The sequence below is a fragment of the Saprospiraceae bacterium genome, assembly GCA_016709995.1.
Lineage (GTDB): Bacteria > Bacteroidota > Bacteroidia > Chitinophagales > Saprospiraceae > JADJLQ01.
The window spans coordinates 1,661,785-2,123,157 of sequence record JADJLQ010000001.1 but is presented as its reverse complement, the minus strand read 5'-3'; the positions used below and the strand labels follow the sequence as shown (position 1 = coordinate 2,123,157).

The window sequence follows — 461,373 nt, the reverse complement described above, 5'->3', positions numbered from 1 at the left end:
GAAACTTGTTTAATCGCTCTATGAAAAATGTCGGCTACAATGGACAGTATTATTATTGTTATTGTACTAAAGCATGTCATTTTAGATTTATTCTGGAAGAAGTATTGCAGAATGGGGCTCACCTGGAGACATCAAGTTCGTTTGATATCGATTTGATCAGGAAGTTACATCTGCAAAACCAGGTAGATAAAAACGAAATCATCCTGTGTAATGGTTATAAAGCCGGAGATTATGGCAAAAAGATCTCTAAGCTCATCAACGAAGGATTTAAGAATGTGATTCCAATATTGGACAACAAAGAGGAATTGGCTATTTACGAAGAACTTGTAGAGAACGGATGCAAAATCGGGATGAGAGTAGCGACCGAAGAGGAGCCTAACTTTCAGTTTTATACTTCCAGACTGGGTATCAGAAATAGCGAAGTCATTCAGTTTTATAAGGATCGATTGGCAAATAACCCTAAGTTTAAATTAGAAGTACTTCATTTTTTTGTAGATACAGGTATCAAAGACACTATCTATTACTGGGGAGAATTCAAAAAGGTGCTTAAGACCTATTGTGAATTAAAGAAAATATGTCCTGACCTCAGAGCGATTGATATTGGAGGAGGACTTCCGATCCGCAACAGCCTTGGCTTTGAATATGATTATAGTTATATGATCAATGAGATCGTCAAGCAAATCAAAATTGCCTGCCAGGACGAGGGCATTCCGGAACCTGATATCTTCTCTGAGTTTGGTAAGTATACTGTAGGGGAAAGCGGGGCTACTATATTTTCAGTGATCGGACAAAAACAACAAAATGATTCGGAGCTGTGGTATATGATAGATAACTCACTCATGAATACGATACCGGATAGCTGGGGCATGGCCGAACGATTTATCCTGCTACCGATCAATAAGTGGTACAATGATTTTACCCGGGTCAATATAGGGGGTATCACCTGCGACAATTCTGACTTTTACAATAGCGAGGTGCATGAAAACCAGGTTTATCTGCCAGCTTTTTCTATGAAAGATCCTGAACCCTTATACCTGGGATTTTTCCACACAGGAGCATACCAGGATGCGCTCAGCGGATATGGAGGCATCAAACACTGTCTCATACCAAGTCCAAAACATATCCTTGTAGATCGCGACGAGCAAGGTAATCTTGTAGATAGAATATACCTGGATGAGCAAGAAGCTGAGGGTATGCTTAAAATCCTGGGTTATTAGACTCAACTAAAATTTATTTGTTCAATCTAAAATAGAAGAATATGCAACGAGGTCCCATCAGTCAGTTTATGGAACATCATTACAGGCATTTTAATGCTGCGGCCTTGATGGATGCTGCCAAAGGGTACGAATCGCATATGCTTGAAGGTGGTAAAATGATGGTTACCCTGGCAGGGGCGATGAGTACGGGCGAATTGGGTATCTCCCTGGCTGAAATGATACGACAAGGCAAGGTGGATATCATCAGCTGTACTGGTGCCAATCTTGAAGAGGATGCCATGAACCTGGTAGCTCATAGCAAATATAAGCGCATCCCTAACTACCGGGACCTTACACCGCAACAAGAATGGGATCTACTTGAAAATCACTATAATCGGGTGACTGACACCTGTATCCCTGAAGAAGAAGCTTTTAGAAGATTGCAAAAACATCTTTATGCACAATGGGTCAAAGCGGAACAAAGTGGTCAATCTTTCTTGCCCCATGAGTATCTATACAAAATCATCCTGGCTGGTGAATTGGAGCAATATTATGAGATCGATCCGAAGGATAGCTGGCTGGTAGCGGCGGCCCAAAAAAACTTGCCGATCGTCTGTCCGGGCTGGGAAGACAGTACCACCGGCAATATTTTTGCCAGCTATGTGATCAAAAATGAATTAAAATCTACCACGGTCAAAAGTGGTATCGATTATATGGTCTATCTCGCTGACTGGTATAGAAAAAACAGTGCTGGGAAAGGGATTGGTTTTTTTCAGATCGGAGGGGGTATCGCAGGTGACTTCCCGATCTGTGTGGTGCCTATGATGTACCAGGATCTGGAGTGGCATGATGTGCCATTCTGGTCTTATTTCTGTCAGATCAGTGACTCGACTACTTCCTATGGTTCTTATTCCGGTGCAGTACCCAATGAAAAAATCACCTGGGGAAAACTTGATATCCACACTCCAAAGTTTATCATCGAAAGTGATGCTACGATAGTGGCTCCTTTGGTGTTTGCCTGGGTGCTGGGATGGTAGTGGGGTTATTAGTTCAATTCCTGTTATTTCTTGGGAAAATCTTAATGCTCAATGATCTCGAGGATCTGCTCTACATGCCGATTGTAGTGGGCTGATACATTCAGTGTCCATTGGTAGGCATCTAAATTGCCAAAAGAAGGATGGCGGGTAAAATGTGCTCTTAAATCGGCAGAGGTATGCTTTACAATTTCAATCGTCTTGTTGCGGTTTTCGATCAAAGCTTGAGAATTTAAGCGACTCAGTGGATTAATTTATCCTCCCAGCCCGGCCTGTTTACTGATCTCCAACATGCGATCTATACTGGATCTTCCTTGGTCGATCACCCACTGAGGTAGGATGATTTCAGGCAATTCATACTGCATGCAAACGTATAATTTTTCCAAAGTATTGCGCTTCATATGAGGACATTCATTACAGGCACAGTGATTATTGGGAGGTGCAGGGATGAAAGTCTTATGAGGTGATTTTTGTTCCATTTGATGTAGTATGCCAGCCTCGGTGGCGACTATATACTCTTCAGAGTCATCTGATATAGTGTATTTCAGTAAACCGGTCGTGCTACCGATGAAGTCTGCCATATCGAGGATATGAGGCTCACACTCCGGATGTGCTATAAACTTAGCCTTGGGATGCCGTAGCCTGAGCTTTACAATTTTTTCATGGGAGAAAATCTCATGGACCATACACGAACCATTCCACAATACCATATCTCTGCCGGTTTTTTTGACCAGGTATTTTCCCAGGTTGATGTCCGGGGCAAAAATGATTTTTTGATCCAAAGGGATGCTGTTGATCACATGGACGGCATTGGTCGAGGTGCAGCAGATATCAGTGAGCGTCTTAATTTCTGCAGTGCAATTGATATAACTGACTACCAGGTGATCAGGATACTTTTCCTTAAACTTTGAAAATAAATCAGGAGGACAGGAGTCGGCAAGGGAACAACCTGCTTTGAGGTCAGGCAACAAGACTTTTTTGTGTGGGGACAATATCTTGGCAGTCTCTGCCATAAAATGGACTCCCGCAAATACGATGATGTCTGCTTCAGTCTTGGCAGCTTGCTGGGATAACCCTAAACTATCACCGACATAATCAGCAAGGTCTTGTATCTCAGACTCCTGATAATAATGTGCCAGGATCACTGCGTTTTTTTCTTTTTTTAATCGTTTTATTTCTTGTTCAAGATCTACCGTCGGATCTACCGGGATGTGTAAATATCCATCCCTGTTTAATTGCTCTGTGGATATACTACTCGTAGCCATAAATAATGTATTTTTTGTTTAGACGAGAATTCTCCACAAAGATACTATCTCTTATCCTAAGGCTGTTTGGTTGATGATAAAGATCGCCGGTCTCTTCTTTATATCACCGATGGAACGATGTCTCCAGGCTTTAATGGTGTCAGTATGAATGTATTCTTCCGGAGCAGTGAGGTCTATAGCCATACAAAGGAGTGTATCATCGCGAAGTGTACGCAACAGCGTGTCCAGGAGTGAGACATTCCTATAAGGTGTTTCAATAAAAATTTGCGAATACCCTGTTTTGATTGAGTCATTCTCTACTTGTTTTAGCCTCTTTATCAATTCTGCTTCTGCTTTGTTAGGCAGATAACCATGAAAAGTAAATCCCTGCCCGTTGAGCCCACTCGCCATCAAGGAAAGCAGAATGGAAGAGGGTCCGATCCACGGTATGACCTTTACCCCGAGCTTATGGGCCTGGGCTAGAAGCTTGCTACCCGGATCAGCGATGCCCGGGCAACCGGCTTCTGATATCAAGCCCACTGACGAGCCAGAATTAATAAATTTAAAAACTTCATCAAAGGATTGGGAAGGGGCATGCTTATCTATTTCTATAAAAGTGGATTGATCAATATCAAAATCAGAGATCACTGCTCTGAGAAATCGCCTGGTAGTCCTGATATTCTCCACCACAAAATATCTTAAAGAACTGAGCACTTCCAGGTCGCGAGGAAGTAATATGGTGGGGTTGGATTCGTGAAGCCAACTTGGAATTATATACAGTGAGCCCGAACTCATGGATCGATCAAAGATGTAAAGCTTTGCCTGACCAGGCAGCATAAGCAGCTTCCTTAATGGCTTCAGAGAAGGTAGGATGAGGGTGACAGATTCGGGCCATATCTTCGGCACTGCCTCGAAATTCCATCAAGGTGACTGCTTCCATAATCAGATCTGCTGCTCTGGGGCCGAGGATGTGTACACCAAGGACTTCGTCTGTGTTTTTGTCCGCAATTATTTTGACCTGACCGTCTAAGTCCATACTGGCCCGTGATCTGCCAAGTGCTTTGAATGGAAATTTTCCAATTTTGAATTCCCTGCCTTCTTCATTGAGCTTTTCTTCGGTTTTACCTACAGAGGCTAGTTCAGGCCAGGTGTATACTACGCCAGGTATCAGGTTGTAATCAATATGCGGCTTCTGGCCGGCTATAATCTCAGCGACTGCCAGACCTTCGTCTGAAGCTTTGTGTGCCAGCATTGGGCCTGTGATGACATCGCCTATGGCATAGATGTGCGGTGATTTTGTCCTGTAATGATCATCTACTTCGATCCTCCCTTTAGGATCCAGCGTGAGGCCTCCCCGTTCAGGATGTAATCCTTCTGTATAGGCTCTTCGGCCGATGGCGATCAGGCAATAATCAGCGGTCATTGACTTTAATTCGTCAGATTCATTTGATTTGTATTTTACGGTAACCGTTTTAGCTGTGGAGGTCACTGTCTGCACCGCGTGATTCAGGTGGAATTTTATGCCATTTTTCTCCAACACCTTTTGCAGTTCTTTGGAGCAGTCTCTATCCATGCCTGGGAGGATATGGTCCAGGTATTCAATGACATCTACTTGTGTCCCCAGCCTGGAGTACACTGAACCAAGCTCTAGCCCAATGACTCCGGCGCCGATGATCAACATAGACTTAGGAACTGACTGTATCTGCAGTGTCTCGGTACTGGTGATCACTCTTTTTTTGTCATAATTAAAGGCTGGAGGAGTGATTGGTTTGGACCCGGTGGCGATGATGATATTTTCTGCATTGACTTGTGATTTGGTGCCATCGGGGAGCGTGATTTCTACTGAATGAGGGTCTAGAAACGCAGCTGTCCCCGTGATCACCTCTATTTTATTTTTCTTCATCAGGTACTGAACTCCTTTGCAAGTTTGGTCCACTACCTCATTTTTTCTCCTGATCATCTGGGGCATGTCGATCTTAAGGTCTTTGACCTGAATACCGTGTATAGCAAACTGATGCGAGGCTTGATAGTAATGTTCACTGCTGTCGAGTAAAGCCTTTGAGGGAATACAACCTACATTAAGGCAAGTACCTCCAAGGGTGTTATACTTTTCTACCAGGATGACTTGCATACCTAGCTGGGCACATTTGATTGCAGCTACATATCCGCCTGGTCCTGATCCTATGATTAAAACCTGGGTTTTCATGTATTAATTATTTGAGGGTGGAGTATCCGGTCTTTGCGGTCTATCAGTGCCTGGAGGTCGGTCAGGTCGTGGTCTGTTTCTATTGTTACGGTTAGGTCTCTGAGGCTGAGATCCCTGGTCAGAACCCTGAGTACCTGGTCTGTCAGTTCTTTGATTCGATCTGGGATTGTTTTGATTAGGATTTCTCTGACCAGAAGACGGTCGACGATCAGCTTGGGGAGGCCGGTTGTCCTGAGATCCCTGGTTTCGAGGATTGGGGGAGGAAGGATTCTTCTGGTTTTGATTTCTACCTCGCCCTTTGTTTTTTCTTCTTTTTTCTTCAGGCAATTCAATTTCGCCAGTGACATCGACAAAGCCTGCATCCGCTTCCAGAGGGTTGGCTGTAGTGGGTCCACCCAGGGGAATCGTGATACCAAAATCAGCAGGTCTTTCACCACGGTCTGTCCTTTCTTTATGGTTTCTCACTTGCTCAGGAGTAAGTCCGAATATGGAAGATTCTCTGGATTTACCACTGGACTCCAACTCGTAATACATAATGCCTTTAAAAATATCCGTTTTCAGAAGGTTGGCGCGACCTAAGCCTGACATCAGGGTCTCTATCTCCATAGGAAACCTGTTGAGGGACTCCATATATACATCCAGTTCATAATTGAGGCAGCACTTGAGTCGACCACATTGACCGGAAAGCTTGGTTTGATTAATCGCCAGGTTTTGATACCTTGCTGCGGAAGTGACTACTGTCTTAAAATCTGAAAGCCAGGTCGAACAGCAAAGCTCTCTTCCGCAGGAACCAATACCTCCAATGCGAGCTGACTCCTGCCTGGCGCCAATCTGCCTCATTTCGATTTTAATATGAAATTCTTTGGCGTAAAGTTTTACTAACTCACGAAAATCTATTCTTCTGTCGGCGGTATAAAAAAAGGTTGCTTTTCGAAGGTCAGCCTGATATTCTACATCACCTAACTTCATGTCCAATCCAAGACTTCGGGCGATGACCCTACCTTTGACCAGGGTCATTTTTTCCATATCTCTGGCTTGGGTCATATGATCCAAATCGCGGTCAGAAGCTTGTCGTACAACTTTGAAAAGTATTCTATCCTCGGTGACTCCTTTCTTTTTCATCTGTAACCTTACCAGGTCACCAGAGAGTGTGATCTTGCCAACATCCTGACCGGCAGCAGTCTCTACCACCACCCAATCACCGGTGCTATAATCAATTAGAGAATCTTTTTTGAAAAATTCCTTCCTGGAGCCATTTTTGAAGCTGACTTCTACCCAGGGATAGGGTGCAGGATCATCAATATCCAATACGGATATCCAATCATAGGTGTTCATCCTATTGCAGCCTCCTGTCGAACAACCTCCATTACTTTTACAACCAGCAGCTTTGCCGTCTGCGCCGGTCGAACATCCTACACATGCCATTGAACAAAGGTACAATTTTATATCATTGAATATAACTACTTATAACTGGTTTATTTAGAAGTAGATAACCTTGGTGAGCCGGGACACCCGGATATCTGCTGATCATTCAGGACATAGCATATTTGCCTCGGAAAACGATCAATCGGAATGAGCCAGCCATCAGTGGAAACTCCAACTTTCTAAATCAATCTGAACTGATGGACTTTTTGTTTAGAAAATAATTGGTGAATATTCAGCGACAGCGCACTGAATAATATTTTGGGATTGGCATTTCGCTCTATATATACAATGTGATCGTTAAATAACTCGGACATCAAGCGAATATCTTCAATCTCTAATTGTGTGGACAGTCCTTTGATGCCTTTCCATTCATCTGGATTGAACCCGGATATTTCCTGGCCGGTCACTTTGTACCTCAGTATTTGATCTAAAAAATTTAATCCATATTTGAGAAATTGGCGATGAGTGTCCCTGCCTTCGGTGGCAAAGTCTTCGCACCAGGAGATTAGCTCATTGGCTTTGTTTTTAAAACAGAGCCGCAACCAGCGTATCATTTGTTCGCTATGGGGGTTGGTTTGATCGCTACCCATGCGGATAGCTTCATACATATTACCTTCAGCAGTTCTGGCGATATTGGTGATCAACAGATCGTCTTTAAGGCCAAATTTTGATAGGGTGACCTTGATATTTTCATCTGTAAAACGAGGAATAGCCAAGGTTTGGCATCTTGATACGATGGTGGCTATCAAAGATTGTACACTTTCGGTAATCAATAATATAAGACTGTTGGCCGGAGGCTCTTCGATGAGTTTCAATAAGATATTCCCTTGTGTTCCAAGGTATTCGGGTAGCCAGATCAATAATATCCTGTACTTCCCTTCGTAGATAGTCAGCGATAGTTTTTTGACCATGATCCGACATTCATCTGCTGAGATATTGAGGAGTTTGTTTTCTTTCGCAATGATCTCTTGCCAATGTGGGGCAGTCAAATATGGATTTTCCAATACAGCTCTGCGCCAGTCAGGCATGCATTCATCACACTTATTGTCTTTGCCTGACAAAGGGAAAAAATAATGGATATCAGGATGTATGAGTTTGAAGGTCTTTAGACAGGCCAGGCATTCTCCGCAAGCTTGCCCATCTTGGGGGTTCTCGCACATGAGGTAGGACGAGAAAGCCAGGGCTAAAGCCAATTTGGCCGAACCTTCTGGCCCATGGATCAATAAAGCATGGGGCAACCGATCTTGCTGCACAAAAGCGACTAGTCTTTTTTTCTCCGTTTCCATTCCTGGAATGTCTGAAAACTTCATAAGCAGGATTTGACTGAACTGGGTACATGCAAATATAACTAAGATCGGGGCAGCCAGCTAAGCTGTTAAAACATTACAAATTCAAGAATTACCATTTCCTGGGAAACTGCCATTTTTAAAAATTTAATTGAATAAAATCATTTACTCCGCGTAAAGTTTAGGAACTTTGACCTTCCATAATGAAAGTAGCAGTTTTTAGAAGAGGTCATTTTAATGCCGCACATCGATTGTATAATCCACACTGGGATGCCGAGCGCAATGACAGGGTATTTGGTATCTGTGCCAATCCCAATTTTCATGGGCATAATTACGAAGTAGAAGTAAAGGTGGTCGGGGAAGTAGACCCGGATACGGGTTTTGTGATAAATTTGTTTGACTTAAAGGCTATCATCGGTCGTGAAATCGAAGATAGATTTGATCATAAAAACTTAAATCTAGACTGCCCAGAATTTAAAGCCTTGTTGCCTTCCGCAGAAAATGTATGTTATGTTATTTGGAGTATATTAAAATCTGTGCTGGATGCCAAATATGACATTACAGTTAGATTGTATGAGACACCCAGAAATTATGTGGAATATCCTGCTTAAGGATTATTTCTTCTTCAGGACGACTGTTTTGACTATTTCTTGCTGAAGATTTAATAGCCTTACCATATAGATGCCGGAGGGTACATCGTCGATATAATAGCGTTTATTTTTATAGGCATAATAGACTTTGGCTTTGTCGCCAGTGATATTATACAATTCTATTTTACCCAGCACTACCGGTGAAGTCACCATAAAATATTCCTGTGCGGGATTAGGGTAGAGCTGAATCGCATCTTTTTCAACATCGCTCTTTAAAGGAGTCGTCTGATTGAAAAAATAAGCGCCTGAAACAAAATTGTCCGGACTGCCGACTTGCTCGATACGCAAAGTGACTTTGGCAGAGCCAGATATCCCCATTGGATAAACATGTATATCCATATTGCTGATTTCACCCGGAGCCAGGACCAGTTTCATAGTATCGATGGTGGGGATGTAACAAAAGTTTTTGTCACATACTGCACTAGACCAACCTTGAGTGATATTCTCTATTTTGCGAGACCATTTTACGATTAAGGTATCCTTTGAATTATTTTTTAAAGAAGCTTTACCAGCCACATCCAGATCATTGGACTTGACCACCATGCTGACAGGATTGGGCTCGAGTGTCAGCATCGTCTGAGCATTGACTGACATCGAAACAAAGAAAAATGATATAATAAAGATGTACTTCAATTGGTAGCTGGTTGATTACATATTATACAAATTTATAACGGTAATGTTAATTAAGCGTATTTACTGTGTTAAATGTTTACATATTTATTATTCATATGAATTAATTAACAATAGTTAAATAATGGATTGCATCGGTTCGCAATGTTTATTTTATAACGCATCAAAATAGCAAATGAATCGTTTGGAAATAATAAAGGGTCAGAAAATTTCTGACCCTTAATATTTTGTATGATCCCTCCGTTAGGCTACTTCGATGTTTTTGACAGTAGGGATGGCTTCGGCCTTTTTAGGGATAAATATTTTTAAAATACCCTGATCATAATTGGCTTCAATAGCGTCAGCCTCTACCGAAGCAGGCAGGTAAAAACTTCTGTTGAAAGAATCTAGCGTATATTCTTTTCGCCAAACTTTATCGCTTTCTACTGTTTCATTTGCTTTTTGTTTCTCAGCAGAAATCGTCAATTGTTTGTTTTTGACTTCAATTTTGAAATCTGATTTGGCCATTCCAGGGCTTACGACTTCGAGAAAAAAGCCGTTTTCTTTTTCCAGAATATTGACTGAAGGAGAATAACTCTGTTCAGTGTCACTCACCCGATTATTAAATTTGGTGGTGAAAAATGGATTATAAGTGATTAAGTTCATAGTTAAATATGTTTTAAAAATGTGATTAAAGAATGTTGATTGTCTTTGGGCTATCCTGAGCACCTTCTTTCTTTGGTAAAGTGATTGTTAGCACACCATTAGCATAGGCAGCCTTGATGCTTTCTTTATTGACATCCTGGCTTATTTTAAAGTTTCTGGTAAAATGGTGATAGCTAAACTCTGACTTCAACTTTTTGTTGGAGTTTTCGGTCTTAGGTTTGTCGACGGTGACTTTCAGGATATTTTGATCGACAGATAGATTAAAGTCTGGCTTTTCCAATCCAGGGGCTGCTAAAGAAATGATGTAGCTTTCCGGGGACTCTTCAATATTGGCCAAAGGGCGTGTCCAGGACCAGCCAAAATCTTTGGTATTATCTACTTGTACTGATTTGATAAAATCCTCTACAACTTGTTCAAGTTCGGGATTCCAAAATGGGAATTTAAAATGTTTATTCATTTTGTGATTTGATTTAATTGTTTAGACTTTCATTAAATCAAATCGCGTTCCAAGTGAAAATGCAAGTCATAATGGCAGCAAATGGTCAAAATGGACGACAATATGGCAGGTTAATTGGTGTTTTACGACCAAAAATGACATAAAAAAAGCTTTCACTGGGGGTGAAAGCTTATCAGGTTGGTTTTAAATACTCTCGTCTTGGGAAAGTATAATTTGTATATTTTTATTTGGTTTTCAACTGTTGGCCAATTTTGATGGTGTCTAGTTCAAGTTGGTTTAAAGACTTTAAGGTAGCTACTGTGGTGTTGAATTTTTTGGCTATGCTGAATAAGGTATCTTTTTCCTGTACAGTATAATAAGCATCGTTTTCATTGATTGAGGTGAGGGTTTGTTCTAACGGAGTACGAACTGACTGAATGATTTTGTTTTCATTGTTTTCTTTTGGTACTACGGGGAGATTTTGTTCTGGAGTAGTAGTAGCCATCATCTGTGGTTGATTCGTGCTGGCCATTTGTAGGTTTGGAGCATATTTTGATCTACGTGAAAGATATATCTTGGAGCCAACAGATGGTTGACTCCCCGATTTTATACGATTTCTACGATAAAGATATTTAGCCTGGATGCCATAGAGTTGGGATATAGACTCGATAGTTTCACCCTTGGATACAAGGTGATATTCTTTTTGTGTAGAACTTTTCTTTTTCTTTTTTTCCAGAAATACATACATAGGCGTGCCGATGGCTGCATTTTCATCTGTCAATATTTCATTGTATTTCATGACCAATTCAACCGGAAGGTTAAAATCCATAGCAATCTCTGCAGGGCTAGCCTGATGATCTACAAATACACTCTTTAACCCATTGACTTTGGTAAAAGGTGATTTTTCTTTATCCATGAAAAAGCCGGGAGGAGCATCAGGAGTAGGTTGGCTGGCATTCTTATCATAGACATATAATCGATAATCTTGAATGATACTGATCAACCGTTTTGCATACAAAGGATGAGTGGCATAACCTGCTTTTTGCAATCCTTCTGCCCATCCTTTATAGTCGTCACTAGGTAACAAAAACAATGAAGCATACCTATTGGTCATTCTGCCTTCCCCGGTAATAAAATTGCTATGGGCCATAAAACTCTCCATCGGATCACTATATGCCCGGAAACATGATTGGATATGATTGCCATGTTTGTCATAGTCGTCATCTTTGAGATAATAAGTGCCTCCAGTCCATCGGTCACCACATTTGATACCAAAATGGTTGTTGGCTTTGATAGCAAGTAAACTGGAACCGGCTTGTGATTCCAGGATAGCCTGAGCAAGTTTGATACTCGCTGGTATCTGGGTACGATGCATTTCCTGTATGGCCAGATATTTATATTGTTCGATATAAGATATCATACGGACATTTTCAGCAGGCTCTGCGTGCAAGGCATAAGAGTACATAAGTAGGATCAACACGATTTTTGTCATTCTCAGAATCATTACAATTGTTTTTTTCAGGTTTCGTGATAAAATTTCATATAAATAAATTAGTTAATGGGTAGAATGCCAAACTTGTGCCAATGTCTGTTAATCGATTGATAACAATCGTCAAATAAGATGCTAACTAATTGATTTACTGTAAGTAGTAAAAGGCTTCAAACATATTAAATTATTTGTTAATATGTTGTAAATGGCTTAATGCGTGGGGTAAACGTACATCCGTAAGCTAGCTTACGAGTTAAACTAAGCTTAGCTTACATGAGAGCTTAGACCGTCATAAGTATAATAAATACGTGATCATTTAATAAAATTAACCCTGGCAAGAAATTACTTTGCAATGCCTTCGTCAATCCGTAGGATAAAAAATTAAATCCTAACGATTTTTTTTAAATAATCTATTTGCTGATCGGGATGACGATGGTCGCAGCAGGATTGGTGTTTCTAATCATACCGGCCTGCATATCCTCCAGTGACAGGTTGGGGTTTTTGCGAATAACATCCTGAAAACTTTCTCCTCTGCGCAATCTATAATGATCTCTTAAATCAAGATTTTGAAACTCATTGGTCTTTACATTCACCTTATTATAAAAAGCAGGAAATGCTTTTTGCAATGCATTTAATTTCTGGATTTTAGAAGGAATTTTAGTGATGGCTACCTTGTTGCGCTTCACAAATTTCCTGGAGATATTATTTACGGAGATATGGTTTTCGTTCTTGATATAATGTATCACCATGGGTTGGTCTGGATTGATATCATCTGAACTCATGGAATTCCAATGTCTGATATTGTACTTGTCCACCTTAAACATATCAGCGATGTCTTTGAGTTTTTCACCAGGCTGAGCGTCATATAATACATGATCGTAAAAGACCTGGTCCATCAAACTGCTATCTATAAGCTCCCGCTGAGGATCTTCAGTCTTTGAATGATCAGGTTTCTCTACATTGTTCAGATATTGATCCATTTTATTAGCTACTCTTGAAGGTAATAACAAGGTGTAACCTATAGAATTGGTTGGTATTACATCTTTTCTAAATGAAGTGTTTAAAAATTTGACATCACTGATGGACAACCCTGTAATAGCTGATATTTTTTCAAAAGTTAGTTCATCATAAATCTTAAACGGCCTGTTAATCTGAAAGTCCAACCTTGGGGTCTCCGGGGAAATGTAGTACTCTGAATAATACTTCATCATATAAGCAGCAGCTAGAAAAGCCGGCACATAATTTCTTGTCTCTTTTGGCAGATAATTCCGCATTTGCCAAAAATTTCTGGAACCGGAGATGGCAATCGCTTGATTGACTCTGCCCGGTCCACTGTTATAAGCGGCTATGGCCAGTGCCCAATCATTGTATCGGCCATACAAGCTCGAAAGATATTCCAATGCAGCATCGGTAGCTCTATATGGATCATCTCTTTCATCCACATATTTGTCTATGACTAACCTATTGTCTTTGGCAGTACCAGGCATAAACTGCCACAATCCCTGTGCACCAACGCGGCTGCGCGCGTCCGTGCGTAAAGCAGACTCTATGATGCTTATAAATTTGACATCATTAGGCATCCCTTTTTCTTCAATTTTCTTTTCGAAGATTGGGAAATAGATAGAAGTACGACCTAATAAAATCTGTGTCCACTGTGGTCTGGAAGTAAGATAAACTCTTAAATATCCTTTTACTTCAGCCGTGAACTTAGGCTCTAATAAATTGGTGACAGACATGATACGATTCTCTAATTCTTCATCGCTGATGTCTACAAACAGATCGTTATAAATTTTTTCAACAATATTATTTTCCACTGATGGAGTAGGGGCCGCTGACATGAAAGAAAACGAGCTAAATAAATAGATTGCAGAAAATAAAATGGCTAGTCTAATGTTGCTTAATTGCATTTGGAACTTTAATTGTCTAAAAAATCTGATGCTAAGAAACTAAAATTAATTTAGATTTCTTCTTTTCCTTCCAACAATAACATATAAATATTTTAATTTAATTGTCTGTAGAATGAGCACAAAGGTAACCATAAATGATCCCGAGGCTTTTAAAGAAAGCTTAAAAAGTCCAAACGATAAGCTAACAGTGATTGACAACAGAGTCAACCTGTTGTAAGCATATCAAAATCAAATGTTTAAGTCAATACTAAATTCTACATTTGGCCTGTAAAAATGGGTTTAAGTCAAAATATAAAATCGATTATACTGTTTTTAATGGTGTTGATGGAGGTATTGTCCTCGACCTATTGGCAAAATACCCTATCCATGAATGCATGTCGATGGCTGCATTTTGTCAGTGCCATTGGTGTAGTGATATTATTATTTTCAAAGACCGTGTACTATGGTAAAGGATTGACTCAATATCACTGGGTATCATTTATTTTATTATTGATTTTATGTGCCTGGAGTATACCAAAGCTGAATCATCTCTATTTGCTAAACTCACTTGATTTCACCCATGCAGATATGTTGCCGGTCATCAAGATAATGTGTCAGCGATGGATATCAGCATCTGGAGTATACACCTTGATCCCGGAGATCTGGGGGGGAGTGATGCCGGTGTATCTGCCTGCTATGTGGATACCATTTGTACCTGCTATCCTCTTTGATTTTGATTTGAGATGGATTACTTATGGGATGCTTCTGATATCTATATTGGTCATGCTCTTGAGTCATAGAACTTTCTTGGGCACACTGATGACTTTTATTTTGATCGGCCTTTGGTTTGATTATGTACTGAATGTGCGCAATGAAACCCTTGTCCTGGCTGAGGAGGGCGTGGTATATGCCTATTATATTGGTTTGGTGATCAGCCTCTATAAAAAAAATGTAATGGCTACCGGTATTTTGGTCGCACTATGCATGTTGAGTAGATATGGTATAGCTTTTTATAGTATTGCACTCCTCTTATATTATTTGAAGTGGGATGATAAAAGCAAACTTGTTAAATATGCCGTCTCAGCGACGACTACAGTGGTATTGTTGATAACGGTCACCGGGGCATGGGGTAATCTTAGTAGTTTTATAAACCTATCTGGAAATTATCTAAGTGCTATTTCAACCAATCCAAATAAATACCTGACTGTAATGGAAGAAGGGTTAGGATTTTCATCTATGGCAGGCGTAGATCATTATACACAAGTCTATTGGCTGCAAATCATACTTTTGGTACTCGTAGCGGTCGTGATGATATTGACTTTAAAGAAAAACAACCAATGGTATAAACTTGCCTGGCTGAAACTAACGCTTGTCGTATTTTATAATTTCATAGTGATCCCTTACCCTTATCTTATCTATACTTCAGTTTGGGTGTCTATAGGCATTCTGTACTTTTATGTGGATCATACCCCGGATAATTCATTAAATTTAACCAATGCATCGACCCATTAAATTTGCATCCATTCCGTTACGATCAGATTTGTTTATCCCAGAGCTATCCTCGAGAGAGCATGTCGTGGAATATGGCGGATTTGAGCCATTCACCAATGGCCCCTATGCCACTATGTACCTGGCCAGACCATGGACTATCAGACAATATGCAGGATTCTCTACAGCAGAAGAGAGTAATCAGTTTTATAAAGAGAATCTTGCTGCAGGACAAAAAGGGTTGAGTGTTGCATTTGACCTGGCGACTCACAGAGGTTATGATTCAGATCATGTCAGAGTCAGTGGTGATGTAGGTAAAGCCGGTGTGGCCATTGACTCCGTAGAGGATATGAAAATTCTCTTCAACAATATTCCGCTGGATAATATATCAGTGTCCATGACGATGAATGGAGCAGTCATTCCGATTCTTGCATTTTTTATCGTAGCAGCTGATGAGCAAGGTGTCTCAAAAGAAAAATTGAGTGGCACGATTCAAAATGATATTCTCAAAGAGTTTTTAGTCCGCAATACTTATATCTATCCTCCCGTAGGATCCATGCGACTGGTGACCGATATTTTTCGGTATGCCAATGATTATATGCCAAAATTTAATACCATCAGTGTAAGTGGATACCATATGCTTGAAGCAGGCGCTCCACCTGAGCTTGAATTGGCATTTACGTTGGCAGACGGTTATGAATATTTGATGTATGGCAAAAAAGCAGCTCTCGAAATCGATGAGTTTGCACCGCAGTTTTCATTTTTTTTCGGGATAGGGATGGATTATTGGTTAGAAGTGGCCAAGCTAAGGGCAGCCAGAGTGTTGTGGTCCCGGCTGGTCACCAACGCTGGAGGAAAAATGGAGAGATCTAAATTATTGAGAACCCATTGCCAGACATCTGGATGGTCCCTGACCCAGAGAGATATTGATAATAATGTCACTCGCACGACTATCGAAGCATTGGCAGCTATAGGTGGTCTCACGCAGTCACTGCATACCAATTCCATGGATGAAGCTATTGCGCTACCCACAGTCGAAACTGCCGAAGTAGCACGCAATACACAACTTTATCTACAACGAAAGTCTGGACTTACACAATGGGCTGATATCATGAGTGGGAGTCAATATGTGGAGCAAATAACAAATGAATTACTGGAAAAGAGTCAGAAAATTATAGAAGAAGTACTAGATCAAGGTGGAATGACCAAAGCTATACTAACAGGGTATGCTAAAAACAAAATTGAATCTGCGGCTGCGGTAAGACAAGCAAGGATAGATGCAGGCGACGAAAAAATAATTGGAGTCAATTTTTTAAATCAGGAAAATGAATTTTGGCCTGAGACCTTAAGTGTATCTCATGAGAAGGTATTGTCCACCCAGTTAAAGCGACTTCAAGAAATCAAATCTGCCCGTAATGAAAAAGCAGTACAAAAAGCACTAAAAAAGATTACTCAAGCCTGTGCCAGAGAAGGTCAAAATATTTTGGAGTGCGCTATCGAAGCTGCAAGGATGCGGGCTACATTGGGAGAAATATCCAAAGCTATTGAAAATCATTTTGGCAGATATCGTGCTCCGGTATCAGGCGTAAGTAAAATATATGGCACGAACAGCATGAAAAATAAATACTTTAAGAAGGCAATGACTGCAGTCCTGGCATTTGAACAAAAAAATGGTCGCCGACCGAGGATCCTGGTTGCTAAAATAGGGCAAGATGGGCATGATCGTGGTGCCAAAATCATTGCATCCGGATTTGCTGATATTGGCTTTGATGTGGACATCGGCCCTTTGTTTCAAACCCCTGAGGAGACTGCCAGACAAGCTGTCGAAAACGATGTCCATTTCATTGGCATCTCTACCCTGGCGGGAGCCCATCTAAGCCTCATCCCGGAACTGATTCTTAAACTGAAAGAATATCGCCGGCAAGATATACTGGTGATTGCTGGAGGTATTATTCCTCCACAAGATCATCAGGTTTTATTTGATAAGGGAGTCATCGCTTTATTTGGGCCTGGTACCAATTTGGCTGAGGCAGCTTGTAAGATCTTAGCTTTGATGACTTAAATGAACAGGTCAGCACTAATCTTGTCCGCTATAAAAACACCCATTCTTGTCAGCGAATAAAACGCTGACTTTTCACTGATGAATCCTTGCTCGAGCCACCTTGGAATCAAACCAACGAAGTGAGGCTTGAATTGCTCTTGAATTTTTTGAAACGATATCCCTTCTTAGATATACTGGTGATTGCTGGAGGTATTATTCCTCCACAAGATCATCAGGTTTTATTTGATAAGGGAGTCATCGCTATATTTGGGCCTGGTACCAATTTGGCTGAGGCAGCTTGTAAGATCTTAGCTTTGATGACTTAAATGAACAGGTCAGCACTAATCTTGTCCGCTATAAAAACACCCATTCTTGTCAGCGAATAAAACGCTGACTTTTTGGTAATGAAGCCTTGCTCTAGCCACTTTGAAATCAAACTTACGAAGTGAGGCTTGAATTGTTCATCAATTTTTTGAAATGATATCCCTTCTTTGGTTCGGATGCTGGTCATGATATATTCATTGTATCTCATAGAATCATTGAGTGTCTCCTGTTCAAAATATGGACGACCCTCCCGGATATTTTGAATATAGGTTGCATTATTGGCTACATTCCAGTGTCGGGAATTGCCATCATAGGAGTGGGCCGAAGGCCCTAGCCCGAGGTAGTGATCACCGTGCCAATAGCTACTGTTGTGCCTGGATCTAAATCCGTGCAAGGAATAATTAGAAATCTCGTATTGTTCAAATCCATATTGAGGACTTAGGTCCATGAGGTGATTTAGCTGGGAGATCGTCTCTTCATCATCAGGCGCCGGCGCGAGATTCATTTTAATTTTATGGGCGAGGGCGGTCCTTGGCTCAATGGTGAGTGCATAACAAGATAGGTGCTGCACTTTTAATTCAAAAACTTTCGCGAGGTTTTTCTGCCAGGTCTGTATAGTAGAGTGGGGCACCCCATAGATCAAATCTACACTGATATTGCCAAAACCAGCATCCTGGCTATACAGAACTGCTTCAATGGATTGACTAGGAGTGTGCGCCCGATGCATATAGGTCATATCTTCAGGTATAAAAGATTGTATGCCGATGCTCAATCTATTGATACCGATCTCATAGAGTTCTTTGAGATAAGCTGGATGAAGGTCATCAGGATTGGACTCAAAAGTGATTTCTACTCCCGGGTCGATAGGGTGGTGTTTTGCTATTCGATCGAGTATTTGTCTGATTTCGAAATCAGTCAGTAGCGATGGCGTCCCGCCGCCAAAATAGATGGTTTGGATCAAGGCTCCATTTAAGTAGTTTGATTTAAGCGTTATTTCTTCGAGAAGGGCATCAAGCAATACACCTTTTAGCTTCATATTGGTAGAAAAATGAAAATTGCAATAGACACATGCTTGTTTGCAAAAAGGAATATGAATGTAGATGCCTGCCATGCTATTTGGCAACAAAATAGCTGCTTCCTTGTAATTTAGCACCATCTATGCCGATCAAATGGAAATGCTTTTCTTTATTTTATTTTATTTCCTTTGTTGCTCTCTCGCAGAATCAGCCGATAGCATTGGTATACTTTGACAGCATCGGCAAGCAAACTCCCCCTCCCAATCTACCAATCCATATTGGAACTCTGCTGAGTCCTGAGACCCTCCATAACAATGCCACTCGATGGTTAGACACTTTACACGAGGATGGTTACCTGGAGGCTCATTTGTTGGATATCAATACTCCTGACAGTGCAGCCGCTTTTTTATTTCACTTAGGCCCAAGATACACCTGGACTACTATCAACCTGAATGATCTGAAGGGCTACCAATCTTTATTTGCAGAATTGTATAAAAAGTATAATCATAAAACTACCTGGACCTTTATGGAATGCCGGGAAACTATGAATAATATCATCGAAGCTTTGGATCAAAAAGGTTATCCATTTGCCCAAATATATATCGATAGCATACGGACTTCTCAGGGTACTTTGAATGGAAAATTTAAACTGATCACCGGTCCTGTAGTAATGATAGACACAGTCACCTGGGATGATGATATCAAACTATCGCCACACTTGATATTCAATGCGATCCAGCTTGTACCCGGAAAATTGTTTAGCAAACAAAAATTATTGGCTTATTCTAATGCACTGGCAGAGTATCCATTTTTGGAATCATATGCGCTTCCATTGGTCACTTACCACAGGGATAAAGCCAGAATAAGGCTTTATATCAAAGAAAAAAAACTAAACCATCTTGACGCATTACTCGGGTTCTTACCTGCATCCGGTTCCGGCGGTGGATTGAAAATCAATGGTACGCTCAATGCTCTTTTTCTGAATCAATTTAGACAGGGAGAGTCCTTCAGGATAAATTTCCAAAGTCTTCAGAATAATAGTCAAAGTCTAAAAATAGATCTTGGCATACCTTATTTATTGAATTTGCCATTTGGTACTACTGCCAGTTTTAATCTGTACAAAAGAGATTCATTATTTCTGGATGTCAGTGCAGAAGTAGGTGCTAGTTGGCATATTGGATCAGGCGGCGATTTCAAGATCAATGTGGGCACTTATACTTCATCTTTGCTTAAACCTGATCTGGAAAAAATCATGGCTACCCGGACCTTGCCTTCGGCACTTGATATTCGCAATAATTACCTCGGTTCCAATTTCCAATGGAGGAAACTTGATGTTGTAAGAAATCCCCGAAGAGGCATAGTATTACGGGGAAATATCACTGGTGCTGCAAGAACCGTAGTCCGCAATCCCGCCATCACTGCATTAAGGGACCCGGCAGATAGCCTGTTTTCATTCTCCAGCCTTTACAGTCCATTCAATAAAAATGGATATTCAATCAATTGGGGTGTTGACTTAGAAAGTTATAGACCCATTGGCAATTTCAGTACATGGTATAGTGCTGTAAAATCTGGCTTTAAATCAGCCTCACCTGGCTTAAAGCAAAATGAATTATTTCGTTTGGGAGGATTTAACATACTTAGGGGATTTGATGAAGAATCGATTTATGCCAAAGATTATTTATTATGGGTCAATGAATGGAGATTGCACACAGGAGAATGGTCATATATCTACGCACATTCTGATTTGGCAAGACTTCACAAAATGTTGGCTGAAGATTTTGTCAACGTTACACAATGGGGTATCGGGGCAGGCATTGTCGTCAATACCTCACTGGGATTATTATCCGTCTCGACTTCCGTCGGCAAGGTTTTTCCAGGAAGCTTTGACTTAAGGGCAGTCAAGCTCCATATAGGGTATATCAATTATTTTTAAAGCTTTTTGATTAGAGTGATTCCATCACGGATAGGTAAAATGAAACTTTTCACTCTCGGATCATGATGTACATGGCGGTTAAATGCATGGATGGCTTGGGTCTCTTTGTCCATATGCTCTGAAAGGACATTACCATACCATAATACATTATCTATCAATATAATGCCACCGGGAGACATTTTTGTGACGACTTTCTCATATAGCACTTCGTAGATTTGTTTGTTGGCATCGATGAAGACCAGGTCGTATTGGTCAATCAATTGATCCAGGGTGTCTATCGCATCCCCTATAATTAAATTTAGTTGATTCGATTTTTCTGCTATCGCAAAGTATTTCCTGATGATAGATTCATACTCTTCATTGACTTCAAGGCAAGTTATAATGCCATCTGATTGCAAACCTTGAGCAAGGCATAGCGCAGAGTAACCGGTAAAAGTGCCTATCTCCAGAATGTGTTTTGGTTGAATCCATTCACTGATTTGGATCAGCCATCTTCCCATGACGGGTCCACAGGACATAAATGGATTGACGGTAGTAAGTCCGGTCTCACGATCCAATTGATCAAGATATACTGGCATCGAATAACTATGGGTATCGCTGTAATTATACAGGCGTTCATGAAATAGCATGGGCTAATCTTTTTTGAATGATGGGGTAAGAAAATACAGATAATATGATCAAAGTAGCTCCTACATAAAAACCAGGAGCTAAAGTTTTGTTTTCTCCTAACATAAGTGCAGCGAGGACCATTCCATATACCGGTTCAAGATTGATCACCAGGTTGAGCGCAAATGCAGATATGGATTTGAGTGCATATAAGGACATAGCATGCCCTAGAGTGGTACACACAAATCCCAGTATCAATAGGTACACCCAATCGGTACTTGCTGGCCACCACTCCCAGGCTCCTACCAATGGTATACTGATGATAAGGATCAAACTGAGGGTCAGAAATGCACTCCACATTTCGATCCATGATAATTGCCAAATAGTGATATTTCGGATGTATTTTTTATTTAAAGTTGAAAAAATCGCTGCTAAAAAGGCACTGGACAATCCTGCCAATACTCCCGGATATCGTGAGACCTCCAGGCTTTGCACGACCATCGCCATACCAGGTACTATCAGGAGGGCAATTCCAATATCGAGTTTTCTAAAAGTCTTTCTCAAAAGTATAGGCTCGATAAAACTGACAAATAAACAAGTGGTAGCCATACATACCAGGCACACCGAGGCGCCAGCCAATTTGACAGATAAGAAAAATAAGACCCAATGAATTGAGATAATACTACCTATTCCGATGAATCGCAGGAGTTGTAATCTGGATATCGTCCTTAAAAAGTGGAAGTCTCTTAGAAAAAAAGTAAGTCCAATGCCTGCAATCATCACTCTCCACCACACCAGGATCATGGCAGGAAGTGTGATCACAGCACCCAGTATAGCTGTGAAACCAAACAATATGACTGCAAGATGGATGGATATATAAGCTTTAAATTCTTCTTTCATTTCGGATTAGTAGCTGTATCTAAAGGATTAAATATATTATTTTTTAGATCGATGCTGACAAAATAGAGTTCCTTAGAAGGGCATTTATTAATAGTTAAAAGCACTTGGAATGCTATATAATTCTTTAATTTTGTGGATATTTTTGTAATTGATGAATATAGGTCAGGTTGCTCCTCATTTTTCTCTTTTTGATACCAATAGATCATTGGTCAATCTTTCAGACAAAATTGGACAAAAAATTATCTTATTTTTTTTCCCTGCTGCCTGGACCAGTGTATGCTCCAAGGAGATGTGTTCTGTAGGCGACGATTTGTCCTTTTATCAAAAACTGGGAGCTGAAGTGATTGGCATCTCTGTAGATTCTCCTTTTGCGCTCAAACGATTTAAAGAAGATAAAGACTTGCAGTATACCTTGTTGAGTGATTTTAACAAAGGCGTGATCAGAGCATATGATGTATACCGGGAGGATTTTGTTTGTGATATGCACGGAGTTGCAGAACGGGCCGTTATTGTAATTGGCAGTAATGGAACGATCCAATACCGTGAAGTGTTGGAGAATGCAGGCCACCTACCGGATTTTGAGGCGCTTAAGCGAGCTTTAGAAACCATTGATTAATCCTACAATTTAAATTATAATGAATACCTATACTAAATATCATGAGGATGAAGAAGTCTTAGTCGATGATCTGAATCTCGATTATGGTGATCCTTCAGCTTTGATCGTCTACAATGATGATGTAAATACATTTGATTGGGTCATAGAATGTCTAATGGATATCTGCGGGCATTCATTTGAGCAATCAGAGCAGTTGTCATTAATCATTCATTTTAAAGGCAAGGCTACAGTAAAGACTGCTCCACTAGACTCGCTCAAGCCGTTGAAAGACGCCTTGGTCGACAGAGGTCTGTCGGCAGTAATAGAAGGAGTAAAGCAGACCAATTGATGAATGCCACCTCTTCTTATCCAGCATGATGGATATCCGGTCGATTTCGGTTCATACAATTTAGAATACGATCATGAAGAAGGCCTGGTAGCCGTTGGAGCCAATTTTTATCCTGAAACTTTAATCAGCGCTTATACTTCTGGGTTGTTTCCATGGTTTATTCAGGACAAGCTGCCTTATTGGTTTTGTCCAGATCCCCGAATGGTTCTCTTTGTAGATCAGCTTAAGATATCTAAAAGTATGCGTAATGTATTCAATAAAAATATTTTTCAATACTCTTGTGATACTGAATTTGAGCAGGTGATCTCTCAGTGCGCCTCCATTGAAAGAAAAGGACAGCAGGCTACATGGATTGATGCGCATTTTAAGTCTGCCTATTTAGAGCTGCACCGTCTTGGCTACGCACATACTTTTGAAGTGTGGTCTGACCGCCAACTGGTGGGTGGACTATATGGCGTCGGTATAGGCAAAGTTTTCTTTGGGGAATCCATGTTTGCCAAAAAAGACAATGCTTCAAAAGCTGCGTTTATTCAAGGTGTTAAATTTTTAAATGCCAACGGATTTGAGATCATCGATTGCCAGGTCTATTCGGATCACCTCTCGAGCCTTGGGGCTCAAAATGTTGATAGAAAATATTTTTTAGCAATTTTAAAAGAGCATGTATTACCCTCTGTTTTGGATGGTAAAAACTGGAAAGCACTATTCACTAAACTTATCACACATTGAGCTGGGCTGAACGATATGGATTATGGAGGTCGTGGTTGATGTACTACGGCAAACCATTTAACCAAAGGCGGCTCAAAGGTTTTTATTCCGGCTTCATTGGCAAAGGTGATCTGGTATTCGACATTGGTGCCCATTTAGGTAATCGATCCGAAGCCTGGTTAGCTCTTGGAGCTCGGGTCATCGCTGCAGAGCCACAACCGATTTGTGTGCAGTATCTGCAAAAACGATTTTTATCCAATGAGCATTTTTATTTACTCAAGGCCGTGGTTGGCGCAGAAGCTGGCACTACCATATTTAATATTAGCGCCAGGAGCCCAACGATCTCTACAGCCCGACAACTTGATTGGCAATATAGTATCAACCAATACTCCTGGAAGCCATCCACCTGGGACAAACAGCTGCAGGTACAGGTAGTCACTTTGGATATGATGATCCAAGATTATGGGATGCCTTCATTCTGCAAGATTGATACAGAAGGGTTTGAATGGGAAGTTATCCAGGGGTTGAATCATGCCATTGAGACCATCTCTTTAGAATATCTTGCCTTTGATCTGGAAAGAATCATACGTTGTTTGAAAAAACTAAACACATTAGGTAGCTATCACTGCAATTTTTCCCCGGGAGAAAGCCAGCGTTGGATGTATAGCCAGTGGGTGCCTGTCAATGAGTTTACGAACATACTGGAGCATTCGCCCTTCCCTCATCGATTTGGTGATATCTATTTAACCATGAATAAAAATATCATTGAGTCATCCTGAAACCGGAATTGCGGTCAGATTTTGTTTTAATTGATCTCAATAGATACCGGCATACGCAAGGGAGAATAATAGATTAAAAACCAGGATGATCCATTGTATGCATACCTTCTCTCCAATCGCATCGGACTCAACTTATGAAAGATGGTCTCCTTAATTAATAATGAATCGTATACATCAAAGTGCCTGGTAAACAGGGTGTCCTGGTCATTAAATGGTTTATGCCATACCCAATTATCTTGCTCCCAGTGATAGGTGTCGTTATACACCACAGGATCAGATTGTTCAGGTTCTCCGGCTAATGGAAATCTGATATGGACAAGTTGATAATTAGTGTCCTCATGAAAAGCCTGATAAAACTCATCAAAATGGTTGACGGTGGGTATGGACTCAATGATTGGTGGTTGCTGGCCCTTTTGATTTTGGCAAGATAAAATGATTGTCAATAGAAAAAAGCAGTACAGAATATTATACGACCGTACCGTAGACAAGGTGATACTCTTCAGCTGGTTTTTCATATTTCAATAGAAATTTAACTAGTATTTGACTTCTGCTCAATTGCCCATTAAACGAAGCCTGCCCTTTTAATAGTGCGTTAAGGTCTACGGTGAGGTCATGTTTAAAATCAAGTCCGCCCAACCCATAGGCTTTATACATAGCCTCTTTGGCACACCATACCTGGTATAATAAGCTTTGATTTTTGGGACCTTTGATCAAGCTTAGTTTTTCAGGGCTTAAAAACTTGTGAGCGATCCGATGAATACGAGGTAGATCTTTTTCTACATCTATACCACAGGGTTTGGTGGCCACCATGACAGCAGCGATATCGCTGGTATGGCTGATAGATATATACCTTTGGTCTCCAACCAGCACTGGCTTTTTGTTAGCATCTTTCTTTATAATGGGGCTGTCTAGTAATTGATATAATAGGTATCTTGCAGCCAGCCACTCCAGGTTTTTTGCTTCTATTTTGAATGGAAGAGAATGTAGCTCCGACGGAAGATGGTCTATAAAAAATGAAATTGGCTCGAGAATTTTCCACACCGTTACAGTCTGATTTAAGTCTTGAAAGTGAAATATCTGAGGCATATTTTCGTAAAAATAAAGTTTGTCCTAATTTTGGGCACTTTTTTCACAATATATGATATTATCTGACCACAAAATACTAGAGGCTATTGAGCTCAAATTGATTGTCATCGAACCCTTTCGTAAAGAATGCCTGGGTACTAATAGTTATGATGTGCATCTTGGTAAATATTTATCCATTTATGATTCGCATGAGTTGGATGCCAAAAAACACAATAAAGTAATTGAATCAGAGATAGGACCAGATGGATTTTTGATGCAACCCGGGGTAATCTACCTGGGTGTAACTGAGGAATACACGGAGACGCACCATGCTGTACCTTTTCTGGAAGGAAAGTCAAGCATAGGTCGCCTTGGCATTGATATCCACGCCACCGCGGGTAAAGGGGATGTAGGTTTTTGTAACTATTGGACTTTGGAGCTTTCCTGCGTGCAGCCTGTACGTATATATGCAGGTATGCCGATCGGTCAACTAATCTATTTTGCGGTTGACGGTGAGATTTTAAGGTCCTATAACACCAAAACCGATGCAAAATACACTACCCGAAGCCCTAAGCCACTCGAGTCAATGATGTGGAAGAATAAATTTTAGGGTCTTGACTGTCCAAAAGAAGCCTCCCAATCCATGATTCCACCCAACAGGTTTCTCACTTGCGTATACCCGGATTGCTGAAGTATTTGTTTGGCCATGGCGCTGCGGTTACCAGATCGGCAATAAACCACGATTTCTTTGTTTTTGTCGACCGAAATAGTGTCTAATTGACTCATTAATTCGCCCAGTGGAATGAGCCTGCCACCAAGGTTAAACTCATCGTATTCGTAGAGCTCTCTGACATCAAGAAGCACAAAATCTTCTTTGTCCTCCATTTTTGATTTTAATTCGCTTACAGATATATCCATAATTTAGTCTGGACAAGATACCGGTTTTTTATTATTGAGAAATATTCTAATAGTGTCGCCACTTTTCATTTTACTGTCCTGGTCAAAAATCGGCTCCTGATGGATGATGTAGCTGGCATTGATGTCATCGATCACATCTTCTTCGATCTGTTCTATGATCAAGCCCATGCTGGAAAGCAAAAACTGGGCGGCGTCATAAGTCATACATACCACATTGGGCACCGGTATGTCTGCACCTGTATCTGTAGAAAGAATAAAATCAAGGGTGGCCCCTCTTGGTAGTTTGTACTCTTGCCTATTGATTTTAGAACTAAGGATGGTATCCCCCTGGTAGATCACCATCATGATATAATTGACCGGACCTGCATCGTAGACATATCCTGCGATATTGCTTTTGATATCAAATCCTCGTTGCAATTCTGATTTTTTTACTTCAAAACTTTGCCCATACAGCTTAGGAAGAGAAGACACCGGGACAAGATCAGCACCATGCTTTGTCACCACCAGGTATACTTTTCGGTCTTCTTTGACGAAAGATCCGGCTATAGGCGTTTGTTGTAATATCATAGAGCCAGGCTGGTCCACTTTAAACAACGAATCCACTTTTACCAATACAAAATCGTGTTTGGAGGCCATCTGAGCAGCTTCCTCCATACTTTTGCCCACAAAGTCAGGTAGGGTGATGCTTTGCCCATGCCTGGTGTAACATTTGAGCCACCAGGAGGTGATCATCAATAATGTCAACAAAAATAAAATCATGGCAAAAATATTCCGCCATAAAAAAGGATCTTTATAAATAGGAAGTTTTTTATCCACGCGCCAGTGATTCTATAAAAGAAGGCAAAATTACCCAAGTAATAGCTATTCTGTAGTACAATTATTGCAAATCTTTAGTGAATTTAAGATTTTAGGCATATGATCTTCAGGGTTTTGGCTCCTGACCCACGAGGAATGTATTTTAAAATATAGAGGCCTGTTGGTAGATTCACATATTCAGTTCTGTGCTCATTTGGCCCTAGATTGAACTTTCGCAGAAGTCGGCCTTGTATTGAAAAGATATTTATAGATATAGGCTCCGGTGCGGAGTTTTCACACCTGAGGTAAGAGCCAAATGGATTGGGGAATACCTTCAAATCATCCTGTGGGGTATCGTTAATCACAGCTATAGCGATATCATTCAGGATTTTTAATGTAATCGTCTGGATGCCGGACCAATTATTTTTTTCATCGACCAGGATGATTTTAATATGTTCGGTGGTGTCTGCAATGACCGAATGTCCGGTAAAGCTTATGCTGCCACTGTTGAGGTCACTTTGTTTGAATGAGCTCCCGATTTTGATCGTGTCGACTCCATTTTTTAATAAGACACCCAACGATGGTGTTTCCAATAGGGTATAGGTGATTTGATCCGGACTTGAGTCCTGATCGGTAGCATCTATGAAGGCTTTATTCACAATGACCGTTTTGAATTCAAATGTTTCAATGGGCTTGTTATTACTAAGAATGGGGCCATTGCCAGGCACCGCGCCACACAGTTGGAGTGACCATTCATCCATGCTGCCTCCGGCTCCACTATTGCCATCCTGGATTTTCAAAGACCATATTCCTTTGGAATTCGATCGGGTTAAAGCACTCAAAGGATTTAATGGTTTGTGCAGCTTTCGATCAGTCAACGGGCAGGTGATGTCTATCAAGGCCTGATCATCGAGTCCTAAATTAAAGTTACTGAGGTTATTGCATTGTCTTGCCCATAAAATGGAGCTGTCTCCATTGGGGGCTTTTAAACTCAGTGTAAGGTCCCCCACAAAATCATGGGCACCTCGTATTATCGGCAAAGTGATCAAATTTAAAGCAATCGAATCAGGGACATTGATACTCGACGAGAGTGTGGGCGTTCCTGTGGCAGAGATAAACTTTGGCAGGTCTGTGGCAGAATACGTTTTACAAGCCAGGCTTTGGGTATGAAACACATTGAATTTAAAATCAGTATTCGCACAAAAGCTTTGCGGTCTGATCCTCCAAAAATAGAGCATGTTTTGAGCGAGTTCTATGTCTGGATCACCGATCGTATCCTGCTCGGTAATGATTTTTGACCAAACGGTAGGGTCGAAGGATGCATTTTCTGAAAGTTGGATGACATAATTACCTTCTGCAGATATTTTTTGCCATTTCAGGAGGGTATTGGTCGAGACCTGGTCTGCGCCGTTCATTGGGGATAATAGGTGCTGATTGCCAGAAAGAATTTTGATGTTAAAGCTTATATCGACAGTATCCTGGTTTTTCCTGATGCCTTTAATCATGATGGGCAGTATTTGCGAAAGGGCATTTTCATCTACCGATATTAAAAGCATTGTAGTATCTGCCCGGGTCATCCATGGATTGCCAAATTTGAATGATAGGAAGGGGAAAAAATCAGGAATCAAAAGTCTGATTGAATCTTCATTCGACGAATTGGAAGTTATCAAACTAACACTTTGGGTTTCTCCATTACATATGGTTAGTAAATCCGATTGAGCACCTAACATAGGTAAGGATGGTAGCTCAGGGGATAGTTTTATTTTGCCGTTATTGATATCGAAAAAAACATTTTCACTGGCTTTTATTTTTATCCTTCCATTGTCGGTTGCAGTCGATGGCATTGTGATCCATTCAGCGCCATCGTTTGCAATGTCACTAGCCAATCTCTGTCTAAATGTATTACCTCCATCATCTGACCAAAATACATTGACCAGATTGCAGCTGACGGGGCTTTTATCTGTATGGGCTACGTTCCATTTGATTTTGACGAGACTGCTCTGATTTAAGGTGGTATCTCTGTTAAAGTCAATTATATTAAAAGGACCTGCTGCTGTAGTCGACTGAAGGCCCATATCCAGCCATTGTGTTCCTCCTCCGGAGGGATCGAGGTCTCTGGCTGTAAATCTAAATGTCAATGGTCTGGTAGTCGTGGGCAGGACTTCAGTGATGCTGGCCCGATTGAATAAAATGTCCTGCAATATTGGGAAGATTCGTACCCCGGAAAGCGAAGGTGTATATGACCTGAACAATGGAGCAGTGCTCACAGGGCTTCCTAAGATGCTTTTGGGGCCAAGATCGAGTTGCTCCCAGGTATAAACAGGAACACTGAGATCGTCCGTGGCGGTGCCTGACAACTCAAAGGGAGTGCCAATGGGGATAAATCCATTTGTTTTATTCATAATCACAGGGACCGGTGTGACATTGGTCAGATCTGTTTTAGTTCCACAAAGCGATCCGGTACTCTGCTTGGAGTATGTTTTTATTTGTTGGAGATTATATGCATGAAAATATGGATCGGGTAGAGCCTGCACATAATTTGGGCCACAATTGCTGGCTCCAGCATAACTCATAATGGTGCTTCCGCTACCGGGCTCAAATCCGCTTGAAGAGGTTTCATTAGAATTGTCACAAAGATTGAATATATGAGTAGCGCTTAATTGATGGCCGATTTCATGGCATGGTATCGTATAAAATAGTAGATCCGTAAAAGGTCCGTATGAGCAGCTCACGCCTGCACCTTTGTTAGCTGTACACACGCTGGACAATAGCGCGATGCCTCCGGCATTGGTGCCAAATACATGTCCTATATCATAGTTATTGAGACCTATTCTATCATTTAAGACCGTTGGGTTTTGGTCGAGCATGATACCGGTATTGCCATTCGTATATGGGTCTGTCAGAGGATCAGTAAAGAACAAAGTATCATTATTGGCTACGAGATTAAATTGAATGGCACTTTCTTTGATATACACTGCATTGATCCTGGTGAGATGACCGTTGAGCCCAGCCAATATTTCTTCCTTAGTACTGCCTAGTCTATTCGAAAACTCTCCAGTTGTAGCTATGGCCATACGGTAAGTCCGCAGTGAAATTTTTTCGGGTGGCAGATTTCCAAATGATCCTTGATTCAAAGTAGAAGGAGTGAGCATTATATCTTGATTTTGACACTGAAATATTTCAGAGGAAGAGCTTATATTTTGTAAGTTATTCGACTGAATAAATTCATAAGTGTCTGGTTTTTCTTCAATGGGTTCGATAAAACTGGCCTCTGCTGCCGCTAATGAAAATAAATGGATTTTGTTTTTATAGATATCCAGGTAAAATGTGGATGACGCGCCCTGAGCTACATATGATTTGATCGCTGGATACTTTGCCGCCAGCTCAGCTGAAAAATTAGATCTTTCTTCAAAAACCAATCTTTCTGAAAATGCTGTACCAGTAGGGATGCTTACATACTCCTTGCGCTTGATGGCTGTCAAAAATGATTCAATATTTAGTTGATAGATTTTACCTCCAGACTTCGGGGAATGAGACATTTCGATAGAGTGCCAATATTCTTGTCCCGCAGATGGCTTTATAAGAGCCGTTAAAATGATTAATATGAGGATGATTCGCATAAGATGATTAGACAATATAGTTTAATATAGAATACAAAATTAAAAACTAGCCAATACTTGTGCCCTGCCTGTCTGGATATATCTTCCGCCCTCGCTTTGCCTGCCATCATATCCCAGTCTAAGCGTGGTATTTGCATTGATTTCTTTGTCGATATTGAGTTGTAATAATAAATTTTTGCCAGGCCTCAATCCTTGAAGGATGCTGTACTCTGTCCAAGGATTGGATGGACCGGACAGGCTGGCCCAGATCGAAGATATAGAGCTGCGCAAGCTCCAGGTGGGCCAGGGTTGTGAGGTGATCTCAAGTTTTGTCTCGTGGGCCATCGTATGGGTTTTGGCTATTTGCTCATTGCCTGTCTTATAACGATAGGAACCGGACAAGCGCAAGGTGTTTTTATATTGAAAGTGAAGCTTTGGCTCAATAATCCATGATTGAAGAGTGAAATTTTTTTCTTTAAAAAACGCTGCATGATTTGATTGAGCGGTAGATGCAAGGTAACTTTCAAAGCTGAGTGATTGATTTATTCTTTGCCGGGACCTTAAGAAATATTCTTTATTGCTTCTTATTTCATATCCGGTAGTGAGTCTCCATTTATTGGTACTCAGCAACTGGCCGGCTTGAAGCTCAAGTTTTTGAGCTCCTTTGTTTAAATATAGTTGATTTCGCATGATGCCCTGGAGTGAGATTAACTGGTCTGGATTCGGATCGATAGGCAGTACAAAGGCGGTTTCATCAGCGAGTTTCCAATTGAAGTTCCAGCTGGAAGCAAATGTTAGTTTGTGAAACCATTTTTTCTGCAATTGAGGCTGCAGTAGCCTTATACCATCAAATTCAAAATTTTGTAAGTAAAGATAATTTTTGGTACTTACGAAGTCATTGCCGCTGATCGCATAGCGTATATACTCTCCCTGATCGCTGAATGGAGCCAACTCAAATTCTGTGACCTGGATAGTAGAGTCCTTATTGATGTCTATCCAGGTATAATATCCCTGTCCTTTATTTACTTTAATATAAGTGTATTCGATACTCGGTTCTTGTCCTCTGCCTGTTTCGATAGTCTGGTTGAATCGAAAAGCATTGTTCTTGGTACGGGTGACAAATGCCTGCCGAACAAGTAGGTTGGTGCTATTTTTTTCTTGTATAGGATTTATGACCTGATCATACGATAATTTCCTGCCGGCAGCCCGGAAGTTCCATTGAGTGTATTCATTGATCCTCCATTGGTGTTCGAGCGCATATTCATTGGAATGATAGTGTTTCTCAAAACGTTCCCCATTTATTTTTTCATCTTGTCTGATAGCATATTCAGCCCGGTAGGAAGATTTGTTATTGGCAAGATTGCCTTCCGCAAATGCCCTCAAAGTTTTGAAAGAAAAACTATTGGGTAACAAAGGAGTGTTGGGTTCAAATGATTGTTTATTAGTTTCCTGGTCGAGGCTGATTCCGGCAGTATGATGCCCTTTTTTGATGATGGATTGCCTGAGTTCCATTTTAGGTCTGATCAAAGATCCGGTGCTGATCATAGATGAGTTGAACATGGCTGATCCGGAAGCTTTGACTGTGGTGCCCGCATGGTCAAAGGCCAGATTCCACCCATGGATCATACCTTGATAAAAAGAAGATTGAGTATATCGCTGCAATTTATAATTGGCTACAAAATGATCTTGATGGAGTCCGCTTTGGAGTGCCCAAAGTAGACTTTTTCCGCTTGAAGAGCTATTGGAAGGCAGGCTCCAGTCCCGATTGAACTCAGGGTTCCTAAATGGTTCGATAATGCTAAAATTTTGCGATATCTTTTCAATCGAAAATTCGTTTTTCCAGGTCAGTCCAGCTGGATTCAATTGTTTTTCTATAACTAATTGTTGCTTCCAGCCCAGGCCATAGTCATCGGATTTGTCTTTTGAAGAATACAGATTGTTGTCCAGATTACTAAGACTGATCTCCGACCTACTGTATAGTCCATTCAATGGTTTGTACTCTAACCACATAGAGTGTTGCATTTGTTTTTTTGGAGCTGTCAAACTGATTGTAGGTTCGTATGCTCCATTTTTGATGCCTGTACCTGGATCAGGCGATACCCAGCGATATGCTCTTCCGTTGGTGAATAATTCATGTTCTGTGATGTAGTTTCCCTGCCCCTGGCCAACATAATTGAATTGCGCGGTATAGTTATTGGTGCTGGTATTTGGTGCGAGTATCAGCACTTCCAGGTATTGCACCCCGCTCACGATCGTGTCCACTAAGTTGTATCGAATTGTATTTGGTTCTACTCCAGGTTCCACTTTCCTGATGGTTGATTTATTCAGATTATTGAGCTGATCTCCCGCTTGATTCAAAAGTTGTTTGTCTTCTGTCGTCAATGTTTGAAGGATATTTGAAGTTTTATTATCACCTTCGGTGTAACTATTCCACTGTAGTGTGATATCTTTTTTGTGATATCTTGATTGCAGTGACCAGGCTGATTTCAAATAGGATTGATTTGAAAATTCAAATTCCACGATCACTCTGCTGTTTCGATTCAGCAACCTTTTTGAGGTGAAACTGATCTCTGATCGGTTGTAGTCCATCACGTAATCATATTCAAGTCCACGGGTGAGGAGCTGTCCATCCAGGTAGACTTTTTCAGAACCGGATAATACGATGATAAATATTTCGCTGCCATTGCCAGTCAATCGATAGGGGCCTTGGTTGGCTTCTTGCACATCAAGTGTCTGTCTTTTAAAATTTCCCCTGGCTATCGCCCCGCCAAATTGGGTCTCTATAGTGCCTCCGTCGGATAAATCATTTTTCGTCAGGAATTGTAACCCTTTGTATTTTTTATAATATTTTAGGAAATAGGTATCGTCAGGTTTGAGTTGCTGATCGCCTGCCAATAAGGTCTGATTCTTCCTTTTTATTTCGATGAATACTTTGTCTATTTCATTTAATTGTTGAGTGTTACCATCTGCCTGGATTGGCAGATTTTCATCTGTTATGGCTGCATTGATTTCTATATCGTCACCCAGTTTTCCGGCCAATTGGAGGTTAAGTGTAGAGTTGAGTACTACATTTTGATTATTCCCAAAACTCAGCCCCCTGCCAAAGGCTCCTATATATTGTATTTCATTGTTTGACTCTTTGTTTTTTTTGTATTCTGACGGCGGATACCGGTAGCCCATAGGTACATTTTCAAGGATATCACTCAGCATACCTGTATCGACTCCAGTGATGTTGATTTCAGGTGAGCCTGCCAATACGCTGTAGATTAAGTTTATCTCTTTTGGCGTTTCTGTTAGATTGTATACAGTGATTTCTTTTCCCTCAACTACATACCTGAATGCAGACAGTTGGTCCGGTAGCAGCGTGACAGACTCGGGTATGATATACAATGTATCCACCAATTTGATAGAATCTTTTATTTCAATCTTTATATTTCTTACATAAGGATTTTGTTGACCAATGCATATCGAAAGAGAACAGCTTGACAGCAGCAATACCAACGAAGGAATTATATTTTTGCGCCACGTACAGTTCATGTTCCCAAGTCAAAAATACTCTACATTGGATGAACTGATTTTTACAAACGCGCCTCTTATCAAATTCTGACTATTTCTTCATTGATTTTAGCCCATTTCCATCGTTTATGAGACCACAGCCAATCATCCGGGCGCTCCTGCAGTATATGTTCGAGTTTTTTTGCGAACATTTCAGTGATTTGTTGATGCGTATATTTCGTAGGATCATCTACAAGGACTGATATCTCGGACTCATAATAACCACGCTTTACCCTTTTTGAATCAAAGAACAGTATTGGCATATTATGCTCTTTGGCTACATTGGCAGGACCATGTACAAAAGCAGTATCCCTGTTCAGAAAATTTACCCAATATGCTTTTTGAACGATGGATGGGTTTTGGTCAGCCAGCAAAAACAGTATACCGGGTGATGACATCTTTTCGATCATTGGTCTTAGTTCCTTACTCGGCACAATGGTTAGACCGGACCTTGTACGCTTCTTATACATCCATTGCTCCAGTTTTGGGTTGGCCAAAGGCCTGTAAATGGCATACCCGGGCACTTTTAGTTGTGACGGGATGAGTATGGCACCGATTTCGAAATTGCCAAAATGAGCTGAAACGCCCACCATCCGTTTTTTTTGTTCCAGGTAAGGCTGTAAAACGCCCAAATTGGTAAACTTAAAATGAGTAGCTAATTTTTCCCTGGACCAGCTGTAGGAAGCCAGGGTTTCCATGATAAGATCGCTAAGATGTTGATAGTATTTTTCTGCCAATAATGCGATTTCAGCGGCACTTTTGACAGGGAATGACATTCTCAAATTTTTAATAACTACTTGTTTTCTGTATCCAAGTAGGTTATACAATACTACCTTTATTATATTGGAACACCTATACAAATTTTTGTCCGATAACTTCGATGAGAACCATATGATCACCTTAAATACATAGTACAGTAAACTTTTCAGCATGCTCAAAAATAATTACCTTGTCTACATTAAAAATAAATATTCTTGATTTTGGATAATAAAACAGAAAACAAGCGAAAATTCTTGCGCCAGGTGACTGGTTTGGCGACTTTGCCTTTATTTAATATTGCTCGTCCGAAGGTACCTAAATATGCACCTCCAATAATTTTGTCGACCTGGGGCTTTGGTCAGGAAGCGAATGAAGCTGCTGCAAATGCTTTATCGATGGGTATGAGTTCATTGGATGCCGTTGAAGCAGGTGTAAAAATCCCTGAAGGAGATCCTACCAATACCAGTGTGGGTTATGGTGGATTACCAGACCGGGATGGTCGAGTGACATTGGATGCTTGTATCATGGATCATGAAGGAAAGGCCGGGTCTGTATGTGCTATGGAACATATAAAACATCCGATTTCAGTGGCTAGGAAAGTAATGGAAAATACCCCTCATGTGATTTTGGTCGGAGCAGGCGCCTTGGATTTTGCAGTGACTCAGGGTTTTGAAAAAGAAAACTTATTGACTGAGTCTTCTCGTCAGGAATGGGAAAAATGGAAAATCACCTCCAAATATGCTCCAAAAATTAACGTAGAGAATCACGATACTATAGGCATGTTGGTCATGGATACCCAAAATCGCATCGCAGGGGGCTGCACCACCAGTGGTCTGGCTTATAAAATGGCAGGAAGAGTAGGGGATAGCCCAATTATTGGTTCTGGACTATATGTGGATAATGAAATTGGGGCTGCCACCGGTACAGGGTTGGGAGAGGTAGTATTAAGACAATGTTCTACCTTTCTGATAGTTGAGTTGATGAGGCAAGGGTATACACCCCAAAAAGCCTGCGAAGAGGCTATAAAAAGAATCGTTAAAAAGAACAATAATTATAAAGAATTTCAAGTGGCTTTTATTGCCTTTAATCAAAAGGGTCAGATAGGTTCATTTGCGTTGCAGCCTGGTTTTAGTTATGCGATGTATCAGGGCGGCACTCATATGGTGGTTGATTCTAAATCTTACGTACCTGCATGATTTCCTATTGTATAGTCTATCCTCATCCTTTGTACAATCTAGGTTTGGTTTCTTTGATGGAAAAGTTTAAACCCGGGCAGACTGCTTGCATTAGGACAGGGCTTTATCCAAAAGAATGTCTATTAAAAATAAGTGATTGGATAGGAGAACTGATTTTTATAGGTGTTTTTTCTAAAGGGAATGACGAAATCAAATTGGTCGAAGCCATCAAAAAAAAATCCAAAAAATCCCAGATTTTATTGATTTCTACTCCGGAGTATAGTGAAGTCACCAGAAAATGTTTTATCAAGGGGGCTAATGGTTTAGTCTATGTTCATAGCTCCGAAGACTTGTTTTTGGATGCACTGACCAGAATTATTTCCAACGAAGTAGTGATGCCTCATGGTTTTCGAATACATCCTGACCTCAATCAAATGGTCGCCAATCAACGAGCCGCCGGCCGTCTGGACTTTCACCTTACCTTTAGAGAAAAGGAGATTTTAGCGCTCATATGCAAAGGGCTTAACAATCGGACCATCAGTGAACAATTATTTATTTCTGACCAGACCGTCGCAGTGCACAGAAAGAATTTGTTTCGGAAAATGGGTGTTAAAAACAGCATTTCTTTGATGCAGGCTGCCAGAGAAAAGAGGCTGATACCCTTGTTATAGATTAAATAAATTTATATTCGAAAATTTAACTAAATCAGGCAGATTACCTGATTTTTTCATTCTACTTTTGTGTTGATTTTCTGCAAAGAAGATCACCGAGAATTTTTAGAACCAGAACTTTTTAAAGACAAATAGAGTAAAGTGCAATACTTTCACTCATATCCTGTGTTACACATCGTAAGAAGGCATATGCCCTCTTTCCTGGTTTTTATTGCTTTTTTCTTATTTGGATTTTCCAGTTTTGCACAATCCAAGATTATCCTCCAGGGCAAAGACAAAGATTCTGCTACCATCCAAGTGTCCACAGGTGACAAATATTATGACTCAGGTGGTCAGGGTGGAAGTCGAATTCCCGATCAGCCAGGCAATTATAAAAATTGCAGTGATCCATTTAACGAATCTACCAACTGTACATCTATTTATACTTTATGCAGTCAGGGAGATACTGTAGCAGTCAATTTTATTGAGTATCTAATCGTGACGGGCGATCGTCTTAGGATTTTTTCTGGTAAAAACACATCAGGACCGATCTTATATAATAGCCAGAATCAAGGTGTTTCAGTCAATGGGATGAAGCTTACCACCGGTACCTTGCATAAAAGTCACTCTCCCGACGGATGTATTACTTTCGAATGGTTCAGCACCACCATCGGCAATTCAATTGGGTGGGAAGCAGATATCATCATCTATAAAAAATCGATGCCAGGTGGAAGTGCCTGTGCCCCAGTTTGTAAGCCACTGGTCACTATTGAGCTCCCTTCAGATACTTGTTATAAAGTGACGGAGGTGAGTAGTTTTGTAGACAATTTTTATGCACCATGCAAATTTTATTTAAAACTTTTTTACCCTGAAGGCACTTCTGACTTGGGCAGTGTAGCACTCGATCAGAGCCATCTTGGGCAGACTTTTTTATATCAAGTCACGGACTCTGCCAGCAAAGCTGCCTGTTTTGGATATCTGAAAGTCAATGAATCACAATCTCCATATTCGTTTTGCCAAAATGATACAGTAGATTGCCTCCATTGGGAGAAAAATCTTCGGGGGATTGATCATATTTATACTTGCTCTGGCTTTGAATATACTATACTTTCTACCAGGTTTGAAACCATGGATTGCGAAAATCATTTTTCTGGCTTGATTTTTCAATCTGTAGAAACTAAGGACAAAAACGGTCTTAGAGATACCTGTATTGATACCCTTTATGTTAGAGCCCTGACTTTGGATTCCCTGGTTTGCCCAAAAGACTTCAAAATTTCTTGCGAACTACTGAGTCCCGGTATTGTCGCCAAAGATCTTACCCCAAATTATCTAAGTGTCCGTTTTGATCTGAATCATGACAATCGATTGGATTTTGCGCCATCAGTGCTCATTTATCCAATGATCAATGGTCAGATCATTCCTGATTCTCTTGGAGCTTGCCTGAGTAGTATAAAATATGATGACTTAATAATAGCCGGTTGTGGATCGACCTATAAGATTAGAAGACAGTGGAGGCTAAAAAGTAGTTGCAGAGGACTGGACACGGTATGTATTCAGAATATCACGCTCGAAGACTTGTCACCTCCTCAAGTGAAAAACTTGAATGGCTTTAACATTCAATTAGAATCTGACCAATGCACAACCAATGTTAATTTCGATTTATTGCCCGACATCGAAGATTGCAATGCAGTATCTCAGCGTCTGGAGTTTTCTTACCCAGATCTGTTAAACCCCGGCAAGCTCATCGTGGTCAATAGTTTACTGCCTTTTAATCTAACCATTCCCAAAGGTGGGTATCACCTTGTTTATACTTTTGCAGACTTATGTTTTAATGCCAGGAGAGAAGAAGTGTGCCTTATTATCAATGGCATTTTAAAGCCATCCATTCTAATTGATTCCTTACAAAGCCATTTTATAGATCCAGCCACCTGTTGGTCCAGAATCTATGCTTCCGATTATCTACCTATGATCCGGAGTAATTGTTGTAATAATTTCTTGATGACGATTGCGGTCAAAGATTCCGTAGATCATTATTCCAATTATTTAAGAACGACTTTGAATTCCGTTTGCCAGGACAGTGATCAATATACTTTTCATCCTGCCTGGTATGACCAACAGATCGATGAATGGATCAATGCTTTTGTATTCAAACCTTATGTAGATCTGTCCTCGTGCGGTAGCCAGGCATTGATTTTGCGGGGATTTTCATTGTGCGACCTTCCTGCAAAAAGTGAAAGCTTTGCTTGTGACAAACAGAGCTGGTATAATTATTTAATGTTCCCTGCATTCAGGATATGGGCCAATTCTTTTGTACCGGCAGCTTTACCTTGTATTGAAAGATACCCAATATCTTGTTTTTCAGTATTTTTTAAATCCCTGAACGATAAGAAAGCAGAATTTCGTCTGGGACTTTCAGAGGAGTTAAATGATTCGACTTCTTGTAAAGGAGAATATTTGCGCAATGTGTTTGAATCTTCTGGTACTTCTTTTGCACAGATTGACATTAATATTATAGTTAAGGATACCACACTTCCCACTATTCCAGCTTTACCTGATCTCCTTATTTATGCTGATGGCGCGCAAGAGGATAGTCAAATCATTTGTTGCGGAAGTGCATCTTGTGTTGGCGAAACTTATCTTCCCGGATCTTGGCCTGGAGCAATTGGGTGTAATTGTGACTCATCTCAGATTGCAAGATTTTATGGAGGACCGGTAAACGACGATGTAACCTATGACTCTACTGGCATCTACCATTATCGAAGTGATTGCAGTGGATATGATCAAAACAATTATGTAAGACCTATTTATTGCAGTAGATATGTGGATCAGGACATAGCTGTTTCTGCTTTGGATTATGACTCAATATTCTACAGACCTGTGTTTCAATCACCAGGTTCGGCCATGGAGTTTAGCCTTGGTTTAGGTTGCGATCAATCCTGGACAGTCGATCATAAGGATAGTATGACTGCCGGCTTATGTGGTGATCTCACAGTAATCCGCTATTGGGACCTGGCTTCTACTTGTGGTCAAACTATCCATTTTTCGCAAATACTTTCCGTTAAAAAGCGATCAGATTTTGAAGTAATTTTTCCAGCAGACCTCCAATTGGATTGCAATGGAGTTAATTCTTTTGACACATTGGGGGCTCAACTGGCTGGCTATCCATTCATTAAAGGGCTTCAGTCCAACAGCCTTAGAGTGACTCATAGCGATTCTATTGTGCCTGATGGGGCTAGCTGCCTGGCTATTATGAGGTCATGGTATATTTTAGATACTTGCTTGAGTCGATTTTCACCGGACAGGGTTGATCCCGATATCATACTCAACGATACCATAGTAGCAGACCCGACAGATCGATATTGTGTATACCGTTCACTTAAAGATGGAGGAGATGGCTTTATGCAGTATCGACAATTGATTAGGTTTAAAGATACTCGGCCTCCATCGATCAGCATAGGTGATTCGACTATTTTTTCTGACAATGAATGTTTGTCGCCGTCTATTAGTTTGAATGTTTCATTGTCAGATGATTGCACCCCTACTTCAGGGCTTCAGATGACCGCCTATTTGGATCTTGGAGCCAATGAAAGTGAAGACTTATTGTTAGGGCATGAAACCATGATCATCGTTCCGGAAGGATTACCTATAGGTCATCACAAAATTAAAGTGGTTGCCTCTGATCTTTGTGGTAATAGAGATAGCTCCCTTTCTGATTTAAACATTATTGATGGGAGTAGTCCAATACCTTTTTGTGTGACGACACCCTCCCAGGTTTTTATACCATCTTCAGGAAGTGTTTTAGTCCATGCACAGGATTTTGATGCAGGGACATTACCAGGTTGCAGCGGAGGAAATTTAAAATATAGTTTTTCTGACATTGTTGAGGAAGGTATCGCAACTTTTACCTGTGACAGTGTAGGCGTAAGGACAAGGACATTGTGGATTACCAATCAGGCTGGTTATCAGGCTACTTGTCAAATTTCACTGCAAGTCGTGCCAGCTACTTTAGCTTGTACTTCAAGTTTGGATTTCTCTATTGATGGCAAAGTAATGAATTCTGCTTCCACAGGCATTAGCGGGGTAAAAATAACTACCAACATTATTAATGTATCCTCTACAACAGCACCTACCGGTGAATACTCCATCTCTAGTTTAAACAGCGGAACCAATGTAAAATTGATACCCTATAAAGATGATGACATACTCAATGGAGTGAGTACCATAGACTTATTATTGATTGAAAAGCACATCAAAGGACAATCTATTCTCACGGATCCATATTTGCTGATCGCTGCTGATGTCAATAATTCAGGATCTATTACTGTTTCAGATCTTATTTCTCTTCAAAAAATTATATTGGGCACCAGCACTACTTTTCCAAATAATAAAAGCTGGATATTTATTCCCAAATCTTTTGTTTTTCAGGACCTGGCAAATCCCTGGATTTACCCTCAGACCATAGAGTACGATCCTTTGGTTACTTCTATGAAAAATGCAGATTTCATTGGGGTAAAAGTAGGTGATGTCAATAATTCTGCCGTAGTAGGTTTGACAGGATTAGAAGAAAGAAGCCAATCAGACATTTCGCTTGACTTAAGACCAATATCTGATGGATCTAACCTTGAATGGGGATTTTATCTGCCCAAAAGGCTGACCAATTTAAACGCCTTCGCTGTTGATCTTAAGGTTCCAAAAGGCTCTAAGGTTTTGGGTACTGGACTTTTAAAAATAGTCGAAAATGAAAATTTTTATATTTCAGATGACCATTTGCGCATAGTTTGGACAAGTGTCACTGGCGTTACTCTTAATCCTGCTTATCCTTTATTTAAGATCGTAACTTCCAGGTCTGCCCGTTCCAGTGATTTTGACATCCTTCGCAGGCTTTGGCGTTCCACCATTATTGCAGATGATGCTATTTTTAGTATAAGCCTGAAGGTGCCTGATCCTCAAATTACGATTTACCCCAATCCCTCTTCAGAAAAGATTTTTATCAAATTTTTTGTGAACGATCCGCTGCATGATAAGGTTTTTTTAACGAGCACTTCCGGTGTGATATTCAATCAATTTATATTTGACTTGCAACCTGGTGAAAATCGTATCTTATTGAATAAAAGTGATTTACGATCCTCCGGAGTTTTTTATTTTACCACTATTTCAAATGGTAAAACCTATATCGCCTCATTTATAGTGTTTTAAATAAGGAGTTTATAGATTACATAAATAGTTAATGTTAAAATTACCACTATTAGGGTATAAGACTTGCGGGCTCTTAAAATTATATTTGTTCACTTAAAGACGAAGAACTTACATTTTTATTTACAATTAGAAAATTCAAATCTCATGAAAAAAACGATTTATTCATTGGCTGTTTTGTTTCTCATGTTAGCTTTCGGCACCTTAAATGCCAAAGATGTTTTGCATGGAAATGATAATGCTACTAATAATGTAACCGTAGTTAACGGTGATAAATATTATGATAGTGGGGACCGGGTAAGCCTAGATCCAAGATCCGGCAGAAACTATAAGAAATGTTGGAGTACGACAATTAGATCAAGGTAATAACTTGTGTATCTACCTTAATAGCATGACTTGGGTAATGCGGCTTTGAGACCTTATGTTCAAGAGATTCAATTGTATTCAGGGAAGATTCCCTTGAGGTTGCCAATTTGAATGCTTATGGCAATTTGTCAGATGGTACCACCTACACCAGCACTGCTTTAAATGGTTGCCTTACGTTTATTTTTCACGGAACTTCAATTGGCAATGCAGCAGGATGGGATGCAGATATAATAGTCAAAACTACTGGTCGAGATGATAATCCACAAATACCTTGTAACTTGGTCTGTAATGACCATGTAAATGCCAGTATGCCAGCTGACCCTGGATGTTACCGTACCTTTCAAGCTGAAGATTTTCTTCAAAATCCTGATGCCAATTGTACTTCTTATACCGTTGCATTATCATATCCTTATGGTACTGTACCAGGTAATGGTACCGATGTCAATCGCAGTCAGATTGGGTACACATTTGTGTATAGTGTTAGGCTTACAGATGGTAGTAATAACTCCTGTTGGGGTTATGTCACTGTTGAAGACAAAGCACCACCACAAGCATTCTGTAAAGACAGAACGTTGACTTGTTTTCAGGTAGCTAAGATCAATGCTGATCTTGGAACTACTGTAGACAATTGTTCTCAGGGAGGAGCTACTAAAATTGAAAGTATGCGCTTCGAGACTCAAGGCAATGGTTGTGATCAACAGTACATAGCTCTTGTATATCGCACCATCCGTACATGGGATGATTGGGGCAACACGGGTACTTGCAGTGATATATTGTCTATCACCCGTGATTCCTTGAAGAATATCAAGTGTGCTGATCTGGTTGAAGCTAATTGCAGGATAGTTTGCAAAGATTTATCCAGTACTCCGAAGAATATTAAAATTTCATTTACAGAGGATGGGACTAAAAAGTTTGATCCTAAAAAATCCTGTAAGCGGAACTTTCTATCCTTCTCCAGATCTTTTACTGTACATTCAAAAAATTGCAGAACAGCAATTAAAATCAATGGACTTGATGGTGCTTTGGATGGTGGGTTTGTGGTTCCTTACATCAAAGATGTAGTTTGGGTACCTGTTACTCCTGCCACTACTCCACCTACTTGTATTCCTCGCGATTCATGCGTACCTATGTACCCGGCTATCGGGGGTCTTTGTAAGACTACAGTAGGCTATTGGGACAAACCACTCAAAATATGCGAAGGTGGCGCTGGATTCAAGATCCGTCGCGAATGGCGCATAGCTGACTGGTGTACAGGAAGAGATACTGTATGTGTTCAATACATCAAGGTTGAAGACAAAGAGAATCCAATATTGGTAGATAATGAATATCCAGACATCCCAAGATATAATGCAAGTGCTCATGACTGTTATGCTACAGTTAGCTTGCCAGCCTTGAATATTGATGATTGTAGCCCGGTTGATCAAAACTATACTATTACTTACGCAGACAATTCTCATCCTGGTAAGACAATCGTAGAAGTTGGTACTTTACCTGGTAAAGTTAAACTGCCCGCATCTCCTTTTGGAGGATGTTATGAAGTTGATATTAGAGTCGTAGACAAATGTTACAATTTTAGTACATTCGCTTATTATGTATGCGTATACGATATTACACCCCCTACTCCGGTATGTATTGAGTATACTCAGACTACAGTAGATCCAGCGACTTGCTGGGCACGTGTATATGCTCAGGATTTAGATCATGGTAGCCGCGACAATTGCTGTAATGTATTGCATTTTGCAGTTGCTCATATGGATAGCATTACTTATTATACAAATACATGGACATCTTATTGGGATGCTACTTGCAAAGCTGACTATTGGAAGTACAAACCACAATATGATAAGTTTTTATCTGATTACATCAATTGTTTCGTATTCAAAGACTATATAGATTTGACCGAGTGTGGTACCAATCAGGTAGTACTTAGAGTATACGAAGCTTGCGGTGTTCCAAGATATGACCCACATGTTTTCCCTTGCTCTGAGCATGATTGGTATACTTATAATACCTCTAAATTATGTAGGGCTTGGCATAACTATCACTTCTTCCATGCTGATGGCGCTAAGTCATGCACATCCAAACCTGCTCCAAAATGGTGCAGAACAGATTGGGAAGCTTGGTTTACCAAAGCAAAAGATGCCACAAAATATAAAGGAGGATTCCCATCAAATGCTCCTGGGCTAAATCCTGTGAGTTTAGATGCTGTATCTACAAAATTGTACAATACATTCTATGCAGGTGGAACTGATGGCGCAGCAATTGATTATCTTTTTGATTGTGTTTTCTATTTCCCACGACCTCTTGCTAACAATGGAACTGATCCATATGCACCAGGAAATAGATGTTCAGACTTCTTGTATAATGACTGTATGGTCAATATCTTAGTAGATGACAAGACTCCTCCAGTATGTGAGCGACCGGATGATATTTTCTGGTATTGTGACGGAGTAAGCGACACTGAAGGTGGTGTATACGAGTATGCTAGAAATGCATGCCGTGATTTCTCCTGGACTTCAGGCTTAACTGCCAATGCAAAAGATTACCGATGCGTTGATGAAAAGGAGCTCCTTATAACAATATTGAGAGCACAAAAGAAAACGACGGTGTACTTACCGATACTTTAGATGGTACTGGTGTTAAATCATACGGATGGTATGGTTGCAGTATCTACGGACCTGTACATCAGGATGAGCATGGTGGAGATGTAGATCCTTGTAACAGTGCTTACGGAGAAAGCATGTCTGATATCGCTGATTTCAAAAACAGAAACAGAGGTAATGCATGGACACCGATCTACTGCCATACCTGGTTAGTATTAGATATAAATGACAGAGCAGGCAAAGTAAATCCAAAAGATTACTTCTGGAAGCCTGACTTCCAAAGTGCTGGACCTCAACCATTAGCTACTGGTACTCAGTTTAGAATCTGGGACAATTGCTGGATAGGAACTCCAACAGTTGAAGACAAAGAATACATCGACAATTGTGGAAATGGTTGGATCAGCCGTACCTGGACAGTTGGTGACAAGTGTGATAATTCAAAAGTATCTTGTACGCAGAAGATTTATACCAAGCACAGATCAGACTTTGAAGTTATGTTCCCAGAGGATGTAACGGTAGCATGTGAAGCTGATGCAGCTTTCAGCCCGGATGTAACCGGCAGACCGATGGTGATGGATGATGAGTGCGAATTAGTAGGTGTTAATTACGAAGATGTTCGTTATGACATTATACCAGACGCATGTTACAAAATCATTCGTACCTGGAAGTTGATTGACTGGTGTAAATACGATCCAAACGTACATGACAGGGATGCAGATGTGATCATAGATGACAGATTTGTAGCAGGTGCTGACAGATATTGTGTATATCGAAAATTGAAAGATGACGGTGATGGTTTTATAACCTATACTCAGATCATCAAAGTTATCGATACCATACCTCCTTCAGTGACTTGCAAAGACACTTTGTTCTGTTACTATGGTGGATATGCAGGCGCAGGAGCTGAACCAGATCCAATGTGTACTGTACCTACTTATACAAGTCCTGATTTCGCAGCTACAGACAATTGTACTCCAGCTAATTTGATCTCTTTCCGTTGGGAATTAGATTTAAACTATACCAGTACAAAATCTATAGATAAGAAGAGCGGACCAAATATGAAGAGATTCGTATCCAGCGATCTTACTCCAGGTAAACACAAACTGTATGTAATTGCTGAAGACAATTGCGGAAAAGAAGATACAGCATCATGTATCATTGAAGTAAAAGATTGCAAAAAACCTACACCATATTGTTACAATGGCATCGCAACAGTGATCATGCCTAGCAATGGTTCAGTAGTAGTATGGGCGACAGACCTGAATGCAGGTAGTTATGACAACTGTACTAAGAAAGCAGATCTTACATACACATTTGCGAGTGCCACAGGCGCAGCGAGTGATACCTTCACTTGTGCAGATGTACCAAATGGTGTAAGTGCTACTGTAGAAGTAGACATTTATGTAACAGACAAAGCAGGCAACAGTGATTTCTGTAGAACCTACTTATTAATCCAGGATGGCAATGGCAATATTTGTCAAGATCAGGCAGGTGTAGCAGCAGTCATCGGAGGTAAAGTAGCCACCGAAAGCACAGAGCCGGTAGAGAATGTAATCTTAGAAAGCAAAACAACAAGCAATGCAATCCCTGCATTCAAAACTGATTCAAAAGGAACTTATTCATTCAGTGGCTTGCCAATGAAAGGTGACTACAGCATCACTCCAAAGAGAGATGACGATCCAACCAATGGAGTAAGTACGATTGACTTAGTATTGATCCAGAAGCATATCTTAGGAGTACAACCATTGAACAGCGCATACAAAGTGATTGCAGCCGATGTAGATCGTAGCAATGATGTAAGTGCAGTAGACCTGGTAGAATTGCGTAAACTGATTCTTACAGTATATGACAAACTGCCAAACAATACATCATGGAGATTTGTACCTAAGACTTATAACTTCAGCAATATCACTACTCCATGGGGCTTCCCAGAGAAGATTGATATCAATGGATTGAGCAAAGATGAATTGAGCCGTGACTTCGTAGGTGTAAAAATCGGAGATGTCAACGGAACAGTGACTCCACACAGTCTATTGGGAGCAGAAGCTCGTGAAGCAGGTGCATCGTTGAAATTCAGAACATCAGATCGTCAGATGAAAGCAGGAGAAGAAGCAGTGATAGAATTCACAGCAGAAAACTTCAGCAATATCGAAGGATATCAGTTCAGCATGGCAGTAAGAGGTCTTGAATTAAAATCAATCAACAGTGGAATACTTAAAGTCAGCGAAAGCAACTTTGGTATGACTAAGTTGGGCGAAGGTTATGTGACTACTTCATGGAATGACAGCAAGGGAATCAGCGCAGGAAGCAATGATATCTTGTTCAGCATCAAAGTAAAAGCTACCAAAGCATTGACCTTAAGCGAGAGTTTGATTATCAATTCTAAATACACCAGAGCAGAAGCTTATAATGGAGCTGGCAGCTTAGGAGTAGCATTAGAAGTAGGTAAGAATTCAGTAGCAGGTTATGCTTTACATCAGAATACACCTAACCCATTCAAAGCAACTACAGTGATAAGCTATGAATTAGCAAAAGCTGACAAAGTGACTTTGAAGATCACAGATGTAACTGGTAAAGTAGTAAGAGTATATACTCAGGACGGTGTAAAAGGCTTCAATCAGAAGACTGTAAACCGCAATGAGGTAGGTGGAGCTGGTGTAATGTATTACACTATCGAAACTAAAGATTATAGCGCTACTAAGAAAATGATCTTAGTAGACTAAATGAAAGACCATTAGTATCTTAAGAAAGATTTTAATTTTCTAATATAAAGAGTCCTCAGGCTAGTCCTGAGGACTCTTTTTTTATAATAAAGTACTAATTTTAAAAATTGGAACGATTTTGGCAGTACGTTTAGTAAGATTTGGGTTAAAACCAACGAATTAACTCAAAATCAATGCGTTATTAACAATTAAAATCAGGCTGAAATCGTTATTTGTCAGGTGTCTGTAAAGCAATTACCTTTGCGGCCATTCGATAATTATAATCAATCAAGTGTTTAAAATTCTAATCCATGAATTTATTTAGAACCCTCTTTTTATGCCTACTTGTTTCATTGGTTGCTTTCATCAATGTTTCTGAAAGTTATGCCCAATGTAGTGCAAAATTTACTGCCTCCACGGAAGGCGGTAAAACCAATGAAATCGTTACGGTTAAAATTACCGTTGAAAATTTTACAGATATCGGAGGTGTTCAATGGACTATGCGTTGGGACCCAGCAGTTTTAGAATATGTGAGTCTCCAGGATTTTGACCTTCCGGAATTGACTCAAAGCGCATTTAATGTTACCAAAGTTGCTCAGGGATATATTACTACTTCTTGGTACAACCAACAAGGGGTTACCAAAAGTAATGGGACCGTAATCTTTACGATCAAATTTAAACTGGTCGGTGCGGATGGCAAATCAAGTAATATTGATTTCTCAAACAGTCCACTTCAGATTGAAATATCTGACAAAAATGCCCAAAAGTGTACCAATGCGGTGCTTACAGGTGGTAAAGTCAATATCGGAACTGTGATCCAGCCACCGGTAGGACTCACTATGAAGGTAGGATCCGGCGCAGTTGACAAAGATCAGGAAATTTGCGTACCAGTGACCGTGACAGGTTTTAAAAGCATTACCGCAATGCAGTTTTCATTGGGTTGGGATACTTCTAAAATTAAATTTACAAAACTTCAGAATTTTAAAGGTCTTACCAGTTTTGATGCTGGAAACTTCGGATCATCATTGGCACCATTGGGTAAAATGACCTGCGTATGGATAGATCAGAACACTACCGGCCAAACGGTGGCCGATGGACAAGCCATTTTTGAAATTTGTTATAAATATACAGGGGCATGTCCGGGTTCTGCGTCTATAAATATTACAGACGATCCCACTAAAGTATTATTCAACTCAAGCACAGGCGCGTTGACAGCAACCAAAGAATCTGGTACCTTGACAGCCAGTTGTTCGTCTCAGTTAGGCGTGACTGTTTCTAAAATTACACATCCTTGCCCAGGGCAAACCAATGGTGCGATCGAAATAACTACCACTGGAGGTACAGGAACTTTGACTTACGCGTGGACAAATAGCACTATTGCAAAGAATCCTGCTAACCTGGCAGCTGGATCTTATAACGTAACGGTAACTGATGGTGGGGGCAAAACGGCGACCTTGGGATCTCCTGTAGTCCTCTCAGCTTTGGCTGCTACCTCTCAAGGTACTGACCCAACTGCAGGTCAAAGCAATGGAGCGATCGTCTTGACAGTGACCGGAGGCAATCCCACACTCACCTATTTATGGAGCAATAATGCTACGACTAAAGATATAAACAACCTGGCTGCAGGATCTTATACTTATACCATCACAGATGGTAATAACTGTAAATTGACAGGTTCTGTCACGATTGGTAGTGTGGCTTTGGACATCACTAATATCACTCCAGTTAGCCCACCATGTGCCGGTCTGGCAGGAGGGTCTATCAATATCTCTGCTGTGGGTGGTACAGCACCTTATACTTTTGCTTGGACTGGTCCAGGAGGTTTTGCAGCCACATCAAAAGATATAACGGGCCTGAAGGCAGGTACTTATAAAGTGACTGTGAAAGATGCAGTAAATGCTACAAAGACCTCTGCGGATATCATACTGACAGAGTCCGGAACAGCTCTGACTATCAGCGCTAGAGTTAAGCAGCCAACTAAAGCTGGCAGTGACGGTGAAATTTCAATCACTCCTGCAGGGGGCACACCACCAATATCCTATCAGTGGAATGATGGCAGTACCAGTGGCAGTAGAACTTTTTTGAACTCAGGTACCTATTCTGTGGTAGCTAGAGACTCCAAGGGATGCAGTGTATCCCAGTCCTTTAACTTACAACCTACGGATGGAATCTGTTATACCTCTGCCAGAGTATTTACGCCTAATGGAGATGGATTCAATGAATTATTTGTCATCAACTGTGCAGGGAATATATCCAATCAACTGCTTATCTACAATCGTTGGAATCAGCTCGTGTATAGCACCAATAATTATCAAAACGATTGGAATGGAGTAGATAAAAATGGGTTCTTGCTGCCGGATGGTACCTATTATTGGATACTAAAGGATACCAGTGGCCAATCAAATTCCCTGTATAAAGGATATGTAACCTTAATTCGCACACTTAATTAATTTTTGATATACTCTATAATTATTCAATAAACCTTACCCATGAAAAAAGTTTTACTTTCCTTAATAATAATGATTTCTATAGGGATCAGTATTCATGCGCAAGATGAGGCAGTATATTCTCAGTATATATTTCATCCGATATTGGTCAATCCGGCTTATGCAGGGTTTAAGCAACAGCACGAGTTGATCTTTAATTTTAAAAATGCTTATGCCTCTTTTCCAGGTTCCCCTAAGACTTATACCTTGAGTTTTGATGGACCAGTCGCCCCTAAATTGGGCTTTGTGGGTCAGATATACAATGACATAGCTGGAGACTTGAGTAAGTTTAAAGCTCAGGCTGGTTTGGCTTATTTGTTTGATATGGGATCGGTCAAGATGAACGCAGGTCTGGCAGCGCAATTTTATAGAATGCAATTAGCGAATGGGGCAGTACTTGATCCACTGGTAGTGTCGCCTGATCCATTACTTCAAGCAGCTGCAGATGGTCTTAATTTTTTTAGTACTACGCTTGGAATATATGGGGAGCAAAACGAAAAATTTAAATTTGGGGTTTCTATCGTGGACCTGGCTAGAACTCGTATAGATCAGATACAAACTACCACCAGTGACAATGGTTTTTTCAAATATTTTAATGCATGGGTAGGATATAAATTTGATGTGCAGAATTATAATTTTACCGTAGAGCCTTCCATCATGATCAAGAGATTGAGGAATGTGCCTTTTCAAACTGATCTCAATGTAAAAATGTCTTTCTTAGAAGAACAATTATATGGTGGTGTGTCTTATTCCATCGGTGGATTTAGCAAAACCACTTTTCTGTTGGGAGCCAGAATCAATAAATTTAAATTGTTTTATTCTTATGATATAGCCTTAGAAGAATTTCAAAAATATAATAATGGAGCGCACGAATTGTCTCTATCCTTCGACATCCCATCTAACCTAAAAGGGTCTGCCAAATAAGATCATTAATACAAAAGTTAACTTAAAAAATAAAGCTCGGAGATTTTTCGGGCTTTTTTGTTTTTAGCCGTATTGATATTACAATGTACTGATATATCTAAGTGATCGGATATCATGAGTTAATAGATCATTTAATTAAATATTGATTTTATAATAGTGTAACCCAAATTTTTAACTTAAAATCTATTACCGCACAGTTTTCCTTTACTTACTTTTATGTTCCCCCCAAAAGATAAAAGTTTGTGTTTATTGAAAGCCGTCGCTATGAAAAAATGGATTACACTCGTGGTTGGAATCATATTGTTTGGTATGAGTTCTAATGCATATGCTTCTTTGGAGATATTTTGCCCAAAGGACAAAGACATTACTTACCAAACTTATCAAGCCGGTAATTATTGGGATAAGCCTTCAGTCTGGGGACCGCATACTTTGTATGGACCCTGGATCAAACCTAATCTAAATTGTGGTGCTGGTTATGTAGAGATTAAGTGGGAGATAGTGGATCATTATGCCAGATCTTATTACTGCACGCAGACCATATGGGTCACTAACCACTATGGCTCTGCTCCCATATCTGTTTGGTGCCCAAAAGAAGAATGGATCTATTGTGATCAACTAGATTATATCAAGTACAATAAACCTGAAGTCTCTGGTTCTAATTATTGGATCTATGGACCATATGTGTCTAAGTCTTTAAATGATTGTGGTATTGGAAGCGTTTGGGTAGAGTGGAAAGTTGTCGATGGTTGTGGTAAAACGACTATTTGTAAAAGTGTGATCTGGGTCAAAGCGAGAGGGGGCTATCCCAATATCTGGTGGCCTAAAGACTTTGAAGCGGATGCTTGTGTTGGTAGTACCGACCCTAAATATCTCAGTTATCCATATGGTTATCCTGACATCTCAAGCAAGAATAGTTGTAGCCATTATGGTATTAGTTATAAAGACGAAGAATATACTTTTCCCAACGATCCGGGTATCTGTAGAAAAATAGCCAGGCGATGGAGTGTAATTGATTGGTGTACTTATAATCCGAATGCATACGGCTATCAGACAGAGGGTCGCTGGGAGCATGTTCAGTTAATCAAACTAGTTAGTAAATCTAAACCATCCATCACTTGCACGCCAGAGGTTAAGGTAGGTCAGGAACTTTATGGTAAGACCGCATGGGTAGATGTACCGGTTCCTACAGCAACCTCTTCTTGCAATGGAAAATCTGTGATTTCGCACAATTCTAAATATGCGACTAATCCGTATTCTGCTGATGCCAGTGGTCAATATCCGATTGGCACTACTGAAGTAATATTTTCTGTCAAAGATGGCTGCGCTAATTATTCAACTTGCACTACCAAAGTCATCGTATTAGACAAAACGGCACCAACTCCCTATTGCCTGGGCACCTTAGTAGCGGGCATAGGCTGGCATTCAGATGGCATATATACTGTGATAGATCCTAAAAAATTTGACGCTGGGTCTTATGACAATTGCACACCGAAAGAAAAACTCAAGTTTACTGCAGTACCCTCAAGATATACTTGTGATAGTATCGGAATAAAAACCTTAAAGATTTGGGTAGAAGATGAAGCAGGCAATAAAGATTATTGTACAGTGAAGTTAAATCTTCAAGACAACTCAGGGATGTGCCCTAAGCCGGTAGCTCCGCCAGCACCACCTGCACCGCCTGTGGCGGCCCATGATTCTCTATTAATAGCAGGTTTTTTGTGGAATATGTATGAAGCACCTTTAGACAGTGTGATGATGACACTCGCTGACTCAGCCAAATCAAAATCTCTGATGGTCAATGGTCAATATAAATTCCAACAGTTGAAAAAGGACATTGACTATTCAGTATCCGCCTATAAAAGCAAAGGTTTCTTTGATGGGGTGACAGATGAAGATTATGATCTGTTGGTAAATTATATTCAAGGAGACGATTCCTTATTTAGCCCTTATCAGCTGATTGCTGCAGATATAGATGGCAATGATACAGTGGATATGGATGATGCTTTTTTGCTCGGTTATTATTTACTCACCAAAGGGCAAAATAATTTAGGAAGCCAGCCAGCGTGGAGATTTTTCCCTAAAAGTTTTAATCTGGCTTCTTTGGATATACTCGGTAAAAATATTAGTTCAGTGCCGGATTTTATAAAACTTAGAAAATTGGATTCTATTTGTATTGATGCAGATTTCATTGGAGTAAAAATCGGCGATATCAATCTGAGCTTATTTGATACTTCAAAATTGACATCTACCATACCCAAATTGGAAGCAAGGGATAATAAGCAGCCTATAGCCAGGGTATCTAATTCCATTGATGGCAGAGTGAAGGTATATCCAAATCCGTTTAGAGAAAATCTGACCATATTATATCATAGTGAACAACACACCGAGATCAATGTCACCTGGTATGATATAAGTGGTAAAAGCTTCAATACCCAAAAAGTTATGGTCAATAAAGGAATCAATCAACTAAAGGTAGAAAAAGGAGTTTTCAGATATCCAGGTATATATTTTTATAATATCAAGGATCAATTCAACAATTTCTCTGGTAAAGTGCATCTTTTAGATTAATACAAGCGCTATTTATTTGCCTGTATTCTTGCGAATAAGCGTATAAATTATTGTTAATAAGTTAGTTACACTTATTCATTATTAATAATATGTTAAATATATATTAATAAAATACCACTTTAAAGGTATATCAAGCCCTTACATATTACATATTTTTGTAATGTTTATTTGATGTAAATACAATTATATATAAATTACACTTTATTGTAATTTGTTTGCAAAGAATAAAGTCCCATCCCAAAATTTTGATTTTCCACCGACTGGAATGCTATAAAAATTCTTTGTGGAATTTGATTTAGCCCCGTACCAGAATATCAAACAAGCAGTATACAGATAAGTCAATACGTAAGTATTTGACTGACAGTTATTTATTGCATTTAATCAAAAAATAGTTTGATATGAAACAATTATTTCTTTATGGGCTGAAAATGACAGGATTGATACTAGTAACTTCAATCTGCCTGGCACATCCGCTTTTTGCTGCATGCCCTCCGCAGACAAGTTATCCGCTTCCCTGCAATACAGATACTTCTTTAATACCCAAGCCTGTGATTGGTGATTTGGTTTGTTTTGGGCCGGTGACTTCTGTGTCTAAAGTGTTACCAGTGAGGATAGTGATGACTCCAGGTACCGCATGTGATTCTGCTTGTTTTTCAAAAGAATTCAGGCAGTGGACCGTAAAGAGGATGGGACTGGCAGATACATTTTTTCTGGATACCATTTGCTTTATTAAGATCACTATGGCTGATGTCATTTGTCCTCGTGACACTATAATATATTGTATCACTGGTGCCACGCTCGATACTACAACAGCTATTTTGGGATCACCTTTAAAAAACCAGGGTATACCGTGTAATATTTTGCAACCTGCTCCGATAGTGACTTTATGGGCATCTGGATCTAAAGGATGTTTTAAGTTTTCCCGTGAGTGGAAGCTAATAGATTGGTGTACTTCTCCCGCCGTTATGATGACATGTACTCAGACTATTGAAGTCAGAGATACTGTAGCTCCAACTATTATTTCTCCGGGGCCATTACCAGATGTTAGCGTTTCAGGTACACATTGCCAGGCATCCGCTACCTTGCCTGCTGTTGTCGTCACTGATAATTGTTCCACAGCAGCTCAAATATCGGTGTCTGTTGAAGTTGCTGGCATTACCATTAATACCAATGGGGGACGGATTGATAATATCCCTCTGGGGACTCATACTGTCACGTATACTGCATCTGATGGTTGTGGCAATAATAAATCTGTGACTACCGAGTTGGAAATCTATGATGGTCAGGCTCCATTGGCTTTTTGCAAAGGGCCAAAAATAATTCAAATACCTGCATTAGGTATGGTCAGCCTTCCTTCCACTGCATTTGATGATGGAAGTAATGATTATTGTGGTCCTGTCTCCATCAAGGTACGCAGAATGACGAATACACCTCCCTGTACGATAGGGACTCCATCTCTTTATCCAAATCCATTTAACCGATTTGCAGATGAAGTGAAGTTTTGTTGTAGTGACGCTGGTCAAGAGGTCATGGTCATTATGAGGGTCTATCAGGGAATAGTACCCTGGGGAGTTGTAAGCCTCGATCAATACACTGACTTACCTTATACAGATTGTATGACCTCTGTGAAGGTTCTGGACAAAGTAGGTCCTACTATCACCTGTCCTGCTGGTGTGGAGATTGATTGTCGTCAATTAGGAGCCAAAAGAGTCAAGAGTTTGACTGATTATGGTACAGCCACGATCCAGGATATGTGTCTCGATACAGTATGGATAGATAGTATCTCTATGCTTGGTCAATGCCTGGTTGGAGACCTTATCAGGAAAATAAATGCAAAAGATAAAGCGGGCAATGTATCCAGTTGTGAGCAAATCATCAAAGTGGTCAACAATGATCCATTCGACCCATATGATACGGCCGATTTTGAATGGCCCAGAGATACTACCTTCTTTATATGTGCAGCCGTGACTACTCCAAGTGTGACAGGTATGCCTAAAATAAAAGACCTGGGATGTTCGAAAGTTGCCTTCGATTTTGTAGATGAAATATATCAATTCGCTCCCGGGGCTTGCAAAAAAATACTTCGTAAATGGTCTGTCGTCGACTGGTGCCAGGTAGAACCGACGGTACCAAAATCAGGCAGGTGGGTCAGAACGCAAGCGATCGTGGTCATGGACACCATCAAACCTGTCATCACCGTACCTGCCAATTTTACGGTTAATAACGGCAATGACGCCTGTGCACCCATCCTGGTCAATGTACCAGTACCTAGTGCCACTGATTGTACACCTACAGCTGATCTTGAATGGACATATGTACTGGATTTATTCAGCGATGGTCTCCAACTGATAAATGGTGCAGGTAAAAATGCCAGCCAAATGATGCCCAATGGCATCCATACCCTGGAGTTCAGAGTGAGTGATAAGTGTGGAAATGTGTCCAGCGGTAAAACAATCATCACTGTAAAGGATTCTAAAAAACCAACCCCTGTCGCAATGAATGGTCTGGCAACAGATCTTTCATTGATGAATGGTACCGCAATGGCCAGAGTATTTGCCAGTTATTATTTTTTGCAAGGTAGCGCTTCCGACAATTGTACCCCATTTAATAAATTGAAATTTTCTTACAGCACCAATACGAATGATACAGTGCGAATATATACCTGCGATAGCATCGGTACCAGGGCAGTCAGACTTTGGGTCACAGATGAAGCAGGCAACCAGGATGTTGTAGCTACCTATATATTGATTCAAAACAATATGGGAGCCTGTACCAATCCTGCACCTACGCCCAGCTTAAGGACAGTCGGAATCGAAGGAAAAATTATTACTGAGACGGGCAAGGATATAGATCTGGTCCATTTGAAGATCATGCAGGATAATGTAGCCTTGCCAGACCCCTATATAGCCCCTGGCAAGTATTCAGCCAATGGTTTATTGATAGGTCAGTCTTATGAAATCATTCCTAAAAAGGATATCAATCCGCTAAATGGTGTGAGTACCGTAGACCTCATCATGATGCAAAAACATATCCTGGGCATCACTCCTTTATCTACAGCCTATAAGATGATAGCCGCTGATATTGATCGCAGTGGTGATATCAATGGGATCGATTTGCTTGAACTGCGAAAACTCATCTTAGGTATCGATAAGAATTTTTCTAATAATGAGTCCTGGAGATTCATAGATGCTACTCATCAATTTACGAATGTATCTAGTACTTTACAGGACAAATTTGGCGAGACCTATAATATTCAGGAGTTGGAGCGTCCGATGGAAATAAATTTTATCGGGGTTAAAGTAGGTGATGTCAATGGTTCGAGCCTCAGCAATGAATTGAATAACCTTGAAGGCAGAGAAAATGTCACCCCATTCCAACTAAGTTTTAGCGATAAAAATTTTGTGACTGGCGAGGTGATCAGAGTAGATGTCTCAGCTAAGAATGAAAGCCAGGTCTATGGACTGCAAATGAGTTTAAATCATCCGGGCCTGGAATATATGGGTATTGAATCCAAATTGTTAGGTGATGATGTCATCGCCACTCACACAGATCACCACCAATTGAAAATAAGTATTGCCAACAATGATCCGATGAGATTGGATCCGAAGATGACATGGTATACTCTGGTGTTCAAGGCAACTCAGGCTGGTAGTTTAATTGAATCTATATCACTCAATACGAAAAGTGATATGTCGTCAGAGTTATATGACAGTCAATTGAACAGTCATCCGATCAATCTTCAATGGACAGATAATGCATCCATTCCTACTTTAAAATTGACTCAAAACCAACCCAATCCATTTAATAATGAGACCATCGTGAGCTATTATTTGCCTCACGACACCAAAGTATCCTTGAAGATATTTGATCTCAACAGCCGATTGCTTTTGAACAAAAAATAAATGCTGTAGGGGGCAAAAACAATTGGACGATCACCAGCCAAATCTTCAAAACCAGTGGAATATATTACTACAGAGTGGAGTCACTCTACGGAACCGGTACCAATAAAATGATCTTACTGCAATAAGTCTATTGCTCCTATTCACTATCAAAAAAATAAAAATGAATCCAGAAAGAATCATTTTCAAGGTAAAGCAATACGCCAAAAGTATTCTATTTAAAAGTATATGCTTAAGCATTGGTTTATTTTCAATGTTTGTTGCAAATGCTGCTAGTACTCCAAATACGACTAACTATTATTCAATCGGAAACTGGTCTCCTTCTTATTTGACCAAGCAAGCATTCAGTGGCATGATTTGTCTTGAAAGTTGTCAATTGTCTCTGGATGCTACGGGTAAAGTAAAAGTGACCCCAGGCATGATTCTGAAGCAGCCTCATGGACCGGAAGCCAATTACACCACAATAGTAGTTGGTAAAAATACAGATACGATTACTTGCCAATCTATTGGTCAAAGAATAAAAGTTCAAGTCACTGAAAATGCGACCAATAACGCATGTTGGACCTTTGTCATGGTCGAAGATAAATTGCCACCATCCGTGATGTGCCGCGATACAACCTTGCTTTGTACAGGTATGTTAAGTGATTTGGACAGCATAGCCGGCTTGGTGGTCATTGGCGATAATTGTACGCCTTATGAATATTTAAAGATTTCGCACATTGATCAGATTGTGCAGAAAGATTGTTCCAATGACACTTTTTCAACAGTTACTCGCAAATGGACGGTATTAGATCCTTGGGGAAGGGCTGGATATTGCACACAAAAAATCAACCTGCTTAGACCAGCAAAGGCCGACATCGTATTCCCCTCAGATACCACGATCTATTGTCCGGTTACCAGTACTTCGCCGGCAGACCTGGGACAGCCGACTATCGGTGGGTTAGCCTTGGGTAAGTTTTGTGGCTGGATTGTAGACCATAAAGATTTGGAGTATAATAAATGTGGTATCACAAAGAAAATACTCAGGACCTGGAGTTTATTCGATTGTTGTGCTTTGTCGGACACGACCGTAATGCAATATATCATTATCTCCGATACTGCCAGACCTACGATTGTTTGTCGGGCAGCGGATACCGTCTCTACCTCATTCGGCCAATGTGAATCTTTTTTTCATGTTAGACCAGTTGATTCAGCGGCCGACGCTTGTCATCCAACCAATCTATTGACCACATTAGTCCAGGTAGATCATGGTTTTTTGACAGTACCAGGAGCAGATATTTTATTACCTGTAGGTACTCATATTTTGACTTATGAAGTCTCAGACCCCTGTGGTAATAAATCTAGTTGTAATACTTCTGTCACGGTCAAAGACAGACAACCTCCTACCTTATTATGCATTGACAGTATGCAGCTTGTTGTACCGGATGACAATTTGACCATTAGTGCTGCAAATTTTTCATCTATCCAACCCTATGACAATTGCGGACTGCTCAATGTATTGATTCGGAGAGAGACCACCAGGTGTGGGAACCCTACTGATGTGACCTCGTACAAAAATGAAGTCAGCATATGCTGCGCCGATATCAATCATACTTTTAATTTGGTATTTCTGGCTACCGATATTTATGGTAATCAGGATTCATGTAAAGTAAGGATTATGGTGGGGGATAAAACTGCTCCCAGGTTGGATTGTGCACAAGACGATACCTTATTATGTACTAGTGCCAGACCAGTTTGGCACAATCCCAAAGTCGGATTGTTAGATAATTGTGTCGATAGCGTAAAAATTAAAATAGATACTTTGCTAAATAGCATAAATCTATGCGGTATTGGGCAAATTAGAAGAAGAATCATAGCTACGGACCTGGCAAATAATAAGGATACCTGTTTTCAACAAATCACGATTTTCGCCACGGACACACTTACCGCAGATGATATTGTTTTGCCTCATGATACGATAAAAATAGTAGGCTGCTCATTGGATTCCTTGTTACCTGGTAAGACCAGTTATGTTCCTCCTGTTGTAGATATTGATCCAAATGGATGCAACAAGATCTTCATCACTTATGTCGATACATTTAGAAGCACTGCCGGCACCAGCAGATGTAGAATCACTAAAAGGACTTGGCGAGTTGGAGATTCCTGTTTCAGCCTGACACCTGTCCGAGTATTTTCCCAAATTATTATCCAGGATACTACTGCTTTTGCTCCTTTGGTCGGAACCATTGCCGGCCAGGTGCTCAACTATATTCAACAACCGATCGAAGCTGTTCAAGTTGAAGGTCAAAATCAAAAAGCAGAGATGATTTTTCATCAAATGACTGATCGAAATGGTACGTTTCAGGAAAATCAGGGATTAAACATCACGAGCGTCCACTTGGACAAAAAAGAATCTAATTTGCTCAATGGCATCAGTACGTTGGATCTATTGCAAATACAAAGACATATCTCCGGCACCAGTCGATTTGAATCTGTTTTGCAGGAATATGCTGCAGACATTGATAAAAATGGAGATATCAACATATTCGATTTGATCCTTCTCAGGAAAATTATACTAGGCCTGACTGAAGGTGAAACCCATTTGCCCTGGGTATTCACTACCCCAGCTGTCTTAAACACCATGCAGGCAGGACGCGAAGTGCCCAATGCTTATTCCTGGCCGGATAACAAGGATCAAAAGTTAGAGTTTGTAGGATTTAGAATGGGTGATGTAAATCATGATGCTATAGTAAAGGCTTCAATTAATCTCGAAAGCCGAAACTATACCGCCGACGATCTTTTAATCAATAATTCTAAAGAAGGCATGACGGTTTCGATGAATGCAACCCGGTCAATAAATGGCCTTCAGCTCAGCCTGGTATCCCTTGATGGTTGGACTGGTGCGAGCATCGCATCTGATGCATTACGTGATTTAAAATATTCCATTATTGGACATGAACTCAGAATCTCCTGGGTCACTACACAACCCATAACAATAGCAGATCATACAGCATTATTCACAATTAAGGGGTCCCATCCAAAAACAGTAAAACAAGGCTCATTAATTTCTCAATGGTATGGTGCTGATGATCTGTCTCATCCTATTCAAATAAAGGCGGTCCAGGAAATTGAAGCTTCATCTTCTGTGGTTGTATTCCCTAACCCAGTCAGAGATTATCTCAATATTAAGTTAGAAGCAGCTTCAAACGACCCTGTAAGGTGGAGACTTGTCAATCAAATGGGATCCACTGTGCGCGTAGGCTCAGGTCATGTGAAGCCAGGTGAGGAAATCAAAGTACAAACCGACAGATTGGGCATAGGCATCTATTACCTCGAAGTTTTATACGGAAAAAATACGATGACCAGGCATATCATTTCGAAAGTGGAGTAAAAAAAAGTAACTCAGATGTATACAAATTAAAATTATTTGTAATATATTCGCATTATGATTTTGTATTATATATAAATGATTGATAATTTTTGGGAATAAAATAAATTCAAAACAATGAAAACTACCTCTTCCTCCTTTAATCTTTTTCATCGGTCGATGATGATATTGATTATGGCCATTTTAATTCAGGTACAAACGAACGTACTGGCGATGTCGATTTCGCCAAATAATTTTTACAGTTCAAATCCTGAGTTATGGATAGCTCAGATGGACGAACCCTGTTATGCAGATAAGACTCCTCCAGGGGTACGATTGTATAAAGTGGTTGAACTCAACTGCACGCAGGTCACTGAAAAGCCCTGGAGTGATTTTATTTCGATTTGGGATAATTGCACTTCGACAAGTTCTCTGGAGGTCACTTATAAAGATTCGGTAGATCAAAATTGCAATGGTCTTGGGATCTTGATATTTAGAAAATGGAGTGTAGTAGACAGAGCAGGCAATAAGACTATTGTAGTACAAGAATTATATACAAACCGCGTCCAACTTAAAAACATTGAGTTTCCTGCGTCTGTACATGTTTATTGTCCTGCCAATTTGGATCTTTCAGAGGAAGCTGCAGGGGCACCTACATATTTAGGGGAGCCGGTAGATCATTTTTGTGGATTGACAGTTGATTTTAAAGATTTTACAAATGTATTGTGTGGCAATTCGATCCATATCCGCAGACATTGGACGGTCACTGATTGCTGTAATTTATATGCCAAAAATTATGACCAGGACATATATTATCACGATACCACCAGGCCGGTGATCACTTGTCCGGCACCAATCACTTATGGCACCAACGTAAAAGAATGTTATTCACATCAGCTCATTCCTGGTATCACTGCTACGGATAATTGTAATCCCTTACAGCTGACTACTACGGTTATGGTAGATGGGGCAGGAGCATACGTACCAGGACAGAAAATCATATTATCTATTGGTAATCATACATTTAAGTATACAGTAGCTGATGGATGTGGCAATGCATCCACCTGTACATTGCCTGTCACTGTTATAGATGGCCAGGGACCTTTGCTTAGTTGTTCACCCATCGAAGTCTGCCTGCTGACAGACTCCATTCGCGTTGGGCCCAATGGATTTGTTTATGAGTATTGGGACGATTGTTCTGGTCTGTCGACAGTGGGTCTGAAAATCAGAAAACTGGAAGATTTGTGTGGCAGCCCGTTCGATGACCTGGTTTTCAAGGACAGTGTGACTATTTGTTGCGCCGGAGGCAACAGCATTGTATTGGTGGAAATTGAGGCCAAGGACCTTGCCGGCAATGTCAGCCGTTGTATTACAGAGGTCGAAGTGACCAGCAAATTGCCTTTAATCATAGAATGTCAGGATACAGTAAGATTGAGTTGCGGAACTCCGGTTCCTAATACCCCTCCCAACATAAATTACTGTGGGGCATTTAGTGTAATCAGTAAAACTGTATTCGACAACAGGAATGGAGCTGGTCAGGGCACACTCATCAAAAGGTATATCGTCACTACCGGAACAGGGTTAGTTGACTCATGTCAGACAGTATTCATCATTGGCATTGGTGCGAACGCATTTGGCGCCGATGATGTCACTTGTCCTGATGCAAATGTAAATGTCATAGGATGTAACTTTCCGGATCTGAATTCAATCCCCGGAATCATACTAAAAGATACTGCACGCCCTTGTGCACAAGTCTCTGTCAATTTAATATTGGATACTTTCTCCAATCTTGGTACTCCATGTCTCAGAATAAGAAGAACCTGGACGATAACAGATGCATTACAACCTGGATTTGTGGTCAACTGTGTTCAAAATATAAATATTATTGATACGGTCAAGCCTGTTCTATCTGGGGTGAGAGATACTACGGTATATGCCGGAGTCACCTGTAATGCTACGGTGGATCTGCCAAAACTTGTAGCTACGGACTGTGATCCCAATGTAGTGATCACCAATTCTTTAAATGCTCAAGGAGCAGACATAGGTCCAGTAGTTTTCCCCAGGGGCATGACCACCATCAAATACAAAGCTGTTGATAAATGTGGCAATCAAGACTCTTTATCTATCAAAGTGACCGTCATTGATACTGCCGGATTTAAAATTATCTGTCAAAATGATACGATAGTAGCTTGCGGTGCTACCTTTACTCCGCGCGCTGCAGAAGTGATTGCTTCCTGTACACAGATAGCTACCAATATACTTCAGTCTGATACCATACGCAATAAATGTTCGATTGCCAAAATCAATTTTAAGAGAATCGTTACTGATACTTCCGGTAGAAAGGACTCCTGTACTTTTATGGTGACTTTCAGAGCTGCAGATACGCTCTTATGTAATCAGATCACCTGGCCAAATGATACTACTTTAACCACCTGTGGTAAAAGTATTCATCCGGATAGTCTCAATTCAAAACCAGTGATCACCTTTATTCAAAGTAATTGCGCACGAATCACCACGACCTTCCAGGACACTACCCTGGCGGTGATAGGAGTTGGCGGATGTACTAGTACCACCAGACGGGTTTGGACTATACAGGATACATGTTCTATTCCTCCGCAGGTATGTCGGGATACACAGATCATAAGTGTGATAGATAATACTGCACCGGTTCTAACCGTACCAAAGGATACATGCGTATATCTCAAATTTCAAACTAGCTGCGATACCCTGCTTAGTTTTCTAGGAAGTGCCACCGCAACAGACTGCAATGCTGGTGTGACTATTAAAAATGTAATCTTGGGTAGGACAGATACTGCAGGAGCATCCCTGGTGCGCAGATATGGTCTCGGGGTCACCAATGTATTGGTTATTGCCCGCGATATATGTGGTAATACAGCAAAGGATACTGTAGTCATCACCGTCAAAGACACAATTAAGCCTAGTGCGGCTTGTAAAAAAAGTAATAATTATCTCAACGATCAGGGTTTCGTCAGGATTCATGCGAGGCAGTTTGACGGAGGAAGTGTGGACAATTGTACAGCACCTGCATCCTTAAGGTTTTCATGGACTAAAAACATAGCGGATACCATATTAGAAGTCAATTGTACTCAATTAAAAATCTTGCGAGCAGGTGGTGATTTGTTATTGGACAGTGTCAAAGTTTTTCCTTTTGAAAGGAATTTTATCCTTTGGGTGACGGACGCCAGTGGCAATCAGGATACCTGTGTCGGCAATAGATTCCTGGCCTTTTTCGACACACTCAATGTATGTGGTAAGAATGCTATTAGAAATACTGCAGCCCTGGAAGGAAAAGTGACTATGATAAACGGTAAATCGATACCTAACGTAATATTATCTGCTATCGGAGAAGAGCAATATCAAAAACAGACCGGAAAAGCGGGTGATTTTGCTTTTGACAATATGTTACCTGGTTTATATAAAATATTCCCCTATAAAAATGATGACCCTACTTTAGGTGTGAGTACCTCAGATCTCATTGCGATCCAAAAACACATTTTAGGGATCGAGCGGTTTGAGCGGATGGACCAATTTGTGGCAGGAGATGTCAATAAAGACGATGATATCACCAGCATAGATTTGATTGAATTAAGAAAATTGATACTTGGTATTTATACTCAGTTTCCTCAAAACACCTCCTGGAGGTTTTTTGATAAAACTTTGATGGCCAGGACCACGGACCATCTTGCTATGGCCGAATTTGAAAATCCATACATAGAGGCTGTCGAAAAACAAAAAAGTGAGCAAAACTTTACAGGAATTAAGATTGGGGATGTAAACCAAAGTGCTGCACCACAACTGGATAATCTTCAAAGTAGAAACAGAAGTGCCAAAGAGGTTACTATTCCAGATGTCCTGGTGAAAGCCGGCAACCTGGTAGAGGTGCCTTTTAGTTTGGACATTACAGGATTGTATGGCTTGCAAGCAAGTATTGAATTTAAGGGTATGCAAATAGTAGGAATCAATTACAACCAGGCTCTGATCGATAACACTTCAAGCATCAATGACAGGATGTTTGAAAAAGGAATCATCAATATATCCTGGATAAAACCTTATGCTGATGTACGCAGTGGGTCTCAAAGATTGATTTCAATTTACCTGCGGCCAAAGGAAAATGGAAAATTGTCTGAATTCATCAACTTTAAAAATACGGGACTTACAGCTGAAGCTTATAGTCAGGACAGAACAGTGTATGACCTAATATTCAAATTCTTGCCTGCAGAGGCTCATCAAGGTAGTAATCTCTCAAGAGCCATAGTGATGCAAAACTCACCAAATCCATTCACATATTCAACTATGATTAGCTATACTTTGCCTGCTGCTGGTAAGGTAAGATGGTCAGTGACGGACATGACCGGGCGATTAATACAGGTATGGGAAAATGCATTGGATAAAGGTGATTATCAAGTGACTTTGGATAAAAATCAATTAAAATCTTCAGGTATCTATTACTATAAACTAGAGTATAATGGATATGCGGAAGTCCGTAAGATGATCCTTCTGGAATAAGTATAAGAATTTCATTGTTTTATTTCCGACCCTGTCCGAATCTTTTCGGGCAGGGTTTTTTGCATTATATATACTTTATTCATTATTTGTAATATTATTTCAATCAGTATTTAACATATTATAAAAGAATGCACATTGTATTAGTCTATTATACAATTTAATAGATATTATATAATAATGTAATATTAAAAATACCATTTACAGGGTAGTCAATGTTTATACCACTAAAATATATTTGTGACATATTATTATATAGTATAATATGATAATATGTGATAAGCAGAGAATGAGAATGTAGTAGATAATAGAATAAGTTAATATTTAACTTTCCCTATTATGCACAATTTGTCTCTTTAAAGCCTGGACAATGAACCTCCTGAGTAGATGATTAAGTAACGATAGGACCTTTTTTTATGTAGCTCCCCATTTGCTAGATAAAACGATGTACCAAAAGGGCTGCAAAGGCATCCCATCCCAATTTAATTTATAAACTAAAACTAAAGTCTCATGGAGAAAACTCAACGCACTGATGCAGCAAGCAAAGCGAGATACTGCAAAAACTGTGTACTGCTAATGCTGGTATTTTTCGCTGGCTTATTCCAGGCGAAGGGCCAATGCCCGATGGTCTGTACCAATGTTAATTTATCGCTAGATACTATTGCAGGAGGTCAAACGATGATGGTCCCTGAAAATATCCTGACTAATCCTGCTTCATGTCCCGGAGGTAGCTATGTCGTATCCATGTATGACCCATATGGCAATCAAATTGGTAATATGATCAATTGCAATTGGGTCGGTTATACGCTCATTGCAAAAGTGACTGATACGATATCTAATAATAGTTGTTGGTCGAAAGTCAAAATTGAAGATAAATCTGGACCAAACTTAAATTGTGTCAAGGACACCATTTCTTGTCTCCAATTGGATGGTTATAGCCAGGGATTGGATCGTTTCCCATTTGGGGTAGCGAGTGACAATTGTGGAGTAAGTGCTCCCGTATCTATCTCTGTAGTTTGTACTGAATATCCTTGTACTAATACAGCATTTGTAGCCTTGTGTCAACGTACTGTGATTGCAACAGATAGATGGGGCCTGACAAGTACTTGTGTTGATAGTCTTTGGATAGCCAGAGATACCATTAGCAATTTAGTAGGACCAAGAGATACTATGCTCAACTGTCATATCGCTGACACCATTGCTAAAGATGCCAAAGGCAATCCAATACCGCAAAGAGTTGGAGTCCCTACTATTAAGGGAAATCCAGTTTGGCCTAACTATAGTGTCTGTAAAATAATCAGCAGGTATGACGATTTGGTCTATCCGATTTGTGGTAAAAGCCGCAAAATCAGGCGCCAGTGGACTGTCACGGATTGGTGTACCAAAAAAGATACCGTGGTATTGCAATGGATCAAAATTATGGATACCACACCTCCGACACTCGTAGTGCCTATTGCTCCCATTACTGCATCGGCAGGTGCTCATGATTGTAACACCTCTATAAAACTTACAAAGCCAATAGCCTCCGATTGTTCTGGCATTGAAGCCATAAATTATTCTGTGACTTATTTTGGATCCAAAGGAGGAGCATTTCCTACTGTTGTAAGTGGCACCTTTAATGGTAACACCGCAGTGATTACACTTCCATCTGGAGTGCATAACATACATTATTTTATCCTTGATTCTTGTGGGCTTTCCAGAGAATCTATACAGGAGGTGACGGTCATTGACGCTATCCCCCCGACCCCTGTATGCATCGAAAATACGGCCACTACCCTGGACCCAGCACAATGCTGGGCCAGAGTCTATGCAGAAGATCTGAACAAAGGGAGTCATGACAATTGTTGTAGTGTCTTATACTTTGCTGCGGTGGAGATGGATACGCTTACTAAATACCAAACTTTATTAATTAATAAAATTAAATCTAAGTATGGCGAATCAGTCTACAACAGCAAAAGGAGCTTTTTTGATTTGTTAGTAGATAAGTATATTAATTGTACTTATTTCAATGAATATGTTGATTTGGGGACCTGCGGAAGGCTCCAGGTAGTGCTTAGAGTCTATGAAGCATGTAATGTACCATTGTATGATCCACATGTCAATGGGGATTCTCGTCAAAGTCATTATTGTAAAGCAGCCTATGGTAGTGAGCTCGGCTATGTCACAGAATTTGTAAAGGCATTGATGAGTAAGGTTCCTGCTAATCCTGGGGACTATAGTTTTGGCCTGGCTCCGAAGAACTACAATGATTGTATGGTATGGATCAATGTGGCCGACAAACAAGCACCTACCTGTGCTGTGGCCCCTGTCAAGAATGCTTACTGTGATGGCACACCTTATATCGCTAATCTTGCACTTTGGTCATTTAATCATAACACATCATTGTTAAATTGTCCGGGAGCAAATGGTATCTATGATACTGCTTATTTAAACTTGGACAAATGGTATGTAGGTTCGAAAATAGATCCCTACTCCCAATTTGATGTACCTGTGTTTAAAGACAATTGTGGTTCAGTAACGGTTACTTCTTCCACTTCAGGGTCAGTAAATAATTGTGGCGCTGGTACCCTTAACAGAACCTGGACGGGTACCGATCAGTGTGGACAATTATCCACCTCATGCTCTCAAAAACTACAAATGATCCATCGTTCGGATTTTGAAGTATTATTTCCAAAAGATATAGAGACTGATTGTATACAAAATCTTGCTCAGTTTAATCATCCTACTGGTGACAATTATCCAAAGATATTTGATGATGAATGTGAACAGGTAGGTATTTCTTTCCAAGACACCAGGTATGAGATTGCTACAGATGCTTGTTATAAGATTATTCGTACCTGGAAACTGATCGACTGGTGTGTGTACGACCCCAATCAGCACAATCGGGAGCTCGATTATATCGTGGATACATCAGCAGGATATAGAGCGGTAATGGATGCCAATCACAGCCGTTACTGCAATTATCGATGGTTGAAAGATAATGGAGACGGCTACATTATCTACACACAGGTGATCAAAGTGATAAATAAAAAAGCACCAACGATCACTAAAGTAGACAGCATCATCACCTGTGCCAGCGATCCACTGACATGTTTTGGTCACGTAAATCTAAAGATGAATGGTAGTGATGATTGTACAAGTGCTGCTGAATTAAAGTGGACTATACTGGTAGATTTTGATAATAATGGCACTGTAGATAAAGTACAGGATGTCACAGGATCTATGGCTACTCTAAACACCGATATCCAAACAGGTACCCATAAGATCACCTTTATATTGAAAGATTTGTGCGGCAATGAAACGAGAAAGGAGAATATAGTGAATGTCACTTTGTGCAAAAAACCTACTCCATATTTGTTGAATGGCCTTGCAGCAGATCTTATGCCAAGCACCAAATCTTTAGTCATCTGGGCAAAAGACTTTGATGCGGGCAGCTCTGCTGGATGCGGACAAAAAATCGCAACCTTTTCATTCTCTAGTGATACCACTAAAAAATCCATCACCTTCACTTGTGATAGTTTGGGGCAGCGATTTGTCAATGTTTGGGTCACTGACACTTATGGCAACCAGGATTTCGCACGTACTTATATCCTGATCCAGGACAATAACCACGCTTGTACCGGAGGTACACAAGCGTTGGTGGCTAACATCAAAGGGTTGGTAAAAACTGAAGAAAAATTGGATATCGAAAAAGTCCAGGTTTCTTTGGAAGGCAGTAATGCCCTTCCTTCCATCACTCAGACTGACGGTGCCTTTGCATTCAGCAATATGCAATTAGGAGGTTCGTATAAAGTGATGCCTAAAAAGAATATCAACCCAATGAATGGCGTATCTACTTTAGATCTTTTATTAATTCAAAAGCATATACTCGGTGTACAACCCATCACTTCTCCATACAGGTTGATTGCTGCTGATATCAATAAATCAAATGATATTTCTTCCATCGATCTGGTAGAACTGAGAAAATTAATTCTGGGAGTATATGAAAATTTCCCTGGAAATGATTCATGGAGATTTGTTCCTTCCGACTTTACTTTCAAGACCTCCAACCCATTTGATGCAAGTTTTCCTGAATCAAGTACGATAGATAGATTTACAAAAGATGCTTCTGTCAATTTTGTAGGTATCAAAGTAGGCGATGTCAATGGTTCAGTCACACCCAATCAATTGATGGGAGCTGAAGTTAGGTCTCCTGGGAAAGAAATGGTTTTCTCTACTCGAGAACAATCGTTTAAAGCAAATCAATTTATTGAAGTGCCGTTTTATGCAAGCTCAAAAGAACAAATACTAGGCTATCAGCTTACTATATCATTTGATCCGCATACAATGGAGTTAGTAAATATTACACCCAATATCGCTGATTTAAGCCTTGTTAATTTTGGAACTCAAAAGCTAAGTCAAGGTATCGTCACGACGAGTTATAATTCTATCAGGCCTTTGACTACTGACGGCATAGCTCTATTCACCTTGAAGTTCAAATCAAAAATGCAAAATCAATTGAGCGAAGTCATTCATCTAAATTCGAAGCTGACTGCAGCAGAAGCCTACAATATTGCTAACGAGGTCATGTCTGTGCGGCTTGATGTAGCAACTGGTATAAAAGAACAGAGTTATACTCTTCTGCAAAACATACCTAATCCATTTAATCAACTTACCAGGATTGGGTTTGTTATGCCAGCGGCTGGACAAGCAATAATCAATGTATTTGATGTGAGTGGTAGATCAGTGCTTACGATCAAAGAAGCCTATCAAAAAGGATACAATGAAGTGGCATTGAAAAGATCGGATTTAAAGTCTGCAGGAGTATATTATTATCAACTCCAGTCAGATGGTTTTAGTGCAACTCGAAAAATGGTGGTGGTAGAGTAGCCATTATTTTTAAAAATATACTGTTTTTGGGATGGGACCCCTCTTTGCCAAAGGGCAAAGGGGGTCTTTTTTGTGCCCTAAAGCCAAGTGAAGATCTTCATACACATTTACATTTTAAAAATGGAGTAATTTTGCATTAAAATGGCTAGGGCACTGGGTGTAGATTATGGCAAAAAAAGGACTGGGCTATCTGTCACAGATCCGTTAAAAATGATAGTCAATCCGTTGACTGCCATTGCTACTGATGAATTGGACCTTTTTTTAATCAATTACCTTGGCCGGGAGCAAGTTGATCTGGTCGTATTTGGTGATCCTTTTCACAAAGATGGCACCCCCACTGAATTAAACTTTGATATTCATACTTTCGGCAATAGCCTCCTCAATCGTTTTCCATATTTAACCATCCGATATCAAGTAGAGAACTTCACCAGTCAGGAAGCGGTCAGTTTGTTAATAAAAAAGGGAACACCAAAAAACAAAAGAGACAAAAGTGCTATCGATGTCATGAGTGCTGTCTTGATTTTACAAAAATATTTAAATCATTATTAAATAAAACATGATATTACCTATATACGCGTATGGGCAGCCAGTGTTAAAAGTAGAAGCCAGTGATCTGGATCCATTAAACTACCCTGACCTGGATGAATTAATTAGCAATATGTGGGAGACCATGTATGCTGCAAAAGGTGTCGGATTGGCTGCACCACAAATAGGACATTCTCTTAAATTATTTATAGTCGATTCGACGCCGTATCAGGAAGAAGGAAAAGAGTTTAAAGGCTTAAAACAGGTATTTGTTAATGCCACGATCCTGGAGGAGGCCGGCGACATTTGGGCTTTTGAAGAAGGCTGTCTCAGCATCCCTGATCTTAGGGCTGAAGTAGAACGACAGCCAGATATCCTTGTGGAGTATCAGGATCTAACAGGCGAACTTCGGAAACAGACTTTTACTGGACTCAATGCCCGGGTAATTCAGCATGAACACGATCACACCATGGGTGTTTTGTTTGTTGATCACTTAAAGCCTCTGAAAAAGCGCATGGTCCAAAGAAGACTTGAAGCCATTCGTAAGGGTCAAATTGAAGCAGACTATCGATTAAAGTTTTATCGAGGGAAGCCCTGAAATAGTCCAAATTCTATGGATATATTTCCCCAATATATCAAATTCAAGGTTGACAAGGTCTCCGGGTCTAAGCTTGTGAAAATTAGTATGATGGAAGGTATAAGGGATGATGGATACTTCGAAATAAGCCTCTTTCAGGTCAGAGATAGTGAGGCTTACACCATTGATAGTAATAGAGCCTTTGGGCACTACAAGCTGACTGGATGTGGATGGTAGTGAAAATTTATAAACCCAACTTCCATCAGAATCATTGATTTCCAGGCAAGTGGTGGTAGTATCTACGTGCCCCTGTACGAAGTGCCCGTCTAATCTGCTTCCAATGATGACGGACCTTTCAAGATTGACAAGATCACCTTTTTGAAGATTATTAAAATTGCTTTTATCCAGGGTTTCTGCGATGAGTGTGCATCTATGCCATGATGGTGCAGTCTGATCTACCGTAAGACAGACACCATTGTGAGCAATACTTTGATCGATTTTGAGGTCTGTACTGAATATCGAAGAAATATATATCTCTACATTTTTTTGTACAATATGAATATCTACAACTTCGCCAAGTGTCTCTATAATTCCTGTAAACATTGGATTTTACCTAAGTATTTGAATGAATCCTTTCCTGGTTTCCAAAGGTGTAGATGCGTTTTCCTGAAAACCGAGGACCTCACAAACATAATAATAAACACCGGGACTTACCTCCTTATCATTTCGATCCCGACCATTCCAATTTAATGCCGGTTCTTGAGTAGAGAATAGTAATTCACCCCAACGGTTGAATACTTCAAATTGAACCCTTACTACTCCTGCATTGACCCTGGGAGTGAATAAATCATTGGCTCCATCTCCATTTGGGGTAAAACTATTTGGGAGATCATATTCTAATTTGCAATTGGGAGGGCAGATGGCTCCTGTTAATTTGGACTCATTGTTATTGTGATCAACAGCCGTCAAAATGTAGCAGCCTGTATAAGAGGAATCAGGTGTGTGAAGAAAGGTTGTTATAGATCGGTCTGTGATGCTGGCTAGTTTGATAAAAGTCGGATTGACTTTATTTTTTGAAAAATAAATATTTACAGAGGCAAGGTCATCCACAAAACAAGTGTCGCTACCCCGGTTGCTCCATTGAAGTTCATTCGTCACACTTCCGGAATTATCCTTTAAAACGCAATCCCGATTGATGGTAAATACCGGAGAACAAGGTGGGGTAGAATCTACCGGGGTAATGCACACTTCTTGTGAAAAATTGGTAAGCGGTGTCGGCAAGCCATTGATTCCATATGTACCTATCGATTGAATGGAATAACAGTATGTTTGATTATTTTCTACAGAGTTATCTATGAATGACCTAGCGGCCGTCGTGCCGATTAAAGTGATCGGGTTATTGATGCTACTTCTGTAAATCTCGTAGTTATAATTATTCCAGGGTACTGACTCTTTCCAGGACAATTTAACGATTCTATCAGCGCCTATCCCTTGAAGGAACACACTACTGCAAGAAGCAGATATACCATATGCAGTGGAGGTGGAGCCGGTAAAAAACTGCAATTGATAACTGTAAGTTTTTTCGGTTGTATTTAATTTTAAGTCTACCAATGAAGTATCCTTAAAATTGGCAAAGCTTCCGGAACTAAAGATAGCACCAGGGATGGGTGTATATACTGTACTGGTCGAAGGCAGACCTTCTGCTCTTGCTACAATGATTTTATAAGGCCCTGGGTGCATCAAGGTATCCAGATCATCGGCTAAAGGCAAAATCCAGGCCACGGATATGGAGCCATTGACCTGATCAGTCGCATTAACTGAAACTTTTGTGATAAAAGGTAAATCTCTTTTTAATTGAATACAGGTCTCCTCAGAAGGTAGACTTACTACACGATTATAAGAATTACCTCCTGGTGAGGTCAAGGCAAACTCTGCAAGAATCCTGTAACAATGGGTTTTGCCTCCTTCTACCATCTCATCCTCGTAGGTGTACTGGTTATTTAATTTGGTATTGACATTGGAAGCGATCTTGATATAACCCCTGCCTGCCAAGCCATTAATGCAGGTATCAAGATTAAACTGATTGCTATTGACCCGTCTCCAAACCGAAAATCCTTTGAAATAATCATTTACAGTGACTGCGCAGGCATTTGAGTATTCCCAGGTCAATTTGACTTTGTTATTACCACTGGTGATCGAATTTAGGTTAGTAGGCGGAGGCCCTACCACTTTAATTCTAACAGACTTTAGATCAGCAAGCCCTGTGGAATCTTTAAAATTGTCCACAGCTCGAAATACAATAGCATATGGAACATCCGAAATATGTTCACAAGAAGTCTGCCAGACGAATTTGCCGGTGGCTGGTTGAGATTGAAATCCAGGCTTGACATTAAAAACAGCTTTGTTTACAAATACATTCAATGGTCCACCAAGTGCACTAATGGAAATTTTTTGTGCAGTATCTGAATCAATAGCTGACACCTCAAATTCTATTCTTGATCCTGCAACGATACAGATATCCTGAGGTACAGTTAAAATTGGTGGATCATTATTGCAATTCTCTATGGTGATCTGCATATCTCTGATGATTTAATTCAGCAGGATGCCATTGCGATACTCTTTAATCAGGATTGCGATATTATACTCACCTTCTTTTTGTGGAGCTAGCCATTCAAAATTGCCGGTAGTCTTGTCCAAAGATATTTTGTTATCTGCACCTGGTAAGATTTGATCCGGGAACCGATAGTTGGGTACTTCAGATCCTTTTGCCTGAAATGGTACAACGAGTTCATAGGCCAAGGAATCACCGTCAGGGTCGTAAGCGTTGATATTATGAATAAACTTTTTACCAATACACCCAAAGTCAATCGGAGGTTGCAATAAGATGGCGGAATTATTATACCCCTGAATAGTGGAATTTAACAGGGTAAGAGTAGTAGCCAGGTGAAACTGGATGCCCACAGAATTTGGAAAATTAAGATTTAGGATATTTCCAACTCTATTGGGGTCTGTCATCGAAACTTCATAAGAGCCTACACCTGGATAGGTGTGCTCTGCAACATAAAAATTTCTCTTGATATCATTCTGAAGGGGTTCTCCCTTAGCACCTGGGCCATTGACACGGTATACATATTGAGATTGACCATCACCCCAAAATACGTTTACGCTGTCTCTATCTGCACCTGTACTGCTGGTTTTGGTATATGTGGTGACAGTCACTCTGATTTTCAAAGGACCTATTTGAACATAAGTGATCTCCCCAGCTCTATTGTGCGTAGCGTGAGCTGCAGCACATAATAATATCAGGCCGGCAGAAATTAATATTTTTTTAAAAACAACCCTCACTTATACTGTAACGCTTTTTTAAAACTCGATTATAACAAAATTAGGCCTTTTTTTAATCTAAGGTTGGATATGATTTTTCTGGCTGAATGCATTCCTGAAGGGCTATCTCCCAGGGCACAGGCTTGATACCGAACACGGCTTGTATTTTAGTCAGTTCAAAGATGCTGTATCGAGGTCTTGGAGCTGGCCTGGGAAAGGATTGGGTGGATGTAGGCAGTACCTTACAGTCGATAAGGCGCATGGCTACAATTTTTTTTGCAAATTCATACCAGGATATTGCGCCATCATTGGCAAAATTGTAAATACCAAAAATATTTGATGAACCATATTCCAGATATCGCCGTAGGATAGTTAAGGTTGCATCGACCAGGTTCGGAGTATAGGTGGGTGCTCCTAGTTGATCGTCTACCACCAGAAGCTCAGATTTTTCTTGTGCTAAACGGATTATAGTATTAACAAAATTTTGCCCTTGCCGGGAGTATACCCACGAAGTCCTTAAAATTATCGTTTTAGGGTTATAATACAAGGCCTTTTGTTCTCCTTCATACTTGGTAATTGCGTAAATGCTTTTAGGACAGCATGGATCTGTCTCTGTTAATGGCCTCGTCTGATCATTATCATAAACATAATCTGTAGAATAGTGCAGAAATAGAATATTCTTTTGATGGCAAGCTTTGGCCATTAATTCCGGAGCCACAGCATTGATATTCCAGGCTGCCGAAGGATCGGATTGTGCCAGGTCTACTTGAGTATAAGCTGCACAATTGACGACGGCATGGATTTCATCCGTGATCACATGGAGTATGGCATTGGCATCTGTTAGGTCAAGCTGTTTATGGCCGTAGGCATGTACCTTGATATCTGCCTCTTGCTTTAACCTGAGTACCAATTGACTTCCTACCTGACCATGCGCACCTGTGACTAGTATATTAAAAGGCATGGATGTCAGGATCTAATAAGGGTAAATGCTGATCACGGTCAGATACCTTGTAGTCGAGACTTAGGTCTGGCCACACAATCTTAAGGTTTGGGTCATCAAACCGGATACCGCCTTCGGAAGCGGGGGTATAATACTGATCACACTTATATTGGAAGGTACATGTATCAGATACGACCAGGTAGCCATGGGCAAACCCTTGTGGGATATAAAACAAATGATGGTCTACAGCGTCTAACATAACCATAACATGAGCGCCATAGGTAGGTGAATTTTTTCGTAGGTCAACAGCTACATCCAGCACTTTGCCGGAAGTGACTCTGACCAATTTGCTTTGGGCATATGGATTTTTTTGAAAATGCAGGCCACGCAAAGTGCCTTTATGCGAATAAGCCTGATTGTCCTGCAAAAATGGTTGATCGATGCCAATTTTTGCTAAATCTTTTTGAGCAAAGGACTCAAAAAAATATCCTCTTTCATCTGCAAATACTTTAGGTTTGATCAGTACAGGACCCTGTACTTCAAAATATTCAGCTTCAAAAATCATTTACTTTTCTTTATAAAACATAGAAATCGGTACTCCTGTTAGGTTAAATTTCTCTCTTAATTGATTTTCGAGATAAAGCTTATAGTTTTTCTGCATATAGTCGGGGTTGTTGCAGAAAAAAGCAAAAGCAGGGTAAGCTTTTGGCACCTGTGTGACATATTTAATTTTAATCATTTTGCCTCTGTAGGCAGGAGGTGGACTTTTTGCTAAAGCATCAGCAAGAAATTGATTGAGTTCAGATGTTTTAAATTTTTGATTTCGTCGTTCGTATACATCCATGGCTACTTCCACCACATTGAAAATCCGTTGTTTGTTTTGAGCCGATATAAATAATATCGGAATGTCATTGAAAGGTGCTAGTTTAAATCTGAGCTCTTTTTCTATTTGGTTCATCGTATTCGTTTCTTTCTCTAAAAGGTCCCATTTGTTTACTAATAACACGATGCCTTTATGTTTTTTGATGGCCAGGCTAAATAGATTGGAATCCTGAGCTTCCATGCCTGTGGTGGCATCGATCATGAGCAAGCATACATCGCAGTCTTCCAATGATCTGACCGCCCTGATCACCGAGTAAAACTCAAGGTCTTCGTGTACCTTAGTTTTTCTTCGTATACCTGCGGTATCGATCAATAAAAAATGCTTGCCAAATTTGTTGTATACCGTATGGATAGCATCCCGGGTAGTACCGGGTATATCTGTCACTATATTCCTTTCTTCACCAATGAGTGAATTGAGTAAAGTTGATTTGCCGACATTTGGTTGCCCTATAATCGCAATCTGTGGTAATGCATTGGCATCAGGCTCTGTTTCGGTTGGAGGAAAAACTTCTACCACATCATCCAGTAACTCTCCGACGCCAGTACCACTGATGGATGACAAGAAATAAGTATTGTCAAAGCCGAGTCCATAAAATTCATTGGCCATCAACATGCGCTGATGGTTATCCACTTTATTCACTGCCAGGTAGACATTTTTCCTGGTGCGCCTGAGCAGATCTGCTACCTGGGCATCAAAATCCGTGATACCTGTGGTCACATCAACCATAAAGATGATGGCATTGGCTTCATCGATGGCCATTTTTACTTGTTGCCTTATCGCGGATTCGAATACATCATCAGAGTGTTGAACAAATCCTCCGGTGTCGATGATGGTGAATGATTTACCATTCCATTCGCTAAATCCATATATACGATCCCTTGTCACTCCACTGGTGTCGTCTATAATAGCTTGTCTTTCGCCAAAAAGACGATTGAATAAGGTTGATTTTCCTACATTGGGCCGACCTACTATTGCAACTATATTACTCATGAATTTTTTCGTCTAAAATTATTAATAACCATATTTTTTAAGCACTTCAGGATTGTTGCGCCAGTTTTTTTCTGTTTTGACCTGTAGATCAAGATATATTGGATGGCCTAAGAAGTCCTCTATTTTTTTTCGTGCCTGGATGCCTAATTCTTTGATGCTTTTTCCATGCTGACCTAATAATATTGCTTTTTGACTATCGCGTTCTACAAAGATGTATACATAGATTTTGGCAAAGGGTTTATTGTCTTTTTCGGAATCTTTAAAATCTTGCACCTGTACTTCACTGGAGTAAGGGATTTCGTCATAATAAGATTCGAATATGGTTTCACGGATCAGCTCTGCGATAAAAAACCGCTCATGCCTATCACTCATTTCATCTTTTGGGAAATAAGCTGGACCTTCAGGTAGTGATTTAAGCAAGGTTTCTAACAATTCCGGAGTGCCCTTGTTTTCTAATGCGGAGACGATAAAACTATGGCTAAACGGATACAAAGATAGCCATGCCTGCCTGGCAGCTTCTGCTTTCTCCTGGCTAAACAGATCAGATTTATTAACTATCAATAATACAGGCACTTTCGTTTTTTTTATCGATTCGACCTGATCAGGATCCAGTTTTTCCTCCGGAGTAGTGACGAATAGGATGAGGTCGGCATCATATATTCCAGCATGAGCGTGGATATTCATCCTTTCCTGTAGTTTGTACTGAGGTTCTTTTATACGGCCTGGAGCATCGGAGAAAATAGCCTGGTGGGTATCGTCATTGTATATCACGAATATCCGATGCCTGGTCGTTTGAGGTCTTTCTGTGATGATGGCGAGCTTTTGCCCACATAATGCATGCACTAAGCTGGACTTGCCGACATTAGGATTGCCAAATAAATGGATAAAACCTGAAAAATGTTGAGTTGATGACATGCGGTGCAAAGATAGTCATATTAGACAGTATCAAGAGAATCAGTTATATATGCAAGTTGGGTATCAGTTTCTGAGCCTTTTGACCTGAGCTTGCAATGTTTTGTTGACCGCATAGATCAAGCCGGGAGCATCAAGCCGTCTCCACACAATGTCATTCAGGTCACTGCCAAAATGTATAAAGTGTTGGAGCCCACATTGTTTAAGCTCATCTTCTACATGATTCATAGTCCCCAGCATGACGATCCATCCACCTTCCTCAGATACTTCTTCATACCATTCTTCATAATAACAATCATCAGAACTATGAAAATTAAGCACATTGTCCAGGATCAGAACAAAGTATTTAATGTGGTGTTTCATTAGCTTTTCGATGACTTTCCTTTTAAGATACATAATATCGTTTTGAATAGCGTCATTCCATTCACCTATAAATTCGATAATAGCATATTGTTCTATATAATCAACGAAAAGAATCTTGAGGTATAAAGTCTCAGAGTCCATATCATCCCACTGGGGGTGGATATAATAATTGTATATAGCATTGGTATACTGGAACTCACTGTTTTGTGTACCATAAAAAGGAGACCTCATATCTTCTGAGGTGATATACTGGTCACGCCATCTAAAAAATGGTTCTATATCTTGCATAAAAATTTAAACTGTAAAAATGGAAGAAAAAATGAAGAGATTCACGATTATTTTTGTTGACATTTTAACAATCAAATAAAATCAATCGATATAGCATCACCGGCCCTGAATCGAGTGGTAAGACTACTCTGGCCAGTCAGCTTTCATTCTCTAGTCAGTTGCCATTGGTAGAGGAGTATGCCCGTACCTTCCTTTCTCTTGGCAATGTTATTGATAGTGCCAGGGATTTGATCTTATTGGCCCAGCGGCAAATAGAACTAGAGAATCAAGCGATGCAGATGGGGACAGATATCATTTGCGACACTGATATGATCGTGTTGAATATTTGGAGTCAGGACAAATTTGGTTTTGTACCACAAGCCTTAACTGCTTTAACAAACCATCATCGCTACACTCATACTTTTGTATGTACACCTGATATACCCTGGGCACCTGATCCGCTGAGAGTAAATCCTTTTGACAGGGAGAGGTTATTTCAGGAGTACATCAAAATGCTAAAATTGATAGGCAGTCCATTTACCATTATCGAAGGGGATGGACCTGCCAGGACTGCTATTGGCATGCAAATATTGGCGCATATTAGAGATTAGAATTAATCGGAGATCGTTCATTTGAATTTCTATGAACGATCTGATGATTGATTATGAATGAATTGTGAATTTTTTGATGAAAGAATTTATTTCGTAATCAATATTAGGATTAACCTCTGACGGAGTCTGAGGATAAAAAATTCATCCCTAATGAATTTTTGGGTTAATTTTGCTTATCTCACAAATATTCGGGGTGCCTACTGATCAAGGATCAAGGCTGAGATGATACCCGTCGAACCTGCTGGGTAATGCCAGAGAGGAATGGATGATAAAGCTCCGAATATCTATTTTATTTTGATTCTATGAGCTTTAGATTTTTTTTGGGTTTAAGTTTTTTTCTATTCTGTATTTATCTTTCGGGTCAGTCGGTGTTGACTCTTGTCATCAAAGATGCTAATGGTAAACCGATACAAGGAGTTACAGCTTCAAGTGCAAGTCTTGCTTTCAAAATTTCCATTGATTCAGGCACGATCTATTGGGAGCCAGGCCCATCGCGTAAGGACACCGTTCATTTGAGACATATAGCTTTTCAATCTACCCATGTCTTTATTGATGCTCAACCCCAAACCACTATCCAGGTCGTACTGAAAGAGGCTATTCATGAATTGGAGGGAGCTCAAATTATTTCTACCTGGGCTAAACCCCGATCGATTATCACTCATACCACTCTGGATATTCGTGATATCGATAGCAAAAATTTAGGTCAGGACATTCCATATATACTCCAGTCACTACCATCTACCGTGAGTTCGTCCGATGCTGGCAATGGTATTGGATATACGGGCATGAGGATCCGGGGCCTTGATCCTACCCAGACCAATGTATTGATCAATGGTGTGCCGCTCAATGATGCGGAGTCTCAGGCAGTATTTTGGGTGGATCTGCCTGATCTGGCTGCCTCCGCTTCTGAGATTCAGGTGCAGCGGGGCATGGGATTGTCCGGGGCTGGCCAGGTAGCTTTCGGTTCGTCTATTTTAATCAATACCAACCGTTTTTCTACTGACCCTTACCTCAACCTGGAGTCCACGATCGGCTCATTCAATACCTTTAAATCGAGCATAAATGCCGGTACAGGATTGATGAAGCATCATCTAAGCATCCAGGGAAGATTATCATGGTTGAGGTCAGATGGATATATAGATCGTGCCAGTGCAGCCTTATTGTCAGGAGGCCTTTCAATATCACAAATCAGCAATAAAAGATCATTTAGGTTGCACCTTTTTGATGGCCATGAAAAAACCTACCAGGCATGGTATGGCGTGCCGATTCAATATGTGATCAATGGTAATCGCAAATTCAATTCTGCCGGGACTGAAAGACCAGGGTCACCATATGAAAACCAGGTTGATGACTACCGACAGACCCATATTCAATTTTTACATCTCGAGCAGCTTTCTAATTCATGGACCTTGCAAAATACATTGCACTTTACCCCTGGCTCCGGATACTATGAAGAATACAAGGCAGATCAAATACCAGCTGAATATAACCTACCAGGTAATGATGCTAAAAACCTTGTCCGCAGGAGATATTTGTCTAATCAGTTTTATGGTTCAATTCATTACCTGGAGTATAAAAACAAGTACAAGGAAATACAGTTAGGCACATCTTGGAATCACTATGCAGGCAGGCATTTTGGGAGGGTAGTGCAGATAAATGATAAGACTCTTCCCGGCCTGGAGAATTATTACGATCAAGATGCTTCCAAATGGACCAGTATGGTTTTTGCAAAAGCTGAGTTGGGCTCAAAGAAAGGAAGCCTGTTGGCAGACCTTCAAGCCAGGGTTCTTTCATATAAATACTCATCCGAAGTGAGCCAGAATGAACAGTTTAATCTTGTTCACCATTTGTTTGTAAGTCCTAAGATCGGATTTACCTTCAATTTCGATACAAATCTGCAAGCATATGGTTTTGGTGGCCTGGCATTTCGTGAACCTAATCGCGAAGATTATGTGAAGGCAGATCTGAATCTGCCTAAACCCGAACAGTTGCAAGATTATGAATTAGGTTTCCGCTGGAACCACAAGATCTTGACGCTTGAGCAGAACTTCTATTATATGAATTATAAGAATCAATTGGTGCCAACAGGCCAATTGAATGATGTAGGCGCCTATATCAGGAGTAATGTGCCAAGTTCGTACAGGCTTGGATTGGAAACATCCTGGTCATTTCAACTGTCGCAAAATTTTATCATTAACGGCAATCTAAACCTCTCAAAAAATCGGACACATCAATTAATTGAATATATTGATAACTGGGATACTGGAGTACAACAAGTCCGTACGCATCAAGACAAACCGATTGCATTTTCACCCTCCAGGGTAATCAATCTGAGCAGTACCATACATTTGATCAAGCACGATCGCGCTACGAGTGGTCATATCCTTGACCTTGAGCCGGGTTTCCAATCTATAGGGTCTCAATATCTGGATGGGACGGGATTGCCATATTCGACACTGGATGGATATAATCTGGTACATTCAAATCTATTTTATCAACTGGTAAAAGGCTCAACACCAATATTGGATATACGTGCCAGCGTCAACAATATATTCAATACAGCCTACGCCTCCAATGGTTGGCTCTATAGATTTCGATCATCAGCTTATAATCCCATCAATGATGATCCTTATTCGGAGGCAGAAGGCGAAAACGGATGGTATCATCAGAAAGGACTCTACCCGCAAGCAGGAAGAAATTTTTTGATATCAGTAAGGATTTATTTCAATCCTCGCAGCAAACCGGTGAATAATTAAAACTTGTAAGTGAAGCCCAATCGATAAACTAAGGGAAGTTGAGTGCTTTGAGTGTCCCCCAGAAGATCATATAATAACGAGATCTCAGAGCTAAATATGGTATTGCTTGTATAACCCAAACCAACCAAAAACTGGTTGTCACCTTGCCGCTCAGTTTCCAGTTTATTACCTATCGCATATCCGGTAGGGTAGACACGATTGATATAACTCAATTCGGTGTGTGCAAAAATATATCGGATGATTTTGGCCCTGGCAAAAACGCCGGCTCCATAATCAAGACCATTAAACTTGACGATAGGACTATTACTATACTCCCGGAATCGACCATTGGTATATTGAAACTCCAGCCTTGGGCCGATAGAGAAAATATTATTTAATTTATAACCAACCATGGGGGACAAGCCGATGCTGAATGTATTGCCACTTACCCCACCATATCCTCCACCATTGAAGGAGAGCCCAAATCCTCCACCATACCAGAGATGGTCAGCAAAAGAAGTGATTTTAGCCTGTTGGGTTGTTGGTTTTTTTGATCGACTGGAGACTTGTGCTACCGAGACGATGCTGGTTATAGCGAAAATTAAAAAAAGTAGATTTTTTAAAAATGATTTATGTGACATAGGATGAAAATTACGAGGATTTATTCAGTTTGAGTTGGATGATATAGCCGTATGAGCCCATTGAAGGGCTATGGAGAGCTGATCTTGCTGGCTTAAAAAGCTATTGTCTAATGTCTTTGCGTCCAAAGGACAGATTAAAGGAGAGTCTTCTCGTGTCGAATCGATATGATCTCTTAATTCTAAATTTTCTTTGATCTCAGCCTTAGTCACCAAGATGCCTTTCGACATAAGTTCATTATATCGTCTTTGCACCCTAATGTCCATATCTGCGGTCATGAAAATCTTCAATTCAGCATCAGGTATTACTTTACTACCAATATCTCTACCATCCATCACAACATTGCCATTTTTAGCCATTTGTTTTTGTTGGTTGACAAGAAATGACCGGACTTCAGGTATTGTGCTTATCTGGCTTACCAGGTTTTGTACCTCAGGGCTCCTGATTAAGTCAGTCACATCTTCACCATTTAGAAACGTTAGATTGCCCTGGAGTGTCCATCTGCATTCAATAGAAATGTTTTTTAAAAGTGGTATAATGTCAAAGATATTTTCCTCTGAAATATAAAGTCGGATAGCATACAGGGTCACAGCACGATACATGGCTCCACTATCGACATAATCAAAGCGAAGCGATCGCGCTAACCCCTGGGCGAGCGTACTTTTGCCGCAAGCAGAATACCCATCTATGGCGATATTTATGTTTTTGCCCTTTTGCACTAATTATCAATTAAAAGAGGCTATATCGTACTCCGGTATAGCCTCCTTGTAACCTTAAGTTATAATCTTTACAGATGAAGAGTAGATTCTTAAATCAATACTCGTCTTCATTGAAAAGAAAATCATCTTTCCTTGGATAGTCAGGCCAGATATCTTCGATGTTTTCGTATATCTCGCCCTCATCTTCCATTTGTTGCAAGTTTTCAATTACTTCCAGTGGTGCTCCCGATCGAATAGCATAATCAATCAATTCATCTCGGGTTGCCGGCCAGGGAGCGTCTTCCAGGTGGTGTGCCAATTCTAGCGTCCAATACATATTAGTTATTTATTTGTCTGTTAAACTGAAATTTTGAAACAAGAGTTCCAAAAAAATTTGCACAAAAGTATTAAAGAAATACTTTCCTTGGTAATATTATTTGTTTTGCTTAAAAATCACTCATAATCAATCACATATAAAGAATTGGACAAATTAAAAAAAATGTAATTTAGAGTTGGTAAGATTTAAAATAGATAAAATAATGTATACTTTGGAAGCGGACGATAGACATTTTCTGCAGATTGCAATAGAGGAAGCCATGAAAGGTATTCAAAATGGTGAAGGTGGTCCTTTTGGTGCTGTGATAGTAAAGAATGATCAAATCTTAGTCAGGGCCCATAATACATCAGAGAAGCAGAAAATTACCACATTACATCTGCCACTGCCTGAAAGTAACCAGCCATTTACCTGGTGGGCTGCCAATGGAGATAAAACTTTATATTGATTATAGGATCAACATTGCGTCGCCATAACTAAAGAACTTATATTTCTTCTTTATAGCTTGCTCGTAAGCTTCAATGATTAACTCCTGGCCGGCAAAAGCAGCCGCCATAATCAATAAACTGGATTTTGGTAAATGAAAGTTAGTCAGCATGCTGTTGGCTATACTAAAATCATATGGAGGATATATAAATTTATTTGTCCAGCCTTCTTGTGGTTTCATGAGACCATGAGCCGATACTGCTGTTTCGACAGCACGCATCACTGTGGTACCGACCGCACAGATTCTTTTATTATTTTCTTTGGCCAGGTTGACAGCTTTGACTGCAGACTCAGGCACTCTAAAATATTCTGCCTCCATCTTATGCTTCGATAAGTCTTCAACATCAATGCTTCTGAATGTACCAAGGCCAACGTGAAGGGTGATCTCAGCAAAATGAACTCCTTTGATCTCAAGGCGCTTCATCAATTCTTTAGTAAAATGTAATCCAGCAGTTGGAGCAGCCACGGCTCCGATCTCTTTGGCATAGACTGTCTGATAGCGTTCTTCATCTAAAGCCTCTGAAGGTCTTTTGATGTATTTAGGAAGTGGTGTATGACCCAATATCTTTAACTGGGCCTGGAAGTCATCATCACTTCCGTCATGAAAAAATCGGATGGTTCGACCTCTGCTGGTGGTATTGTCCACGACTTCGGCGACCAGGATTTCATTGCCTTTTTTATCGTTGAAATACAATTTGTTTCCAACTCTTATTTTTCGGGCAGGGTCGACCAACACATCCCAAAGCCGGGCTTCATTGTTGAGTTCTCTCAACAAGAAAACTTCAATTTTAGCCCCGGTTTTTTCTTTTTTTCCATATAACCTTGCAGGAAATACTTTTGTATTATTGAATATAAATGTATCCCCTTCGTCGAATATGGTCAATAAGTCTTTGAAATTCTTGTGTTCTATTTTGCCGGTATCTCTATGGACGACCATTAATTTACTTCCATCTCTTTCTTTGGAAGGATATTGGGCTATAGCATCTTTGGGAAGAACGAAATTAAACTGAGATAGTTTTGTACGCATTTTGAATCTTTTTTTACGGAAAAAGCGGTCGCAAATATAACAATTTAATGGCAGGGATGTTAGCCTTTTTATTAAATGATATGCTAATATTACTCCTTCGGGCTGTCAGGTTGCAAAATTCAAATCAGATATTTGTGGTCATTTAAAGTCTAAAAACTACGATTGATCGAATGTTTGAATTAATTGGGTATTGGGATTGTATATTTATAGTTCATCTGTAGATCGACATGTTTTTTAAACTTTTATACGAAGGAATTGTCCAGTCCCTGGGCCAGCTGACCGCCAATAAGCTAAGGACATTTCTGTCACTATTAGGCATTACAATTGGTATATTTTGTATAATTGCAGTACTTTCTGCGGTAGACTCACTTGAGGATAATATTAAAGGTAGTTTTGAAAAACTGGGCAATGATGTGCTTTATATCACCAAAATGCCGTGGAATGAAGACCCTAGCCAAAACTATTTCAAATATTTAAGGAGACCCAATGCTACGTATAAGGAATTAGAAGCTGTAAAGGCCAGGGTTCAAAATTCTTCCCTGGCGGCTATTCAAGTGTATATCGGTAGTAGCAATCTAAAATATAAGTCTAGTAGTATTAATGGGGCCTTTGTGTTAGCGGTCAGCTATGATTATAATGAAATCTATAAAATGGAATATGACTATGGCCGATTTTTTACACCATTTGAATTTGAATCTGGTGCAGATAAGGTGGTCATAGGCTCGGAGATTGCCCTTAATTTATTTAATACATTGGATCCAATTGGAAAAACAATAAAGGTAAAAGATCGACATCTGGAAGTTATCGGTGTTATAAAAAAATCAGGTAAGGATTTGATTAATCCGGCTGATTTTGATCGAGGAGTACTGGTAGGCTACAATACCGCCAAAAAGCTGGTAAATGTTAAAAATAACAGACTTTTTGGCACCAATCTAATGGTAAAAGCTGCATCAGGTGCCGACCTGGAAGATTTGAAGGCTGAAGTGACCTCTGTGCTCAAATCTGAAAGAAAACTCAAACCATATGAGCAAGCTAATTTCTCCATAAATGAAATGTCTATCTTGACCAATATTCTGGATAAATTCTTTGGAGTACTTAATTTGGTCGGTATTGTGATTGGTTTTTTTGCCATCCTGGTGGGCATGTTTAGCGTGGCTAATATCATGTTCGTTAGTGTAAAAGAACGAACCAATATTATAGGTATAAAAAAAGCGCTTGGAGCCAGGCAATATTTTATACTATTGGAGTTTTTAATAGAAGCTATCATCTTGTGTTTACTCGGTGGATTGATAGGACTAGGCCTGGTATATGTGATTTTAAAAATCTTGTCTTCAGTGTTTGGCTACACCATGTTTTTGAGTCTCAAAAACATCTCCCTGGGAGTTGGGATCTCTGTATTTATAGGGATTTTGGCAGGATTGATCCCTGCCCTCCAAGCCGCTAAAATGGATCCCGTAGAAGCTATTAGAAAATAAAGACCTGGCTGGGGAATTATAGGGTTTGAGGCATTCTATTTTTTTGTCATTATTTTCATATGACTACCGGTAGTCCATTATTGTTGTCACATAAACCGGACATTTATAAAGTATAGCTGGACGATTAAAAAAAAGCGCAGGGCAGTCAATAGGTGACATTTTAAGTCAATAAGATTACAAAATGATCCGATATCTCAATGGAATCGCCGATCTGGAGGATCCTGGTGAATGGATAATCTGTAATTATAAGGTAATTGACCAATGACATTTAAAGACCAATCCTGTAAGGAAAGGTAGTATAGCTCTTATACAAAAACTAAAAGAAGAGGTAGATTACTTGATCTTCGCTACTACCGCTTTGAAAGCTTCCGGATGATTCATAGCAAGGTCAGCTAACACCTTTCTGTTTAAAGTGATGTCTTTCTGTGAAAGTGCATGAATCAATTTGGAGTAGGACAATCCTTCAAACCTGGCTGCAGCATTGATCCTGGCGATCCAAAGCGCTCTAAAGGCTCTTTTTTTGGCTTTACGATCTCTGTAAGCATACTTCCAGGCTCTTTCGAGTGTGTGCTTGGCAGCAGTGAGGATGTTTCTCCTTGCGCCCCAAAATCCTTTGGTGGCTTTGAGCAGTTTTTTTCTTCTTGCTCGTGAAGCTACGTGATTGACCGAACGTGGCATTTGATGATGATTTTCAGCTTTCCAGGGATCTTGTCAGATACTTTGCTCCTGATGGGCCGGATTTAAAAAATTGTTTAATTATCTAAGACACAACATACGAAGTACTCTTTTTTCATCTGCATGACTCACGAGAGCCATGTCACGATTGGCTAATTTGGCCCTTTTGGACTTTTGTCTTAACCGGTGAGAGGTATTCGCTTGAAATCTCTTGACTTTACCTGATCCAGTGACGCGAAATTTTTTCTTCGCAGTGGAATGAGTTTTCATTTTTGGCATAATTCCTACTTATTTAAAAAGTGGCGGCAAAGATACAATAATATTCATCTAGTACAAAGAAACTTTTGAACCTGAGATGAAATGTAGGATTCTGAGTTTAAGTCCAACAATTGGTAAAAAAATTCAGCCAGCGGCCATCTTCAGTGATTTCAAATAATACTATCTAAATCAATAGAATGTGTATTATAAAAAAAGTAATATTAAGATTTAGTCTTTACGACGCCTTTCCTTGGTGATAGTAAGATGAACATTTTTTTTCCTTCCAATTTAGGAAGTGATTCGCACGCAGCCAATTCGTCCAATTCTTTGATGAATTTTAATAATAATAATTCACCACGATCCTTAAAAACCACACTACGACCTTTAAAAAACACATATGCCCTTACTTTAGAGCCTTCCTGGAGGAAGTTTTTGGCATGATTTAATTTAAAATCAAAATCATGGTCATCTGTATTAGGTCCAAAACGAATCTCCTTTATTTCCGCTTTTACAGCTTTGGCCTTAAGTTCTTTTTCCTTTTTTTCTTTCTGGAAAAGAAATTTGTTAACATCGATGATTCTACATACAGGAGGATTGGCATTTGGAGAAATTTCAACCACATCCAAACCTAGCTTTTCTGCCCATTTGAGCACTTGTCTTATCGGACAAACACCTGTTTCGATCGGTGGTTCATCTTCAATGACTAATTCGGGGAGATTGTCGCCGACTATCCTGACTTCAGGAGCTTTAATTTCAAAATTGATCCTAAATCCAATGTCTTTTTTGAAAGGGAGGCCTCTTTGATTTGGGTATCTGGGCCTGAATGGTGTTTTTGCCTGCAAGAATTATTGTTTTAAATTAAATATTAAGTGCTATTTATTGGCCAACGAAGGCTAAATTATAAAATCTATTTTTTGTGTTTACAATACAACAAAACTAAAAAATTTTTAACAATCAGGGTAACTTAAGATTCAGCCACTTTATTGACCATGATTCTAAGGCCTGATTTATCATCATTTAAAATTGCTTCTAAAATGGACCCTTCTTCCGGCGATTCATTCAGTATAAATTCCGCTAATGGATCTTCTATATACTTTTGAATGGCCCTGTTGAGCGGTCTGGCACCAAATTGAGGATCAAATCCTTTTTCAGCAACAAATTTTTTAGCTTCTTCTGAAAGTTTCAATTCGTAGTTCATATTTCCAAGTCTACTAGTGAGGCTTGAAAGTGAAAGGTCGATGATTTTGAAGATTTGTTCTTCATCCAGGCTATTAAAGATGACTACATCGTCGATCCGGTTTAAAAATTCTGGTGAAAAAGTCTTTTTAAGTGCATTTTGGATCACAGATTTTGTATCAGCCTCTGCTGATTCTACTCTGGATTTAGTAGCAAAACCTACTCCCTGGCCAAAATCTTTTAATTGGCGAACTCCGATGTTGGAAGTCATGATGATCATGGAGTTTTTAAAATCAATTTTTCTGCCCAGGCCGTCTGTCAACTGCCCATCATCCAATACCTGTAGTAATATATTGTAAATATCAGGATGCGCTTTTTCTATTTCATCTAATAAAATCACAGAATAGGGTTTTCTCCTTACCTTTTCAGTAAGCTGGCCACCCTCTTCGTATCCTACATAGCCTGGAGGAGCACCAATCAGTCTACTTACAGAAAACTTCTCCATATACTCGCTCATATCAATTCTGATGAGCGAATCATCGTTGTCAAATAAATATCTTGCCAATGCTTTAGCTAATTCTGTTTTGCCTACACCTGTTGGGCCTAAAAATATAAAGGTCCCTATTGGCTTTTTAGGATCTTTAAGTCCTACGCGGTTACGCTGAATAGCTTTAGTGATTTTTTCGATGGCTTCATCCTGCCCAATAATCACCTTGCGCATGTCCTCATTCATATTGATGAGTCGTTTGCCTTCACTTTGGGCTACGCGTTTGACTGGAATACCAGTCATCATAGCTATAATCTCAGCAATGTCATCAGTATCGACAGGATATTTTTTAGTTTTAGATTCTTCATCCCACTGTTCTTTGGCAGTTTCAAGTTTGGCCTGAAGTTTTGATTCAGTATCCCGATATTCTGCCGCTTTCTCATATTGTTGGTTCTTGACAGCACTATTTTTGAGTTCTTTGATAGACTCTATTTTCTGCTCGATCTCCTCAATATGTTTTGGAACATGTATGTTTTTCAGATGTACTCTGGCACCAACTTCGTCCAAAACATCTATGGCTTTGTCAGGCAAAAACCGGTCAGTGATGTATCGATCACTGAGTTTGACGCAAGCTTTGATGGCATCGTCAGTATAAGTGATATTGTGGTATTCTTCGTATTTGGACTTGATATTGTGCAGGATAGATATTGCTTCTTCTGCAGAAGGAGGATCTACCATTACTTTTTGAAATCTTCTGTCCAGGGCACCATCCTTCTCTATGTATTGTCTGTATTCGTCCAGGGTAGATGCGCCGATACATTGTAGTTCTCCCCTAGCCAGAGCTGGTTTAAAGATATTAGAGGCATCCAGAGAACCCGTAGCTCCTCCAGCACCAACAATGGTGTGAATTTCATCAATAAACAAAATCACATCCCGTGATTTTTCCAATTCATTCATGATGGCTTTCATGCGTTCCTCAAACTGGCCACGATATTTTGTCCCGGCTACCAGTGCTGCAAGGTCCAGCATCACAATGCGTTTATTGAACAAGGTGCGGCTGACTTTTCTCTGTATGATCCGCAAGGCCAGTCCTTCTACGATGGCTGTTTTGCCTACGCCTGGCTCACCTATGAGGATAGGATTGTTCTTTTTACGACGACTTAATATCTGCGAAACCCGTTCGATTTCATTTTCACGACCTACGATAGGGTCGAGCTTGTCTTCTTCAGCCAATCTGGTGATGTCTCTTCCAAAATTGTCCAATACTGGGGTACGGGATTTAGTGTTTCCTTTCCTGGGAAATTTTGAAGCACCTTCTTCATCATAATTAGACTCAGAATCTGACTGAGCCTGCGCAAAATAATCACTATTAGCCAGGTCTTGCTCCTGGATTACATACTGTAGTTCGGATCTAAAAGTCTCATAATCTACATCCAGCTCTCCCAATATGCGGGTAGCTTCACTGTCTTTATGTTTTAAGATAGAAAGCATGAGATGTTCGGGAGCTACAGTGTCTTGTTTCATTTCTTTAGCCTCTAAATGACTCAGCCTGTATATTCTCTCAGCATGTTTACTGAGAGGTAGGTCTTCTCTGACTGTAAGCGCTGGTGGATTGCTGGCCAATTCCTTTTGCAGTACTTTTTCGAGCTTATATTTTAATTCTGTGCAGTCTACTTCCAGGCTCTCTAAAACTTTGACTACCAGATTGTCGCGGTCTTTAAGCAAGCCAAGCAGGAAATGTTCGGTTCCGACGAAATCGTGACGCAACCGATTAGCTTCTTCTCGGCTTTTACGAATGACATCTTGAAATTGTGGTGATCTTTTATTACTCATCTAGATAAATTAAATGGTCAAACAAGTATACGATTTTCAGCACAGTTGCGCAAATCTTATTTTGCTGCAATATGCTTGTTTTTATTGAATAACAAAGTAGTTGTAATAAATTTCATGAATATGATACAATTAAGCAATTCATAACATTTGGATTAAATCTGACCTTGTATTAAAATTAAGTCATCAAATTTGAGCCCAATCCCTAATTATGGCTAAAAAAATCTAATTTTGCGGATTATTAATGACGAATTGACATGAAATACTCAATAGATAAGGAAGACAGATACGCGATTTTTAGGTTGAATGAGGAGAATCTCAACTCCCTGATAGCTCCTGATTTAAAATCGGAGTTCATTTTTTTGAGAAATGAGGGTGTCAGAAATCTAATATTGGATCTCAATCATGTGAAGTATGTGGACTCTTCCGGATTGTCCTCCATTCTCACTGCCAATAGGTTGTGGAAAGATTTTGGATCATTTATTATCACTGGTATTGTGCATCCTCCTGTACAAAAGCTCATTCAGATTTCTCGCTTAGAAACTATCCTGACAATATTACCGACTACTCAGGAATCCATAGAATATGCTATGATGGAAGATCTGCAAAAAGAGCTAGAGCAGGGTAGTGAAGAATAAATCAGAAAGCTGATGTCAAGATTTGATGTACTTATACTTGGCAATAGCTCTGCACTTCCTGCTTATAATAGACATCCGTCTGCCCAATTAATCAATATTCACGAGCAATTATTGCTCATAGACTGTGGGGAAGGTACCCAGGATCGGCTGATCAAACATCGGGTAAAATCCCATAAAATCAATCATATCTTCATCTCTCACCTGCATGGGGATCACTATTTTGGTTTGCCCGGATTGATCACTTCACTCAACCTTACCGGAAGAAAAGATCCACTTCATATTTATTCTCCGCCTGGACTTGATAAGCTTATAATTGATATCATAGGATTGGCTGATGGTCATCTTAATTTTGAAATCTTCTGGAAAAATCTCACCGGAGATGAGTCGATGATCTTGCTCGATGACGGGGTAAAAAAAATAATGGCTTTCCCTTTGAAGCACAGAATCGCCACCTATGGATTTGTTATAAAGGAGGCTCCGGGTAAAAGAGCATTCGATGCAGATAAATTTATTGAATTGCCCTCTTACAAAGTTATCAACAAGCTCAAACAAGGCCTGAATGTGTTGACAGATGATGGGGAGCTTTTTAAATATGAAGATTTTACGCTACCACCCAGACCATCAAGGAAGTACAGTTATTGTTCAGACACAGCTTATGAGCCAGGTTTGGTGGCTTATATTGAGGGTAGTGATACCTTATATCATGAAGCTACTTATGCTGAGATACACTTAGAGAAAGCAAAGGAGAACTTTCACAGTACTGCCATTCAGGCAGCTAACATAGCACTGAAGTCGAAAGCTAAAAAGCTAATCATAGGCCATTTTTCATCCCGATACAAGTCTCTTGACATGTTATTGGAGGAAGCACGGTCGGTATTTGCTGAAACTGTACTCGCAGTGGAAGGACATTGGTATCCTGTCTAGAGGTAGCAGGATGTCGCATCCTGCATTTTGTTCAATGCAATTCTTTGGCCAATCGAAGTGTCATAGTCGGTATTTCTTCGGAGGATTTGGGAAAGTGTTCAATTGAACTAAAACCCATCAGTAGAAATAAGGTATTGGCAGCCACTAACTTAGGATGACTTTGAACGAAAAGCGTACTGACACCGATGGCTTTGGATGCATTTATAGCCTGTAGAATAAGTTTGGTGGCTATATACTTTCGCCTGAATGATTCTTCTACCCAAAGTAAAATGATCTCGCAGTAATTAAAACTTCTTCTTAAGGTATAAATGCAACCGACGACCTGGTCTTGCCAAAAGGCGAAATAAGCATCCCCTTCATTTTTAGTCAATATGGCCGTCATATCGTTGAAATATTTGTCCATCAGGAAATTGTCAAAATATTTGCTTTTATATTGCGACCAGAATTTCTGAATTAAAAACTGGCTATCACGCGTAGCATTAAAATTCTCCAGGGTTACATTCTTTAAATCCCCTTTCTTTTTTTCCTTCTTTATTCTCTGGAAAAAACTTTTATTTTCTAGTGAACTATTCAATGATTCTACATTGAGCCATAGATCTGGAGCGATTTCGCTTACCCATTGGTTGGTGGCATCCTGAACAGCCTGCCAGGAAGGCTGGAGGTCTTCGATCAGAGTCAGTGCTTTGGATGATGGAGAAACCATTCTCTTCCTAAGATCGTTTTTGTCTTTTTCCTCTTCTACCAATCCGTGGGAGTGCATTTGATTGATGGTATACACTACATCAGGGTGGGTTTTATCCTGGATATCTGCCAATTTTGAGATAGAACATGCCTGGCCTTCCTGATGGAGGATTTGTAAAATGGCATGCCAGCGATAGGGGATGTCAATGCCAATTTCTTTATAGATGCGCATTTCTTCATCGATCAGGTGATCGGCAAAATGTCGCAACAGATGGTGCAGCGAATTGATCTTTGGGGTCATACAAATAAAAAACTGCTACAAAGTACATTGTTACTTTGACATAATAAAAATGATTGCAAACTTATTAAACTAATAATTGGATGAGGTAGGTGGGAAGGCCTGTCTGTTAGGATAGGTTTTTGAAAAAATAAGCCTTTTTTAATAAAGTCCATTTCCACAATAATCCATCCTCTTCGTCCTGTATGCAGGCCTCAAAGGTAAAACCATTTTTGATCAAAAGATGATTGGAGGGGTTTTTCTCAGCCAAAGTATGAGCAATTACTTTTTGGATACTTTCTTCTTTGAACGCGGTCTCTAATAATGATTTTATTACCTCATCTGCATAACCTTTTTCTCTAAACTCAAATGCAATTTCATAACCGATTTCGATGCTGCCGTCCTCTGTAGGCGATGACTTAAAACCGCCCTGTCCGATATAGATAGCTGGTTGTTTGAGGACCACAGCATAACCCACCCAGGGGTACGATTGGCCAGAGGATGAGACTAATTCGATATTGTATTCTATAGATTCTGGAAACTCAGTATACCTATCCGGTAACATCCAGGAAGTAGTGTCGAAAAAAGCTTCAGGACCCTGTTGTAATGCTCTTAATATAGCCAGATTGATTGGAGCAAGAATCAAGCGTGGTGTATGCAGATATGGATTGTTCATTCTAAATGGGTATAATATTAATCTTCGTATTGGATATGGGACTCAAACAGTAGAAGGCAAAAAAAAATGCCGGAGGGATCTTTATCCATCCGACATTTTATTCAGAAATCAAAAAAATGTTAATCTAGTATTCAGGGTTTGAAAATCATTTTTCGCCTTTCGGTGAAAATATTGCTTTCAAATTGGTAGAAATAAATGCCGGGGGCATGTACTTCCTGGTCTTTTATCATGATCTCCTGGTATCCTTTGGTCCAGGTCTTTTCTATTCGTTTGATTACTCTGCCGTTGATGTCAAATAAGCTGAGCACTCCTTTTGTTTCTGACTCCAGCCTCAATCCTATGGTGGTTTGGCTGTTGAATGGGTTGGGGTAATTTTGTAAGAGATTTGACGCTTTGGTCAATAAAGTACCTGAAGGATCTGTAAACTCCAGACTGAGATTTTGAATTTCTCCGATGCCTTGGTAACTCTCTGCTCTTGTATGATCAGATCCTATCCAGATCATCTCGCTAAGGTTGAGGTCCTGCGTGGCCTTAAATCTTAAGGTGAATAAAGCACCGTCACCAGGAAGATCCACAGACCTCAGATGATGCCAACTTATCGTCAACAGATCTTCATTGAGATGGCCAATATTGCTTTCGGACAAATCCAGATCTCCAGCAGCCAGTGAGATAAATTGTAACCCCGGGGTATGCAGCGTGCCTTGTAACCCACTGATACCTCTAAAGTTAGGAGATGTGATGACGAGGTCAATGAAATCGCCTTTTTTGACCAGGCTATTTTTGGCCTGCAATATCAGGCCTGGACCTTCACTTCTAATCTCAGTGCCCATCCATCGGTGTGCAAGCGCTGTACTATTGACATCACCTACTTTGAGGCCGGTAAAATCAGCTGCCAGGTCATCAGGTTCATTGATGATATTCATGCTCATGGGATAGTCAAAAGGATGTTGCAAATCTTTGAAAGTATAGTTTTTGGGTATAAATCTCCAACTTTCACTGGAAGGTAGTTTGTCGTATAGTCCGAGAATCAACTTGCGCAGTTCTACGAGGTCTATGATATCGATATCGCCACTTCGGTTTACATCTGCCGCCACCATTTTGAAGGGGCTGTTGAGCAATTGTTCACCTTTGATGTGTTTCTCTATCAGTATTAGGTCCAAAGTACTTACACCGTTCATTGGGTCATTGTCTTTATGAGGAGCCAGGATGACTCCAGTAGTATTGGGCACTCCAGGGATATGAAACTGACCGTCGGCTGAATTGACTTTGAGCGGTATACCTGACTTGACAGGGGATAATACCAGGTCAGTATTTTCAATGGTTTCGCCATCTTCTGTGGCTAAACGGCCAGAAAGGTTGATCAACAACGGTACTGATTCGTTGTCCGGGCAAATGCCTGGATTGCCATTGTCTTGCAATAAAATATATGTCTTGCACACATCTTTATTTCCTGCCTCATCTATAACCCAAATGTCTACCGATACTGTGGCCGATCTACCATTGATGAGGTCTGTACATTTAAATAGCTGCGATTTAAGGGTCCCTTCGGGATTAAAGCTATACAACAATTTGTTAGCTTGAGTACAATTGTCCGAACTGGACAGATTTAAATCTGAAGCCCAGACCTCGATAGTCCCACTGCTAGGCATGATCACGGTAGCAACTCCATTTATACAGTATGGAGTCGGGGCTTTGCAATCTTTGATCGTCATAGTGAATGTACACGTGCCTACATTACTACAATGATCATATCCTTTGACTTCGATGGCATACTTACCAGGACTAAAGGAGCCACTGAGGTGATCCACATGCGTAAGGATGCCATCTATTGTACCATTGGCATCTTTGTCTATTTTGATATCAAACCAAATCGTGGTGGCACAATTATCTGTCGCTTTGAGTGGAAGATTTACAATGGCTGAGCAATTTGCCCCATCAAAACAAATAGTAGTGTCTTTGCAGGTCAGTTTTGGCGCGATGGTATCAATCACCTTGATTATCTGGACATATCTCATAAAGCCATCGCCATTATCCTTAAGATTTCTAAATACGCAATACCGGTCGCTTCCATCATTGGCTTCATCAGCACGGCGCCTGTCATCCACGATGACATCCGGATATTTGACATGGGCACTGGACTCGTAGATGCAGGCATCGATCAGGGTCCAGGTCCTGATTATTTTATAACAAGCATCATCTGCTACCTCAAATGTGTCATCTTTGAACTCGACACCCACTTGCTCACAATCATCATCCATGATCACAGGTCTGCCTGCCTGGTCAGGTCCGGTTTGATTTGCATTGGTGCAGTCGATGACTTTGTCTGCTGGGAACAATACTTCGAAATCGCTGCGATGTTTGACAATAATTTTTTGGCTGCAATAAGTGATGTTACCACATTTGTCTTTTATACGCCAGGTGCGTAGTAACCAGCCTTCGCCGCAAGTATTGACAGAACCGTCATCTTTGTAAGTCAAAGAGTCGACGATACAGTTGTCCTTGATGTAAAACTCGTTTGACATCAGTGCTCGGCGGAGGTGTTTTTTATCTACTATCACTGGTCTGCTGAACAAAGAGGTGTCCACTTTGCGACCGGTATCAAAGGTATCCAGCTCTAACCATTTGCGGCAATAAATGGGCGCCCAATCTCCTTCCTTATTACTATATCCACATCCAGGTGAGAGTGAGTTATGATCGTCATGATTACTAATAATACTACCTCCATAATAGCCATAGATTTTTGGATCACCACTTCGTTTGATATCCAACGGCCAGGAAGCATAGGTTTCATTGGTAGGACATGCTGACCAGGCTTGATTGTATTTATTATAGGGGACCATATCGCAAAATATCTCTATGTCTTCCAGTGATTCACATGCAGGGGCAGTCTTATCATCTGCCAGAACCTCAATCATACAATCATTGTAAAGTTTAGGCCGGCAAATAATTGAATCAGGATAAGACCCAAATAAGAAATTACAATTTCGATCTAGCGGAAATGATTGATAGTACCCCAGAGCATGGACCGTTGAAGCATTTATGCTGTCCGTCAGAATAGATTTGCAACCCCAAGGTGCGGTAAAGCCACAATCTTTGTTGGAGTCTTTTTTATTGAAGTTTTTGTTGAATTGTATTCTGTAATTCCAGGAAGTATTGTAACAAAACCAGGCATGAGGACTACAAGGGAAAACGTGTGGGTCATATAAAGGCAAGTCACAGGCCTCATATACTCTTAATACGACCCTTCGGGTACCACACTCCCCAAGATGGATGGTATCTTTAAATACGTAACAATTGATCCAGTCATCAATATATTTATCGTACCAGTCTTTATTATTCCAGTATTCCGTTTTGCCACAATCTGATTCTAATTTTGCGAGATAATCGGTCTTAGCTTTATCTATGTCATCCATAAATGCTGCAGCAAAATGAAGTTGCTGGCAACAATTGTCGTGGCTCCCTACATCGAGCGAACTCGCAGCGACTTGCGCCCAGCATCCATCTGGATCCAAAGTAACCTGGGTGTATTCAAGACATAATGGAGTAGGAGGCGTACGGTCGTATACATCTACCAATATTGAATCCTGGGTAAATAAGGTGCATTCATCTTTTATAAGGATCTTCACTTTGTTATTCAATCCAATATGAATTTTTATTTTTGCTGGTAGTGCACCGGATTGAGTCTCGCTGATATTGGGATTTTCCGGATTAATATAGGTATAGACAAATGATTGGGTGGTATTGTTGCAATCAGATACAGATAGGGCAGGTAGGTTGAGTAACCCTATGCAATCGTGAGGGTCGGCAGTTAAAACCTGATGCCTATTGAGTCCGAATACGACCGGAGGAGTGAGATCAGTAACTTTAATAATCTGGCTACATTTGCGCTCTCTTCCGGTGCAATGATCCCCAATGATCCAGGTTCTGAATATTTCTATTCCTTTACCACAAAGATTGGTGCGCTGATCGGTATAATCAATAAATAAATGGCAAGCTGGTCCCGAAGGCCAAAGATTGACACCCTGATATGTTGGTGTACCTGTACGATTAGGATGAATCGTCGATGCAGCAGTGATTGAGTTGAATGTACAGTCTAGGACTACATCCTGCGGGCATATGACAGAGTCAAGATTAATTTTTCTAATGTAATATTTCTTTTCGCAGGTAGATCGGTTATTCCAGGTATCTGTGGCAGAGATGGTCCTCACTACAACTCCGTAATAAACACTGTCGCAGCCATAATCTATCCATTCTGATTTGTTTGTGATGACTGGCACTGCGCCACTGCAATTATCTGGAGCATTGGGTAGAGTAGGAAGGCTGGTGATTTGATTGCAATAAATAAATTGGTCAGAACAATCTAATACTGGTGGTGATTTATCTTCCATAGTTATATAACCCCAACAACTGTTTTTGTTTTTAGAGCATCCTGGGGCGCTTACGCTGTATGTGAGTCTTTGGCCTAAATATTCTCTGCCGATACAATTCGAAGGGAGTTGGGTGCCAAAGGAATTGAAAATCTCAATTTCATAAAACTCATTTGGTAGCAGTCTTCCTTTGAGAATTTCGCTGGCTTCAAGACAATGAGTGCATGTACCGGCCTCACCTGCTTCTCCCATAAGTCCCAGAGCATCAAATGATACATTTGCCTGAGCAAGACAATTGAGTGGAAAGCATACATAGATCACAGTTGGATCCGAATCATCTTCGTCTTCTCCCAACCTGCTGTCACCATCGATTTTGTCGTCATCAGGTGAATTGGGTACCCCTCCACTATCATTGTTTGGGTCATCATCCGGTGTACTGTCTATGTCAGGGAGTGGGTTGCCACTTAAATTGCGCACTTCATTAATTTCAATTCTATTGATGGACTCAGGCAGTGTTACATCAAGGCCTAGCTGAATATCAAAGCAGAAGAGTATGGTATCACCGGGCAAAAATCCACCCATTGGGATCAATCCATTTTCCTGAGAAAGATATCTACAGGCAGTGCCATTGCCATTGTCAATCCATCCATCGGATAGTACATGTGTGGCTTTGGAAGGAAAATATTCGATGAGTTTGATGCTATCTACCGCCACGAGTCCTTGATTGTAGATCACTACACAGATCGGTACCTGATCACCTGGCTGTACAAAATAAGGCGTCTGAGCATTGACATATTTTTTCAGGGCAAGATCAGTAAAACAACCAGGAGTCGTGAGGATTTGCTGGCATGAAGCAGTCAGCCCACACAGATCTGTGATGCTATAGGTTCTTGTGATTTGAATCAATCCATCGACTATGGCAATTTGTTCATCTGACATCTCGAAGCTACTACTATCTAAGCCACATAAGTCTTCAACAAATCCACCAGCCAGAAAGAAGGAATCTAGTGCAGAATATGGGTTTTCCGTACACTCAATTTGTTTGTTAGATGGACACATTATCGTAGGGGGAGTTTCGTCCAAATAACTTAGGGTATCTGACCGGGATACAGAATTATTACAGCTGTCGGTGGCAATAAAACTCCATACAATTTTATAGGTGCCTGGACACAGACTATCTATGGTAGTTGTAGAAGTTATGACAGGGACGCTCTCATTACAATTGTCCGTTGCTGTAGGAATCTCCACTTCAAACGAGACATTACAGTCCAAAGTCACTGTGTTGGATTCACCTATCAAAGTGGGCGGAGTGGTGTCATTGACATGGATAATCTGCAAACATCGCACGAGGTTAAAACAGGAGTCTACTGCCTGGTACAATCGGTATATATCTTTTTTATTGACACATGATTGATTAACTATAGAATCTTTCTGTAAGCTGATGGTAGGAGTTGCACCGCAATTGTCTGAAGCAGTGACAGTAGCGATATCCACTACAGGGATTTCTGACATGCACTCGACACTTAGGCCTGCCGGGCAGGTGATCAAAGGAGCTATCGTGTCATTAATATTTATTACCTGAATACACCTGGACATATTCAGACATTCATCAGTACCAGTATATATCCTATGGATAAGTTTTTTATTGGAACAGAGTTGGTTGGTGATAGAATCCTTGGCAAAACTAACTACGACTGTACCGGTACAATTATCACTTCTTGTCACAGATCCCGGATTTGGCGCAGGAGTGGCAGATGCACAACTGATAGTTAGATTTACAGGACACGTTAATATTGGCGGCACAGTATCTTTTACAGAGAGTATTTGAACACATCTGGCCGTATTGCGACAAGTATCTGTGGCGGTAAATATTCTGAATACAGTTTTGTTGTTTACACAAGTTGCTATTCCCACAGAATCTTTTTGAAAAACTGCAAGGAGACTTCCATCACAATTATCTGTAGCTGTTACACTTGCAGGGTCAGGTGAAGGAATAGCACTATCACAAGTCAGACCCAATGCTGGGGGGCACACCATATTTGGTGGTACTGTGTCCTTAATGATTATAGTTTGTCTGAAAGTAGTCTCATTGAGACACTGATCAGAGGCTTTATAGATCCTGATGATGGTCTTTTTATTGAGACAAGTGCTGTCTGATACTGAGTCTTTGGCAAATGTTTTGATCAGAAGAGCAGAACAATTGTCTGTGCCTATAATCAGGTTTGGGTTTGGCAAAGGAATGTTGCCAGCACACATCAGGGCGGTATCACGAGGGCCCATGATAGTAGGTCTGATGGTGTCAAGAATTTGAACAAACTGTGTGTCTACTGCTATATTCCCACAATTGTCCCTGACTTTCCATATCCTTTGAAGTGTTCCTGCTGCTATATTGCAACTCGCTACTTTTCGATCATTGTACCACATACTATCGATGCCACAATTATCACTGAGATTTGAAATCATCCCAAGTGCATTCGCGGAGGTATCAGCAAAACAAGCTGCATCCAGGTAAAGAGTGGTGTCCCTGGCAGGAATGAATGTAGGCTTAATATTATCTCTAAATGTAAATGGCTGCCTGCAAAAGCTTCCATTTCCACAAGAATCTTTTATAATATAATTGAACTCAATAGTGTTCAGGCATTTTGGACGATTGACTGAAAAGGAGGTAATTTGTCCAGAAAATAAAAAAGAAGCAGTATCGATACCACAATTGTCAGATATCGACCCGCCTAAAGCAGTCACTTGTGTGAAGAATTGATTATAAGATGTATATGCAGTAGGCAATGGATCACTACATAACAAGTCTTCTCCAGGACAAACGATCGATGGGCTGGTGACATCATTGACTTTGATGGTCTGATCGCAATCTGACATTCCACCACAATCATCAGTTATAATATAGGTTCTGGTAAACAAACAACGAGTCGTCATGAACACCCCATCAAAAATTAGTGTGCTAAGATTGCAATCTGAAGTTACCACACCACCATCATCTACGAACTCCTGTATAGTAGTAAATGGTGGTTTCACCTCGCCCAGGCAGCTCACAGTATCACTTGGAGGGCAATTGATTTGAAGAATAGCACTATTTCTGGTTTCTGCACTGAGAGGTGCAGGATTGCTCTTTCTGCTCGAGTATAATACTAATATGGAAATAGCTAAAAGACTAATTGCTGAAATAGTTCGTGTCGCTGATTCAAGTTTAAACATAGTTTTGAGATTTTCTGATCTAACCTCAAAGGACAAGAACTATGCCATATATTAAGATTTTGATTAATGTGTTTTTAATTGGTAGCATAAATTATTAAATTAATATGTAAGTATCTTTTAATCAATTATATATGATAATAATTAGGCCTATAAAAAAACGATTTTTTAAAAAAATGAGGATGTATTTTGTTTTAATGGATTGTATTCACAGATTAGGATGGCAGAATAACCCCTTTTATAAAAATATTGCCCATCACTCCAATGAAATAATAATAGTTCTGGATATAGACCGAAGGCGAAATCATGTAGGGAACATCCGCTACCAATTCAGATTTATTGATGTTCGATATGCAAATAACTAAAAAGGTGAATTATCTCACTCAATTGCTAATATAAATGCAGACATTTGAGATTGCATAAATATCTATATATGAAAAATTTGATTTTGATGGTGATGATTTTTTCCTTGAGTCATGTTCAAGCACAACTATCCACGGTAGAGATGAAAAAAGTAGATGCTCTCGTCAAACAAATGACGCTGGAAGAGAAAGTGGGCCAGATGACCCAGGTCACGATGGCCGTGTATGCCGAAAATGGCTGGGGAAATCAAAATGGCAAATTTGATCCGGAACGAGTAAAAGAAGCTGTACAAAAATATCATGTAGGATCTATGCTCAATAATGTCAATCGAGCATTATCTCTTGATGAATGGCATGCCGGCATTAAAATGGTGATGGATGAATGCAATAGGTCGAGACTTAAGATTCCGGTGATTTACGGTTTGGATGCCATGCATGGTCAAAACTATACCCTCAATAGCACTGTTTTTCCTCACAATCTGGCTATAGGCGCCACCCGCAATGATGCCCTGGTCGCCAAAATCTCCCAAGTCACTGCCAAAGAATTAAGAGCTTCTGGCGTAAGATGGAATTTCGCTCCGGTTTTGGACATCGGCAGGCAACAACTCTGGGCAAGGTTTGAAGAAACTTTTAGCGAAGATCCAACCATCATCCAGTCTATGGGTAAAGCTGCTATCCAAGCCTATGAAGGGCCAGGACTCAAGCATCCAACAGCCGTAGCTACCAGTCTTAAGCATTACATGGGCTACTCAAATCCCAGGACAGGTAAAGACAGAACGCCTACCAGCATGTCCGATATTGAAATGAGAGAGTACTACCTTCCTCAATTTGCAGCGGCTATAAAAGCAGGAGCGTCCTCAGTGATGGTCAACAGTGGTGAAGTAAATGGAGTGCCCGTACATGGAAGCAAATATATACTGCAGGATATTTTGAGAAAGGAATTGGGTTTTGATGGGGTAGTCGTCTCAGATTGGGAAGACATCATCCGCTTACATTCCAGGCATAGGGTGGCGGAGAGCCCTCGAGCTGCAGTAGTCATGGGAGTCAATGCCGGAATCGATATGAGTATGGTGCCATCTGATTATTCGTTTTATGACCTACTCCTGGAAGCAGTAAAAAAAGGTGAGGTTAGTACAGCCAGAATCAATGAAGCAGTCAAAAGAATATTAATTTTAAAAATGAGGCTGGGCTTATTTGATAATCCGTATCCGGAACCTGAAGCAATCGCCAATTTTGGAAAGTCAGAATATGAAGAGGTTGCGCTGCAAGCGGCTCATGAAGCTATCACCCTGTTAAAAAACAAAGATCTTATCCTTCCTTTGACTAAGGATAAAAAAATACTCCTGGCTGGCCCCGGTGCTCAGAGTGTGAGTGCCCTTCATGGTGCCTGGAGTTATACCTGGCAAGGTAATGATGAGCGTTATTATCCCACCAAGACCAAAACTATAGCTCAAGCCTTAGTGGAAAAAGGTGGTGACCAGGTGATCATCGCTGGGTCCAAAGGCTGGAATCATAAGGATAATTTTGATGGCGAAAGACTAAAAGCACTGGCCCTGATCCACCAGGTCGATGCAATAATACTCTGCCTGGGTGAAGATGCCTATGCAGAAACTCCTGGCAATACCCGGGAGTTGGACTTGCCGTCAGATCAAAAAATGCTTGCGGAGGCAGCTATTGCCACAGGTAAGCCTGTCATCCTCGTATTGGTAGAAGGAAGACCGAGGTTCATCACCGACATTGAGCCGAAGATGCATGGCGTCATCATGGCTTACAGGACAGGAAGTAAAGCAGCTGAAGGACTGGCAGATATACTATACGGTGACTATAATCCATCAGGAAAATTGCCTTTTACCTACAATAAATATGCCGGGGAGATGCTCACCTATGATTACAAACTTACGGAAGCGCTCAGAGAAGATCCGGGAGTGAATGCGCCAGGCTACGATCCTTTATATCCATTCGGATTTGGTCTGAGCTATACTGATTTTGAATATTCAGATATCAAATTAGATCATACGGTGATGACCGGCAACTCGTCGCTTGAAATAAAAATCACCGTAAAAAACACAGGCAAAGTAGCAGGAGATCATGCCATTGATTTGTATACAAGCGATTTGTTTGCCAGTATCAGTCCCCCCGGTCGCCGATTAAGGGCTTACCAGAAGGTTTACCTGGCTGCAGGAGAAAGCAAAGAGGTTAGTTTTAAGATCAATAAAGACGATCTTTCGTTTATCAATGCTCAATCCAAAAGGGTGACGGAGCCCGGTGATTTTGAAGTAATCATCGGCGATAAAAAAGCAGGATTTCGATATGAAAATTAAGGCCTGAAAAAAAGTTAATCATTAAGGAAGAGGACAATGTTGCTGGAAGAGGAATAGAGACATATTAAAAAAGCCAGCGGCCTGCTGAATGTATTATAACTAACAGATTTGTATGATATTGGCCGCCAGCTACCAAATTGATATATTATTTATGGTCTAGAATTAACTTCGGTAAACTCAGGATATGATTACATTTTTTCTTTATTCCGAATATAAGTAAAGTCGTAATCAACATTCCAGGTCTTACCTTCATCATTAGAAGATTCTGAAAACTGCCTGACCTGATCTGGTCCCTGATTGAAAAAAGTAAACCGACCGATAGAAATGGTCTTATCGGCATTGATCCTGTTAAAAGTAAATCTCATGGCATCGTCTTTATATTCTCCATTTATAAATTTTTGATATCCGCCGGCACTTCCCACCCAATGCTGCTCCCATTTCTGGGTTTGTTTGTTATAGAAATTGATGCTTTTGCCATTAAAAGTCCCTGCAGTACTGGTCCAGTTTTCGAGTAAGGCACAATCACCGGCGATTTTTTCAATTTTGGAGATACCCGCCTGGTTAGTAGACCCGGTGACATAGGCTTTCCAATCGCCGACCCAAAAATCAAACCACCTGGCTTCGGCCTCCGTCATACACGGATAAGCTGCTTTGTACATTTCAGCTTTTATTTCAGGATAAGTACTTGATTTTCTATAATTATCATATTCCGACGCTTGCTCCAGGTCATTGATATTGACATAGCCATTTTTCAAAGCCAGCTTCAGCGTAGTGGTGACAGAATCTAATTGATTGATCTGGGAATAACTTTTGGCCAGATTGACTTGAGCCACACGAGCCAGATTAGGATTGGGGCTTTGGGCCAGACAGGTTCGATAATTAGGGATGGCCTTATCCGGAGCACCGGTTTGTTGGTAACACAAGCCTAATCTATAAAATAAAATGGGCGAATTACGACCTGATTGAATCGCAGACACGTATAAGGGTATGGCTTCCTTCCACCTGTTGTTGAAATACAAACTATCGGCTGCCGCATCGACCACTGGCGGGCCACTGATTTGGGCAAGGGCTGAGGTAGAGAAAAATAAGATAAGGCAGATAGTGAGGATTTTCATAATTAAGTAATAAAATTTCAACAAAGAAACGGTCAAACAGCAGCTTGGAGGTTCTATCGGATCGGACATTACCTTATGAATCCGCATTTTTCCTATTTCTAATGGACAGAATAGGGGTTTGAAGATGATCCCGGGGATCGGCGCGATATTCTGAAGGCGTCATACCAGTGTATTTTTTAAAAGTATTGTTAAAAGTGACTTTGTTAGAGTATCCTACTTTGTATGCTATTTCGATGATGTTTAATTCTTTTTTGGAAGTGCTGGTGAGCAAATGCTTGGCCTCTTCTATTCTGCGGGAGTTGATATATTCAAAAAAATTCATTCCAGCATGTTCGTTCATGACCTGGGAAAGCTGATGACGGGAGATCTGAAGTCTAAAGGCTAGTTTTTCAAGATTGATCTCATCGTCAACATATAATTTTTCCTGATCCATTAATTGGTTGAGTCGTTCGAGGGTCTTTATGCCGGTTTCGGACTTTAAAGAGGAGTTTTGGTACTTTTCTTTATGGATGATTTCCAGAATTTCAAACCCATTAAAGACCTTATTATGATAGTAGCCATAGATCGCAATAGCATAAATAAAAACCATCATACTTGCAGATATCATATAATCCCACAGGGTATTGAACCAGGGCATTTTCGCCAGGACATAATATGACATTACACTCCCTATAAAAAGCGTAAACAAGGTTAAAATCAATCGAAACCATTTTTTGACTTCCATCGTGTTTTGAGCTTCTGCCCTGTATTCGTAAAAGCAGATGATGACATAGAGAGCCATCTGAATGATGTTGAGCCAGGGCCAGGGAATGCCAGCGGAAGCTTTAAGAGTTCCTACCATGTATGCCACCTTCGTAGCTCCTGGCAGGATATATAATTGGACCTGGGAAATCAGAAAAAAAATAAAAAGTAAGAAGTGTGGCCAGTCTTTCCTAAAATCTATGAACTGATCTCTAAACACCTGCCTGAAATAGAAAAATAAGATCGGACCATACAAATAAATGAATGGTGCGGTAACCCCCATCAGATGTGGAACCTTCACCAGGTAACCTGTCCACCAGAACACATATTCGAGAATCATGAGGCAAAACATTACCATCAATATAGCCAAAAATGATTTTTGAGATCTATTTGAGGGATTGCCATGAGAATAGAATATCGCGGTCAAAGCAAGTCCCTGCAGGGCAGCGTATAAAAAAATTACAGTCCAGGTATCAAAAGATGGAGGTGTACGCATATAATAGTGTTAAAATTACTATGTTAAGCCAGTACGCAAGTTAAAAACGATCGGAATAACCCTATTTTAAACCATTAATCAAGTCAGGAAGCCCCTATTCAAATTTACTAAAGGCTTGAATGCCCCAGAAATTATTTATTTTGGTTGTTTCAAAAGATATTGTTCACTAAATTTTATGTCTCAAATGAAAAAATCTTACCTGCTTATTTTATGTTTTGGGTTCACGCTAACACTGCTCACAGCCCAGGAAAAGGTCAATGACAAAATCAATTCTATCATCAAAGATCAGGGTTTGGAAAAAAGTAAAGTCATGGATTATGCATTTTACCTGACCGATGTCTATGGTCCCAGACTAACCGGATCTGATATGACCGATCAGGCGGTAGCATGGGCCGTAACCGAGCTCAAAAAAATGGGCATGCAGAATGTACATACCGAGTCCTGGGGCCCGTTTGGCAGGGGATGGGAACTAAAACATTTTGAGATCAGCAATGAATCCCCCACCTACTATCCAATTATAGGCTATCCCAAAGCCTGGACAGGATCTACCAAGGGAAAAGTTTCTGGTCAGGTCATCTATATAGACGCCAGTACAGAAGCAGAGCTTGCAAAATATAAAGGGAAATTGAAAGGGAAAATCGTGCTGCTGGACACCCTCAGGGAGGTAAAAGAATGGTTTGATGCACCTGGTAAGCGATACGAAGCAGAGCAATTATTGGAAATGGCCAATGCTCCCCAGCCTACTCCTTTTGGTCGGGGCAGATTTCCTAGAAATTTTGGAGCTTCCCTGGCTGGAAATGTGTGGACACTTATAAATGATGAGCAGCCTCTTGCTGTCCTGGACAGGAGTTTTAAAGGGGACCAGGGTACCGTATTCGTGAGTGGTGCCAGAGCTATACAAGGCAAAAGGGTGCAAGATAATGATGCAATAGTCATACCGCAGGTTACGATCGCAGTCGAACAATACAATCGAATTTTCAGACAATTAAAAGCAGGGATTCCTGTCACGGTAAGTCTTGATTTGCAGACTAAATATACCAATCCGGACGGTATGGAATACAATATCATAGCCGAAATCCCGGGTACTGATCTTAAAGATGAAATCGTGATGTTTGGTGCTCATTTTGACTCCTGGCATAGTGCTACGGGTGCTACTGACAATGGAGCTGGTTCTGCTGTCATGATAGAGGCTGCCAGGATCCTTTTGGAGACGATCAAGGAATCAGGTATACCTCCTCGCCGAACTCTGAGATTAGCCCTTTGGACAGGTGAAGAGCAGGGACTGTTGGGGTCCAGAGCTTATGTCAATCAACATTTGGTGCGGAGAGACACCTCGAATAATATCCTTGAAATCAAGCCAGAGCAAGCAAAGATCTCTGCCTATTATAACCTGGACAATGGAACCGGCAAGATCAGAGGCGTCTATATGCAAGGCAATGACCAGGTGTCCCAAATCTTCAGATCCTGGCTAGATGCTTTTAAAGATCTTGGTGCAAATACATTGACACTTCAAAATACAGGAGGTACTGATCATTTGTCTTTTGATGGCGTGGGCGTGCCGGGATTTCAGTTTATTCAAGATGAAATATCCTACATGTCCAAAACTCATCATTCCAATATGGATAATTATGACCATCTGATCGCAGATGACCTCAAGCAAGCAGCTACGATCATTTCCTCCTTTATTTTTCATACAGCTCAACGGGATGAAAAAATACCCAGGAAGGAGCAACCAAAACCTGAAGTCAATTAAAAAATACTTCAATTCAAGAAGTGCAGTTCTGTTAAATGGATTTGGGTATAGATATTTTGTGTAGGTGATATGGTGCCTGATGCAATTCAAAAAATAGCTCTAACACAGATAGAAGGGGTAGGACCAGTAACTACCCGTCAGCTTGTTGCCTACCTGGGAGGAATAGATCAGGTGTTTAAGTCTAAAAAAAAAGATCTTTTAGCTATTCCCGGTATTGGAGAAAAAACAGCAGTGAGCATCTTCAATCATAAAGAAGCATTCAATCGGGCAGAAGAAGAAATGAAGTTTATCGAGCGACACGACATCAAAATGTTATTTTATACAGACAAAGAATACCCATTCAGATTTAAATCCTATGAAGACACTCCCGTGTTATTGTATTTCAAAGGAACCGCAGATCTGGATCATCATCGCATAGTATCTGTGATAGGGACCAGGTCGCCTACAGATGCAGGCAGGATGTTGTGTGAAAAGCTGGTAGAGGAGCTCAAAGAGTATAATGTATTGGTCATATCGGGGCTAGCTTATGGAATCGATATCACGGCGCATCGTAAAAGCGTAGATGTCGAAATCCCCACTGTGGGAGTCATGGGAAATGGACTGGATAAGATCTATCCGAGCGCCCATGCTTCTACGACAAAAAGAATGACGACAAATGGGGGCCTACTCACACAGTTCATGACGAAAACAAAGCCCGATAGAGAAAACTTCCCGATGCGCAATAAAGTAGTAGCAGCCCTTAGTGATGCGGTCGTTGTCGTCGAGTCGGGCATCGAGGGTGGGTCGATGATCACCGCTGAATATGCCAATATGTATAATAAAGATGTATTTGCGTTTCCAGGCAGGACTACTGATCTCAATTCAGAAGGATGCAATACCCTTATCAAAAGACACAAAGCCGCCCTCATAGAATCAGCATCCGATTTGGCGAACAACATGAACTGGCAAAAATCTGACCATCACCCTGTCCAAAGGAGTTTATTCCAGGATCTGACAGTGATGGAACAGAAAGTAGTCCAATTACTCCGTGAAAATGAATATATGAGCATTGATAGATTATATCACGAATTGCAGCTAGCTCCAAGTGCAATCGCAGGATTGTTGCTCGAATTAGAATTTAAAGGGGTCATCAAGGCTCTGCCTGGCAAAAAATATATGTTGATCCAATAAACTGGCAGACTGCCTGGAGTCAATTAAAGTTGCACTTTTTTAGGATATTTATTTGAAATGAACAGTTTGTATTACTTCTTCCAGTTGCTGGATAAGATCTCGTTTTTCTTGTTCCGGGGCATAGACAAAAGCATCGATAAAAAGAATAGAATCTTTTTTTGGGGTCTGAATCATATAGGTTTGAAAAGGGCCGCCCATGAATTCTATGGCAGTCTCCCAAACGCCTCTCATTTCAATACCATAATTGCCGTCAATATTTTTTTGATAGGTAAATAAAGGCAGATCTATATCATTGATTTTCATGAAGTCACCAGGGGAGTCTGTAGTCACAAAATGCCTTAACAGGGTATCTCTTATTTTTTTAAACCCGTCTTCAGAAAATTGATTGGTGTTTTCATATTTTATTTTACTCAGAATGAGATTAAAACTGGCTTTTTCAGTTTCTTTTCTAATCCAGCTTCCTGCAGGTTGAGAAGAAACCAGTTTCCAATCATAAGGTAGTTCGATGGATATATGGTATCGATCACCAATTGACTCAGAGTTCAATTTGCTGACGCCGGCAGCATACACAGTTCCTCTGATCCGGGGCCTGTCAAACTCTCTTATTTGTCGGGATATCCCAGGGAAGCTTCTTCTGATCCTATTGAATAAATCATCCTGGTCATTTCCTAAGATATACATAAGTTGTTGACCATGGGCCCAGACATCACGAGATATTAGATTGGATGTGGGTGATTCTTGCAGATGATCATTAATTCGTTCGGTACCTAATAATTGAACTAATAGTTTGTAGGTCAATGTGTCTTTTTTTGAAAGGTCGGCTATGAAAATATAATTTCGAAGCTCTCTAAATGTTTTGAGGGCAACGATATCAGAGTAGTTCATCTGCCTAATGTCGAAGATAGCTTCAGGCTGTGGCAGAATTGGGTAAGCTGATCCAAAATAGTACCTTAAAGAATCTCCTATTGCTCCATCCCAATCGGATTGGTTGCACACCAGGACAATATGATTTGGCTCCCCATAAGCCGTGGAAGTCGGTGTCTGAGAATTTGTAAACGGGTTGGAGCTACAGGCTAGTGCTAAAATACTGATGATCAATGCAAAATATATGTATTTCATTAAAGTATTTACTTAAAGATTAAATTGTAAAATACAGTGTAAAGATGCAAATTTCAATGATATTGGTGGGTTAGGCCAGGTAGCGTCATCAGGAAGCATTGACTCGCAGCAACTGTTGCCATTCCTTCCAACCTTTGATGGACAGCACAAAATAGATTAAAAACAATAAGGCGAATAAATGCCCATCCCGAATGATGAAAACTGGTATAGAGACCAGGTTGATGACGATCCAGAATATCCAATTTTCGATCTGTTGTTTGATCAGCATGATCGTGGCGATCACAGAAAATACAGTCAGTGCAGCATCCAGCATAGGAAAAGCGGCCTGGGTCGACTTCATAAATTGCCCCAAGGCGATGGAAAAGATGGCTCCCACAAATAGATATAATATCAACTGGCTGGGTGAGCAATGCGATACAGGGAGGGTAGTTTTGTTTTTTTTGATCCGCCATGAATATAGCCCCCAAACACCGAGTACCACATAGATCATTTGCAATATACTGTCACTCAACAGATTTAATTGAAACCAACTGGTGTAAGCCCATAGTGCACTGGATAGGATTCCCCAAATCCAACATCGGGCATCGCTGCGTGTGGCAAAGTAGATATAAACTAATCCAGTCAAAAAGGCCAGCCATTGTACCCAGCCCAGTGACCTTGCTTCTTTTATAACATCATGAAGTAGATCTTGAGCCAAATGAAATCTTGTAAGTTAAAGTTAAGCTACTTCACAAAAGCTCTGAATCTGGCCTCGACTACTATGGGATCTGTATTGGCGATGACATTGATAGTGATTTCAGCTTCACCATCTTTTTCTTTACTATGAAAATTTGCTTTAACTACCCCTCTTTCGCCGGGTTTGATAGCCTTGGTGGGGTAGTCGAGGTCAGTACATTCGCAGGCAGTAGCTATTTCGATGAGTAAGTCAGCATCACCGGCATTGACAAAACCAAATTCATGCAATTTATCTTCTCCTTTGTTGACCAGGCCAAAATCAAAAAATGGATTGTCCCATTTGAGGATAGGGACCCCTTTCTTTATGGTAGGTATATTTTGTAAACTTGCAGAGCCACCGTCACCGGGTTTGAGAGCAGGTTTTTGCCCTTTGAATATTTCTTTTTTGATGGTGATAGTCTGAGGCCCTTCTAGAATTCTGAACTCTGTGCGTCGATTAAATCTGTGCTCATCATCGGTACAGTTTACTCCATTTTTACACCTATTAAGGATTTTGGATTCTCCAAAACCGATCGCTTTGATTCTGGAAGGATCGATGCCGCGAGAGGTGATCCAATTTTTTGCAGAGTTGGCTCTGCGCTGGGATAATCGTTTATTGTATTCATCATTGCCTCTTGCATCCGTATGGCTGGACAATTCTATCACCATCGTAGGATATTCCTTTAATAATTCGAGCAGAGCACCCAGATCTTCTTCAGCATCTTTCAAGATCGCAGCATCGTCATAATCGTAGTAGATCTTATTCAGTCTGATGGGTTCATTGATGGTGATGGTTTCAGTAGTAGGCTCTGGAGGCATAGGTCTGAGAATAACCTCTTTTTTAAGATTGCTTGATTCGAGTATCCCAACTGTATTTACTTCAAAAGTATCGGGGTAATAGCCATCCCTTGATACTACAAACTGGTATGCTCTGTCTACTTCGAGGTCAAACTGAAAATTATTAGACTGATCATTGGTTTTTCTTTCCTTTTCGAAGCTGCTTTCTTCCACATACTCATTGATTCTTATTAAACTGCCTTTGAGTGCTTTTTTGGGTGTTTCAAACACATCTACGACCATATCGACGAGGATAGGTTGAAGTGAAAAGTAAAAAATATCATCACAGCAGGTCTTACTTTTTAAGCTTCGGGTACCGGGACGATTAGACACCAAAAATCCTGTACCTCCATCCGGATTTAAGGTAAAGAACATATCATCAACGGTCGTGTTATAGTTGCGCCCCATATTCTGAGGAGCTTCATAATCTGTACCTGTAAAATTGGCTGAAAATATGTCAAAGCCTCCCATGCCTGGTTTGCCATTGGTGCTATAATAAAAAGTAGTCTTGGTATAAAATGGACTGATATCATCACCAGGGGTATTGAACCGTGGTCCCATGGTCACCAAATCTCCAAGCGTCTGGCCATCAAAATTGCCATAATATAGATCAAAGCCTCCCATACCTCCTGGTTTATTAGAGGATACAAAGAGGACATCCCGGTCAAACATTTTGCCAAAGGCAGGATACCGGATTTGAAAATCACCGGTAGGCAATTTGATTTCCCGGGCAGGTGCCCAACCGCTGGCATCTTTTTCTGAGACATACATTTTAGTCTCGGATACTTCATTGCTGACCAATAAAGATCTGGTGAAAACCATAGTTTCACCGTCAGGGCTTAGAGTTATATGCCCACTGTGTACATTGGGTCTATTGATAGCGTCGGATAAGGCGACTGGTTTGCCCCATTTGCCATCTTTGGTTTTAGCACTGGTATATATCTTGGCATGATAGTCCTGATCTTTACCATCCTGTACTATTGGAGCTTTTTTTTGAAAAGAGACAAAATATAAGGTATTGTCGGAGCTTAATACTGCATTGGATTCCGTAAAAGGGGAGTTTACGATGGTGCCAACATTGACGACAGCTATGCCTTTATTAGTAGCAAGATTACCCATCTGCTCTATGCCATCCAATTCATTTTGAGCTAAGGTGATCATATTCTGATCCTTGCCCTCTGTAATAAATTTGCTGAAAGCCTCTGTCGCCTCCCTGGTTTTGCCATTCATCTTTTGCACCATTCCCAGGTAATAATAAGCCGCGGCAGGAGGGCGCACCCCTTTCAGATTTGAAGTCAGTAGCCTGGTCAGTTGTGTTTCAGCCCGGGCATAATCTCTGAGTGTATAATGCAACAAGGCTATTTTATAGGCTATCTCTGGGTCACGTTTTTCTTTATATACCTGCTCATACCAATCCAGGGCATTGTAGTAATCACCTTTGGCAAGGCTCTCCTCTGCAGTCAGGATTTTCATACTCAACGGAATTTCTCTCAAAGGCTGAGCGAGCAAACTGCCACTGAAGGCAAATAAAAAAATAAGAATCAATACTCTATACATAGGGATAGTATCTAATCTGAGTTAATTAAAAGGCTATAAAGATAAAAGAAAAATATACACATCTGACTTTAGCAAAATGACTTTGATATTTATTTAACCCAAATGAAATATTTTTACAGAATAACATCTGTGGACTGCATGGTTAAATTTACAGCAACATTAGATCGATTTGGCAAGTATAAGGAGAAGTCAGGCTGGACCTTTATACCCATTTCTTCGGCAAGGGCTCAAAAACTGAGTTCCCATAAGACGGCTTTCAGAGTGAAGGGCAAAATAGATGATGTAGAGATCAATCAAGTCGCCCTGGTACCCATGGGTGATGGTGACTTTATCCTTCCTGTCAATGGGATTATGCGTAAAAAAATCCAAAAAGCGGCAGGTGACAAGGTCCGGGTAGAGGTCGAATATGATCCTTCCGATTTACAAGCTGATCAGGATTTTTTGGACTGTCTCATGGAAGCTCCAGGCGCTTTTAGGACATATGACCAATTGCCGCAAAGCCACAAAAACTATTTCACCAAATGGTTGCAAACCGCCAAAACCCAGGCTACCAAAGCTGATCGTATTGCCCTGGCAGTAAGCGCTCTATCACGCGGACTGAAGTTTAATGAGATGCTCAGAGAAAAAGCGGGGAAGCCATTTTAGCCCGGTCTGGTAAAATATCAAAGACCCTTTCGAGGTGGTCTACGATGGGAATGTCCAGATTCATGATCTTTTGATTTCGGCCGTCATGGCTAAATCCAATAACTTTCATTTTAGCATTGAGTGCACCCTGGATACCCGGTACGCTGTCTTCTATTACGACACAATTGGCAGGATCTATCCCCATCACTTTGGATACGTTGAGATGAAGATCCGGTTCAGGCTTCCATTTTTGAACTTCATAGGCACTAAATATATGTTGCTCCTCAAAAAAATGATGGAGTTTGCAAGAATGCAGGTTAGCGATAATGGTAGTTTTAGGTCCATTGGAAGCCACGGCTTTGGGCAGAGCAAGGTGGCTGAGCAGGTGCAGGATGCCAGGTATAGCTTCCATCTCAGCAGCAAAGACCTGAGCACTTTTTTCCCGATAGATCTCTGTAAACTCTACCGGTAATTTTCGTTGATTGGTGTGCTCCACATAAGCTACACAATCTGCAAATCTGGATCCCGGAAAATGTTCCCAGGCCTCTTCCGCGGTAATTTGAAAGCCAAATTTGGTGACTTCTTCTATAAAAACCCGGTTGGCCAGTTTTTCAGTATCTACTAATACTCCATCACAATCGAAGATGACTAATTCTATATTTTTCATGGTAAGAAGTTGAATGGGGTTTATGGGGTGGGGTTATTTTGTGTTGGCTCCGAAAACGTGATTTTTTTTCAACAGGATATGGTCGATTATTTTTTTACCATGGTCCCTGGTATTTTCGATAAACCATTTGTTGGTCTTCAACCCACCGATGATGACTCCAGCGAGATATAAACCATGCACGTTAGTCTCCAGCGTGTTTTCATCATGGATGGGCGTATGGTATTCATCATGCGCAAAATCAATGCCGGCAGCACTTAAAAAGGCATAGTCTGGTTGATAGCCTGTCATGGCGAGCACATAATCATTAGGTATCTCATGCAGGACACCTCCTGAAGAAAACAGTACACTTTTTGGTTTGATTTCCTGAACTTGAGCATTAAAAAATGACTTGATCTCACCACTTTTGATGCGGTTTTCAATGTTTGGCCTGATCCAGTATTTAATGGTGTCCTTGATCTCATTTTCACGAACAATCATCGTGACCCGGGCACCTTTTTTCCAACACTCCAGGGCAGCATCACAAGCAGAATTGCCGGCACCGATGATGGCCAGATCCTGTCTGAAATATGGATGGGGATCATCATAATAGTGCCTGACTTTTGGTAGCTCTTCGCCTGGTACATTCAATTTGATTTCTAAGTCGTAAAATCCGGTTGCGATCACGACATTCGAAGCTTGGTATTCGGACTTAGAAGTTTTTATATAGAAGGATCCTTCGATTTTGGTAATCTGCGCTACTGATTCATAGAAGTTCACCGACAACTGCCAAGCTTCAGTTATGCGCCTGTAATATTCAAGTGCCTCATCACGAGTAGGTTTGTCAGTATGGGATATAAAGGGCACATCTCCAATCTCCAGTAGAACAGAAGTAGAGAAAAAAGTCATATTGGCTGGAAAATGGTACAGAGAATTGACTAATACGCCTTTTTCGATAATCAGGTAGGACAGTCCGGCTTTTTTAGCTTCAATGCCACAAACTATACCGATGGGGCCTGCTCCAATAATGATTAAATCGTACTGCACTGAGGCGCAAAAATAGGGCGAAATGTCGGGAGTAGGAAGACTGGTTAGGTGGGGAAGTGGATAATGTGGTTAATTGGTTAATCGGAGAGGTGATGAAGTAAGGGAGCAGTTAAGTAGATAAGCGGGCCTAAAAATTGAAACGAATAGTGGTTTTTAAAACTTTTGCACATTTCGGGCTATTTTTGCATCATGATAGATTTAAATAAAATAATATTCGTGACCGGCCTGCCGGGATTATATGAGATGGTTGCTAACAGAGCTGATGGGGCGATCGTCAAGTCCATAGAAAACGGGCAAACCAAATTTGCTCCACTTAGAAAACATCAATTTTCCTTGTTAGAGACGATCAGTATTTATACTTCAAGTGATTCAACTCCAATTGCAGAGATATTTGAAACGATGAAAAAATCTGATCTGAATATTCCTGACCTTCAGGCTGACCAAAAGACCACTTTGGATTATTTTGTAAAAATATTGCCGGACTATGATCCGGATAGAGTCAGTATTGGTGATATAAAAAAAGTCGTTAAATGGTATACCTTTCTGGCAAAACATGATCGTCTTCACGAAAAAGCTGAAGCCCAGGAAGTACAAACTAAGGACCAAAAAGAAGCAGTAGAATAAGCTAGTTTCTGTTTTAAAGATACTGCTACATTTAAGGGAATCTTAAGAAGCGCGAAAAATATTACCCTTAATTTTACTTTTCGTATAAATCATACTATATAAGCATTATGAAACGATTGTTGATCCTGGTGGTATTTATTGGTTTACTCTTCTCTTTCACAAGATTTGCTGATCCTAATCGATATTTTGAAATCACTAAAAATATTGAGCTATTCACCAATATCTATAAAGAGCTCAACTATTATTATGTCGATGATATTGAGCCGGGCAAGCTGATGAAGACGGGTATAGATGCTATGCTCAATACCCTGGACCCGTATACCAATTATTTTTCTGAAGCCCAGGTAGAGACTTATCGTTTTTCTACTGAGGGTAAATACCACAGTATAGGAGCCGGCATCCGTATGGTGGACGATCTGCCCACAGTCACCGAGCTCTTTGAAGAATCCCCTGCGTATAAGAGTGGGGTAAGGCTGGGTGATCAGATTATGTCTGTTGGGGGTAAGTCTGTCATAGGCAAAACTAAAGAAGAGATTACTACCCTGATGCAAGGGGCTGCTGACAGCAACCTGGATGTAATGATTAAAAGGCCCGGTGAATCAACTGAACTGCCATTTTCTATCACCCGTGGAGAAGTAGATGTGCCCAATGTACCTTATAGCGGTATGGTCTCGGATAAAGTAGGTTATATCAATCTCACTGTGTTTACCGATCAAGCTGGTAGCCATGTGGCTGCTGCGCTGCAAAAACTAAAAAAAGAGAACCCAAATATGGCTGGAGTCATACTGGACTTGCGTGACAATGGGGGAGGTTTGCTGAGAGAAGCGGTCAACGTATGCAATGTCTTTATCCCAAGAAACGAATTGGTGGTCACCACAAAAGGAAAAGTAAAGGAATGGGACAGATCCTTTAAAACCATGCAGGGGGGGGTAGATGAAAATATCCCTTTGACTATATTGGTTGATAAGGGCACAGCCTCTGCTTCAGAGATAGTATCTGGTGTGGTGCAGGATCTTGATCGGGGTGTGATCATTGGGCAAAGGACCTATGGTAAAGGCCTGGTGCAAAATACCCGCGAAATCGGCTACAACAGCCAGGTCAAGCTCACTACTGCTAAGTATTATATTCCCAGTGGCCGATGTATTCAAGGAGTAGAATATGAAAATGGGGTGCCAAAAAATATCGCAGATTCACTCCGGGCGGAGTTTAAGACCAAGGGGGGGAGAAAAGTGCTGGACGGTGGTGGTGTAAAGCCGGACATCGTGATTGATGCTGAGAAAATGCCGGAGATTGTGGAACAATTGATAAAGGATGATATCTTATTTAAATATGCTACTGCTTATAAATTGAAGCATCAGGAGATAAAACCATTGCGCGAATTCAGCTTCACAGAGTTTGAGGATTTCTTAAAATTTGTGAAACACTCCGGATTTGAATACAAATCAGTTCTGACAGGCGCTTTAGAAGCATTTAAAGCCAAAGCCATGGATCATCCACAATGGAATGCGATGTCGAAAGATTTTGATGATCTCAATAAAAGAATAAAAGAAGATCCTGATAAATTGCTGGTACAATATAAGGAATTGATAGTGAAGAATATAGAGAAAGAGATCATACCGAGATACTACCTCCAAAAAGGGAAAATAGAAAAATCGCTGCAGGTAGATCAAGAGATCCAGGATGCCATCAGTGTCCTGGATGATCAAGCTAAATATCGTTCCATTTTGAATGGAGAAAGCGCTGCAGGAGGAAAGAGCAGAAAGTAGCACTTAAAAATAAGCGATTGAGCACAGACCAACCTCCATACATACTCTGCATTGAGACCAGTACCGATGTATGCTCAGTGGCATTGGGTCAAGGCACTCAATTGATATCAGAGGAGATAGATCGGGCAGGTGGCCGTCGCCATGCAGCCTTGCTGCCGTCCATGTTAGACCCAGTATTGAATAGAGCAGGAATAGAACTCAAGCAAATAGATGCTGTGGCTTACAGCAAAGGTCCGGGATCTTATACGGGTCTAAGAGTTGGGCTGTCTACCGCCAAAGGCATTTGCCTGGCCCTTCAAAAACCTCTGATTGGGGTCTCGACACTCCTGGCACTCTGCCATTCCATCGAACATGTAGATCCCTCAGCATGGATACTTGGTATGATCGATGCAGGTCGCGATGAAGTATATTATGCAGGTTATGATGCCTTGTTTCAGGAAGTCATAACAGCACAACCCCTGATATTGACCCGAAATAGTGGTGAGCAATGGCTAGCATCTGGCAGACATATATATATAGTAGGGGATGGTAGCCTCAAGGCCGAAAAATTACTGGAGCCACATCCGCACCTGCATTTTGGATCGGCCGAAGTCCTGGCCAGATACCTTATAAAGCCTGGGTTAGATCAGTTTATTAACAAAAATTTTGAAAATTTAGCCTATGCGGTGCCGGATTATTTAAAAGCCCCGGCATATAAAAAATCTATGTAATCATAAGATTGTCAAATATTTGTGGCATCACATTTCTATTAATTATATAATAAAATTCTCCTTATGCAAACGAATAATAATTTATTTGTGTTGCTGTTATAAAATTGGTATGGTTTTAGCAATATCGACAATATTCTTAACACAATTGCATTGAACCATAAACCTGGGAGTATGAAAAAACAAAAACAAGAAATTGTTACGCTGAAAAAGGGACCTAAAGATATTCAGCTGGATTACACGGATTTGCGTCGTGCTGTCTTGGTATTACGTGCTGTAAACCATAAGCTGCGTCAGCGGATCATCGAAGTACTTGAGGAGAGTGATAACATGACTGTGACCGACATTTATATCAAGCTTAGGCTGGAACAATCTGTCGCTTCGCAGCACCTGGCCATCTTGCGAAGAGCAGGTGTGGTCATCACTGACCGGCAGGGGAAATTCATTTATTATTCATTAGACAAGGAAAGATTGAATCAAATCTCTAAATTGATCGAAGAATTAGTGGGTTAAACTAAAAATTGACATACATTATTATAATGTATTAAAAACCAATGAATTGTGTTCATTGGTTTTTTGTTTTTTGAACTTGAGTTAATGAGAATCACTTGCAAAAAAAGTCCAACTACTTACAAATAATATTTTTTTTTAATATTTACTTGGACATATTAAATCTATTCTTCATATTTGTTCTCGCTAGATATTCATTGACTACTAAAATGTAAGTATGAAGAAAACCAAAGTAACGTTCGATCAGGAAAAACTACAATACTCCTCTGATCTCATGCGGGCACTTGCTCACCCCCTCCGATTAAAGATTTTGGAGTTCATTGATCGTCACGAAGTGATCAATGTCAACAAAATCTATAATTCGATGAAAATAGAGCAAAGCATTACTTCTCAACATTTAAAAATCCTCAAAAACGTAGGTATTGTGGATAATAATAAAGAAGGGAAGTTTAAGCATTACCAGATTGACTATGATAAAATGGAAAAAGTAGTCAAAGCCATCAATAATTTTACTGGCAGATAAATTCTCCGTTAAAATTAAAACAACCCCACTGGTTGATCGTCAAAGGACTCTAACAGTTACACCCAAAAATTTTAGTTTTCCCATCCTCTATCTCTCAGACTCTCAGCCCGCTAATTTCCCCATTTTCAGATTTTATTTTACTCAGGTCTTGCAAAGACTTTTAATCAATAAGCTCCTCCTATATAGTAGCCCTTCGGATATTATATTTTTGTAAGCTTAAACTGATTAACCTGTCAGCCTTACTGCGTCTGTTCAGGCAAGTCCTCTACGGCGGCATCTGACAATTCAGTCATTTCGCTCGTTACGGATTGCTCGACAGTAGTTGTGGCATTGATCGGAGTATTCGTTTGTGTTTTAAAAAAACTTCTGAAGAAAATGATGAGGCTGATCACGCCTGTAGATATTGCAGCATCTGCTACATTAAACACTGGTCTGAAAAATTGTAGTGAAGACCCTCCTACCAAAGGTACCCAATCGGGCCACCTGGTATCAACCAAAGGGAAATAAAACATATCGACCACCCTCCCGAACAAAAAGGGAGCATATCCACGATCAGGAGCATACTCAGCCAAGCCACCCTGGTAAAATGATTCTGTAAAAAAAAGGCCATAAAAAGCCGAATCCAATATATTGCCTATAGCTCCTGCCAGGATGAGTGAAAAGCACACCAGGAGTCCCCAATTTTCCTTTGACTTGATGAGCCGGTATAAGATTTAGATCAAAAATCCAACTGCAATGATCCTAAATGAGCTCAACAATAGTTTTCCAATACTACCGCCCAAAGAAATGCCGAATGCCATACCATCATTTTCAACAAAATGGATCCGGGCCCAATCTAATCCCATAATCTTAAACTCATCGCCATAACCCATATGGGTTTTTACCCAGATTTTGAGCCATTGGTCCAGGCCTATGATAGTGAGTACTACGAGTACACACAATAAAGTCCTTTTCTTAAATGTCGAGGGATCATTGATAGATTCTTCCATGTGAGCGCAAAGGTATGATGATCAGTTTAGATCAGGCGTATTTTGGTGATGATGATTATAATTATTTTCCGATAGGCAACTCCTGTTTTGATTGATTTGCCCAGGATTTTGCGCAATTCTATATCTTGCCGCCGATGTCGTTAGAGCGTAAACCTATTTTATTATTTACACCAAAATATTTGCCGGATGGGTTTGGGTTTTTATCATTTATCGTAGTGCTAAAAAGGCCAGGACATGTTGATTATGAGGCCTTTAAGTTGGCCGATTTAAAAAACAGGATACCAGAGGCATCGACTAAGGCCAGAGACTCGATCACCCAACTAGCTGATATTTCATTGGCCGAACACAGGAAATCTTTGACCAAAGCATTGAAAAACATGGGTGCCGGCCAGCATCCTGAAGTGATCATTCAAAAAAAGATCATGCGATATTTGAATGAATGCTTCCTTCAAAATGTAACACACTGGCATGAGCTACCCTGGTACCACCAGATTACCGATGAGCAGACCAGGAAAGTTATTAAAACGGCCTGCCAGTTTCAGCCAAATAAGGTTACATTAAAATTTAGGGTAATAGATGATGAGGATACGGGTCTAAGCCTGGAGCCTTATGCCGTGATTACAGATACTCCTTATTTGCTTAAAGATTTTCAAAGGACTAAATTCCTTTTGGAACATAAACACCAATATTTTATACTCTCTCCTAACGATAGCATGACCCTGGATTGGCTGGAAGAACAAAAAATCGCCCAGATGGCCTTTAAACCTAAAGAGTTTTTGTTAAACATTGTTTGGAAGCTGGAGGATAAAGGATATGAGTTGGATCGTAATGGATGTTTTAAACCTAGAGATATAAAATGTATCCCCGAGGCTATGGTACTGGTCAATGAGATCAGCAATACTTTTTTACAGTTTATCCCTACCTGGAATTACGAAGGCATAAGGGTTGAAGGCCCATGGGTAGCCCAGTTGGAGGTGCAACGGCAAGGCGAGTTGTATATGGTCCATCGTGATAAAACAGCAGAAAATTTATTTATCGAGGGTATCCGAAAAAAACATGCTTCATTTGAAAGCCAGTTTAATGGCAATTTTTTTATCCACTTTGACCAAGCGAAAAAAAACAATTGGTTTTTTAATTTATACCAGGAATGGATAGATCGTGGCGTCCAGATCCTGGGTTTGGATTTATTGGATCATTTCAGGTACTCATCCCACAAAGCTGATACAGAGATGCATTGGATCGCTTCGGAAGCCGGTTGGACCAAAATTGAATTTAAAGTAAAGTTTGGGGCAGAATCCATCAAGAACAAGGAGCTGCAAAAAGTCGTCATGGCAGGACAAAAAAGTATCCTCTTGCATGACAACACTATCGGAGTCCTGACTGACGAATGGCTGTCCAGGTATGCGATCGTCATCAAACATGCCCGCATAGACGATGCCGTCCTCACCGTGTCCAACTGGTTGATGCAAAGTATTGATTTGACTTTTGAAGAAGAGCTCAAAGAAAAAGTAATCCCCATCGAATGGCAAAATAAATGGCTCCAATGGCAGCAGCAGGAAAGAGATCTCTATAGCATACCGGATACCATCTCAGCTGATCTAAGGCCATATCAGAAAAAAGGATTCGAGTGGATGTGTCTGCTATCTGAGATAGAATCGGGTGCTTGTCTGTCAGATGACATGGGTCTTGGCAAAACATTGCAGACTATTTGTTTTTTGGCCTGGTTGTACCAACAGGATGCAAAGAGAAAGTTTATCATTTGTTGCCCGGCCTCCTTGATCTATAATTGGAAAGCAGAGATTGAAAAATTTGCACCACACCTCAATGCTAAAATATTTAAGGGAGGGGCGTCTGAGCTCGATAGTTTTTTTACTTCCGGAGATCAGGTGCTGATCACAGGATACGGATTGGTCAGGACTCAAATTGAATTGTTGGAGCTGCATGCGTGGAGTGCGATTGTGGTTGACGAAAGCCATAATATTAAAAATCCCGATGCCCTGATCACCAAAGCGATACTTCGGCTTAGGGGAAATCATCGTATAGCGTTGAGCGGCACCCCGGTCATGAATAATACCTTCGACCTATATGCTCAGCTAGAGTTTTTAGTACCCGGACTATTGGGATCCCAGGAATTTTTTAGAAGAGAATATGCCAATCCTATAGACAAAGATGGAAGCCAGGAGAAAATACAAGTGCTGAGCAAAATTACTGCACCCTTTATCATGCGCCGGACTAAAAAACAAGTTGCAGCAGACCTGCCGGATAAAACCGAGTCGATCATGTGGTGCGAAATGGAAGATCCTCAACGGGCTTTATATGAGGAAGTGAAAGACAGCATCAGAGACAATATCTTTTTGAATATAAAGAGTGAAGGCCTGGGCAAAAGCAAGATGGGCATCCTGGCCGGTATTCTGAGGTTGCGCCAAATCTGTTGCTCTCCGCATCTCATCCAGGAACTGAATGATCGGGTAGAACAAGGATCTATTAAACTGACTATGCTCCTGGACGAACTGGAAAATCAGCTCACTGAAAATAAAGTACTTGTCTTTTCTCAGTTTAAAGGTATGCTCCACCTCATTGCAAAACATCTACGCAAAACAGGCATCGAATATTATCACTTCGATGGCGATACAGAGATCTCCAGGCGCCAGGAGATGGTCAATGCTTTTAATGCGGAAGATGATACTGCTCGCGTATTTCTAATATCACTTAAAGCAGGCAATACCGGGCTCAATCTTACAGCCGCTGACTATGTGTTTCTTATAGATCCATGGTGGAATACTGCAGTGGAGCAGCAAGCCATAGACCGCACCCATCGAATCGGCCAGACCAAACATGTCTTTGCCTATCGTATGGTATGTAAAAACACCATCGAAGAGCGCATCGTACAATTGCAAAAAAAGAAACAATGGATTTCTGATGAATTGATTCAGGCTGAGGAAGGCTTTGTCAAAAATCTTTCGGAGGAGGATGTGGAGTTTTTGTTTAGTTAGACTGGAGTAGCAAAGAGGTAGCTGAGATGCATGCCAGACCTGATTAAATAGACAGGCTTTCAAGTCTGGTTCCACCCAATTTCTCCACTATTTTTTTAGACTTTCAGCTAATCCTTTGTTTTATTAGAGTCTCCTAAGGCTTCGGTATTGCGAATCAAAATACACTCAACGCTGAATGACAAATTTCTCTTCTCCCAGGTATTTTCCAACACGAACTCTCAAAATATACATACCGACAGGCAGGGCAGTGGTCTCCAGTTGTGTCCTGCTTAGATTAGCAGATACATAATTCTTAAAAGATCGAAGCAGTTTACCATCGATAGTATATACTTCACCTTGCATCTGGCCGGCTGTCGGTATATTGGTGATGATGGTCAGCCTGTCATTGGCGGGATTGGGGCTGATACTTAAATTGATAGGTAAATAGGACTGATCTTTGGTGCCGGTGACAAACTGACTTTCTACGATGGTGCCTTTGGCAGGTGCCTCCGCACAAACATCTATGCCTCCATCATAAGAGATACAAGCCTGGCTATTGTAATTAAACATATCAAAGATCTCCAGATCATCTATCCACCACCCGGTCTTGCCCTGACTGTCGTCAGACCCAAATCTGAATTGTAGCTGGAAGGGTGTATTCTTATAATCAGCCAGATCTATAAAACTTGGGATGAAGGTCTTAGAATCACCATAAAAAGCTCTTTGATTCAATATGGGTAAGGCAAAATAGGATAATGGACCGTTATATCCATTTCTAAATATTTTGGACCCGAGGTCATCATAGGTCAAGCCGTCATTGATACTCGCCTTTACAGTGCCACCATCAAAAGCGTGTTGAGTATTGTACCGCTGATAAAATCGTATTACAGGCTGACTGAGGCCTTTGATATCAAATGGACGAAGCGTTTGGAGAAGTTGATCATTCTCAGTGCCCAGATCTGGCACGAACCAGGCTTTTTTGCCACTACGGGCCACTATATCACTGAGCTCCCAGATACCGCTGCCCTGGAGTGAAAACACATCATAATTAAATTCTGTAGTCTCCATACTGTCGATAAAAAAAGTCTTTGAAAAAAGGGTTTTACTACTAACCAATTTGTATTGAAAGGTCATCGTATCACCTGCGGCCAATTGGTTTATCTTTAAAGAAAGTACGTTGCCATTCTGTTCTAATGGGATGGTGGAAGAATTGGTCTTGTAGCCGGCCCCTGAAGGAATAATATCTTTGATAGTTACATTGGCCAGGGATGACTTGGTATCATTGCGTGCAACAATAGTGACGGAGATGTCTTCACCAGCATTAATAAGTGGGGTCACCGATTTTTGAATCTTTACAGTCGGTACACATCCGGGAGGCAGATCAAAAGCTTCGACGCCGTCGCTACGATTATCGCTAGATCCTTGCTGAGCAGAAAATCCCAACCCCCGTTTGGCAAACGCTGCCCAAATCAGGCATTTGTTTTCACCATTGTACAATAATTCGTCTGCTTTTAAGATGGCATTCCGCCCATCTACAAATCCGGGGCCGCAAGGTTGGAGTCGCAAGCCTTCAAAGACTAAGCGGATGGCTTTATTATTTCCGCCCTTACCCTTATAAAGATCAGCATCCCATCCCTGGGCGTTACTAAATGCCCAATACAAATCCCAAAGCATGGCAGCCCAGGTCTCTCCCAGGCTGTGTGGAGTCTCAGTAGTGAACACATCTTCGTAAGTCAGATTATTTATGTTTAGGTCGGTCGAATAAGGAAATCTTCTAATACCGCGGTCTGAAATGCTTTGTTGTAAAGGGAAGGTGCCTATTCCTTTAGCAGTGGTAGCAATATCGCCAGCCTGAATAGTGGTGACCAAAGTAAAAAAATCACTCCAGCCTTCGCCCATTTGCTCATCGTTAGACAAACAATTTGAATTGCCCGGTCCACCAGTGAGACGAGTGGAAATGCCGTGACCATATTCATGTGCTATAATGCCATTATCAAAAGAGCCATCCTGCTCAAGGGCACTGGTGCTGGCAGGTTTTTGCAGCGTAATGGTGATTGTCTGAATATTTTTTTTGAGAAAGGCACAATCCACAGAACCTAATGAAATCACAGGAATCGTGACATTACAAGGTGGTGAGGCGATCGCAGCCATACCCATAGGTGTGTTTTCAAAATTGCAAACTATCACGGCAAGGGCCCCTGCCGCCTGGGCATTACAAGCTTTTTCATGAAAAAAACAATCTCCCCGGTCGATTAAAGCTATTTTACCGCTCACTTCTGCGGCGTTAACAAGAGGCTTACATCCAAATGTAGCGTTGGAAGTCCCGTCAGACACTATGGCCAATTTGCCGGTGATTGGAGTGGTAGAGACTGCCGGACCAAACTCAGCACTGCCGGTTTCAAAGCCAGTGGCAAGGTTGGCGGGGGCTATTACTTTTAAAAGTTTAGTTCCTGTTTGGTTCCATACAAACATTCTCATTCTGCCATTAGTCCCGTCTGCCGGAGTCAGGAAATTTGCATTGTTACGCAACCTGCTTCCATTAGCGCCAAATTGAGCCAGGGCAGTGACCGCATCGTTGCCTTTACCCTTTCCTGAAAAATTCTTAGTTTGGAAATTGCCAGCCTGCTCAGTAAATCCGTAATGGTATGCAAAGTCGTGCATCACATTATTCATATAAAATAAATTGACTACACCGGCATTTTTGTTTTGTGTGATGGTGCCATTGGGGTCATAAGGGTAATCAAATATCAAACTGGCACCTCCGGTTGGTTCATCACCTGCAGATAAATAATTGCTATCAGGGTCTGCAAAAGCATGAGTATTGTTGCCCCGAGTAATAGTATAGGTAGTGGTGCCGTCGTCGTGCCAGCCCATCGGGGAAGCTTCTGAATCTGAAGGGTCAGCGATCAGTTGAGAAGGACCTGCATTCGGGGCACTCAATGGGATCGGCCACACTCTATACTGTTTGATAAAGCCTGGATTGAAGGTCGGAGATGGCAGATTAGCACCAGGTGTATGCTGTGGCTCCGATCCACAAGCCAGGGTGAGGTTATTGCGGACGGTTATATTACCAGTCTGTACATCTATATAGTTTTCCCAATAATCACCTGATGATTCATGGACGCCTACTTTCCAATATTGTTTTAATATTCCTTGATCTTCTTTGTAAATGAGTTGGGTTGGAATGTCTTCCAGCAGATTGTCTGATTTTTTAATAATAAGGTGATTTGGACTTATTTCTTTTAAAACGGTAGGCCTGGATCTCAAATAAGAGGTAGCTCCTGACCGGATGATCGCTACTGTAGCAGCTTCTACTCCGGTGATGATGTTGTCTGTGGCAGTTACTTTTTTATGAATATCTACTATAAACCGATTGGTGTTGATGTACAGCGGATGATCCTTTTTTAAAATAAGATTGCCTAAAGCTGATTCAATAGGAATATCGCCCAAATATTGTTGGATATATATATAAGTTAAACCATTCTGGTCATCTGTATAAGAATCAGTAATTTTGAGACTTGAAAGATCACTTGAAGGAAAGGACTTTTGAACCCAGTCTTTTTTTAAGATATTAATGATGTTTAATTCCTCTGATTGACCGTTGGCGAAAGCCAGATTCAAAGTAATCAAAACAATGATTAAAAGTCCTTTATAAAAATCCTTCATTATTAATTGTAGATTTATAATGCAAATTTATCAATATTTAAGCCTAAAAAGGGAACTACATTAGAGGTGCAAAAGTTGTCAAATGGTCTATCTAAAATAAGCTAATATTTTGTTAAATAATAGAAGTGTATGAGTGAAGGGCAAGTTATCTATGGGAAACACCCGGTATTGGAAGCCTTAAACGAGGAATTGCCAATAGAAAAGATCCTTGTGCTTCAAGGTACACATGGAGAGCTGGAAAAAACGCTTCGCGAAACTTGTAAGGATCGGTCTATCCCGATGCAGCAGGTGCCCAAAGAAGTGCTTTATAAACTTTGTAAGGGAAATAATCACCAAGGGGTAGCTGCGATCATCTCTCCTGTCGAATACCAGGATTTGAAAGGTCTGCTGCCGTTCATTCTGGCTCAGGATCATCACCCATTGTTCCTGGTGCTCGATCGAATCACTGATGTCCGTAATCTTGGAGCGATAGCCCGGAGTGCAGAATTGTTAGGTGTAGATGCACTGATCGTCTCATCAAAACATCGTGCCAGGATAGACGAAGAAGCCATCAAAACCTCTGCTGGTGCTTTGCTCAAGCTGTCTGTGTGCCGTGAAAACAGCCTGGTCACCACGATTGATGTGCTCAAAGCAGCCGGGATCAGGATAGTGGCAGCTGATGCCAAAGCAGCTGCACCCATTCGAGCTATAGACTTCAGTCAACCGATCGCTTTGATCCTTGGTTCAGAAGATGAAGGAGTGCACCCATCTTTATTGGACAAATGCGACGATCGATTCCAAATACCACAATCCGGTACGATAGATTCGTTTAATGTATCGGTAGCAGCTGGTATCATCTTGTATGAGATTTACAATCAAAGGCATCCTTTATAGTGGATTGAATTCTTGATTGATCAGTACATTTTTTAATCGGAGTCATATTTTCTGATTCTCCTACCTTTGTGCGCATGAAATTTAATTTTAGATACGGGGCTGTAGCAGGATCATTTCTTTTGGTATTGCTGCTGGCTAATTGTTCGTCCAGTCAAAAAGCAGTTCAGGCAGTACCTGCTGTGACGGAATATCAACCAAATGAGAAATCATTGCTCTGGGAGATCAGTGGGAACGGGCTGACCAAGTCGTCCTATTTATTTGGAACCATTCATATCATCGGCAGTGAGGATTTCTTTTTTCCAAAAACACTGGAAGATAAAATCATCGCTGCAGACCAAGCTACTTTTGAAATCGATATGGATGACATGTCCTCTATGGAGTCTATGTTTAAAATCATAGGCAAAGCTTTTATGAGAGACGGACTGACCTTAAAGGACCTGGTCACAGGGGAGGAATACAAGGAGATAGAGACTCATTTTACTGAAAAGGGATTGCCTTTGCAAATGCTGGATCGTATGAAGCCAATGTTGCTTTCTACTTTTGCCACCATGGATATAGGGGGAGAAGGCGGCATGGAGAACTCCAAATCTTATGAAATGGAGATTTTTAACAAGGTGAATGAGCAAAATAAGGAATCTAAAGGACTGGAGACCATCGATGACCAACTGGCTATATTCGACAGTATTCCCTATGAACTTCAGGCAAAGATGTTGGTAGAAAGTATTCGCTCTGCCGACAAAGAAAATATTGAATACAAGGCAATGGTCGATTTGTATAAAAAGCAAGACATAGAAACCATGGCCAAAGTATCTGTGGGTGATGAAGGTGGCATGGGAGCTTATGAGGATCTTTTCCTATTTCAAAGAAATCGAAACTGGATTCCACTCATGAGTGCTATGATGAAAGACAAATCTACTTTTTTTGCCGTTGGTGCAGGTCACCTGGGTGGTCCTAAAGGAGTGATCAATCTTTTGAAGTCAGCTGGGTATAAAGTAAAAGCGGTTAAAATAGGTCTTGGTGCTTAAGAGTAACATCCCGGTTCACTTGAGACTCCATATGAATATTACATTTGATACCGAACTAATAATTTTTTTTCACAAAAACGTGGTAGATGAATCCAAATGCCTCCGATAAGTTATCCACCGAAGCCATTCATGCAGGCCATACCATAGATCTTACCTATGGAGCGGTATCGATGCCGATCATCTTATCTACCACTTTTGAGCGGGGGGAGGATGGCGCCTTTGTCGAAGGCAGAGATGTGTATGCCCGAGCATCCAATCCCAACCGACGAACCCTTGAGATCAAATTAGCAGCCTTGGAAGGCGCGACGGATGCTATTGCCTTTTCTTCAGGCCAGGCAGCAACCATGAGTATCATCCATAGCCTTAAACCAGGCGATCATGTGATCTTGCCAGATGATCTTTATTATGGAACCAAAGTGATTTTACAAACCTTATATGGTCGATGGCAGTTGGAATATGATGCCCTGGATTTGACAGACCTCGATCTTGTCAGGAAAAGCATCAAACCTAATACCAAACTTATCTGGATCGAGACACCTTCTAATCCGGCGCTGAAAATCACCGACATCGCCGAAGTGGCCAGGATAGGAAGGCAGCACCATATTATGACAGTTTGTGATAACACCTGGGCCAGTGCCTATTTTACCCGACCACTTGATCTTGGTGTAGACGCGGTCATGCACTCTACCACAAAATATTTTGGTGGTCACAGTGATATTACAGGAGGATGCATCATGACCCGGAATCAACCTGAACTGACGCAAAAGATCAGAGATTTTCAGACGCTGGGAGGCGCTGTACCTTCAGCTTTTGATTGTTGGTTATTATCCAGAAGCCTGGCTACGTACTCCGTCAGGATGAAAGTCCACGCAGAAAATGCCATGGCCTTAGCCCAATACCTTCATTTGCATCCAAAAATAGAAAAAGTCAATTATCCCGGATTGCCTTCCGACCCATATCATGGTGTAGCTTCAAAACAAATGCATGGCGGATTTGGAGGCATGCTCTCTATCCTGGTGCAAGGTGGGGAGGCTGCTACTTTGAAACTTGCCTCATCGCTCCACATGGTTACGCATGCTACCAGCCTGGGGGGTGTAGAAAGCTTAGTGGATCACCGACGCTCTGCAGAAGGAACGCATAGCGTCAGTCCCCCTAATTTACTCAGGGTATCTGTAGGTATAGAAGGAATCGATGACCTGATAGCTGATTTTGAGCAAGCACTCGAATCATTATAAATAACTTTGTTTATACCAGTTCAGCATCGAGCGAAATCTCCGCTTTTAAAAGTTTAGACACCGGACAATTTTCTTTGGCTTCCAGGGCATATTTTTCAAAAGAAGCCTGATCCAATCCTTCGGCTTTTACGCGAGTAAATAATTTTACTTCAGTGATAGCACCCTGATCGAGTATCACTTGCGCCTTCGTCTCGATAGAGTCTGCGATGATGTTGGCAGCCTGCAATACAAAAGCCAGTTTCATAGAAAAACATCCTGCATGGGCGGCGCCTATGAGTTCTTCCGGATTGGTACCAATGCCTTCTTCAAATCGTGTTTTGTAAGAGTAATTGGCAGCTGAAAGGACACCACTTTCTGTGGATACCGTACCTTTGCCTTCTTTGCCATTGCCAGCCCAGTGGGCGGTTGCTGATCGTTTGATAGCCATAAATTTTATTGTTTATTTATTAGTTTAAGTGATTTAACAAAGCTAAGATGATTTTGTTTAGCTTCCACCAGAAAGCCAATATCGATTAATTATCACAAATACAGGATACATTTCCTCCCGGGTAGCATACAAAATTTTTATAAACGAATTGACAAGACTGTGTTTTTGAATGGATGACCTGGAGTTGCATCTCTCCAGGGGTCTTTTTCGCTTGATAATCGAATTACCAAAATAACCCGTGGTGCCAAGTATTAATATTTTCAATAATACGTTACATTTATAACTTTATCTTTTATTATGTCTATCATCAAAACAGTCCGCGGCCAAACGCCAAGTTTCGGTAATAATGTATTCCTGGCAGATAATTCTGTTGTAATCGGAGAGGTGAGTATGGGGGATGATTGCAGCGTATGGTTCAATGCAGTGATACGCGGCGATGTCAATTTTATAAAAATCGGCGATCGGGTCAATATTCAGGATGGGGCTGTCATTCATTGTACATATGAAAAATCAGGGACGACGATTGGTAATGATGTGTCTATCGGCCACAGTGCTATTGTCCATGGGTGTACTATTCATGATAAAGCACTCATCGGCATGGGAGCTATTGTGATGGATAATGCCGTGGTGCCTACAAATTGCCTGGTGGCTGCAGGAGCTGTCGTACTCGAAAATACCATCCTGGAATCCGGGTATATTTATGCAGGGGTTCCCGCAAAAAAAGTAAAGGAACTATCAAAAGAAAACTTTGAATTTTTTATTACCAGGACTGCAAATAATTACGTGATGTATGCGGAATGGTTTAAAGAAAGATAAACGAAAGATTACCTTGGATATGAGTAATATCTCCATATACCACTGAATATACCATTGAAATCCTGATTCCGCAATATTAATTAAATATTCATTTGACATCAAACCAAAGGGATGCTTTACGCTCATCATCATCGATATAATTAATCGTGATCTCCTCCTCTTCATTAATATCACGGATAGCCTCTATCTGTATCTCTTCTGATTCATAGTCAAAGATTACTCTTGCATTGGGTGGATCCTGGTGATTGTACAAGGAGCCAAAGCCCAGGGCGACCGCCAGGTGATGCTCATCCCACACAAAATAGTAATTGTATATCTCGGTTTGATCTATGAGCAGCGTTTGAGAGGCCGGGATAAGGATGATCGGGCATATTTCTATCAAACTTCCGGCAGGAATCTCCAGCGCTGTAAAGACTCCGCGACCTTTTTGAGGAGTCTGAGCAATGTATACCTGTGGCAGGATCTTCATTAATTCCTGATTAATTTTATGCCACCCAAAATAAAGGCAAAGCCTATAATCTCTTCCCAACCTACATGCTCCCCATCGACGACTCCCCAGATGATAGCAGTCAAAGGGATGATATAGGTTACGGTACTTGTGTATAATGCCCCGCTTCGACTCAGGATATGATAATACAGCAGGGAGCCCAGGACAGTACCGACCAAAGCCAGGCCGATCAAAGCCAAAGTGCAACTGGTCATGAGGGGATTGGCCACCGTATCTTGCCAGTTAGTCGCCACCAGAAGGACCATCAAAGATGGTATCACTAATCCTCCGAAAGACAAGGAAGTGATCTCAATAGCTCTGAGACCTTTAAGATGTTTTTGTACAAGATTTATAGTAAAGGATGAGATAATCACTGAACCAATCAGAAAAAGGCTATAAAATTGAACACTAAGTCCTTCATTGCCTTCTATGATCAGGACCAGGCAGCCGATCAGACCCATGCCCACTCCCATAAAACTTTTCCATCGAAATGGTTGACTAAAAAACATCAGGCCTACGATAAAAGTAAAAAGAGGCGTGAGCGAAGTCAGTATACCGGCGAGACTGCTATCGATCCGGGTTTGACTGACACCCATGAGCAGATAGGACATAAAATAACCCAATACCCCAATGATAAAAACCCATGTACGTTGAGAAATGGTTGCTTTTTTGAAGGAACTGAGTATCCATGGAGAAAAACAAATACCTGTGATAATGATCCGACACAAAGCATATTGTATTGGAGTATAACAAGGCAATATTCTTTTGATCAGTATAAATGAACTACCCCAAATACAACCCAAGGCTACCAATAGAAAACCTGTACCCCGCAGCCTGGAGTCTTTCCTTGTGAGGGATGCTATTGTTTGACGAACTTTTGTTTCCAGGTGCCTAGAGTTGAGGTTATTTCTACCAGATACCAACCGTGACTCAATCGATCTATGTCCATTCGATAATGTAGCTGATCTGAGATAGGTAAGGATTGTCTGGAAATCGTGCGACCTAAATAATCTTTAATCTCGAGTATGGCCTTCTGATGGGTTGGCGTAGAGGCCACCTTGCCGTCGATCGTCAGCCACTGGGTTGCAGGATTGGGATATAAACTGATGTTGGAAAACAAGGGTGCATCCTGTTTAAGCTTAGTGGTCAATGCATTTTTAGTCTCCACTTTTACCAAGATCTGACCACAATTATTGTCTTTAGACAGCTCTGCTATTTTATTTCGAGGATCGAGACAGGACATAAGGTAATAAGTCTGAGAAGGCAAAGAGTCAGGTATGGTTAAGACAGTGGACAGTTCTGAAATTTGACCCGGTAGTATCATTCCTGAATGCTTAATCAATGGAAAGGTGACCACTGAAAAGCTGTCATTGGGATTTCTCTTCAATTCAAACATTACTTCATAGTCCAGTATACTGGATTCGCCGATATTGGACACCACTAATTCAACATGTAGTGCTTTGCCAGGCTCTACACCGGCTTTATCCAATCGAATGCCGACATTATCAAGATCAGCATCATCTAGCAGGATATCGACGGGAAAATAAGCAAGGTTATTGGTTTTATCCGATTCAGTAATATTATTGCTTTGATCTACTTGCAGAATGATATAATGTGGGCCACTGGATATATCAGAGGGTATGTTGAGTTGTATAGATTGTTGTCTTTCTTCTTGTGGATTCAGGGGTTCCAATTGGATATGTCCTACTACCAGATCATCCACAGATAAAATAGAATCCAGGGATAAAATTATAGGGTCCTGCACGGATGGCATCACCCAATTACCCATATTTATTATCCGGATATCTGCGGTCACCGTGTCGCCTTTGGCCAGGGAGTCTTGAATGGCCAATCCTTCAATGGCAGCATCAGGCAAACTTTGAAGGACTTTAATAGCTACTTCAGTTTGATTGTTGGATTCATCTGATTCATTGATTTTATTTTCGGGATCACAGGTCACGATGAGTTGGTAGGAGTCACTGCTTATAGCCTGGTCTAAGAAGAAGCTGAACGAAATAGTATCGATATTCAATGGCGATAGATCGGTATTGACTAAACTACCTAGAGCAATCAGCTTTTTGGAGGATCTGTCTTGCAGAAAATATTTTGTAGAAAAACTATCGCAAGTGATCAGGCCAAGATTGGACACTGAATGGGTAAGGGTATATTGTGAACCGGATTGAAATACAGTATCTGAGATCGATACGATGTCTGTCACCAGGTCGGGCAAAGGTGTCCTGGTGGTCACTGAAAAAACAGCTGAATTATTATTCTCTAAAGCTTCCTTGATAGTATTGGCTTGATCCAGAACCACTTCAACAATGGCTTGGTTGCCAGAGGCTGTAATGATCATGGTCTGAATGGTGGTATCCAATTGTTGATCAGGGGCCAGACTATCAATTAAAAACTGGGAGATAATCGTTGTGTCACCTTCCGGTTCGTGATAAAATACTTTAGCAGTAATGCCATTTGCTGACAACTCTCCCAGATTCTTTATGCCTAGATTTAAAGGGGTTGGAATACTTGTATACAAAACTGAATCTTCAAATGCAAAATGATCTATTGCCATATCGGGCATTTGATTTCTGATAATTAATCGGATCGATTGGCAATTATTGATCTCACTGACTTCTTTTATTTTGTAATCATAGTCTACGCACACATTGAGATACCAACTTCCGGCAGTAAGCGCAGTGGGGAGTTTGAGTAAAACATTTTTTCTTATAGTATCACCCACAGCCATTTCACGCGTGGTGTCCACTAACAATCTAAATCCTCCACTGCTTTTGAGTAAAGGTTTGTAGGATACATAATATTCAGTATGGACCTCCGGAGCATCCAATCTGCCGATATTGGATATTAATAATGGGTAATGAATACTGGTACTACGGCCTACTGGATTGGGATATCGTGCTGCGGAAAAGGATACAATATCTGGCAAGGGTACGATGATCTTGGTGAGTGCGGACTTACAATTATTGGTTTCATCTACCTCGATCACTTGATTGTCCGCGTCAATACAAAGTGCAAAATAAATATTGCCTTCAGGCGTATTGTTGTTAAAAGTATACTCGAAGGTGGTATCCAATGAAGCCCCCACTTCCAAAGCAGGTATGATGAATTGTCTTACCAATGTTGCACGATAGTCTGCGATGCCATCAGAGGACAGATACAAGCGCCCTTTGGTCGAGGTTGATGACTTTTTCGTACCTGCATTTTTGATGCGTATATGGATTGATTGTGGCTTTTCGGCTATAAAATCAACCGGAACATCAAATTTGTCTATCGTCAAATCAGGCAGAGGGTTGGTCACTACCAGGGTCACAAAAGCACAGTTATTGTTTTCATTTAATTCACTCACTTGATTGACATTATCCGCACAGACCAATAGATTGTACGTGCCAGGGGCGATGGTGGTGCTGACATCGATGGAACCATTAGCATTGAGATTAGCTCCAAGGCTATTGATCGTCGTTTGCCCTAATAATTGATCACCGGCTTCAAGGGTAGCATTAGTGAGGGATAGATAGAGCCCCACATTGAAGCCTCCGCTTCCAGCAGTCCCACCATTAAAGCTGGAAAATGATACCGTGAATGGATTGCCGGTAGGTACCGGATTCTGATTAAGTACAATGGTCGAAATGCTCAGATCAGGCGTAGGTACATTGGCAGCTACTGCGTAGGTGTTGCAATTATTTCCTTCGTTGGTCTCTGAGATAGCATTAGCAGGATCAACACAAACAATGATATAATAATTTTTTAAAGGTAAGCTGGCTGGTATAGTGATCGAAGTATTAAATCCGGTGGAGGCTTTGGAGTTTAACGCGGAGATACCTCCTGAATAAAGTGAAATGTCATTAGCAGAGTAAAAATTGTCTATAGAGAAAACAATACTCATTGAAGTAGCAGGAGCATTGGCCAGTCCTGAGTTAGTCACTGTGCCAGATAGATTAAATGCAGCATTTGGAGTGACCGCTGAAGGCATGCCCGCAATGCCGCCTATTTCAAGATCCGGAAATAGTTGGGGTGTCGCCGGTGGAGCAGTTAAAGTCATGGCAGCTGATCTGCAATTATTGCTTTCACTGGACTCAGTAATTAAACCTGTAGCATCTGCACACACGATAAAATAATAGGTACCAGGTGTGGTGCCGGAAGGCACGGAAATATTGACAATAGCAGACTGGCTGCTGGAAGCTGTCAGAGAAGAAATGTTGATATCAATCAGGTTTTCATCACCTGTGGACAGACTATTGTCAGACGAAAAATAAACTCTCGTTATAGAACTTCCTGCATTGGCGCCCAGATTGCTTGTAGTTAAAGCCAGACTGATCGCCTGAGCAGTTGAGCTGATAGTAGAAGGAGATAGGGTGACAGCGGATATGGTCAGGTCAGGCGTGGTAGCAGGAGGTGGAGGTGGCGCACTACCACATGAACCAAGACAACTTGCACCGCTCACACTGGATCTAATCAGATTTCCGGGTAGCGGGCCAAAACCGTTGCTGAAAGATATACCCGGATTGCCGGATTGATGACAATAGGACATAATAGTACCTCCATTATTGGGCGGGGTAGGTCCTGAGGAACAATTTCCCTCAGGTGGCGCACAATTATCGATCGGTCCGCCAGGCCAGGTGCAGGAATGTGTATGCGGGGAGCCAAGATTGTGACCCATCTCGTGCGTAAGTACATTGACATTCCAGGAATATGCCGGATAAGAAGCATTGGTAGAAAACACTTCGCTATAGGCAAAAGGCGTACTACCGCAAAGTACATCCAGATAGCCTACACCACTGGCACTGCTGCCAGGCACTATCCTCACATAGTGTGCAAGATTTCCATTAAAACTTGAGCCCAGAGTACTGCCATATCCTACTCCAGTACCATAAGGCTCCGGATCAGAAGTGGTCCATACTTTTAGCTCAGAAATTGCAGTACTGATTCCTTCAGCAGCATACAATGAAGAAACGCCATTGAACAAGCCTGAGATAAAATTAGCTGCTCCCGTAGCTCCTCCTTTACTGGCAAATACCGAGCTGCCGGCCTCAAAATATACATTGATGCATCCTGCGGCAGATCTGAAACCACCTTTTTGCACCTCATTCAATTCGTTTTTCCAGGTTGGTAATTCTTCGGTATTACATTCGAACTTCAATGGCTCTATCTGGCTATCATCAAATAAGAGGAAAGTATTTCGTCTTAGGGCTTTGCTGGAACCAATCACCAGGTTCCCTTTTCCCGGAGCGGATAGGCTACCCATGACTTCATCATCAAATAGGCTGATAAAAACTACCGATTGGTCCTGACCTTTGATTTTACCTTTGTAATATAACCCCGGAGTATAGGCAATATTGCGGGCTCTGGGAGTACTGAGCACAAAGTCAGGGCTCAATACCTGGTTTTCTATCAATTCCACTTCCATCTCCGTGCCATCCAGGTTTGGAATCGCCATGGTCATGATAGCTGGTCGCAGGGTTTTGAGTTCCTGATACTGTTGTTGGTCGTAAGCGAATACTCTTACCCGGGCATTAGAGCGAAGGGCGTTCCATGCAAGCTCCTGCGGTTGGTCTATGGTAAATAATTTGACGGGTGTGGTTGGGTTAAAATCCTTAGAGTTTGAAGCCAGGATGATCCCAAGTCCTGTGAGACAAAAAACAATCAGTGTTAAAATAAATCTCCTCAGCACGCTTATCATAATCACTATGGTTAATTAAAAGGGTTATTTTTTTTAATTTTCGTGGTATACTCTAGGTGTTCTGTTTTTTTTCGGGTTTCATCTGTGGAAAAAACAATACTTCTTGTATGGACACCTGGTCGGTCATCAACATCACCAGCCGGTCTATCCCGATCCCTAATCCTGAGGTAGGGGGCATGCCAAATTCGAGGGACCTCAAAAAATCTTCATCCAGGGTCATAGCCTCTTCGTCTCCCCGATCAGCCAGGCTCAGCTGTTGAACAAATCTCTCACGCTGATCGATTGGGTCATTGAGCTCGGAGTAGGCATTGGCGATTTCTTTGCCACAGACGAATAATTCAAATCTTTCTACACATCCGGGTTTGGTCCGGTGTTTTTTGGCCAATGGCGTCATCTCCAATGGATGATCGATGATATAAGTTGGTTGGATAAGGTGATGCTCTACTTTCTCACTAAAAATCTCATCGATGAGTTTGCCGATTCCCATGGAAGCATCTATCTGGATATGCCACTGTTTGCATTGAGCGATCAATTGTGCCTCGTCCATCTCTGATACATCCACACCGGTGTATTCCCGGATAGAATCATGCATGCTGAGTCTTTGGTATGGACCTTTAAATTGAAGTACCTGGTCCCCGTATTGGATATCGGTCTTGCCATGAAGGGCGATGGCCAGGGATTCGATCAGTTGCTCCACCATCTCCATCATCCAGTTGTAATCTTTGTATGCGACATAGATCTCCATACTGGTAAACTCCGGATTGTGTGTGCGGTCCATGCCTTCATTGCGAAACATTTTGCCGATCTCGTAGACACCTTCAAAACCTCCTACGATCAATTTTTTGAGATAGAGTTCATTGGCTATGCGCAGGTACAAGGGCATATCCAGCGTGTTATGATGGGTGAGGAAGGGCCTGGCGGCAGCTCCTCCATGGATACTTTGCAGAATCGGGGTCTCTACTTCTAACCAGCCCCGGGAGTCAAAAAAACGACGCATGGCGCTGACCAGTTGGGACCGTTTGATGAAAATATCTTTGACACCCTGGTTGACCAGCAAGTCTACATAGCGCATCCTGTACCGCAGTTCCGGATCTACAAAGGCATCATGCACCTGACCTTCTGCATCGGTTTTGACCACGGGCAATACTCTCAGTGATTTGGATAGCAGGGTGAGGCTCCTGACATGGATCGTGATTTCGCCCATTTTGGTGCGGAATACATAGCCTGATACCCCAATAAAATCCCCCAGGTCGAGCCATTTGGAGAAAAGGGGATCATAGGTTTCCCCCAACTCATCTTTTTTGAGGTAGAGCTGGATCTTGCCATAGCTGTCCATGAGCACTGCAAAAGAGGCCTTTCCCATACTGCGGGTCATCATCAGCCTTCCGGCAATATTTACCTCCGTAAACCGTTCTGGAGTAGTGTCAAATAGAGCGAGGATCTCTGCAGAGGTGGTATTGACAGGATAGGTGGCAGCGGGATAGGGGTCTATACCGGCTTGCCTGATGTCGGCAAGGGTTGCGCGCCTAATGATTTCCTGTTCACTAAGATTTTGAGACATGTAAGTTGTTTCGAGAAGCACAAATGTAGAAAATTGGTACTGAATATCTTACATTCTCAGATAATGTTAATTAACTTATGTGTTATCTCTTATTCCTTACACCTCATTTTTTTCTGCCGGATATGACAGATCCTGTTAAAATCTCATTAATAAAAACCTTAAACCGCATAGGATATATAATGGTTTGGTGCAATATGTATAATTTTGGACCTTGTTAAAATTCATGAGGAGATTATTGTTAATGATAGTGGTGATGGCCTGCCTCGTGAAGGGAGAGAAGGTTTGGGGGCAGGATCCAATGGTGGTTAGGTTGCAGATCAATGCTTGTGGTACGCAAGAAATTCAAGGAGAATTTTTTCAATTTATAACTGGAAGTCAATCTTTTAATATTGGAAGTTCCTCCCCATCCATTTCGGTAACTGTTCCTAGTAGTTCGACCACAATTTCAATGAATTCGTTCCAAGGTCCCACTCAAGCCTTTCTAGATGCTCTAAATGCGAAAATTTCTAACTGTAATCCAAAGTTATTTGTTGACCCATATAAAAGCCCTTATTTCGGTGTAATACCTCCAAACAGTGTGGTAATAGCTTTTATTGATAGAGATCCAATACCAGGAGCTTTGAGGGTAAATTTAAATGGTGATTTATGCAAGCCGGGGGCCCCACAATCGAATATTTTTGTTATAGTTGGAACAAGTCGAAATGCAACTGCCTTATTTCAAAATTTTATGAGTTGCAGTGTAAATTGTAATAGGAATGTTGAGATAAAAATTGGTTCTAAGACTTTTGGATTTATATATGAAATAAATAAAGTAATTGATGAAATTGGAGCCTTTATATCGATACAAAATAATTCAAGAATAATTTACGAAGGTACTGATGGTTGTGTTCCTGTTTCGCTCCCCTGTGACAAACCCAAATTCATAACTCCAAAACTTTCTCCTTTGACCTGCAAAGCAGTTGGTCATGAACTTCCTGAGATGTCAGATATTTTTACAGGAAACGCCAGTTATTTTACCCAGCCTGGCAGACAAGGAACGGAGTATCCAATTGGAACCATTTTGTTTGACTCTATCGTACTATATGCCAATGATTTTAATAGTTGCAACCCTGCTGCAACTCAGATAGAACAAACATATACTGTTAGAATCAATCCTGGTCCACAGATCGATAGAAACCTTCAGAGGATAGATCAGGCATGTGGATATTATATTTTGCCTGCGATCACTGGTAATAATCTAACAGGAAATCAAAAATATTGGACCTTGACGCAAGGGCGTGGCACTGGTTATTCCTCTGGTGATACTATACGTACCAATAAAGTATTGTACGCTTATGACAAATCTTCAAATGGCTGTGAGGATGAAATCAGATTGGACATAGTATTTAATGCAGGCCCAACCATCAACAATCCTAAAGACACAACCATAGCTTGTGGCAATACTTTTAGCCTGCCGCCAATCACCGGAACCAACACCACCGGATTGAAATCATATTATACCCTTCCTTCAAAATCCGGTCAGCAATTATTAATCGGATCTATGATCACCACAGGCGGTCTTTATTATGCTTATGACGAATTCGGCCATTGTTTTGATGAAGATACTTTCAGGGTCACATTTGCTACAGGGGCTTTGTATGCCGGCAATGCTGATTTGGGTAGTTGTGACTCCATCCAGCTGCCTGTGATTGGCGGTTCAGGATTTAATCGGGATTCAACCTTTTATTTTACAGGTACCCGTGGATCGGGCATCCGATATCGGCCAGGGAATAAAATCGGGCAAACCACTACACTCTATATATATGATGTGAGCAGTGCCTGCACCGCGCAGGATACGATCCAGGTTTCATTGAATCCTCCTCCGCGACTGGATAGGTTGGTTGGTTTTGGAGGATGCTCAGAATTTGTTTTACCAAAAGATACCCTGAGTCCTAATGCCAGGTATTATTTTTTGTCCGGTGGTCAGGGAAATTTTTTGTTGGCTGGAGAAAAAGTCAGTAGCGATACTGTTTTGTATAAATTCATCGGAGATTCAGTTTGTTTTGACCAAAAAAAAATCACTATTGATATCGAATTGCCTCCGGAACTCAATGACTTAAGGGATACAACTGTCTGCGGAGATTTTGTTTTGCGTCCTATTCAGGGCAAAAACCTTACAGGTCGGCAATCTTACTATTTGTTTCAAGGTGGACAGGGTGCTCCTTATTCAGATCAAGGTACCGGCATACTAACTTCGTCAAAACTGGTATATGCATTTGATGTGAATAGTTATAATTGTAAGGATGAAAAACAATTTACAGTCACAATCTTACCCAAGCCACTGATTGATCCTATCACAGATATCTCTGTCTGCAATAGTTATATACTACCTGCTCCTACGGGTCAGAATATCCCTACGGTAGCATTCTATGACCAACCCAATGGTCAAGGTAATAAATATACTATTGGCCAGGTGATTACACAATCGCTTAGGTTGTATGCTTACCAGGCTTCTCCTATATGTGCTGCAGAGCAGGGTTTTCAAATATTGATCACTCCAGGCCCGGTATTTCAAAATAATGCTGATTTGACTAATTGTGCATCGGTTGGTTTGCCAGTTATCAGTGGTACAGGTTATAACCCGGACAGCACCTTTTATTTTACCCAGGCCAATGGGGCAGGTACCCGATATCAAGTGGGACAGACTCTTTCACAAAGTACCAGATTGTACCTTCTGGACTTATCCAATCGATGCACCCAGGACACGATAGAAGTCAATGTACTTGGCGCACCTTCATTGTCGGCGATGGCTAATGTGTTTGGTTGTGACTCAGTGCTTTTGCCTGCAGATACAGCCAATCCCACTATGAAATATTTTTTCCAGGCAGGAGGTTTAGGAGCTTCATTCAAACCTGGTGACTTCATCAAATCTTCGTCGTCACTATTTCGCTATGTGGGCACAGCAGCCTGTTTTGATGAAGAGACCATAGAAGTCACTGTGACTCCTGCTCCTCATATAACTGGTATCAGGGATACGACCTTGTGTGGCGAATTTTTGCTGCCAAAAATCAATGGAACCAATTTATCAGGTGGAGAGCATTATCATAATATGCCTGGAGATATAGGTCCGGACTATTTTGGCGATGGACGAACCATCATCGATCAGACTATCCAACTATATGCCTGGGATGGCAGTCTTAATGGGTGTTGGGATGAAAAACCTTTTAAGATCACGATACTTCCCAAACCTACGATCGAAGGCATCCCAAATATTACTGCTTGCGAATCATTTATCCTCCCCAACCCATCAGGATCTAATCTAAGTACACCATTATACTATGATCAGCGCGACGGACAGGGGAGAGCTTACCAACCTGGTGACACCATTCAGAAAACCAGCCAATTGTACCTCTATCAGTCTTCGTCTGTCTGTCCAGCGGAGCAATCGGTATCCATAACTATTCAGGATAGCATCACTTCTGCTTTTACGCTTTCTGCCTATATCACTTGTCCGGATGTACCGATTGATCTCATACATACCGGCAAGAAAAACGCTGCCACAAGGTATAGTTGGAATTTGGCTGGACCCGGATCAGCTACGCTGCCAACGTTTACAAATCTGCCAACACAACAAATCAAGCTTGACACCGGCGACTACCAAATAACCCTCTCTGCTACCGCCGTGGGCTGTGTCGGTCAAACTCAGACTCAGTTCATTCAAGTGGTCCCTAAATTAACACCTCTTCGAAACCTGACCTGCGATGCAGGACCGGACAAAATCGTGTTTAAATGGGATGCCACCCCTCAGGCGATGGACTATGGTATCGAACTGCTGGCAGGTCCTACCGGCGTCAGGTCTCCTTATGCGATGATTTTTAATAACCTTACATTAGGTCAGCAAGTAGGTGTCAGGGTCACTCCCCTGGGTGCTGTACCCTGTGCCAATGGCACTGCCGCCAGCCTGGTGTGCCGGACCAATGCTTGTGAGCCTATCACTGTGACGATCGTGGATGAAGCCCCTTTTTGCAGTGGAGATGGGCCTAAACCTTTGGTAGCTTTTGTCAACCCGGTGCCTGGAGATACTATCGGCCTTCAAAGAAAATGGTCTGGACCAGGCATCGTAGGCGATATGTTTGATCCTTCCCTGGCTGGACCGGGTAATCACACCATCAGATATACCTTGACTACCAGAGACTCCTGTGTTTATTTCGATTCTACCATCATCCAAGTCGGGCAAGGCTCAGTCATCATCCTCAATGACAAAGCAGTCGAGTGTGCACCGCCCAGTCAGCGTCAATTTAATATCAGGATGCAGATCACCACAAATAATACTCCATATACAGTTCATTATTCTTATGCCGGGGGCAGGTCCAGTACTTTTCAGTCCGGGGCAGCCAATTTTACCCTTTCTGCCTCTTTTGGATTGATCGGTGACTCCATAACGATTGACAGTATCGTCGATGCTACCGGATGCAAAATGCAGATCACCAGTATGGCGGGTACCCTCACTTTCAGAGCTGTCCAGTATATCAATACCATAGATACAGTATCAGTATGTGATTTTGGTACCCAAACTTATCAATATCGGGTGCGCATTCATAATCCCAATCACAATGACCCGTTAGTCATACTGTCCGGAGGAGGAACCCTGCAAGATTCTTTATATATATCCCCGGCCATACCTTTTGGCACCCGGCATCAAGCCTCAGTGAGTCATAGAAATGGCTGTGATACCCTTCATTGGGATATGATAGATCAATGTGCGTGCACCTCCATCAGAGATACTGTTCGCCTCAATGCTTGCGAAAATGATGTAATTCAAATTCATGGTAAGCGGTACACGGTCAATAACCCTTCAGGATCCGATACGATACCTCCCGCTGCTATTGGCACTTGTGATACGATCAGGTGGGTGGTGGTGACATTTACCAGGGATGTACTTTCACTCATCCGAAGCTCTATTTGCGAAGATGATTTTATAACAGTAGGCAACACCATATTCGATAAAAACAATCTGACTGGGGTTATAAGGTTACCCAATGCCTCTGCCAACGGGTGTGACAGTGTGATCAGCGTTGACCTTGAATTATTGGGTCCGGTAATCAGGATGGTGAGAGATACACTTTGCGCCGGTGAATCGGTGGTCATCGATGGACTCCGGTTTGACGCCGGACATCTGAGAGATACAGTGAGTTACACCCATATGGCATCTAATGGTTGTGACAGCATCGTTTATTATGATATCCGGTATGACGATATTCAAGCAGGTCTGACCCTGGAATCTGCCGGGTGTACTGCCGGGTCCGGCAAATCGGTTTTGATCAGGACCATCACAGGAGGAACAGGTGCATACACCTATGCACTTTCTCCGGCGGTAGCTTTTACTCCGATAACGGCTTTGCCCTTGCGTATCAACAATCCTCCGAGTGATACATTTAATTTATTGATCAAATCAGCAGCCGGTTGTGTGGCTGCCTTTCCCATCGCTTTTAGCCCACTCAATACCGGAGGCAGGCTGGACCTTGGACCTGACCGTGTGATCAAATTAGGAGATATAGCGCAGATCCCAATCAATGCCAATTTTACGATCACTAAATTGACTTGGATTACTCAAAACTATCTCAGTTGTACCGATTGCCTTACACCGGTCACACAGCCTTTAGTCACTACGCTCTATGTCCTGGAGGCAAGTGATGTCAACGGGTGTACGGCAAGAGATACTTTGCGCATCTATGTCGATCCGGAGGTCGAGTTTTATGTGCCTAATATTTTTAGTTTGAACAGTGCCCTTGAACCCAATCTCAATCTCAATATATTTCCTTCGCCCCAGGTATTTAATGTTCTAAGATTTTCAATTTACGATCGCTGGGGAAATGCCATGATCGACCTCAAAAACTTACCCTTATCTAATGGCATTCCAGTCTGGGATGGAAAATTTAAAGGGTCAGATGCACCCGGAGCAGTCTATGTCTACAAAGTTTTGTATGAGACTGTGGATGGTCGGGTAAAGACGAAATATGGCGATATTACCCTGGTAAGATAAGCCCTGGAGGGGTTACTTTTTTACACCCTGGTACAATACAGTGCTTGCAATGGATTTTTCTTTTAAAGGAAGATATTTTTGGCGAATATCATCCTGTATATAACTGTCCAGGCCTTCTTGCGATTCGAATGAGATCAGATGAATTTCGTATGGAGTATCCATGTTTTGTTCGATGACCGAGTTTTTATCAGGTCTGAGACGGAGCATGATTTGGCCGCCATAATCAGGTAATAGCGGAAGCACCATAGCCTCAAATTCATTATAACTTTCCTCTCCTCCCGGCTGGAGGTAAATCAGCTGGGTTATGAAAATCATATTTAGATTTTGGGCCTTCTGTTATCTTTATTCTTTGTCTTTGCCTCTTTATATACGAGGGTATCATACTTTGTAATGCTCTCATTTGCAGCATACTGAATCAAAAGAGGAAAATCTTTTTGAGTAATGAATTTTTTACCTCCTGGGAATATTTCTTTGATAGGGAACTTGCCATTGTGTTGGATCTCGAGGCGATAATATTGATTAGGGTCTCCTTGTGCTGTCAATTCTGGAAGGCATATAGAAGCGACATCAGTTTGCCCCAAATCTTCATTTAATAGACTTGGCGCTACGCAGGGGTATAATTCAAATTGTCTTTTTTTGATGACTTTGCCGCTAGGTAGTTTTACTCTGTTAGACCACCAATTGCCTTCTACTTCCATCATGGCGTCATAAGTTTGACTCCGTAGAGGAAGTGCCTGTAGTTGGTCGAGGGTTTCATTAATCAGTTTGGTCATTGCTTCTTCAAAGGGCAAATCACTATTTAAAGCTTCAATGCCCAGCCGAATGCCCAATAAATTAGAATATCCATCCTCTACGGAAAAAGCAGAGTAACGCTCCGGCACCATCGGTATGAGGGAGGTGCCATTCCAGGTGCCGATTTCGTGCCATACAGACAGATCATAGGCTACACGACCGGAGAGTTTGATCAGGTCCTGTTCCGTTAAATTATCGGGAGCAAAGATTTTTAATATTTTTTGGCCGCCTTCATATCCGAGACGGGTTACGATCAGTGAATTGCCTGATTTTTTATTTTTTACGATCAGGTCATAGATATAAGCGGTCCAATCCGCCTGATCCCTGAGATGGCCGATGTCTACGAACCCACCTTTATGTGTGTATATAATCCCATTGCCTTCATGTTTGCTGCCAAGAAAGGTGTGAGGTCCTATCAAGTCCCGGCCGGTAATGTCATTGTATCGAATAAAGGGGATAGCGGCTACTTTCAAATCGACTCCAAAGGAGCAACACGTACGGATAATTCTTGGTGGTGCTTCCTGCAATCTTTTGTCTGCTAAATTTAATGGCCTGGCATGAAGATTGGTGAGTGCAGCCAGGCACAATGCCGAAAAAATTAATTTAAACTTCATCATGGAACCTGCAAATGTATAAGCTATTTTATTTATGCGGGATATCCCATCGTCTATTAACCTTTCATTTTATTCGGGAGTAAACGATCTTGCCTCCTAGCATCGTCCAGAGCACCTGCGTTTGTTTGATCTTAAAAGGATCTATGGTCGTGATGTCCTGGTCCAACAAAACCAGGTCAGCAAGGTACCCTTCTTTGATGCTGCCAAGTTCTTTTTCTCTGAAAGCCGCATAGGCTCCTCCCTCGGTATATGCCCGGAGTGCCTGATTGACTGAAATTTTTTGTTCGGGTACCCAACCTCCTTTATTTTTTCCATCCAAAGTCTCTCGATTGACTGCGGCATCAATCCCCAGTATGGGTATGGCAGGTGCGACAGACCAATCACTGCCAAATGCAAGGCTGACCTTAAGATCAGAGACTGATTTAAATGCATAAGTTGATTTGATTCGTTCCGGTCCGATCACTTTTTCAGCCCAACAGCCATCATCAATTGAATGGTAAGGTTGCATGCTCGCGATCACCTTTGAGCGATGCATATGCTCTATTTGGTCCATGGTAGGGTGTTGAAAATGTTCTATTCTGAACCGGCGATCTTTTTCCCCATTGACTGATATGGTAGTATCGAATATATTGAGCAAGTCGCCGATGGCTTGATCGCCGATGGCATGTACCGCCACTCTTAGTTCAGCAGCATCGGATTGGAGGATCCATCGCTGCATGGAGTCCAGGGGGTTGATCAAAAATCCTCTGTCTCCTGGTTTGTCTGTAAAGTCCTGATACATAGCGGCTGTATGAGAACCTAAAGAGCCATCCATAAATCCTTTAAGCATACCCCACTGCAACATCATATTGCCCCGGCCATTTTTGTCCATAAATATTTTAAGCTCGCGCCATTGAGACAAGGGGGTAGCTGCATAGATCCTTGTGGTCAAAGAGCTCTGATTGCGCATAAAAACTTTTAAGTCATCGAATGTACCCATATGGTGTACACTGGTCACACCATGGGAGGATACATAGTCCATCGCTGCCTTGAGTGATCGGTCATCCGTAGCTTCAGAAGAAGGTGGGATTTTGATCGAGATCAGATCCATCGCATTGTCCTTGAAGATTCCTATGATCTGCTGCTTATTGTTTCTTGGGATATCGCCACCAGCAATGTTTTGGACAGCATCATCTACTCCTGCAAGCTTCAGGGCCAATGAATTACAGAGGATCATATGGCCGTCCAGTCGATTGATAGCCACCGGATGGTCAGGAGTGATCGAGTCTATCCACCACCGTTCAGGAAGTTGACCTCCCCAGTTTTCATGATTCCAGTCACCGCCCAGGATCCATTCACCTTTAGGCAAAGTAAGTGCATACTCTTTGATGGTTTTGATAAAAATCTCCCTGGAAGCCGCCTCCCTCAACTGTACAGCCGAGAGATTGTACCCTCCGGAGAGAAAGTGCACATGAGCATCTGTAAAACCCGGACATAGGAATTGTTGCCCGGCATCGATGATGGTGGTTTTGGTACCCTTGGTTTTTAATAGTTCCTCCGTAGTGCCTGTAGCTGTGATGGCGCCTTGATCTATGGCAACAGCATCAAAAGGCTGAATAACTCCGTCAGACCAGGTGTTAGCATGAATGATTATCGTTTGAGGTCCGGGCTGCTCATGACATTGAATGCCCAGCAGGCACATCAGGACTGACAGGATCAAACAACTGGCTAATAGGTGTGATCTAAATGGTACGATTAAATTTCTCATATTGCTTTATTTGTTGCTTAATCCATTTTCTAAAAACAGAGACCCGGACCCACTGGCTCGAACTGCCATAAAACGACCTGGTCCTAATGATATCAGCGATATGTTTGTTTTGAATAGCATTGATACCAGCCAATACTGCATTACCTTTAATTTTATAGAACATACCTCCACCACTGTCTCCTCCATCCAACCCATACTCCATGTCAAGGCACACTGCACTGCCGCTTCGATTAAAATCAGGCCCGTCAGGAGAATCAAAGTCGGCATAAACGTGAGGTGATAGTCCGTTTGGCAACAGTCTTCCCGCCAAGGAATCAATCATGTTATTGCCTGCAGACTTTAGACGACCTGATTCGACGATGTCTTTGGGATTATTGGCTACGCTAAAATTTCCATAACCAACCGAGGTACCTATCTGCCCGATTTCCTTTTTTGAACGGTTCAATTTGGGTAGTTGCAGATCAGATTTGGAGGAGGACAAATATAGTATGGCCAGATCAGCATCTTTGTTCTGGCGGTACAAAGGATGTATACTAAAGGAGTCGATCAATATTTCAGTCGAACCAAATTCTACATACAAAGGACTACGATCATGCGTTTTGTCCAGCGTATGCGCAGCAGTCAAAGCCATTCGTGGATGAATGAGGACACAACTCCCTTTTATTCTTCTATCCTGGGTAAACATGCCTACGCAGGCAAATTCTGGCTGTGCTGCCAGGGCTAAACTTTTTGACTTATCTATGCCATGTCGGATGACTCCCCAGGGCACGGTCAGTAATATGAAGAGTATTATTTTCAACAAGCCTAAAATTAGCCTTCTATTTTCGCTTGTAAAAATATAAAACAGGCCTGGTAAAGCCGACTCGTTCACTGATGGTATAAAAGCCGGCACGTTGATGGTCCCAGGCGATGGCCTCTCCTTGCGGTTCAGGTATATAGGGTAGTGAAATGGCAGGAGTCTGCAATATCGCATCCAGGGAAGTATCGGCCTGCGATGACCAATAATACACTTCCTTATAGGTTTTGATTAATAATTCTTTGTTATCTAAAGACCAATCCGCAGCCACTACCTGGGTAAAAGGCAAATCCATCATCTTTAAAGCAATATTGATTTTAGTGGTAGAATATGGGTACTTAAGTTGGTATAGGCTGATCCTTGATTCCCGCTTAGAAAAAATATAGAGATCAAGCGTTCTATGGTTTATACACAATGCTTCTGCGTCGCGTGGCCCATCCGGTAAAATAAACTGAATGGTATCCACGAGGAAGATACTGGTGTCTGTGCAGCCATCTTGTAGCATAGGTTCTTCGATCCGATAAATATATTTTGAAGGGAAGTGTGCGTTATTGTCGCCGATGTCTCCAATATAGATATAGGACTTTTGGTTGTTAGGCCCTGGGCCTAAAGCGATATCTTCCCAATCCCTGTTATGAATCGCAGGAAGATGTACAGTAGCCAGATATCGGGCACTGTCATCTATCAAAAATAACCGGGCTTTGTCGCCGCTATCATTGTGTACCCATAATTTACCAGGATTGTTGATACTCATGACGATGCCTGAAGCCTCATGGATCTCGTCATTGTCCAGGGTGCCGTGGGCAATCCCCGGCTCAAAGTAAGGAGATGGAGGTGGCACTGTATTGGACTTGCATCCAAAGAGATGAAAGCTGATAAAAAATAGTACAGAAAGTCTCGCCCAGAAATTCAAAATGCCCATTTGCAATTGATAGATTGATGCAAGATAAAAATTAAAAGGGGCACTATCATTCTCTCGGGATTGATGGGATTACATTCAAGATAGCGGAGATTCTCGTTATTTTGCAGGCTTCATGCCATCGATAAATAGTCTAGTGTCCAAATTGCCCGGGAGCAATCTTTTTGCCAGGGTGATTTTGCCATTTAACCTGGATATCGAATATTCTTACCATATACCTGCTGATCTTAGAGACAGGGTGGCTCCGGGGATCAGGGTTGAAGTACAATTTGGAAGAAGTAAATTGTATGCAGGAATGGTATCTGAGGTGTATCACGAGCTGGAAGTGCCTGCCCGATATAAAACGATTCTCTCTGTACTGGATGAGGCTCCTATCATCACACCATTACAATTAAAGACCTGGCATTGGCTGGCCGATTATTATTGTTGTAATGTAGGGGAAGTCATGGCGGCAGCCTTGCCCGCGGCTTTCAAACTGGATAGTGAGTCCAAAATCAGTTTGCATCCAGACTTTGAGCAAGATTTTTCAGAACTCGATGATCAGGAATATCTCATTGCTGAAGCACTATCACTGCACAAGGCCATCAGTGTAAAAGAGGTACAAAAAATATTAAGTAAAAAATCAATCAAAAAAGTCATTGATCAGATGGCTGCCAAAGGCATCATCGTGGTGGAAGAGGAATTAGCATCCGGCTTAAGAGATAAAAAAGAAGAGTTCATCAAACTTGATCCAATATATCGTGGAGATCCGGATTTTCTGGTCCAGGCACTCGACCTGGTGACTAAGTCAGAATCCCAGACGCAGGTGATGCTGGCCTTCATCCAATATGCCAGACCCCATCATGAGATCAGTCGCAAAGTATTGTCAGAGCATGTGGCAGTGACGACCCCGGTGCTCAAAGCAATGGTTAAAAAAGGGATTTTCCAATTAGAAAAACGAAAAGTCAAACGAAACATAGCCACTCATCTGGATACCAGTCTGCCGCCACTTTCAAAAGATCAGGTCCAGGCTATCACTGAAATCAAAACCTCTTTTGATTTGGGCAAAAACGTAACCCTGCTCCATGGTGTGACAGGTAGCGGTAAGACCAGGGTATACAGTGAGTTTATTCATGATATAGTAGAGCAAGGAGGGCAAGTGCTGTACCTCCTGCCTGAAATAGCGCTGACCGGACATCTGATCAATAGATTGCGTGCTGTGTTGGGCAGCAATCTTTATTTGTACCACTCCAGGATCAGTCAACGGGAAAGAATAGAGACCTGGCACGCCGTCATGCAAGGGGCACCTGTAGTATTAGCCGCGAGATCGGGCATATTTTTGCCATTTAAAAATCTGCAGCTCCTCATTGTCGATGAAGAACATGATCCTTCCTACAAACAGCACGACCCGGATCCCCGATATCAGGCACGAGACACTGCTATCTGGCTGGCCAGTCAATGTGGGGCCAAAGTAATCCTGGGCAGTGCGACACCCTCTATTGATTCCTGGTATCATGCTATGAATAAAAAATATGGCTATGCCATGCTTAATAATCGGTTTAGTGAATCGCCCTTGCCAGAATTTGAATTGGTCGACCTCTTTATCGAGCACAAGATGAGGGAGGAACCATTCATCATTAGTCATGTCTTACACGAAGCGATATTGCGGGCATTGCGACAAAAAGAACAGATCATATTGTTTCAAAACAGGCGGGGATATGCACCTCAACAACATTGCTCTAACTGTCACTGGCATGCCATGTGCCCCAATTGTGATGTCAGCCTCACGTATCACAAGTATCTTAATAAGTTAATTTGTCACTATTGTGGTTATAAAAGAGAGTTGTTTAATGCCTGCCCGGATTGTGGCAAATCCACCATTGCACTCAAAGGATTTGGTACGGAGAAAATAGAAGACGAACTTAAACGATTATATCCTGCCGCCCAATCACGCAGATTGGACCTGGACACAGCAAGATCCACAGCCAATTACCAGGAGATTCTCGAACAATTTGAAAATAAAGGAATCGATATCCTCGTAGGGACCCAGATGATCAGCAAGGGGCTGGATTTTGACCATGTAGCGCTAGTAGGTATTTTACAAGCAGATAGCATATTTTATTATCCTGACTTCAGGTCCAATGAGAGAGCATATCAATTGATCACCCAGGTAGCAGGCCGGGCTGGTCGCAAGGATATCAAAGGCCGCGTGATTCTCCAGGCATATAATCTCAATCATCCGGTGATCAAATACATCCTCAACTATGATTATGAGGGATTGGCTAAAAATGAATTGCACGACAGGCAGTTGTCTTCTTATCCCCCCTATTCCAGGTTGATCGAAATTACGGTCAAGCATAAAAAACCTGAATTGGCTGACCAGGCTTGTCTTCTGATGACCAGGATACTGCAGGAAAAATTTGGTGAAAGAATATTAGGACCCTTATTGCCCGGCATACCGCGATTGAGAAATTTTTATTTGAGAGCAGTGTTGATCAAAATGGAAAAAAGCGGGTCATTGATCAGAGAGATAAAAGAGGCTATTAAATCAGCTATCCGGCAAGTAATCAAGACACCTGGTTTTTCCTCAACGAGGTTCAATGTAGATGTGGATCCTGGTTAAGGAGGATATAAGAGTGCTACTAATGTAATTCGATCGTTTTAACCGATTTTATGCCTAAGGTCGAAAATTGAACATGTCTGAGATGTGCCTTAGACCGATAATCCTGGATGATCTCCAGGATGTCCTGATCGATGTATTGACTCTCAAGTCCATTGATTTCAACTTCACTGTATTCCGGAATTTTATCCAAAGCTTCTGATAATCTCCTTTTGTTCAAAAAATTTACATTTTGATCCAAATCGAAAATATATTTTTGATGATGACCAACATTTATTTCCTTGACTTGAAATCCTGCCTGGTAAGTATGTTTAAATAGAAAATAAATGGCATAAATCAGCCCGATCAATACTCCTATCAAAAGATCAGTAAATAAAATGGCAACCACCGTGAAAATAAATGGAAAGAATTGTTCCCGGCCCTGGCGGTATACATCCATGATCATGCTGGGTTTTGCCAGATTATAACCCGTACGAACGAGAATGATCGCCAGGATACAATAGGGAATCTTATTAATCAAGGGAATGGCCACCAGGATGGCAAGTAAAAGCCACAACCCGTGTAAAAAAGCCGACATTTTTGTTTTCGCTCCTGCTTCTGCATTGGCAGAACCCCGGATGATCACTGCGGTGATTGGTATCCCTCCTAAAAGCCCGCTGACAATATTGCCGGCCCCCTGTGCGATCAATTCACGGTTATTTGGTGTGATGCGGTTATAAGGGTCTAGTTTGTCTATAGCGGCGATGGAAAGCAGTGTTTCCAGTGAGGCTACAAATCCAATTAAAATTGCATTTTTCCAGATTAACGAATTGGTATGATCCATTCGCATTAACAAAGAAAAATCAGGCAAATGTATATAGCTCAATATATCGTTGGGTACCTGGATAAAATGATTTGGTTGTAGTTTGATCACAGGCAAAAATAGATTGATGCCCATAGCCAGAAGAATCCCTATCGCCACCGCTATAAAGGAACCTGGCAGGAAACTAATTTTTTTGGATAAGTATTTGTTCCAGCCAAACATAAGCAGCATGCTACAGACCGCTGTAATGAATACCCCTGCTGAAGATGTCTGATACAAATCTGCTAAATGCATGAATCCATGATCAAACGTAATGATGTTAAACAATTGGTTGCTCCAGAAATCAGGCTTGGCGTAACCAATGATGAGCGGTATTTGCTTAGAGATCAATAGTATCCCTATGGCAGCCAACATGCCTTTGATGACAGCAGAAGGAATAAAGTGAGTAAAGCCACCCAATCTAAAAATGCCCAGGATAATCTGAATGACGCCGGCCATGGCCACCGACATAAAAAAGTATTCCAATGAGCCGAGTTCAAGGATGGTGGCAGCGCAGATCGTAGCGAGTCCGGCAGCAGGACCACTCACGCTGAGCCCCGATTTGCTAATTAGGGTGACCAAAATGCCTCCAATCACCCCCGCGATTAGCCCGCTAAAGACAGGAGCATTAGAGGCTAATGAAATGCCAAGGCATAATGGCAGCGCAACGAAAAATACGGTGATGCTTGACCGTAAATCGTGACGAATAAGGCTGTCTATTAAATGTTTTGATTTATTCAAGTTCGAGATATTAGCAGAGCTTTTAGCATGTGGAGTGTAGGGCGTGTGATACAAGAACCACAAATTTAATACATCGACTATTAACAAACCACCACTAAATTTATTTAACTTTTTTCTTTTGCCGGACCCAAAATTACTTTTCCACCCTTTGCACCGGTATGCTGCCGGTCCCATATGGTGAGTTGGCCATTGACGATGACAGCTTCGAATCCCTCTGCATAAGCATGTGGTTTTTCATAGGTGGCTTTGTCGCTTACTTTCTCTGGATCGAAAAGGACGATATCTGCTTTATATCCTTCTCTCAATAACCCCCGCTCTTTAAAGCCAAATTTTTGGGCCGGCAATGAGGTCATCCTGCGCACAGCTTCTTCGAGGGATAGGACCTTTTCTTCCCGCACATATTTGCCAAGTACTCTCGAGTTGGTACCATATGACCTGGGGTGGGGTACACCACGACCAAAGGTCTGCACTCCTCCATCAGCACCAATCATATTGTAAGGTGATTGCATAATATTGCGCACATCCTCCTCACTCATCTGGTGGTAGACCATCTGAGCTCCACCATGATCTGCGATGTCCAGCAGGGTATTGATTTCGCTTTCTATTGTGGCTGGTCTTTTCCATTTAAGATTGATTTCATGTATATTTTTTCCATTTAAGGAAGTGTCATGGCTGCAATAAGCTACTACGGCGTAGGTGTAATCGGTAAATCTCATTTGTTTTAAATCTTCAGACATTTCCTTTATGATGTTGGATTTGATCGCTGCAGATTGAAGTCGGATGTGCAGACTGTCATTGCCACCGGCCAAAGCCCATGAAGGTATCCTCGAATGTAGATTGGTGCTGCTCGCGGTATAGGGATACTGATCTACGGTAACTTCCACTCCTGAGCGTCGTGCAGCTTCTATCATCCACAGAGTTTTAGCAGAGCTACCCCAATTATTTTTACCGGTGACTTTAAAGTGGGATATTTCTACTGGGAGGTTTGCTTCCCTTCCGATCGTGATGGCTTCATTGATCGCTGCTTCTACAGAATCGCCTTCATTGCGTATATGGGAAGCATAGACGCCGCCTAGTTTGGCACTTTGTTTGGCCAACCCAATGATTTCGTCTGTATTGGAGTAGGTGCCGGGTACATAAATAAGTCCTGTCGATAATCCGACTGCCCCTGCTTTCATCCCTCTTTCTACCAAAACTTCCATTTGTTTTTGTTCGCCTGTAGTAGGAGGACGGGCATCCATTTTCATGACTTGATTACGGACCGTATTGTGTCCTACCAGAGATGCCACATTGATAGAGACTCCCAAGCTATCGAGGCGATTAAAAAACTCAGCCAGGTTTTCAGCCGAGTTACCACAATTGCCTGTAACGACAGTAGTCACTCCATCAAACAAATAATTATCGGCAGTGGATTTACTCATGATGCCTCCCTCGATATGCGCATGTACATCGATAAAACCCGGGGCGACAATCAGGCCATGCGCATCAATTATTTTGTCTGCTTTGAATTGAAGATTTTTACCGATGTGTTGAATGATGCCATTGGATACATATAGATCACTGTAGTACCAGCTATTGCCTGTACCATCCAGGATGCGACCGTTTTTTATAAGGATATTATTTTGTGCGGAGGCAAAGTTTAGGCTTAAGGCACAAAGCAAGACTAATCTGATGATATACATGTTGGATAAATATAAACATTATTGATCTTTCCCACGCCGCTTCCTTTTATTAAATTTGAAAATAAAACTTAAACCCTGTGCGTCATGTTCATTGATTTCTAAAGACAGGAAGCAAATATATTTTTGTATTCCCCTTTAACCTATAATTGTTTATTTATCTTAGTATAATCTATGAAGCGATCTACGTTTATCAAAACCACCGGCCTTGGAGCCTTAAGCTGGATGATGCATCCTGCATGTAAAAACAAAAAACTGACTTCTGCCACCGTCAGTAAAAGGGACCGCATGCTTCAATGGTTAGAAGGAAAGTCATTGCCCGGGTATATTCCCGCAGCTTTTTTTATACATTTTGATGCTCAGCACAAACTTGGTACTGCTGCGGCAGAGCAACATATTAACTTCTTTCGGGCGACTGACATGGATTTTGTAAAGATCCAGTATGAGCAGGAAATGCAACCGGTTGATTTTATCAAAAAACCTTCAGACTGGGCCCGGTGGTCTCCGCCTGACCTTGATTTTTATGAACCCCAGTTGTTGGCAGTTAGGGAGATAGTAGGTGGTTTAAAAAAAGATGCCCTGGTGATCATGACCTTATATTCACCATTTATGTCTGCAGGCCATGCTGCTACCAAAGAAGTGCTATTGGCCCATCTCGAAGAAAATCCTGATGCGGTCAAGGTCGGTCTGGATAGGATGATCGAAAGCCAAATGTCGTTTATAAAAGAATGCATCCGGATAGGAGTAGATGGGTTTTATATGTCGACTCAAGGCTCGGAGACAGGTCAACTCAGCAACCCATCCATTTTCTCTCAGTATATCAAGCCCTCTGACCTCGTTGGTATGAATGAAGCCCAAACACATTGCCCATTCAATATATTGCACGTATGCGACTATCATGCCCCATACGCATCTTATGAAGCTGTGTTGGACTATCCGGGCCAGGTAGTCAATTGCAATCCGCAGACTACATCTCAATTATATACCTGGCAGCAAATCGAGAGTCTTTTTCACCGGCCTTGTATGGGTGGCCTGGACAGGCATGGAGTCATAGGCAAAGGCGGGGAGGAAGCATTAAAAACCGAAATCGATCGGGTGCTGAAAGATGCTCCAAAACGTTTTATTCTTGGTGCTGACTGTACGGCGCCGGGAGATACCGATTGGAGACGATTGCGGTTGGCCATAGATCGGGCACACGGTGCGCAAGGTTAATTTATGAAAATCTAGTAATAGGTTTAAACGAAAGGATTTTGAATAACCAGGCCTTTTATTTTATGACCAGAATGTAAATCTTCAGAATAAATGATACTGCAATCCTGTGCCAAAGCAGCACATAATATCATAGAATCATAAAAAGAATAATTATAATGATTTTTAAGATGTAAGGACTGAATTATAAAATCAATATCTGGACGAATATTACATTGCGGAATTAATATTTCCTGAATGTATAATAGAATATCTTCTGGTTTTAACGTTAATATCTTGCCTTTTGTAGATACATTTATAAATTCCTGAATCACTTGAAAACTCAACCTGCCTAGACCATCAACAAGTCCTTTTTGGATAAGGTCAGAAGCGATTTGTTTTTTTCGCATGTCTTTCTTGTCGAATGAATACAATATAATATTAGTATCGAGTAAAAATTTATCTTTCATTCATTTCCTCCCTTGTAGGCATACGCTTTAAACTTGCGTATGACAGTTTTTTCATAATATCCTGATATTTTTTGGCTGATTGTTTCACGCCAGTATACTTTTCCAACCAAAGCCGGAATTCATTGTTTAAAGTGGTGTGTTCCTTAAATGCCTTCTCTCTTGCTTTGCGGATTAAAGCCTCATCCGCGGTTAAAGTAATATTCTTAGTCATCACATTATATTAGTGTACACAAAAATAGTGTAAATTTTTATTCATTTTTTGATATTTTACAAAAGATGGTCCAGATACTTTTTTTCGCAGAATTCTGATCAATGGTACTCCAACCTGATTGATAGGTTGGGTTAGGTAGTATTGAATATTCTCAAACATTAGTCGATAAAACCTGGCTACTGGCAGAAAAACAAGTCTGATTTTGGTTGATAAAGTGTAAAATTGATAATATATTCACTCAAAGCTATAGATCATGCGACAAAGCCATATGTACCGATATCCTAAAGATTACAAGACTCTTAAAGCTGAGTTTGTCCGTTCTGTTTTTAACACCATCGGTACCAGTGCCCTATTGATTTTTATTAACCAGGCTACTTCTCCGGGTCACTTCTGGGCCCGTATACCGGTATTTATTATGTTCGGTGTATTGGTGTTGAAAGGCTTTAAATTATTAGGGAGTAAAGTAGCACATCGGATGGAGGAAAAACACTTCGAGCCTTCTAGCAGGCAAGAGTATACTGCACCTTATGATCACCTTGAATTGAAAAATCTTTCTGACTATCAGCAGCATCAAAAGCCCTGGAAAGAATCAGAATTCGTAAAATCCAATTTGCAGTAAGCGAATCCTTCCTAGGGAGTCATCCGTATTTTATTGTGGATAATTATCTTCAAAATGACTGCTGTGGTGGTGCAATTCATATAAGCCATCGGCCAAGTATACTTTCAATGTGTTGGTAAAAATGAAAGCAGTATCCATCTGGATTTTATAGCCGATATGAAAGAAGGGGAGATCTAGGTTGACGGGATCAAAATATAGAAGCATGGCAGGATTGTCACATGATCTATCTACAGTTTGACTACTTTTCCAAATAATTATTTGATATTGTCTCATGCAATTGGTTCGTTTACAATTAGTTGACAAATATTATAGTGCATGTTGGGCTGAATTCAATTTTATAGAATATTATTTGCATATTGATACGAAATCTCAGAGTAATTGAGTGATCTTGGCTAAATTTTCAGGTTCATATTTGTTAATGATATGTTAATTGAAAAAAAAAAAAAATACTTTTTGCTATTTTCTGATTTAATTTTATTTCAATTCTTTGAATGCGCTGTACATCCTAGGTCTTTACACACAGATCAGAGAATGCCGGATCCCGAAAAGGCAATAGAGTAGGGTAAAAAATAAATTATTATTACATGTATCGAATTACGGTATTAATCTTAATTTTTTGTTTTTCATGTGTCAAGTCTGCTGATGTTGAATCAGGAATAAGCGATGCTGAAACTGAAAAAATTATCAACGCCGAATTAAAAAATTTGGCGTCATCGATTTTAGAAAAGAGTAATATCTTGAATTTTGATTTTTCGAAGTTAAAATCATCAATTTTATCTTTGTCCTATAGAGATGATTCACATAGGATCGATCAACTAATAGAAAAATCAATGTATCATTCATTGAAGTTGAAGCTGTATAAAGCAGAGAGTGATTTGAATTCATTCGTAGCCCCAGATGATGGAGATACTATTTGTACAGATATCTATCTTTTTGATGTTACGCTTGCAACTGTTGCCTACGGTGGTTGCGTAGTATTATCAGGAACTACGGCTACGGCTGGTTGTACTCTACTTTATATTGTGGCTTTAGAAGCGGCACAATTTAAATTTGATAAGTGTCTTGGAACGACTTATAACTAATTACATTAAAATTTACTTTATGAAAAAAATATTTGCTTATTTAGTGATATTAAATTTTATCACTGCTTGTGCTCAAACAGATTCAAAAAAGAATTACTTAATAGTATAGTAGATGATCCGATTTATTATGAATACCAGCAGACACTATCGCAGAATGCAATAAATATTGCTACTGCAGTTTATGATATGGAGGCTATCAAAAATTTGGTTATAAAGCTAAATGTAAACACGCTTGATGCTACGCTGCTTGATTATTTTGTACCTATAAAAGGTGGGGTGGACTATTTAAATTTGACTATTAAAATGGATCAATTGTTTTCTAAGTTGGTTGAAAACCATACCATCCTTAAGAATATTAGGCCTGAGGACGGGCTTGAACTTTGGAAAATGTTTGATCATAAATATGGATTTTCTAAGAAGACAAATCAAATGATTATGGATAATGTAAAATCAAAAAACTAAGTATGAAAAAGTTGCATTTCTTGCTTTATATTGGGATTGCCCTGTTTTTATTTTCTTTTAGAGAAAATTGTGACGCTCAGTTTAGCTCCGATTTAAATTACGCTTATGATCAATATCAAAGTACTTTACTGAGCTGTCAAAACTATGGTATTGGTAAAGCAAATTGTCAAACGGAAGCCAATTATGCCTACAATTGGAGAATAGATAACGCTTCGTGCGAATATATGAAATGTGTAGGCGGAATTTGTGGTCCAACCACTAATGCTTTCTAAGTAGTATATTTTATAATAAGACAATTCTGTACATGATTAGCCTTTATTCAAGTGGTTAACCTCAAGTGAGCTATTGTTTTCGATCATAAACTAAATCATGATTACCTTTGCCTAATTTGGGATTAGCTTAATTGGTTTAAAATGAATAAAGATCATATTGATATTATCTTAAATTCGTTAAGGGATCTTGTAATATGGGCTGTATATATTCAACTCATTTATAGGTTACTTACAAATCCAAACATTTTTAAGCAAGCGACCGATCCCAGGGAATCATTTCATATCTTTTTTAACATACTTATTTTTTTGGCAATATCATTTATTTTATTTTTGGAGATACGAAAATATTTTAACTGAGATTCAAATTTTGAAGAGCTTTAAACGTGAATCTATATATTTTAATTATAAGGTTTCAGGGATTTTGGAGCAAAGAGCTGAATGTGCTGTATATTGGTGTGATGATGTGACTTCAAGTTCATGCGGCTCTTACAAATATAGATTTAGGGGAGAAGTTATAAGTGAGGTGACACAACCTGGGGTGTATTGCGTGCTGGGGCTCGCTGATGTCGAGCTCACTTTGAAATACACGAGATCAATACCGCTCATCCTTCCTGTATGGTAACCGCTCCATCCCCACGACCTCCATGCCTTTAAATCCAAAATTGAGAGATAGTTATTTTCCTGAAAATTTCATACTATATTTTTTTAACTCTGAATATGCCATTTTTATAAACTGAAAAATGATTAAATAATGCCTCTAATTTTTCAGTAAATAAAAATTGTACCACAGTCAATTTTTCTTTAGCGCTTGCATCTTCCAATCGTAACAGTAATATGCCTTTGTAATTATTTTTTGTTTTATGCGTTAATTCACCAAAATCTTTATCCATAGTAATATAGTAATTAACAAACTAGCCTTATTCTTAAAAGCCAGGTCTATAATTCTTTCATCTTCCATTCTGGGATTGATTTTAAGAATTGAGATAATTTGGAATCCTTGCTCTGCTAGCCAACTTTCGATGCTTTTACCTACACCTACATCTATTACGATGATAGGTTTATCATTCCATGAATTGCTTCTTCTTCCTTGGTATCCATGACATGGGCTGCATAGACTAAACAAGCCCTTATGTCATCTTTTTCCAATGTAGGATATTCATCCAAAATCTCTCTTTCTGTGATGCCCCTGGAAAGCATTTTTAAAATATGAATTACAGATATGCGCATGCCTCTAATGATCGGCTTGCCACTCAATACTTTAGGATTAGTAGTAATTCTATTTAATAGGGATAGATCCATTTTGAAAGTAAAGTTACAGCCATTTCGCAATAAAAATCAGGAGTTAATTCATAATCCCTAACACCGTCATCTTTTCTATTTAGCCAGAGCGTCAAATTCGCTGGTCATCAATACCGCTCATCCTTCCTATATGGTAACCGCTCCATGCCCACGACCTCCATACTCTTAAATCCAAAATCATCCACCACCTTCCCCTTGATCAAATAGATTCCTTTTCCTTTAAACGGGTAGGCCTCTAAGGAAGGCGGAAAATGAGTCGTATCAAAAAATCGTCCTTCCCGGTCTACCCAGGTGCCGAAGCTCATCAGTTTATTGTTTTTAGTACTCACCCATTTGCGTGTCACATAGTAGCCGTACATGATCACGGTCTTGCGGTAGTGTTTGGGCATTTCGGTAGCAGTGATACCGGTAGTGTGTTGGTCGATATAGGGGGCATCGAGGAGGTCAAATGGGGAGCACAGTGGAAAACCTAACAATTCTATTTCATCAAATGCCTGCTCATGCCTGCCTTCTTCCAGGGCCGGCAGGGCAAACTGCTCTGAGGCGTCCGGGAAAAAATTTCCATTTTGCGCATATTTGACCTGTGGATTGTGCACCATGTTTTTTTCCCACATCAGTTCGTATTTGTTCATGCGGGTGAACCGGAAGGCATTGATCCGGATGAGGATCTCCAACTGCTCTTTGCTGATATCGATCCGCTGTACAAAGTCTTCGAGGCTGCGGAAGACGCCGTGCTCAAGCCGCTCTTCGACGATCCGCGCCGCCACCTTTTGCTCCAGGCTCTGGATATGCACCAGGCCTATAAACACATCATCCCCGTAGATCGTCGTGAGATAGGTGCTGTGATTGACGCAAGGGGCATGGATGATCGCGCCGCACATACGCGCCTCGTGTACATAGAGCTCGGTATTGTAGAAGCCCCCAAAATTATTGATCACCGCCACCATGAATTCACGCGGGTAATAGGTCTTCAAAAACAAACTCTGGAAACTCTCCACGGCAAAACTCGCCGAATGCGCCTTACAAAATGAATATCCACTAAAGCTCTCGATCTGTCGCCATACCTCCTGGGTGAGCGCGTCGCTGTAGCCCCTTGCTTTGCAATTGACAAAATATTTTTCCTGCAACCGCCGGAAGGTATCGCTCGATTTTTTCTTACCGGTCATGATGCGCCGCAATACATCACTTTCGTCGAGGTCGAGCCCTGCAAAATGGTGTACGATCTTCATCACATCTTCCTGGTATACCATGACGCCATAGGTTTCTTTGAGATTTTTTTCAAAGACAGGGTGGAGGTACTGGATCTTCTCCGGATGGTGAAATCGCTCAATGTACTCCCGCATCATTCCACTCTGTGCTACGCCCGGTCGGATGATTGAGCTCGCCGCCACCAGGTGTACATAATCATCACATCGCAGCTTGTGCAGCAGACCGCGCATAGCCGGTGACTCGATATAAAAACAACCGATACAGTGCCCGGATCTCAACTGTGCTCTGACATTGGGGTCTTCTTTGATCTTGACTACATCGTGCACATCGAGTGACTGGCGTTTGTTGCGCTTGACGATATCGACAGCATCTTTGATATGACCGAGGCCGCGTTGGCTGAGTACATCGTATTTATGAAAACCCAGATCTTCTGCCCCATACATGTCAAAATGGGTGATGGCAAACCCCTTGGGCATCATCTGCATGGCCGTATGATAGTTGAGCGGTCGCTCACTGATGAGGATACCTCCTGCATGGATAGACAGGTAATTGGGGAAGTTTTCGATGAGTTTACCAAAGCGGAAGATATGCTTGGCCCAGGGATGGTGTTTGTCTGCAGCGAGTGGTTCGTCGACGATGATATCTATGTCGTTTTTGGGTAGTCCAAATACCTTGCCGAGCTCGCGGATGATCGACCTTCCCTTAAAAGTATTGTAAGTAGCCAGTAAGGCTGTGTAGGCATGCCCATAGCGTTTGAAGATATAATCGGTCACATCATCGCGCTCGCTCCACGAGAAGTCGATATCAAAGTCGGGGGGAGATGATCGATGCGGATTGATGAATCGCTCAAAATACAGGTCGAGTTCCAGGGGATCTACATCGGTGATGCCCAGGTTATAGGCCACGATACTATTAGCCCCGCTACCTCGCCCTACATGGTGGTAGCCCGCACTGCGCGCGTAACGCACGATGTCCCAGGTGATGAGAAAATAGGCTGCAAAACCGAGTTTGAAGATCACCTGCAGTTCTTTTTCAGTACGATCGATAGCCTGCCGGTGACTGGCGGTATAGCGACGGCGACATCCCTCGCGTGCGAGTTTGGTGAGCAACTCATAGTCGCCGCCGGGGTTGCCGGTGAAGGTGCGACGATTGACCCCGGTACCACTGTCGAGAGTGATCTCACATTGATCTATCAGGGATTCACTGCGATGGAGGAGCTCGGGGTATCGGTCGTAAGCGGCGCGGAGTGACGCAGTAGATTGGAGATACTCCGAGTCGGATGCGGTATCAGTGGGGGTCAGTCGGGTATGCACGATATTCAGATCGATGCAACGCATGAGTTTGTGCACCCGGTATCCCTCCGGATTGCGATGTACCACTGATGGAAAGGCGATCAACCGGTCAGCACGTTGTCTCAATGCGGACGAGTACAAGCCACCTACCTCAGCAGGGGTCACCCCATAATATTCATGCGGTGCAAAGTCCTCCAGCGTCTTGGGTAATGATCTGTACACGATATAACAATGTTGCAGCGGCGGAGCTATGGCCGACAGAGGCTCGCCCTTGAGTGAACTGTCAGTCAGCAGCCCACAGAGTTCACGCCAGCCCTCGGCGTTTTTGGCGATACCCGTATAGAGATACCTATAGGTTGTATCCCGGTACTCTAAGCCCAATAGCCCTCTTACACCTGCCTTGGCACAAGCTTGCAAAAACTCAAAACTCGCCGAAGTATTATTTATATCTGTCAGTATCAATATTTTATGCCCCAGGGCAGCGGCTTCTGTGACCAGCTCAGTAGGGGAGAGGGTGCCATGACGAAGGCTATAATAACTGTGGCAGTTGAGATACATCTGGCAAATGTCGGATAATTCGACAAATATAGATGGAAAAGTAGACTTTTTAAAAGCCGATACAAAACTATTTAAAAGATGGACCCCTGAAAAATGAGAATCTGTATTATTCCGTATTTTTGTGTATGACCTTTATTGTTGACCCAAAAAATGATCGTGAAGCTAAAGTAGTTTCTGCTTTTCTAAAAAGCCTTTCTATTAAACATCATACTGAAAAGGATGAAGACAAGGCTATGCTTAAAGCAATGGAAGAAGGTAGGAAGTCACGTAAACTGACGGATAAAGAGCAAGCAGAAATGGTCACAAGATTGCGACAAGGGAAATGAAGTTGTTTTCCAGGCGTGCTTTTGAAAAGGAAGCTGATAAATTACCAGGATATAAAAATCAAATTGTCGTACATATTTGATGAGATTGTTCGTGCAGAAAAATTATCTGACATTAAAAATTGCAGGAAATTAGCTGGCCATAAAACAGCGTATCGTATCAAACTGAATAGGTTTAGAGTTGGTTTCTTCTTTGAAAATAACGTGATTGAACTTGTAAGAGTTTTAGATCGAAAGAATATTTACAAATATTTTCCATAGTTTGATATCCGTCTGTAAGTCTTATGGCCCAGGGCAGCGGCTTCCGTGACCAGCTCAGTAGGGGAGAGGGTGTCGTTTTCGTAGATCTAAAGAAGATCGACAGCAAAGAACAAACTGCCATATTGGAGAGTTGGAGAATTGTGACAATACTTACGAAGCTACTGACAACTTATTAAAAAGGATCCTTACAAATTGCCTCCCCTCATTCACTTTCATCATCAAACCATACTTCCCAGGCATCCTGATTCGGGTGAGGAGTGTAGATGGAAACCTCCGGGATTTTTCTGAGTAGAGCTGCCACGGATGACTTTAAGATGGCGTCATCACCAAATATGATTTTACAAAATGTTTTTTTCTGGGCAAGGAGGGATTGGATAAACTCTTCACAAACTTCCAATTGGTAATCCAGTGGTCGATCGTGGGTACGCGGGAAGTCATTTTTCAACGATTCATACTCCAAATTCAGAATGGTGGATTTTTTGCTGGATGGCTTTCCAGCTTTTTCTGAAGATTTAATGCCACCGGTATTTTTGTCAGATTTGGTGGGGTGACCAATCAAAGCAATCTCTTCTGCATTGACTTCCAGTATCTTTCCATCAGCAGATTTAATCTTAAATAGACCTGAGTTTCCTTTGCCTTGAAACCAACCTCGGACTCTGCTAGATTTTACCATCACCTCATCACCGATCCATATATCATCTATATTCATCAGTAAATCGTTTTAATTTTAGGCCAATCTACAGGTATGTTCTTGAAAAGTAAAAAAAGACATTTTATTTGCGTTTTATAAATTAGATTTATATTTGATATTTATAAATATAATCCATATGTCCACTTTTACCAGTAATTTGCCGGATGAGCTCTTGGAGAAACTTGCTTTAAAAGCTAAAGCGCTGTCTTTACCTAAAAATAAACTGATTGAAGCGGCCCTGAAGTTATATCTGGATCATTTGGAAAGAGCTGAGTATATCATATCCTTCAAAAAAGCAGCTAAGGATGTAGATGTGATCAAAATGGCTGAAGAAGGGATGATGGACTACTTGAATCAGTTGGATCTATGAAACAAAAAGAGATTTGGATGGCTGATCTTAATCCAACCATCGGCTCAGAACAATCGGGCATATGGCCGGTGGTAATATTAAGTGGTAATGCATTGAATGATCATATGCCCATAGTGATCGTCGCCCCATTATCCTCTAAAATCAAAAACTATAAAGGTCATCCGGTGTTATCTCCCGATAAATCGAATGGATTAGAGGCTCCATCCGAAATCTTACTTTTTCAAATAAAATCAATTTCTAAAATTCGGTTACAGCAGAAATTGGGGGAGATCAGTGAAATGACTTTCAAATCCTGCCTGGTAACGATCAGTGATTTACTCAAATATTAATTTGCGAGACAAGTGAAGGGGTGACTCGAAGTCACCCCTTCACTTTGTCACTTTGTGACTTTGCTCGTTGGTCTTTATTAAATTAAATTTGGAAATGAATTTTTACACAAACCAGCTTTTTCATGTCTATAACCAGGGCAACAATAGAAATACCATTTTCTTTTCTGATGAAAACTATGAATACTTTAGATGGAAAATGAAAGCATACCTTTTGCCTTTTGTTGATGTTATATCATATTGCCTTATGCCTACCCATTTTCATTGGCAAATCTATGTGCATAAAGATTTCATTGAGCGGAAGACACTGAGAAACCATGTAGAAGAAGTTGAACGACAAAGGCTGAAAAATAAATATGGTGAGAAGGGATTCACCAACTCTTCACCTACTCTTTTCAAAGTCAATGAAAATTCGCTGGTTTCTTTAAACGAGGCTATTGGTATACTACAGCGTACTTATACCAGAGCACTCAATAAAGAAAGGAACTGGACTGGCAGTGTTTTTAGAGCTGATTGCAAATCAAAAGATGGATGGAGTGAAGAATTTATTACGGTGGCAAAATCAAATGGAAAGGCTGATTTTCGATTTACTATAGATAATAATTATGGATATACTTGTATGAAATACATTCACGAAAATCCAATCAAAGCCGGGTTAGTCAATGCAACTATTAATTGGAAATACTCTTCAGCCAGAGGATACGCGGGATTAGAGAATGATGGCATTTGCAATGTCGAGATGGGCAGGACAATCATAGGAATCAAGTGACGAGTCGAGGGACAAGTGAAGGGGTGACTCGAAGTCTCCCTTTCACTTTGTCAGCAATTCCCAGTAAAACTTCGGATGGAGGCGTTGTTTTTGCTGATGGATATCATCCATTATATTTCTGAGTGTCTGTTGTATACGAGGACTGGCTTTAGCCTTTTTGATGACAAAATCCAATAGCTGGGGATACCTCAATATTCGTTGTAGTCGTGCACTAAACTGGAGCTCTTTCCACATCCTCCGATAGATCTCCGCATCATAGAGTTGATTGGTTTTGGCGGAAAAATCGCCCTGGCCAAGATGTTGGATGATATGCATGGCAGCGACCCGACCACTTCGGATAGCATTGCCGATACCTTCTCCGCTCAGGGGATCTATCAGCGAAGCTGCATCACCAAGGAGGAGGTATCGGTCACCTGATATTTTTCTTTTCCTGGACGCTAAAGGCAGGTTAAATCCTTTGACAGACTCAAGTGCCCTGGCATGCGCAAACCGAACTTTTAACATAGGATGCGTGGAGATCAGTTCGTCCAGGGTTTCCTTAAGATTTATTTTCTTTTTCGAAATAAATGAGGACAATATGCCTATACCTACATTGGCTTTTTGGTCTGCCAGGGGAAATACCCACAAATAGCCGGGTATGGTTTTGCGGAAAAAATATAGTTCGATATAATTCTCTTCGTGAAATCCTGTGACCTGCTCATAGTACCTCCGCAAAGCGGCACTAGTCCTTTTTTTGTCCATGTTTCTGTCAGAAGAAAAATGACGAGCCACGGTGCTCTGGGCTCCATCTGCTCCGATGACGAGGTCTGCCTTCATCACTCCTTTGCTGGTGACGATGTTCACTCTTGTGTCGGCATCGTAATCCAGCGACTGTACCCGGCAATCTTCTATCACCTCAACAGTAGGATGCCCTTTGGTATATTGAAATAAAAAATTGTCAAAATCTAATCGGGGACAGACATAAGCATTGTTGTGCTGATTTTTAGTCAATATGGGTACCTCCCAAAGGTGACCGGTTGGCGAAATAATCCGCCCCCCATAAATAGATATCTTATTGCTAATGTGCTGAAACTGCGCTGCCAGGTCAGGTGATATCATCCCTAATTGATTGATCACATCCAGGCTCAAAGCATCTCCACAGATCTTATCCCGGGGGAAAATTGCTTTTTCAATGATAGTGACAGGTATCTTTTTTTCTGCCAGAAGCAAAGCACAAGCACAACCTGCCGGCCCTCCCCCCACGATCACGATCTTAGAATGCGTCATGCTCAAAAGTACAAAAACTGACACCTATTTAATTGTTACCAGCTATTGGAGAACCCGCATCATCTGTGTTTGGGTTAAATGGGCTCAAATCAATGGACAATTTTTGATCGGGCTGGGTTAGTTATTACAATCCAACAAAAATATTACCTTAGATGGTTGTAATTTCAATTTTCATATGGCAGGTATATTCTCAAGCAAAATTTCAAGAAAAGACAAGAAAAGATACCGTCTGATCTTTTCTGTTTTGTTGTCAATTCTTTTATTTGTCATAATGTATTATGTATTGCCCACGCGTACAGGCGATGTAGCAGGGGAGAAGAAAATTCTTAAAACAGGATTTATTGCCTTTGTTTTTGGATTTCTACCCTTCTATATTTTGCCCTGGTTGAAGTGGATCATGGGCCATGATAATGACCTGGAAGAGGATATGGATGGCAAACCCAAGCATTTCGAAGGTTGATTTCAGGGAATATTCATTTTTGCTTTCATTTCTTTCCTTTTCTGATGACTCAATTTCACAGGGAGCTTTGTTTTTCGTTTTAAATCCCACTTTTTCCTTTGAGGCGTTCGTCGTCGTAAAAATTCATTGATCTACCTGTTTTCCATTTTGCAAAATAGACTATCTGTCCCGTGTGGTACGAAAGGTGCTCTGTCACATGGATCAGGATGCCGACGCCGGTCATTTGATAACACTGTACCCCTCTTAACTTCAACAATTCAGCGTCGTCACATTGGTCTATGACAGCATATACCGAATCCATGATCGCCTCAAGCTTTTGCACCAGCTCCTCTTTGGCTATTGGGGTGTGGTGGATAAATTCTTCAGTTCTATTCCTATGATCAGGCAGACCGCCTATCCCGCTTAGGATGTATTGGGTAAGATTACCACAAAGGTGCAGTAGGATATTACCTATACTATTGCTGTTTTCATTGGGTTTCCACCAAATAGATGATTCGTCAAGTATAGCCAGGGCTGCTACGATTTTGTGATGACTTTCTTTTAACCTACTGATCGATTCGTCGATGATCGTTTGAGCAAGATCCATAGTGGTCCAAAGCTCCGAATATTATTTTAAGGAAACATAAAAATCTAAATGAATCATCATAACTGACCTATGGCCAGGGTAAACATACTGATTCTGATATCGGGTATTTGCAGCAAGGGTTTGGCACATGCTTCCAGCGTAGCACCAGTAGTCAGTACATCGTCTACCAATAAGATATGTTTTTTAGAATAGTTTTTATGATCCATCAATTTGAATGCGTCCTCTACATTATTCATTCTTTCCATTCTATGAAATCCAGTTTGGCTTTTGGTCATATGAACTTTGGCCAATGAACGCTGATGTACCGGAACTGATAATTCTTGAGAGATTCCATATGCAATACGTTCTGCTTGATTGTACCCCCTGGTCCAGAGTTTTTGTGGGTGGATCGGTACAGGAATGATCATGTCAGGCAAATCCCATTTTTTCTTCATTTCCCGACCGGCTATCCGTCCCAGGTGGACTCCAATTTCCGGACGGGATTGATATTTCAGTTTGTGTATGACTTTCTGAAACAATCCGCCAGGTACAAACTTATACAAGGAGGCACCTTGTTCGATGGGGATTCTACCCACAAACTTTTGAGTAAACTCATTCTGACGATGGTCCCAATGCTGGGTAGCCGATATTTCATAAGTGCAGTGTACACAATATAGATGATTTCGAATGGCCTGCTGTTCTTCACAGGCCATACATATGCCTGGAAAAAAGAGATCTAATAAACTTGAAGAAAAATCAGTAAAAAAGAATGCGCCTTGTCGAATTACATGTTCAATTGAATAAACTCCACCAGATTCCTTTGGTGTCATTTTTTATTTTTTGAGCATCTGTATAATTTGGATGGTTTGGATCCGAAAGTATTTTATTGAGTTTTTTTTCAAACATTGGGGTAGATGTCTGATGACTTTTGATAAGGCAGATCACGGCGCTCATATCGATATCTGCATCCGCGACAACACCTGCCTTGGTGAAAGCATTTGCCGCTGGTTCGCATTGGCCCATACGGGTATACATCCTGCCGATATATTGTTGGGCTTTTGAGTACACAGCACCGGTAGCAGGTTCTATTTTATCCAGCTCTTTGATAGCACTGGTATAATCGTTGTGATATTTATTCAAAATGTCAAACAGCGGGGCTTCTGGTGATTCGCCGGGAGATCGTAACTGCAGCGCTGTAATTTCCTCAATATAGTCTCGACCTAAAGTATCGGCATATTCTTTTACATACATATACTTGGTGTACCCAAATCCTACGACAAATAATATAGCTGCAGCAGCAACCCATCGTATCCATCTGACAGGCTTCGTGGTTGTTTGAGGTTTTTCAAGTTGTATTATTTTGCTGTTTTCTTTTTGGTCCCGATCGGTTACTTTGAGCTGCCATTCTTGAATTTGAGCTCGAAGACTGGCTTCAATTTTTTGTTCGACGACTTCTTTTGAAATTACAAAGGCGTCATAAGCCTTGGAAGCATCTTGATTTTTATTAAGGTTTTGAAGGAAATCAGTAGTCTCTTCATCGGACATTTGTTTGAGATAATATCGCTCAAACAGGTCCAGCCAGGTTTCATTTAGAGAGAATGAGTTCATTTCAGTTCATTTTTTGTGTGAGGGTTCGATTGGATTAGTTTGATCAACTGCTGTTGGCAGTCGTACTTGGCTTTTCGGGCAGTAGAGGAATCCGTTAGTTTTAAGGCATTGGCTATTTCCTCCATGGAGTAAGACAGCTGCCACATTTCAAGAATGTTTTGACATTTGGTACCGAGTTTACTGAGCAGGTTTTTAAGGTATTCCTTTCGTTGTTCATCCATCATCAGATTATCAGGTTGAACGCTACTCGATATCAGTTCCTGATCTGAAAAGCTTTCTTTTAAAGTTAGACTCTTTTTTCTTAAGTGATTCATCCACAAGTATTTACCTATTGAATAGAGGTAGGAAGTTAAGCTGCCTTCGACTCTAAAATCACCGCTGCGGATATTTTTGTCCAGCACGATCATAGCCTCTTGATAGAGGTCTTCTCCATCCTGTGTATTGCCGTGATTGTTTGTGATCATATGAGTAAGTTTATCTTTGATTCCAGAGTCATTATAGATATTACTCAAAGCCTGCTCCCTTAGTCTTCCGCCTGCCTGAATCATTTCTACCAGTCTCTTTTCTTCTGCTACATCCATAAGTGTAAGTGCTTGATTAAATGTCCTGAAACTTTAGTTAAAAAATTGTGGGCTTAAATATAAATAATTATAAATCAAATGTTTGAGAGGTAATAAATATTTAATTCTTTTTGCTTCCGATCTTAGCCCGGTCCAATATGTAATGATGGACCAATGTATTTTGATGGAATATTTTGAATACGAACCGATCAAGCTTTGTTTGCATTATTTTATATGGCCTTTGACACATTAAAGTTGCTTGACGAGGGATTGCGGTAAATATTTTTTAAAAAAGCACTTTAACCTAGTGACATTTTGCACGTATATTACATCTATTGTTGAACTAAACTTCTAAAACTTATTATTTATGGCCAAAATTGAATTTCCTTTTAAATATGGTACCGTACATCTTTACGATGAACTAAAGCACCTTGCATTGCTGGAAAAAATTCAGCTTGAGCAAAAAGAAGACTTTAAAGAAAATTGCGAGACGCTTTTGCATACCAGTGAGCAAATCGAAAACGTAGCAAAAAATGCTTCAAAATACAGATCCGCCTGGTACACGTATGATTCCATCGCAGCATTTTTTGGGGTCACCAATGCCCTTCGAAAATCTGGTTTTTTGGGAAAAATCCTGGCATTTTTCCTGAGCCCATCATCCTATTTTAAATTTTTTAAATAATTTACTTATGTCCTATTGCCCTTCTCCTGGTCCTCCATGTTATACTGAAAAAAGTACAAGTACCGGTAATGCTGCATTGCAAGCTTATGCCAGAATTCTTTCGCCTAAGTCAACAGAAATTGCCTGGCAAAGAAAATATTTTTACAATCCTATTGTCTCTTCAATTCCAATTACGGCACGCATATACGATGTCAATAAATCAACTGTCTTGGTAAACTTTGAAGAAGTATTGGATCACGATTTATGCAACAAAGACTTAATGCATTATTATGTTCCTCAAGGATTGGACAAATTGGAAAATCACACAATAGTAGTATATGAATTCATAGAAAATGATAATGACCACTACGAGTTTAAAATCCAGATTCTCTGAAAGTATTAAATAGTGTCGGGTCATGTTATGAATAGATCGATAGGTGTATTTATTTTCAGTTTGCTGTGCATTCATATGTATGGTACGGAGATTGACTTGCTCCACAACTTATATAATAAAATAAATAATTACGAAAATGCTGGTGCGCACAACCTGGTTTTGGAGAATTCACTTAAGTTATTTGAGCTTGCTTCCACATCGCCCAATGACTCCATCAAGGTTGAATACCGATGTAAATCATTGTTTTTTCAGTTGGATTATTATAGAGACAGAAATGGTGTGGAGTTTGACCGAATATTCCAAATGCTTAAAAATGAGATTCGACCAGATGTTCCATTAAGTTTTGCGATTCAATATGGCATTTACATAAATGAATATGAATTTTACAAAGAAAAAAATACAAATTTCGACAAGATCAATGTGTTAAACCAGGCAGAAACCCTTTTATTAAAGCATCAATCTGAATTAGAAAACTCTGATATCGCTTTTTACAGGATGATGATTCAGTTTCGCAAAGGGGACGCTTATCTCAAAGACGGTAAACTTAGTCTTGCAGGTAGCCAATATAACCAAGCGATGACTACCGCTATTGAAGCTGATTCGTTGAAATCAAAAAAAGAGAAAAAATTTTGGGGATTCGAACAGGCCAGGCTCGTAGATCTGTTCAAATTTGCAGTAGTGTCCGGAGATCTTCAATCAATAGATAAAGTGCTCAATAAGCTCCATTCAAATAAAAGAAAGTCATTGTATGATAAGCGTTGGGAGCGGGAGCTCATCCAGGTGTTGTTGCGTAAAAATGGCATAAAATCAGACCAGATGAATTCTATTTTGACCCAACTTACTTCAAATGATTTGTTGACGCATGATCCAATCATCTTCATAAAAATCAGCCAGTATTTTATACAGCATGACTTTGTCTCTAAATCAATATACTACCGAGACAAGGCCCTGGCCCTATTGCCTGCTTTTAAAAACGATGCTCAGGTCAATTTGGAGTTTCTTTTGCTCCAGGGCTCGTTGGCATTGAAAAATTGCAATTTTCCGGAAATTGATTCAATGGTGGTCCAATCTAAAAAATGGCTTTTTTATGGTCCTGATCTGCATATGAAAGGAAGTAGAAGTGATTACCTTGTTTTTATGCAAAAAGCGACTTCGATGTATACAGACGCTTATAGACTTACGAAGGACACAGCACTTTTGACTAAATGTGCCAGGCTCACCGACGAAGCGATCAAGGTGCTGTATTATTTGCGCCTGGACTTGCCCGATGATGCTGACAGGGTCACTTTACTTACCCAATTAAAAAGTTTATGTGACCATGCTTTGTATAATTATTATGAATTGTTTAAGCATATCCAGCCTACCCAGGCACAACTCAGCGTGCTCCTCAATTATTTTGAGTCCAATAAATCTTATAATTTGTTCCTTGCCAAAGATTTACCCCCAGACGAACGTTTGATTTTAAACTCTTTAAAATCAAAAGTAGCTGAGGTAAATCAGTTGATACAATCCTCTGTAGAACAGATTGATTCTTTAATTATTTTAAAATCCATTTTAGTCGATTCTTCTATTAGTGTATGGCAGCACAGTCATCTCAATTTTGAAATGTTAGACATGGATGTAGTGCAGGCTGGTTTGCCGGCTGATCAGACCATCGTGGAGTATTTTAATTTTAATCAAGCTTACACTTATGCACTGGTGATTAATAAACAATCAGTGATATTTAAACAACTTCCATTATCTCTTTCTGGTGAGGCAAGGAATATCGACGAATTATTACTTTCGATTGGTACCCTGCTTACAGAGTTCTCAGATAATTTTCTGCAAGCATCGAAGGATTATATTGATGTGGCTACAAAGATCTATAATCTCCTGATTCTGCCTTTTGAGCACGATCTAAAACATAAGATACTCATCGTACCTGAGGCCAATATGGCCAATTTGCCATGGGCTGCATTACTCACCCATCCATCTTCTACACTTGATTGCAGAAAGTGGCCTTATTGGGTTAAGACCAACACCATTGCTTCGCAACATTCTTTATCTATATGGGCTATGGATCATCAAAGAGTAAGATCTCCAGTTACATTCAACCGGCCATTTGTGGCATTTGGCCCTACATTTGTTGACCTTCATCATAATGTAGATGAGTGCCAGGAACTGCAAAAAATGATCGGAGGTGATGTATATCTTGGTGATCAGGCTACCATGGATAATTTTTTAAAGTTCGCTCCTTACTCAAAGATTATTCACATTTCCAGCCACGCCCAAGCCAGTCCGGATGACCAGGATTCATCTATAATATTATTTGATGGAGGTATGATGACTAGTGGCACAATTGCTGAAAAGTCCCTGCCAGCTGATCTTGTATTTCTAAGTGCTTGCGAAACAGGTATTGGGAAAAAGATTGAAGAAGAAGGTGTCTTTAGCCTGGCCAGATCATTTTTCAACGCAGGAGCATCCTCTGTGATCAGCACGCTCTGGAAGGTCAGTGATCAAGTCGCCAATCTACAAGTCCGTCAAATCTATCAACACTTATTAAATGGTAGATTCAAAGATGAGGCTATCCAGGAAATGCAGCTTGACTATATTTCTCATGCCAGAACGGCCGAGTCAGCCTTTCCTTTTTATTGGGCTGCATTTCAATGCCAGGGGGACTTAGCCCCATTGATAAAAGATTCACTGCTAAGTCGGATCACCAACCTTTTTAGTCTGATACCCATGTTTTCTTTTAGCCTTGCCGGTTTAGGAGGTTACCTATTCTATAGTAGAAAGTATCTGTCAGGCATTATACAGTTGATAGCGTAGTTAGAAAGTAAAATAATACTGCGTACGTTTGTTCAGGAGGCTGAAAAGCCAACCCAAAGCAGGTGGGCAGGTTATTACTTTAAATTATATAGCCCAGGCCCCACCAACTTCTGACAATGGGATACAGGGCTTATACTCTCCGGGTACAGGAAGATATTTTAGCAATTTTGTAGCGCCTTCTTCTGATGTACAATATCCTGTGATGGTCAATTCTTTTACCATTTTATAAAAAGAATTGTCAATGCCGGTGTTGTTTTTTAATTCGTCATCCATCATTTTCACCATTTCATTTCTTTGTTCTCCAGTGATTTTGGCAAATGATTTTCCATATTTGGATTTTGCATCTGTATCTAACTGGGTCAAGCCGCTGACAAAACTTTCAGCTTCCTCAGGTTTCCACACATCTTTGAGCATCGCATCTATAAATCGATCGACCTTGGCATCTTTGGCACCTGGAGTTTTGCCGGCCGGTATTATTGTTTCACAGAGCTCGGCCAGGCTCGCCTGGCTATTTTGAGGTATATAAGCAGGAGTCCAATCTGGTTTGGGATCTGCTTTGCAGCCTTGCAAAACACCGCTCAGTGTAGACGCAGATATAGTACCACCCAGCAGTAGGGTGCTCAGTCTTAAAGCTTCTCTTCTATCCATCTTTATTTTTATTAGAAGTTTAATTTAATAGTTGATTATAAATTCTTTTTTTTCAATTCAGAGACTGCATGGCTGGCTGCACGCGCAGTCAATGCCATATAAGTCAATGAAGGATTGACACACGCTGATGAAGTCATACAAGCGCCATCGGTGACATATACATTGGTACAATCCCAAACCTGGTTATGTTTATTCAACACACTGTTTTTTGGACTGGTACCCATCCTGGCTGTGCCCATCTCATGTATACCTAATCCCGGAGCATTGTCTTTGGGGTCGTTGAGTTTAATGTTTTTTGCACCTGATGCTTCAAGCATTTCTCCAGCACAAGAGATCATGTCTTTGCGCATCGTCATCTCATTTTCTTTAAACTCACAGTCTATCGTCAAAGTAGGCTGGCCCCATTTGTCGAGTAGCTCGTGATTGAGGGAGATTTTATTTTCATGATATGGGAGTGTCTCCCCAAATCCTGTAAATCCCATCACCCAAGGTCCCGGAGTGCCCAGGTTATCTTTAAGGTCTTGTCCAAAGCCTAACTCCTGAACATTTCTTTGCCATCCAAGTCTGGAAGCACCTCCCTGATATCCAAACCCGCGCAGATAATCTTTTCGCACATCATTACCTACATTTCTGAATCTTGGCATATAAGTCCCTCCCGGTCTTCGACCGAGATAATACATATCATCAAATCCTGGTATTTCAGCGCTGGCACCCGCTCTAAAATGATGATCCATCAGGTTGTGGCCAAGTTCCCCACTGGAAGATCCAAGTCCATCTGGATATTCATCAGTCTTTGTATTCATGAGCACCCAGGTAGAGTTGAGTGCTGAGGCACATAAGAATATCACTTTGGCATTAAATTCCATCGTCTCCATAGATTCAGCATCAATGATTCTTACACCACTGGCTTTTTTGGTTTTACTATCATAGACAATAGAATTGACTATTGAATTGGGTCTGATAGTCATGTTGCCAGTCTTTTCAGCAGCAGGCAGGGTCGATGACAGTGAACTGAAGTAGGCTCCATAAGGACAACCTCTTATACACAGATTTCTAAATTGGCATTTGGTGCGACCATTGTGATCTTGAGTTAGATTGGCTACCCTTCCCATAGACAGGATGCGTTCTGGAAATTTGGCCTTAATCTTCTCCCGGAGCGAGCTTTCTACGCAATTGTGTGCAATGGGTGGCAGAAAATCACCATCCGGAAGTTGTGGCAAGCCTTCTTTTTGCCCTGCTACACCTATAAATTGCTCTACCTTAGTGTACCAGGGTTCGATGTCTTTATATCGTATGGGCCAGTCAGTTCCATGCCCATCTTTGGCATTGGCAGTAAAATCAATATCACTGTGACGGTAACTGTGACGACCCCACATGATAGATCTCCCGCCTACATGGTAGCCACGCATCCAATCAAATCTTTTGACCTCAGTATACGGACTCTCAGTATCCTTGATCCACCAGTGTTTTGTATCCTGCCTCACAGTATAACCGGTCCTGTTTTGTTTTTCATAATCCTTAAGTTCTTCAGCTGATAGCTTATTTCCGTGTGGTAATTGCCATGGAGCCAGGGCGGCTGTAGGGTATTCGCCATGTTTCACCATACGCCCACGCTCCAGTACCAATACTTTGAGGCCTTGCTCGGTAAGCTCTTTGGCAGCCCATCCTCCAGAGATGCCGGAACCTACCACTATTGCGTCATAAGAGTTTTCTGATTTCAGATCTGAGTTAAAATACATTATATAGATTTTTAATTAATCAAAGTGATAAAAGTATAAAAATCCGATTGTTTCTTTATGAATCATATCAATTTTGTATTTTTTAAATAAATTTTGACATTATTTTAACCCATGGCTTGCAGTATTTGTCTTGAATAGCTGACATGAAGCCAGGTTTATTTTTTGTTCTGGACCCTTGAAAAATGGTGATATTCAATAGTTTAGCTATTAACTATATACAGAAAGTGACTAAAATTTGCTTGTTTTTCAATACTTTATGAAAAAAAACTTGTGGGAATGATCACTAAAGTATACTTTTGCGGCTCTTTTTATCACAGAAAATTTATTTTAAAGTGAATACATTATCTTATAAGACCATATCTGCAAAGAAGGAAGACTTCGATGGCAAGAGAAAATGGTTTATCGTTGATGCCGATGGTCTTACCCTTGGTAGGCTCTCTACCAGGATTGCTTCTATTCTGAGAGGCAAGACCAATCCGTCATATACTCCCCATACAGACACTGGAGACTTTGTCATCGTGACCAATGCAGAAAAAGTCCGCATGACTGGCAAGAAAATGCTTGTCAAGGAATATCAGACCTATTCTGGTTATCCAGGTGGTCAGAAAACCAAGACTTCTAAAGAGCTTTATGCCAGAAAACCGGAATACATCCTTGAACATGCTGTCAAAGGCATGCTGCCAAAAAATAGCCTGGGCAGGAAGATGTTTAAAAAGCTCTTTTTATATACAGGGGCCGAACACCCTCATCAGGCACAACAACCTATTGAGTTCACTATTTGATTAAAATCCTATATAAAGCTTTATTAAATGGAAATAATAAATGGAGTCGGAAGACGCAAAGCAGCAGTAGCCAGAGTCTATATATACAAAGGCGCTGGACAAATCAGGGTCAATGGTCGTGAATTGGCTGATTACTTTCCCCTACGCAATATGCAAGCAAAGCTTATGGAACCTTTCCTGGCAGCTAAAGTAGAGCAAGTAGGTTATGATATGAAGATCCTGGTATCCGGTGGTGGCTTCAAAGGCCAGGCTGAGGCTATTCGTTTGGGAATCTCCCGATGTCTGGTCAAGATCAATGGTGATTATAAAAAACCGTTAAAAGATCTAAAACTCCTCACTCGTGATGCACGGGTAGTCGAGCGTAAAAAATATGGTAAACCAAAAGCCCGCAAGAGCTTCCAGTTTTCTAAACGATAATCCAAGTATTTTAATCAAAAGAATAAAGTCTGATGAAAATTCCAACCTATCAGGAAATGTTAGATGCAGGTGTTCACTTTGGCCACTTACGGAAAAAATGGAACCCCAAAATGCGTCAATATATTTTTGCCGAGCATAAAGGCATCCATATTATTGATGTGAACAGAACTTCAGAAAATTTGGAGAAAGCTGCTAATGCACTCAAAAACATCGTAAAATCCGGCAGAAAAGTCATGTTCGTAGCTACTAAAAAGCAAGCTCGCGAAATCCTTGCTACTGCTGCACAAAATGTCAACATGCCTTATGTGACAGAAAGATGGCTGGGTGGTATGATGACCAATTTTGCTACTATCCGACGATCTGTCAAAAAAATGCACAATATAGAACGTATGCTGGCTGCAGGCAATGAAGTCGTGAGCATTACTAAAAAAGAAAGATTGACACTCGATAGAGAACGTGCCAAGCTTGATAAAGAATTAGGTGGTATCTCTCAATTAAATAGATTGCCGGATGCACTGTATATTGTCGATATCGGACATGAACATATAGCCTTACAGGAAGCTACTCGCCTGGGTATCAAGACATTTGCTATGGTCGATACTAATTGCGATCCCAACCTTGTTGATTTTGCTATCCCTGCCAATGACGACGCTTCCAAATCCATTACTTTGATTACCTCTGTATTGGTAGAAGCTATTAAAGAGGGATTGGAGGAAAGAAAACAAATGAAAGTTGAGTTAGAAGGCGTGACCGCTGCAGCTAATTCATAACCTTTATTTTTCCGTTCTTTTGGACCGTAGGATTAGAAAATTCCTACCTATCAATAATTTTTATTTATTCAATTATCTAACCTATTAATATTATGAGCGAAATATCTGCTGCTGATGTAAAAAAACTTCGCGAAATGACAGGTGCCGGCATGATGGACTGTAAGTCCGCCCTCACCGAAGCGGAAGGTGATTTTGAAAAGGCAATCGAAGTATTGCGTAAAAAAGGACAAAAACTTTCAGTAAAAAGAGCTGACCGGGATGCCAAAGAAGGTGTTGTCATCGCGCTCGTAGCTGATGACCATTCAAAAGGTGTCGTCATCAGACTAAGTAGTGAAACTGATTTTGTTTCCAAAAATGAAGACTTCATCAATACTGCAAAGCAAATCGCCCAAATCGCTCTGTCCGAGTTTCCTGCAGATCTGGATGCACTCAGTCTATTGCCTATCAATGGAGTAGCGATTAAGGATAAGGTCAACGACATGGTAGCTGCTATTGGTGAAAAAATTGGACTTGAGAGCTATGAAAAATTGGAAGCTCCGATGGTAGTGCCTTATATTCATATGGGCAATCGAGCGGCAGTCATCGTTGGACTGAATATAATAAATGATAGTTTTCTTGAGGCAGGCAAAGATGTTGCCATGCAGGTAGCTGCTATGAAACCTATAGCCGTGAATTCAGAAGGTGTAGACAAGTCCATTATAGAAAAAGAAATTGAAATCGGCAAAGAAGTAGCCAGACAAGAAGGCAAACCAGAAGAAATGCTGGAAAAGATAGCTACCGGAAAATTGAATAAATTTTTTAAAGACAATACTTTGTTACTTCAAGAATTTGTCAAGGATTCAAAATTGAATGTAGATCAGTATTTGAAAAAATTTGACAAAGACCTTACAGTCACAGCTTTTAAGCACGTGATGAACGGTTAATGTCTGCTTACAATAATTAAACAACCCCGGCCTGCTACGTGTAAGCCGGGGTTGTTTTTTTGAGGTAATTCTATTTCGCCAGTAGCCCTTTGACCGCTTTTTAATGAGGATGAACTATTTTATTCTTATCCTGTTTAGGTATCAATTGCCATTTTGAATTGCCTTAAGGCTTGATAGAAATGCATTATTTGGGATATATTTTACGATTTTTGCAGCCAATCTGATGAATAAAAAGAGTACATCTCCCGGAGAAAAACTGGATCAACGCAAAAAAGATCATATCCAGCTTGCCATGGATTCGCAGATATTGCCTTCTATGGCTGATACTCGATTTTATTATGAACCCTTGATCAGAGCACATCCCGGACATTCTGAGATCCCACCATTTTATTTGGCTTCAAAATCCATGCGCTTCCCTTTATGGGTGTCTTCGATGACTGGGGGTACTGCCTCAGCCAGGGAGATTAATACCAGGCTAGCCAAAGTCAGTAAGGAGTTTGGCTTGGGTATGGGGCTGGGCTCCTGTCGCATTATATTAGATGACGACCAATATTTTAAAGATTTTCATGTAAGACCTATCCTGGGTGATGAGACTCCTCTTTTTGCCAATCTTGGCATCGCTCAATTGGAGCAAATAGCCAAAAATGAAGATTGGGGTAAAGTAATTAGATTGATCACAAAATTAGAAGCCGATGGATTGATCATACATGTCAATCCTTTACAGGAGTTATTGCAACCCGAAGGAGATGATATCAGTAAATCTCCATTGGAAACAATCAGGCTCGCGCTCCGTCATCTGAAGGTTCCGGTCATAGTCAAGGAAGTAGGGCAGGGGATGGGCCCCAAAAGTCTTGAGTCGCTGCTTAGATTGCCATTGGAGGCTATTGAATTTGCAGCTTTGGGCGGAACCAATTTTTCTATACTTGAATTAAAAAGAGCAAAATCGACTGCTGCAGAGGAGTTTTCCGCCTTGAGTCAGGTAGGACATACCGCTATTGAAATGGTAGAAATGGTTAACATCATTGGTGCGACACTTAAGTCCAAAATGAAATGCAAATCGTTCATCATTTCCGGGGGAATCAAAAACTTTTTAGACGGATATCATCTTATACAAAAACTAAACTATCCTGCAGCTTATGGCCAGGCTTCAGGTCTTTTAGGGCCGGCCAGGCAAGGATATAGTCAGCTCTATGACTATGTCAAAGGGCAAGTCAGGGGGTTTCAGATTGCAAACAACTATTTGGAAGTTCGTTGATCAAATAAGGGTACTAATGGATGCGCATAAAACTATTGCCGGATTTTCTAAACTGTCCAAGGTGGGTAAAATCAAATGGTTGGTGGAGAATTTTTTTAAAGATCCTGAAGTAGTAATGCATGAGTTAAAATCTTATTGGTTGACGGACGAAAATCAACAGGAAGTTATCGATGGCATCAGTGAAAACACGATCAGTAATTATCCTCTCCCGCTAGGAGTCGTCCCCAATTTTGTGCTCAACGGAGTGACCTATTGTGTGCCGATGGTGACGGAAGAAAGTAGTGTCGTCGCAGCTGCATCACACGCTGCAAAATTTTGGATGGATCGTGGAGGCATCCATGCCAAAGTGATAGATACCCGTAAAATAGGACATGTACATTTTTACTGGAGTGGTACCGAGTCCAGGTTTGCCGAAATATTTGATTCGCTAAAATCGAGACTGATAGAAGAATCAGAAGAAGCCATGGCATCCATGAAAAGTCGTGGCGGTGGCTTATTGTCTTTGAGCTGGAAGTCATTTTCTTCTCAAGAACCTGGGCTGTATCAGCTTTTTGCTGAATTTGATACCCGGGATTCAATGGGGGCTAATTTTATTAATACTGTCCTCGAAATCTTTTCTGGAACCATTCAGAATTTTTTTAAAACTTCACCCTTGCTGTTGCCTGCAGAAAGAGAGTTGGATGTGATCATGTCTATTTTGTCCAATTATACGCCTGATTGTGTAGTGAAGGTTTGGGTGGAATGCCCGATCACCGAACTTGGTGATTTTGCAGGTGATATAGATAGCATCACTTTTGCAGAACGGTTCTATCATGCAATACGAATTGCTCAAGTTGATGCTTATAGAGCTTGTACTCATAACAAAGGCATATTTAATGGGATTGACGCTGTGGCATTGGCTACAGGCAATGATTTTCGGGCCATTGAAGCCTGTGGACATACCTATGCTTCACGAAGTGGTACTTATAAAAGCCTGAGTAGTTGCAGTATAGATCAAGGCGTCTTTAAGTTTTGGATGGAACTCCCGTTGGCCATCGGGACCATCGGTGGTCTGACAAGTTTACATCCCATCGCAAAACGTTCCCTGGAGCTCATGGATAATCCGGGAGCCAATGAGTTGATGATGATCATAGCTGCATCGGGCCTTATACAAAATTTTGCGGCCATCCGATCTTTGGTGACCACCGGAATTCAACAAGGGCATATGAAAATGCATCTCAATAATATTTTGTCCCAGGTGCAGGCCTCTTCGGAGGAGAAAGAAAAAGCCACTATTTATTTTATGGACAAAACTGTATCAGTCAATAGTGTAAGAGCCTTTTTAGATTTGCTGCGCAATTCATAAATTCTTTGATTACAAATGAGCGGCTACATCTTCACTATTATTTTGGTCTCTAACACTCATGTCTGTAGCATCGGTATGTAAAGATGGCTCTGAATCCATTTCTTCGGTGATTTTTTTTACGATTTTGTATTCACTCAAGAACGCTTTTGCGACCACTCTCAATATAGTATAAGCAGGGATGGCCAGAACCATGCCGGTGATTCCTCCGATTTTGGCACTGACGAGTATCACAATAAATATCTCCAGCGGATGGGCTTTGACTGTCTTGGAAAATAAAAATGGTTGTATCAGCCAATTGTCTATTAATTGAGTGCCAAAGATGGCCGCAATAGATCTAATGCTCAAAGGCAAAATGAATTGGTTAAAATCTAACCCGACACTACTGGTGATGGTGATAAATGCAGCAAACCCCATAGCTATGAGTGGACCGACATAGGGTATAACATTCATGATCCCGGCGAAAAAACTAATCAACAATGCATTGCCTACGCCAAGTATGTTCAGAATGATATAACATACCAGGCAGAAAAACGTAATTTGAATGAGAATCCCTCCAAAGTATCGGCGCAACAATTTACTGGAGTCTTCCAATACGTGCAGGATTTTGTTTTCATGGCGTTTGGGTACGATGGCTACCAGATACTCTTGAAACAAACCGGACTCCTGGAGAAAAAAGAAAGTAATAAATATGATCGATCCAATAGCCAGCGTAAGGTTGCTTCCGATTTTGAGGATAGAGCCAAATACGTTTGACAATCGATCTGGTTTAAACCATTTCTGGACAATCTCTTTTAGCTGGTCCATCACGCTTTGCTCAGATGAAATGAGCCCGATATTTTGAAGCTTTTGATTTATATAGGTGATGGGCACCTGAAGCGAATTGGCAATTTTATCATAATCAATATTGGCCAGATGAGATCCTTGTTCAATGATGATAGGGATAAAAAGTACTCCTATCATTACAATTAGAGCTATATAAAGGATGATTGTAATGATAGCACTGATCGAAGTTCCCCATGAAAATTTTTTCAGCTTTAACCGGTACAATAAAAAATGCATGATAGGCTGACCCAACATCGACAAAAGCCAGGATGCCAGGATAAAGCTCACCAGATCAGAAAAATAGTAGATCAGATAGATGCCGATGCAGGCGGAGACTACGATCCAAAACGTGCGGCTTATTTTTTGCATTTATCTCGCAATTTAAGGAATAGATGGTAGATCTGTCTGCAAGCTAGACTTTAAAACTTTGGATTCAATTATTTGCATCTGAAGTGTAAGACACCTATATTTAAAGCCTGAATTTATTTCTTCTGAGGATTTACAGTATCATATTATTATTATTTCTGGGTTGTTTTAGGATGATCGGTCAGACTACTATTCAACCTCGCCAGATGGACTATAGTTATTCGGGGGTATTGTATACAGAGGAGCAATCGTTCCTGGGAGGCATTCATTCATCCGGCTTTAATATCGGTTACAGAAAAGGCATTATTAAAAAGTATTATCTGACGACTTATTATCATATTGATTTCGGATCGCTCAAACATCCTAAAGAATATCATCAGAGCCTCCGTACCCAATCCATCCTGCATAATATACCCAGTGCAAATGGCTTTGTATATGGCAAGCAGAATTCATTTTATGCACTCCGGGGAGGATTAGGAGCCAAAAGATATTTCTCCGAGAAAGCAAAAAGAAAAGGAGTGGCTGTAGCGCTTTCGTACGAAGCGGGTCCTGCATTAGGCATCACCAAACCTTATTATCTTGATATCAGGAAGTACGATGGCGACCGCTATAAAATTGAAGCCGAAAGATACTCCGAGGAGACTAAAGCAGATTTTTTGGATTTAAACAGCATCGCCGGCTCTTCTTCTTTTTTGAAAGGTATTACCCATCTGGGTATTATACCCGGTATACAAGGCAAAGCCTCGCTTAATTTTTCCTTTGGTGAGCAAGAGCAATTTGTAAAAGCATTAGAAGCCGGTATGCTCATCGATGTTTATGCCAGAAAAATCCCTATAATGGTAGAAACACCGAATACTGCCTATTTTATCAATTTTTATGTTGGGGTGGAAATTGGCAAACGAAAATAACTAACCCTCGGTTAGCGTTATTTGTGGATAATTGATTTGTTTGGCATGGATCTTGGCTGGTGACTCAAATTGAGCTTTTTTAACAGTTTGCTTAACCAATATTTTTTACTTTTACCGTTAATTGACTGGATTCGAATGAAAAAAATAATTTTCGCTTTTACTTTGGTGTGTTTTGGGTTTCTGATGACAGCCCAGGACATACATTTCTCCCAGTTTTACATGTCACCCCTTAATTTGAATCCAGCGCTCACAGGGGTCATGAATTGTAATAAAAGGTTTATCGGCAATTTTCGCAATCAGTGGGCCAGTGTACTTCGGTCCAACGCCTATAACACGTATTCTGCAACTTATGACCAAAAAATCCCGGTTGGCAGGTACGATTATTTTGGGATTGGGGGAGGATTTTGGGGGGATGTCGCAGGTCAGCTCAACTTTGGTACCATACAAGGCAAATTGTCAGGTTCTTTTAGCAAACGCATGGCCGGTAGTCGAACCAATTCTCATTACCTGGCTGCCGGATTTGACATTGGAGCTGCTTCAAGGAGTATAGACTTTACCAAAGCTCAATATGGTAGCCAGCATGATGGACAGGGTGGTTTTGACCCCACTTTGCCTGGGGAGGCGCTGGATAGAGACCAATTCATTTTTGCCGACCTTAATGTAGGGCTATTGTGGTTCAGCGTATTGGGAGACAATAACTTTTATGGTGGAGTAGCCTATAGCCATTTAAATCAACCTAATCAATCTTTTAGCAATGATCGAATTGTTCCATTGACCAATAAGATTACTGCGCATGCAGGTGGTGAGCTTGCATTGAAAAATAATCTCCATATTGTTCCCGGGATAGTGATGTTTAAACAAGGTACTGCTTTTGAACTTAACTTAGGCAGTAGTGCCAAGTTCATAACTCAAAAATCAACTGATTTTGAACAGTCATTTCAATTTGGAGCCTGGGTAAGACTGGCCAATCATTACGACAAACCTTTTACCACCGATGCCGTCATTGTATCCTCCAGGTTTGACTTTAACCAATATGGTATTGGCTTGAGCTATGACTTAAATATCTCTAGTTTGCGTCCCGCCAGCAATGGAAATGGGGCTTTCGAGATATCGTTAATATATAATATTTGTGATGGTTCTAACAGTAGGGGCGTATATTGTCCTACTTTTTAGTGATATTGCAACTCCGACAAATTTTTGATCCCTGTTTATGACTTTTTTTATGCCTCTTTTCGGCATAGAACTTGTTATATTGAAAGATTATTATTTTAATCGTTTTTTATAATTTTCTAAACCCAAAAAGTATGTTCGGATCAAAGAAAACTGAAACTGTAACCACTACACCCACCAAAACCACCTCTTCCAATGGCACTTCCTCTGCCTTAAATAGTATAGTGCATGGTACCAAAATAGATGGCAAAATACATTGTGAGCATGATGTCCGTATTGACGGCACATTAAAAGGGTCGCTCACTTGTGATAGTAAGGTTATTATCGGCCCAACCGGGTTGGTAGATGGTGATATTGAATGTGAAAATGCAGTGATTGAAGGTCATTTTACCGGGATTTTGACCGTAAGAGATTCGCTTCAAGTGAAAGAATCTGCCAATATCAAAGGTGATATAAATACTGACAAATTAGTCGTCCATTCAGGTGCCGTATTTAATGTATCCTGCCTGATGAAAAATGAGATGATTACTGAGAAATCTTCAAACGGTATCTATCAGGAAGTGGAATAAAGTATTTCAAAATTAGGTTGGCAAATAAAGATCCACACAGCAACCCAAATGACATCCTGAAGTATTCTGGAATGGCATTTGAAATGGCTGCATTTATTGGAGTAGGATTGTTTATTGGTACCTGGGTTGATAAATGGACACATACTGCTAAACCTTATTTTACTATTCTCCTTGCATTTATTTTTTTTACAGGTTATTTTGCCAAACTTATCAAGAGCTTAAATCAAAAATGATAGAAATAAGAAATTTTTATTTCGTTTTGATGGCAGTAACGCTGTGCGCAGGAAGTACCCTATGGGCACTATATCATTTTTCACATATTGAGGCGGGGTATTTTCCTTTCTTTGGACTCTTGTTTTTTCTTGTTTTTTCTATTCTCATCTATCATCTGGGAAGAAGCACAGCAACCTCGCCCGATAAAAACAAATTTACTTCCGTCATCATTGGTATGATATTGCTTAAGCTGGCACTTACGATCGGAATTGTCATCATTTATGATAGATTGATTTCACCCATATTTATTCAACAGGTGATTGGATTTCTGATATCTTACCTTTTTTATACCATATTTGAAGTTTATTTTATGTCAATTCTTGCTCGATGGCATTCATGACCCACCTACAACAAGCCCATTCCATTAAAGTGGATCAGGCTGAGTTTTCTGTGGTTGAAATTCAAGAGGCGCCCATTATGAACCATGGCCATGGCCATTATTCAGTTATTATTGATCATATCCCACTTAGAGTGGAAGTATTAGAGCATAATGCCTCAGATAGATCATTTTTGATCAAAATCGGTCAAATAAAGCATAATGCGCACATAGTCAGGGAGATAGATAGGATGGTGGCCGATATGGGGCTTGAAACTCATCTTTCAAAAAAAGCAGATCACATAATCTCTCCCATGCCTGGGATGATCAAAAAGGTATATGTCAGTGTGGGAGATGAGGTGGTAGTGGGTCAGTCTTTGATCGTATTGGAAGCGATGAAAATGGAAAATGTCATAAAGTCACCAATCGACGCAAAGATAAAATCAATACACTTCCGATCAGGAGAAGCTGTAGATAAATCAGAAATTTTGATCAGATTTATGGAGTAACCCTACAATTATTACCTTTATTTTAAAGAAGCGTCATGACTTTAAAGCAATTTTTTGATTTTCTTTCATCGAATCCTAGCCTTATCTTATTTTATGCTATTGCAGTACCCCTGAGCGCTTTATTGACAGGTTTTTTTAGTAAAGGAGAGGGGCATCTGTCTCCCTGGAAGTATTTATATTCCTTTTTGATTTATTTTGTTTGTGTACCAGGGATCTTTGCTTTTATGTTCAATATCTATCTTTTCTTATTCGAGCGCCAAAGTGTCTGGGATTTGAATATTTATACACAGATTTTACCAGTTATAGTTATGGTAGTCACATTATTAATTATCAAAAAATTTGTGTCCTTGGATGATATACCGGGATTTGGCAAGATCACCGGATTGATCATCATGATTACTGCCATTCTGATGATTATGTGGTTTTTGGACAAAACCCGTATCTATGTCTTCAGTTATATGCCCTTTTCGCAGGTTATTTTAATCATAGTCGGATTATTAATAGCGATCAGATTCGCGTGGCGTCGATTAGCAACTTAAGGGGTATCCTTTTTGCAAAAACCTTACTCAATCAAATTTTATTTATAAAACTTAAACCTTGATTTTTATGAAAGCGCTAAAGTATATCGGCATACTATTACTCACCCTGATTGCTGTTTTTCTTATTTTAGGTCTAATAGCCCCAAAGAAAATGCATTTAGACAGATCGATTTCTATATCTGCAGATCCTTCACAGATTCAGGATATTGTATCAAAATTTTCCGAAACCAAAAACTGGTCTCCCTGGGCGGATTTGGATCCCAATATGACTGTAACGTTGGAAGGAGAAGATGGGGCCATTAACTCTAAATATATATGGTCTGGAAATAATAGTGTCGGCAAGGGCAGTATGACCTTGACTAAAAACGACCCCGCTTATGTAGAGCAACAACTTTTATTTGAAGGTCCTATGGGTGGGCCTGCCATATCAGGTATTAAGATTGCCAGTGAAAATGGGGGCACTAAAGCGACCTGGTCTTTTGATAGTGAAACGCCATATCCCTGGAATGCAATGAGTTTATTTTTTAATGTTGAAAAATTTTTAGGACCAGATTATGAAAAGGGACTGGCCAAATTAAAAACATATGCGGAGGCTCATGCAAGCAAAAAATACCGGGGATATGAAGTAAAGCAAATGGTTAGTCCTGGACGAGCTTATGTTGGAGTAAGAAAGACAGTATCTTTTCAGGATGTACCTAAATTTTTTGAAGACAATATTTCAAAAGTAGGTCAGGCTATTGGCAAAGCAGGCCTTGAAATGGATGGCATGCCGGCCGGGTTATTTTATACCTATGATGAAAAAACCGGCACGACAGATATGGTAGCAGCTATGCCTGTCAAAGGCAGCCCGACTGTAACAGGATTTGAGACTTTTCTTATACCCGCAGGTAAGGAGGTATGCGTCGATTATTTTGGCCCTTTTGAAAAAATGGGTGAAGCTCATTTTGCAATTGACGATTATTTGAAGGAAAAAAAACTAGTACAGTCTCCACCGGCTATCGAGCAATACATGACAGATCCTATGATGGAAAAAGATACTTCCAAATGGTTGACCAGGATCGTTTACCCCATTAAGTAAATCAAATCAGTTTCGAATAATTAAAAACCCGATTAAATATGATCATTAACCGGGTTTTTAATTTTTTATATCCGTATTGGCCTTTAAAATTTATAACCTAAAGTCAAAACGAGTCTGTTTAGCTGGTGTTTATTATACACTACCTGCGGGTCATTGCTATAAGTGGTGTACGGTAGATATCCATCATCGTATCTTGAATGTCTGATAGCGACATCTGTAAAAAATCTTCCTCCACGGTACCCTAGACCAGCACTATAAGTACTGGTATAATCACTTTCATTTGAATAAGGCGAACCCATCAGGTTAATGCCTCCCCTCAAACGGAGTGCTTCCACTGCGATCTCTGCCCCAAGATTATAATTCAGAGCAGATCCATATTGTTTTTCTATGTCATCATTAAGCTGATTTTGGTATTCCAAATCACTAGTAGTGCTGGTCTGATTATTAAAATCAAACTGGGATTGACTATAATTGACATATTCGACAGAAGCTCCGACAAATCCTGCCTTGCCAATTACTGACCCAAAACTGGCTCTGGCTCTCAAAGGGGAGATGACATTATAAGTAAATACACCAGTCTGCGGCGATTGATTTTCATAGGTTTCAGTCTTGCCCTGATCTGTATAACTATAACTAAGTCCGGTCTCGTAGGTCTCATCCAACTCGATAAGGGAAGGTGTCTGAAAGGATAGTCCAATCCTAAACATATCATGGAGTTTCAGGATAGCACCAAGCTTGAGATTGATCCCGGTACCTTTTGTCTTAAGATATTCAGTATACTTTAGTCGTTCAAATGCAGGTATTACCTGGTTGGGATCAGACTCTTCATAAGTCTTGTTCTCCTCAAAATATACGATCGGGACCCCCAAAGAGGCTCCTAGTAAGAGTCTGTCTTTATAATTGCCTGCTATCGCAAACTGAAGTTCACTCATGTAACCTTTGGCTTTTACGAGTTGGCTTTTAGTCACCAATTGATTTGCCGCAGATATGAAATCACTTTCATATACATTGTCATTGTCAAGGTCAAAAATAGCGCCAGTCTCATAGGCTAATCCACTTGAAAAATCAGATAAATCATCCGGTGCTACATGCAAAGCTTGTTCGCGCCAATGATCAGTAATAGAACCGGTCGAGCCTCCATTAAAAAATAACTGGTTATTGAAATCTGCAACTTTGTTGAGCCCGATTGAAAAATTGGAAGTTCGCCAATTGCCTCCAGTGCGACCATTTCTGACGATGACGACACCCAAATTGTCCAGGGCGCCACCATAAAGGTTTTCTTTGCTAAATGGTGCATCGCCCAATTGGCTGGAAGTGTGGTTAAGATAAAGGGATGGGCTGATTACTATTTCGGAAAAGTAATAAGAAGCAAGGCCAGCTGGATTGTCAGAGATGGCACCAAAGTCTGCACCGATAGCACCCATACTCCCTCCGACACCCACATATCGGGCACTTCCTAATGGCTGCCGGGTAGAATATCGCAAAATGTCACTTGCATTTTGGGCATTGATAGCCATAAGACCAAGCATAAAGGCAAAGAGAATGGTGATTTTCTTCATATTGTAATAATTATAATATGTTAAAAAAATTAAATTTAGGTATAAAAAATGGGTGTTTCCATTGGAGCACACCCAATATTTTATTTAATGTTTTTTTGCGAAAGATAGAGATCACTGGTTCCGAGGCGAAGACCTGGGACTACTGGAACTACTGCTAGGACTAGGACTAGAATGGGATGGTGCACTACTTCCGGATCCGGATCTACTACCAGAGGATTGAGAAGGACTATTAAAAGACCTGCTGCTTCCCTGGTCAAAACTACGTGGTGATGCAGAGGATGCTCTCGGAGTATAACTTTGTCTACTTTGTGTCCTTGGAGATTCCATACGACTGCTGTTGTTGGAGGTCGGTGATTCAAACCTTGGAGATTGAGTTCGAGGTGATTGCTCTCGAATGGATTCAAATTGCCTGGAATCATTCCTTGGAGATTGAGTACGTGGAGTAATGCTTCGTTCGGTACCTGAAGGATTGTCGTAAGACCTTGGTGAAACTTGATTGGTACCAGACCTTTCAGTACCGATAGTCCCATTTGACCTTGGACTTGGGCGGGTACTTTGAGGGGAGGTGTTTTGAGACCCATTGGGTTCAAAATCCCTATAAGTACGAGGTCTTTCTACATTGGGTTGGCTACGTTCTCGGACGGAGTTGTCAGTAGATCGGGGACTAATTCTATCAGAAGCGCCTTGAGGAGCAGATGGCTCGCCATTGTTGCGGTTGATAGTATTGTTTCTTTCTCTTACCACAGTAGTAGAAGCCTCTCTGGGAGACATTCTGCGGAGTCCGGGATTAGTAGTCTGCGGATCGGAAAATGTTCGTGAGGTAGTTCTTGAAGGTCCACGATCACCAGTGGTTGTCGATCCATAAGTCCTTGGACCAAAATGTATATTATTGTCAGTATAATACCGGGGTTGATAGGCACCATTGTAAGAATTTCCCCAATATGAATTGCCGGAATAATATCTATTACCATACCAGCTAGTTGGACACCATGAAGAGCTAGCCCAATAATAATTGGCAAAACCATAATTAAATGGGTTATAACTATAAGTCCAGGGATCCCAATATCTGAAACTGTTATATCTGCGCCATCTGTTCCAACGATTATAATCATTAAAAGAATAGAAGCCAATGCCTATACCAGGTGTCATAAATCCAAACCCAGAGGAATAGTAGTAGGGATCAAAATTCCACGGATCTATATAATATGGGTCATAAAACGACCTGCCGGCTAATGGTCTGTGAAATCGGCGAATTCTATGCGTGTAACCATAATCATACTCGTCAAGATAATTGTAGGAGTCATCATCGTAGTCATCTCCCTCCTCGCCATAATATGAATCGTCTGTTGTAGATGCATAATCATTTGAGTAACTATTATTATTACTCACTACTCTGGATTTTTTCCCTAAGGACGATCCATTGTAGTACACATCATCGTACTGTGCTTGAATGGACCAGGAGACCAGAACAAAGCTAAGTGCGAGGATTAGATTAAAGCTTTTTTTCATTTGCTTGTGATTTTAGATTTAATTGAGCAATTTGAAGCACGCCTACTTAATTCAACATGCAAAGTATTAAATTTGTGCCGGAACTTGTGTTAAATACCATTAAGATTGAATTTACGTATTGTTAAATCTTTTTGTAACACAATATTCATAGCGACTCGATTTAATAATAAGACGAATAAGTACAAATAAAGTTACTAAATAATTTATGGCTAAAGAAATAACACCACGGGCAGAAAACTATGCACAATGGTACCTGGATATAGTAAAGAAAGCAGACCTCGCAGATAACTCTGCAGTCAGGGGATGTATGGTCATCAAACCAAGAGGGTATGCCATCTGGGAAAAGATACAAGGTCAGCTCGACAAAATGTTTAAAGAAACAGGTCATGTAAATGCTTATTTCCCCTTGTTTATCCCCAAAAGCTTCCTTAGCAAAGAAGCTGAGCATGTGGAGGGCTTTGCCAAAGAATGTGCAGTAGTCACCCACCACCGGCTGATGAAGGATCCCAATGGTAAAGGGGTCATCGTCGATCCTGATGCCTTATTGGAAGAAGAGTTGATTGTAAGACCTACCAGCGAAACCATTATTTGGAACACCTACAAAGATTGGATACAAAGTTATCGTGATCTGCCGCTGCTCATCAATCAATGGGCCAATGTCGTACGCTGGGAATTACGTACCAGGCCTTTTCTGAGGACGACGGAGTTTTTGTGGCAGGAAGGTCATACCGCCCACGCAACATCAAAGGAAGCCATAGAAGAAGCCGAACTAATCCATGAAATCTATACCAGGTTTGTCGAAGATTTCCTGGCGATTCCGATCATTAAAGGCAAAAAGACAGCTTCAGAAAGATTTGCAGGCGCAGTAGATACCTATACTATCGAGGCTTTGATGCAAGATAAAAAAGCATTACAAGCGGGTACTTCGCATTTTCTTGGGCAAAATTTTGCCAAGGCATTCGATGTAACCTATTTGAATGAAAAAAATCAGAGTGAGTTTGTATGGGCGACCAGCTGGGGGGTGAGTACCCGATTGATTGGAGCCTTGATCATGACTCATTCGGATGATGAAGGTCTGGTATTACCTCCAAAGATGGCACCCCTGCAAGTGATAATTGTACCGATTCCTAAACCTACCCCGGCGATCAATGAAGTCAGCGATAAAATTATAGCCGGACTTAAAGCAAAAGGAATTACAGTGAATTATGATTTGGATGAAAAAAACAGGCCTGGGTTTAAATTTGCACAAAACGAAATGAGGGGTATCCCGGTTCGCATCGGAATCGGACAACGGGATCTGGACCAAAACCAGGTGGAAATAGCCCGAAGGGATACCAAAGAAAAAGTCATGGTACCAGTCGATGGGGTCATTGACTATGTAGTACATTTATTGGATCAAATGCAGCAGGACTTATTCCAAAAAGCTAAAAAATTCAGGTCAGACAATTCTCATTACGTAGATACCTATGACGAGTTTAAACAAATGATTGAAGAGCCAGGAGGCTTTTTTTATTGCCACTGGGATGGTACAGCCGAAACAGAGGCCAGGATCAAAGAAGAGACCAAAGCTACTATTCGGTGCATCCCGCTAGACCAACCTATAGAAAACGGAAAATGTATGGTGACCGGCGCACCATCGACTGGTAGGGTAATCATAGCTAAGGCATATTAAATACAAAGGCACTGCTATAATATGATTTTAGCTTATCAGTTAAAAATTCAGGATTTAACTTTTAGAAAAGTAATAATGTTGTTTGATTTTACACTTTATATGGTGTAAAGCATTAAATACCTTCGTGCTACTTTCGTTATATTTAGTAATTTAGCAAACCCAATTTACCAGTTTAATATTATGAGCAGATTTAACAGATTATCAAACTCGCTTTTCGTGGGTAGCTTAATTTCTATTGCCTTAGTCAATTTTTCATTTAAAGCTACCTCTGGCCACGGACAGTATTACAGTGACGATCAGATTTTAAAAGTGATCCTGATGACTGACACATTGAGGGAGCTCGGTAAAAATGATCGTGCTCTCGCATTGGCTGAAGAGGCTGAAAAATCAGCTAAAAAATCCAAAAATATTGAGCTGCAGGCGATGGCTTTAAATCGACAAGGCAAAGCCCTGATGGCGATGAATAAAAGGGCCGATCAAAAATTTGAAAAAAGCAACGAATTGCTAAATAAATCCGGCAGCACCAATAGTAAATTGATCCTGGACAATTTTAACCAACTCAGGGTCATAGCCAATTTGAAAAAGGATCAAAAAGCACTGGAGGATATTGATTTTGCAATTTCCAGGATTAAAAGAGGTCAGACCCTTGAACAATTAGCAAACAAAGAAGAATCCCTTAAATCTGAACTTATAACAGTAGAGCAGGAAAAAGATAAAGTATTGTCGGAAAAAGAAGCCATTGAGTCGCAAAAAGCAAGTCTTAATAAGGCATTGACAGAGCAATTGTCCCTTCACAATACGCTGGTAAAGGATCAGGCGAAATTAAGGCGTGAAAGTCAACAGATCCAGAAAGAATTGGAGTTGAAGAAAGAAGCTATCGATGCGATGACGATAGATCAGGTGAAAGCAGAATTGATCAAATCTCAACAGGAGCAACTAATATATGAAATGAAGTCTCAAGACAGCCTGAACCTGGAAAGGCTTAAAAATCAAGAGCTATTACTCAGCGAAAGTAAATCGAAGCGAAAATTTTATATAGCTACCTCCATTGCCCTTTTAGGTTTATTCGGCAGCAGTTTGTTTGGTTTTATCAAGAGTCGGCAGCATGCTAATTTGCTCAAAGAAAAAAATAAAATGATTGAAGAGGAAAAAGAACGATCGGAGCAATTGCTCCTGAATATTTTGCCAGCTTCCATAGCCACTGAACTCAAAGCCAATGGATTTACCAAGGCTAATCATTTTGAAGAAGTCACTGTTTGTTTTGCTGATTTTGTAGGTTTTACGACTATAGCCGGGGTGACAGACCCACAGAAACTTCTGAGTGAGTTAAATATGTGTTTTACTGCCTTTGATGATATTATTGCTAAGTACAAACTTGAAAAAATTAAAACGATTGGTGATTGTTATATGTTTGCAGGTGGGCTGCCAGAGGAAGGCAAAGGAAATCAGATAGTGGAGATGATCAATGCTGCCCAGGATATACAATCATGGTTAGATCACTGGAATATTGAAAGAGTAGAATCAGGGCTCTCCAGGATGGATGTGCGGATAGGTATCCATATGGGACCGGTCGCAGCAGGGGTGATCGGCAATAAGAAATTTGCTTATGATATTTGGGGTGATACAGTCAATATGGCAGCTCGCCTTGAGCAGTCTAGTGAACGTGGTAGAATCAATATATCTGGCGAAACTTACGAAAAGGTCAAAGATCATTTCAAATGTGAATATCGCGGTAAATTGCCAGCAAAAAATAAAGGCCTGGTAGATATGTATTTTGTAGAGAATTGATTTTCTGGCAGTTCCATACATACAAAAAAAATGGCAGCATAATTAAATACTGCCATTTTTTAATAATTTAAACTAAAGGCTTATCCTTACTTCACTGGCACGCTGACCGAGGTTTTGTCCCAAATGATATCAAAGCCTTTATTAGTTGCATTGATAGTGAAAAGCTCTTGTTCAGAAGCGATCATAGCAGAGCTCACCTTTACATGAGCTACATCTTTATCTTTTACTTTGTCATAGCCATATGCTCCCCATTGTTTCAATTCAGAATTGAGGATAATAGTCCACTCACCTTTAGTAGGAATGGTAAACAAAGAATAAGTACCTGCTTTTACTGCAGTTCCTGCAAAATCTACATCTTTTTTAAAAGTGATTTCAGTAGCTTCATTAGCTCCGGTACGCCACACTGCATCGAAGGGTACTAATCCACCGAATATGTCTCTACCTTTTTTAGAAGGGGCACCATAAGTGACTTTTAATAAGGCGTTTTCAGTAGTCATTTTAGGGCTTGCAGGTTTGTTCTGACCCATCATTTGCACAGAAAATAAGCCTATTAAAGCGAATAATAATAATTTTTTCATGTTTTAACTTGTTTTAATAAATTTTTGCAAATATATCCTTTGATCTAATGCTAGAAGAGCATTAATTGTTATAGAAGGTTTAAATTTTAATTTTAGGGGTATGCAGTATTAGTGTAACACTACTTATTTTACATCGATTTGTTCTGCCTCTGTCAAAGAATAGATTAGTCGATTGACATCATCTGCATTGAGCTCCAGTTTACCACGCAAAGTGACTGCCTCAGAGGTGAATTTCACCGGAGTTTTTGCATACACTTCCATGACGGTCTCAGGTCCAGCTCCGCCACAGAAAAAACACATATTATATGGGAAGGCAGATAAAATAAACTCTGTGTGGCTTTTATAGCCATCCGTAGGGATTATATAACCTTTGATCTCAACAGTTTTATTGGCCAATGCCTTGACTTCTTCTCCAAATACCGGCTTGTCTATTTTGAATCCTAAAGAAGCATCAAATTCCTTTTTGAAAGTGAGCTTTCCTAGTATGTTCCAGGTACTACTGCTGTTTTGTGCAATTGATAAACTAGTCATCAAAGTAGCAAAGAATATGATCAAATATTTCATCTTACAAAATTACGTTGATTACAACAAATAGATCCAGGTAAAAGTTTTAAAGGACATATTTTTCAATCCGTATCATCTTCAGCCTGATTTTCCTGGTCACTTAGTCTTTCCATCAAGCGAGATGATATCCCTATAAAATCCATTTCAGTAAAAATACCGATCAACTCTTGTTCTTGAACTACAGGCAGACAGCCGATTTTGTTTTTTCGCATTAATGCCATAGCTTCCATGATGGTGGTTGAAGGGTTGGCAGTAATGGGTTTTTTGATCATAATATCTTTCACTAGTTTTAGCTTTCTATTTTTTTCGGTAAAATGTTTCAATAATAATCTGGATGAAACAAGACCAATGAGTTTGCCGCTGTTGTCTTCTACAGGCATATATCTGATTTTACGCCAATCCATCAACTCTGCCACGAACTCAATGATGTCATCCTGCTGCACCGTCAACAGATCTGTAGTCATAAAGTCTCCAACTAAAAGTTTCTGTGGTTTATAATTTCTGAGATCTTTTAACTCAGGCATTTTCCATTTGTGTATAGGGGTGTTTTTCTTTTGATATTTTAACATGGCAGAAGTCATGACTGTGAGGGCCTCAGTTCTGTTGGTTTGTTCCAGTAGTTTTGTATACGCCCGGAGTTGCCATCTGGCACCATTCATATGACTTTTAGCTCTGTCTTCTATGATGCCCAGATATTTGTCTATATCTGAATCATCGACTTTTTGGATTTTTAGTCCTGTACGTGCTATCGGAAGCAGCTCTTTAAGGATCAACTCTACCGCAGGTATTTTTTGATCATCAAACCAATTAAATTTTGAATCGATGCCAAATTGTGCACTCTTGACAAAATTATCTGATATGTCTGCAAATGACACTTTTTGGCGAATATCATCCACTACTGTAGGGAGGCCAACCATACAACCTAACCAAAATGCAGAGTTGGCTATTTCATCTATAGCGGTCGGTCCACTGGGAAATACCCTGTTTTCGATTCTCAAATGAGGCTTGCCATTGGCACTGATACCATAACAAGGTCTGTTCCAGCGATAGACTGTAGAGTTGTGCACCTGTAAAGCACTGAGCTTTGGCACTTTTCCTTCGGAGATCATATGCTGAGAATCTTCTGTGACATCTGCAGCCAGCAGCACTCTATACCTGGAAATGTCTTCTTTATGAATCTCCAATATGGACTCATTGACCCAATCCCTTCCGAAATGAACTCTAGCACTCCTTTCTCTCATATTAGCCCTAGAGCCCCTGGTATCCAAAGCCTGTTGGAACATTGCAATTCTGGACTCGTGCCAGAGCCTCCTGCCAAATACGAGGGGTGAGTTAGCTGCGATAGCCATAACAGGACCGGCCAAAGCTTGACTGACATTATAAAACTTGGCAAACTGTTCGGGTGAAACCTGCAGATGCACCTGAAAACTGGTATTACAAGCCTCGAGAAGCGGTGAATCGTGTTTAATCATCAATTCATCTATACCACTCAACCTAAACTCAAAAGAATCACCAGTCATCTGTTGTCGAACTGCTTCCATCAAAGCGAGATATCGCTTCTTAGGAGTAAGAAATTTGTCCTCAAGATCAGACTTGCGGATAGTTGGTAAAATACCCGTTAATATCAAATCAGCATTGAATGGTACCAATGCTTCTCTGATGATCTTTAATTGGTAGGTAGATTCCTCCATCATCTGAGAAAAGCAGTCTCCTGTAAATTCTCTGGGTACAAAATTGGTCTCGAGGTTGAACATAGCCAGCTCTGTGTCTAACCAGTCATATTGTTCCAATTTTGAAATAACTTCAATATTGATAGGATCAGGCCTGTAATTTTGTACATCGATCAGTACCATTTCCTGTTCTGCCCCTATGCGATGAATGCCTTTTTCGAACCAATTATTTTGGAGCATATAGTCCAATGACTTTATATCCTGCAATAATGATCTAGTAAATTTTTGCAATTCTCGCGGGTTAGTAGGCTTATTGACTTTGTTTTCTCCCATGGCAGTTTATAAATTGGAGGAAAAGTACCACGTTTAATTCATATTATATATATTCTTCATATGATTTATTTTTATACAATGAAACTGCCTGCACTTTGTTTAGACCAATTCTAAATAATGGGGCAGTTATGAATTTTTGGTAAAGTAAATCAATCTATACTGATTGGTGATAATATGATATTGTAACTTTGCGGCGCACGATTAAACCGATATCTGTGAATAGTCTAACTCATCGCGCAGTATTGACTGCAGTTTTTACCCTAGGTACCTTTATTTTTGGTTTTGCTCAGTCCCCTGCATCGGGTGACTCCTTGATCCTAAGCAGAGGCATACTATTGATAGTAGTGTTTTTACTATTAGGTTTTGTTTTGCTTATAGCTGAAAAATTATTGCAAATCCAGGCCATGAGATCCGGCGCAAATGACCTTAGCCGATATTCCATTTTCCCTCAAATAAGCAAATGGTTTGAATCAAAACCAAAGCCATATGTTGGAGACGCGCCTGTGATCAAACTTTCAAAAGGGTATAACCTACATTTAGCTGGTGCGCCGGAAAAGGAAACCTTACAAAGAACTGCCTCCAGGTACGCGGTAAATGCAACAGATTTCAGAGGCATTGCACCGATCCCTAAAGTGGTAGTCACTGTAGGTCAGGAAGTGGCAGCAGGAGATGCTTTGTTCTTTGATAAAAATTTGCCTGAAGTCATTTTTGCGGCACCTGTGAGTGGCGAGGTTATTGAGGTCAATCGTGGTGATAAAAGAGCTATTACAACGGTCGTGATTCTGGCTGATAAAACGATACGATACAATCAATTTCTTCCTTTTGAGTTGGCTTCAGCTGATCGCAATCAAATCGTGAAATATATCTGTGAAGGTGGGGTTTGGCCTATGATTATCGAACGCCCTTTTGGTACCCTGGCTGACCTGCACCGCGCTCCTGATAATATCTTTATATCGACTTTTGACAGTGCTCCGTTGGCACCTGATGCCAATATCATTTGTTCAGGTAAAGGAGCAGAATTGCAAAAGGGCATAGATGTACTAAATCGACTGACTGGGGGAAAGGTTCATATTGGACTTAATGCGAGTCAAACTGAAAGCCCGGCAGCGGAATTTACTCAACTCACCGGAGCTGAAAAACATTGGTTTGACGGGAAACATCCTGCAGGGAATGTGGGAGTTCAAATACATCATATAGATCCTATTAAGAAAGGGGGTAGGGTTTGGACATTAGGGGTTCAGGAGTTAATTACACTAGGTGCTTTATTCCTTAGAGGCAGGCATGAAGCAGATCGTATGGTAGCGATTTGTGGTTCGAGCTTTGATAAAAACGGTTATTTATCGACCTATGTGGGGGCATCTTTAGGAGAACTTATAGCTGACAGTACCAAGCCAAATAGTAGGATCATCAGTGGAGATGTATTGAGTGGTCGACAGGATAGCAAGGACGGATATCTGCATTATTTTGATGATCAGGTGACCTCCATCGAAGAAGGCAATCAGGTGACTTTATTTGGCTGGGCGGTACCCCGCATCTTGCCAAGTGTATCCGGCATGTTGCCTAATAAAATTCTGGGGGACATCCAATATGAACCCAATACCAATACTAATGGCGAACCAAGGGCTTTTGTCATGACTGGTCAATATGAAGAAATGCTGCCCATGAATATTTTTCCTCAACAGTTAATGAAAGCTATTTTGACCAAAGATATAGATAGAATGGAAGGTTTGGGAATACAAGAATTGGCAGAAGAAGATATTGCTTTGTGCGAATTTGCCTGTACTTCAAAGCAACCATTGCAATCTATTCTGAGAGACGGTCTTAATATGTTAAAAGAGGAGAGCTAACCTAAAATCAATTTTTGAAATCTGACGACATTCAGCTATGGCATTTATAGATAAAATCAAATCACTGGAACCCGACAAGAAAAAAAGTCCTTTTCTGCATACGGTTTATGATGGCTTATTTACTTTTCTTTATCAGCCGGCCACGGTCACAAAAGGTGGCGTCCATATCAGGGATGGAGTCGACCTTAAACGGACGATGGCGATGGTCGTATTGGCTATGCAGTTATGTTATATATTTGGCACTTATAATATAGGCCAGCAGCACTTTATGGCTATAGGCCAACACACCGGTTATTTTGATGCACTACATTTAAAATTGTTATTTGGCTTAGTCAAACTTCTGCCTATTTGGGTGGTGACCCATTTGGTTGGATTAGGCGTAGAATTTTATTTTGCATATAAAAAGGGTCACGCAATTGAAGAGGGTTTTTTGGTAAGCGGTGCGCTTATACCTTTGATTATGCCTCCTGATATTCCGCTTTGGATCCTGGCCATAGCTGTTGCATTTGCAGTATTGTTTGCAAAAGAAGCTTTTGGTGGGACTGGAATGAATATTTGGAACGTTGCTCTGGTAGCTCGGGTCTTTATATTTTTTGCTTATCCGGGCACTATATCTGGATCAGATGCATGGGTAGCAGGGTTAAATTATGATGGAGGGCATATCACCTCAAGTTATAGCGGAATATCAGGCTGGGTGCTGCACCTTTTTGATAAATTATGGGGCTTTTTTGGTTGGAGTACTATAGGATCCGGTGGTACTTCTGTGGTAGATGGATTTACCGGAGCTACCCCTCTTGCTCTGGCAGCAAGTGGAGGATGGGAGGCGGTGACTGCCAAATATTCGCCTACTGAACTATGGTGGGGAGCTATTCCCGGATCTATAGGTGAAACTTCAAAACCACTTATCATCGTTGGTGCCATTATATTATTAATTATGAGGTTGGCGAGTTGGAGGATCATGGTGTCAATGGTGATAGGTTGTGCCGTGACTGGAATAATATTTAATGCCTGGGGGTTTAATGCCTTCATGAATGTGCCATGGATCTATCATTTTTACCTGGGAAGTTTTTTATTCGCAATGACTTTTATGGCTACTGATCCAGTGACAGCAGCTGGAACCAATAGAGGCAAATGGTATTATGGATTCTTTATAGGAGTAATAGGTATGATCGTACGAGTCATGAATCCTGCTTATCCGGAAGGTTGGATGTTGGCTATTTTGTTTATGAACTCTTGTGCACCATTGATAGATTATTTTATTACACAATCAAACATGAAAAAAAGATTAAGCCGTGTTTAATAATCGTTACATATTGATATATACTCTGGTCCTTGCCCTTATAACCTCGATCGCCCTGGCCTTTGTGGTAAATGGGTTGAAACCGCTACACGATTCCAATGAAGCAGTTTATAAGAAAAAGGATATCCTTGGATCTATTAAAGATCAAATTGGTGTGGATCCCAGCAAGATGAAAGACGCGGATATCATCAGTTTTTTTGATACAAAGGTTGAAAAAATAGTTTTGGATGCCAATGGAAAGGAGGTTAGTGGGGTGGATGCTGAAACTGTAGATATGGCCGCCGAAGAAAAGAAACCGCAGACAGATCGAAAATACCCTCTGTATGTTTACAATGGTGACCAGGGCAAAATTTATCTTATGTCCTTAAGGGGCAATGGCCTTTGGGATAAAATCTGGGGATTTATTGCGCTCAAAGATGACTTTAATACTATTGTAGGTGCCTCGTTTGGACATACAGGAGAAACCCCTGGTTTAGGTGCTGAAATCAAGGACAACCCTAATTTTCCGGCATCTTTTCACGGAAAAAAGATTTACAATGACGGACAGTATTCATCCGTATCAGTTGTAAAAGGAGGAGTCAAAGATCCTGAACATCAGGTGGATGCCATCTCGGGAGCTACCATCACTTCGACCGGGGTATCCAATATGCTCTCCAAAGGAATATTACCTTATTTACCATATTTTGAATCTTTAAAGAAAAAATAGAATAATATTATAAATCAAAATAGCATGTCAGATTCAGCTGTCAAATCCCTTCAAGTAGTAGAACCAAATGAGCCTATTTTTGGCAAAAAGGAACGGGCTCTTATCACTGATCCACTTCACATGGACAATCCCATTACCGTCCAAGTACTGGGAGTCTGTTCTGCGCTCGCAGTCACGACCATGGTCAAACCCGCACTAATAATGGGTATATCGGTGATGCTTGTGACAGGATTTTCCAATCTGGTCATTTCAGCGCTGCGCAATACTATTCCTAAACAGATACGTATGATTGTCCAGTTAGTGGTTATTGCCGCTTTGGTGACCATAGTGGAACAATTTCTCAAAGCATTTTCATATGATGTGTGGAAACAATTGGCTGTTTTTATAGGACTTATCATCACCAATTGTATTGTCATGGGTCGACTAGAAGCATATGCTATGGCAAACAAACCCTGGCCTGCATTTCTTGATGGGATAGGGAATGGCCTGGGTTATGCATGGATATTGGTCGCAATAGCTGCGATCAGAGAATTTTTTGGCAGAGGTGCCTTATTAGGGTTTAAGATTTTAGGACCTTCTCCTGATTTTTTAATCAATACACAATCAAGTAAATTGTTATCATGGTATCAGCCAAACGGTTTGATGGTATTACCTGCTTCAGCTATGTTTTTAATAGCTACTATTATTTGGATACAGCGAAGTAAGGAGAGTAAGCTTATTGATATTTCATAATTTTTTTATTTAGATATATTTAATTGAAATTTATATTATGGATCTTCTAAATATTTTTATCAAATCGGCCTTTATCGAGAATATGGTCTTGTCCTATTTTATTGGGATGTGTTCATTTTTGGCGGTATCAAAAAGTGTTAAGACAGCGATTGGTCTTGGAGCTGCGGTGATTTTCGTATTGGCGATTACTGTGCCAATCAACTGGGTGATCAGTGAAAAGATTTTGGGACCTAATGGTCTATTCAAAATGGATCTAACCTTTCTTAGATTTATTCTATTCATTGCAAGCATAGCGGCTACAGTGCAGTTGGTAGAAATGGCAGTTGAGAAGTATTCCCCTTCATTATATAATGCTTTGGGTATATTTCTACCATTGATCACAGTCAACTGCGCTATCCTTGGAGCAGCCCTTTTTATGGTAGCCAGGGAGTATAATTTTCAGGAGTCTGTAGTCTATGGCGTCGGATCGGGCATCGGTTGGTTCATTGCTATTGTGCTGATGGCTGCTATTCGTGAAAAATTAAGATATAGTCATGTGCCGGCTCCTTTGAGAGGTTTGGGTATAGCGTTTATTATTACTGCCTTTCTTGGAGTCGCGTTTATGAGTTTAATGGGGATCAATCCTTCCAATTATTTTACTAAATAGAGAAAGAAAATAATTATGATATTTCTGATCAATTTAATGTTTGTGATTTGGGCGATAGTAGCCTTTTCGGTACTGTTATTGATCATGGCTTTTGGGCTCATCTATGCTCAAAAAAAGCTGGTTGCTCAAGGCGATGTTAACATCATCATCAATGGAGATGAAGAACACCCGTTAAAAGTAAAGCCCGGAAGTAGTTTGTTAAGCACACTCTCAGGTGAAAAAATATTTTTGCCTTCAGCTTGCGGTGGAGGAGGTACTTGCGCTATGTGTGAGTGTCATGTGGACTCTGGAGGTGGTGATGTATTGCCAACAGAGCTCAATCACCTGTCCCGGAAAGAAGCTGCAGAGCATAAAAGACTGGCTTGCCAGGTAAAAGTGCGTCAGGATATGCATATCAGAGTACCCGCAGAGGTCTTTGGTATCAAAAAGTGGGAATGTGAGGTGATCAGCAATTATAATGTAGCTACTTTCATTAAAGAATTTGTAGTAAGGTTGCCTGAAGGCGAACACCTTGATTTTGAGTCAGGTGGATACATTCAAATTGATGTTCCCAAAGTAGAGGTTGATTATAAGGCATTCGATATCAGGCCTTTTCCGGATGACCCGGCAGGCGATGATAAGTTTAAACCAGATTGGGATAAGTTTAATCTCTGGCCATTGAAAATGAAAAACAGTGAAGAGATCTTCAGAGCTTATTCCATGGCCAATCATCCTGCGGAGGGTAATATTATCAAACTCAATATTCGAATTGCAACACCCCCCTGGGATAAAAAATCTAATGGTTGGCTAGGTGTAAATCCAGGCATATGCTCCAGCTATGTATTTAGCCGAAAACCGGGTGATAAAGTAACTATAAGTGGTCCATATGGAGAGTTTTTTATCAAACCGACCAAAAAGGAAATGGTCTACATCGGTGGTGGAGCAGGTATGGCGCCTCTAAGGTCACATCTGTTTCATTTATTTCATACTTTAAAGACTACTGATAGAAAAGTATCTTTTTGGTATGGGGGTAGATCCAAAAGAGAACTATTTTATACTGAAGAATTTAGAGCCATTGAAAGAGAGTTTCCCAATTTCAGATATCACATAGCTTTATCAGAGCCTCAAGCAGAGGATAACTGGAAGCTGAGCGTGGATGTTAATGACCGTGAAGGAGATGGTTTTACCGGATTTATTCACAAAGTACTCTATGACAATTATCTAAAGAATCACCCAGAGCCTGAAGAAATAGAATATTATTTCTGTGGACCTCCTATGATGAATGCAGCAGTCATTAAATTATTGGATGATCTTGGGGTGCCAAAAGAAAATGTTGCCTTTGATGATTTTGGTGGTTGATTAGCCGACTTCCTAATACTTCATTCGAATTAATCTAATTTGTATAAACTCCAATTTGAGGAGGCTTTCTCCAATTTTTTTGTTTCAAGAATAGATGGGAGGCTCCAATAATCGGCAGTAAAACCTGCTCTTAGCGTTTTGCGATCAGGCTTGATAAGGGTAGATACTCCATCAGAGAAAATAAATGCATTTTTTAGACTTGTATCGTAAGTATCAAGTTGAAAGGGATTTTGAACTTCTAGTTGTAAGAGATTGGGTGGTCTGTAAAAAGTCATCCTTAAGCCCGAAGGTCCATACATATTAGACTCTGTATAAAATATCACGACTGGCTTGGCCGACTTGGTTTGATTAAAGATATATCGGTAATAAAGTATATGAGGGTTAGCCGGTCCCATTATTCTTACCACCAATAAAAATAAATTAAATATACAGATACTGCCCATTACCAACTTTACAGGCAAATTGAGTTTAATTAGGGAAAATGTTTTTTCAGCTCCAAGGGTGATTAAATAAAGGAAAGGAATCAGCATTGGAAACATGAATCTGAGCTCTTTGTGGCTGGTCACAAGATGAGCAACCACAAAAGGAATTATGATCCATACCATGAAGTGCTTTCGATTGGAAAAAAGGCCAATCATGAAAAAAGCAATCAGAACAATATTTAAGACAGGGCCTAATGCATTGAAAACAAGAGGAAAATAGGCGTACCAAGGCGAAATCCCAAAACTTGAAGCTATGCCTTTAATAACATTTGAGTCAAAATACTTTAAGGAGGTGAGTTGCCAGCTACCATACAGCCAATAATCGCATAGAAAGCCAATGATCAACCCCAACAATGCTCCGACACTCAAATAACTCCACCCTTTTAATTTCAGCGATTTATTATTAATCAACCATGCAACTATACCCAGACCTGCAAAAGCTATTTGAAATCTGAATTGGAAAGCAAGACTCAATAATAGACCAGCCATAAAAATTGGAAAGAACCTATTGGTATTAGAGTTGGCTAAGGAATTCATTAAAAAATATATACCTCCGAAAAAGAACAATGAGCTCCAGTTTTCAGAAGAAAATCTTACGAGCAAAAAGGGACAAAACCATAAAAAACCAGCAAGGCTGATAAAGATGGTTTTAACCGACTTAGAAGATGGGAGCTCTTTTATTATTAATCTTGTATAAAGTATGATAACCATCAAGCTCATTATACCTGATAAAAGGCGTAATATAAATGCGATAAAGAATGGATCCTGTATCCCAAGCACCCTGTTCAAGCTCATGATGGTATAAGCTATGAATGGCTGCAATCCAGGCCTGATTTGCTCGTGAAACTCCCATGCAAGGCCTTCAGGTTTGGCAAGCCCTGACTTGTAATTGGCAAATTCAAGTAATTGAAAATGTTCGTCCCAATGGAAATATCCCTGGCTGGTGACGGACATCAATAACAAGATCAATCCACATAAAAACAATAATGTTTGTGAGGTCTTAGGTTGATTCATTCTGTTCATAACTTTACAGAATCTAGGTGATTTGAAATTCTAACTTTTCTATATCAGGTTGTTTGCCCAAAACAATTATTCTATATCCCGGCAGCAATTCTAAATTTTCGGTTGATAAATCATATTGCTGTTCAATATTTTTTATTCCAAGCACCAGCACTTTATAAGATTTTAATATTTCTGCTTTGTCGCAGAAATATTGTTTTGTCACAATAAGTTCTACCAGGCTGGACTCTTGTTTGTTTTGAAAAGCCAGGATGTCAAGGAACTCTTTTAAATCGGGGTGGCTCACAAGTTGAGCCATGTGCACGCCACCTATTTTGTCAGGCATGATCACATTATGAGCCCCGGCATGTTTTAATTTGCTGATAGAGGTGTCATGGGAGGCCCTGCTAATGATGAGGATATTTGGATTTAATTCTTTGGCAGTAAGGATACAAAATACATTGTCTGCATCTTCAGGCAGGGTAGAAATCAGGGCTTTAGCTCGCATAATCCCCGCCTCCAACAAAGCCTTTTCAGTGGTAGCATCGCCCTGAACCATATATGGAATCAAGGTATTACTTTCTGCTGTTTTAGATTCTTTATCAATGACGATAAATGGTATATGGTTGGATTGCAGGACCTCTATAGCTGACTGACCATTTCTACCATAACCGCACACAATGACATGGTTTGATATTTTTTGCAATTGTTTTTCCATATTATGCAGTTTATAATCTCTAAAAAAATGGCCTTCAAAAATGTACTGAGACATCAAAGTAAGGAAATAAGTGATCGCGCCGATATTGAGTATAATCAAAACGACTGTAAACATACGACCAAGGTCACTGAGGGGTTTTACCTCACCAAATCCAACCGTAGATAGGGTGATGATGGTCATATAAAGACCTTCTGAGAAATTGTATTTTTCGATGATCATATAACCTACGATTCCAATGGTCAGAATCGTACCAAAAAATAAAATCGGAGTGCGAATTTTTTTATAAGGGCTTGGATATCGGATTACTGGTTTCAAGGTGAGTGCTCTTTGACAATATAAGACTCATAATTATAAGAAAAAAAGGTCACCTAACCAAATGGCAGGTGACCTTTGCAAGGCAATAAAATAACTTTATCCAGCAGCGAACACCTGTTCAAAAGCCTGAACAAAGTCAGCTTTTATATCATCAATATGTTCTAAGCCGACGCTGATACGTATCAGATTGTCCAATACACCTGCAGAAGCCCGCTCGCTGTCCGAGAGTTGTTCGTGCGTTGTAGAGGCAGGGTGAATGGCTAAGGATTTGGCATCCCCGACATTGGCCAAATGGCTGATTAACTTCAATGAATCAATGAATTTTTTCCCATTTTCGACACCACCTTTGATACCAAACTGTAAGATGCCACCAAATCCATTTTGTAAATATTTTTTCGCCAACTGGTGATGAGGACTATCAGCCAATCCAGGATACCAAACAAATTCAACTTTATCATTGCCCTGGAGCCAGGTAGCCAGGTTCATTGCATTTTGTACGTGTCTTTCTACCCTTAAACTCAATGTCTCCAACCCTTGTAAAAACAAAAAGGAATTGAATGGGGCGAGGGCTGGACCAAAATCTCGAAGTCCCTCGACTCGGGCTCGAATGATAAAAGCGATGTTGGGCATACCAAGTGGATTGCCTTCGCCAAAGATCTCCCAGAATTTCATGCCATGATATCCTTCACTTGGCTCAGTAAATTGTGGGAATTTGCCATTGCCCCAATTAAAATTGCCAGCATCTATGATTACCCCGCCGATACTGGTCCCATGACCTCCAATCCATTTGGTCGCTGAGTGGACGACTACATTGGCGCCATGTTTAATAGGTTGACACAGGAAGCCACCTGCTCCAAAAGTATTGTCTACGACTAAGGGGATATCATATTTTTTACAAAGGGCTGCAAATTTTTCAAAGTCAGGAATGTTTAATCTCGGATTGCCGATGGTCTCCAGGTAGATTGCTTTGGTATTGGCATCTATTAGTTTTTCGAAACTGTCGACATTGTCACCATCTCCAAATCTTGCGTCAATACCCAAGCGTTTAAAGGCTACCTTAAACTGATTGTAAGTGCCACCATATAGATAACTGGTAGAAATAAAATTGTCCCCAGCCTGTAAAATATTATTCAAAGCGATAAATTGGGCTGCTTGTCCAGAGCCTACCGCCAGGGCAGCAACGCCTCCTTCGAGTGCAGCCATCCTCTGCTCAAATACATCGGAGGTGGGGTTCATGATACGAGTATAAATATTGCCAAATTGTCTCAAGCCGAACAGATTGGCAGCATGCTCAGAATTGTCAAAACCAAAGGAGGTGGTTTGATAGATGGGCACAGCCCGGGCTTTGGTCGTAGGGTCTACTTGTTGGCCGGCATGCAATTGTAGCGTTTCAAATTTGTAATTCGACATAATTTTTAAAATTGTATTAAGGTTTATAAATAATTTTATGGAGGACTAAATTTGGATTCAACCGTCAGAAAATAATGGTAGTATTTGGCAGGAGACAGGGTAATATGGTATCAATGCATGCCTTGCGGCATACAAATATGGATACAAAAAATGCTTTCCTTCTTCATTCGTTGAACCAAAAATAATCAAAAAAAATGATTTTGTAATAGAGATATCCAGTGAATGATACATGGTGAAGTCCTTCATGCTACATATTTTCCTACCTTTGCCCACTTTGAAACATGGAGATCAAAAGGTACCTCATCACATCTGCATTGCCCTATGCCAACGGACCTCTGCATATAGGACATCTTACCGGAGCATATCTTCCCGCTGATATTTTTGTTAGATTCCTTAGACTCACTGGCAAAGAAGTCGTTTGGGTATGTGGATCTGACGAGCATGGAGCAGCGATCACAGTAAAAGCAAGAAAAGAAAATACTACTCCCCAGGCTATCATCGATCAATATCATGAGTTGCTCAAAACCACGCTCCATCGCATTGGGATTTCCTTCGATATGTATCACCGTACTTCTGCGCCAATTCACCATGAGACCAGCCAGGATTTTTTCAGAACCCTTTACCAAAAAGGTGAATTCCAGGAAATAGAAAGTGAACAATATTTTGACGAACAAGCCGGACAGTTTCTTGCAGATCGATATATATCCGGAACCTGCCCAAAATGTGGTAACCCGCACGCGTATGGCGATCAATGCGAGCGATGCGGATCTACTTTGAGCCCAATAGATCTCCTCCATCCGGTTTCGACTCTGACGGGCTCGACACCCATCAAAAAACTAACCAAACACTGGTACCTACAATTAAATCACCACCAGGAATGGCTGAAAGAATGGATAGAGACCGGCAAGCTCGACGGTGTAGAACACCACGATCCAAATGAATGGAAGCCACATGTCCTTGGACAGTGTAAGTCTTGGTTAGATGGTGGGCTTGAGCCCCGTTCCATGACCAGAGACCTGGAATGGGGGATTGATGTGCCTCATGAAATTCCGGGGTCACAAGGAAAGAAGTTATATGTCTGGTTGGATGCACCGATCGGATACATTAGTGCCACCAAGGCCTGGGCCAATGAACATGGTAAGGACTGGGAGCAGTATTGGAAAGATCCGGAGACGGCGTTGATCCATTTTATTGGCAAAGACAATATTGTTTTTCATTGTTTGATTTTTCCGGTTATTCTTAAAGCCTACGGCGGTTACAACCTTCCTATCAATGTACCTGCCAATCAATTTATGAACCTGGAAGGGGATAAAGTCTCTACTTCACGCAATTGGGCGGTGTGGATCCATGAATACCTGGACGAATGGCCCGGCAAAGAAGATTTGATGAGGTACTATCTCATCAAGAATATGCCCGAACAAAGAGATAGCGAATTTACCTGGAAAGGCTTTCAGGATGCATGCAATAACGAATTGGTCAATAACCTGGCAAATTTTTTTAATAGGGTGATGGTTTTGATCAATAAGTACTATGGGGGTAAAATACCCAGTTTCGATCCAGACAAAGGATTTGTGGGTACGGAAGACCCTGATTTTGATTCTTTTCACGAAGTGGAATTGTTGAACATTTTTGACAGAATACAGGACCTAAATCAAAGCATCAGAGAATTTAAATTTCGAGATGCGTTGAAAAGTCTCATGGATCTATCTAGTACAGGCAACTCTATACTACAGGCCAATGAACCCTGGAAAAAGGAGAAAACCGAACCCGAGATCGCAAAAGTGGTGCTCAACTATTGTGCCCAGTTATGTACTGCTCTCAGCGTCGCTATACGCCCCTTCATGCCATTTACTTCGGACAAAATGCGTGCACAATTGAATCTGCCTCTCTTGAAAGACCAGAATGAACTCAACGAATTATTGGATACCCTGGCAGAAGGTCTACTTCCCATCGCTGAAGGTCATCAAATTGGGGAGCCTGTCCATATTTTTACAAGGATAGATGATGCCCTGATTGAAGCACAAGTATCTAAACTCAATAGAGGAAAAGCGCTTGCTGCCCCAGCGCCAATCGAAAGTATTCCTATAAAAGAAACGATATCGATAGATGATTTTAATAAGATAGATTTAAGAGCCGGTACTATATTATCAGCTCAGAAAGTGCCCAAGGCTGATAAACTTCTGCAATTGGAGGTAGAGCTTGGTTTTGAAAAAAGGACCATCGTCAGTGGTATAGCGCTTCATTTTGATCCTGCTCATTTGCCTGGTCAAAGAGTCATCATAGTAGCCAACCTTGCACCTCGAAAGATGAAGGGGATTGAATCTAATGGGATGATCTTATTATCAGAAAATGGCGATGGAGGTCTAAAATTTATAGCACCCAACGAGCACGCTGAAAATGGCAGTGTAGTCAAATGATATCGTTGTAATTCCATTATTTTTGTGTTTCCATTCTACCCAACAAGTTATCCTAATGATATGACCACAATAAAAAAATCGACTTTAACCGGCATGACACTATTTTTTTTGCTCTCTTTGTGGGCTTGCGCCAATAATGCAGAGAAATCGAATGTCAAACAAACCTGTGATATAACTATTACAGTAGAAGGTGCTGCCCCTGGATGGGCAAAACTCATAGGATCTTATACGGATAAGACCTTTTTTGTAGATTCATTCAAAATCGAAAATGGAAAGTTGCGAATAAAACAGGACAGCAGCCTGCATCAGGGGCTATATTATGTTTTGTTTCCTGACAATCAAAACATACAAATATTATTGAGTGATGACCAGCAGTTTGACCTGAAGACAACCATGAGTGATCTGATACAGCCGATGCAAGTGACAGGTTCGATAGACAATGACCTCCTGTACCAATCTTTTAAGTTGCAGCAGCATCAAGATAATCAACAGAGGACTATGCAAGTCCAGGTCAACGGAAAGCCTGAAAATGATCCTGCTGTGATTTCTTTCAAAAAAATGGTAGAAGATTTTCGCGCAGCCAGGAGAGTTCAGCTGGCTGAAATGACCAAAGCGCACCCTAATTCTTTTTTCGTTAAATTTAAAAATGCAGGTCAAAATCCTGAGGTCAAAGATATCAGGCTTGCTACCGGGGAGAAAGATCTCAATACGCAAGCTTATTTTTTTAGAAAAGAATATTGGGACAAGGTTGATTTTTCTGAAGAAAGATTGATGTACTCTCCGGTCCTATCTAATAAAATGCAGCAGTTTTTTGGAGATGTAATGCCTCAGCATCAGGATTCTATAGTACAATATGCAGATGCTTTGCTTTCCAAATCATTGGCCAATCCGGAAATATTCAAATACATGAGCAATTGGCTATTGTTAAAATATGAACCGGGCAAGACTACTTTAATGGACGGTGAGGCAGTGTTTTCAAATATTGTAGAAAAGTTTTTTACTGCCGAAAATGCAATCTGGCTTAAACCCGGAGAATTGGCGGATATCAGACGAAGAGCAGGGGAGATGAAGGCAAGCTTGTTGAATAAGCAGGCAGCGGATGTCACTGCTAATGATATCAAAGGACAACCCAAATCTATTTACAGCATCAAATCCCCTTATATCATCGTCTACCTCTATCATACTGATTGTGAACATTGCCAGGCTGAAACACCTAAATTGGTGCAGATGTACCCCCAACTGAAGAGCAGGGGAATAGAATTTTATACTATAGCAGTGAATACGACCGATGCAGAATGGCGAAAGTTTGTCAAGACTTACCATATGGAGCAATGGACCAATGTATTCGACGCTACCAATGTGTCTGTCTATAGCAAATATTTTGTCGATAATACACCGGAGATCTATGTACTGAATAAGGAAAGAAAAATTATCGGCAAAAATCTTAAACCTGAACAGATCAATCAGATTCTTGAGATGGACCAAAAAGTGGCCAACTAAAACTTGAGTTATTTTAACCTGGAATTTGAGGAATTCTTCGAAAATAAGAATTAAATCCTCCTTTGTCGGCGCATACGCATCATAGATGGATCACCACCCATAAGATGTTTTTGTTGCCCCCGTTGTTGCATTGCTTTTTCAAATTGTTTGATCTGCTCTTTAATGGTAGGCTCAGTGACTTTGTATTCTTTGATTTCCTTCATATATACCTGGGCCTGGTTCCATTTATTTTTGAGGGCACTAAAATTGGCCAATTGAAGAGCCACCATCGCCTTTTCGTTGGAGGTGGGTAGACCAATAGCTTTGGATTTTAACAGTAAAGTCTCTGCCTGGTCATAATCTTTTCGCTGTGCGGCTATCGAGCCTTTGATCATATAAAAATAAGATCTGTTGGGTTTGTACAACCATTGTGGGAAAAAAGTGAGCCCAAGTCGTTTCTCACTGCCCCCAAGATCCATTTTCTCCATGAGTTGTGCGGCAGACTGGACTGTCCCCAGCAGGATATAACTCACCAGGACCAGGAGCCCGGTCAGGATAAAAGGGAAAGCCCACCAAAAACCAAATGCAAAAGCCAATGCAATCCCTCCAAAGAGACAAAAAGCAATCGTAGCAAACTTGAGGTAAATATTGAATGTAAACATGAGGTAACAAAAATAAGGAATTGTGGGCTCGGAATTGATTAATTATTAAGTCTCGTCAGTAAAAACCGTCATACTATTAAGCCCTTCTTTAACCTGCTTCCATCACTCACCAGGACCCAATTATACTTTACATTGACAAACTCAGCCTGGGGGAAAACCTTGTTAAAGACCCGGTCAAAGTAGTCCATATTGCGCATAATATGCTCTGGTTCAATGGCTATTCGATTATACAGCAGCAGCCCATTCGGAGCCAGTGCACTAGCTAACTTTTTAGTTATTACAAGGGTCTCAAATTTTGGCGGTACCAGGTCATCGATGAAGATGTCGAATAGGATGAGGTCATACTTCACATTATTTTGAGCTATAAATATCTGGGCATCTGCATGGATATATTCGATAGGAGATCTAAATTTTGAGGCTGTATACTTTTGTACCAGGTATAGGACTGCTTCATCAATATCTACTGCTGTGAAAAAAAGTGGTTGTTTGTTTTTCTTTTCGATGATCTGAATAACTGATCCCAGGCCTAGTCCTAGCACCAGGATATTTTTGGGCCGGAATGCCTTCCAATCAATTTTATCAGCTGTAATTTTAAAATTTTTATACAGGTCTTCATAGCTATAGACCACTTTATCGGTGTAGAGTTGATATCGTCCATGTGTCATGCAAACGGAAAGACTGGTACTGAAATCACTCGATACAGTCTCCAATAAAACTTCAGAAAAGTATGATTTTCCTTTATTCAACCAGGCTTTTTTCTCCAATATTCAGAATCAATAAATGATAAATAAACACCAGGCTTTGAAAGGCCAGGCCATTAATTAAAAAAACCTATCATCAAGACGGAAAGCAAAGATAAAAACATGATACCTACTCCTATCATTGTCAGAATGCCATAAGCTTGAAAATAGTTTTTAAGGTTGTGAAAGGAAGAGCCTACTTCTTCAGGGTCATTTTGCATGATACCTTTTTTGATTTCAGTGCCAAATCTATAGGTCCACCAACTCATCAAAAAATAGATGCCCGCGATCAATAAGTATAAAAGGCCTACGACCATGCCTGATTTGCCAAGCATCTGCGTCGTGGCCCCTTCGGGCATGTTGGCTCCCATGATAGATCCCATACCGCCTGACATCACAAAAAGTGCCAGACACACTAATAAACCGGCAAAAACAAATCCTATGATACCCAATATCCTGGCCCAGGCACTTGCCCCGATCAGTTGATTTTTACTGTATGCTGATAGTAAGTCCTGGCTGTGTTCGTTATCCATAAGTAATTGATTGAGTAGCAAAAATACTGCTAATGTATCATAACTTACAGGTTGCGCTTTTTCAATTCTTGTACAGCAAAGTCAGCGGCCCTGGCGGAGTAGGCCATATAGGTTAATGATGGATTTTGAGTAGAGGTAGAAGTCATGCAGGAACCATCGGTCACAAATACATTCTTGCAGGCATGGATCTGGTGCCATTTGTTGAGCATAGAGGTCTTAGGGTCTTTTCCCATCCGTACACCGCCCATCTCATGGATGTCCAGTCCAGCAGCTTGTTTGCTATCACTGGTGCGAATATTTTTAAACCCGGCTTTGGTATACATCTCCGTGAATTGCTCAAAAAAGTCTTTGATCATTTTTTCATCATTGTCATCATAACCGACGGATATCTTGAGTTGGGGGATTCCCCATTGATCTTTTTTGGTTTCATCGAGGGCTACATAGTTTGATTGCTTGGGTATGGTCTCACCCATAATACCTGACCCTACCCGCCATCGATTGTCGGGAGTGGATTTTGATAGATTTTCTTTGAGTTCTGTGCCTATTCCATCATTAGACCTATAATCGCCTCTGGAAGCACTAAACCCAGATGCATACCCTCTGAGAAAATCGGTCTCTTGTTTGTACACATTTCTAAACCTGGGGATATAACCTGAACTGGGCTTACGGCCGTCAGTGGTAGAATCCAGATGGCCTTCGTATTCTGCAGAAATGCGTGCGCGATAATTGTGAAAAGCGACATATTTACCTAATACTCCGCTATCATTGCCAAATCCATTAGGGAATCTATTGGAAGTCGAATTGAGTAGGATCAGATTGCTATTCAGCGCAGCTGCATTGACAAAAATGACTTTGGCATAAAACTCCATCATTTCCATGGTGTTAGCGTCGATGACTCGCACACCCGTGGCAGTCCCTTTTTCCTCGTCATAGATAATGGAATGTACTACCGAGTGTGGCCTCAGGGTGAGCTTGCCGGACTTGAGCGCCCAGGGGATCGTACTGGCATTGCTACTGAAATAACCACCATAGGGACAGCCCCTTTCGCAAATCGTCCTGTGGACACATTTGGCACGGCCTTGTTTGTAATGTATATCCTGTGGTTGGGATAGATGCGCGGTCCGACCACTGATCACATATCGATCCTTGTAGTGCGTAGCCATTTGGTCTTTAAAATATTGTTCTACACAGGATAGCTCATAAGCAGGAAGAAATTCACCATCAGGCAAGGTAGGGAGGCCATCTTTATTGCCAGTGATACCGGCAAATTTTTCAACATGGCTGTACCAGGGTGCGATATCGGCATATCTTATCGGCCAATCGACTGCATATCCGTCCCTGGAAGGTCCATCATAGTCGTAATCACTCCATCTTTGAGTCATCCTAGCCCACATCAATGATTTGCCTCCAACCTGGTAGCCCCTGATCCAATCAAAAGGTTTTTCCTGAACGTAAGGATGCTCCTCGTCTTTGACAAAAAACTGGGTGGTTCCTTCGTAAAAAGCATAACATTTGGATATGACAGGATTAGCTTTGCGAACTTCTAAGGGTAACTGACGACGATGCTCGAACTCCCAGGGTTGTAAGGTGGCAGTCGGATAGTCTACGATGTGTTTGACATCACGACCCCGCTCCAGCATGAGTGTCTTCATCCCACGGTCCGTAAGTTCTTTGGCAGACCAACCGCCGCTGATACCGGAGCCGATAACGATAGCATCATATTTTCTTTTCTTTTGAGAGTCTATATTAAAATTTGGCATGTGTCGAATGATTGATAGGTTTAAAAAGAAGGCTGGTCAGCAAATTGAATAGAATCCGGATCAAACAGGGACGCAACCATGATATCGATTGGGGGCCATTTCGTATTTGGTGATGTTGGTCATGACATATTCAGAACCCATATACCCATCAACGGTCATGCGTTTGATCATATTGAAAAAATTCTTTTGATCTGAATATTCTGAAGCTGACATTTTATTTAAGACAGCCAATTGTTGATCAGATGAAAGATGAACAAAAGAATTGCCATATTCGGAGAATGCGACTGCATCAGTAACCACCAGCCCCATACTCATGGTGTTTTGTGCAGGTCGATCATAACAATCCTTGACTATTTTTTGTATAAGTTGAGGTACACCCAATTCTTTCGCCCCGGGCGTATCTGTCTTTGGAAGGATGGTATCCACGATGGCAGCCAGGAGTGCATCATCATCAGGAGATAAAAAAGCATAATCTTTCAAAGTACTTTTATTCCATCTTGTAGCCCATGCCGGCAGGGTGATCATAGCGCCGAAACCGGTGGCAATGTTGCTTAAAGCTTTTCTTCTTTTAATCATTGATATAATTGATTGATTGAAAACAATAAAATTAAACAGAAAAAGCTGGTATAATCTTTAAAATGTTGCTACAAAATTATCCATTAATAACAAGCAATCATTTTCCTTTTAAAAATGCGATACTCTGAGGAACCTGTGTCCAGGAATTATCATTTTCATCTTCTATATAAAAATGTTCTATAGAAGACTTTTTAGCCGCCTTCATCACTTTTTTGAGATTGATTTGGCCTGTTCCAAGCGTAACATCGTTTTCAGTAGCAGTATGGCCTGACAGATCGCCTTTGATGCCGATTTTTAGATCTTTTACATGCATCAGTTTGTACCGATTTGAATATTTTTTAATCAGTTTGGCCGGATCCTGACCTGGATGGAAAGCCCAGAGTATGTCGATCTCGAATGATACATATTCTGGGTTGGTCTCTTTCATCAGCACATCGTACAAGGTGCCACCGGCATATGGCTCAAATTCATATCCATGATTGTGATAACAGAAGGTCAAACCTGCGTCTTTGAGTGATTTGCCGATTTCATTAAATATCGCGGCTGTTTTTTTGGCAGTTTCCAGGTCCCAGGGTTTGTCGTGGGGTATCCAGGCTACACGCACAAAAGAAGCGCCTAATATCTTAGCATTTTCGATGACGGTAGATCTTTTATTCATCATATCTTCATAAGACACTCCGAAACTGGTGCATCGGATTCCTCGTCGATCGATCATCGTGCGGATATCATGAGGATTTTGATTGAACAAATTGGAAAATTCGATACTGTCAATGCCTAGCGATTTGATATAATCCAAAGTGCCGGGCATATCCGTGGCAAATGATTTTCGAAAAGTATAGGATACTATTGCTGGTTTTGGTTTCATCATTTTGCTAAAAGATTGTGCAATCGATAGCGTGACTGTGCCAAGCAGTATACATAAAATGAAGGTTGCTTTTTTCATGATTTTTATACGATAAAGTTAATAAGACGATTACTGGGCCAGCGGTTCTGAAGGGACTAATCTGAAAATAAAACCGGGGTCCTCTACACCAACATATATATAACCATCTGGCCCCATTTTGACAAACCTCAATCTGCCTACATTTTTTAATAAAGGCTCCTGATCACCTGGCACATCGCCCGTCAGGTGTACCCGGTCGAGGTATTTAAACCTGAGAGATCCCAGAAGTATATCGCCTTTCCAGGCAGGATACTTATCTCCTGTGACGATAGTCATACCGCTTGGAGCGATAGAAGGCACCCATTTAATCAAAGGCTGCTCCATGCCTTCTTTGGAGGTATAAGGTGTCATGATTTTGCCATCATAATTAATGCCATAGCTGATCACCGGCCAGCCGTAATTTTTGCCTTTTTGGATAATATTGAGTTCGTCTCCACCCCGAGGACCATGTTCATTGGCCCAAAGGATCCCAGTCGCTGCGTCATAGAAAAGTCCCTGAATATTTCGATGTCCATAGGACCAAATTGTAGCCCTGGCGCCAGGAGTATTGACGAAAGGATTGTCTTTAGGTGCAGACCCATCATCATTCATGCGATGGACTTTGCCCAGATCATTGTCCAGTTTTTGTGGTAAGGTATCCATATGCTGAAACCGGTCACTGGAAGATAAAAACAGGTAACCATCTTTATCAAATGCTATGCGGCTACCGTAGTGGATCCGGGTCGTTTTCCAGGGTTCGGCTACATAGATATCTTTTTGGTTGGTCAGGGTATTACCAACCAATTTTGCACACATAAGGGCAGTGGTAGACAAAGAATCTTTGGATTTGGCATAAGTAAAATAAATCAGGCTGTTGGTGGCAAAATTTGGATGAAGCTCTACATCCAGCAGTCCACCCTGGCCCTCTACCCTTGTCTGTGGAACTCCCTTGATCAGGTTCTGCACTCCTTTAGACTGTCTGTACATATTGCCGTTGCGATCGTTGTATAAAAAATCCCCATTGGGCAAGAAAGCCATACCCCATGGATTGCTCAGTCCTTTGGCTATCGTATCTAATTTGACGGTCATGGAAGCATGCTGGAAGATATTGGATTTGACGCTATCGGTAAAGTCAAATTTCTTTCGGTTTTCAATAGCCCCGAGCAGATAATCAGAGAGGTTATTGATCTCATCAGCTTTGAGTACAGATCCCCAGGCAGGCATCCCCAGTGCGAGATATCCATTAGAGATACTTTGTATAATCGAATCTTTGGCATTGCCGTGCTTCCATTTTCTGTCTACAAAGACATTGCCATCATCGCCATGGCAAGAAGAACAATTTTTTTTGAAGGTAGCTTCCGCGACATCTGCAGAATGGACAGTGTCAGCCATTTGAGTGGAGGAAGTATCATTTTTGCAATGCATCCAGGTGATACATATTGTGATGAATAAGGTTATTCTGAAACTCATGATAAAAGATTATGGATTAAATGAAATTATTTTAGTTCTAGCATAACGATGCTTTTGGAGGGAAGCGTGATCAGGAGGTTGCTACCTGATTTTTTAGCACCATTGAAAGGTTTGATCGAGATTTTGTTTTTATCATCAAAGTCATTGTGATCAGTGTAGTTGGCAGCAGTGACCACAGTGCCTGATAATGAATTAAAATTAATATCTGCCAAGCTTAAACTAAGTGAAATCGACTTGGTCGGATCAATGTTAACCAAAGAGATATGAACTACATTCATTGAATCTTTTGAAGCAGAGATATTGACCGCGGGCACTTTAATTCCTTCAAACATATAATCCGGCGAAGTAAATCGCACCGGCAAATATTGAGCGTCCATATGTACTTTATACATGTCGAAAATGTGATAAGTCGGCGTCAGAAGAAAGTCTCTGCCCTTAGTCAGGATCAGTGCCTGCAGCACATTGATCGTCTGAGCAAGATTGGCGATGCGTACACGATCACTATGATTATTAAAAATATTTAAGGTCATACCAGCTACCAATGCATCCCTCAAGCTATTTTGTTGATATAAAAATCCAGGATTTGTGCCAGGCTCCACATCAGTCCAGACCCCCCATTCATCTACGACCAGGGCTACTTTTTTATCCATATCATATTTGTCCATGATAGTGGAATGTCGGGTGACCAGTTCGTCCATAAACCAGGCATTTTTCATGACTGTAGCATACTCACCTTCGGTAAAATTGGTGGCTGATCCTTTCTTAGCCCAGGTATTGCTCGGTATTGAATAATGATGGAGCGTAGTGCCCCACATGCGATTAGGTCCCACATTTTTCATTAAGGTCTCCGTCCAGTTGTAATCAGCGCCATTTGCTCCACTGGCTATTCGGTTGATCGGCACCCCTGGGTAATTGCGCACGTAGGTAGCATATCTCTTATATTCATTGGCATAATACTCGGCAGTCATATTGCCTCCACATCCCCAGGTCTCATTACCCACACCCCAAAACTTTACTTTGTAAGGTGCTGGATGACCATTTAATTTTCTGAGATCAGACAATGTACTCCCCCCGGGATGATTGAGATACTCCACCCAATTAGACATCTCCAGGACGGTGCCACTGCCGGCATTGCCTGCGATATAAGCTTCAGTACCGAGCAACTCACAAAGCTCTAAAAACTCATTCGTGCCAAAACTATTGTCTTCAACCACATTACCCCAATGAGTATTGACCATAGTAGGCCTTGCAGCTCTGGGGCCAATACCATCGCGCCAATGATATTCGTCGGCAAAACATCCACCCGGCCATCGGAGATTGGGGATTTTTATTTTTTTCAGTGCCTCGACGATATCCAATCTGATTCGACCCTGCTTAGCTACTTTCATCGTGTCTGATACCCAAAAGCCATCGTAGATACATCTACCCAGATGCTCCGAAAAATGGCCATAAATATGACGATTGATCTGGTGGGAGGGCATGGAACCATCTATAACCACCTTCACCGGAGCTTGTCCTATGGCCTCTAAAGCCAGGCAAGCACTAAAAAGTATAATACTGATAATTTTTTTGTTCGACATGATAAGAATTAATATTTTTAAAAAATGTCCAATAAATTAATTGGTTTTGAAGGCAATACAACGGCCATCAAATTTTAATCGTAAATATAATTAAGATTTACTTGCCACCCCCTTCATGAACATATTAAAAAAAAATGTTGTAACGAGTTTGGGCTTTTGGCCCGTAAAATCAAATGAAGATCACTTATTGTATTGGTTTTTATCAAAATGGTCGCATTGCGATTAGAAATATTGGTATAGCCGGAATTTCCTGGAGTATGTGATGAATTACATTTCACCGACTAAGAAAAAAATCAGTATTATTTACAAAAAATCTAAAAGCTGCTCTTTAATTCATAAAATTTAACCATCTTGGATGATCATTTAAAATCTTGTAAATCATGTACGTTTTAATCACATTGCTCTTATTGTCTTATGAGCCGAACCATCTAACGGCCAACCCTGTAAAGGATAAAATGGCTTTAGAGCAAAGGGTAGTCCAATGGGTGGATCTAATGATCAATCCTACCGGGGCTGGATTAGATGATATGCTTGATGACAATTTGAGTTACGGTCACTCCGGTGGTCATATTGATACCAAAACCTCCCTCCAACAAAGTCTGCTATCAGGTGCATCCGATTTTGTTGAGATCAAAGTAACAGATCAGCAAATTGCTATCGTAGGCAAAACTGCAATAGTAAGGCATAATATAGATTGCAAGACTATGGATAGGGGTGCTCCCGGCAATCCCAACCTGAAAGTATTGTTGGTGTGGGTAAAAGAAAAAGGGGGTTGGAAATTATTAGGGAGACAGGCAGTCAAAAATATATAATCAAATAAAGGAAGGTACCATTGGAAGTATTATCAAAAGTAATATTAGAAGACCTCAGGAGGTCGGGAAGGATAGAAGTGCCTGATGCAGCATTGCTTGAATTTAAGGAAAAAGTGATCCAATTTGGCACTGGGGTCTTGTTAAGGGCATTGCCTGATTATTATATAGATCAAGCCAATAAAAACGGTGCATTCCAAGGGAGGGTCGTTGTGGTCAAATCTACCGACAAGGGTGATACCGGTGCTTATTCCCGTCAGAATATGTTATATACACAAGCCATCAGAGGGATTGTCAATGGAAAAGTGTATGAAAAAGACATCATCAATGCCAGTATTAGCCGGGTATTATCCGCACAATTGCAATGGGCTCTCGTCCTGGCTTGTGCTGTGGACCCGTCTATTGAGATATTGATTTCCAATACCACTGAGCAGGGATTGGTGTATAAAGAAGAAAAAATAGTCAAAGGCTATTGTCCGGATTCTTTTCCAGCCAAATTGACCGTTTACTTATACGAACGGTTTATTCATTTTCAAGCTTCGACTGATAAAGGCTTGATCGTCATACCTACGGAATTGGTAGAACACAATGGTGACAAGTTAAAACAGTTTGTACTCGATTTGGCCCGATACAATGAATTGGGTCTTGATTTTGAGCAATGGATAGAAAAGAGCAATGTTTTTTGTAATTCGTTGGTCGACCGCATTGTGCCGGGAAGACCCCAAAATGATTTATATGATACTTTGACCGACAAACTTCAATATAAGGATGAATTGCTTATCATGTCTGAGCCGTATCATCTTTGGGCGATAGAGGGTGGTGATACTGTGAAACATAAACTCGCCTTTGCTACCCAGGATTCAGGTATAAAAATAGTCCAGGACATCACATTATATAAAGAGTTGAAATTAAGGCTGCTCAATGCTACGCATATATTGGCATGTGGTAAAGCGATTAAGGAAGGCTATCCAACGGTGAAACTGGCCATGCAGCAGGAGGACTTTAAAGATTGGATCAAAAGTCTGATGAGTGAGATATCCATTTGTATACCGGTCGAAATCGAGGAGGATATCATCCACCAATTTGCTGAGGCCGTCTTGGACAGATTTTCTAATCCTTATATTGAACACTTTTGGAAAGACATCACTTTGAATTATACCGATAAAATAAAGGCGAGAGTGATCCCATTGATATATAAGCATATCGAAAAACATCAACAGTTGCCAGTGCATTGTACCGAAGGTTATGCTTATTATTTTTACCTTTTATTTCACATCCGCCTTCAACAACATGCACTCATGGTATCCATGCCAGATGTGCCTGAATTTGAACTACGTGACCCGAAAGCTGGTAAAATCCTCGAAGATTTTGCGGCTCAATCGCCGGCTATAGCCATTCGCCATTGGTTATCCAAAGAACAAATCTGGGGGAGTAACCTCGCAGACATACCTGGTTTTGCTGACGCTATTTATAATCAATTCAGATCACTGACAGATGGTCCTCATTAAGCAGAGAATCACTATAATTGTGTTTTGTAATGCATCTGCTAATATTTATACCCAATGAGTAAAAGATTTTTAGACGACGATTTTTTATTGCAAAGTCCCGCAGCAAAAGAGCTATATTTTGATTATGCCAAGGACATGCCGATCATAGACTACCATTGTCATCTGCCTCCTGATGAGATAGCCAATGACCATGTATTCGAAAACCTCACCCAGATCTGGCTCAAAGGGGATCATTATAAATGGAGAGCTATGCGGGCACTCGGAGTAGATGAATATTTTATCACTGGAGCTGCTCCCGACCGGGAGAAATTCAAAAAATGGGCTGAAGTTGCTCCAAAGGTGATGAGAAACCCATTATATCATTGGACTCATATGGAATTAAAAAATCCATTTGGGATCCAAAAGATATTGTCTCCTGATACGGCGGATGAAATCTATGATGAAGGCAACGAAAAGCTAATAGCGCTGAGTACCAATACTATACTTAAGCATTTTAATGTACATGTCGTTGGCACTACGGATGACCCATGTGATGCCTTGGAAGATCATAGGAAAATGGCCAATGCACCTATAGGTATTCAAGTGGTGCCTACTTTTCGGCCGGATGCCATATTGGGAATAAATGACCCTGGTGAGTTTAATCTATATATAAGCCGTTTAGAGCAAATGTCCGGAGTAGCCATACAGCAATGGGATGATCTGCTACTTGCTTTGAGGCATCGTCATGATGCTTTTGCTTTATTAGGATGTAAAGCCTCAGATCATGGTCAGATATATCTTTATGCTGATGATTACACTGACAGCGAAGTGGGTCGAATATTTACGAAGGCCAGAAGTGGTCTTTTAGTCAACGATGTGGAAGCCAACCAATTCAGATCAGCAATACAATATGAACTGGCTATCATGGATTGGGAAAAAGGGTGGGTACAACAGTTTCACCTGGGCGCTATTAGGGACAATAATAGTAGGTTGCTCACGACATTGGGTAAAAATATAGGCGTAGACAGTATTGGGGATTATCCTCAAATAGAAGTCATGTCTAAATTTTTTAACCGACTTGATAAAGATAATAAACTGGCAAAAACGATCATATATAATGTCAATCCCGTGTTCAATGCTGCTTTTGCTACCATGATCGGTAATTTTCAGGACGGTACGATTAAAGGCAAAATGCAATTTGGGAGTGGCTGGTGGTTTTTGGACCAAAAAGATGGTATGACTGATCAGATCAATGTATTGAGCAATATGGGTGTGTTATCCTGTTTTGTCGGCATGATTACAGACTCGCGGTCATTTTTGTCATTTCCGAGGCACGAATATTTCAGAAGAATTCTATGCAATCTATTTGGCAATGACATTTCAAATGGAGAGTTGCCTCACGATATACCCTGGATCGGAAAGATGATTCAGGATATATGCTATAATAATGCCAAAGCATATTTTGGATTTTAAAGCATTTATCAAAATTTCAACTATAAGTCAATCTAAAAAATAAACTAATTAATCATATATGTCAAAAAAAGTAGTTACCCTGGGGGAGATCATGTTGAGATTATCTACTCCAGATTTTAAAAGATTTGTTCAGGCGGATACCCTCGATGTCACTTATGGAGGTGGAGAAGCCAATGTCGCAGCAGCTCTGTGTAATTACGGACTTCAAGGTACTTTTGTTTCTAAAGTTCCCGACAATCCGATCGGCCAGTCTGCCATCAATCATTTGAGAAGATTTGGGGTAGATACACAGTATATAGTTAAAGGCGGTGATCGTTTGGGTATCTATTTTTTAGAAACAGGCGCCAGTATGAGGGCTTCTCAGGTGATCTATGATCGATCTGGTGCTTCCATCGCAGATGCCGGGCCAGATGAGTTTGATTTTGATGCCATTTTAAAAGAGGCTGTTTGGTTTCATACGACAGGGATTACACCAGCATTGAGCGATAAAGGGGCTGCTCTGACCGAGGCTGCGCTCAAAGCAGCCAAGGCAAAAGGGATCACCACGAGTATCGATCTCAACTATCGCAAAAAACTATGGAGCAAAGAAAAAGCCAGGCAGGTGATGACCAGGCTTTGTGAACATGTAGATGTATGTATCGGCAATGAAGAAGATGCGGATACCACCCTGGGATTTAAGGCAGCACACACCGATGTCACCAAAGGTGAGCTCAACCTGGATGGATTTAAAGATGTATTCAGACAGATGAAAGAAAAATTTGGATTTAAAGTGATAGCCTCTTCTTTGCGGGAAAGTCATAGTGCCAGCGACAATGGCTGGAGTGCTCTGGTGTATGACGGGTCTGAGTTTTATCATACCAGGCGCTATGAGGTAAGAATCGTGGACCGGGTAGGAAGTGGAGACTCTTTTGCCAGTGGATTGATCTATGGATTGGTGACAGGGATGCCAATGAGTGATGCTGCAGAATTTGGGGTGGCAGCCAGTGCATTAAAACACACCATTCCCGGCGATATGAATCATGCTACTCTCAAAGAAGTGCAAGAACTTATGAAAGGTGACGGAAGTGGTAGAGTACAACGATAAAAAAAATAAATCTCTCGTTTTGAAGGATTGTTGAAACCAACAAGATAAAATCGTAATAATGATAATAGATTCAATAGAAAACGCTGGTAAGTATTTTGATATTCACCCTTTGTTTTCAGAAGCATTTGACTACATCAGGTCCACAGATATGATGGCGACTGAACCCGGCAAATTTACCATAGCTGACGGGCTAATAGCTTTATACAGTGACGCACCCGGAAAATCGAAAGAAGATAGTTTGGCCAAGTTTGAATGCCATAATAAAAATATTGATATCCAATATTGTATCCGGGGACAAGAAACACTGGGATGGAAACCAAGACAACAGTGCGTAGATCCCAAAGGAGATTACAATGAAGAAAAAGATGTCTTGTTTTATAATGATATACCGGATATGTTTTTTGGGTTAAAAGAAAATCAATTTGCCATCTTTTTTCCTGAAGATGTACATGCACCCATGATCGGTGAAGGCAATATTAAAAAGTTAGTGATGAAAGTGAGATGCGAGTAGGAAGCGATTTCAGGGATAAATTCCTCAGAACTTGTGAATGTTAAGATTTAAAGTATACTTCAAATTTTTTAAATTTTTAGATGAATGAATAAAATAGAATTGGCCACCAATGCCATTGTATCTCAAGGGATATTGCCTTTGTATTTTAATGCTGACCTGGTAGTTAGTTGTGAAATATTGCGGGCCATTTATCGTGCTGGTATCAAAGCTGTAGAGTATACCAATAGAGGGGAGGCCGCTTTGGTTAATTTTACTAAAATGGTAGAGCTTAGAAATGCAGAGATGTCTGATTTGTTATTAGGCATTGGTACCATTAAAAACCTGGATCAAGCTCAAAAATATCGTACAGCTGGAGCTGATTTTATGGTAAGCCCTGGCTTTGTACTTGATGTAGCTACTTACTGCCAGGATCATCAATTGTTATACGCACCAGGTTGTATGACCCCAACAGAGATCATAGCAGCAGAAAATGCAGGTGTCGGATTTATAAAATTATTTCCGGGTAATATGCTCGGTCCTGAATTTTTAAGCAGTATCAAAGACATCTTCCCCAAGTTATTGTTTATGCCTACAGGTGGGGTAGATACTACCAGGGAAAATATATTGGGTTGGTATCAAGCTGGAGTTTGTGCTGTAGGGATGGGTAGTAAACTCATCAGTAAAAAGCTGATGGAGGCCAGGGACTATTTGACCATGGAAAATGAAACAAAAAAAGTACTGCATACTATCGCAGAAATAAAAGGTAAATAAGGGTATCAAGGCTACTAGCTAAATAAATATAGTATTGAATAAAATTATATGTTTTGGCGAAATCATGTTGAGACTTACGCCCTTCATGACGCAAAGGTTGGAACAAGCCAAAAGTTTTGCCATTGAATACGGTGGCTCTGAGTCAAATGTAGCGGCTACTTTGGCTCAATTAGGATCTAAGGTGCATTATGTAACCAGGTTGCCAGATCAACCATTTGGGCATAGTGCTTTAGGGTGCCTTGCACAACACGGGGTGGATATATCACAAAGTATTTTTGGCGGTGATCGGCTTGGAGTTTATTATGTAGAGTTAGGCTCCGGTAGGAGAAATTCCAAAGTGATATACGATAGAAAAAATAGCGGTATGCATACCCTGGCCCCAGGGATGATCCCGTGGGAAGCTATATTTCAGGAAGTAGATTGGTTTCACTGGTCTGGTATCACACCTTCTATCAGTAGTTCTGCCGCAGCAGCCACCAAAGAAGCAATATTAGCCGCTAAAAAAGCTGGTGTCACTGTATCATGCGATCTCAATTATCGCTCAAAACTTTGGGATTATGGGTCTCCTCCTTCATTGGTCATGCCAGCTCTCATCGATTTATGCGAGGTGGTCGTCGGCGATGAAGATGTCATGGGGGTCTATTTTGGCATAAAGTCTTCTGGACGAGAGGACGCCTTTGAAAAATTAAAGAACAGGTTTCCTAATATCAAATCAATTGCTTTTACTGAAAGAGAAGGGCTTTCAGCCACACATAATACCTACCAGGGATTTTTATTTCACGACAATATAATCGTCGAGTCAAAAAAATATGATATGCCTGACATGATAGATAGGATAGGTTCAGGAGATGCATTTATGGCTGGCCTAATCTTTAAATTGAAAGCTTTATACCAAGGAGAATGCGATAATCAGGAAGTCATCGAATTTGCCACCGCTACCAGTGTGCACAAGCATTATATTCCCGGTGATATCAACATTATTACATTGGACGATGTCATGCTGATGATGAAAGGTGGTTCAGGAGCCAAGGTCAGGCGTTAAGTATAATTGATGAATAATTCACTGCCTTTGAGTTGAATGTATTTTTTATCAAAGTTTAGTCTGTGGTGATGATCGGGTATATGAAAGTAAATTGCTATTTTACGATCGAATAAAAAATCTGAAATGAAGAAAATTGGAAATTATCGATGGATAATATGTGGATTGCTGTTTTTTGCTACCACCATAAATTATCTTGACAGAGCCGTCATCAGCCTGGTAAAAGAATATCTAGATACAGAATTTACATGGACCAACTCTGACTATGCCAATATCACGATTGCATTTCAGGCTGCTTACGCCTTTGCCATGATTTTTGCAGGGAGGCTGATTGATTGGTTAGGAACAAAAACTGGATACGCGATAGCATTAGTGTCCTGGAGTGTGGCCGCCATGTCGCATTTTTTTATTAAGACCAACCTGGGATTTATTTTTGCAAGAATTGGATTGGGCGTTACTGAATCAGGCAATTTTCCAGCTGCTATTAAGACTGTGTCAGAGTGGTTTCCGAAAAAGGAAAGATCATTTGCTACGGGTATCTTCAATGCCGGTACCAATGTAGGGGCGATAATAGCTCCTCTTTCAGTACCATTTATCGCTGCTGAATTTGGCTGGCGATTGACTTTTTTAATTATTGGAGCATTTGGATTTATCTGGTTGATATTTTGGTATCTGTTTTATGATACTCCCAAAAGGCAAAAAAGACTGTCTAAAGAAGAATTTGATTACATCCACAGTGATCTGGATGAAGTCGCAGATAGAGAAAAAGAGACTTTGAAAGATACCAAGACCAACTGGTTTCAATTATTAAAGTTCAAACAAACCTGGGCCTTTGCTTTGGGCAAGTTTTTGACGGATGGTGTATGGTGGTTCTATTTGTTTTGGTTGCCAGATTTTTTAAATAAACAATATGGATTGACCAAGACCGATCTTGCCATGCCTACCGCATTGGTATTTATCATTGCAACAGTGGGTAGTGTCTATGGTGGTTGGTTGCCGCTCAACTTTATTACCAAGGGTATGGCAGTATTTAAAGCTAGAAAAACTGCCCTGCTTATTTATGCTGCTTGTGCTCTGCCAGTGATTATTAGTCAATACCTGGGTGGATTTAACATGTGGCTCGCTGTATTGATGATTGGATTCGCAGCTTCAGCCCACCAGGCATGGAGTGCAAATCTTTTTACAACGGTCAGCGATATGTTTCCTAAAGTTACCGTTGGATCCGTGACCGGCATTGGTGGAATGGCCGGTGGTGTAGGAGGTATGCTAGTGTCGTTTGCTGCAGGTAAGCTTTTTGATCATTATCAGGGGATTGGACATATTCAGACAGGGTATTACATCGTATTTATGTATTGTGGCCTGGCATATCTGCTGGCCTGGACCTTGATGCACTTCCTTGTACCACGTATGCAACGCGTAGTGTTGGATTGAAAACTTAATCATCGGGATGGAGAAACAAACTATTTTGTGTTAATAAATAAGTTGTGTTAAACTTTTGACCTGACCTATCGTCCAAGCTCCTGACAGCGTATATACTTTTAATTAATACTCATTGTTTATGGAGAGTTTCGATCCGCAAGGGGTTACGCCCTATTCAGGTCCTTTCGGGAATTCAGAATTATTGCATCTTTTGCGTCGGACGCTTTTCGGTGTGAATGCCTCTGATTTAGCTTTTTTTAAGGGAAAATCTCTAGAAGAAGTTGTTGACTTTTTATTGGATTTTAATACTGATCCAGGTCATTTACCTATCCGGGCTTATTCAGGAAGAAATCTGACGACTTTTGATTCAGGTGTCCCTTTCGGAGCAAGCTGGGTGGGGATCAAACCTATTCCTACAGAACAAAGTCCTGAAGGGGCCAGGCGTGGATCGTATAAACAATGGTGGATACAACTCATGGCTCAGCAGGAGCGCAATCTCCGTGAGAAACTGGTGCTATTCTGGCACAATCATCTGGTCACCGATACCAATGATACCGTCAATTTTGCTGAATTGGCTTATCGTTATAACAAACTATTGAGATCCTCCTGCTCGGGCAATTTTAGAAAGTTGATGTATGATATTACGATAGAACCAGCTATGCTGAGGTATCTCAATGGAGAAAAAAACACTGCTGCTGCACCCGATGAAAACTATGGTAGAGAGCTACAAGAACTTTTTTGCATTGGGAAAGGGCCGGGATCAAAATACACAGAAGATGATGTGAAAGCGGCGGCACGTGTATTGACAGGTTGGTCAGTCAATTATGCTGATCAGTATCAACCTGTATACCGCCCCAATCGTCATGATGCTAAAGACAAACAGTTTTCTGCTTTTTATGGCAATAAGAAATTAACAGGCAAATCAACTGCAACCGGAGGTGCTGAAGAGATCAATGAAATGCTGGATATGATATTTCAAAATAACGAAACAGCTTTATTCATCGTTCGAAAATTATTTACTTTTTTTGGATATTATGAGATCACTCCTGAGACCGAAAGTAATCTCATCATTCCCTTGGCAGAGGTATTTAGAAGTACAGGGTATGAACTCAAGCCGATGCTTAAGGCACTTTTCATGAGTTCATGGTTTTTTAAATCAGAATATCGTGGCTCCATGATCAAAAGTCCTGCTGATTTTACTATCGGGATGATCAGACAACTTGGGATAACCTGGCCCACCAATCCTCTTGCTTTCGAAGCTCAATATTATTTTGCTGGACAAATTTATGGTGCGATCACTGCTCAGGGGCAGGAGATTGGCGATCCGCCCAATGTGGCTGGTTGGCCTGCCTATTACCAAAGCCCATCTTTCCATGAACTGTGGATTGACACAGCTACTTACCCTCCAAGGCTGACTACCATAGATGGCCTGGTACTAAAAGGATTGGCTACAAACAATAATGCTACCAATTGGATTCAAGCAGAGAGTAGAAACAAGTCTTTTAAATTGGATCCAATAGCTTTCGTATCCGGATTGTCCAAGCCAGAAGATCCCAATGCATTAATTGATGACCTGGTGCATCTTTTCTATGGTCCTCCGATATCAGAAGCTGTAAAGAAAAGTATTAAGGTGACCTATCTCCTAAAGGGTCAGGACACTGATTTTTATTGGACCGAAGCCTACAAAAGTTATAAAGCAAATCCCCAAAATCCCGGGTCTGATGGTCTCCAGGTGCCAAAACAGTTGCAAGACCTCATAGTCTATATGATGTCTGCTGCAGAATATCATCTTCATTAAATACTTCATTTTATCAATCAACATTCAATGAAAAGAAGAAGCTTTTTAAAAAATATACCCGGAGCGGCAGCTACGACTGTCATAGGTGGACATGCATTGTTTGCAGAAGTAAGCAATCCAATGGTGCAGGCATTGCATGGGATGATGTTTGACACTGACAGAGTCATAGTCATCGTGCAACTCAATGGAGGATCTGATGGCCTCAATACCATCTTTCCATTGGATCAATATGATCAGCTTAAAATTGCCAGGGGCAATATGTTGATGCCTGCAGGGAGTATATTAAAGTTAAATGATAAGACAGGTATACATCCAGCGATGGCCGCCATGCATGATTTGTATCAGGATGGCAAACTTGGAGTCATACAGAATGTAGGATACCCTGATTTTAATTACTCCCATTTTCGGGCTACAGACATCTGGTTGAGTGCCTCTGACTCCAAAGAAGTATTGGACTCAGGGTGGGCCGGCAGGTATTTAAATTATGAATATTCTAATTATCCGGTAGGCTATCCCAATGAAGTGATGCCTGATCCGCTGGCTATCCGGGTAGGAGATGGCGTGGGCCTGGGCTTACAGATGATGGGCGTCAATATGGGCATAGCGATCAACAATGCTTCTGACCCGGTCAATCTCACCGGCAATATATTTAAAGACCCGGTGAGTGCTGACTATGTAGGGAAGGAACTGGCTTATGTACGGGAGGTGCAAAGACAGACGGACAAATTTGGCGATGTAATTCTGGCTGCCTACAATAAATCTAAAAACCTTTCTGCTAAATATCCAAGCACCAATAATACCAATACCAACAATAATCTGACCAATCAATTGAAGATCGTAGCCAGGCTGATCGCGGGGGGCTTAAAAACCAGGATCTATTGGGTGAGTACCGGTGGGTTTGATACGCATGCTGCCCAGGTGGATGCTGCTGACTTTACCAAAGGCACACATGCCAATCTCTTGAAAGGCATCTCTGACAATGTCGCAGCTTTTGTGGACGACTGTAACTTATTAGGTTTAGGGGACAGAGTGGTAGGATTTACATTTTCGGAGTTTGGAAGGAGGATAAAATCCAATGCATCCCTGGGTACTGATCATGGCTCAGCCTTGCCGGTGATCTATTTTGGCAATAAAGTTTTGCCCAAAGTGGTCGGTAATAATCCAATCATTCTTCCAGATGTCAACACCAATAGTAATTTACCCATGGGCTACGATTTTAGATCGGTGTATGGCACTTTTCTAAGTCAATGGTTTTGCGTGCCACAAGCAGATGTCAACAATATGCTTTATGATAACTTCCAAAACCTACCCATATTAGGTGCTGAAAACTGTCTTTCCACTGCCACGCATGAACTGAATGTGCACAATGGTCGACAAATGATTAAGGTCTACCCCAATCCATTTGTGGACAAGACAAAGGTTGATTTAGAAAGTCTTGGAGGTTTCGTCCGCTTGCAGGTGTTTAACAATCAGGGCTCTGTCATCCAATCTCTGGTCAATAAAGAACTGATTAAAGGAAAGTATACCATGGATCTGAATATAGAAAATCAGGCTAGTGGTATATTTTATATCCGATGGGAGAATGGTGCATTGACCCAGACAAAGAGCATGATGAAAGTCAGGTGATTGTAAGTAACAGAAGCGCTGATTTTTCACCAGGGAAATGTTTGATTCAGACGAGGCATGTGTTTGATCGCTGATTCTACTCAAGGTTGATGTAAGACCTATACTTCAATTTTGGTCTGCTGGAGCCAGGATTTACACACATACCCTCTATTCTCATTATCTTCATGCTCTTATGCGATACTTAAAGCCCTGGCTGGTAGAATTGATCTGGTTTGCAGCGACTGCTATACTCGTAGTACTGGTGCTGTTGCCCATCAGGCAGCAGATTTATGGCTTTCCCTTTGAGCGGGCTAATATCCTCTTTATCATCGGTTTTGTGACTTTAATTCGATGGTTCTTGTTTTTGAGCAGTACACCATTTAACCGGACCCATTGGGTCAAAATCATATTGGGTATGGGCAGTATTTGGTTGGGTATCTATGCATTACGACAGTTTAGCTTTTTCCAAACCTTTATTGATGAAAAAGGGATAGAATCCATCACGCAGCATCTTTCCAATGAAGATCAGGTAGCTATGAGTAAGTATATCATCAGTGAATACATATTTTTCGCTGTAGGTACGATAATCGTATGCATTATGATGCCTTTCCGCATGTTGATCTCTGTTTGGCGGACTTATAATCTAAACAAAGTATGAAGTCATATTTTAAAGGCATCCGGGCAGCATTTCTACGCAAGGTGGTTACGCTGGATTACGCATGGATAGCAAAACCCAGGATCGATCAGTCAAAACCAATTTTTGTAGAATTAGATCAACTATTTGCTTCGCATGCGCAACAGTATGACCCGGTCTTAAACCAAATAATTCAACTTTTTGATCAACTCAATACGATCTCTGAAAAAGGCACAGATGACAAAGCTGTTTACTGGAAAAACAATTACCTGCCAGGCCTGGACTTAGCGAGTCTTTATGCGATCACTACCTTGCTCAATCCTGGTCATATCATTGAGATAGGATCAGGCCACAGTACTGCTGTGATGCGCAAGGCTATCAATGATGGACCTCTGCAATCCAGGATCACTTGCATAGACCCCAATCCCCGGAGGCTTTTATCTGATTTGGCTGATAAGCATGTTCGGGTAGCTTTAGAATCCCTGGATAGTTATACCATGTTTCAAACGCTTTCACCTGGCGATATAGTATTTTTTGATGGCTCTCACATCTCCATGGCCAATACGGATGTGACCGTGTTTTTTATGGAGATCTTACCACGCATACCTGCAGGCGTATATGTACACATCCATGATGTCTATCTGCCCTACGACTATCCTCTTGACATGGTATTGCGAGGATATAATGAACAATATCTGTTAGCGCAAGCACTTTTGTACAACATGGATAAATTCGAAATCATTTTTCCTGCATTTTGGATTTCTAAACAGCCGGCGCACACGGAACACCTGACACGGAATCTTTGGAGCAGATTGAATGTCATGGAAATCGAAACGCATGGTGGATCTTTTTGGTTTAAAATATTAAGATGAGGTCGAGGTGGGTCATCATCATCGGGATGGTTGCTATGATCTATGCGGCCTTTGTGTATTACCCTAAGTGGAAACTCCCCCGCACAGAAGCTACCATCAGCTGGGATGTATCAGGGTATTATTTGTACCTGCCTGCTTTTTTTATTTATCATGATCTGAAAAATCTCGATTTCAAACCAGGGCTGGATGAGCAGTATTATCCCAGTAGTAGCCCCTATCAATCTTATTCGCATACTTCCGGCCATCAGGTGATGAAGTATACGTGCGGGCTGGCCATTTTATATGCTCCTTTTTTTTTACTGGCTCATATATTGGCATTGTTGTTCGGATGGCCTGCTGATGGCTATTCGTCTATTTATCAATTTTTTATTTCTTTAGGCGGATTAGTGTATGCTTTGATAGGTTTGGTTTTTTTCAGGAGATTGTTATTGAGGTATTTTGATGATTTGGTGACGGCGGTCGTGCTGGCTATACTAGTATTTGCAACTAACTATTTTGATTATGCGTCGATCACCGGTGCCATGAGTCACAACTATCTGTTTACGCTATATGCAAGCATTTTGATCTGTATTGATCAATTTTATAAAAGTGGATCCAAAAAATGGTTTTTCATCACTTGTTTTATCATGGGATTGATGGTGCTGATCAGGCCCACCGAAGTGTTGAGTAAAATACTGTTAGTGGCATGGGGTGTATCCTCGTGGTCAGGATTGAAGGAGCGGGTGCAGTTTTATTTTTCACGTATCCCTATGGTAGTATATGGCGTCATTTTATGGGCCATTTGTCCATTGATCCAGGGGATATATTGGAAGTATGTGACTGGTGAATGGCTGGTGTATAGCTACCAGGAGCAGGGATTCTCATGGTTGGAGGGGCATCATATATTGCAAGGTGTATTAAGTTATCGTGCAGGGTGGCTGGTATATACCCCAATAATGATCCTGAGCCTGTTGGGCCTGGTATACTTATGGATCAGAGCTGCAGGTATGCGGTGGGTATTGACAGCATTCATATTAGGATCGTTGTATCTCACTTTTGCCTGGGACGAATGGACTTATGGTGGTAGTCTGGGGCAGAGGGCTTTGATTCAACATTATCCGCTATATCTGTTGGCAGCAGCTCCGCTGATCCGGGATTTGCTTGCTCGCAACTTAAGTAAATATGTTTTGTATTCGATGATTGCCTTGTCAAGTTATTACAATCTTTGGCTCACCCATCAGGCTCACAAAGGTGGCATCTACGAGGCAGGTATGATGAACAAAGCCTATTTCTGGCACACCTTATTCAAGTCAAGCAATGATCTCGAATCGAAAAAATTATTGGATACCAACGAGCCTGTCGTCTCCTGGGATGAGGCCGCTGCACAGATGATCAAGGATACAGTATATCAAACAGATACTGCATGTGCCCAGGCATCCCAGGCAATCAATTTATATGACGGGCTGGTGCCGGCAGGTAAATTGAAAGTAAATACCTTGGTCCAAATTGATCTCAAAGAATGGGATGTATGGCAAATGGCACAGTTAATCCTTCAATACAGTACGCAGGATAAGGTTGAAAAAACAGTGATGATCAGGCTGCATCGTTTTATCAATAATCATGAAGAAAAATGGATAGATTTAGTGACTACCAGCCCGCTGAAGTATGATCATATAAAAATCAGTGTGTGGAATCCCAGCTCACAAAGGATCTGTATCAAAGCACTTCGTTTGTATGGACAGAAATAGATCGTTGATTGAATCGGTCCTTGATGCTATGATCGCATTGGTCATTGGCCTGGTAGCGACACAAATAGTGTTGGGGTTGGAAAAATTAAATCCGCTGTACACAAGCTGGTTGTTACTCCCAGGCAGCGATTATTCCTATCACTATCTCGCCTGGGAATATTTTAAGGACACCCCCTGGTCCTGGCCGTTGGGCAAAATACAAGGCTATGCCTATCCAATGGTCAATAGTATCATGTATACGGACTCGATTCCATTATTTGCTTTGTTTTTCAAATTATTTAAGGGGATTTTGCCGGAAGATTTTCAATATTTTGGATTATGGTATGCTTGCTGCTATGTGCTCAATACCTACCTGGGCATTAAAATTTTACGACAAATAGGATGGCAAAAACCATTGGCCTACATCGGGTCAGTATTTTTTACAGGAGCAGTGGTATTAGTCGCGCGGTTTGGGCATACTGCTTTGTGTGGTCAGTGGGTGTTGCTTTGGGCGCTATTGATATTTTTGAGGAGACCTACCTTGTCCGTGCAAGCCACTTTTCTTACAAGTAGCCTGCTGGTATTTATTACAAGTTTGATACATCCTTACCTCTTGTTTATGGTACTTGGATTGGTGAGTGCAATCGTATTCCAATTAAGGTATGAACAGCTAATTCGATGGAAAGACCTGTATACCGCTCTGTTGTCAATGATCGTTTTATCTCTGGCAGGATGGGCTGCGAGCGGTGCTTTTCTTTTCAAAGGACAATTATCAGAAGGCCTTGGGCGATATTCTGCCAATCTTAACACCCTCGTCAATGCCTGGGATGTAGGACGCCTGGGACCTGGTTTTCCATATTGGGGTGATGGGCAGGGTGAGGGTATAGGTTATCTAGGGTTCGGTATATTGACAATGTTGTTATGTATTCTACTGGTCCGGTTGAGTCGTATCAAAATGGATTCAAAAGTGATTACAAAAGAACAATCTAAAAGGTTGAACTGGTTTTTTATCATCTGTATGGTGTTTTTTGTGTTTGCATTAAGCCCCAAATGGACTCTTGGAAGCCACCTGATCATCGATTGGAGATACAATGATTATATCTCCAGGACATTCCGGGGTACCGGTCGATTTATATGGCCGTTATATTACTTTATCCTCTATTGGACATTTGACAGACTATACCGGTTCAGACTGGGGAGTAAAGTTTATTATGCGTTATTTATTGCTTGTCTCACTTTGCAAATGCTGGACCTCCAACCACTCTGGAAAAGAAACCAGTATGTGGATCTCAGAGGTCAGGTATTGCCTTATATAGACCAGATCAAGCACATAGTGTCTGTCTCAAACCAGGTGATTGTATATCCGCCTTTCTCTGCCAATATCGCAGACCATTGTGACTACATTTATTTTACGGATATCACCCAGCACTATCAGAAACCAATCAGTACGGGTTATGGGGCGAGATTTCCGGAGTCTATTGGCCAAGCTTTTCGTGATAGTCTGGCAGATTTGACCCACTACTTTGATTTACATCCTAAAAATATATTGATTACCTCTACGGATTCACTCAGTGTGCATAAAAATTTAATTTCCACTCAAGGCGGCAGGTCTTATCAGTTTGAGCATTATCGGATATATGCACCTCCTGCATTGGTATCGATGATAGACAGCGCCATTGTACCATCCTCCACCTGGCATTCGATCGAACATCAATCGGAACTATCATTTTTGAATTGGCTTCATGTACATCAGGATCACTACGTGATAGGAGTGGTACAACAAGAAGGCATATCCAACCTTCATGACAGAGAAGAGCTCAAGACTATGGGCGCAGCTATGGATTCATTGCGGTTTGGAGATTCCTGGACTTTTGTCATTCACGAAAAGCAATTTATACATCAGAAGTATGGGAGGTCCCAGATGGTTAAAGATACTTTCGATTTGCCTTGTAGTACTTTGGTCCCGGTGTATTTGTATTCAGGAGGACATAGTGCCGGCAAAAACGAATCATCTATTTTGATTCGAAATGAAGAATGGTCTTTGGGTAGAAGAGGTATCAACCTGGTGGTAGTCGACAGTTGTGGCGCCTTTTTGGATAAAATCAATGTGGATGGGTATGTGAGTGATGAGTTTATTTCGAGATGAGTGGATAGTTTGATAAAAGGCCTTTTATCAAATCTGGAATAGAATCTGGGATTTGACTTTTTTAAGATGGATAACCCAAATTTAGGATTTTGCCATCTTCCATCTCGATGGTACGATGGGTGCGAGCTGCGAAGTCGGAATCGTGCGTGACGATCAAAAGTGATTGGTTGTATACTTCAGCCAGTTCTTTAAAGATATTGAATACTATTTCACTATTCATTTTATCCAGGTTGCCGGTAGGTTCATCTCCCATTAAGATTAGGGGATCATTGATGAGAGCTCGTGCAATAGCTACCCGCTGTTTTTCACCACCACTGATCTGATTTGGTTTTTTTAAAGCTTCTTTTTCGATACCCAGGATTTTTAATTTTTCGTAGGCCCGGTGTTCGAGCTCTATGTCGCTGAGTTTTCCAAGTTTTAGTCCGGGCAGCATTACATTTTTTAACACCGTAAATTCATTGAGCAAATAATGAAATTGAAATACGAAGCCAATTTTCTCATTCCTTACTTTGGCAAGTTCAAAGTCCTTTTTCTTTATCATGCTCGTACCATCTATGAGTAGATTTCCTTCGAATTCTGTATCCATCGTCGAGAGTATATAAAGTAAGGTAGATTTTCCACAACCTGATTTGCCCATGATAGATACAAACTCTCCTGCATTGATATAGAAATTGATATCCTCCAACACTTTTATGGTCAAAGGGTCATGGAAATATTTGGTGATATGCACCGCTTCTAAAATTTTTTTTCCCATCATCTCCCCCTTATGATATTTACAGGATCTACTCTACTAGCTTTTTTTGCAGGAAAATATCCTGCTAAATAGGTTGTAATGAGTGAAAAAACAGCTCCTATCACATAAAACCCCGGGCTGTAGTCTACAGGATAAGTGGTTACTTTTGGAAGAGAAGAAGTATGAAAGGGTATTTGATCGATAATAGCCGATAGTCCAAAGCCTCCAATCAATCCGGCCAGGCCACCTACAATCCCTGTGGTCAGTGCGATGGTAATAAATATGCGGTTGACATCTTTACCGGAGAATCCAGTGGCTTTTAGAATAGCGATGGAGTCCATTTTTTCATATATCATCATATTGAGGATATTGTAAATGCCAAATCCTGCAACGATCAATAAGGTGATGCCTACAGCGTACGATATAATGGTGCGTACAGAACTTCCGGTTTCGAATTGTGCATTGGCAGTCTGAATGTCCAGTGCATCTACATTAAATAGTTGTTTGTATTCTTTCGCCAAGTCCGGAGCTTGATTCAAATCATGTAGCTTAATCTGAATGTCTGTAATATAATTGTTTGGTTTGCCAATCAATTTTTGGCTCGTAGCCAGGGAAACATAACTCTGTACTTTGTCTAATTCGTCGATGCCACTCTGAAAAAAACCAACTACTTTTAAAGGAAATTGATCCCCTTGTGTGGTAGTGAGTTGTATGATATCACCTGGGTGTGTCAACATTTTTTTAGCCAGGCTCGAACCCATCATGATGCTATTGGGGGTGTTTTTTAAATCTAACGAATTTCCTTCAGCCACATAATCCTGAAAATTGAACAATTGATTTTCGGCTTCTACATCTATCCCATTGATGATGCCATTAAGATTGATTGCGCCTACATTATAAAATACCGGGACCGTAGTTTTTGGTGCAATTCCCAGGACCCTGTGATCACTCCTCAATGCTTGCATGATGGCTTGACTATTATACAGTTCCAATCTCTCGTTTTTTGGTTTTATTGATTGAATGAAATGATAATAATTGATGTATTTGGAGGTTAGTTGTATCGGCTGATAGAGTGAAGGTTGCAATTCGTTGTAGAGCCGGATATGAGGTGTCCGGTTAAGCACCAAATTGTCCAGTAGGGTATTGAGACCTTCCATAAAACCGAGCAAACTGATAAACATAGTAATACTAAAGGTTACTCCAATAGCTGCTACCAAAGTTTGTTTAAACCTGGCCAGCAGAAGTGAAATGGCGATGTCTGCCAACAGCCTTATTTTCATTTATCAGATATTATTAATTCGTCATCCAGGCCTAGTCCTGATAGTATTTCAATCATTTTATAATCTTTCAATCCAGTTTTTACTACTACATCTTGCCCATTGGATTTAGTGACCAGGGAGTCATTCCATAAATACTCCCTGGGTATCAAGACTGCATTTTCTTTAGAATTGATGATGATGTTGGCTTCAAATGAGACATTGGGATATAAGATCTCAGGTTGCTGAACAAACTCTGCTTCTACTAAAAATGTTTTGCTTTGCAGGTTCATCATTGGATTGATTTTTGATACCCGGGCTTCAAATACCTTATCCTGGTGACTATTTAATACTACCATTACAGGCAGCCCTATTTTAATTTGGACGATATCATATTCATCTACCTGCATTTCCAGAATAAAATCATTTATCTTTCCCAGAGTCGCTACGGGTTTTTGAGGTGTGGCGATTTCTCCTTCTGAAATATTAAGACTATATATTACACCATTGATCATGCTTTTTAGCGTGTAGTCTGTTTCTAATTTACTGGCCAGGCTCAGGTTGTTTTTTGATTGAAGCGCTGATAATTTCAATGTACGGCCCAGCTCAATATATTTTTCTGTGGATGAAAAATAAGTTGTCTTTGAAGCTTCATAAGCCAGGGTACGCTGCTCTAATTCAATTTTGCTGCCGATATTTTGAGCCCAAAGCTGTTTTTGTCTTTCGAGTAAAATGGAATCATTTAGCATTTTGCTTTTTGCCAGTGATATGTTCATTTTGGCTTCGGATAGTTTCCCTTCATTGGCTTTGTCATTGGCATAAGCAGCAGAAAGTCGTGCATTTTCAATATTGAGTTTTTGCGATTCATTGGCAATAGTCAATATTTTGTCACCTATTTTAATAGAATCTCCTTCAGATACATAAATGTGATCGACTATACCACTGATGATGGTAAATGCCTGATATTGGTCTCTGCTGATCACATTGCCGGAAGCATAAACTGACTGAGTTATATTTTTGTGGATTGGGTGAATAAATTCTTTCTTGGGATGGCAGGATAAGGTCAATAAAAAAACCACTATGAATAACTTACTCATCCACCAAATTTACCTTGATTTTGTACGGATACATGGTGATTTGAATCAACTATCAAGATGCCGATGATCATCCTGCCCCTTCAAATCTCGATTATCAGTCTGTCAATACACCAATTTAAGAGATCTTATTTTTTTTTGCTTTTTGAAGAAGTCACTTCTCCAATTAAAAATCCGAAGGGTGTCAGAGATTCTATATGGTCACAAACGATTTTAATTATCGCTGTGAGGGGTATGGCAAGAAAGACACCTGGAATGCCCCAAAGCAGCCCTCCAAGTACTAATGCTATTATAGTGGCAAAAGGATTGATCCTTACCTGGGGTCCGAGGATCAATGGCTCCAGCACCCAGCCCTGGATGAACTGGACTGTGCCATAAGTGAGCACAATTCCGCCTAAAATAGCCAGGCTTGCTCCCTGGACAGCTGATACTAAGACAGTAAGTGAAGTGCCTGTAATATTGCCGACGAAAGGAATTATTTCAAAAAGGCCGCATAGAAAAGCAAAAAATAAAGCGTTTTTTACTCCAAGGATTGAAAATCCGATCCCATACATAATCCAAAGGCAAGCGATCATTTTACTCAGTCCGAGCAAATATTGTTGAGAAACATGGCTGGCTCTGTAAATCACCTGTTCCATTTCGTCTCTTTGAGAGGGAGTGGTGAGCTTAAGCATGAATTGAAGTAGATGAGACCGATAGTATAAGAAAAGGAAAATATAGGCCAAGACTAAAATGAAATTGGTTAATATAAGAGTAAACGAACCGGCGATGATCTGCATGATGTTTGATAAAGAGGGTTGCTCTTGTTCTATGATCTTCGATTGTTCTTTAAGTGTGATATCCAGATGTTGAAAAATAAATTGTTGAATCCCACTAACTGTCAATTTAAATTTTTCTTTCAATAACCCTATATCATCTGACAAAACGGATATTTGATATCCTAATAAAATGCCGATAAATGCAATGACGGATAATAAAATTAATAGGCAAATAAACACCGACAGAAATCTGGGGACCCCCTTTTTTTCCATCCATTTACTCATAGGTAATAGTAGGGTAGCAAATATCCCTCCAATCGTCATAGGAATCAGAAATCCTTTGGCGATATATAATCCTGCAACTAGCAAAAACAGGACTAGTAATTTATTTTTTACAGAGGAGATCGTAAAGGTCATGTCAGCACTGCTTGATTTGGATATTACTATAAAATTTAGGTATCAAACTCATAAGGGGACTTTTTATCTTCTTCTGTAGAATTAATCCTTAGGATCTATTCTTGTTAAAATTAGCCAATTAATTCTGTTCAAGCATATATACTTTGTATTATGCCGAAAGGGATACCCCGATATCTTAATTCATTTAAGTCAGTGCTTACTCTTTAAGCCAGGATTTTAACAATGCAGTTTGCCCGTCATCAAGTTGGTTTTGACGGACTATCCTGAGGTTTTTTTTAGAAGTCTTGTCCGAGGTGGGTTCACTTGCATCCTCTACGGTTAATCCAGCATAATTCAAATAAGTCTTGTAATCAAGTTCTTGAGTAGTGTGGACATATTCAAATATTTTCGCCAGGGATGTCTCTGCCACTGATTCGCAGGTTTGTTGAAATTCAGCGTCCGTGAATCCTCTATGTTTGGTCTTATAATAATTCCAGTACAGTTGCTGCATCACATCATCCAGGGATTTTTTGTTTTGAGTTGCATGACGGATTTCTAGATCCAGCAACAATCCTACTAAGGGGCCTTTGTCATAATAAGAAATCGTTTTTCCTTTTTCTTCTCTTTGTGTCCCAAAAGGACCATCTTGCCAGGTATTATAGCTGGCTTGAGCTAATGATTGAAAATGCCGCCCTGGATTGTTTTCAACAGTATTAAGGTTTTTTGAAAATTCTGCCAGTAAAGTCTCTTCATCGACGAGGCCGGCTCTTTTTACAATCATATATTCATAATAAACAGAGAGTCCTTCGCTCACCCATAGTAGATTGGTTCGGCTGCCCTGATCATAGTCAAACGGACCTAATTCAAAGGGCCTGATTCGTTTGACATTATAGTGGTGAAAATATTCGTGAGCCAGGAAATTTAAAACTCTGGTCACCGCCTCAGGTGTATTGAGTTGACTGCCATCAAAACCAAAAGATGTATTGTTTAAGTGTTCGATGCCCCCCCTTCCGGGACCTATCGCGATGAAAGTGTATTGTTTATATGGTATGTCGCCGATGATGTTTATGGCTGATGCAACCACTTTATTTAATTTGTCCATGAACAAGGTCCGGTCGAATTGCCCAAGATGATATCCTATAAATCGATGTTCTATCCCTTTAACTTTAAAAGAAGGGAGCTCCTCTAAATCGCCAATCAGAATGGGACAATCATAAAGGATGTCAAAATCAGAAGCAGTGTATTCGTTTGTTTTGGCATTTACGGGATCTAGCCCGGTGGCGATTTTGTTCCAGCGGGCAGGTAGGTCGATCTTGACTGATACCGGAAGTTGAATATACCCATCCGGATACAAAAAAGTGTTAGCAGGGATGATATAAGCTCTGGAGCTGTCTACATAACTATTGGCTACAAATTGACGATCAGTCTTCATATCATATTCAATGGAGAGTTTTGATTGCCTGATGCCCTTGATAATGAACGTGTTTTCATTGCTTTTTTCCAGGGAGACAGACTTGCCGGAATGATTCTTTGCACTAATATTTTCTAAACCTTTGGCATAATGCATGACTTGATAGTAGCCCGGCATCCACTGAGGAAGTTTGAGGGTCAATTCGTCAGCATTCCAACCGGAAGTTTCCAACCTGATATGGTAGGAATGGGAAGCGGGGTTCGGAATAGAAATGGTGTAATTGATCTTGGGTTGATTATTTTGGCTTATTGCAGTGCAGGCTTGACATAACCAGAATAGACCAATGAGTTGCATTGGTGCAGGCATGACTATTTTTTTCATCAAACCAAGATACCAAATTGAATAAAATATAATAGGCACTGAGTAAAATATTGGATTATTTGCCAAAGCTGGACGGAGAATGGAACAAAAAAGCTTCATTTTGAGAGAAAAAACATAAACTCCATCGGAATAATAGTTTTAGAACAGAGCAATAAGGGTGTAAAATGGTTTGAAGTGAGACCATAATTTCATGTATTTGGTCTTAACATAGATCATTATGGATGAATTATTCAGATACCAAAGTCAATTTTTAGCACAGATATCGGATCGAATGTCTTTATTGCAGCCGATGACCTGGAAGTAGTATATCCCGTTGCATTTATTGGATTCTTGGATTGACAAAATACCTGATTTTTGGATATCAGTCGCTAAGCAGTCCAGTGTGTTTTGTCTTGTTGTTTACATAAAGTAGCCTACCATCATTTTTTTTCAATTTGACTGGTATACAAATCATTTCCTCCGAATGGGGATCATTGTTTTTATATTTTTCTCCCAATATTTCAAAATGAGGCCTATCATCCAGATCATATCCGGACTGTGGCAGCCAGGTACTAAATATATATCTGAATATACTATTGCCTGTACTGGATCCTTTATAGTTAAAAACGGCATATAAACCGCTCTGTAATATATAGGTGTCCATATGAGTTGGAAGATCATCATAACTCGTTACCGCTACCGTAGCCCATTTAGTAAATTGAACACCAGGATCAAATGATTCAAAATACAAATGCGGATATACTGAAATAGAGTACAGCTCCGGACCGTTGGCGTTGGTGATTGCTGACCTTCTTTGCATAAAGCTTTTCCATAACATTCCGGTTTCGTTGTCATTCAATGACACCGCCCTAGATAAGCCAATCAATTTTTTTCTTCCAAATGGATAATATTTGGGATTGGTTTACTAGAAGATTCCATCATTATTCTTAAAAGTATAAAAACTTACAGACGATCAGGCAGGGGAGTGATTAAAAAGTCAATTCCATTATTTTGGGCGGAGATTCATTGAAATCGGAATATCTGGCCCAGGTAGGCTCCACCACAAAATAGGTAATGGCATTAAAATTATTTTTTCTTTCGATGCCATCTGGAAACTTTAAAAAATAAAGAGATAAAAATTCATTTAACTCCCTATCCGATGGAGTCCTTGCTATACCCTGATATTGTACTGTCTGACCATCTTCCCATCCGATTACAAATGATATATGGGGGTTGTTAAGGAGATTTCTATACTTTCTGGAGTCTACAAGGGTGTCAAAAATTAAGCTTAACTCAGGAGTGGTGGCAAAACCTACGCAAGCAGATTGTGGTTTGTTGTCTGCTGAAACCGAAGACATGATGGCATATTTTTGTTGGCTGATAAACTGATATAAAAACTCTTTTGACATAGGGATATTTTATTTTAGCCTTACCTAACAGCATATAAAAATATTGTATTTAGCGCAATGGAGGGTGGGTGAAACTCAGCTACATAAAAAATAAATTAAATGATTTTAAGGGTAAAGACTTGCTTTTCGAACAGGATATTATTATTTTTGACTGACCATTTGGTCAATCAATGTCGCCAAGAACAAAAGAACAATATACCGAGCTGAGAAGTCAAAGCAAAAGCATCATCGAGGCTGCTGCCCTCGAACTATTTGGCCATCAGGGATATATGAATACTTCTATTGCCCAGATAGCACAAAAAGCAGGGGTCAGTAAGGGGTTATTGTATAATTATTATTCCGGCAAATCAGAGCTTCTAAAATCTATTCTACTTTCTGCGATGGAGCATGGCGATCAGATGTTGTCGCCTGATCAGTTTGTAGGAAAGTCTCCTGTACAGATGTTAGAATATATAGTCGATGAGTCATTTCAGATGATTACGACCAATGTATCTTATTGGAAGTTATTGGCCAGCTTGAGCTTTCAGGAAGATATCATGAAAGAGTTGACAGAGATCATTCAGCAAAAAATAAGGCTTGGCATTGAATTTATTAGCCCTGTCTTTGAATCATTAGGATATCCGGATCCAGTTGGTCAGGCCTATTTATTTGGCGCAGCGATGGATGGCATTTTGTATCATTTTGTCACCCTGGTGCAGGACTACCCATTGGAAAATACCATCAAATTATTCAAACAAAATTTTTGCAAACCATATTCCGCTCTATGAAGAAATTACATTTGATTATTTTACTTGCGATGATAGCTGGGACTGCACTAGACGCGCAAACCGCCAAAGAGATCATAGCCAAATCTGAAGCTCAAATGAATGGTGAGTCGAGCTATAGTGAAATGAAAATGACTATCATTCGACCCAAATGGACCAGAGAAATGACAATGAAAAGTTGGGCCATAGGCACTGATTATAGCCTCATCCTCGTAACTGGTCCGGCTCGTGACAAGGGTATTGGTTTTTTAAAAAGGAAAAAAGAGATCTGGAACTGGCAGCCCAAAATAGATCGGGTGATCAAGATGCCTCCCAGTATGATGATGCAGAGTTGGATGGGTTCAGACTTTAGCAACGATGATTTGGTACAACAGAGCTCCCCCGTCAATGATTTTACCCATGAAATGAAGGGTGAAGAATCGATCGACGGACGAACGTGTTGGAAAATCAAACTCGTACCTAAACCCAACGTTGCCGTAGTATGGGGCAGTATCGTCACCTGGGTAGATAAAAAGGACTATCTGCAATTGAAAACGGAGTTTTACGATGAAGAAGGCGAATTGGTCAATACCATGGTGGGAAAGGATATCCGGCAGTTGGGAGGGCGTACAGTACCAGCCAGACTGGAAGTAATACCATCTGACAAGCCTGGCGAAAAAACGATTATTGAACAACTAGCCCTGGACTTTAATCTCAAGCAAACTGAAGATTTTTTTAGCATACAGAATATGAAAAAACTGCAATGATGTTGTGGAAAATGGCCTGGAGGAATCTTTGGCGAAACAGAAGGCGCACCCTCATCACGATCTCAGCCATTGCTTTTGCTGTGCTGTGGTCTGTAGTATTGAGTTCTATTCAGACTGGTACCTGGGACAGCATTATCGACAATATGTCCAGATTCTACCTTGGCTATGGCCAGATTCATACTAAAGGCTTCTTGGGCGAGCAAAGCCTTGATTTGGCTTTTGATCCGGAGGCCGTATATGCAGAACTGTCTGACAAATTGCCCTCTGATGTGCAGTTGATACCCAGGTTAGAAAGCTTTGCTTTGGCTTCTTATGGCTTAAACACCAAAGGAGTACTGGTACTGGGTTTCGATACCCGGCTGGAAGAAAAAATGACCAATCTGCGGGCCAACACGATCAGAGGCCATTATCCCGAACCAGATGATTTTGGGGTATTGGTTGGGGATAAGCTGGCTGAAAAATTAAATCTGGATATCCATGACAGCATCGTCCTGGTAGGACAAGGCTATCACGGACAAAATGCTGTTGGAAAATATCCTGTACTAGGCATCATACATATGCGCAGCCCGGAGATAAATAAGCAGATTGTGGCGATGCCGCTGCCGACAGCACAGGCTTTTTACGGCACTGGGGCACTGCTCACCGCATTGGCAGTCAATGTGCCTTCCCGTGCGAAACTGGCATCGACTATAGACCTCTTAAAGGCTAATCTTGATTCGACTACCTACGAAGTCATGGATTATAACGAACTCATCCCAGAACTCATAGATGCAGCTAAACTAGATGTAGCCAGTGCCAAACTGATCTTATATATATTGTACATGCTCATTTCATTTGGCTTATTAGGTACGATAATCATGATGACCAAAGAGCGCAGTTATGAATTTGGTGTGATGACTGCCATCGGTACCGAAAAATCAAAATTGGCGGGTATCCTTTGGATTGAATCTGTGTCTCTGGCTTTACTTGGAGCAGTGTTGGGGATCCTACTGTGCATGCCGATAGTGTATTACCTCCATATTCATCCTATTCAACTTACAGGGACTTATGCAGAGACCTACGAGCGATTTGGCTTAGAACCACTGATACATACCGCGATGAATTGGGGCATATTTTTAAAACAAGCTTTGGTCATGTTTATCATAGCCACTATACTCAGTATGTATCCTGTCATCCAATCATTTAGACTCCACCCGTTAAAGGCCATGCGATCATAATAAACTTAAAATCATCATGCAAACCACGATAAAATTAGCCTGGAAAAATATATGGAGGAGCAGGATCAGAAGCCTGGTGGTGATCGCTTCGATTATAGTCGGGGTATGGGCAGTGATTTTCCTCATGAGCTTTTCGCTGGGCATGGGGGATAGTTATGTCAAAAACGCCATCAAAAATCAATTTAGTCATCTGCAAGCACATCATCCTGGTTTTATGGATGATCAATTGGTGAAATATACGCTACCTTATGATTCCAGCTTGATCGCACAGATACCAGAAGTAAAAAATTCTGCAGCACGATTACTGGCCAATGGGATGCTCAGTACGGGGCATGGCGCCCGGGGGGTGACCATAAAAGGCATTCTTCCGGGTCAGGAAAATGCGCTCTCTGGTATTCAGGAAAAAATCGTCGAGGGGCAGTTTATTTCGGATGCAGATCTCAAGGGACTGTTGGTCTCAGAAAAACTTACTCAAAAGTTTAAGCTCAAACTCAAATCGAGAGTGGTACTCACTTTTCAGGACGATGCCGGTGAAATCCAATCGGCAGCTTACAGGGTTACAGGCATATTCAACACTGGTAATGCCATGGTCGATCAGGGCCAGGTCCTTGTCCATCAAGCCGGATTGAGAACATTATTATTTGCAGATAGTGTGCCTCAGGACCGATATCATGAGGTTGCAGTAGAACTTATAAGGCCTGACATGGTAGATAGTGTACAGCCTAAGCTCAGCCAGATGATGCCAGGAATTTTGGTACAGAACTATAAAGAGCTGGCTCCGGACCTTGCTTTGATGGAGACCCAGATACGCACCAGTGGGTTGATTTTTATTGGAATATTTATGTTAGCGCTCATTTTTGGCATAATCAATACCATGTTGATGGCTGTCCTGGAACGATATAAGGAGCTGGGCATGTTGCAAGCGATCGGTATGCCTAAAAATAAGGTCTTTAATATGGTAGTATTGGAAACACTGTTTCTAAGTATTGTAGGAGTACCTATAGGATTCTTTTTGGGCTGGTTATCGGTAAAAGCATTTCAGCAAAATGGATTTGATTTGTCAGCGTTCGCCAAGGGCAATGAACAATTTGGTATGTCCAGCCGGATATTCCCTATCCTCGACCCTACACTATTTATTCAATTGGGAATAGCAGTGGCCATCACTGCATTTTTGGCATCGATCTATCCGGCGCTCAAAGCCATAAAACTCAAACCTGTAGAAGCTATTCGCAAAATCTAAACATAAGTCATGGACAAAAGTGTAAAAGTCATTGAAGCTAAAAATGTCAAGAAGGTATATAATCCTGATAAATTGCCTGTCTATGCAGTCAATGGAGTCACTTTGGATATATATCATGGAGAGTTCACTGCTATTGTAGGACCTTCAGGAAGTGGCAAGACCACCTTGCTTAATATGATAGGAGGACTGGACAGACCTAGCGAAGGTTCTATCCTGATTGGAGGCAAAAACCTGAATGATCTATCAGAAAATGAATTGATTAAGTTTCGTCAAAAGGAAATTGGTTTTGTCTTTCAATCCTATAATCTGATTCCGGTGCTGACTGTAAAGGAGAATACTGAGTTCGTCATGTTGTTACAAGGTAAAAGCAAAGAAGAAAGAAATCAGCGCGTCAACGAATTGTTGGAAGAAGTAGGTCTGGCTGACAAAATGAATACCAGGCCCTCCGAACTCAGCGGAGGACAACAACAGCGGGTAGCAGTGGCCAGGGCATTGGCAGCCAAGCCCGAATTTATACTTGCAGATGAGCCCACCGCCAATCTGGACAGTGTCTCGGCCAGCAATCTCCTCGACATCATGCAACGACTCAATGATCATGAGCATATCACCTTTGTATTTTCTACGCACGATCAGAGGGTCATCGATCGGGCCAAACGTGTCATCGTCCTCGAAGATGGTAAAGTTAAAAGCGATACTTTAAAATGAGACCTTTTCTTGTCGCAATATTATTTTCATTTTTTGGCTTATCCATAGTAGCTCAATCTGATTCCACTGTTAATAAAAAAGTGCAAGTCAGTGGCTATCTAAAATTTCTCCAGGGAAATTATACCGTTCAACAATCTTCACTCATCTCAGACCAACTCATTCATCAACGGTTAAACTTCAAACAGAAATTAAATAAAAACCACGAATGGATAGCTGAATTCAGGAATCGAATTTTTTTTGGTCAGCTGGTGCAACTCAACCAATTACAAGGGAAATACCTGGATCAAATAGACCCTAACGCCAATAGACTTTTCAAACCGGATATAGGGTGGGAGAGCAAAAAAGGCATCGCCGCATTGATCGCCTTGGATAGGGCTTACTGGCAGTGGACTCCAAAAGACTGGGAGCTCAGATTGGGCAGGCAACGTGTCAATTGGGGTATCAGCACCATCTGGAACCCCAACGATATCTTCAATGCCTATGGATTCACAGACTTTGATTATGAAGAAAGACCTTCGGTCGATGGTTTGAGGATCAAAAGATTTATCGGTTATTCCGGCAGCCTGGAGGCTGTAGCTTCTGTTGGTAAAGATTTTTCTGATATGAGTTATGGCATAATGTACAAGACCAATGTCAAAAGTTATGATCTGCAGTTTTTGGCAGGTTATTCAGATCAGCATTATGCATTCGGTATGGGTACGGCCGGCAATCTAGGTTTGGCAGGGCTCAAAGCCGAGTCTACTGCCTTTGTCCCTGAAAATGGGGGTCAGACCTCCCTGGCAACTACCTTTGCTATCGATTATACTCTTTCCGGTGGCACCTATTTGAGTGTAGGTGGATTATACAATAGTGAAGGCAATACCACAGGTGATCTAAGTACCTTATTTTCATTTGAACTCTCAGCACGTAATCTGTATCCGTATAAATGGGCAGCGCTGGCATCTGTTCAGCAACAGGTATCACCACTGTCCGCTCTGGGCCTGGTGGCGGTATACAGTCCGGTCAGGAGCCAGGCCTTATTTTTAAATCCTTCATTTAGCTATTCCATTGCCCAGGCTTGGGATATCGATGTGATCGCTCAGCTGGCTTTTTCCCAAAATGTGCAGAAATATGAAAGTTCATTGAGGGGTTTTTTTCTGAGGCTGAAGTGGAGCTATTGACCCGGTAAAAGAATAAAATATTAGCATATTATATGATTCGTTAAAGTAGTAAATCCCTAATTAGTGAATGATAAATCATGCATAAATATATTATTTGGACCTTGGAGTACTTAGTTTCCCTGGGTAGCGATGATTCATTCGCAAATGTGGAATGGTCATCCTGGTCCGTATCATCTCGGATCGCATCGATTAAAACACATATTAAACTTTTCCATATCCGACCATAAAGCCCTATTTTCGCAAGTTCAATGTCAGAACTTATCACCAGGATCGATTACCTAGCCGATCTCAATCAGCCTCAGCGCGAGGCAGTTACAGCTACCGACGGTCCATTGATGGTCATCGCAGGTCCAGGCAGCGGCAAAACCAGGGTGCTTACCTATCGTATATCCTATCTCATCGAACAGGGGGTGCCACCCTGGAACATCCTCGCCCTCACCTTTACCAATAAAGCTGCCAAAGAAATGCGCGAACGCATAGAAGCAGTAGTAGGCTCCCGGGCAAAGTATATTTGGGCTGGTACTTACCACTCGATATTTGCCAAAATACTTCGTATAGAGGCAGCTAAAATCGGTTATCCACCCAATTTCACCATCTATGACAGCGATGATAGCAAGAGCCTGATCGGGGATATCATTTCGGAGCTTTCACTTGACAAACAAGTCTACAATCCAGGCCAGATCCGCAATAGAATCTCTTCTGCCAAATCCAATCTGATCTCTCCAAAAGCTTACCCTCAGCACGAAGAGCTGGTGGCTGCGGATAAGATGAATAAGATACCCTATTTTCTCACTATATATGAACGATATGTGGCCCGGTGTCAAAAAGCCGGAGCTATGGATTTTGATGACCTGCTGTACCAGATGTATATCATGCTGTACCGCAATCCGGAGAATGTCAAAGAGAAATACCAGAGGCAATTTCAATATGTCCTGGTCGACGAGTTTCAGGATACCAACTACCTGCAATATGCCATCGTAAAACAATTGATCGAATATCCCGATAGCCCTCGTAATATTTGTATAGTCGGAGATGATGCTCAGAGTATCTATGCTTTCCGCGGAGCGACCATCAGAAATATATTTGATTTCGAGACGGATTATCCGCAGCACCAAAAATATAAACTCGAACAGAACTACCGGTCTACAGAACACATCGTAGCAGCAGCTAACCAAGTGATCCAAAACAATAAAAACCAGATCGAAAAAACACTCTGGACAGACGAAGCGGGGGGCAGTAAAATCAGGCTCATCAAAGCCATCTCTGATCTGGAAGAAGGTAAGCGTGTGGCCGATAGCGTCATCGAATGGAAGAATAGAGCAGGACTAGCCAATCATGAGTTTGCCATACTCTACAGGACCAACGCCCAGTCAAGGATCGTTGAGGAACAGCTCAGACGCAATAATATCCCTTACAAAGTATTCGGAGGACTGTCTTTTTATCAAAGGAAAGAGATCAAAGATTTTATTGGTTACCTGAGACTAGCCACCAATCCCAAAGATGAAGAAGCGCTCAAGCGAGTGATCAATTATCCCCGCCGGGGCATCGGTGACTCCACGATTCAGAAAGCATTGGACCATGCTAATGAGCATGAGATCACTCTTTGGGAGGCATTGCATCTCCCGGAGGTAACCGGCAGGGCTACCAATGCCATCCGTCAGTTTATAGTCATGATGACCGGCTGCATGAAGCACGCAGAACAAGTAGATGCATCTGCCGCCGCTCTCTACATCGGCAAACACAGTGGACTCCTGGATGCACTCAAAGGAGACCGGACCCAGGAAGGTATGGGTCGACTCGAGAATGTCAATGCACTCCTGGATGGTATCCTGGAATTCATCGAAAACGACGATGCCGATGAGAATGAAAAAACTACCCGAACACTGTCAGAATACCTGCAGACCATCTCCCTGCTCACCGATCAGGACGAAGAGATTAAAAACAATGATTATGTCACGCTGATGTCGGTACATGCGGCCAAAGGACTTGAGTTCCACACCGTATTTATAGTAGGGATGGAAGAAAATCTTTTTCCCAGCTATATGAGTATGGCAGATCCGGATCAGATAGAGGAGGAGCGGAGGCTGTTTTATGTCGCTATTACACGCGCCAAGCGTCAATTGGTGATCACCTATGCAGGGATGCGCTATCAGTTTGGCCAGGCCAGGTACAATGATCCCAGCCGGTTTCTGGAAGAGATCGATGCTAATCATATCGATACCTCTGTGACGCTGCGTAATGTTGGTCCCTTTGCGGATGGTCCTCGAATATTATCCACCATTCCCCGATTGGGTAAAAGCAAAGAATCAGAGATATCTATCGATCCTAAAACCTTCAAACCGGATCCGGCAGAGCAGATCGAAGTAGGCATGGAGATCCTGCATATGAAGTTTGGACCCGGCAAAGTATTGCACATCGATGGCGCGCGTGACAATCGGGTCGCGACGATAGAATTTTCTAAGTTGGATGATCCGCAGCGAAGGATCATGTTGAAATTTAGTAAACTGCAGATCATTAACCGTTAAAGAACACAAAGATTTTTAACCGCTAAGTAGGTTTAACCACTAAGATCACTAAGTTGCACTAAGGAAAAGGTGGATAAGAGACAATTAATTCTTAGTGCCTCCTAGTGCACTTAGTGGTAAAAAAAAAGAAGTGGTCTTCTATACAGGATATTTCCAACCACCCCGATAATTCCGCTTCAACAATTTATTGGCAGCTTTGTCGCCGAGGATTTTATTATTGGCATCGTCCCAGCGGATGCTTCTACCGACTTGAGCGGAGAGCATACCCAGAAGCGCCATATTGGTTGCTTGTCGGCCATGGGCGATATCTGCATGAGGAAGTTGACCAGATTTGATACACTTTAAAAAATCTGCCCAGACGAGTTTGATATTTTGTCCATCTGGTTGGTCGAGTTGAGGATCCTGGTGGATGATTTCTTTATTTTGATTATTAGGGTAGAAAGTCCAGCCTTGCTGCCAGCCCATATGAAAAGTACCTTCGGTACCATAAAAATAGGTGCCTACGCTTTCAGATTTTTTCTCCCGATGAGAATTAAAAAGGCTGTGGTCCCAGGAGGCTATGAAAGATTCAAACTCATACACCACCGTCTGGGTCGTTGGCGTATCCGACCAGGTATCTCTGCCGCCCATCGTCCAGGCGGAGTAGATGTTTTTGGGTGCTATTTCTTCGGTCCACCAAAGGATCTGATCAAACCAGTGTGGTCCCCAATCGCCAAGCTGTCCATTGCCCAAGGCGCGATAATGTCGCCACCCTCTGGGATGCATCGCAGTATTGTAAGTCATTAAGGGGGCAGGCCCACAGTACATATCCCAGTCCAGGCCTGCCGGCACAGGTGGCTGCTCTTCCCGTTTACCTGGTCCCATCGCGTACTGGACGAATGCTTTGACTTCTTTGATAGCTCCGACTTTGCCTGATTTTAAAAATTCCATCCCACTCACATTGTGTGGAGAGTACCTGCGATGAAAATCTACTATACAGGTACGCTTATTATTTCTGGCAGCTTTAAGGATGGCTGCCCCTTCGAGGACTGTGTGGCTGATGGGTTTTTCTAAAAATACATGAGCTCCTTGATTCATCGCTTCTATGGCGATCAGTGCATGCCAGTGATCAGGGGTGGCCACGATTGCTATTTGTGGCTTTTCTTTTTCCAGGCATTCTCTGAAATCTTTATATACTTTTGGACGGTCGTCGCAAAGTTTGTTGACTTCTTCCTGGCATTTTTTGATTTGGGCATCATCTACATCACAGAGTGCAGTGACTTTTACCTCCCCGGATCGGATGGCTTCGCGCAGGATATTGGTACCCCACCACCCGGTGCCGATCAGGACGAGATTGTATTTAGCTGCTTGCCGGGACACGATATAAGGATGTGCCATCAATCCAAGTGCTCCAAGCGAAGAGTTTTTAAGAAAGGTCTTTCTATTCATCATGTATAAAATATAACTTGCTTAAATTTATAGAAATATCATGATATCCGGACTATTTAAAATCATTTCTGCTTCGGTGATGTGTGCGCTTCTGATCGCTGTCCAGTTTGCTTGCAGAGAAACTCCTGGCTCAACTACCCAGGAGGACAAGTCCTGGTTAGATCAATTAATATTAGAGAATGATCTGCTGGTGCCCCAAACTATAAAAAGCCAGGTCCAAGACACCAATCATCCTTATTATGGTGCGTTGCCTGATGTATATGATATACCACATCCTTCCAGCCCATCAGGATTGATACAACAACTCACCTGCGCCTATGTGAGTCCATCGTCGAAATATTTTCATGATGGCACTTTATTAAAAAGTATGGAAGCCGGGATCGACTATATACTAAGGTGTCAGCATGAAGATGGTACGATCGATCTTTTGACGACCAATTTTCATTCCACACCTGACCTTGCATTTACAGTCGAACCCACCGCACTAGCCTACAAATTATTATCTAAAGACGATCATGAAGCAAGTCTGTCTTTGAGACAAAAGTTGAAAACATTTTTATGGAGAGGGGGAGAAGCGCTCAGTGTAGGAGGCATTCATACTCCCAACCATCGATGGGTGGTCAGCATGGCACTAGCCAGGATCAATGAATTGTTTCCCAATGAAAAATACCTGCATCGGATAGATCAATGGCTCGCCGAAGGAATAGACATTGATGATGATGGTCAGTATAATGAACGCAGTACCTCGGTCTACTCACCCCTGTCTGATCGGTGGCTGATCACGATGGCCAGGATATTGAATCGTCCTGAACTCTTTGCGCCAGTCCGTAAAAATCTGGATATGACGCAATATCTCATACATATCAATGGGGACCTGGTGACCGAACTGTCTAAAAGGCAAGACCAATATACCACTGCTCCATGCCAGGCTTATTTTTTGCCTTATCTGTTATTGGGGATCTATCAGAGAGATTCTCAATATATGAAAATGGCTCGATGGATCAACACCAAATTTGGGGTAAAAGCATTGAGCGGCAATCTGGCTTATATATTAGAAGATGTCAGTGCCTTAGCATCATTTGATGGTGAAGTACAACCAAATTATCCCTTGAGTCATTTTGAAAAATATTTTGAGAAATCAGCTTTGGTGCGATGGTCTGATGGTAAAAGTGATGCCACCTTCATCGCACATAATCCAATTTTGTTTTCGCTTCAATATCCTGATATTCATCTGAGAGCAGTGCGATGTGCAGCAGCATTTTTTGGAAAAGGACAGTTCATCGGTGATACGCTTTACTCTACGCAAGATGGGTATGAGCTGACTCAGTATATGGAAGGGCCCTACTTTCAACCTTTAGCCAAAGATTCTGTGACGGGTGATGGCGATTGGGAAAAAATGCCCAGGGAAAAGAGACAACAAAGTGAAGTGCAGCATCTGAACTACAAACTCCAGGTAAGCAAACGACAAGGTGCTTATCATTTAAATTTTTCTATTCAGGGTACCGATAAAGTCCCAGTAGCTATCGAGCTCAATTTTGATGAATCAAATCAATTTGCCACGCAACTCCATGAGGTTCCATATACAGAATTGGCTTATTTTTTGGAAAAGGATGACCTTATCATTAAGAACGGCTCCGGTAGAATGATTATCCAGGGTGGAAGACATGATCATAGCTGGACCAATCTTCGAGGTGCCTTACCCAGATTAAAAGGAAAGTCAGTCTATATCACTGGATTCACTCCTTTTGAACATGAATTGATGATTCAGTTACATTGATAATTTTCACAATTCTTTATAAGATCTCGCATATGAAATACTTCTTTTTTTTAGCAACAATTTTTTGGATGCCTGCGATATCCTTATCTCAGACCCAGGCACCTGCATATCTCGACATAAGCTTCGCCCCCAGGACTCTGGATGTCCCCGCTAATAAAAAGGGAATAAAAAAACAACAAACTTATGTCAGGAAGCAATTAGAAAAAAGTTTTGGCAACCTGCCGGACAGGCCCAAAAAAGTCCAGGTCGCGATCAAAGAAAGAATAACAGAAGCCGACTACATCATGGAATCTATCGAGTTTCACAATGGAGTAGATGCTATCATCCCCGGGATTATGCTGATCCCCAAAAAGGCTACCGGCAAATCTCCGGCCATCCTCTATCACCACTATCATGGAGGAGATTACGCCCATGGCAAAGATGAATTATTTTCTTCAAAACTGATTCATTTCAGTCCGGGCCCGGAGCTGGTCAAAGCAGGGTATATCGTCATGGCCATTGATGCCTACGCTTTTGGTGAAAGATCAGGCAAGGGCCCGAATGGAGCCAAAGAAAAGGGTTCTGGAGAAGAACTCAGTTGGGCCAAAATGAATACCTGGAAAGGGCGAAATCTCTGGGGCATGATGGTCCGGGATGATCTCATGGCCTTAGATTACCTGGCGACAAGGCCTGAGGTCGATGCCAATAGAATCGGTAGCATCGGTCTCAGCCTCGGATGTTTTAGGACATTTTATGTGGCTGCCCTGGATAATAGGGTCAAAGTAGCTGTGCCGGTATCCTGTATCACACGCAATGCAGATCTCATCAAAAATGAAGGACTGGGCAGGCATGGTATTTATTATTATGTATATGATCTCATCAGTCATTTTGACACCGAGAGTATTATGGCTTGTATCGCACCGCGGGCTTTGCTCAATCTTTCAGGAGCCGAGGATGTATTGGAACCGGTCGAAGGTCAGCGATACATCAACCAATATTTGGATAAAATCTATGCGACTGCTCAGGCACCCGGCCAATTTCGGTCGATCATCTACGATGGGGTAGGGCATGAGTATACCACAGATATGTGGCAGGAAACTATAAAATGGTTAAAAGAAAAATTGTAATAATGAATACTGATAATACTAATTACTCTAAGACCTATAAAACAGCCAGAATTATTCTTTACTCCATATTTGGGCTTGGCCTCATACCGGCCTTGATGATGGCCATGATTTCACCGATGTTTTTTGATGCGCCAGGCTCTGAGGCTCAAGCATTCACCTGGGTTTTGTTTTGGGGTGTGCTTTCTCTTCCGGTTTTAATTATTCTCTCTATTCCAGTGTCCCTGATATTGGCTCGAAGAAAAAAATATAAGACTTCCTTATGGGTCAGTCTGCTGCCTCTACTGAGTCTGATCTGGATTATAGCAGGTTTCGTGATCGTCCAATTATTTAATCTTTGAAATTTTAGGAGATATTTCTGCACCTAAAGAACCCGCTTCAATCATTTTTTTCAGGTGCCCGTTCGTTAAAGACTGAAGCATCAACTTTGATCATGCGGTCTACGAAATTTTCTCTTTCCTCAGAAGGCATTCCAGTAAGACAGATGACCTCTGTAGTTAAAGGCGAAGATGAATGGATGGGATCTTTGGAGATTGGTTTCATGAAGATGCAGCACAGGTCAAATTATATTTTGTTTTGCTTCCATTAAAGAGCTAGCTTCATGCAGCAGCTTCTAAATCTTTGTCCTTCTGCGTTTATAGTTGACGCCACTATTCTTGAGATAATCTATGATGAACCCAAACCGTCCCGGAGCTTTTCCAATGTACTCCGGAGCAAAAACACCTTTTTCACGAAATGTATTTTGAAGAACCATCTCGGCAGCTGCGCAGGCAGTTAGCCCGGTGGTACGTGCCATGGCACTCATATCTTCCACCGGATCATATTCGTCATACAAGTCATAGGTGTACCTGATTTTTTGCGATTTTTCTATCCCTTCCAGGATAACCTGCATGACGGTGAAATCAGCTTCGCCGGGAAGATACTTCCAATGTTTAAATAGTAGATGCGCAGTGAGATCGATTGGCGCCAGGGTCTGGCTCTTTACTTCGATGCTTTTTTTGTTCAATAATCCTATAGCTTTTAAATATTCCATTTGAACGGCATGGCCCGGGAAGCGCAATGTTTTTTCTATCATGTTTGGAATATGAGCCATGGTTTTGATCAAGGATCGTAACCCATCAGAATTAAAAGCTTCCAGCGTACCGACGACAGGCAGCCGCAAATGTTCAATATCAGTGAGTGCCGGTTTGGTCACCACTATACCATCTTTTTTAAATCGTGCAGGGCGGGTATATTCTTCCAGGACATCGATGGGTGAAAATGGGGCTTTGTAATTAAATGGTGGATTTTTGACTTTAGGCAAACCACCAACATAACATTTGAAGTCAGTCACTTTCATTGATTGATCATGATATCCGAGGAGTATATTGTCCATGCCAGGTGCTACTCCGCAATCATAGATCGCTGTGACTTGATTTTTTTTTGCGAGTGAATGCAGTTTTAATCCATCTTCCGGGAAAAAGGATATATCCACCATGTTTTTTTTTGAGAGAATGACTTGCTCCAATACTTTATAACCCAAATGACCAGGGACAGCGCCCATCACAAGATCTACGTGCTCAATCCTTTTTTTTAATTCAAGGAGATCTTTAAAATCAATCACCTGGGTGGTTATGTTCTGCCCTTTACATTTTTTTAATTGTAATGGATTGCCATCAAATAATACGACCTTATGATGTTTACTCATCACCCTTGCAATTGCACTACCTACCATGCCAGCGCCTAAAACTGCTATCTTCGCCATTGATTATTTATTTTTATTTTATTGATGACACCCGCACAAACTAGCCAATGGATCAAGCAAAAAGCGCAGGAGCTTGGCTTCGTCCACGCAGGCATCTCTAAGGTAAGAAAATTAGACGAAGAATCAGACAGGCTGCAGGATTGGCTCTCCAAAGGTTTTCATGGGGATATGGAGTATATGGCCCGGAACCAATCGTTGAGGCTTGATCCTTCTCAGCTGGTACCCGGGGCACAGTCTGTAATATCTCTGGCCTATAATTATTATCAACCAATGCCTCATAAGGAAGGACTGCCAAAAATCTCGATGTATGCCAGGGGCAGGGACTATCACAAAATATTAAAGAAAAAATTGAAGATTTTTTGGAAGATCATTCAATCAGAGCTAGATCACGAAGTTACCGGAAGATACTTTGTAGATTCAGCCCCGGTGATGGAGCGCCAATGGGCTGTGTTAGGAGGCCTGGGCTGGCAGGGAAAAAATACGCTCTTGATCAATCCCCGCTCAGGGTCTTATTTTTTTCTCGCTGAGATTATTTCGTCCCTGGACTTAGCAGAAGATCAAGCCATAGCAGATCATTGTGGTACTTGTACCCGATGTATCGATGCATGTCCCACCAAGGCTATCGTGCCGGGGGGGTATGTCCTGAAAGCCGACCAATGCATTTCTTACCTTACTATAGAAACTAAAAAAGATATACCTGAAAGTCTTCGGGAGCAAATGGGTGATTGGGTCTTTGGCTGTGATATTTGTCAGCAAGTCTGTCCCTGGAATCGTTTCAGCACCCCACATGGTGACATAGATTTATTACCCCTGACCAATTTTGAATCGTGGTCAGCCCAGGATTGGAATCAATTGGATCAGCACCAATTTGATACTCATTTTGGCCATACACCTGTCAAAAGAGCGGGTTTGGACAAATTGCAACGATCCATAAAGTCTCAGCAAGAGAATAAAAATGTAAAAGGGGGTAGTTAAATTCAAATGAATTAGTTGTCTTCAAGGTTGACCTTATTTCGATTAAGCAGCTTAATTCATATCTTGGCGTCCCGATGATCATAGTATGTTACGGTACGCGACCTGAGATCATCAAGCTTTCTCCGGTTATCAACGAGCTTAAGAAGCGCAACCTTAAGTTCAAGACCGTGTTTACAGGCCAGCATAAGGATATGTATCTGCAATTCAAAAACTCTGTGCCTACGCCGGATTATTGGCTCGATGTGATGCGTAGTAAATCCTCTCTCGGCGATACCATAGGCTCTATTATGCTTAAACTGGATCAGATACTCGGCAAAGGAGGGGTGAAGCTCCTCATAGTCCAGGGCGATACCTCCAGCACTTTTGCCTGTGCGCTCAGTGCATTTAATAATAAAGTGCCTATTGGCCACGTAGAAGCAGGACTCAGGACCTACAACCTGGCCAGCCCCTTTCCGGAAGAAGGATACCGTCAGATGATCTCCAGGATAGCTTCATTGCATTGGGCTCCAACTCAAAAAGCACTGGATATCCTACTGGAGGAAGGCATCAAAAATGTAAGACTGACCGGTAACACGATTATAGATGCTTGTACCACAACTAAATATGAAATAACCTATACCAATAAAGTTTTGGTGACTTTGCACAGAAGAGAGAATTTTGGGGAGAGAATGAAAAAATTATTTACTGAAATTGAAGAACTTGCAAATAGACATCCTGAGCTGGAGATCATATTTCCAATGCATCCCAATCCTAATGTAAAATCCTACAAGCATATTTTCAAAAAAGTAAATGTGATAGAACCGCTCGAATACCATGAGGTGCTCAAACTGATTAGCGAAGCCAAGTTTGTCATCAGTGACTCCGGCGGTTTGCAGGAAGAATGTGCTGCTTTTAAGAAAAAAATATTGATTTGCAGAGAGAACACGGAGAGGCCCGAAGGGCTCGAAGTTGGAATTGGAAAACTCGTCAATACAGATGTACTCAAACATTATCACTGGGCATATGATCACCCTGAATGGGATGGATTTAATCCTTTTGGTGATGGCAAGGCCAGAATAGCGATCGTGGATCATGTCATGGAATTTTTAGAGCTCTAGATGAATCCGTCCATAAAAGTCATCATCCCTGCTTTTAATGAAGCAGATAATATTGCTTCGCTGTTTGAAAAATTTATTGATTTAAAACAAAAATTAAACTTGCATCTCATCGTGGTAGATGATGGGAGTCAAGATGATACTATTAAAGTCAGCGAAACATTTGCGTCCCAAATACCGATCACACTGGTAAAACATCAGCAAAATCAGGGACTGGGAGTAACCCTAAAAGATGGACTTATAAAAGCAAATCTAATCTGTGATCCCGGTGACCTGGTCGCCATAATGGATGGTGATGATACGCATGATCCTGCGCAATTATTGAGCATGCAAGCCCTGATCCGGACAGAGGGACTGGATTTAATCATCGCATCACGGTTTAGGCCGGGTGCGGAGATATATGGCCTCAGACAGTGGCGGAAAATATTAAGTTACGGAGCTGCGCTGATTTTTATAATTTTGCGCCCGATATCAGGTGTACGTGATTATACTTGCGGATACAGGTTGATGAAAGCATCTAGCCTTAGACTTTTGATCGATCGATTTGGCGATACTTTGATTACTGAGTCAGGGTTTGCAGCCACAGCTCAAATATTATTACGGTGCAGAGCGTTAAAAATTAGTTGCGGAGAGATTCCTCTTATACTGCATTATGATCGCAAAAAAGGGGTGAGTAAAATGAATATCACCAGGACTATCCGACGCACCTTATCCTTATGTTACACTGATATATTTCAATCATAACAAATCAAACAATAATGAATAATATAGTTAAAGCATTTTTATTGGTGGCTGTAACCACTTTTTTATTTTTTTCGTGTAAAGAAAATGAAAGCTCTAAAGCCTCCATCCTGGTGAATGGAGAGGTCAAAGACTTTCCTGATGGCATGATGACCCTTTATAGAGTATTTGATGAAGACTCCAGTATCATAGATACGACTTCAATCAAAGGAGGCAAGTTTAGTTTTAAAATCAATGACGATGAATCGAGACTGGCCAGCCTGGTGTTTCCAGATGGCATGTCTGCCATCCAGTTTTTTACTGAGCCAGGCATTATAACTGTCACCGGCACTAAAGATGATATTCAAAACTTAAGCGTCACCGGTACAGAGACCAATGGACTCAATGCCGAACTCAAAAAATCAAATAGTAATGTGGAGGAAAAATATGCTGCCTTGATGCAAGTCGGATCTGCTGCAAATGAAGCAGGAGATGTCCAGGCTGTAGACAGTATCACTTCTTTGCTGATGAATCTTGAAAAAGAGACTAATCAACAAAATATCGAGTTTGCCAAAAAACATCCTACTTCTGTCCTGAGTGCTTACCTGGGCTTGATGGCTGCCAGCAGTGGCGCAGACCTCGACCTCAATGGCTTGTATAATATGATGACACCGGCAGTACAACAAACTTTTTTTGGTACAAGATTAAAGACACTGGTCGATGCTTCTTTAAAAACTGCTATCGGTGCCAGTGCACCAGAGTTTGAAGGAATGACTCCGGAGGGCAAGCTGTTGAAGCTTTCTTCTTTAAAAGGAAAGATATTGTTGGTTGATTTTTGGGCTAGCTGGTGCGGTCCATGCAGACAAGAAAATCCCAACGTGGTCAAAGCTTATGCAGAATATAATCCTAAGGGTTTCGATATACTTGGTGTGTCTTTAGATCAAGAGAAAGATAAATGGCTGGAGGCAATCTCACAAGATGGGCTCAATTGGCCACATGTATCCGATCTGATGGGCTGGAAAAGTAAGATCGCCGGCATGTATGGGGTGCAAGGCATTCCTCAAAATTTCTTACTGGACAAAGAAGGTAAAGTGGTTGCCAAAGGATTAAGAGGGCAGGCTTTGATAGCTAAGTTGGATGAGCTGTTGAATTAAGCTTATAATAGGAATCGGTAAGCCATATTCTTTTCTGATCCTTGTTTTCCCGGACTTTAATAAATAAGCTAATTATTGGTTTAGGATTACAATCCCCCAACATTATCAAGTATCCATACCCCTCTGCCATAGGTTGCGATCACCAGTTGTTTGGTTACCGGGTGAACAAATAGATCCTGCACTGACACAGAGGAAGGCAGGTTGGCATTGAGTGCCAGCCAGTTTTTGCCTCCGTCTTTGCTGATATAAATCCCCATGTCTGTTCCAATATAAAGCACCTCTTTATTGAATGGATCCTCCTTGATGACATTGACGGAAGAGTTGGGCAGATTAGCATTGAGCGGAGTCCAGTTGCGACCATAATCTGAGGATTTGTACACAAAGGTTGTGATATTGTCTTCTCTTCGATCGCTGACAGTCACGTAGACTGTAGCTGCCTCAAATTTGGAGGGTTCTATTGAGCTGATGGCTGCATCCGCTAATATACCTTTACTAATGTCTGTCCACTTGCCTTTGCCTTCTGTTGTGGTAAAATGGACCTTGCCATCATCCGTGCCGGCATAGATCAATCCCTTAACCAAAGGTGATTCGGTAATCGCTGTAATTGCCTGATAATTGATGCGATAGGGTAAGGCTCCTATTTTGTTTTTGTCATTTTGAGAAAGGTCGTCGCTGATTTTTTGCCAGGTTTTACCCTGATCGGTAGTCTTGAGTACATATTGTAAGCCGTGATATAAAGCACCATCATGGGGTGACATAGAAGTCGCTGCCAGCCATTCGCCTCTGGGCTCTTCGCCTATGACGGCTGCAGGTGGATCGATCGACACTCTGTCTTTTTTCTTGCCCAGTCTTTTAAGGTTTCCTTTCATGATATGGCCATAATAGCTGGAAGCGTACATCGTATTGGGTGATTTGGGATCTACTACGATGCGGGTTCCTTCTCCCCCTGGTATCCAGTCAAAGGCCCCGGATGTTTTGTCAGTAGGATTGTATAGGGCAGTGCTGAGCATCCGCACACTGCCTTCGTCTTGTATAGAACCATAGATATAATAAGGATTGCGACTGTCATAAGTGACATTGTAAAACTGAGTAGTAGGGATCTCGTGGTAAAAATCTCTCCAGGTCACACCACCATCGAGGCTTACATTGACCCCTCCGTCATTGCCATTGATGATATAATTGGCATCTGTAGGATCGATCCACATGGCGTGGTGATCATCGTGTACACGCTCCCAGGCTCCTATGGGGCCTTTGGTCATGGATTTCCAGGTTTTGCCACCATCCAGGCTTTGAGTAAGATCCAGTCCCATCAGATAGATTTTGTTTTCATCGGTAGGGCTCACCCTGAGCTGGGAGAATACCCAACCGTAGGTGCCTGAGAAAAACTCCATAAAATCATCATGCATGCTCATCAGCTTCCAGGACTCGCCCTTATCACTGCTTTTATACACTTCTGCGCCATTGATGACGACGATCTTAGGTCTATTGTATGAATCCTGCTCTCCTGGCTTAGGTTCTCTTTTTTTCCATGATTATCTACGAAGGCGTATAATACATTAGGATTGGCTGCGGTATTGGCCAGGCCAATCCGTCCAGTGAGTTTGGTGTCGGGTAGGCCATTGTTCATTTTTTTCCAGCTGGATCCACCATCAATTGTTTTATAAAGATCATCCCCATCCTCTGGTACTGGGTCGCTCCATCTTTTGCGAATGCGAGTCCACAGGCTGGCATAGACGATATTGGGATCTGCAGCATCCATGATCAGATCATTGGCTCCCGTCTTGTCATCTAGGTACAATATTTTTTTCCAATTGTGCCACCGTCCGTTGATTTATACACACCACGATCTTCGTTGCGACTCCATTCGTTGCCCCCAGCTGCCAGGTACACGATATTGGGATCCGTAGGATGTACGACGATGCGCGAGATAGTGCCTGTATTCTCCAGCCCCATTTGTCTCCAGCTATTGCCTCCATCAGTAGATTTAAACACACCTATGCCTGCCAGAGATGCTCTGAAGATATTGGCCTCTCCTGTGCCTACGTAAATGGTTTTGGGATCAGATGGTGCGATTCCAATAGCGCCTATTGATTGGGTTGCCTGGCGATCCCACAGTGGCTCCCAGGACTTGCCGGCATCCATCGTCCTCCATAATCCACCGGAAGCAAATCCGGCATAGATGATGTTTTTATCACCCGGTACACCTTTGACATCTGTGCATCGACCGCTCATTTTGCCAGGATTTAATAACCTCCATTGGAGATCCTTGTATGGACTGGTGGTTAATAACCGCTCGTGTTGGATGAAGGCGATTCTTTTTTCACGGCCGGTGCTGGGGCGTTGGTTGGATTCCTGGGCGAAAAGCGTGGCAGATAGGATGGATATAAAAAGGAAAAGAAGGATTGTTTTTTTCATTGGTGACTATGGTTTGGATGTGCAAAAGTATGAAACTTGGGCGGGTAAATTAGGGATAAGTCGAAGTTAGTTACGGCAGTTCGTTGGTTATGCGGAGATCCACTAATCCTCGTTCATTTGACATCAAATATTTTAGAGTTACTTGATTGTTATATGCCTTTTAGTCAACCAAACAAATGGTCTCTTGAAGCTTTGTATCCCATATAAGCAACCCCTCCGTGCTCTGATCTAGCTGAGCCAACATAATGCCCTGATCATCCCAAACGGCAGAATTTCCGGTGGTCATAACCTGATCACAGACACCCACACAATTTGACATCAGCACCGTCATCTTATATTTTTGTGCTATTTCTGACAGGCGGGCATTTGCCCGCAAGATTCCCTGGGCCGTTTTAGCTACGCTGGATAGATAGATATTGGCGCCATGTCGATGGGCATCCTCAGCATGCTGAGGTACAGAAAGTTCGTAACAGATGGACAATGCTATGGTGGGATGATGGTTTAATAAGGCTGATTCATTGTGTCCGGGGATAAAGAAAGGTTCTTCGTCCTGGTGAATGTATTTTTTAGTATATACCTGCCTGGGGGCGTTTGGATGAAAAAGTATCAAGCTGATGGTGATACCCTGATCTTGCCGTATAGGAGCCCCGACACCAATGATGATCTTTGATTGGTCGCTGAGGTGCTGGAATACCTCTAGCCGGGCATCATCAGGATGTAGGGCCAGATCATGGGCCAGGTTCGGTTCGTATCCGGTGATGGATAGTTCTGGAAAAATAATGATATCAGTACTATGTTGAATAGCCCGGTCGATCCACTTTTTATGGATCCCGATATTTTGAGCTATAGAACCGGAGACTGGTCTGATTTGAGCTACACAAAGCCTCATAGGTATAAAATCGGGATTAAGTTGGGTCTTGTAAAATTAAGTATCATCAGATGGGCAATCTTAAGCGGGAATACCAAATTTCTCCTGGTAGAGTTTAAAACTGTCCTTGATGATTTGGATCGCCATCTCCCGATCCAGAAAATCTTCGACGACGACGGATTTATTCTCCAGTTTTTTATAATCTTCAAAAAAATGGCGCATCTCCGAGATAAAGTGTGGAGGTAACTCGGAGATATCGTTGATATGATTGACACTGGGGTCACCTGCAGCTACAGCAATGATTTTGTCATCCGCCTCGCCATTGTCGAGCATGCGCATGACTCCGATGGGTTTGGCCGGTACGATGCACAGTGGTTCTATATCTATCTGGGACAAAATGAGGATATCCAATGGATCCTTGTCATCACAATAGCTTTGGGGTATAAAACCATAGTTGGCCGGATAATACACCGATGAGAATAATACCCGATCCAGCTTGAGCAAGCCGCTGTCTTTGTCGAGCTCATATTTAGCTCGTGTGCCTTTGGGGATCTCGATAATGCCATTGATTTCCAGGTATAATTTATTACCGGGGGAGACATGGTGCCAGGGGTTGAATAGTGCTTTCATAGAGATGAGGTAACGTAGTTAATCTAGTATGAAGTATTAAAGTTAAGACTTCACCAACATAGATAAGCAATGAATTTAAGATGCTCGTTTTTTTCTGCTCATAGATGATTTTCAATAGTTATATGCTCACCTGTTATTTGTTTATCTTTGTTTGGGTGTTAACTAAAAACGATTATATAAAATATTGGACAGAATCTTCGTCAGAAGACTGGGATAGAGTGTCTTGGTTGGTTGAAAAGAGTGACTATGTATTTGCCCTGTTCTGTTTACACCTGAGCTTAGAGAAGTTGGCAAAAGCTTTGTGGGTAAAAGAAAATCAGGCAAACTTTCCACCAAGAATTCATGAATTGAAATATATATTGACCGATACTTCATTGGTATTGGATGCAGACCAGGCGAGGTTTATAGATGATATTCAAAAGTACCAATTTGAAGGAAGGTATCCTGACTATAAGCAATACATAAAAAAATATACCAACAAAGCCTATTTATTGGAGATGTTGGAAAAAGCAAAATCGCTGAGAGCATGCTTGCAAGACAAACTATCATAAAAGCTGTAAATGAAATGGTGACCAGTGCTGCCAGGCATGGACTTCCTATGGAAAAAATATTGTTATTTGGGTCCTACGCCAAAGGCACACCTCATGAATATAGTGATTTAGATCTTGCTGTGTTTTCTTCAGCTTTTGTTGAAAACCCACATGCCAATATAGATATGATTCAATGCGCAGAAAGATTGCCTCAGATGTCTTTGCGACTGTATCCTTTAGTGGATTTTGAAGAGGATCCGTTTGTACAAGAAATCAAAAAACATGCTGTGGTACTTCGGGATACCACTAAGTTTCAGGAAGCTAATTCAACATAACAAAAACACCTTTTTGCAGGATGCAGGCCATCAAGTTCTATTTCATGATGCCCTCAGATCACACTTATTCAAAGACCATCACTCGGTCTCCATTCCTGGTTACTAAATATGCTTTTTTACCTGATATAGTGATAGTCTGTATGTCTCGAATTGCACCCGGCACAAAAAAACCGGATTGGTCGGTTGGCAGTTCTTCAAATTGCATTTTGCCTTTATTGATCAGGACAGTGCCATAACCTCCATCCATCCGCCCGAAAGAGGGAGTGACTTCATAGATATTGCCGCCCAGCATAAGATCAGTCAGGTTATCACCATTGACATCGGTAGGGAGGATAGAAAATATCATGGTAGACTGGGCTGAGAAGGGTAGAGGGTGGGCAGTATATTGGCCTTTTCCGTTGTTTTCAAAAATGGTAGACGCAAGCTGTGAGACCGATTTGTTGATAGGGTTCTTCTCGAGATCGACAAATACCTGGTCGAGGCGACTCTGAGCAAAACTGTGATAATCTGTATATTTTTTCTTGAGGATGACCATCTCACCAGCTAGTTCATCTTTGCTGAAAAAGGAATAATCCTGGTTCTGCACGTAGTAGGAGATCACTGCCTCAGGTGTTGTGTTTTGATCAAAATCAGCTACGTACATACGAGCTGGATGAGCCGCAGTTGCCCGTAGATCATGATTATGTCCGATATTGCCCGCTACCAGATCCTCATCTCCATCCCCATCCAGATCAACAGAAGATATCGACTGCCACAGCCCTTCGGTATTAGGGATAGTCCTCTTGCTCCATCTACTGCCATCATGGCTCAGTAGAGTGATAGGCATCCATTCACCACAGACTACCAGGTCCTTACGAGGTGAATTGTCAACAGCAGACCATACCGCATCTGTGACCATCCCCAGACCTTTAAAGATTGGGTCCGGATCGATACTAAAATGTCCCTTGCCATCATTGATCAATAAATAAGAGTCTGTATTGTACCCGTAATAGGGGGCTACCCGACCACCAATAAACAGGTCGACATCCCCATCCATATCATTGGGGGCTATGCAACTGCTCATATGCGACACCGCAGGCATAGCTGCGGCATCATAAGTCAGGTTGCCATGGCCATCATTAAAATAGACCCGATCCAAAAGAATATTTGGGTTGTCGATTTGATATCCCCCGGAGATGACTACCAGGTCCAGATCCCGATCTGCATCTACATCGATCCATCGTCCTGAGATATCTTCAAATCCTGCATGAGCTTCAAGATCATGTTGTTGTAATGGGAGCAATTGACCTGTGGCTGATTGCAAATAAGTGATCCCACTTTGATCCCGAGCGCCTCCGATCCACAGATCTTCTCTTCCATCTCCATTTATATCCCCAACAGCGATGCCGGGACCCTGCGACGAGAGTTTATACAGCAATAATTTTTCACGTTCAAAATCATTGTAAGAATTTTCCCGGTGGATAAAATCAAGTCCGTTATAAATGGGCGTAAGTAAAGCAGTTAAAGTCATATCACTTTTTGCCATACTTCTTGACTTGGGACGGGTAAATTTTAAAAGACTATCTATCGGGACATTTTCTTTCAGTGAGTAAGTGCCTTCGGGCCATCGAATCAATAAGCTGTCTATATGATCCGCAGTCCCTAAGCCTATATGTACGGTATAATCGGAGGATGATTGGAATCCTCTGGTCGGGTATATATCCCTGGCATATACCTGGCCTGCAGCATACACCGTGATTCTGGCACCAATATCATATTTGTTGCGGGAAGTATCGAAAAGCTGGACTTTGAGGTAATGGTTGCCTGTAGATTGATTGACCAGTAAGGTGGCAGGTTGATCGATTCGGTTGATGATGATGTCGAGGTCACCGTCATTGTCAAAATCAGCGTAAGCCGCAGCCGTTGAAAGATCTTTTCCTTCAGGGTTCCATGCAGCTGAAACATCATCAAATTGCAGCCCTGCAGACTGAGAAAAAAAGAAGTTTTTAGCACGACCATCCGGCATCCTGTTGATCAATGCGTCGGCATGTGCTGTGTCAAGCTTTTGGATAGAAGAATAATATTTGAGATAGTCCAGGTCATTGGGGCGATGGGCTATGCCATTAGCTATAAATATATCGGTAAGCCCATTGTTGTCAAAGTCAGCAAGCAATGGACTCCAACTCCAATCAGTGCGGGAGATACCTAATTGTTGGCCGACTTCGCTAAAGAATGGGGTTCCAGCCTGGTCGATATATTGGTTGAGTTGGAATGTGTTGCGTGGATACTGGTAGTGATACCCAAAGGATATTTTATACTGATAGATATCGTAAGGATCTGCACCAACGCTGTTTTTTAAAACGATTTCATCATCGGGTTTCATGTCCAGGCTGATGAGGTCCATGCGTCCATCCCGATTGATATCCGCTATATCACATCCCATAGAAAAAGTACTGGTATGCCTGAAGGAGGCATTTTGGCTTTGTCTGAATCCACCGTGCTGATCATTGATATACAAATAATCATTTTCATGGAAGTCATTGCCTATCAATATATCCGGCCAGGCATCATTATTAAAATCAGATACAGCGACCCCCAAGCCGTAGCCAATCGGACTGCTTAAAATACCGGCAGCTTCGCTCACATTGTGAAATATTCCCTCATCATTGCGCATCAATCTATCTCCGCGCAAGGGGTCTACTACTCTGCGCACGCTGGTGTCTTTATACATATCCGTAGAGTGCACGGAGTGGCAAAGCAAATACATGTCAAGGTCTCCATCCCGATCATAGTCCAGCCAGGCAGCCTGCGTAGAAAAAGATTGAATATCGAGTCCAAAATCAGCCGCCCGCTCTGAAAAAGTCAGATCGTGATTGTTGATGTATAAGAGATTGCGCCCTTTGATAGATTTATAATCACCTACCTGGCATACATAGATATCCAACCAGCCGTCGCCATTGACATCAGCCATACTGACGCCGGTATTCCATTTAGCCCCCGTCGTATGCGGTAAAGTAGAGGTGCCTGAAGTAGCTGTGATATCTTTAAAGTTCAAGTGACCGGTGTTGAGAAAAAGTTTGTTGCTTTGTTGGTTAGAGGATAGGTAGATATCCGGCTTGCCGTCATTGTTGATATCACCGACTGCCACACCGCCACCATTATAATAGTAGAGATATTCGATGATATTGAGGCTGTCGGTAGGAGTAAGCGTATTCGAAAAATCAATTCCGCTCTCTGCGCTTGCGGCGGATCGAAATAAGGTATTGGTGGGTTTGGAACAAGCGCCAAACATCAATAGGATGATAGACGATGTTAAAAAGAAATGTAACGACTTCATCAGTAAGAATAGATTAGCGGAGTAGAATTGTTTCGGGCTACGACCATATATTTTTTTCCTTTGATTTGGATAGGTTTGATATCCCTGACTTCTCCGATGATTTTAATGCCGGATTGAGCTATAGACAGTGCCTCAAAAAGATGATTTTCATGTTGGAGCAATACTTGTCCATAGGAAGCATCATAGCGTCCGGTCTCAGGTTTGGTCCGGTATTGATTGCCACCCAGGAGGATATCGAGCTTGCCATCGTGATTAAAATCATCGCAATAGACTGCATACACCGGCGAGAACTGGGCTTCGATGGGAAGCGTCCCGGGAGTGAAATGACCTGTACCATCATTATAGAATACCGCGGTTTGTAAAAAATCTACGCTGTCTATGACAGATGCATTGATAATATTGGGGGGGAAATAATCCTGAATGGTCTGTCCAGCGAAAGAAGCATATTTTAAATATTTTTTCTTCATTGCCGGCATCTGGGCTATGAGATCATGTTTGAGCGCAAATGGAAATTCTTTGTTTTCACGATAGCTGGTGAGTATTTGTTCCACTGTACCATTTTGGTCAAAATCATTGACATATAGTTTGATGGGTTGAGTAGGGGATGCTTTAAACCTGGAGTTGAGACCGTGATTGCCACCGACGATATCAATATCTCCATCCCCGTCGAGATCTACAGCAGCGAGAGTATTCCACCAGCCTTTTGACGAGACCACATTTTCTTGAATAAATTTTCCTCCTTTATTGATAAATATCTTGATCGGCATATATTCTCCACAGAGGATAAGATCTGGTAAATGGTCATTATTTACATCTGCCCAGGTTGCATCTGTGATCATGCCGCATCCGGTGAGTTGAGGAGCGATGGTGCTCGTCTGGTTGGTAAAATTGCCTTTGTCATTGATGAGCATATATCCATTGACAGGCAGCCCATAATAAAAAGGTTTGTATCGCATGCCCACGAATAAATCCATATCTCCGTCCCCATCGATATCGCAAGGGCGTACGCAGGATGTCGACTCAAATTTAAAGGTCGGCAAAACCTGGGGTGATAAAGTAAAATTTATATTTCCACCAGCAGAGTTATTGATGTATAATCGATCCATTAAATTAGAAGAAGCCTCCGGATCTTCAGAACCTCCGGAACAGACATAGAGATCGAGGTCATGATCACCATCCACATCTATCCAGGCCATACCCATATCTTCATTTTCCCGATTTCCTTTAAAGGCATCGGGGACAGACATTTTAAAGCTGCCATCCTTTTGCTGGATACAGATGGATTTTGATTGGCCTTTGGCCGCACCACAATAGATATCATCGAGCCCGTCATTGTTGGCATCTCCGACGGCCAATTTAGGTCCTTCATTAGACATCATTTGGTAGATGAGCCGATCCCGATCAAAATCTGAATACTCATTTTCCTGGTGAGGTTGGTCGAGACCTTTGATATCGATGATTGAAAACAATGGATTGATTATAGTGGGCACTATTTCCTTTTCAATGGCTTCGGTTTGATATAAGTGCAGGGTCTGATCAGCCGGAACATTTTTTAGCATGATACTTTTGCCATCTGGAAATATAGCTTCTAAGGAGTCAATCGTTGACCGGTCACCCAATCCAAATACCATATCAGGATCCATCGATGATTCAAATCCTCTGATCGGCATATGCTCCAAATATTGTCGCTGACCACCAGCCCAAAGGTTGACGGCGGCGCCATAAGCAAGGGTGTTTTTTCCCGAACCTGTAAATTTTAATTTGAGGTAATGATGTTTGAGTAGGGTGGTGGCTTGATTCTGAAAAACAAAACAGGGCATATTGACATTATTGATCACCAGATCGAGGTCACCATCATTGTCCAGATCACCGTAAGCTGATCCATTGGAGAATGAAGCCATGCCCAGGCCCCATTCTGTAGCTTTATCTTTAAATCCGAGATTGCCTTGATTTTGAAATGCACTGTTGGGTACCGCTTCGCTGGGGATAGAATCTATCAGCTGCTTGAAATCTACGCTGTCATCTTTGACAATATTGCGCACCGTATTTTCATCAGAGACAAAACTTAAATAATCCTGGTCGGTGAGATCCTGGTAGATTCCGTTGGCTACAAAGATATCTTTCTGACCATCGAGATCCATATCAAACATAAGGGCTCCCCAACTCCAATCCGTGGCATGTACATCGGCGAGTCGACCGATATCCGAAAATGTATTGGAACCACGATTGAGATGGAGCATATTACGGATGAACTGGTGGAAATACCCATTACGTACATTGTACTGATACTTGTTCCAATCTTCAAATGTAGTCTTGGTCTTGAGTCTTTTTTCACTGGAAGGCAGCATGTCGGTGACGAAGATATCCGGCAGTCCATCATTGTTAATGTCCGCCATATCAGCACCCATGGAGGCCGCACTGGTACATTGCATTTCGTTCGTCAGGTCTTCTTTGAAAGTACCATCGTGCTGATTGAGATAGAGATAGTCCCTTTCGAAAAAATCATTGCTCACATAGATATCCTGCCAGCCATCCATATTGATATCACCTACGGTGACTCCCAGGCCAAAGCCGATGAGACTGCCATAGATGCCAGCTTCCTGACTCACATCAGTAAAATGATCCATTCCTATATTGGCATCATTGCGAAAAAGTTTGTCTCCACCCAGGGTATCTCTGATCTCGCGTACATCTTGTCGAAGATTAAAACTGCCAATAGCCTTATACGAATTATTCAATAGATACATATCCAGGTCACCGTCTTTGTCATAATCAAAAAAAGCAGCATGAGTAGAGTACCCTCGATCATTGAGACCGTAGGACGCTGCCATCTCCTTGAAGGTACCGTCCTGTTGATTGATAAAAAGTTCGTTTTCTTTGTTATCTCCTTTGATATCACCAGAGTTACAGACATAGATATCAAGCCAGCCGTCACCATTGACATCTGCCATAGAGACACCGGTAGACCAGGCTTTAGAGCCGGCCACCCCTGCTTTAAGGGTTATGTCTTCAAATTCAAAATTGCCTTTGTTGAGGTATAATTTATTTTTTACCATATTGCCGGTAAAATAAATATCAGGTAGACTATCATTATTAATATCACCTATCGCGACACCACCCCCATTGTAAAAATTCCGATAACGATAAATATTAAAGTTGCGATCGTAATGTAGATTATTGGCAAAATCTATCCCTGAAACGTTAGCAGGAACTTGTCTAAACAAGGTCTTTGCCTCCGGTGATTTGATTGCTTTTTTACAGGAAAGAATAAAAAAGACGCTGCCAATGACCAGGATCAAAGTTCGCATAGGTTATTGGATGGGTTTTGGAGGATTGGTCATGTCCGTGATGATCATCCTGACTTTATTGGGTAATTCTGTAAAGTATCGGATCCTTCGATTTCCATCCACTTTGACCCATAAATTGCCTTTTTCTTTGTTTTTTATTTCGATGAACCCAGGCCCATACCATTTGTCTACTAATTGATGGACATCGATTAAAAGAGAATCAGCAGATAAAGATTTATTCCAGGGGGCCCAGTCCTTGTAGACAAATAAAGCAGGCATTTCGCTGATCGTATCATCATTGAATGTAGGGTAAAAATCGAGGTAGGCAGGTGCCTTGAGTCCTTCATTGAGGAAATACCTTGCACTTACATTATTATTGCCTTGGGTCATTTGGCCGGATTTGTTCAGATCCCAACAGATGGTATAAAAATCCTTCCGGGTCATACCTAGCTTGAGGCCTAAAAACAAACTATCATGTCGAATCCCGGTAGCCATCTCATGCTGAAGCATTCGCTGGTAGTCAGATTTGCAGGAAGTAAATAAAGCTATGGAAATGAATGCGATATATAATATTCGAATCACGGTCAGGTCTGATTTAGGAATGCAAAGATAGGGATTCCACAGGGGAATGGTGGGGCCTAAAATAAGCATCGGTTTAGATGCATGCTGTGATGGCTAGCATCCTATAAAAGGTATACAGAGGGCTTAGACCTTTTAATTAAGTTTTTCAATTCGATTTAATCGCAAGTAACTGCATAGGGCCATTATTATTAGCGATGATTACATAAGGTTTTTTACCAATAGTGATAGACCTTATTCCCCTGGCTTCCGGTACCCTTACATGATGATTGGTTGTCATGAATTCATGTTGTTTGTTTTGTTTTAGCAAAGTCAGACCGTTGGACATATACGAGCCAAGTTCAGGTTTGACGCTACTAAAATTTCCTCCCAATAAGATGTCTTTCATGCCGTCCTCATCGATATCTATGGGCAAAATATCAAACACAGGAGATAACTGACTTTCAAAAGGCAATTGGATAGGCACCATCTTATCTCCTAGATTTTTAAACAGGGTGGTAGCTGTGGTTTTACATACTAATTTGGTGCAGCCTTTTAATTGATCTGCTGAAAAAATATCTTCTATATGCTGATTTCGATAACTTTCAAATTTGAGATACTTCTTTTTTAAATAAGGCAATTGTATGATAAGGTCTTGTCTCAAGGTGAGCGGATAGGATCCATCTCCATTGAAAGTAGTCAGTATTTGCTCCGCAGTGCCGTTTTGATCAAAATCATTGATATACAGGATGACAGGCTTTGCAGGGCTAGATTTTATTCTGCTATTGAGCCCCCAATTGCCTGCTAAGATATCCTGATCGCCATCTGCGTCTATATCGGTGATCTGTACACATTGCCACAGACCTTGAGTAGAGTCTAATCCCCATCGGCCCGTCACATTTTCAAAATGATTTCGCTCATTTTGAAATATGGATATGGGCATCCACTCTCCGGTGATGATGAGATCCAGGTCTTTATCATTGTCTATGTCAGCCCAGCCTGCATCGGTGATCATACCCAGTCTATCAAGAGCAGGTACTTCCAGTTTCGTAAACAAACCTTTACCGTCATTGATTAAAATGTACCCATTGCAAGGAATGCCATAATTGAATGGTACCAATCGGATTCCTACGAAAAGATCGATATCCCCGTCGTGGTCTATGTCCGCAGGCTTGACACAAGCGGAGCTCTCAAAATTAAAAGTGGGCAGTATCTGAGGAGATTTTTTGAACGTGCCTTTACTATCGGTATTGATGTATAACCTATCTGCGAGCAGACTCGATCCCCTGGGCACTTCGTTGCCACCACTGCATACATACAGATCAAGATCCAGGTCACCGTCTGCATCAAAAAAAGCTGCATCAGTATCTTCTGAGCCGGCATCCGCTTCAAAATCGGCTACGCGTTTTTGTATAAAACTACCATTGTATTGTTGTATAAAGAGGACACCTGTTCCATTCATGGCATTACCAGCATATATATCGTCCAGATGATCACCATTGACATCTCCGACAGCGATGCCAGGACCTTCGGTGGATATCATATTGAACAACAAGCGGTCTCTTTCAAAATCATTAAACACATTTTCCGTGTGTATAAACTGAAGTCCTTTTATTGTTATGTTCTCCAACTCCTCCTGGATCGCAGTGGTCATCTGATGGACCATCCCGTTGGGCTCATCTTTTTGATCCAGTATAATGGTTTGGTTGACAGCAGTAGGCCCTAACCATTGCGTCATCCCATCAGGCCATACTATTTTTATGGAGTCGATGTTCTCGATCAGGCCCAGTCCAAACAGGGGTCGTGGGTCTACGCAGGATTCAAATCCTCTCATTGGTTCTACTTCCTGGTATAGCTTTCTGCCATCAACATATAAAGTGATTTGGGTGCCAATGGCTTTAGTATTTGCCTGGAGCCCCTTTAATTCGAATTTTAAGAAATGGCCCAGTTGCTTTTCAATGGCGTTATTTCGATAGACAAAACAGGGCATGCCGGTATTATTTATGACCAGGTCCAGATCCCCATCATTGTCGAGATCACCATAGGCAGATCCATTAGAAAAAGAAGGTGTGGCCAATCCCCATTCCTGGGCAAGATTGGAAAAAGTCAGGCAGCTATCCTGATGAAAAGCATAATTGGCCAATTTCTCTGAAGGGATCGCGTCTATCAGTTTTTTAATTACATTGCTCTCTGTCTTCATCAGCCCAAGGATCGTCTCAGGGTCATTATAGAGATTGAGATAGTCCTGGTCTGTCAGGTCTTTGTAAATGCCATTGGCTACAAAGATATCTTTACGACCGTCCATGTCCATGTCAAAAATCAAGGCACCCCAACTCCAATCCGTGGCATACACTCCGGCATAGCGACTGATTTCACTAAATCTCATATTGCCCCGGTTGAGCTGCAGTACATTACGAATGAACTGATGATGATATCCATTGAGCACGTTGCGTTGGTATTTTTCCCAGTTTTCAAAAGTGGTTTTAGTTTTATATCGCGCATCCGTCTCAGGCAGCATATCGGTGACAAATACTTCGGGCAATCCATCATTGTTGATATCAGCCATATCTGCTCCCATACTATTGAGGCTGATCTCAGGCATGTCTGATTCAATCTCCTCTTTAAAGGTGCCGTCATGTTGATTGAGGTATAGATAATCCCGCTCGAAAAAATCATTGCTCACATACAGATCAGGCCAGGTATCGCCGTTGAGATCACCGACACTGACACCCAGTCCAAAGCCAATAGCACTGGAGAAGATCCCTGCCTCCTCGCTCACATCTACAAAATGACCCTGGTCGTTACGTAATAACTTGTTTCCACCGAGTGTGTCCCTAATCTTGCGTTGATCCTTGCGAAGATCATAGGCTCCTACTGTACGGATCGAGTTATTGAGCAGGTAACAGTCCAGGTCACCATCGCGATCATAATCAAAGAAGGCAGCATGACTGGATAGCCCGGTATTGTCAAGGCCATATGCTTCGGAGGCTTCTTTGAAAGTCAGATCCCTTTGATTGATAAATAATTCATTGTGACGGTTAGCACCACCCGGTTTACCGGATTTGCATACATAGAGATCTTGCCATCCATCTCCATTTATATCCACAAAAGCCACACCCGCAGCCCATACACCCGCACAGGCGACCCCTGCATGCTCCGTGATATCTTCGAAAACAAAATTTCCTTTGTTGAGATACAGTCTGCTATTGACTTGATTGCCGCAAAAAAATATGTCTAGAAGACCATCATTATTGATGTCTCCGAGTCCTACGCCGCCTCCGTTGTAAAAGTTTCGATAGGTATAGGGATTAAATTCTTCACTATAAGTAAGGTCATTGGAGAAAGTGATGCCAGTTTGAGAAGAAGGAAGTAATGAAAATAAAGTAGCAGCTTTCTTTTGATCTTGGGATTGATGTTGAAGGCAACCCATAGAAAACAAAATGAATACAAATAAAATTTTCTGCACCAGTAGCTTGGATTAAAGTTGCAAGATAAGGAGGAATGAGTGTTAGAAGAATTGGATTTTAACCTTCACACGCGTGGAGGGACAGATAGATGAAGCGCTTTTAGAATTTAGAGAATTAATAAAATATTCAATTTGTGGCGGGTAAGTAATATTTTGTGGAGATAATACCGATATCATGAGTCAAAACTTTAAAGACAAAGTGATCGTAGTCACAGGAGGTGCCCGGGATATAGGGAAAGCCATTGCGACAAAATTTTCCGTGGAAGGGGCTCTGGTCATTATTAATTATTTTAATTCTGATAAAGATGCCCAGCATACTCTTACTGAAATAGAGGATCTCGGAGGTAAAGCCATATTGTGTAAAGCTGACCTGACCAAATCGAATGAAGTGCAAAAATTGGTTGATCTCGCCACCGGGCAAGGTGCCAGAAAAATAGATGTGCTAGTCAATAATGCGGGTGGTTTGATAGCCAGAAAAAAACTCAAGGAACAGGACGAAGCGTTTTACAATTCGGTCATGGATGTCAATTTTAGATCTTTATTTTTAGTCACACTTGGTTTTTCCGGAAAAATCAATCCAGGTGGCTGCATCGTCAATATATCTTCCCTGGCTGCCCGCGATGGCGGTGGCGGGGGCTCCTCTTTGTATGCCGCATCTAAAGGAGCAGTGACCACCTATACTAAATCATTGGCCAAGGAGCTTGGACCTGAAGGTATTCGGGTTAACGCGATTTGTCCTGGTCTGATCGATACTACTTTTCATGATACGTTTACACCGGACGAGATTAGAAGAAAAGTGGTAGAAAGCACCCCCTTGAGGCGTGAAGGCACTTCTGAGGATATTGCTCACCTGGTGGCTTTTTTGGCATCAGATGAAGCTGCATTTATCACCGGAGGCAATTATGATATCAATGGTGGTATTGGATTTTCCTGATCTTACAAAATGCCAAATACTTATTTAATCTAACGATTTGAAGAAGCTTAGAAACGCTATCAGTCGCTTTGGCCCAGCCATTATCGCGATTGGATTTACCATAGGCACAGGTAGCGTCACCTCTATGATAGTCGCCGGGAGCAGATTTGGTGCGGATTTATTATGGGTAATTTTTCTGAGTTGTTTGTTTTCCTGGGCTTGTATCGAAGCCTATGGACGCTTTTATTTAGCGACCGGGCATACTGCACTTTATGGCATGAAAAAGTATCTGCCTTTTGGGAAATATATAGCCTGGCTGATCATTATCGGAGTCACTCTTGGGCAATATAATTCGCTGATGGGCAATCTGACCATCACCTCCAATGCTATTTTTGAAGCCTTCAATCTGTTTATACCTGGCCTGAGGCCTTATAATTATGGTTTTGTAGTTGGGCTGGCAGCCATCAATGTTGCGACCATGTATTTTTTGCTCAATACGGGCAAGTATAAGCTTTTTGAAAGGATATTGACCGTTTTTGTAGGATTCATGGCTTTGAGTTTTCTCTTATCCATGTTCATCGAACCGCCGTCAGTAAAAGAGGCAGTTGCGGGATTTGTTCCCCGCATACCCGAAGTAGATGGGGCTATGCGATTGGTCGTAGCGTTTGTAGGCACGACAATGGCTTCTGCGACTTTCCTGAGCCGACCTCTTTTTTTGCAAGCCAAAGGATGGACCAAAGCCGACAGCAGGCATCATACCAAGGACTCTTTGAGAGCGAGCGTAGGCATATTTATATTAAGTGCTTCCATCATGTTTATTGCTATGGCTACTCTGCACAAAGACGGCAAGACCGTTGAAAAAGTATTGGATATGGTGAGCACTTTGGAGCCAATAGCCGGTAGATTTGCCATTGCAATATTTTTATTGGGCACCCTCAGTGCCGGACTGACCTCCATTTTTCCAATGTTGATGATCACACCAATGATGCTTTCAGATTATCAACACGGCAGATTTGAAATGGGGACCAGGCAATTTAAAGTTTTGACTGCTGTGGCTGCGCTGGTCGGGCTTGTTGGGCCCTTGTACGGAGGCAATCCCATTCAGGTACAGATCTTTTCACAAGTATTGCTGGTAGTAGCCCTACCACTGGTGATTATTGCAATCTTATATTTTGTCAACAATAAAAAATTAATCCTTGATTTGAAAGCGGGCATTTGGTTGAATACAGGGCTTGTATTGGCTCTGATTTTTTCAATATTGATCACGTACTATGGAGTAACAGATATTGTGAGTGCGATTACTAAATATATGGATTGAAGAACATGGATGTAACTCTAATTTGAATTAGTCTCAAGCCTATACAGGGTTGGAAATTACTTCACAAAATTGAGCGTAATGAGTAAAATGATGATCAAAATGCCTAACAACGAAATTATGAAAAGGTAATCGGCTATCTTTTCTAATCTTTTTTCTCGTTTTTCATTTTCACTCCGAATAGAAACAAAAGAAAAAATACTGGAGCAGGTCAGTAATATAGCCACACAGGAAGTGAGCTCATCCAATATTTGATTCTCTATCAGATTGCTGATTTTGAGCGAAGTGATGACAAAAAGACAAAAACCCAGCAAATTAGCTGAGGAATTTAAGATATGAGGGGAAGTATTGTTTGCCATTGGATATTTGATGACTAAAGATACTAGCATTAATTAAAAATTGAGAAGATCTAATTCAGGTCACGGGTTTCTTTTTAAAGACTTAATAGTTGTGTAGATAGATGCTGTTGGGAAACAGGCGGAATCACTTTTTCATTTGTCCTTTTTGGATCAAGATGAGTTTGATTTAAGAATAATTGTGTTAAAATTAAAGGAAAAGTCCCGGGTGGTTCGAAAGCAAACTCAGCTTTGCCCCAGCACCCACTCTAACTCACTTAACATCATCGCTGTTGCACCCCAGATGATATGTCCATGTATCTCATAAGCAGGCACTTCTTTTAAAAAAACAGAAGAAAGCACTTTGATGGTTTTATGAGTCTTAGCTCCAGGATTCAGTAGCAGATCGAGATCTATTTCCAAAAGTTCGTCTACTTCTGATTCCTGGATATTAAAGATGGGAAAGGGATCCCGATGCCAGCCCACGACAGGGGCAACATAAAAATTGGATACTGGAATATAAAGGGGACTTAGATGTCCAAGAATATCAATTTTGTCCGAGGTGCCGATCTCCTCCATGGCTTCACGCAAGGCAGTGTCAACGGGATAATTGTCATTAGCTTCCATTTTGCCGCCAGGAAAACTGATCTGTCCACTGTGGTGATCCGCTTCGTGCGTTTTTCGCTTGATGAAAGCGATAAAGATGTGATCCAAGCGATGGTAGAATAATATCAGGACAGCTGCTTTTTTGGCTTTGTTATGATCAGGCAATAATAATTCCCTACCCGGCACGGCCATTTTTTGATGAGCCAGGGTACCGGGAAGACCATGTGACAGGGCTGTAAGAAGTTGTTGCTTAATTGGATGTAGAAGGTCTGGCATGGGTATGGTCAACTCAAGATTTGATTCACTCTTCTATGGTCTGCCAGCCTGCGATAAGGCAGTCATCCTGAAGAAAGCCGACCCCAACACATTTTAGATCATCTTTCTGGAACCATTTTAGGCTGAAATAGTCGCCACTTTTTTCGATAACTAGGTCATAAGTGTCCATTTTTTTAGTTTCTGTGGTGTAGTAAGTGATTGCATAAGTACCTGCATAATCCGGCCCGGGAGTACCCGTAGCATGCCCAGTACCTCCAACCAAATTATCACCAGCTTGAAGATTCCAATTTGCTGTCAGTTGCCCTGTTTCGAGGTCTTTTTTATAGATCACACTGCCTACATTCATCGATTTTAGTTTTAATTGAGGTGGAGGAAATAGTAGTGTTTGTGCCAGTGCCAGCAACTTTTTCTCATCCCAGGCATTGGCCATGATTTGAGTACCTATAGGCAAGCCCCCTTTGGAGTACCCGGTAGGAATAGAGACACCTGGTATGCCAGCCACATTGGCCATGACGGTAAAGATGTCAGCGAGGTACACCGATACAGGGTCATCTATTTTTTCGCCAATCTTCCAGGGCAACACCGGTGATACAGGCAGGATGAGGGCCGTATATTGGTCAAAAATCTTATCAAGGTGATTTTTGATCATTCGGCGCACTTGCTGCGCTTTTTGATAATACGCATCATAAAAACCAGAGCTTAGAACATAAGTGCCCAGCAAGATCCGTCTTTTAACCTCCATGCCAAACCCCTCTGTCCGCGTCTTTTTATACACTTCCTCGATCGTATGGGCATCGGGAGATCGATGACCATATCGAATACCATCATATCGTGAAAGATTGGAAGAAGCTTCGGCTGTAGTGAGAACATAATACGCAGGTATGATGTCGTCCAGCCAATCCATGGAAATAGGATCTAAATCAATCCCTTCAGATTTCCATTTGGAAATGGTGTCTGCATAATTAGATGCTATCTCAGCGTCCATCTTATCTAGAAAATGTCCTAGATCGAGATAAGCTATTTTTCCTGAAGCACTTATATTTAAGGATTCAGCATATTTTTCTACCGGGCGATCACTCATGCTGGCATCATAAGCATCGATACCACTGGTCACCTCGAGCAATAAGGCAGCATCATATACCGATCTGGTGAGAAAACCTGCCTGATCAAAAGAGGATGCATAAGCGATCAAACCATGCCTCGATATCCTCCCATAACCAGGCTTGAATCCTACCAAACCGCAAAATGCAGCTGGTTGCCGGACGCTACCACCTGTATCAGTGCCTATAGAGGCCCAGCAGGTGTCACTGGCTACACTGGTGGCGCTGGCACCCGACGAACCACCGGGTATTCGCTCTGCATCATAGGGGTTTTTTACGGGACCATAGCAGGAGTTTTCGTTTGAAGAACCCATCGCGAACTCATCACATTGGACCCGACCGATGATGATAGCATCTTCTTTTATCACCCGATCCAGGACAGTAGCACTATAGAGCGCAGTATACCCTTTTAATATATTTGAGGAAGCTGACAGTGAATGGTCTTTGTAGGATATGATGTCTTTGTGAGAAAGTACCATACCGAACAGCCTACCCAAAGGCTGTTTGGAGGAGATTTTTTGGTCTAAAGCGATGGCCTGAGTTCTAGCTTCTTCTGAGTAGAGCTCTATATATTGATTTAGATCCCGAGTGCTTTCTGCTTGATCAAGAAAATGGTTTACCACATCCAATACTGTAAATTGGCCATTTATTAAGGCACACTGAAGCGCTTGGATAGTAGGGTATAATTCGAGTTGGAGCATTATGATTGCTTTATTTTGGCGATGATCTGATCGAGAGTAAGTTTTTCCTGACTACCTGTGATCATGTTTTTAAGCGTATACGATCTGGTCAGCAGTTCTTCCTGACCGATAATGATGACAAAGGGCACTTTCAGATCATTGGCATACTTCATTGATTTATTCATTTTGACCACTTCAGGGTATTGATCACTTGGTATCGCATTGGATCGCAATTGATTAGTGACCGAGGTAGCCAGCGTTATAGCTTGATCATCCAGACCGATCACCAAGACCTTTAACAAACTGACTACGCTTTCGGGGAATAACTGGAGTGATTCCATCACATCATAGATTCTTTCTGCACCAAATGAAATCCCAACTCCGGGTATATCCGGCATACCAAATGAACCAGTAAGATTATCATAGCGTCCCCCTCCTCCCAGGCTACCCATTTGTACATTCTTAGCCACCACTTCAACAATGAAACCAGTATAATAACTTAACCCTCTCGCCAGGGTAGGGTCGAATACGAGCTCCTGAGCCAGGTCATAAGAAGCAGAAGTAGAAAAGATCTTGTCAAGGTCTTCTAATCCTTTGGATCCGGAAGCTGTTGGGGCCAGCTCGGGTCTCAAAGCGTCTAAAGATTGTATTCCAATGAGGTGTAGTATTTTTTCAGCTGATCCAGAGGGTATGCCTCGTCTGATCATATCTTCTTTTACAGCGTCCGGGCCTATTTTGTCCAGTTTGTCTATACAGATAGTCATTGCGGTAAATTGTTCTGCGACGCCAGCAGCTTCGGCGATCCCTGCCAGGATGCCCCGGTGGTTGATTCTGATGGCGACATCAATGCCGAGAAAACTGAAAGCTTCTGAATAGATGGAGATCAGATCTGCTTCATACAAAAGGGATTTGGACCCGACCACATCGCAGTCACATTGGAAGAACTCCTGATACCTGCCTTTTTGTGGTCGGTCTGCTCTCCATACAGGCTGTATCTGATACCGTTTAAACGGAAAGGTGATCTCATTTCGATTCATGACGACGAACCTTGCAAATGGCACAGTCAGGTCGTAGCGCAATCCTCTTTTGGAAATACTGGCGGCCAGCGCACCGGAATCCTTGGTTTCAAGGGCATTGGCATCAGCTTCTGCAAGAAAATCACCATTGTTGAGTATTTTAAATAAAAGTCGATCGCCTTCTTCCCCATATTTGCCAGTAAGTGTCTGCATGAGTTCAAGAGCGGGGGTTTCTATTGGAACAAAACCATGCCGTTGAAACACTTGCTCGAGGATACCAAACATGTATTTTCGTTTCATGACTTCATTTGGAAGAAAGTCGCGGGTGCCTTTAGGAAGGGAAGGTTTGGTCATTTGTTATGGTGTAATTATTATGCCTGGTATTCAATTAGGTTAAAAATACCTGAAATATTGGATCAATTTTTATTGATCCAATGTAATTTAAAAGATCTTCATCCAAATTTTAATTTGATTTTTGTTTAGGCTTCTATTTTCCTCATGGAAGTAGTCAATGAGCGGATCCACGACCATATTAAAGTGGTTTTACAAAGCATTTTTAAAATTGTTTGGCAAAAATATAACAATCTTGAAAACTGATAATGTTCAATCAGACAAATCCGAAAGTAATTGATATTATAAAAGTATTATAAAAATGATATTACCTTTGTATATTAAAATTCGATGATTTATGACAGTGTCAGTTTCGTTAAAACTTGAAAATCAGACATTTGTAGAAATAAATGAAATTGTTAAGGGAACTAATATTTCCAGAAATAAGTATATAAATGAGGCTTTGAAGTATTATAATAAGTTAAAAAAAAGAGAAGCGATCATTATCCAATTAAAACTGGAGATAGAGAGAACATCTGAAAGTTCCTTAGAAGTATTAAAAGACTACGAAACGCTACTTGATGACTATGAAACAGTATGAAATCTGGTTAGTCAATTTAGACCCAACTTTTGGTTCTGAGCCTGGCAAGATAAGGCCGGCCCTCATCGTTCAAAGTGATATTCTTAATAATTTAAACCCCAGGACCACCATGATTTGTCCGATCACAACTAATGTGGTACCAGCAAGTAAATTCCTGCGATTAAATATCCCAAAAAACCAAAGTGGATTAGAGCATCCATCCGACATATTGATAGACCAGATAAGATCGGTTGATAATCGACGATTTATAAAATTAATTGGCAACTTACAATCCGATTCTATTAAGGTACTCAAAGCAAATTTGAAACTATTATTGGATCTAGAAGACGAATAGCCTTTGCTTAACTTTTTACAACCCCGTAAATTGCTTCAAAAAACGGACATCATTCTCAAATAACATCCTGATATCCGGTACTCCATATTTAAGCAGCACCTGGCGCTCGATGCCCATACCAAAAGCAAATCCTGAATATTTGGTGGAATCGATGCCACAATTTTCCAAAACTGTAGGATCTACCATGCCACAACCGAGGATCTCCAACCAACCGGTTCCTTTAGTAATCTTATGGGCTGTCTCATCAGCCAAACCATAATATACATCCATCTCTGCACTAGGCTCTGTGAATGGGAAAAAAGATGGTCTCAGCCTGATCTTTACATCGGACCCATACTGTTCGCGGGCATAATATAAGAGGGTCTGCTTCATGTCTGCAAAAGATACTCCCTCATCTATATAAAGCCCCTCTACCTGGTGAAACTGGCAGTGTGATCGCGCAGATACAGTCTCATTGCGATAGACCCGGCCTGGTGCAATGATCCTTATCGGAGGTTTGTCCCTCGTCATGACACGCGCCTGTACGGGCGAGGTATGGGTGCGCAGCAAATACTGGATAGAGTCTTTGATATAAAAAGTATCCTGCATATCCCTGGCAGGATGGTCATCGGGAGTATTCAAGGCAGTGAAATTATGCCAGTCGTCTTCGATCTCCCGATCTTCTGCTATAGTAAATCCTATACGCTTAAAAATATCGATGATCTGATTCATCACGATGGAGACAGGATGACGAGCTCCAAGCTCCATCGGATATCCAGGTGCAGAGAGATCGAGGTTGGATTTTTTCGAACCGGACTTGATGACAAAGGTTGCCTGAAGTGATTGATATCTATTCTCCGCCGCCGTTTTTAAATGATTCAGCAGCATGCCTGCCTCTTTGCGGTGATCACCAGGTACCTCTTTAATGTATTGCGCCAAGTCTTTGATAATACTCTTGCTGCCAAGGTATTTTATCCTGAATATTTCTAAAGCTTCTGCAGAATCGATGATGGATTCTTCAATCTCCAGACCGGTATTGGTGAATTTGGCTTTGATTTCTTCGTAGGTAGTTGCTTCCATTTCGATGGCAAAAATAGGGATAAGATAGGAGATACAACTAAAAGGGCAAGGTCATAAAGTGAAGGCGCTGGATTTAGTAGGCCCCATGGTATCTTCTCAAAAACCATTCAAGGCACAATAGTCCTGTTAAAAGAGCAAAAAGCCATTTAAAATTGACAATTGGATAGGTCCTCTGGCTGCTATACTGCACCGGTTTGACCGTTTTATTCTGGTTGATGATTTCTGCCAAAGTCGACACTTGATCAGGGCTTACGGTGACTCCGCCTTGTTGTGTGGCCATAAGCCTTAGCAAGTTGTGGTCTGCCGTACTCTGATAGGTCTCGAGTTGGATTCTTTGTACGACGAACTGTCCTTTGACTTCTTGCTTACCAACTTTGGTATTGACGCTCGCTGTATATTGATAGCTACCGGGAGCGAAAAGCCCTGCGTCAAGGGTATAAGCCCTCTCCGTTTTGCTAAAAGTAAATTGATAATCTTTACGATCAGCAGAGGTGATGGTGATGAAGACATCTTCAGTATTGACCGGTTCGTAAGATTCATTAAATAGTTGAGCATCAAATACGATAGGTTGATTTTCAAGATATACTTTGAGCTGCGTATATACCCTAAACTTTCTTTTGTCTTCTTTAATGCCTATGTATTGAACCACCCTGCGTACCAGGTCATCGACCATGTCAAAATTTTTATTTTCTTCAAAATTAAAATATCTCCATTTCCAAATGCCTTCGGCTGCGAATATTGCTGTGCGGCTGCCCTGATCTTCGCCGATCATGCAGAGAGGGTAGTTGGTGATGATATTGCCGATCTTTTGAGTCATAAGTATATTGGCGCCAGGAGAAGCCTGATACTCTCCAAATGGCGCGGAGACGGGAGGGAAATTTCTTAAAAACTCTTTCCATGCGGGATCAACAGTAAAAAGACTGAAAGACTCCCTGACTTCTCCGGTGACTTCATTCATATTGCGTGTGTCTCCGGCTATTTTAAGTAAAGTTTGTGCAGCGTTAAATCGAGGTATATCTGACAGACCACCCACTATAAATAACCTCGGCTTTTGAGTCTTATTTAGCTCGTTGAGGATGGGAGTGATGTCTACTGTTTTGGAAGGTAATTGATGAAAAACAACCATACTATATGATTGTATATTCTGAATTTCACCGGGTAATAACTTGGTTTCTATCTGATAGTTTTTATTGCCCTCCAGGATTTTTTTGAGGGCGGCCAAATCCGGATGCGGACCGGCAGCCAGGATCAGTACTTTTTGCCTTGCGTCCAATACATCGATGAAAAAGTCCCTGTTATTGTTCTCTATAGAATATTCATTGCTCAATGGACTAACTTTTACGATGTATCTGATCGTGCCTGCCCGGGATGCATCTATGACAAACTTTTGACTATGATACCAATCGGACTCTTTCACATCGATAGTCTCTTTTTTTAATAATACTTCCTGATTGTTATCTACTCTGTATAATTGAAGGTTTAATTTTTCACCTTCACATCGGTAAGCTTTGAGGTCAGCTTGAATTTCAAACTGGTCTCCAAGGTATACGATGCTATTGTGCAATACCCTTTGAATAGAGACATCTCTTTTAATGGTACTGTCGCCCAGGGTCACTGCATAGATAGGTACTGATAGGGAAGGGTTGGAGTAAAGTGGATTTCTGCCTTGATTATAATTGCCATCAGATGCCAGGATGATGGCACCTAAGTTCTGGCCAGCAGTTTGATTTTGAATATAATCAAAAGCAGCACTGATGTCTGTAGCCCGCTCTGAAAAATCAATGGCCTGTTGCTCGTCCGGTTTTTCACCAAATGTCAGAGGCAACACTTCAAATGTTTTTGACAGTTCTGTTTCAAGAGCGGTTTTATCTGCCAGGTACCTCGCCTGCTTATCCTTCGGCCAATTGCGCAGTATCGACTGTGAATTATCCTGGGCTATTACGATTAATGGTTTTTTGACTTCAGTAAATACAGATTTGAATAAGGGAGCAAGGATCAAATACAATAATATTGCAGTAGCCAGGCTCCTCAGGCTGATCATAAGCCATTTCCAATATGGTTTGATGTCTTTAAAGGTCTGATCCCTGAAATAAAGTATCAGCCAAAACAAAATGGCTATTCCTAAGCACAGAATCCAAATGAATGTATTGGATATATTCATCATCTTAATCTAATCGGAAATATGTCGTGTGAAAGTATAATTTTGCAAAGATGAATAAATATCCATGATATTTGTCGCACCAATAAGTCAAAATTGCCTTAATTTTCAAAGTATCAATTAAATATTCAAAGATGCGTAGATCCTTCATTATCAGTTTTGTTATCATCTTGTTAAATTCTTTTGCACTTCAGGCATCTATGATACTGATCAAGATGGATCCTACCCAAAAAAATCATCTCAAAGCATATGGTATCACCTATTGGGTATTGCAACAAAAGGATGAAGCATACTGGTTGTTAAATTACGAAGGTGGGAGTTTTGCTTTCGAATACAAGCCTCAATATGAAAAGGAATGTAAAACCAGGGGTGTCTCCTACCAGGTCCTGGCCAATGCCCAATTTAATCAAATACTCGCTACGATCGCCAACCCTGAGGTCAATGAGGATGTCATCAAGTTAGAGGTAGCTCCTAAGGTAGCAGTCTATACCCCGGAGTTTGATCGTACCGGACAACGTGTACAGCCCTGGGATGATGCTGTCATGTTGGCATTGACTTATGCAGAAATCCCTTATGATAAAGTATATGATGAAGATGTCTTGAATGATAAACTGGCCAAATATGATTGGTTGCATTTGCATCATGAAGATTTTACCGGACAGTATGGTCGATTTTATTCAGGCAATCATACAGCACCATGGTATCGACAGAATGTAATGGAGTCCGAAGCCATGGCTAAGAGGATGGGCTTTAAAAAAGTTTCTCAGCTAAAACTGGCCGTTGTAAAAAGAATAAATGATTTTCTGCTTGGTGGAGGCTTTTTATTTGCGATGTGTTCTGCTACAGATACATATGATATAGCCATAGCAGCAGATGGTATAGATATATGTGCGGAGGTGTTTGATGGTGATCCAATGGATGGCGACTGCCAGGAAAGATTAGATTTTTCAAAGACCTTGGCTTTCAAAGATTTTAAGGTCATGAAAAACCCTTTTGATAATGAATTTAGTTCTATTGATAATAATGGGAGGAAAGTAAATCCGCAGAATGATTATTTCACTCTGTTTGATTTTTCTGCTAAATGGGATCCTGTGCCTACCATGCTCACTCAGAATCATACCCGCACAGTCAAAGGTTTTATGGGGCAGACCACAGCTTTTGTAAAAGACTATATCAAATCAGATGTCCTGGTTTTGGGTGAAAATAAATCTGCTAATGAAGTAAGATATATCCATGGAACCAGGGGGCAGGGGACCTGGTCATTTTACGGAGGTCATGACCCTGAGGATTATCGCCATTTTATCAATGACCCGGATACCGATCTCAACCTGCATCCTAATAGTCCCGGCTATAGGTTGATCCTTAACAATATTTTATTTCCAGCCGCAAAGAAAAAGGAGCGTAAGACTTAAATTTTAGCCCAATGTTTCTCGGATAAAAGCGGTTGGAATATTTTGCTTAACTTTTCCGAAATATTTAAAAATCAGAAGACATGGCGAGAACTAAAATCGCAGGTATAGGCACCTATCTCCCTGAAAAAGTAGTCACCAATAATGACCTGTCCCGGGTCATGGATACTTCGGATGAATGGATCCAGGAAAGAACCGGCATAGTTGAAAGAAGATATGCCAAAAAGCACGAAGAGTCGACCTCTACCATGGGGGCTGCAGCTGCCCGGATCGCTATGGAACAGGCAGGAGTGACTCCAAATGATATTGATTTTGTGATTTTCGCAACGCTGAGTCCGGATTATTTTTTTCCGGGATGCGGTGTGTTATTGCAGCGACAGTTAAAACTAAGAGATATTGGCTGCCTGGATGTGCGCAACCAATGCAGTGGATTTATATACGGACTATCGGTAGCAGATCAGTTTATCCGGTCTGGCATGTACAAAAACATTTTATTGGTCGGAGCTGAGTTTCATTCTGCAGGGCTTGATTTTTCAACCAGGGGCAGGAATGTCACTGTCATTTTTGGTGATGGTGCCGGGGCGGTAGTATTGCAGCCTGCCACAGATCAGGACAGTTATATATTATCCACTCATTTACATAGCAATGGTGATCAGGCAGAGACATTGGCTTATATCAATCCTGGGTGTCACGGTGGCGTACACCTTGGCACAGAAAGATTTGGCTATCCTGACCAGGAATTCGGTGGGGCATTCCTCACTCAAAAGATGATCGAAGACGAAGATATTTTTCCCCATATGGATGGTCAGGCAGTGTTCAAAACTGCCATTGTGAAATTTCCTGAAGTCATCATGGAAGCCCTGGATGCTAATGGGTACCAGGTGTCTGACCTCAAGATGCTGATACCTCATCAGGCCAATCTAAGGATCAGCCAGTTTGTTCAGAAGAAACTTGGCTTGAGACATAATCAGGTATATAACAATATTATGCGCTATGGCAATACGACTGCCGCTTCAATTCCCATCGCACTTTGTGAAGCTGCACAGGAAGGCAAAATCAATAAATCTGATCTGGTATGTCTGGCTGCCTTTGGTAGTGGCTTTACCTGGGGATCTGCCCTCTTAAAATGGTAAACGAATGAAAGTAGACATTCTGGCTATTGGAGTACATCCTGATGATATAGAATTGTCCTGCAGTGGCTATTTACTCAAAGAGATCGCCGCCGGGCGGACGGTGGCTTTATTAGATCTGACACATGGTGAACTCGGCACCCGAGGCAATGCAGCGCTTAGAAAAAAAGAGGCTTTGTTGGCTGCCAGCAAATTGGGCGCCGTGTCCAGATCATTTCTAAATATCGGTGATGGTATGTTTGAAAGTAACGAAAAAATTTTACTCCAAATCATACATCATATCAGGAAATGTCAGCCTGCCATCATACTGGCCAATGCATTGGAAGACAGGCATCCGGACCATGGAAGAGCCGCTGCTATCACAGCCCGTGCTGCCTTTCTGTCTGGCTTGAAAAAGGTCACTACCCAAGACAAAGGCAAGGCACAATCAGCCTGGAGACCTGCTGCAATCTATCATTATATCCAGGACAATCCCAATAAGCCCGATATCGTGGTAGATATCACTGATTATATGGATAAAAAAATGGAGCTGATCAAAACTTTCAAATCCCAGTTTTTTGATCCCAATTCCAAGGAACCCTCCTCGCCGATCTCTTCTGCTGACTTTATGGAGTATCAATTGGCCAGGGCCCGGGTCTTCGGGCGTTATTTGCAAGTCAGCTACGCTGAAGGTTTTAATGTCGCCAGGCCGGTTGGTGTTGAGTCCCTGCTGGATCTCGTCTGATTCATTTTTAATTAAAATTTAACGGCTGATGCAACCAAAAGGCCGACCTTGTACCTTTAAGTATATTATAAGAACGATATTATTCTATCCCAGGATATCATAGAAGGATGCAGGCTTGGTCGCCGCAAGGATCAGCAGCTCATATACGAGTCGTTGAAGGGTCAAATGTTTGGCATGTGCCTGAGATATGCGAGGTGCAGGGAAGATGCAGAAGATATGTTGCACGATGGATTTATAGCTGTGTTTAAAGATATCCATCAATACCAGGGAAGTGGCCCAATAGAAGGATGGATCAGAAAAGTGATTTTGAATACAGCATTACAACATTTAAGGAAACAATCAAAAAATATATTTATTCATCAAGATGAGAAAGACTGGCAAATCGAAGATGAATGGAATCAACAAGACCAATTCGATAAAGAGATCATGATACAATCTATGTTAGATACTTTACAATATATGCCGGTAGGATTCAGGACCGTCATCAACCTGTATATTATGGAAGGGTACACTCATGAGCAGATAGCTTCGCAATTAGGCATTAGTGTAGGTACCTCTAAATCGCAACTTAACAGAGCAAAAGAACATTTGAGGAAATCTTTATTGAAAACCCTAAAAGTAAACGCGTAGCGTATGGAAGAAAATCTACCAAACGATCGATTTGAAGAGTTCATTAAAGAGTCTTTTAAAGATCACCAAGCGGATCCGGGGGATCACTTATGGAATAAGATAAACCAAAGCTTGGGAACAGTACCGGTTTCTTCACCAGGGATTGCCTTAAAACCTTGGGCCATGGCGATTGCAGCTGCAGTGGTATTGGTTACCATATCCTTTCTCACCTGGAATAATATACACCTTAACAAACAGCTTCAACAAGTCATGGAGCAAACAGCACGATTAGAACAGCAAGCTAATACCTCGATGATCTCAGATTCGCTTTTGCAAATCGGGGATAGCCAAAATAGAAAGAAAAATCTTGGAAGTGTTGATGGTATAGTGGTCCAAAATCAATTGTCGACTTCTGCTCAGACCTCATACGGAACTGCTGAAGATCAAAATAGTGCAGAAATTTTGGTTGATGAACCCAAGCATGATGCTACCAAGGACTTGCATCTTGACCCCAGGTCATTGGGAGCCAATGCAAGTGAAGCCCAAAATAGTCAAAATGAAAAATTGACTCGTATCACTCCAAATGGAAAAGTTGGCGAAAAACTTGAACTGAATGAACCTAAGTCGCAAAATCCTTTAACCAATTCTTCTATACTGTCTCAAACCGATGAAAATCTTGAGAAATTATTAGCGTCTAAAGGAAATAAATCCAAGGATAAATCAAAACCTTCATCTAAAGGAATAAATAGTACTCTTACAGACCTTTCAAATGTCAAAAATGCTGCTGGATCACAATCAACTGAAAGTCAACTCTTAAATGCTTCGGTTGAGGCCAATACAAATCCTTCTGAACAATCGGCTTACATTAGTTTGGAAGCGAAATCTACCCGACGAGAAGCAATAATTGTTCACACCTTGCAATTTCCTTTCTCCCATGATATTGTTTCTCAATCTACTTCAGCCTACGTAGCTGCAGCATCTACTGCTTCTTTGTATGTTCCACAACACGCAGGTGTGCCCAAAGCGCTTACTTTAGGTTTGGCAGGTGGTCCGATCAGCGAAAAGGGGACTTTGCGTCAAACAACCTTGCCCAATCACTCAGGTCCACAACCGGAAAATTCTTACCAGGCTGGACGGTCATGGCAAAGTGGAATAGGAATTTCAAAGTATGTTACTAAAAATCTTACAGTGGAGTCAGGCCTGGTATTGAAGCAATATCAGGTAATGAATAATATTAGTCAAAATTTACTTTTTGGAGAAAGATTACAACATCCGGGAAGACCTTCTTTTGAGCATGATTTTGGTTATAGAATTCATTCTCCCGGAGGAATTGCCAATATCGAGATTGCTTCAGAACAATTAGATCCCAGAGCTACCATCAATGACACTGAAAAAATCAATTTTGAGATCAACAATCAATCTGAATTTCAATACTTATCCTTGCCATTAGGAATAAACTTCAGAAAATCTTTTGGTAAATGGGGGCTCTTAGTTGGCGCAGGTGTACATACCAATCTATTAATCAAACAAGAAGTTGAAACAAAAATAGAAGTCAATAGCTCTAAATTAAAATTGAAAAAAGAAATAGAGCATCCGAAATTCGAAAAATCAAATTTGCTGGTATTTAATGGATTAATTAATGCAGGAATACAATACAATCTTGCATCCAATATAAGTGTCCAGTTAACCCCTAATATCTATATTCCTTTTTCAAATAGGAATAGGGACAGAGATGCTCAATATAGTACCCGGTCATATGGTTTTCAATTGGGATTAAATTATGCATTAGGGGCATTATAATTTATTTAACATAGATTAATTTATTTAATGGTGCAACCATTTTTATTAGAGTGCACCTTCATACTATAATCTTGTAGCCACCGTTTATTGGATACACTTCTAAAAAATATTTATTAACCATGAATAAGCATTTAATTAAAAATTTTATTTTCGGAGCAATGTCATTTGCTATGATGTATGGATTTGTTGCGTGCAACAAAGACGCTTTATCTACATCTACTACTACACTGGATGCACTGGCTGATCAATCACTATTTAATTTGGAACAAAGAGGTAATCTGGGTGTACACGGTTGTTATGATTTGGTTTTTCCTGTGAGTGTCAAACTGGAAGATGGTACGGTGATCACGGCGACTTCCCAGGACTCGTTGAGAAATGCATTTAAGGCTTACCATGCTGCTCATGAAGGGTTAGGCAGAGGACATCATCCAACCTTTGTATTTCCTATTCAGGTCATAGCAGAGGATGGGTCTATTATTGATGTGCAATCTGAATCTGAACTGTTGGCTTTAAGAATGGCTTGCCATAAAAACCATCTCGATTCTTTATGTCATAGAGATTCTATGGATCATAAGGGATTCCCACGACATGATACTTTATGCTTTACGCTTGTATTTCCTATCAAAGTTGCCAAAGCGGACGGCACTGTGATAACGATTAATTCATTTTCAGAATTACAAACACAGACGGTGAACGAACATCATATGGGCGGTGGACACGGCATGAAACATGGTGTTAAGGATCAATTTCAATTGGTTTTTCCAGTCACCGTCAAGAAAGCCGACGGAACAACCACTACGGTCAATTCCAAAGAGGAGCTTGGAGCTTTAAGAGACCAATGTTAGTTTTTTAGATAAATTGTTAAGTTTAGATTTTTCATATCAAGTAGTAACAAAGGTCCTTGCTAAAGAGCGAGGACCTTTGATTTTTTCAAACACATTCTTTTTATTGAGTACCTTACATCAATGCACGCATTCGTTAATGATTACATTCTGGAGATATAATTAGGCTGTTATGAAGATTATTCAATTTTTTAGTCATGCGCATCCATACATTCAAACATTGTTTTTTACGGTACTTTTTTTAATATGTTGGAATATTGAGAATTTTTATGGCGTTACCAGAAATTATAAGAAATTCAAAACCAGTAGCATAAATTTTTATTTTGTTCTATCAGGTAGTTTTGTCCAATTTATTATGGGTTTTTTGTTTGTTAAAATCTTGACTTTGGAAAATATTCATCAATATGGATTTTCAAAATTGTCGAATGTTACCTCTATCATTTTAACCTTTATTTGCCTTGATTTTGCTTATTATATCTATCACGTAGTGATGCATAAGGTGAAAAAGATATGGCGATTTCACGCAGTCCATCATTCTGATGTGGTCCTTAACGTGAGTACATCGCTTAGAGAGCATCCTGTGGAGACCGTTATTAGGTTGAGCCAATATATGGCGGTTTCGCTTTTTTTGGGACCAATGTTATGGATATTGGCACTTCATCAATTTGTTCAAATTGCCAGTAAAATTATTATTCATTCTAATTTTCGTTTGCCGGATAAGTTGGATAAATATTTGTCTTATTTGGTGATTACACCTAATATGCACCATGTACATCACCATTTCAAGCAGCCCTATACGGATAGTAACTATGGTGACCTTTTCAGTATCTGGGATAGAATGTTTGGCACGTTTACTTATCTGTCAAAGGAGCAAGTTCAGTTTGGGTTAGATGAGGTCGATCAATTAAAAATTATTAGCCCTTTAAATCTCATTAAGACTAATATTTTTAGAAAATAATGGACTTGTACCATGAGGTGGTTTCTGATAGTTTGTATTTTATCTAGCTGGTTCTTATTACCTGGTCAAATTGGTTTTCTCAAAAATTATTCAGAATATTCTCATACATCTTCACAAACCCCTGCTGCCGGGTTAAAAAAATATGTATTACCGGCCAGCCTGATTACTACAGGTGCCTTCATCAGTATTAATACCAGTATTGTCAATAAATATAAGGTTAGAGATTGGAGGAATAACAATTTTTCTAATTTCAGTACTGATCTCGATGATTATCTTCAATATGTACCATTGGTTACGGGGCTGGCTTTAAACCTGAATAGACCTAAGGAAGATTTTAATTTGTACAATCATCGAGTGATTTTGTCTGAAGCTTTCGTTCTCCTGACGGTCGCTGGATTGAAAGGGGTGACTCAGGTACCAAGACCGGATGGCACTACCAATAATGCATTTCCAAGTGGCCATACGACACAAGCTTTTGCTGCAGCTACTCTTTTTAGTGATCACTTTGCCAGACACAAGTGGTGGCTAAGTGCTTTATCCTATGGCACTGCATCTTCGGTAGGTGTATTGCGGATATTGAATAATCGTCATTGGATCAGTGATGTAATAGCAGGTGCTGGTCTGGGTATCTTATGCGTCAAGCTATCCGAAAGCATCTGTAAGCCTAAGTCAGTTGATAAGCCAAATCTTTATCCGTAATTTGCTATCGGGACTTGTGTATTCTAAGAAAAAAGTCTTTGTGCTTATATTTTTAATTTCAATTTTTAGTTCATGTATCATCCTAATTATTGGAACAGTTTATTCCTTCAGATCATTGATCAATTGGCGGAACTTCATTAAGCCTTATTAAGATCCATGACGGATTCAATTTTTTAGATGTAAATATTCTTTACCTTCCAGATGATTGACATAGTCGTATGACCCCAACCTAAACCGTACTGGTTGTTTCGTTTTTTTATCTGCCTGTAATTCCCATTTGCAGAAAAATCCTAGATCATCTGCATAATTATAGGGAGAGGTAAATATAGTTTTGAGATCGGAGTAAGCGCTATTAAAGCCACTGACAGGGGTGAGTGAATATGATTTTGTTTTATACCAATCGAGACTTAATATCTGTAAAGAATCAAGGGCTGGTAGCTTCAATCCAACATCCTGGCCCCGACCAAGGAAACTAAAAATGATGCCAATCCCCATCAACCATGCTTTCATTATTTTTTAGGTTTGTTGGACAGTATAGTTTCTATGTTTTTTAATTCTGTTTTATTGAAGGTCAGGTTTTTGATAGAACCTATGCTATCTATCAACTGTGCCGGACTACTGGCACCTACCAAAACTGAAGTGATTCTCGGATCTTTGAGTAGCCATGCGACGGCCATTTGAGCCAATGACTGATTGCGGGATTTAGCGATATCCTGGAGCTTACTTACTTTTTCTATCAAAGTAGGGGTGATTCGATCTTTGGTTAGGTATCGTCCATCTCTCCCAATACGTGAATCCTTCGGAATGCCTTTGAGATATTTATCCGTGAGGATACCCTGTTCTAGTGGTGAAAAAGCAATGCTGCCAATACCTTTTTTACCAAGTACATCCAACAATCCGGTTTCAACCCACCGGTCCATCATACTATACCTGGGCTGGTGGATTAATAAGGGAGTGCCCATAGACTTCAGTATATCATATGCTTTGGCAGTATCCGTAGCAGTGTATTGTGAAATACCTGCATAAAGTGCTTTGCCACTCCTGACGATTTGATCCAGTGCCCCCATAGTCTCTTCCAGCGGGGTGTCCGGATCACGACGATGAGAGTAAAATATATCTACATAATCGAGCTTCATACGTTTGAGGCTCTGATCACAACTAGCTATCAGATATTTTCTGGATCCGAGATTGCCATAAGGGCCAGGCCACATATCCCACCCTGCTTTACTGGATATGATGAGCTGGTCGCGGTAGAGCTTCCAATCTTGCTTATATAATTTGCCAAAATTTTCTTCAGCCGCCCCAAAAGGAGGTCCATAATTATTGGCTAAATCAAAATGGGTAATCCCGTGGTCAAAAGCTGTTCGAAGTATATTTCTTCCATTCTCCAGATCATCTGTATGACCAAAATTATGCCATAAGCCGATGGAAATGACCGGCAAAAGGATACCACTCAAGCCACACCTTCGATACTCCATTTGATCATATCTGTCTGCATTGGCCCGATAGTGTCCGGGATCAAATTTGTCGTTAATTTTCATAGCTTTAATATAATTTTCAATAGATTTTTTTCAAAGATATTTGATTCACAGCTTAATATAAGAGAACTACCTTTTAAAATTTAATTTATTTAACTTTAGACCTCAATCAACAACCCTTTTTATGGCAAAAATATTTTACCTATTTCTTTTTGTATTAATATTTGATAATTTGTTGTCAGCCCAGACCGAGAAAGGTACCTGGCTCCTCGGAGGGAATGCAGCCTACCAGCGATCACATGGTTCGGGGACTTTAAATATCAATCCTTCAATCGGGTATTTTCTTTTAAACAATTTCGCCGCAGGTGCTCAACTTAATTTTCTGGGGATCAAAGGTGGATCATTTGTCAGCGTTGGTTTTTTTGGTAAATACTATTTTCTGGGAGACGAAAGAGGTCGATTTTATGCGACAGGTGGGTTGAATGTAGGCGGTGGGTCCGGATCCAAATTTGATACGGGGTTCACACTTGGAGCCGGCTATGCTCATTTTTTAAATGAAAGCATCTCTATTGATATTGGTACCCTGTACAATAAAGTGGGTGCGAATAATTCAATTTTTTCTATTGGAGCCGGATTTCAGATTCATTTCAGCTCGCTCCATGGTTCCAGGCTGGATTGAACTTCTATGCTCATTTAGCATTCAAAACCTACAAATTTACACTCGATCGCTCCATTATATACTTTATAGGTCTTGATCTTACGGAGATTGACTCTTTCTACCAGGTCAGTATAGGGTGATATGATCCATGCTTGAAATCCTTTATAATCAGCCTGGAGTTTACGGCCGATGTCTTCATAGAACCTGGCTGTATCATATAAGGGTATCCTTTTGTCATAGGGTGGATTCATGATCATCCAACCTGTTTTGCCCCTGGGTTTTGAATCGAAAAAGTCACCCATGCCCGCAGTGATGCGTCTGCTGATTTTTGAATACCGCCAATTGATCTTACAAGCATCCATAGAATACAATTCCAGATCAGATGCATAAATATTGGCTTCGATCTCACAAATGGGTTTTGATACAAACTTGAGTATTTTATTAAAAAGCACCTCATCGTATCCAAACCAGCGCTGAAATCCAAAGTCTTTACGCCAATGTTGCGGATGCAGACCGGCAGCCTTGATATATGCTTCGCTGGAGAAGGTGCCTGAACCGCAAAATGGGTCATAAAAATCTGTCTTACCATCCCAACCACCCAGATCGATCAGGCCAGCCGCTAGTACTTCATTGATCGGGGAGTCAAAGGTAGATTTACGATATCCACGTTTAAAAAGAGATGGCCATGAACTATCCAGAGAAATATCACATTGATACTCGTTGATATGCAGATCGATGCGGATATCAGGATCTTTGGCATCTACATTTGGACGCTTTTGGTGCTTTTGACGGAGATTGTCGACAATGGCATCTTTGCAAACCAGTGAGGCATATTGAGAATGGGTAAATATTTTGGAGAATACGTTAAAGTTGATAGCAAATGTTTTGGTGTAATCCAAATATTGACTCCAGTCGAACTCATAGATTTTGGCATAATATTCAGACTGGGTTTCAAATTTGAAAGAGAATACAGGGACTAATATCTCTAAAGCGGTGCGCAGACTGAGATTGGCCTTATATAAAAAGCCCAGATCGCCTTCAAACTCGACCGCCCGATTGATTCGATGCACATTTCTGGCACCCAGTTTTATAAGTTCTGCCTCCAGTACTCGTTCCAGTCCGTAAAAAGTCTTAGCTATTAATTTCATTTGATGCGGCAAAAGTAAGTCAAATGCTTGATGATCAGCTACAGCCTTTGTTTCTGCAGGATATTTAAAGAATTTGCCATTATTTATATCTTCATCCTATGTTTAAACGGTTAGAACAAAAATGGGGGGTATCTGCGATCAACTTGGTATTGATACTTATCACATTTGCTTTGGGGGGGAGTCTGTGTGGTTATCTTGCCAAAAAGTTGCTGAATTTGTTTGCCATCCAAAATGATTTCTATTGGGTATTGGTGTATATAATAGCAGTGACTTTGCTATGGCCTGTCTGTGTTATTTTTCTCAGCCTGTTTACAGGTCAGTTTGCTTTTTTTAAAAAGTATTTGTCCAGGATATGGTCCAGGATGATGCGTAGTTGAGGACCAGGTCAAATAGAAGGCACAGATTGATTAGGAGACTGTTGGCTATTTGATTTTCTATACTTGTATCACCCCGACATTAAATTTCTCTACTTTCGCGTAGCTGGACATTTCTATTCCTATGGAGATCCACTCACGGGTGTGAATGGGAGAGATAATAGCGTCTACCCATAATCTTGCAGCGGCATAGTAGGCAGATTCTTGTTCATCATACCTGTTTTTTATTTTATCATATAATGTTTGCTCCGCTTCCGGATCGACCTCTTGCCCTTGACTTTTTAATTTATTGACCTGTATTTCCGCGAGCACACGAGCAGCTTGCTGCCCCCCCATGACTGCTATTTTGGAGGTAGGCCAGGCAAGAATGAGCCTGGGGTCATAAGCTTTGCCACACATCGCATAATTGCCTGCACCGTATGAATTGCCTATAATGATCGTAAATTTTGGTACTGTACTATTGGCTACAGCATTGACCATTTTGGCTCCATCTTTTATAATTCCTCCATGTTCAGATCTTGACCCTACCATAAATCCAGTAACATCTTGTACAAAGACCAGAGGGATGTTTTTTTGATTACAGTTAAGTATAAATCGGGTCGCCTTGTCAGCGCTATCTGAATAAATGACACCGCCAAATTGCATCTCGCCTTTACCCGTTTTGACTATTTCGCGATTATTGGCCACGATGCCGACACTCCATCCGTCTATCCTCGCGTACACGCAGGCGATGGTCTTGCCATAATCTTCTTTATAGGGGATCATGCTGCCCCGGTCTACGATGCTGGCCAGGATGTCGTGTATATCATAAGGTTTGTTTGATTGATATGGGAATACGCCATAGATGCGTTCTGAAGCTTCGGCGGGTTCTACACTTGGTATTCGATTGAAATGAGTCACAGGTCCCTTTCCCATGCCTTTGACCAACATTCTGATCCGCTCCAGGCAGCTGGTATCATCGGGCATTTTGTGGTCTATAATGCCTGAGATTTCACTGTGCGTCGTAGCTCCCCCCAGTGTTTCTGAGTCTATATTTTCACCAATGGCAGCTTTGACCAGGTAAGGTCCTGCAAGGAATATTGAACCGGTCTTGTCTACGATCAAGGCTTCATCTGACATGATTGGCAGATAAGCACCACCTGCCACACAAGAACCCATGACTGCGGCTATCTGAGGAATTCCCATACTGGACATTCGGGCATTGTTTCTAAATATTCTGCCAAAATGTTCCTTGTCAGGAAATATTTCGTCCTGCATAGGAAGATAGACGCCTGCGCTGTCTACCAGGTAGATGATCGGAATATGATTTTCCATGGCGATCTCCTGGGCACGGAGATTTTTTTTGCCGGTCATCGGAAACCAGGCACCTGCTTTGACAGTGGCATCATTGGCTACTATCATGCATAATGTACCACTGACCCGACCTATTCCACAGACCACTCCAGCTGCAGGGCAGCCTCCATCTGCTTCATACATACCATATGCAGCGAATGCTCCAATCTCTAGCCATTCGGCACCTTTATCTAATAATAATGCTACTCGTTCCCTTGCAGAAAGTTTACCTTCCTGGTGCAATTTTTCCTTTTTTTTCTTTCCACCTCCTTCATAGATATCGGCTAATTTGCGTTCGAGTTTAGTCAGGAGCAGTTTGTATGCGTCTTCATTTTGAGAAAAAGTTAATGTATCGGCCATATCAAGGTCTTAATTAATGAAACCAGTGGATCACCAGAGATCACCAAAAATAGCAAAAACTATCAGGATGCTTTTTTGAACTTATAGGGATAGATCGAGTTAGAAGTATCAAAGTCATAAAATCCTGTAAGATCTACGACAGAAGATAAATTCTTAAGTTTTTTGATGAAGTCTGCACAGTCTTTTATCATCTGTCCATTGATCTGGGTGATGATGTAGCCGGTCTGCATATTGCATTGGTCCACTACTGATCCTTTGTAGATACCTACTACCCTAACTCCATTGATTTTAAAGCGCGTTTTTTCATAAGGATTTAAGTCCCTAATCTCAAAGCCCTGGTCTACCAGTATTTTTTCAGAATGAATATTAGAATTATCTATCGTGGTTTTATTATTGATATCCTTGAGTTTAACCAAGGTTTGAAAAGTCTTGCCGGCACGATAAAAGGTGATCCCTACTTCGTCTCCGGGACGCTTACTACCTATTTTTTCATGAAGTTCATTATTGGAGGTTACCACTGACTGATCCATTTTGAGGATCACATCACCAGGCTGGATCCCTGCGTCTTCGGCAGCGGAACTTTCGTAAACTTTTTCTACCAATACACCGGTATGATTTGGCAGTTGAAGGTCTTTGACTTTTTGATTGTCAATATCATCGTTGAGCGTGATTCCGAGGAAAGCACGTTGAGTCTTGCCATATTGTTTTAGATCTTCGATTACTTTTTTTACGAGGTTGCTGGGTATGGCAAAAGAGTATCCTTCATAATTGCCGGTATGAGTCAGAATAGCAGTATTGATACCCACCACGGCTCCACTGGTATTGACCAATGCACCGCCGCTGTTGCCAGGGTTGACTACAGCATCTGTCTGGATAAAGGATTCTATAGAAAGATCTCTGTCTCCGAGAATATTGATATTTCTGCCTTTTGCACTGACGATACCTGCCGTGACAGTTGATCGGAGTTTGTCAGGATTGCCGATAGCCAGCACCCAATCACCGATCTCGAGTTCGTCCGAATTGTCAAATGTCAGAAAGGGCAGGTCTTTAGCCTCTATCTTCAACAATGCAACATCTGTGCTTGGATCGTCTCCGATGATTTTGGCCTGGTATTTTTCTTTCGAATTGAGGGTCACCTCTATATTGGATGAAAGATCTGTAGCACCGGTCTCGATCACATGGTGGTTGGTGACGATGTATCCATCGGCCGATAAGATTACGCCTGATCCTGAGCTATGATCCAGGTATTCATAACCGTATCTGTTGGTCCGGATCTCTGTGGATTTGATAAATACGACCGCAGCGGTAGATTTTTGGGCAGCTGCTCTAAAATTGGGAAGCTCTACATGGTTTTGTTTCGATTCAAATGCTAGCTCTGTGCTGGTGACATTTTCATGGTCTTTGGCCGCATCAGAGTACGATTCTCCCTCAACCTCAGGGACGGCCGAATGTCTCAAGTCAGAGAATACCGCCCGGGGCTCCCTGACCAATATTTTTTGAGGAAATCGTTTGCTGTAAAAAAAAACGGTTAGTCCTGAACTAAGGATAGCAGCGAGTAAAATACTAATCAGGGATTTCATATAAGCTAAACGATAAGAAATGCAAAATAAGGGAAAAAATCTAATAACATTGCGAATAAGACCATTGAGACCCAGAGATTTAACCCAGAGAAGAATGACCAGGTCAAAAATGGACAAACGCTAGTTAATATTTAACACATTTATTCGTCATCTGTTATTTCCTCTAAGAGTCCCCGAAGCTCAGAAGCATCGTGCTGTGCTTTTGCCTGCAGACAGATGTCGATCCCTTTATGGATAGTCTCTACAGCTGCCTCGTGTTTGTCTATGGCTATCAATTGTTTGCTTAGATGGTAGTAGGCGCCGGTATAGAAAGGATCTTTCGACAATAATCTCTGATAGGTCCCGATAGCTGATTGATGATCTGATTCGTATTCGTATTCCTTGGCAAGAGCAAATAGTAAAAAACCAGAGTCAGGGTCTTGAGATAATAATAGGATGATTTTTGATTTTCGATCAGTATCCATGGATGTAAAAATACTTAAGTTTTTTAATGGATGATCTTGATCATTATGATGAGTGATTGCAGTTTATAGTGATGTCTGTCTATCTAGTGAAGAATTAGGTTAATTTTGTGCCATTAAATCAATCGTATATATTAGCTGCATGTCAGAATGTATATCCCAAAGATGGACATTGGTTAATTATTAAAAAAAATGGTTACAGATGAAAATTCTTGTTTGTATTTCTTCTACCCCGGATACTACCAGTAAAATAAGTTTTAAAAATGAACAAACTGAATTTAATACTGAGGGGGTCCAGTTTATATTAAACCCTTATGATGAATGGTATGCCCTGGTGAGAGGGCTGGAATTAAAAGAACAATTAGGGGGCACCGTAACTGTAATACATGTAGGACCGGCCAATAATGATCCCATGATCAGGAAAGCCCTGGCCATTGGAGCTGATGATGCAGTCCGAATCAATATTCATTCGCGTTCGACCTGGACTACCGCCAAAAGCATTGCAAATTATGCTGCAGATCAACATTTTGATCTTATACTTACAGGCAAGGAGACGATTGATTACCAGACAGGCGAGGTGGGTGCTATGATCGCGGAGTTACTCGACCTTCCGTTTGTGCCGTTTGCCAGTAAAATGGAGGCTGCGGAAGGCAAGATCACTTGTAACAGAGATATCGAGGGTGGGGTAGAGGTCATCGAAGTTATGCTTCCTGCAGTTGTCAGTGCTTCCAAAGGTATGGCCGAACAACGTATCCCCAATATGAAGGGGATCATGACTGCTAAAAACAAACCTTTGATCGTGATAGATGCCAATGCTGCGCCAGATCTCGCCGAAATATTAAGTTATGAACTACCCCCACCTAAACAAGGAGTGATTATGATTGAACCTGATGAGATTGAAGATTTGGTCAGGATACTTCATGAAAAGGAAAAAGTAATCTAACTATAAGAAAAAAAGTGTCGAATGAATAATGTATTAGTCGTCGTCGAATCCTTCCATGATGAGTTTAAAAAGACTGCTCTCGAGGCTGTGACTTATGGCAAAACCTTAGCCCAATTGCTTGGTGGTCAATGCAAAGCTTTGGTATTGGGACCTTCCACCGGTGGAGCCCAGCTAGGTATATACGGGGCTGATCAGGTCTCAATAGTGCCCTCCATCCAGTCCATGGCTGACAATCAGGCTATCTCTGGCTTGATAGTCACTCAAGCGCAAACCTTTGGATGCGGAGCGATCATCCTTAGTAATAATAGCACAGGTAGAGGGCTTACAGGCAGACTGGCTGCAGGATTGGAGTCAGGATGTGCTACGGGTGTGTTGGATATGGTGGAATTGGACGGTGATAAACTGATTGTGAGCAGATCTGTATATGCGGGCAAAGCTAAAGCCAGAGTGTCTTTATCCGGCGCATGCAAAGTATTGAGTCTTTCTTCTAATGCCATAGCTTTAAGATCTGATGGCAATGAGGTAGCTGTAGAGACTATCGATTTTATATCACCCGACTCAAAGGTAAAGGTCTTGGATACCAAAAGAGTCAGCGGCCGCACTCCACTTCCAGAGGCTGAAACGGTAGTCTCCGCAGGCAGAGGCATGAAAGAGGCAGCCAATTGGGGTATCATAGAAGCCCTGGCGGATGCTTTAGGGGCCACCACTGCCTGTTCGAGACCTGTAGCTGATGCCGGCTGGAGACCTCATCACGAACACGTTGGACAGACAGGCCTGGCCATCAAACCTAATCTTTATATCGCAATCGGCATATCCGGAGCTATCCAGCATTTAGCAGGTGTCAATAGTTCAAAAGTCATCGTCGTCATCAATAAAGATCCGGAGGCTCCATTTTTTAAAGCTGCTACCTACGGTATTTGTGCAGATTTGTTTGATGTAGTACCACGACTCACTGCCGCCATAACAAAACTAAAAGCAGGATAACCTGCACCTTATGACCAGATCTTAAACCTTCGAATTATGAATAGAAACCGATATCTCTAATTTTCCTCATCTTTGTGAGATCATAAAATGAAAAAAATAGAACTCGAAATAGTCACACTCTCGCACAGTATCTCTCAGTCACATAATTATGCTGTAGTATTGGGTGAAATGGATGGCACGCGCAAGTTGCCCATAGTCATCGGCAGTTTTGAAGCTCAGGCGATCGCAGTAGCCATGGAAAAGATGAATCCTAATCGCCCCTTGACGCACGATTTATTTAAAAACGCCCTGGACACTTTTGATATTGAGATCAAAGAGGTGGTGATCAATAATCTTCTGGATGGTATCTTTTATGCCAGATTGGTATGTGCTCGCAATGGAGAGACGGTGGAGATTGATTCTCGTACTTCTGATGCGATCGCTATGGCAGTACGTGCCAATTGTCCGATCTACACATTTGATTTTATACTTGAATCCGCAGGCGTTATTCTGGAAGACGCTGAAGAGAAGCCAGTGACTGCCACGAGTCCAAGGAAAGAACGATCAGGCACTTCCTTTAATCAATATTCTTTGGAGGCTTTGAACAAAATGCTTGAAGAAGTATTGGCCGAGGAAGATTATGAAAAAGCTGCTAAGATCAGAGATGAAATCAATAAACGACGAGAGGCGAACCAATAGGATATCAAATTTTAAGTGGACTTGTAATATCCTTAGCATCCAACTAATTATAAAATTATCAGGCTTTTACCAGTGATCTACCTGCTGTCCATATGGAGGCCAGACTTACAACCAAACCACATCCGATAAGGTTAAACCATAAAAAGCCAATATCGGTGATATTATACAAAGTAATCACAACGATTTCAGATATAATGGCTGCGATAAATACTGCCGAACCATGCAGGTATTTTAAATAAAAAGCACATAAGAATACCCCTAATATCGTACCATAAAATAAAGATCCAATCAGGTTGACAAATTGAATCAGGTTTTCAAACATAGACCCATACATAGCAAAAGCGATGGCAAATATGCCCCATAACAAGGTAAAAGCCCGAGTGTAAAAAATCACCTGCTCACCACTCAAGGTATTTTTGTTAAGTCTTTGGAACCAATCAATCGTACTGGTACTGGCCAGAGCTGTCAACTCTGCAGAAGTAGATGACATGGTCGCAGAAAAGACTACTGCTAGTAACAAGCCAATCAAACCGACAGGGAGATAGTTGAGCACAAAATGAAGAAAAACATAATCGCGATCATTGGTCTCTGCATCTGGGAGGGCTTGCCGGATGACTTCTTTCGCTTCATTGCGCACTTTTAATTCCTGCTCGTTGAAGGCTACCATTCTGGACTTGATATCTTCAGATTGAAAGTCAGCTGAAGTCAGAGAAGCAGTCAATGCTTGTTTGGATTGCAGTATACCATCAAATACAGCTTGTTTCTCTTTATAGTCGGAAGCATAACTGGTGGCAAGTACTCTGTCTTCAATAGGTTTATTAAAAAAAAGTGGGCTGCTATGCAATTGATAAAAAACAAAGACCATTACTCCGGTGAGCAGGATAAAAAGTTGCATCGGCACTTTAAATAATCCATTGGCGATCAGGCCAAGGCGACTGACATTGATCGATTTGCCACCGAGATATCGTTGGACTTGCGATTGGTCAGTGCCAAAATAAGCCAGCGCAACGAATCCGCCCCCAATGATGCCCGACCAAAAATTATATCGGTCTGTGAGATCAAATCGAAAATCAATCGCTTTCATTTTGCCCGACCATCCGGCTATCTGCAACGCCTGATGGAAATTAATACCCTTCAGCTCATAAATGATGACACAAAAAATGAATAACAATCCTAATAACATGACAGTCATCTGCAAGGTCTGTGTTTTACTGACTGCTTTGGCTCCACCGGATACCGTATATAAGATCACACAAATGCCGGTGATGAGTACGATCAATTTAAAATTCCATCCAAACAAGGCACTTAAGATGATGGCTGGCGCATATAGGGTGATACCTGCTCCCAGTCCTCGCTGAATCAGGAACAGCAAAGAAGTAAGCAGACGCGTTTTTAAATCAAACCTTTTCTCAAGATATTCATACGCAGTATACACCCCCGATCTGAAATAAATAGGAATAAAGGTTACACAGATAATCAACATCGCTATGGGCAAACCGAGGTAAAACTGAACAAATCTCAATCCATCACTGTAACCCTGTCCGGGAGTAGACAAAAATGTAATACCACTGGCTTGTGTAGCCATTACACCCAGGCAGACGGTCCACCACTTACCTTCCTGGTTGCCCTTCAGAAAAGAGTCTTTATCACTATTCCTGGATTTATAGATTCCATAGGTGACGATGCCTGTTAAAACAAATATTAAAATAAACCAGTCTGTTAGACTCATGTAAGGCAAATATAGAATGTATGATCTCTATTTGACCCGTATCCGATGTTATAAAAAGCTTAATGTTCGGATGACTACTAATTGTATATTGAAGTAATGATAGTTAAAAAGATGATTATGAGTATCAAAACACTTATCATCAATGAATACCATTTTTTCCAGGGAATTGTATTTTCTTCCTGAGTGCTCATGACTTGGCATTTTTTCCAAAGCCAACAAATTAGAAAACAATCGGTACGCTCCAGGTACTCCGGCAGGGAGCTGGCGGAAAAAGGATAAACCGGTATATACAAAATTGCCATCGCCGTATTTTGCTATGAGTAGACCTCCGTCTTTAGGAGTCTCGCCAGCATCATTGGCAGATAAAATGGCATCAAAATGATTATTGTCCCATTCGTTAGGATAATAAAGTCCTCGTTCCTGTACCCAATGCGAAAAATCGGCATCTGTGATTTTGTTCGGGCTATTGAGTGCCGGATGATTGGGTTTGAGAAATCGCATCTCGGCTTCCTCTTCAGACACACGGTCTCTGCCCAATTTGAGCGGGTAAGGGCTGAAGTCCTGGGTCACCATTCTAAAATTGGTATTGTATTGTACGACGAGATTGCCCCCACGCTGCACATATTCCATCAATGCAGGTTGGGCAGATCGTAAGCGATCGATAGTATTATAGGCCCTGATACCAATGACGATGGCATCGAATTTGGCCAATGTCTCTGACACCAGATCTCTATCTGACAGGATAGTTACATGATATCCGACTTGCTCCAGGCATTTTGAGACTTCATCTCCTGCTCCGTTGATGTAAGCGATTTTATCAGGGCCTTTGACGATGTCCAACTTGAGGACTCTGCCTTCACTTGGTTTCTGGACCATTTGATAAGGAATATGGTCATAATCGATGACGATAAGTTCTTTATCGTAAGTGTGGTCTCCTACTTTGATTTTAGCTTTTATCGTTCCGTCACTGGCCGTTTTGGTAGGATATACGAGGAAGCTATATACTTGTTCAGAGCCTTTTGACTTGATATCTGCTTGTATTTCCTTAGGCTCACATCGCCAACCTGCCGGCAGTTCGAGTTTGACTAAGCCAATAAGATTTTCTATACCTGATTTGACTTGGACACCGACTTTTTTGGGAAGTTCATCTGCGAACACGTAGACCTTGTTGTCCAGATTGACAAAAGCAGGGGTAGTGATTTCAAAAGGTCGGTACAGCTCTCCCTTGGCAGGATTGACCCATTTATACACGATGTCTTTTTGAATAGTATAATTTGTGCCATCAATGTTTAGGTCAAAATAAGCTTTACACGATCTGGGAGTCAGAGGCAACCCTCTAAGAGTCTGATCATTGACGGTATACATTCCGTTTTGCCAGGATTCTTGTAGCCAATAGGGGCCGGTAGGTTTGGTGTCCGCAGGAATAGTCACTGTCCTGGAATATTTAAAACCATTATTTTGAGAAAGTATAACAGTCCCAATCGTATCTGCATTCTGTACAGGGGCGAATCGAATTGATTTTAGCACAATATTGCTTTTACTGCGGTTGACTATCTCGGCCGTCAGATTAGTTTTTTCTCCCGGGGCAACTGCATGATTATTGCTGGTGACTTCTATATACATGCCAGCGCATTGTTCAATGATATTTTGTACTTGAGCTGACTTGATTTTCTTCCAATGGCTGTCTGGCAAAGCCTGGATCATTTGATATACTTTATTGAGTTTAGGTATAGACGAAGCAGGATTGTCATACTGAAACTTTTTATCAATATCAGTAATAATCGGGATCAGTGGAGCACCACCCTTGACTCTGTTCCAGGTGATATCTATTCCTGCAAACGGATTGTCAGAGGGCCCTGTCATATCACCTTTTAATACATCGAGATACTCCATGGAGGAGCCACGGTTACCGGCAGATCCCATGCCCTGGCATCGATGCATGCTACGGCTTTCAGCTGCAATCTCCCCATTGGATTTGCCCAACCATGGATAATAAACTCCTGCATCGACAGATACCATTTTTGATTTATCTAATTTATTAAAAGCTTCTTCACTGCCATAAAACCACCAAAATGTATTAAAATATAGTCTACGGGCCTGCCAGGGTTGTACATATTTCAATTGATCTGGGAATACATCCTTTTTATTGGTCAGATCAAAAGCTTCGGTAGATAATATCGCAGAGGTAGTGTGGTGCCCATGGGTATCACTATTCGGATCATTATTAAACCGATTGATGATGATATCGGGCTGATAATTTCTGATTTGCCACACGATATCGCTGAGTACAGCCTCCCGATTCCAGGTTTTCATCGTCTCAGCAGGTTTTTTTGAATACCCAAAATCATTGGCGCGGGTAAATAATTGATTACCTCCATCCACCTGCCTGGCTTGTAATAATTCATTGGTACGGATCACTCCCAACAATTCTTCTATCTCTGATCCTATCAGATTTTGACCACCATCACCCCGGGTCATGGATAGATAATATACATCTGCTTTATACTGATTGGCCAATAATGAAATCAACCTGGTGTTTTCATCGTCCGGGTGGGCTGCTACGTAAAATGCTGTCGCGAGCACATTGAGTTTTTTAATCGCTTGATGTATATCTGCCGAAGTGACCTTTTTAGGAGCTTGGGCTGAAACGCTTATTGTCAAAAACAACAAAAAAATAAAAACACTGATTTTTTTCATTACCAAAAGTTTACTGGAATATTTAGAGTATTCAAAAGTACTAAAATATGATAGGCTGGCATGGTCATCAAATATTAAAGAATTTAACATATAGCTTCACTGCCTTAATAAATCCAGACTGCTACATGAGTCCGGGCCAGCAAATGAGTTTTTTTTGTAGCTTGCTTTTGTTTTGATTAATATTATAAATACAAATAGCTGGCTATGGATAATAAGGTCGATTTTGGATCATTAATGGTCAAAGTAAGTGTGTATAAAGATATATTGTCGAATACGGTGGAGTACCGCAAAAAATGGCCAGAGCTACTTAAGCCAATGATCAAAGAAGTTCTAAATGAATTTGTAGTACAATCTGGCATTAAAGCCGAAATCAAAGAACAAGACAAAATCGACAATCTCGAATCTGTCGTCCTGGATCTTGGCCGTAGCAGTAGTGGGATCAGTGAGCACATGGATGATACGGATGTCAAACGAACGATGATTAAATCCAATGGTGCTCTGATCTATCAGCAACTATTCAATGGCAAAGTGATGGTCATGGTCAGCAACCCTTATATCGAAGGTTATGGAGAGCCCAAAGAGCCGATCACGCTTGAGATCCTGAGGCCGGATGAGTTAAAGCCGGTTTATATCAGTCGTCACCTGGAGAATTTTTTTAAGAGCATAACGGAATGGGAAGATTTTGATGACGATCAACCAACCAAGACGCCTATTGGTTTTCAACCTATGCACCTTGGGACATTGACAAATGAGTCAAGTTGACGAGTTAATAGTTTTTATATCCTATCTTGTTGGTATTTAAGTGGTTACAAGCTAACTATCTAAATTAGATGAAGTTACAGGCCATATTAAAAGCTGAAAGATTTAAAATTTTGTGATAGAAGGCTGGTCAACCTCTTCTGGGAAAACAACATGATAAAATTATTTTGCGTGTATCAGAGACAAATTGTATCTTTGCCGACCGATTTTGGCCTCGTAGCTCAACTGGATAGAGCATCTGACTACGAATCAGAAGGTTGAAGGTTCGAATCCTTCCGAAGTCACTGAATATTAAAGATATATAAAAAGTTAAAACAACGATTATGTCAAGAACTTGTGAGCTCACCGGAAAACGACCAGTAAAAGGTCACTCTGTGTCGCATTCTAATAGAAAGACCAAACGCCATTTTTACCCAAATCTTCAGGATAAAAGATTTTTTATACCTGAGCTCAACAAGTGGATCAAACTTCGTATTGCCACTTCTGCTTTGAGGACCATAGATCAGGTAGGTATTTACCAGTTTATCAAGGATCAAAAGGCCAAAGGATTTGGTACTTCCATCAAACTATAAATTCAAACTTTTAATAAGATTCCATCATGGCTAAAAGAAGTAAAGGAAATCGCCAACAAATCATTCTGGAGTGTACTGAGCACAAGACTACAGGTTTGCCAGGTACTTCCAGATATATCACTCAGAAGAATAAAAAGAATACTCCTGATAGATTGGAAATTAAAAAATTCAATCCTATCATGAAAAAATATACTATTCACAAAGAAATTAAATAATCATGGCAAAAGTCAGTAAAAACTCAAAAGTCGCCCAGAGGGGTGCCAATGCAGGATCAGGTAAAGACTTTGTAAAAGTGATCAAAAGTATCAAAGATCCTGTATCAGGCAAATACTCATTCAAGGAGCAGATCGTACACAAAGACAAAGTGAAAGAATTTTTCGCGAATAAATAGTTCTGATCCTTCGATTTTAAGAAAATGCAAAAGGCTTTTGGTGACATTAGCCTTTTTTTGTTTAGCTTGTAGCGACATTCCGAAGGCTCGGAATTAGTCGCGGGTATTAATCCCTTAACTGAAATTGATCACCCCAGGTCATAAAGATCAATCACCCTAAACAGCATAAGCAATAGCTTCAATTGCGGCATTTATCCGACCTTCTATTCATCCATCAATATATTCACATGGGCTTTTTTGATAAATTTTTTACTTCTGAAAAAAAACAAGACCTCAACCAGGGCCTGGATAAAACCAAAACTTCTTTTTTTGGTAAAATAAGCAAAGCCGTTGCAGGCAAAGACCGTGTTGACGAGGAAGTCCTTGACGAATTGGAGAATATCCTTATCACCTCCGATGTTGGATTAGATACCACTGTAAAAATCATCGCTCGTATAGAAGCCCGGGTAGCCAAGGATAAATACCTCAATACTTCCGAGCTCAATGGCATTCTTCGTGATGAAATCGTGCAGTTACTCAGCGAAAATAAGACTGTTGATGTTGAAGATTATGAATTGCCTGATGGTCCACGACCCCATATCATGCTGGTAGTAGGAGTCAATGGGGTGGGTAAGACTACTACCATTGGCAAAATCGCTTTTCAACATACTATCCGGGACAAAAAAGTAGTATTAGGCGCAGGAGATACTTTTCGCGCTGCGGCTGTAGATCAATTGAAGATCTGGTCAGAACGGGCAGGTTGTCAATTCTTCAGCAAAGGAATGAATGTCGATCCGGCTGCGGTAGCCTATGAAACCGTAGACTATGCTATTCATAATCAATGTGATATGGCAATCATCGACACTGCAGGGCGCCTCCATACCAAGATTAATCTGATGAGTGAACTCGGCAAGATAAAACGCTCTATAGCCAAACGCATGGAGGGTGCTCCCCACGAAGTCCTTCTCGTTCTCGACGCGACTACAGGCCAAAACGCTATCGAACAAGCCAAACATTTTTCTGAAGCTACTGATGTAACTGCTATCGCTTTGACCAAGCTGGATGGCACTGCAAAAGGTGGTATCGTCATCGCCATTTCCGATATGTTTAAAATACCTATCAAATACATTGGGGTAGGCGAAGGCATGGACAAATTGCAGATCTTTAATAAAAAGGCGTTTGTGGAAAGTTTGTTTGAGCAGTAAACATTCAACACCATTATATTACGTAAAAAAGATAACCGGCAAGAAAACTATCCGGCTATCTTTGGATGCCAACATCAGACATTTCATGGAGACCTGGATCATTTACGCTTTACTATCAATGTTATTTGCAGGACTGACCTCCATCCTGGCCAAATATGGACTGCAAAACATTCATCCAGACCTGGGCTTAGGTATTCGAACGACGACCATTTTTTTCCTAATCATTGGCTTTAACCTGATCACAGATAAATTTAAGGAGCTTCCACTTCTGACGAGCCGACAGTTGGGCTTGCTCATAGCCTCCGGGATTACAACCACCCTCAGTTGGGTATTTTATTATCGTGCCATGAAGGATGGCCTGGTATCCTATGTGGCCGCTATAGACAAAGCCAGCATCGTCATCACCTTGATTTTGTCTTTCGTATTATTAAAAGAGCCTATGTCGCCTAAGATATTGTTGGGAGGATCTTTGATCTTTGTAGGGATGCTGGTATTGATATGGAAGTAGGAGATTATAACTACTGAGTACTCACGAACCTATAAATACTTTCTTTACAGCTTCATTTGCCCCATTTGAAAGTCTGAGTAAATACATTCCAGAATGTAGGGGTGGTAAACTCAGCTGATAGGAATGATTTATATAAGTTGGCCTTTTTTGTAAAATGACCCGACCCAATACATCGTATAATTCTATGGTATAATCTCCGGCGTAGTTACTATCTAACTCAAAGTTTAGAAAATCTTTTGCCGGATTAGGATAGACCGCTTTGACGCTGAGTTGATCGGTAGTCCCGGTGATGACTCTATTGCAGACATATTTTTTGAGTGTATCCAAAGCACGCGCAGCATTGATCCTTCCTCCACTCACTGTTTTGCCGGTGAGGTCAGCATTTTTGTCCACACTGGCCAGGAGGGATTTTTTGACGATGCGGGCAGCTTCTACCGGATGAGAGACGGTATAATCCGCCCACTCTTTGCAGGGGTAACTATATAACAGGCCTACGACACCAGCTACAATAGGTGTAGCAGCAGAGGTCCCGGAAAAAGAAGAATAAGATTTGGTCGTTTCTGAATTTGTCGAATATACCCCTTCGCCAGGTGACCCGAGATCAATATGCTGCAAACCAAACCCAGCATTATAGATCCGTTTATTGTCTCTTCCTGTATTGGTCACTGCGATCAAAAATTCGCTGGGGCAAGTAGAGGGCATATCTCCCTCTTCATCAACATCTACATATTTATTGGTGGTCGCCCCGCAGTTGAGGATACCTGCGGCACCCATTTGATCATACATGCCGCACCATATTGGATAGTCGGCAGCTTTGGCAAAGGAGATGCCTCCGGAATAATTAATGGCTACTACCAAGGCTCCTTTTTTTCCCCCGGAAGTATTGTACAGAATGCGTTGGTCCAACATATAATTGAAGATCTGTATGAGATCACCAATATTTCCATTGGCACTAAAAGTACCGACCATGAGTTTGGAATTCCACATCATACCTGCGATGCCGGTGCGATTGTTTGATTCCCCGCACATGAGTCCTGCTACACTGGTGCCGTGATTGTTTAATCCGTCAGCTGCATTGTCGGCGGTATGTCTTTCATTGAGATATTTTAAGCTCAATCCATATACATCGTCTTTATAACCATTGCCATCATCATCTATGCCATTGCCGGCTATCTCTCCTTTGTTTATCCAGATTCTGTTTTTAAGGTCTTCGTGATTGGTAAATAAACCAAAATCAATGATACCCAATACCAGGGTATCTTTATTGAAGGTCACACCTCCCGTCGTTTGGTCCCATGCTTTGATCGCTTGAATATTGTCCAGATGCCATTGCTGAGAAATCAAAGGATCGTTTGGCGTCGACCTTGTCTCTAGTGGCAGGTTGGGCTCTGCATACAAGATAGCCGGATTGCGCAGCAGGGTCTCTTTAGAAAGTTGGGTGACGGATTGTATAGCGTAAATATTGAAGTGTCGACCAATAGGTTGTGTTGTTAGATCCCGATTGGAACGCAACGCAGTTTTGGACCACCCTGCCTGTAAATCAGCCAGAGAAGCATCGCCTTTGAGTTGAATGATCCAGTCTTTTTGACCTTGTAGAGCACTGCAGCTTAAAACCAGTATGATTAATAAGAGGGAGCTTTTTGATGTCATGAGTATCAATAATAAACGCTTAAAATCGAAAAATGAATATAAAGTTACGGCAATTTTCGTGTGCAGATGGTTCGAAGCGTTGTGAGTTAAGTCAGATCGGAAGATTGATTTAGTAGGTTCGATTCACCAGCGGACATTCATCAATGGTTCTTAGAAAATCTTTTTTCGCCAGCTTTTATCTGAAATGGAATAGAATTTTCTATGGGAGGTATCGGACAATTATATTTATCGTCATAAGCACACCATGGATTATACACCTGATTAAGATCCAACAATAAATGGCCATCCATTATTTGTTGTTTTTTAAGATCTATGTAGCGCCCTCCGGCATAGGTAGTCGTGCCGGTCGTCTTGTCTTTAAAGGGCACAAATAAATAGTCCTTATATAATGGTGATGTAAGATTTTGAATGCTTTGATAGGCGGTCAATTGCGTGGGTTTACCGCGCCACGAAAATTGAAGAAGGGCATATTTTCTAAAGGATTTGACCTGGCCGCTGTAAGTAGGCATATCGAAGGGTAATGGTTGATCCAGCAGCTGAACAGTGCAAAAGACTTTGTTTTTTTCTTTAACCGGATAATAATGCAGAAAGATGCTGTCCGCACTCTGGAGCACCGTCCGTGGATCAGCGATCAATGATTTCCAATTGGCCGATCTGTAGGCTGCTATATCTTGTTGGTAGGTCAATACCTGTGCACTTCCTGTAGCGAGCCACAAGATCAAGCTAAGACATAATAAATATCGTGTTATCATTTTGACAAATTCACCAGGGCAAGGTTCTTACCGTTGACTGCCAGTCGGGTGATAGCATTGATCCCAAAATATTTCAGGTCAGCTATTTCCTTCCAGGAGGTGTCTACACCCGGTTTGTATACAAATAATTTTGAGCCGGCTCCCATGATGAAATGACCGTCTGCAGTAATAGCAAAATCTTCACTTCCAGGTACTGTCTCGGTAATGATACTGGCTCTTTGTGTTACGGGGTCGTATTCTTTAATATACCAAAACTCACTGGATATCTTGTGCACATAGATAAGGTGCCCTTTGTCTGTGGATGCCAGGCAGCGCCCGATATCAGAAGTAAATATCAAAGGATCCCTGGATTCAATATCTACGATAGCCAATTGATTGGGTGTGGCTACCAAAAACAAGGCAACCGTCTTGTCATCAAGCCAGGTATGATACCCTACATTTTTGATATCTGGCAAAACCGAGATTTCCTGTCCTCTGGGTTTGTTTTCATATTTGTACAATCGCTGTGTAGCAGAAGCTGCATCATCCACTCTTACGCAGGAGATATATTTTTTATCAGGAGTGACCACAGGAGAATATTCGCTTTTTGGGGTAAAAGTGATACGTTGGCGGGTCCTCGTGATTAAATTGAACAAATGTATATCGGACTCACCTTCTTGAGGTATCTGGACGGTCAGATACAATTCGTTTTCATTTTTAAAAAAAGGTTGATTATTATAACCTGCATTGTTAAAGCTGGTCAAAAGCCTGGGGGTATGTACGACGGTATGCCCATCTGCAAGGCTTTGTAAATCAAAAAGATATACCTGACTGACGGGTACCTGAGACCAAGCAAAATGGGTGACAAGCATAGTACAATATATCAGTACAATCTTTCTGATCATTTTTTATTGGCAGTGGTGAATAATCTGTCCCAATTGATACCATTGGCTATTTTACCATTTTTAGTTGAAAACCATATAAATAAAGGTTTGCCTACGATATGATCTTCGGGTACGTAGCCCCAGGATCGGGAGTCTTCACTATTATGCCGATTGTCCCCCATAGCCCAATAATAGTCCATTTTAAATGTATACGAGTTGGATTCTACCCCGTTGATAAAAATCTTATCGTCCTTGACTTCCAGCTTATTTTGTTCGTAGACTCCAATGATCCTTTGATACAGGGGGAGGTTTTCAAGGTTTAGAGCAGTGGTAGCACCGGCTTTAGGGATATATATCGGACCATAATTATCTACCGTCCAACCTTTAGACAGTGGAGTATCGTAGGGAAACATAGGGCGAGCTTCCTGGGGCATGACCTGGATATATATCGTCGAATCCATTGCCTGGATCTTTCTGACCTGCACACTGTCCAGAAAATAAATGCCCATCTGAGGCATGGCTTCACTCAGGTTGATGCCTAATCCATCCAGTTTCCTTTGATTGATCTGATTGTTTTGAGACAGGAGGCGATACATAAACTGCATATGCTCAGGATTGTAGGCAGCGACCCCATTGATATACAGCTGTCTATTAATGATCTGTAGACTATCCCCTGCTATGGCAACACACCTTTTGATATAGTGATCCTTTTTGTCAACTGGTCGTGTGATCAACTTAGCACTCCTCACAGCTTGCTTGACAAAAGCTTCTCTCCGATACTGATCGATGGTATAGGCCCTGTCTGGAGCAAGATAGACGCTGTCTCCAACCGGCCAGTTGAATACGAAGGGCTGGTTTCGCTGGACTTCCTGGAGTTTGGGTAATCGGGTATATTTAAAACTTGGTTTTCTCAGGTAAGATTCCGTATTGATGATAGGTATCGTATTGTGCAATAAAGGAATCATTACGAAGGTCATAGGCAATCTGACGCCATAATGTGCTTTGCTTACAAATAAAAAATCTCCAACTTTCAGACTGCCTTCCATAGACGAAGTAGGGATCATATAAGCTTCGATCAAAAACATTCTGATAAAAGCAGCTGCAAATACAGCGAATATGATCGACTCTGCCCATTCCCTGAGGGCGCTTTTTTTAAATATATTGGTGGCCTGGAGTTTTGACACCGTTTTGGTATCATTTTTCTCCTGAGCAGAAGCTAGTTTGGAGAAAAATTCTTTTTCCTCCGTAAGGATGGGGCCATTGTATTTTGCATCTTTGGAGAATCCAAGCCATAGTGCATAAAAAGGAGCTCCAACCACTGCCAATAGACTATGTAAAAATGAATGTTTGCCAAAGGATCTGGCCAGGTCGATGATCAGGGCAGCAAATATGAAAATATTGACGATCGGAAAGAGCATCCACCAGGCGTGGGATTTTTTGCGACCTACGATGCCCGCCAATTCGTACAGATTGAGACCGGGTACCAGGCCTTTCCAGGCTTCTACGCCTGCTTTGGGAAATACGAAGTACATGCCGGCGCTAAAAATGATATATCCTATGAGTAAAAACAAAAACATACTGTTGATTTATTGTAAGAGAAGCCAAAGATAAGACATTAAGAGGAAGCCAAAGGACCTTTAGACGAAACTTCGCAGAGCTCCGATTGATGCATTTTAACCAATCCATTTTAAAGAAACAGAACGTTAAAAATTCTAACTTGCGAATGAGTTAAGGGGCTGCCATCCAGCCTATTAAGCATCTGGATACTTGACTTCCCAAGCCATCAGACGATTATTGTTATCATTTGAAGGCGGCCAGGGTTATTATTAATGAAGTATAATTAAATGATGATGAAAAGGCATATATTTAGACATCTACTTAATCCTATCCAATGAAAGCTATATTATTTATTTGCAGTTTATGTTTTTGGGTGCTAAGCTCCGGACAAAATTACAAGGACATTAAGCTGGTTGATTTTCAACCTCGTTCTATCTACCATATCCCTGTGACCAAAGTCGCAGCTGCCAGATATCCGGTCATCGACTTTCATTCGCACGATTACCCAAAAGACGATGCTGCCGTCGATGCCTGGGTGAGGACGATGCAGGAGTGCAATATCAAGAAGACCATCATCTTGTCCTATCAAACCGGCCTGGCTTTTGATGCTATTATAAAAAAATACAGCCGGTATCCGGATCAGTTTGAGGTATGGTGCGGGTTTGACTATAAAGGATATCCTGAGGTGGGCTGGCAGGCTAATGCTTTAAAGGAGTTGGAGCGATGCCATCAGATGGGTGCCAAAGGGGTGGGAGAGCTTGGCGATAAGGGATTGGGCGAGTTTTATTCAAAACCTACTCCGGGATATGGCTTGCATATAGATGATCTACAGATGCAACCTTTGATCAGGCGATGTGGTGAGCTCAGAATGCCCATCAGCATCCATGTAGCGGAAGACGCATGGATGTATGAAGCTGATGATGCTTATAATGACGGGCTGCTCAATGCCGGCAAATGGAAAGTGGATATGTCCAAAACAGGCATTATCGGACACGATGCCCTGGTCAATACACTGGAAAATGCAGTGAAAAACAATCCCGGGACTACCTTCATAGCTTGTCACCTGGCCAATTGTTGTTCTAACCTGGATCGGTTGGGAGCGATGTTTGACCGATATCCTAATGTATATTCGGAGATGGCTGCCAGATTTGGAGAAATAGCACCCATACCCCGCAAAGTCAAAGCATTTATGGAAAAATATGCTGATCGATTAGTATACGGTACTGATATGGGTACAGCTACGCATATGTATCAAACCACCTTCAGAATATTGGAGTCCGCCGACGAGCATTTTTATGAAAGGGACCTTTTTAATTACCACTGGCCACTCCACGGTCTGAGTTTAAGCCACAAAGCTTTGAAGAAAATTTATAGTGGGAATGCAAAAAGATTAATGAACTAACCCGATTTCAGTGATACAAAAATTGGGATTAATTACCAGCTCACTTACATCTTATAAAAAACTGCCAAGCTTCGAGGTGTACATCGATATCGCCAGGATAATCATGTTTGCCTCCAATCACTTTGAGCAGGGTAACCTCCGGTTTTTTCTTTGATTTGAAGGTATATCGTTCAATGGTTTTTCCGTCATTGGGATCAGTATCAGGATACAGTGATTTAACAGGATCGCCGGTGTAACCCGCCAGGTCTCTTTGTGTGCTTCGGTACAATCCATATTGTCATCATCAGGCAGGTTGGCGATGATAGCTGTGATGGCCGTTATTTTGTCAGGCATGGTCAGCGCTAGTTTGTAACACATATGACCGCCGCCGGAAGTGCCTACGGCAAAAACTTTTTTTGTATTGATTTTATACTTTGATTTGAAATAATCGATCATGCCGGTGAAAAACGCTTCTTCGTTGATGTTTTCAGTATTGGCCAGGGAGGAGGCGATTTTGCGACATTCATTCCAATAGTTTTTGTAGCCGGTAGGGTAGACGAGAATCACATTTTCATTGGACACTGATTTTATAAAGTTTTGGGTAGTTTTCATTTGTCCTGGTCCGCTACCACCAGACCCATGTAAGATGAATACCAGGCTTGCTTTGGCCTTGACGGCATCGGGTAACACATAATGAAAAGTCCTTTGATGGCCTTCTATGAGGATGGAGTCTGCCTGGCTTTGCATTGAAGAACAAAAGACACCTAAAATGATAATTAGAAAATAAAATCGCATATAAATAAATTGGTTGAATAAAGCGGGTAGATTAACCACCAAGGGGTGGGCTTGAGTATGTGCGGAAGATAACCTTGTTGGTTTGAGCGACGATAAATAAAGCATGATTAAAGATTTTTTAAAAGATCACCTTTCCCCTGATCCAATGCTTCGTGGATCAGGTTATCACCACAGTGATTACAATAATTGGCATCTTTAGGATTTTTGTGGTCACAGAGGCTGCATACCAAGGGTTCATCTCCAGGTCTCATCATTTGTGAGGTCACTATGCCGGTGGGTACGGCGATGATCGCATATCCGATGATCATAGCCGCAGAAGCGATCAGTTTACCTATGACAGTACCTGGTACTATATCGCCATAGCCCACGGTAGTCACTGTAATAATGGCCCAGTATATACTTTGTGGAATACTGGTAAAACCATGTTCACTACCTTCTATCACATACATCAGGGTGCCAAGCAAAATGACTATCGACAGTATAAACATGAAAAATATACTGATCTTATACAGACTTGTTCTCAAAGCATTGGCCAGGCTGGCAGCTTCCCGATTGAAACGTACCAATTTGAATACTCTGAACACCCGCAGTAGTCGAAAAATCCGTACCACCAAAGTGTAGTGGGTTCCAATACCTATCATGGTGAGATAGGTGGGTAGGATGGACATCAAATCTATCACCCCCCAAAAACTAAAAAGATAAGCGAGGGGTTTGGGGCTAATCCACAACCTCAGTACAAACTCGATAGTAAATAGTATAGTAAATATCCATTCGACATAAATAAAAGCAGCACTATACTGGTTGCCGAATTCTGGGATACTCTCAAATACAACGATGGCTACACTTAAGAGGATGATCCAGAGCAGCAGGATATCAAAGAGCCTGCCTGCTCTGGTTTCTACACCAAATACTATACGGTGAAGTCTGGATCTGATTTCTTTAATCGCGGACATTTAAATCAATATAGCTAGCCAATAATTTGCTAAAATAGATAAATCTGAGTTTCTGCTCATTCAACCAGGTATTGATGCGTATGCAAAAAGGATTTCTCAAAATCCGGCGTAGTCACACTAACCCCTATTCCGCCTATCATCTAATGTATAGTCTTTAAAACATCTTTTACAAAGGTCGTTATATCAAACCCATCGCCTTGTGTACAACCCAATCGTACGATCACCATCTTTTTGGAGGGTATGATTATGACATATTGCCCTTCAAAACCATCCGCGTAAAAGGCATCTTGCGGGAATTCAGGATCCTGATGATTGATCCAAAACTGAGCAGCATAGGTACCCTGGGAGTGGGGTGTTTCGGTTGATGAATATTGTACCCATCCCTGCGGCAAAATTTGTTCACCCTGCCACAGTCCATCTTGTAAATATAATTGACCGAACCTGGCCCAGTCCCTTGCAGTGGCATACATATAAGATGACCCGACGAAAGTGCCGGATGCATCAGGTTCGAGTACGGCACTGTTCATGCCAATTTTGTCAAATAGCCTTACATACGGGAAGGCTTGATACGCTTCAAGGGAAGGGAACTGCCTTCGCATGATCTCCTGCAATATATTGGTCGTACCACTGGAATAATACCATTCTGTGCCCGGCGTAGACTTTAATTTACTTTGTAAAGCATAAGCACCAGCCCCTTTTTCTCTAAAGAGCATTTTGGTCGCATCACTGGGCGTGGAATAATCTTCAACAAAATCGAGACCACTGGTCATCCGCAACAGATGATCCAAAGTGATTTTTTGCCGTGCATCATTTTTCCATTCTTCGACTGGTGCTGGATCTGCTGCAGTTAGTTTTCCATCTTTGACCAGGATGCCTACCAAAGCATTGGTGACACTTTTAGTCATGGACCATCCCATCAGGGGGGTTTGAGCTGTGATGCCGGGGGCATATTGTTCCACTATGGGTTTGCCTTGATAGAGTAGGACGATCGCCCTGGTCCTTTTGACTACGGTGGAATCAAGTTCCATAAAGGCGGTATCTAAAACTTTACGGAGTCGGATAGAATCAATGTTTGCTGGAAATGATTCATAGTTGTAAAAAGAATCTTCCGGGGCAGTTGTATGTGCAGGAGGTGATTGTTCTAAAAGTTCTTTTGAGGTGACCTCATTGAGCAAAGTACATCCCAATCCGGGTCGGTAGATCGCCTGGCTTTTGGCTAACCCGTATATATCGGCCGTGACGAGTTTATGGAGTGTATCCACCTCAATATGGGCAAATGGTATTGTATACAAATCTTCAGACTGGATACTCCTGAAGTCTCGCCCTGAAATGAACATACACGAACAAACGATTTTGGCATCGTAAGAAGCTCCGATAGATGCATACTGCAATCCAAAGCGTACTCCAAAAAAGAGGGCCAAAGCAACACCAAACAGGATGAGATAGATGCTTTTATTTTTTTTGGACATAAGATTAGCGAAATGGATTATCACTCAAAATTGGTAAAATATATCAAAAGAAATTTGATTTTCCTTAGAATGCATGGATCATTATTGTACATCTGAAGTAGTATATTTGAAATAAATCTTTGAAGAAATGAAAAAAATACTCATTACAGTGATTGTAGGCGTTTGGTGTTGCCATTTGATGTCAGGCCAGGTCAATGCCAGGTATCAACCTACCTGGGAGTCACTAAAAAATTATAAACCTGCTCAGTGGGTAGAAGACGCCAAGTTTGGAGTATTTATCCACTGGGGTGTATATGCTGTACCGGCTTTTGGCAATGAATGGTACCCGCGCAATATGTATATGAAAGGGTCTAAAGAGTACAATCACCAGTTGGCGACTTACGGTACGCTGGATACTTTTGGTTACAAAGATTTTATCCCGATGTTTAAAGCCGAAAAATTTAATGCTGATGCCTGGGTGGATTTATTCAAAAGGTCAGGATTCAAATATGTGGTCCCGGTAGCAGAGCATCACGACGGATTTGCCATGTACAAAACAGCACTTTCTACATGGAATGCTTACGACATGGGACCCAAACGAGATATCATCGGGGAACTGGCGGTTGCCACCCGAAAAGCCGGCCTTGTATTCGGATTATCCTCACACCGGATAGAACATTGGTGGTTTATGAATACTGGCCAGCGATACAATACGGATGTCAACAGTGGAAAGTTTGATGATTTCTACGGTCCGGCCAGGGCCCAAAATGAAACGCTTTCTCCTGAATATATGAATGACTGGCTCCTACGCAATATCGAACTCATCGACAATTATCATCCGCAGCTTTTTTGGTTTGATTGGTGGATCGAACAAGCTGCTATGGAGCCTTACAGAAAAAGCTTTGCTTCCTATTACTACAATAAAGGTATCGAATGGAATAAAGAAGTGGTGATCAATTATAAACACGAATCATTTCCGGACAAAGCTGCCATCCTGGACATCGAGCGGGGCAAACTCACCGGTATCCGGGAGCAGCCCTGGCAGACTGATGATGCAGTAGGGTATAAATCCTGGGGATATATCGAAAATGATAGCTTTAAATCATCCAAATACCTTGTCAATAATCTGGTAGACATCGTCAGTAAAAATGGACATTTATTATTGAATATCGGACCCAGAGCTGATGGTAGTATTCCGGATGCAGTGCAAAAAATTTTATTGGAAGTCGGAGCCTGGTTAACCATCAACGGTGAAGCTATCTATGGTACGAGACCATGGAAGATATTTGGAGAAGGACCTACCCAGGTAGCGGGGGGATCTTTTAGTGATGCCAAAGATCAACCATTTACAGCTGACGATATCCGATTTACTAAGAAAGGGGATGATCTGTATATGATCTCCTTAGACAATCCTGTGCATGATTTGAATATAAAAAGCCTGGCTACAGGGGCCGGTCAAAAAATAAAATCCATTCAAATGTTAGGCAGCTCCGGTAAAGTTGTGTGGACTCAATCCTCCTCCGGCCTCCTCATCAAGTCGAATGCGGCCTATCCTGCCAAACAAGCAGTGGTGTATAAGCTGAGGTTTGAATAAATATTGGATCATCAAGGTTGGTTTGAAGGCCAATCTGTTAGTTTTTCCATATTGACGGTAGAAGTGTAGAATATGAAGTATTATTTTGAATTACAATTCAGAATGCTCCAAAGAAATTTGAGTGAATTTGGTCTCCAGCCGCTAATTGCATTTATTGTTTTACCGCTACTGTTTATTGGTGGTTCAGCCGTTTTATTCAGCCGGACTCCGTATGCTGCCTATTTTATTGTCCTGGTATCGCTATATGTAATCTCCCTGTTAGGGCATTCAAAGCGCAATACTTTTCTAAAAACCATATTTTCCTTTGAAAAATATAGGGTGCTGAGACTGGTAGAAAATCTCATTCTGGCCTTGCCTTTTAGTTTGATTTTATTATGGTATCGAGCATATTGGTCAGCGCTACTCGTATTGATCCTGGCCAGCCTGATTTCAGTCGTCACATTGTCTGCAAAGGAGTCGCATACACTGATAACTCCTTTTTCGGCCTACCCCTTTGAATTCACCGTTGGATTCAGGAACTCGTTTCTGATCATTGTATTGGCTTATTTTTTAACCATTATGGGTATTAAGGTCGATAATTTTAATCTTGGTGTGTTTTCTTTGATGCTTATTATAATGATATGCTCAAGTTATTATTTTGAGCTGGAGGATGATTTTTATATTTGGATACACCGGTTAGATTCAAAAGGATTTTTAATGCACAAATTAAAAGTGGCGATGGCCAGTTGCAGTTTACTTTGTCTTCCTATTTTCACCAGTCTTATTTTATTTTATCCTAAAAATTTGAACGCTTTGCTAGCCTTTCAGATTTTGGGGCTTTTATATCTCATACTCATATTGATGGGCAAATACGCCTTGTATCCTCTAAAACCAAATGTTCCGCAAGCTGTTTTGATTGGCATGACTTTGGTTTTGCCCCCTTTACTGATATTCATCATACCATATTTCTTTCTTCAATCTGTCAAACGACTTAAATCAATCCTGCCTTGATCTCTATCCAACATCTGTACAAAACCTATGGATCTAAAGAGGTTTTGAATAATATATCTATTGAGTTCCAGCCAGGAGTGATCCATGGTATTGTAGGCAAAAACGGCGCTGGAAAAACAACTTTTTTTAAATGTATTGCCGGGCTGGAAGCCTACAGGGGTACTATACAAAGTGATCTCCATCCATTAAAAGATTACCTGGGTTATCTACCCACAGACCCTTACTTTTTGTCAAAAATCACAGGAAGAGAATATCTGCGATTATTATTAAACGCACGAGATCTGAAGGTGGCGGATTTTGATGTAAAAAACATTTTTGAACTACCCTTAGATCAATATGCAGATACTTATTCTACCGGGATGAAAAAAAAATTGGCTTTATCTGCACTATTAATGCAAAACAATCAGGTATTTATTCTTGATGAGCCATTTAATGGGGTGGACATCCAGAGTAATATCCTCATCAATGAAATTATACTGCGATTGAGGTCTTTAGGCAAAACGGTGATTCTATCATCGCATATTTTTAGTTCTTTGGAGGATACTTGTGATCATATTCACCTTTTGGATGAAGGACGATTCTTGAAATCTGTTGATAAAGATGACTTTCATCTGTTGGAGCAAGAACTCAAACACGTGATGGTCGGTAAGTCCATTGACTGGATTTGATCTGTTGGTAGGCTTATAATAATCGCTTCAGCAGTTAGAAATTACCTTTTTGGGTCGGTTGAATATAAATATGTGTGAATTATGTAACATATATCTGGTTTGATGTAACACTTGGTCGGTTTAAAAGCTGCAACTTTGCTTTTCTGCGATCGTTCGATCGTTGGTAAATTTTTAACCAAAATGTCAAGAGATAATGGAATCAAGAAGAAAAAAGGCGCTGGGGCAGTTAAAGTAGCCTCTGATTATCAATCCGGTAAGAAGGGTAGCAGAAATAACGTTACACCTCTAAATGCGATTAATCCCGCCAAACCTGTTGCCCCGAAAAAGGCAAATCATAACACGCAACCTGACTTACATCGAATAGTCTCCAGGAGGTGATTATTTATTCGGTCAGGATTAATTTTTAAATATATATCAGTAAAATATGAAGTCACGTAAAAGATTAGGAATTTGGATGGATAATGCTCATGCTCATTTGAAAGAATATCATCGCGAAGTCGTCGAGATCGCGAATGTTGATTCTGACGAAATCGAGAAACCTGCTAAATCGCATCTCGTAAAAGGAGAAAGCAGTTTGCACAATATGGAACAGCCTTTACAAACTGAGTTTTACAAAAGTATTGCTCGGGAAATTCTCGAGTTCAATGATGTTTTGTTATTTGGGCCTGCTGAAGCAAAGACTGAATTATTTAATTTATTGAAAGATGACCAGCTCTATGCTAATATCAAATTCAATATACAAAATTCAGGTCCTTTATCGGACAAACAAGAGAGAGCTGTGATAAAGACTTATTTTAAATAGCAGGTAGAGTAGCAACTCATCGTTATTTTAAGAGGCGATGGATCGTGTCGTTTTCTATTTCTTTTTAGGGAGATAGATGACCAGCTTGGAGAACTCGGCTCAGTAAACTGTCAATTTTTTATTTTAAAATAGGTTTTTTTATGAAGGTAGTTAGAATCAAAGGCAATTGGATCGAACAGAAGAGTAAGCTTAAGAAGAAATATTCAAACCTGACGGAGGCAGATTTTGAATTTGTGGATGGCAAAAAAAGTGAAATGTTTACAAAGCTTCAAGTAACCCTGGGCATGGAAAAAGAGGAAATGCATAAAATGATAGATGCGCTCTAATTTTTGAACTGATTTCCCCTTTTTTGAATCCTTTAATCTTTGAGGTTAAGGGCTGGATTCGTGTTACCTTTTGTACACAAGTATATGCTCAAGGTATATGGGTGGTTGATATCACCCTTTTCGATTCATTACTTAGATGTTGATTGAATTGGACTCAAGATTTATTACAAACAATGCAATATTGAAACCTCTCAAATAAGGTCAATTAATATAGATGACCGATATGAACGAAATATTGAAGGCGCAAGAGTATATAACAAGTGAAATTCTCGAATATGTAACTAATGATGTGGTGACGAAAACCATATTAAAAAAACATCCGCCACTGTAAGGTATCATGGCTTTTGATCAGGGGCAAGGTTTGTTAGAAAAATCTTCTCCTTTTGATCATTTTATGCAATTTATAGATGGAAGTGCAGAAACTTGTCATTTCAGGTGCATCTATTCTTCTGAAAACTGGTCAGTCCATTCTGGTACCAGCCCATGCACCTTTCCACATTAAGCCAAATAGACGATTTAAAATAATACTTACTTTGATTAAAAGCGGATATGAATAAGGTTGTCACCCTATATTTTCCAGGTTGTTTTTCCTTTTTTTTCCTAGATTTTTAAAATAGGTGGGTGTGAGTCCGGTGATTTTCTTAAACTGGTTGGAGAGATGAGCTACGCTACTATAGTGTAGCTGATAGGCAATCTCTGTTAAAGTCAACTCTTCGTATAACAATAATTCTTTGACGCGCTCGATCTTGTGAATGATGATAAATTGTTGGATAGTGATGCCTTTGACTTCAGAAAATGTATTGGCCAGGTAGGTATAGTCGTATCCAAGTTTTTCGCTGATATAATTTGAATAATTGACCTGGGGTATCTCATCAGAATAATGAATCATTTCGATGATGACATTTTTTATCTTTTCGATCAGAATGCTTTTTTTGTCATCAAGTAATTCGAGTCCTGATCGCAACAGGTTTGTTTTTAGCAATTCATGTTGTGGCTCCGTCAGATCTTTCAATAATTCTACCGTGCCAAGATCCACGATAGCATGGGGCAACCCTATTTTTGTCAATTCATCTTTTACGAGCAGTTTACATCGAAGGCTGACCATATATTTGATGTAAAGCGTCATAATTTATTTTAAGAACATGTCCTGGTTAAAAGTCAGGCAATTTCAGTGTAATCTTAACCTATACTTCTAGTTGCCATCCACCATAAAGTTAGTGTTTAAAATCATATAAGCATGCCCCCGCACTTGCCCTTCGGTTAAAAAAGGACATAAAAGGAGTTTAGATCTGCAAAGAAATTCTCTTCAAACTGATGCAAGATGTAGGATTTTACTTTAATCTTCCAGGTCTTCGATGCCCATGTCTCCCAATAGGTCGCTGAATTCGATCCTGGTCTGATGCAATTCTTTGTTCAAAATATTAAAGGATGCCAGTCCATGTAAGACCAATTCTTTGTACACATATTTTTCTTCATCAGCTACCTCTGCTGCTTTCGCCAGCAATCTTTCTAAGCCTGATACCTGCGCTAATGAATCTTCATACTCGTGTTGAGTAGCATCTACTGCCATTTTGAGATCGTGTTCGCCGGCAAACCAGGCTTTGATGATTCCATAGGGGTCCCTGTCATTTTTCTTCAATTTCTCCGGATGAGGGAAGTATTTGAGAAATTCCGTTTTAATAGCTTTGTTTAAAAGTTCGAAGGCTACTTTATATGGGCCGAGTTGTTCTCCTTCGTAGACCAGTTCTACTTTGCCGGTGATGGCAGGGAGTACTCCCACAAAATCGGAGATGCGGGCTACTCCGGAGGACTCATTGTTTTTTAGCATGCGTAGCTCTACCGCACTCACCAGGTTTTCGTAAGCGCTGATACCAAGCCTGGCAGATACACCACTATTGATATCCACCAATTCGCTGGTCCGTGCTTCGAAAGAGATTTGCTCGAGCAGTACTTTGAGCATCTGGGGTACAATGATATTTTTTTCTTCAGGTTTTACTCTCGATTCCTGAGCGGTGATTTTCATAGCCGTCTCCATATCCAGTGGGTAATGGGTGATGATCTGGCTATCTATACGATCTTTAAGTGGAGTGATGATACTGCCCCGATTAGTATAGTCCTCAGGATTGGCAGTGAATAAGAACAGAATGTCCAGGGGAAGCCGCACTTTAAATCCCCGGATCTGGAGGTCACCTTCCTGCAGGATATTGAAAAGAGATACCTGGATGCGGGGCTGCAAGTCAGGTAGCTCATTGATCACGAAGATCGATCGATTGGCTCTCGGGATCATACCATAATGGATCACTCTTTCATCTGCATAAGGTAGTTTGAGGGTGGCAGCTTTGATCGGATCCACATCTCCAATGATGTCGGCTACACTCACATCCGGCGTAGCTAATTTTTCCACATATCGTTCATCCCGATGCAGCCATTCTATCAGAGTCTCATCACCGAGGACTTTGATTCTTTCCTTTGCATGAGGGGAGAGAGGCATCAGCGGGTCGTCATTGATCTCACTGCCTTCTACTACAGGGATATATTCATCCAATAGCCTGACCAATAGCCTGGCCAATCGGGTTTTAGCCTGTCCTCTCAGTCCCAAAAGTAAAATATGGTGCCTCGACAGAATCGCCCGCTCCAAATCCGGTATCACCGTATCATCAAATCCGTGGATACCTTCAAAGATATTGACTTTGTTTTTTAAGGCAGCGATGAGATTGTCACGCATTTCATCTTTGATGTGCTTGGTCTTGTAACCAGACTTTTTAAGATCTCCTAGTGTTTTTATAGTCTCTATTTGCATGTTAGCAGTTTATAGGTTTTTAGTCTTTCTTTAATTATTTCGCGCAAAGGCGCAAAGGCACAACGATTTACTTTAGTATAACCTGCCTCACCTCTTCCTCTTTTTACTCTTTTTATAATCCATAAATATAAATTCCCCCAGTGTATCCAACGTGCTGTAAAATGCTTTACCATTATTGGCACGGGTGAAGGTATCTACAAACTGAGCCAGGTAGGGATCACGAGCTACCATAAAAGTAGTCACGGGGATATGGAGTTTCCTGCACGCGAGCGCGAGCGCGAGCGTACGATTGACGATTTTGCGATCCATGCCAAAGGCATTTTTATAATATTTTTTGCCGATCTTGATACAGGTGGGTTTGCCATCGGTGATCATCATGATCTGTTTGTTAGGGTTTTTGCGCCTTCTTAAGATCGCCATAGCCAGTTCAAGTCCGGCTACGGTATTGGTATGATAGGGCCCCACTTTGAGATAGGGAAGATCTTTCATCTGGATCTCCTGGGCATCATCGCCAAACGTGATGATATCTAAAGTATCCTTGGGATATCGGGTGGTGATGAGCTCAGCCAGGGCCATAGCTACTTTTTTGGCCGGGGTGATCCTGTCTTCACCATAAAGTATCATGGAGTGAGAGATATCAATCATCAGGACGGTACTGGTCTGAGACTGAAAATAGGTCTCATACACCTCCAGGTTGTCTTCCTGCAGGATGAGATCCTCTACACCATGTGCTATCTGGGCGTTTTTGATGGACTCTGTGAGGGCTATCTGATCCAGCCGGTCACCAAATTCATATGGCCTGATCTCAGAGGTATATTCATCACCAAATCCCGATTTAGGGGTATTATGATCACCTTTTTTACTTTTTTTGAGTTGATCAAATATGTCATCCAGAGCAGTTCTGCGGAGGGCTATCTCTAACTTGGCACTGGGATTATGATCTATAAAGCCTTGCCTGTTTTCATTGATATATCCTTTGTCGATCAGGTCCCGGATAAAATCAGCTATACCATAATCTTCCTGGGTTAGTTTGTATCGTTTGTCCAGCTCGGTAAGCCAGGACAGGGCCTCGGTGACATCGCCCGAAGTATGCAACAATAATTCTTTGAATAACTTAAAGAGCTTATCGAAAGGGGTGTCTCCCTCCAGATTAGGATCTTTTTTTCCAAAAAACCAGTGCATCATAGATTATAGATATTGACAAAGATAAAGGAATGTACCATCGCAGAACTTATTCCAATAACTTTGATCTGCTTTACGTTGATTTTTAAACAATGTCGAAGGTGAAAAGTTGATTTTATAGATTAACAAAGTTAACTCACAAGAGGTCGTTTATGCTTGCGTTTACCACTATCAGCCTGTTAACCCATGAAGATCAGTTGTTTATTGCTTAAAATGTATAATCTTCACGCCTCAGATATTGGCACTATATTACATTTCGAATGAACCCAATTCCACCTCCGCTCACGTTCAATAACCAGATCAAGCAGTTAATGATTCTCATGGTGCTGCTGGTGATGATCTATCTGGTGACCAGGGAGCTGTATGTCTTTCTGCCCGGATTGTTTGGAGCGCTGACTTTATATATAATCAGCAGAGGCAGTTATTTTCAATTAATCTATCATTTTAAATGGAAAAAAGGGTGGACAGCCGGACTGTATCTTTTATTTTATCTGTTACTCGTGATCTTGCTTGTATTCATCACGTATAGTATGCTGAAACCCCAGATACAACCCTTGTTGAGCGACCCGGCCACGATGGTGAGTAAAGCAAAGATTGCAATTGAAACTATACAGGTTAAGGCTGGTTTTACCATGATATCTGAGGAGACTTTGTCCAATCTGCAGGATAAACTTAATGTCATCATTCCCTCCATGCTCAATGATACAGCCAACCTGCTGGCCAACCTGGCCTTAATGTTTTTTGTATTGTATTATATGTTAGTGCATGGCAAAGCCATAGAGTCTTATTTGAGCAATATACTGCCCTTAAAGCCTGAAAATATACATTTACTTGCTGTAGAGACCAAGCGCCTCGTCAAAGTGAGTGCTTTGGGCATACCCTTGATATCTATTATCCAGGGTGTCACTGGTGCTATCGGATACTACTTATTTGGAGTGCAGGAGTATGGTCTGTGGGGATTTCTAACGGCTATTTTTGCTTTTTTTCCCGTTGTCGGTACGATGATCATCTGGATACCTTTGGTGCTATATATGTATATGAGTGGAGACACTTTAAATGCTTTCGGGCTGGGATTGTACAGCCTGTTGATCACGGGCAATGTGGACTATCTTTTCAGAATTACTTTTCTCAATAAAGTAGGTCATGTACATCCTATCATCACCGTATTGGGTGTAATCGCAGGACTGAATTTGTTTGGATTTATAGGACTTATATTTGGGCCTTTGCTGCTGAGTTATATCATCCTGTTGTTTAGGATCTATGCCAATGAGTTTTTGATGAAAAAGCCGGACGATGTCAAAGAAAATACACCGTAAGTGGCTATATTAAATTTATACCCTTCCCTCCGTCTGCAACAGATTGGTCTGTTTTGACAAATATTTTAAAACAAGGTAAGCGACCAGGGAAATGATGATACCCACCAACCAGAAATAGTGGTTGATGCCAAAGGCAGCAGTCTTTAGATAATGGAGTGTCATATCAAATACCGCAAATACGATAAATATATTCATCAAACCATTGACCTCTCTAAGAAGCACTTTTCTTAGGCTAAAGGAATAGGCAGGTTTTTGTACAAACCGTAAAGAAGGGATAAATGCGGGTGTATGATCAGCCCAATTGGTATAGGTGCTTCCAAATTTTTTTCTCAAAAACTGTTCTTCGGCAAACATGATCCTTTCATAATATATCCAGTAGAATCCTATAAAAAAAAGAATAAACCAGGCATGTTGGGTGAGCAGGGCGGCTCCCAGCCACATAAAAAAATTGCCCAGGTACAATGGGTGCCTGACCATAGAATAAATCCCTGTAGTGTTCAGTTCGTCAGCCAACTGACCTTTTGTATTGCGCCCTGAGGTATTTTTAGGAGTATGGCCTACCGTATATATTCTGATCAGGAGGCCCAGTACACTCACTGCAAAACAGAGATAAAAATAAGCCGGAGTGATCAAGCGAACGGACTCATTTGTCGTAAATACCCAGAGTGCCAGGGCAAGGACTGCCAGGGGTATAGTCCCTCTGTATTTGAATAAAAAATTGCCCTGGCGCTCAAATTCTTCTAAAAGTGGCATGGATGTTAATGAACTGATTTCGACGCGAAGATAGGATATTGGGGGTAGTAAAATTCATCAAAAATATTTTCAACTAATTCATTATTTCCTTATCATTACTCCTGGGATGCTGTCATCTCTTTAATTGTAGATTTTGATGAAAAGACTTCAGGTATTTTTAATATTCTTTGCTGGCAATTTGAATCTAGCTGCCCAGGTCTATCCAACCATCCTTGATCAGCGCCAACGTGCCCAGGTGATCAATGAAGTGCTGGCGGATAGATTTGAACATCTTTTGCCACAGCTCATGCGGCGGGAGGGTTTTGATATGTGGATATTGATCTCCAGAGAATACAATGAAGACCCTGTGATGAAGACGATGCTGCCGGCTGAATGGATCTCTGCGCGCAGGCGTACGGTGATGGTGTTTTCTGACAATGGGGTAGAAGTGGAGCAATTGGCGATCGCCCGATATGATGTGGGGTTGCTCAAAGCATCCTGGAATCTCAATGTCTATCCTGATCAATGGGATGCATTGATCGAAACCATCACGAAACGCAATCCTAAGAAGATAGGCATCAACTATTCGCCCAATTATGCCCATGCAGATGGTCTGAGCCATTATGAATATGATCAGTTAATCACACGGATACCGGATCCATATAAATCAAGACTCCACTCCGCAGAAAAACTTGCTGTAGCCTGGCTGGAGACCCGAACTACCAAAGAAATGATCTTGTATGAGCATATAGCCAGTATCTCACACCGGATCCTTCGGGAAGGGCTCAGTGATAAAGTGATCCAGCCCGGTGTCACTACCACGGATGATGTAGTATGGTGGTATCGCCAGCGAATCACGGAGTTGGGTCTGGATACCTGGTTTCATCCGACGGTCGACATTCAGCGGCCGGATACGGGCAAGTTCGATCACCTGCGCACTTTCTCCAAGCGGCCCGATATCGAAATCATTCAACCAGGCGATCTGCTCCATGTAGATTTTGGCATCAATTATCTGAGACTGAATACCGATATGCAGGAACATGCTTATGTACTCAAGCCTGGAGAAAATGAAGTACCTGAATATCTGCAAAAGGCTTTCCAGCAAGCTCATAGGCTGCAGGATATTCTCACAGAAAATTTTAAGGCTAATTTAAGTGGAAATCAAATTCTGGCAAATGCCCTGGCCCAGGCAAAATCTGAAGGCATCACAGGAGCTATCTATACACACCCCATTGGATCCCACGGTCATGCTGCCGGCCCGACCATCGGCATGTGGGATAATCAGGGTGTGACCAAAGGTCCGGGAGATTACCCTTTGCACCCACACACTGCTTACTCCATAGAATTAAATGCTTCAGTATCCTTACCTGATTGGAATGGTAAGGTGATCAGGATGATGCTTGAACAAGATGGTTATTTTGATGGTACCGGGTTCAGATATATCGATGGACGACAAGAGGCTGTCTATGCAGTTCAGCGATAAATTCTAAAAAAAAACTAACACACTCTATTCAATTATTACCACTAATAGTTCATTAAAAGCCAAAACTTTCAGATTGCCGGGCGAAATCTATTGGTCAATGAAGGATAAATTGTAAATTGGTTATTCATAAATTTAACCTGGCAATAAAAACTTTTGACATGAAATCATTTAATATCAATAGAAGAGAATTTCTCAAAGGGGCTACAGCTACCATGGCCTATACTGCTCTTGGGCCTCTTGGTCTGGAGCTGATCAATCCGGTCAATCCACTCAAAGTCGGTCTCATCGGTACCGGGTGGTATGGCAAAAGTGACTTGTTTCGATTGATGCAGGTCGCACCGGTAGAAGTGATGGCTTTATGTGATGTAGACAAAAATATGCTGGGTGCTGCTGCTGATCTGGTGACTAAACGCTCAAAATCAGGCAAGACACCCCGACTTTATGGCGATTATAGAAAGTTATTGTCAGAGAATGAACTAGATATCGTTTTAATCGGCACACCGGATCACTGGCATGCACTGCAAATGATCGATGCAGTCAAATCCGGTGCTCACGTATATGTACAAAAACCAATCAGTGTGGATGTGATGGAGGGAGAAGCCATGGTCGCTGCGGCCCGCAAATACAACAAAGTAGTCCAGGTAGGTACCCAAAGAAAAAGCACGCCGCACCTCATCGATGTAAAAAAGAACATAGTAGATGCAGGACTTTTAGGTAAGATATCTCATGTAGAAATGTGTTGTTATCTCCATATGCGCAATGGAAGCAACCCACCCTTAGAACCTATACCTGACTTTTTGGATTATGAGATGTGGACAGGTCCTGCTCCGCTGCGACCGTATGATGGGTTGCCTCACCTCCGGTGGTGGAGGGCTTTTATGGAGTATGGCAATGGCATCACCGGCGATATGTGCGTGCATATGTTTGATACCGTGCGCTGGATGCTCAACCTGGGCTGGCCCAAGAGCATTGTATCTACCGGAGGCATCTATGTACAAAAGGATGCCAAGTCCAATATCTCTGATACCCAATCTGCGATATTTGAATACGATGGACTCAACTGTGTCTGGCAACACAGGACCTGGGGCACGCCTGCAGATCCGGATTATCCATGGTCATTTACTCTATTTGGAGAAAAAGGAACTTTAAAAGCCAGTACGATGCGGGCAGACTTTACGCCTGTCGGCGATGGAGAAAAAATACATAAAGATGTCGTCTACGAAAGAGAAAAATATCCTGAGGACCTGACGGAAGACAGGATAGAGCTCAATGCTGCTCCGGCGACACGCTTGCATATGCTTGATCTGCTCAAATCTATAGACGATCACTCCCGACCAGTAGCAGATATCCAGGAAGGTCATATCTCTACTGCAAGTTGTATCCTAGCCAATCTATCTATGAAACTCAACAGACCACTGAAGTATGATCCTAAAAAAAGGATAGTCACCGGCGACGCAGAAGCAACAGCCTTGCTTAAACGAGCCTACCGAAAACCCTGGATACATCCTGATCCATTAAAAGTCTGATCAGCGAAGCGTACAGGTTAAAAAGTCGATGAATTGAATACTAAAAAATTGTCAATTGGGATCTGGCTAGCCTATTTGTTTTTCAATATAGGGTGCCAGCAGTCTGCAGTTAAAAATACCGGTGACGAAACTACTCCTGTGCTTGCTCCGGAGGAGGAATTAAAATCATTTGCCTTAGAACAAGATTTAGAAATTCGATTGGTCGCCTCGGAGCCATTGGTACAAGATCCTGTGGTGATCCAGTTTGATGAACAAGGCAGAATCTGGGTGGTGGAGATGCGAGGTTTTATGCCGGATATCGATGGCAAAGGTGAAAAAGATCGGGTAGGAAGGATCAATATCTTACTGGACAGAGATGATGATGGGATGATGGACTCTTCGATCATCTACCTGGATAGCCTGGTTTTGCCCCGGGCTCTGGCCCTGGTAGCAGATGGAGCTTTGGTAGTTGAAAACGCAGCTTTGTGGTGGACGAGGGACCTCGATCATGATCTGCATGCAGATAGTAAAGTGTTGATCGACTCGACCTACGCAGGCAATATGTTGCCCGAACACTCTGGCAATGGATTGTGGCGCGGACTGGACAATTGGTATTACAATGCAAAGTCAAGATTGCGATATAAATTAGAGGACGGGCATTGGGTCCGGGACAGTACAGAATTTAGAGGCCAGTGGGGCATCAGCCACGACGATGAAGGCCGCCTCTATTATAATTACAATTGGTCCCAACTACATGCCGATCTGGTGCCACCAAATTATTTTTCAAGAAACAAAAATCATCTAACCACTACAGGTATAGACCATGGGCTTACCCTGGACCGACGGGTATATCCGATCCGTGAGAATATTGCAGTCAATCGAGGCTATATACCCGGTACGCTGGATGAGAACAATCGATTGTTGGAGTTCACTGCAGCCTGCTCACCACTTTATTATAGGGGAGCAGCTATGCCGGCAGCCTATTATGGAAATGTATTTGTATGTGAGCCTTCGGGCAACCTCGTCAAAAGAAATGTAATTGAAAAACATGGGTACATGGTATCAGCCCGTGACCTACATCCCGGACGGGAATTTCTGGCCTCTACCGACGAACGATTCAGGCCGGTGTATCTCTCCAATAGCCCGGATGGCGCCATGTATATCGTAGATATGTATCGTGGACTGATCCAACATGGGGCTTATGTGACCCCTTATCTAAGAGAGCAGACTGTAAAAAGGAAAATGGTTTTGCCCATACACTGTGGTCGCATCTGGAAAGTAGTTGGTAAAACCTCGCAAACCGGGCAAAAAATAGATCTATCAACTGCTTCTAATCAAGCGCTGGTACCATATCTGTCCCATCGGGAGGGGTGGTATCGGGATTTGGCACAAAGACTTTTGGTAGAAAGGAAGGCCGAAGATATTGGTGCTCAACTGTTAGATTCGATTATGCGTGGACGGAATACCATTGGCAGGATCCATGCCCTGTGGACAGCAAAAGACCTGGGCCTCTTGAAGGCAAATGATTTGATCGTGCTTTCCTCAGACACTGAGGAGGCAATCAGATCTACTGCAATAAGGTTATTGGAGCACTTTGCTGAAAATAATGGTGTGGTGAAATCTCAACTTGCAGTTGCTTTGGAGCGAAATTCAAAAAAAGCCGGAGATAAAGAATTGCTTCAGATAGCTTTAAGTGCAGGGGCAGTTGATTTTAATAGAGCAAGTACTACGTTGCTCTTTATACTTAATCGACAGGATACTTCCGCTTTAATGCGGGACGCCATTTTAAGTAGCTTGTATAAAAATGAATATTCTTTTTTAAAAAATCTACAGCAATCTCCCTGGTGGGGGCAATCAACTCCGGCCAAACAGGTCTTTCTGGAAATGTTGGCCACAGCGGTTTTGAAAAATGGTGATGGCGCTGAAATGAATAACCTCTTGACAAATCTATCATCAGCTGATGATCAACTTTGGCAATCAAAAACTATTCTCACTGCGCTCTCAATTCAAGGAAGAAGCAATGCGTTCAAGCCAATCAAATTATCAAAAGCCCCTCCTGTGCTGAATGCTGCCAATTTGCTGGATGACCAACGAATGAAGATCTTGAATCAGATGTTTGAATGGCCCGGACATATCCCTGATAAAAAAACAACGCAGTCCTCCGCCATGACCGGTGAAATAGATCAAAAACAGTTTTCATTGGGGCGGCAGTTTTTTCTGACTACCTGTGCGGGATGTCATGGCAGCGATGGCGCCGGAGTGACTCGGTTTGCGCCAACCTTGATTGGATCTGACTGGGTATTGGGTGACCCAAAAAGACTTGCCCTTTTAATCTTGCATGGTATAGAAGGACCCATAGAAGTGAATGAAAAAAAATATGATGTGCCTGATATTTTACCTGTGATGCCCGCGCACTCGGTCATGGATGATGGTCAGATTACGGCCATCATAAATTATATAAGAAATGAATGGGGCAATGCTGCCGAGCCTGTCAGCAATCGAGTGGTCGGAGGAGCCAGGCATCTCACGCAGGGTAGAGTGATGCCCTGGACAGCCATTGAGCTCAATCAACGAATTCAAAAAGATTTACAAACTAATCCACCTAAATAAATTCTGTCAAGATGAACAAAATACCAGTGCCTACTCAAAGTCCTACGACCAGAAGATCATTTATGCAAAAAACTTCGCTGGCAGCGCTGGCATTTGCTACCCCTTCGTTTCAACATTTTGCCAGGGAGATGCGCATGGGCGTGGTGGTCTATTCCTATGCAAGCCGATGGAACTCTAAGGCAGGTAGTCAAAAATATCCGGGGTTTGTGGATGCTTTGGATCTACTGACCCATTGCCATCAGGTGGGAGCAGGAGGCGTGCAGGTAGGCGTCAATAACTGGTCTGCAGATTTTGCAAAAAAAGTAAGGGACAAAAGAGAACAGCTAGGGCTCTACCTGGAAGGTTCTATTGGGTCACCAAAGGACAGCGAGGATGTGGCGCGATTTGAAAATGAGGTGGTCCAGGCCAAAGAAGCCGGCGTCTCGGTAGTGCGGACCGTGCTGACCTCCGGAAGGAGATACGAAGTATATCATTCTGCTCCCGAGTTTCAAGAAGCCAGAAAAAAAGCCCTGAATATGCTGAGGCTGGCTGAGCCTGTACTCAAAAAACATAAAATGAAACTCGCTGTAGAAAATCATAAGGATTGGAAAGCAGCAGAATTGGTAGAAAATATTAAAACGATCGACAGTGAATGGATTGGGGTGACACTGGACTTTGGCAATAATATCGCTCTGCTGGAAGATCCTATGTATGTGGTAGAGACCCTGGCACCATATATCTTCACGACCCATGTGAAAGATATGGCTGTAGATGAGTTTGAAGATGGAATTCTTTTGTCAGAAGTACCGCTGGGCGAAGGCATTTTGGATCTGACCAGGATGGTATCTGTCTGCAAACAACATAATCCCAAGGTCACGTTTAATCTCGAGATGATCACTCGAGACCCACTGCAAATACCTTGCTTAAAAGAAGACTATTGGTCTACTTTTGGTGATGGGTCAGGAAGAGCGCTTGCTGCTAATCTTCGAATGGTGAGACAGCGCAAATTCAAACCCGCACTACCAACTGTTTCCCAACTCAGTGCCGAAGATAAACTGGCCGTAGAAGAAAAAAATGTAGTGTCTAGTTTCGAATACAGCACTTCTCGTCTTGGCCTCAAATAAAAATATATAATCGTATGAACCTACATTCCAGTATCAATCTACCCGGCGTAAAATTATTTGACCTGACCGGCAGGGTCGCCATCATCACAGGAGGATCCAAAGGGTTGGGCCTGGCTATGGCAGCTGCGTTAGCTTCAGCAGGAGCTTCTATCTTATTAGTGAATCGTAATGCGGAGGAAGGGGAGGCAGCTGCCCGGGCACTCGCTGCACAATTTAATATAAAGGCTGAAGCTTTTAATACTGACATCACGCTTCCTGAACAGACAAAAAGCATGGCTGCTTATGCATTGGATCTTTTTGGTCAAATCGATATCCTCATCAATAGTGCGGGCATTAATATCAGGGGGGCCATCGATGAATTATCATATGAAGATTTTAATAAGGTGATGGAAGTCAATGTCAATGGTACCTGGCTGGCAAGCAAAGCCGTCGTGCCTACCATGAAGTCGCAAGGTTCTGGTAAAATAATCAACCTGGCCAGTACCCTTGGCCTGGTAGGACTGAGCAATCGTACACCCTATACCTCCAGCAAAGGAGCAGTGGTCCAGATGACCAGAGCCCTTGCTTTAGAACTTGCACCGTTCAATATCAATGTCAATGCCATTTGTCCGGGGCCTTTCCTCACAGATATGAACCTCCCGATCGCAGATACCGATGATGGCAAAAAATTTGTGGTTGGTGCTACTGCTCTTGGTCGGTGGGCCAGACTCGAAGAGATTCAAGGTGCTGCCCTCTTATTGGCGAGTGATGCCGGAAGTTATATGGTAGGGTCGATGCTTACTGTAGATGGGGGTTGGACTGCAAGATAAACCGGGGGGCTTTTTTAAGCTGCTTCTTGTTTGATTTAAGAGGTTAAAATTAAAAAAGCCTGATTGAACGGATCTCCAATCAGGCTTGTGTTAAGTATTAGTTTTTATAAATAATATCCTTATTAACCTCCGCCAGGTCCGCCCACCCAACAATGGCTGTTCCATGAACCTCCATCATTAAAGTGTGCTTCGATACCGTATTCACCCGGATTGCTTTCCCATGGACTGCCATTATATCGTGACATGGACCCATTGACCCCAGATTGGTATCTTAGATTTTGCATGTAGGCAGATTTTTTCCACCCCTGGTCGGGCCAATGACCGCTACCCATATCGGTCCAGCTGGATATCGAGTCGTTGCCTGAATCGACAATCTCACCATAAAAAGCTACTTTATCTGCTTTGTTGCGAAGCCCCGTAGCATTAAATAAAGAAGCAGGATAATATCCGATCCATCGTCCATTGCAACAGAACCACCAATTACCTTTATACAATTGATATTTGATTTGCATGATATACTGGGCACCACCCCGTACACTATTAGGGCTGGAGGTTGCTTCCGGATATACTACATTAGAATACTGTATCCAGCCGTCTACATCCCTGTTATAACCGCCTTTATTGTCTCCAGATTTCGTGTAGCCATTCGTTGTGTAGAATACAAATAGGTGAGGTACCCAGTCACCATAGAGATCACGGTATTCCTGCCATCCGGCTTCAATGGTTTGTTTGGAAGATCCCGTGCCCCGGGCCAGTGCTACCTGGAGTAAAGAGAACTCGTCGGATCTATGGACATAAGGATCAAAAGCAGACAAATTGCCATCTGCGCCGTAACAGGTCACTAATTGTGAAGAATAACCATATTCATGTGCAGTACCATCAGCAGGGACATGGATACTGTCACGATCATTGATATACATTTCATAGGTTTTATGACCATGCTTGCTTAGATGCTCATTGAGGGTCTTGAGTGATCCGATTTTGCTGAGGTCGCGTCTGACTATTGGCACAGTACCTTCAGGTCCAAGCTCAGCACCTTTATATTCTAATTCAAATTCGACGGCTTTTACTTTTTGCCTTCCTGAGCCGAGATCCAATGTAAATGATTCAGATGGAGGCGTAGCAAGTTTTTGGCCTTTGGGTAGCTGTGATTCTATAGGGACCCAATCCAGGATCTGACCACTCGGAGTTTTAGTCGTTTTGACTATTTCAAGCTTGGTCCGACGGCTTCTAAAATACTCCAGGATTTCTGCCTTGTTTTTCTTTGTATCCACCGTAATGCGGCCGGATTTGCGCAAGGTGCGACGCAGGTTTTCTTTTTTTTCGTCATTTTCAGGTGACTTTTTGAGTGTACTCATAATTTTTTGGGTTTAGTGTTAAAATGATACGATGGCATGAATGAATCAATGACTGCATTCATCAGCCTACATACTATAATGTTACCACCACAAAATATGTTACCCCTGGAGTATGATTTTAATTTTTTTTTATAGGGAAGATTTTATTCGCCTTCCTTAATCTAACGGTGTAAACTCTGAAAACATATTATTGATTTCCGGTACTGCATTGGTGGGTAAAAAAGTGCATACGGCTCCAAATTCACTCCACATAGCCAAGACCTCCGGATGGCTGTGAGCAGCCTGGATAGCTTCCGGAGAAAGCCATTCGAAGACTTCCAGGACTGTGCCGTCAGCAGATTGCATGATGATAGGCTCGCGACTGGTGACCAGATCGAGTTTTAAGAGCCTTTGATGATGGGTTAGTACCAGTTGGTGCAGTGCTGCCTGCTTACCGTCCAGCGGTTTATAGACGGCTATAGTGATTCTTGGATTCATAATTAAAGTTATCAGAAAATGGTTATTCAACAAAATGCTGGTGGCGCTGGATCATATCAAGGATAATGGGCATCTGGAGCATGGCTCCTTCATAACCTGCCTTGTACAGTTGCTCGGCCTGGCTAAAATTAAACCGGCTATAGAGATGAATTTCTGTGGGTTCGATGATGATGTCGCAAAGGTCCATCTCAGGTTTGACATTGTTGTATACGGAGAGGTCAAATACTCGGGACATGATCTCCTTCCAGCTGCTTAGATATTTGTCAGACAAGGGGTGATGATTGATCAGGTTGACTCCTAGGATGATATCACATTTACCGATTAGGCACCGTACAGGCATATTCATACCGATACCACCATCCAGGTATTGGCTATCACCGATTTGTATTGGACGGAACAGTAAGGGTACAGAACTGGAGGCACATACGATATCAAATAAATTTCCTTTGCTTTTTATTTCTACCTGGCCGGTATTCAGATTCATGACAGGGACATAGAGTGGCTTGGATAATGCCTCAAAGGAATCGTCTTTGAGGAGCTTTTCTAATAATTGTTTTAAATAACTCATATCACCCAGCCCTTTGTCCGGCCAGTTTAATCCAAATATCCTCAGAAAATTAGTGTTGCGAATCGAGGAGAGCATATCCTTCGCTGGAATTCCGGCTGCAAACAAGGCACCAATGATCGCGCCGGCACTGGTGCCTGCGATCATATCGATCTGAATGTCATGATCCATCAAAGCTTGAAGTACTCCTATATGGGCAATGCCTTTTGCACCCCCTCCACTCAATGATATTCCTGTTTTCATTTTGATTTATTTAGTGGATCATTACTTCTATGAGAACACTGGATGTTAAAAATTATTATATGATTTTATTTTATTGGTGAGATTGTATGTGAGTGCAGCAGTTTTGTATCAGGGTCGACCAGCAAATCTATTGGTTTTTCATTGGCATCAAAACTAAAGGTAGTCATGGAAGTATTGATAGGAAGTGTATGCCTGATGTTTTCTTTTTTATTCATGACCAGGGATAAATCCAAAGGAAAAGAATATGGATCTTTCTGGGTCTGGAGGATGGTGCCGGTGACAAGTTTGGCAGCAGGGTCAAACTTCCAGGTGATGGTCAGAATAGGATGTCCTGCAGTGTACAGCCACTGTTTAAAAAATTGATGGAGATTTTGACCGGACACTGATTCGAAAACCTCTTGAAGATCTTCCGTACCTGCAGTATGACCTGCATAGCGTACATAATATTGTCGGATAGCTTGATGAAAAATCGAATCGCCCAATTCCATGCGTAGCATATGAAGTACCCAGCCACCTTTTTGATAGGTATTGGGATTGAGCAGCTTCATATAATCCCTGGTGGTAGTATCTATGACAGGTGTGTTTTTTTTCCTGGAGTAATCGACGATAAGATTTCTGCTTTTCGAAAGCAGCTCGATCATTTTTTCTTTGCCGTATTTTTCTTCTTCATACAGCATGGCAAAATAGGTAGCAAACCCTTCGCTAAGCCACAGATGCCCAAAGCTTTTTTCAGTCGCCATATTGCCAAACCACTGGTGTGCGATCTCATGCGCGATCATGTTTTCATTGCTGCGATCACCCTTGATGCTTTTTTCGGAATAAAAAATCGTGTTGGCATTTTCCAGGCCGCCGAACCTGGTTTTAGACTCTACATTGGCTAGTTTTTTATACGCATAAGGTCCAATATATTGTATGTAGAATGGGAGGATCTCTTTGGCCAAAGCATAGTCATAAAAACCTTTTTCCTTGTCTTCGGGGTATACCCAACTGTAAATAGGTATACAGTCATGCACGTAACCCGCAAGATTCACGGCAAAGTCTGCCACTCCAATGACCATGACCTTAGTAGATAATGGAACCTCCTCCTTCCAAACAGTCAATTTTGAATTAGAAGGAAGGTTTGTTTCTTCCATCCGGATGCCATTGGCCACCACCTGGTAATGGTCGGGGGCAATGATCTTAAATTCAAGTGAAGCTTTATCTGATGGATCATCATGACAGACCAACCAATGATGCCCTCTATCCGGCCAATTATCGGCAAAAAATGTACGATGACCATATTTGTTTTTAGAGATGATGAGGCCGTCCTTTGGGACTCCTTTGTATTGGATATGCACCCGTACAGTATCATTTTTAGATAATGGTCTATGGATCAAAATCCGATCATTTTGATGCAGGTAATCAAGGGGTGATTCTGTTCCATTTTCATCTAGGCTGATCCAGGTAAGCTGGGTGATTTGCATGCCCAGGCCGGTGTCACCCTGGAGTGAGCCTAAGTCTAATTTAATCGCATCGGTGGATTCATCCGTTGTGAGCAGGATAGTTGCATCAGTTAGGATAGTATCATTTTGATCGTTGAGTTCTATTTGAAAGCCATAGTGTAAGACATCCGGATAGATGGCATGTTTTGGCGTATGGTTAGCAAAGAAAAAAGACAAAAAGTATAGCAGGTACTCCATGGTCTTTGAAGGTAAAGTTTAAAATCGAGGACAGAAAAAACTAGCATTGTCATAATTGCCAATAAGGGCAATCGAAAGCTCGAATACACTTTGTTGAAAGTAGGATGGGGCAAAACGCCTTAGATTGGCGTCATAACTCAGACCCAGGTTGACGCTGCCAAGTCCAAATGCAATATGAGGTACAAAAGATTCTAGAGCGACACTCTTGACTCCTTTGACCAATCGGAGGTAGCCACCAGCATAAAGGCTGTTATTGCCGTCCTGGTTGAGCGGTAGCTTGATCAGTGCGCCTGTATTTAGTTGAAAATGAGGTCCCTGATTTAATATCCATATTCTGGGCATAAATACCATCTGGTCTCCGGACATAGGCATAGCTCCGGTAGCATGGAATGATAACAAGCCATATAACGGTTGTTTGATGGGCTCAATGCCCAGAGGAGGGGATAAATTGAAAAAAGAAAAATCCGGGCTCGTGATATGATGCATACTGATGCCCAGGGTAAGTCCTTTGGATTCTGACGCACTCCAGGAATAATTTAATCCCAGCGAGAGCTCGGTGCTGCTAATATTGTTTTCCGGCAGGACTTCACGGCTATTATTGGAATACCCGGAGCCTTCTACATACTGATCTCCAAAAGTCAGATTTTCATAATTGACTCCTCGCTGGAGAATACCGAGTTTGGTTCCAAAACTGAGAAATTGATTTTTGCCCGTTCTTTTGTGATAAGCCACATACATGGCGAGTTCGTTGGTGTTAAAATCAAACCCCGGAGATTTGTCCGACAAAAAACTGAGGCCAATGCCCATGAGATCATTTCTAAAGCCTTTAAGCGGAGGAATAAAATTCATGTCACCGGAAAAAGCCACAGTTTTATAATCGCTACCCTCGATTTTATTCCATTGGTCTCTGTAATTAAGATTTATCCGGTAGCTACCATTGATTAGTCCGGCCTGAGCGGGATTGAGCAGCAGTGGGGCACTGATGTATTGTGAAAAATGTGGGTCCTGAGCAAGGGATAATTGAGTCCATGATATCAATGCGACCATCAACAATGCTTTGCCAAATCCAGTACTACCGTTTTTCATCAAAATCAAAGGTAATCGGTTTTTTATCCTTTGATGGATTGGATGATATCATATTGTGTGATGACATGCCAATTGCCGGCAGTATCCTGAGTCATGACGGCAGGAATCTTGCGATCAAAGTATCTGCTGACGGCCTGTACACCCATATCCAGCGGTACATGAGGCAAAGGGTCATCCATGATAGACTGCACACTTTTTTCAAGGTTGGCGACCGGGTTTTCGAGCACATAACCCAGTACCCTGGTTTCTGTCACCGACCCTATAAAATGAGTGATATCAGTGACCGGGAGCGCTGAAATATCATACTCTTTCATCAGGTTCAGTGCTTCCCTCACGGTGTCTGAGGCTTTTAGGCTCAGGAAACGCTTATCTTCTTTGGCTCGGATCAGGTCTTTGACTTTGATTTCAGTCTCGAGGAAGCCCCTTTCTCTCATCCAGTCATCATTAAATATTTTGCCGACATACCGCGATCCATGATCATGAAAAATGACCACAACGACATCATCCCTGGTCAGTCTGTCTTTAAGTTGTATCAAACCTGCAAGTGCTGATCCGGCAGAATAGCCCATCAGAAGTCCTTCTTCCCGGGCTAGTCTTCTCGCCGCCAAGGCAGCATCTTTGTCTGTGACCTTTTCAAAATAATCTATCGTCTTAAAATCTACATTTCTGGGGATGATGTCCTCCCCGATGCCTTCGGTGATATAAGGGTATATTTCTTTTGGGTCTAACAGGCCGGTCTCGTGATATTTTTTGAGGGCTGATCCGTAAGTATCTATCCCCCAGATCTTGATATCGGGGTTTTTGGACTTTAAAAATCTGCCGGTGCCGGAGATCGTACCCCCTGTACCAACGCCTGCAATTAAGTGGGTGATCGTGCCATCCGTCTGATCCCAGATCTCAGGTCCGGTACTCTCAAAATGTGCCTGACTGTTAGAGAGGTTATCATATTGATTACTCCAAAATGAATTTGGGATGCTTTTGGACAATCGTTCTGCCACAGAATAATAGGACTTAGGGTCGGATGATTCCACATTGGTAGGGCACACGATGACTTCAGCTCCAAAAGCTTTCAGTAAATTGATTTTTTCAGAGGATTGTTTGTCCGTGGTAGTGAATATACATTTGTATCCTTTGACTGCTGCGATGATCGCCAGACCCATACCGGTATTGCCAGAGGTACATTCTATGATCGTGCCACCGGGCAGAAGCTGCCTGGTTTCTTCTGCATCTTTGATCATTTTCATAGCCATCCGGTCTTTAATAGAATGGCCGGGATTGTATGTTTCTACCTTGGCATATACGGTAGCAGCTATTTCGTCACAGACTTTATGGAGCCTGATCATCGGGGTATTGCCAATGGTTTCTAAAACGTTCTCAAAGACTTTCATCTGTTCTTATTTATTGATTATCAATGGATAGCAAGCGTTATTGAAAGGGTCCAGCTTGCAAAATGATTCAAATCAGGATAGGTATTATGCTTCTGAATCCCACCTGGAGTGGCTTTTCAACTCACCGTAGGGTGATTCGAACTCTGTCTATCAAAGACACAAATTTACTGAATCGTTTCTTCTACGAAGCGAAGTTTGACATAAAACTTGCCATCTATCGCACCCAGTAGATTGGCTACTCCCGGAGAAACTACTACGCTTACATCCTCTGCATACAATTTTGGGGGCATATTGGACAACACCTTAGCATAGATCTTGCGATGCGTCATTGGATTGGTGAGCTCCACGATAGAATTGACCGGAGCAGTGGGGTGCAATACATATAAATCAGTGGAAGTGCTATTGGATTTGGACCATTGAGCGATACCATTGCTGGTGATCATGCGTCTTTTGAGTACTTTCGATTTCTCAGGTCTGTAAAGGGCTCCGGTTGATTTGATCTCATTGGCCCGTGAGGTGTTTTCCATCTTAGAATTATCTGTGGCAGCCTCAGATTTGGTATCAATTCTGTCTTTGATATTGATTTCTGCCAGATCTTCAGTCAAAGGGATGAGGCGATCAGCAGAATTTTCCTTTTCACTGTACTTGCTCACCCATTTATCCGAAGGAGGAGATATGGCTTTATATTCTTCAGTAAATATATTTGGATTAGACTCTGACCACTTTTGTTCAAGTGTATGCTGCTCATTTTTGACTATATCTTGTTTAAAATCCGGAGCCCCCTGGCTTTTCTTCAATGGGTCGTACCAGCCGATTAAGAGCTTTTGACCTACCTTGATCGTATGAGAAGCCAACTGATTTCTTTTCATTAAATCTTCAAAAGACATATTAAAATATACTTTGGCAATGCGGTAAAGGTTGTCTTTGGGCTGGATGATATAGTACATTTGAGAGTAGGACTGGTCAGTCACCAGGTCAACTTCATTGGTGATGATATGGTCGGTAGCCAAGGGTACCCTGATGATATCATTGACCCCCAGCACCCGGCTTTTCAACACGGGATTATAATCATAGATGTCATACAGATCTATGCCGTAAGCATTGGACAAAGAGTATAAAGTCTGTTTTTTTTGTACCTGATGTAGCACAAATTTGCCATAGGTCTCATCCAGGGACACGATGATCGTGTCTTTGACATATCCATTGCCAGCAGCTGCTGGTGTGGCCAGGCATTGCATGATGATACTGAGTATGATCCCTACTTTCCACGCGTTAATATGCATACAACTCATTTAATATTAATTGCAAAAATATTAAATATTATTATAATATGATCATTTATAAATTTAATTTTATCGTATGAAAGTTTTGGGAGTGATTCCGGCTCGATATGGATCTTCAAGGTTTCCTGGCAAACCTCTCGCTACCATTCTGGGCAAGCCGATGATCGAACATGTCTATAGAGGGAGCCATGAAAGTACTAAATTATTTGATTTGGTCGTAGCTACGGATGATCGCTCCATCTATGAGGTGGTCCATCAATTTGGAGGCAAAGCCATCATGACCTCAGCCGACCATATGACAGGCACCAGTCGATGCGCAGAGATCGCCGGGGAGTTTCCCGAGGCAGATTGGGTGATCAATATCCAGGGGGATGAGCCGATGATCCATGGTCGCTTGATCGACCAGATGATTGATCTAATCAGCAGGTCTCCGGAGGCTTCTATCATTACCCTGGTCAGGAGCATGGACCGTGTGGAGCAGGTGAATAATCCCAATATAGTCAAATGTGTGTTTGATAAAGACTTTAAAGCCCTGTATTTCAGCCGCAGCGTGATCCCATATCCCAGATACCAGTCAGCCGCGGTGTATTATCAACATATCGGGATCTATGCCTATAAAAAAAGTATACTCTCCGAACTGATTGCCTTGGACCCTCAGCCCCTGGAGGCTGCAGAATCCCTGGAACAATTGCGGTGGTTAGCTTGTGGATATGACATCCGAATAGGGCTGACTGATTATATCGCGCATGGGGTGGATGTACCGGAGGATATAGAGTATGTCGAGCGCATGATGGTGCCTTACTTAAGAAACTGACCATTGAAAGAATGGGGTAATAGTTCTTTGATACTGTCAAAAGATTTTATTTGAGAACCGTCTTTCATGCCTACTATGACTCTGATGGGTGCGCCTTGTTTGTCTTCAAACTCGCTGATGACCTGGCGACAGGCACCACATGGAAAGGCTGGTCCCGGGATCGGGTGATCTTCACTGCTGCAAACGACGGCGATACTCCATATTTTCCCACCTGGTGCAGAGATATGGGCATGAGCCAGGGCAGTGCGTTCTGCACATAGACAGAGGGGATAGGATGCATTTTCTATATTGGCTCCCAGGTATATGGCGCCATTTGATTTAAGTATAGCGGCGCCAACAGCAAATTTTGAATAGGGCGAATAAGAAAATCGCAATGCCCTGACAGCATGTTTCAATAATGATTTATCTGAGGCGATCGAGTTTATATCGGATTTTTTTGAATTTCTATTTGCGATCTTTGATGCCATTTTGATGGTTTATTATTTGATTAATTGAGATTTGTTAAAGACATATTGAAGGATGAACGGACTGCATATCAGGCTGGGTTGATATCAAGGGGTATGGGGCTATTCTTATTTTCTATCCTGATAGCCCATCGTTGGAGTATGAGTGAAATCGCCAAATTTGAATCCTTTTCGATCTTACAATACATTTTATTTTTCTCCTGGTTGCCTGCCTGGGGTATCGTCACCCTGCAGGAAGGAAACAAGGGAAGTAAATCAGAACAAAAATCATTCCTCTTTTCAAATGCTGTGGTTTGTTTACTGGTGGTTATCAGCCTTTTTGGAGTTATATTGATCTGGAGGGCTTCGTTAATTCCATGGTTGGTATTTTCTTTTTACGAGGTGGCTTGCATCCTGGTGATTTTAGCTGGATACTTCATCATGCAGATGCAGGTCTATTATTGTTATATATTCAAAGAGGTAAAGAAACAATGGGTATATGCTATCCTCCAGGTGGGTCTTTGGCTCTTGGTGGCTCTGGCTACAAAAGAATTTGCAGCTTTTATCCAATGGATGGCGATCATCTCCGGGCTATATATCTTGATGTATCTAAAACACTTCGTGCAGGCAGGCTGGAAGTTTGATCGTTTATTTTGGTCCCGGGTGGTGACTTATGGAATTTATCTGGCAGCCGGGGCAGGCACAGTCATCTTTACAGCTTATTATGTGCAGACTTATTTTGGTCTCGGTGATCAGTTTAACTGGTATCGCTACGGTACCAGGGAATTGCCGTTTCTTCCTGCATTGTTAGCGGGTTTTGCTCAGTCTTTTTTGCTGTTCCCTTCCGGTGACGCCAGTGATTTTCCCTATGAAAACCTGAGAAAAGGGTTGGCATTTCAGATGTACCTGATCGTCCTCCCCATCTGTATCCTGATGGTATTTTCGTCTCCTATTTTTACTTTGATTTATGGAGCTCACTTTGAACATGCCGGTACCATGATGAGTATTTTCCTATTGATTTATATCCCCAGGATCTTGCCCACTCCGATGCTGATGCAAGCTTTGAAGCTGAAAGGAGTTTTACTTAGGATTGGAATGTTGGAATTGTGCCTGGTTGTTTTGTCCTTGCCGGTATTGGTGCCCAGATACGGGCTGGTTAGTGTGGCCTGGATTCTGGTATTGGGGACCTTACTCGAAAGGGCCATGCAAATGTATTATTTGCATACTCGTCACGGCATCAAACCCGCTTTGTACCTTCCTTTGCGGGCTTTCGCTGTCTGGACGATTTTTTTAATCAGTGCATGTGTGCTCCATTATTTGCTATGAAAGATTACCAGGAATTAAAAACAACGGCTTTTCACCGGCTTGAGGTAGTATTCGGAGCACGGGAAGCAAAATCGATCTTAAGAATTTTAGAAGAAGATCTATTTACAGGGCCAAAACAAACTTTGAATGATGAATGGCTGTCAGCCTGGGACCGTACCATTGATCGGGTGCTGGCAGATGAGCCCTTGTCTTACATCACCGGCATTCATTATTTTCTTGATTTAAAATTAAAGATGGCGCCCGGAGCCTTGATTCCACGACCCGAAACTGAAGAACTGGTGGTGTCCCTGCTGGATGATCTCAAGCGGAGGTATCACCCCTCCATACGGATCTTTGATATTGGTACCGGATCCGGCTGCATCCCCCTGGCCATAAAATCGAAATACCCCGGGGCAACTATTTTTACCCTGGATATATCAGCACAAGCTTTGTCTATAGCAAGCGCTAATGCCCAGGCATTAGATCTGGATTTAAATTTTATCCGGCAGGATTTTTTGAACGAAACGCTTTGGGATCAATTGCCTGCAGACCTGGATATCGTCGTCAGCAACCCCCCTTATATCCAGGATCATGAGGTCGGGTATATGACGCGATCTACGATATTATACGAACCTTCAGAAGCATTGTTCGCCGGCGCTGATCCACTGATCTTTTATAAAAAAATAGCAGTCTTTTCATTCCAACATTTAAAACCGGGCGGGGCCATATTCCTGGAGATCAATGAATTTCTTGGGGAGGAGACCAGGCAAATATTCGACGATATGGGTTTTGACCATGTCAGGGTACTCAAAGACCTGGGTCATAAGGACCGCATCCTTGTATGCGAGAAAGCGAACTAACTATTTTTTTGCAGGAAATGTATCCCAGAGGGGTTTGACCGGTATCGTATTGTCCAGGGTGATCTGAGTATCTACCATTGGTTTGATAGGCTTCATAGGTACCACGATCGAATCATGGAGGTATTGACGCCTCAAGGTGAGGAAAAATGAATCGACTGCCATTTCTGCTTTTTTTATGGCCTCGGATTTACATATAGAGTCACGCTCGGTGACATAAAGAAGCATACGTTGTTCTACCAACGTTAAGACCGGCTGGGGTATTTTGTCTTTTTGACAGGCAGTCAGGCTCAGGACTATTGATAGTAATGCCAGTTTAATGAGTCGCATCGGTCGTTTTGATAGAATCCAATAATGTATTCATTTCCTCCATTCGCTTTTGGTAGATGCTGTCATAGGCAGAGGTATAATAAGCTTCCTTGCGTTGCGTACAAAGGTCTGTGATGGAGTCCTGGATAGCGAGGGTCTGCCTGATGACGAGTGTGTCTGCTATGGCTATCCATGCTTTGATAGTACGCGGATTGGTTTCATTGCAAGATGAGGTGACGGTGATGAGAATGATGAATAATAGCGCTCTGATCATTTTGCTGCAGATTCTGGTACTTTTTTTCTCAACTCAAAATTTGCCCCCAGGTATACTTTTCTTACTAAGGGGTCGGCAGCCAGAGCTTCTGCGGTGCCTTCTATTAAAATGCTCCCTTCGAAGATCAGGTAAGCTCTGTCCGTGATGGATAGGGTCTCCTGTACATTGTGGTCAGTGATGAGGATACCTATGTTTTTCAATTTAAGCGCTGCGACGATGCTTTGGATATCTTCCACCGCTATAGGGTCGATCCCTGCAAAAGGTTCATCCAAAAGTATAAATTTTGGGTTGGTAGCCAAGGCCCTGGCGATCTCCGTTCTTCTTCTTTCGCCTCCTGATAATGAATCACCTTTGTTCTTTCGCACTTTGTGCAGGCCAAACTCATCAATGAGCGATTCGAGTTTTTCAATTTGAGCCTCTTTGGGGAGGTCAGTCATTTCCAGTACCGCGCTGATATTGTCTTCGACACTCAATTTTCTAAATACAGAAGGTTCCTGGGGGAGATAGCCGATGCCTTTACGCGCGCGCCGGTACATGGGCGCATTGGTGATATCTTCCTGGTTGAGATAGACCTTGCCTTGATTGGGTTTGATAAATCCGACCACCATATAAAAAGTAGTGGTTTTGCCTGCACCATTAGGTCCCAACAATCCTACGATCTCCCCTTGTTTGACATTGATGGAGACATCTTTGACGACTTCCCGTTGGCCGTATTTTTTGTGCAGGTGTTCACTGCGGAGCGTTAAGATTTCATCCATATTGGTTATTTGATCCAGTTGATAGTTTCTCTGAGCTCCCAGTTGGCCCGGACACTATAATTTTTTTTGGTTAATATTTTCTCCGGCTGAATTTTTTTAATGAAATCACCTGCATCCCATCGGCCATTTTTATTGACATCTTCGATAATGCGATAGGTATAATTAGAGGGTGGCAAATGAAGATAAGTCAGCGTCATCATCGATTTTTGATCAAAGATATCGTTTCGGATTATTTTATCCTCTTGTATCAGGCTGAACTTGTACTGTGCTGAAGAATCCAGATCCTTGATCTCCATGACGATCGAGCCACTCTGATCAGTGATCAACCCTTTGATTTTCACACGAAGGGTGTCACCCAGCGCGGTGCTGGCAAAGTTTTTTACAGCCCCGGGCAAGATCACCAGGCTGTAACTACTGCCTTCGATGCAGGGACATTGTATACCCAGCTGATTGATTTCAGTCGCACTATCCAGTATGATGGGATAAGCCACTAGCGTCGTATCATCGATCAAGGAGATGCCGGAAGTATCTATGAGCCCAAGCGGATGATTAAAATCCAATTTTACAAAGTCATCTGTGGTGAGTGTTCTTTGGTCGCGGTGGGTGGGAGAGGCCACAAACGAATCTAATCGCTCCTTACGTATTTTGTTGACAAGAATGGTGTCGACTGCTAAATCATTGTACCTGACTTCCAGCGGCCAATCGCGTTGGGTTGAAGGAAGGTAATATACCATAAGCGTATCTTTAGAAATGAATGGTATTTGGGTGATGGCAATGCTTAATGGCAATGTTTTGAGCTCGGTCAGGGGTATATTGGACTGGATCTTGACCACTCCTGCTACTTCGGTGGAGATACCGGTCAATTTAGGTTTGATAAAAGAGGCAAAATATCGGATTTGGAGCGTAGTGCTGTCTTCTCCGGTGACCACTCTACGGCCAGCAAAACCTATATGTTCTTTGTCCTGATCATAGATATAATTGCTATTGGCATCCTCTAATACAAATAACTGGTAGCTGGTATCTTTGATGTTTTCAATGTTAAAATTCCCTTCTTTGTCGGTGCGGCTAAAATAGGTGGGTCGCTGTTTATATACCACGGAGTCCGCGTCAGATTCGTAAAGCATCACCAATAATTCTTCTTTTGTTTCGCCGGTATAGGCGTCCCTCACTTTACCTGCTACAAAACCTGTATCGATGATATCACCAGTGCTGAATACAAAACGAAGATTTTTGACCGCATTGTTTTCAGTGATGTCTTTGATGGCCTGACCAAAATTGACCGTATAAGTAGTCTGCTCCTTAAGGACCTCCCTTGGGTCCAGTTTAATCTGGACTCCTTTTCCTTTAAGTTCTATTTTGGGAGCATATTGGAGTGGGGGAGAGATCACTACTTGTTTAAAAGCATTGTCCAGCTTGATCCATTCATCAAATTTTAAAATGATCGGTATTTTGGTTTGATCCGGTCTGAAATTTTTTTGCATAGCCGGGGTAGAATTGGCTGTGTCTATACCGGGAGGCGTGGTGTCACGGGGACCTCCGTCCGGCTGACCGATATTGGCACACTGCATCAGTGTCATGCACACGCTCCATAATACACTATAACCTATGATACTCCTCATTGCAAAGAATGCGCAAAGGTAAAAGTATCTGGTCAACCAATGGCCTTGGTATTGAACCTCGGATGAAACTTGTGTAAAGTCTCTCTCAGATAGTCCGTGTCCAGGTGCGTGTAGATCTCCGTAGTAGTGATCGATTCATGCCCAAGCATGTCCTGTACTGCCTTGAGGTCAGCCCCACGTTCCACCAGGTGGGTGGCGAAAGAATGCCTGAAAGTATGTGGACTGACTCGCTTGTGGATACCGGCGCTGGCCGTGAGGTCTTTGATGAGTTGGAATACCATGATCCGCGAAAGTTTGCTGCCGCGCAGATTGAGAAACAAGATGTCTTCAGATCCTTTGGTGATGGTTTTCATCGTTCGGCGCACCCCTTCCCGGTACAACATGATGTGTTTAAGCGCTTCGGACCCGATAGGCACGATGCGTTCCTTATTGTTTTTACCGATGACTTTGACGAAGCCAATATCTTCATAGATGGCTGATATCCTTAAATTTATAAGCTCGCTTACCCTCAATCCGCAGGCATATAGGGTCTCCAGCATGGCTCGGTTACGCACCCCACTGTCCGTACTCAGATCGATTAGCGACAAGACCAGGTTGATTTCGTCGAGGCTAAGGACATCAGGATATTTTTTGGAAAGTTTGGGACCTTCTAAAAGTTCGGTAGGGTCATCCATACATAAGTCCTCGATGATCAGGTATTTATAAAAAGCCCTGATACCCGAGCGGGTGCGTGCCTGTGATCTTTCGTCTTGTCCTTCGACATCGAGGTGCTTGACAAAGGCTACCAGGTGTTCCAGCTGGAGCTTTTCGGGCCACAGGCCGGGGAAGGTGTCCATCGCAAACGCAGCAAGCTTTTCAGAGTCCCGCTCATAGGCTTCCACTGAATTAGGTGAAAGTCCTCTTTCGAGCTTGAGGTAAGCTGTAAATCCTTTGATGGTAGATCTCCAATCCATACAAGCAAAGATATATTATATTTTTTTGTAATATATTGTTGATTGAGACGCAATGCCACCAAATCATTTTTTTTCGCTTAAATTTGTTTGATGGAACCCGTGGTATCTGTGACACGATTTGAAGATTTGGACCTGTCCAAACTATATACGTACGCAGATTATCTGACCTGGAATTTTAAAGAACGTGTAGAGCTCATCAAGGGAAAGATTTTTAAAATGAGTCCTGCCCCACCATCAATTCACCAACATATTTCAAGTCAAATTCATGGAAATTTATTTAGTTTCCTGAGAGGTAAGTCCTGTTTGGTATTTTCAGCCCCGTTTGATGTCAGACTTTCTGCTAACGACGCACTTAGTGAAGAAATTACTACTGTAGTACAACCTGACCTCTGTGTGATATGTGATAAAACAAAGATCGATCGGAGAGGATGCGTAGGCGCTCCAGACCTCATTATTGAGATCTTATCGCCTTCCAATGATCAGATAGAAGTCACCAAAAAATATGCGCTTTACGAAACCATCCGTGTAAAAGAATACTGGATCGTCTATCCATATGAGACCATCATCCAGGTGTACACCTTAAATGAGGCAGGTCAATATGTCACCTCGAAGCCTTACGCACCGGGTGGCACGATCAAATCCACTGTTTTGGAAGGATTTGAGCTGGAGGTAGCTACTATATTCCAGGGGTTGGACTTTAATCTTATGTAAAAATTACCCTTTTACAGACCGGAGAAGTTTTTATATTTGCGCCCTCTTAAGGCGTTTTATTGCCTTTGAGGATTGACATCATGGCGTGGTAGCTCAGCTGGTTAGAGCGTGCGATTCATAATCGCAAGGTCGGGAGTTCAAGTCTCCCTCACGCTACTTCTTTTTCAGGAACTCACCAGGGTAGCTCATCAGATTTGAGAGCAGGGCGCATGTTCGTAAGTTTAGCCCACCTAACACTATCCTTTTTCAGGATATTCTAATATTTTTCGTATATTTCAATACCTATTGAGACTCCTTATATTTAAACCAGGACAATCTTTTTAACCCAGGGTTGAAGCGAAATGAAACATAATAGTATCCGTAAGTTTTATTCAATTGACTTATGAACGAAGATTCTGGAGTCAATCGTGAGCAAAAGCCGGTGACAGGCAATCAGGATAGTGTTGCGACCAATGATCACCAACAGACACTGCATTTCGCGCACCACCATGCCTTTGTCATCGGCATCAATGCTTACGAGAAAGTGTCGCCTCTGGCCACTGCCGTCAATGATGCCAGGAAGATAGCGCAAGTGCTCGGCGAAAAACATCAGTTTAAGGTCTATCCGCCGGTACTCGATCCGACACGCAGCACGCTGCACACCCTGCTGCATGAGACGATGCCAGGGTTAGTTGGCAGTGATGATCGGGTAGTGTTCTATTTCGCAGGTCATGGGATCGCCTCAGACGGTGATGATGGCCCAGCAGGTTACCTTGCTCCTGCTGATGCCGATCCGGCCGAACTAAAGACATTTATCGCCATGACGGAACTACGGGAAGCACTGAACTCACTGCCTTGCCGCCATCTTTTAATCATCCTGGACTGCTGCTTCTCAGGTGCTTTTAAATGGACGAGCGGCACCCGCAGCATAGGTTCACTGATGCCCAAGCAGATATATAAGGAGCGATTCGACCGCTTCATACACGACCCTGCCTGGCAGGTGATTACTTCCGCTGCATACGATCAGAAAGCATTGGACATCGTGCAGGACCGTCCTACCGGCGACCGGGGCCTGGTGGCTTCGGAGTCAGGAGAAGCGCACTCACCATTTGCACTGGCACTTTTTGAAGCGCTGGCAGGTGATGCAGATGCCCGAACCGGTCGGGAAAGCGATGGATTGATCACGGCTACGGAACTCTATTCTTATGTTCGTGACCAGGTAGAACCGGCCACGATCGACCTTGGCCAGCAAAAACGACAGACTCCGGGATTTTTTCCGTTGAGCAAACATGATAAAGGCGAATTCATCTTCCTGCACCCCAGGCATCGTCTCAACTTGCCATCAAGGCCATCACATAGTCCATACAAGGGTTTGCTGCCCTTTGAAGAGTCAGATGCTGCCTTGTTTTATGGTCGTGACCAGGTTATTGCCGAATTAAAATCACGCTTGGCGTCCACTCGCCTGCTGGTGGTCAGCGGTGCATCCGGTACCGGTAAGTCTTCGGTGGTAAAAGCGGGGTTGTTGCCATGGCTTCGCGAGGCAGGTCATCTTATATTGCCCGTCATTCGACCGGGGGATCATCCCCTGGCCACTATCGAACAGGCACTGACAGGTTTGGCCGAATCCAATCCACAAGGAGCGGTGCTGGTGGTAGACCAGCTGGAGGAAGTGATGACCGATTGTACTGACCAGGCTGAGCGGGAAGCTTTCCTGGCCAGGTTACGCCAGGTAGTCGACGACTCGGGGCACATACATTGCGTGATCATCACTGTCCGCGCTGATTTTGAATCGCGTTTTAGCAGTGGCTCTTTGATGGGCTTGTGGCAAGACGGATTGTACATGATCCCCCCTTTAAACCTGGAGGAGTTGATGGCAGCCGCCGTCATGCCTACCATACAAGAAGTTATGATCTTTGACCCACCCGAAATGGTTGATAACATCATCGGCGATGTGGTGCAAACACCAGGGGCTTTGCCACTCTTGTCCTGTACTTTGGATGAACTCTACCAGGCTTATAACGCCAGCGGTCGCCAGGACAGGGCAATGAATCAGAGCGACTACGATAAGCTGGGCGGGGTGATGGGAATCATGCGTCGAAAAGCAGACGCTCTTTATCAGTCACTTGACCCGGACAGGCAGGTTATGATGCGCAAGATTTTCCTCCGAATGGTCACTGTGGAAGGTGATTTGGTGGGAAAACGAGCGCCAATCGCCGACCTCGATTACTCTCCACAGGAGAATCTCGTGATGGCAGAGGTCATCGACCAATTGGTCGAAGCCCGGCTCATCGTACATGACACTAACTCTATTGAGCCGGCCCATCCTGCCCTGGTACGAACCTGGAAGACTTTACTCGAATGGATTCAAGCAGTCGGCCGGGACACCCTGCTGTTGGGCGAACGACTCGGGCAGCAAGCGGACCAGTACTCCAAGTCTGGCAATGTGCAACTGCTGTGGAATAAAAACCCGAATCTCGCCAATGCAGCCCGCCTGTTGCAGCAGTCGCAGCATGGATTCAACGCGCAGGAGCAAAGTTTCGTGCGCAAAAGCATTGCTCGAAACTTGCGTAGAAAACGAATCGTCTGGACGCTGGTCACTGTTGTCATCGTGGCATTGTCCCTGCTTTCGAGTTGGGCAATAAATGAGCGAAAAAAAGCTCGGGCGGAAAAAGAAACGGCACAGAATGAAAGAGCAAAAGCGCAGATGGAAAGAGATCGGACTATGCTCAGCTTATTTGAAGGACTGCGTCTTAGCACTGATAATGGAAAGCCCGGAAGTCTTTGTTTATATGGCATGTGCGATGGTGCACCTGTGGGTGATGGAAATACTATATGGCAATCTTTGGGAAGGCTGCCGTCAGATGCACCGACTTACTATGAAGATGTAACATCAAGAATTTTTTGTAGCAGCAAGGCCATTCGGTGATGGACATGTATTAGCTTATGCACATGATGGCCTGACCCGGGATTGGGAAATGACCGAAGGCGGCGACAATTTGCTATTCACGCTAAATTCGCTAGCCTGGCTCACTTCACGAAACAATAAAGAAAATTGCTCTTTAGAAACTCAGATTCTTGTATGGGAGGGTACATATGCCAAAATCTATGATATGACAAAGGTGCAAAACTTCATCCATCGACGAGGCTGGAGTCTTAAGATTACTACGCCCGAGACACTTGAGCATGACCTCAGTTGCGGGTCAGTGCTTTGGTACCTGAGCGACTGGTACCCTCCGCAGGATTTTGCGACCAAACACGTTCCTTTGATCGTGAATTTCGTGCGGGAAGGAGGCGGATTATTGATAGGCGGCCTGGGTTGGTCTTATCATCAGTTATATAAAGGTCTGGACACCATCTACAGCGCAGATGTGCTCGGCAAACCTTTTGGCTTGTCATTTACGCAGGATGTTTTCGAATTCAATCCAGCTGATCCGATCAGGCTGTTGCAGGGCGATGAACGGTAACCTTGATGATCAAATTCTTTGCCAGGGATCCACTATCAGGTCGAGAGAACTTCTTTTTTCTAAGGTATCGTATAGATTTGATAGGGCCGGATTTAAGTATTAGTACTTCAATCGATTACATGAATAGTATCCATAATATGTTTAAATTTCAATATTGAAATAACTTAGATAAAAATCAACCTTTACGGCATGAAAGACTTCCTCGAATACATGGATATAGGAAAACATGTGTAGATGCTTCTCACTGATACATAGAAGTCGGAGAGCAGAAAAGCTTATCCGGGTTATTATTCGTTTAGCTTCCTATACAGGTTGGCGAAAAGGATGGATTGATATTTGATAGCAAAGTAAATTTTTGAAAAAAGACAAAGAACATGAATCAAAACGAGGGTAACATTTTTGATAGAATGCTGGCAGGAGGACTCATCCCGTTTACTGACCCGGAATATCCAAAAATATTTGAAGCGTTTCAAACACAATTAATTTATCTGTCGCACTAAACTCTTCTACTAATGTGGAAGAAATCAGAGTGCGGTTGAGTGAAAATAATTGGTCAGAAAATTGATGAGAGCACAACGATTTTTACACCATTTCATACCAACTTTGGAAGGCATATTCAGATTGGTAAAAATGTATTTATCAATCATGCCTCCTGTTTTCCGCACTAGAGCATTTTTTTGAGATAAGTAATTGATAATCAGTTATTGTTTTGAGAAACGGGTGTCCGGGCTTATTTTTAGGGTGTTCATTAGACAAAAGAAGAATAAATCTGGTAGTATCAGTGTTCAGATTATATCTAAGGTTGGGGGCCGATATAAAGTTGAAAAGACTGTTGGCAGTTCTGACCGAGAAGATCAAATAAAGAATTTAGTCCAGAAAGCCAAGCTTGATGTAATCAGTATGGTTGGACAATCAAGTTTATTCAATTCTGAACAGGATGTACAGCTTGAAAATTACCTGGACACTATAGAAAACATGCAAATTAGGACTATAGGGCCTGAGTTAATTTTTGGAAAAATATACGACGCCATCGGCTACAATGCTATCAAAGAAGACTTATTCCGGCAATTGGTTATAGCCCGTTTAGCTTTTCCACTGAGCAAGCTAAAAACAATAGAATACATCTACCGATATCAAGGAGTAACCATTGGTCTTGATCAGGTATATCGATTTCTAGACAAGTTAAATGATACATTAAAAGAACAAGTTGAGCAGATTTCATATCAACACACTTTAAAGACTCTCGAAGGAGAGATAGGTATAGTATTTTGTGACATGACGACTCTGTATTTTGAGTCTAATGAAGAAGATGATTTTCGAATGAGCGGATTCTCTAAGGATGGCAAACATCACTTACCTCAGATATATCTTGGTTTATTAGTAGGCCTAGGTGGCTATCCTATCGGCTATGATCTTTTCGAAGGAAAAATATTCGAAGGAGATACATTGATCCCAGTTATTGACAAGTTGACAAAAAATTCAATTTGGCGAAACCAATCATTGTAGCCGACGCTGGCCTATTAACTAAAGCAAATATTGATACGTTAGGAGGTCTTGGGTATAGTTATATTATAGGAGCAAGAGCTAAGTCTGAAAAAACATTATCAAAAACGAAATTCTTTCCTTAAAGTTGAATGATGGTGAAACCAGGATAATTCACAAAATGGACGGCAATAGGCTTATAATATCGTATTCTGAAAAAAGGGCCAAAAAGGACGAACACAACCGGAAACGAGGCCTGTCTCGTTTAGAAAAACAAGTAAAATCTGGAAAACTTACCAAGCAGAACATTAACAATAAAGGCTACAACAAATACTTACGAATGAAAGGCAAAGTAGATATTGAGATAGATTATGATAAGTATAATGCTGATAAACAATGGGACGGGCTAAAAGGTTATATCACAAATACGACCATTAGTCCTTCGATAATACTTGAGCAATACAAGAATCTTTGGCATATAGAAAAAGCATTTAGGATGTCTAAAACAGACTTAAGAATAAGACCCATATATCACCGATTAAAAAGAAGGATAGAAGCCCATATTTGCCTCTCATTTGCCGCATACTCTATTTATAAAGAACTTGAAAGAATCTTAAATAAGAATCATTCGTCAATATCTATAGTACAAGCGGCGGAGCTAACTCATACTATGTATCAATTGGAAATAAGCCTTCCAGAATCTAAAAAACAAATTGATTACCTTAAAAATGGATCCCTTCAAAAGGAATTGTCGAGCATTGTTGAATCAAATTATGCATAAAACTTGTCCACAGACGCCAGGGTGTCCCATTGCGGAAAACGCGAATGAAAGAGCAAAAGCGCAGATGGAAAGAGATCGGACTATGCTCAGCTTATTTGAAGGACTGCGTCTTAGCACTGATAATGGAAAGCCCGGAAGTCTTTGTTTATATGGCATGTGCGATGTTGCACCTGTGGGTGATGGAAATACTATATGGCAATCTTTGGGAAGGCTGCCGTCAGATGCACCGACTTACTATGAAGATGTAACATCAAGAATTTTTGTAGCAGCAAGGCCATTCGGTGATGGACATGTATTAGCTTATGCACATGATGGCCTGACCCGGGATTGGGAAATGACCGAAGGCGGCGACAATTTGCTATTCACGCTAAATTGCTAGCCTGGCTCACTTCACGAAACAATAAAGAAAATTGCTCTTTAGAAACTCAGATTCTTGTATGGGAGGGTACATATGCCAAAATCTATGATATGAAAAAGGTGCAAAACTTCATCCATCGACGAGGCTGGAGTCTTAAGATTACTACGCCTGAGACACTTGAGCATGACCTCAGTTGCGGGTCAGTGCTTTGGTACCTAAGCGATTGGAACCCCCCGCAGGATTTTGGCACCAAATACGTTCCTTTGATTATGAATTTCGTGCGGGAAGGAGGCGGATTATTGATAGGCGGTCTTGGTTGGTCTTATCATCAGTTATATAAAGGTCTGGACACCATCTACAGCGCAGATGTGCTCGGCAAACCTTTTGGCTTGTCATTTACGCTGGATGTTTTCGATTTTAATCCAGCTGATCCGATCAGGCTGTTGCAGGGCGATGAACGGAACCTTGATGATCAAATTCTTTGCCAGGGATCCACTATCAGGTCGAGAGAACTTCTTTTTTCTAAGGTATCGTATAGATTTGATAGGGCCGGGATTTAAGTATTAGTACTTCAATCGATTACATGAATAGTATCCATAATATGTTTAAATTTCAATATTGAAATAACTTAGATAAAAATCAACCTTTACGGCATGAAAGACTTCCTCGAATACATGGATATAGGAAAACATGTGTAGATGCTTCTCACTGATACATAGAAGTCGGAGAGCAGAAAAGCTTATCCGGGTTATTATTCGTTTAGCTTCCTATACAGGTTGGCGAAAAGGATGGATTGATATTTGATAGCAAAGTAAATTTTTGAAAAAGACAAAGAACATGAATCAAAACGAGGGTAACATTTTTGATAGAATGCTGGCAGGAGGACTCATCCCGTTTACTGACCCGGAATATCCAAAAATATTTGAAGCAGTTTCAAACACAATTAATTTATCTGTCGCACTAAACTCTTCTACTAATGTGGAAGAAATCAGAGTGCGGTTGAGTGAAATAATTGGTCAGAAAATTGATGAGAGCACAACGATTTTTACACCATTTCATACCAACTTTGGAAGGCATATTCAGATTGGTAAAAATGTATTTATCAATCATGCCTGTACGTTTTTAGACCTTGGTGGAATTACTATAGAAGACGATGTACTCATAGGCCCCAAAGTAAGCATCATTACAGAAAATCATCCTGTAAATCCAAACGAGCGAAAAATGCTTGACCTTAGAGGAGTCATTATCAAGAGAAATGCCTGGATTGGAGCAAATGCGACCATATTGCCAGGTCTGGTTATTGGTGAAAATTCGGTCGTAGCAGCCGGGGCGGTCGTCACAAAGGATGTTCCACCGAATACGATTGTGGCCGGTGTTCCTGCCAAAATCATTAAGAAAATATAACCTATTATACGGCAGCACAAAATATCAAAGCACCCGGGGGTAAACCTAATTTCAATGACAGAATCAAAAATCGTTAGGATAAGTATTGTAGCCTTATCATTTCTCCTGGCAGGTGCCTCTATTCGTGCCCAACAAAAGTTGAGTGAGCGATATATGGACGCTTATAAAAAATATTTAAATGCTACCTGCCCGATCCCTAAAGATGAGATTCAGCATTTTGTCTATTTTGCAAGAGATAGAGAATTGATCATAGACCATCCTTTGTTGCATCATCCGATGTTTACAGGGGCTCAGATCATGTATGCCTGGAAAGACCTCGAGCCTCAAAAAGGACAATATGATTTTTCGATTTTAAATCAGGATTATGCGTATTTGAAATCATATCATAAAAAATTATTTATCCAGTTACAGGATGCCACCTTTAATCCAAAGTACAATGCAGTCCCTGATTATATCTTGACCGCCGAATACGATGGCGGAGCCGTATTACAATATGATGATGATGGCAAACCTGCCGGTTGGGTCGCCAAACGCTGGAATAAACAAGTTAGAGAACGATTCAGCCTGCTGCTCCAGGCATTGGGAAAAGAATTTGATGGAATCATAGAAGGTATCAATCTGCAGGAAACATCTATTGGGGTAAGCTCCCGGGCAGATTCCACTTTTTCTGACCAGGCGTATGTGATTGGGTTAAAAGAAAATATGCTCGCTTTGAAAACAGCATTTCCGACATCCACCACGATGATCTATGCCAATTTTATGAGTGGCGAATGGTTGCCCCATGATGACAAAGGATACCTGCGAAGTATCTACCAATATGGTGAAAAAATCGGCGTCGGACTGGGAGGACCCGATCTGATGGTCACCCGAAAAGGACAACTCAATCATATACTGGCGCTGATGCACGAAGGGCATTACACCGTCCTCCTTGGCATAGCTATACAAGATGGCAATTATACTGGTATGACCGGCGAAGAAGTAGATGATGGTGGATCAAAAAGAAAAAATATTGTTCCATTATTGCATGCATTCGCAAGGAACTTTTTAAGGGTAAATTATATGTTTTGGGTAGATCAGGAACCTTATTTTAGAGAGGATGTATTGCCTTGTTTTTCAAGGGAGTAATAGTATAATTGGTTTTTATATACATGGTTTTTTGCTTAAGCCTTTTCAAACTCACTACTTCGGTGACCATAAAAACTATTTCTCAATTAAAGGACACAGGATATAAAATTTTAAATTGGAGCATGACATGAAGGGAGACTTACTTAGAATGGAAAATAACAGAACCCTGGCTAAATATTAATATAGAAAAACTAATCAATCAAGCAAGTTCTTTAAACTATTTGGACCTTCCTTGAGGGGGGCAGCTTCACCGGAATTTACATCCTTGCCATATACATGAGGAACACCAAATGTATCCCTATAAATTGTCACAGAATCTTCTATTAAGAGTTCTCCATTTTTTTTCTCCTGACATGACAATAATAATAGTATAACGATGGTTGTCAGAATTGTTTTCATATGAGTGATTATATACTATGTGGAAATTTAACGTTTTGGGCTTGACGGGGTGTAGAAAGCGCCAAAGTTCAAATTTATTACAAAAGCTTATAGAAAGTACAAATGTTCAGCCTAGCACAAATGTCTCACTTTTACGGTTCCTTGTTTTGTATCTGCTTTCTGTCTATTAAGTTTATTGTTGTCTTGCAAGTTATTTTGACACTCTTTCAATACCGTTCTTAATTCCCCCTTTTATCATATTTCCATAACCATTGTCTGGCAACAAGTCGGAAAATGAAAGAGCTATTTCATAATTCCTTTTAGCATTGTCAACCTCGTTCAAATCTTCATAGCATTTAGCAATGTTTAAATACAAGGAAGGAAAAGTCCCTTTAACTGTGTCGTTATTTATTTTTAGTGCCAACAGCAAAGCTGTTTCGTCCCATTTTAATTTGTCGGCAACACTTTTTTGATGTCGTGCTACATAATGAGAAGAAGTAAATTTTTCAAAGTCATTTGTCGCTTCGTGCCATGCTTGGAGAAAGAGTCTGCTTGCTTCTTCTGGTTTTCCTTTTCCTTCCATGTCCATACCTTGTGCACAGAGTTTAACTACGTTGTTGTTTGGGTCGAATTCCATGTTTTGATTATTTTGCAAAGTCTGTGTATTATGTTTATTTAGTAATTTAACGAATTAATTCCTTGTTCTTTAAGTTTAGCTAATGCGTCATTCATTGTTTTAACTTGTTCTGGAGAATGTCCTTGCCAATTGGTAATTCCTTCCTCATTCAATCCTCCCCATGTAAAGTTTCAAATCACTTTCCTGCCATAGCCACAAGAAATTTATTCACATCTAACCAGTGTATAAACGAATCAAACCAAATATTACTGGTTCGATTAGGATTTCCCAGGCCGAAACCGTGACCACCATTCTGATAAAGATGAAACTCTACCGGTATGTGTGCTTTAAACCAGGAATCGATCACGCCAAACTGCCCGTTGAATAGAAAATCATCGGAGGCTATCACATTGAACATGGGCGGAGCGTCCTTTGGCACCTCTACGGGCCCCATACCGCCATAGATGGGACCGATGAAAGCCAGGTCCATGGTCTTGGAGTGCAGTGTGGAGTGCATGGTGAGGCCGGCGCCTGCTGAAAAGCCAATCATTCCTATTCTATGCGTATCGACTCCCCATTCCTTAGCTCGTTTTACTATTAGGGCATAGGCCGCCTCAGCATCCGCGAGCTGGTTGGACAAGTCCATCTGTGGAGGACGCGCCGGCGCTTTGTTTTGGGTCGAATCAGTAGATGGTGCCGGTATCGGTCGGGGCCGATTCATCCAGGCAGTAAATTCGTCAAGGGATCCTGGGGTTGGAATCAGCCGATATTTGAGTACAAAGGCGGCGATGCCCTGCTTTGCGAGTGCCTCTGCCACTTCCCATCCTTCATTGCCCATCGAAAGCCATCTGAAACCTCCTCCTGGCGCCACGATGACTGCCGCACCGTTTGCTTTGCCTGGTTCCGGTAGGAATGGCGTAAGCGTTGCAGTGGTGATGTTACGGGCCATCGGGTCGCCCCACTGGCGAAACCAGGATTCTGAAGCAGGTTGTTCTTTGACACCGCCGGTGCCGAGTGGAATAGCATTTGGTTCGGCCGGGGCGCTGAGTGGGTAGATGGTGCCGTCCTGGGCCATGGCAGCCGCAGCATAAAGGAATAAGAAAGCCATCATGCTCGCTTTGGCCAGGTGATTATATCTATAAATCATAATTAGCTGATATTTTAGTTTAATTTTCAAATATAGTAAGCTTTTAAGAGTATGCTGTTATTTCTGTTTTATTTGTTATGGGAGGGTGGAGGTTAAGGCTCAGAATCGTAGAATATAAAAGTTGCTGCTATTATTCTTATTTAGTCAAGCCACATTAGCCCAAAACCCTTTGCCAAGCAATTTATGCGTAGCGAGCAGGGTATATGTGAAGTGGCTAAAATCTGTGTTTCTGTCGCTACATTAACCTTACTGATGCTGATTATTATTCGTCAGTTCAAATGTAGTTCTGAAGCAGCCATTTTACAAATACCGTGTTGCCTGTGGTGTTGCACCACTACTGCTTTGGATAAGGAAAAATAGTCTTCGTGATTAGCTTGCCCTGAACTGTTTTTGAAGCTACTACCTGATCGGGCTCCTTTGACTTTTCAACCCAGTCAACAATCAGCTTAACCCAATCCACATTGTCACAGCCTGGACCGCCTCCGCAATGCAAAACTCCCGGTAGGAGAAACAGTCTTGCATAGGACGGTGCATCCTTATCGCCTCTTAATATTCCTTCATAATGTTCGATGGTTGCATATGCGGAGAGAGCTGGATCATTCCATCCATGATAGAAGATAATTTTTCCGTTGCGTTTTTTGAACTCGCTGTAGTCCGTACTGGTGGCATCCAAATAAGATGAAGCATATGCCGTTTGCCCGGCAAAATTCTTGAAGTCATACTTAGAATAATCCCACGTGGAGTCGTTGAAGACGAGATATTTGAAAATATTGGTAGCAAACATATAATGTAAGCTGGTAGCATTTGGCATATACGGACTTGTTCCGGTGATCCACATATCCCATGAGCCCAGTTCAGCTTCTAAGCCAAACGGGAAGCCAGGGTAAATTTGTTTTCCGTCAATCACCAAAGGATTGTAAACCGCTTTGATTGCGGCGAGTTGTTGCTTCGTAAAGCATTCCCTTCCTGCTTGTCCATCGGGACAGAGCGGCAATTTTGAAAAATCAAATTTGCATTTGCGAGGGTCTTCAATAATACTATCCGCAGCATCGTCGAGCTTATCGCATTGCTTCAGCACCTCGTTTTGCAAAAGTTTGAGGTTGTCATTTGTAATCAGCGGCTTCAGGTCATTTGGATTAGGATAATTATTTTTACTGTGCTGGACACCTTTTGCTGCAATAGCTGGCCATCCATTTGCTGGTGCCCCGGCCACAATCCCATCAAAATCTTCGGGATAATATTGAGCTTCAACCATTGCTTGTCCGCCACCACGGGAGCATCCGGCGAAGTAGGATTTAGCCGGTGCCGCACAATAATAATTTTGCATGATCAGTTTCGATACCACAGCGGTACGGTGTATGGCGAGCCTTCCAAAATTCAACTGGCGTTCCATGTTGTTGTAAGCCCACTTGGCATCTTCGCCTCCCTGGTGCCCTGCATCAGTGCCTGCGGTAGCAAAGCCATCATTCACTTTGTCACGAAATCCGTTTTGAATACTACCGACAAAACCACCTCCTCCTGACATCAGGAAACGACCGTTGTTTTCAGCCGGTAATAAAAGTTCAAAATTTATTTCCATGCTTATCCTTCCGAACACACGACAGAAAGGTTTATTTATTATGGTGGTTGGCATCCATGGTTCATTCGGATTTTTAATGGTGTCCGAAGCTTTATCTTCAGCAACCAAAATCGTAACATCCGGAAGCTGAAGGTTCTTTAGCTCCTCGCAAGGCTTACAAAATTTTACATTTTGTGCTGACGCTGCGCCGATAAAAAACATGAGTGCAAAACAGATACTAAACTTTCTCATAGCGGTGGTTTGTGTTAGTAATATATGAATGTTATGTCGAATAATAAACTGCCTGTGGACAGTCAGCCGAACGTTTGCAATAGTTGCGGTCTACCTAACATGGGAGGCAACACGTAAATTTATGATATTATATGATACTTTCCCAAAATAAAGACATTTGATTTTCAATGATTTATCGTTATACAAAACGTATTGTCGTTAGGACAATTCACTTTTTTTGAAATGGCAGCCAACGTTTTGCGGGTTTAAAAAGTTGGGGATTTCGGATCAGAAAACATTGAAGCTTCGAAGCAACCACAAATGTTGATGCATGATAGAATGTTCAACCCAATCAACTATTATGTCCCCAATTTCTTTAAACCCGTTGTTATACCCAGTTTTATTCCATTTTTTATTAATAATTTCATTTGCATTTTCATATAGCTCATCTAAGGTGATGATTTCGATATCTGAAATAGATCTAGGGAATAATTCAAATGAACTAAATTTTTCCTCATGGATTTCGTCATTCATGTTTTTAAATTCCCTAAGTGCCCTAATAATTAAAAACGATTTTGGCCTATATAAATACATTGGATATTTTTGTTTGAATCCCGATTCATCGTAAATTGATAAGGCTGCTGAGATATTTTTTAAGGACTTCTGAATTGTTTTATGAATTTGAGAAATCCCACCTGCTAATTCTTCTGATATTGCCTATGACTCTGGCCCATATGGTTCTTTAGTTTCTTTTAAAAAAGCTTCAGAAGATACGGCATTGAAGGGTCACAATGGTCCGATACCTACACGTAAATTAGGCATTGTGCGGTTTGGGGCTGCTTCTATTCTCAGTAGCGGACCTCATGATGAAAGATGCTATTCATCAGCCCCAATGGCATAAAGGGCCTATGTTAGCAGCTGCTTTCTTCGGTGGCCTTTTTATAATCACAAAATTGCGCCTGCAAAGACTCTATTTAGGGAGCTTTAAAATTCCATTTAGAATTGTCGCTATTCATATCAAACCTTGAAAGTGTCGGCCGGCTGTCTCCGGAAGATACCAACGCTAATTGTTCTTTAGATCCAGGAATTACTTTAGGCATTATACGATATGTACCATCAGTCAGTTGATCGATTCGCCATAACTGTTCGGGGGCGCCGGTAAATGCCGGAATCGTAATCACTTCTGCATCTGGGGTAGCTGCTAATGCCCGATCCGTTCCCGCTATTACTATTTTATAATATGGGCCACCTAGATATCCGCTTGAATCAGGAGCAGCGGTGATAGTCCATTTCTGATGAGGGCGGGCCATGTAATCACCTATTCTTGCATCAATGTTGCCGGTAGGCCAGGTTTTCATTACATCCGCTAATTCCTGAGATTGCACTGGTTTTACCGGTTCATCATTGTTGCGGTTAAATCCCCGCATGCCACCAGCCATTCTTACCAGGTCAACGGCCAATTCCAGTCCATATCCTCTTCTCTCTGATTGAATTTCATAAGTTCCTTCTTTGACATTATCTCCTGCCACAGGCCATCCATTGGTCCAAAGCAATGGACGGATGCCTAATACGCTGCGTCCTCCCTGGTCTAAATCTGCTTCATAATGAAAAGACATTTTTTCAATTCCATCACCCAGGATCATGCGTCCAAAATGGCCGGGCCCTATAAGTCTTCCACTGGTAGCAGCAACCATTTTGCCGCCACCTTCCAGCATGTTTCTACCCACATTATCTACAAAAGGACCGGTTACATTTTTAGAACGGCCTGCAACAATATTGTAGGTGGAGTTGGCGCCATCGCAACAGCTTCCATGTGTAGCAAGAAGATAGTACCAGCCACCGTGAGAGGTTAAAACGGTGGCTTCGCAAACAATGGCGACATCAACGGGTTGATTGCCTTTTACCCTTAAGCCTGTTTTAGGATCCAATTCTACAATGCGGCTAAATCCAAAATAGGTACCATAAGAGAGCCAAAGACGCCCGGTAGTAGGATCCAGCAAAAGACCAGGGTCGATGGCATCGCATTCTTCATAACCATCGGAGGTGGCAACCACAACAGGTTCTGTGTATTTAAAATCGGGAGAAGTTGGATCAAGCGTCTTGTTCCACATCGTAAGAATAGCACCTTTGTGCGTGCTGCTACCGCCGGTTGCGCCATATACTACAAGGTAGCGGTCGCCAATTTTCATGGCATCGGGAGCTGCACCTCCACCCGGTCTTACACCACCGCCATGCCAGGTCCAACCGTCTTCGGATATTAATCCACCTCCACCGGTGCCGAAGGTGTAATACTTTCCGTCACATTCGACGATGGTGGACGGATCATGGATAAATGGTTTTCCGACCTGTGCTTTTATTGTTTGAGTAAGTAAAACTGCTAATAAGGCAGTCAGGCCGATTATTTTCATTCTTTTCATGTAATAATTTGTTTTTAATTGCACCTGGAAATCGCCATCAATATTCAGCTTGCTGTGAGCATGATGGTCTCTTTATGGCTTGTTTCATCATAATTTCGATTTCAGAATAATTGATACTTTTTTACAGACTAACAAATTTTATTCGTAACTAATACTGAAGTTTTTTACCGGCCTTCCTTTTTCATCCAAAAAACGAACACAGAAGTTACACATACCCGGACCATTTATTACTGCACCACGGATGATGTTCTTTCCCTTTTTTAGGGTTAAAAGTGAAGAGGTGCCATTATCCACTATCATATCTCGGTCACCGGACAGCATCAGGGCTTCCCTGCCATTTAACCAAAACATACCTGACGAATTAGCTCCTGCAGCCATTCTCACGTTTTTGATTTCTTCCGGGCAATTGATGACCGTGACAAGCCAAAAGAGTACGCCGTATGGAGGCATGTTCAACGCGTAGGTAAAATGGTATAAATTAAAATTGTACGCTTTGCTGTCGAGGGCATACCATTTTAGGTCCTGGTTTTCCACTTTTACCTTTTCGCCATTTTTAGGAATTATGGTAAAATCGTCGGAAAAATTATCGGTGGAGAAGGTTGTTCTGAGATAGTTGTCGGTGAATATATTATTCCGGGTAATGTCTTTCCTGACGGGTTCCAGCACCAGCCATCGTTGAATGAATCCCTTGGTATCCGGTGCCTTTTTTGTGCTGCTGTTCAGGATAAAGTGTTTAGATAGAGTATGTGTGGTATCACTTTTTATGGGTATGGGAGGCAAGGCTGGCCTTTGTCCCTGACCTGGCGGCTGTCCTAAAGCTGTACCGGCACCTGCCAATAATCCTGAGATAACTATAAAAGCGATAGCCGGCAACAAGTATTTGAGTTTTCTATTCATCGTAGATTTCTTTTGTAATGATGGTTTTTTCTTAAAATTGAGCATACTATGATGCAAATCCACTATACGAAGTTAATAAAAATAGGATCACTTTATTGAGCTTAAAATTCCACCTTGAATCGTCTCTGTTCCTATCAAACCTGGGGTGCAGTGCGTTAGAGCAGGTGCTAACGATCTCTAAATTCCGTGGTGTAACTGGTGAATTTTACCTGAAGTATTTGTGTTGGACCGCCATTTTGAAACCAAATGATGTGATAAAAACCTGTCGCATGTGTTGTGGTTAAAGTATCCTTAGATTCTTTGTACAATTCAACTTTGTCCACAATTTCAAATTCTTGCGGAAGTCCGTTCTTGAAGTCGTATTTAATGATGTCTGTTGGTTTTTGCTGGATGTCGTCCTGCAATTAACGCACAACGTTGCTGGTGTAGGTGTCAGTAGCGGTTGTAGAAGCACTTACTTTTCGGTTAAGTAAAAGGCTGATTAGAGGAACTGACCTTTGATTTGCCAGTGCACCCGCCATAGCACCTACACGAAGTGATGCGGTCGGCTTTGATTACTTTTTTATTTTTGATATTGTCATTCCAATTAATTTTGTCGGCTTGTCCATATCTTTTATAGCAAAGTCAATCGCTTCTTTAATCAGCGCTCTTACCCTGGCGTTTCTATAATCGCTCGATTTCTTTACATCTATATGTCTTATCAAATTACCAGTTCCTGTCAATAATTTATTCGGGTCTTTTAAGAGCGTTCCTTTGTTAAAACCCAAATTTAGGTGAGTGGCGTAAATAGGCAACATACAAAAGGCATCTGATAACTTTTCAGAGATTGAAAAGACGGCTGTCAAAGCGTGGGTATGATACAGAAGTTCATTGCTGTCAGGATACAATTCCAATATGTATTGTCGTAAATCACGAAACAGGGCAATGACTTCCTGGTCTTTAAAGTCCAATAAGTATTGAAAGTCTGGATGAATGGGTCTTGACTTTGTCATCTCGCATTGTTGTCGTATTGCATTGCACAAATTAGGTTGCCTTCCGTGTCCAGGAATTTTGCAATCCATCCTACATATGGAATACCTGTTTTTGGCATTAGAACTTGGCCGCCATTGCTTTTTACACGTTCCACGATTTCGTCCAAGTTCTCTACTCCAATGGTGCATTCCAAACCGATTATTTTTTCTGGAAAAGGAGCGTATTTTCGTGATTGTAAAGCCCCGATGAGTTCTCCGTTTTCTGTCTTGTCGGCTTTGATTTGCAGAAAATCAGATTGTCCGAAGGAATTGAAACCCCAATCAAAAACTCCATCATAAAAGCTCTTTGCCCGTTCAATGTCGTCAATGTGAATGGCAAAATGTGTCAATTTATTTTTCATATCGTTTAATTTTGATTGTTACCGTATCGTCTTTTAAGCTTCCGCAGATTTTCGCCTGCTTCTTCATGTTTTCGCCTGCTCATTTTCTGGCTAAAACTGTTAATTTACTTGATTATAAATGGGTGAATGTTGTACCGTTGAATTTGCAGAGACCATTGCCATCAGTTCCAAACCATAGTTCTCCGTTTTTGTCTTTATAAATTGTATTTACTGCGTTGCTGGTAAGGCCGTCTTTGATTGTGTAATTAATCAAGTTGTTTCCGTCATATTTCCAAACTCCTGCGTCCACAGTTCCAACCCAGATATTTCCGCCATTGTCTTCGTTTATCGAATATATACGAGCCAAAGTGCCTAACCCGGGTTTTCCAGAAGCACTAAAATCAGCATTATTAAGACCTTTTTCTTCTGTGAAATTTGTCAAAGTATTTCCGTCATATCGGAATAATCCAGCACCATTATTTCCAAACCAAAGGATGCCCTTACTGTCTTCAAATATACTAAGAACGGCAGGGCCGGAGAGCCCTTTTTCTTTAAACCAAGTTAGTTTTTTGCCATCGTATCTGCATACGCCTTCTGCCTGAGTTCCAAACCAAATGTTACCTTTTTTATCTTTTAGGATACAATAAACGCCATAGCGACTAAGCGAAAACGGAGCTTTGGTTTGTGTCTTTGAACTTGACGGATGAAATGGTAGATAGTCAAGTGAAGGATTGCTATATCTGAGCACGCCACCACCAGCGAAAAACCATAAATCATTGTTTTTTGATTTCCAGTTTAATACAGTGCCCTTAGTTATGTTGACTTTATTGGTATGTGTTGTAATTTTATTTCCGTCAAATTCACTAATGCCAAAAGCACCAGTCCCGAACCAAATATTTCCCAAATCATCTTCTTGAATGTTTATTACTTGATTGTCTGCAAGTCCGTCCTTTATGGTAAATTGTGTTAGTTTTTTTACATCGTAACGATATACGCCTGCCCCATTAGTCCCAAACCAATAATTGCCACTTCTGTCTTGAAAAATACTTCTTATATTCTTGTCTATACTATTGACTGCAGCATTTAACCCGTTAAATTGAGTCGTTGAGTTTGGTTTATTGGCTTCATAGATTGAATTATTATTTTGTGTCGGTCCATTGCATGAAGTTAAATAAATGAGCAGAAAAGTAATTACTGTTAAATGTGTCGGAATTATTTTAAACATTTTCATTTATATCAGTTTGTAAATTGTTGAGGGGTGGTATGAAAGAGTTGACGAGAACGTTTTGTGGGTTTGGCGATGAGGTGGATTTCAGGCAGGAACTAGAGAGGAATGTACCAAGTTTAGTTCACGCAATCATTGTCGAACAAAGCAGCTTACCCGCCTAATTGCCAAACAGCTGTTACGCGTTCGTTTTTTTAGTATTCAATTTTCGTCTCATTACATAATGGTCTAAATTTTCTCCATATCCATTCTTAATTACACGCTCAGTCCAAAAGTCAAATTTGTTAAAAGTCTTTTCCAATAATTGACTGGTGTTTATAACGATGTCAAAGTCCAAATTTTCTTTATCTATATTCGTCAGGATGTGCTTAAAAAATTGTTTTGATATAATCTGAAAGTTTGCTTTTCCCATTGAAAATCGCCTAAACATAACCCATGCGATTCCGAATACTTTGTCTGAATGTTTTACATAATGTCCACCACACCCGATAACCTCTTTGTTATAAAGTACAACTTTAAAATTATTGTCTGCATAATTATCTAAAAAGTCTATTAAGTCTGACAAGTCATTCTTATCAAAATACTTTGGGCAATTGGAATTGAAAATTTTTATAACATTTTCTTTGTCTGACAGTTTATATGGTCTAATGTCTGTTATCATAAACTTTAAAATTATGAATTGTCTTTAAGTATTGGTCTTTTAAAATAATGCATAGCGGTTTGCGTGTATGTGCAGTATCGGACTAAAAGCACTTTCTTGTCCGTTTAGCACAAAATTTCTTAGAAGCACAAACTTTCGATTTACCAGTTCAACCGCTATTGCCAAATACACGCTGTTATGCGGTCGTGCTTTTGTTCTTATTACTAATTGTCACCCATACAATTATTGCGAAACCTGAAATTGTAGAGAGTGTTCGCATTACATGAAATGTCCACCAATTGTCCCTAAATGTTGCCCATGTGTCTGGAATGGCGTCCAAATTCCAAGTAATAACAATAGCATTTATAGGTTGATTGCCGAATCGCGTAATAAGCCCGCTAGCAATCAGCAAGCCAAACGCAAGCAATAACAAGGTACGGTTTAGCTTTTCTTTTTTGCAGATAATTGCATAGACAATAGTAAGTATAATAGAAATAAGTCCTAAAAGGGGCATCAATACATTTAAAGATCGAATGGCGCTTTGTTGCTGTTCAACATAAGTAACAGCGGATAGGTTTTCAGGATTATAGCCAAGCCAAATTCCAAAGATAATCCCTGCAATGAGTCCGGTTAATACGATGTCTGCGAATTGGATAAAATGTTTCATATATTAATTGATAATTTTTTAGTTAAAGGATTTGCTGGCATGACGCCCAACATTTATAAAAGTATCCGACAGCCACTTAAAATATGATTTGATCCAATGCTACTCTTATTGGGCTTTCGGTATACTTTTATGTTGACCGACAAGCAGGATGTAGTGTATAAGGTATAAAGTATCAACTCATTAATTAGTTTAAGGCTCTGAGTTAAGTTCATTTTTATTGGGCTTTGTATGGTTTTATACAATTTTAATTCATCTGACTGTTAAAATTATGATTTTTTATAAAGAATTTTTCAGATTTGATTGCAATTTTTGGGTTTGGACCATTGATATCTAATAGCATGCTGCTTATGTTAGGTAATTAACTTGCCGTATCGATTACCGAGATGCCCTGTAGTATCATCCTGCAAAGCTTCTGGATTGACCCTATTAATCGAGCCATCCATAATATGATCTTTGTCTATCTGCTCACTTCTGAGATATTTTTTGATCGTTGTCTTAGATATACCCAGATCTCTTGCTATCCGTTTAATTCCATTCCCTTGATGATGTAGTCGAAGAATCTGTTTTAACTGTTCCATCTTTATTGATTTTGCTGCCATACCTGTTTTTTGCAGGTAAAGGACAGGTTAAAATCAATCAACTTTCTCAAACTATTTGGGGGTCACAATGCGCCGGAATGGCCGCCAGCTAAACCCAATTTTAGGGGTCAGTGCCGAGCCTAAGGGAGTGCCGGAATGTCAGGTCTCCGGATCCTGGAAACGGCCTCAGTTCATGGAAGTGATTAAGGCAAGTCGATACACTGAAGCCTTAGTCGAAGTAAGCGCCATTATAAAATCAATACCCAATAAGGCACCACCAAATTGATTACAACTATGAGCACCCTGACCAATGCAAATTTCTCGTCACTTTTTTTTCTGGCTATAAAGGGTCAAATATTGTATTCCTTCCATCGATATAAAATCAAGAGAATAAATCACATAATCCAGATTAAATTAAATAAACTGCCCTACTAATCACCCTACCTGGACCCAGGCGTCGCTGAATGCCGATGATACTATCGGGACAGGCTAAGAATTAAGCACCGCCTGATCAGCTGGGCAGGGAAAATCTTTTAAGCTCAGAGCTCGATATTATTGATCAGATCAGATTTTCGCCTACTTTTCTTAATGTTTTAGAGGTTCATTGCTTTTTTTTGTTCTCCCGGTTTAATATGTACAAAGTCTTCAGATTTTGTAAAATATTCAAGCCCTAAAACTAATAGTATTGAGCTTATAGAATATACTTTCTGCATTATAAAGGCTAATTCCAAATAACTAAAGCCATAAAGAAAAAAGAAACAGTAATAAGTCAATAAGCATATTATGCAGCAAAATTTAAGTAAATGTAGTTTTGACTTAAGTATGAATAAAGTAATAATAAATAGGCCAAACAATGTTAAAACAATTGAAATTGTTCCTAGGTCGTGGTAAGGTGTTGCAATTAAGAAAATAAAAAAAATGTTGGCAAATCCGATATATTTTAAAATATTAACCCATACTCTTAAAGAAATCTTTTTCGACATATTTATAAAAAAAACACCATAACCAAATGAGTGGAATGCCATTCCAAGAATTGCCCAAATCCTGCCAGGGTTTTCTGAACCATTTAGCGCTTTTGCTTCAAACAAATTGCTAATAAAATTTTTTGACCAGCCAAAACCTACTGAATTTTTGTCAAGCAATGATCCACCTGGATATGCTGACGCTGCTATTACTATTAATATCACTGAAATAATCATGCATATATAGACCAAATACTTTTTAATCATCTGTTTCATATTCTAGTCAAATTCGTTATAAAGTTGTAGCATAGTCGTTTGCAATGACTGCTAACGTTTTGCAGATTTGCGATGGGCGGGTTTTTTGCCACAATTCAGCAATTGCTCAATTTCCTTTCTAAATGGATGATTTTTTTCGTCTATGAATAGGGTTACCTCTTTACTTTTATTTGCCATTTTAATTCTTTGTATTTATTTTTGTCGTGTTTCCCTACAATGACCGCTGCTAAGTGTTCGTTGTTTTGTCCGGTTATATTTGTTCCTTGTATTTTGGGTCAAAGTCTACCATCCATTCAATACCATATTTGTCTCTAAACATTCCAAAGTATGAACCCCAAGGGCTGTCAGAAACAGGCATTTCAATTTGTCCGCCTACCGAAAGGCCATTGAATAATTTGTCAGCTTCTTCTTTGCTTTCTGCACTAATTACTATTTTGCTTCTGTTCTCATTTTCGTTTGTTCGCCCCATTATTTCAGGTACATCATTAGCCATTAAAATACTTTTACCAATTGGTAAAGCAATGTGCATTATTTTATTTGCTTCATTTTCTGCTACAGGAAATTCAGCACTTGCTAAATCTTTGAAACGCATTATTTTCGCGAACTCTCCGCCAAATACTGATTTGTAAAAATTGAATGCCTCTTCCGCATTTCCGTTGAAGTTAATGTGAGGATTAATTTGTGCCATTTTATTTTGTTTTTTAGATTGTTAATGTATTTACTTTCTTAAAATTTTATCCAAAGTCTTTCCTTTTGCTAATTCGTCCACTAACTTGTCAAGATACCTAACTTGTTTGGTTAGTGGATGTTCAATTTCTTCTATTCTATAACCACAAATTACTCCTTTAATCAGGTCAGCGTTTGAGTTCAATTTTGCTTTCTCAAAAAATTTTCCAAAAGTGGCTTTCTCGTCAATAAGTTCTTGTATTTTTTTGTCGTCAAAACCTGTCAACCACTCAATGACTTGATATAACTCTTCCTTTGTTCGTCCTTTTTTTTCAACTTTGGTAACATAGTGAGGATATACAGAAGCAAAAGTCATTTTTTCTATTCGCTCAATATGTTTAGGCGTTATCTCCATTTTTCTATTTATTTTTTGTCGTTATGTTGCAGTGTCGTCCTATAATGACCGCTAACGGTTTGGCTACCCGACGGCTCGTCCCGATAGGGCGAGATGTACGTGGTAGCCTGTGTTATGGGTTCGTGATTTTTTTTTCTGTTAATTTATTGATATTACTCATGATATTGAATGCGGTTTCATTTAGATCCAATTCAAATATTACTTTCAGAGATTCATAGCATTCAATTTCTTGTTCTATACTATCACAAAGAATTTTATATTGAGGAAAAACATTTCCATTACACACACAATCTATATATCCATTTTCTATAATTTGATTTAAGTGTTTAAGTATTCTTCTAATTCCAATAAATTTGGACACAAATAGTGAGTCGTTTGTTAAAATTCCTGAAATCATATTTCCAAGTATTGAAAAGTCTTGGGATACTAAAGGGGCCAATTCCGCTTTTTGCTTTCATGTTCTCTGCAAAAGGTTATAATCAATGCATCTTGGTTCGTATTGTCATTTTTTGTAAAAAGTACCAAACCAATTAATATTTTATATAAAGATAGTCTCTATAATATTTTTGTTAGTTCAATAATGGCTGGTTCTAGTTATAAAATCATCTGTTTTGTAGTCATTGATTTTTTTATGGTTTTTTGCCAATTACCAATAATAAAAATTGAAATTAGATTTCATAAAAATGTGTCTATTATTTTTCATTCTTTTAGGCTTTTAGGTTTTGTCCACTTTCTTAAATTCCTTAATAAGTGATTCGTCTTCATGAGCGCAAATTTGCGTTTAAAATGTTTTATTTAGTATATATCCATTATACATGCTGTAACGGAAAATTTATAGCAAAAACAAATACTTTATAAATAACTGTAAAACAATTATATAACTCGTCATTTATCAGCAACAAACGATTATAACCGATTGCATTCGAAATTAAACTATCATGACCATTTTTGTTTCTAAAGGAATCAAAAACCCTCCAAATACAAGTGTTCCACATATCCATTTTATAAGTAGTTCAACAGCCAAGATCAGCTAAAAACCGTCTCACTAAATTAGACAATTACAGTCATTCTCCAAAATATTATTTTACCAAATACCTTTTTCTTATTCCCCCATATTCCCGACCTTCACTCCGATGAAATTTTTATTATTAATTTGTACAATTATAGGTGCTACAAAACTGACACAAGCTCAGCCCGGATATGGTTCCTTACCCTGGAGTCAAAACCTCGCCTATAATTCCTACCTCCTCCGTACGACGCATGCTCAATACCAGGACAGGTCACTTCATCTGCATAAAGCGATGCAGTCTAAATCCTCCTTGATGGCATATCGCGACGCTGTGCGTAAAAGCTACCAAACCATCCTGGGGCCTATGCCGGACAGATCGGAGCTTCATGCCCAAATCCTTCATAGTAGCCAATATCAGAATTTCAAGATAGAGACTATTATATATCAAAGCATCCCCGGTCGATACGTGACTGCCAATCTATACTTACCTCCGGGTCCGGGCCCTCATCCAGCCTCTCTGGAGCTTTGTGGTCATGGCATCAATGGGAAAACGGGTACTGCTGCCGCTATCCTGATGGCCAGGCATGGGATTGCGGTGCTGATAGTGGATCCGATCGGGCAGGGGGAGCGAATACAGTTATTGGATCCTGACGGTAAGACAATGACCCGGGGTGCGACCACCGAACATACCCTGCTCAATGCGGGTTGTAATCTGCTCGGCAGCAGCCTGGCAGCGTATGAATACTGGGACAATAGCCGGGCACTGAACTACCTGGAGAGCAGGAGCGATATAGACAAAAACAGACTTGGAGTATATGGTAGTTCGGGAGGCGGTACTCAGACGGCTTACCTGATCGGCCTGGAGGACAGGCTCAAAGTGGCTTCAATCTGCAGCTACTTTTCGCAGCGGGAGCGGGTGCTGGAGCTGAGTGGAGCCTCGGATGGCTGTCAGCATGTGCCGGGAGAGGGCAAGGCCGGGATCGAGATCGCGGACTGGGTCACGATGTTTGCGCCCAAGCCGGTGCTGGTGATGTCGGGGCGGTATGATTTTGTGGATTATTGGGGAGCAGTGCAGGGCAGTAATGAATTAACCCAGGTATATGCGGCGATGGGGGCAAAAGACAGATTCCGACTACTATCGACGGAGGGAGGTCATGGCATGCCAAGGGAAAAAAGGGAGGCGCTGGTGACCTGGTTCAGGACCTGGCTGGTAGGGGACCCGACGCCGGTGGTGGAGCAGGAAGTGATCAAGGTCAGGCCGGAGGATACGCAGTGTACTGCCAGCGGGCAGGTGCTGACACAATATAAAGAGGCAGTGTCGATACCTATATATAATGGTAGGGTAGCGGCCTCCTGGGCTGATAATAGAGCACTGTTCATGCGGCAAAGCCGGGAGCAGATCCGGCAGAAGATCTATGAGCTGCTGGGGACACAGCCACCGACAGACAAAATGGTGGCTTCCATGACGGGCACCGGGCAGTTTAGGGGTATGACTATGTATAAATACCAATTACTCAGGCCCGGGGAGATGCCGGTACCTTGTGTAGTAGCCTGGCCGTCCAAAGTATCCTCCAATGCCAGGGTCATCCTGATACTTGACGATCGGGGAAAAGATAGTTTTTGGCTGGAAGCCTCGCGCGCGCAGGCGATCCTCGATGCAGGGGATATCCTGGTGACTGCTGATCTGCGGGGTAAAGGAGAGACAGAAGATCCTGCGGAGCTCAACGACCGTAAATATTTTAATCGGGAATACCGCAATGCCATGATCAGCCTGCATATCGGTCGGTCTATCGTGGGACAACGGGTCACGGATATGTATTCACTGGTGGATTTTATCAGTACAGAGGAGCGGTTAAAGAATCATGCTATCTCGGTGGAGGCCTATGGCAGTTATGGTTCGGTGGCGCTGCATGCGGCCTACGTGGATCCGCGTATTGCACACACTACGGTGGTTCATGGTCTGACTTCTTATATGGATTTTATCGAGCATCCTATCCAGTGGGATATGTATACACAGGTGATACCGGGGGTGTTGAAGTATTATGATTTGAAGGATCTGATGGAGAAGCTTGGTGCGGAGCGGGTGAAATTGGTAGAGTAGGATTAGGGTGTGAACGATGTCCATAGTACCGAGAGCCTTTGGAGCAACAGGTGAGCCTTCACTTTATTTTATCCCAATCCATCACCGCTTTAAATATAGCTTCCCGAATGGGGTTGGGATTATAATAAACCTGATTAGGCAACAATCCTACATTCTGACGATTGATCAATAAAATGATAGAGATCTCTTGCTTTGGTATTACCGCAATACTCGTTCCGGTGAATCCGGTATGACCAAAACTTCCTGCCGGACCATTTTTCATAAAGCCATTGGTCGGGTCCATCATCCAGCCGAGTCCATTTTGGAATGGATCGGGTGTAAAAATTGGGTGATGGTCTTTTCCGATAGGAATCTTTTTTTACCGGTCAAGCCTTTGTTTTTAAGCATATCCACCAGGATCTGCACATCACCTGCCGTAGAAAACAGTCCGGCAGCACCGGAGATACCCTGCAGCGCATACCAGGCATTGCCGTCATTGACTTCACCTTTTAAGGTATAATTTCTCCATCCGTTCCAAGACTCCGGGTCAATATCTGCGCGGGTCAATCCAAGGGTGCTATCTCTCACCATCCGGTGTTCGTAGGGATTGCCGTGGGAGGTCGCCGCTATTTTAAGATGTTTGTTTTTATCCAAAGGCCGATAGAAGGTATGATGCATCCCCAGAGGTTTAAAGATTTGGGCTTGTAAAAATACCTCCAATGGCTGGCCGGAGATCTTTTCGATGATCTCTCCCAGGAGGACAAATCCCAGGTCAGAATAATGCCTGCCTGCACCCACCGGCGTAGCTAAAGGCAGTGAATCGATGAGCCGGTAGGTTTCTTCTTTGTTTTTACATCGATAGTATAGTGGATACCAGGTGATCAACCCTGCTGTATGCGTGAGCAAATTACGGAGGGTGATAGCTTGTTTCTCCGGGCCATTAAATGCCGGCAAATATTTACCTACCGGGTCATCCACCGATAGTCGGTGTTGATCCGCCAGCAGCATGATCGCAGTAGTGGTACCTACGACCTTGGTCAGCGATGCCAGATCATACAGGTGTCGTGTAGAAGTTTTTTTAGGATGGTTCATCCAATGAGTTTCTGCATCTTTGACTTGGGCGAAGCCGAAGGCTTTTTTCATCAGTACTCTGTCTCCCTTTTTGATGGCGATCACAGCACCAGGGATTTTATGGTCTGCGATGGATCGGGTGAGGATGGAGGATATTTGTTGCCTGAGTGCATGGCGGTTTTTATGCTGGCACAAAGCAGGAACCAGGGAGATAAGGAGCAGGGCGATGATGTTGATGCTTCGCATAATGGGAGTGAAGGTATTAAGTAATGGTGGAATAGGGGAGGGGTGGGCTAGGGTTTCTCCCTGACCTGTTCGCTTGAATTGGTCATGATGGCAAAGCAAATTGATTTGCCAGGCAAACGAGGGGAACAGTGAGTCTGGCGGATTGCAAAAGTTTGAAATGGAGATATTAATTGGAAAATTGTTTTCAAGATTTTAATAAATGATGCTGGGCTGATAAGAATATTAGCTTAAACCCAGGAATGTGGTTCCCCTGCTCTAGGTAAATAAGGCTCCGCCTAAATCGCAAATTCATACTGTGCAGTGGAGGTGGAAGCATGTAAAAAAAAATACAGACTGGTCACGGGAACATTACATTTGTTCATTAATGTCAAACCAAAATTTTGAGAAAAGTTTTAATCATAGACGACGAACAAAAGCTCAGGACCCTGCTGGCAAGGATCATCAGCCTGGAAGGATATGAAGTATTACAGGCCGCAGATGGTCGGGAAGGATTGAAAAAATTGGACCAGGCGGAGATCGATGTCGTACTCTGTGATGTAAAACTGCCAGACTCCAATGGGGTGGAGCTTGTTAAAAAAATCAAAGAAAAATATCCCTTGATTGAAATAGTACTTTTGACTGCTTATGGAAATATTCCGGATGGCGTGCAGGCTATTAAAAATGGTGCATTGGATTATATAACCAAAGGGGATGATAATAATAAAATCATTCCTTTGTTAAACCGCGCTATAGAAAAACGGGACTTAGCCAGGCGGGTTTATCAGCTTGAAAAACAATTGGATGACAAGCATTCGTTTGACAAAATCATCGGTCAGTCCAAACCCATTCAAAAAGCAATTGACCTTGCCCGCAAAGTAGCTGGAAGCGATACGACCGTACTGCTGATTGGAGAGACCGGTACAGGCAAAGAAGTGTTTGCACAAGCTATTCACCGCGAAAGCAAAAGAAATAAACAAAATTTTATTGCCATCAATTGTTCTGCATTCAGCAAAGAATTACTCGAAAGTGAGATGTTTGGACACAAAGCCGGAGCTTTCACCGGAGCCATCAAAGATCAAAAAGGGTTGTTTGAAGAGGCTAACCATGGAACTATATTTTTGGATGAGATTGGAGAAATGGCCTTAGACTTACAAGCTAAATTATTGCGTGTACTGGAGTCTGGCGAATTGATCCGCGTTGGTGAAAGCAAACCAATGAAAGTGGATGTTCGCATCATAGCGGCTACCAACAGGGATTTACAAAAAGAAATAGAAAAGGGACAATTCAGAGAAGATTTATTTTACCGGATTTCTGTATTTCAAATAGAGTTACCGGCGCTGCGTGAAAGAGTCATAGATATTAAAGAATTGACCCACCACTTTTTGCAAATATTTTCTCTTAAAACCAATAAAAAAATAAAACCGGTTTCGTCTGATTTTATCGATGCACTTCAACACCATGCCTGGAATGGAAATATACGGGAATTGAAAAATGTAATCGAACGCAGCGTCATCCTGTGCGACGATGAATTGACCTTGGAACACTTACCTGCTGAATTTCAAAGAATATCCGATCGGGTGGGCAAAAACAAAACACTATCAGCTTTTGACCTTGCCAGTGCGGAAAAAATTCATATCCAAAAAGTGCTCAACTATACGAACGGCAATAAAACCAAAGCAGCAGATTTGCTCAATATTGCGCTCACTACCCTGTATAGGAAGATAGCAGAATACCATCTCGACTAAGTCAATCCTTTCAAAATGCTATACCTAACCCTGTCAAAATGAAAGGGTTTGGAGAATTGGCCTGAGGCCTTTTTTTTATACAAATCACTGTCTGTCAATTATTTAACATTCAATTGACGACTTAGGACCAGGATTTGAATCATATATATTAATTAAAACAATGATTCAAAAATGACAACCGGACTTCTTCTTATTTCAGGCATATTGATGTATGTCTTTTTCTTTAAAATCATCGACTGGTTCGATAAAATTTAATACCCATGATGACCTTATTTTTTATCGCTATTGCGGTGTTCGGATATATATGTTATGTACTGCTGAAACCCGAAAAATTTTAATCAGGAACCGATGCAGCATAAATTATGTATTTGCAAGAATCGATCTTTGGTTGTTTGTGAACCCCTTGTACCTATAGCTTATCTCAAAGTTTTATTCAAAATAAATATTTAGAAAACAATAAATGAATACAGAAATTAATGGCATTATACTGATGTACCTCCTGGTCATATTAATGGCAATCCCGTTGGGAAAATATATCGGTAAAATATTCAACTATGAAAAAACTTGGGTCGATAATATATTCGACCCATTGGACAAAATATTTTTCAAATTAAGCGGTGTAGATCCACTCAGAGAGATGAATTGGAAGCAGCATTTGACCGCCTTGTTAACTATTAATGTAGTATGGTTTGTTTTTTCTATGTTCATCCTCACCAATATGAGATGGTTGCCACTCAATCCGGATCAGAACCTATCTATGTCGGGTGACCTGGCCTTCAATACATCGGTGAGTTTTATTACCAATACCAACTTACAACATTATTCTGGTGAAAATGGCTTGTCCTATTTGGGGCAATTGACATTAATGGTATGGCAGTTTATCAGTGCGGGTACCGGCATCGCTATATGTGCTGTGGTTTTTATTGCTATGAAAGCGCGCAGCGCAAGAAGGTATGCTAATTTTTATTCGTTGTTTGTTAGAAGTTGTACCCGCATCCTGCTTCCTATGGCGCTTTTGCTGGCTGTATGCCTTGTATTCAATGATACACCCATGACCTTACAAGGTAAGGACAGTATGATCAGCCTTGAAGGTGATACGGTAGCCGTGAGCCGGGGGCCGGTCGCCGCTTTTGTTGCTATAAAACAATTGGGAACCAATGGTGGTGGATTTTTCGGCGTCAATTCTGCACATCCGTTTGAAAACCCCAGCTATCTGACTAATATACTTGAAAATATATCGATCTTCTTAATCCCTATTTCTATGCTATTCGCTCTGGGTTATGTACTAAAGAGGAGAAAATTGGCATGGACCATATTTGGTGTAATGTCCTTGGGTTTTTTGCTCTTGTGTATACCTTCGATTTTCCATGAAATGAAAGGTAATCCAGCCTTCCGACAGATGGAGATTGCTCAAGACATGGGCAGTATGGAAGGAAAAGAGATGCGCTTTGGGGCTGCTGCTTCAGCCTACTGGGCTATCAACACTACCTGTTCCAGCAATGGCTCGGTAAATTCTATGCATGACAGCATGACTCCATTGACCGGCATGTTCGCCTTATTGGGTATGATGGTAAATTGTTTTTATGGAGGCGTAGGGGTTGGATTTCTAAATTTCTACATTTTTATAATACTGGCTGTTTTCATCAGTGGATTGATGGTTGGCAGAACACCTGAATTTCTTGGCAAAAAAATAGAAGCCAGGGAGATGAAAATTGCCATGATGGTTGCTTTACTACATCCTTTCCTGATCTTAGTTGGTACTGCACTGTCCTGCTATTTGTATACAGGACATCCGGGAGCTTATGCATCATGGCTAAATAACCCGGGACATCATGGTTTCAGCGAAATGTTATATGAATTCACTTCATCGAGTGCCAATAATGGAAGTGGGTTTGAAGGATTAGGCGACAACATGGCATTCTGGAACACCGCTTGCGGACTGGTCATTTTATTAGGGCGATATCTGCCAATTGTTGGCCCTGTGGCCATTGCAGGCATTCTGGCTAATAAAAAATATATCCCGGAAAATGATGGTACCCTGCAAACTGATACTTCCACCTTTGGTTTGATGGTTTTTGCAGTGATCGGCTTAGTGGCAGCACTGGCATTTTTTCCTGCTCTTGCACTGGGACCTATTGCAGAATATTTTTCAATGCCTAAATAATTCAGATTATGACAAAGAATACTTCTCTATTTGCAAAGAACCTGGTTTTGGAAGCATTGAGGCAGGCTTTCATCAAGCTCAATCCTAAATTCATGTTCCGCAATCCGATTATGTTTACCGTTGAAATCGGAACGGCTATCATGTTCATAGTCTGCCTGTGGATCCTGACAGGCAATCAATCACAGGGTGGCATTGGATACAATTTTATAATCTTCCTCGTATTATTATTGACGCTATTGTTTGCCAATTTTGCCGAAGCCATTGCCGAAGCCAGAGGTCGGGCACAAGCAGATAGTTTGCGCAAAACCAGGCAAGAGACACCAGCCCGGAAGATTTCAGCGATTGGAAAAACAGATGATGCCGAGATTATAATTATTCCTTCTTCTCAATTAAAAAAAGGTGATTTGGTATTTTGTGAAGCAGGGGACACTATACCATCTGATGGAGAGATCGTAGAAGGGATAGCCACTATAGACGAAAGTGCTATCACGGGCGAATCCGCTCCGGTCATTCGGGAAGCTGGCGGTGACAAAAGCTCGGTCACAGGAGGTACCAAAGTATTGTCTGATAGAATTACGGTGATCATAACTACTGACCAGGGAGAAAGTTTTTTAGACAAAATGATAGCACTGGTCGAAGGGGCCAGCAGACAAAAGACACCCAATGAAATCGCACTTACCATATTATTGGCGGGATTTACCCTGGTTTTCATTATTGTGACAGTCACCTTAAAGCCTTTTGCCGATTTTGCCGGTACACCGATTACCATTGCAGCCTTCATTTCATTATTTGTCTGTCTGATCCCGACTACCATAGGTGGTCTGCTGTCGGCAATCGGAATAGCAGGTATGGACAGAGCACTTCGTGCGAATGTCATCACTAAAAGTGGTAAGGCGGTGGAAACAGCAGGCGATATTGATGTTTTACTGTTGGACAAAACAGGAACTATCACGATCGGCAATCGGAAAGCTACCCATTTCTATCAGGCTGATGGCATAAATGAAAATCAATTTACTGAAGCAGTTGTATTGAGTTCGATGAAAGATGACACGCCTGAAGGTAAATCCATTATAGAATTGGCCAATGTCAAACCAACACATTTCCAAATTCATCATCCGCGTTACATAAAGTTTACCGCTGAAACTCGGAGTTCGGGCGTGGATTTTGAAAATATTCGAATACGAAAAGGAGCTTCCGATGCGATCAAAAAATTATGTGAAAATGCAGGGCATGAATTTCCCAGAGAAATTGCTGATAGAGTTACGGTCATTTCAAGCAACGGAGGCACACCTTTAGTGGTAGCAAAAAATGAGCAAGTGATCGGAGTCATTGAACTGCAGGATATCATCAAACCTGGAATACAGGAGCGTTTCGAACGATTACGAAAAATGGGAATTAAAACGGTCATGGTCACCGGAGACAACCCCCTGACCGCCAAATTTATCGCCCAAAAGGCAGGCGTAGATGATTTTATTGCCGAGGCTAAACCCGAAGACAAAATGAATTACATCAAAAAGGAACAATCTGAAGGAAGACTGGTAGCCATGATGGGAGATGGCACTAACGATGCACCGGCTCTTGCCCAGGCAGATGTAGGGGTGGCTATGAACAGCGGTACACAAGCAGCCAAAGAAGCAGGCAATATGGTAGACCTGGACAATGATCCAACCAAATTGATAGAAGTGGTGGAAATCGGTAAGCAACTACTCATGACCAGAGGTACTTTGACCACCTTCAGCATTGCCAATGATATAGCCAAATACTTTGCCATCATACCCGCTTTGTTTATAGTCGGCATCCCTTCGCTGGAGGGACTTAATGTTATGAAACTGCAAAGTCCAGAAAGTGCCATTCTGTCAGCGATCATATTCAATGCCCTGATTATTCCTATGTTAATACCGCTGGCATTGAAGGGAGTGCCCTACAAACCAATAGGTGCCAGTGCACTCTTGCGCAGAAACCTGTTTATTTATGGCCTGGGGGGCATACTCCTGCCTTTTATTGGTATAAAAATCCTCGATCATTTTATTTCATTTTTTATTTAATCTTTTGTCAACCATGAAACACAATATTTTAATAGCAATCAGACTTACGCTGACTTGCGCCCTCCTATTTGGTGTCCTCTATACCAGTGTCATCCTGGGCATAGCCCATCTAAGCTCAAATCATGGAAAGGGCGAAATAATTATTAAAAATGGGAAGACCTATTATTCCAATTTGGGGCAATCCTTTACCGATGATAAATATTTTAATTCCCGGCCTTCTGCTGTGGACTATAATGCAGCAGGATCAGGCGGAAGCAATAAAGGCCCATCCAACCCCAGTTATCTCGAGGCAGTACAAGCCCGTATAGATACTTTGTTGGCCCATAACCCCGGCATATCCAGAAATCAAATTCCTGCGGAGATGGTGTGTGCGAGCGGCAGTGGCTTAGATCCGGATATTTCATTTTCCGGTGCTATCCTCCAGGTTAAAAGAATAGCAAAGGTTCGTCAACTAACTGAAGAAGCATTGCGAAAACTAATAGTGAGCCAAACCGAACAACCTTTAGCGGGGCTTTTTGGAGTGAAAAAAATAAACGTGTTGAAATTGAATCTTGCTCTAGATGAACTTAAAGAATAAACTAAGCTACTTTTTTTTATATCCACCTTATTTCAATAATTTATTATCTCTATATGCCGCAAATGACAGAAAAAGATCATACTGTCCAACATTTTCTGGATTTAATCAAAAAATCCAGAAAAGGAAAATTTAAAATCTATGTTGGCATGAGCGCAGGGGTAGGTAAAACTTATCGAATGCTGCAAGAGGCTCATACTTTACTTAAAAACGGTATAGATGTAAAAATAGGTTATATAGAAACCCACCAACGCAATGAGACTCAAGCACTGTTAGATGGTCTGCCCATAGTGCCCAGAAAAAAGATATTCTATAAAGGCAAAGAATTGGAAGAAATGGATCTGCCGGCGATTATCAATCTACGACCTGAAGTGGTGATTGTGGATGAATTGGCGCATTCCAATATCGAAGGAAGCAAAAATGAAAAACGATTTCAGGATGTAATGGAGATATTATCTGCAGGTATCAATGTAATTTCTGCAATTAATATTCAACATATCGAAAGCCTCAATGAGGAAATAAAAGAAATCACTGGAGTGGAAATAAAAGAACGAGTACCTGACAATATTCTGGCCATGGCAGATGAGGTAGTCAATATCGACCTTACCGCGGAAGAATTGATTACTCGTCTAAAACAAGGTAAAATATACCCATCAGACAAAATAGACATGGCACTCCTGAATTTTTTTAAAAGCGACCATATATTGCAGCTTAGAGAGCTGGCACTGAAGGAAGTTGCTTCGCAAGTAGAAAGAAAAGTGGAATCGGAAGTTACTCGCCCCTTTGGGTTGAAACATGAAAAATTCTTAGCTTGTATCAGCAGCAATGAAAAAACAGCCAGAGTCGTGATTAGAAAAACAGCCAGGCTGGCAAATTATTATAGCAGTAAATGGTATGTATTGTATGTGCAGACACCTAAAGAGAGCCTTGATAAAATCACGCTGGCTAAACAAAGGCACTTAATAAATAATTTCAAATTAGCCACAGAGCTAGGGGCTGAAGTTATTAAAGTAAAAAACGCGTCGATTTCAAAGACCATAATAGAAAAGGCCGGTGAAAGAAAAATTACCACCATATGTGTTGGCAAGCCTCACTTGAGTTTATTAAAAATTATTTTGGCCACCCATGTATTTAATAAGCTACTTAATAAACTATCTTCAAACGATATTGACCTTGTAATTCTATCCTAATGAAAATTAAAACTAAATTATACCTGGGAGTAGGTCTGCTGTTCCTGCTCATCTTTATATTGAATATAGTAGCCACATATTATATTAATGCATTAAAAAGCGACACGGAAAATATAATTGCCGCCAATTATAAGAGTTTACAATACAGCCGAAATATGCTTTCCGCATTGCAACAAAAAAATAGGTATGATTTAAAAAAGTTCGAAGCCAGTCTTATAAAGCAGGAAAATAATATCACTGAGATGGGAGAAGCAGAGATTACAAATGAACTGAGGGACAACTATGAAGAATTAAAGACAAACATTTCAGATACTTTGTTCTTAATCAGTATTCACAATAATTTATTTCAAATAATGGATATGAATATGCATGCCATCGAGCGAAAAAGTGATAAAGCAAAGCGTACGGCAGACGAAGCTGTACTCTGGATTGCAATGACTGGCACTTTGTGCTTTTTAATTGCTTTTATTCTATTGGTAAATTTGCCATCCAATATAGCCAATCCAATTAGAGAGCTAACGGAAAGTATCAAACAGATTGCGGCCAATAATTATGCTGAACGGGTACATTTTGAAAGTCACAGCGAATATGGTCAATTGGCTACTTCATTTAATACCATGGCTGTTAAATTAGAGGAATACAATAAAAGCAACCTCGCTAAAATCATGATGGAGAAAAAGCGGATTGAAACATTAATCAATAATATGCACGATCCGGTCATCGGATTAGACAATGATTTAATGATCATCTTTGCCAATGAAGAAGCTATAAATATATCCGGGCTAAAACGATCTGAATTCATCGGGAAGTCTGCGCAAGAATTAGGCATTAAAAATGATTTGATCAGGACATTGGTTCAGGATTTATTCAATGAGGAAAATGAAAATTTATATAAAAAGAGGCCTATAAAAATTTATGCCGGAAATAAAGAAAGTTATTTTGAAAAAGAGACCTTGCATATTTCAATTACCCCTACCGGAGAAAAAGCTCAAAAACTGGTCGGACATGTAATTTTTTTAAGGAATGTAACAGCTTATAAAGAATTGGACTTTGCCAAAACAAATTTCATCGCAACCGTTTCCCATGAATTTAAAACGCCTATATCCTCGATAAAAATGAGTTTGCAACTAATGGAAAAAGATCAAATCGGTCCATTGAATGATGAACAAAAAAATCTGTTGGCCAGTATAAAAGAAGATGCAGATAGACTCTTGAACATTACCGGTGAATTACTCAATATGACTCAGGTAGAAAGTGGTAATATCCAACTCTCTATTTTACCTTCCGATCCGAAAGAAATTTTATTTTATGCCATTAATGCAACTAGGAACGTAGCCGAACAGAAGAAAATTAAACTTGACATTGATTGTCCAGAGCAGATTTCAGAAGTGATGGTGGATAGTGAAAAGACCGCCTGGGTATTGATCAACCTGATCTCCAATGCCATCCGCTATTCTTATGAACATGCTACTGTGTTCCTGTCTATCAGGCAAACTTCACACCATATTCAAATAGCTATAAAAGACACGGGCCGGGGGATTGCACCCCAGTACAAGGATAAAATTTTTGACCGTTATTTCAGAGTGCCGGGAACTGAAAAGGAAGGAACTGGCCTTGGCCTGGCGATAAGCAAAGAGTTTATAGAAGCTCAAGGTGGTCAAATTATGGTAGATAGTGAATTAGGTGTTGGAAGTACGTTTATTTTGACTTTGCTAAAAGCAGTGTAGTATTTGAACTTGTCAAGCCTTCAATAAAATATATCAGACTTAGTTTGCTTTGTTCACCTATTCCCTTGAACGCACACCTACCCTCTACCAATTCATTTCTTCCACTGTACGGCACTTTTCTTTGCTTTCATCAGGAAGGTCGACTTTTCCTTTAATTGTTTGTCCTGGGTATTGCTGATCGTGATAGCACTGGAATTTGCTCCATTCACTTCCATTAAAACAGCTTTGCCAGCAGAATAATCAAACCGGTCTATAGTCAGACCTTCTACATTGTTGAGTTGAAATACTTTTTTATCGGTATTGTAGAGCTTGACATTTTGAAGGGTAATATTTTTAGCTTCCGTGATTTGAGCGCCCTGGGTAGATACAATATTGCTGTTGCTGAGGATGACATGTTCAACCCTGGATTCGGGCAGTCCGCGCATCACGATAGCAGTACCCGCTCCTTGGCAATAGATACGATCCATAAAAAAATTTTTAAATACCGGGGTGGATGCTGCAAAGGGTTGGGCTTCCATGGCGGGCAGGCCCCGGTTTTCACCTTCCAGTGCTACCGGATCTTTGGCTTCGTAATACATATTGAAGCGTATGGCATCACCAAGTATATTGTTCATATTGATGTCAGAGATGAAGATATCTTCCACCACGCCACCCCGTCCACGGGTAGTTTTAAATCTCAAGCCTATATCTGTTCCCAAAAAATTGCAATTATTGACATATAAATGGTGGACACCACCAGACATTTCAGACCCAATGACAAAACCACCATGACCGTGAAACACAGTGGTATTTCGAATGATGAAATTGGAGGTGGCTACTCCACGCTTTCTGCCTTGTTCGTCTCTGCCAGACTTGATCGTGATCGCATCATCGCCGGTATCAAAGGTGCAGCCTTCGACGATGCCATTGGTGCAGGACTCCAGGTCGAGGGCATCATTGTTCTGACCATACCAGGGATTTTTAACATGCACATTTCTCAAGATGAAATGTTCGCACAAAAGCGGATGCAAGGTCCAGGCCGGCGAATTTAAGAAGGTTAGATCTTCTAATAATACATTGGTACACGAAGTCAGGCTAACCATATTGGGTCTGAGAAAATCGCGAATAGCTTCATAATCTGCTTTGGTTTTGCCCTCCGTTTTTTTATTAGTCCAATCGGTATGTTCATGGCCATATTTGGATTGAGCTGATGGATACCAACTGTCCCCTTTTTCATTGACCACTCCTCCCGATTTTACGAGCGTCTTCCATTGGGATTCGGTCAATTTATCTTTTTTGACTTGTTTCCATACCTGACCTGCACCGTCCATGAGTCCTTTGCCGGTGATGGCAATATGGTCGAGGTGGACCCCGGATACAGGCGCCTGGCACCGATAAGCTTCCTGGCCTTCCCAGGTAGTCTGTATCACCGGGTAGTCCTTCCGGTTATCTGAAAATTGAATAAAAGCACCTTCTTCCAGGTGTAGATTGACATGGCTGCGTAACACGATTGGACCGGCTAACCAGAATCCTTTGGGTACCAGGACGACGCCACCGCCTTGATCCGACGCCATCTCTATTGCCTGGTTGATGGCTGGGTGACAAAGCAGGATTCCTCCGCTTTTGGCTCCATACTTTTCTATGTTGAAGGTATCTTTTCTGAACTGCATGGAGTTGACTGACGGGAGTTGGTACTCAAAATTGCCCGGGTAAACCGATTTTTTTAAAAAATTGCGCAAAGGATGACCTGTAGTCACCAATGCCTCAGCAGCCAATTTGGCCATGACACGAGCCCCATATGGTGTAAAATGGGTATTGTCGATCAAGCCATTTGGAAATTTGGCATAGACTCCCGGACGCACATGCATATACAGGTACGTACTGGCACTATCACCTATTTGCTCTAATAATCGCTGACTGGACTCGTGCATATCCAGGAGCGGTACATGAAGTTCATTGGCTACTGCTCTCACCACGGCCGGATACTCTCCGTGCTGATCAATAAACGTGCCATTGGTATCAAATTTTCTCCTATTGATAGGGGTCAGCAGGACAGGATAAGCGCCTTTGGACTGTACTTCGGATATATACCGTTTTAAGTTGGCCCGGTAATCGGTCTGCGCAGCTGCATACCTGGCAGGATCGTCCTGCTTCTGATCATTGTGTCCAAACTGTATAAAAACATAATCACCTGGTTGCAATTGGTTGTAGACCACATCCCAATGACCCAGGTCACGAAAACTTTTGGTACTGCGTCCATTGCGGGCATGATTCTGGATCTCCACCGTTTCGCTGAACAATTCATGAAACACTTGTCCCCAGCCTGTCTCCGGCGCGTCATAAGGATTTTTATTGGCCATCGTACTGTCGCCAATCATAAAAACTCTAACCTTGTCTGGAGTAGGGGCAAAAGCCACCAGGGTCAGCAAAAAGACAAATAACAATAAGTGTTTCACAAGAAGGAGGTTTTAATCAATATTCAAATCAACCATAGGTTATCTCAGGTAGTTGAGGTCTACGGGATCCATATCTGTAAAATCTTTGTTTTCACCAGCCATTCCCCAAATAAAAGCATAGCTGGCCGATCCTGCTCCGGCGTGGATGCTCCAGGGCGGAGAGATGATCGCTTGATGGTTTTGCACCCATAAGTGACGGGTTTCAACAGGCTTGCCCATAAAATGCATCACCCCATGATTGTCTGGAATGTCAAAGTAAAAATATACTTCACTGCGTCGGTCATGGGTATGCGGTGGCATCGTATTCCAGATATTGCCTGCACTCAATACGGTCAGTCCCATGACCAACTGGCAGCTCATGATACCGTCCTGGTGAATATACTTATAGATCGTGCGAATATTGGCGGTGTCTGCAGAACCCAGATTGACCGGGAAGGCTTCTTCTTTTGTAAAATGAGTATTGGGAAAATTAGTATGCGCGGGTGCAGATAATAAAAAGAACCTGGCTGGGTTATCAGTGTCCGCGGACTCAAAGGTCACTTCTTGCGTGCCTTTGCCCAGGTATACACAGCCCAGTCTCTGTACTTCAAATTTTTGCACATCGGCGGTGATGGTGCCGGGGCCACCAAGGTTGATGATGCCCACTTCGCGCCTTTCCAGGAAATATTCAGATTTAAGCTCAGGATAAGTGTGTAAGGTCAAACTCTTAAAGACAGGCAATATGCCCCCTAATATCATCCGGTCGTAGTGGGTATAAGTCATGACACAACTATCATTGATGAATACATCTTCCACCAAAAAATTTTCCCTTAGCTCCAGGGTATTCATCCGTTCCACTTCTCGTGGGCTACTTTCATATTTTGCTTTCATATTATATATTTTATATTATTTATCTTCCCATCCATCCGCCATCGACGGTAAGTATTGTGCCGTGGACATAACTGGAGAGCTCAGAAGCCCCCCCCCCCCCCCCCCCCCCCCGGCCCCCCCCCCCCCCCCCACCCCCCCCCCCCCCCCGCCCGGGCCCCCCCCCCCCCCCCCCCCCCCCCCCCCCCCCCGGGGGGCCCCCCCCCCCCAACCCCCGGGCCAACCCCCCGGTCTTCTCCCCCCCCCCCCCCCCCCCCCCCGGGGGCCCCTTTTCCAAACCCCCCCCCCCCCCCCCCCCGGCGCCCACCCCGTGGACATTGATGCCCCCTTGAAAAGTCAGTAAGGAAGCTGTAAATATGATCTTCCCTTTTCCCCTGGCTATCATATCCGAGCCGATCTCCCTTGCAAGGACAAATTGAGCATTCAGGTTGACTTCTATCACCTGGTCCCAATAGTCATCCCGATGTTCAGCCGAAGGCTTTCGCAGGATGGTACCCGCATTATTGACCAAAATGTCGATAACGGGATGATCTGATTTACACTGGTGGATGAATGAATACAGCGAAGTACGCAGTGTAAAATCTGCTTGATAAGGATAAAATTTTCTGCCCAAAGCCTTGATTTCTAAGGCTATCAAGCTGTCCTGCAGGTCCAGTCGGGCAGATACCCCAATGATATCAGCTCCTGCCTCAGCCAAACCAATAGCCATCGACATGCCTATTCCTCTATTGCATCCGGTCACCAGTGCTAGTTTATGGGATAGGTCTATATTAATCATAATTTACAGTCAAAGGTACTACGCACCAAGAAGGGTTACAAGAATAAGCAATCCTTCCAGAAAGCTTGACAATAAAAGGCTTGTTTTTTTATGCAATCGATATCGGGAACGATCCCAAAGCATATTTTCAAAGAATTTTTTTTTATTGGTACTATATTTACCAGCCTATCTCATCCTTAACTGAGCTATTGAGGAGCAAAATGTAACTATAAAAGATATTGCAAAAATATTGGGACTGTCGAGCTCTACGGTATCCTGGGCTTTACGAGGTAGCCATGAGATTAGCATAGATACTAAAAAACGGGTGCTGGATTACGCTGGTGAAGTGAATTACCAGCCCAATCCTATTGCCTTAAGTTTAAAAGAAAATAAAAGTCGTGCCATTGGGGTGACTGTCACTGAAATAGCCAATAATTTTTTTCCAATGCGATCAATGGCATCGAAGAGATCGCGCAGGAAAGAGGATACCATGTGATGATCCTTCAGACGCATGAGTCACATGAAAAAGAAGTGGACTGCCTTAGACATGCTTTGAGCAGAAAACTGGATGGAGTCATCTTATCCTTATCCGGCAATGCCAGTGAACTAAGTATGTTGAAAGAATTGCAGAAAGATGGATTCCCCATCGTGTACTTTGATCGAGTGCCGAATACCTTTGATGCCAACAAAATCGTGGCAGACAATTTTCGCGGAGCTTTTGAAACTATTGAACATTTAATCCTCTCAGGCCGCCATGATAGCCCATATCACGAGCCCACCCGTACTATCCATCACCAAAGAACGCTTGGCGGGCTACCGGGCAGCTTTGGAAAAATACCATATACCGTTTGACGAAAACCTGGTCAAATATTGTGAATTCGATACCAACACGATTAAACGCATCATCATCGAACTGATTAAAAAGGAAAAACCGGATGCGTTGTTTTCTGCCAGTGACCGCCTTGCGTTGAGTTGTTATGCTGCCGTAGTCGATTTGAAAATAAAAATTCCTGAAGAAATAGCTTTCGTTGGATTTACCAACATCAATGTAGCCCATTTGTTGAATCCGCCCCTGACCACAGTGACACAACCTGCAGAAGCCCTGGGGCGGCATGCTGCTAAGATCCTGCTTGATATATTGGATGGCACCGACAAAAGTGGATTGTTTCACAAAAAGGAGTTGCCGATACAATTGAATATCAGAGCTTCCAGCAACCCGGTGATTTAAAGAAAGCGGGTGTAACCTAAATGGAATAGACCACTATCGATCTATAATGATACAACGATGTTCGTTATCGAACAGCAATTACCAGGTCGAAATACTTAAAATATTAATTATCAAGGATATACGCTTTTGGCATCCCCTATGCATTTGATCCAGTATAGTCATTTTACGAATCATTCGAAAGATGAAATATCCTTGTTAAACTGACACCAGTATAGAAATTATAATAAAACATGTTCAAAAATTATCTGCTCCTGGCTTTGAGAACTTTCACCAAAAACGGCACGTTTACTGTGATCAATTTACTCGGTTTGTCGTCTGGACTGGCCATCACTTTGCTCATCATACAATATGTCAGATTTGAATTATCCTATGAAAATATGCATCATAATGCTGACAAGATCGTCCGGTTGACGACCGATTATATGGATGGCCAATCCGTGTCAGAACAAGACTGTGAAACCAATCCACCTATTGGACCGCTTATCTTAAGAGAAATGCCTGAAGTCATAAATTTTACTCGCGCTTACCCTATTGGCGAGCCTAATTTGACCGTGCAAGTGGATCAACAACAATATGTGCTGGAAAAAGTATTTGCAGTCGATTCTTCCTTCTTTTCCATATTCTCCTATCATTTAATCAGTGGCAGCACCCAAGATATTTTTAAGCATCCTGGAGAAACGGTGATCACGGAGACCATCGCCAAGCGATTATTTAACAGCAAGGATGTATTAGGCAAAACTATCGAGATGCCTAATGGCAACAATAAAAACCTCTTTAAAATAGTCGGCGTGGCTGCTGATAGCCCACATAATACACACCTTAAATTTGATATGATATTTTCCTTTAGCAGTATGTATGCGGAGCCGGTCATCAATGGTGAATTTGAAGATAATTGGGATGGCAACAATACACTGACTTATATTCAGTTGGCTGATGGTGCACAGTATAATAGTTTTTTAAACTCATTGGATAATTTCAATAAGCGGCTGCTGGATTCCAAAAAGCTGAAAAATGAAAAATTGGCTGCCCAGAAAATAGGTGACATTCACTTGTATTCGCATAAGATTTTTGAGGTAGAACCCAATGGCAGTGCTACCGTTGTTTTTTTTCTGCTTGGCGTTGCTATTTTGGTCATTGTCAGTGCCTTTGTGAACTACATCAACCTGGCCACTTCCAAAGCACTGGATAGAGCGAAAGAGGTAGGCTTAAGAAAAGTAGTAGGATCTACTCCGGGTCAATTAAGATGGCAATTTATGACTGAAACAATATTGATCAATGTATTTGCAGGAATCCTGGCCCTCAACATAATTGTTTTAGCCAAAACGGCTTTTTTATCAATCGCCGGATTGCAGGCTGATTTTGGTATGTTTAATGACCCTTTTTTCTGGTTGATTCTATTGGGCTTTTTAGTGGTAAGTGTTCTTTTTTCGGGGATCTACCCAGCCATAGTCTTGTCTTCTTTTGAGCCTGTCACTGTTTTGAAAGGAAATTTTTCACGTTCTCTCAAAGGGGCATCTTTGCGCAAAGGTTTAGTGGTTTTTCAGTTTACTGTAACGATCGTATTATTGGTTCAAACTTTTACAGTCAATCAACAATTAGCTTATATGCGGGCTTTCGACCTGGGAGTGGATGTAAATCAAATCCTGGTAGTCAAAGCACCTGTAGAAAGAAAATATCAGGAAAATTTCCAGCAATTTAAAAATGAAGTATTGGCGATTCCCAATGTGCATTCATTTTCATTGTCCACTGCTGTTCCGGGGCAATCAACCAGTCAGTTTAGTACGACTACCGGAGTGAATTTATCAGGCAACACCGACCCTCATAATTATAATTTTTATTTTAACGCCATCGATGCAGCATATATTCCTTCGATGGGACTTCAGGTGATCGCAGGCGAAAATTTTATACCCGGTACCAATAATGATACCCATGAATTAGTAGTCAATGAAGAAGCCATTCGATTATGGGGCTTGCAGGATGCAAAAGCAGCCATTGGAAAGGAACTTAGTTTTTGGGGAGATAAGTGGACCATTCGGGGAGTAATAAAAAATTATTATCAGGAATCTGCCAAGTATGCTCAGATACCAATTATTCATAGATATTACGATAAAGCATTTGAGGAAAATGGAAGTATTAAATTCTCAGGTGGAAATCCTAAAGACCAGTTGGCTGCCATAGAAACCATTTACAAAAATAATTTCCGGGGAGCCTCGTTTAATTATTTTTTTCAAAACGCAGAATACGACAAACAATTTAAAGCGGATGAAAGATTTCAAAAAGTCTTTGGCATACTGACTGTTTTTGCCATCTTGATTGCATGCCTGGGTCTGTTTGGGCTCGCTTCTTTTAGCGTAGCTAAACGTACAAAAGAAATCGGAATCCGAAAAGTAATTGGAGCCAGTACCAGCAATTTGTTGATTACGCTGTCCAAAGATTTTATTAAGACTGTTTTGACATCCATGGTGATCGGTATCCCGGTTACTTATTTTATCATTAAAACCTGGCTGAATGATTTTGCAAACAGAATTGAAATTTCCTGGTGGCTATTTGCCCTACCTGTTTTGGTTGTTATGATCCTGGTACTTTTATCGATCGCAGGCAAAACCCTTAAAACTGCCTGGATGAATCCTGTAAAATGCCTGAGGAGCGAATGAGGTAGTAGCTAATGTTCTAAATATAACTCCCCTCTGATTCGAAGTAGTTGCTTTTTTTCCTGGTGTTTCGTTTTGCCTTTTAAATTTGAGGCAAATGCAGGCAAATGACTAAAGCCACTGAAAGGGTCACCTCGTGGGATGAAAGTTCCAATCCGATTTTTTCTTTACAAGCTGCTTTCACCATCAGATCCTTGTAACAAATCTTGAGAGTCTAAACTATAATTACAATATTTGTTTACTTTAAAACCTTTCTTGTGATTATGAAGTACTCTTTTTAGGGTCACCTCGTGGGATGAAAGTTCTAATCCGATTTTTTCTTTACAAGCTGCTTTCACCATCAGATCCTTGTAACAAATCTTGAGAGTCTAAACTATAATTGCAATATTTGTTTACTTTAAAACCTTACTTGTGATCATGAAGTACTCTTTTTTTGCCTTCGTATTTTTTGCATCTGTTGCATTTGCGGATGTTTCACTGCCCCGGCTGATCAGTGATCATATGGTTTTGCAGAGAGAGGATACCCTGCATTTATGGGGCCATGCTGCTGCCAAAGAAAAAATCCAAATTTCTATAGATCAGAAGACTTATAAAATCAAAGCGGATCAGCAAGGGTCCTGGAAGCTTGACCTCCCGCCTCATGCGGCAGGAGGACCATATGAACTCAAGGTGAAAAGCAATAATGAAATAATCATCCATGATGTGCTTTTTGGGGATGTCTGGCTCTGCACCGGGCAATCCAATATGGTATTGCCTATGGAGCGGGTCAAAGAAAAATATAGCGCAGATATATCTGAAGCCAATAATCCTAATATCAGAAATTTTTTTATCAAAACCATGACAGATCTTACAGGCCCCAGGCAGGATTTGCCGGATGGCCAATGGATCCCTGCCAGCCCGGAGACGGTATTGGCATTTGGTGCAGTGACTTATTTTTTTGCCCGTGACATCTATACGAAGTATAAGGTCCCTATCGGTATCATAAATTCGAGTGTAGGGGGCACCCCGATAGAAGCCTGGATCAGTGAGGGAGGGTTCAAAGATTTTGATTCGATCTTAAAAACTATCGGGACCAACAAAGACACCAGTTATATAGCCGTCCGAATGAGTGAAAATCGGAAGCATGCTGTGAACAGAACTATGGAGGACCAGGGTCTGCTCCAAACTCCTAAATGGTCTGCGATAGATTACAATCCGGTTGGGTGGGCCAATATCAATATTCCCGGCTTTTGGGAAGACCAGGGACTTCGAGACCTGGATGGGGTGGTGTGGTATCGCCGGGAAATAGATGTTCCTACAAGCATGAGTGATCAGGAAGTCAAATTGTACATGGGCAGAATCGTCGATGCGGATCAGTTTTATGTCAATGGTACTCAGGTAGGGAATGTGACCTACCAATATCCACCCCGCAGGTATACTATCGCCAAAGGCCTGCTGCATCCCGGAAAAAATATCTTAGTCATCCGGGTGGTGAACACAGGAGGCAAGGGTGGTTTTGTTCCGGACAAACCATATTATATGACAGCTAATGATCAGGTCATCGATCTTAAAGGAACCTGGCAATATAAAATCGGCCAGGTATACGAACCAGCTCCTTTTTTTCCTGGTTTTTCAGCTCAAAATCAGCCTGCTGCGCTATATAATGCGATGACTGCCCCGGTCGTTGCTCAGACTTCTGTCAAAGGGGTGCTTTGGTACCAGGGAGAATCCAATACAGGCAACCCTGGACCATATGAGTCTTATATGGAAGCACTGATTGAGAATTACAGGCGGTTATTTGGAAAACCAGATCTTCCGTTTTTAACGGTACAACTCGCCAATTTTATGGATCAGGATCTGCTGCCAACTGAAAGCAGTTGGGCTGCTTTGCGTTATGCTCAATTCAAGGCGTCCAGGCTACCTCATGCCGGCCTCGCAGTCATCACTGACCTGGGTGAATGGAATGATATCCACCCACTGAATAAACAGGATGTGGGTTCACGATTGGCCCTGGCAGCAAGAAATCTGGCTTATGGTGAGCATGAGCTCAACTATTCGGGTCCTTCCTATTCAACTTACAACCTTGAAGGGGATAAAGTCATATTGAGTTTTGATCACATCGGAACAGGATTGAGATCTGCAGATGGCTTACCACTAAAGTATTTTGCAATAGCTGGGGCTAATAAAAAATATACCTGGGCGGAGGCTGTCATACGCGGTGATCAGGTAGTCGTACATGCTGCCAGGGTACCCAATCCACTTTACCTTCGATATGCCTGGGCAAATAATCCGGTTGGTGCTAACCTCACCAATGAAACAGGGATACCTGCTTCATGTTTTGAAATTGCGATTGATGTGCAAACTCAAAAAAATTAATGACCTGATGTCTTTCGGTTCTATTTCATCATAAGGTGGGTTAGTTCTATACTCATTCCAAAGCAAAAAAATATCGAAAATAAAAGTTTGATAATGAAAATAAAAGTTCTTCTACTGATCATGGTCGCCTGGTGCTGCACGGGGCTGGGGCAATCAGAATATCCCAAACCAGTCACTTTTACCAATGAGCAGGACCATCAAAATATGATGGATCAATTAGGCATCAAGGTACTAAGACCAGGGCCCAGTGGAAATGAATCGGCCCCCAATCATGCCAATTATGACGAATCCCTGGCCAATCCTTGCCCCGAATTGCCAGCGCTCCTCGTTGCCAAAAATGGTACTAAAATCACGACCGCTACTCAATGGTGGCATCAGCGCAGACCAGACATAGTAGCCGATGTAGAACGTGAATTGTATGGCCGACTACCTGGTAATATCCCTGCTGTGACCTGGACAGCCAAAATCACCGATCGGGAGTTTGTAGGCAGAGTGCCTGTATTAGCAAAACAATTGGTGGGCCATGTCGATAACAGTGCCTACCCGCTTATCAATGTAGATATCAATATGATGTTGGTCGTGCCGACTAATGTCAAAGGTCCGGTGCCTGTCCTCATGATGTTTGGCAGACCTTCTTTTCCTGCTCCTGCACAGCCAAGCCCGGAACATATGGAGATCCTCAACCAATCTTTTAAAAAAATGATGTCTGAATATGATCCGGCGATTAAAGAAATATTGGAGTTATATCCCGCCTATATGCCGATCACCCGACTGCCCGGACGAAATCCATTTGCACCTGCTCCCGAAGGCGATCTTCCTCCCACAGAGCAGTTATTGGCTGCCGGCTGGGGGTATGCCACGATTGATCCTGCTAGTATCCAGGCTGATAATCATGCAGGGATCACCCGAGGTATTATAGGATTGGTAAATAAAGGTCAGCCCAGAAAACCAGAAGACTGGGGAGCATTGCGCGCCTGGGCCTGGGGTGCTGCCCGTGGACTTGACTACCTGGAGACTGACACGCTCGTCGATGCTAAAAAAGTAGGGATCGAAGGAGTATCCCGATATGGTAAAGCTGCCCTGGTGACCCTGGCTTTTGAGCAAAGATTTGCTATGGCTTTGATAGGATCATCCGGCAAAGGAGGGACTACACTGCATCGCAGGGTCTGGGGAGAGGCTGTCGAAAGTCTCACTGGAGGTGAAAATTACTGGATGTGTGGTAATTATATGAAATACGGCGCTGCCCAGTCCTCTTTCGGTGCGATGACAGGATGTGATCTAACCGTAGATGCTCACGATCTGCTGGCAATGTGCGCTCCGAGATTGACCTTCGTCAGCTATGGTATTCCTGAGAAAGGAGATGCCAAATGGCTGGATCAAAAAGGCAGTTATATGGCCACCATAGCCGCTGGATCCGTATTCAAATTATTAGGGGCTAAAGATCTCGGCGTAACCAATGATTATCTCAAAGAGCAAATGCCTCCTGCACTCACCGATATGTTGGAAGGCCAGCTCGCCTGGCGACAGCATGATGGAGGCCATACTGATGCGCCTAATTTTAAATATTTTATTCCCTGGGCTTCTAAGATGCTGAATTACAATAAATAATAGTCAATGATCCTTGAGGCGAAAAAAATCCTGACTATAATCTTACGTAAGACGGGTCTTGGTATGCTATATCTATTGTGTTGCGGTCCATTAATCGCCCAGCCATCTTTGCCCCGGCTTACAGTGGTTCGGGGGAGACCTCAGTTGATCGTTGATTCAAAACCCTTCTTAATATTGGGTGGAGAATTGGGCAATTCTACTGCCACTAGCCTGGAAAATATGGCGCCTGTTTGGCCCCGGCTCAAAGCAATGAACCTCAATACAGTCTTGATGCCGGTGTACTGGGAATTGGTAGAGCCAGTTGAAGGTCAGTTCGATTTTTCACTTTATCGGGATTTGATCCTCGAGGCCCGAAAAAGTGGACCCAAACTGGTGTTCTTGTGGTTTGGTGTATGGAAAAACAGCATGAGCAGTCATGTCCCAGCCTGGATCAAGCTCAATACCGCCCGTTTTCCTCGGGCGAAAAGTGATCAAGGCATAAGTCAGGAGATCTTAAGCGCCTTCAGTGAGCCGGTATTGCAAGCGGACATCAAAGCTTTTGAAGCGCTGATGGCATTTGTCAAAGAGGTGGACATCCAGGATCACACCGTCATCATGGTTCAAGTCGAAAATGAAGTCGGCATGTTACCTTCTGCCCGTGATCACCAGGCACTCGCACAAGCAGCCTTTATTAAACCAGTGCCTTCTGTACTCATGAATTACCTGGTTGCCCATCAAAAAGAACTGCCAGCTGAGCTTGCTGCAAGCTGGCAGACTAATGGACAAAAGCTAAAAGGCACCTGGATAGAAGTATTTGGTGTAAGCCCACAAACCGAGGAGTACTTTATGGCCTTTCAATATTCAAGTTTTCTCAACCGGTTAGCCGCCGTTGGAAAAAGAATTTATCCTCTGCCAATGTATGCCAATGCAGCACTCAATCGTCCAGGTCGCTTGCCCGGCGAATATCCCAGTGCAGGCCCGTTGCCTCATCTGCTTGATATTTGGAAAGGTGCAGGCCATGATTTGGATTTCCTGAGCCCGGATTTTTACAATCCTGATTTCAAACAATGGTGCGATGCCTATACCCGGCAGGGTGATCCACTTTTTATACCGGAGCATGCGTTTGATGCCACTGCTCCCGTCAAGGCATTATATTCGATTGGTCACTATGATGGGCTGGGGTTTTCGCCATTCTCAATAGAATCTAAAAATGAAAATTCGGAGTCACTTGCTAAAGCCTACGGAGTCATCAACCATATACAGGACCTCTTGGGTACCCACCAAAAAGAAGGGATATTGCTAAGCAAAAGCAATCCTGAGGTTAGTTTTACTATGGGTGAATATGATTTTACCTGCAAGCATGATTATACGCTCAGCTGGACGCCTGGCAGTAGACTGGATGTCTGGCCGTCCGCCGGTGCCATTGTCATTCAGACCGGCCCTAAAGAGTTTTATGTCGCAGGTACCGGAGTGGTCATTACGTTTAAAAAACACCATGATCCCATGATCAATGTTGGCCTGCTCAAAGTGGATGAAGGTACTTTTGAGAATCATATTTGGAAGACTTCGCGCCATCTCAATGGTGATCAAACCCACCAGGGCAGGCATATCAATATACCAACTACCCAATACGCTACTCAGAAAGTAGTGCTATACGATTATGAGTAAGGAAGGATTGGTAGTGGAAGGTCAGGAGATCAATATTCAAAGAGGAAAAAACTAAATTGTATGCACTATCAATCGGGCCAGACTGCCTGGCCTCAATGATCAGAATCCAGCAAAAATTATACCTTGTGATACTATTTTTAATCAAAATGCATTAATAGTATATGGGTAGCGTCAAAGAAATCACCATGACAGGTGACAATGATCCACAGATCGAACCTGAGGAGTACACCAGGCATTATATGTATTGTGATCAATGTGGATCGTTTAATTTACAAACCTGGTTACGGCCAGGTAATCATGGGAAAGATGCAGCCAGGATTCAAAAAATAGAAAAAATCTCTGATTTGGCTTTTAAGTCAACACTCATTGCATTGATAGTCGTAGTATTATTGATCGTATTCAAACTTATTATGACTGGTCAGTTTACAATTAGTTTTTGGGCTAATTCCTGGTTGATGGTTTCACTGATAGTAGTACTGATTAGTAACAGTATTGCACAAAATCTCGAGAAAAAAATTGGAAGCTTAGGGTTGCGTTGCGGTGATTGTCATGCGACCTATGCACATAAAAGTAAATTTTTTACTGACCTGGATGCCAATCCGATGAATAAAACCATCCTGCTTGTACCTAAGCCAAGGAATAAAGTCTATTGGATTAAGAGGTAAGGACTAGCATTAAATCAATTTAGAATTTTGGATTAATTTGACAGACCCGGTTATAGCCTGGCTGATGCTTATCTCATGCTCAAAAGAAAAGAAGTCATTTTTGCTTAAGCAATATTTCGTGGACCAGGTCATCAATATAGACCTCCAGATTTTCATAACCGGTAGAAAGCTGATGTCCATTGGCTTCTGCTTTGGATGGATCGAGCCCTTTGAGTTTTTGCCAGGCATCGGGAATGCCATTATGTTGGCATTCATAACTTCTCCACCGTAGCAACTATGGCTGGTGAAATGAATCTTGTAAAAAATGGACCTAATACAAAATCAACATTTTTTAAGAGAGAATCACACAATTTTACAAACGCAATTTCCGTAAAACCAACAAATTGCCATAGATTATTTACGCAATCGTTATCGGGAACGATGCCATTGATTTAATTGTGTATTTTAGCCACCTGTCCAAAAATATTTTATTTCTTTGAAGGGATAATTCAAAGAAAATCAATGAGTGATCAAATGTTAAGGCTGACGGTAGGACTTATGAAGGTTTATTATCGCCCTCTTGCGCTAGCAGCACTCTGTCTGCTTGTCACGACCTGCTTCTCTTGTACCTATGCGGTGCTGGTCACTGATCCTATCGCCGAAAAAATGCTTCTATTCCAAAGGAACAATGGAGGCTGGCCCCAGTATAAAGGCGATCCTACAGATTATACAAAAGATCTGGACACTGCTTTTTTGCTTCAACTGCATATGGACAAATCCCGGTTAGATGCTACGATCGATGACAATTCCACCACCTATGAAATCCAATACCTGCTCTCTAAAGTCAAACTGACCGGAAATCGAAAGTACCTGGCAAGTGCAGAAAGCGGTATCCAATATCTGCTCCAGTCACAAAATGCAGCCGGAGGCTGGCCTCAAAAATATCCGGATACCAGTGGATATCATCATCATATTACCTACAATGATGAAGCCATGATCGCTGTCATGTGGATTATGAAAGGACTTGCAGAAAATACACCTCCGTATGATCTGGCTGATAACAAATTAAAAGCGGCTGCTGAAAAAAGCCTGGCCAGGGGCATTGACTGCATACTCAAGACTCAATACAGACAGCATGATACCCTGACAGTATGGTGTGCGCAACATGATGCATTGACCCTGGCTCCTGCGTCCGCGCGCGCATTCGAGCCGGCATCATTGAGCGGTAAAGAATCGGTTGGTATTATTTTATTTTTAGAATCTTTGCAACAGCCTTCGCCGGCGATTACCCGTGCCATTGAAGCAGGCATCGCTTGGTTTAAAAAAGTGGGACTTCCAGACATAGGCCTGCAAACCATAGAAGATAAAAATGCGCCAGGAGGTAGAGACCTGCTCGTCATAGCAAAGCCCGGTAATACATTATGGGCCAGATTTTATGACCTGGATACCAATCAGCCCATCTTCATGGGTAGAAATGGGGTAGCCAGGAGCAAACTTTCAGAAATCGAGATAGAGCGGCGTACGGGCTATGCTTACCTGGGTAATTGGCCAAAAGCAATTTTGAAAGGGAAATGAAATCCTTACCAAAGCAATGAAAGATTATATTATTTATACAAATATCAGACTATGTCTAAATCAATGATCAAAGACGCTGCCATTGAATGGGAAGATCTCGGTGGCGGAGTACATCGTAAAGTGATGGCCTACAATGACGATATCATGCTCGTCAAAGTTGCCTTCAAATCCGGCGGGGTAGGGGCTTTACACCATCATCCGCATATACAGGCTAGTTATGTAGAAACTGGAGTTTTTAAACTAAAGATCGGAGAGGAAGTATCTATCTTGCATGCAGGGGATGCCTTTCTGGTCTCCAAAAATATTATACATGGCGCTGAGTGTCTTGAATCCGGAGTACTGATCGATGTATTTAATCCCTGCCGCGAAGACTTTATTAAAAACTGAAATCACATGCACTATTCAAGAATTGGGTTGATAGCCTTTTGTAGCTTTTTGTTGCAAACGGTTCTTGCCCAGCAATCCATGGCAATCAAAATGGCCAATTCCTTTATGCACTGGTATCCCGATTCGATCCCTGTCAAGGCAGACAGGCCAGCAGCCTGGGATTATGAGCAGGGCCTGATGTTGAAAGCTATTGAAAAAGTGTGGAGGGCTACAGCGGATCCGACCTATTTTAATTATATAAAGCGTGATATCGATCGATATGTATCTAAAGACGGTACAATCCGAACGTATAAAGCCGAAGATTATAATCTGGACAATATATCTACGGGGCGATCCCTCCTCATGTTGTCCCAACAATCCCTGCCGGATCGGGAGAAATATAAGTTTGCAGCAGATGGCTTATGGCAGCAGCTGAAAAATCAACCAAAGACACAAGCAGGAGGCTATTGGCATAAAAAAAGGTATCCTAATCAAATCTGGCTGGATGGTCTGTTTATGGCTGAACCTTTCAGTGCGGAGTATAGTCTCTTATTCAATCATCCGGAGCATTGGGATATTATCCTGCGTCAGTTTGACCAGGTAGAGGCTCATATGGTAGATAAGACTACAGGATTGATATACCATGGATATGATGAAAACAGGGATCAGGCCTGGGCAAATAAAACCACCGGCTTGTCACCTCATTTTTGGAGCAGAGCGATAGGATGGTATGCTATGGCCTTAATGGAGGTGTTGGATTATATCCCATCAGATCATCCGGGTAGACCTAAGCTGATCACCTATTTAAAGCGCCTGGCACCTGTCTTACTCAAATACCAGGATCCGGCATCAGGCGTTTGGTTTCAAATGATTGCCTTAGGCGGCAAACAAGGAAATTATCTCGAAGCATCTGCCTCGTCCATGTTTACCTATGTTTTGCTCAAAGGTATTCGTAAGGGGTATCTTGACCCTCGGTATCTGCCTCAGACTAAAATGGCCTATGCCGGGTTGCTCAAACAATTTGTGTCGGTGGAAGCAGATGGCACCCTTAGTTTGGACAAAACAGTGAGCGTGGGTGGTTTGGGCGGCAGTCCCTATAGAGATGGATCATACGAATATTACCTGAGTGAACCGATTAGGAAAAATGATTTAAAAGGAGTGGGGCCATTCATATTTGCTGCTTTGGAAATGGACTTACTGAATGAAAGAATGGTAGGTGAAAAGAAAAAAATAGGGCTGGATTATTATTTTAATCATGAATTCAGAACTTCTCAAAATGGCGATCAGGAGCAGTTTCACTATACCTGGGAAGATCAACAGCACTCTGGATTTTATTGGTTTGGCGAGGTCTTTAAAAATGCAGGAGCTGCACTCACCGCCGTGCAGGCTAGGCCTGACAATAAGAATTTAAAAGATCTTGATGTGTATATTATAGTAGATCCGGACGATCTAAGAGAAACTGCGTCACCGCATTATATCGAAGCGAGTGATGTACAAGTGATCAAAAAATGGGTCAAAAAGGGGGGAACCTTGTTACTGATGACCAATGATTCTGCACATTGTGAATTAGTGCATGCCAATGATCTTGCAGATGCTTTTGATATTCAGTTTACTATGCAAAGTAAAAATATGGTACCGGGCAAAGAGTATGAATATGGACAAATCATCCATATGAACCAGGCAACCAGATATTCGAATATACAAGGAAGTATACATTAAAGAGTTGGTCACGCTGGCTTTGTCAGGCCAGCCAAGCCTGTGCTAAAAAAGATGGAAATGTCCTTGCAGCTATGAATCACGTATGGAAAAGGCAAGGTCTTCGTAGTAGGTGATCCCCTGGTTGTATAATGAATACATGGATGGAAGAATCATACCAACAAAGTATCAAAATTTTCCAGGCAGCCAAGGACTTTATCCATGTGGTTAAAAGTCAAATAATGAAGGCCATAAATTCATTTTTCTTTTTTTGTTGTGTAACCAGCGTACCTTCCTGGCTGGAACTATCAAAGTGGCTTAAGATGGCTGTGGTGATTATACCAGTATCCAGGATGCGATCGATCATGCCCCACCTTCAGGTAATAAATATCAAACCATCCTGATCAAAAAAGGACTATACAATGAAAAAATCAGGATTGACAGCACCAGGCACCATTTCAAAATGAAAGGGGAAAGGGCGCTAAAGTGATTATTCAATATACCCAGGCAAGGGATATTTGGCGGTGCGAAAATCCCAATGATTTCGGAGCAGCTACACTCAATATCAGTGCGCATGATCTGATCTTTGAGCAATTGACCATCATCAATGATTATGGCTACAAAGTTTCCGGCGATATTTCCATTGATTGCGATAATGAATCAGGCAGGCCCAATACTTCTACTATTCAGAATTACAACCTGCCCAGGGAAAGCGGAGAAGTCGATGGAAAAAAAATAGTGCGTAAGGATGGACACCAATTTGCATTAAGATCAATGCCTGGTGCTACGCGGCTCAAGTTTTTACATTGCATCTTCAGGTCCGGTGGAGGTGATACAGTCAGCCCCTGGGATGTAGATGGAGGTCTCTATTATTTCGATCATTGTGTGATCGAAGGTGGAGTAGACCTATATTGTCCCCGAGGCAATGCCATCATCAAAAACTCGCTATTTATCTGTCACAACAAAAGTGCAGCTATCTGGCACGATGGATCCTCTAAAGCGGATGACAAATCCGTGCTGATCCAGTGCAGATTTACCGGCGATCCGGGATTTAAACTGGGCAGGTATCACCGCGAAGCGCAGATGTATTTGATTTCCTGTTCATTTGATGCAAATATGGCTGATGCAGAAATTTATCAAGCAGGGGACCGAAAATTAGAATGGGGGACTCGGATTTATTATAGAGACTGTCATAGAGATGGAGGTGATTGGGGTTGGTTTGGAGACAATACCAAGCTGATTAAAAGGGATTTTACTGTTCAGAAAGTCTTTGGATCTAAATGGTGAAACACAAGGAGATTTTTTATAGCTAATTGGTGGCAAATTTCAAGGTCACCTTTATGGTTTGTACTTTATTTTAGCAAACACTTAAATTGGAATTATTAATGTAGTCAACGATTAGTTCATAGGTCTAATCTCTCACTATATTGAAGCAGAAGTGCTTGTATTGCAAACCTGTAAACCCCTTTCGAGGTATAAGTGGGTTGTATCCTGAATTTTTTACGCTATTGCACAAAAACACAATAAAGACAATACTCGTAAAACAGGAAATATCTTAATAATTCATATACAATTATTTACACATTAGTTATTTATTTAATATTATCATTTTGTTTGAATGAATATTTATATATAATTATTTAATTGCATATATTATTAAAAAAGAGTCAGTTAGGTTATGGTATTTCAAAAAGATTTATTTTCTTTACATTCATTTTATTGTTTAACTATCAAAGTTTAACGCTATAAAATATGAACCTTAACAGAACCAACATGCTACAGCCATTTGATATTTTGGCTATACCTGGTGGTGTTTTCCCCATTAATCCCTTGTCTTTATGAATTTAAAATCTACACTTATTTTATTAAGTCTAACAGGAGCTGCTTTTGTAGCATCCAGGCTGATTGGTTCACAAGATCATGAATCAGCGCGAACGGAGTCTTATATGAATAATGAGGACCCTTCGCCCAATTTCCAGCCATCTCCTCAGTTTATGGAGGATTTATTTTTTTCTCCCACAGAGAATCCATTAAATGATACTTTTACTGTAACCAATGCTGGCGGTGGCCAGGGTGCCTTTACAAACTTGATTACTGTTTTAGAGTTAAGAGACAATTGGTCAGGGGCAGGCAATACAAGTACAAGTAATGATTCTTATGCCTCTAATTCTAGATTAAGTGTACCAATTTTTGGAGTAGGCCCGCTTGTATCAGACGCTCTTGACATCACTCAATTTGGGTTTAATATACCGACGAGTGCTACTATATTAGGTATCACAGCAACCATTGAACGATCAGCAAATAGAAGAGATGCATCGAATAACGTTACAGATAATAAGATTACTTTGATCAGGGGGGAGGTTCCTATTTTTACGCCCCCAACAGAAGCGCAAAATAAAGCTAATCCAATAACCTGGTCATTAGCTGATTCAATAGTTAACTACGGAGGTAGTTCCGATTTATGGGCTTATGGCTGGACTCCAGCAGAAATTAACTCCAGCACCTTCGGTATTCGAGTCCGAAACAATAGAAATAGATCATCAGGGACCGTTACTGCAAATATCGATCATATCACGCTCGCTGTCACGTATATGGTACCACCAAAATCCCAGACACCCGCCTCTGTTGCAACCGTAAGTAGTAATGGAGACTGTGCTCCTACCGGAACCACTACCTGGAGCAATGTAACAGCAGCTAATTTAAGTTCTGACAATAGTGTGTATGCGAATACTATTACTATCCAAGGTGGTATTGATACTACGAATTGTCTTGAGGTATCAGATTTTGGATTTTGTATCTGTCCTACAGCAGTAATCGATAGCATCACGGTAGAAATCGATCGTAGTCAAGGATTTTTGGGAGCGTTAGGATTTAGTGATATCGTCACAGATGTAAAAGTTGTTTTGGTTCAACCAAACGGCACTGAAGCCCAAAACAAAGCGAATACTTCTTTAAATTGGCCAATTGTGGATGCAAGGGCTAGTTATGGTGGGGACAATTGGGGAGTATCATGGACGCCGGCTATGGTCAATGATCCTGCTTTTGCAGTTAGAGTTCAGGCTAGAATAGAAAATAGCTTTCTCATATCACAAGCTCGAATCGACGAGATCACCGTTCAGATCCATTGTCATTTTCCTGATAATATCAAAGTATACGTAGATTCGGCAGCGACAGGCCTCAATGATGGTTCCTCCTGGGCCAATGCATTTACAAATCTCCAGGATGCGCTCAATGATTGTTTTGTAGATACGATCTGTGTAGCTAAAGGTACATATTATCCGGCTTCCGTCGGAAGAGACACTTCTTTTAATATCCCTGATTCTGTTGTCATGTTGGGCGGGTTTAATCCTGCTACAGGAGATACTGCATTGGCTGATCGTAATTGGGTATGTAACAAAACAATTCTTTGTGGTGATATTGATCAGAATGGCGATACCGTAGGCAATAGCATTCACGTAGTGACTACTATCAATGTTACAGGTGTAGTGGTAGATGGCTTTCATATCACAGGTGGCAATGCCAATGCAGCATCGGGTAGCAATGCTCAAGGGGCAGGATGGTATAGTGCCTCTACCAATCAAGATACAGTGGATATCATCATCCGTAATTCAAATATTTACGAAAATTACTCTATGCTTCAAGGTGCGGGTCTTGCCAATGTCGCTACTGTATTTGGTAGGCTATCTAAAATGTCCATTTACAATAGCATCATAGCCGGAAATGCCTCTGCCAGTAATGGGGGTGGTTTTATGAATGCAAGTGAAAATAATGTTAGTGCAAATAATACAGCTGATCTAAGTGTGTATAATACTATCATCAGTGGAAATTTTGCAGCTAATACCGCAAGCGCAGTTCTGAATCGATCGAATAGATTAAACACAAATAACTTTGTTTCAAATTCAAGAGTTTTATTAACGAACGTAGTGATTGCTGCTGACTCATCTGCGTCACTGAGTCCATTTGATGCAACCATTGACAATAGAGAAGCTGGAAATGGAATGGGTGATAATTTAGTTGAAGTTTTTAATAGCATATTTGTAAATAATTCCTCTCCGTATATAATTAGAAATACTGGAACCTCACAATCAACTATCACAAACTCTATATTACCAAGTGGAGTAAGCAATGATGCAACTCTCTTAAATATAAAATTTGATGATCCTTTATTTATGATGGCGCCTTTGGCATCTGCCGCACCAACTACAGATGGTGATTTCCATGTCATGTTTTTGTCTCCGGCCATTGACATGGGTAACAATTCTTATAACACTTTCGGGACAGATCTGGATGGACTAAATCGTATCGTTAATGGCATTATCGATATTGGTCCATATGAGAAGTTGTTAAATTGCAATACAGATACCTTATATGTTGATATTGATGGCAATGTACCTGATTTACCGGTTGATTCATTATTATTGGATACTATACCGGATGGGTATCATTTGATTGTTTTGGATGATGGAGTTTCAGCAGAATATCTTGATACGGAGAGCATCCCTTTTGATTGTGATGATAAGGGAGCAAATGACCTGCAATTATGGTTAACCAATGATTGTGATACTATAGATTTATGCCATAAGATAGTTGAGGTTCTGGATACTTTTCCCAAAAAGTTAGTGGGCAATGATCAGCTCAATGTATCGCTGGATCAGAACTGTATGAAAGTAATCGGCCCAGACGATGTGCTACAAAATGTACAAGGCTGTAGAAATGCCTTTGAAGTAAGTTTGATCTATCCTCATGGTACCAATACCTATGATCCACCCAATAAAGTAGACATCAGCCATGTCGGTTATTGTATGGTGTATAGTGTTCGCGAAATAGCCACCAATAATAAAACCTGGGGCAAGATCTGCGTTGAAGACAAAGCCCCTCCACGGTTAAATTGCAGAAATGACACGGTCTCCTGTTTTGAGTTCAACGACTTGCCTCTGCTGGCCGAACCAATAAATGATTGCAGTGGAGACGAAGTCAAGTTGATTGGAGACAGATGGGTAGACTGGGGTTGCGACTCTGCCTACCTGGGTTATGTAGAACGAACCATCTGGGGCAGTGACCGCTGGAATAATAGCCAGACCTGCACCAGCACTCTGTATATCAGGAAGACCAGCCTGGACAGTGTAGACTGCCCTGAGGACTTTGAATTTCCGTGCACAATCTCCTATCAACTGGGGGGATATATTCATCCAAAAGAATTGAAAGTACCAATCGCAATAGATAAAAACAAACTTACACCAGAGTTCTTGTTAAGCCTTCAAAAATCGACCTGGGAGTTTAAGGATGGTACCAAGGACAGGGTACTCAATCCATCGATCCCGGTAGTGCCCAATGTGGACGGACACAGCGTGTACCTGGCCGCGTCCGGCATATGTAAGATCAATGCGACCTATACCGACAAGCCATTAGCCATCTGTGGTACCGGAGTAAAAATCCGTCGCGAATGGACGATCCTCGGCTGGTGTACCTTGACAGAAAAGACTTGTGTACAATATCTGGCCATCGACGATAAAGCGGCACCGGCGCCTACCAATAAAGAATTAGGTGTGGTAGCATCCAGTCCGCACGATTGCGGTCAGTATGTCCCGATTTGTGTTGAAGTGACTCAAACCACCGTTGACCCGGCTACTTGCTGGTCAGCGATCGCCGCCAAAGATCTGGATAATGGATCAAGAGACAACTGCTGCAATGTGTTACACTTTGCAGCTGCTCCTATGGACAGCATCACCTATTGGAGAAATTATTGGAATACTACCCTGGAAACAGAAGTGGGTAAAGAAGCCTTCTGGAAGGATAAAGACAATTATGATGCGCTTATCGAAGATTGGATCAATTGTTATGTATTCAGCGATACGGTGCATTTTGATGAGTGCGGTACGAATCAGGTAGTATTAAGAGTGTACGAAGCTTGTGGTGTACCAAGGTTTGACCCGCATATTTTTCCATGTAGCCCACATGCATGGTTCTGTTACAATACTTATTTGCACCTTGGGGATTTTAATTACAATTGGTTTGATTCTAAAGGGCCGAAATCTTGCAATTACAGGCCAGGCCTTACATCGATCAGTAAACTGGATGAGCGCTATGCAGGTTATTATACCAAGGGCTACTTTGAACCCAAATATATAGGGGCAGCGCAGTACGACTATTGCCAGGTGCCTTTCTATTTCCCCAATCTAATCGCACAATGCGATAATGTGCATAAAGTAGAGACTCCACCAGGCAAATATTGTTCTCAAAGACTGTACAATGATTGTATGGTGACGGTATTAGTTGATGACAAAATGGCTCCAGTAGTCAATCATCTCGAAGATATCACAATATACTGCGACGGAGCTCCTGACTATGCCGGCTACCCAAATTGCGAACACAGCGAACGCTTTGATAAATGGCCTCTCCAATTAAAAGATTCCAAAGGAGTGGTACATGGGTACTATGGAGGATCAGACTTTTTAGGCATCCATACCGATCCGGCGGATCACAGCGATCCCGATGCATGTGAATGGAACAAAGGTTGGGCTCCGATCTATTGCAGATCTTGGTTGTACCTGGATTCGTTCGATCAGGCAGGCCATGTAAACCCAAAGGATTATTTCTCGACATTGGTTAAGGTCGACAAAAAACGACCACTCGATCATGTATTAAAATCCAATGAGTTTACGATCACGGACAATTGTCGTTTGGATGATGCGACGCTTACCGTAGTGGATAATGGTACGCTCAATGGTTGTAGCGAAGGCTGGATCCAGCGCAGTTGGACGATCAAAGACAAGTGCGGAAATGCAGTAACCGCTACTCAGAAGATCATCGTCAAACATCGCAGTGATTTCGAAGTGATCTTCCCTGAGGATAAAGTAGTGACCTGTGATCCCGATGGTTCGGGATTAAATCGCACCGATACGGGTCACGCAGGAGTTCCAATCATTAAGGATGACGAGTGTGAACAAATCGGGGTGAGATATTCGGATGAAATATTCACTGTAGAGGATTCTGCCTGTTACAAGATTGTCCGCACCTGGACACTGATCGACTGGTGTATCTATGATCCGAACCAACACAACCACTATCCTGATGTGATCGTCAATGATTCATTGAGGGCCAATAGTACTAACCGTTCGTGTGTGTACCGCAATATCAAAGATAATAATGACGGGTACATGACCTATATCCAGATCATCAAAGTGATCGACGAGACTCCGCCGGTAGTGACTACCCGGGATACCACGGTATGTGTATACAGTGACAATTGTTTGGTAAGCGTAGTAATTCCGCTGAGTGCAACAGACAATTGTGCTGCCGCATCGGATATCAGATTCCGTTATTTCATCGACCTGAACGCAACTGATGCGGTGTACAATGGAAGACTATTTGACCCAACCAGCATAGATCAGGGTGGTACACAGTATGTCAAAGACTTCGTATTTTTATTAGGCCAGCCTGGCAGACATGTGGTGCATGTAGTGGGTATAGACAATTGTGGCAATGCAGATACTTCCAGCTTCAGATTTGATATCAAAGATTGCAAAAAACCAACACCATATTGTCTCGATGGCCTAGCTACCGTGATTATGCCGAGTACCGGTAGGATCACCGTTTGGGCCAAAGACTTCGATCACGGTGCAGAGGACAATTGTACTGCCAAAGCCGATCTGAAGTTCAGCTTTGGGCCAGATACATTGAAAACCAGCAGAGAGTTTACCTGTGCGGATATCCGCGACGGGAAGCTCGATGTGACAGTCGTCGATGTGTATGTGACCGATAAAGCCGGCAATAACGATTTCTGTAAAGTGACTCTCCAGTTGCAGGACAATCCGGATGCAGCCAATGGCTTGCCACATGGGGCCTGCCCGGATACCACCGCTATGGTTGCTATCCTCACCGGTAAACTTCAGACCGAAGAACAGGAAGGCGTTGAGTCTGCTACTGTAGCAGTCCAGTCACCCCATATGACTAGTCCTGCAACACTGAACACGGTTTCTGATGGAACCTATTCATTCTCATCAATGCCGATGAACGACCAGTACACCATCCAGGCTCGCCGAAATGATAATCCGATGAACGGTGTCAGCACGCTCGACCTGGTACTGATCCAGAAACATATCATGGGATCCGAGTCACTTTCTTCTGCCTACAAAGTGATAGCTGCCGATGTGGACAATAATCATGATGTCAATGCGATCGACCTGGTCGAACTGCGCAAACTGATATTGGGCATCTATGACAAATTGCCCAACAATACCAGTTGGAAGTTTGTACCAAGATCCTATGTATTCACAGAGATAGCCAATCCGTGGAATTATCCGGTAGAAGGTCAGATCGATCATATGTCAGGCGACACAAAAGTCGACTTCGTCGGTATCAAGATCGGTGATGTCAATGCCACCGCTGCTGCCCACAGCCTCATGGGCGCAGAAGTCCGTGGCAGTGGTTCAGGATTGATCTTAGAAGTAAAAGATCGCACCTTCAAAGCCGGAGAGCGGTTAGAGGTGTCATTTACTTCACCAAACTTCAAAGGCGTATCAGGTTTCCAGGGAACTATGATGAATGGTTCTTTGAGATTCGATGGTGTCAAATCAAACGATGGCATACTCTCACTCAGCAATCAAAACTTTGGTACCCGTTGGGCATCCGAAGGATTGACTACCATGAGCTGGAATACCAATCGTAGCGTAGATCTTGATGATAAGGATATATTATTCACTTTAATCTTCACTGCTCAGAGTTCAGGCAGCTTGTCAGAAGTGCTTCGAGTCAGTTCACAAAAGACATTGGCGGAGAGCTATGAAGGCAAAGGGGAATTGGGCAATCTATCGATCAGGTTTATCAGCCAAAACGGACAGGAGATCACTACAAAATCAGCGTTGTATCAAAACTATCCCAATCCATTTGATAACCGCACCGTGATTGGACTCAATCTTGCTCAGCAGGGTAGAGGCACCTTCAAAGTGACGGATATCACCGGTCGCACCATCAAAGTGATCGAAAAAGAATGGGCTAAAGGATATAACGAAGTTTGGATCGATCGCAGAGAGCTCAAAGCCAGTGGAGTCTTGTATTATAGTTTTGAAGGCGGATCGTTTAGAGCTACGAAGAAAATGATAATTCTCGAATAATCATTTATCGGGAACTTGACTCGGGGATCATAACAAGTCGGCCTTTGACTTGAGCGAAAAACTCCAATGTCAGAGTAATACCACTACCGAACTGTTTGCGACAAGTGGCGCCTTTTGGGCCGCCTCTTGTCTTGAGCGAAGAACTCCAATGACAGATTAAAACTACTACCGAATTGTTTGCGACAAGTGGCGCCTTAGCGGCCGCCTCTTGTCTTGAGCGAAGATTTCGATGTCAAAGTAAAACTACTACCGAATTGTTTGCGACAAGTGGCGCCTTATGGGCCGCCTCTTGTCTTGAGCGAAGATTGTTTGCGACAAGTGGCGCCTTATGGGCCGCCTCTTGTTTTGAGCGAAGATTTCGATGTCAAAGTAAAACTTCTACCTAACGGGATTGCGACAAGCGGCGCCTTATGGGCCGCCTCTTGTCTTGAGCGAAGAATTCCAATGTCAGAGTAAAACTCCTCCCGAACGGGATTGCGACAAGTGGCGCCTTAGAGGCCGCCTCTTGTCTTGAGCGAAGAATTCCAATGTCGGAGTAAAACTTCTACCTAACGGGATTGCGACAAGTGGCGCCTTACGGGCCCTCTTGTCTTGAGCGAAGAATTCCAATGTCGGAGTAAAACTTCTACCGAACGGGATTGCGACAAGTGGCGCCTTACGGGCCCTCTTGTCTCGTCCGAAGAATTCCACTGTCAGAGTAAAACTACTACCGAACTGTTTGCGACAAGCGGCGCCTTAGAGGCCGCCTCTTGTCTTGAGCGAAGAATTCCAATGTCGGAGTAAAACTTTTACCTAACGGGATTGCGACAAGCGGCGCCTTAGAGGCCGCCTCTTGTCTTGAGCGAAGAATTCCAATGTCAGAGTAAAACTCCTCCCGAACGGGATTGCGACAAGTGGCGCCTTAAAGGCCGCCTCTTGTCTTGAGCGAAGAATTCCAATGTCGGAGTAAAACTTTTACCGAACGGGATTGCGACAAGTGGCGCCTTAGAGGCCGCTTCTTGTCTTGAGCGAAGAATTCCAATGTCAGAGTAAAACTCCTCCCGAACGGGATTGCGACAAGTGGCGCCTTAGAGGCCGCCTCTTGTCTTGAGCGAAGAATTCCAATGTCGGAGTAAAACTTCTACCTAACGGGATTGCGACAAGTGGCGCCTTACGGGCCCTCTTGTCTTGAGCGAAGAATTCCAATGTCAGAGTAAAACTCCTACCGAACGGGATTGTGACAGGTGGCGCCATATAGGCCGCCTCTTGTCTTGAGCGAAGAAAAGTTCATTTTCCTACCCCTAATAAATAGGTACTTATATCAGCCAGATCCTTATCAGTGAGTTTTCCCTGACCTGCTGTTGGCATAATACTTTTAGATTGTTTGCTCCTGGAAGTAATATTTGTTAGGGCTATATTTTGATTGGCGCCACCAAGCGTTTTTAAAGAAATTGATTGCCCGTTTTCTGAAACAATGAATCCCATATAAGATTGACCATCTTTGGTGGTTATTGTCCAGGCTTCATATCCAAATACGATCCCTGCAGATGGATTGATGATGGCGTCCAACAAAGCAGCCTTGTCATATTTTTGATGAATCATAGATAGGTCTGGCCCGATACTATTACCCTTATTTTCCAATTTATGACAAATGGCACATTTGGTACTAAATAGGGACTTACCTGTGAGAGCACTTCCTTGCATACTTGTTATGTCCGGTATTGAGTAGGCTTGTGTGGCAGAATCTGGTGAAAAATATTGAGATGCCAATATCCGGATGGTGACATCACGGTGGTGTAATAAAGAATCTGAAACCTCTTTGTACAAATCAGCAGGAAACTCATGATGGCTTATAGCCGTGAGTATCATATTGGCGCCTACCGTATCCTTGGCCATGGCTTTGGCATTAGACTTTTTCTCGTTATAAGGGAGTTTGGGATCTACTATTTTGCTCAGCCTCACTTTTAATTCGGCTAATTTTCGTTCTTTGGCTGGATTGCGATTCCATTTGTGCCAGTCATACAATGAAGACCAGTCATTACTTTGTCTAAATGCCAACCAATAGATGGCTTGCTCACGAACATCGCCGAGGTCACTCGTCGCTAGTTTCATCATAGCAACCACAGCGGAGGTATCTTTGATAAATGCCAGGGCGGTGGCGGATCGATTTCTTTGAGTCGGCGTGAGGAGGGGCGATCCAGCACGGGCAGTAAGTTGAGGTACCATACTGGCAGGATGCAATCGCCAGATCAATGCCTCCACAGTATCACTCCATTGTACAGGATCCATCCCTGGCAGATCAAATAGCGACCTTAAGTCTTTTAAAAATTTTTCTTCATCTCCGATCACTGCCTGGCCTAAAGCCTCCAAATACCATCGATCGGAAGGATTGAAGTTTTTGGCTGCTGTCAATAATATAGATTGTTTTAGGTCATAGGGGAGTTCGGCGATGCTTTGGATGACTTCCCTTCTCATGAAGCAGGATGTGTCTTCAATCATTTTGGTTGCGTATGACATCACCTCATGGCCGTATCGTCTAAGTGCACGGAAAGCCACTACCCTGGTTTCTTCACGGTTATCATCCAATAGTTTTTCTACTTTATTGATACCCTGATCTCCTAGGGATGCAACTAACCAAATGGCTTGCGCCCGCTCATAAGGGTTGGATGATTTTAAGACTTTTAAGGCGGAAGGCAAGATGTATTGTCCCCTTGTTTTTAGTAGTTCAGTGGCTTCATATCGGACATTGATCGCCGGACTGCGTAATCCTTTCAACAAACCTTCTGTATTCGTAAAATCAAGTATGGGGCGCTTTAATTTTTTGCCTTTTGGGGTGACCCGATAGATTCTGCCATAGCCCAGGGTATCCTGCATTTGATGGCCACCTACGACAGGGTCATACCAGTCTGCAATATACAAGGCACCATCCGTGCCTATGGCTATGTCGCTTGGTCTAAACCACTTTGCATGCTCTGTGTTGGCCAAAGAATCGTTCCAGACATAACCTTCATTGTCATCATGGAGCGAAGTGACCAGGTTCATTCTTGCTCCAAGGTCATATCCTGATAATTGTCTTTCTGGATGATAGGCAAAGATTACATTTCTTCCGGCATCGGCGTTTAACAGCATACCCCTATATTTTTTGCCCAAGGCATCCCCTTCATAAAATGCTACTCCGGTCGGAGAACCAGCGCCGGTGCGATCGCCAGCCGGCATGATGCCCGGATCCTCCTGGTGCCAGTGAGCAGTAAAGATATCCTGGCCAGGTCTTTGATCTGCCTGCCAATATCGCGTGCCATCCGTACTAAAAAAACCAGCATTGCCACCCTCCATGAGCCAGGAGGTACGACAAGTCACCACCTGATCGTCATTATCATTTTGCCATACATCGCCTCTGCTATCGACAGTGAGTTCGTAGGAGTTTCTGAAATTATGCCCTATTACTTTTAATCCGGAACCATCAGGTTTGATTTTCAATCCTAGTCCACCGACCCATATTTTACCATCATCACTTACCATTTTGCCTTGATTGGTGGTATTGTAGGGAGATCCTCCAGTGTATAAACTTCCTGACCTGAGGGTCCAGCCTTGATGATCTGTGACAATGTGTGGGCCGGCATTGCCAGTATTAAAATAGAGGTCTCCATCGGGCCCTCCGATGACAGCATGTAAGGCATGATCGTGATCGAGTCCTCCGAAACCAGTTAAAAATATTTCTTTGTGATCTGGGATGTCATCGCCATTATCATCGGTGTAGACGATCAGGTTAGGAGAGCAGGATATATACACTTTGTGTCCAATCACTGCTATACCCATCGGAGATACCAGGTCTTTGTCCTGTACGAATATTTTTGAACTATCTGCTATTCCGTCATCATCAGTGTCTTCAAGGATCATCACCCGATCGCCCAGGCTGTGGTGAAGCGTCCTGGTGGAATCGTTATTGTAGTTTCGGTAATTTACGGCTTCAGTCACCCAGACTCTACCTTTAGCGTCTATATCGATATTGGTAGGATTGTAAAAAGAAGGAGACTCAGCCCAAAGTGTTACCATCAGATCATCAGGGACTATCAACCCGGATACGTTTTTGTCATTTTGATCACTTTTGCAGGCGACAAATGCTAATACAATTAATAATAGGATGCTGGTAAAAAGAGTTTTCATACTTTTCGATCTGGTTTAAATCATTGATCTTAAAAAATGCAGATTGTGCTGATAGCTCTGGACGATATCAGCTCCCTTGGGCATAGCCCATTCTATTTGCATCCAGCCGTCCCCTTTATAATTCATGTTCAGCAAAGTTTCACAAATCCTGGTCCAGTCCATGGTACCCTGACCGAGCAGAAATCCATTTTCCTTCATATGCAATTCGCAGATATTGTCTTTTCCCAGCCATTTAAGCTCCTGGATGATATCATAGCCTGCATCAGCGGCATTTCTAAAATCATAAAATACTTTGATGGCAGACGAGCCGACTTGTTGGATGATGTCCATATGTTCTTCGGCGGAAAGATAGGTCTCCAATCCAAGGGTTACACCAGCTTTTTCAGCCTTAGGAGCTACAAGTTTTAATCTTCTGATGACTTCCTTTTTGCCGGCATCATCGTTGCGCAAATCATTTTTTACAAAAAAAGCGAGTAGAATAGTTTTTACTTTTAGTGCCTGAGCGACATCTATACTGTCAGAAACCCACTGCTCTGTACGTGGGTCAGATTTGTAGGGTACATTATTTAATTCACCTATTGCAATACTGGCAATTTTAGTTTTAAATTTTTTGGATGCCTCCAGGTATAACTTTTGAACTTGAGGATCTCTCAGATGGAGATTATTGGCCACATTGCCCAGGTTGACCTGGATGCCATCCAGACCTATTTGATGAGCGAGTTCCACCCCGGACACATCGGCTGATTTACCGATGGACCAATCGCAGGCACCGATCTGGAGCAAAGATTTATGTGGACCACCAATCGTTTTTAAGAAACCGGTATCTACCCATGCTGCAAATAATGCTGATTTTTTGATTAAGTCTCTCCTGGTCATAGCCCAAAATTTGACCTGAAGCTAATTCAAGTTTTTTACTTATCCAGCTTCAATACGGCATATTGTATTATTGATCGATAGGCTTAATTAGAAGTGTATGCTCGACAAACTCAGTAATCTCCTTCTTTACACTTTCGAGATCATGACTTTTGATATAAGATCCCATCACGTGATTGTCCACATTTGGCATAGCCACTTTATGTTTTTTATCACTGGCCGTGGCCAATTCATCATACATCTTTAACATGGCATCCACCCTCACGACCGGATCCTGGTGTTGCTCATCTTTATAATAGTACATCAGGAGCGTGGGTTGATGGATAGCGTGAAAGGTAGCCGGTAACATACTGGTCTCAATCAACTCCTGAAGTTCAGTCAAGGCCTCTATCCTGTATTTGTAATTCCAATACTTAATGTATGGCTCGGTGGAATCTCCAGCATATCTATAATCCCCACCAATCACCTGTCGGGCGATGTGTAAGCCCCATGGATTATTGAGTAACCAGGCTTTAGAGTCATTGACTGCAATATTGGGAGACATCAATATTTGTGCATGAATGGAAGAGTCATGGGCTGACAATAACAAGGATAGAGTCCCACCCGTTGAGGTAGATAAGATGATAACTTTTTCGCCTAAAAGTTTTCCAATAGTCAAAGCTTTGGTGGCATCTATCCATGTCTGTTCTGCGGTATATTTAACCAGAGGTTGTTCGGAGATTCTGCCATGGTCGGCCAGTCGTGGAAGATACAAATTCATCCCATATCTCTTAGCCATCCACTCGTGGATAGGATTGCCTTCTTCGTGAGAGGCAGAAAAACCATGGAGATAGATCAGGGCATAAGGTGTTTTTGATTTGACTGTATCATTGGCCCAAACGATCCTGGCTTCATTGCCAGGTTTTATTGGAGCATAAAGTTTTTCCTGATAGGCCACATAGCTATCAAGGTCTTTTAAGGCAACTAAAAGATTTTCTTGATTTAAGGTATAGGTAGGTTTAGCAGGGTGTGGTCCCAGAAGATAGAGTATCGGGAGCAAAATCAATATACTTGCAGATAAAGTCAAAATCGCTTTCTTCATAATTATTTTAGATCAATAAAAGTCATTATTTATTTCCAATCCAAAGTATAATCATCTGATAATTATTTATTATGGTCTCCTCAGTCTTTTAGTCTATTGATGCCGGCCTTGGCTTTTTGATGAAGTCCTGCACTATATTCGCTTGGGTTGGTGTCGAGGCATTTTTCATAATAATAACGTGCGAGCTTATAAGAATTGAGGTTTTCGTAAATAATACCTGTTTGTAATAAAGCTGCACAAGCAAAATAAGCGGGGGATTTTGCTCCCAATTCAGAAGCTTTGAGATAATAAGGTATGGCTAATTCCTGCTTTTTTTGAAGATGCAAGATCCGGCCCATACGATAATTGCCTTCTACTACATATGTGGGAACGCCCAACAACGCGGTGAGCTGAGGACGCAATAAGTTTTCTGCTCTTACCAGGTAACCACCATCAGATAGTAGTCTTGCTTTCAGCAGGGTTATATCAGGAGGATTGTTTTGCTGAGCTTCGCGATAAGCTTGTTTGTCTTCATCGGTGAGTCGCGACCCATTGGTTTTTACCTCTCCCAAATATTGTCTATATCCGTTTATATTTCCTTTGATTAAAGCATCCCATGCCAGTTTTTGATAGCATTCTTTGATATAATGCATGCCATGATGTAGTTCTACATAACGCTTAAGATATATACTGGCATCTGAATCCAGTCTTCTGAGTTTTGCTAAGCCGAGTAGAAAATCGTTTAAATAAAAAGGATGATAGGCTGGCCCATGAGGGCTTTTTTCTAAATAACGGATGGCCTCATCGGTCTTGCCGTTTTTGACGGCCAACAAAGCATAGATATAGCTGATCAGTGGGCTCTGAGCCGGATCCAATTTGCTCAATTGGATCATATTCCATCCAGAGGAAGGATCATTATCAAAATTGGTGACCAACAAGCCATACATAATCACGGTTTCTTCATGGAATAAGAATTCGTTTTGTTTGCCATACATCATGACTTGCTCCAATTCAAACCGGGCTGTATTCATATCTCCTGACATGCCGGTGAATGTCTTTAACACCCAGCTCCATTCATTGGGGATGGTTGAGATCAGCGCATGGATGATACCCAGGCTTTTGAGGTTAGGGGTAAATGCCGGAAATTTTTTTTGATTTTCCTGCAGTAGTTTGTAGGCTTTTTTGACCCTGTTAAAAGAATTTAGATAATTGCCAAATTTTAACTGGAGTAGTCCCCAATGCAGATTGATCTCAGCTTGTATATAGAGTTTGTATGGGTTAGAATCTAAAGCCAGTTTTTTTAACCGATCAAGCCTTATATCTTCTCTTGGGGCTAGACCATTAAACAAAGTCTTGTCTTCGGTGATATAGATTTTAAAAAAATCGATGTAATCTTCTATAAAGTCTATAGCCAGATTGTCTGGTGCCAGAACCTTTTGAGACTGTAATATGATAGCGGCATGGTCTAGTTTTAACTGCAAGACCTCCTCATAAGCAGTCTTTAATTCTTTTGAGAAAAAAATATCACTGCTGCCACTTGCATTTTGTGGGCAACAAAAACAACTTACAATAAATACTAATAATGGTAAAAATGGGTAATTATCCTTCAACTAATGCTATGCTTTCATCGACTAAGATACGGCCACAATGTTCGCATACCAATACTTTTTTGTGCTGACTGATCTCCAATTGAGTCTGAGGCGGGATTTTATTAAAGCATCCACCACAAGAATCCCTTGTTACAGTGACCACTGCAAGTGAATTACGGTAATTTTTGCGGATTCTTTCGTATCCTTGAATCAATCGTTCATCGATTTCTTTTTTAGCCTTTTCAGATTTTTTGGTCAGCTTGACCACATCCTCTTCTGTCTTGGCGATGACTTCCTCGAGCTCCACTTTCTTTACATCAAGATCTTTTTTCTTTTGTTTAATCTTTTCTTTGGTACCCTTGAGTAGTTCTTCTTTAGAGGCGGTTTGTGACTCAGTGTCTTTGATCTTCTTGTTAAATAACTCGATTTCTAATTTTTGGAGCTCAATTTCTTTCATCAAAGCATCGTACTCCCGGTTATTTTTGACGGTGTCGAGTTGTTTTTCGTACTTACTGATTAAAGATTTAGAGTCTTTGATGCCACCTTGAAATTTGGCCACTTCTTTTTCAACATTTTTAATGCTTTCATCCAGCTTTTTAGACCTTGTCTCCAAACCTTCGAGTTCGTCCTCAAGATCGCTGACCTCTACAGGCAATTCACCTTTTAAGGTCTCAAACTCATTGATTTGAGAGTCTATTTGCTGTAATTCGTACAGTTTTCGAAGTTGGATCGCTATGGGTATGTCGGCTTTAATCATTGGATATCAGAATTTTATGTAATAACGTAATTGCGTTAATAAAAAAGCGTCGCAAAGGTACACTTTTTGCCAGAAAAGTTATAAAAAATATTGTACCGGGTTGGTATTGACACTGGTCTTAAAGACTGTTTCAGTAGCAAAATCCCTCTTCAACCGATCATAGATCAAATCTATCGTAAAGCGTTCACTTTCAAAGTGTCCTATGTCCAGCAGGACTATTTGACTTTCAGCATCAAAGTATTCATGATATTTGAGATCGGCTGTAACAAAAGCATCTGCGCCTGCCTCCAAAGCTGCCTGAATCAAAAAGCTGCCTGCACCCCCACAAACCGCTACCCTGGATATCTGTCTGTCTATAGCTGCGGTGTGTTTGATCATTTTGAGTTTCATTTCGACTCTTACGTGCTGAAGAAATTGATCGCAGGTCATGGATTCCTTCAGTAGGCCTATGACTCCGGCCCCAATACTTTCTTCCTTGGACCCGGATGATGGCTTAGGGCTCAGTATTTGATGGTCCTGTAGACCCAGGAGATGGGCAATCTTATAGTTGACCCCGGATAGGACATTATCGAGATTGGTATGGGCAGCGTAAATCGCTATATCATTTTTGATAGCATAGATGATGGTGCGCTCTACATAATTACTTCCATTGAATTTCTTTAGGCCTCTGAATACAATAGGGTGGTGCGCCAGTACGAGGTTACAACCTAGTCGGATAGCTTCCTCCACTACCTCCTCAGTACTGTCCAGGCAGACCAGAATCCTTGTGACTTGGGCTGAAGGATCTCCTGCAATCAAACCTATATTGTCATAGGCTTCGGCATAAACAGGCGGTGCCCATTGCTCTATATTCCTGCAGATATCTGATATTTTTGTCACAGATTTTTGATTTTACGCTCTATACTCGTCGTTGAATATCCTTCAATATAAGGGATGGTTTTTACCTGACCGCCATAAGAAGCGACAAAAGAAGATCCAACGATAGCTTCCAGATCCCAATCTCCACCTTTGACCAGGATATCCGGTTTGACGAAATGGATTAAATTCAATGGTGTAGCTTCACTAAATAGGATTACTACATCTACACAAGACAAAGCTGCCATAATAGCTTGACGGCTGTACTCATCCTGTATCGGTCGGTGAGGTCCTTTAAGCTTGGTCACCGACGAATCACTGTTGATTCCTACGATAAGACGATCGCCCAGAGATTTTGCTTTTTCGAGATAATCTATATGTCCATAATGCAGTATATCAAAACAGCCATTGGTAAAGACGATTTTTTCTCCTTGCGAATGCCATTGATTCAATGATGTTTGCAAGTCGTCCCGACTTATCATTTTATTTTTATAGGACTGTTTCAACTTGTTTACTGGTGGTTTTGGTCCTGGATAAAAATATCATACCTATCATTCCAAAAAATGAAATGGTGATGACCTGGACAATGATAAAACTCAGATTGGCATAGGAAAAGCCATCAAGAGAAGAAATTCCATAGATCCCCAGAGCACTCATGGTCAAAAAATGAAATGGGCCTATTCCACCCGGCGTTGGGACGACCATCCCTAAAGTACCTATAATAAAGACGATCAGGCCTTGTACCAAAGTGACACCGGCCGTTGGTGCAAAAGCTTTCAATCCTAATATAGTCATTGCGTAATACAATAGCCATATACCCAAGGAAAGCAAGGTGAGCTCAATCGGCTTATTGCTTTTGAGGACACTCACTATGCCATCTCTCAATCCGCCGAGTTTGCTTTTTATTTTTTCTATGATCGGGTGATAATACCGATCGCTTTTAAATAAAAAATATATAAAAACCAAACTACCTAAACCAACGATACTGAGGATCATCAAAGACCATACTGAAATATCTGCCTGGGTGCTCAGAAAATGATAAAGTGTCTGTGTCTGCAGTAAAAACCCTGCAATCAAGAAACACACTAGTACCAACAAATCAATCAAGCGATCGGAGATAATAGTGCCCAGCACTTTTTCCAGTGGAGCGTGTAACCTCCTGGCTAATGAGCCGGCTCTGGCCAATTCTCCCATTCGTGGCAATGCCAGGTTAGCAAAATATCCCAGATGCACCGCCCAAAATGTCTCCCATAATCCCGCAGTGATGCCCAACGGTTTAAGCATGATCACCCAGCGTCGAGCACGCATGACATTGCTCAACACAAAACCAATCATCACCATGGAAATCAATATTTTGTCCAACTGTTTGATGTCTTCAAATAATTTGGACCAAAGCGAGCAGTTTCCCGTATGATTTGGATCCTGGAGGCATTGTGTGCGATATATCTCTTCCTGACTGTGAAATACATAATAAAACAAACCAGCCCCAAATGCCAAAAACACGACAAACCTGAGGTAAGAGTATAGTTTATTTTTTTTCATGCAGGCCGTTAAGATAGTCGATTAGACTCGTCTGGAAAGATATTGATTGGTGTATAGTTTTTAGCCTCTTCCGGAGTCATCAAGGCATAAGATATCAGTATGACGACATCGCCTACTTCGGCTTTCCTGGCAGCGGCTCCATTGAGGCAGATACTTCCAGAGCCTCTGGGTCCTTTGATAGCATAAGTTTCTATCCTTTCACCATTATTGACATTGACGATTTGTAGTTTTTCGCCTGGATATATTTGGGCAGCATCCATCAGGTCCTCATCTATAGTGATACTGCCTACATAATTAAGGTTGGCTTCAGTGACTGTGGCCCGGTGAATTTTAGATTTAAATATGGTTAATAACATTGGTGCAAAATTAAGCATTGTAATGGTATCATACTTTAATTTCAAGTTAAGTCAATGATTTCCACCAAATTCTGCTTCAAATGAAGATAACCTCAATTAATTCTGGACATTTTTAAAAGATACTACACTATAATAAGTGCTATAAGTTTAAGCAACCTCTATGTTGAACAAACCTTGTCTGCCTGCAAGTAAGTGCCACTGCAATCGTCAGCCGCCTGGACATGCCCGGACCAAGGTGCCACTATTCAATATTTTAAAATCAACAATGTTCTGTTTTGTTTGTAAATTCAAGGTGATCAAAATATAAATACTTTAGAGAAAAAATACCCCATAAACATGCAAAAACCAATAGTAATACGTATTTCTTCGGATCAGAATATGTTGAAGTACCTATTAATTGTAATAAACTATAGTTCTATTTTTACTCGTTCAAATCCTAACCCCAAATAAGTAAACAATCAAAAAATCGTTTATATGAAAAAATTTTTATTCATGATGTTATTGGCTTTTTCAAGTCAATTTTTGCTAGCACAACTGTCTGTACTCTCCGATTCTTTGAATGCCCCGATCGGGGTGTATGCCGACCCCTGGGGTAATAAGTGGGTGACAGAGTCAGGATCAGGGATGGATGATGGTTCGGTCACAGTCATTACCAAATCGGGGAAAAAACACATAGCATTTTTCGGTTTGCCCTCTAAGCTCAATGTGGAAGCTGGAGAAATAGTAGGGGCATGGAGAGTTATACCAATGACAAATGCAAAGATGGCAGTCCTTATTGGAGGCAATCCTATGCTCGGAGAGAATTTTGGCAAACTACTCTTTTTTGACATGGCAGGGTTTGTACCAGGCACTTCTGCACCTAGGACGATAGCCGATACCACACATTCATTTAATGTAGGCGCTTTTGGCTTGGCGACTTCTACCAATAATGATTCTGATCCATTCTCTGCTGCTCAGGATCCTGATGGCAATTGGTATATAGCTGATGCTGGAGCCAATTCAATCCTTAGAGTCAGTAAAAATGGCAAGATTATGTCAGTACTGGCTCGTTTCGCCGCTATACCTAATCCTACACCGGTAGGTCCTCCTTTTATCGATCCAGTACCTACTGGAATTGCTGCACTACCTCAATACGAAGGATTTTTGGTGACTACTTTGACAGGCTTTCCCTTTTTAACAGGAAAGGCTTCTATATATCACGTGCACCTGGATGGTACTGTGACGCCCTGGGCTACAGGATTGACTCTTTTAACTGATATAGCTATCGACAAAAGCCGGCAAGTATATGTCAATCAGTTTGGTACTTTTAATTTGGCCTCAGGATTTAACTTTGGCTCTGGCCAAGTCATCAGACTTAGAAATGGTAAAGTAATAGACACTGTAGCCGCAAGTTATGGACCTGGGTCGGGTCTGGCCCTCTATCAGGATCGCAAACTGTTTGTGACAAGTTTGTTTACCGGTCAATTATTAGGAGGTGATATCGCTTCAGCAGGAACCATGAGTCCAGCTGATTTTACTTCTTTGGAAGCAAGAGACCGCAATGAAGATTTTTCAATATCTACATTTCCCAATCCTGCCCAGGATGTCTTGCAGATAAAATGGAAACCAATACAGCAACCCATCAAAATGCATTTGACCGATATTAGCGGCAAGGTTGTATGGCAGCAACAAAATGTGGACGGTGTCCAGGGCTTTAAATCCGTCAACGTGTCCCGTTTGATACCAGGTACCTATATCCTGACACACGCGTCTGCGCAAGGCACGTTCAATCAAAAAATTAATATCCTCAGATAATCTGGCGATTGCCCCATGAAACCTTTTGAAGGGTTGGATCTTGCGATTCAGCCCTTTTTTTATTTTGGTGAGTTGAAGGATGATGTCCCTCGATATGCTTGGACTCCGGCTTGGAGGGGTTTAGTTCAAGTCGCAGTACAACTGCTCCCCAAACGACCTTCCGTTTGTCGTTTGGGAAGAGTTGTGCTCCGACCTCAGGAAGTTTTCTTTCAGCAACGGTATGAAGGGCGTTTTACTCTTTTGCAGCAAGTGACAATATAATATTATCAATCAATCTGATACCTTCTAACCAAACTGCTGTGCAAATCACCACTGGAGAATCGGTCCATGTTTTTATGGGTAGAAGATCATCTGCGCCTACGATATCAACATATTCCGGCTTGAAAGGGTCCTGGTTCAATTCATCAAACAGTTGCAAACAGATTTGTTCAGGTTTCATTGTATTTTTCAGGTCGATAGCCTTACTCAGAGTAGAATATATAAAAGCTGCTTGTTTACGACCCTCGGTACTCAACCTTTCGTTTCTCGATGACATGGCCAGTCCATGTGGTTCTCTGCTGATCGGGCAGACTACCAGTTGGACAGGGAGATTAAGCTCCTTAATCATATGGTCTATGATGGTGAATTGTTGAAAATCTTTCTGCCCCATATATAATCTATCAGGGCGGACGATGTCGAGCAATCGGTGTACCACCTGAACGACCCCTTCAAAATGTCCAGGTCTATGAGCCCCCTCCATCACCAGATCCAAGCCTTTAAGATCAACTTTGACTTGGGCCAAACCAGGAGGATAGATCTCAGCTATCGATGGGTAGAAAAGTACATCGCAACCGGCATTGCTGAGCAAGAGACTGTCTGATTCCAATGTCCGGGGATATTTTTCTAAATCTTTGGCATCATTAAATTGTGTAGGATTGACAAAAATGCTGCATACGGTTAGATGATTTTCACGTTTGGCTCGGTCTATCAGGGAGATATGTCCGGCATGCAAAGCCCCCATCGTAGGCACAAACCCTATGGATGAACCTTTGGCTGAATGAAAGGTTAGCCAGAATTGAATGTCCTGGACGGTTCTGAGTATAAGCATTCGTAAAAATAGATATTACTTAAAATAAATACGTGTCTGATCAACGGGATATTCTCTCTAAATAATTAATAAAAAAAGGGAAGCCGTCAATGACCAGCTTCCCTTCGAGATATTGTATAATACATCAGACTTATTCCTCCACTACATCCAGCGCTGGCTGATTTGTTTCGCTCCCGGAATATCCTTTGTTTTGATTGATCTGGCCTAAGCTATTGGCTAATATAGCAGGACGGGGAATAGGCCATAATACGTGGTAGGGGCTCATCGTATATGGATCTCCGCGGACAGTTTTGATATTGTTTTTGTAGAATGTGTTTTTGTCCATGATCCGATCGTAAAAGAAATTGCTGGTTGAAAAATCAGCGACATTATACGATTTGCCATTATAGGACTTTCCTGTTTTTGCAAAAATGTAGGCTACTCGAGTCAATTCCGTTTTCCTTGGCTCTTCCCAATAAAGTTCTCTTGCTCGTTCATCCAAAATAGTGCCGATATCGACCTGGGAAGAAGTGTAGGCAGAGCAACCTGCCCTGGTGCGGATAGCATTGACATCAGCCGCAGCATTGGCCAGGTCCCCTTTCCACCAATAAGCTTCAGCCCGAAGCAGATAGGTCTCTGCCAATCTGAATACATACCAATCAGAATTACCTCCCTGGAATGGAAGCCTGATCTGATCCGGAATAAATAATTTATAATGTGGCCAATCGTACCAGGTCCTGATAGTATCACCTGTAGATACCAATACTTTACCAGTGGCATCTTTAAATTGTAATCTTTTACCATACCAGGGTGATTTTCCTTTCAAGGCCGGATTGTTATAGACCAGGTTTTCCATAGTCATCCAATTGCCAGAGGTAGTGTCGTGTCTCTGGTCTTTGACATCATCCCAGATGCCTTTTGTAAAATAGGGAGTAGATCGTGCACGGCCAATGCCTCTGCCAAAAAGGGTGCAAAGGTCGATCTCGACCTGGTTGGGTGACATACCCGGCTCTCCTGCAGGTGTGACTATCGGGCCTGTATAAAAAGGTACTGCTTGACGCATTAATTGTGTACCAGTAGCTACATTATTCACAGTGACAGCTCCTGGATCACAAAATCTGTCTGTCACCAACATAAGTACTTCCGTATTGGTTGCTGCGGCTTTATTCAGTGGTCGATGCAAATCCCAGGTTACATTTTTATCAGCCATTCCAGCATCTGATCCAAACCTTGAAGTCATTAATTTAAATGTTCCACTATTGATGGCTTGAGTAGCAGTGGCGATAGCATCATCAAATAACCCCAATGCAAGATTGACTTTGGTCAATAAATGTAAGACAGCACCTTTATTGACATCTCCTTTATTGGTGACAAACGGTACTGAGGCGACAGCGGTCTCCAGGTCTTTTTTGAGCCTTGCCAGGATCACCTCCCGTTTGACCGTCTTGAAGTCCAGTTTTGGTGCGGTAAGTTCCGTCATGATCGTCGGTACATCACCAAATTGATGTACCAGGCGATAATAATTGTAGGAGCGATAAAACAAGGCTTTACCTATAATCGCATTTTTAGCATCTTCTTTAATATCAAGGGCCGGGTTTTGAATTCTGGATAAAACTGTATTGGCAAGCCGGACGCCTATCCACAATCTCTCCCAATACCAGCCGATTCGATTAAAGTCTGCACTGTTGAGATTGGCATCAGGCGTGATCAATGCATTGAGGTTGATCTGGGGACCAAATTTGTCTGTGGTGCCTTCAACAGACACTTCAGAAAACACCAATTCGGTGATGATAGGCGCTCCATCTGTATAGTATTCGTTGCGAATATTTTCTGCACAGGATGCGAGCGCAGAGTTAAATCCTGATTCATTGATCAAGGTGTTTTCAGGAGAAAAGAAAGAAAGGGGCTTAGGTGCCAAATAATCTTTGGAGCACCCATAGGGCAATCCCGACAAAACCAGGGCAGCCAGCATTCCAATAATGTTTTTTATATTTTTCATGATGATGGAATTTTTAAATTCTTATAAAACTAGGTTTATACCAAATGAATAGGTGCGGGGTGAGATGCTCTTTGAGTTATCGCCATTGTCGTTTGGGTTGACATTCTCCGGATCAAAAAAGTCCCATGAAGAAAATACGGCGGCATTCTGAATATTAAAGTAGGCTCTGAGATCATCAATGTTTAATCTTTTTATCAAATTCTTAGGCACTGAATAGGCCAGACTGATATTATTTAACCGAACAAATGAAGATTTTCTCCAAACATTAAATGCTACTCCAGAACCTGCAGCAGACATCATCTTGGCATAGTCATTAATTGGATTGTCCGGGGTCCAATAGGGGCGCTTATAAAACTGAGATCGGTCGTAAAAACGATCAACATTTTTTGCTTCGTTAAATTGTGATAATTGGCCCAGGCGTCCATATAATGAAAATGAGAAATCAAAGTTTTTGTATAGTTTAAATTCATTCCTTAAGTTGAAAGAAAAGTCAGGATTTCTACTGCCTATAAATTGGCGATCTGCTATGGTGTATTTACCATCGCCGTTCAGGTCTTCCAATCTAAAATCACCTGGCGTAAATCCATAAGATTTTGCCTCAGCAGCATCTGCCTGTTGCCAAACTCCTGTGACTTTATAATCATAGACCACACCGATCTCCTTGCCAATAAACCAATTGTTGGCTATATCATCCTGCTCTACATAATCGGTGATAGATCCATCGGGACCTTTTACTGGTACAGGACCGTACAGTTTGACGATTTTATTTTGATTCGTCCAAAATCCCAGGTTGGTACGCCATTCAAACTTTTTAGATACCGTATTGACAGAGTTGATGCTAAACTCAAAACCTTTATTGTCTACCTGACCAAGATTGGTGATGACATTGGCAAATCCGGTGACATTGGGTAATGCCCTAAGGACTAATAAGTCTTTGGTGCTTCTGTCATAATAGTCTATAGATCCGGTGATCCTGCTATTTAGGATACCATAGTCTAGTCCCACATTGATAGAACTGTTTCTTTCCCATTTGAGGTTTGGATTACTGATATTATTGGTGGTCACCCGACCCACACTGACTGTCTGCCCGGATGGGGTGATATACGTATAACTGCCTGAGGCGAGGTTAGAAAGGGCAGCATAACGACCGATGGATCGATTTCCATTCTCTCCATATGACAGTCTCAACTTGCCAAAATCTAAGAACGAAGAATATTTTTTCATAAATTTTTCTTCAGAAAAAACCCAGCCAAGAGCTGCTGAAGGGAAAAACGCTCGGGGGTTTTCCTGGCCAAAAGCAGAGAATCCATCTCGTCGTCCTGTGACAGTCAAAAGATATCTCGAATTGTAAGAATAGTTTAATCTTCCCATCAAGGCATCACCTGTCTCATATTCATCCGTTGAAGATACTTTTACAAGTGCAGCAGCATTGACGGCATTATAAGATAGATTGTCATTGGGCGAATAATTTTCGGCATCGATACGGCTAAAGTAGGTTTGGTATTTTTCAGCATTTGCCAGCAGGGTCACATCAAAATTATGAAGGCCTATTGATTTGTTCCATTTTAAAATATTATCGATTTGCCATTGATAGGTATTGCGGTCTTCTCTAAATGAAATTCCTTTACGGGTCGCTACATCCGGCTTATTGGCTGAGATATGCTCGTAGTTTTTAGAAAATTCAAACCTGGGGGTAAAATTGACTTGATAGGAAAACCCGAGTGGAAGATCTCCTTTGGCAAAAATAGAACCAAATAGGTTGTTGAATTTTCTTAACCGGTCTGTGTAAAATTGATCGAGATAAGGATTTGTATTATTACCTGGATCATCGTTGGTACTTCGTCGGAGGGTTACACCATCTTCATTATACAATTGCCCGTATGGTGTCGTTTGGATCATATTATTCAAAGTGACAGGAACACTGCTTTCGTCGCGATCAGAGAATTGTGCATTCAAACCTACTGTAAGGTAACTCGCAATTTTGCCATCGATATTGAGCCTGGTTCTGAAAGTTTTAAAAAAATCACCCACCGTGAGACCGTCATTTTTTAAATAACCAAAGGACATATAATAATTGATGCGGTCAGTGCTGCCTGCGACACTAACGGTATGATCATGCTGTAAAGAATTGTTGTTGTATAATTCTTTTTCCCAATCGATAGGTGTGCCCGCTTTATAATTAGCTATTTCGACTGGGAATAGTCTTAATCGGTTGAGCCATACATCTACAGGATCACCACTAGCAGAAGAAAAGGCCATCCACTGAGCCAAAGACACGTTAGAAGGTAAGGTGCGAGGATCGCTAAACCTGTACTTGATCCCTGGCATGGAGGTGGAATCATGACCACTCATACTCCACAATACATCTGACCGCCAATTGATGAATTCTTCCGGAGTTAATAATCGTGGAGCACCTGCTATCACATTGGTCGATATATTTGAATTAAAAGTGATGATTGGTTTGCTGGATTTTCCGCGTTTGGTAGTGATCAGGATTACTCCGTTGGCTGACCTCGAACCAAATACTGCTGCTGAGCTTGCATCTTTAAGTATGTCTACGGTTGCAATATCATTGGGATTGATATCACTGAGTTCACCCTGATAGATCACTCCATCGACTACGAGTAAAGGTGCAGATTGTGCGGTCAAAGATCCTTTTCCCCTTACCAGGAAGTTTCCTCCACCTTTGGTGCTTCCGTTGAAACTGACATCTAGCCCAGTGGCATTCCCTCTCAACAAGTCTTGCACTGTCCGAGGATTCTCATTCTCCAGTTGAGTGGTTTTGATTTGAGCTACAGCGCCAGTCAGGTCACTTTTTTTCTGAGTCCCGTAGCCGGTGACTACGATTTCATCCAAAGTATTAGTGTTTACTTTAAGACTTACGTTCAGTGAGGTTTGACCAGCCAACGGCACTTCTATTACCTGATACCCGAGGTAGGAGATGACCAAAATAGCATTTGGATCGGGGACATCAAGGGAAAAGCTCCCATCTATGTCAGTGACCGTGCCTATGGCGGTTCCCTTGATCAAAACACTGGCACCTATAAGGCCTTCGCCGGTTTCTTCATCGGTGATTTTCCCGGTGATGTTCACAAAATTCAACCCAGTAGTAGCGTTTTCGGAGTAACCTGCCATTGAGGTCAAACTGAACAATAGTAATATCATTCCGGCAAGAAATGCATGCTGTAAGCACCCTCTGGCCCACGATGTTAGTTTGTACAAGCGTCTGGTTTCATTTTTCATAACTTCGTTTTTAAGTTAAATTAACAATAAGGTTTATTTATCTGAAACGAAATTATGAAATGAAAGCAATTAGTTTTTTAACTATTCATTTTTTATTTTTTAAAACAATGCAAATATTGTTTCAATTTTAAATATTGATATCAATATTTTTACAGGCTATAAAATCAATTAAATTGTAATAATGATATAATATTTTTGATTATTGTTATAATGCAATATATTGCACCAAAATCAATCTCTATGGTGCCATCTAACATTGAAATGTATACACAATTAAATCACCGCACTAAAAAAGTAGAAACACCATCGCACAGGTAGACGAATGTCCAGGCTATGGGCGAGTATTGGTTAGCATTACCTTAACTTCCGCTCCCTGATATCTTCGACATCGATACTGGATACAGCTTTTTCACCTGCCATATAGACTGCAGTGACATCCAGGCTGGCCGCACTTTCTATGACCATAAACCCTTCAAAGCCGTGTATGAGGTGGACTCCAAATTGATCTATTTGTTGACAACTTAATGTCAGGACCCCATCGGGCTTGAGCTCGAAGGGCAGATATTTTGATATTTCTATCGGCCAGGCTATTTTGACCCTAAATTTGACAGGTTTGGTCCACGGATTGTGGATATTGATTAAAGTTTGATAATTGCCAGGCAGAAATGCCCGGTCCTCCAGGCTGGTACCAGGCACACTGGACTTGCAGATAAATTTTGCAGCATACTGGAATTTTGGTGTCGCAGGAGCTACAATAATTGCTTTAGCTATTAATTTTTTTGTGGCCATGATCTTTGTTTTTACAGGGTTATTAATATTAATCAATGTAATAAAGAGGCACTTTATTACCACATTTAGGTTAAAACATGATGTAAACAGGGTGTTAAATAAAAAAAGCCTTTATTCATCCAGAATAAAGGCTTAAACTCGCTTGAGGTCGGAAGCGGATTCGAACCGCTGTGGAAGGTTTTGCAGACCTCTGCCTGACCGCTCGGCCACCCGACCTTTTAATAAGGAAGCGCAAAGATAAAGAAATATTGGAAACGAAAAAAGTTCTGATTTTAGAAGATTGAAGCAGAATTAGTTGAGGTTCTTATTATTTTTAAAACTTAATATAGAGTTAGTATACTGCTTTGATAGTGATTAAAGCAAGTATATTACCTTTCATCATCCTATCAACATCGATCTATGTTTAGACTTACTTTTCTCGTTTTGACCATTTGTGCCTTACTGCACCCTGGTTTTGCTCAAGTTTTACCATCCCCGATCACCCTTCCAAATGGCTGGTCCCTTAGCCCGGCTGGCAGGTCGTTTCCCCTTGGAGATTTGCCTTTGAATATGGCCATCAGCCAATCTAAAAAATACCTCGCGGTCACCAACAATGGTCAGAGCACTCAAAGCATCCAGCTTATCGATATCAAAAAAGAAAAAGTCATTGATTCAGTCCAGATTGCAAAATCCTGGTACGGATTACAGTTTTCCAAAGATGGCCGAGGACTTTACGCGTCGGGTGGTCATGACAACAAGATTTTATATTATAGTATCGATGATACCCATCTTTCATTAGCAGATAGTTTTATTCTGGGCCGACCCTGGCCTAACAGGATAGGTCCTGCAGGCCTGGCCATTGATGAATCCCGCAATCGAATGTACGTAGTCACTCGTGAAGACAAGCAGCTTTACCTGATTGATCTTAAGACACATAAGACCCTGGGTGCCTATGGGCTTGAAGGTGAAGGTTATACCTGCATACTAAGCCCTGATGGAAACGAGCTGTATATATCTTGCTGGGGGTGTGATCAGGTATTGTTGTTTGATCTGAAAACGAATAGTTGGAAAACGCCTATACCGGTCGGAGACAATCCTAATGAGATGCTGATCAATCCGAAGCAAAATGTATTATATATATGTAATGCAAATGACAATAGTGTCTCGGTGATAGATCTTCAGACGAAACGAGTGATAGAAACAATGGACGCCGCCCTATTTCCAAATTCTCCCAGCGGAACGACGCCCAATGGGTTGTCATTGGATCAAAAAAATAAAACCCTCTGTATCGCCAATGCTGACAATAATTGCCTCGCCCTATTTGATGTGTCCAAAAAAGGAAATAGTAAAGCAAAAGGTTTTATTCCTGTAGGCTGGTATCCCACTAATGTCAAAACAGTGGGTCAGAATATATGGGTATCCAATGGCAAAGGATTTACCTCCAAAGCCAACCCTTTCGGACCATCTCCTTTACGACCCAGTGAAGAGGTCATCCATCATGGAGGCATCATGAAAGCAGGTAGTGATGTAGAGTATATCGGTGGCTTGTTTCAAGGGACTATGAGTATAATATCTGTGCCCGGTGCCGATCAGTTGGCAAAGTACACCCAGGCTGTTTATAGAAATACTCCGTATACCCTTGACAAATTAACCAGTGCTGATCGGCAAGCCCCGGGATATCCGATCCCTATGCACAAAGGGCAGACATCTCCTATAAAATATGTGTTTTACATCATCAAAGAAAATCGAACCTATGATCAGGTCCTGGCAGATGCTCCCGGTGGCAACGGGGATACCACCTTATTATTATTTGGTAAAAATATCACGCCAAATCAACATGCCCTGGTCTCCCAATTTGTCTTGTGTGACAATTTTTATGTCAATGCTGAGGTGAGTGCTGACGGGCACAACTGGAGTATGGGGGCCTATGCCAATGATTACCTTGAAAAGACCTGGCCTTCTAGCTATGGCAGCAGAGGAGGAACTTACGGGGGTGAAGGTGAAAGAGAAATCGCAAACAATAAAAATGGTTTCATATGGAACAATTGTCATCGCTATGGGGTGACCTATCGAACGTATGGAGAGTTTGCAGATAGTAAAAAGGCTAACATCCCTATTCTGGAAAATCATTTTTGTACCGAATATCCGGGATACAACCTCAGCATCAAAGACACGACCAGGTTTAGGGTTTGGAAAAAAGAGTTTGATTCATTGGTAGAAAAACATCAGGTGCCTCAGTTTAATACTTTACGGTTTGGCAACGATCACACAGAAGGCCTGAGAAAAGGAAAGCCAACGCCGTATGCTCACGTAGCAGATAATGACCTGGCTGTAGGATTATTTGTGGAAGCCCTCGCCAATAGTCCTATATGGAATGAATCTGTCGTCTTTATTCTGGAAGACGACGCTCAAAATGGTGCAGATCATGTCGATGCGCACCGCAGTCCAGTCTATATCGCGGGCGGTTTTGTCAAAAGAGGATATATCGATCATACGCCTTACTCTACCGCCTCCGTACTGCGCACGATGGAACTGATCCTCGGTATGGAGCCAATGACTCAATACGATGCTGCAGCCCTGCCGTTTTGGCGATGTTTTGACAGCCTGCCAAAGCCGAGCAATTTTAAAGCTATTCTGCCAGAAATAGACTTGAATGAAAAAAATGTCGTCCTCAATGAATGGCAACGGCGCTCAGAAGGATTTGATTTTGTCAAAGAGGATACTAATAATGACCTGGAGTTTAGCAGGGTGCTTTGGCATGGACTTAAGGGAGATACACCTTTTCCCGGACCACGGAGGGCGGGATTTATCATTCCACTCGCGGAAGGCGACAAAGATTGAGTCATTTTCAATTTTAATTAATCAATATTTTGTTTAAATTCGTTGAAATTTGCGTAAACGATTGCACAAAATAACATTGTTTGTTTTTTATTAAACCTTTTAAGTTAGTTGAGAATTATGAGTCGTCGGGTGACCATTTTAGATATTGCTAAAGAATTAAACACAACGGCTGCTACCGTCTCCAGGGCGTTAAATGATCATCCGAGGATCAGCTATGAAATGAAAGTCAGAGTACAGAATTGTGCAGAAAAACTAAACTTTAAAATTAACAAGATAGCCTCCTCGCTGAGGTCAGGTAAGTCTCATTTAATCGGCGTCATGATACCCAGTGCAGAGATAAATTTTTTTGGTTCGGTAGTGCACGGTATAGAAAGTATAGCCAACAATGAGGGTTATAATGTTTTGATCTATCAAACCAATGAAATGAAAGACCATGAGATCCAGGGCATAGCAACTTTTTTATCGGCTAGGGTAGATGGAATTGTCGTTTCGATTTCTAAACAAACCGAAGACTTTACTCATTTTTTGGAAGTAAAAAGCAAAGGCATTCCAATTGCATTTTTTGATAGACACAATGATCAGCTGGGGATTCCTTCTGTCGTAGTAGATGATTTCAAAGGAGCTTATTTAGCCACTTCCCATTTGATCGATCAGGGATATAGGCATGTAGCCCATGTCGCCGGGCCGGATCACGTACAAATTTTTCATGATCGAAAAATGGGTTATATGCAGGCACTCAAAGATCATCACCGACCCATTATATATGATTGGATCGTCGATGGTAACGTGAGTATAGAGGCTGGTCGTAACGGGATAAAACAGTTGCTCAAAGGGGCTCAAAAGCCAGATGCAGTATTCGCAGTTGAAGATTTTACCGCTTTAGGGGCTATCAAAGAGTTGAAGCATCAAGGTGTCATTATCCCAACAGAATTTGGTGTCATGGGCTTTGCGAATGAGTTATTTGGTGAGCACATCACCCCAAGCCTATCATCAATCGATCAGCAAACAGTCAACATGGGCAAAGAAGTCTGTAATCTAATTCTGGAACATATCAAAAACATTAAAAGCCCGCATATTCTGGAAGTGCGAAATATCAAACTCGAACCCATACCTGTATTTCGTGATTCTTCCAACAGGAAACTGGCTTAATAAAATAGAATTTATTTCATCACAATTTGTATATAGTAGAATGACTAAAATATTTTCAGATGGAAGATCTGTAAGCGAATATGGATGAACTCATACATCGATTTCATAAAGATGACTATGTAGTCGAATACTCCGCCAAAAAAGAAGAAATACACAAAATGGTCTTTGAGCTGCCCGATGGCAAAGGCAAAGGCACCTGTATTTGGGAACCACTATCCACCTGGGAGATGAACTTTGATAGACAAGGCAAATCCAATGACCTGATCAACTTGTACGATGAGTTTAATGCCAGATATTAAAAAAAAATAAGTCCTCTCAATAGTATGCTTAAGCCCAGGATGATGAAAAAAATAGCAACACACCTAACCTTAGTGACGAGCGCAGTCTCCTTACCAATTTTGCTTTATGCTCAGGAAATCATGCTTTTGGAGTCAAATCTTCTACCTCAGGGTCTGTCAAAACCTGGCAGTATCGCTTCAACGATTGGATGGAAGCCTTGGGTTTTTTGAATAAAATTTGATGCTTCATAAAATATTCTAACCTTGATTTTACAGAATTCAATTATTTAGCTACCTTTCATTTGAAAATAGAAGTACCATATTTCTGTTATATAAAAATGATACCTACTGCTTTGACTTGCTTTTCCCAAAGGTCTGGAATCCTCTTTTTACTCACAAATCATTGTAGGCCGATAAATTATGTCTAATTCATCCACCCTCATAGAAGAATCTGTTCACATAGATTGTGAAATTCTTTTCAGCGAGATTTATCATGTAGCTCCGACGATCAAAGTACAATCACCAGGTAGAATTAACCTTATAGGTGAACATATCGATTATTACGGGGGATATGTGATGCCCGCTGCCATAGATCGGTACATCGTGATTTGCCTGGGTCCTGCTGACCAGTCAGACAGCAAAGTATACAGCGGCACTTTTGATGAACAAATCATCATCCCTGCTAATGGCACTATCGATCCCGGTAATCATCATTGGAAAAAATATATTATCAAAGTATTGGAGATCCTGCTTGAAAGTGGTTATAAAAGTCGTCCATTTAATGTGGCGCTGACCAGTACCATTCCTGTAGGAGCCGGCCTCTCCTCTTCAGCAGCATTATTATGTGGTTTTGTCAGTGCGTTGGCAGAGTACAATGGCTGGCTGATCAGCCTCGAGAAAATTGCCTTGATAGCCCAAACCACGGAGCATAGACTGGGTACACCCTGCGGCCTCATGGATCAGTATGCCAGCCTGATGGGTAAAAAGGATAGTTTTTTATTGATCGATTTCGATGGTCTTAAGATTAAAGAAATTAAAGTGGACCTCAAAGAATACGTGCTGAGATTGATCAATACCAAGGTGCATCATGAGTTGACTGATGGTGGATATGCCCGTCGCCGTAGAGAAGGTGAGTCAGCCCTGGAATCATTAAAATCATTTTACTCAAAGTCCGGATCTTACAGGGAGTTTAGTATCGATGAATTAAATGCTATGCCACCTTTTGATCAGACTGAATTTAAACGGGCGCGACATGCGATCTCAGAACATCAAAGAGTCATTCAGTTTGCGGAGGCTGTCGCCCAGGGCGATTTTTTATTTGCGGGCGAGTTGATGTATGCAACCCATGAAAGCTTGAAGCACGACTATGCAGTGTCATGCGAAGAAGCTGATTTTATCGTTGAAGAAGCAGTTAAATCCGGCGTAGCCGGAGCCCGCATCATGGGAGGCGGTTTTGGTGGTTGTGTGCTTTGTCTGATGGACTACTCCGTCGAAGCTGCCTTTAAAGAAGTTTTGGTGCCAGCTTATGAAAAAAAGTTTGGATTGACTCCTGAATTTATTGATGTCAATTTAGGGGAGCGTGTAGTCACATCGCTGGCGTGAGCCGGACGCTTGTATCTTTGTCTCATGATTGATATTACAGACCTTTTAAAAGTCTGTCGGTTTGAAACGAGCAGAAGTAGTGGCCCCGGAGGACAACATGTCAATAAAACAGAAAGCAAAGTATCCATGTATTTTGATATCGAAGCCTCTGCCCTTACGCCTGAACACAGAGCCATCATTCATCAAAAATATCCTACCAGGATTAATATTGCCGGCGAACTCTATCTGCAGTCATACGCCAGCCGATCTCAGGCTGCCAATAAGGAAGCAGCTATTTTAAAGTTCCAAAATCTAATAGATACCGCGCTCATTCCGCCTAAAAAAAGACATAAAACCAAACGGTCCAAAGCCAGCATAGAGGCCCGTCTGGCAGGTAAAAGACTTCAGGGAGTAAAAAAGCAAAATAGAAGCAATAGAATGGATATGTGAGCTTTTGCCACGATACCCGGATAGTCTAGAACTTTTGCACCCATTGAAAGCTGTTAAATCCGCCAGATATTATTGATACCAGGTAAGCGCCGGGGGTAAAATTGCTAAGATCGATTTGGTGTACGTTATTAAAACCTTGTTGTAATAACCTCCCCGCAGCGTCAAAGATCCTCCACGAGGCATTGTCTTTCAACCCCGCGACTTTGACAATGCCGTTGGTTGGGTTAGGTGATAATTGCGGTGCATTTGACGCAATGTTTACAGCTAGTTCCTTTGATTGAATTTCCTCACTTTCAAAAGCCATAGCGGCCATTTTATACCGATGTCTGCCCGATCCAGGATATTGTTTGAATATAACAGAGATAGCGCTGGAGGAAAAATTGAATTTTTGCTGATCTATTTTTCTATATACTTCACCAGCATCGTCCCATTTGTATAGACTTATAGTACATGCGTTTTCAATATCCTCTATCTTTCCTGTGATCGTTATTTCCTCAACATTGACCCGGGCAGCTGCGCTGATCCAATGTATAGGAAGAGGAGCAAATGTTGACTCATAGGCCCCTGCATCCGGTCGTGAACCAATAGGCCTGGTCTGATTGAGCAGATCTAAAAAGATGGATGGGGTTATGTCAGTGGTTCCAAAATTAATCGCTACCGAACCAGAAGCTAAACTATAATCTGAACCACTAAAATTTGTAAATAAATTGTTGACATTGGGAGAAAAATACGAATGTAGATCATACCCTTGCCCTCTCCATCCTGTAGAATCGATGACCGTATTGGCGTCATCAAAGGTAAATCGATTGGTAAGGATATTATAGTCGCTTACCAGGCCGGTTCTGGAAGCAGGGTCCACATTGATAGCACCCCGCGTAGGATGCTGGTTGAGGATGATATTATTTTTAATTATAGCATTGCTGGCTCCATCCACCAGGAGGATACCCCATCTGCTATTCGTAGCCTGGATGATGGTATTGTGGTATATCCTGGCGCCGGTGGATGCACCACCACCATCTATTTGATAGAGTGCTATACCTGTAGAGTGATTTTCGTAAAGCAGATTGTTATATATGAGCGCATTTTGATTACCATCCATATTGATGGCTGACCCACCTCCTAATCCGTTTTGGTAAATGATATTATTATACACCTGAGGATCATGGTTGATGCCGTCTCCTCCCTGGCTGATATCCCCATTAAAGTGCAGTCCGGCCGCACGGTTGTCATGAGAGGTATTGTATCGGATGATAGCCCGGTCGCTGCTGTTGGAGACATAAATGCCATGCTCTAATGCTGAAAAAGCACATTCATTATACTCTGCAATAAAATCATCTGTAAACCCTGTGAAAATCCCCCAGCGTTGATTATTGAGGCAACGATTGTTTTTCACCGTCACATGATTGGATAGGGCCGCCCTGATACCGGCCCTGGGCTGCTTGATGACAGTAAATCCATCGATCACTATCCAATCAGCTCCTTCTATATTGATGCCATCAGGGGTAGTGGCATTGCGACGATTTATAATGACTTGAGTTCCATTTGCTTTGAAAATGATCGGATTGGCAGCAGTACCTGAAGTAGTATGGTGAAACCCGGCATAGGTGCTGTCACTGACTAGCACCAGATCCCCTGCGCTCACCGTATTAGCCGCTTTTTGCAAGGTGCGGAAGGAGGTCGCAAGACTCAACCCATTAAAGCCGTCACTACCCCCGGGCCCAACATAATATGTGGTAGCTAAGAGTAAATGAGGGCCTAATATCACTAAAATTAAGAGGTTTAGCAGGAGTTTCATAGTATACCAAACGGGATGTTAAGAATAATTATTGGTTGTTAAAATTGAAAAAAATGTCTTTTCGCACTTAATGGCTGTATTATAATGTCAGAGGGAGGCTTACTTCAAGAAAATTGGAATCACCACACCCACTTTTATTCATTTCAAAGCTGAATAGTTAAAACCACTAAATTTGCACACCAAATCATGGCTCAAGAATCTAACATTAACAGCACTTCCATTGACCCCACAGCAAAACCCAAGATGAATTGGGCCCGCCTCAAGTCATCCCTTTATGTATTCAAATACATCAGGCCTTACCGGTGGCAATTCTTTGGTGGGTTGGTATTATTGGCATTGAGCAGCCTTTTATTTCTCGAATTGGTACCCTTGAGCGGTAAAATGCTGGACATAGCTTTGGGTAAGTCTGAGTGGAATATATCCTTATCCGAAGCTGGATTGATCTTGCTGGCTATCCTGGTTATTCAAGGAGTGATTTCCTATTTCAGGGTCATGTTATTTGCTGTAGTGAGTGAAAAAGGTACCGCTGATTTGCGCAAGGACTTGTATCACAACCTGATTTCCCTACCGTTCCCATTTTACGAAAAATCGAGAGTTGGGGAGATCAGTAGCCGATTGACCAGTGATGTAGATCAGTTATATTCTGCATTTTCAATCACCCTGGCGGAGTTTGTCAGGCAACTCATGATACTCATTGGGGGTATTTTGTACCTATTGATCTCCAATCCTAAGCTTTCATTTATCATGCTGGCAGTATTTCCGCTGATTGTCGTCGGTGCAATGTTTTTTGGAAGATATATCCGCCGGGGGTCTAAACAAAGACAGGAGGAACTGGCCAGTACCAATGTGATACTGGATGAGACCCTTCAATCGATTTATACGGTGAAGTCATTTACCAACGAGCCTTTCGAATACAAACGATACGCTGACAAGGTAACCGGTTTAGTCACGATTTCTCTGAAGTTGTCCAAGTTTAGGGCTTTGTTTGGCACATATATTATTGTAGCCTTATTTGGAGCCTTGTTTTTTATTATTTGGTTGGGAGCTAAGTATGTACAAAATGGTACGATGAGCCCTGGAGATTTACTTAATGTGTTTTCCTTTACCGCTATTATCGGAGTAGCCATTGCGAGCCTGGGCAATTTTTATACCCAACTGGTTTCGGTGATTGGAGGCACTGAGAGACTTAAAGAAATTCTTCATAAAGAGGCTGAAGTCAATATTGAATCAGACAGAGGACCTTTGCCGCCGATACAGGCAGACATACTTTTTGACAAGGTAGAATTCAGTTACCCAAGCCGGCCGGACATGAAAGTTTTGAAAAAAGTTTCTTTTAGTATTGGTGCAGGACAAAAAATCGCATTTGTAGGCTCCAGCGGAGTAGGTAAGTCCACTATAGCCCAATTGCTTCTCAGGTTCTATGATATTCAAGGAGGCTCGATTCTTGTTGGCGGCAAAAACATTTTGGATTATGAAATCACAGATTATCGCAGATACTTTGGCATAGTGCCACAGGAAGTCTTATTATTTGGAGGTACTATTCGCGAAAACATTTTATATGGCAAGCCTGATGCAACCCAAATGGAAGTAGTGGCTGCAGCCAGGAAATCCAATAGTCTTGAATTTATCAATAGTTTTCCGGAAGGTTTTGAAACCATAGTCGGAGAGCGGGGTATCAAGCTAAGCGGTGGACAGAAACAGCGCATAGCTATAGCCCGGGCTATTTTGAGGGACCCGTCTATCCTGATATTGGACGAAGCTACTTCTGCCCTCGATGCCGAATCAGAAAAAGTAGTTCAGGATGCACTCAAAACCTTAATGGAAGGGCGAACATCAATTATTATCGCCCATAGACTATCCACGATCAGGGATGTCGACTGCATCTACGTATTGGATGATGGTATGATCGTCGAGCAAGGCACTCATGATCAACTGGCAGCAATGGTTGATGGAGCTTATAGCAGTCTTGCCAGACTTCAGTTTGAGTCTAATAAAGAACTAGGCTCTAGCCGCGATGCACTATCTTTGTCGACTTCTTGATGATAGTAAGGAAAAAAGTCTCTTTAGCGCCATTCAATACTTTTGGAGTAGATCAAAAGGCATTGTTGTTTGCCCAAATCCTGTCTATTGAAGACCTAAAAAAAGTCGCTGATCTCGAGGCAGATCCATATATTTTAGGGGGAGGTAGTAATATCTTATTAACCAAAGATATTGACAGGTTGGTGATTAAAAATGAACTAATGGGCAAAGCCGTACTATCCGATTCTAATCATGAAGTGGTCATAAAAATCGGTTCAGGGGAAAACTGGCACTCAATAGTAAAATGGACAGTGGGTCAAGGGTGGGGAGGATTAGAAAATCTATCTTTGATCCCGGGCACCGTTGGCGCTGCTCCGGTCCAAAATATTGGAGCCTATGGCACTGAAATTAAGGATACTTTGATCGAGGTCGAAGCCATGAATCTTTCTACTGGAAAGATCGAAATATTCGGTGCAGGAGAATGTGGGTTTGGATATCGTGACAGTATATTTAAACATCCTCCGTACAAAGGTCATTACTTCATCACCCATATAGTGCTCAAACTCAATCCCAGGTCACAGCCAAATACAAAGTATGCAGATATTGAGAAAAAAATATTGGAAAAAAATCTGAAGCGTGCTACCATACAAGATATCCATCAAATCGTCATGGAAGTCAGAGAACAAAAGCTGCCGGACCCTAAAAAAATAGGCAATGCAGGCTCGTTTTTTAAAAATCCAATCATCCGAAAAGCTCATTATGAAGAACTTTTAGCCAATCATCCGGACATGCCAGGGTATCCATCTGGTGAAGAGATTAAAGTCCCGGCCGGATGGCTGATAGATCGTGCAGGCTGGAAGGGTAAGGCGATTGGTCAGGTTGGCTGCTATGAAAAGCAAGCCCTGGTCATAGTGAATAGAGGGGGAGCTACGGGCCATGAAATCTTACAATTTTCAAAATTGGTGCAAAAGGACATACTCGATAAATATGGGATCAATCTCTTACCTGAGATCAATATCTGGTAACTTTCTATAGATCAAGATTAAGAGATTATTTGATGGCTTCTAGTCGATTCCAGGCAAAATAAGTGGATGCATAGGGATGTTCCACAAATTCTGAGAGTTCCTCAATGGCATTTTGATACTCAGATTGGGTGAGGAGATTGGATTCAACCAATTTGCGCTCAGCACTTTGCAGGTTACCGATTAGATTTTCGATCCAGGGCCTGAATGATGGAGTATCTGCACTATGTATTTCTGGCGAAAGTGAGATAGAGATTTCTCTGAACCCACACTTTTTGACGCGATCAAACAATTTGATCCCTATCATGGCATCCCCGCCTAACTTGCTCTGCAACTGAGCAAATTTCTTCCAGGCATAGGTAAAATGAGGACATGATGGATAAAACTCCATCCAAAGAGTACTGTTTTCTTGAAAACATATTCGCCCATCAGTCACCAGAACCCGTTTGGCTTGTTGGATCACCTGGATTGGATCACTGACATGTTCCAGGATATATCGGCCATATACTAAGTCAAATGTTTGATCGCCAAATGGCAGATCGTGTACATCTCCCAGCATAAACTCAAGGTTGGAAGGAGTCTGTGGAGTTTGGCTCAATTGTTCTTTCGACAGTTCTATCCCGGTAGCAAACCCAGTAGTCAATTGGCTGGCGACTTCGGCACTTAAAAGGCCTAAACCTGATCCTAACTCCAGCACATTTTCATGGCCTTGCAATTGTAAAAACTCTATAAAGGATTTGTTCGTAAGTTGATTTAACAAACTAAGCCTAATCTGTTCACCTGGTGAAACTCCGTGTATATATCTGCTGCTATCCGTCACTGTCTTTGTTGAAAATTATTTCTTAAATATCTATTAAAATCGTGACATTTGCAAACTTTAAGAAACACGTTTACGTGACAACCACCATTGGCTCACAAAGCCCTATACGAACAACCATTTTAATTTCCTATGCCTGCAGGTCAAGCTACTAATAAAAAGTATGCCGATGATGGCTTGCTGATTGTGGCCATCCTGGCCATCCTGCTGGTGCTCCTGCATGTGTATAATGTTTCCGGTCGCAATGATTTGTTTAGTTGGTGGTTTCCGATACTCAATGTCATTGCTTTTATATTATTGGCCTGGAGGATATATCTGCATTGGAATACCCGCACATTAAAATTAAGATGGTATGCCAGTCAGGCACTTTTGATGTTATTGATGTTATTAGCATTAATTAGCGAACTCTTTTTTCATACGATTCTCTCTTCTATCAGGGTGACCGAACACACTTCTATGTCATCAGTGATTTATCAATCTATATTTATTTTTCTTTTTCTCGAAGAATTTTCCAATAGACTTTTTTCCATAAAGAAATCTGCGGTCAATGGAGGGTTTTTGTTGATTATTAGCTTTGCATTTTTAATTCTGATGGGAAGTCTGCTGCTTATGCTCCCCGGAGCGACGACCAGGCCTATAAGTTATGTAAATGCTCTGTTTACTTCGACTTCTGCAGTATGTGTTACCGGCCTTACTGTACTGGACACTGCGAAAGATTTTACTTTGTTCGGCAAATGGATTATACTTTTTTTGATACAAATAGGTGGGCTTGGGATATTGACTTTTACCAATTTATTCGGACTCATTTTTTCTGGCAATTCGACATTTCAGAATCAGATGTTTATTCAGAACATGCTCAATGTTGAAAATATGGGGGATGCTTTTAAATCACTGGTAAGGATCATTGTGATTACGCTGGTGATAGAGTTTGTTGGTGGAGTCTTTATATTCTTTACCACCAGCTCGGACTTGTTTGGCAGTGGTGGCAGTCATGCTTTTTTTGCAATATTTCATTCTATCAGTGCATTTTGCAACGCAGGTTTCTCGACACTTGGCAATGACAATATGTACCATCCAGCTTTTAGATATGCTTATGGATTTCAGTTAGTTATAGCTATTCTTGTGGTATTCGGCGGGATAGGTTTTGGCTTGTTTTTAAATATACTTCAATATTTTAAAGAAAAATTTTTCCAGGGGTATTGCCAATTTGTCAAGCACACACCCTACCGATTCAAACCCAAAATAATCTCGCTCAACACAAGAGTAGTGATGGTGACTACTGGGATATTGTTGTTTTTGGGGACTATATTTTATTTTGTTTTCGAATATAATAATGTACTCGTAGATCATCCAACATTCTTTGGCAAAGTCGTTCAGAGTTTTTTTGGATCTGTCACACCCAGGACTGCAGGATTTAATACCGTTGATATTAGCAGGTTGACCATCCCTACCTTAATGATTTACCTTTTGTTGATGTGGATTGGCGGCTCTCCCGGGAGTACTGCGGGAGGAATCAAGACAAGCGTGTTTGCCGTAGCTACACTCAATATCGTCAATATCATCCGCGGACATGAACGATTAGAGACTGGCAAACGCGAGATTACCACTAGCTCAATCAACAAGACTTTTGCCATCATCTCCTTGTCCCTCATTGCAGTCGGCATGGCTATTACCTTGATTGTCTTAAAGGATGGTGCAAAGTTCGATCTGTTGCAGATCGCTTTTGAGACTTTTTCGGCCTTGGGTACAGTTGGTTTGTCGATGGGGATCACTGCAAACCTAACTGATTTTAGTAAGATTGTATTGATCTTCACCATGTTTATTGGTCGTGTTGGTTTTATGACGATTATGATTGGACTGGTTAGATTATTCACACGTGAAAAAGAAAAGCGGTATCGATATCCTCCAGAGGAATTATTCATCACCTAGTCATTAAAAGTTTTTTTATGAAATTTATCGTTTTAGGTTTAGGCAATTTTGGATCAGAGTTGAGCATCAAGCTTACAGAGCTGGGTCACGAAGTGATCGGAGTGGACTCTAACATGAAGAGGGTCGAATTTTTACAAGATAGCATTACCCATACCATTTGTATGGATACCACTGATGAATCTGCTATTAAATCCTTGCCTGTAAAAAACTCAGATGTAGTCATTGTAGGCATAGGAGAAGATACGGGTGCTTCGATTATCACTACCGCCTTGATCAAACAATTAAAACCAAAGCGACTTATAGCACGTGCTATTAATCCAGCACATCAGAATGTAATGGAAGCAATGGGCATTAGCGATATTGTACATCCTGAAGCGGATACTGCTTATCGCCTGGCCAAGCGGCTTGACATTGGAACGATCGTAGATTCATTTACTTTGGATGATCAATACAAAGTCATCGAAGCGACTGTACCTGAAGTCTTTGTCGGCAAATCTATCCTCCAGGTAAACTTTCAGAAAGAATACAATATCAATATAGTCACGATCATTAGAAACAAAGAAAAAGTAAATAATTTTGGTCAGGCACAAATATTTCACGAGATACTCGGAGTAGTAATGCCGGAGACTCGCCTGGAGTCGGGAGATATGCTGGTGGTGTTTGGTAAGATCGATGATATTGATAGAATGTTGAAAGCTTAGGTCGAAGGAGAAAGTGGGTACTATTTGTTTTAAAACAATTGTTCAATAAAAAATTCTAAATTAGTCTTTTTTCGTCCGCTTAATAAGTCGGTATCCAAAGGATTGTTTAATCTCACTCCGGCGCTGGTGGGCAATACATTAAATAGTTGGCCGTCAAGAACTGTCTCCAACCCCAGGTTTCTATATTTTACCTTGATATCCTTTGGAGATCGGGTTATTGTATGGTTCATCTGTTCCGCAAAAACTCTTGCACGAATTC

Annotated in this window: 372 protein-coding genes, 3 tRNA genes, 7 pseudogenes and 1 riboswitch (2 of these 383 cut by a window edge); of the genes and pseudogenes, 197 read left to right on the top strand and 185 right to left on the bottom strand. The window is 41.5% G+C overall.

Features of this window, described 5'->3' with window-relative positions; translation table 11 throughout:
- Both IPJ09_08880 and IPJ09_08875 read left to right on the top strand, forming a co-directional pair.
- Nucleotides 1-1,217, top strand: the 3' portion of a protein-coding gene (locus IPJ09_08880) for an arginine decarboxylase (GenBank protein ID MBK7371543.1). 181 nt of this gene lie to the left of the window's left edge; the window shows 1,217 of its 1,398 coding nt (coding positions 182-1,398); its start codon lies off the left edge, out of view; the stop codon is at nt 1,215-1,217.
- A 41-nt stretch (nt 1,218-1,258) separates the two neighbouring features.
- Nucleotides 1,259-2,233: a deoxyhypusine synthase family protein gene (locus IPJ09_08875; protein ID MBK7371542.1), complete on the top strand. Its 975-nt coding sequence runs from the start codon at nt 1,259-1,261 to the stop codon at nt 2,231-2,233.
- 41 nt (nt 2,234-2,274) lie between these two features.
- Here IPJ09_08875 and IPJ09_08870 read toward each other — a convergent pair whose 3' ends face one another.
- The 6 genes from IPJ09_08870 to IPJ09_08845 all read right to left on the bottom strand — a co-directional run bounded on the left by IPJ09_08870 (nt 2,275) and on the right by IPJ09_08845 (nt 8,415).
- On the bottom strand, nt 2,275-2,451 hold the full coding sequence (locus IPJ09_08870) for a hypothetical protein (protein MBK7371541.1): 177 nt from the start codon (nt 2,449-2,451) through the stop codon (nt 2,275-2,277).
- Between the two features lie 33 nt (nt 2,452-2,484).
- The gene (gene nadA, locus IPJ09_08865; GenBank protein MBK7371540.1) at nt 2,485-3,495 is read right to left on the bottom strand and encodes a quinolinate synthase NadA; all 1,011 of its coding nucleotides are present in this window, start codon (nt 3,493-3,495) and stop codon (nt 2,485-2,487) included.
- 51 nt (nt 3,496-3,546) lie between these two features.
- Nucleotides 3,547-4,269: an SAM-dependent methyltransferase gene (locus IPJ09_08860; GenBank protein MBK7371539.1), complete on the bottom strand. Its 723-nt coding sequence runs from the start codon at nt 4,267-4,269 to the stop codon at nt 3,547-3,549.
- A 7-nt stretch (nt 4,270-4,276) separates the two neighbouring features.
- Nucleotides 4,277-5,680, bottom strand: coding sequence for a dihydrolipoyl dehydrogenase (lpdA, locus tag IPJ09_08855; protein MBK7371538.1), 1,404 nt, complete (start codon nt 5,678-5,680; stop codon nt 4,277-4,279).
- 3 nt (nt 5,681-5,683) lie between these two features.
- Entirely contained in the window at nt 5,684-7,105 is a 1,422-nt protein-coding gene (locus IPJ09_08850) for a hypothetical protein (GenBank protein ID MBK7371537.1), read from the bottom strand.
- Between the two features lie 179 nt (nt 7,106-7,284).
- The gene (locus IPJ09_08845) at nt 7,285-8,415 is read right to left on the bottom strand and encodes a hypothetical protein (GenBank protein ID MBK7371536.1); all 1,131 of its coding nucleotides are present in this window, start codon (nt 8,413-8,415) and stop codon (nt 7,285-7,287) included.
- Between the two features lie 179 nt (nt 8,416-8,594).
- Here IPJ09_08845 and IPJ09_08840 point away from each other — a divergent pair, with 179 nt between their 5' ends.
- A complete protein-coding gene (locus IPJ09_08840) occupies nt 8,595-9,002 on the top strand; it encodes a 6-carboxytetrahydropterin synthase (protein ID MBK7371535.1) in 408 nt (135 codons plus the stop codon).
- A 3-nt stretch (nt 9,003-9,005) separates the two neighbouring features.
- Here IPJ09_08840 and IPJ09_08835 read toward each other — a convergent pair whose 3' ends face one another.
- The 5 genes from IPJ09_08835 to IPJ09_08815 all read right to left on the bottom strand — a co-directional run bounded on the left by IPJ09_08835 (nt 9,006) and on the right by IPJ09_08815 (nt 14,079).
- Nucleotides 9,006-9,674, bottom strand: a complete 669-nt coding sequence (locus IPJ09_08835) for a T9SS type A sorting domain-containing protein (GenBank protein ID MBK7371534.1) — start codon at nt 9,672-9,674, stop codon at nt 9,006-9,008.
- A 240-nt stretch (nt 9,675-9,914) separates the two neighbouring features.
- Nucleotides 9,915-10,316 (bottom strand): Hsp20/alpha crystallin family protein, encoded by a 402-nt coding sequence (locus IPJ09_08830; GenBank protein ID MBK7371533.1) that lies wholly within the window; start codon nt 10,314-10,316, stop codon nt 9,915-9,917.
- Between the two features lie 25 nt (nt 10,317-10,341).
- Entirely contained in the window at nt 10,342-10,773 is a 432-nt protein-coding gene (locus IPJ09_08825) for an Hsp20/alpha crystallin family protein (GenBank protein ID MBK7371532.1), read from the bottom strand.
- Between the two features lie 223 nt (nt 10,774-10,996).
- Nucleotides 10,997-12,256, bottom strand: a complete 1,260-nt coding sequence (locus IPJ09_08820; protein MBK7371531.1) for a LysM peptidoglycan-binding domain-containing protein — start codon at nt 12,254-12,256, stop codon at nt 10,997-10,999.
- 395 nt (nt 12,257-12,651) lie between these two features.
- Nucleotides 12,652-14,079 carry a transglycosylase SLT domain-containing protein gene (locus tag IPJ09_08815; GenBank protein MBK7371530.1) on the bottom strand — a complete coding sequence of 476 codons (1,428 nt, stop codon included), beginning with the start codon at nt 14,077-14,079 and terminating at the stop codon, nt 12,652-12,654.
- Nucleotides 14,080-14,514: 435 nt separating this feature from the next.
- On the opposite strand from IPJ09_08815, the gene IPJ09_08810 reads away from it, so the two are divergent.
- The 3 genes from IPJ09_08810 to IPJ09_08800 all read left to right on the top strand — a co-directional run bounded on the left by IPJ09_08810 (nt 14,515) and on the right by IPJ09_08800 (nt 17,982).
- Nucleotides 14,515-15,639: a hypothetical protein gene (locus tag IPJ09_08810; GenBank protein ID MBK7371529.1), complete on the top strand. Its 1,125-nt coding sequence runs from the start codon at nt 14,515-14,517 to the stop codon at nt 15,637-15,639.
- Nucleotides 15,623-17,677, top strand: a complete 2,055-nt coding sequence (gene scpA / locus IPJ09_08805; GenBank protein MBK7371528.1) for a methylmalonyl-CoA mutase — start codon at nt 15,623-15,625, stop codon at nt 17,675-17,677. Before IPJ09_08810 ends, scpA begins: the two co-directional genes overlap by 17 nt.
- Before the next feature lie 86 nt (nt 17,678-17,763).
- Nucleotides 17,764-17,982 carry a hypothetical protein gene (locus tag IPJ09_08800; protein ID MBK7371527.1) on the top strand — a complete coding sequence of 73 codons (219 nt, stop codon included), beginning with the start codon at nt 17,764-17,766 and terminating at the stop codon, nt 17,980-17,982.
- Here IPJ09_08800 and hemW read toward each other — a convergent pair.
- Complete coding sequence (hemW, locus tag IPJ09_08795; protein MBK7371526.1) at nt 17,979-19,136, bottom strand: radical SAM family heme chaperone HemW; 1,158 nt, start codon at nt 19,134-19,136, stop codon at nt 17,979-17,981. The two genes, IPJ09_08800 and hemW, sit on opposite strands and share 4 nt — an antisense overlap.
- Before the next feature lie 2 nt (nt 19,137-19,138).
- Here hemW and IPJ09_08790 point away from each other — a divergent pair, with 2 nt between their 5' ends.
- Nucleotides 19,139-20,929 (top strand): hypothetical protein, encoded by a 1,791-nt coding sequence (locus IPJ09_08790; GenBank protein MBK7371525.1) that lies wholly within the window; start codon nt 19,139-19,141, stop codon nt 20,927-20,929.
- Here IPJ09_08790 and IPJ09_08785 read toward each other — a convergent pair.
- Both IPJ09_08785 and IPJ09_08780 read right to left on the bottom strand, forming a co-directional pair.
- On the bottom strand, nt 20,926-21,558 hold the full coding sequence (locus IPJ09_08785; protein MBK7371524.1) for a class I SAM-dependent methyltransferase: 633 nt from the start codon (nt 21,556-21,558) through the stop codon (nt 20,926-20,928). The genes IPJ09_08790 and IPJ09_08785 overlap by 4 nt on opposite strands.
- Nucleotides 21,545-22,435: a DMT family transporter gene (locus tag IPJ09_08780; protein ID MBK7371523.1), complete on the bottom strand. Its 891-nt coding sequence runs from the start codon at nt 22,433-22,435 to the stop codon at nt 21,545-21,547. The genes IPJ09_08785 and IPJ09_08780 overlap by 14 nt, the downstream gene beginning before the upstream one ends.
- Nucleotides 22,436-22,586: 151 nt before the next feature.
- Here IPJ09_08780 and IPJ09_08775 point away from each other — a divergent pair, with 151 nt between their 5' ends.
- The 4 genes from IPJ09_08775 to IPJ09_08760 are packed head-to-tail and all read left to right on the top strand — an operon-like array spanning nt 22,587 to nt 24,863.
- Nucleotides 22,587-23,051 (top strand): redoxin domain-containing protein, encoded by a 465-nt coding sequence (locus IPJ09_08775; GenBank protein MBK7371522.1) that lies wholly within the window; start codon nt 22,587-22,589, stop codon nt 23,049-23,051.
- A gap of 19 nt (nt 23,052-23,070) precedes the next feature.
- A complete protein-coding gene (locus tag IPJ09_08770) occupies nt 23,071-23,379 on the top strand; it encodes an ATP-dependent Clp protease adaptor ClpS (GenBank protein MBK7371521.1) in 309 nt (102 codons plus the stop codon).
- Between the two features lie 3 nt (nt 23,380-23,382).
- Nucleotides 23,383-24,105, top strand: coding sequence for a leucyl/phenylalanyl-tRNA--protein transferase (locus tag IPJ09_08765; protein MBK7371520.1), 723 nt, complete (start codon nt 23,383-23,385; stop codon nt 24,103-24,105).
- Nucleotides 24,102-24,863, top strand: a complete 762-nt coding sequence (locus IPJ09_08760) for an FkbM family methyltransferase (GenBank protein MBK7371519.1) — start codon at nt 24,102-24,104, stop codon at nt 24,861-24,863. The genes IPJ09_08765 and IPJ09_08760 overlap by 4 nt, the downstream gene beginning before the upstream one ends.
- A 26-nt stretch (nt 24,864-24,889) precedes the next feature.
- On the opposite strand, the gene IPJ09_08755 is transcribed toward IPJ09_08760, so the two are convergent.
- Together IPJ09_08755 and IPJ09_08750 are read right to left on the bottom strand one after the other, a co-directional pair.
- Nucleotides 24,890-25,378, bottom strand: a complete 489-nt coding sequence (locus IPJ09_08755) for a hypothetical protein (protein ID MBK7371518.1) — start codon at nt 25,376-25,378, stop codon at nt 24,890-24,892.
- Nucleotides 25,329-25,949, bottom strand: coding sequence for a 4'-phosphopantetheinyl transferase superfamily protein (locus IPJ09_08750; protein MBK7371517.1), 621 nt, complete (start codon nt 25,947-25,949; stop codon nt 25,329-25,331). The genes IPJ09_08755 and IPJ09_08750 overlap by 50 nt, the downstream gene beginning before the upstream one ends.
- 52 nt (nt 25,950-26,001) lie before the next feature.
- Between IPJ09_08750 and IPJ09_08745 the strand changes: the two genes are divergently transcribed.
- A complete protein-coding gene (locus IPJ09_08745; protein ID MBK7371516.1) occupies nt 26,002-26,538 on the top strand; it encodes a dCTP deaminase in 537 nt (178 codons plus the stop codon).
- Here the strand turns inward: IPJ09_08745 and IPJ09_08740 are convergent.
- The 5 genes from IPJ09_08740 to IPJ09_08720 all read right to left on the bottom strand — a co-directional run bounded on the left by IPJ09_08740 (nt 26,535) and on the right by IPJ09_08720 (nt 35,727).
- Complete coding sequence (locus IPJ09_08740) at nt 26,535-26,849, bottom strand: rhodanese-like domain-containing protein (GenBank protein ID MBK7371515.1); 315 nt, start codon at nt 26,847-26,849, stop codon at nt 26,535-26,537. The two genes, IPJ09_08745 and IPJ09_08740, sit on opposite strands and share 4 nt — an antisense overlap.
- A complete protein-coding gene (locus IPJ09_08735) occupies nt 26,850-27,605 on the bottom strand; it encodes a PASTA domain-containing protein (protein MBK7371514.1) in 756 nt (251 codons plus the stop codon).
- 140 nt (nt 27,606-27,745) lie between these two features.
- A complete protein-coding gene (locus IPJ09_08730; protein MBK7371513.1) occupies nt 27,746-31,180 on the bottom strand; it encodes a T9SS type A sorting domain-containing protein in 3,435 nt (1,144 codons plus the stop codon).
- Between the two features lie 120 nt (nt 31,181-31,300).
- Nucleotides 31,301-34,639 carry a hypothetical protein gene (locus IPJ09_08725; GenBank protein ID MBK7371512.1) on the bottom strand — a complete coding sequence of 1,113 codons (3,339 nt, stop codon included), beginning with the start codon at nt 34,637-34,639 and terminating at the stop codon, nt 31,301-31,303.
- Between the two features lie 197 nt (nt 34,640-34,836).
- A complete protein-coding gene (locus IPJ09_08720; GenBank protein ID MBK7371511.1) occupies nt 34,837-35,727 on the bottom strand; it encodes a lysophospholipid acyltransferase family protein in 891 nt (296 codons plus the stop codon).
- 48 nt (nt 35,728-35,775) lie between these two features.
- On the opposite strand from IPJ09_08720, the gene IPJ09_08715 reads away from it, so the two are divergent.
- The 15 genes from IPJ09_08715 to def all read left to right on the top strand — a co-directional run bounded on the left by IPJ09_08715 (nt 35,776) and on the right by def (nt 71,982).
- Nucleotides 35,776-36,750: a N(4)-(beta-N-acetylglucosaminyl)-L-asparaginase gene (locus IPJ09_08715; GenBank protein MBK7371510.1), complete on the top strand. Its 975-nt coding sequence runs from the start codon at nt 35,776-35,778 to the stop codon at nt 36,748-36,750.
- A complete protein-coding gene (locus IPJ09_08710) occupies nt 36,747-37,400 on the top strand; it encodes a response regulator transcription factor (GenBank protein ID MBK7371509.1) in 654 nt (217 codons plus the stop codon). The genes IPJ09_08715 and IPJ09_08710 overlap by 4 nt, the downstream gene beginning before the upstream one ends.
- Nucleotides 37,401-37,565: 165 nt before the next feature.
- Nucleotides 37,566-42,575 (top strand): hypothetical protein, encoded by a 5,010-nt coding sequence (locus IPJ09_08705; protein MBK7371508.1) that lies wholly within the window; start codon nt 37,566-37,568, stop codon nt 42,573-42,575.
- Nucleotides 42,576-42,719: 144 nt separating this feature from the next.
- Nucleotides 42,720-42,938 (top strand): hypothetical protein, encoded by a 219-nt coding sequence (locus IPJ09_08700; protein MBK7371507.1) that lies wholly within the window; start codon nt 42,720-42,722, stop codon nt 42,936-42,938.
- A 107-nt stretch (nt 42,939-43,045) separates the two neighbouring features.
- Nucleotides 43,046-45,565, top strand: a complete 2,520-nt coding sequence (locus IPJ09_08695; protein ID MBK7371506.1) for a hypothetical protein — start codon at nt 43,046-43,048, stop codon at nt 45,563-45,565.
- Nucleotides 45,566-45,678: 113 nt separating this feature from the next.
- Nucleotides 45,679-48,264: a T9SS type A sorting domain-containing protein gene (locus tag IPJ09_08690; protein MBK7371505.1), complete on the top strand. Its 2,586-nt coding sequence runs from the start codon at nt 45,679-45,681 to the stop codon at nt 48,262-48,264.
- A gap of 290 nt (nt 48,265-48,554) precedes the next feature.
- Nucleotides 48,555-50,693, top strand: coding sequence for a gliding motility-associated C-terminal domain-containing protein (locus IPJ09_08685; GenBank protein MBK7371504.1), 2,139 nt, complete (start codon nt 48,555-48,557; stop codon nt 50,691-50,693).
- Between the two features lie 39 nt (nt 50,694-50,732).
- On the top strand, nt 50,733-51,653 hold the full coding sequence (locus IPJ09_08680; protein MBK7371503.1) for a PorP/SprF family type IX secretion system membrane protein: 921 nt from the start codon (nt 50,733-50,735) through the stop codon (nt 51,651-51,653).
- Nucleotides 51,654-51,917: 264 nt separating this feature from the next.
- Nucleotides 51,918-54,221 carry a T9SS type A sorting domain-containing protein gene (locus IPJ09_08675; GenBank protein MBK7371502.1) on the top strand — a complete coding sequence of 768 codons (2,304 nt, stop codon included), beginning with the start codon at nt 51,918-51,920 and terminating at the stop codon, nt 54,219-54,221.
- 398 nt (nt 54,222-54,619) lie between these two features.
- Nucleotides 54,620-58,123 (top strand): hypothetical protein, encoded by a 3,504-nt coding sequence (locus IPJ09_08670; GenBank protein ID MBK7371501.1) that lies wholly within the window; start codon nt 54,620-54,622, stop codon nt 58,121-58,123.
- A gap of 160 nt (nt 58,124-58,283) precedes the next feature.
- Entirely contained in the window at nt 58,284-61,490 is a 3,207-nt protein-coding gene (locus IPJ09_08665) for a hypothetical protein (protein ID MBK7371500.1), read from the top strand.
- 114 nt (nt 61,491-61,604) lie between these two features.
- Nucleotides 61,605-65,993 (top strand): HYR domain-containing protein, encoded by a 4,389-nt coding sequence (locus tag IPJ09_08660; GenBank protein MBK7371499.1) that lies wholly within the window; start codon nt 61,605-61,607, stop codon nt 65,991-65,993.
- Between the two features lie 507 nt (nt 65,994-66,500).
- On the top strand, nt 66,501-70,859 hold the full coding sequence (locus IPJ09_08655; protein ID MBK7371498.1) for a T9SS type A sorting domain-containing protein: 4,359 nt from the start codon (nt 66,501-66,503) through the stop codon (nt 70,857-70,859).
- A gap of 141 nt (nt 70,860-71,000) precedes the next feature.
- The gene (gene ruvX, locus IPJ09_08650) at nt 71,001-71,408 is read left to right on the top strand and encodes a Holliday junction resolvase RuvX (GenBank protein ID MBK7371497.1); all 408 of its coding nucleotides are present in this window, start codon (nt 71,001-71,003) and stop codon (nt 71,406-71,408) included.
- A 7-nt stretch (nt 71,409-71,415) separates the two neighbouring features.
- Nucleotides 71,416-71,982 (top strand): peptide deformylase, encoded by a 567-nt coding sequence (def, locus tag IPJ09_08645; GenBank protein ID MBK7371496.1) that lies wholly within the window; start codon nt 71,416-71,418, stop codon nt 71,980-71,982.
- Here def and IPJ09_08640 read toward each other — a convergent pair.
- The 8 genes and pseudogenes from IPJ09_08640 to IPJ09_08605 all read right to left on the bottom strand — a co-directional run bounded on the left by IPJ09_08640 (nt 71,956) and on the right by IPJ09_08605 (nt 79,661).
- Complete coding sequence (locus IPJ09_08640) at nt 71,956-72,564, bottom strand: riboflavin synthase (protein ID MBK7371495.1); 609 nt, start codon at nt 72,562-72,564, stop codon at nt 71,956-71,958. The genes def and IPJ09_08640 overlap by 27 nt on opposite strands.
- Before the next feature lie 6 nt (nt 72,565-72,570).
- Nucleotides 72,571-74,538: a gliding motility-associated C-terminal domain-containing protein gene (locus tag IPJ09_08635; GenBank protein MBK7371494.1), complete on the bottom strand. Its 1,968-nt coding sequence runs from the start codon at nt 74,536-74,538 to the stop codon at nt 72,571-72,573.
- A gap of 12 nt (nt 74,539-74,550) precedes the next feature.
- Nucleotides 74,551-75,306 carry a hypothetical protein gene (locus IPJ09_08630; GenBank protein MBK7371493.1) on the bottom strand — a complete coding sequence of 252 codons (756 nt, stop codon included), beginning with the start codon at nt 75,304-75,306 and terminating at the stop codon, nt 74,551-74,553.
- 52 nt (nt 75,307-75,358) lie between these two features.
- On the bottom strand, nt 75,359-76,246 hold the full coding sequence (gene rfbD, locus IPJ09_08625; GenBank protein ID MBK7371492.1) for a dTDP-4-dehydrorhamnose reductase: 888 nt from the start codon (nt 76,244-76,246) through the stop codon (nt 75,359-75,361).
- Nucleotides 76,236-76,790, bottom strand: coding sequence for a dTDP-4-dehydrorhamnose 3,5-epimerase (gene rfbC, locus IPJ09_08620; protein MBK7371491.1), 555 nt, complete (start codon nt 76,788-76,790; stop codon nt 76,236-76,238). The genes rfbD and rfbC overlap by 11 nt, the downstream gene beginning before the upstream one ends.
- Nucleotides 76,791-78,098: a ribosome biogenesis GTPase Der gene (gene der / locus IPJ09_08615; protein ID MBK7371490.1), complete on the bottom strand. Its 1,308-nt coding sequence runs from the start codon at nt 78,096-78,098 to the stop codon at nt 76,791-76,793. It abuts the gene before it with no gap.
- Between the two features lie 21 nt (nt 78,099-78,119).
- The gene (gene era, locus IPJ09_08610) at nt 78,120-79,013 is read right to left on the bottom strand and encodes a GTPase Era (GenBank protein MBK7371489.1); all 894 of its coding nucleotides are present in this window, start codon (nt 79,011-79,013) and stop codon (nt 78,120-78,122) included.
- A gap of 132 nt (nt 79,014-79,145) precedes the next feature.
- Nucleotides 79,146-79,661 (bottom strand): annotated as a pseudogene (locus tag IPJ09_08605) (hypothetical protein).
- Nucleotides 79,662-79,741: 80 nt separating this feature from the next.
- Between IPJ09_08605 and IPJ09_08600 the strand changes: the two are divergent.
- Nucleotides 79,742-80,251 carry an ATP-binding protein gene (locus IPJ09_08600; protein ID MBK7371488.1) on the top strand — a complete coding sequence of 170 codons (510 nt, stop codon included), beginning with the start codon at nt 79,742-79,744 and terminating at the stop codon, nt 80,249-80,251.
- 179 nt (nt 80,252-80,430) lie between these two features.
- Nucleotides 80,431-80,530: riboswitch (TPP riboswitch) on the top strand.
- 23 nt (nt 80,531-80,553) lie between these two features.
- Nucleotides 80,554-83,007, top strand: a complete 2,454-nt coding sequence (locus tag IPJ09_08595; protein ID MBK7371487.1) for a TonB-dependent receptor — start codon at nt 80,554-80,556, stop codon at nt 83,005-83,007.
- Here the strand turns inward: IPJ09_08595 and IPJ09_08590 are convergent.
- From IPJ09_08590 to IPJ09_08580, 3 genes are all read right to left on the bottom strand, one after another.
- Nucleotides 83,004-83,627 carry a hypothetical protein gene (locus tag IPJ09_08590; protein ID MBK7371486.1) on the bottom strand — a complete coding sequence of 208 codons (624 nt, stop codon included), beginning with the start codon at nt 83,625-83,627 and terminating at the stop codon, nt 83,004-83,006. The two genes, IPJ09_08595 and IPJ09_08590, sit on opposite strands and share 4 nt — an antisense overlap.
- Nucleotides 83,628-83,651: 24 nt before the next feature.
- A complete protein-coding gene (locus tag IPJ09_08585; GenBank protein MBK7371485.1) occupies nt 83,652-84,344 on the bottom strand; it encodes a (d)CMP kinase in 693 nt (230 codons plus the stop codon).
- 94 nt (nt 84,345-84,438) lie between these two features.
- Entirely contained in the window at nt 84,439-84,660 is a 222-nt protein-coding gene (locus IPJ09_08580; GenBank protein ID MBK7371484.1) for a DUF2795 domain-containing protein, read from the bottom strand.
- 235 nt (nt 84,661-84,895) lie between these two features.
- Between IPJ09_08580 and IPJ09_08575 the strand changes: the two genes are divergently transcribed.
- Nucleotides 84,896-85,105 (top strand): hypothetical protein, encoded by a 210-nt coding sequence (locus IPJ09_08575; protein MBK7371483.1) that lies wholly within the window; start codon nt 84,896-84,898, stop codon nt 85,103-85,105.
- Here the strand turns inward: IPJ09_08575 and queA are convergent, their stop codons facing one another.
- Entirely contained in the window at nt 85,106-86,170 is a 1,065-nt protein-coding gene (queA, locus tag IPJ09_08570) for a tRNA preQ1(34) S-adenosylmethionine ribosyltransferase-isomerase QueA (GenBank protein MBK7371482.1), read from the bottom strand.
- Nucleotides 86,171-86,391: 221 nt separating this feature from the next.
- Between queA and IPJ09_08565 the strand changes: the two genes are divergently transcribed.
- A complete protein-coding gene (locus tag IPJ09_08565; protein MBK7371481.1) occupies nt 86,392-87,645 on the top strand; it encodes an ABC transporter permease in 1,254 nt (417 codons plus the stop codon).
- A gap of 333 nt (nt 87,646-87,978) precedes the next feature.
- On the opposite strand, the gene rplT is transcribed toward IPJ09_08565, so the two are convergent.
- The 4 genes from rplT to IPJ09_08545 form a co-directional block, all read right to left on the bottom strand.
- Nucleotides 87,979-88,323, bottom strand: coding sequence for a 50S ribosomal protein L20 (rplT, locus tag IPJ09_08560; protein MBK7371480.1), 345 nt, complete (start codon nt 88,321-88,323; stop codon nt 87,979-87,981).
- 78 nt (nt 88,324-88,401) lie between these two features.
- The gene (gene rpmI, locus IPJ09_08555; protein ID MBK7371479.1) at nt 88,402-88,599 is read right to left on the bottom strand and encodes a 50S ribosomal protein L35; all 198 of its coding nucleotides are present in this window, start codon (nt 88,597-88,599) and stop codon (nt 88,402-88,404) included.
- Between the two features lie 200 nt (nt 88,600-88,799).
- Entirely contained in the window at nt 88,800-89,354 is a 555-nt protein-coding gene (locus IPJ09_08550; protein MBK7371478.1) for a translation initiation factor IF-3, read from the bottom strand.
- Between the two features lie 188 nt (nt 89,355-89,542).
- The gene (locus IPJ09_08545; GenBank protein MBK7371477.1) at nt 89,543-92,074 is read right to left on the bottom strand and encodes an ATP-dependent Clp protease ATP-binding subunit; all 2,532 of its coding nucleotides are present in this window, start codon (nt 92,072-92,074) and stop codon (nt 89,543-89,545) included.
- A gap of 254 nt (nt 92,075-92,328) precedes the next feature.
- Between IPJ09_08545 and IPJ09_08540 the strand changes: the two genes are divergently transcribed.
- A complete protein-coding gene (locus IPJ09_08540) occupies nt 92,329-92,709 on the top strand; it encodes an STAS domain-containing protein (GenBank protein ID MBK7371476.1) in 381 nt (126 codons plus the stop codon).
- Nucleotides 92,710-92,721: 12 nt separating this feature from the next.
- Nucleotides 92,722-93,633 (top strand): ribonuclease Z, encoded by a 912-nt coding sequence (locus IPJ09_08535; GenBank protein ID MBK7371475.1) that lies wholly within the window; start codon nt 92,722-92,724, stop codon nt 93,631-93,633.
- A gap of 31 nt (nt 93,634-93,664) precedes the next feature.
- Here IPJ09_08535 and IPJ09_08530 read toward each other — a convergent pair whose 3' ends face one another.
- The 3 genes from IPJ09_08530 to IPJ09_08520 all read right to left on the bottom strand — a co-directional run bounded on the left by IPJ09_08530 (nt 93,665) and on the right by IPJ09_08520 (nt 102,844).
- Complete coding sequence (locus IPJ09_08530) at nt 93,665-94,615, bottom strand: bifunctional helix-turn-helix transcriptional regulator/GNAT family N-acetyltransferase (protein MBK7371474.1); 951 nt, start codon at nt 94,613-94,615, stop codon at nt 93,665-93,667.
- A gap of 106 nt (nt 94,616-94,721) precedes the next feature.
- The gene (locus IPJ09_08525; protein ID MBK7371473.1) at nt 94,722-95,267 is read right to left on the bottom strand and encodes a GNAT family N-acetyltransferase; all 546 of its coding nucleotides are present in this window, start codon (nt 95,265-95,267) and stop codon (nt 94,722-94,724) included.
- A gap of 131 nt (nt 95,268-95,398) precedes the next feature.
- On the bottom strand, nt 95,399-102,844 hold the full coding sequence (locus tag IPJ09_08520) for a T9SS type A sorting domain-containing protein (GenBank protein ID MBK7371472.1): 7,446 nt from the start codon (nt 102,842-102,844) through the stop codon (nt 95,399-95,401).
- Nucleotides 102,845-103,274: 430 nt separating this feature from the next.
- Here IPJ09_08520 and IPJ09_08515 point away from each other — a divergent pair, with 430 nt between their 5' ends.
- Nucleotides 103,275-105,524, top strand: coding sequence for a glycoside hydrolase family 3 C-terminal domain-containing protein (locus IPJ09_08515; protein MBK7371471.1), 2,250 nt, complete (start codon nt 103,275-103,277; stop codon nt 105,522-105,524).
- Between the two features lie 188 nt (nt 105,525-105,712).
- On the opposite strand, the gene IPJ09_08510 is transcribed toward IPJ09_08515, so the two are convergent.
- Both IPJ09_08510 and IPJ09_08505 read right to left on the bottom strand, forming a co-directional pair.
- Complete coding sequence (locus IPJ09_08510; protein MBK7371470.1) at nt 105,713-106,639, bottom strand: tetratricopeptide repeat protein; 927 nt, start codon at nt 106,637-106,639, stop codon at nt 105,713-105,715.
- 73 nt (nt 106,640-106,712) lie between these two features.
- Nucleotides 106,713-107,876, bottom strand: coding sequence for a helix-turn-helix domain-containing protein (locus IPJ09_08505; protein MBK7371469.1), 1,164 nt, complete (start codon nt 107,874-107,876; stop codon nt 106,713-106,715).
- A gap of 175 nt (nt 107,877-108,051) precedes the next feature.
- Between IPJ09_08505 and IPJ09_08500 the strand changes: the two genes are divergently transcribed.
- Both IPJ09_08500 and dprA read left to right on the top strand, forming a co-directional pair.
- Nucleotides 108,052-109,629, top strand: a complete 1,578-nt coding sequence (locus tag IPJ09_08500; GenBank protein MBK7371468.1) for a M20/M25/M40 family metallo-hydrolase — start codon at nt 108,052-108,054, stop codon at nt 109,627-109,629.
- A gap of 69 nt (nt 109,630-109,698) precedes the next feature.
- Nucleotides 109,699-110,799 (top strand): DNA-protecting protein DprA, encoded by a 1,101-nt coding sequence (dprA, locus tag IPJ09_08495; protein ID MBK7371467.1) that lies wholly within the window; start codon nt 109,699-109,701, stop codon nt 110,797-110,799.
- A 48-nt stretch (nt 110,800-110,847) separates the two neighbouring features.
- Here dprA and IPJ09_08490 read toward each other — a convergent pair whose 3' ends face one another.
- The 3 genes from IPJ09_08490 to IPJ09_08480 form a co-directional block, all read right to left on the bottom strand.
- Nucleotides 110,848-111,918, bottom strand: coding sequence for a DUF4837 family protein (locus IPJ09_08490; GenBank protein ID MBK7371466.1), 1,071 nt, complete (start codon nt 111,916-111,918; stop codon nt 110,848-110,850).
- An 88-nt stretch (nt 111,919-112,006) separates the two neighbouring features.
- A complete protein-coding gene (locus IPJ09_08485; protein ID MBK7371465.1) occupies nt 112,007-112,615 on the bottom strand; it encodes a nicotinamide mononucleotide transporter in 609 nt (202 codons plus the stop codon).
- A gap of 26 nt (nt 112,616-112,641) precedes the next feature.
- Nucleotides 112,642-115,026, bottom strand: a complete 2,385-nt coding sequence (locus IPJ09_08480) for a DUF1573 domain-containing protein (GenBank protein ID MBK7371464.1) — start codon at nt 115,024-115,026, stop codon at nt 112,642-112,644.
- A 138-nt stretch (nt 115,027-115,164) separates the two neighbouring features.
- On the opposite strand from IPJ09_08480, the gene IPJ09_08475 reads away from it, so the two are divergent.
- Nucleotides 115,165-115,671 (top strand): DUF1905 domain-containing protein, encoded by a 507-nt coding sequence (locus IPJ09_08475; protein MBK7371463.1) that lies wholly within the window; start codon nt 115,165-115,167, stop codon nt 115,669-115,671.
- On the opposite strand, the gene IPJ09_08470 is transcribed toward IPJ09_08475, so the two are convergent.
- Nucleotides 115,643-116,317, bottom strand: coding sequence for an HAD family hydrolase (locus IPJ09_08470; protein ID MBK7371462.1), 675 nt, complete (start codon nt 116,315-116,317; stop codon nt 115,643-115,645). The genes IPJ09_08475 and IPJ09_08470 overlap by 29 nt on opposite strands.
- A gap of 33 nt (nt 116,318-116,350) precedes the next feature.
- Nucleotides 116,351-117,340: a YpdA family putative bacillithiol disulfide reductase gene (gene ypdA, locus IPJ09_08465; protein ID MBK7371461.1), complete on the bottom strand. Its 990-nt coding sequence runs from the start codon at nt 117,338-117,340 to the stop codon at nt 116,351-116,353.
- A 189-nt stretch (nt 117,341-117,529) separates the two neighbouring features.
- On the opposite strand from ypdA, the gene IPJ09_08460 reads away from it, so the two are divergent.
- The 5 genes from IPJ09_08460 to IPJ09_08440 all read left to right on the top strand — a co-directional run bounded on the left by IPJ09_08460 (nt 117,530) and on the right by IPJ09_08440 (nt 121,470).
- Nucleotides 117,530-117,964 carry a DUF5606 domain-containing protein gene (locus IPJ09_08460; protein ID MBK7371460.1) on the top strand — a complete coding sequence of 145 codons (435 nt, stop codon included), beginning with the start codon at nt 117,530-117,532 and terminating at the stop codon, nt 117,962-117,964.
- Nucleotides 117,965-118,071: 107 nt separating this feature from the next.
- Nucleotides 118,072-119,730 carry a S41 family peptidase gene (locus IPJ09_08455; GenBank protein MBK7371459.1) on the top strand — a complete coding sequence of 553 codons (1,659 nt, stop codon included), beginning with the start codon at nt 118,072-118,074 and terminating at the stop codon, nt 119,728-119,730.
- 17 nt (nt 119,731-119,747) lie between these two features.
- Nucleotides 119,748-120,440, top strand: coding sequence for a tRNA (adenosine(37)-N6)-threonylcarbamoyltransferase complex dimerization subunit type 1 TsaB (gene tsaB / locus IPJ09_08450; GenBank protein ID MBK7371458.1), 693 nt, complete (start codon nt 119,748-119,750; stop codon nt 120,438-120,440).
- A gap of 171 nt (nt 120,441-120,611) precedes the next feature.
- Nucleotides 120,612-120,950, top strand: a complete 339-nt coding sequence (locus tag IPJ09_08445) for a helix-turn-helix transcriptional regulator (protein MBK7371457.1) — start codon at nt 120,612-120,614, stop codon at nt 120,948-120,950.
- Between the two features lie 214 nt (nt 120,951-121,164).
- Complete coding sequence (locus tag IPJ09_08440) at nt 121,165-121,470, top strand: helix-turn-helix transcriptional regulator (GenBank protein MBK7371456.1); 306 nt, start codon at nt 121,165-121,167, stop codon at nt 121,468-121,470.
- Nucleotides 121,471-121,709: 239 nt separating this feature from the next.
- On the opposite strand, the pseudogene IPJ09_08435 reads toward IPJ09_08440, so the two are convergent.
- Nucleotides 121,710-122,459: pseudogene (locus IPJ09_08435) on the bottom strand (lipoprotein signal peptidase).
- Nucleotides 122,460-122,593: 134 nt separating this feature from the next.
- Between IPJ09_08435 and IPJ09_08430 the strand changes: the two are divergent.
- Nucleotides 122,594-125,452 (top strand): DEAD/DEAH box helicase, encoded by a 2,859-nt coding sequence (locus IPJ09_08430; GenBank protein ID MBK7371455.1) that lies wholly within the window; start codon nt 122,594-122,596, stop codon nt 125,450-125,452.
- A gap of 165 nt (nt 125,453-125,617) precedes the next feature.
- Here IPJ09_08430 and IPJ09_08425 read toward each other — a convergent pair whose 3' ends face one another.
- Nucleotides 125,618-129,097 (bottom strand): M36 family metallopeptidase, encoded by a 3,480-nt coding sequence (locus tag IPJ09_08425; protein ID MBK7371454.1) that lies wholly within the window; start codon nt 129,095-129,097, stop codon nt 125,618-125,620.
- Nucleotides 129,098-129,226: 129 nt separating this feature from the next.
- Here IPJ09_08425 and rlmB point away from each other — a divergent pair, with 129 nt between their 5' ends.
- From rlmB to IPJ09_08410, 3 genes are all read left to right on the top strand, one after another.
- The gene (gene rlmB / locus IPJ09_08420) at nt 129,227-129,970 is read left to right on the top strand and encodes a 23S rRNA (guanosine(2251)-2'-O)-methyltransferase RlmB (protein ID MBK7371453.1); all 744 of its coding nucleotides are present in this window, start codon (nt 129,227-129,229) and stop codon (nt 129,968-129,970) included.
- Between the two features lie 74 nt (nt 129,971-130,044).
- Nucleotides 130,045-130,995 carry a TraB/GumN family protein gene (locus IPJ09_08415; GenBank protein MBK7371452.1) on the top strand — a complete coding sequence of 317 codons (951 nt, stop codon included), beginning with the start codon at nt 130,045-130,047 and terminating at the stop codon, nt 130,993-130,995.
- An 86-nt stretch (nt 130,996-131,081) separates the two neighbouring features.
- Complete coding sequence (locus IPJ09_08410) at nt 131,082-132,230, top strand: PLP-dependent transferase (GenBank protein MBK7371451.1); 1,149 nt, start codon at nt 131,082-131,084, stop codon at nt 132,228-132,230.
- Between the two features lie 10 nt (nt 132,231-132,240).
- On the opposite strand, the gene IPJ09_08405 is transcribed toward IPJ09_08410, so the two are convergent.
- A complete protein-coding gene (locus IPJ09_08405; protein ID MBK7371450.1) occupies nt 132,241-132,657 on the bottom strand; it encodes an OsmC family protein in 417 nt (138 codons plus the stop codon).
- Nucleotides 132,658-132,954: 297 nt separating this feature from the next.
- On the opposite strand from IPJ09_08405, the gene IPJ09_08400 reads away from it, so the two are divergent.
- On the top strand, nt 132,955-133,473 hold the full coding sequence (locus IPJ09_08400) for a gamma carbonic anhydrase family protein (protein ID MBK7371449.1): 519 nt from the start codon (nt 132,955-132,957) through the stop codon (nt 133,471-133,473).
- A gap of 88 nt (nt 133,474-133,561) precedes the next feature.
- Here IPJ09_08400 and IPJ09_08395 read toward each other — a convergent pair whose 3' ends face one another.
- The 4 genes from IPJ09_08395 to lysS are packed head-to-tail and all read right to left on the bottom strand — an operon-like array spanning nt 133,562 to nt 141,213.
- Nucleotides 133,562-133,942, bottom strand: coding sequence for an SET domain-containing protein-lysine N-methyltransferase (locus IPJ09_08395; protein ID MBK7371448.1), 381 nt, complete (start codon nt 133,940-133,942; stop codon nt 133,562-133,564).
- On the bottom strand, nt 133,942-134,883 hold the full coding sequence (locus IPJ09_08390) for an EamA family transporter (GenBank protein ID MBK7371447.1): 942 nt from the start codon (nt 134,881-134,883) through the stop codon (nt 133,942-133,944). The genes IPJ09_08395 and IPJ09_08390 overlap by 1 nt, the downstream gene beginning before the upstream one ends.
- Nucleotides 134,820-139,652, bottom strand: a complete 4,833-nt coding sequence (locus IPJ09_08385) for a hypothetical protein (protein ID MBK7371446.1) — start codon at nt 139,650-139,652, stop codon at nt 134,820-134,822. The genes IPJ09_08390 and IPJ09_08385 overlap by 64 nt, the downstream gene beginning before the upstream one ends.
- A gap of 52 nt (nt 139,653-139,704) precedes the next feature.
- Nucleotides 139,705-141,213: a lysine--tRNA ligase gene (gene lysS / locus IPJ09_08380; protein MBK7371445.1), complete on the bottom strand. Its 1,509-nt coding sequence runs from the start codon at nt 141,211-141,213 to the stop codon at nt 139,705-139,707.
- Nucleotides 141,214-142,156: 943 nt separating this feature from the next.
- Between lysS and IPJ09_08375 the strand changes: the two genes are divergently transcribed.
- Complete coding sequence (locus IPJ09_08375; protein ID MBK7371444.1) at nt 142,157-147,235, top strand: hypothetical protein; 5,079 nt, start codon at nt 142,157-142,159, stop codon at nt 147,233-147,235.
- Nucleotides 147,236-147,247: 12 nt separating this feature from the next.
- On the opposite strand, the gene IPJ09_08370 is transcribed toward IPJ09_08375, so the two are convergent.
- The 5 genes from IPJ09_08370 to IPJ09_08350 all read right to left on the bottom strand — a co-directional run bounded on the left by IPJ09_08370 (nt 147,248) and on the right by IPJ09_08350 (nt 152,106).
- The gene (locus IPJ09_08370; protein MBK7371443.1) at nt 147,248-147,550 is read right to left on the bottom strand and encodes a DUF1330 domain-containing protein; all 303 of its coding nucleotides are present in this window, start codon (nt 147,548-147,550) and stop codon (nt 147,248-147,250) included.
- Nucleotides 147,551-147,552: 2 nt separating this feature from the next.
- Nucleotides 147,553-148,644 (bottom strand): DUF4056 domain-containing protein, encoded by a 1,092-nt coding sequence (locus IPJ09_08365; GenBank protein MBK7371442.1) that lies wholly within the window; start codon nt 148,642-148,644, stop codon nt 147,553-147,555.
- Between the two features lie 61 nt (nt 148,645-148,705).
- Nucleotides 148,706-150,388: an amidohydrolase gene (locus IPJ09_08360; GenBank protein MBK7371441.1), complete on the bottom strand. Its 1,683-nt coding sequence runs from the start codon at nt 150,386-150,388 to the stop codon at nt 148,706-148,708.
- A complete protein-coding gene (locus IPJ09_08355; GenBank protein MBK7371440.1) occupies nt 150,363-151,187 on the bottom strand; it encodes a trypsin-like serine protease in 825 nt (274 codons plus the stop codon). Before IPJ09_08355 ends, IPJ09_08360 begins: the two co-directional genes overlap by 26 nt.
- A 19-nt stretch (nt 151,188-151,206) precedes the next feature.
- A complete protein-coding gene (locus tag IPJ09_08350) occupies nt 151,207-152,106 on the bottom strand; it encodes a hypothetical protein (protein ID MBK7371439.1) in 900 nt (299 codons plus the stop codon).
- Nucleotides 152,107-152,218: 112 nt separating this feature from the next.
- Here IPJ09_08350 and priA point away from each other — a divergent pair, with 112 nt between their 5' ends.
- Nucleotides 152,219-154,705, top strand: a complete 2,487-nt coding sequence (gene priA, locus IPJ09_08345; protein ID MBK7371438.1) for a primosomal protein N' — start codon at nt 152,219-152,221, stop codon at nt 154,703-154,705.
- Between the two features lie 19 nt (nt 154,706-154,724).
- Here the strand turns inward: priA and IPJ09_08340 are convergent, their stop codons facing one another.
- Nucleotides 154,725-156,284 carry a SulP family inorganic anion transporter gene (locus tag IPJ09_08340; GenBank protein ID MBK7371437.1) on the bottom strand — a complete coding sequence of 520 codons (1,560 nt, stop codon included), beginning with the start codon at nt 156,282-156,284 and terminating at the stop codon, nt 154,725-154,727.
- 104 nt (nt 156,285-156,388) lie between these two features.
- Nucleotides 156,389-157,966: a D-aminoacylase gene (locus tag IPJ09_08335; GenBank protein MBK7371436.1), complete on the bottom strand. Its 1,578-nt coding sequence runs from the start codon at nt 157,964-157,966 to the stop codon at nt 156,389-156,391.
- A 171-nt stretch (nt 157,967-158,137) separates the two neighbouring features.
- On the opposite strand from IPJ09_08335, the gene IPJ09_08330 reads away from it, so the two are divergent.
- Complete coding sequence (locus IPJ09_08330; protein ID MBK7371435.1) at nt 158,138-159,175, top strand: hypothetical protein; 1,038 nt, start codon at nt 158,138-158,140, stop codon at nt 159,173-159,175.
- A gap of 23 nt (nt 159,176-159,198) precedes the next feature.
- On the opposite strand, the gene IPJ09_08325 is transcribed toward IPJ09_08330, so the two are convergent.
- Together IPJ09_08325 and IPJ09_08320 are read right to left on the bottom strand one after the other, a co-directional pair.
- Nucleotides 159,199-159,621 carry a PIN domain-containing protein gene (locus IPJ09_08325; protein ID MBK7371434.1) on the bottom strand — a complete coding sequence of 141 codons (423 nt, stop codon included), beginning with the start codon at nt 159,619-159,621 and terminating at the stop codon, nt 159,199-159,201.
- Complete coding sequence (locus IPJ09_08320) at nt 159,611-159,832, bottom strand: hypothetical protein (GenBank protein ID MBK7371433.1); 222 nt, start codon at nt 159,830-159,832, stop codon at nt 159,611-159,613. Before IPJ09_08320 ends, IPJ09_08325 begins: the two co-directional genes overlap by 11 nt.
- Before the next feature lie 253 nt (nt 159,833-160,085).
- Between IPJ09_08320 and IPJ09_08315 the strand changes: the two genes are divergently transcribed.
- From IPJ09_08315 to IPJ09_08300, 4 genes are all read left to right on the top strand, one after another.
- Nucleotides 160,086-160,451, top strand: coding sequence for a hypothetical protein (locus IPJ09_08315; protein MBK7371432.1), 366 nt, complete (start codon nt 160,086-160,088; stop codon nt 160,449-160,451).
- Between the two features lie 584 nt (nt 160,452-161,035).
- Nucleotides 161,036-161,533 (top strand): hypothetical protein, encoded by a 498-nt coding sequence (locus IPJ09_08310; GenBank protein ID MBK7371431.1) that lies wholly within the window; start codon nt 161,036-161,038, stop codon nt 161,531-161,533.
- A 66-nt stretch (nt 161,534-161,599) separates the two neighbouring features.
- Complete coding sequence (locus tag IPJ09_08305; GenBank protein ID MBK7371430.1) at nt 161,600-161,995, top strand: hypothetical protein; 396 nt, start codon at nt 161,600-161,602, stop codon at nt 161,993-161,995.
- 2 nt (nt 161,996-161,997) lie between these two features.
- Complete coding sequence (locus tag IPJ09_08300) at nt 161,998-162,267, top strand: hypothetical protein (protein ID MBK7371429.1); 270 nt, start codon at nt 161,998-162,000, stop codon at nt 162,265-162,267.
- A 695-nt stretch (nt 162,268-162,962) separates the two neighbouring features.
- Here IPJ09_08300 and IPJ09_08295 read toward each other — a convergent pair.
- The 3 genes from IPJ09_08295 to IPJ09_08285 all read right to left on the bottom strand — a co-directional run bounded on the left by IPJ09_08295 (nt 162,963) and on the right by IPJ09_08285 (nt 166,625).
- Nucleotides 162,963-163,157 carry a hypothetical protein gene (locus IPJ09_08295; protein ID MBK7371428.1) on the bottom strand — a complete coding sequence of 65 codons (195 nt, stop codon included), beginning with the start codon at nt 163,155-163,157 and terminating at the stop codon, nt 162,963-162,965.
- Between the two features lie 154 nt (nt 163,158-163,311).
- Nucleotides 163,312-163,566: a DUF433 domain-containing protein gene (locus IPJ09_08290; GenBank protein ID MBK7371427.1), complete on the bottom strand. Its 255-nt coding sequence runs from the start codon at nt 163,564-163,566 to the stop codon at nt 163,312-163,314.
- Between the two features lie 107 nt (nt 163,567-163,673).
- Nucleotides 163,674-166,625 carry a DNA polymerase III subunit alpha gene (locus IPJ09_08285; protein ID MBK7371426.1) on the bottom strand — a complete coding sequence of 984 codons (2,952 nt, stop codon included), beginning with the start codon at nt 166,623-166,625 and terminating at the stop codon, nt 163,674-163,676.
- A 125-nt stretch (nt 166,626-166,750) separates the two neighbouring features.
- Between IPJ09_08285 and IPJ09_08280 the strand changes: the two genes are divergently transcribed.
- Nucleotides 166,751-166,951, top strand: a complete 201-nt coding sequence (locus IPJ09_08280; GenBank protein MBK7371425.1) for a hypothetical protein — start codon at nt 166,751-166,753, stop codon at nt 166,949-166,951.
- 460 nt (nt 166,952-167,411) lie between these two features.
- Here the strand turns inward: IPJ09_08280 and IPJ09_08275 are convergent, their stop codons facing one another.
- Nucleotides 167,412-167,918 (bottom strand): hypothetical protein, encoded by a 507-nt coding sequence (locus IPJ09_08275; GenBank protein MBK7371424.1) that lies wholly within the window; start codon nt 167,916-167,918, stop codon nt 167,412-167,414.
- A 118-nt stretch (nt 167,919-168,036) separates the two neighbouring features.
- On the opposite strand from IPJ09_08275, the gene IPJ09_08270 reads away from it, so the two are divergent.
- The 3 genes from IPJ09_08270 (at nt 168,037) to IPJ09_08260 (ending at nt 169,365) form a co-directional block, all read left to right on the top strand.
- Nucleotides 168,037-168,270, top strand: a complete 234-nt coding sequence (locus IPJ09_08270; GenBank protein ID MBK7371423.1) for a ribbon-helix-helix protein, CopG family — start codon at nt 168,037-168,039, stop codon at nt 168,268-168,270.
- Nucleotides 168,267-168,599, top strand: coding sequence for a type II toxin-antitoxin system PemK/MazF family toxin (locus tag IPJ09_08265; GenBank protein ID MBK7371422.1), 333 nt, complete (start codon nt 168,267-168,269; stop codon nt 168,597-168,599). The genes IPJ09_08270 and IPJ09_08265 overlap by 4 nt, the downstream gene beginning before the upstream one ends.
- 94 nt (nt 168,600-168,693) lie before the next feature.
- Nucleotides 168,694-169,365: a hypothetical protein gene (locus tag IPJ09_08260; GenBank protein MBK7371421.1), complete on the top strand. Its 672-nt coding sequence runs from the start codon at nt 168,694-168,696 to the stop codon at nt 169,363-169,365.
- Between the two features lie 42 nt (nt 169,366-169,407).
- Here the strand turns inward: IPJ09_08260 and IPJ09_08255 are convergent, their stop codons facing one another.
- Nucleotides 169,408-170,631 carry a geranylgeranyl reductase family protein gene (locus IPJ09_08255; protein ID MBK7371420.1) on the bottom strand — a complete coding sequence of 408 codons (1,224 nt, stop codon included), beginning with the start codon at nt 170,629-170,631 and terminating at the stop codon, nt 169,408-169,410.
- 271 nt (nt 170,632-170,902) lie between these two features.
- Between IPJ09_08255 and IPJ09_08250 the strand changes: the two genes are divergently transcribed.
- On the top strand, nt 170,903-171,091 hold the full coding sequence (locus IPJ09_08250; GenBank protein MBK7371419.1) for a hypothetical protein: 189 nt from the start codon (nt 170,903-170,905) through the stop codon (nt 171,089-171,091).
- Nucleotides 171,092-171,170: 79 nt separating this feature from the next.
- Here IPJ09_08250 and IPJ09_08245 read toward each other — a convergent pair whose 3' ends face one another.
- From IPJ09_08245 to IPJ09_08230, 4 genes are read right to left on the bottom strand one after another with little or no spacing between them, the layout of a single operon-like run.
- Complete coding sequence (locus IPJ09_08245; GenBank protein MBK7371418.1) at nt 171,171-171,677, bottom strand: DUF1572 family protein; 507 nt, start codon at nt 171,675-171,677, stop codon at nt 171,171-171,173.
- A 56-nt stretch (nt 171,678-171,733) separates the two neighbouring features.
- Nucleotides 171,734-172,486, bottom strand: coding sequence for a ComF family protein (locus IPJ09_08240; protein MBK7371417.1), 753 nt, complete (start codon nt 172,484-172,486; stop codon nt 171,734-171,736).
- Nucleotides 172,449-173,264 carry a hypothetical protein gene (locus IPJ09_08235; protein MBK7371416.1) on the bottom strand — a complete coding sequence of 272 codons (816 nt, stop codon included), beginning with the start codon at nt 173,262-173,264 and terminating at the stop codon, nt 172,449-172,451. The genes IPJ09_08240 and IPJ09_08235 overlap by 38 nt, the downstream gene beginning before the upstream one ends.
- Nucleotides 173,261-173,845 (bottom strand): sigma-70 family RNA polymerase sigma factor, encoded by a 585-nt coding sequence (locus tag IPJ09_08230; GenBank protein MBK7371415.1) that lies wholly within the window; start codon nt 173,843-173,845, stop codon nt 173,261-173,263. The genes IPJ09_08235 and IPJ09_08230 overlap by 4 nt, the downstream gene beginning before the upstream one ends.
- 346 nt (nt 173,846-174,191) lie before the next feature.
- Here IPJ09_08230 and IPJ09_08225 point away from each other — a divergent pair, with 346 nt between their 5' ends.
- Genes IPJ09_08225 through IPJ09_08215 form a run of 3 tightly spaced genes read left to right on the top strand, consistent with a single transcriptional unit; the run spans nt 174,192 to nt 177,687 of the window.
- The gene (locus tag IPJ09_08225; GenBank protein MBK7371414.1) at nt 174,192-174,506 is read left to right on the top strand and encodes a hypothetical protein; all 315 of its coding nucleotides are present in this window, start codon (nt 174,192-174,194) and stop codon (nt 174,504-174,506) included.
- Between the two features lie 7 nt (nt 174,507-174,513).
- On the top strand, nt 174,514-174,879 hold the full coding sequence (locus tag IPJ09_08220) for a hypothetical protein (protein MBK7371413.1): 366 nt from the start codon (nt 174,514-174,516) through the stop codon (nt 174,877-174,879).
- A gap of 27 nt (nt 174,880-174,906) precedes the next feature.
- Nucleotides 174,907-177,687 carry a CHAT domain-containing protein gene (locus IPJ09_08215; protein MBK7371412.1) on the top strand — a complete coding sequence of 927 codons (2,781 nt, stop codon included), beginning with the start codon at nt 174,907-174,909 and terminating at the stop codon, nt 177,685-177,687.
- An 84-nt stretch (nt 177,688-177,771) separates the two neighbouring features.
- Here IPJ09_08215 and IPJ09_08210 read toward each other — a convergent pair whose 3' ends face one another.
- Together IPJ09_08210 and IPJ09_08205 are read right to left on the bottom strand one after the other, a co-directional pair.
- Nucleotides 177,772-178,335, bottom strand: a complete 564-nt coding sequence (locus IPJ09_08210) for a gluconate 2-dehydrogenase subunit 3 family protein (GenBank protein MBK7371411.1) — start codon at nt 178,333-178,335, stop codon at nt 177,772-177,774.
- 35 nt (nt 178,336-178,370) lie between these two features.
- Entirely contained in the window at nt 178,371-180,074 is a 1,704-nt protein-coding gene (locus IPJ09_08205; GenBank protein MBK7371410.1) for a GMC family oxidoreductase, read from the bottom strand.
- 332 nt (nt 180,075-180,406) lie between these two features.
- Here IPJ09_08205 and rplM point away from each other — a divergent pair, with 332 nt between their 5' ends.
- The 6 genes from rplM (at nt 180,407) to IPJ09_08175 (ending at nt 185,566) form a co-directional block, all read left to right on the top strand.
- Nucleotides 180,407-180,856 carry a 50S ribosomal protein L13 gene (rplM, locus tag IPJ09_08200; GenBank protein ID MBK7371409.1) on the top strand — a complete coding sequence of 150 codons (450 nt, stop codon included), beginning with the start codon at nt 180,407-180,409 and terminating at the stop codon, nt 180,854-180,856.
- 27 nt (nt 180,857-180,883) lie between these two features.
- Nucleotides 180,884-181,273: a 30S ribosomal protein S9 gene (rpsI, locus tag IPJ09_08195; GenBank protein ID MBK7371408.1), complete on the top strand. Its 390-nt coding sequence runs from the start codon at nt 180,884-180,886 to the stop codon at nt 181,271-181,273.
- Nucleotides 181,274-181,305: 32 nt separating this feature from the next.
- Nucleotides 181,306-182,043 carry a 30S ribosomal protein S2 gene (gene rpsB / locus IPJ09_08190; GenBank protein ID MBK7371407.1) on the top strand — a complete coding sequence of 246 codons (738 nt, stop codon included), beginning with the start codon at nt 181,306-181,308 and terminating at the stop codon, nt 182,041-182,043.
- Between the two features lie 92 nt (nt 182,044-182,135).
- Nucleotides 182,136-182,966 (top strand): elongation factor Ts, encoded by an 831-nt coding sequence (locus IPJ09_08185; GenBank protein ID MBK7371406.1) that lies wholly within the window; start codon nt 182,136-182,138, stop codon nt 182,964-182,966.
- A 223-nt stretch (nt 182,967-183,189) separates the two neighbouring features.
- Nucleotides 183,190-184,221, top strand: a complete 1,032-nt coding sequence (locus IPJ09_08180; protein MBK7371405.1) for a type 2 isopentenyl-diphosphate Delta-isomerase — start codon at nt 183,190-183,192, stop codon at nt 184,219-184,221.
- A 16-nt stretch (nt 184,222-184,237) separates the two neighbouring features.
- Complete coding sequence (locus IPJ09_08175) at nt 184,238-185,566, top strand: hydroxymethylglutaryl-CoA reductase (protein MBK7371404.1); 1,329 nt, start codon at nt 184,238-184,240, stop codon at nt 185,564-185,566.
- A 9-nt stretch (nt 185,567-185,575) separates the two neighbouring features.
- Here IPJ09_08175 and IPJ09_08170 read toward each other — a convergent pair whose 3' ends face one another.
- Nucleotides 185,576-186,757, bottom strand: coding sequence for an AI-2E family transporter (locus IPJ09_08170; GenBank protein MBK7371403.1), 1,182 nt, complete (start codon nt 186,755-186,757; stop codon nt 185,576-185,578).
- A 170-nt stretch (nt 186,758-186,927) separates the two neighbouring features.
- Here IPJ09_08170 and IPJ09_08165 point away from each other — a divergent pair, with 170 nt between their 5' ends.
- From IPJ09_08165 to IPJ09_08130, 8 genes are all read left to right on the top strand, one after another.
- Nucleotides 186,928-187,662: a hypothetical protein gene (locus IPJ09_08165; protein ID MBK7371402.1), complete on the top strand. Its 735-nt coding sequence runs from the start codon at nt 186,928-186,930 to the stop codon at nt 187,660-187,662.
- Between the two features lie 135 nt (nt 187,663-187,797).
- Nucleotides 187,798-188,835: a PorP/SprF family type IX secretion system membrane protein gene (locus tag IPJ09_08160; protein ID MBK7371401.1), complete on the top strand. Its 1,038-nt coding sequence runs from the start codon at nt 187,798-187,800 to the stop codon at nt 188,833-188,835.
- Nucleotides 188,836-188,966: 131 nt separating this feature from the next.
- Nucleotides 188,967-189,401, top strand: a complete 435-nt coding sequence (locus tag IPJ09_08155) for a polymer-forming cytoskeletal protein (protein MBK7371400.1) — start codon at nt 188,967-188,969, stop codon at nt 189,399-189,401.
- Between the two features lie 17 nt (nt 189,402-189,418).
- The gene (locus IPJ09_08150) at nt 189,419-189,634 is read left to right on the top strand and encodes an AtpZ/AtpI family protein (protein ID MBK7371399.1); all 216 of its coding nucleotides are present in this window, start codon (nt 189,419-189,421) and stop codon (nt 189,632-189,634) included.
- Nucleotides 189,635-189,663: 29 nt separating this feature from the next.
- On the top strand, nt 189,664-190,014 hold the full coding sequence (locus IPJ09_08145; GenBank protein ID MBK7371398.1) for a hypothetical protein: 351 nt from the start codon (nt 189,664-189,666) through the stop codon (nt 190,012-190,014).
- The gene (locus IPJ09_08140; GenBank protein MBK7371397.1) at nt 190,002-190,499 is read left to right on the top strand and encodes an acetyl-CoA carboxylase biotin carboxyl carrier protein subunit; all 498 of its coding nucleotides are present in this window, start codon (nt 190,002-190,004) and stop codon (nt 190,497-190,499) included. The genes IPJ09_08145 and IPJ09_08140 overlap by 13 nt, the downstream gene beginning before the upstream one ends.
- Nucleotides 190,500-190,534: 35 nt before the next feature.
- The gene (locus IPJ09_08135) at nt 190,535-191,038 is read left to right on the top strand and encodes a hypothetical protein (GenBank protein MBK7371396.1); all 504 of its coding nucleotides are present in this window, start codon (nt 190,535-190,537) and stop codon (nt 191,036-191,038) included.
- A gap of 67 nt (nt 191,039-191,105) precedes the next feature.
- On the top strand, nt 191,106-192,116 hold the full coding sequence (locus IPJ09_08130; GenBank protein MBK7371395.1) for an SRPBCC family protein: 1,011 nt from the start codon (nt 191,106-191,108) through the stop codon (nt 192,114-192,116).
- Between the two features lie 83 nt (nt 192,117-192,199).
- Here IPJ09_08130 and IPJ09_08125 read toward each other — a convergent pair whose 3' ends face one another.
- Together IPJ09_08125 and IPJ09_08120 are read right to left on the bottom strand one after the other, a co-directional pair.
- Complete coding sequence (locus tag IPJ09_08125) at nt 192,200-193,675, bottom strand: hypothetical protein (protein MBK7371394.1); 1,476 nt, start codon at nt 193,673-193,675, stop codon at nt 192,200-192,202.
- Nucleotides 193,676-193,786: 111 nt separating this feature from the next.
- Entirely contained in the window at nt 193,787-195,184 is a 1,398-nt protein-coding gene (locus IPJ09_08120; GenBank protein ID MBK7371393.1) for a hypothetical protein, read from the bottom strand.
- 205 nt (nt 195,185-195,389) lie between these two features.
- Between IPJ09_08120 and IPJ09_08115 the strand changes: the two genes are divergently transcribed.
- Both IPJ09_08115 and IPJ09_08110 read left to right on the top strand, forming a co-directional pair.
- A complete protein-coding gene (locus tag IPJ09_08115; GenBank protein MBK7371392.1) occupies nt 195,390-196,856 on the top strand; it encodes a proline--tRNA ligase in 1,467 nt (488 codons plus the stop codon).
- 180 nt (nt 196,857-197,036) lie between these two features.
- Nucleotides 197,037-198,644: a hypothetical protein gene (locus IPJ09_08110; protein MBK7371391.1), complete on the top strand. Its 1,608-nt coding sequence runs from the start codon at nt 197,037-197,039 to the stop codon at nt 198,642-198,644.
- Nucleotides 198,645-198,730: 86 nt separating this feature from the next.
- On the opposite strand, the gene IPJ09_08105 is transcribed toward IPJ09_08110, so the two are convergent.
- From IPJ09_08105 to IPJ09_08095, 3 genes are all read right to left on the bottom strand, one after another.
- Nucleotides 198,731-199,222, bottom strand: a complete 492-nt coding sequence (locus tag IPJ09_08105) for a DUF2911 domain-containing protein (GenBank protein MBK7371390.1) — start codon at nt 199,220-199,222, stop codon at nt 198,731-198,733.
- A 123-nt stretch (nt 199,223-199,345) separates the two neighbouring features.
- Nucleotides 199,346-199,786 carry a hypothetical protein gene (locus IPJ09_08100; protein MBK7371389.1) on the bottom strand — a complete coding sequence of 147 codons (441 nt, stop codon included), beginning with the start codon at nt 199,784-199,786 and terminating at the stop codon, nt 199,346-199,348.
- 62 nt (nt 199,787-199,848) lie between these two features.
- Complete coding sequence (locus IPJ09_08095; protein ID MBK7371388.1) at nt 199,849-201,789, bottom strand: CBS domain-containing protein; 1,941 nt, start codon at nt 201,787-201,789, stop codon at nt 199,849-199,851.
- Between the two features lie 404 nt (nt 201,790-202,193).
- Between IPJ09_08095 and IPJ09_08090 the strand changes: the two genes are divergently transcribed.
- The 6 genes from IPJ09_08090 to IPJ09_08065 are packed head-to-tail and all read left to right on the top strand — an operon-like array spanning nt 202,194 to nt 208,358.
- Nucleotides 202,194-203,636, top strand: coding sequence for a Na(+)-translocating NADH-quinone reductase subunit A (locus IPJ09_08090; GenBank protein ID MBK7371387.1), 1,443 nt, complete (start codon nt 202,194-202,196; stop codon nt 203,634-203,636).
- Between the two features lie 37 nt (nt 203,637-203,673).
- Nucleotides 203,674-204,936 (top strand): NADH:ubiquinone reductase (Na(+)-transporting) subunit B, encoded by a 1,263-nt coding sequence (locus IPJ09_08085; protein MBK7371386.1) that lies wholly within the window; start codon nt 203,674-203,676, stop codon nt 204,934-204,936.
- A complete protein-coding gene (gene nqrC, locus IPJ09_08080) occupies nt 204,929-205,642 on the top strand; it encodes an NADH:ubiquinone reductase (Na(+)-transporting) subunit C (GenBank protein ID MBK7371385.1) in 714 nt (237 codons plus the stop codon). Before IPJ09_08085 ends, nqrC begins: the two co-directional genes overlap by 8 nt.
- 24 nt (nt 205,643-205,666) lie before the next feature.
- Nucleotides 205,667-206,374 carry an NADH:ubiquinone reductase (Na(+)-transporting) subunit D gene (locus IPJ09_08075; GenBank protein ID MBK7371384.1) on the top strand — a complete coding sequence of 236 codons (708 nt, stop codon included), beginning with the start codon at nt 205,667-205,669 and terminating at the stop codon, nt 206,372-206,374.
- A 37-nt stretch (nt 206,375-206,411) separates the two neighbouring features.
- Complete coding sequence (nqrE, locus tag IPJ09_08070; GenBank protein ID MBK7371383.1) at nt 206,412-207,020, top strand: NADH:ubiquinone reductase (Na(+)-transporting) subunit E; 609 nt, start codon at nt 206,412-206,414, stop codon at nt 207,018-207,020.
- A 15-nt stretch (nt 207,021-207,035) separates the two neighbouring features.
- Nucleotides 207,036-208,358, top strand: coding sequence for an NADH:ubiquinone reductase (Na(+)-transporting) subunit F (locus IPJ09_08065; protein MBK7371382.1), 1,323 nt, complete (start codon nt 207,036-207,038; stop codon nt 208,356-208,358).
- A 29-nt stretch (nt 208,359-208,387) separates the two neighbouring features.
- On the opposite strand, the gene IPJ09_08060 is transcribed toward IPJ09_08065, so the two are convergent.
- The 3 genes from IPJ09_08060 to IPJ09_08050 all read right to left on the bottom strand — a co-directional run bounded on the left by IPJ09_08060 (nt 208,388) and on the right by IPJ09_08050 (nt 212,282).
- A complete protein-coding gene (locus tag IPJ09_08060) occupies nt 208,388-209,863 on the bottom strand; it encodes a hypothetical protein (protein MBK7371381.1) in 1,476 nt (491 codons plus the stop codon).
- Nucleotides 209,864-209,876: 13 nt separating this feature from the next.
- Entirely contained in the window at nt 209,877-210,872 is a 996-nt protein-coding gene (locus IPJ09_08055; protein ID MBK7371380.1) for a potassium channel family protein, read from the bottom strand.
- A 96-nt stretch (nt 210,873-210,968) separates the two neighbouring features.
- A complete protein-coding gene (locus IPJ09_08050; GenBank protein MBK7371379.1) occupies nt 210,969-212,282 on the bottom strand; it encodes an O-acetylhomoserine aminocarboxypropyltransferase/cysteine synthase in 1,314 nt (437 codons plus the stop codon).
- 281 nt (nt 212,283-212,563) lie between these two features.
- Here IPJ09_08050 and metG point away from each other — a divergent pair, with 281 nt between their 5' ends.
- Entirely contained in the window at nt 212,564-214,699 is a 2,136-nt protein-coding gene (metG, locus tag IPJ09_08045; GenBank protein MBK7371378.1) for a methionine--tRNA ligase, read from the top strand.
- A 93-nt stretch (nt 214,700-214,792) separates the two neighbouring features.
- Nucleotides 214,793-216,199: a redoxin domain-containing protein gene (locus IPJ09_08040; protein ID MBK7371377.1), complete on the top strand. Its 1,407-nt coding sequence runs from the start codon at nt 214,793-214,795 to the stop codon at nt 216,197-216,199.
- Between the two features lie 50 nt (nt 216,200-216,249).
- On the opposite strand, the gene IPJ09_08035 is transcribed toward IPJ09_08040, so the two are convergent.
- From IPJ09_08035 to IPJ09_08000, 8 genes are all read right to left on the bottom strand, one after another.
- Nucleotides 216,250-216,840, bottom strand: coding sequence for a hypothetical protein (locus IPJ09_08035; protein MBK7371376.1), 591 nt, complete (start codon nt 216,838-216,840; stop codon nt 216,250-216,252).
- 68 nt (nt 216,841-216,908) lie between these two features.
- Nucleotides 216,909-217,604, bottom strand: a complete 696-nt coding sequence (locus IPJ09_08030; GenBank protein MBK7371375.1) for a hypothetical protein — start codon at nt 217,602-217,604, stop codon at nt 216,909-216,911.
- 53 nt (nt 217,605-217,657) lie between these two features.
- The gene (locus tag IPJ09_08025) at nt 217,658-218,113 is read right to left on the bottom strand and encodes a hypothetical protein (GenBank protein MBK7371374.1); all 456 of its coding nucleotides are present in this window, start codon (nt 218,111-218,113) and stop codon (nt 217,658-217,660) included.
- Nucleotides 218,114-218,157: 44 nt separating this feature from the next.
- Entirely contained in the window at nt 218,158-219,873 is a 1,716-nt protein-coding gene (locus IPJ09_08020; GenBank protein MBK7371373.1) for a GMC family oxidoreductase, read from the bottom strand.
- A 60-nt stretch (nt 219,874-219,933) separates the two neighbouring features.
- Nucleotides 219,934-220,419 carry a gluconate 2-dehydrogenase subunit 3 family protein gene (locus IPJ09_08015; protein MBK7371372.1) on the bottom strand — a complete coding sequence of 162 codons (486 nt, stop codon included), beginning with the start codon at nt 220,417-220,419 and terminating at the stop codon, nt 219,934-219,936.
- 127 nt (nt 220,420-220,546) lie between these two features.
- A complete protein-coding gene (locus tag IPJ09_08010; protein ID MBK7371371.1) occupies nt 220,547-221,392 on the bottom strand; it encodes a sugar phosphate isomerase/epimerase in 846 nt (281 codons plus the stop codon).
- A gap of 30 nt (nt 221,393-221,422) precedes the next feature.
- Nucleotides 221,423-222,595, bottom strand: a complete 1,173-nt coding sequence (locus IPJ09_08005; GenBank protein MBK7371370.1) for a PQQ-dependent sugar dehydrogenase — start codon at nt 222,593-222,595, stop codon at nt 221,423-221,425.
- 272 nt (nt 222,596-222,867) lie between these two features.
- Entirely contained in the window at nt 222,868-224,421 is a 1,554-nt protein-coding gene (locus IPJ09_08000; GenBank protein MBK7371369.1) for an alpha-N-arabinofuranosidase, read from the bottom strand.
- Between the two features lie 380 nt (nt 224,422-224,801).
- Between IPJ09_08000 and IPJ09_07995 the strand changes: the two genes are divergently transcribed.
- The 14 genes from IPJ09_07995 to IPJ09_07930 all read left to right on the top strand — a co-directional run bounded on the left by IPJ09_07995 (nt 224,802) and on the right by IPJ09_07930 (nt 241,754).
- Nucleotides 224,802-225,233, top strand: a complete 432-nt coding sequence (locus IPJ09_07995; protein ID MBK7371368.1) for a nuclear transport factor 2 family protein — start codon at nt 224,802-224,804, stop codon at nt 225,231-225,233.
- A 20-nt stretch (nt 225,234-225,253) separates the two neighbouring features.
- Nucleotides 225,254-226,738, top strand: coding sequence for a tagaturonate reductase (locus tag IPJ09_07990; protein ID MBK7371367.1), 1,485 nt, complete (start codon nt 225,254-225,256; stop codon nt 226,736-226,738).
- A 54-nt stretch (nt 226,739-226,792) separates the two neighbouring features.
- Nucleotides 226,793-228,190 (top strand): glucuronate isomerase, encoded by a 1,398-nt coding sequence (gene uxaC / locus IPJ09_07985; protein ID MBK7371366.1) that lies wholly within the window; start codon nt 226,793-226,795, stop codon nt 228,188-228,190.
- 58 nt (nt 228,191-228,248) lie between these two features.
- The gene (locus IPJ09_07980) at nt 228,249-229,274 is read left to right on the top strand and encodes a sugar kinase (GenBank protein MBK7371365.1); all 1,026 of its coding nucleotides are present in this window, start codon (nt 228,249-228,251) and stop codon (nt 229,272-229,274) included.
- 58 nt (nt 229,275-229,332) lie between these two features.
- Nucleotides 229,333-229,785 carry a YhcH/YjgK/YiaL family protein gene (locus IPJ09_07975; GenBank protein ID MBK7371364.1) on the top strand — a complete coding sequence of 151 codons (453 nt, stop codon included), beginning with the start codon at nt 229,333-229,335 and terminating at the stop codon, nt 229,783-229,785.
- A gap of 84 nt (nt 229,786-229,869) precedes the next feature.
- Nucleotides 229,870-230,535: a bifunctional 4-hydroxy-2-oxoglutarate aldolase/2-dehydro-3-deoxy-phosphogluconate aldolase gene (locus IPJ09_07970; protein ID MBK7371363.1), complete on the top strand. Its 666-nt coding sequence runs from the start codon at nt 229,870-229,872 to the stop codon at nt 230,533-230,535.
- Between the two features lie 34 nt (nt 230,536-230,569).
- Nucleotides 230,570-231,577 carry a sugar kinase gene (locus tag IPJ09_07965; GenBank protein ID MBK7371362.1) on the top strand — a complete coding sequence of 336 codons (1,008 nt, stop codon included), beginning with the start codon at nt 230,570-230,572 and terminating at the stop codon, nt 231,575-231,577.
- A gap of 123 nt (nt 231,578-231,700) precedes the next feature.
- On the top strand, nt 231,701-233,005 hold the full coding sequence (locus IPJ09_07960) for an MFS transporter (GenBank protein ID MBK7371361.1): 1,305 nt from the start codon (nt 231,701-231,703) through the stop codon (nt 233,003-233,005).
- Between the two features lie 127 nt (nt 233,006-233,132).
- The gene (locus tag IPJ09_07955; GenBank protein MBK7371360.1) at nt 233,133-234,791 is read left to right on the top strand and encodes a DUF1800 domain-containing protein; all 1,659 of its coding nucleotides are present in this window, start codon (nt 233,133-233,135) and stop codon (nt 234,789-234,791) included.
- Nucleotides 234,792-234,818: 27 nt separating this feature from the next.
- Nucleotides 234,819-236,417 (top strand): DUF1501 domain-containing protein, encoded by a 1,599-nt coding sequence (locus tag IPJ09_07950; GenBank protein MBK7371359.1) that lies wholly within the window; start codon nt 234,819-234,821, stop codon nt 236,415-236,417.
- A 172-nt stretch (nt 236,418-236,589) separates the two neighbouring features.
- A complete protein-coding gene (locus tag IPJ09_07945) occupies nt 236,590-237,054 on the top strand; it encodes a hypothetical protein (GenBank protein MBK7371358.1) in 465 nt (154 codons plus the stop codon).
- Nucleotides 237,051-237,902: a class I SAM-dependent methyltransferase gene (locus IPJ09_07940; protein MBK7371357.1), complete on the top strand. Its 852-nt coding sequence runs from the start codon at nt 237,051-237,053 to the stop codon at nt 237,900-237,902. Before IPJ09_07945 ends, IPJ09_07940 begins: the two co-directional genes overlap by 4 nt.
- The gene (locus IPJ09_07935) at nt 237,899-239,629 is read left to right on the top strand and encodes a hypothetical protein (protein ID MBK7371356.1); all 1,731 of its coding nucleotides are present in this window, start codon (nt 237,899-237,901) and stop codon (nt 239,627-239,629) included. The genes IPJ09_07940 and IPJ09_07935 overlap by 4 nt, the downstream gene beginning before the upstream one ends.
- Nucleotides 239,616-241,754, top strand: coding sequence for a hypothetical protein (locus IPJ09_07930; GenBank protein ID MBK7371355.1), 2,139 nt, complete (start codon nt 239,616-239,618; stop codon nt 241,752-241,754). The genes IPJ09_07935 and IPJ09_07930 overlap by 14 nt, the downstream gene beginning before the upstream one ends.
- Nucleotides 241,755-241,815: 61 nt before the next feature.
- Here IPJ09_07930 and IPJ09_07925 read toward each other — a convergent pair whose 3' ends face one another.
- The 7 genes from IPJ09_07925 to IPJ09_07895 form a co-directional block, all read right to left on the bottom strand.
- Nucleotides 241,816-242,508, bottom strand: a complete 693-nt coding sequence (locus IPJ09_07925; GenBank protein MBK7371354.1) for an ABC transporter ATP-binding protein — start codon at nt 242,506-242,508, stop codon at nt 241,816-241,818.
- A complete protein-coding gene (locus IPJ09_07920) occupies nt 242,508-243,767 on the bottom strand; it encodes an ABC transporter permease (GenBank protein MBK7371353.1) in 1,260 nt (419 codons plus the stop codon). Before IPJ09_07920 ends, IPJ09_07925 begins: the two co-directional genes overlap by 1 nt.
- Nucleotides 243,764-244,840 (bottom strand): efflux RND transporter periplasmic adaptor subunit, encoded by a 1,077-nt coding sequence (locus tag IPJ09_07915; protein MBK7371352.1) that lies wholly within the window; start codon nt 244,838-244,840, stop codon nt 243,764-243,766. Before IPJ09_07915 ends, IPJ09_07920 begins: the two co-directional genes overlap by 4 nt.
- A gap of 125 nt (nt 244,841-244,965) precedes the next feature.
- On the bottom strand, nt 244,966-246,012 hold the full coding sequence (locus IPJ09_07910; GenBank protein ID MBK7371351.1) for an AI-2E family transporter: 1,047 nt from the start codon (nt 246,010-246,012) through the stop codon (nt 244,966-244,968).
- A 196-nt stretch (nt 246,013-246,208) separates the two neighbouring features.
- Complete coding sequence (locus tag IPJ09_07905) at nt 246,209-247,783, bottom strand: M61 family metallopeptidase (GenBank protein ID MBK7371350.1); 1,575 nt, start codon at nt 247,781-247,783, stop codon at nt 246,209-246,211.
- 361 nt (nt 247,784-248,144) lie between these two features.
- Nucleotides 248,145-248,648, bottom strand: coding sequence for a GyrI-like domain-containing protein (locus IPJ09_07900; GenBank protein ID MBK7371349.1), 504 nt, complete (start codon nt 248,646-248,648; stop codon nt 248,145-248,147).
- 103 nt (nt 248,649-248,751) lie between these two features.
- The gene (locus IPJ09_07895; GenBank protein MBK7371348.1) at nt 248,752-249,171 is read right to left on the bottom strand and encodes a pyridoxamine 5'-phosphate oxidase family protein; all 420 of its coding nucleotides are present in this window, start codon (nt 249,169-249,171) and stop codon (nt 248,752-248,754) included.
- 170 nt (nt 249,172-249,341) lie between these two features.
- On the opposite strand from IPJ09_07895, the gene IPJ09_07890 reads away from it, so the two are divergent.
- The 7 genes from IPJ09_07890 to IPJ09_07860 all read left to right on the top strand — a co-directional run bounded on the left by IPJ09_07890 (nt 249,342) and on the right by IPJ09_07860 (nt 257,528).
- Nucleotides 249,342-249,938, top strand: a complete 597-nt coding sequence (locus tag IPJ09_07890) for a TetR/AcrR family transcriptional regulator (protein ID MBK7371347.1) — start codon at nt 249,342-249,344, stop codon at nt 249,936-249,938.
- Complete coding sequence (locus tag IPJ09_07885) at nt 249,935-250,681, top strand: outer membrane lipoprotein-sorting protein (GenBank protein MBK7371346.1); 747 nt, start codon at nt 249,935-249,937, stop codon at nt 250,679-250,681. Before IPJ09_07890 ends, IPJ09_07885 begins: the two co-directional genes overlap by 4 nt.
- On the top strand, nt 250,678-251,898 hold the full coding sequence (locus IPJ09_07880) for an ABC transporter permease (protein ID MBK7371345.1): 1,221 nt from the start codon (nt 250,678-250,680) through the stop codon (nt 251,896-251,898). Before IPJ09_07885 ends, IPJ09_07880 begins: the two co-directional genes overlap by 4 nt.
- Nucleotides 251,899-251,914: 16 nt before the next feature.
- The gene (locus IPJ09_07875) at nt 251,915-253,138 is read left to right on the top strand and encodes an ABC transporter permease (GenBank protein MBK7371344.1); all 1,224 of its coding nucleotides are present in this window, start codon (nt 251,915-251,917) and stop codon (nt 253,136-253,138) included.
- A gap of 9 nt (nt 253,139-253,147) precedes the next feature.
- Complete coding sequence (locus tag IPJ09_07870; protein MBK7371343.1) at nt 253,148-253,843, top strand: ABC transporter ATP-binding protein; 696 nt, start codon at nt 253,148-253,150, stop codon at nt 253,841-253,843.
- Nucleotides 253,840-255,003 carry a hypothetical protein gene (locus tag IPJ09_07865; GenBank protein ID MBK7371342.1) on the top strand — a complete coding sequence of 388 codons (1,164 nt, stop codon included), beginning with the start codon at nt 253,840-253,842 and terminating at the stop codon, nt 255,001-255,003. The genes IPJ09_07870 and IPJ09_07865 overlap by 4 nt, the downstream gene beginning before the upstream one ends.
- Nucleotides 255,004-255,272: 269 nt before the next feature.
- The gene (locus tag IPJ09_07860; protein ID MBK7371341.1) at nt 255,273-257,528 is read left to right on the top strand and encodes a UvrD-helicase domain-containing protein; all 2,256 of its coding nucleotides are present in this window, start codon (nt 255,273-255,275) and stop codon (nt 257,526-257,528) included.
- Between the two features lie 138 nt (nt 257,529-257,666).
- Here IPJ09_07860 and IPJ09_07855 read toward each other — a convergent pair whose 3' ends face one another.
- Nucleotides 257,667-258,956: a Gfo/Idh/MocA family oxidoreductase gene (locus IPJ09_07855; GenBank protein MBK7371340.1), complete on the bottom strand. Its 1,290-nt coding sequence runs from the start codon at nt 258,954-258,956 to the stop codon at nt 257,667-257,669.
- 40 nt (nt 258,957-258,996) lie between these two features.
- Here IPJ09_07855 and IPJ09_07850 point away from each other — a divergent pair, with 40 nt between their 5' ends.
- The 3 genes from IPJ09_07850 to IPJ09_07840 all read left to right on the top strand — a co-directional run bounded on the left by IPJ09_07850 (nt 258,997) and on the right by IPJ09_07840 (nt 262,177).
- Complete coding sequence (locus IPJ09_07850) at nt 258,997-260,733, top strand: hypothetical protein (GenBank protein ID MBK7371339.1); 1,737 nt, start codon at nt 258,997-258,999, stop codon at nt 260,731-260,733.
- Nucleotides 260,734-260,801: 68 nt separating this feature from the next.
- The gene (locus IPJ09_07845) at nt 260,802-261,839 is read left to right on the top strand and encodes an acetylxylan esterase (protein MBK7371338.1); all 1,038 of its coding nucleotides are present in this window, start codon (nt 260,802-260,804) and stop codon (nt 261,837-261,839) included.
- A 2-nt stretch (nt 261,840-261,841) separates the two neighbouring features.
- Nucleotides 261,842-262,177 (top strand): hypothetical protein, encoded by a 336-nt coding sequence (locus IPJ09_07840; GenBank protein ID MBK7371337.1) that lies wholly within the window; start codon nt 261,842-261,844, stop codon nt 262,175-262,177.
- Nucleotides 262,178-262,214: 37 nt separating this feature from the next.
- Here IPJ09_07840 and IPJ09_07835 read toward each other — a convergent pair whose 3' ends face one another.
- Entirely contained in the window at nt 262,215-262,379 is a 165-nt protein-coding gene (locus IPJ09_07835) for a hypothetical protein (protein MBK7371336.1), read from the bottom strand.
- A 70-nt stretch (nt 262,380-262,449) separates the two neighbouring features.
- Nucleotides 262,450-263,580, bottom strand: coding sequence for a saccharopine dehydrogenase NADP-binding domain-containing protein (locus IPJ09_07830; protein ID MBK7371335.1), 1,131 nt, complete (start codon nt 263,578-263,580; stop codon nt 262,450-262,452).
- 24 nt (nt 263,581-263,604) lie between these two features.
- Between IPJ09_07830 and queG the strand changes: the two genes are divergently transcribed.
- The 4 genes from queG (at nt 263,605) to IPJ09_07810 (ending at nt 267,523) form a co-directional block, all read left to right on the top strand.
- Entirely contained in the window at nt 263,605-264,555 is a 951-nt protein-coding gene (queG, locus tag IPJ09_07825; protein MBK7371334.1) for a tRNA epoxyqueuosine(34) reductase QueG, read from the top strand.
- A gap of 74 nt (nt 264,556-264,629) precedes the next feature.
- Nucleotides 264,630-265,652 carry a UDP-N-acetylglucosamine 2-epimerase (non-hydrolyzing) gene (gene wecB, locus IPJ09_07820; GenBank protein ID MBK7371333.1) on the top strand — a complete coding sequence of 341 codons (1,023 nt, stop codon included), beginning with the start codon at nt 264,630-264,632 and terminating at the stop codon, nt 265,650-265,652.
- Nucleotides 265,653-266,393: a glycosyltransferase gene (locus IPJ09_07815; protein ID MBK7371332.1), complete on the top strand. Its 741-nt coding sequence runs from the start codon at nt 265,653-265,655 to the stop codon at nt 266,391-266,393.
- Nucleotides 266,394-266,407: 14 nt separating this feature from the next.
- The gene (locus tag IPJ09_07810) at nt 266,408-267,523 is read left to right on the top strand and encodes a redoxin domain-containing protein (GenBank protein ID MBK7371331.1); all 1,116 of its coding nucleotides are present in this window, start codon (nt 266,408-266,410) and stop codon (nt 267,521-267,523) included.
- A gap of 86 nt (nt 267,524-267,609) precedes the next feature.
- Here IPJ09_07810 and IPJ09_07805 read toward each other — a convergent pair.
- From IPJ09_07805 to IPJ09_07795, 3 genes and pseudogenes are all read right to left on the bottom strand, one after another.
- Nucleotides 267,610-269,938: pseudogene (locus IPJ09_07805) on the bottom strand (hypothetical protein).
- A gap of 160 nt (nt 269,939-270,098) precedes the next feature.
- Complete coding sequence (locus IPJ09_07800) at nt 270,099-270,827, bottom strand: carbon-nitrogen hydrolase family protein (protein ID MBK7371330.1); 729 nt, start codon at nt 270,825-270,827, stop codon at nt 270,099-270,101.
- Nucleotides 270,828-270,887: 60 nt separating this feature from the next.
- Nucleotides 270,888-271,436 carry an inorganic diphosphatase gene (locus tag IPJ09_07795; GenBank protein ID MBK7371329.1) on the bottom strand — a complete coding sequence of 183 codons (549 nt, stop codon included), beginning with the start codon at nt 271,434-271,436 and terminating at the stop codon, nt 270,888-270,890.
- Nucleotides 271,437-271,540: 104 nt separating this feature from the next.
- On the opposite strand from IPJ09_07795, the gene IPJ09_07790 reads away from it, so the two are divergent.
- Together IPJ09_07790 and IPJ09_07785 are read left to right on the top strand one after the other, a co-directional pair.
- A complete protein-coding gene (locus IPJ09_07790) occupies nt 271,541-271,987 on the top strand; it encodes a HEPN domain-containing protein (GenBank protein ID MBK7371328.1) in 447 nt (148 codons plus the stop codon).
- Nucleotides 271,963-272,301, top strand: coding sequence for a nucleotidyltransferase domain-containing protein (locus IPJ09_07785; GenBank protein ID MBK7371327.1), 339 nt, complete (start codon nt 271,963-271,965; stop codon nt 272,299-272,301). Before IPJ09_07790 ends, IPJ09_07785 begins: the two co-directional genes overlap by 25 nt.
- Nucleotides 272,302-272,365: 64 nt before the next feature.
- On the opposite strand, the gene IPJ09_07780 is transcribed toward IPJ09_07785, so the two are convergent.
- The 4 genes from IPJ09_07780 to IPJ09_07765 all read right to left on the bottom strand — a co-directional run bounded on the left by IPJ09_07780 (nt 272,366) and on the right by IPJ09_07765 (nt 282,928).
- Complete coding sequence (locus tag IPJ09_07780; GenBank protein MBK7371326.1) at nt 272,366-275,617, bottom strand: VCBS repeat-containing protein; 3,252 nt, start codon at nt 275,615-275,617, stop codon at nt 272,366-272,368.
- Nucleotides 275,617-278,925, bottom strand: a complete 3,309-nt coding sequence (locus tag IPJ09_07775; GenBank protein ID MBK7371325.1) for a VCBS repeat-containing protein — start codon at nt 278,923-278,925, stop codon at nt 275,617-275,619. The genes IPJ09_07780 and IPJ09_07775 overlap by 1 nt, the downstream gene beginning before the upstream one ends.
- Nucleotides 278,926-278,928: 3 nt before the next feature.
- Nucleotides 278,929-279,555, bottom strand: coding sequence for a hypothetical protein (locus IPJ09_07770; GenBank protein ID MBK7371324.1), 627 nt, complete (start codon nt 279,553-279,555; stop codon nt 278,929-278,931).
- Between the two features lie 76 nt (nt 279,556-279,631).
- Nucleotides 279,632-282,928: a VCBS repeat-containing protein gene (locus IPJ09_07765; protein ID MBK7371323.1), complete on the bottom strand. Its 3,297-nt coding sequence runs from the start codon at nt 282,926-282,928 to the stop codon at nt 279,632-279,634.
- Nucleotides 282,929-283,103: 175 nt separating this feature from the next.
- On the opposite strand from IPJ09_07765, the gene IPJ09_07760 reads away from it, so the two are divergent.
- Nucleotides 283,104-283,862 (top strand): glucose 1-dehydrogenase, encoded by a 759-nt coding sequence (locus IPJ09_07760; protein ID MBK7371322.1) that lies wholly within the window; start codon nt 283,104-283,106, stop codon nt 283,860-283,862.
- A gap of 37 nt (nt 283,863-283,899) precedes the next feature.
- On the top strand, nt 283,900-285,159 hold the full coding sequence (locus IPJ09_07755; protein ID MBK7371321.1) for an Nramp family divalent metal transporter: 1,260 nt from the start codon (nt 283,900-283,902) through the stop codon (nt 285,157-285,159).
- Between the two features lie 56 nt (nt 285,160-285,215).
- Here the strand turns inward: IPJ09_07755 and IPJ09_07750 are convergent, their stop codons facing one another.
- The 4 genes from IPJ09_07750 to IPJ09_07735 all read right to left on the bottom strand — a co-directional run bounded on the left by IPJ09_07750 (nt 285,216) and on the right by IPJ09_07735 (nt 289,523).
- Complete coding sequence (locus tag IPJ09_07750; GenBank protein ID MBK7371320.1) at nt 285,216-285,515, bottom strand: hypothetical protein; 300 nt, start codon at nt 285,513-285,515, stop codon at nt 285,216-285,218.
- 222 nt (nt 285,516-285,737) lie between these two features.
- Nucleotides 285,738-286,373 carry a CoA pyrophosphatase gene (locus tag IPJ09_07745; protein MBK7371319.1) on the bottom strand — a complete coding sequence of 212 codons (636 nt, stop codon included), beginning with the start codon at nt 286,371-286,373 and terminating at the stop codon, nt 285,738-285,740.
- Between the two features lie 25 nt (nt 286,374-286,398).
- Complete coding sequence (gene gatA / locus IPJ09_07740; GenBank protein MBK7371318.1) at nt 286,399-288,174, bottom strand: Asp-tRNA(Asn)/Glu-tRNA(Gln) amidotransferase subunit GatA; 1,776 nt, start codon at nt 288,172-288,174, stop codon at nt 286,399-286,401.
- Complete coding sequence (locus IPJ09_07735) at nt 288,174-289,523, bottom strand: histidine--tRNA ligase (protein ID MBK7371317.1); 1,350 nt, start codon at nt 289,521-289,523, stop codon at nt 288,174-288,176. Before IPJ09_07735 ends, gatA begins: the two co-directional genes overlap by 1 nt.
- 334 nt (nt 289,524-289,857) lie before the next feature.
- Between IPJ09_07735 and IPJ09_07730 the strand changes: the two genes are divergently transcribed.
- Nucleotides 289,858-290,100 carry a hypothetical protein gene (locus IPJ09_07730; GenBank protein ID MBK7371316.1) on the top strand — a complete coding sequence of 81 codons (243 nt, stop codon included), beginning with the start codon at nt 289,858-289,860 and terminating at the stop codon, nt 290,098-290,100.
- Nucleotides 290,087-290,434, top strand: coding sequence for a type II toxin-antitoxin system PemK/MazF family toxin (locus IPJ09_07725; GenBank protein MBK7371315.1), 348 nt, complete (start codon nt 290,087-290,089; stop codon nt 290,432-290,434). The genes IPJ09_07730 and IPJ09_07725 overlap by 14 nt, the downstream gene beginning before the upstream one ends.
- A 15-nt stretch (nt 290,435-290,449) precedes the next feature.
- Here the strand turns inward: IPJ09_07725 and pheS are convergent, their stop codons facing one another.
- Both pheS and IPJ09_07715 read right to left on the bottom strand, forming a co-directional pair.
- A complete protein-coding gene (gene pheS / locus IPJ09_07720; GenBank protein MBK7371314.1) occupies nt 290,450-291,493 on the bottom strand; it encodes a phenylalanine--tRNA ligase subunit alpha in 1,044 nt (347 codons plus the stop codon).
- Nucleotides 291,494-291,566: 73 nt separating this feature from the next.
- Nucleotides 291,567-293,657: a hypothetical protein gene (locus tag IPJ09_07715; GenBank protein ID MBK7371313.1), complete on the bottom strand. Its 2,091-nt coding sequence runs from the start codon at nt 293,655-293,657 to the stop codon at nt 291,567-291,569.
- Nucleotides 293,658-293,785: 128 nt separating this feature from the next.
- Here IPJ09_07715 and IPJ09_07710 point away from each other — a divergent pair, with 128 nt between their 5' ends.
- The 8 genes from IPJ09_07710 (at nt 293,786) to IPJ09_07675 (ending at nt 301,822) form a co-directional block, all read left to right on the top strand.
- A complete protein-coding gene (locus IPJ09_07710; GenBank protein MBK7371312.1) occupies nt 293,786-295,063 on the top strand; it encodes an asparagine synthetase B in 1,278 nt (425 codons plus the stop codon).
- 80 nt (nt 295,064-295,143) lie between these two features.
- Nucleotides 295,144-296,193, top strand: a complete 1,050-nt coding sequence (locus IPJ09_07705) for a ketoacyl-ACP synthase III (protein ID MBK7371311.1) — start codon at nt 295,144-295,146, stop codon at nt 296,191-296,193.
- A 4-nt stretch (nt 296,194-296,197) separates the two neighbouring features.
- Nucleotides 296,198-296,914 (top strand): bacillithiol biosynthesis deacetylase BshB1, encoded by a 717-nt coding sequence (bshB1, locus tag IPJ09_07700; protein ID MBK7371310.1) that lies wholly within the window; start codon nt 296,198-296,200, stop codon nt 296,912-296,914.
- A 174-nt stretch (nt 296,915-297,088) separates the two neighbouring features.
- Complete coding sequence (locus IPJ09_07695; GenBank protein MBK7371309.1) at nt 297,089-297,544, top strand: sigma-70 family RNA polymerase sigma factor; 456 nt, start codon at nt 297,089-297,091, stop codon at nt 297,542-297,544.
- A 3-nt stretch (nt 297,545-297,547) separates the two neighbouring features.
- A complete protein-coding gene (locus IPJ09_07690) occupies nt 297,548-299,323 on the top strand; it encodes a hypothetical protein (protein ID MBK7371308.1) in 1,776 nt (591 codons plus the stop codon).
- A 119-nt stretch (nt 299,324-299,442) separates the two neighbouring features.
- Nucleotides 299,443-300,168 carry a hypothetical protein gene (locus IPJ09_07685; GenBank protein MBK7371307.1) on the top strand — a complete coding sequence of 242 codons (726 nt, stop codon included), beginning with the start codon at nt 299,443-299,445 and terminating at the stop codon, nt 300,166-300,168.
- A gap of 382 nt (nt 300,169-300,550) precedes the next feature.
- Nucleotides 300,551-301,123, top strand: coding sequence for a sterol desaturase family protein (locus IPJ09_07680; GenBank protein MBK7371306.1), 573 nt, complete (start codon nt 300,551-300,553; stop codon nt 301,121-301,123).
- A gap of 12 nt (nt 301,124-301,135) precedes the next feature.
- The gene (locus IPJ09_07675) at nt 301,136-301,822 is read left to right on the top strand and encodes a phosphatase PAP2 family protein (GenBank protein ID MBK7371305.1); all 687 of its coding nucleotides are present in this window, start codon (nt 301,136-301,138) and stop codon (nt 301,820-301,822) included.
- Nucleotides 301,823-301,987: 165 nt separating this feature from the next.
- Here the strand turns inward: IPJ09_07675 and IPJ09_07670 are convergent, their stop codons facing one another.
- Both IPJ09_07670 and mgrA read right to left on the bottom strand, forming a co-directional pair.
- Entirely contained in the window at nt 301,988-302,332 is a 345-nt protein-coding gene (locus IPJ09_07670; protein MBK7371304.1) for a hypothetical protein, read from the bottom strand.
- Nucleotides 302,332-303,363 (bottom strand): L-glyceraldehyde 3-phosphate reductase, encoded by a 1,032-nt coding sequence (gene mgrA / locus IPJ09_07665; GenBank protein MBK7371303.1) that lies wholly within the window; start codon nt 303,361-303,363, stop codon nt 302,332-302,334. Before mgrA ends, IPJ09_07670 begins: the two co-directional genes overlap by 1 nt.
- Before the next feature lie 121 nt (nt 303,364-303,484).
- Here mgrA and IPJ09_07660 point away from each other — a divergent pair, with 121 nt between their 5' ends.
- Complete coding sequence (locus IPJ09_07660) at nt 303,485-303,979, top strand: hypothetical protein (GenBank protein MBK7371302.1); 495 nt, start codon at nt 303,485-303,487, stop codon at nt 303,977-303,979.
- Nucleotides 303,980-303,993: 14 nt separating this feature from the next.
- On the opposite strand, the gene IPJ09_07655 is transcribed toward IPJ09_07660, so the two are convergent.
- Entirely contained in the window at nt 303,994-305,106 is a 1,113-nt protein-coding gene (locus IPJ09_07655; GenBank protein ID MBK7371301.1) for a class I SAM-dependent RNA methyltransferase, read from the bottom strand.
- 98 nt (nt 305,107-305,204) lie between these two features.
- Here IPJ09_07655 and IPJ09_07650 point away from each other — a divergent pair, with 98 nt between their 5' ends.
- Nucleotides 305,205-305,483, top strand: coding sequence for a hypothetical protein (locus tag IPJ09_07650; protein ID MBK7371300.1), 279 nt, complete (start codon nt 305,205-305,207; stop codon nt 305,481-305,483).
- Nucleotides 305,484-305,540: 57 nt separating this feature from the next.
- On the opposite strand, the gene IPJ09_07645 is transcribed toward IPJ09_07650, so the two are convergent.
- From IPJ09_07645 to IPJ09_07635, 3 genes are all read right to left on the bottom strand, one after another.
- Nucleotides 305,541-307,172, bottom strand: a complete 1,632-nt coding sequence (locus IPJ09_07645; GenBank protein ID MBK7371299.1) for an acyl-CoA carboxylase subunit beta — start codon at nt 307,170-307,172, stop codon at nt 305,541-305,543.
- 62 nt (nt 307,173-307,234) lie between these two features.
- Nucleotides 307,235-308,752 (bottom strand): trypsin-like peptidase domain-containing protein, encoded by a 1,518-nt coding sequence (locus IPJ09_07640; GenBank protein MBK7371298.1) that lies wholly within the window; start codon nt 308,750-308,752, stop codon nt 307,235-307,237.
- A 140-nt stretch (nt 308,753-308,892) separates the two neighbouring features.
- Nucleotides 308,893-309,216, bottom strand: a complete 324-nt coding sequence (locus IPJ09_07635; protein MBK7371297.1) for a hypothetical protein — start codon at nt 309,214-309,216, stop codon at nt 308,893-308,895.
- 199 nt (nt 309,217-309,415) lie between these two features.
- Here IPJ09_07635 and IPJ09_07630 point away from each other — a divergent pair, with 199 nt between their 5' ends.
- From IPJ09_07630 to IPJ09_07620, 3 genes are all read left to right on the top strand, one after another.
- The gene (locus IPJ09_07630) at nt 309,416-310,156 is read left to right on the top strand and encodes an electron transfer flavoprotein subunit beta/FixA family protein (GenBank protein ID MBK7371296.1); all 741 of its coding nucleotides are present in this window, start codon (nt 309,416-309,418) and stop codon (nt 310,154-310,156) included.
- Nucleotides 310,157-310,177: 21 nt separating this feature from the next.
- Nucleotides 310,178-311,140 (top strand): electron transfer flavoprotein subunit alpha/FixB family protein, encoded by a 963-nt coding sequence (locus IPJ09_07625; protein MBK7371295.1) that lies wholly within the window; start codon nt 310,178-310,180, stop codon nt 311,138-311,140.
- 87 nt (nt 311,141-311,227) lie between these two features.
- Nucleotides 311,228-311,818, top strand: a complete 591-nt coding sequence (locus IPJ09_07620) for a bifunctional nuclease family protein (GenBank protein ID MBK7371294.1) — start codon at nt 311,228-311,230, stop codon at nt 311,816-311,818.
- Nucleotides 311,819-311,876: 58 nt separating this feature from the next.
- On the opposite strand, the gene IPJ09_07615 is transcribed toward IPJ09_07620, so the two are convergent.
- Both IPJ09_07615 and IPJ09_07610 read right to left on the bottom strand, forming a co-directional pair.
- Complete coding sequence (locus tag IPJ09_07615; GenBank protein ID MBK7371293.1) at nt 311,877-313,547, bottom strand: sodium:solute symporter; 1,671 nt, start codon at nt 313,545-313,547, stop codon at nt 311,877-311,879.
- Between the two features lie 48 nt (nt 313,548-313,595).
- The gene (locus tag IPJ09_07610) at nt 313,596-316,244 is read right to left on the bottom strand and encodes a PIG-L family deacetylase (protein MBK7371292.1); all 2,649 of its coding nucleotides are present in this window, start codon (nt 316,242-316,244) and stop codon (nt 313,596-313,598) included.
- A gap of 204 nt (nt 316,245-316,448) precedes the next feature.
- Between IPJ09_07610 and IPJ09_07605 the strand changes: the two genes are divergently transcribed.
- The 7 genes from IPJ09_07605 (at nt 316,449) to IPJ09_07575 (ending at nt 319,658) form a co-directional block, all read left to right on the top strand.
- Complete coding sequence (locus tag IPJ09_07605) at nt 316,449-317,006, top strand: hypothetical protein (GenBank protein ID MBK7371291.1); 558 nt, start codon at nt 316,449-316,451, stop codon at nt 317,004-317,006.
- Nucleotides 317,007-317,213: 207 nt separating this feature from the next.
- Nucleotides 317,214-317,287: transfer RNA gene (locus IPJ09_07600), tRNA-Arg, on the top strand.
- A gap of 39 nt (nt 317,288-317,326) precedes the next feature.
- Nucleotides 317,327-317,575 (top strand): 50S ribosomal protein L28, encoded by a 249-nt coding sequence (gene rpmB, locus IPJ09_07595; GenBank protein MBK7371290.1) that lies wholly within the window; start codon nt 317,327-317,329, stop codon nt 317,573-317,575.
- A gap of 26 nt (nt 317,576-317,601) precedes the next feature.
- Complete coding sequence (gene rpmG, locus IPJ09_07590; protein MBK7371289.1) at nt 317,602-317,790, top strand: 50S ribosomal protein L33; 189 nt, start codon at nt 317,602-317,604, stop codon at nt 317,788-317,790.
- A gap of 2 nt (nt 317,791-317,792) precedes the next feature.
- Entirely contained in the window at nt 317,793-317,966 is a 174-nt protein-coding gene (locus tag IPJ09_07585; protein MBK7371288.1) for a DUF4295 family protein, read from the top strand.
- Between the two features lie 227 nt (nt 317,967-318,193).
- A complete protein-coding gene (gene ftsY / locus IPJ09_07580; GenBank protein MBK7371287.1) occupies nt 318,194-319,150 on the top strand; it encodes a signal recognition particle-docking protein FtsY in 957 nt (318 codons plus the stop codon).
- 85 nt (nt 319,151-319,235) lie between these two features.
- Complete coding sequence (locus tag IPJ09_07575) at nt 319,236-319,658, top strand: EamA family transporter (protein ID MBK7371286.1); 423 nt, start codon at nt 319,236-319,238, stop codon at nt 319,656-319,658.
- A 21-nt stretch (nt 319,659-319,679) separates the two neighbouring features.
- On the opposite strand, the gene IPJ09_07570 is transcribed toward IPJ09_07575, so the two are convergent.
- The 4 genes from IPJ09_07570 to lepB form a co-directional block, all read right to left on the bottom strand.
- Nucleotides 319,680-321,308, bottom strand: a complete 1,629-nt coding sequence (locus IPJ09_07570) for a S8 family peptidase (protein ID MBK7371285.1) — start codon at nt 321,306-321,308, stop codon at nt 319,680-319,682.
- Between the two features lie 140 nt (nt 321,309-321,448).
- Nucleotides 321,449-322,060 (bottom strand): DUF1684 domain-containing protein, encoded by a 612-nt coding sequence (locus tag IPJ09_07565; protein ID MBK7371284.1) that lies wholly within the window; start codon nt 322,058-322,060, stop codon nt 321,449-321,451.
- Nucleotides 322,057-322,944 carry a hypothetical protein gene (locus IPJ09_07560; protein ID MBK7371283.1) on the bottom strand — a complete coding sequence of 296 codons (888 nt, stop codon included), beginning with the start codon at nt 322,942-322,944 and terminating at the stop codon, nt 322,057-322,059. Before IPJ09_07560 ends, IPJ09_07565 begins: the two co-directional genes overlap by 4 nt.
- Complete coding sequence (gene lepB / locus IPJ09_07555; protein MBK7371282.1) at nt 322,941-324,500, bottom strand: signal peptidase I; 1,560 nt, start codon at nt 324,498-324,500, stop codon at nt 322,941-322,943. The genes IPJ09_07560 and lepB overlap by 4 nt, the downstream gene beginning before the upstream one ends.
- A gap of 314 nt (nt 324,501-324,814) precedes the next feature.
- Between lepB and IPJ09_07550 the strand changes: the two genes are divergently transcribed.
- Complete coding sequence (locus tag IPJ09_07550; GenBank protein MBK7371281.1) at nt 324,815-325,882, top strand: amidohydrolase family protein; 1,068 nt, start codon at nt 324,815-324,817, stop codon at nt 325,880-325,882.
- 40 nt (nt 325,883-325,922) lie between these two features.
- On the opposite strand, the pseudogene IPJ09_07545 reads toward IPJ09_07550, so the two are convergent.
- From IPJ09_07545 to IPJ09_07535, 3 genes and pseudogenes are all read right to left on the bottom strand, one after another.
- Nucleotides 325,923-326,656 (bottom strand): annotated as a pseudogene (locus tag IPJ09_07545) (poly(3-hydroxybutyrate) depolymerase).
- Between the two features lie 107 nt (nt 326,657-326,763).
- Nucleotides 326,764-327,609, bottom strand: a complete 846-nt coding sequence (locus tag IPJ09_07540) for an ion transporter (protein MBK7371280.1) — start codon at nt 327,607-327,609, stop codon at nt 326,764-326,766.
- 140 nt (nt 327,610-327,749) lie between these two features.
- Complete coding sequence (locus tag IPJ09_07535) at nt 327,750-329,078, bottom strand: serine hydrolase (GenBank protein ID MBK7371279.1); 1,329 nt, start codon at nt 329,076-329,078, stop codon at nt 327,750-327,752.
- A 178-nt stretch (nt 329,079-329,256) separates the two neighbouring features.
- On the opposite strand from IPJ09_07535, the gene IPJ09_07530 reads away from it, so the two are divergent.
- From IPJ09_07530 to IPJ09_07510, 5 genes are all read left to right on the top strand, one after another.
- Nucleotides 329,257-330,651 carry an alpha-L-fucosidase gene (locus tag IPJ09_07530; GenBank protein MBK7371278.1) on the top strand — a complete coding sequence of 465 codons (1,395 nt, stop codon included), beginning with the start codon at nt 329,257-329,259 and terminating at the stop codon, nt 330,649-330,651.
- 72 nt (nt 330,652-330,723) lie between these two features.
- Nucleotides 330,724-331,641, top strand: a complete 918-nt coding sequence (locus IPJ09_07525; protein ID MBK7371277.1) for an ABC transporter permease — start codon at nt 330,724-330,726, stop codon at nt 331,639-331,641.
- Nucleotides 331,638-332,309 carry an ATP-binding cassette domain-containing protein gene (locus IPJ09_07520; GenBank protein MBK7371276.1) on the top strand — a complete coding sequence of 224 codons (672 nt, stop codon included), beginning with the start codon at nt 331,638-331,640 and terminating at the stop codon, nt 332,307-332,309. Before IPJ09_07525 ends, IPJ09_07520 begins: the two co-directional genes overlap by 4 nt.
- Nucleotides 332,310-332,733: 424 nt before the next feature.
- A complete protein-coding gene (locus IPJ09_07515; GenBank protein ID MBK7371275.1) occupies nt 332,734-333,111 on the top strand; it encodes a hypothetical protein in 378 nt (125 codons plus the stop codon).
- A gap of 140 nt (nt 333,112-333,251) precedes the next feature.
- The gene (locus IPJ09_07510) at nt 333,252-333,437 is read left to right on the top strand and encodes a general stress protein CsbD (GenBank protein ID MBK7371274.1); all 186 of its coding nucleotides are present in this window, start codon (nt 333,252-333,254) and stop codon (nt 333,435-333,437) included.
- A gap of 562 nt (nt 333,438-333,999) precedes the next feature.
- Here IPJ09_07510 and IPJ09_07505 read toward each other — a convergent pair.
- The 3 genes from IPJ09_07505 to IPJ09_07495 all read right to left on the bottom strand — a co-directional run bounded on the left by IPJ09_07505 (nt 334,000) and on the right by IPJ09_07495 (nt 337,422).
- Entirely contained in the window at nt 334,000-334,542 is a 543-nt protein-coding gene (locus IPJ09_07505) for a helix-turn-helix transcriptional regulator (protein ID MBK7371273.1), read from the bottom strand.
- Nucleotides 334,543-334,773: 231 nt separating this feature from the next.
- Nucleotides 334,774-336,237 (bottom strand): magnesium chelatase, encoded by a 1,464-nt coding sequence (locus IPJ09_07500; protein MBK7371272.1) that lies wholly within the window; start codon nt 336,235-336,237, stop codon nt 334,774-334,776.
- A gap of 87 nt (nt 336,238-336,324) precedes the next feature.
- A complete protein-coding gene (locus IPJ09_07495) occupies nt 336,325-337,422 on the bottom strand; it encodes a VWA domain-containing protein (GenBank protein MBK7371271.1) in 1,098 nt (365 codons plus the stop codon).
- A 257-nt stretch (nt 337,423-337,679) separates the two neighbouring features.
- Between IPJ09_07495 and IPJ09_07490 the strand changes: the two genes are divergently transcribed.
- Entirely contained in the window at nt 337,680-338,735 is a 1,056-nt protein-coding gene (locus tag IPJ09_07490; protein MBK7371270.1) for an AI-2E family transporter, read from the top strand.
- 15 nt (nt 338,736-338,750) lie between these two features.
- Here IPJ09_07490 and IPJ09_07485 read toward each other — a convergent pair whose 3' ends face one another.
- Nucleotides 338,751-339,488 carry a DUF1295 domain-containing protein gene (locus tag IPJ09_07485; protein MBK7371269.1) on the bottom strand — a complete coding sequence of 246 codons (738 nt, stop codon included), beginning with the start codon at nt 339,486-339,488 and terminating at the stop codon, nt 338,751-338,753.
- Nucleotides 339,489-339,624: 136 nt separating this feature from the next.
- Here IPJ09_07485 and IPJ09_07480 point away from each other — a divergent pair, with 136 nt between their 5' ends.
- The 5 genes from IPJ09_07480 to IPJ09_07460 all read left to right on the top strand — a co-directional run bounded on the left by IPJ09_07480 (nt 339,625) and on the right by IPJ09_07460 (nt 346,977).
- The gene (locus tag IPJ09_07480) at nt 339,625-340,950 is read left to right on the top strand and encodes a M24 family metallopeptidase (protein ID MBK7371268.1); all 1,326 of its coding nucleotides are present in this window, start codon (nt 339,625-339,627) and stop codon (nt 340,948-340,950) included.
- A 158-nt stretch (nt 340,951-341,108) separates the two neighbouring features.
- Complete coding sequence (locus IPJ09_07475) at nt 341,109-342,476, top strand: Gfo/Idh/MocA family oxidoreductase (protein MBK7371267.1); 1,368 nt, start codon at nt 341,109-341,111, stop codon at nt 342,474-342,476.
- A gap of 33 nt (nt 342,477-342,509) precedes the next feature.
- Nucleotides 342,510-345,065: a c-type cytochrome gene (locus IPJ09_07470; protein ID MBK7371266.1), complete on the top strand. Its 2,556-nt coding sequence runs from the start codon at nt 342,510-342,512 to the stop codon at nt 345,063-345,065.
- Nucleotides 345,066-345,076: 11 nt separating this feature from the next.
- Entirely contained in the window at nt 345,077-346,168 is a 1,092-nt protein-coding gene (locus IPJ09_07465; GenBank protein MBK7371265.1) for a sugar phosphate isomerase/epimerase, read from the top strand.
- Between the two features lie 14 nt (nt 346,169-346,182).
- Nucleotides 346,183-346,977 carry an SDR family oxidoreductase gene (locus IPJ09_07460; GenBank protein MBK7371264.1) on the top strand — a complete coding sequence of 265 codons (795 nt, stop codon included), beginning with the start codon at nt 346,183-346,185 and terminating at the stop codon, nt 346,975-346,977.
- Between the two features lie 122 nt (nt 346,978-347,099).
- Here the strand turns inward: IPJ09_07460 and IPJ09_07455 are convergent, their stop codons facing one another.
- The 7 genes from IPJ09_07455 to IPJ09_07425 all read right to left on the bottom strand — a co-directional run bounded on the left by IPJ09_07455 (nt 347,100) and on the right by IPJ09_07425 (nt 355,056).
- Nucleotides 347,100-348,335, bottom strand: a complete 1,236-nt coding sequence (locus tag IPJ09_07455; protein MBK7371263.1) for a neprosin family prolyl endopeptidase — start codon at nt 348,333-348,335, stop codon at nt 347,100-347,102.
- Between the two features lie 156 nt (nt 348,336-348,491).
- Nucleotides 348,492-348,812: a hypothetical protein gene (locus IPJ09_07450; protein MBK7371262.1), complete on the bottom strand. Its 321-nt coding sequence runs from the start codon at nt 348,810-348,812 to the stop codon at nt 348,492-348,494.
- 22 nt (nt 348,813-348,834) lie between these two features.
- Nucleotides 348,835-349,620 (bottom strand): patatin-like phospholipase family protein, encoded by a 786-nt coding sequence (locus IPJ09_07445; protein ID MBK7371261.1) that lies wholly within the window; start codon nt 349,618-349,620, stop codon nt 348,835-348,837.
- Between the two features lie 65 nt (nt 349,621-349,685).
- Nucleotides 349,686-351,299 (bottom strand): M1 family peptidase, encoded by a 1,614-nt coding sequence (locus IPJ09_07440; protein MBK7371260.1) that lies wholly within the window; start codon nt 351,297-351,299, stop codon nt 349,686-349,688.
- Between the two features lie 18 nt (nt 351,300-351,317).
- On the bottom strand, nt 351,318-352,385 hold the full coding sequence (locus tag IPJ09_07435) for a PorP/SprF family type IX secretion system membrane protein (GenBank protein ID MBK7371259.1): 1,068 nt from the start codon (nt 352,383-352,385) through the stop codon (nt 351,318-351,320).
- 23 nt (nt 352,386-352,408) lie between these two features.
- The gene (locus IPJ09_07430; protein MBK7371258.1) at nt 352,409-353,773 is read right to left on the bottom strand and encodes a pyridoxal-phosphate dependent enzyme; all 1,365 of its coding nucleotides are present in this window, start codon (nt 353,771-353,773) and stop codon (nt 352,409-352,411) included.
- A 164-nt stretch (nt 353,774-353,937) separates the two neighbouring features.
- Complete coding sequence (locus IPJ09_07425; GenBank protein ID MBK7371257.1) at nt 353,938-355,056, bottom strand: LysM peptidoglycan-binding domain-containing protein; 1,119 nt, start codon at nt 355,054-355,056, stop codon at nt 353,938-353,940.
- A 76-nt stretch (nt 355,057-355,132) separates the two neighbouring features.
- On the opposite strand from IPJ09_07425, the gene kdsB reads away from it, so the two are divergent.
- Nucleotides 355,133-355,870, top strand: coding sequence for a 3-deoxy-manno-octulosonate cytidylyltransferase (gene kdsB / locus IPJ09_07420; protein MBK7371256.1), 738 nt, complete (start codon nt 355,133-355,135; stop codon nt 355,868-355,870).
- Here kdsB and cdd read toward each other — a convergent pair.
- On the bottom strand, nt 355,855-356,337 hold the full coding sequence (gene cdd / locus IPJ09_07415) for a cytidine deaminase (protein MBK7371255.1): 483 nt from the start codon (nt 356,335-356,337) through the stop codon (nt 355,855-355,857). The two genes, kdsB and cdd, sit on opposite strands and share 16 nt — an antisense overlap.
- 24 nt (nt 356,338-356,361) lie before the next feature.
- On the opposite strand from cdd, the gene IPJ09_07410 reads away from it, so the two are divergent.
- Entirely contained in the window at nt 356,362-357,639 is a 1,278-nt protein-coding gene (locus tag IPJ09_07410) for a hypothetical protein (protein MBK7371254.1), read from the top strand.
- Nucleotides 357,615-358,478 (top strand): peptide chain release factor N(5)-glutamine methyltransferase, encoded by an 864-nt coding sequence (gene prmC / locus IPJ09_07405; protein ID MBK7371253.1) that lies wholly within the window; start codon nt 357,615-357,617, stop codon nt 358,476-358,478. The genes IPJ09_07410 and prmC overlap by 25 nt, the downstream gene beginning before the upstream one ends.
- On the opposite strand, the gene IPJ09_07400 is transcribed toward prmC, so the two are convergent.
- From IPJ09_07400 to xerD, 5 genes are read right to left on the bottom strand one after another with little or no spacing between them, the layout of a single operon-like run.
- Nucleotides 358,479-358,805 (bottom strand): hypothetical protein, encoded by a 327-nt coding sequence (locus IPJ09_07400; protein ID MBK7371252.1) that lies wholly within the window; start codon nt 358,803-358,805, stop codon nt 358,479-358,481.
- Nucleotides 358,792-359,058 (bottom strand): hypothetical protein, encoded by a 267-nt coding sequence (locus IPJ09_07395; GenBank protein ID MBK7371251.1) that lies wholly within the window; start codon nt 359,056-359,058, stop codon nt 358,792-358,794. The genes IPJ09_07400 and IPJ09_07395 overlap by 14 nt, the downstream gene beginning before the upstream one ends.
- Nucleotides 359,055-359,816 carry an LPS export ABC transporter ATP-binding protein gene (gene lptB, locus IPJ09_07390; GenBank protein ID MBK7371250.1) on the bottom strand — a complete coding sequence of 254 codons (762 nt, stop codon included), beginning with the start codon at nt 359,814-359,816 and terminating at the stop codon, nt 359,055-359,057. The genes IPJ09_07395 and lptB overlap by 4 nt, the downstream gene beginning before the upstream one ends.
- 5 nt (nt 359,817-359,821) lie before the next feature.
- Nucleotides 359,822-361,435 carry an Ig-like domain-containing protein gene (locus tag IPJ09_07385; protein ID MBK7371249.1) on the bottom strand — a complete coding sequence of 538 codons (1,614 nt, stop codon included), beginning with the start codon at nt 361,433-361,435 and terminating at the stop codon, nt 359,822-359,824.
- 32 nt (nt 361,436-361,467) lie between these two features.
- Nucleotides 361,468-362,388, bottom strand: a complete 921-nt coding sequence (gene xerD, locus IPJ09_07380) for a site-specific tyrosine recombinase XerD (protein MBK7371248.1) — start codon at nt 362,386-362,388, stop codon at nt 361,468-361,470.
- A 90-nt stretch (nt 362,389-362,478) separates the two neighbouring features.
- Between xerD and IPJ09_07375 the strand changes: the two genes are divergently transcribed.
- From IPJ09_07375 to IPJ09_07330, 10 genes are all read left to right on the top strand, one after another.
- Nucleotides 362,479-363,099 carry a Uma2 family endonuclease gene (locus IPJ09_07375; protein MBK7371247.1) on the top strand — a complete coding sequence of 207 codons (621 nt, stop codon included), beginning with the start codon at nt 362,479-362,481 and terminating at the stop codon, nt 363,097-363,099.
- 82 nt (nt 363,100-363,181) lie between these two features.
- Nucleotides 363,182-363,255 (top strand) — tRNA-Met (locus tag IPJ09_07370).
- A gap of 226 nt (nt 363,256-363,481) precedes the next feature.
- On the top strand, nt 363,482-366,004 hold the full coding sequence (locus tag IPJ09_07365) for a caspase family protein (protein MBK7371246.1): 2,523 nt from the start codon (nt 363,482-363,484) through the stop codon (nt 366,002-366,004).
- Between the two features lie 184 nt (nt 366,005-366,188).
- Nucleotides 366,189-366,542 carry a hypothetical protein gene (locus IPJ09_07360; protein MBK7371245.1) on the top strand — a complete coding sequence of 118 codons (354 nt, stop codon included), beginning with the start codon at nt 366,189-366,191 and terminating at the stop codon, nt 366,540-366,542.
- Between the two features lie 900 nt (nt 366,543-367,442).
- Nucleotides 367,443-368,048, top strand: a complete 606-nt coding sequence (locus IPJ09_07355; protein ID MBK7371244.1) for a transposase — start codon at nt 367,443-367,445, stop codon at nt 368,046-368,048.
- A 157-nt stretch (nt 368,049-368,205) separates the two neighbouring features.
- On the top strand, nt 368,206-368,805 hold the full coding sequence (locus IPJ09_07350; protein MBK7371243.1) for a transposase: 600 nt from the start codon (nt 368,206-368,208) through the stop codon (nt 368,803-368,805).
- Between the two features lie 64 nt (nt 368,806-368,869).
- Nucleotides 368,870-369,184 carry a hypothetical protein gene (locus tag IPJ09_07345; GenBank protein ID MBK7371242.1) on the top strand — a complete coding sequence of 105 codons (315 nt, stop codon included), beginning with the start codon at nt 368,870-368,872 and terminating at the stop codon, nt 369,182-369,184.
- A gap of 89 nt (nt 369,185-369,273) precedes the next feature.
- On the top strand, nt 369,274-369,723 hold the full coding sequence (locus IPJ09_07340) for a hypothetical protein (GenBank protein MBK7371241.1): 450 nt from the start codon (nt 369,274-369,276) through the stop codon (nt 369,721-369,723).
- Between the two features lie 277 nt (nt 369,724-370,000).
- Nucleotides 370,001-370,567, top strand: coding sequence for a sugar O-acetyltransferase (locus tag IPJ09_07335; protein MBK7371240.1), 567 nt, complete (start codon nt 370,001-370,003; stop codon nt 370,565-370,567).
- Nucleotides 370,568-370,621: 54 nt separating this feature from the next.
- Nucleotides 370,622-371,692: a hypothetical protein gene (locus IPJ09_07330; protein MBK7371239.1), complete on the top strand. Its 1,071-nt coding sequence runs from the start codon at nt 370,622-370,624 to the stop codon at nt 371,690-371,692.
- 195 nt (nt 371,693-371,887) lie between these two features.
- On the opposite strand, the gene IPJ09_07325 is transcribed toward IPJ09_07330, so the two are convergent.
- From IPJ09_07325 to IPJ09_07315, 3 genes are all read right to left on the bottom strand, one after another.
- On the bottom strand, nt 371,888-372,091 hold the full coding sequence (locus tag IPJ09_07325; GenBank protein MBK7371238.1) for a hypothetical protein: 204 nt from the start codon (nt 372,089-372,091) through the stop codon (nt 371,888-371,890).
- A 190-nt stretch (nt 372,092-372,281) separates the two neighbouring features.
- Nucleotides 372,282-372,707 (bottom strand): rRNA adenine methyltransferase, encoded by a 426-nt coding sequence (locus IPJ09_07320; GenBank protein MBK7371237.1) that lies wholly within the window; start codon nt 372,705-372,707, stop codon nt 372,282-372,284.
- A gap of 175 nt (nt 372,708-372,882) precedes the next feature.
- Nucleotides 372,883-373,833 (bottom strand): alpha/beta hydrolase fold domain-containing protein, encoded by a 951-nt coding sequence (locus tag IPJ09_07315; protein MBK7371236.1) that lies wholly within the window; start codon nt 373,831-373,833, stop codon nt 372,883-372,885.
- Between the two features lie 183 nt (nt 373,834-374,016).
- Between IPJ09_07315 and IPJ09_07310 the strand changes: the two genes are divergently transcribed.
- Nucleotides 374,017-374,193, top strand: coding sequence for a tryptophan-rich sensory protein (locus tag IPJ09_07310; GenBank protein ID MBK7371235.1), 177 nt, complete (start codon nt 374,017-374,019; stop codon nt 374,191-374,193).
- On the opposite strand, the gene IPJ09_07305 is transcribed toward IPJ09_07310, so the two are convergent.
- The 10 genes from IPJ09_07305 to IPJ09_07260 form a co-directional block, all read right to left on the bottom strand.
- Nucleotides 374,168-375,643: a tannase/feruloyl esterase family alpha/beta hydrolase gene (locus IPJ09_07305; protein MBK7371234.1), complete on the bottom strand. Its 1,476-nt coding sequence runs from the start codon at nt 375,641-375,643 to the stop codon at nt 374,168-374,170. The two genes, IPJ09_07310 and IPJ09_07305, sit on opposite strands and share 26 nt — an antisense overlap.
- A gap of 267 nt (nt 375,644-375,910) precedes the next feature.
- Entirely contained in the window at nt 375,911-376,336 is a 426-nt protein-coding gene (locus IPJ09_07300) for a DUF4263 domain-containing protein (GenBank protein ID MBK7371233.1), read from the bottom strand.
- Between the two features lie 260 nt (nt 376,337-376,596).
- Nucleotides 376,597-378,039 carry a family 43 glycosylhydrolase gene (locus IPJ09_07295; GenBank protein ID MBK7371232.1) on the bottom strand — a complete coding sequence of 481 codons (1,443 nt, stop codon included), beginning with the start codon at nt 378,037-378,039 and terminating at the stop codon, nt 376,597-376,599.
- Between the two features lie 138 nt (nt 378,040-378,177).
- Entirely contained in the window at nt 378,178-378,936 is a 759-nt protein-coding gene (locus tag IPJ09_07290; protein MBK7371231.1) for an acetylxylan esterase, read from the bottom strand.
- A gap of 554 nt (nt 378,937-379,490) precedes the next feature.
- The gene (locus IPJ09_07285) at nt 379,491-379,928 is read right to left on the bottom strand and encodes a DUF1801 domain-containing protein (GenBank protein MBK7371230.1); all 438 of its coding nucleotides are present in this window, start codon (nt 379,926-379,928) and stop codon (nt 379,491-379,493) included.
- Nucleotides 379,925-380,308 (bottom strand): VOC family protein, encoded by a 384-nt coding sequence (locus tag IPJ09_07280; protein ID MBK7371229.1) that lies wholly within the window; start codon nt 380,306-380,308, stop codon nt 379,925-379,927. Before IPJ09_07280 ends, IPJ09_07285 begins: the two co-directional genes overlap by 4 nt.
- Nucleotides 380,309-380,420: 112 nt before the next feature.
- Complete coding sequence (locus tag IPJ09_07275) at nt 380,421-381,518, bottom strand: diguanylate cyclase (GenBank protein ID MBK7371228.1); 1,098 nt, start codon at nt 381,516-381,518, stop codon at nt 380,421-380,423.
- Between the two features lie 172 nt (nt 381,519-381,690).
- Nucleotides 381,691-382,173 carry an N-acetyltransferase gene (locus IPJ09_07270; GenBank protein MBK7371227.1) on the bottom strand — a complete coding sequence of 161 codons (483 nt, stop codon included), beginning with the start codon at nt 382,171-382,173 and terminating at the stop codon, nt 381,691-381,693.
- Between the two features lie 175 nt (nt 382,174-382,348).
- Nucleotides 382,349-382,819, bottom strand: coding sequence for a DUF1772 domain-containing protein (locus IPJ09_07265; GenBank protein ID MBK7371226.1), 471 nt, complete (start codon nt 382,817-382,819; stop codon nt 382,349-382,351).
- A gap of 350 nt (nt 382,820-383,169) precedes the next feature.
- On the bottom strand, nt 383,170-383,397 hold the full coding sequence (locus IPJ09_07260; GenBank protein ID MBK7371225.1) for a helix-turn-helix domain-containing protein: 228 nt from the start codon (nt 383,395-383,397) through the stop codon (nt 383,170-383,172).
- Between the two features lie 88 nt (nt 383,398-383,485).
- Between IPJ09_07260 and IPJ09_07255 the strand changes: the two genes are divergently transcribed.
- Nucleotides 383,486-383,683, top strand: a complete 198-nt coding sequence (locus IPJ09_07255) for a hypothetical protein (GenBank protein ID MBK7371224.1) — start codon at nt 383,486-383,488, stop codon at nt 383,681-383,683.
- Nucleotides 383,684-383,990: 307 nt separating this feature from the next.
- Here the strand turns inward: IPJ09_07255 and IPJ09_07250 are convergent, their stop codons facing one another.
- The 3 genes from IPJ09_07250 to IPJ09_07240 all read right to left on the bottom strand — a co-directional run bounded on the left by IPJ09_07250 (nt 383,991) and on the right by IPJ09_07240 (nt 385,716).
- Nucleotides 383,991-384,623 (bottom strand): hypothetical protein, encoded by a 633-nt coding sequence (locus tag IPJ09_07250; GenBank protein ID MBK7371223.1) that lies wholly within the window; start codon nt 384,621-384,623, stop codon nt 383,991-383,993.
- A 262-nt stretch (nt 384,624-384,885) separates the two neighbouring features.
- A complete protein-coding gene (locus IPJ09_07245; protein MBK7371222.1) occupies nt 384,886-385,323 on the bottom strand; it encodes a VOC family protein in 438 nt (145 codons plus the stop codon).
- A 30-nt stretch (nt 385,324-385,353) separates the two neighbouring features.
- A complete protein-coding gene (locus IPJ09_07240) occupies nt 385,354-385,716 on the bottom strand; it encodes a DUF2200 domain-containing protein (protein MBK7371221.1) in 363 nt (120 codons plus the stop codon).
- 1,133 nt (nt 385,717-386,849) lie between these two features.
- Between IPJ09_07240 and IPJ09_07235 the strand changes: the two genes are divergently transcribed.
- The gene (locus tag IPJ09_07235; GenBank protein MBK7371220.1) at nt 386,850-388,826 is read left to right on the top strand and encodes an acetylxylan esterase; all 1,977 of its coding nucleotides are present in this window, start codon (nt 386,850-386,852) and stop codon (nt 388,824-388,826) included.
- A gap of 58 nt (nt 388,827-388,884) precedes the next feature.
- Here IPJ09_07235 and IPJ09_07230 read toward each other — a convergent pair whose 3' ends face one another.
- Both IPJ09_07230 and IPJ09_07225 read right to left on the bottom strand, forming a co-directional pair.
- Entirely contained in the window at nt 388,885-389,112 is a 228-nt protein-coding gene (locus IPJ09_07230) for a serine hydrolase (GenBank protein MBK7371219.1), read from the bottom strand.
- Nucleotides 389,109-390,122, bottom strand: coding sequence for a serine hydrolase (locus IPJ09_07225; GenBank protein MBK7371218.1), 1,014 nt, complete (start codon nt 390,120-390,122; stop codon nt 389,109-389,111). The genes IPJ09_07230 and IPJ09_07225 overlap by 4 nt, the downstream gene beginning before the upstream one ends.
- A 380-nt stretch (nt 390,123-390,502) precedes the next feature.
- Between IPJ09_07225 and IPJ09_07220 the strand changes: the two genes are divergently transcribed.
- The 7 genes from IPJ09_07220 (at nt 390,503) to IPJ09_07190 (ending at nt 399,546) form a co-directional block, all read left to right on the top strand.
- Nucleotides 390,503-391,846 carry a sigma-54-dependent Fis family transcriptional regulator gene (locus IPJ09_07220; GenBank protein ID MBK7371217.1) on the top strand — a complete coding sequence of 448 codons (1,344 nt, stop codon included), beginning with the start codon at nt 390,503-390,505 and terminating at the stop codon, nt 391,844-391,846.
- Between the two features lie 260 nt (nt 391,847-392,106).
- Nucleotides 392,107-392,184, top strand: coding sequence for a potassium-transporting ATPase subunit F (locus IPJ09_07215; protein ID MBK7371216.1), 78 nt, complete (start codon nt 392,107-392,109; stop codon nt 392,182-392,184).
- A gap of 122 nt (nt 392,185-392,306) precedes the next feature.
- The gene (kdpA, locus tag IPJ09_07210) at nt 392,307-394,010 is read left to right on the top strand and encodes a potassium-transporting ATPase subunit KdpA (protein MBK7371215.1); all 1,704 of its coding nucleotides are present in this window, start codon (nt 392,307-392,309) and stop codon (nt 394,008-394,010) included.
- Between the two features lie 8 nt (nt 394,011-394,018).
- A complete protein-coding gene (gene kdpB / locus IPJ09_07205; protein ID MBK7371214.1) occupies nt 394,019-396,055 on the top strand; it encodes a potassium-transporting ATPase subunit KdpB in 2,037 nt (678 codons plus the stop codon).
- A 13-nt stretch (nt 396,056-396,068) separates the two neighbouring features.
- Nucleotides 396,069-396,632, top strand: coding sequence for a K(+)-transporting ATPase subunit C (locus IPJ09_07200; GenBank protein MBK7371213.1), 564 nt, complete (start codon nt 396,069-396,071; stop codon nt 396,630-396,632).
- A 62-nt stretch (nt 396,633-396,694) separates the two neighbouring features.
- Nucleotides 396,695-397,819, top strand: coding sequence for a sensor protein KdpD (locus tag IPJ09_07195; protein MBK7371212.1), 1,125 nt, complete (start codon nt 396,695-396,697; stop codon nt 397,817-397,819).
- Nucleotides 397,819-399,546 (top strand): HAMP domain-containing protein, encoded by a 1,728-nt coding sequence (locus IPJ09_07190; GenBank protein MBK7371211.1) that lies wholly within the window; start codon nt 397,819-397,821, stop codon nt 399,544-399,546. The genes IPJ09_07195 and IPJ09_07190 overlap by 1 nt, the downstream gene beginning before the upstream one ends.
- Before the next feature lie 92 nt (nt 399,547-399,638).
- Here the strand turns inward: IPJ09_07190 and IPJ09_07185 are convergent, their stop codons facing one another.
- The 3 genes from IPJ09_07185 to IPJ09_07175 all read right to left on the bottom strand — a co-directional run bounded on the left by IPJ09_07185 (nt 399,639) and on the right by IPJ09_07175 (nt 403,626).
- Nucleotides 399,639-401,903 (bottom strand): GDSL family lipase, encoded by a 2,265-nt coding sequence (locus tag IPJ09_07185; GenBank protein ID MBK7371210.1) that lies wholly within the window; start codon nt 401,901-401,903, stop codon nt 399,639-399,641.
- A 117-nt stretch (nt 401,904-402,020) separates the two neighbouring features.
- A complete protein-coding gene (gene kduI / locus IPJ09_07180; protein MBK7371209.1) occupies nt 402,021-402,851 on the bottom strand; it encodes a 5-dehydro-4-deoxy-D-glucuronate isomerase in 831 nt (276 codons plus the stop codon).
- A gap of 19 nt (nt 402,852-402,870) precedes the next feature.
- Nucleotides 402,871-403,626: an SDR family NAD(P)-dependent oxidoreductase gene (locus IPJ09_07175; protein MBK7371208.1), complete on the bottom strand. Its 756-nt coding sequence runs from the start codon at nt 403,624-403,626 to the stop codon at nt 402,871-402,873.
- A 187-nt stretch (nt 403,627-403,813) separates the two neighbouring features.
- Between IPJ09_07175 and IPJ09_07170 the strand changes: the two are divergent.
- The 6 genes and pseudogenes from IPJ09_07170 (at nt 403,814) to IPJ09_07145 (ending at nt 413,759) form a co-directional block, all read left to right on the top strand.
- A pseudogene (locus IPJ09_07170) lies at nt 403,814-404,833 on the top strand (LacI family DNA-binding transcriptional regulator).
- Between the two features lie 230 nt (nt 404,834-405,063).
- Nucleotides 405,064-407,487 (top strand): ABC transporter permease, encoded by a 2,424-nt coding sequence (locus IPJ09_07165; protein ID MBK7371207.1) that lies wholly within the window; start codon nt 405,064-405,066, stop codon nt 407,485-407,487.
- 414 nt (nt 407,488-407,901) lie between these two features.
- Entirely contained in the window at nt 407,902-409,839 is a 1,938-nt protein-coding gene (locus tag IPJ09_07160) for a sialate O-acetylesterase (GenBank protein MBK7371206.1), read from the top strand.
- A 153-nt stretch (nt 409,840-409,992) separates the two neighbouring features.
- A pseudogene (locus IPJ09_07155) lies at nt 409,993-411,447 on the top strand (acetylxylan esterase).
- Nucleotides 411,448-411,453: 6 nt separating this feature from the next.
- Nucleotides 411,454-413,094 (top strand): DUF5597 domain-containing protein, encoded by a 1,641-nt coding sequence (locus IPJ09_07150; protein ID MBK7371205.1) that lies wholly within the window; start codon nt 411,454-411,456, stop codon nt 413,092-413,094.
- A 161-nt stretch (nt 413,095-413,255) separates the two neighbouring features.
- Complete coding sequence (locus tag IPJ09_07145; protein MBK7371204.1) at nt 413,256-413,759, top strand: hypothetical protein; 504 nt, start codon at nt 413,256-413,258, stop codon at nt 413,757-413,759.
- Nucleotides 413,760-413,853: 94 nt separating this feature from the next.
- Here the strand turns inward: IPJ09_07145 and IPJ09_07140 are convergent, their stop codons facing one another.
- Nucleotides 413,854-414,033, bottom strand: coding sequence for a hypothetical protein (locus IPJ09_07140; GenBank protein MBK7371203.1), 180 nt, complete (start codon nt 414,031-414,033; stop codon nt 413,854-413,856).
- A 263-nt stretch (nt 414,034-414,296) separates the two neighbouring features.
- On the opposite strand from IPJ09_07140, the gene pelA reads away from it, so the two are divergent.
- The 6 genes and pseudogenes from pelA to IPJ09_07110 all read left to right on the top strand — a co-directional run bounded on the left by pelA (nt 414,297) and on the right by IPJ09_07110 (nt 426,487).
- The gene (pelA, locus tag IPJ09_07135) at nt 414,297-415,313 is read left to right on the top strand and encodes a pectate lyase (GenBank protein ID MBK7371202.1); all 1,017 of its coding nucleotides are present in this window, start codon (nt 414,297-414,299) and stop codon (nt 415,311-415,313) included.
- A gap of 51 nt (nt 415,314-415,364) precedes the next feature.
- The gene (locus IPJ09_07130; GenBank protein ID MBK7371201.1) at nt 415,365-415,700 is read left to right on the top strand and encodes a cupin domain-containing protein; all 336 of its coding nucleotides are present in this window, start codon (nt 415,365-415,367) and stop codon (nt 415,698-415,700) included.
- 6 nt (nt 415,701-415,706) lie between these two features.
- Nucleotides 415,707-417,606, top strand: a pseudogene (locus IPJ09_07125) (glycoside hydrolase family 88 protein).
- A gap of 114 nt (nt 417,607-417,720) precedes the next feature.
- Nucleotides 417,721-417,864 (top strand): hypothetical protein, encoded by a 144-nt coding sequence (locus IPJ09_07120; GenBank protein ID MBK7371200.1) that lies wholly within the window; start codon nt 417,721-417,723, stop codon nt 417,862-417,864.
- Nucleotides 417,861-418,661 (top strand): pectinesterase, encoded by an 801-nt coding sequence (locus tag IPJ09_07115; protein ID MBK7371199.1) that lies wholly within the window; start codon nt 417,861-417,863, stop codon nt 418,659-418,661. Before IPJ09_07120 ends, IPJ09_07115 begins: the two co-directional genes overlap by 4 nt.
- Nucleotides 418,662-419,212: 551 nt before the next feature.
- Nucleotides 419,213-426,487 carry a T9SS type A sorting domain-containing protein gene (locus IPJ09_07110; GenBank protein ID MBK7371198.1) on the top strand — a complete coding sequence of 2,425 codons (7,275 nt, stop codon included), beginning with the start codon at nt 419,213-419,215 and terminating at the stop codon, nt 426,485-426,487.
- Nucleotides 426,488-427,753: 1,266 nt separating this feature from the next.
- Here the strand turns inward: IPJ09_07110 and IPJ09_07105 are convergent.
- The 9 genes from IPJ09_07105 to IPJ09_07065 all read right to left on the bottom strand — a co-directional run bounded on the left by IPJ09_07105 (nt 427,754) and on the right by IPJ09_07065 (nt 437,662).
- Nucleotides 427,754-430,630 carry a c-type cytochrome gene (locus tag IPJ09_07105; GenBank protein ID MBK7371197.1) on the bottom strand — a complete coding sequence of 959 codons (2,877 nt, stop codon included), beginning with the start codon at nt 430,628-430,630 and terminating at the stop codon, nt 427,754-427,756.
- A 15-nt stretch (nt 430,631-430,645) separates the two neighbouring features.
- Nucleotides 430,646-431,506 (bottom strand): sugar phosphate isomerase/epimerase, encoded by an 861-nt coding sequence (locus tag IPJ09_07100; protein MBK7371196.1) that lies wholly within the window; start codon nt 431,504-431,506, stop codon nt 430,646-430,648.
- Between the two features lie 67 nt (nt 431,507-431,573).
- Entirely contained in the window at nt 431,574-432,584 is a 1,011-nt protein-coding gene (locus tag IPJ09_07095; GenBank protein MBK7371195.1) for an alpha/beta hydrolase, read from the bottom strand.
- 80 nt (nt 432,585-432,664) lie between these two features.
- On the bottom strand, nt 432,665-434,044 hold the full coding sequence (locus tag IPJ09_07090) for a tetratricopeptide repeat protein (GenBank protein MBK7371194.1): 1,380 nt from the start codon (nt 434,042-434,044) through the stop codon (nt 432,665-432,667).
- A 118-nt stretch (nt 434,045-434,162) separates the two neighbouring features.
- Nucleotides 434,163-434,909, bottom strand: coding sequence for a hypothetical protein (locus IPJ09_07085; GenBank protein ID MBK7371193.1), 747 nt, complete (start codon nt 434,907-434,909; stop codon nt 434,163-434,165).
- 78 nt (nt 434,910-434,987) lie between these two features.
- Nucleotides 434,988-435,788: a Nif3-like dinuclear metal center hexameric protein gene (locus IPJ09_07080; GenBank protein MBK7371192.1), complete on the bottom strand. Its 801-nt coding sequence runs from the start codon at nt 435,786-435,788 to the stop codon at nt 434,988-434,990.
- Nucleotides 435,785-436,246 (bottom strand): D-glycero-beta-D-manno-heptose 1-phosphate adenylyltransferase, encoded by a 462-nt coding sequence (gene rfaE2 / locus IPJ09_07075; protein MBK7371191.1) that lies wholly within the window; start codon nt 436,244-436,246, stop codon nt 435,785-435,787. Before rfaE2 ends, IPJ09_07080 begins: the two co-directional genes overlap by 4 nt.
- 7 nt (nt 436,247-436,253) lie before the next feature.
- Nucleotides 436,254-437,306, bottom strand: a complete 1,053-nt coding sequence (locus IPJ09_07070; protein MBK7371190.1) for a flippase-like domain-containing protein — start codon at nt 437,304-437,306, stop codon at nt 436,254-436,256.
- An 8-nt stretch (nt 437,307-437,314) separates the two neighbouring features.
- Nucleotides 437,315-437,662, bottom strand: coding sequence for an aspartate 1-decarboxylase (locus tag IPJ09_07065; GenBank protein ID MBK7371189.1), 348 nt, complete (start codon nt 437,660-437,662; stop codon nt 437,315-437,317).
- 474 nt (nt 437,663-438,136) lie between these two features.
- Here IPJ09_07065 and IPJ09_07060 point away from each other — a divergent pair, with 474 nt between their 5' ends.
- The gene (locus IPJ09_07060; protein MBK7371188.1) at nt 438,137-439,456 is read left to right on the top strand and encodes a ScyD/ScyE family protein; all 1,320 of its coding nucleotides are present in this window, start codon (nt 438,137-438,139) and stop codon (nt 439,454-439,456) included.
- A gap of 232 nt (nt 439,457-439,688) precedes the next feature.
- Here the strand turns inward: IPJ09_07060 and IPJ09_07055 are convergent, their stop codons facing one another.
- From IPJ09_07055 to IPJ09_07035, 5 genes are all read right to left on the bottom strand, one after another.
- Nucleotides 439,689-440,543, bottom strand: a complete 855-nt coding sequence (locus IPJ09_07055; GenBank protein MBK7371187.1) for a pantoate--beta-alanine ligase — start codon at nt 440,541-440,543, stop codon at nt 439,689-439,691.
- A 130-nt stretch (nt 440,544-440,673) separates the two neighbouring features.
- Nucleotides 440,674-442,521 carry a RagB/SusD family nutrient uptake outer membrane protein gene (locus IPJ09_07050; protein ID MBK7371186.1) on the bottom strand — a complete coding sequence of 616 codons (1,848 nt, stop codon included), beginning with the start codon at nt 442,519-442,521 and terminating at the stop codon, nt 440,674-440,676.
- Between the two features lie 21 nt (nt 442,522-442,542).
- On the bottom strand, nt 442,543-445,764 hold the full coding sequence (locus tag IPJ09_07045) for a TonB-dependent receptor (GenBank protein MBK7371185.1): 3,222 nt from the start codon (nt 445,762-445,764) through the stop codon (nt 442,543-442,545).
- A 354-nt stretch (nt 445,765-446,118) separates the two neighbouring features.
- Nucleotides 446,119-446,553 (bottom strand): hypothetical protein, encoded by a 435-nt coding sequence (locus IPJ09_07040; protein MBK7371184.1) that lies wholly within the window; start codon nt 446,551-446,553, stop codon nt 446,119-446,121.
- A gap of 145 nt (nt 446,554-446,698) precedes the next feature.
- Nucleotides 446,699-446,769, bottom strand: a tRNA-Cys gene (locus IPJ09_07035).
- A 183-nt stretch (nt 446,770-446,952) separates the two neighbouring features.
- Between IPJ09_07035 and IPJ09_07030 the strand changes: the two genes are divergently transcribed.
- The 5 genes from IPJ09_07030 to arfB all read left to right on the top strand — a co-directional run bounded on the left by IPJ09_07030 (nt 446,953) and on the right by arfB (nt 452,831).
- Nucleotides 446,953-449,373 carry a bifunctional YncE family protein/alkaline phosphatase family protein gene (locus IPJ09_07030; protein MBK7371183.1) on the top strand — a complete coding sequence of 807 codons (2,421 nt, stop codon included), beginning with the start codon at nt 446,953-446,955 and terminating at the stop codon, nt 449,371-449,373.
- Nucleotides 449,374-449,490: 117 nt separating this feature from the next.
- A complete protein-coding gene (locus tag IPJ09_07025) occupies nt 449,491-450,522 on the top strand; it encodes a LacI family DNA-binding transcriptional regulator (protein MBK7371182.1) in 1,032 nt (343 codons plus the stop codon).
- A gap of 80 nt (nt 450,523-450,602) precedes the next feature.
- Nucleotides 450,603-450,821, top strand: a complete 219-nt coding sequence (locus IPJ09_07020) for a hypothetical protein (protein ID MBK7371181.1) — start codon at nt 450,603-450,605, stop codon at nt 450,819-450,821.
- 399 nt (nt 450,822-451,220) lie between these two features.
- Nucleotides 451,221-452,402 (top strand): galactokinase, encoded by a 1,182-nt coding sequence (gene galK / locus IPJ09_07015; GenBank protein ID MBK7371180.1) that lies wholly within the window; start codon nt 451,221-451,223, stop codon nt 452,400-452,402.
- Nucleotides 452,403-452,426: 24 nt separating this feature from the next.
- Nucleotides 452,427-452,831 carry an aminoacyl-tRNA hydrolase gene (gene arfB / locus IPJ09_07010; protein MBK7371179.1) on the top strand — a complete coding sequence of 135 codons (405 nt, stop codon included), beginning with the start codon at nt 452,427-452,429 and terminating at the stop codon, nt 452,829-452,831.
- Between the two features lie 25 nt (nt 452,832-452,856).
- Here the strand turns inward: arfB and IPJ09_07005 are convergent, their stop codons facing one another.
- Nucleotides 452,857-454,626: a right-handed parallel beta-helix repeat-containing protein gene (locus IPJ09_07005; GenBank protein ID MBK7371178.1), complete on the bottom strand. Its 1,770-nt coding sequence runs from the start codon at nt 454,624-454,626 to the stop codon at nt 452,857-452,859.
- 186 nt (nt 454,627-454,812) lie between these two features.
- Here IPJ09_07005 and IPJ09_07000 point away from each other — a divergent pair, with 186 nt between their 5' ends.
- Together IPJ09_07000 and murB are read left to right on the top strand one after the other, a co-directional pair.
- Nucleotides 454,813-456,666, top strand: a complete 1,854-nt coding sequence (locus IPJ09_07000; GenBank protein ID MBK7371177.1) for an ATP-binding cassette domain-containing protein — start codon at nt 454,813-454,815, stop codon at nt 456,664-456,666.
- The gene (murB, locus tag IPJ09_06995) at nt 456,666-457,670 is read left to right on the top strand and encodes a UDP-N-acetylmuramate dehydrogenase (GenBank protein MBK7371176.1); all 1,005 of its coding nucleotides are present in this window, start codon (nt 456,666-456,668) and stop codon (nt 457,668-457,670) included. The genes IPJ09_07000 and murB overlap by 1 nt, the downstream gene beginning before the upstream one ends.
- 25 nt (nt 457,671-457,695) lie before the next feature.
- On the opposite strand, the gene IPJ09_06990 is transcribed toward murB, so the two are convergent.
- Nucleotides 457,696-458,427 (bottom strand): methyltransferase domain-containing protein, encoded by a 732-nt coding sequence (locus IPJ09_06990; GenBank protein ID MBK7371175.1) that lies wholly within the window; start codon nt 458,425-458,427, stop codon nt 457,696-457,698.
- Between the two features lie 189 nt (nt 458,428-458,616).
- Between IPJ09_06990 and IPJ09_06985 the strand changes: the two genes are divergently transcribed.
- Together IPJ09_06985 and IPJ09_06980 are read left to right on the top strand one after the other, a co-directional pair.
- Nucleotides 458,617-460,413 carry an ATPase gene (locus tag IPJ09_06985; protein ID MBK7371174.1) on the top strand — a complete coding sequence of 599 codons (1,797 nt, stop codon included), beginning with the start codon at nt 458,617-458,619 and terminating at the stop codon, nt 460,411-460,413.
- Between the two features lie 17 nt (nt 460,414-460,430).
- A complete protein-coding gene (locus IPJ09_06980) occupies nt 460,431-461,114 on the top strand; it encodes a TrkA family potassium uptake protein (protein MBK7371173.1) in 684 nt (227 codons plus the stop codon).
- A 29-nt stretch (nt 461,115-461,143) separates the two neighbouring features.
- Here the strand turns inward: IPJ09_06980 and IPJ09_06975 are convergent, their stop codons facing one another.
- On the bottom strand, nt 461,144-461,373 hold the 3' portion of the coding sequence (locus IPJ09_06975) for a hypothetical protein (GenBank protein MBK7371172.1). 2,545 nt of this gene lie beyond the right edge of the window; the window shows 230 of its 2,775 coding nt (coding positions 2,546-2,775); its start codon lies off the right edge, out of view; it ends in the stop codon at nt 461,144-461,146.

What these genes read in the sequence shown, in the direction of transcription:
- IPJ09_08875 (MBK7371542.1), top strand. Translation starts at nt 1,259, where the DNA reads ATGCAACGAGGTCCCATCAGTCAGTTTATGGAACATCATTACAGGCAT.
- nadA (MBK7371540.1), bottom strand. Translation starts at nt 3,495, where the DNA reads ATGGCTACGAGTAGTATATCCACAGAGCAATTAAACAGGGATGGATAT.
- IPJ09_08860 (MBK7371539.1), bottom strand. Translation starts at nt 4,269, where the DNA reads ATGAGTTCGGGCTCACTGTATATAATTCCAAGTTGGCTTCACGAATCC.
- lpdA (MBK7371538.1), bottom strand. Translation starts at nt 5,680, where the DNA reads ATGAAAACCCAGGTTTTAATCATAGGATCAGGACCAGGCGGATATGTA.
- IPJ09_08850 (MBK7371537.1), bottom strand. Translation starts at nt 7,105, where the DNA reads ATGGCATGTGTAGGATGTTCGACCGGCGCAGACGGCAAAGCTGCTGGT.
- IPJ09_08845 (MBK7371536.1), bottom strand. Translation starts at nt 8,415, where the DNA reads ATGAAGTTTTCAGACATTCCAGGAATGGAAACGGAGAAAAAAAGACTA.
- IPJ09_08840 (MBK7371535.1), top strand. Translation starts at nt 8,595, where the DNA reads ATGAAAGTAGCAGTTTTTAGAAGAGGTCATTTTAATGCCGCACATCGA.
- IPJ09_08830 (MBK7371533.1), bottom strand. Translation starts at nt 10,316, where the DNA reads ATGAACTTAATCACTTATAATCCATTTTTCACCACCAAATTTAATAAT.
- IPJ09_08825 (MBK7371532.1), bottom strand. Translation starts at nt 10,773, where the DNA reads ATGAATAAACATTTTAAATTCCCATTTTGGAATCCCGAACTTGAACAA.
- IPJ09_08820 (MBK7371531.1), bottom strand. Translation starts at nt 12,256, where the DNA reads ATGATTCTGAGAATGACAAAAATCGTGTTGATCCTACTTATGTACTCT.
- IPJ09_08815 (MBK7371530.1), bottom strand. Translation starts at nt 14,079, where the DNA reads ATGTCAGCGGCCCCTACTCCATCAGTGGAAAATAATATTGTTGAAAAA.
- IPJ09_08810 (MBK7371529.1), top strand. Translation starts at nt 14,515, where the DNA reads ATGAATGCATGTCGATGGCTGCATTTTGTCAGTGCCATTGGTGTAGTG.
- scpA (MBK7371528.1), top strand. Translation starts at nt 15,623, where the DNA reads ATGCATCGACCCATTAAATTTGCATCCATTCCGTTACGATCAGATTTG.
- hemW (MBK7371526.1), bottom strand. Translation starts at nt 19,136, where the DNA reads ATGGTGCTAAATTACAAGGAAGCAGCTATTTTGTTGCCAAATAGCATG.
- IPJ09_08790 (MBK7371525.1), top strand. Translation starts at nt 19,139, where the DNA reads ATGCCGATCAAATGGAAATGCTTTTCTTTATTTTATTTTATTTCCTTT.
- IPJ09_08785 (MBK7371524.1), bottom strand. Translation starts at nt 21,558, where the DNA reads ATGCTATTTCATGAACGCCTGTATAATTACAGCGATACCCATAGTTAT.
- IPJ09_08780 (MBK7371523.1), bottom strand. Translation starts at nt 22,435, where the DNA reads ATGAAAGAAGAATTTAAAGCTTATATATCCATCCATCTTGCAGTCATA.
- IPJ09_08775 (MBK7371522.1), top strand. Translation starts at nt 22,587, where the DNA reads ATGAATATAGGTCAGGTTGCTCCTCATTTTTCTCTTTTTGATACCAAT.
- IPJ09_08770 (MBK7371521.1), top strand. Translation starts at nt 23,071, where the DNA reads ATGAATACCTATACTAAATATCATGAGGATGAAGAAGTCTTAGTCGAT.
- IPJ09_08765 (MBK7371520.1), top strand. Translation starts at nt 23,383, where the DNA reads ATGCCACCTCTTCTTATCCAGCATGATGGATATCCGGTCGATTTCGGT.
- IPJ09_08755 (MBK7371518.1), bottom strand. Translation starts at nt 25,378, where the DNA reads ATGAAAAACCAGCTGAAGAGTATCACCTTGTCTACGGTACGGTCGTAT.
- IPJ09_08750 (MBK7371517.1), bottom strand. Translation starts at nt 25,949, where the DNA reads ATGCCTCAGATATTTCACTTTCAAGACTTAAATCAGACTGTAACGGTG.
- IPJ09_08745 (MBK7371516.1), top strand. Translation starts at nt 26,002, where the DNA reads ATGATATTATCTGACCACAAAATACTAGAGGCTATTGAGCTCAAATTG.
- IPJ09_08735 (MBK7371514.1), bottom strand. Translation starts at nt 27,605, where the DNA reads ATGATTTTATTTTTGTTGACATTATTGATGATCACCTCCTGGTGGCTC.
- IPJ09_08730 (MBK7371513.1), bottom strand. Translation starts at nt 31,180, where the DNA reads ATGTCTCATTCCCCGAAGTCTGGAGGTAAAATCTATCAACTAAATATT.
- IPJ09_08720 (MBK7371511.1), bottom strand. Translation starts at nt 35,727, where the DNA reads ATGCTGAAAAGTTTACTGTACTATGTATTTAAGGTGATCATATGGTTC.
- IPJ09_08710 (MBK7371509.1), top strand. Translation starts at nt 36,747, where the DNA reads ATGATTTCCTATTGTATAGTCTATCCTCATCCTTTGTACAATCTAGGT.
- IPJ09_08700 (MBK7371507.1), top strand. Translation starts at nt 42,720, where the DNA reads ATGAAAAAAACGATTTATTCATTGGCTGTTTTGTTTCTCATGTTAGCT.
- IPJ09_08690 (MBK7371505.1), top strand. Translation starts at nt 45,679, where the DNA reads ATGTCTGATATCGCTGATTTCAAAAACAGAAACAGAGGTAATGCATGG.
- IPJ09_08685 (MBK7371504.1), top strand. Translation starts at nt 48,555, where the DNA reads ATGAATTTATTTAGAACCCTCTTTTTATGCCTACTTGTTTCATTGGTT.
- IPJ09_08680 (MBK7371503.1), top strand. Translation starts at nt 50,733, where the DNA reads ATGAAAAAAGTTTTACTTTCCTTAATAATAATGATTTCTATAGGGATC.
- IPJ09_08675 (MBK7371502.1), top strand. Translation starts at nt 51,918, where the DNA reads ATGAAAAAATGGATTACACTCGTGGTTGGAATCATATTGTTTGGTATG.
- IPJ09_08670 (MBK7371501.1), top strand. Translation starts at nt 54,620, where the DNA reads ATGAAACAATTATTTCTTTATGGGCTGAAAATGACAGGATTGATACTA.
- IPJ09_08665 (MBK7371500.1), top strand. Translation starts at nt 58,284, where the DNA reads ATGAATCCAGAAAGAATCATTTTCAAGGTAAAGCAATACGCCAAAAGT.
- IPJ09_08660 (MBK7371499.1), top strand. Translation starts at nt 61,605, where the DNA reads ATGAAAACTACCTCTTCCTCCTTTAATCTTTTTCATCGGTCGATGATG.
- IPJ09_08655 (MBK7371498.1), top strand. Translation starts at nt 66,501, where the DNA reads ATGGAGAAAACTCAACGCACTGATGCAGCAAGCAAAGCGAGATACTGC.
- ruvX (MBK7371497.1), top strand. Translation starts at nt 71,001, where the DNA reads ATGGCTAGGGCACTGGGTGTAGATTATGGCAAAAAAAGGACTGGGCTA.
- def (MBK7371496.1), top strand. Translation starts at nt 71,416, where the DNA reads ATGATATTACCTATATACGCGTATGGGCAGCCAGTGTTAAAAGTAGAA.
- IPJ09_08640 (MBK7371495.1), bottom strand. Translation starts at nt 72,564, where the DNA reads ATGTTTACAGGAATTATAGAGACACTTGGCGAAGTTGTAGATATTCAT.
- IPJ09_08635 (MBK7371494.1), bottom strand. Translation starts at nt 74,538, where the DNA reads ATGCAGATCACCATAGAGAATTGCAATAATGATCCACCAATTTTAACT.
- rfbD (MBK7371492.1), bottom strand. Translation starts at nt 76,246, where the DNA reads ATGCCTTTTAATATACTAGTCACAGGTGCGCATGGTCAGGTAGGAAGT.
- rfbC (MBK7371491.1), bottom strand. Translation starts at nt 76,790, where the DNA reads ATGATTTTTGAAGCTGAATATTTTGAAGTACAGGGTCCTGTACTGATC.
- der (MBK7371490.1), bottom strand. Translation starts at nt 78,098, where the DNA reads ATGAGTAATATAGTTGCAATAGTAGGTCGGCCCAATGTAGGAAAATCA.
- era (MBK7371489.1), bottom strand. Translation starts at nt 79,013, where the DNA reads ATGTCATCAACTCAACATTTTTCAGGTTTTATCCATTTATTTGGCAAT.
- IPJ09_08595 (MBK7371487.1), top strand. Translation starts at nt 80,554, where the DNA reads ATGAGCTTTAGATTTTTTTTGGGTTTAAGTTTTTTTCTATTCTGTATT.
- IPJ09_08590 (MBK7371486.1), bottom strand. Translation starts at nt 83,627, where the DNA reads ATGTCACATAAATCATTTTTAAAAAATCTACTTTTTTTAATTTTCGCT.
- IPJ09_08580 (MBK7371484.1), bottom strand. Translation starts at nt 84,660, where the DNA reads ATGTATTGGACGCTAGAATTGGCACACCACCTGGAAGACGCTCCCTGG.
- queA (MBK7371482.1), bottom strand. Translation starts at nt 86,170, where the DNA reads ATGCGTACAAAACTATCTCAGTTTAATTTCGTTCTTCCCAAAGATGCT.
- rplT (MBK7371480.1), bottom strand. Translation starts at nt 88,323, where the DNA reads ATGCCACGTTCGGTCAATCACGTAGCTTCACGAGCAAGAAGAAAAAAA.
- rpmI (MBK7371479.1), bottom strand. Translation starts at nt 88,599, where the DNA reads ATGCCAAAAATGAAAACTCATTCCACTGCGAAGAAAAAATTTCGCGTC.
- IPJ09_08545 (MBK7371477.1), bottom strand. Translation starts at nt 92,074, where the DNA reads ATGAGTAATAAAAGATCACCACAATTTCAAGATGTCATTCGTAAAAGC.
- IPJ09_08540 (MBK7371476.1), top strand. Translation starts at nt 92,329, where the DNA reads ATGAAATACTCAATAGATAAGGAAGACAGATACGCGATTTTTAGGTTG.
- IPJ09_08535 (MBK7371475.1), top strand. Translation starts at nt 92,722, where the DNA reads ATGTCAAGATTTGATGTACTTATACTTGGCAATAGCTCTGCACTTCCT.
- IPJ09_08530 (MBK7371474.1), bottom strand. Translation starts at nt 94,615, where the DNA reads ATGACCCCAAAGATCAATTCGCTGCACCATCTGTTGCGACATTTTGCC.
- IPJ09_08525 (MBK7371473.1), bottom strand. Translation starts at nt 95,267, where the DNA reads ATGAACAATCCATATCTGCATACACCACGCTTGATTCTTGCTCCAATC.
- IPJ09_08520 (MBK7371472.1), bottom strand. Translation starts at nt 102,844, where the DNA reads ATGTTTAAACTTGAATCAGCGACACGAACTATTTCAGCAATTAGTCTT.
- IPJ09_08515 (MBK7371471.1), top strand. Translation starts at nt 103,275, where the DNA reads ATGAAAAATTTGATTTTGATGGTGATGATTTTTTCCTTGAGTCATGTT.
- IPJ09_08510 (MBK7371470.1), bottom strand. Translation starts at nt 106,639, where the DNA reads ATGAAAATCCTCACTATCTGCCTTATCTTATTTTTCTCTACCTCAGCC.
- IPJ09_08505 (MBK7371469.1), bottom strand. Translation starts at nt 107,876, where the DNA reads ATGCGTACACCTCCATCTTTTGATACCTGGACTGTAATTTTTTTATAC.
- IPJ09_08500 (MBK7371468.1), top strand. Translation starts at nt 108,052, where the DNA reads ATGTCTCAAATGAAAAAATCTTACCTGCTTATTTTATGTTTTGGGTTC.
- dprA (MBK7371467.1), top strand. Translation starts at nt 109,699, where the DNA reads ATGGTGCCTGATGCAATTCAAAAAATAGCTCTAACACAGATAGAAGGG.
- IPJ09_08490 (MBK7371466.1), bottom strand. Translation starts at nt 111,918, where the DNA reads ATGAAATACATATATTTTGCATTGATCATCAGTATTTTAGCACTAGCC.
- IPJ09_08480 (MBK7371464.1), bottom strand. Translation starts at nt 115,026, where the DNA reads ATGTATAGAGTATTGATTCTTATTTTTTTATTTGCCTTCAGTGGCAGT.
- IPJ09_08475 (MBK7371463.1), top strand. Translation starts at nt 115,165, where the DNA reads ATGGTTAAATTTACAGCAACATTAGATCGATTTGGCAAGTATAAGGAG.
- IPJ09_08470 (MBK7371462.1), bottom strand. Translation starts at nt 116,317, where the DNA reads ATGAAAAATATAGAATTAGTCATCTTCGATTGTGATGGAGTATTAGTA.
- IPJ09_08460 (MBK7371460.1), top strand. Translation starts at nt 117,530, where the DNA reads ATGATAGATTTAAATAAAATAATATTCGTGACCGGCCTGCCGGGATTA.
- IPJ09_08455 (MBK7371459.1), top strand. Translation starts at nt 118,072, where the DNA reads ATGAAACGATTGTTGATCCTGGTGGTATTTATTGGTTTACTCTTCTCT.
- IPJ09_08445 (MBK7371457.1), top strand. Translation starts at nt 120,612, where the DNA reads ATGAAAAAACAAAAACAAGAAATTGTTACGCTGAAAAAGGGACCTAAA.
- IPJ09_08440 (MBK7371456.1), top strand. Translation starts at nt 121,165, where the DNA reads ATGAAGAAAACCAAAGTAACGTTCGATCAGGAAAAACTACAATACTCC.
- IPJ09_08430 (MBK7371455.1), top strand. Translation starts at nt 122,594, where the DNA reads ATGTCGTTAGAGCGTAAACCTATTTTATTATTTACACCAAAATATTTG.
- IPJ09_08425 (MBK7371454.1), bottom strand. Translation starts at nt 129,097, where the DNA reads ATGAAGGATTTTTATAAAGGACTTTTAATCATTGTTTTGATTACTTTG.
- rlmB (MBK7371453.1), top strand. Translation starts at nt 129,227, where the DNA reads ATGAGTGAAGGGCAAGTTATCTATGGGAAACACCCGGTATTGGAAGCC.
- IPJ09_08415 (MBK7371452.1), top strand. Translation starts at nt 130,045, where the DNA reads ATGAAATTTAATTTTAGATACGGGGCTGTAGCAGGATCATTTCTTTTG.
- IPJ09_08410 (MBK7371451.1), top strand. Translation starts at nt 131,082, where the DNA reads ATGAATCCAAATGCCTCCGATAAGTTATCCACCGAAGCCATTCATGCA.
- IPJ09_08405 (MBK7371450.1), bottom strand. Translation starts at nt 132,657, where the DNA reads ATGGCTATCAAACGATCAGCAACCGCCCACTGGGCTGGCAATGGCAAA.
- IPJ09_08400 (MBK7371449.1), top strand. Translation starts at nt 132,955, where the DNA reads ATGTCTATCATCAAAACAGTCCGCGGCCAAACGCCAAGTTTCGGTAAT.
- IPJ09_08395 (MBK7371448.1), bottom strand. Translation starts at nt 133,942, where the DNA reads ATGAAGATCCTGCCACAGGTATACATTGCTCAGACTCCTCAAAAAGGT.
- IPJ09_08385 (MBK7371446.1), bottom strand. Translation starts at nt 139,652, where the DNA reads ATGATAAGCGTGCTGAGGAGATTTATTTTAACACTGATTGTTTTTTGT.
- lysS (MBK7371445.1), bottom strand. Translation starts at nt 141,213, where the DNA reads ATGTCTCAAAATCTTAGTGAACAGGAAATCATTAGGCGCGCAACCCTT.
- IPJ09_08370 (MBK7371443.1), bottom strand. Translation starts at nt 147,550, where the DNA reads ATGATTTTCATAACCCAGCTGATTTACCTCCAGCCGGGAGGAGAGGAA.
- IPJ09_08365 (MBK7371442.1), bottom strand. Translation starts at nt 148,644, where the DNA reads ATGATGAAGTTTAAATTAATTTTTTCGGCATTGTGCCTGGCTGCACTC.
- IPJ09_08360 (MBK7371441.1), bottom strand. Translation starts at nt 150,388, where the DNA reads ATGAGAAATTTAATCGTACCATTTAGATCACACCTATTAGCCAGTTGT.
- IPJ09_08350 (MBK7371439.1), bottom strand. Translation starts at nt 152,106, where the DNA reads ATGGGCATTTTGAATTTCTGGGCGAGACTTTCTGTACTATTTTTTATC.
- priA (MBK7371438.1), top strand. Translation starts at nt 152,219, where the DNA reads ATGCCATCGATAAATAGTCTAGTGTCCAAATTGCCCGGGAGCAATCTT.
- IPJ09_08335 (MBK7371436.1), bottom strand. Translation starts at nt 157,966, where the DNA reads ATGTATATCATCAGATTAGTCTTGCTTTGTGCCTTAAGCCTAAACTTT.
- IPJ09_08330 (MBK7371435.1), top strand. Translation starts at nt 158,138, where the DNA reads ATGAAGCGATCTACGTTTATCAAAACCACCGGCCTTGGAGCCTTAAGC.
- IPJ09_08325 (MBK7371434.1), bottom strand. Translation starts at nt 159,621, where the DNA reads ATGAAAGATAAATTTTTACTCGATACTAATATTATATTGTATTCATTC.
- IPJ09_08320 (MBK7371433.1), bottom strand. Translation starts at nt 159,832, where the DNA reads ATGACTAAGAATATTACTTTAACCGCGGATGAGGCTTTAATCCGCAAA.
- IPJ09_08315 (MBK7371432.1), top strand. Translation starts at nt 160,086, where the DNA reads ATGCGACAAAGCCATATGTACCGATATCCTAAAGATTACAAGACTCTT.
- IPJ09_08310 (MBK7371431.1), top strand. Translation starts at nt 161,036, where the DNA reads ATGTATCGAATTACGGTATTAATCTTAATTTTTTGTTTTTCATGTGTC.
- IPJ09_08300 (MBK7371429.1), top strand. Translation starts at nt 161,998, where the DNA reads ATGAAAAAGTTGCATTTCTTGCTTTATATTGGGATTGCCCTGTTTTTA.
- IPJ09_08295 (MBK7371428.1), bottom strand. Translation starts at nt 163,157, where the DNA reads ATGGATAAAGATTTTGGTGAATTAACGCATAAAACAAAAAATAATTAC.
- IPJ09_08290 (MBK7371427.1), bottom strand. Translation starts at nt 163,566, where the DNA reads ATGGATCTATCCCTATTAAATAGAATTACTACTAATCCTAAAGTATTG.
- IPJ09_08285 (MBK7371426.1), bottom strand. Translation starts at nt 166,625, where the DNA reads ATGTATCTCAACTGCCACAGTTATTATAGCCTTCGTCATGGCACCCTC.
- IPJ09_08280 (MBK7371425.1), top strand. Translation starts at nt 166,751, where the DNA reads ATGACCTTTATTGTTGACCCAAAAAATGATCGTGAAGCTAAAGTAGTT.
- IPJ09_08275 (MBK7371424.1), bottom strand. Translation starts at nt 167,918, where the DNA reads ATGAATATAGATGATATATGGATCGGTGATGAGGTGATGGTAAAATCT.
- IPJ09_08270 (MBK7371423.1), top strand. Translation starts at nt 168,037, where the DNA reads ATGTCCACTTTTACCAGTAATTTGCCGGATGAGCTCTTGGAGAAACTT.
- IPJ09_08265 (MBK7371422.1), top strand. Translation starts at nt 168,267, where the DNA reads ATGAAACAAAAAGAGATTTGGATGGCTGATCTTAATCCAACCATCGGC.
- IPJ09_08260 (MBK7371421.1), top strand. Translation starts at nt 168,694, where the DNA reads ATGAATTTTTACACAAACCAGCTTTTTCATGTCTATAACCAGGGCAAC.
- IPJ09_08255 (MBK7371420.1), bottom strand. Translation starts at nt 170,631, where the DNA reads ATGACGCATTCTAAGATCGTGATCGTGGGGGGAGGGCCGGCAGGTTGT.
- IPJ09_08250 (MBK7371419.1), top strand. Translation starts at nt 170,903, where the DNA reads ATGTATTATGTATTGCCCACGCGTACAGGCGATGTAGCAGGGGAGAAG.
- IPJ09_08245 (MBK7371418.1), bottom strand. Translation starts at nt 171,677, where the DNA reads ATGGATCTTGCTCAAACGATCATCGACGAATCGATCAGTAGGTTAAAA.
- IPJ09_08240 (MBK7371417.1), bottom strand. Translation starts at nt 172,486, where the DNA reads ATGACACCAAAGGAATCTGGTGGAGTTTATTCAATTGAACATGTAATT.
- IPJ09_08235 (MBK7371416.1), bottom strand. Translation starts at nt 173,264, where the DNA reads ATGAACTCATTCTCTCTAAATGAAACCTGGCTGGACCTGTTTGAGCGA.
- IPJ09_08230 (MBK7371415.1), bottom strand. Translation starts at nt 173,845, where the DNA reads ATGGATGTAGCAGAAGAAAAGAGACTGGTAGAAATGATTCAGGCAGGC.
- IPJ09_08225 (MBK7371414.1), top strand. Translation starts at nt 174,192, where the DNA reads ATGGCCAAAATTGAATTTCCTTTTAAATATGGTACCGTACATCTTTAC.
- IPJ09_08220 (MBK7371413.1), top strand. Translation starts at nt 174,514, where the DNA reads ATGTCCTATTGCCCTTCTCCTGGTCCTCCATGTTATACTGAAAAAAGT.
- IPJ09_08215 (MBK7371412.1), top strand. Translation starts at nt 174,907, where the DNA reads ATGAATAGATCGATAGGTGTATTTATTTTCAGTTTGCTGTGCATTCAT.
- IPJ09_08210 (MBK7371411.1), bottom strand. Translation starts at nt 178,335, where the DNA reads ATGGATAGAAGAGAAGCTTTAAGACTGAGCACCCTACTGCTGGGTGGT.
- IPJ09_08205 (MBK7371410.1), bottom strand. Translation starts at nt 180,074, where the DNA reads ATGTATTTTAACTCAGATCTGAAATCAGAAAACTCTTATGACGCAATA.
- rpsI (MBK7371408.1), top strand. Translation starts at nt 180,884, where the DNA reads ATGGAAATAATAAATGGAGTCGGAAGACGCAAAGCAGCAGTAGCCAGA.
- rpsB (MBK7371407.1), top strand. Translation starts at nt 181,306, where the DNA reads ATGAAAATTCCAACCTATCAGGAAATGTTAGATGCAGGTGTTCACTTT.
- IPJ09_08185 (MBK7371406.1), top strand. Translation starts at nt 182,136, where the DNA reads ATGAGCGAAATATCTGCTGCTGATGTAAAAAAACTTCGCGAAATGACA.
- IPJ09_08180 (MBK7371405.1), top strand. Translation starts at nt 183,190, where the DNA reads ATGAATAAAAAGAGTACATCTCCCGGAGAAAAACTGGATCAACGCAAA.
- IPJ09_08175 (MBK7371404.1), top strand. Translation starts at nt 184,238, where the DNA reads ATGGATGCGCATAAAACTATTGCCGGATTTTCTAAACTGTCCAAGGTG.
- IPJ09_08170 (MBK7371403.1), bottom strand. Translation starts at nt 186,757, where the DNA reads ATGCAAAAAATAAGCCGCACGTTTTGGATCGTAGTCTCCGCCTGCATC.
- IPJ09_08165 (MBK7371402.1), top strand. Translation starts at nt 186,928, where the DNA reads ATGATCGGTCAGACTACTATTCAACCTCGCCAGATGGACTATAGTTAT.
- IPJ09_08160 (MBK7371401.1), top strand. Translation starts at nt 187,798, where the DNA reads ATGAAAAAAATAATTTTCGCTTTTACTTTGGTGTGTTTTGGGTTTCTG.
- IPJ09_08155 (MBK7371400.1), top strand. Translation starts at nt 188,967, where the DNA reads ATGTTCGGATCAAAGAAAACTGAAACTGTAACCACTACACCCACCAAA.
- IPJ09_08145 (MBK7371398.1), top strand. Translation starts at nt 189,664, where the DNA reads ATGGCAGTAACGCTGTGCGCAGGAAGTACCCTATGGGCACTATATCAT.
- IPJ09_08140 (MBK7371397.1), top strand. Translation starts at nt 190,002, where the DNA reads ATGGCATTCATGACCCACCTACAACAAGCCCATTCCATTAAAGTGGAT.
- IPJ09_08135 (MBK7371396.1), top strand. Translation starts at nt 190,535, where the DNA reads ATGACTTTAAAGCAATTTTTTGATTTTCTTTCATCGAATCCTAGCCTT.
- IPJ09_08130 (MBK7371395.1), top strand. Translation starts at nt 191,106, where the DNA reads ATGAAAGCGCTAAAGTATATCGGCATACTATTACTCACCCTGATTGCT.
- IPJ09_08125 (MBK7371394.1), bottom strand. Translation starts at nt 193,675, where the DNA reads ATGAAGAAAATCACCATTCTCTTTGCCTTTATGCTTGGTCTTATGGCT.
- IPJ09_08120 (MBK7371393.1), bottom strand. Translation starts at nt 195,184, where the DNA reads ATGAAAAAAAGCTTTAATCTAATCCTCGCACTTAGCTTTGTTCTGGTC.
- IPJ09_08115 (MBK7371392.1), top strand. Translation starts at nt 195,390, where the DNA reads ATGGCTAAAGAAATAACACCACGGGCAGAAAACTATGCACAATGGTAC.
- IPJ09_08110 (MBK7371391.1), top strand. Translation starts at nt 197,037, where the DNA reads ATGAGCAGATTTAACAGATTATCAAACTCGCTTTTCGTGGGTAGCTTA.
- IPJ09_08105 (MBK7371390.1), bottom strand. Translation starts at nt 199,222, where the DNA reads ATGAAAAAATTATTATTATTCGCTTTAATAGGCTTATTTTCTGTGCAA.
- IPJ09_08100 (MBK7371389.1), bottom strand. Translation starts at nt 199,786, where the DNA reads ATGAAATATTTGATCATATTCTTTGCTACTTTGATGACTAGTTTATCA.
- IPJ09_08095 (MBK7371388.1), bottom strand. Translation starts at nt 201,789, where the DNA reads ATGGGAGAAAACAAAGTCAATAAGCCTACTAACCCGCGAGAATTGCAA.
- IPJ09_08090 (MBK7371387.1), top strand. Translation starts at nt 202,194, where the DNA reads ATGAGATCCGGCGCAAATGACCTTAGCCGATATTCCATTTTCCCTCAA.
- IPJ09_08085 (MBK7371386.1), top strand. Translation starts at nt 203,674, where the DNA reads ATGGCATTTATAGATAAAATCAAATCACTGGAACCCGACAAGAAAAAA.
- IPJ09_08075 (MBK7371384.1), top strand. Translation starts at nt 205,667, where the DNA reads ATGTCAGATTCAGCTGTCAAATCCCTTCAAGTAGTAGAACCAAATGAG.
- nqrE (MBK7371383.1), top strand. Translation starts at nt 206,412, where the DNA reads ATGGATCTTCTAAATATTTTTATCAAATCGGCCTTTATCGAGAATATG.
- IPJ09_08065 (MBK7371382.1), top strand. Translation starts at nt 207,036, where the DNA reads ATGATATTTCTGATCAATTTAATGTTTGTGATTTGGGCGATAGTAGCC.
- IPJ09_08060 (MBK7371381.1), bottom strand. Translation starts at nt 209,863, where the DNA reads ATGAACAGAATGAATCAACCTAAGACCTCACAAACATTATTGTTTTTA.
- IPJ09_08050 (MBK7371379.1), bottom strand. Translation starts at nt 212,282, where the DNA reads ATGTCGAATTACAAATTTGAAACGCTACAATTGCATGCCGGCCAACAA.
- metG (MBK7371378.1), top strand. Translation starts at nt 212,564, where the DNA reads ATGGAGATCAAAAGGTACCTCATCACATCTGCATTGCCCTATGCCAAC.
- IPJ09_08040 (MBK7371377.1), top strand. Translation starts at nt 214,793, where the DNA reads ATGACACTATTTTTTTTGCTCTCTTTGTGGGCTTGCGCCAATAATGCA.
- IPJ09_08035 (MBK7371376.1), bottom strand. Translation starts at nt 216,840, where the DNA reads ATGTTTACATTCAATATTTACCTCAAGTTTGCTACGATTGCTTTTTGT.
- IPJ09_08025 (MBK7371374.1), bottom strand. Translation starts at nt 218,113, where the DNA reads ATGGATAACGAACACAGCCAGGACTTACTATCAGCATACAGTAAAAAT.
- IPJ09_08020 (MBK7371373.1), bottom strand. Translation starts at nt 219,873, where the DNA reads ATGCCAAATTTTAATATAGACTCTCAAAAGAAAAGAAAATATGATGCT.
- IPJ09_08010 (MBK7371371.1), bottom strand. Translation starts at nt 221,392, where the DNA reads ATGAAAAAAGCAACCTTCATTTTATGTATACTGCTTGGCACAGTCACG.
- IPJ09_08005 (MBK7371370.1), bottom strand. Translation starts at nt 222,595, where the DNA reads ATGCCTGCCTGGGGATCTGTACTCAAAGCTGATGAGATCAATAACCTC.
- IPJ09_08000 (MBK7371369.1), bottom strand. Translation starts at nt 224,421, where the DNA reads ATGTCGAACAAAAAAATTATCAGTATTATACTTTTTAGTGCTTGCCTG.
- IPJ09_07995 (MBK7371368.1), top strand. Translation starts at nt 224,802, where the DNA reads ATGTACGTTTTAATCACATTGCTCTTATTGTCTTATGAGCCGAACCAT.
- uxaC (MBK7371366.1), top strand. Translation starts at nt 226,793, where the DNA reads ATGAGTAAAAGATTTTTAGACGACGATTTTTTATTGCAAAGTCCCGCA.
- IPJ09_07980 (MBK7371365.1), top strand. Translation starts at nt 228,249, where the DNA reads ATGTCAAAAAAAGTAGTTACCCTGGGGGAGATCATGTTGAGATTATCT.
- IPJ09_07975 (MBK7371364.1), top strand. Translation starts at nt 229,333, where the DNA reads ATGATAATAGATTCAATAGAAAACGCTGGTAAGTATTTTGATATTCAC.
- IPJ09_07970 (MBK7371363.1), top strand. Translation starts at nt 229,870, where the DNA reads ATGAATAAAATAGAATTGGCCACCAATGCCATTGTATCTCAAGGGATA.
- IPJ09_07960 (MBK7371361.1), top strand. Translation starts at nt 231,701, where the DNA reads ATGAAGAAAATTGGAAATTATCGATGGATAATATGTGGATTGCTGTTT.
- IPJ09_07955 (MBK7371360.1), top strand. Translation starts at nt 233,133, where the DNA reads ATGGAGAGTTTCGATCCGCAAGGGGTTACGCCCTATTCAGGTCCTTTC.
- IPJ09_07950 (MBK7371359.1), top strand. Translation starts at nt 234,819, where the DNA reads ATGAAAAGAAGAAGCTTTTTAAAAAATATACCCGGAGCGGCAGCTACG.
- IPJ09_07945 (MBK7371358.1), top strand. Translation starts at nt 236,590, where the DNA reads ATGCGATACTTAAAGCCCTGGCTGGTAGAATTGATCTGGTTTGCAGCG.
- IPJ09_07940 (MBK7371357.1), top strand. Translation starts at nt 237,051, where the DNA reads ATGAAGTCATATTTTAAAGGCATCCGGGCAGCATTTCTACGCAAGGTG.
- IPJ09_07935 (MBK7371356.1), top strand. Translation starts at nt 237,899, where the DNA reads ATGAGGTCGAGGTGGGTCATCATCATCGGGATGGTTGCTATGATCTAT.
- IPJ09_07930 (MBK7371355.1), top strand. Translation starts at nt 239,616, where the DNA reads ATGGACAGAAATAGATCGTTGATTGAATCGGTCCTTGATGCTATGATC.
- IPJ09_07925 (MBK7371354.1), bottom strand. Translation starts at nt 242,508, where the DNA reads ATGGGAAAAAAAATTTTAGAAGCGGTGCATATCACCAAATATTTCCAT.
- IPJ09_07920 (MBK7371353.1), bottom strand. Translation starts at nt 243,767, where the DNA reads ATGAAAATAAGGCTGTTGGCAGACATCGCCATTTCACTTCTGCTGGCC.
- IPJ09_07915 (MBK7371352.1), bottom strand. Translation starts at nt 244,840, where the DNA reads ATGAGTAAGTTATTCATAGTGGTTTTTTTATTGACCTTATCCTGCCAT.
- IPJ09_07910 (MBK7371351.1), bottom strand. Translation starts at nt 246,012, where the DNA reads ATGACCTTTACGATCTCCTCTGTAAAAAATAAATTACTAGTCCTGTTT.
- IPJ09_07905 (MBK7371350.1), bottom strand. Translation starts at nt 247,783, where the DNA reads ATGAAAAAAATAGTCATGCCTGCACCAATGCAACTCATTGGTCTATTC.
- IPJ09_07895 (MBK7371348.1), bottom strand. Translation starts at nt 249,171, where the DNA reads ATGTCAAAAGAGTTTTTATATCAGTTTATCAGCCAACAAAAATATGCC.
- IPJ09_07890 (MBK7371347.1), top strand. Translation starts at nt 249,342, where the DNA reads ATGTCGCCAAGAACAAAAGAACAATATACCGAGCTGAGAAGTCAAAGC.
- IPJ09_07885 (MBK7371346.1), top strand. Translation starts at nt 249,935, where the DNA reads ATGAAGAAATTACATTTGATTATTTTACTTGCGATGATAGCTGGGACT.
- IPJ09_07880 (MBK7371345.1), top strand. Translation starts at nt 250,678, where the DNA reads ATGATGTTGTGGAAAATGGCCTGGAGGAATCTTTGGCGAAACAGAAGG.
- IPJ09_07875 (MBK7371344.1), top strand. Translation starts at nt 251,915, where the DNA reads ATGCAAACCACGATAAAATTAGCCTGGAAAAATATATGGAGGAGCAGG.
- IPJ09_07870 (MBK7371343.1), top strand. Translation starts at nt 253,148, where the DNA reads ATGGACAAAAGTGTAAAAGTCATTGAAGCTAAAAATGTCAAGAAGGTA.
- IPJ09_07865 (MBK7371342.1), top strand. Translation starts at nt 253,840, where the DNA reads ATGAGACCTTTTCTTGTCGCAATATTATTTTCATTTTTTGGCTTATCC.
- IPJ09_07855 (MBK7371340.1), bottom strand. Translation starts at nt 258,956, where the DNA reads ATGAATAGAAAGACCTTTCTTAAAAACTCTTCGCTTGGAGCACTTGGA.
- IPJ09_07850 (MBK7371339.1), top strand. Translation starts at nt 258,997, where the DNA reads ATGATATCCGGACTATTTAAAATCATTTCTGCTTCGGTGATGTGTGCG.
- IPJ09_07845 (MBK7371338.1), top strand. Translation starts at nt 260,802, where the DNA reads ATGCCTGCGATATCCTTATCTCAGACCCAGGCACCTGCATATCTCGAC.
- IPJ09_07840 (MBK7371337.1), top strand. Translation starts at nt 261,842, where the DNA reads ATGAATACTGATAATACTAATTACTCTAAGACCTATAAAACAGCCAGA.
- IPJ09_07835 (MBK7371336.1), bottom strand. Translation starts at nt 262,379, where the DNA reads ATGAAACCAATCTCCAAAGATCCCATCCATTCATCTTCGCCTTTAACT.
- IPJ09_07830 (MBK7371335.1), bottom strand. Translation starts at nt 263,580, where the DNA reads ATGGCGAAGATAGCAGTTTTAGGCGCTGGCATGGTAGGTAGTGCAATT.
- queG (MBK7371334.1), top strand. Translation starts at nt 263,605, where the DNA reads ATGACACCCGCACAAACTAGCCAATGGATCAAGCAAAAAGCGCAGGAG.
- wecB (MBK7371333.1), top strand. Translation starts at nt 264,630, where the DNA reads ATGATCATAGTATGTTACGGTACGCGACCTGAGATCATCAAGCTTTCT.
- IPJ09_07815 (MBK7371332.1), top strand. Translation starts at nt 265,653, where the DNA reads ATGAATCCGTCCATAAAAGTCATCATCCCTGCTTTTAATGAAGCAGAT.
- IPJ09_07810 (MBK7371331.1), top strand. Translation starts at nt 266,408, where the DNA reads ATGAATAATATAGTTAAAGCATTTTTATTGGTGGCTGTAACCACTTTT.
- IPJ09_07800 (MBK7371330.1), bottom strand. Translation starts at nt 270,827, where the DNA reads ATGAGGCTTTGTGTAGCTCAAATCAGACCAGTCTCCGGTTCTATAGCT.
- IPJ09_07795 (MBK7371329.1), bottom strand. Translation starts at nt 271,436, where the DNA reads ATGAAAGCACTATTCAACCCCTGGCACCATGTCTCCCCCGGTAATAAA.
- IPJ09_07790 (MBK7371328.1), top strand. Translation starts at nt 271,541, where the DNA reads ATGATTTTCAATAGTTATATGCTCACCTGTTATTTGTTTATCTTTGTT.
- IPJ09_07785 (MBK7371327.1), top strand. Translation starts at nt 271,963, where the DNA reads ATGCTTGCAAGACAAACTATCATAAAAGCTGTAAATGAAATGGTGACC.
- IPJ09_07780 (MBK7371326.1), bottom strand. Translation starts at nt 275,617, where the DNA reads ATGAAGTCGTTACATTTCTTTTTAACATCGTCTATCATCCTATTGATG.
- IPJ09_07775 (MBK7371325.1), bottom strand. Translation starts at nt 278,925, where the DNA reads ATGCGAACTTTGATCCTGGTCATTGGCAGCGTCTTTTTTATTCTTTCC.
- IPJ09_07770 (MBK7371324.1), bottom strand. Translation starts at nt 279,555, where the DNA reads ATGCTTATTTTAGGCCCCACCATTCCCCTGTGGAATCCCTATCTTTGC.
- IPJ09_07760 (MBK7371322.1), top strand. Translation starts at nt 283,104, where the DNA reads ATGAGTCAAAACTTTAAAGACAAAGTGATCGTAGTCACAGGAGGTGCC.
- IPJ09_07750 (MBK7371320.1), bottom strand. Translation starts at nt 285,515, where the DNA reads ATGGCAAACAATACTTCCCCTCATATCTTAAATTCCTCAGCTAATTTG.
- IPJ09_07745 (MBK7371319.1), bottom strand. Translation starts at nt 286,373, where the DNA reads ATGCCAGACCTTCTACATCCAATTAAGCAACAACTTCTTACAGCCCTG.
- gatA (MBK7371318.1), bottom strand. Translation starts at nt 288,174, where the DNA reads ATGCTCCAACTCGAATTATACCCTACTATCCAAGCGCTTCAGTGTGCC.
- IPJ09_07735 (MBK7371317.1), bottom strand. Translation starts at nt 289,523, where the DNA reads ATGACCAAACCTTCCCTTCCTAAAGGCACCCGCGACTTTCTTCCAAAT.
- IPJ09_07730 (MBK7371316.1), top strand. Translation starts at nt 289,858, where the DNA reads ATGACAGTGTCAGTTTCGTTAAAACTTGAAAATCAGACATTTGTAGAA.
- IPJ09_07725 (MBK7371315.1), top strand. Translation starts at nt 290,087, where the DNA reads ATGAAACAGTATGAAATCTGGTTAGTCAATTTAGACCCAACTTTTGGT.
- pheS (MBK7371314.1), bottom strand. Translation starts at nt 291,493, where the DNA reads ATGGAAGCAACTACCTACGAAGAAATCAAAGCCAAATTCACCAATACC.
- IPJ09_07715 (MBK7371313.1), bottom strand. Translation starts at nt 293,657, where the DNA reads ATGATGAATATATCCAATACATTCATTTGGATTCTGTGCTTAGGAATA.
- IPJ09_07710 (MBK7371312.1), top strand. Translation starts at nt 293,786, where the DNA reads ATGCGTAGATCCTTCATTATCAGTTTTGTTATCATCTTGTTAAATTCT.
- IPJ09_07705 (MBK7371311.1), top strand. Translation starts at nt 295,144, where the DNA reads ATGGCGAGAACTAAAATCGCAGGTATAGGCACCTATCTCCCTGAAAAA.
- bshB1 (MBK7371310.1), top strand. Translation starts at nt 296,198, where the DNA reads ATGAAAGTAGACATTCTGGCTATTGGAGTACATCCTGATGATATAGAA.
- IPJ09_07695 (MBK7371309.1), top strand. Translation starts at nt 297,089, where the DNA reads ATGTGCCTGAGATATGCGAGGTGCAGGGAAGATGCAGAAGATATGTTG.
- IPJ09_07690 (MBK7371308.1), top strand. Translation starts at nt 297,548, where the DNA reads ATGGAAGAAAATCTACCAAACGATCGATTTGAAGAGTTCATTAAAGAG.
- IPJ09_07685 (MBK7371307.1), top strand. Translation starts at nt 299,443, where the DNA reads ATGAATAAGCATTTAATTAAAAATTTTATTTTCGGAGCAATGTCATTT.
- IPJ09_07675 (MBK7371305.1), top strand. Translation starts at nt 301,136, where the DNA reads ATGAGGTGGTTTCTGATAGTTTGTATTTTATCTAGCTGGTTCTTATTA.
- IPJ09_07670 (MBK7371304.1), bottom strand. Translation starts at nt 302,332, where the DNA reads ATGAAAGCATGGTTGATGGGGATTGGCATCATTTTTAGTTTCCTTGGT.
- mgrA (MBK7371303.1), bottom strand. Translation starts at nt 303,363, where the DNA reads ATGAAAATTAACGACAAATTTGATCCCGGACACTATCGGGCCAATGCA.
- IPJ09_07660 (MBK7371302.1), top strand. Translation starts at nt 303,485, where the DNA reads ATGGCAAAAATATTTTACCTATTTCTTTTTGTATTAATATTTGATAAT.
- IPJ09_07655 (MBK7371301.1), bottom strand. Translation starts at nt 305,106, where the DNA reads ATGAAATTAATAGCTAAGACTTTTTACGGACTGGAACGAGTACTGGAG.
- IPJ09_07650 (MBK7371300.1), top strand. Translation starts at nt 305,205, where the DNA reads ATGTTTAAACGGTTAGAACAAAAATGGGGGGTATCTGCGATCAACTTG.
- IPJ09_07645 (MBK7371299.1), bottom strand. Translation starts at nt 307,172, where the DNA reads ATGGCCGATACATTAACTTTTTCTCAAAATGAAGACGCATACAAACTG.
- IPJ09_07640 (MBK7371298.1), bottom strand. Translation starts at nt 308,752, where the DNA reads ATGAAATCCCTGATTAGTATTTTACTCGCTGCTATCCTTAGTTCAGGA.
- IPJ09_07635 (MBK7371297.1), bottom strand. Translation starts at nt 309,216, where the DNA reads ATGGATACTGATCGAAAATCAAAAATCATCCTATTATTATCTCAAGAC.
- IPJ09_07630 (MBK7371296.1), top strand. Translation starts at nt 309,416, where the DNA reads ATGAAAATTCTTGTTTGTATTTCTTCTACCCCGGATACTACCAGTAAA.
- IPJ09_07625 (MBK7371295.1), top strand. Translation starts at nt 310,178, where the DNA reads ATGAATAATGTATTAGTCGTCGTCGAATCCTTCCATGATGAGTTTAAA.
- IPJ09_07620 (MBK7371294.1), top strand. Translation starts at nt 311,228, where the DNA reads ATGAAAAAAATAGAACTCGAAATAGTCACACTCTCGCACAGTATCTCT.
- IPJ09_07615 (MBK7371293.1), bottom strand. Translation starts at nt 313,547, where the DNA reads ATGAGTCTAACAGACTGGTTTATTTTAATATTTGTTTTAACAGGCATC.
- IPJ09_07610 (MBK7371292.1), bottom strand. Translation starts at nt 316,244, where the DNA reads ATGAAAAAAATCAGTGTTTTTATTTTTTTGTTGTTTTTGACAATAAGC.
- IPJ09_07605 (MBK7371291.1), top strand. Translation starts at nt 316,449, where the DNA reads ATGGATAATAAGGTCGATTTTGGATCATTAATGGTCAAAGTAAGTGTG.
- rpmB (MBK7371290.1), top strand. Translation starts at nt 317,327, where the DNA reads ATGTCAAGAACTTGTGAGCTCACCGGAAAACGACCAGTAAAAGGTCAC.
- rpmG (MBK7371289.1), top strand. Translation starts at nt 317,602, where the DNA reads ATGGCTAAAAGAAGTAAAGGAAATCGCCAACAAATCATTCTGGAGTGT.
- IPJ09_07585 (MBK7371288.1), top strand. Translation starts at nt 317,793, where the DNA reads ATGGCAAAAGTCAGTAAAAACTCAAAAGTCGCCCAGAGGGGTGCCAAT.
- ftsY (MBK7371287.1), top strand. Translation starts at nt 318,194, where the DNA reads ATGGGCTTTTTTGATAAATTTTTTACTTCTGAAAAAAAACAAGACCTC.
- IPJ09_07575 (MBK7371286.1), top strand. Translation starts at nt 319,236, where the DNA reads ATGGAGACCTGGATCATTTACGCTTTACTATCAATGTTATTTGCAGGA.
- IPJ09_07570 (MBK7371285.1), bottom strand. Translation starts at nt 321,308, where the DNA reads ATGACATCAAAAAGCTCCCTCTTATTAATCATACTGGTTTTAAGCTGC.
- IPJ09_07565 (MBK7371284.1), bottom strand. Translation starts at nt 322,060, where the DNA reads ATGATAACACGATATTTATTATGTCTTAGCTTGATCTTGTGGCTCGCT.
- IPJ09_07560 (MBK7371283.1), bottom strand. Translation starts at nt 322,944, where the DNA reads ATGATCAGAAAGATTGTACTGATATATTGTACTATGCTTGTCACCCAT.
- lepB (MBK7371282.1), bottom strand. Translation starts at nt 324,500, where the DNA reads ATGTTTTTGTTTTTACTCATAGGATATATCATTTTTAGCGCCGGCATG.
- IPJ09_07550 (MBK7371281.1), top strand. Translation starts at nt 324,815, where the DNA reads ATGAAAGCTATATTATTTATTTGCAGTTTATGTTTTTGGGTGCTAAGC.
- IPJ09_07540 (MBK7371280.1), bottom strand. Translation starts at nt 327,609, where the DNA reads ATGTCCGCGATTAAAGAAATCAGATCCAGACTTCACCGTATAGTATTT.
- IPJ09_07535 (MBK7371279.1), bottom strand. Translation starts at nt 329,078, where the DNA reads ATGTCCAAAAAAAATAAAAGCATCTATCTCATCCTGTTTGGTGTTGCT.
- IPJ09_07530 (MBK7371278.1), top strand. Translation starts at nt 329,257, where the DNA reads ATGTCAGGCCAGGTCAATGCCAGGTATCAACCTACCTGGGAGTCACTA.
- IPJ09_07525 (MBK7371277.1), top strand. Translation starts at nt 330,724, where the DNA reads ATGAAGTATTATTTTGAATTACAATTCAGAATGCTCCAAAGAAATTTG.
- IPJ09_07515 (MBK7371275.1), top strand. Translation starts at nt 332,734, where the DNA reads ATGAAGTCACGTAAAAGATTAGGAATTTGGATGGATAATGCTCATGCT.
- IPJ09_07510 (MBK7371274.1), top strand. Translation starts at nt 333,252, where the DNA reads ATGAAGGTAGTTAGAATCAAAGGCAATTGGATCGAACAGAAGAGTAAG.
- IPJ09_07505 (MBK7371273.1), bottom strand. Translation starts at nt 334,542, where the DNA reads ATGGTCAGCCTTCGATGTAAACTGCTCGTAAAAGATGAATTGACAAAA.
- IPJ09_07500 (MBK7371272.1), bottom strand. Translation starts at nt 336,237, where the DNA reads ATGCAAATAGAGACTATAAAAACACTAGGAGATCTTAAAAAGTCTGGT.
- IPJ09_07495 (MBK7371271.1), bottom strand. Translation starts at nt 337,422, where the DNA reads ATGATGCACTGGTTTTTTGGAAAAAAAGATCCTAATCTGGAGGGAGAC.
- IPJ09_07490 (MBK7371270.1), top strand. Translation starts at nt 337,680, where the DNA reads ATGAACCCAATTCCACCTCCGCTCACGTTCAATAACCAGATCAAGCAG.
- IPJ09_07485 (MBK7371269.1), bottom strand. Translation starts at nt 339,488, where the DNA reads ATGCCACTTTTAGAAGAATTTGAGCGCCAGGGCAATTTTTTATTCAAA.
- IPJ09_07480 (MBK7371268.1), top strand. Translation starts at nt 339,625, where the DNA reads ATGAAAAGACTTCAGGTATTTTTAATATTCTTTGCTGGCAATTTGAAT.
- IPJ09_07475 (MBK7371267.1), top strand. Translation starts at nt 341,109, where the DNA reads ATGAAATCATTTAATATCAATAGAAGAGAATTTCTCAAAGGGGCTACA.
- IPJ09_07465 (MBK7371265.1), top strand. Translation starts at nt 345,077, where the DNA reads ATGAACAAAATACCAGTGCCTACTCAAAGTCCTACGACCAGAAGATCA.
- IPJ09_07460 (MBK7371264.1), top strand. Translation starts at nt 346,183, where the DNA reads ATGAACCTACATTCCAGTATCAATCTACCCGGCGTAAAATTATTTGAC.
- IPJ09_07455 (MBK7371263.1), bottom strand. Translation starts at nt 348,335, where the DNA reads ATGAGTACACTCAAAAAGTCACCTGAAAATGACGAAAAAAAAGAAAAC.
- IPJ09_07450 (MBK7371262.1), bottom strand. Translation starts at nt 348,812, where the DNA reads ATGAATCCAAGAATCACTATAGCCGTCTATAAACCGCTGGACGGTAAG.
- IPJ09_07445 (MBK7371261.1), bottom strand. Translation starts at nt 349,620, where the DNA reads ATGAAAACAGGAATATCATTGAGTGGAGGGGGTGCAAAAGGCATTGCC.
- IPJ09_07440 (MBK7371260.1), bottom strand. Translation starts at nt 351,299, where the DNA reads ATGGAGTACCTGCTATACTTTTTGTCTTTTTTCTTTGCTAACCATACG.
- IPJ09_07435 (MBK7371259.1), bottom strand. Translation starts at nt 352,385, where the DNA reads ATGAAAAACGGTAGTACTGGATTTGGCAAAGCATTGTTGATGGTCGCA.
- IPJ09_07430 (MBK7371258.1), bottom strand. Translation starts at nt 353,773, where the DNA reads ATGAAAGTCTTTGAGAACGTTTTAGAAACCATTGGCAATACCCCGATG.
- IPJ09_07425 (MBK7371257.1), bottom strand. Translation starts at nt 355,056, where the DNA reads ATGCATATTAACGCGTGGAAAGTAGGGATCATACTCAGTATCATCATG.
- kdsB (MBK7371256.1), top strand. Translation starts at nt 355,133, where the DNA reads ATGAAAGTTTTGGGAGTGATTCCGGCTCGATATGGATCTTCAAGGTTT.
- cdd (MBK7371255.1), bottom strand. Translation starts at nt 356,337, where the DNA reads ATGGCATCAAAGATCGCAAATAGAAATTCAAAAAAATCCGATATAAAC.
- prmC (MBK7371253.1), top strand. Translation starts at nt 357,615, where the DNA reads ATGTGTGCTCCATTATTTGCTATGAAAGATTACCAGGAATTAAAAACA.
- IPJ09_07400 (MBK7371252.1), bottom strand. Translation starts at nt 358,805, where the DNA reads ATGCGACTCATTAAACTGGCATTACTATCAATAGTCCTGAGCCTGACT.
- IPJ09_07395 (MBK7371251.1), bottom strand. Translation starts at nt 359,058, where the DNA reads ATGATCAGAGCGCTATTATTCATCATTCTCATCACCGTCACCTCATCT.
- lptB (MBK7371250.1), bottom strand. Translation starts at nt 359,816, where the DNA reads ATGGATGAAATCTTAACGCTCCGCAGTGAACACCTGCACAAAAAATAC.
- IPJ09_07385 (MBK7371249.1), bottom strand. Translation starts at nt 361,435, where the DNA reads ATGAGGAGTATCATAGGTTATAGTGTATTATGGAGCGTGTGCATGACA.
- xerD (MBK7371248.1), bottom strand. Translation starts at nt 362,388, where the DNA reads ATGGATTGGAGATCTACCATCAAAGGATTTACAGCTTACCTCAAGCTC.
- IPJ09_07375 (MBK7371247.1), top strand. Translation starts at nt 362,479, where the DNA reads ATGGAACCCGTGGTATCTGTGACACGATTTGAAGATTTGGACCTGTCC.
- IPJ09_07365 (MBK7371246.1), top strand. Translation starts at nt 363,482, where the DNA reads ATGAACGAAGATTCTGGAGTCAATCGTGAGCAAAAGCCGGTGACAGGC.
- IPJ09_07360 (MBK7371245.1), top strand. Translation starts at nt 366,189, where the DNA reads ATGACAAAGGTGCAAAACTTCATCCATCGACGAGGCTGGAGTCTTAAG.
- IPJ09_07355 (MBK7371244.1), top strand. Translation starts at nt 367,443, where the DNA reads ATGGTTGGACAATCAAGTTTATTCAATTCTGAACAGGATGTACAGCTT.
- IPJ09_07350 (MBK7371243.1), top strand. Translation starts at nt 368,206, where the DNA reads ATGGACGGCAATAGGCTTATAATATCGTATTCTGAAAAAAGGGCCAAA.
- IPJ09_07345 (MBK7371242.1), top strand. Translation starts at nt 368,870, where the DNA reads ATGGAAAGAGATCGGACTATGCTCAGCTTATTTGAAGGACTGCGTCTT.
- IPJ09_07340 (MBK7371241.1), top strand. Translation starts at nt 369,274, where the DNA reads ATGAAAAAGGTGCAAAACTTCATCCATCGACGAGGCTGGAGTCTTAAG.
- IPJ09_07335 (MBK7371240.1), top strand. Translation starts at nt 370,001, where the DNA reads ATGAATCAAAACGAGGGTAACATTTTTGATAGAATGCTGGCAGGAGGA.
- IPJ09_07330 (MBK7371239.1), top strand. Translation starts at nt 370,622, where the DNA reads ATGACAGAATCAAAAATCGTTAGGATAAGTATTGTAGCCTTATCATTT.
- IPJ09_07325 (MBK7371238.1), bottom strand. Translation starts at nt 372,091, where the DNA reads ATGAAAACAATTCTGACAACCATCGTTATACTATTATTATTGTCATGT.
- IPJ09_07320 (MBK7371237.1), bottom strand. Translation starts at nt 372,707, where the DNA reads ATGGAATTCGACCCAAACAACAACGTAGTTAAACTCTGTGCACAAGGT.
- IPJ09_07315 (MBK7371236.1), bottom strand. Translation starts at nt 373,833, where the DNA reads ATGATTTATAGATATAATCACCTGGCCAAAGCGAGCATGATGGCTTTC.
- IPJ09_07310 (MBK7371235.1), top strand. Translation starts at nt 374,017, where the DNA reads ATGCGTAGCGAGCAGGGTATATGTGAAGTGGCTAAAATCTGTGTTTCT.
- IPJ09_07305 (MBK7371234.1), bottom strand. Translation starts at nt 375,643, where the DNA reads ATGAGAAAGTTTAGTATCTGTTTTGCACTCATGTTTTTTATCGGCGCA.
- IPJ09_07295 (MBK7371232.1), bottom strand. Translation starts at nt 378,039, where the DNA reads ATGAAAAGAATGAAAATAATCGGCCTGACTGCCTTATTAGCAGTTTTA.
- IPJ09_07290 (MBK7371231.1), bottom strand. Translation starts at nt 378,936, where the DNA reads ATGAATAGAAAACTCAAATACTTGTTGCCGGCTATCGCTTTTATAGTT.
- IPJ09_07285 (MBK7371230.1), bottom strand. Translation starts at nt 379,928, where the DNA reads ATGACAAAGTCAAGACCCATTCATCCAGACTTTCAATACTTATTGGAC.
- IPJ09_07280 (MBK7371229.1), bottom strand. Translation starts at nt 380,308, where the DNA reads ATGAAAAATAAATTGACACATTTTGCCATTCACATTGACGACATTGAA.
- IPJ09_07275 (MBK7371228.1), bottom strand. Translation starts at nt 381,518, where the DNA reads ATGAAAATGTTTAAAATAATTCCGACACATTTAACAGTAATTACTTTT.
- IPJ09_07270 (MBK7371227.1), bottom strand. Translation starts at nt 382,173, where the DNA reads ATGATAACAGACATTAGACCATATAAACTGTCAGACAAAGAAAATGTT.
- IPJ09_07265 (MBK7371226.1), bottom strand. Translation starts at nt 382,819, where the DNA reads ATGAAACATTTTATCCAATTCGCAGACATCGTATTAACCGGACTCATT.
- IPJ09_07260 (MBK7371225.1), bottom strand. Translation starts at nt 383,397, where the DNA reads ATGGAACAGTTAAAACAGATTCTTCGACTACATCATCAAGGGAATGGA.
- IPJ09_07255 (MBK7371224.1), top strand. Translation starts at nt 383,486, where the DNA reads ATGCGCCGGAATGGCCGCCAGCTAAACCCAATTTTAGGGGTCAGTGCC.
- IPJ09_07245 (MBK7371222.1), bottom strand. Translation starts at nt 385,323, where the DNA reads ATGGCACAAATTAATCCTCACATTAACTTCAACGGAAATGCGGAAGAG.
- IPJ09_07240 (MBK7371221.1), bottom strand. Translation starts at nt 385,716, where the DNA reads ATGGAGATAACGCCTAAACATATTGAGCGAATAGAAAAAATGACTTTT.
- IPJ09_07235 (MBK7371220.1), top strand. Translation starts at nt 386,850, where the DNA reads ATGAAATTTTTATTATTAATTTGTACAATTATAGGTGCTACAAAACTG.
- IPJ09_07230 (MBK7371219.1), bottom strand. Translation starts at nt 389,112, where the DNA reads ATGATGGACCCGACCAATGGCTTTATGAAAAATGGTCCGGCAGGAAGT.
- IPJ09_07225 (MBK7371218.1), bottom strand. Translation starts at nt 390,122, where the DNA reads ATGCGAAGCATCAACATCATCGCCCTGCTCCTTATCTCCCTGGTTCCT.
- IPJ09_07215 (MBK7371216.1), top strand. Translation starts at nt 392,107, where the DNA reads ATGATGACCTTATTTTTTATCGCTATTGCGGTGTTCGGATATATATGT.
- kdpA (MBK7371215.1), top strand. Translation starts at nt 392,307, where the DNA reads ATGAATACAGAAATTAATGGCATTATACTGATGTACCTCCTGGTCATA.
- kdpB (MBK7371214.1), top strand. Translation starts at nt 394,019, where the DNA reads ATGACAAAGAATACTTCTCTATTTGCAAAGAACCTGGTTTTGGAAGCA.
- IPJ09_07200 (MBK7371213.1), top strand. Translation starts at nt 396,069, where the DNA reads ATGAAACACAATATTTTAATAGCAATCAGACTTACGCTGACTTGCGCC.
- IPJ09_07195 (MBK7371212.1), top strand. Translation starts at nt 396,695, where the DNA reads ATGACAGAAAAAGATCATACTGTCCAACATTTTCTGGATTTAATCAAA.
- IPJ09_07190 (MBK7371211.1), top strand. Translation starts at nt 397,819, where the DNA reads ATGAAAATTAAAACTAAATTATACCTGGGAGTAGGTCTGCTGTTCCTG.
- IPJ09_07185 (MBK7371210.1), bottom strand. Translation starts at nt 401,903, where the DNA reads ATGATTGGCGACAGTACGATGGCCAATAAAAATCCTTATGACGCGCCG.
- kduI (MBK7371209.1), bottom strand. Translation starts at nt 402,851, where the DNA reads ATGAAAGCAAAATATGAAAGTAGCCCACGAGAAGTGGAACGGATGAAT.
- IPJ09_07175 (MBK7371208.1), bottom strand. Translation starts at nt 403,626, where the DNA reads ATGATTAATATAGACCTATCCCATAAACTAGCACTGGTGACCGGATGC.
- IPJ09_07165 (MBK7371207.1), top strand. Translation starts at nt 405,064, where the DNA reads ATGTTCAAAAATTATCTGCTCCTGGCTTTGAGAACTTTCACCAAAAAC.
- IPJ09_07160 (MBK7371206.1), top strand. Translation starts at nt 407,902, where the DNA reads ATGAAGTACTCTTTTTTTGCCTTCGTATTTTTTGCATCTGTTGCATTT.
- IPJ09_07150 (MBK7371205.1), top strand. Translation starts at nt 411,454, where the DNA reads ATGATCCTTGAGGCGAAAAAAATCCTGACTATAATCTTACGTAAGACG.
- IPJ09_07145 (MBK7371204.1), top strand. Translation starts at nt 413,256, where the DNA reads ATGGGTAGCGTCAAAGAAATCACCATGACAGGTGACAATGATCCACAG.
- pelA (MBK7371202.1), top strand. Translation starts at nt 414,297, where the DNA reads ATGAAGGTTTATTATCGCCCTCTTGCGCTAGCAGCACTCTGTCTGCTT.
- IPJ09_07130 (MBK7371201.1), top strand. Translation starts at nt 415,365, where the DNA reads ATGTCTAAATCAATGATCAAAGACGCTGCCATTGAATGGGAAGATCTC.
- IPJ09_07110 (MBK7371198.1), top strand. Translation starts at nt 419,213, where the DNA reads ATGAATTTAAAATCTACACTTATTTTATTAAGTCTAACAGGAGCTGCT.
- IPJ09_07105 (MBK7371197.1), bottom strand. Translation starts at nt 430,630, where the DNA reads ATGAAAACTCTTTTTACCAGCATCCTATTATTAATTGTATTAGCATTT.
- IPJ09_07100 (MBK7371196.1), bottom strand. Translation starts at nt 431,506, where the DNA reads ATGACCAGGAGAGACTTAATCAAAAAATCAGCATTATTTGCAGCATGG.
- IPJ09_07095 (MBK7371195.1), bottom strand. Translation starts at nt 432,584, where the DNA reads ATGAAGAAAGCGATTTTGACTTTATCTGCAAGTATATTGATTTTGCTC.
- IPJ09_07085 (MBK7371193.1), bottom strand. Translation starts at nt 434,909, where the DNA reads ATGATTAAAGCCGACATACCCATAGCGATCCAACTTCGAAAACTGTAC.
- rfaE2 (MBK7371191.1), bottom strand. Translation starts at nt 436,246, where the DNA reads ATGATAAGTCGGGACGACTTGCAAACATCATTGAATCAATGGCATTCG.
- IPJ09_07070 (MBK7371190.1), bottom strand. Translation starts at nt 437,306, where the DNA reads ATGAAAAAAAATAAACTATACTCTTACCTCAGGTTTGTCGTGTTTTTG.
- IPJ09_07065 (MBK7371189.1), bottom strand. Translation starts at nt 437,662, where the DNA reads ATGTTATTAACCATATTTAAATCTAAAATTCACCGGGCCACAGTCACT.
- IPJ09_07060 (MBK7371188.1), top strand. Translation starts at nt 438,137, where the DNA reads ATGAAAAAATTTTTATTCATGATGTTATTGGCTTTTTCAAGTCAATTT.
- IPJ09_07055 (MBK7371187.1), bottom strand. Translation starts at nt 440,543, where the DNA reads ATGCTTATACTCAGAACCGTCCAGGACATTCAATTCTGGCTAACCTTT.
- IPJ09_07050 (MBK7371186.1), bottom strand. Translation starts at nt 442,521, where the DNA reads ATGAAAAATATAAAAAACATTATTGGAATGCTGGCTGCCCTGGTTTTG.
- IPJ09_07045 (MBK7371185.1), bottom strand. Translation starts at nt 445,764, where the DNA reads ATGAAAAATGAAACCAGACGCTTGTACAAACTAACATCGTGGGCCAGA.
- IPJ09_07040 (MBK7371184.1), bottom strand. Translation starts at nt 446,553, where the DNA reads ATGGCCACAAAAAAATTAATAGCTAAAGCAATTATTGTAGCTCCTGCG.
- IPJ09_07030 (MBK7371183.1), top strand. Translation starts at nt 446,953, where the DNA reads ATGTTTAGACTTACTTTTCTCGTTTTGACCATTTGTGCCTTACTGCAC.
- IPJ09_07025 (MBK7371182.1), top strand. Translation starts at nt 449,491, where the DNA reads ATGAGTCGTCGGGTGACCATTTTAGATATTGCTAAAGAATTAAACACA.
- IPJ09_07020 (MBK7371181.1), top strand. Translation starts at nt 450,603, where the DNA reads ATGGATGAACTCATACATCGATTTCATAAAGATGACTATGTAGTCGAA.
- galK (MBK7371180.1), top strand. Translation starts at nt 451,221, where the DNA reads ATGTCTAATTCATCCACCCTCATAGAAGAATCTGTTCACATAGATTGT.
- arfB (MBK7371179.1), top strand. Translation starts at nt 452,427, where the DNA reads ATGATTGATATTACAGACCTTTTAAAAGTCTGTCGGTTTGAAACGAGC.
- IPJ09_07005 (MBK7371178.1), bottom strand. Translation starts at nt 454,626, where the DNA reads ATGAAACTCCTGCTAAACCTCTTAATTTTAGTGATATTAGGCCCTCAT.
- IPJ09_07000 (MBK7371177.1), top strand. Translation starts at nt 454,813, where the DNA reads ATGGCTCAAGAATCTAACATTAACAGCACTTCCATTGACCCCACAGCA.
- murB (MBK7371176.1), top strand. Translation starts at nt 456,666, where the DNA reads ATGATAGTAAGGAAAAAAGTCTCTTTAGCGCCATTCAATACTTTTGGA.
- IPJ09_06985 (MBK7371174.1), top strand. Translation starts at nt 458,617, where the DNA reads ATGCCTGCAGGTCAAGCTACTAATAAAAAGTATGCCGATGATGGCTTG.
- IPJ09_06980 (MBK7371173.1), top strand. Translation starts at nt 460,431, where the DNA reads ATGAAATTTATCGTTTTAGGTTTAGGCAATTTTGGATCAGAGTTGAGC.